Genomic DNA, 451788 nt, shown 5'->3' with positions numbered 1-451788 from the left:
GTGTTCGACGTGGTGGTCGACATTCGGGTCGGCTCACCGACATTCGGCCAATGGGACTCGGTACTGCTCGACGACCAGGACCGGCGCACAATCTACATCTCCGAAGGCCTCGGGCACGGTTTCCTTGCGCTGCAGGATAATTCGACGGTGATGTACTTGTGCTCCGCGGAATACAGCCCACAGCGCGAGCACACCATCCGTGCTACCGACCCGGCCCTGGGCATCGACTGGCCGCTGGTCGATGGTGCCGCCCCGAGTTTGTCCGACCGCGATGCCGTCGCCCCCGGCTTCGACGAAGTGCGTGCCGCCGGGCTGCTGCCCACCTGGGACGAGGCGCAGCAGTTCGCCGCGCAGCTGCGCGGTAAATCCTGAAATACTGATTGCCGGACCGCAACTGCTAAAAGCCGGTGGGCGTCGGTGCCACCTGCGCGTAGCAAAGCGGCAACGTCGGGTTGGCATTAAACCGTCGTTTGTCGCGGGTTCATCGACTAACTTGGGCATTCCGTGCGGAAACTCTGGCCGGCCGCGCGGGTCGACGACAGATACGGATTTGCACGCATGAAGTTAGCGGAGGTGTTCGATCCCCGATGTAACGCCCTGAACCTGTTTCGGCTGGGGCTGGCCGCCGAGGTCATGCTGTTTCACTCCTGGCCGATCACGGGCCATATGCCGCCACACGCGGCGCTTCAGCTGATGTTCGCGGTGGGCGTCGACGGGTTCTTCGCGATCTCGGGATTTCTGATCTCCGCGAGTTGGCTCCGCGACCCGCACGTCCGTGACTATCTTGCCGCCCGAGCCCTGCGCATCTTGCCCGGGCTCTACGTCTGCCTGATCATCACCGCGTTCGTGTTTGCCCCGCTCAGCGTCGCGGTCCAGGGCGGCTCGGCGGCGAAACTACTGCTGTCCAGCGCACCGTTCGAATATGTCTTGAAAAACGCCACCCTGGTGGCGGTGCTTCAGTTCGATGTCGCCGGTACACCGCTGCAGGTCGCGTCCCCGGGAGTCTGGAACGCTTCGCTGTGGTCGCTTATCTGGGAAGTTCTGTGCTACATCAGCATTGCGCTCATCGGCATTGCCGGGCTTGCCAACCGCCGCTGGATTTCGCCCGCGATCCTGGTGCTCGCCGCGAGTGCCGCGACATTGTTACCGCCACTGACCTTCCCCGGGTCATGGACCATCCCTCAGCTCGCCGTGCGCTCGGCCATCATGTTTTCCGCTGGCGCCCTGATGTATCAGTGGCGTGACGTGATTCCCGCTCGGTGGTCGCTCGTCGCGGTGAGCGTGGTCATCGTCGTCGCAGCTGGCGTTCTGCTGCCGGATTACCGGGTGGTCGCGGCCCTTCCACTGGCATACGCCGTAATTGTTTCGGGCGCCCTCATCCGCAAGAAACGCCTGACGTTGCGGACGGACCTGTCTTACGGCTACTACATTTATGCATTTCCGACTCAGCAGTTGCTGGTGATTTTTGGGCTCGGATTCCTGCATCCGGCGGTGTTCTTTGTCGTTGCGGTCATCGCGACGCTGCCGCTGGCTGCGATGAGCTGGTTCTGCGTCGAGAAGCCCTCGATGGCGCTGAAGTCTCGTCTCAAACGGAAGTGGGGTGCGCCCGCCGGCCCCGGAGCCGACGGCCCACAAGGCAGCCCGGCGATCGATCCGACCGCCGGGCGGCCGGCTCCAGACGTTCACGGCACGGGGTAGACACTGGCTTTCGCCCTCGCTCGCCGGGGGCGTGAATCGACTACCTTGGGCATCCGGCGTCGTATTCGGGCGCCCGACAGGGGTTGTCGAGGGATGCAGGCGGGGGTCTATGAAGCTGGCTCAGGTTTTCGATCCCCGAAACAACGCGCTGAACCTGTTTCGACTCGGGCTGGCCGCCGAAGTCATGCTGTTCCACTCCTGGCCGGTCACCGGCCGCACCCCGCCACACGTGCTGCGCCAGCTTCTCTTCTCGGTGGGTGTTGACGGCTTCTTTGCGATTTCGGGATTCCTGATCACCGCGAGTTGGCTCACCGATCCGAAGCTGCGTGACTTTCTCGCGGCTCGGGCGCTGCGCATTCTGCCCGGGTTCTACGCCTGCCTGATCGTCACCGCGTTCGTGTTCGCGCCGCTCAATGCGGCGATCGCCGGTGGTTCGGCCGTACGGCTGCTGAAGTCCTTCGCGCCGTTCGAGTACGTCCTGAAAAACGGTGCGGTGGCCTACATCCAGCACTTCATCGGTGAAACCCCGCGCGGCCGCCGGCGGGTGGAACGCTTCGCTGTGGTCGCTGATCTGGGAACTGATGTGCTATCTCACCGTCGCCGGCATCGGGTTGGCCGGCCTGGGCGATCATCGCTGGATTTCACCAGTACTGCTGGGCATGGCCACAATTGGCGCGACGTTGGTGCCGCCGCTAGCCTTCCCGGGAGTATGGACCTTCTCACAGCTCGTGGTGCGTTCGGCGATCATGTTCGCCGCGGGCGCGCTGCTGTATCAGTGGCGCGACGTGATGCCCGCTCGATGGTCGCTCGTCGCGGTGAGCGTGGTCATTGTTGTGGTCGCCGCCGTCCTGCTGCCCGATTACCGGGTGGTCGCGGCCCTTCCACTGGCCTATGCCGTCATCGTTTCGGCGGCCAGGATTCACAACCGACGCTTGCGCCTGCGTACGGACCTTTCCTATGGCGTCTACATCTACGCGTTCCCGACGCAGCAGTTGCTGGCCAGCTGCGGTGTCGCGACGCTGAATCCGATAGCGTTTGCCGGTGTTTCGACGACAGTGGTGGTGCCGCTGGCCGCGCTGAGTTGGTTCGCGATCGAAAAGCCCGCGCAGTCTCTCAAGTTTCGGCTCAAGCGGAAGTGGTCCGGCTCGCAGCTCGCCGAAGCGAGCCAATCCTAACGCCGCCCGGGATGGCAAAGTGCGTTTTCGGGACCAAAGACCCGATGCGAAGACGGCACAATGCGCTTAAATGCAGGAACGTGGCGACGCCGCGAACGGGGACGGCTGGTGATAACGGATGAAACTCGGGCAAGTATTCGATCCGCGAAACAATGCACTGAATGCGTTGCGGCTGGCCATGGCCGCCGAAGTAATCCTTTGGCATTCGTTCGCCGTCACCGGTGGCGTGCTGCCGTCCGCCCACATACGGCAATTGCTGTTCGGGGTGGGTGTCGACGGGTTCTTCGCGATCTCGGGCTTCCTGATCACCGCGAGCTGGCTCAACAACCCGCAAATCCGTGACTATCTCGTCCACCGCGCTCTTCGCATTCTTCCCGGTCTCTATGTCTGCCTGGCGGTGACCGCGTTTGTCGTCGCGCCGATCGGTGTGGCGATTCAGGGTGGACCGGCACTCAAGCTGCTGCTGTCCAGCGCGCCATTCCAGTACGTCGTGGAAAACGCCGCCATCGCGGTGCTCAAGTTCGATGTCGGCGGCACTCCGACCGGAGTCCCGGTGGTCGGGATGTGGAATGGATCACTGTGGACCCTCATCTACGAGGTGCTGTGCTACGCCGGTGTGGCGATCCTCGGGTTGGTGGGACTGGCTACGCGTCGATGGACTTCTGCGGTGGTGTTGGCATTGGCGGTGCTTCTCGCTGCGTGCTTGCCGCCCATGACATTTCCAGGGATATGGAGCAACGAGCAGTGCATCGCGCGCTTCGCCATCGTGTTTGCCGCCGGCGCCCTGGTGTATCAGTGGAAACACGTGATTCCCGCTCGCTGGTCGCTGGTCGCATTGTGCGTGGGCATTGTGGCGCTGACCGGTTTACTCCCTGACTACCGACTGGTCGGCGCCGTTCCGTTGGCATACGCCGTCATCGTCTCCGGCGCGCTGGTGCACAACCGGTATCTGCGGTTGCCGACGGATCTGTCCTACGGCGTCTACATTTACGCTTTCCCGGTCCAGCAGTTGCTTGTTATCGGCGGGCTGGGCGGTACGAATCCCTTTGTGTTCGCTGCCATTGCGACGATCGCGACTCTGCCGCTGGCCGCTCTGAGCTGGTTCCTGATCGAAAAGCCGGCACTGGCCCTGAAATCTCGATTCAAGAAGAAGCCGGTTGACGCCGAGCTCTCCGAAGCCAGCCGAACCTCAGGCCACCGGGAAGATCGGCAAGCGTCCACAACAGCACGGTCAGCACTTCGGCCCCCACGCTGATCGCCGCGTACGGCGCGGGGTCCCAGCCCTGCTCGGAAAAGCCGAAAAGCCCCGCGGTGCGCGACAATGCGAAGGCTACCAGCGAACCGCCGGAGATCGCGGCTCCGGCCCAGCGCAGCCACCAGGGACCACCCACCAGGATCAGCACGGCCACCGCGAACGAGACGCTGGCCTGCACCAGGAAGCCGGTGGCGATCGTCGGAATGTGCTGGTAGCCATGGATATACAGGTAAGCATGGCTGACGGCGCTGGCGAGCAACGACGCGGCGAAGCCGATCCGGACCAAGATATTCATTGCAGCCTCTGCTCTTTCAACGCCAGGGCGGTCTCGCCCTTGGTGTAACTGACCTCGCGAATGCCGAGCGCGTCGTGCAGCTTGCCGGCCGGCAGCGTGATCGGCTTGGGTGCCGGCCCATCACCGGGGTGTGGCAGCGGGTAGGCGGTCGTGGTCCCGCTGTAGAACGACACATTGCCTTCGGTCTTCGAAAACAATTGGTGCACGTGGCCATTGATGCAAGTCACCGAGGCGAACCGGCGCAGGTAACTGAGGGCCTGGGTGGCGTCGTCGGTGCCCCAGCCCCAGTCCGGGTACATCGCGAACAGCGGGATGTGACTGAACACGATGATCGGTGTGTCGCTGGACAGGCTCGCGACGTCCTTCTCGACGAACTCCAGCTGGTCGACGCCGAGATGTCCGAGCTTGCGCAAGTTCAGCGTGTTGACCAGTGCGATCACGTGAACGCCGGCGGTGTCGAAGCTGTACCACCCGTCACCTACCGATCCCGCCCCGAATACCTTGCGGTACTTCTGACCCGCATCGTCGACCGAGTCGTGCTCCCCCGGCACGGTGAACACGTGCGGCGTCTGCAGCCCGCTCATCATCTGCTTCACCTGGTCGAACTGCTCGGGAGTGGACAGGTGCGTCAGGTCACCGGTGTGGACGACGAAATCCGGTGTGTAGCCCAGGTTGTTGACCTGATCGATTGCGTGGCCGAACGTGCCGGCCACGTCCGGGTTGGGCGCACCGGTGAAGCCGAGGTGACTGTCGCTGATCTGGGCGAAGCGCAGGGCGGGCCGAATCTTTGCGCGCTCGGCCGCGGCGGCACCGGCGACATGGGAGATCACCTCGCCGCCGGCGACGGCGAACCCGACCGCCGCACCGAACCATGCCCCGTGCCGGATCAGCTGGCGGCGACTCATCGTGTTGGGGTCGCGGTTCGCGTTCGTGTCCGTGTTCACTGTGTCACCACCACGGTGCCGTGCATCATCGGGTGAATCGAGCAGACGTAGTCGAAAGTCCCTGCGGTGGAAAAGGTATGGGTGAAGCTGGCTCCCGTCCCCATGCCGGGTGAATGAAACGAACCGTCGCTCGCGGCCACGGTGTGGGGTTCTTCGTCACGATTGATCCAGGTAACCGTGGTGCCCACGCTGACCTTCAGCGTCGCGGGAGCGAACGCGAAGCCGTCGATGGTGACTTGGTTACCGCTGACCGGCGCCGACGGCGCGGTCACCGACGGCGTCGCACCGGAATCCGGCTTCATGGTGACCGACGCGTGCGCATCGGGCCGCGATGCAGAGCACCCGGCCAGCAACAGCGCCCCCGCCGCCAGCAAGGCAAGGTGTTTTCGGAACGTGGCAATCGTCATGCCCAGTGATAGGGCCGGTGGTTACACCGTTAGGCCGGCCGCTCCGGGTACGGCGGCGGGGCGAGCACCTCGACGACCCCGTTGACCTCGCGAACCATCAATGTAGGCAACGGCTTTGGGGCGATCGGTAGCTGATGGGTGAGCACTTCTCCCGCGGGAGAGAACGACGTCGAGTGGCAGGGGCAGCGCAACCTGTCGTCTGGCGCGTCGAACCACAACTTGCACCCTTGATGCGTGCACACCCCGGATACCGCCTCGAGTTTGCCGTCGACGCGGCGAACGAATCCGCTGACCGAGCCCAGATCGAACGCATGCATGCGACCGTCCGGCACGTCCGAACTGGCCGCGATGCGCTGCCAGCTTCCGTCGTTCGGGGTGAGTTGTCCTGCGACCGCGGGACCTTCGGTGACGCCTCCGGTGACGGCTCGATCGATGGAGACCGCGGTGACCGCGGCGGCCGCCGCGGCCGACGTGCCGACGATCACCTGACGTCGCGTGGTGTTCTGCTTGGGCGTCGGTGGCGCGGGCGGTACGCCGGCCATCTGCTCGGCAAGCCGCCGGTGCAGGTCGGCGAGGAATTCCTGGCGCGGGGCGGCCCCCACCTCAGAGCCCTGTCCGGCAGCGTGCAGCTCGATCGCCATGCGGATCTGGGCAGCCTCGAAGTCGGTTGGCGCAAACGGTTTCGGCCGCCGGCCCCGCAGCATATCGTCGACGTAGCGACGCAATCCTCGCGCGTTCATGACTGGCCCCCATCGTTGACCTGTGCCGCCAGCCGCAGCGCGCGATGTTGAAGCACCTTGGCGTTGGCGACGCTGATTCCAAGTTCCGCGGCTGACTCCTTGATTGAATTGCCTTGCAGGAAACGTAGTTCCAAAATTTGTCGATAGCGGTCGGGCAGGCTCTCGAGAACGTGGGCGACACGCACCGGCGCGTTGCTGATCGCTTCCTCGCTATCGGGTGGTTGCTCGATGTCCTCCTCGATCGACGTTATCTCCCGTCCCAGGGTCTCGCGCCAGTGCGCGGCCAGTACCGTTCGCGCCGTGGCGCGCAGGTATGCGCGCACCTCACCGACGCTCGCGGACAGCCGCAGTGGCCGCAGTGCGGCCAGGAACACCTCGGCGGTGAGATCCTCGGCGTCCGCCCGGTTGCCGACCCGGGCGAACAGCGTGCGGTACACCCAGTCCGCGTTGTCCTGGTACACGGCTTGCCAGTCGGCGTAGCCCGCAGCGCCTGGGTCGGGCACCGCGCGCAGGGGCCGCGGGCCCGCGGGTTCGTTTTGTGACGTCACATGTCTCCCTCACCCGATCAATATCAGCGGGGGTTACACGCGGTCAGGGCGCGGCGAGCGAAGGTTCATCGACGACCAGCTCGTCGAGCTTCGCCGCGGTGGCGGACAGGACTGTTTTGGCCACGCCGAGGATTCGCTCGCGCACCCGGGGTTTGGCCGAGGCCGGCGGCAGCAACTGGCCCACCAGGTGACCGAAGAGGTCCAGGCGCGAGCCGGACAGCCAAGCGGTGAGGTCGGGGTCGTCGAACCAGCGCAGTTGACTGCTGTAGTCGGCCAGCGCGATGCGTAACCAGTCCAGGTCGGTATCGGGGTGCGGCAGCGGCACACCCAGCCGGTTGCGGGTCGCGTCATCGGGATAGGCCGCCTCCAGGTGGGCTATCAGCGAGGCGCTGAATATCTGCTGGCAACCGCGCACACTTTGCAGCGTGATGTGCCCGGAATCGAAAATTGGAGTGGCAGGGCGCTTTTCGGCTCCGTCGGCGGTGCAGTCGATATAGAGTGCGCCGCTGTCCATCGCCACGTCGCCGCCCTCGAGGACCATCCTGTCGTCCGCATTGTCCTTCTCAATGGCCAGCAGGTGGCCCTTGCGCACGATGTCGCCGATGCGGCGCAGCTGCTCTAGTTCGGCCTGGGTGACGGTCGCGCAGCGGTACATCGTGGGGCGCACCGCCGGGTCTATCCGCAGCAGGGTGCCGGCGTCCTCGAGCCGGGCGAACAGGTCGTCGGCTGAGGTGGCGTCCCTGATCGCGCGCAGCTGGGCGATGAATCCGGCTTTGATGCGGTCGGCGAACGCCGCCCCGGGCTGCATCGTGGCGCGATCCAGCAGCCACGAGTCGCGCGGCATGATCCAGGTCAGCCGCTGCGGTGCCACGCCATGGCCGAGCAGCCACAGGCAGGTGTCGATGCCCGTCTTGCCGGCCCCGACGATGACGTAGCGCTCGTGGGCGCCGCGACCGGGCAGGTCGTTGGGGGGGACGCAGACGGTGCCGGGCGCGACCGGATACGGCGGCGGGCGCATTGCGGGCACCATCACTCGCATGTAGGTGGCATCCACCACGCGGCGAGCCACGTCGACGGTGTACTCGTCGCCGGCCAGCGTGGCGAAGCGGCCCGCACCGAGGTACTGGCTCATCGGGAAATAGCGGACCCGCCCGGTCGGCATTAGCTGCTGGCGCATGACGTGGTCGTAATAAGCACAGACTTCTCCGGCCGTTGCCAGCTCGTAGAGCCCCTGGTTCCAGCCGGCCTGGTCGATGGTGTCGCGGCCCAGCCGCAGCGAGCCGACCCCGTAGAACACCGACGGCTGATGCAAGCGGACGAACGGGTAGGCGGTGGTCCAATGCCCACCCGGCGCGTCGTTGCGGTCCACCACCACGACGCTGGCCTCCGTCGCTGAAGTCTCTGTGACCAGCGTGTCGACGAACGCCATGCCCATGGCACCCGCGCCAATGACCAGGTAATCGGCCTCGATGGTCTGCATACGGCTCAACGCTAACCCGCGTTGTCAGCGCAGGTAACCCACCTTGCCAAGGTCAGAACGCGGTTACTAGGATATGCAAGTATCCGCTTACGCACTGGCACAAGACCCAAGGGCACCCCATGACCACACAGATCCCGCACTTCATCGACGGGAAGCGCGTCCCCGGCCAATCCACTCGCACGGCCGATGTCTTCAACCCCAGCACCGGCGAGGTCCAGGCGAAGGTCCCGATGGCGTCGGCGGCCGATGTCGACGCGGCGGTCGCCTCGGCCGTCGAGGCCCAAAAGGGTTGGGCCGCAACGAACCCGCAGCGCCGCGCGCGGGTGATGATGAAGTTCATCGAGCTGGTCAACAGCAACATGGACGAGCTGGCCGAGCTGCTTTCCCTCGAACACGGCAAGACGGTGCCCGACGCGCGCGGCGACATCCAGCGCGGCATCGAGGTGATCGAGTTCGCCATCGGAATCCCCCACCTGCTGAAGGGTGAGTACAGCGAGGGCGCCGGCCCGGGCATCGACGTCTACTCGCTGCGCCAGCCGCTGGGCGTGGTCGCGGGCATCACCCCGTTCAACTTCCCGGCGATGATCCCGCTGTGGAAGGCCGGGCCCGCGCTCGCCTGTGGCAACGCGTTCGTGCTCAAGCCGAGCGAGCGCGACCCGTCGGTGCCGGTGCGGCTGGCCGAGTTGTTTCTCGAGGCGGGTCTGCCGCCCGGCGTCTTCCAGGTCGTCCACGGCGACAAGGAGGCCGTCGACGCGATCCTGCACCACCCCGACATCAAGGCGGTCGGCTTCGTCGGCAGCTCCGACATCGCGCACTACATCTACTCGACGGCCGCGGCCAACGACAAGCGCTCGCAGTGCTTCGGCGGCGCCAAGAACCACATGATCGTGATGCCCGACGCCGACCTCGATCAGGCCGTCGACGCGCTGATCGGCGCTGGCTACGGCAGCGCCGGCGAGCGCTGCATGGCGATCAGCGTCGCGGTGCCCGTCGGCGAGCAGACCGCGGATCGGTTGCGCGCCAGGCTGATCGAGCGGATCAACAACCTGCGCGTCGGACACAGCCTGGACCCCAAGGCAGACTACGGCCCGCTGGTCACCGAGGCCGCCGTGGCCCGGGTGCGCGACTACATCGGCCAGGGCGTGGCCGCCGGTGCCGAATTGGTCATCGACGGCCGCGAGCGCACCAGCGACGACCTGGCCTTCGGTGATGCGAACCTGGAGGGCGGCTTCTTCATCGGGCCCACCCTGTTCGACCACGTCACCACCGACATGTCGATCTACACCGACGAGATCTTCGGCCCGGTGCTGTGCATCGTGCGCGCCCACGACTACGAGGAGGCGTTGCGCCTGCCGTCGGAGCACGAATACGGCAACGGTGTCGCCGTGTTCACCCGCGACGGGGACGCCGCGCGTGATTTTGTGGCACGCGTCGAGGTGGGCATGGTCGGTGTCAACGTGCCGATCCCGGTGCCGGTGGCCTATCACACCTTCGGCGGCTGGAAGCGCTCCGGCTTCGGCGACCTCAACCAGCACGGCCCGGCGTCCATCCAGTTCTACACCAAGGTGAAGACCGTGACGTCGCGGTGGCCATCCGGCATCAAGGATGGCGCCGAATTCGTCATCCCGACAATGGATTAAGGTCATGTTCGCCCTGAACGACGACGAACGAGTCATCACCGAGACAGCAGCGGCGTTCGCCGCCAAGCGGATTGCTCCGTACGCCCTGGAATGGGAAGCGGCGCAGCACTTCCCGACCGATGTCTTGCGGGAAGCCGCCGAGCTCGGCATGGCGGCGATCTACTGCCGCGATGACGTCGGTGGCAGCGGGCTGCGTCGCCTCGACGGGGTGCGGATCTTCGAGCAGCTGGCCATCGCCGATCCCACCACCGCCGCGTTCCTGTCCATCCACAACATGTGTGCCTGGATGATCGACAGCTTCGGCACCGACGAGCAACGCAAGGAATGGATTCCGCGGCTGGCGCCGATGGACGTCATCGCCAGCTACTGCCTGACCGAGCCCGGCGCCGGGTCCGATGCCAGCGCGTTGAGCACCCGCGCGGTCGCCCACGGTGGCGACTACGTGCTCGACGGCGTCAAGCAGTTCATCTCCGGCGCGGGCGCTTCGGATGTTTACCTGGTGATGGCCCGCACCGGCGGCCCAGAAAAGCCCGGACCGCGCGGCATTTCCGCCTTCATCATCGAAAAGGGCACGCCGGGAATGAGTTTCGGTGCTCTTGAGGAGAAGATGGGCTGGCACGCCCAGCCCACCGCACAGGTGATCCTGGAGGGCGTGCGGGTTCCCGCCGACGCAATGCTGGGCGGTGCCGAGGGCGAGGGCGCCGGTTTCGGCATCGCGATGAACGGCCTCAACGGCGGCCGGCTCAACATCGCGGCGTGCTCGCTCGGCGGTGCGCAGTCGGCCTTCGACAAGGCCGGGGCGTACGTGCGCGAGCGCCACGCGTTCGGCTCCGCACTGCTCGACGAGCCGACCATCCGCTTCACCCTGGCCGACATGGCCACCGGGCTCGAAACCTCACGACTGATGTTGTGGCGGGCAGCAAGCGCATTGGACGCCGGCGACCCCGACAAGGTCGAGCTGTGCGCGATGGCCAAACGCTACGTCACCGACACCTGCTTCGACGTCGCGGACAAGGCGCTGCAACTCCACGGCGGCTACGGCTACCTGCGCGAGTATGGTCTGGAAAAGATCGTCCGCGATCTTCGGGTTCACCGAATCCTCGAGGGGACCAACGAAATCATGCGGGTGGTCATCGGCCGCGCCGAGGCCGGCCGTTTCCGGGCCACCGCTTAGGAAGGCAGCAATGACGGAGCATCTGACGGTGGCGTTCCTGGGGCTGGGCAACATGGGCGCGCCGATGGCGACCAACCTTGTTGCCGCCAACCACGCGGTGCGCGGGTTCGACCCGGTGCCGGCGGCCCTGGCCGCGGCGACCGCGGCCGGCGTCACCGGTTTCGACAGCGCCGCCGAAGCGGTGGCCGGCGCGGACGTCGTCATCACGATGCTGCCCAACGGCGAGTTGGTCAAACGCTGTTACGCCGAGGTGCTGCCGGCCGCGCGAGCCGGCGCGCTGTTCATCGACAGCTCGACAATCTCGGTCAGCGACGCCCGCGAAGTGCATGCGCAGGCCAAGGAGCACGGTGTTGCGCAGCTGGACGCCCCGGTATCCGGCGGGGTGAAAGGCGCTGTCGCCGGAACGCTGGCATTCATGGTCGGCGGCGAGGAAGACGCGGTGCAGCGGGCCCGCCGGGTGCTGGAACCCATGGCGGGCAAGATCATTCACTGCGGTGCGGCCGGTGCCGGGCAGGCCGCCAAGGTGTGCAACAACATGGTGCTGGCCGTACAGCAGATCGCGATCGGCGAGGCCTTCGTGCTCGCCGAGAAGCTCGGGCTGTCGGCGCAATCGCTGTTCGACGTGATCACCGGCGCGACCGGCAACTGCTGGGCGGTGCACACCAATTGCCCGGTGCCGGGCCCGGTTCCGACGTCACCGGCCAACAACGACTTCAAGCCCGGATTCGCGACCGCGCTGATGAACAAGGACCTGGGGCTGGCGATGGACGCGGTGTCGTCGACGGGCTCGTCCGCGCCACTGGGCACGCACGCCGCCGAGATCTACGCTGCGTTTGTCGCGTCCGACGCCTCTCACGGCGCCCTGGACTTCAGCGCGGTGATCGAGGCATTGCGGTAATACTCGCCCGGCTGGACGCACGGTCTCGCGCAATACGGTTGTCAGAAAGGAGCATTCGATGATCGAAGTGCTGGACGACATGCCGGCGGGAGTCACCGGCATCCGCGTATCGGGCCGGTTGAACGGTGACGATCTGCGCGACTTCAAGCCCGCCATGGAAGAGCTCGTGAGCGGTGACGAGATCAGGATCGTGGAGGTCATCGCGCCCGATTACGAGGGCTTCGGGCCCGGTGGCCTGGTCGAGGACCTCAAGCTGGGCCTCGGCAGCGTTTTCAAGCATCATTCGGCGTTCAAGCGGATCGCGGTGGTGTCCGACAAAGAGTGGGTCGCCCACACTCTGCACGCGTTGGCCTGGATGGTGCCGGGTGAGATCGCCGTGTTCGGGCTCGACGACCTCGAGCGCGCCAAACAATGGGCCGCGGGCTAAAAGTCACCCGCGTTGCGGCGCAACGTTTCAATCGAGGACACCAGCGCCTGCGATTCCGCGGTTTCCATGCCGATGTCGGCGAACACCTGCTCGTTGAGCGTGACGGTGGCGTCCTCGACCGTGGACCGGCCCAGCTCGGTGAGCTGCACCAGCGTCGTGCGCCCGTCGGTGGGGTGCGGCACCCGCTGAACCAGCCCGTCGGCCTCCAGCCGGCGGATCGCGTGGCTGACGCTGGTGACGTGGACCTGCAGTCGGTCGGACGCCTTGGTGATGGGCAGCGCCCCGGTCCGGCTGAACGCGAGCAGCCGCAGCAACTCGTAACGCGAGAAACTCAGGTCATACGGCCGTAGCGCCGTCTCCACGCGCGCCAGCAGGATTTGATGCGCACGCATCACCGAGGTCACCGCGACCATGCCCTGCGACACATCCCCCCAGCCCGCACGTTCCCAGTTGGTGCGTGCGGCGGCGATCGGGTCGCGCTTCTTGTCGGGGGCCACCCCTTTTCTTACCGCACTCGCGGCAAAAGCGGGTCAACTGGCCCGATCCAGCGCGCGCCTATTTCCCGACCGCGGCCAGCACCGCGAGCGTGGATTCGCGGCTGCCCACGGTAATCCGCGCGCCACCGTCGGGATAGCAGCGCACCCGCAGCCCGCTGTCGGCGAACACCTCACTCCACGGCCGCCCGGTCTTCGACGGCAGATACATGAAATTCGCGTGGGCGTTGGTCGTGTATATCCCCAGCGCGGACAGCCGCATCCGCAGATACCGTCGCTCACAGGTGATCATCCGGATCCGTTGCAGCAGTTCGTCTTCAGCGTTGTAGGACGCCGCGACCGCCGGCAGGCTGGTCATCGCGATGCCGAACGGCAGCTGGTGTGACCACATCGTCGCCGCCAACTCGGGCGCGGCCACCCCATAGCCGATCCGCAGCCCGGCCAGCCCGTACGCCTTGGAAAACGTCCGTACCACCACCACATTGGGGAATCGACGCGCCAACGCCGACACCTCGACCCGGTGTTCGGGTGCGGCGAACTCGATGTACGCCTCGTCGAGCAGCACAATGGTGTCGCGATGCACCCGGCGCAGGAAGCGGAACAGGTGCGACGTCGGCTCCAGCGTGCCGGTGGGGTTGTGCGGCCGGCACACCACCACAACGCGGGCCCTCGCGGCCGCGTCGGCCAGCCGGTCCAGATCGTTGTGGCCGCCCTTGTTCAGCGGCACCGTCACCGGGTTCAGCCGCGCCATCTGCGCGATGATCGGGTAGCCGTCGAAGGTGGGAGCCGACATGACCATCGTGTCACCCGGAACGGTCAATGCCTGCAAAGCCTGCAGCACCACCCCCGTCGCCCCAGCGCCCAGCACCACCTGCTCCGAACCGACCCCGATGCGATTGGCGATCAGGTTGCGCAGCCGCTCGGGCAGGAACTCCGGATACCGGTTGGCCGCGTCGATGGATTTGACCAACACCGATCGCACCGCGGGAAGCGGCGGGAACGGATTTTCGTTGAGCGACAACGCCAGTGGATCGACGGCATGCGGAACCGCGTCATCGACCTCCACGGTGGCAGAGCTGACAAGTGGTTGCATCAGGCTCGTCCGCCCCAGCGCACCGCCGCCGCACCGGCGAAGTCGCCGGCCTGCCACCACTTACGCTGCGGGTCGAAGGAAAGGGTCATATCTCCCGCGTATTCGCCGAAGGTGCGGCATTCGACATCGAGAATCGGCGACTCGTCACCCACTCTGACGAGTCCGACCGCCGCCCCGTCACCGGGCACGGCCGACTGAGCCTTGCGGCGAATCGTCGGCTGATCGAAGAACTGACCGGCCGCGTTCTGCGCGATCGCGATCAGCGCGGTGTGCCCTTCACCGGAGGACAACAGTTTGCGGGCCACGTTGAGCGCCAACACAAACCCGAAGACCTGATCGATCGGCCGCGGTTCGAAAGCAGCGGGGCCCGATCGGTCGGCGTAGACGAATGCTTGCTGAATGTCCTTGGGCAGCAACAACACTGCAGGACCACCGGTGCGCGCCGCCGCGATGGCCCGGGACAGCGCCGCAGCGATGTCGGCCGGCCGCAACACCCGCTCGCAGGACACCGACACTGCGGAGAATACCGCTTCGGCGTTCAGGGATCCATTGTTGCCGCTGGTGTCCTGGAAGCTGCCGCGGCCATCCATGGTCGTCGGGGTCTGCCCGACCAAAGCCAACACCGGGACCCGGCTCGCAAGCGACTCCCCAAGTCCTGCAACAAGATTCAGCGCACCGCCGCCCGAAGTAGCGGCCACCACACCGAGCCCGGCGCCGCTGCGGCTGTAACCGTCGGCCATCGTGGCGGCGGAAAACTCGTGCTTGGCCAGGACCGCGGTGACCTCGGAGCGGAAATGTGCCGCGTCGTAAAGGTCTTCGATGTTGGCGCCATCCACTCCGAAGATGTGGTCGACACCGATTGACGCGAGGCATTCGACGATGTGGTCAACAACCCGGTGCTTCCGAGGCATCTGCTCACCTAAGTTCGATTGAGACGATGCCTAAGGCACGAGTCAGGTGAGCCGCCGGTTCACCTGAGAAGGTTTACAGCGAACGCTGCAACAAAACCTGACCACTGTCGGCGGCGACCACCTGCACGGCGGCGATCTGCTCGATCGGTGTCGAGATGCTCGCGGCGGGCGTCGCGGTGTGCCCGGGTTCGGCCACCCAGGTCGCCAGCCGGGTTTGGCTGCCGTCGCGACCGACCACAACCATCGCCAACGTGTCGTGGTGCGCATACGGCGGTGCCAGGCAGACGCACTTCAAGTTGATGGAGGTCCCCCAGTGCTGGCTGGAGATCTGCACCGTCGACGCCAGCAAGTTGGTACCCACCTGCGCCATCTCCGAGGAAGCGGCCACCGGCTGCGGCGGGGTCGCCGACGGGCTATGACCTTGAATGCCGACAAATACGCCGACCGCCAATACCGCGGCCGCGGCGGACGATGCCACCCAGGTGATCGCCCGCGTCCGGCGGCGGCGCCAGGCCACCTTCGCCAGCAACGACGGCAAGAGCTCGGGTGAGGGCTCCGGCGTCGCCGGTGGGAGATCGCCGGACTCCGCGATCGCCGCAACTTCTTCGCGATCGAGTTGCGAAAGCAGGGCCGGCACTCCACTGAGTTCGGCGACGGCGTCCCGGCAAGCCGGGCACTGCAGCATGTGCCCTTCGAATTCGCGGCGGTCGACGGACGACAGCGACCCCAGCACGTATGCGGCATCCCACATCGCGTAGCGGTGATTGTCACCCATGATCAGACCAAAGACCTCGTTGTCGCCGGGCGGGCCTACCCCCGGAATCGGCGTCTTCATTTCATCCATCTCCTGTCACCCTTCAAGCATTCGGAGCCGACGATCACACGGATTGGTGCCCCGAGAAGGCATCGCGCTGTCATCGAGTAACTCCGAGTTCCTGCAGAGTGAGCCGCAAAGCCCGCACGGCATAGTGTAGTCGCGACTTCACGGTTCCTTCGGCGATGTCAAGGTCTGCAGCAATCTGCGCGGTGGTCCATCCGCGGTAGTACGAGCGCTCGATAACGGCGCGGTGTTCCGCTGACAGTTGCGTCATCGCGTCGGCGATCAGCAGCCGGTCCAGCGCCGCGTTGACCTCGTCGGGCGTGGCCTGCTCGGGCGCTCCGTCTTCGTCGAGCGACCCGACCACATTGCGATACCGGGCGCTGCGGCGATCGTCGATGATCATGTTGCGGGCAACGGTGAACAACCAGGCACGCGCCGACCGCTCGGTGTCACCGACGACTTCCGGATGCTGCCAGGCCCTCAGCAGCGTTTCCTGAACCACGTCCTCGGCGTGGGCGGCATCGCCGGTCAGCCGCAGCGCATAGCGCCACAAGACCGCCGCGTGCTCGTCGTAGAGCGCCGTCATCAACGCAGCTTCTGCCACCCCCGAAGCCCGCCAAGTACCAGCGCCTCGAGCCACTCGATCACCTCCTGCCCATTGAAACGAGTGCAACAGGCGTTTAGTTCGAGATCAGCTCAACGTGAGAATGCGGGGCCCGTCCTCGGTGACCGCCACGGTGTGCTCCCAGTGCGCCGCCCGTGAGCCATCGGTCGTGGTGACCGTCCAGTCGTCGTCGAGCACCCGCGTCTTACCTGTGCCCAGCGTCAACATCGGCTCGATGGCCAGCACCGAACCGGAGGCCAGCAGCGGTCCGCGGCCCGGTACTCCCTCGTTGGGCAGGAACGGGTCCATGTGCATCTGCCGGCCGATGCCGTGGCCGCCGTAGCCCTCGACGATGCCGAACGCACGGCGGTGGCGAACCTCGGCCGCCCGCGTTCCCATTTCGATGGCGTGGGCGACGTCGGTCAACCGGTTGCCCGGGATCATCGCCGCGATGCCGGCTTCCAGCGACTCCCGGGTCGCCGCGGAAAGGGCCTCGTCGTTGGGATCGAGTGCCCCGATCCCGAACGTGATCGCGGCATCGCCGTGCCAGCCGTTCAGGACCGCACCGCAGTCGATGGAGACCAGGTCACCGTAGGCGAGGACTTCCGCGGCGGAGGGGATGCCGTGCACCACCCGGTCGTTGACCGACGCGCAGATCGACGCCGGGTAACCGTGATAGCCCAGGAACGACGGCGTCGCCCCGGCTTCCCGGATCACCGACTCGGCGATTCCGTCCAGGCTCAGCGTGGATACCCCGGCAACCGCGGCCGCGTGCACCGCCTGCAGGGCGTTGGCCACCACGGCGCCGGCCGCGGCCATCGCGTCGAGTTCGCCGGCGCTGCGCTGCGGCACTACCTTGCTTCTGCGCAGCCGCGCCAGCGCGCGCATCACTACTTGCCCAGCGCTCGCAGCGCGCGCGCGAATACCTCGTCCAACGATCCGATGGCGTCGATCGTCTTGAGTTCGTCGCGGTAGTACTCCAGCAGCGGCGCGGTCTCGTCGTTGTACACCTTGAACCGGTTGATGATGACGTCCTCGGTGTCGTCGGCGCGGCCGCGGCCCTTGAGGCGCTCCAGCAACTCGTCCTCGGACACCCGGAATTCCAGCACCGCGTCGATGTCGGTGCCGCGGCGTTCCAGCATTTCGTGCAGCGCTTTGGCCTGCTCGATCGAGCGGGGATAGCCGTCCAGGATGAAGCCGTTGGCGGTGTCAGGGTCGTTCAGCCGGTCGTCGACGAGCTGGTTGGTCAGGTCGGAGGGGACCAAGTCGCCCGCGTCCAGGTAGCGCTTGGCCTCCAGGCCGAGCTTGGTGCCCTGCCCGATGTTGCTCCGGAACAGGTCCCCGGTGGAGATCTGCGGAATGCCGAGCTTTTCGCTGAGTTTCTCCGACTGTGTGCCCTTACCCGCCCCCGGTGGCCCCAGCAAAACGACTCTCACTTGAGGAACCCTTCGTAGTTGCGCTGCATCAGCTGACTCTCGATCTGTTTGACGGTATCCAACCCGACGCCAATCATGATCAGAACCGCCGTACCGCCGAATGGCAGATTCTGCACCGTCCCGGCATTCCCGATCTGCAGGAACAGGTTGGGCAGCACCGCGATCGCACCGAGGTAGATCGAGCCCGGGAGCGTGATCCGGCTCAGCACGAAACGCAGGTAGTCGGCGGTGGGCTTGCCCGGCCGGATGCCGGGGATGAAGCCGCCGAACTTCTTCATTTCGTCAGCGCGCTCGTCGGGATTGAAGGTGATCGACACGTAGAAGTACGTGAAGAAGATGATCAGCCCGAAGTAGATGCCGATGTAGACCGGATCGCTCGGGTCCGACAGGTAGGTGCCGACGAACTTGTCCCACCAGCTGTTGCCCACACCTCCGCTGCCGCTGCGGATCAACTGGGTGATCAGGTGCGGGATGTAGATCAGCGACGAGGCGAAGATGACGGGGATAACACCGGCCTGGTTGACCTTGAGCGGCAGATACGTCGAGGTGCCGCCGTACATGCGCCGGCCCACCATGCGCTTGGCGTACTGCACCGGAATCCGGCGCTGGCCCTGCTCGACGAAGACCACGCCGACGATGATCAGCAGCGCGGCGAGCAGCACGGCGGTGAAGATCATCCCGCCGCGGCTGTCCAGGATCGTCTTGCCCTCGGACGGAATGCGGGCGGCGATGCCGACGAAGATCAGCAGCGACATGCCGTTGCCGACGCCACGCTCGGTGATCAGCTCACCCATCCACATCACCAGCGCCGCACCGCTCGTCATGACGAGCACGATGACGACCAGGGTGAAGATACTTTGGTCGGCGATGATGTCCAGCGAGCAGCCCTGCAGCAGGCCGCCGTTGGCCGCCAGAGCCACGATGCTGGTGGCCTGCAGGATGGCCAGCGCGATCGCCAGATAACGCGTGTACTGCGTCATCTTGGCCTGGCCGGACTGGCCTTCCTTGCGTAATTCCTCGAACCGTGGAATGACCACGGTGAGCAGCTGCACGATGATGCTCGCGGTGATGTAGGGCATCACGCCCACCGCGAACACGGTGAGCTTGAGCAGCGCGCCGCCGGAGAACAGGTTGATCAGCGAATAAATCTGCCCAGCTTCGCCACCGCTGGCCTCTTTAATGCACTGCTGCACATTCGGGTAGTTGACGCCGGGCGACGGCAAAGCGGCGCCGAGGCGATACAGCACGACAATGCCAAGCGTGAAGAGGATCTTCCGTCTCAAGTCGACTGTTCGCAGCGACGAGATGAAAGCCGAAAGCACTTCTATCCTCCTGCGCGGCCGGGGGTATTCCTGCGTTTACGCGCGCTCAACACCCGCAGGCCAGGACGTACGGCGTCACGCGTCAAATCGTGTACGAGACTAACAGCTGGTCGGAGTAGATCCTTAAAAGGGCGTCATGGAGCCGCACCAAAAGGGCTCAAAAAATTCAGGAAGCGGACAGCAACCAGGCGTAGAGTTTTGAAAGCTCGTTGCATTTGCTAAGTATCAAAGCTGGCTGCGGAGGATCGAGGAGCACGATGACACGCACTGACCAAGACAGTTGGGATCTGGCCTCGAGCGTCGGCGCCACGGCCACGATGGTCGCCGCGGCCCGCGCGGTGGCCAGCAACGAGGACAACCCGATCATCAACGATCCATTCGCGGGACCGTTGGTGCGGGCGGTCGGGCTGGACTTCTTCACGCGGGTGGTCGACGGCAAGCTGACCACGGCCGAGACGCCCGAGGGCGGCCTGGGCGACCTGCAGGTCGAGACCGACTCGATCGCGGTGCGCACCCGCTTCTTCGACGATTTCTTTCGAGACGCCGCTCGTGACGGCATCCGCCAGGCGGTGATTCTGGCCGCCGGACTCGACGCGCGCGCCTATCGGCTGTCCTGGCCGGACGGCAGCGTCGTTTACGAGGTGGATCAGCCCCAGGTCATCGAGTTCAAGACCACCACAATGTCCAGCCTGGGCGCCCTACCGTCCGCGGAGCGACGCACCGTCAGCATCGACCTTCGCGACGACTGGCCAATGGCCTTGCGCAGCAGCGGGTTGACGTCACCCAGCCGACGTCGTGGAGTGCCGAGGGGTTACTGATGTATCTGCCCCCGGATGCCCAAGACCGGCTCTTCGACAACATCACCTCGCTGTCGGCACCCGGCAGCATGCTGGCCACCGAGTTCCATCCGCCCTCGGAGACGACGATGTCCGAGCGTGCGCAGGAGTTCAACCAGCGCTGGCTCAATCTGGGCTGCGACATCGACCTGTCGCAATTGTTCTTCGACGGCGACCGCAGCGACGTCGTCGAGTACCTGAGCGACCACGGCTGGCAGGTGAGCTCGCGGCCACGGCGCGAACTTTTCGCCGACTACGGCCGCGATTTCCATGACAGCGAGGCCCTGTCCCAACTGCGCAACATCGTCTCGGTTACCGCCACTCTCGGTTAGGAGCGCAGGCATGACGAGCACCGAGAGCAAGCGATTCGACGGAGACAGCTGGGATTTGGCGTCCAGCGTGGGAGCCACCGCCACCGCGGTGGCGGCCCGCCGGGCGATGGCATCCAAGGGCCCCGATCCGTTGATCGACGATCCCTTCGCCGAGCCGCTGGTCAATGCGGTCGGGGTGGACGCCTTCATCCGGATGATGAACGGCGAGGTCGAACTCTCCGAGGACGATCCGGCGTTCACTACGCAGCGGCTCAGCGAAGGCATGGCCGTGCGAACCCGGTACTTCGACACCTTCCTCCTCGATGCCGCCGAAGCGGGGGTGCGCCAGGCGGTGATTCTCGCGTCCGGGCTGGACACCCGCGGCTACCGGTTGCCGTGGCCGGACGGAACCGTGCTCTACGAGATCGACCAGCCGCAGGTGATCGAGTTCAAGACCCGCACCCTGGCCGGCCTCGGCGCGGCCCCGACCACCGAGCGCCGGACGGTGGCGGTGGATCTGCGCGACGACTGGCCGGCCGCGTTGCGCAGCAACGGATTCGACTCGACGCAGCCGACCGCCTGGATAGCCGAGGGCCTGCTCGGCTACCTGCCGCCGGACGCCCAGGATCGCCTGTTCGACAACATCACCGAGCTGTCTGCGCCCGGCAGCCGGATCGGTACCGGTTACGTCCCCGACATGCGTGACCGTGTCGAAAAGCGGGGTCGCGAGATGAGCGAACGGTGGCGCCGGATGGGCCTGAATCTGAACTGGTCCGAACTGGTTTACACCGGCGAGCGCAATGACGTATCGGCCTACCTCACCGAGCGGGGCTGGCAGACGACGGTGCGTAGCACTCCGGAGATGTACGCGCACAACGGTTTTGAGTTTCCCACCGAACCGTCCATGGTGGCGTTCGGCGACATCAGATACTTGTCCGCAACGCTGGGGGGTTGAGCGTGGCACGCACCGATCAAGACACCTGGGACCTGGCGTCGAGCGTGGGGGCGACCGCGACCTGGGTCGCCGCCTGCCGCGCTCTTGCCGGCAAGGGCCCGGACGCGCTGATCGACGACCCGTTCGCCGATCCGCTGGTGCGCGCGGTGGGTGCGGATTTCTTCATCCGAGTGCTCGACGGCGAAATCACCGATGAGACCGGCGGTCTGGACCCCGACGCGGACCCCGATGCAGAATTCAATCTGCGGCGAATGGTCAACATGATGGCCGTGCGCACTCGGTATTTCGACGACTTCTTCACCGACGCCACCGCCGCGGGTGTGCGCCAGGCGGTGATCCTGGCCGCGGGCCTGGACTCGCGTGCCTATCGGCTGGATTGGCCCGCGGGCACCGTCGTGTACGAGGTTGATCAACCGGCGGTCGTCGAGTTCAAGACCACCGCGCTGTCGAACCTGGGCGCCGAACCCACGGCCCAGCGCCGGACCGTTGCCGTCGACCTGCGCGACGACTGGCTAAACGCGTTGCGCCAAGCAGGTTTTGACGAGACAAAGCCCGCGGCGTGGAGCGCCGAGGGACTGCTGATGTACCTGCCGCCGGAGGCGCAGGATCGGTTGTTCGACGCGATCACCACGCTGAGCGCACCGGGCAGCCGGCTGGCAACCGAATACCACCGCGACGGCATGCCCCTGCTGGAGAAGCGTGCCAAGGCGATGGCCAAGCGCTGGGGACAATTCGGCTTCGACACCGACGTGTCCACGCTCGTCTATCACGGTGAACGCACCCCGGCCGCGGAATACCTCAGCGCTGCCGGCTGGCAGATAACGGCGCGCACCCGCGCCGATCAGTTCGCCAAGGCCGGGCTGCCCGTGCCGCCCGGCGAAGGACTCAAGGCGCTGGAGAACCACATTTCGGTGATTGCCACCTTGCCGTAGCGGCTACTCCGGTCTGGCCGCCGGCGCCCTAACCACCAATGGCACTGCGGGAAAGCACCACGCCAGCTCCGAGCGCGACTTGCGCAGGGCGGCGGTGCCGTAACCGTGCTTGCGGTGCTCGGGGTGAATCCAGATCCGCACGTTCACCTCGCCGGCGAGCAGCTCGCCGAACACCATTCCGACCTTCTCGCCGGAATCGATCGCGACGAACCAGGCGGCCTCTTCGTCGTCTACCCGCTTGAGGGCAGCACGGATCTCGTCGTCGATGTTCCCGGCGGGGACCCGAGAACCATCGCCGGCCTCGCCGATTTCCGCGGTGCGCGTTGCGAACAGGTCGCGGTCCTCGGCGGCGGAGAACGGCCGCAACTCCAGGCTCTCCCCCGAACTCGCCGGCCGCTCGCCGAGCGTGAAGCTCAGCTGCTTGTTCAGGTCTTCGAGTTCGGCGAGGATTTTGCGGCGCGAATCGATGGTGAGCTGCTCGAAGCACATGCCCATCACCGCTTCGGCGGCGGCGTGGGAGGTGTCGAGCAGTTTGACGATCCCCTCGACCGCGACTGCTTTGTTCTCCGACTCCACCACGACGTCGGCTATTTCATGCCGGCGTTCAAGAGCTTTCAGAAGGGCGTCTGCGATCTCTCTGCGGGCGGCTTTGCGGTCCTGGTCAGTCATTGCACCAGACTAGAACGCCAACCCGAGTATCGCGCTAGATCCTCGACTCTGGTCGGCGCGACGGGCACTCGCCCAGTGCCAGGAAACGCCGGTAGCGGTCCTGCACCGCGGCTGCCCAGGCGGGATCGGGGTCGACGATGCGCCCGGTGCAGGCCCAGCGGGCGGCATCGGCGATCGACGTTTCCAGCCCGGCCGCCATCCGGGCCAGGAAGGCCGCTCCCAGCGCCGCGCCCTCGGCCACCGCGGATACCTCCACCGGGCGGCCGGTGGCGTCGGCGATGGCCTGCATCCATGGCTGCAGCCGGGTGCCGCCGCCGGTGGCCACGATGCGCGACACCGGCGCTCCACTGAGTTCGATCAGCTGACGAACGACGAATCCCGACGCCTCGTAGGCGGCTCTGCGCAATGCGCCGGGGCCGTGGGTCAGGTCGATGCCGTCGAGCACGGCGCGGCGGTCCGGGTCGTGGAACGGCGTGCGTTCACCGCGAATGTAGGGCGACCACACTGGGATCCGGCGCGGATCGATCGTGGGGAAGGCGTCGGCGCGGTCGGCGGGTCCCAGGACGCGATCCACCCAGCCGAGAAACAGCCCGCCCGCGTTGCTGGCGCCGCCGATCTGGCTCTTGGGGGCCTTGGTGTGCGGAATGGTCCACAGCCCCGGCACCTGGCGGGCCTCGGGAATGGTGACCCACACGATCAGGGTGGTTCCGCACATCACCAGCACCTCGCCGTCGCGATCGGCGCCGGCCACCATCTGCTCGCACAGCGCGTCGACGGCACCCGTGCCGAGCACGGTTCGGGTCCCGGGTAGCTGCCCGGCCGCGGCGCCGATCGTCTCCACCCGCGGCAGCTGCGCCGGGGCGGCGCCGCGTTCGGCGCAGGCGGCCTGATTCCAGCCGGTGCCGTCGAACAGGGGGTACGAGGTGGCCGCGGTGGCGAAGTCGATGACCGCCTCGCCGGCCAGCGCGTGGTTGGCCACCGCCGGCGCCGGCCAGTACCCGGCCGCCCCGGGGGCTTCGGCGGCCGTCCAGCGCAGGAACTCGGCGGCTTCACCCAGCGCGGGAAGCGGCTGATCGCCGTCGACCCGGCCTCGCTCGTCGCCGTAGAGCAATCCCGGGGTAAACGGCCGGCCCGCGGCATCGACGGCGGTCAGCGAGGGAACCATCGCCGAAACGGCCACCGCGCGGGGCTCGGGCCCGGGAACCAACTGACGCACCTGATCGAGGGCGGCCACCGGGCCGCGCCGCCACGCCTCGTCGGCGTCGTGCTCGAGCCGGTTGGGCGCGGGCACCCGAACGTGATGGGGAATGCGCACCCGCGCCGTCACGCGGCCGTCGGCGTCGGCGGCGACCGCTTTGACCGCCGTTGTGCCGATGTCGATGCCGATTGTGACGCCGTTGCGTGACACGGGCGTCACCGTACGCCAGCATTGGCATTCGTGACATCAAGACCGCGCGCCCTGGTGACGGCCCCGCTGCGTGGTCCGGGGTTCGCCAAACTCCGCCGGCTGGCCGATGTGGTGTACGACCCCTGGATCGAGACGGCCCCGCTGCGGATCTACGGCCCCGAGCAGTTGGCCGAACGGATCACCGCCGAAGCCGCCGACGTCGTTGTGGTGGAGAGCGACTCGGTGCGTGGACCGGTGTTGGACCTGGGTCTGCGTGCGATCGCATCCACCCGCGGCGACCCCAACAACGTCGACATCGCCGGGGCCACCTCGGCAGGCATCCCGGTGCTGAATACGCCGGCCCGCAACGCCGATGCGGTCGCCGAGATCGCGGTAGCTCTGCTGTTGGCCGCCACCCGCCACGTGCTGACCGCTGACTCGGATGTGCGCAGCGGCAACACGTTTCGCGACGGCAGCATTCCCTATCAGCGCTTCCGGGGGTGGGAGATCGCGGGGCGCACCGCCGGGCTGGTGGGGCTTGGCGCCGTCGGCCGCGCGCTGCGGTGGCGGTTGACCGGGCTGGGCATGCGGGTCATCGCGCACGACCCGTATCACGACGAAGCCCGGCACAGCCTCGACGAACTGCTGAGCGAGGCCGACGTCATCTCGTTGCACGCACCGGTCACCGACGAGACCACCGGGATGATCGGCGCGAAGGAATTCGCCGCGATGCGCGACGGCGTGGTTTTCCTCAACACCGCCCGCGCGCAACTGCACGACACCGACGCGCTCGTGGACGCGCTGCGCAGTGGCAAGGTGGCCGCGGCGGGCCTGGACCATTTCGTGGGCGAGTTTCTGGCGACGGACCACCCGCTGGTCGGTATGCCCAATGTCGTGCTGACACCGCACATCGGCGGGGCCACCTGGGACACTGAGGCACGGCAGGCGCAGATGGTCGCCGACGATCTGGAAGCGTTGCTGTCCGGCAACACGCCCGCCCATATCGTCAACCCGGAGGTGCTGGGGTCATGATGTTCGTCGACAACCTGGAAACCGCGGTGCTGGACGCGGCCAAAGACATGCTGCGTCGCGGGCTCGTCGAGGGCACCGCCGGCAACATCTCGGCACGACGCCGCGACGGCAACATCGTGATCACCCCCTCGTCGGTCGACTATCGCGACATGGAGCTCGACGACTTGGTGCTCATCGACCCGCAAGGCGCCGTGCAGCACGCAAAGGACGGCCGGGCGCCATCGTCGGAAATGCAACTGCACCTGGCGGCCTATCACGCATACGACGACATCGGCAGCGTGATCCACAGTCATCCGGTGTGGGCGACCATGTTCGCGATCGCGCATGAGCCGATTCCGGCCTGCATCGACGAATTCGCGGTCTACGTCGGCGGCGACGTCCGGTGCGCCGACTACGCCGCGTCCGGAACCCCCGACGTCGGGGTCAACGCGGTCAAAGCCCTGGAAGGCCGCGGCGCCGCCCTGATCGCCAACCACGGCCTGGTCGCGGTGGGACCCCGCCCGGACAAGGCCCTGCACATCACCGCCCTCGTCGAGCGCACGGCTCAAATCGTTTGGGGTGCAAGGTCTCTCGGTGGTCCGGTGCCGATTCCCGAAGACGTGAACCGCAACTTCGCCGGTGTCTACGGCTACCTGCGCACCAACCCCCGATGAGCCGCGTGCGTCTCGGCCGCGCCTGCGTGGCGCGTATCGTGGAATTCCAGTTCGAGTTGGGGACAAAGTCTTTCGCGCACACCCCGCTTGACGGCTGGCACGACAACGCCGACCTGCTGGTGCCCGACTTCTTCGACCCCGGCACCGAGAAGTGGCGCATCGCGGTGCAAAGCTGGGTCGTCGAGGTCGACGGGCTGACCGTCGTCGTGGACACCGGCGTGGGCAACGACCGTCAGCGCCCGCACATGCCGCCGCTGGATCAGCTGAACACCGCGTTCCTCACCGCGTGGGAGTCAGCCGGCGTCGACCGCGCCGCGGTGGACGTGGTGATCAACACCCACATTCACTCCGACCACGTCGGGTGGAACACGATGCTCGACGGCGACGTGTGGGTCCCGACGTTCCCCAACGCCCGATACCTCGCGCCCGCAGCCGATTACCGTTACTTCGCCCCCGACGGGCCGGTGGCGCGGCGATCGCCGCGCACCGAGCAGGAGGCGACCCAGCAGCGCGGTGATCAGTTGGTGTTCGCCGACAGCGTGCTGCCCATCGACGAGGCCGGACAGCTCGTCTGCTGGTCGGACGACTACCAGATCAGCCCGTCACTGCGCCTGCGGCCGGCCGCGGGACACACCCCGGGCTCGTCGGTGCTGTGGCTGGATGCGGGAGTGCCCACGGTCTTCGTCGGCGACATCACGCACAGCCCGTTGCAGGTGCGCCGTCCGGCCGACCCCTGCGCGTTCGACGTCGACGCCGCGGCTGCCGCGGCGACCCGGCACCGGATCTTCACCGAGGCCGCGCAGGCACGCGCCACCGTGATCCCCGCGCACTATCCCGGCCACGGCGGCGCGTCGTTGCGCGCCGTCGACGACCGGTTCGAAGTCGACGAATGGTTGGAGATCGAAAGGCTATGACTTATCGGGTAGTTCAATGGTCGACTGGGAACATCGGCAAGCGAGCACTCGGTGCCCTGATCGATCGTGACGATTTCGAGGTCGTCGGCGTCCACGCGTTCGGGCCCGACAAAGTCGGTTGTGACGCGGGAGTTCTCGCCGAGCGTCCCCCGATCGATGTGTCCGCCACCGCGGATGTCGACGCGTTGATCGAGCTGGCACCGGATTGCGTGAACTACATGCCTCGCGTCATCGACTTCGAATTGGTGGACAGGCTGCTGCGCACCGGCATCAACGTGGTGACCACGGGAGACTTCCTGACCGGTTCGCACCACCCGGTCGAGCGGGCGGCGCTGCGGGAGGCGGCGCTTCATGGCGGCGCGACCTTTCTGGGAACGGGATTCGAGCCGGGGTTCATCAACGTCGTCGCTGGTTTCCTCACCGGCGCGTGCCGAAAAGTGGACAGCGTCAAGCTTGTTGAGACATTGGACTGCACCACCTATCCCGTGCAGGACGTATGGAAGGTGCTCGGATTCGGCAAGCCGCCGCGAGAGCCGGTGACGCACCTCGACCCGTCGGCACAACGCTACGGGCTCGGCTACTTCGAGACGCTCGACATGATCGCAACCATGCTCGGCGTCGAACTCGACTCCAAGGAAGCATTCGTCGAGCCCGCGGTGCTGACCCGGGATCTGGATCTGGGATGGGTTGAATACGCAGCCGGCACTGCCGGGGGCCAGCGCCGCACCTATCGCGGTCTGCGCAACGGCCGCCCGGTGATCGAGCTCGCGATTTGCTGGACGATGAGCAGCGACGCGCTGGATCCGCAATGGGAAGACCCCGAAGGTTTCAGCGCGGTGATCGACGGCGAACCGTATGTCGACGCGACGATCCGGTTCGGCCATCCGGGCCAAGATGCGATGACGGTGCTGATGGACAGCACCGCGATCGCGGCGGTCAACGCCATCCCCTTCCTCTGCGACGCGCCCCCTGGCATCATCACCCCAATTGATCTGCCGATCATGGGATCTCGCGGCGCAATGGCCTAGGCAGCGCGACGGCGCCAGTCCCGCGGCGGCATGCCGTGCTCCCGGGTGAACTGCCGGCTGAAGTAACCGGGATCGAATACCCCGACCCGCCGGGCGATCTCGGCGACCGGAAGATCCGTTTCCTCCAGCAAGGTGCGCGCTTGCGCCATCCGGCGTTCGATGATCCACTCACCCACGGTGCGTCCGGTGCGGCGGCGCACCACCGTGGTGAGATGCCCCGGCGTGATGCCGAGTTCGCCGGCCACGTCGCGCAGCGACAACGCCTCGCCCTTACGGCGGTCGAGCACCGCGAACACGTCGGCCAGCAGCGGTTCACCGCTGCGCTTGAGATCGGCCACCACATCACGGGCCAGCCGCGCGAGCTCGATCAGCAGTAGCGTCAAGTGCGCCAGGGCCGCCTGTCGATGGCCCTCCTGCCGGGCAGTGAGTTCGGCTTCGATCGATCGGATCGAGTTGTCCCACATGGGTCGTCGGTCCTGAGGTATCTCCAGGCGCAAAACCCCACCGGAAAATCCGTGCAGAAAGGGGAAGAGCAGCGGGTGCCCCCGCCAGGCCGGCCACGGCGAGCGGCCGTCCAATCCGAGCGCGGCGGGATCGAAGAACACCGCGACTCCGGCATCCAAGTCTTCCAGCTGCGCCGGGTCGAGCACCTCGCCGGCCGCGGCCACGTAGACCAGGCCCGCCGCGGGCACGTACCACAGCGCCGGGAAGTCGTGAATGTGACGGCCCCGCTCGCCGAGATCGCCCATGTGGCGGTGCAGCGACACCGGAGACATGTTCGGATCGGTGCGATATTGATAGATCGGGACACCGGCGCGGTGGCCGACCAGCCGGGGTGCCTGCGTCATGATTGCAAAATATAGTCCTATTTTTGGCGATGATCACCTAATTGCACAGTGGCCCAGCCGTCCACTATGGAGCACATGACTAAACATCATCCACATGACTACCTGCCTGCTACGGGTCACGCTGCTTTTCTGCCCGCGTACGACGTGATCGCCCGGGTCATGGGCCTCGACAGCGTCTATCGGCGGCTCATCACTCAAGCCGACATCGCCGACGGTCAGCGCGTCCTGGAGATAGGTTGCGGCACCGGCAATCTCGCGATTCGCGCCAAACGTGCCCAGCCTTCGGCCGACGTGACCGGGTGCGACCCGGACCCCCGAATGTTGGCGGTCGCGAGGCGCAAGGCCGCCCGACTGGCCGGCATTCGGTTCGAACAGGGTTATGCCGAGCGGCTTCCTTACGCCGACGGCGAATTCGACCGGGTCCTGTCGTCGATGATGCTGCACCACATCAACGACGATGCGAAGCCGGCAGCGGCAGCCGAAATATTTCGGGTGTTGCGTCCCGGCGGCAGGCTGCACCTGGTGGACATCGGCGGCGAGGAGACCAGCGGCGGCTGGCTGGCACGGCTTATCCGGCACAACCCGCACGCGGTCGGCAACCTCGGCGACGCGGTGCCCAGACTGCTGCGCGCGGCGGGATTCGACTGCACCGAAGTCGCCACCTCGCGGCAACGCATCGTCGGCCAACTCACCTACTACCAGGCCACCCGGCCCGCTTAGGCGCAAGACTGACCTGCGTCGCGTACGCCATTCGTCAAAGTCGCCCCGAATCGCGGGAAGCGTACAGTGGTGGAGCTTGTTATATCAGCTAAGTATTAGCGAAGGTAAGCTAAATACATCCTATTGAGGGGGCACCTGAATGACTTCTTCCACCAGATACGACGGCGACACCTGGGACCTGGCGTCCAGCGTCGGGGTCACGGCCACGATGGTCGCGGCCGCGCGCGCGATCGCGTCCCGCGCCGAACGCCCGCTGATCAACGACCCGTTCGCCGAACCACTGGTCAAGGCTGTCGGCGTTGATCTACTCTCCCGGCTGGCCAGTGGCGAACTGGACCCCGCCGAGCTGAACGACGTCCACGACGGCGCGGCGGGATCGGCCGGCGCGATGTCGCGGATGGCCGACAACATGGCCGTGCGCACCAAGTTCTTCGACGAATTCTTCACCGACGCCACGAAGGCCGGTATCAAGCAGGTTGTGATCCTGGCGTCCGGGCTCGACTCCCGCGCCTACCGGTTGGCATGGCCCGCCGGCACGGTGGTCTACGAGGTAGACCAGCCGCAGGTCATCGAATTCAAGACCAAGGCGCTGGCGAACCTGGGCGCCGCACCGACCGCCGATCGCCGGGTGGTGGCCATCGACCTGCGCGACGACTGGCCCACCGCGCTGCGCACCGCCGGCTTCGACCCGGCCCAGTCCGCGGCATGGAGCGCCGAAGGCCTGCTCGGCTATCTGCCGCCGGAGGCCCAGGACCGGCTGCTGGACACCATTACCGCGCTGAGCGCGCCGGGCAGCCGGCTGGCCACCGAGAGCGCGCCCAACCCGGAGCCCGGTGAAGAGGACAAGATGCGCGAGCGCATGCAGACCATCGCCGAACGGTGGCGTGCGCACGGGTTCGACCTGGACATGGCGGGTCTGGTCTACCTCGGCGACCGCAACGAGGCGGTCGACTACCTGGCCGAACGCGGCTGGCGCCTGCAGAGCAGCAGCATCCGGGAGTTGTTCGCGGACAACGGCTTCGAACCCCTTGTGGACGATGACATGCGGATGGGCGAGATGCTCTACACCAGCGGCACCCTGCAAAAGAAAGCGAAATAGATGAGCACTGACTCAGGACGTACCGAAGGCGACAGCTGGGACCTGGCCAGCAGCGTGGGAGCGACGGCCACCATGGTCGCCGCGTCCCGCGCCGTGGCTTCGCAGGGACCCGACGCGCTACTTGACGACCCCTACGCGGATCCGCTGGTGCGGGCCGTCGGGCTGGATGTCTTCGTCCGGGTGATCGACGGCAAGATCGATTTCGAAGACGACGCGCTGCTCAACCGCCAGGCGCGGATCCATCAGATGACGGTGCGCACCCGGTTCTTCGACGACTTCTTCACCAGCGCAACCGAAAACGGTGTGCGGCAGGCGGTGATCCTGGCGTCGGGTCTGGACACCAGGGCCTATCGGCTCGCGTGGCCGGCCGGCACGGTGGTCTACGAGATCGACCAGCCCCAGGTCATCGCGTTCAAGACCGACACACTGGCCGGTATCGGCGCCGAGCCGAGTGCGCAACGCCGTACCGTCGCGATCGACCTGCGCGACGACTGGCCCGCGGCGCTGCGGGCGGCCGGCTTCGACGTCACCCAGCCGACCGCCTGGAGTGCGGAAGGACTGCTGCCCTACCTGCCGCCGGAGGCCCAGGACCGGTTGTTCGACCACATCACCGCGCTGAGCGCGCCGGGCAGCCGGGTCGCCACCGAGCATGTGCCCGACCCCAACGCGTTCACCAACGAGCGCTTGCAGCAGATCAGCGACCGGTGGCGCAGCTTCGGGTTCAACCTGAACGCGGCCGACCTGTTCTACCAGGGCGAGCGCAGCGTCGTGGTGGACTATCTGAACACGCACGGCTGGCAGGTAGAGGCGCATTCGGCCAAGGAACTGTATGCCCGCAACGGGTTTGAGTTTCCCTCCGACGAGATGACGGCCGCCTTCGGCGACATGAGCTATGTGGACGCGACGCTGAAGTAGGGCTTGGTTAGGGTCGTCTCATGCCTCGCGCACACGACGATAATTGGGATCTGGCGTCCAGCGTGGGCGCGACCGCAACCATGGTCGCGACCGGGCGCGCCATGGCGACGAAGGATCCCCGCGGTCTGATCAACGATCCGTTCGCCGAGCCACTCGTGCGCGCGGTCGGGGTGGATTTCTTCATCAAGATGATGGACGGCGAGCTCGACCTGTCGGCCATCGAGAACGCCACGCCGATCCGCATGCGGTCGATGGTCGACGGGATGGCGGTGCGTACGAAGTATTTCGACGACTACTTGCTCAGCGCCACCGCCGCCGGCGTGCGCCAGGTGGTGATCCTCGCGTCCGGGTTGGACTCGCGCGCCTACCGGTTGCCGTGGCCCGCCGAGACGGTGGTGTACGAAATCGACCAGCCACAGGTAATCGATTTCAAGACAACCACTTTGGCCGATATCGGGGCTAAGCCGACCGCTATCCGGCGCACCATTCCGATCGATCTGCGCCAGGACTGGCCGGCCGCACTTCGGGCCGCCGGGTTCGACGCCACCACGCCGACCGCGTGGCTGGCCGAGGGGCTGCTGATCTACCTGCCGCCCGAAGCCCAGGACCTGTTGTTCGACAACATCACCGCCCTGTCCGTGCCGGGCAGCACGATCGCCACCGAATTCGTCCCGGGCATCGTGGATTTCGATGCCGATCGGGTGCGCGAGATGTCGGGCTCCTTCCGGGAGCACGGCGTCGACATCGACATGGCGTCGCTGGTGTACGCCGGGCAGCGCAACCACGTCGTCGACTATCTGGGCACTAAGGGCTGGACCGTCGAGGGCGTCACGCGCACGGAGTTGTTCGGCCGAAACGGCCTCGAGGTGCCGCCGCCGGAAAACGATGACCCGCTCGGCGAGATCATCTTCATCAGCGGCCGGCTCGACGGCTAGAGGCGATCGCAAGCGCGGCGTAGCCGGGCGCGTGGGGGGCACCTCCCGCTTGCGGGGGAGGGTCGCCTCCATCGAGCTAGAAGCGCGACTCCCCCAGCCACAACACGCTGGCACCGCTGACCGCCTGCTCGAGGTTCTCCACCACCGCGGCAACCGTGCGGCCGAGCAGTGCGCCCAGCGCCTCCGGCAGCGATGCGGCGGCCGGCTGCGAGGACGCCCGGGGGCGTACCAGCGCAAGCAACGAGGATCCCGGGAAGTTGGCGATCCGCACATCGGCGTCCTCGTCCAGGCCGGCCAGGACCTTGGCGCGGCGCACCGCGGTGCCCAAGCCGCCGAGTTCGTCGACCAGGCCGCGTTCGAGTGCATCGGCTCCGGTCCAGACCCGCCCCTGGGCCACCGCGTTGACGGCCTCGGTGGTCAGGTTGCGACCGTCGGCCACCCGCTGCACGAAGTCGTCGTAGATCAGGTCAGCCTCGGCCTCTCGGTCGGCCCGCTGCTGCGCGGTGAAGGGCACATCGGTCGACCACGCGTCGGCATTGGCGTTGGTGCGCACCGCATCCGAGGACACTCCGAAGCGCTCCTTGAGATCGCGAAACACCAGCTTCCCGGTGATCACACCGATCGAACCGGTGATCGTGGCCGGACTGGCGACGATCGCGTCGGCGGCCATCGCGGCGTAGTAACCGCCGGACGCGGCGACCGAGCCCATCGATGCCACTACCGGCTTGCCGCGTTCGCGGGCCCGCGCGACCTCGCGCCAGATGGTCTCCGACGCGGTGACCGAACCGCCGGGGCTGTCGATCCGCAGCACGATCGCCGCTACCGAATCGTCGCGCGCGGCCTCCCGCAGGGCCACCGCGATCGTGTCGGCGCCGGCACTGGAGTTGCCGAACGGCAGGAACTGCGGGCCGCCGCGCCCGTTGACGATCGGCCCCTGCAGCGTGATCACGGCGAACGTGGGCTTGGGGCGGCGGCCGGGAATCGGCGGCGCCGGCGGCACCAGCCGTGACCGGGACGCGGCGGAATAACGCGTCAGATTGAGCCGCGGCGCCAGCTTTTCCGGGTCAGCCTCGGGGTCATCTTCGGCAGCCGAAACACCTTCCACGCCAATCAATTCCGCGATTCGCGCGTGAGCCTGATCACGGAAGCCGATCCGGTCGACCAGACCGGAGGACACCGCGTCATCACGCAGCAGCGGGGCCCGGTCGGCCAGGGCGTCGAGCCCTGCCGCGTCGATCTTGCGTGACTCGGCGATCCCGTGCCACACCTGGTCCTGCAGACTTGCCAGCATTCGGGTGACCGCTTCGCGATGGGCTTCGGTAAACCCCTCTTCGGTGAAAACGTTTGCCGCCGACTTGTATTCGCCTCTGGCGACGAACTCGGCCTCGATCCCCGCCTTGTCCAGCGCGGTGCGCAAGAAGGTCGCGTTGCTCGCGAAGCCGATCAGCCCGACGCTGCCCGACGGCTGCATCCAGACCTCGCTGAACGCCGAAGCCAGGTAGTAGGACAACGTCCCCGGGTAGGTTTCGGCCCAGGCCAGCGATGGCTTGACCGCGCTGAACGCGGCGATCGCCTCGCGCAGCTCCTGGACCGCGGCGGGCGGTGCGGCCGCCAGTTGCACGCGCGCGATCAGCCCGGCCACCCGGGAGTCCTCGGCGGCGCGGTGGATCGCGGCGACCGCCTGGCGCAGGGTTATCGGCCGCTCCGCCCCGGTGACGAACGCCATCGGGTCGAATCCCGCCGTCTCGGGCGGCACCGAACGCAGGTTGAATTCCAGCACGCAGCCATTGGGGACACCGTGGTGACGAGCCGTATCGACGCGCCCGGCCAGGGCACGCACGTCGTCGACACCGGGCAGCGGAGGCAGAAAGGCGAACATGCTCTGCAGCGTACCGATCGACGCCCGTAGGGTGAGTTCGTGAGGTTCTCGATCGCCATCCCGCAGTTCGACTACGACGTCTTCGACACCGAGGGGATGCGCTCCTATGTGATGCGCGCCGAAGAACTGGGATTCGAAGGAATCTGGACGCTCGAGCAAACCATCGGCCGCGGGCCGCTGCTGGCACCGCTGGAGCTGCTGTCGTACTGCGCGGCTTTCACCGAGCGACTGCGGCTGGGGGTGGCCGTGCTGGTGACGTCCCAGCACGAACCCCTGCAGCTGGCTTCGGCGGTGGCCACGGTCGACCGCATCAGTCACGGCCGGCTGGACATCGGTGTCGCACCGGGGCGCGGCGGGCCCACACTCGCGGCGTTCGGCGTCGAAAAGGACACGTTCATCTCGTATTTCACCGAGGGCCTGACCCTGATGAAGGCGGCATGGTCCGACGAGCCGACAGTGAACTTCCACGGCCGGTTCCGTGACGTCGCCGACCTGCCGTTCCAACCCAAGCCGGTGCAGCGTCCGCACCCGCCGATCTGGTTCGGCGGGATGGCCCCCAAGGCCTTGGCCCGGGCGGTGCGCCACGGGGACGCCTACATGGGCCCGGGCGCGTCGCCCACCGAAGCCTTCGCCGAAGCCGTCCCGATCGTGCGCCGCGAACTCGACGAACAGCAGAAGGACCCGGCCCACTTTCCGATCAGCAAGCGCGTATATCTGATGGTCGACGACGACGCCGCACGTGCCCGCGAGCGGGTGCTCGACGGGCTGGAGCGCACCTACAGCGGCGTGATATCCGGCATCGAGGCGGTTCCGGTGTCCGGAACGCCCGATGACGTCGTCCGTGGGCTCCAAGAGGTGCTCGACGCCGGCGCCCAGACCCTGTTGCTCAATCCCCTGGGCGCCGACGTCGCGGAGAACCGCGAGCAGATGGAACGCCTTGCCGCGGAAGTGATTCCGCAGCTCGGTTAGTCAGCGGCCAAGCTTCTTCCGCAGCCAGGCACCGATCTCGGCGATCGCGTCGTCGGTCTCGGGCACCCAGCCCGCGCCGATGATGAAGGAGTGCTGACCACCCTCGACTTCGCCCACCAAGACGTCGTTTCCGGCCGCTTCGAGGCGGCGGGCGAACTCGGCATCCTCACCCGCCAGCACTTCGTCGCCGCCCCAGAACACCGCGGTCGGCGGCAGTCCCGACAGGTCCGCGGCAAGCAGACTCACCCGGGGGTCGTCGAAACCGACCCCGGTGTCGTCCAGCCAGCATGACCGGAAGAACTCCCCGAGTGGACGCGACAGCAGCCGGTCGCGTTCGGCATTGCTCTCGTAGGTCCCGTTCGTCATCGTCAGGTCGACCCACGGGGAGATCGACACGATCGCACCCGGCAGTGCTGCTCCTTCGTCGCGCAGCGCGATCGCCAGGCCGACCGCGAAGTTGCCGCCGATCGAATGGCCAACGCTGGCAATGTTTTCCGGCCGATAACCCTGCTGCAGCAACCAGTTGTAGGCGGTGCGGACATCATCGACCTGGGCGGGGAATTTGTGTTCGGGTGAACGCCGGAAGTTGAGCACCAGGGATCGCGCGCCCGCCGCCTTCGCGATGTGCGCCGCGGCCTTGCGGTCGGAGTGCATGGACGCGACGACGGTGCCGCCCATGTGGCCGTGCAGCAACACCCGGTCCGGGTCACTGTCGACGGGGATGCACCACAGCGCCTCGACTCCGCCGGCGTCCACTTCGGCGTAGGTCACGCCCTCGGGTTCCTTGGTCGCCAGATGCATCGTCTCGATCACGTCGCGCACCGTGTCCAAGTCGAAGTTGGGGTTGGCGGACCGCGCGCTCAGGGCGCCAAAGAAGTCGGCGAACTCTTTCGCCTGCGTGCTGACCATCGGAGTGCCTCCCACTGGATTTATTGAATAACGATCGTTATCGTAACGGACGTTATCCTATAATGGGCTGAGTGTCAACCCGAAGGGAGGATCCGTGAGATACCCGCCAGATCAGAAGGCACGGGCGCGTGACGCACTCGTGCGGGCCGGCACCCGCTCGCTCAAGACGAGCGGATTCAACGGCATCGGCGTCGACGGACTGGCCGCCGCCGCGGGCGTCACGTCGGGCGCGTTCTATTCGAACTTCCCGAACAAGACGGCGATTCTCGAGGCCGTCATCGAGGCGGGGCTGGGTGAACCGTTCGTCACCGACACCGGCGCGATGACCCCCGACGAGGCGCGGGCCCAGATGATCGCGTTTCTCCGCGAATACATGAACACCGATCACAGCAACGATGTGGCGGGCGGGTGCGTGATGCCCGCGTTGAGCGCGGACGTATCTCGCGCTGAACCGCCCGTCAAAAAGGCCTATGAGCGCAAGATGGCCGCGCTGATCGACCGGATCGCCGAATTACTCGACGGAGAAGAGTCCGACCGCCGGCGACGGGCATGGAGCATCGTCGCCTTGATGGTCGGATCGGTCCTGATCTCGCGCGGCATGCCCGAGCAGAGCGAAAACCGAAGCGCAGTACTAGATTCCGCGCTCACCACGGCGTCCGCATTGATGGATGCGGAGTCCGCGGACTAAGAGACCTCGGTGGCCGAGCCGCCCGCGGCGGTGATCTTCTCGCGGGCGCTGCCGCTGAACTTGTGCGCGGAGACGTCGACCTTGACGGCCAGGTCGCCGTCGCCGAGGACCTTCACCAACGAGTTCTTGCGAACCGCGCCCTTGGCGACCAGTTCGGCGACGCCGATGGCACCGCCCTCAGGGAATAGCCGGCTGATGTCACCGACGTTGACGATCTCGTACTCGGTACGGAACCGGTTCTTGAATCCCTTGAGCTTGGGCAGTCGCATGTGGATAGGCATCTGACCACCCTCGAAGGTCACCGGCACGTTCTTACGTGCCTTGGTGCCCTTGGTACCGCGGCCAGCGGTCTTGCCCTTCGAGCCCTCACCGCGGCCAACGCGGGTGCGCGCCGTCTTCGACCCGGGGGCCGGCTTCAGGTCGTGCAGTTTGATGGTCATTTAGTCTCCTCCACCTCAACCAGGTGGCTCACCTTCGCGATCAGCCCGCGGGTCGCTGCGTTGTCCTCGCGGACCACCGACTGGCGAATCTTTCGCAGCCCGAGGGTGCGCAGGGATTCGCGCTGCTTCCAGCGCGCCCCGATGATGCCGCGCACCTGGGTGATTTTCAGCTGGCTCATTGCTGTGCCGTTCCTTCACGCGCTGCACTGGCGGCCAGCGCTTCACTTTCCCGTCGCGCCTTCAGCATTCCGGCCGGGGCGACATCCTCGATCGGCAGGCCGCGGCGAGCGGCCACCTCCTCCGGGCGCTGCAACAGCTTGAGCGCGGCCACCGTGGCGTGCACCACGTTGATCGCGTTGTCACTGCCCAGCGACTTGGCCAGGATGTCGTGCACCCCAGCGCATTCCAGCACGGCGCGCGCGGCGCCGCCGGCGATCACACCGGTACCGGGGCTGGCCGGGCGCAGCAGCACCACACCCGCGGCCGCCTCGCCCTGCACCGGGTGAGTGATGGTCCCGCCGATCAGCGGGACCCGGAAGAAGCCCTTGCGCGCCTCTTCCACGCCCTTGGCGATCGCGGCCGGAACTTCCTTGGCCTTGCCGTAGCCGACGCCGACCATGCCGGCGCCGTCACCCACGATGACCAGAGCGGTGAAGCTGAAGCGCCGTCCGCCCTTGACCACCTTCGAAACACGGTTGATCGCGACGACCCGCTCCAGGTAGTTGCTCTTGTCTCCGTCACGGTCACGGTCGCGGCCGCGGCCACCGCCGCCGTCGCGCCGACCCCGCCCGTCACGGGAGTCGCGGGAATCGCGGCCGTCACGGCTGTCCGGGGCGCCTTGCCCCCCAGCGGACTGCTCCGCCATTATGCGGTCCTTCCAGTTGTCATCAGAATTTCAATCCGTTCTCGCGCGCGGCGTCCGCCAGCGCGGCGATCCGTCCGCCGTAGCTGTAACCGCCACGGTCGAACACCACGCTGTCGATGCCGGCGGCCTTGGCGCGCTCGGCGATCAATTGGCCGACCCGCACACTGTGGGCCTTCTTGTCGCCGTCGAGTCCGCGAACATCGGACTCGATGGACGACGCGGCCGCCACCGTGGTGCCGGTGAGGTCGTTGACCAGCTGCACGTGAATGTGTCGCGCCGACCGGTTCACCACCAGCCGCGGACGCTCCGAGGTGCCGGAGATCTTCTTGCGCAGCCGGGCGTGCCTGCGCAGCCGCGCGACGCGGCGAGTCGCGGAGATGTTCTTGCCCACCGGCTTTTGCGTTTCAGCCTGTGTTTTCGCCATGGCTACTTACCTGTCTTTCCGACCTTGCGGCGGACCTGCTCACCCTCGTAGCGCACGCCCTTGCCCTTGTACGGGTCGGGACGGCGCAGGCGGCGGATGTTCGCCGAAATCTGGCCGACTTTCTGCTTGTCGATCCCGGTGACGCTGAACTTCGTCGGCGTCTCCACCGCGAACGTGATGCCCTCGGGCGCCTCGATCAACACGGGATGGCTGTATCCCAGCGCGAACTCGAGGTTGCGGCCCTTGAGCTGCACCCGGTAGCCGACCCCGAAAATCTCCATCTTGGTGGTGTAGCCCTCGGTCACGCCGGTGACCAGGTTGGACACCAGCGTGCGCGAAAGCCCGTGCAGCGAGCGGTTTTCCCGCTCGTCGTCCGGACGGTTGACCACGATCGCACCGTCTTCGCTGCGAACCACCGTGATCGGCTCGGCAACGGTCAGGTCCAGGCTGCCCTTGGGTCCCTTGACCGAGACCTTCTGGCCGTCGATCGTTACGTCGACTCCGGCGGGAACCGGAATCGGCTTCTTACCAATGCGCGACATGGTTACCCCCTCACCACACGTACGCGAGGACTTCGCCGCCCACGCCTTGTCTGGCTGCCTGACGGTCGGTGAGCAGACCTGACGACGTCGAGATGATCGCCACGCCCAGCCCGCCGAGCACGCGCGGCAAGTTGGTGGATTTCGCGTACACCCGCAGACCGGGCTTGGAGACCCGGCGCAGGCCGGCAATGCTGCGTTCCCGGCTGGGTCCGTACTTGAGCTGAACGACCAGCGCCTTGCCGACCCGAGCATCTTCGGTCCGGAAGTCGCTGATGTATCCCTCGCTCTTGAGGATCTGGGCGATGTTGGCCTTGATCTTGGAGTGAGGCAACGTCACCTCGTCGTGATACGCCGAATTGGCGTTGCGCAGACGTGTCAAAAAGTCTGCGATCGGGTCCGTCATTGTCATGACAGCGTCTGTAACCTTCCTCGCGATGGTTCCCGTTAGGGGCCTGTCGCGCACCTGTTCTGGGTTGGTCTCTCGTCCTGTGCCTGTTACCAGCTGCTCTTCTGCACGCCGGGCAGTTCGCCCGCGTGCGCCATTTCGCGCAGGCAGATCCTGCACAGCCCGAACTTGCGGTAAACCGCACGCGGACGTCCGCACTTGTTGCAGCGGGTGTAGCCACGCACCGCGAAGCGCGGTTTGGCGTTGGCCTTGTTAACCAGTGCCTTCTTAGCCATCTACTCAGTTCTCCTTGAACGGAAAGCCGAGAGCCCGCAACAGCGCCCGTCCTTCGTCGTCGTTCGTCGCCGAAGTGACGACGTTGATGTCCATACCGCGAACCCGGTCGATCTTGTCCACGTCGATCTCGTGGAACACCGACTGCTCGGCCAGTCCGAAGGTGTAGTTGCCGACGCCGTCGAACTGCTTGGGCGAAAGCCCGCGGAAGTCACGAATACGCGGCAGCGCAATGGAAGTGAGCCGGTCGAGGAACTCCCACATCCGGTCGCCCCGCAGGGTGACCCGCGCGCCGATCGGCATGCCCTCGCGCAACTTGAACTGCGCGATGGACTTGCGGGCCTTGCGGATTTCGGGCCGCTGGCCGGTGATCAGGGCCAGGTCGCTGACCGCGCCGTTGATCAGTTTGGCGTCCCGGGCGGCGTCGCCGACGCCCATGTTGACGACGACCTTGGTCACGGTCGGGATCTGCATCACGTTGCCGTAGTTGAATTCCTTGTGCAACGCATCGCGAATTTCGTTGCGGTAGCGCTCTTTCAGGCGCGGCTGCACTTTCTCTGTGGTGGTCACCTTAGATGTCCTTGCCGTTGGTCTTGGCGATACGGACGCGCTTACCGGTCTCCTCGTCGACCCGGTAGCCGACCCGGGTCGGCTTGCCGTCGGAGTCGACCACCATCACGTTGGAGATGTGAATGGGCGCTTCCTGGGTGACGATTCCGCCCGAGCGGGCGCCGCGCTGGTTGGTCGAAACAGCGGTGTGCTTCTTGATCGCGTTGACACCCTCGACCAGCACGCGGTCGCGCTCCGGGTAAACCTTCAGCACTTTGCCTTTGGCGCCCTTGTCCTTGCCCGCGATCACCAGGACGGTGTCGTCCTTCTTGACCTTCATCTACAAAACCTCCGGGGCCAGCGAGATGATCTTCATGAATCGCTTCTCGCGCAGTTCGCGTCCGACGGGCCCGAAGATGCGGGTTCCGCGCGGGTCGTTGTCGGGCTTGATGATTACCGCGGCGTTCTCGTCGAACTTGATGTAGCTGCCGTCGGGACGCCTGCGCTCCTTGACGGTGCGCACCACGACGGCCTTGACGACGTCACCGCGCTTGACGTTGCCACCCGGGATGGCGTCCTTGACGGTGGCGACGATGACGTCACCGATGCCGGCGTAACGTCGCGACGAGCCGCCGAGCACCCGGATGCACAAGATCTCCTTGGCACCCGTGTTGTCGGCGACCTTGAGTCGCGATTCCTGCTGAATCACCCGATCTCCTGACTGAGTTCACGTGTGCACGGCAGGAGAACACCTCGGTAAACCTCGAGAAAGCAAGGCCCACCACAAACCTGACGTGCGCGGTCTTTGTCGCCGAAGGGCACGCGGGGCCCGTGACGTTCGCACGCACCGGCCGAGGTCTGCCCAAGGCAACCCCTAGAGTCTAGGTGAAGACCTGCTCAGCGCCAAATTCCTGGCTGGCCGAATCGCGCCGGCGTCAGTCGCCCTGCCGGATCCAGGCCGCGATGTACAAACTCATCGCCACCACCAGCGCGATCAGCACCCACTGCACGACGGCCTGGTCGATCCACGAACCCGGGGGTGGGGACCCCGGCAGGATATTTCGCAGCGGGACGATCGCGAACAGCATCGCGGCGTACCACGTCCCGAACGGCGGCACGAACTTTCTGCGACCCATCACCATCGGAATGGCCACCGACAAGCCCAAGATCGGCAGTGTGACGAGCACGATGCAGATGAAGATGTCGAAGACCAGCGGGCCCTTGGCCCGCTTCATCGTGATGACCAGCTGAGCGTCGTCGAGGCCACGCGAGTTCACTTTGCTGGTCTCGTCGTCACGGCTGACGGTCACATCCCAGCCGTCCAACCCCCCGGTCACCTCGACGCGAGCGGGTAGTTTTCTGCGATCGTCACCGGAGCCGACGAAGGTATCGGCGGAGATCTTCTCGGTTCTGTAGGTGTCGAGCGGCCAGTTGGCCGGATCGCCGTGGGCCTCGATGGTGGTTTCGACCTGTGCCGGCGCCTTGCCTTTCGGGAACTGCAGATCGCCGAGGTCGTTCGTCGGATACAGGCGCACCGCGACGTCGGTGTTCAGCACGTCGAATCGCTTGTCGTACAGCGTGTCCGGGGGATAGACCAGGACATCCACCTTGAGACGATTGGACGTGGTTTTGAAGTCGTCCAGACGCAACTGCACGATCGTGTCGTTGCCGCCACCCTCACTGAGGTCCAGCGGCGGAAGCGGTCCTTCCGAGCGCTGCAAGTAGTGGACACCGAACAGCGAGAGGACGTAGACGCCGACCACCACGGCCAGAATGAAGGCACCCAGTGACAGGCGCGGGCGGTGCCGGTTCAGATAGCTGAGCGGGCCCGACTTCTTCGCCGATGGTTCCTCCGAAGGCGCCTCTGTCGGCGTTTCGGTCGTCATCGGTCCCGGCCGGCAACTCGCTGGCGAAGTCCAGCTTGACGGGGTGACACGGGCAGATGGTAGCGAACATCCACACCGCCCGCGCAACAAAACCTGACGCCCCAGGGACTACTGTCACCTGCCCGAAAGCCGTCGTTCATGCTCGGCGACGGATCCGGGGTCTGCCACGCAGCGAAAGCCGATGTGAGTGGTGGCGGTGTCCTGCGATTGCGGCGACCGGGCGGCCGGACGGTAGCGGTGGCAGTACTCCGGCGCGCACAGGTGCGAGCCGCCCTTCAGCGCCTGGCTGACGGCTGGGTCGGCGGGCCCTGAGGGGGTGCAACACGCCTTCGCGGGCTGATCGAGCCGATGGTGCGCGGAAAACTCGGTGGCGGTCCACTCCCAGACGTTGCCGATCATGTCGTGCAGGCCGAACCCGTTCGGCGGAAACGCCCTCACCGGCGACGTGCCCACCCAGCCCAGCGCTCCGTCGTTGCGGTACGGAAAATTGCCCTGCCACGTGTTGGCCATCAGTTGCCCGCCGGGCTTGGGCTCCTCGCCCCACGCGTAGGTGGTCGCGCTGCCGCCGCGGGCCGCATACTCCCATTCCGCCTCCGTCGGCAGCCGCCGCCCGGCCCAGCGCGCGTAGGCGGCGGCGTCCGGATACGCCACCTGAACGACCGGATGATCGGCCCGGTCCGCGACATCGCTGTCCGGTCCGAACGGGTGCTTCCAGCTCGCGCCCGGCACCCACACCCACCACTGCCGCCAGTCGCGCAGGTCGACCGGGCCCGGCGTGGGACGGAAAACCATCGCTCCGGCGCTGAGCTCGCCGGGATCGATACCGGGGTACAGCCGGGGATCGATCGGCTGCTCGGCGACCGTGACATAGCCTGTGGCAGAGACGAATTCGGCAAACTGGGCGTTTGTCACCGGGTGCCGTTCCACCGCGAACGAGCTCACCGTCACGGTGTGAATCGGCGCCTCTTCGGGGTAGAAGCTCGTCGACCCCATCCGGAAGGCGCCGCCGGGCAGATCGACCAACTCGGTGAGCACTATGTCAGGGTAGGCGGCGTCTGACCCGCGTTAGTCGGATCGCCGGTACCACGCGAACATGTACAAGCCCATCGCCCCGACAAGGGCGATCAACACCCAGATCACCAGCGCTTGGTCGATCCAGGCACCCGGCGGTGGGGCCCCCGGCAGGAAGTTGCGGATCGGGATGACGGCGAACAGCAGCGCGGCGAACCACCCGCCGAACGGGGGCACCACCTTTCGCTTACCGATCACCATCGGAATGACGACCGCCAACGCGATGGTGGGCATGGCGAAGAGGACCAGACAGATTCCCAGATCGAAGATCAGCGGCGCCTTGGACCGCTGCAGGGTGATGATCACGCTGTCACCGCCTTCGCCTACCCGCGCAACGCTGACGTCCCAGCCCTCGAGTTTTCCGGTCACCTCGATACGGGCCGGCTTGTATTTGCGGTCGTCACCGGACCCGACGAGCACGTCGGCCGAGAGAGTGTCCGTCTCGTAGGAGTCGAAGGGCCAGATCTCCGGGTCGCCGTGGGCCTCGACCGTAGTGGCCACCTGTGCCGGCGACTTCCCCGCCGGATAGACCAAGTCCCCCAGGTCGTTCGGCGGATCCATCCGCACCGCGGTGTCCTGTTTCAAGACGTCCAGGCGCGAGTCCCACATGGGGCCTCCTGCGGGTACACGAGCACCTTCACCCCGAGGCGATTGGCGACCGTCTTGAGCTCCTCGACGCGGATCAGAACGACGGTGTCGTCGGACGCGTTGAGATCGGGGGCCTTCAGTGGCGCCGCGGACTCTCCCAGCAGAAGAAACCCGAACAACGACAACGCGTACACCACGACGAAGCCGCCGAGGATCGCTATGCCGAGCAGCCGGTGGCGCTTGGGTTTTTCCGGTGGCGGCGGGGCGGCGTGCGCAGGCGGGGCTTGAGCGGTCATCGGTCACCTCCACGGCGGACAACGGACCTCGGCTCGCAGTTCGCTGGGCGATTCCAGCTAACCGGAGCCGACACGAAGTCAGATGGTAATCAACGCGCGGCAATAGCGCTCGAAATGCGGGTTTTCGCAAACTGCCTTCGCCATTCCCCCGACCGGGTGCGAACTGCCAATTCACCCGATGTTTGTTTGCGCGTCGCTTCGATAGCTGTAAATGTCGACGTGTGTCGAAAGCGGGGTGGACATGCACCCCGAAACCGGGCTCGCCGCCGATGCCGGGCGCCGTCTGGCACGTCGGGGCTGGCCACGCTGCCGGAGACCGAGTGCACACCTGCCGCCCCCCGTTCCGATTGACGCGGTTACCCCAGGTCACCGCTCCCACCACGCACGCCACGTCGCTAGACTTCGATCACAGCTCAAGGCCGTCCCACCCCCGGCCGTTCCCAAGGAGGCATTCAACGTGAAGCACAACCGACCGGCTGCCGCCATAAGCGTGCTGACCGCGGCCGCACTGGTGCTCTCGGGATGCGGAAAACCCCACACCTCGTTGTCTTACGCCAACGGAGCGCGAGTCGATTGCGGCGGCAAACAAGACCTCACCGCCAGCGGTTCGACCGCGCAGGCAAATGCGATGAAGCGCTTTGTCGATGCCTACGCGAAAGCCTGCAAGGCGCAAAGTCTGTCCTACACCGCAAACGGTTCTGCTGCGGGCGTCGAGGACTTCCTGGCAGGCAAGACCGACTTCGCCGGATCCGACCTTCCCCTCACCGGTGACCAGTACGCGGCCGCCAAACAGCGCTGCGGCGGCGCCGACGCGTGGAACCTTCCTGTGGTGTTCGGGCCGATCGCCATCACCTACAACCTCAACGCCGTCGATTCCCTGGTGCTCGACGCGCCCACGCTGGCCAAGATTTTCAACGGCACCATCACGCGCTGGGACGATCCGGCCATCACCGCGATGAACGCCTCGATGCCGCCGGAAAACATTCACGTGATCCACCGCGCCGACCCGTCCGGCACCACCGCCAACTTCCAGGCCTACCTGCAGGCCGCATCCGGTGGGGCCTGGGACAAGGGCACCGGCAAGATCTTCAACGGCGGCGTGGGCACCAGCGCCCACGGCAACGTCGGCACGTCGTCGGAGGTGAAGAACACCGAGGGCGCGATCTCTTACAACGAGCTGTCGTTCGCGTTGGACCAGGGCCTGTTCGCCGCCCAGATCAAGACCCCGGCGAGCCGGAAATCGTTGCGCCCGGTCCGCATCGGAACCGACACCGTCGGCAAGACCATCGCCAACGCCAAGATCGTCGGCAAGGGTAACGATCTCGTGCTGGACACCACGCCTTTCTACAACCCCACCCAGCCCGACGTGTACCCGATCGTGATGGTCACCTACGAGATCGTCTGCTCGAAGTACACCGACCCGGCTGTCGGCCAGGCGGTCAAGGCGTTCCTGCAGGCGGCCGTCGGACCGGGCCAGGTCGATCTCGACAAGAACGGCTACATTCCGTTGCCGCCCGACTTCCAGTCACGCGTCTTCACCGCTATCGACGCCATCACCTCGTCGTCGATTGAGAATGTGCGCTAAGGCTTTTCGCGCTCTAGGTCTGCCCTAGGTCTTCTTAGGCGTTCTTCGATCTCGTTGCCGCCACCAGCCGACCAGGAACAACGCCAAGGCGACGACGAGCGCGATCAACACCCATAGCACGACGGCCTGGTCGATCCAGGAACCGTACGGTGGGTTGCCCGGCAGGATATTGCGCAGCGGGACAATGGCGAACAGCATCGCGCCATACCAGGTTGTCAGCGGCGGCAGGAACGACGTCCGGCCCAGGGCCACCGGAATGGCCACCCACAGCGCCAGCATCGGCAGGGCGATGAGTACCAGCACCACACCGACGTCGAAGATCAGCGGGCCCTTGGACCGGTGCAGCGTGATCACGACGTTGTCCATGATGTTGGGATCGGCGTCGTCGGGGTCGTGGACCCGGGTGACACTAGCGTCCCAGCCGTCCAGCTTTCCGGTGACTTCGACGCGGGCAGGCGCCTTTTCGCGGTTTTGGCCCGTTCCGGTGAACACATCGGCCGCGATGACGTCCGTCTTGTACGAGTCGAAAGGCCAGTTACCCGGATCGCCGCGCGCCTCGATGGTGGTGGTCACCTGCGCCGGCGCCTTGCCAATCGGGTACTGCAGGTCGCCGAGGTCGTTATCGGGATACAGCCGCACCGCCGCATCGGTGGTCAGCACACCGAAGTTCTTGTCGTACAACGAATCTTTCGGGTAGACAAGCACATTCACCGTTAGGCGATTCGCCACCGTTTTCAGCTCGCTCAGGTTCACCTGCACGACGCTGTCTTCGGCCTCGACCTTGCTGAAGTCCACGGCGGGCAACGGCGGCGCCGATTTGGCCAACAGGTGCACGGCGATCAGGGATAGGACGTAGACGCTGATGACCGCTACCAGAATCCCGAAGGCTATTGCGATTTGGCGACCGCGCGCTTCTGGTTTCGACGGCGGCAGCGGCGGGGCTTCAGCGGTCATCGGACATCACCACCACGAGTAGAACGGATAGTTTGACGCCTTTCCCGGCAGGCACGGGGTCAGATGCTAGCAGTCAAGCGGCCTCTTTCAGGGGATAACGACCGCGAATTGCTGCATCACCGTGGATTTCGCCGCACTGAATCCGGGGGCAGCCGCGGGCCCCTCCAGGTGGACGACCACGAGAAATGCCTTATTGTTCGTCCAGATGTGGGTGATGCGGTCGGCGAAGGCGAGCCCGCCGGTGCTGCCACCGAGCAGCTGGCTGCTGTAGCCGCAGAACTGAGCCGCTTCGACGCTGACCTGCACGCCCGGGTTGGCGGTGCGCAGATCGGCGCCGTAGCGCAAGAAGGCGCCGCCCGGTTCGAGGTCGGTCGGCGTGATCGTCACCCTGGCCGATAACCCGTCGGACCCGCTCGCGGTCAGTGCGACATCACCACTACCGGGGGCCGAGCTCCAGCCGTCGGGCAGCGGCACGGTGAGCCTGGGGGCCACCGGATCCGATACCGACGCCGCCGTCATCCGGCCGTTGCCGGTGGCGGCGGGCAGGCAGGCCAGGGCGTTGGGCGGAATGTGATCGGGCAGTGTGGCCTCGACGCCGGGCACCGGCTCAGCCGGGTCGGATTTGCGCGGCGCGCCCGACGTCGTCGTTGACGTTGCCGTCGTGCCGGCCCGAACGGCGTTGCCGCCCGTTGTTTTCCCGCAACCACAGGCCCCGCCTGCCAGCAGGCAAATCAGACCCGCCGCGACGAACCTGGCTAGCCGCGAACGTTCAGTCACGCGAAAATGCAAGCGCAAGTTCGGTTTCCACGTCTTGATAAGGCCGCCCGGACAAGTCGATGGTGACCGCGGCGATGGTGCCGCCGGTGAAGACGAACGGCGCCTTGTACCGGCTGGATACTCCGGATCCGCCGTTTCGGCCGACGGTGATGCCGGCGCCCGCCAAACCGAAGGTTCCGGGGTGGGTGGTCACATCGGCGAGCGTTCCGACCACCTCGTCATCGACGAACAGGGTGACGTCACCCAGCGGCGTATGACTGTTCGGCACCGTGCCGGTCCGCGTGTAACTGGCGCCGAAGAGGTGTCTGCCCAACGGCACCGGGCCCGACGAGGACACCAGCTGCTGACGCTCGCCCAGGAAGTTGTAGACGTAATGCAGGCGTCCGTCCTGGATGAACAGCACATGCCCGCCGTGCGCGCCGCCCTGCTTGAACAGCACGCCTTCGGCGCCGGTGGTGTCCACGGTCACGTCGGCCAGCACGCCGAACGAGCGGCCACGGATTTCGGCGGCGGCACCGATTCCGACGTCCGCGCAGTCGGGGTAGTAGATGTAGCTGGTCCGCTCCCCCACCAGGTAGGGCCGGAAGCGGGTCATGGTCTCCATCAGGTTCAGGTCCGACAACGGCAGACCGTTGTACTTGGCGGCCTCGGAAAACCACAGCGCCTTAAGCTCTTCCACCTTCTCGGGTTGCTCGGCGGCCAGATCGTGGCACTGGCTGCGGTCGGCCTCGATGTGGAACAGCTCCCAGCGGTCGGCGTCGAAGTGTGACCAGCCCGCCGGCGTGGCGGCGTGCACGGTGTTGGCGAACCAGCCGTTGTGCCAGATCCCGCGGGTGCCCAGCATCGTGTAGAACTGGGTCTGCTTGCCGGTGTCGGCGGCCGGATCATCCAGGGCCACTTTGAAACTCACGCCGTCTAACGGCTTCTGCGTAATACCTTTGACCGTCTCCGGCGCGGTCATGTCCAGCAGGTCGTAGATGGTCGGAGTGATGTCGGAAACGTTGACGTAGTTGTCGCGCACCTCACCGTGGGCCGCAATTCCGTTGGGCCAAGAGATGATTGCCGAGTCGGCAATACCGCCTTCGTGGGAGGCGTAGCGCTTGTAGAGCTTGTAGGGCGTGTTGAAGGCCATCGCCCAGCCGATCGGGTAATGGTTGTAGGTCTGGGGCCCACCGAGGTGATCGAAGAGCTTCATGCTCTCCTCGACGGTGTCGATGTAGCCGTTGAAGAATTTGCCCTCGTTCACCGATCCGTTCGGGCCGCCTTCACCGCTGGCACCGTTGTCGGAAATCACCACGACGATGGTGTTGTCGAGCTGGCCGGATTCCTCGAGATAGTCCAGGACGCGGCCGATCTGGGCGTCGGTGTAGCTGAGGAAACCGGCAAACACCTCGGCCATCCGCGAAAACAGCTTCTTCTCTTCGTCATTGAGCGAGTCCCACGGTCGAACGGTGTCCTGCAGCGGCCACGGCTCGCCGGCCGGCCCCGTGACGTCCAGATAAGGGTTGATCGGGGACAGGTCGGTGTCCGGCGGCACGATCCCCAACGACTTCTGGTTTTCCAGCACGACCTCGCGGTAGCGTTCGTAGCCCATGTCGAACCGGCCGGCGTACTTGTCGGCCCACTCCTTGAAGACATGATGCGGCGCGTGTCCGGCGCCGGGGCACAGATAGGTGAACCAGGGCTTGTCGGGCGCAATCACCTTGGCATCGCGGATGAATTCGATCGTTTTGTCGGCGAGGTCCTTGGACAGGTGGTAGCCGTCTTCGGGCGTGCCGGGCGGGTTCACCGGATGGTTGTCGTAGACCAGGTCCGGGTACCACTGATCGGTCTCACCGCCCATGAAGCCGTAGAACCGCTCGAAGCCGCGCGAGGTGGGCCAGTGCCGTTTCGTCGAGGCCATGCTGCATTCCTCGAGCGGCGTGAGGTGCCACTTGCCGACACAGTAAGTGTTGTAACCACGTTCGGCGAGCACCTCGGAGATCAGCGCGGTGTCGGTCGGGATGCGGCCGTTGCAGTTCGGGAAACCGTCGGTGAATTCTTCGATCGTGGCCATGCCGACCGTGGTGGCGTTGCGACCGGTCAGCAACGACGCGCGGGTCGGCGAGCACAGTGCGGTGGTGTGAAATTGCGACAGCCGGATGCCACGCTGGGCAATCCGCATCATCGCGGGCATCTCGACCAGGCCGCCGAAGCAATCCCAGGTCGCGATGCCGGTGTCATCCCAGACCAGATACAGGATGTTCGGCGAATTCTCCGGGGCGGTCGGTGCGGCATACGGGCCCCAGTCCGGCTCCGAATCGCGAATGTCCAGCTCGATCTTGCCTTGAAAGCCTTGTGCGTCAGGGGACATGCGCCGAGCGTAACCCCACTGCGAAATTTCCGACCATTTTTCGCAGTGGGATTACGCTCGCCAACGCTGAGTCGACCCAGCTCGCGAAAGCAAAACGCCCGAGACCGTGAGGTCTCGGGCGTTGCATGCCACTCGGACGTTACTTGGCCTTTTCCCGTACTTCGACGAGCCGCCACCGCTTGGTGGCCGACGTCGGCCGGGTCTCCATCAGCAGGACGCGGTCGCCGACGCCGGCGTCGCCGTTCTCGTCATGCGCCTTGACCTTCTTGGTTGTCCGGATGATCTTGCCGTACAGCGAGTGCCGGGTACGCTCTTCCAGCTCGACGACGATGGTCTTCTGCATCTTGTCGCTCACCACGTAGCCGATGCGCGTCTTGCGCCGGCCACGCGTCTTCGGGTTCGCCGGAGTGTGCTGCGGGCCCTTCTCTTTCGAAGCGCCATCCTTCGCGGCGGCTTGCTTGGGGGCGGCTTTAGCTTCTGCCATCACGATTCCTTAGTTCCGTCGGATCCGTCAGGACCACTAGCCAGGCCCAGCTCTCGTTCACGCAGCACCGTGTACACACGGGCGATTTCCGAACGCACCGTGCGCAGCCGGCGGTTGTTGTTGAGCTGTCCGGTCGCCATTTGGAAGCGGAGGTTGAACAGCTCCTCCTTGGATTCGCGCAGGCGCTCGGTCAGCTCCTCGTCGGTGAGCTCGCGCAGTTCGCCAGGCGAAATACCCACTGCCATCAGAACTGATCCTCTCGGGTGATGATGCGTGCCTTGATCGGCAGCTTGTGGATTGCTCGAGTGAGCGCCTCGCGAGCGGTCTGCTCGTTGGGGTAGCTGAGTTCGAACAGCACCCGGCCCGGCTTGACGTTGACCACCCACCACTCCGGCGAGCCCTTACCCGAACCCATGCGGGTTTCGGCGGGCTTTTTGGTCAGCGGACGGTCGGGGAAGACGTTGATCCACACCTTGCCACCACGCTTGATGTGCCGGTTGATCGCGATACGAGCCGACTCGATCTGCCGGTTGGTGACATAGGCGTGCTCGAGGGCCTGGATCCCGAAGTCGCCGAAGTTCACCTCCGTGCCACCGCTGGCGATGCCGCGCTGGCGTGGATGGTGTTGCTTGCGGTGCTTAACTCTGCGGGGAATCAACATGATTCAGCTCTCCGTGCTCTGCGGTTCCGCTGCAGGCGTCGCCTCCACCGGAGCCGCACTCTCTTCGGCGCCCGCGGCTCGTCCAGCCTCAGTGCTGGTGGCCGTGGTACCCGATGCGCCGCTGCGGCGTGGGCGGGTGCCCGACGGCCGTTCGCGGCGCGGACGGTCGGCGCCCGCCGGTGCGGCAGCGGCCAATTCGCGCTTGCCGCCGACGATGTCGCCCTTGTAAATCCACACCTTCACGCCGATCCGGCCGAAGGTGGTCTTGGCCTCGTACAGGCCGTAGTCGATGTCGGCGCGCAGGGTGTGCAGCGGAACTCGGCCCTCGCGGTAGAACTCCGAGCGGCTCATCTCAGCGCCACCGAGGCGGCCCGAGCACTGCACCCGGATGCCCTTGACGTTGGGCTGACGCATCGCCGACTGGATGGCCTTACGCATCGCGCGACGGAACGCCACCCGGTTGCTCAGCTGCTCGGCAACGCCCTGCGCCACCAATTGTGCTTGCGACTCCGGGTTTTTCACCTCGAGGATGTTCAGCTGCACCTGCTTTTTGGTCAGCTTCTCCAGGTCCGCGCGGATTCGGTCGGCCTCGGTGCCGCGGCGGCCGATGACGATTCCGGGACGCGCGGTGTGGATGTCGACGCGGACGCGGTCGCGGGTGCGCTCGATCTCCACGTCGGCGATGCCGGCGCGCTCCAGACCGGTGGACAGCAGCCGGCGGATCGCCACGTCTTCCTTGACGTAGTCGGCGTACTGCTTGTCGGCGTACCAGCGGGACTTCCAGTCGGTGGTAATCCCCAGCCGGAAGCCGTGCGGATTGATCTTCTGGCCCACTACTCTGAGCCTCCCTTCGCGTCAGAAGTCTCAGACGTCTTGGCTTCGGCTTGCGGCGCAGCCTTTTTCGCGGGCGCCTTCTTGGCGGCGGGCGCCTTCTTGGCAGGTGCGGTGGCCCCCGGGGAGCCGGCCTTCTTCGCCGGTGCCTTCGCGGCGGCCTTGCTGCCCTCGGCACGGCGGGTGCGCGACGACTTCGAAGACTGCTGGTCCTTGCTCGGGCGGCTTTCCACCACAACGGTGATGTGGCTGGTGCGCCGGCGGATCCGGAACGCACGGCCCTGGGCGCGCGGACGGATCCGCTTGGCAGTGGGACCCTCGTCGGCGTAGACGGAGGCGACCACCAGGGTCGCCGGGTCCAGGCCATCGTTGTTCTGCGCGTTGGCGGCAGCACTGGCGATCACCTTGGCGACCGGCTCACTGGCGGCCTGCGGCGCCCAGCGCAAGATGTCGAGCGCGTCGGCCACCGACTTGCCGCGCACCAGGTCGATGACCCGGCGCGCCTTGGTCGGCGAAACCCGCACGAACCGTGCTTTGGCTGTGGCCGATGGGAAAGCCGACGGATATTCAGTCGTCGTGGTGCTCATCGGCGCTTGGCCTTTCGGTCGTCCTTGATGTGGCCCTTGAACGTGCGCGTCGGCGCGAACTCACCGAGCTTGTGGCCGACCATCGCCTCGGTGACGAACACCGGGACGTGCTTGCGGCCGTCGTGCACCGCAAAGGTGTGGCCGATGAAGTCGGGAATGATCGTCGAACGACGCGACCAGGTCTTGATGACCTGCTTGCTGTTCTTCTCGTTCTGCACGTCCACCTTCTTGAGCAGGTGGTCGTCGACGAACGGTCCCTTTTTCAGGCTGCGTGGCATCTGTTACTCCTCGACTTCCTAGCGACCGTGCTTCTTGCCGGTGCGCCGGCGTCGGACAATGAGCTTGTTACTGGCCTTGTTCGGCTGACGGGTACGGCCCTCGGGCTTACCCCACGGGCTGACCGGGTGGCGACCACCGGAGGTCTTACCCTCGCCACCACCGTGCGGGTGGTCCACCGGGTTCATCACGACACCACGGACGGTCGGGCGCTTGCCCTTCCAGCGCATACGACCGGCCTTGCCCCAGTTGATGTTCGCCTGCTCGGCGTTGCCCACCTCGCCGACGGTGGCGCGGCAGCGCACATCGACGCGGCGGATCTCGCCGCTGGGCATACGCAGCGAAGCGTAGGTGCCCTCTTTACCGAGCAGCTGGATGCTGGATCCGGCCGACCGCGCCATCTTGGCGCCGCCACCCGGGCGCAGCTCCACGGCGTGGACCAAGGTACCGGCCGGGATGTTGCGCAACGGCAGGTTGTTACCGGGCTTGATGTCGGCGTTGGCGCCGGACTCCACCACGTCGCCCTGCGAGAGTCCTTGCGGGGCGATGATGTAACGCTTCTCGCCGTCCAGGAAGTGCAGCAGCGCGATGTTGGCGGTGCGGTTCGGGTCGTACTCAATGTGTGCGACCTTGGCGTTGACGCCGTCCTTGTCGTTGCGCCGGAAGTCGATCTCCCGGTAGGCGCGCTTGTGGCCGCCACCCTTGTGACGAGTGGTGATGCGGCCGTGCGCATTACGTCCGCCATGTCCGTGCAGCGGGCGCACCAACGACTTCTCCGGCTCCGTCCGAGTGATCTCGGCGAAGTCGGAGACGCTGGCGCCGCGGCGACCGGGGGTCGTCGGCTTGTATTTGCGAATTGCCATGTCTAATCAGGTCTTTCTCTCGCGCGCGGCTAGGCCGGAGCTCCGAACAGGTCAATCGGCTTGCTGCCCGCGGCCAGGGTGACAATCGCGCGCTTGGTGCCTTTGCGCTTGCCGAACCCGGTGCGGGTGCGCTTGCGCTTGCCCTGCCGGTTCGCGGTATTCACCGATGCGACCTTGACGGAGAAGATCTTCTCGATAGCGATCTTGATCTGCGTCTTGTTCGAATCGGGGTGCACCACGAAGGTGTACACGTTGTCGTCGAGCAGTCCGTAGGACTTCTCCGAGATGACCGGAGCCAGGATGATGTCGCGTGGGTCAGTGACGGTCGCCATCAGGCCGAAACCTCCACATCGTTGTTGTCAGCCTCGTCGTTGTTTTGAGCACTGCCCGAAGCTGCCGCGATATAGGCGTTGAGCGCCTCGACGCTGAACACCACATCGTCGGCACGCAGCACGTCATAGGTGTTGAGCTGACCCGGCGCCAGGATGTGCACACCGGGAAGGTTGCGCACGCTCTTGGCACCGGCCTCGTCGGTGCTGCCGATGACGACCAGCACCTGCTTGCGGTCGGTCAGCGTGTTCAGAAATGCCTTGGCGCTCTTGGTCGACGGCGTCTGACCCGACACCAGCTCGGTCACCGCGTGGATGCGGCCGTTACGGGCCCGGTCGGACAGCGCCCCGCGCAACGCGGCGGCGATCATCTTCTTCGGCGTGCGCTGGCTGTAGTCGCGCGGCTTGGGGCCGTGCACAGTGCCACCACCGGTGAACTGCGGGGCGCGCGTCGAACCTTGCCGCGCACGTCCGGTGCCCTTCTGCCGGTAAGGCTTACGGCCACCACCGCTGACCTCGCCGCGCGTCTTGGTCGAGTGCGTGCCCTGGCGAGCCGCCGCGCGCTGCGCGGTGACCACCTGGTGCATCAACGCGATATTGGCTGGGGCGTCGAACAATTCGGCGGGCAGCTCGATCGAGCCGTCGACCTTGCCGTCCGGCGTCTTGACGTCAATCTTTACCGCTGCCATTACTTCTCACCTCGTTTGATCGCGGTGCGAACCACGACGAGTCCGCCGGTGCGGCCGGGGACCGCACCCTTGATCAGCAGCACACCGTTCTCGGCGTCGACCTTGTGCACCACCAGGTTCTGCACGGTCACCCGGTCGTTACCCATCCGGCCCGCCATCCGCGTGCCCTTGAAGACGCGCGCGGGAGTGGCGCAACCACCGATGGAACCCGGGCGACGGTGCACCGCCTGGGCGCCGTGGCTGGCGCCCTGGCCACGAAAGCCGTGGCGCTTCATGGTGCCGGCGAAGCCCTTGCCCTTGGAGGTACCGGTCACGTCGACATAGGCGCCGTCGGCGAAAATCTCCGCCGTCAGCTCCTGGCCGACCTCGTATTCGGCGGCCGCCTCCGGGTTGTCCAGACGCAGCTCGGCCAGGTGACGGCGCGGGTTGACGCCCGCGGCGGTGTACTGGCCCGTGACGGGCTTGTTGACTTTCCGTGGGCTGATTTCGCCGTAGGCCAACTGCACGGCGCTGTAACCGTCGAGTTCCGGGGTGCGAATGCGCGTGACCACGTTGGGACCGGCCTTGACCACAGTCACCGGCACGACCCGGTTGTTCTCGTCGAACACCTGCGTCATGCCCAGCTTGGTACCCAGAATGCCTTTTCTTGCCATGAGTTCGTCGATCCCCTACTGGATGTTGACGTCGACACTGGCCGGCAGATCGATGCGCATCAGTGCGTCAACGGTCTTCGGCGTCGGATCAAGAATGTCGATCAACCGCTTGTGGGTGCGCATCTCGAAGTGCTCCCGCGAGTCCTTGTACTTGTGCGGGGAGCGGATGACGCAATACACATTCTTCTCGGTCGGCAGCGGCACCGGCCCTACGACGCTGGCACCCGTACGGACGACGGTCTCGACGATCTTGCGCGCCGAGGCGTCGATAGCCTCATGGTCGTAGGCCTTAAGCCTGATGCGGATCTTCTGTCCCGCCACGCTTCTCCTACCCTCACTCTTCTTGAAGCCCGGGGCACCCGGGCTTATATCCATGTCTCAGTGCCCCCGTCGCGCCGACCCGACCCGGCCCATCTGGGGCCGATCGAGCGCCGCGCCGGATACTGCGCCGCTGTTTACCTGTCGTGGTTCACCGGCCCCCGCGGTCGGGCGTGTCACCCTCACACAGCCTTGTTCGCGGCCAAAAATAGTCGCTCCAAGGATGGGACCGGACGCGCCCGTTTGGGCGCTGGTCGTATGCCCGGCCAGGCGTGAACCCGGCTCAAGGCAACCCGAACAGTATGCCCTAGATCATGGCCCAAACAAAATTCCGGTGGTGGGTCAGTTTGCATCAGTCATATCGCTGGCCTGACCTGCGCAGTAAGGTCCCTCTCTTCGCCGTTTGAGCGGAGTCCCGATAGGCCCGAGCGATGCTCAATTTTCGGCGTTGGTTATCCCGAGAGTTCTATCTCTGGTCATGCCGCATCTATGAGGACTGGCACGAAGTCGAACTGACCTCTGATGACGGCGAATGCATCCGCTTCTGCTGCTACGGCGACCTCACGGGGTGGTGGCCCGAGCGCTGGGAGTTCCACTGCTCGTGCGAACAGCGTGATCGGGGGAAGGACGGCTGAACGGCATTTTCACCGAACTGCTGCCGCGACCGAAATCCATTGAGCTGGGCGGCGAACCGGAACCGATCGCCACGACGTTCGTCGGTGGACTCAAGCACCTGCCGATTCGATACTCGCCGCGCTAGCCCTGCTTTGCGCGCGCTGAACGTGCAGGAAACCGTCGACGGCCGCGAACGCACATTCCCGGTAGTCGAAATCCGGCAGGGTCGACAAACGCCCCAGCACCAGCGGGCCGATCAGCAGGGCGATGGCCCGGGATCGGTCCACCTCGCCCAGTTCCGCGGCCTCCGGACTGTCGAACAAGGCGTCGAACGGCGCCGCGTACTGCTGGGCGATGCGTTCGCGAAGCGTGGTGATCGCCGGGCTGTCTGTGCAGTTGTCGTGGTGCGGTTCTGGCATACCTTCCAGGTCGCGGCCCAGCGCCAACCACGACATGGCGGTCATCAGCGCGGGGGCTTGGGCCACCGATTCGGCTTGGGCAAGCATCAAGGCGACAAGCCGATCCCGCAGCGAGCCCTCGTCGGGCGGTGTCGGGGACGGCGGTATCAGGCTGTTGAACGCCGCGGCCAGCAAATCATTGCCACTCGGGAAGTGGCGATACAGGGTGGCCCTGGCTACGTTGGCGGTACGGGTGACCGCTTCCACGGTCACCGCGCTGGGACCCCCGGAGTTCAACAGCGTCGCGGCGGCTTCCAGTAAACGAGCCCGCGATCGCGCGGGCCGGGGATCCGTACTTCCCTCGGTGATTGTGACTCACCTCCCTGTTTAGAAGCAAGACCATCGGTCTACCTACGAGACTATTGGTCTCTAAACTTCGCACGCCCCCGGAGGGAGGCGCATCTCATGGTCGATGTCTTGACCCGGCCTGACCAGCGTACTGATCCAATGAGCATTGGCGGTAGCCCGCGCGCGCGAGTCTGGACCCTGGCGGTCGCCTGCATGGGGGTCGCGCTGGTGGTCGCATCCATGACCGCCCTGAACACCGCGCTGGGCGACCTCGCGGTGGCAACCTCGGCGACGCAGTCGCAGCTGAACTGGATTGTCGACGGGTACACCGTGGCGCTGGCTTGCCTGCTGCTGCCGGCCGGAGCGATCGGTGACCGCTACGGCAGGCGCGGCGCGCTGCTGACCGGCCTGGTGGTGTTCGCGCTCGGCTCGGTCACGCCGGCGATCCTGCACGCTCCCATGCAGATCATCGCGGGGCGCGCGGTGGCCGGTGTCGGCGCTGCGTTCGTCATGCCCGCGACGCTGTCACTGCTGACGGTGGCCTACCCGAAGGACGATCGGATGAAGGCCGTCGGCATCTGGGCCGGCACCGCGGGATCCGGCGGGGTCTTCGGCCTGATCGGATCCGGCCTGCTGCTGCACTTTTGGGATTGGCACGCGATCTTCTGGTCATTGGGCATCGCGGGGCTGGTGATCTTCGCCCTGGCGTGCACCGTGTCGCCATCGCGCGACAACAACGCTCCCCGCGTCGACGCGCTGGGGGCGGTTCTGATCGGGGCCGCAGTCGCGATCGCGGTGGCCGCCATCCTGGAAGCCCCCACTCGCGGCTGGGACGATCCTCTGGTCTGGGGCGGGATAGCCGCCGGGGCTATCATCGCGGCGCTGTTCGGTGTCGTCGAATTCCGGCGGCGCCAACCACTTCTCGACGTGCGACTGTTCGCCGACCCTAATTTCGCCACCGGGGTCGCCGCGATCGTCGTGCTGTTCGGCGCGACGTTCGGGTTCTTCTATATCGGTATGCAATACGTCCAGCAGATCATGGGTTATTCACCGCTGACGACGGCAGTTGCTTTCGGCCCGTTCATGATTCCGCTGGCGATTTTCTCGGCGCTGTCGTTTTGGTATGTGCCGAAGCTCGGACTGCGGCTGGTGCTGTTCATCGGCACCCTGCTGATGGCGGTTGGTTTCGGGTGCATGTACACCCTCGACCTGCACTCGAGCTACTCTCAGTTCGCATGGCCGACGTTGATCCTGGCCACCGGCATCGGGATATGCACGGCACCAACGACTTCGGCGATCATGGGCGCGGTGCCCGACGAAAAGCAGGGCGTGGCCTCCGCGGTGAACGACACCTCGCGCGAGATGGGTGGGGCACTGGGCATCGCCGTGGCGGGTTCGATCCTGGCCGGACGCTATTCGCACGAGCTCGCGCCGCAGCTGGCGAGCTTCCCGCCGGCGGTGCGGGGCCCGGCCACCGACTCGCTCGCCAAGGCCGTCGAGGTGGCCGGCCGGCTCGGGCCGCAGGGGGCCAAGCTCGCCGAGCTGAGCAAGACCGCCTTTCTGACCGCCATGCATGCGTCGACGATCGTGATGGCGGTGATCGTGGCCGCGATCTCGATCCTGATCGGCCTGTGGGCGCCGGGGCGAGACGGCAAGCAGCTGAGCCTGGTGCGCCGGGTGTCTGGCCGCGGCGACGGTGGATCGGACGCTCGCGAACCGCTCGTCCAGCACGACGGCGCCGATCGGTAGCTCGCCCGTCCGCCGAACCCATTCGTGGGCGCACCGCACCAAGGGCGCGGGCCGAAAAGTCGTACCGCAGAACGCACGACGGAAAGTACCAGCGGCCAGGGCGCGATCCGTGCGGTCGGTGCCGGTGGCCGAAATTCACGCTCGAAAGGTACTTGAAACGGCCAGATCGTTCTGGTATCAGAGATACATATCGACAGGGACAGGTCATCTCGCAGGATGAGGTGGATGTGATGTTGATGAGTACTTACTCACGCAGACAACGAGTACGCCGGTCGTCGCCGGCGCCGAGTGGCGTTGCACGGTCCGCATTGTCGAGACTGACACGTGCAGAGCTATCGACGGGCTCGTCGGGGCACCCAGTCTGTTTGTCTCGCTGGATAATTCGCTGTGCATCAATGCCAGCGCCGGATCGGCCGTACAGCGGGGTGATCACGTGAGCGTGGCGATTGAGCCGTGCTGCCCGGCGTTGGTGGAGGCAGCGGCCATCGTGGAGGCCGAGTGGATACGCGTGCGCTGCTCGAGCGAGAAGGGTGCTCATGTCACCGGTGGGCTGCCCGCGCGACGGCCGGGTCCGCGTCGAGCGAGCACCGTAGTGACCGTGGGACCCACGCCGTACGCAGGGTCGGTCGAGCAAGCCAGGCCGGACGCACGCTGGCAGGTGAGCATGGTGTGGCCGCGCCAGCGATCGCCTCCGCTGCACTCGTGATTGCCACTGCGACAAGCCCATTCGAGCTGAAGGAGGTGGTCTGCTAGCAGAGCCATTGCACACCACGGTGATACGGCTGTCATGCCGTCCACGAATATTGCGACGCATATCTCGCGCATGACGCACCATCATCCGCGCGCACCGCCACTGGTCGTGGCCATTTACGTGGAACGCATGAACGCAGTCTCATCGGGCGGGTCGCGCCCCCTCGACATCTCGGCCAACCGAGCGCGGCCCGCCCAGCCACCGTGGCCCGGGCAACCGGAAGGCCCGGCAGAGCCGCCGCTTCAGCGGACGAATTCCACTGCCCGGTGACCGATCATCACGATGGTCGCGTGCGGGCCGCGGCTGGTGATGCCCGGCAGGACGGAGCCGTCGATCACCCACAGGTTGTCCATCCCACGCACCCGGCACCGAGAATCGACGACCGCGTGCGGGTCACCGTCGGGACCCATCGGTGCGCTGGAGCACAGGTGCTGCGATGTCGCCCATACCGGCGGCCCGACATATGTTGCCGCACCGGTAAGTTCGCGCGCCAGCTCGCTGCCGCGGCGCAACGCGGCGATGTCTTCGGGTTCGCTGTCGTAGCGGTGCTCGATGCGCGGGGACACGGCCGGATCCGCGGACACCAGCGAGATGCGCCCGCGCGCCCGCGGCTGCATCAGCGCGACCCCGAGATGCGGCCAGTCGGGATGGCCCGCCGTGCCGTCACCGGTCATCGCGACGAACCCACCCGTGTACGGCCGGATCTCGATATCGTCGGCGGTGTTGAGCACCACCTCCAGCACGGGCCGCCCAGTGGCCACCGCCCAGTCGGTGGGCAGCACCCATTCGGGGTGATCGCGGCAGTTCATCCCCACCGGAAGCGGTGCCACCACCGGCACGCCGAGTGCTTGCAGCATCGCCTCCTCGCCAATGCCGGACAGCATCAGCAGCTGCGCTGATTGAATGGCACCGCCACACAAGATGATTCGGTCAGCGGTCAGCGACATCGGGCCTTGCGGGCCGACGACGTCGACCCCGAAGGCAATGGTGCCGTTGAACCGCAGCCGCACCGCCCGAGTCTGCGACAGCAGGGTCAGGTTGGATCGCCCCAGCGCCGGCAGCAGATAGCCCGCACCCGGCCCGATGCGGATGCCGTCGACGATGTTAAGCGGCACCGCGCCGACGCCCGGTGCCGGCTCGGGACCGCAATCGTTGAGATCGGCTGTCCAGGAAAACCCGGCGCTTTGCGCTGCGGCAATGAAACGCTCAGTGGTACCGGTCATTTCGTGTGTGCGGCGAACCAGAATCGGCCCGCTGTCGCCATGGGCGGGACCGGTGAAGTCCAGGTCGGTCTCGATGGCCCGGAAATGGCCGATCACGTCGGACCATGCCCAGCCCGGTATCGCGGCCCGATCGAAGTCACGCGGCAATCCGCGGCAGAAGTATCCGCCGTTGACCGCCCCCGAACCGCCGAGCGTCGCCCCCCGCACGATCGGCAGTTCGCGAACGGGCTGATCGGTGATCCGGCTCGCATAGCGCGCCACCAGCGGGCTGCCCGCCCCGATCGGCAACTGCAACCCGTTGGCGGTTTGCGCCAGCAGCGCCGGGTCAGCGAGCGCGGGACCCGCTTCCAGGACGGTCACGGTCCGTGCGGGGTCGGCGGAAAGGCCTTCGGCAACAACAGATCCAGCACTTCCGGCGCCGACGATCAGCACATCGCTGTGCGTTGTCAAGGCGCCGGCTAGCTCCGGATTTGCGGTTTGAGCGCGCGCAGGTTGCGCTCGCGGACCACGCCCCACCACAGCCCCAGGCCGTAGGCCAGGTCGTCGACGCGCTTGAGCAACAGATAGGTCAGCAGGCCGATCGGCTCGGCCTCGTCACCGGTGGTGTCGCGGCGACGCAGCCAATCGACCACGCCGTCCATCACCGCGGCCACCACGACGACGCGTCTACAGTGCCGGGACACGATCGCGGCGAGCAACGCCACGGGCCAGTAGTGCCGGCAGATGGCCGAGGCCAGCTGCAGCGCCGCCGACCACAGGCCGCGGGTCGCGATCACCACGACATCGGAGAAAGCGGTATCGGCGCTGCGCATGGCTTTGGCGATGCGCCGGCCGGTCAGCACGGCGATCACGATCGACGCCAGTTGCGACAGGCTGGTCCCGAGCGCCATCAGGATCCAGGCCATCAGCGCCCACCCGGAGATCACCACCGGGGCGGTCTTGTCGGGGTGGCGTACCGACAGCGGGGCCGCCGAACCGCCGTAGAATGCCTTGCGCGCAAGCCAATCCCGCAATTGGGTGCGGTGATCGTGCGCGACCAGCGCGATCGGCTCGTAGCGCAGCCGGGCACCCGCCTCGATCAGTCGCCAGCACAGGTCGACGTCCTCACCGGACTGCATTGTCTCGTCGAACCCGCCGACATCAGCGAGCGCGGAGCGGCGGCAGATGATCGCCGCACTGGGCACGTAGGACACCGTGCTGTGCGGCAGCACCGGCGCTTCGCGCTGCCCGAGGTCCAGGGAGGAGTGCACCGCCTCGTAGCGGGCGACCACGTTCTCGCTGTGGGCCAGGCCCACGATGCGGGGTGCCACCAGGGCCACCGTCGGGTCGCAGAAGTGGCCGAGGAGAGCCTCCAGCCAGCCGCGGCGTGGCGTCACATCCGAGTCCAGGAAGGCGACGAAGTCGGTGGTGCACGCCGCCAGCCCGGTGTTGCGGGCCGCCGCCGGCCCCTTGCTGCGAGGGTGGTGCAACACCTCGATGTCGCAGTGTGTGCCGGCGAAGTCTTCCTGCTCGATGGGCGACACCGAGCCGTCGTCCACCACGATCACGCGCAATCCGCGCAGCGAGTTCACCAGGCGTCGCACACCAGAAACATTGTCCCGCACTGGGATTACCACGGTGACGTCGCGATGCGACGGTCCGCCGGCCGGGCGCGGATGCGCGACGGTGGCGTCCAGCAGGGTGCGGGCCAGCTGGGCACTGACGTCGTCGCGGACCTTCAGCCGGCCGTCCGAGAGCATGTCCTGGGCGGCGGGAGCCAGCTTGAGCAGTCGGGTCGGCGAGCCGCCCAGCAAGGCCGAGCCGTCGCCGAGTACCCGCACGCGGCGATCGACCTGAACGGCGAACCCGTCCGGCAGTCGAGGCTGACTCATGTCAGCATCCCGTCGAGGGCGGGCGTCCAGCGCACGATGCGGCGCACAGAACCGTCGACCATCTCCGAGAAGATGCGCTTGCCCTCGGCCGCGGTGGCGGTGGTGGGGTCTCCCAACACGCCCACCGGACTGACCGCCGCCACTCCGCCGGTGCGCATCGCCGGGAGCAATTCGGGCAGTGGCGCCCGGTTCCCGGGGAGCCACCGATCGGTCAGCACATCGGACGGCGAGATATGCAGCAACACCGATGTTTCGGTATGGCCGGCGTGGGCGTCGGCGCCGGCGGCCGCGCACGGGCACCAGGCGACGTCGCGGCCTTCGGTGCGAAGGGTGGTCACGGCACGGTGCAATGCCTGCGTGTTGCCGCCGTGGCCGTTGACGAAGACCAGGCGCCGGGCCCAGCCGGCGGCCGACCTGCCGTACTCGACCAGCAGCATCGTCAAGGCGTCGGTGCCGATGGAAATTGTTCCGGCGAAACTCTGATGCTCACCGCTGGCGCCGTAGGAGATAGCCGGCGCCACCAACCAGGGCTGCTCAAGGCTGGCCCGGGCCCCCCGGGCGACCGCCGTCGCGATGCGAGTGTCGGTGTCCAACGGCAGGTGCGGACCGTGTTGCTCGGTCGACCCCAGCGGGATCATTATCGACGGCGAGGTGGGAAATAGCTCGTTCGACGTCGCAGCTCCTAATTCGCCGAGTACGGGCACTCGGTGATGGTAGGCCGAATTCACCTGGCGTGCACCAATTGTTGAGCGTTCAAAGTTAATTTTTTTCTGGGCTGTTCATCGGGGCGCCGAAATTCGGCTCGTCCGTCACGGTTGCCACGCGCGTATCACAATTTTCGCATACGTCGATTTTCGCTCGCAATCCCACATTGGCCTGAATTCGGCGGTTCCGCGGGAGGGTCCGACGCAGCACCCTGAGCGCTAAATATGGCAAAGCCGCCCAACATGCTGCGGATTAACTCGGGCGCCGCCGAGATCAGGCCGGCGCAACGCCGAGGGCGCGGGTGAAGCCGTCCGGCACCAGAATGTCGTCCGGGCGCAAGTCGTGGACCGACGCATGCCCCAGCCCCATCAGCGCCGAGTCGATACCCCCGCGCAGGACGTCGAGCACGTTCTCGACGCCCGCTTGACCGTTCGCGGCCAGGCCCCACAGATAGGCGCGGCCGATCATCACCGCCCGCGCTCCCAATGCCACAGCCTTCACCACGTCGCTGCCGCGCCGGATGCCGCCGTCCAGCAACACCTCGACCTGGTCGCCGACCGCGGCCACCACCGGGGGCAGCGCCCGGATGGACGCGGGCGTCCCGTCCAGGTTGTTGCCGCCGTGGTTGGACACCGATATCGCCGAAACACCAGCATCCACAGCTCTTTTCGCGTCATCGACACGCATGACGCCCTTGAGCATGAATGGTCCGCCCCACAGCTCACGCAGCCAGGCGATGTCCTCCCAGGTCGGCGGGGGCGTGCCCATCCATTCGCCGTAGGCCTGGAAGAACGGCGGACCGGCCTCCCCCCGCGCCGCCTGGTTCGGCACCGACAACGCCGGCGGACGCATCGTCTTCGCCCACTTCAGGAACCACCGCGGTTTGAAGGCCGCTTCCGGCGACAGCCGCAGAATAGTGCGCAGGTTCATTTCTTCGGGAATCTTGGGGCTGCCCCAGTCGCGCCCGTGCGAGAAGGACCAGTCGGTCGTGACGATCAAACCGACCGCACCGGCCGCGCGGGCCCGCTCCACCCGGTCCGCGATCGCGTCGCGCCCGCCCAGCCAGTACACCTGGAAGAACAGTTTGGAGTTTGCCGCGATCACTTCCTCGATCGGCTTGCTGGCGAACGAGGACAGACCCATCGCCGTCCCCCGCGCCGCCGCGGCCCGCGCGACGGCCACCTCACCCTCCGGGTCGACCGCCTGAACGCCGGTCGGTGAAATCAGCACCGGCATGGAGATATCTTGTCCCATAACGGTTGTCGACAACTCGCGCTTTTCCTGCGCGCCTATCACGTGCGGCGCGAATCCCAGTTCGCCGAAAGCTTCGACATTGTCCGAGACCGTAATTCCTTTTTCGCTGGCCGCAACAAGGGCCGCATAAACGGATTTCGGCAACCGGCGCTTTGCGCGCTGCTGCGCGATGGCGATTGTCTCAAACCACTCGTCGGCCACGACTACACGGGGCTTTCGTTACACAGCCGCGCCGGCGGGTGCTGCGGCGGCCGCACCGACAGTGTCAGCGGCACCGGCTGGCGGACCTGCTGGCCACGCGAGTGGTCGGCTCGCGGGCGCGGAGTCTCCCGATCCTGCGCCAGTGCCGACTCGCTGTGCCCCTGGACGCATTCGGGATCCGGTCCGTCCATCGGCAGGCCGGTGAAGAACTTGGCCGCCATGCAACCACCACGGCAGCTGTCGTAATGCCCGCAACTTCCGCAGGCGCCCGCCGATTGGGGCTCGCGCAGCTCGCGGAACAGCGCGGCGTTCTTCCAGACGTTGGAGAACCCAGCCCCAAAACCAGTGTCCGTCAAGACGTTTCCGGCCAGGAAGCGGTCGTGGATGGCGAACGGGCAGGCGTACACGTCGCCCACCGGATCGATCAGGCACACCACCCGGCCAGCTCCGCACATGTTCAAGCCGGACAGCGCACCCGAGGCGCCCAGCGGGGCCAGATGGAAGAAGGAGTCGCCGGTGAGCACCCGCTCCCCCTTGGCGACCAGCCAGTCGTAGAGCGCGACCTGCTGGGCCGCGGTCGGGTGCAGCTCTTCCCAGACATCCGCGCCGCGCCCCGAAGGCCGCAGCCGGGTGATCCGCAGGGTCGCGCCGTAACGGCTTGCCAGCGCTGCGAATTCGTCGAGCTGGTCGACGTTGTGACGGGTGACCACGACAGAGATCTTGGCGTCTTTGAAGCCGGCCGCGGCCAGGTTCTCCAGCGCGCGCACCGCCATCGCGAAGGAGCCCGGTCCGCGGACCGCGTCGTTGACCTCGGCGGTGGCGCCGTCCAGCGAGATCTGGACGTCGACGTAGTCGCTGGCCGCCAGCCGCGCGGCGACCTCCGGTGTGATGCGCACCCCGTTGGTCGAGAACTTCACTCCGACGTGGTGCGCGGTGGCGTAGTCGACAAGCTCCCAAAAGTCTTGGCGCACAGTCGGTTCCCCGCCACCGATGTTGACGTAGAACACCTGCATGCGTTCCAGCTCGTCGATGATGTCCATGCACTGTCGGGTGGACAGCTCGCGTGGATCGCGCTTACCCGACGAGGAAAGGCAGTGCACGCAGGCCAGGTTGCAGGCGTAGGTGAGTTCCCACGTCAGGCAGATGGGGGCGTCCAGGCCGTGCTCGAACTGCTCGATGAGCCGGGGTACGGGGGCCGCTGTTGTCATTGATGGTCCTCCTGGGGCACCAGCATGCGGGACTCGACCAACACACCCAACGCGTGCAGGTAGGGCCCCTGCTCCGAGTCGTCGACCCCCTCGGCCCGCAGGGCGGACCGGACGTCGGGGTGGTCGGCCAGCGACTGCACCACCGCAAGGATGGTGCGGTTCTTCAGGAACGAAAGCTTGCGGGTGCCGAAGTGATAGAGCAGTGCGCCAAACGGTTCCGGACGAACCGCGACCTGCGGGTGCAATCGCCAACCGCGATCAGGGTCGAACCGGCTTTCGGTCGGTCGAGCCTGCGCGGGCGCAGGCACGGTCAGTAGACCCCGCACATTCCGTCGATGGACACCTCTTCAACCAGAGTCTCGGTGACGAGCTCGGCGTCGGTTTCGATCTCGCGGTCCATATGAATTGCCTCTCCTACGCTCTCGACAACGATGGTCGATCTTGTCACAATCGTCGTCAGAATATGGCATCGGGTGCCGAAATGGAAGGGCGGGTCTGATGAATCCGCAGGCGCGGGTCGGCCGGCGCCGCTCGACAACGCCGGACCACATCACCGACGTCGCTATCGCGTTGTTCACCGCGCGGGGATTCGCCGAGGTGAGTGTCGACGACGTCGCGCAGGCCGCCGGGATCTCGCGCCGCACGCTGTTCCGCTACTACGCCTCCAAGAACGCCATCCTCTGGGGCGACTTCGACAGCCACCTCGCGCATCTTCGCGAGCTGCTGGACGCGGTCGGCCCGCGAGTCCCGCTGGGCGAGGCACTGCGGGCAGCACTGTTGGCGTTCAACACCTTTGACGATTCCGAGACCGTCCAGCACCGTCAGCGGATGCGGGTCATCCTGCAAACCGCCGAACTGCAGGCGTATTCAATGACGATGTACGCCGGCTGGCGCGAGGTGATCGCGGAGTTCGTCGCCCGGCGCTCGGGCGCCAAGACGACCGACTTGGCGCCGCAGACCGTGGCCTGGACGCTGCTCGGGGTCGCGCTCTCGGCCTACGAGCATTGGCTGCGCGACGAGGCCGTCACGCTGCAGGCCGCGCTCGGCAATGCCTTCGACGTCGCCGGTGCCGGACTGAACGCGCTGAACCCATGACCGCCGATCGCACGCACCTGCTGCACACTCTGCGCTCGCAGGGGCGGTTCTGCGGTATCTCCGGATCCCCGATGTACGACGAGCTGTTCGAGCTGGTGGCCTCCGACGTCGAAACCGGTGGGATCTTCGCGGCGATCCTGTCCGGTCACGAGGACGACCCGGCGCGCGAGGCGGTGCCGCTGCGGCTGCTGGGCGGCCTGCACCGGATGGTGCTCGACGGGCGGGCCGAGGTGTTGCGCCAGTGGTATCCCAGCACCGGCGGCACCTGGGATGCCGCCGGCGCATGGCCCGAGATCAAGCTCGCCGCGGCGGCCCATGCCGAGTCGCTGCGCACGGCGCTGGGGCAGCCGCCGCAGACCAATGAGGTGGGTCGATCCGCCGCACTAATCGGTGCCCTGCTGCGTGTCAACCACGAAAATCAGTTTCCGATAAGGCTTTTCGAGATCGGATCGAGCGCCGGGCTGAACCTGCGGGCCGACCGATACCACTACCGCTACGGCGGCGGGCAGTGGGGACCGATCGACTCGCCGGTGATCATCGACGACGCTTGGCGGGGCCAGGTGCCGCCGCCCGGCTCGGTGCGGATCGTCGAACGACGGGGCTATGACATCGCGCCGGTGGATGTCACGGACACCGACGGCGAGGTGACCGCGCTGAGCTATGTCTGGCCCGACCAGTCCGCCCGGCTGGAGCGGCTGCGCGGCGCCATCGCGGTCGCTCGCAGGGTGCCCGCACTGCTGCTGCGACAGAGCGCCGGCGCCGCCGTGAACGGCCTGACACTGGCCGACGGCGCATTGACGGTGCTGTGGCATTCGATCACGTGGCAGTACCTGTCGCAGGACGAACGCAGTGCGGTGCTCGACGGGATGAACACGCTCGGCGAACGAGCCGACGCCACAGCGCAGTTCGCACACCTGACGATGGAACCCGCGCGCGACGGTGCGGGCGGCCCGCTGAAGTTCCTGGTGCGCGTCCGTCGCTGGCCCGGCGGTGAGGTTGTGGTGCTGGGTGAATGCCATCCGCACGGCCCACCGGTGAACTGGCGATAACCACAATCAGGAAAAATTTTGCCCACTACCCGTCGGAGTTCGGGGCGCCGCGGCGACGATAAGGGTGTGAGCGCCGGAACGGATCACCAATCCGACCCTCGACGCGCGCTTCTGGCGCTCTACGACGAGGCGTTGCCGGTTGTTTACGGGTACTTCGTCCGACGCTGCGGCGAACGTGCCGCGGCGGAGGACCTGACGTCGGAGACCTTCCTCGCGGCGATGGACGCCGCACGCCGGGCCGAGCCGCCGCCGATCTCGGTGGCGTGGTTGCTCGGCGTGGCGCGACACAAACTGGCCGACCATTATCGGCGCGGGCAGGACCGGCTCAGCGTGCCGGTGGCCGAGCTGCCGGAACCCGTCGACAGCGCCGACGACTGGGACGCCGAGCTGGATCGGATGGTCGCCGAAGCCGTACTGGCCCGGCTGGCCGAGTCACACCGCACGGTGCTGGTGCTGCGCTATATGGACGACTGCAGCGTCGGCGAATGCGCCGAGCTGATCGGGCGCACGGTGCATGCCACCGAAGCGTTGCTGGTCCGCGCGCGCCGCGCCTTCAAGAGGCACTACCCGGAAGGAGGCACGTCATGAACCAACACGACCCACTCAGCGTGCTGCGCTCCGATGACCTTCCGGTTCAACCTGATCCGGCTTTTGCCGCGCAGCTGCGCCGGCAACTGGAATCCGCACTGTCGCTACCCGAAGGAGTTGTCATGAGCGGCACCACGACTGCCCTTGCCGACCTGACCGAACCCGTTGCACCGCAGCTGCCGCGGCCGGCGGCATTGCCCTACCTCAGCGTGGCAAACGCACGCGCGGCCATCGACTGGTACGCCGACGCATTCGGCGCCGTGGTCGTCGGCGACCCGGTCGTGATGGACGATGGGCGCATCGGGCACGCCGAGATCGCGATCGGCGACGGCGTGCTGTACCTGGCCGATGAATATCCCGAGATCGGCCTGAAAGCCCCTGCTGCCAGGGCGGTTTCGGTCAGCCTGATGCTGCACGTCGCCGACACCGACGCCGCACTGCAGCAGGCGCGCGACCACGGCGCGACCGTCGAGCGGGAGATCTACCAGAATTACGGAACCCGCAACGCCACTGTCATCGACCCGTTCGGGCACCGCTGGATATTGTCCGGGCCCGCAGCCGCGCCGGTTTCGGTCATTGCGCACGGCGACATCGGATACATCTCGGTGTGGACGCCGGATGCCGATCGTGCGGCGGCCTTCTACGGGCACGTCCTGGGCTGGACATACGACCCGTCGTCACACCGGGTCACCAACACCGACCTGCCGACCGGCATCGTCGCCACCGACGAGCCCGCCACCCTGTTCTGCTGCTACGCCGTCGACGACGTGCGGGCCGCCAGCATCGCGATAGCAGAAGCCGGCGGTGTTCCCGGCGAAATCCGGGACACCGACTACGGCGTCCTGCTGGAGGCCACCGACCCACAAGGTGCGGCCTTCGCGGTGCACCAACCCATCGCCGGCCGAAAGCGCGCGGAGATCAACGGTTCTGGGCCCGGTGAACTGTCTTATGTCACCTACCAAGTGCCGGATTCAGCCGCGTTCCGCCACTTCTATGGGCGGGTGCTGCGCTGGACCTTCGAGCCGGGCCGCATCGCCGACGGCTGGCAAGTGGTGGACACGCATCCGATGGCCGGGGTTGCCGGTGGCAGTGCGCGTCCGACCACCGTGCCGATGTGGACGGTGGCCGACATTGATGCCGCGGTCACGCGGGTGCGCGAAGCCGGCGGCGCCGTGCTGGATGAGCCGACCCGCCAGCCCTACGGCATCAGCGCCGAGTGCACCGACGATCAGGGCGCGCGGTTCTACCTGGGCCAGTTTTAAAGGCCAGCTCTAAGCCTGATTTCTACTGCAGCGCCTCGGGATTGGCGATCCGGATCGGCGCACCGTCCAGCCAGGCCACCACCGCCTCGATGCTGTCGGAGTAGAAAGCACTCAGCATCTCGCGGGTGACGTACCCCAGGTGAGGGGACAATGTCACGTTGGGCAGAGCGCGCAGCGGATGGTCGGGCGCGGGGGGTTCGACGTCGAACACGTCGAGACCGGCTCCGGCGATACGACCGGTCCGCAGCGAAGAGATCAGTGCGGCCTCGTCGACGATCGGGCCCCTGGACGTGTTGATCAAGTAGGCGTGCGGCCTCATCAGGGCCAGCTCGGCTTCGCCGACCAAACCTCGTGTCCGCTCGGAGAGCACCAGGTGGATGGACACCACATCGGAGGATTCGAACAATGCCGCCTTCTCGACCCGGCGCGCACCGGCCGCGGCCGCGACCTGCGCGGTCAGGTTTTGGCTCCACGCAACGACATTCATGCCGAACACCCCCGCGTACTCGGCCATCCGTTTTCCGGTTCTGCCCAGCCCCAGCAACCCGAGGGTCTTACCGGCCAGCGTCACGCCAACGCTGCTCTGCCATCCCCCATCGCGCATCCGGCGGTGCTCTTCGGCCAAGTTGCGCACCGTCGCGATCAGCAAGCCCCAGGCCAGTTCGGGGGTGGCGTCGCGGACCGCCCGGAACCGGGGGTTGCCGAAATCCGAATGGGCAACCAGGACTCCGGATTCACTGGCCGCCACCATGTCCAGGTTCGGCAGGCTCATGCCCACGATCGTTATCAGCTTCAGATTCGGCAGTCGCTCAAGCAGCGTGCGCGGCAACGCCATCCGTTCGCGCATCGTGCAGATCACGTCGAACGGTTGCAGGACCTCTACCGCTTCCGCTTGACCGAGATGCCGCTCGAAGACGGTGATCTCGGATCGGCTCTGCACCGGTGACCAGTCGGCGAGCTCGAGTGCCAAACCGGCATAATCATCGAGTATCGCCACCCGGTGCATATCGTCAGCCTAGCAGCTCCGAAATCGGTGCTGCCGCAGCGATTTTGCCGCGGGCCTTCATGACTTTGCCCGGCAAACCGCCGCCGACCACGCCCACCACCACCCCGTCGCGCTCGTAGTAGGCCAGGAACTTTCGTCCGTCGTCCTCGACCAGGTGCACGACGTCGGTTGCTTCCGGCTCGCCCAGGCATTGGATCTTGACGTCGTACTGGTCGCTCCAGAAGTACGGCACGACCGTGATAGAAGGCACCTCCTGACCAAGCATCGCGGGCACCACGACTCGAGCCTGGTCCGCGACGTTGCTCCAATGCTCCACGCGCGCTTGATGTCCCGTCGCATCACGCCAAGAGGCGACGTCTCCGAGCGCCCACACGTTGGGCGCACTGGTGCGCCCGGCGTCGTCGCAGATGACACCGTTGTCGACCTCAACGCCGCTGCCCTGCAGCCACTCGGTGGCCGGACGCGATCCGATACCGACGACGACCAGGTCGGCAGCCAATTCGCTGCCGTCGCTGAGCACCACGGTGTCGACATGGCCTTCGCCGCGCACCTCGGCAACCCCGATGCCGGTGCGCACGTCGACGCCCTCATTACGATGCAACCGCGACACCAGCTCACCGATCTGCTCGCCGAGCACCGACGCCAGCGGCGTCGGCTGCGGCTCCACCAGCACCACATCGACCCCCATGCTGCGCAGGCTGGCCGCGACCTCGCAGCCGATGAAGCCGGCTCCGACGACCACGGCGTTGTGCGCCTTGCAGGCGTGCTCACGCAACGCCATGCTCTCGTCGAACGACCTCAGCACGCGAATACCTTCGAGATCCGGGAACGCGGGAATGCGCCGCGGGACCAACCCGGTCGCAATCACCAGCTCGTCGTAGCCGAGCGTGGTGCCGTCGGAGAGGGTCAGGGTCTGCGCGTCGATGTCCAGGCCGGTGGCCGCCGCACCGAGGCGCAGCGTGATGTTGTTCTCGTCGTAGAACTCACGCGGCTTGAGGGCGACATCGTCGACCTCTTTGCGCAGCACTTCCTTGGACAACGGCGGCCGGTCATACGGCAGGTGGACCTCGTCGCTGACGATCGTGACGGGCCCGGTGTATTCCGACCGCCGTAATTGCTCGGCCGTGCGGGCCGCGGCCAGCCCGCCTCCGACGATCACGATTCCTTTATTGCTCACGTGGAGTTCATAGCACGCGCGACGCTCAGTACTTTAGGGCGCCCTTATCGACGGGGATCTGCATGCCCGTCACGGTGCCCGCGCCGTCGCCGGCCAACCAGGCAACGACGTCGGAAACCTCCTCGGCCGCCATGAATCCCTTGTACTGCATCGGCATTGGCGGGAAGCTGTGCACGAAGCGGGGATGCTTGGCGAAGATCTCCATCATCGCTTCCGGTTCGATCATCGGGGTGTCGATCGAGTAGGGGTGAATCGAGTTGACCCGGATACCGTATTCGCCGAGCTCGATCGCCAGCGAGTTGGTCAGCGCGGTCAACCCGAACTTGCTGGCCGAATAATGGCCGTTGCCGGGAGTGGCCTTCAGGCCGGCCGACGAGCTCACCACCACAATCGATCCGCCGTTGCCAGCCTCGATCATCGCGGGGATAGCGGCGCGCAGGGTGCGCCAGGTGCCGGTCAGGTTGACCCCGATCACGGTGTCCCACTGCTCGTCGGTGAGTTCCCAGACCCGGCCCCAGCCCAGCACACCGGCGTTGGCCACCACGATGTCGAGCCGGCCGAACTGTTCCACGCCGTCGGCCACCAGCTGACGCACGGTGGGATCGTCGCGAATGTCGCCGGCGCGGGCCAGGATCTTGCGGCCCTCGGCCTCCACCAGGCGAACGGTCTCACTGAGATCTTCGGGGGTGGCCGGCGTGTACGTCACGGTGTCGGACACCGACGCGCAGATGTCGAGGGCGATGATGTCGGCGCCCTCGCGGGCCAGCCGCACCGCGTGCGCGCGCCCTTGCGCGCGGGCGGCGCCGGTAACGAATGCCACCCGTCCCTGCAGTGATCCTTCACGTCCCGACACGGCACGCCCCTTTCGCCGAATCACAGGCTAGCAGCGAAACTGAAACGTGTTCTAACTTGGCTCGCCGACGCGGACGGGCTCAGATCTCCGAGATGATCTGGGTCCGGCGTGCGTTGTATTCGTCGTCGGTCAAAGCGCCACTGGCGCGCAGTGTCTCGAGCTGTTGGAGCCGATCGGCGATCGAGGCCTGGGGCGGCGTGGCGACGGGCGCCGCTCCGGCCGGGGCCCCCTGCGCCGCGGGCGCCTGGGCGTCCGCGCGGCGCACCACCGCCTGGATCTGTTCGCGCAGCGCCGGGTTCGACCGGATGTCGACCATCCGGTTGAGCGGAACGTTGTTGTCCTTGAGGATCTGCAGGATCTCCATCAGCGGCCCGGCTTGCCCGCTAAGGTCATAGGTCCGGTTGTCCTCGGCCACCGTAAACTGCGCGGGTACCAGACCATTGACCAAAGCGCTTCGCTCCCAGTCGATTTGGTATTCCTGCGTCGTAGGGTCAAGCAATACCACGAGCTTTCGCGCGGTGAGGTTGCCCAACCGGGTGACGTTGGCGATGACCCGGTCTTGACTGTCGAACGCCGGGAAGCCGGGTCCCTCGATGTGCAGGTCGACCTTCACCAGCGGCTGGTCGTTGATCCGGGTTCCCGTCTCGGAGAGCCCGACGATTTGGGCGAGCGCCAGCACCCCGTGCTGTTCGAGCAGCGCGGACTTGGCCGCCGATTTCGCGCCGTAGTTGGTCAGCGCGAGTGCGATGAGCACGTCGGCCACGGTGATGAGTAGGCCGACGTAGAACATCCATTGCAGCAGGTTGCCCAGCCCCAGGGTGAAGTAGACGACCAGAAAGATCGGCCCGACCAGACCACCGCACAGCAAAACGACCAACTGTGTCTTCAGATACCGCGCCAACACGTGTTTCTCCTCGCCTCGCCGGGAAGGTTCGTGTCAGATTAGCGCTGTCGCGTGCGCTGTATCCATAGCCTGCGTGCGGGCATCGGCCCTGGCAGTCAGCGCGATGGCTTCGGTGGTGCGCCTTTGGGAGAGGCGGGCGGCGGCGCCATGGCCGGCCCGTTGGACAGGGGCATCGCCGCGGGCAGCATCGTGGCCGACGACAGTTCCGCGGCCGCCACATCCGCCGGGGCGGTAGCGGCGGTCGCCGGGCCGGCGACATCGGCTGCCGTCGCAGCGGGAGCTACCGCCGCTGCCGCGGGTGCCGCCGCCGCTGCTGCCGGCGCCGCCGCTGCATACGCCGATGTTTCTGAGTGGGGCGCCGTTGCCGAAGCCCCGGCCGGGGCCGCTGCCGTGGTGGTTGCCGCCATCGGCGTCACCGTTGCTGTTGCCGGGGCGACCGTGGGCGCCGCCGCGGCGGCCGGCGCCGCTGCAGCCGGTTGCACCGCCGCTGCCACCGGCGCCCCGGATGCCACGCCGCCCGCCTGCGCCGCAGCGCCGATGAACTGCTGACTGCTCATTGCCTGGCCGGATAGGTTGGCCGCACCCGCCACCGCCTGCGGGGCGACCGCCAACGGCTCGGCGTTGACGACCTCGGTGTCCGCATACTGCTGGGCCCCACCACTCATGAGCTGCACAAACTGGTTGTGGAATAGCGCCGCCTGCGCGCTGATCGCCTGATAGGCCGCCGCGTGCACGCCGAACAGGTGCGAGATGCTCGCCGAAACCGCGTCGGCGCCGGCGGCCTGAACAACCGACGTCGCGCCAGAGGCCATCGAGTTGGCGTAGTTGATCGCCGTACCGATTTTTTCCAGGTCTGATGCCGCGGCCGCCACATACTCCGGCGTCGCATTTACGAACGACATCCGAACCTCCCGGCCAGGCCAAGACGGTCAAATTCCCGAACCGTCAATTTCAGACTGGACATCGCAAGATCTTACCGGAAATTCGCTGACCAGGTGTGCAGAGCTTTCGGGCGGGCCAGAAAGCACAAGACCCGGACCGCCGAGATCGGCGAGTCCGGGCCCCGTGCTGTGGAACTAGTTGATGATCTTGACGACCCGGCCGGCGCCGACGGTGCGGCCACCCTCACGGATCGCGAACCGCAGACCGTCGTCCATTGCGACGGGCTGGATCAGCTTCACCGAGATGTTGGTGTTGTCACCGGGCATCACCATTTCGGTGCCCTCCGGCAGCGTCACCACACCGGTCACGTCGGTGGTGCGGAAGTAGAACTGCGGACGGTAGTTGTTGAAGAACGGCGTGTGCCGACCGCCCTCGTCCTTGGACAGGATGTAGACGCTGCCCTCGAACTCGGTGTGCGGGGTGGTGGTGCCGGGCTTGACCACAACCTGGCCGCGCTCGACGTCCTCACGCTTGATACCACGCAGCAGCAGCCCGACGTTGTCGCCGGCCTGGCCCTGGTCAAGCAGCTTGCGGAACATCTCCACACCGGTGACCGTGGTCTTGGTGCTGGTCGGCTTGATGCCGACGATCTCGACTTCCTCGTTGACGTTGATCACGCCGCGCTCGACACGACCGGTGACCACGGTGCCACGACCGGTGATCGTGAAGACGTCCTCGACGGGCATCAGGAACGGCTTGTCGGTCTCGCGGACCGGGTCCGGAATCGACTCGTCGACGGCGTCCATCAGGTCCTCGACGGACTTGACCCACTCGGCGTCACCCTCGAGCGCCTTGAGCGCCGAGACGCGGATGACCGGGGCCTCCTCGTCGAATTCCTGGGCGGCCAGCAGTTCGCGGACCTCCAGCTCGACGAGCTCGAGCAGCTCCTCGTCGTCGACCATGTCGGCCTTGTTCAGGGCTACCAGGATGTAGGGCACCCCGACCTGACGCGCGAGCAACACGTGCTCGCGGGTCTGCGGCATCGGACCGTCGGTCGCGGCGACCACCAGGATCGCGCCGTCCATCTGGGCCGCACCGGTGATCATGTTCTTGATGTAGTCGGCGTGACCCGGGGCGTCGACGTGGGCGTAGTGACGCTTGTCGGTCTGGTACTCCACGTGGGAGATGTTGATCGTGATACCGCGCTGACGCTCCTCGGGCGCGTTGTCGATCTGGTCGAAGGCGCGCGACTCGTTGAGGTTCGGGTACTTGTCATGCAGGACTTTGGTGATCGCCGCGGTCAGGGTTGTCTTGCCGTGGTCAACGTGACCGATGGTCCCGATGTTGACGTGCGGCTTCGTCCGCTCGAACTTCGCCTTCGCCACTTGTGTGTCCTCCTGGACTGATTGGTGCTTTTGAAAAGCAGTGTTGATGTTGTTGTAAGTGCCGCGGTGGTAACCGGGCTAGGTTACTCCGAGCTGGTGTTCACTCGCCCGTCGCCTTCCGCCCGACGTATTGCTCGGCTCCGAACTCGTGAGTTGACACTCACTCGCCCGTCGCCTTCGCGATGATCTCCTTCGAGACGTTCGCCGGAACCTCGGCATACGAGTCGAACACCATGGAGTAGTTCGCCCGGCCTTGTGTCTTGGACCGCAGGTCGCCGACATAGCCGAACATCTCCGACAGCGGGACGTGCGCCCGAACGACGCGCGCACCCGCCCGCTCCTCCATGGCCTGAATCTGGCCACGGCGGGAGTTCAGGTCGCCGATCACGTCACCCATGTAGTCCTCGGGTGTGGTCACTTCGACCGCCATGATCGGCTCGAGGATCACCGGCTGGGCTTGCTGCGCAGCCTTTTTCAGCACCTGTGACCCTGCGATCTTGAACGCCATTTCCGAGGAGTCAACCTCGTGGTAGGCACCGTCGAGCAAGGTGACCTTCAGGTTCACCAGCGGGTAGCCAGCCAGCACGCCGTACTGCATGGCGTCCTGGGCACCCGCGTCAACCGACGGGATGTATTCCCGCGGGATGCGACCACCGGTGACCTTGTTCTCGAACTCGTAGGTCGCACCGTCCTCGCCGGTGAATGGCTCGAGGTTGATGATCACCTTCGCGAACTGGCCCGAGCCACCCGTCTGCTTCTTGTGGGTGAACTCGACGTTGTTGGCCGCCCGCTTGATGGTCTCCTTGTAGGCCACCTGCGGCTTACCGACGTTGGCCTCGACCTTGAACTCGCGGCGCATGCGGTCCACCAGGATGTCCAGGTGCAGCTCGCCCATACCACCGATGACGGTCTGGCCGGTCTCCTGGTCCAGGTGCACCTTGAAGGTCGGGTCTTCCTCGGCGAGCTTCTGGATCGACAGCGACAGCTTCTCCTGGTCGCTCTTCGTCTTGGGCTCGATGGCCACCTCGATGACCGGGTCGGGGAAGGTCATCGACTCGAGCACGATCTGCTGGTTCGGGTCGCTCAGGGTGTCACCGGTGGTGGTGTCCTTGAGGCCGATCACCGCGTAGATGTGGCCCGCCGACGCGGTCTCCACCGGGTTCTCCTTGTTGGAGTGCATCTGGAACAGCTTGCCGAGCCGCTCCTTCTTACCCTTGGTGGCGTTGATGACCTGGCTGCCGGAATCGACCTTGCCCGAGTACACCCGGACGTAGGTCAGCTTGCCGAAGAACGGGTGCGTCGCGACCTTGAAGGCCAGCGCCGAGAACGGCTCGTCGGTCGACGGCTTGCGGGTGATCTCCTCGTCTTCCTTGCCCGGCGCGTGGCCGACGGCCGGCGGCACGTCCAGCGGCGAGGGCAGGTAGTCGATGACCGCGTCCAGCATGGGCTGCACGCCCTTGTTCTTGAACGCGCTGCCGCATAGCACGGGGTAGGCCTCCGAGCTGATGGTCAGCTTGCGGATAGCGCCCTTGATCTCGGCGACACTGAGCTCTTCGCCGCCCAGGTACTTCTCCAGCAGCGCCTCGTCCGTCTCGGCGACGGCCTCGAGCAGCTTGGTGCGGTACTCGTCGGCCTTCTCCTGCAAGTCGGCCGGGATGTCGACGACGTCGTACTTCTCGCCGAGCTTGGCTTCGGCACTCCACACCTTGGCCTTCATCTCGACCAGATCGACGACGCCTTCGAAGTCACCCTCGGAGCCGACGGGCAGCTGGATCGGAATGACGTTGGCGCCCAAGCGCTCTTCCATGGTGCGGACCGAGAAGTAGAAGTCGGCCCCGATCTTGTCCATCTTGTTGACGAAGCAGATCCGCGGCACGTCGTACTTGTCGGCCTGACGCCACACCTGCTCGGACTGCGGCTCGACGCCCTCCTTGCCGTCGAACACGGCAACGGCACCGTCGAGCACACGCAGGCTGCGCTCCACCTCGACGGTGAAGTCGACGTGCCCGGGGGTGTCGATGATGTTGATCTGGTTGTCATTCCAGAAGCAGGTGGTGGCGGCGGAGGTGATGGTGATCCCGCGCTCTTGCTCCTGCTCCATCCAGTCCATGGTGGCCGCGCCGTCGTGGACCTCACCGATCTTGTAGCTGATACCGGTGTAGTAGAGGATGCGCTCCGTCGTCGTCGTCTTGCCGGCGTCGATGTGCGCCATGATGCCGATGTTGCGGACCTTGGTCAGGTCGGTCAGCACGTCCTTCTGTGCCACAGAAGTCTTCCCACTCTTTCGATTGCGTTGTTAGTTCGCTGTCGGTTGACGCCCGGCCACGCTGCCAGTTTGGCGCCCGTTCGGGCTCTACCAGCGATAGTGCGCGAAGGCGCGGTTGGCCTCGGCCATCTTGTGGGTGTCCTCACGCCGCTTGACGGAAGCCCCGAGGCCATTGCTGGCGTCCAGGATCTCGTTCGCCAGCCGCTCGATCATCGTCTTCTCCCGGCGGGCCCGGGAGAAGCTGACAAGCCAGCGCAGCGCCAGCGTGGTGGACCGGTCCGGACGCACCTCGACGGGCACCTGGTAGGTCGCACCACCGACGCGGCGGCTGCGCACCTCCAGGGCGGGCTTGACGTTGTCGAGAGCGCGCTTGAGCGTGATCACCGGATCGGTACCGGTCTTATCGCGAGCTTGCTCGAGCGCACCATAAACAATGCGCTCAGCGACCGATTTCTTCCCCTGCAGCAGGACCTTGTTGACCAGCTGGGTCACCAGCTGCGATCCATAGACCGGGTCGTTGACCAGCGGACGCTTCGGCGCGGGCCCCTTGCGCGGCATTAGCTCTTCTCCTTCTTGGCGCCGTAACGGCTGCGAGCCTGCTTGCGATTCTTGACACCCTGGGTGTCCAGCGAACCGCGGATGATTTTGTAGCGCACACCGGGCAGGTCCTTCACACGACCGCCACGCACCAGCACCATCGAGTGCTCCTGCAGGTTGTGGCCCTCACCCGGGATGTAGGCGGTGACCTCGACCTGGCTCGTCAGCTTCACACGCGCGACCTTCCGAAGTGCCGAGTTCGGCTTCTTCGGGGTGGTGGTGTACACGCGGGTGCATACGCCACGGCGCTGCGGGCTGCCCTTCAGGGCCGCGGTCTTGACCTTGGCGATCTTGTCGCGGCGACCCTTGCGGACCAGCTGCTGAATGGTTGGCATCTACTGGCTTTCTGTGTTCGAAGTCTTCTTGCTGCTCTTAAGTCTCTGTACTGCAGTTTTTCCCCGCCGCACTACCCCGCGGCCGGGTGTGTCGCACCCGCTCAGCACCGGAGTCGTCCGATACTTGGTGGACATGCGAATTCGCCCGGCATCCACTTCCTTACGTCAGGCGCCGTAAGCCGCCAGGCACGAGCCACCACAATACCCGCCGCTGGTCGAACAGGTCAAAGCGGCCGCGGGACGCAACCGCTCAACCCGGCGCGCGCCCGCGGTGGACCGCTACTTCGGCGAGGCGCCGCCCGGCGCGGTGCGCCTGTCCAAGCCCGTTGCCAGCCGCAACACCATTTCGGTGAACAGCGCATCGGTGTCGATGTCGTCCATGACACCGGTCATTTCCAGCAAGACGAACCCGTGCAGGGCGGACCAGAATTCGAGCGCGGCGAAAAACGCCTCCTCGCCGTCGAGGCCATACGAGGACAACACCGCGATCACCGGCGCGGCCGCACCCCGGGTTGCCGCGGTGTATTCAGGGTCATCGCCGCCCAGCGGCATCCGGGTGAAGGCCGAGTACCGCCCGGGGTGGTGATGGGCATAGCTGCGGTAAGCACCGGCCATGACCAGCACCGCGTCATCGCGGGCCCGCCCCTCCCCGACCCGGTTCAGCATCATGATGATGTCGTCTATGACCCGGATCCGAACGGCGCGACGCAGGTCCTCCAGGCTGTCCACGTGGTTATAGAGCGACGGCCCCTTGGTGCCCAACTGGGTCGCCAGCGCGTTGATGGTCAGCGAGTCCCAGCCCTCGCGGTCCAGGAATGTCAGTGCGCCATCGACGATGCCGTCCCGGCTCAGCTTTCCCGGCCGGGACGCGGACCTGCCGCCACGCTGACGCCCTCCCGCCGTCGGCTGTTCCGGATGAACTGCCATGGCGGTCGCCCCTCGATTGCGGTGAATAGGTGGAGGTCAACTAATGACTCTAGTTGACAGAGTCGCCAATCTACTCGGAGGTAACCCGAGCGGCTCGCAGTTGGCCGCGAGGAAAATTATTTGCCATCGAGCAGGCAAATGCACGTAGGCTCAGTCCAGCAGATACCCGCCGACACGAAGGGGGCCGCGGTGCACCGGAGAACCGTCGCCGGGTCGCTTGCAATCTGTGTCATCGCGCTTGCGGCCGCACTCGCCGCGTCGCCGCCGGCCGCGCACGCCAAGAACGGCGACACGCACGTCATCGGGCAGAACACCACGCAAACCCTGGATTGCAACGACGGAACCCTGATCGTCAACGGCACCGGGAACTCGGTCAACGCGCTCGGCAACTGCTGGGCGGTGACGGTGATGGGCTCGGGCAACACGATCATCGCGGACTCGGTCACGCACGACATCACGGTGTACGGCTACGACCAGACCGTCTTCTTTCACAACGGTTCGCCGATCCTCTGGGACCGCGGCCGAGAGCTGGGAATGGTAAACCGGCTGCAGCAGGTGCCTGCCTGAGGCACCGCGACTTCCCGTTGGGGACACCAAGGAGGGGAACACATTGTCATTGCGCGTCCACATCACTGACCGATCGCCGCGGCTGGCGGTATTCGCTCTGGCGCCGGCCGTCGCGGCGGTAGTGCTGTCCGGTTGCAGTTCGACCGCTAACCCTCCGGGAAACCCGAGCGCGACGACGAAGAGCGGCACCACCACCACCACGACCACAGGCGCGGCCGCGCCGACGACCTCGGGTAGCGAAAGCACTACGGCGTCCGTCGAAATCGGGAACACGCTGAACTACGGCTCGATGGGGACGACGGCAACCCTTGACTGCGCTACCGGCAAATCGCTGAATGTCGCTGGTTCCAACAACACCCTGACGGTCACCGGCAACTGCCAGACGGTCAATGTCGGCGGCGCCAACAACAAGATCACCATCGACAAGGTCGATACCCGCATCACGGTGCTGGGGCTGGACAACACGATCACTTACAAGGATGGTGAGCCAAAGGTCGACAACCTCGGCTCGGGCAACACCATCAACAAGGCGAGCTGACCGGCTAGCTGGCCGGCGCCCCGTGCCGTCCGGCGCCGGCCGCGAACCGCCCGGCCCCCTCGTTGGCTTCCGCGGCGACTTTGGCGATACTGGCGAATTCCTGTTCCATTGCCTGCGATTCCGACAGGCCCCACTGCTCTAGTGCCGAAAGCCGGTCCGCTCGCAGGCACTGCTGGGGCAGGGCGGCCAATTCTGCGGCCAAATCCTCGGCGCCCTGTCGCGATTTGCCTTGGGGGACAACGCGATTGGCCAGTCCCATCGCGAGCGCTTCGTCGGCTTTGACACCGCGGCCGGTCAGGATCATGTCCATCGCCCGGCTGTGCCCGATCAGGCGCGGCAGCCGCACGGTGCCACCGTCGATCAGCGGCACTCCCCAGCGGCGACAGAACACCCCGAACACCGCATCCTCCTCGGCCACCCGCATGTCGCACCAGAGAGCCAGCTCCAGGCCGCCCGCGACGGCGTAACCGCTCACCGCGGCAATCACGGGTTTGGACAACACCATTCGCGACGGGCCCATCGGGCCGGGACCGGTCGTGTGAACCGAGTTGGCTTCCGGCGTGCCGAATGCCTTCAAATCGGCTCCCGCACAGAAGGTTCCGCCGTCGCCCCACAGCACGGCCACCGACGCGGAATCGTCGCGGTCGAATTCGTCGAAAGCCTCGTACAGCGCCGCGGCCGTCGGGCCGTTCACGGCGTTACGCGCGGCTGGCCGGTTCAGGATCACCGTCGTCACCGGGCCGTTCCGCTCCACTCGCACCGGATCGGTCATCTCGCCTCCTGAAGTTGAGTTGTATCGCGCCGCTGCAGCAATTCGGTCGCGAAGTCGTGGTAGACGCTGCGCAGCCGCGCACCCGGCCAATCGTCGGGCAGCAGTTCGGCAGGCAGCATCGGGTCGGTCAGCAGGTGCCGCACGATCGCCGCGGCCACCATGAACCTGCTGGGAATGTCGCGGGCTCCGGCCATTTCGTCGACCAGGCGTCGCCCGGCCTGCGCCCATGCGGGCAGGTCCCACAGTTCGGCGACCAGCTGCTCGGGTGCGTCGTCGCGAGCCTTGAGCACCCGCACCCGGTCGGCTACGTCGGGCTCCAAGTCGAGCTCGAGGTTGTCGGGCCGCATCCAGACGCCCTCGCGAAGTTCACCGAAACGCTTGCGGTACATGCTGGCTCGCTGCGCGGCCCGGGTGCGGGCGTCGGTGCCCACACTGGTGACGATCACGACGTGCCAGTCTCCGTGCCAGGCCCGGGTGGGTGGCCGCATCGCCTCGTCCTGGCGGGCCTGGCGGGCCAGCAACCGATCCGAGAGCCGGTACCCGTCGGCCGAGCGAATCAGATCGCCGGCACCGACCATGCGGGTCAGCGCGACCCGCAGCGTCGTTTCCTTGATCCCGAAATCGGCTGTCAGCCTGATCAATTCGCTCGCAGTCGCCCAGGCGGGGTGCGCCCCGAGCAGCACGCTCAGCACCACCGACCGGGCCGTCATGTTCGGCATGGCTAGACCTCGGAGGTGCGCCGGCCGTAGTCACCGAACGGCTCGTCGCGATGCCGCACCGCTTCGCGGAAACCGTGCTCGACGGAGTCGGCGACGAAGTCGTGTCCCTCTTGGGTGTGCCGAGCCACACCGTCGAATACCGTGCTGACCATCCGGCTGGTGGCCACACCCTGTTGCAGCAGCGCGGAATTCAGCGCGAGTTTGACCATGATCAGCTGGTTGATCGGGACCGTCGCGATGCGTTGCACCAACCGTTCGGTGCGCTCATCGAGGTCCTTCGGATCCGGCGCCTCGACGGCCAGTCCCCACTCGGCGGCCTGTGCACCCGTGATCGAATCACCGGTGAACAGAAGACGTTTGGCGCGCTGGTCACCGAGGCGGTGGGCCCATAGGCCCGCGGCCGGAACACCCCACACCCGGGTGGGCGGGTAGCCGATCTTGGCGTCGGCGGCGGCGATCACCTGGTCGGCATGCAGCGCGATATCGGTGCCGCCGGCTACGCAGTACCCGTGGATCTTGACCACCGTCGGCTTGTCGGCGTGCATCAGGCTGGAGAACCCGCGCACGAACCGGCTCATCATCTGGTAATCGATCATCGGGTCCCACGGGCGATCCGGCATGTGGTTGATGCCCTGGGTCTTACCGTCCAGCACCGTGCCCTCATAGGTGCCGGTGCCACCGGCCGAGCCGGTGCGGTCGGCGTAGGCGGACAAGTCGAAGCCCGCGCAAAAGCCTTCCCCGCGACCGGATACCAGAATGACGTGCACGTTGGGATCGAGGTCGGCCCGCTCGACCAACGCCGAGAGCTCCAGCGGGGTGTCCGCGACGATCGCGTTGCCCTTTTCCGGCCGGTTGAAGGTGATCCGCGCCACCCGGTCGGTGACCTCGTAGGTCATCGTCTTCAGGTTGTCGAAATCGACCGGCCTGATCGCGTGGGTCACGGGCGCCACTCTCCCCCGCAAGCGGGTGGTGCCCCCACCTCATCGCTCATTTCGCTATTGTCGATGGCGCAGGTCATGTTGTGGCTCAGCCCTTTACCAGGGCTCGCTCCAGGATGGGTGCCAGATCGAGCCCGGTCGGCATGGTGCCGAACGCGCCGCCCCACGCACCGCCGAGCCGGGTCGCCAGGAATGCCTCCGCCACGGCGGGGTGGCCGTGGCGCACCAGCAGCGAGCCCTGCAGGGCCAGGCAGATGTCCTCGGCGACCTTGCGGGCGCGGTAGGCGATGGTCTCCAGATCGCTCAGGTCTTGGCGCAGCCGTTCGACGTGGCTGCCCAGCCGCGGGTCCTGGCTCGTGCTCTCGTCCAGCTCGGCGAAGAGCACCTCGACACATTCGGGCCGAGTTGCCATGGCGCGCAAGGTGTCCAGTGCGCTGACGTTGCCGGAGCCTTCCCAGATGCCCATCAGCGGCGCCTCGCGGTACAGGCGCGGCATGCCGGACTCTTCGACATAACCATTGCCGCCCAGGCATTCCAGCGCTTCGGCAGCGTGCGGGGTGGAACGCTTGCACACCCAGTACTTGCTGGCCGCCAAGCCAATCCGGCGTAGCAGCGCCTCCTTCTCGTCGCCGCGCAGCGCGTTGTCGGTGGCACCGGCCATCCGCATCGCGACGATCGTGGCGGCCTCGGCCTCCACGGCCAGGTCGGCTAGCACGTTGCGCATCAGCGGCTGGTCAATCAGGTAGGCGCCGAACGCTTTCCGGTGCTGGGCGTGATGGATGGCGCGGGTGAGCCCGGTCCGCATGCTGGTGGCACTACCCAGGGTGCAGTCCAGCCGGGTCAGGTTGACCATCTCGATGATGGTCGGCACGCCGCGACCTTCCTCGCCGACCAGCCAGGCGGTGGCGCCGTCGTATTCGACTTCACTCGAAGCGTTGGCATGGTTGCCGAGCTTGTCCTTGAGGCGCTGCAGGAACATCCGGTTGCGGGTGCCGTCGGGCAGGATGCGCGGCAACATGAAGCAGGACAGGCCGCCGGGCGCCTGCGCGAGGACCAGGAAGATGTCACACATCGGCGCCGAGGTGAACCATTTGTGACCGACCAGGCTGTAGGTGCCGTCGCCGTTGGGGGTCGCCTGCGTGGTCCCGGCGCGCACGTCGGAGCCACCCTGCTTCTCTGTCATCGACATGCCCGCGGTGATGCCGGCCTTCGTGGCGGCCAGCTTGAGCTCCGGGTCGTACTCGCGGCTGGTCAGCAGCGGCTCGTAAATGGCTGCCAGCTCGGGGTTGTAGCGCAGCGCCGGGACGACGGCGTACGTCATCGAGATCGGGCAGACGTGGCCCGGCTCGACGTTCCACGCCGAAGTCTTGGCGGCGCGCACCACATGCGCGCCCGGGCGGTCGTCGGCCCACGGCGCGGCGTGCATGCCGTGCGCGATCGCCGCACGCATCAACTCGTGGTAGGCCGGGTCGAACTCGACCTCGTCGACACGGTGCCCGGTGCGGTCGTGGGTGTGCAGGATGGGCCGATTGCGGTCGGCGAGCTCGCCCCAGCGCTGGGCCTCGTGACTGGCCGACAACGCCCCGACCGCGTGCACCTCCTCCATGCCCCACTGGCCGCCCTCGCGGATCAGGGCCTCGACGAGCATCGGTGACGTCGCCGGGTTGTAGTTCTCCAGCGGCGGAACCTGATTGGTGACGACATGCGTGTCTGACATGCCACTCATATTACATTTTTCCAACAACCGCACAAGAGGTGTAATGCCGGCCGTGGTCAGCCCGTGGTCTTGTCTCGCAGGAACGCGATGTCGTCCTTGCGGCCCTCGTCGGAGGTTTCACAGATCACCGGCGCCCCGGCGGCGTGGACCGCCGCGACCAGCAACTCGGGATCGATCTGGCCGGTGCCCAGGTTGGCATGGCGGTCCCGCCCCGACCCGGCCTCGTCCTTGGAGTCGTTGCAGTGCAACAGATCGATCCGGCCGGTGATGGCCTTGATGCGCTCGACGGCACCCACCAGAGCCTCACCGGCCGCCCAGGTGTGGCAGGTGTCGAGGCAGAAGCCAATTCCGCTGTCGCCGATGACATCCCACAGCCGGGCGATCGTGTCGAAGTGGCGGGCCATCGCGTGGCCGCCGCCGGCGGTGTTTTCCAGATACACCGGCACGGTGGATTCCAGTTGGTCCAGCGCCTTGCGCCAGCGCACAAAACCCTCGTCGAGGTCGTTGTCGTCGGCAACATGGCCACCGTGCACGATGACCGCCGCCGCGCCGATGTCGGCGGCCGCGTCGCAGGTCTGCTGCAGGATTTTGCGCGACGGGATCCGCACCTTGTTGTTGGCCGACGCGACGTTGATCAAGTAGGGCGCGTGCACGTAGATCGGTAGCGCCGCCGCCTTCAGCACGGCCGCGTCCTCGCGGGGCTTAGGGGCTTTCCAGCTCTGCGGGTTGCCGAGGAATATCTGTACAACGTCAGCGCCCTCGGCCTCCGCTGCGGCCAGCGGGTCTTGCGGACTGACGTGCGAACCGATCAGCACATCGGACAGTCTACGTTTCCGGGCCCGGCCGCCGGGAACTGCGCTGGACCGCGGCGCCCGGACGTGAGATCGTCGGAGCTAACACGGATGCTCGACCGATTCGGCGGTGGATTCGATTGCCTTGCACACACCAGCTCGACGAATCCGAACTCATCCTCGATCTCCGCGCCTGCTCGCTGGACGCGGTCGTTGCCGACCGTGCCGAGCGTAGGTTCAGTTCCGTTCCGGCAGAGACGCTTTCGAAGCCGCTCGAGCCGGCGGACGCGCAACCGGCGGAGCCGGTATGACGCCGGCGGACGCGGACGCCGCGCTGGATCTGCTGCTTCCTGCCCGCATTCGTGAACTCATCGAACGCAATTACTACTCGAAGGTGAATGCGAGCCTGACCCTCGAGGAGGTGGCCAAGGATCCGGCCTTTCTGGAGGACCCGATCAGCCACCTTGCGCTGTTCACCGATCACGGCGTGATGCACATGCGTGACGTCGCCCGTCGCATCGTCGACATGATCGCCAACGTGTCGGGCGTCAAGATCGCCGAGCGGCCACCGCGTCGCCTGGATTTCATGACGAGCTACGGCTGTCTACTCGCCTACGTCCACGACATCGGGATGTCAGACCTGAATCCCTTTGGGCGGGCCGTTCATGCGGAGTTTGGCGGACATGAGGCTTTCGGCGGGGTCTTCGACGAGATCGTCGACATCCTGTGGGAGGAGAACGTCGGGAACCTGGCGTGGCGGGTGCTGCGCCTGACCAACGCCGGTCTGTTCGACGGGCCCCCGCAACGGATCCTGCGTGAGCTAGCCTCGCTGGGCTACGCGCACAGCAAAAGTTCCGTGCCCGCGGCGGTGCTCAACGACACCGCGGCGCTGCGCGACAGAATGTTGCATATCCTGAGCCATCCGCTGGAGGCGCTCTACCACGCGAAGCAGCTGAACAAGAGCCGCAGCGACGATCGGCATGCACATCACGAGACCGCGCTGCAGCGCGCGGCCGCGCCTGAGTCATTGGACGAGCACCGGGTGCAGCTGCTGGCTCGCCATTACGATGACTTCGAGAGCACAGCGTTTGCGTGGTTGGAAGTCGTTGCGCCGCAAGCCCAAGAGTTCGTCGCCGATGTCGTGGACACCATCCGCTGCCTGCGGTGCGCCGATGCCCTGCGACAGCGCGGCACCCATCTGAGGACCTCGGGCAACTACCAGATTTTCATCGATCAGCGCACGGCGAACGCCGTCTACGCCCTGCACGACCGGGAGGGGCGAACCTACCTCGTCGAGGGCGACAATCCGATCAATGCCGGCGAGGCCAATCTCGAGGTCTGCGAAGTCACCCACGAAGGCGACCTGCGTTTCGCCTTCTTCCGGGGCAGCTTCGGATCGGACGAGGCGATGCGCCGCGCCGCTCGCAACGCGTCGGTCATCGTCGACGACATCCAGGCCGACGTCGTCGACAGCTTCATCGGCGGCACCGGCGAAAACGGTGGTCGGCGCACCTTCCTGCTCCTCGAACACACCGAGGACAATCCCGCATTCGCGCCGCTGGTAGCCGAATTGGTGATCGCCCGGACTCCGTCGCTGGCCGATCGCGTCGTCTGCGTACCTGCCCTGCGCAACGCTCCCGAACCGGAGCGGCGGCGCTTCCTGGCGGCCAGCGCCGTCGACTGGGACCTTGCGGAACGCACGGCGTTGCTGCGCAACGTCGCGAGCCGCGGCTACCGCACCGACCATATCGATCCCGAACTCGGCTTCAAAAGCGCTCGGCTGGGCCACCTTTCGCCCGGCGAATGCCTGACCGAAGTCGGCGCCCGGGCGAGCTTTGTGTATGTCCCGCTGTCGTCGGGTCTGCGCGGCCGGCCGTCGGGCGGTTACGACTACTTTCGCGTCCATCCGTGGGAGCCGCTGGGCGTTACCGGCGTCATCCGGGGCGATTTCCGAAACTCCACGGTCGTCGCGGAGGACGAGGTGGATGTGCTGATCCTGCCGAAGGATGTCTACCTTCGGCACTGGCACCGCAACTACACGCCGGCGGAGTTCTCCGAGCTGATCCGCACGATGGCGCAAGCGAGTCCGCGAGTTGGGGGCACCTCCCGCTAGCGGGGGAGAAGCTGGCCGCACACTCGCCGCCCGAGTGTGAGGCAGGACGCACACTCGCTGCCGAGTGTGAGGCCGGACGCACACTCGGCGACGGAAAGGTCACAGCCGCAACGAAAAAGCCCCGGGCTTGCCCGGGGCTTTTTCGTTTGTCGATTACGTCGGATTGTCCGACTCCTCAGCGGCGAGTTACCTCGCCGCATCGTCGCCGAACTACGTCGGATTGTCCGACTCCTCAGCGGCGAGTTACCTCGCCGCATCGTCGCCGAACTAGCGGTAGTCGCTGTAGCCGTAGTCGTCCAGCGGAACCGCGGCACCAGTGGCCTGACCGAAGTCCGGGCTGTAGTACTGATCCTCGTAGGACGGGATCGTGTACGCCGCGGCGCGTGCTTCCTCGGTCGGCTGAACCTGGATGTTGCGGTACCTGTTGATTCCGGTCCCGGCCGGGATCAGCTTTCCGATGATCACGTTCTCCTTCAGACCGTTGAGCTTGTCGCTGCGGCAGTTGATCGCCGCATCGGTCAGCACTCGCGTGGTCTCCTGGAACGACGCCGCACTCAGCCACGAGTCGGTAGCCAGCGAGGCCTTCGTGATACCCATCAGCACCGGACGACCGGCGGCGGGCTCGCCGCCCTCGGCGACCACCCGGCGGTTCTCCGCCTCGAACTCCGCACGGTCGATCAGCGAACCGGGCAGGAACTCCGTTGCACCCGAGTCGATGATGGTGACGCGGCGCAGCATCTGGCGAACGATCACCTCGATGTGCTTGTCGTGGATCGACACACCCTGTGCGCGGTAGACCTCCTGGACCTCGCGGACCAAGTGGATCTGCACCTCGCGGGGGCCCTGCACGCGCAGCACCTCGTGCGGGTCGGCCGAGCCTTCCATCAGCTGCTGGCCCACCTCGACGTGGTCGCCGTCGGAAAGCACTCGCTCGGAACCGTCTTCGTGCTTGAACACACGCAGCCGCTGCCGCTTGGAGAGCTTGTCGTAGACGACTTCCTCGCCGCCATCGTCGGGGACGATGGTGATTTTGTAGAAGCGCTCACCGTCCTCGAGCTGAACCCGCCCGGTGACGTCGGCGATCGGCGCCTTGCCTCGCGGCACCCGGGCCTCGAACAGCTCCTGCACCCGCGGCAGACCGCCGGTGATGTCCTCACCGACACCACCCTGGTGGAAGGTACGCATGGTCAGCTGGGTGCCGGGCTCACCGATGGACTGCGCGGCGACGATACCGACGGCCTCGCCGATGTCGACGAGCTTGCCGGTGGCCATCGAACGGCCGTAGCAGGTCGCACACACACCGGTACCGGTGGTGCACGTCAGCACCGAACGCACCTTGATCTGCGTGATGCCCGCAGCCAGTAAGGCCTCGATCGACGGATCGCCCAGGTCCTCGCCACGCGCGACGACGACGTTGCCGGCCTCGTCGACCGCGTCGGCGCCCAAAGTCCGTGCGTACGCCGAGGTTTCGATGTACGGGTCACGGATCAGAGTCCCGTCGGGCTGACGCTCGGCCAGCTCGACGATGATGCCGCGCTCGGTCTCGCAGTCGTGCTCGCGGACGATGACGTCCTGGCTCACGTCCACCAGACGACGAGTCAGGTAACCCGAGTCCGCGGTACGCAACGCGGTGTCGGCCAAGCCCTTTCGAGCGCCGTGCGTGTTGATGAAGTATTCCAGCACGGTCAGGCCCTCGCGGAACGACGACTTGACCGGACGCGGGATGAACTCACCCTTCGGGTTGGTCACCAGACCCTTCATGCCGGCCAGCGTTCGGGTCTGGGTGAAGTTACCCGTGGCACCCGAGTCGACGATCGTGATGATCGGGTTGTCGGCCGGGTAGTGCTCACGCAGCGCCTTACCGACCTCGTCAGTGGCTTCCTTCCAGATCTCCACCAGCGCTTCGTTGCGCTCGTCGTGGTTCAAAGCACCACGCTGGAACTGCTTTTCGACTTTGTCGGCCCGGTCCTCGTAGTGGTCGAGGATCTCCTTCTTACGCGGCGGAACCAACACGTCGGCCATCGAGACCGTGACGCCGCTTCGGGTCGCCCAGTAGAAACCGGCGTCCTTGAGCTTGTCGACGGTCTGTGCGACCACGATCATCGGGTAGCGCTCGGCCAGGTCGTTGATGATGGCAGCCTGCACCTTCTTGTGCATCTGCTTGTTCACGAACGGGTAGCCCAACGGCAGCAGCTCGTTGAACAACACCCGGCCCAGGGTCGTCTCGGCCATCCAGGCATCGCCTGGCTGCCAACCGTTCTGGCCGAACAGCTCGGCCTCGACCTCGGCCGGCGGACGCAGCTGCGTCAACCGCACCTTGATCTGGGCCCGCACCGAGAGCAGACCGCGGTCGGACGCCATGATCGCCTCGGCCGGTGAGGAGTACACACCCTGCTCCGGCTGGTCATCGGCGGCCGCGCGGTATTCACCTTCGGCCCCGGCCACCTCGGTGGTCAGGTAGTACAGCCCGGTCACCATGTCGAGTCGCGGCATGGCCAGCGGGCGGCCGGACGCGGGCGACAGGATGTTGTTGCTCGACAGCATCAGGATGCGAGCCTCGGCCTGCGCCTCGGCGCTCAGCGGCAGGTGCACAGCCATCTGGTCGCCGTCGAAGTCGGCGTTGAACGCCTCACAGACCAGCGGGTGCAGCTGAATGGCCTTGCCCTCCACCAGCATTGGCTCGAAAGCCTGAATGCCGAGTCGGTGCAGGGTCGGCGCGCGGTTCAGCAGCACCGGGTGCTCGGCGATGACCTCCTCGAGCACGTCCCACACCTGGGCACGCTGGCGCTCGACCATGCGCTTAGCGCTCTTGATGTTCTGCGCGTGATTGAGGTCGACGAGCCGCTTCATCACGAACGGCTTGAACAGCTCCAGCGCCATCAGCTTGGGCAGACCGCACTGGTGCAGTTTGAGCTGCGGACCGACCACGATGACCGAACGGCCGGAGTAGTCGACACGCTTACCGAGCAGGTTCTGACGGAACCGGCCCTGCTTACCCTTGAGCAGATCCGACAGCGACTTGAGCGGACGGTTACCCGGCCCGGTGACCGGGCGGCCGCGGCGGCCGTTGTCGAACAGCGCGTCCACCGACTCCTGCAGCATCCGCTTCTCGTTGTTGACGATGATCTCGGGCGCACCGAGGTCGATCAGCCTCTTGAGGCGGTTGTTGCGGTTGATCACGCGGCGGTACAGGTCGTTCAGGTCGGACGTGGCGAACCGGCCACCGTCGAGCTGAACCATAGGACGCAACTCCGGCGGGATCACCGGAACCGCGTCGAGCACCATGCCCATCGGCGAGTTGCCCGACTGCTGGAAGGCCGCGACGACCTTCAGTCGCTTCAGCGCACGAAGCTTCTTCTGCCCCTTACCGTTTCGGATGACGTCACGCAGGATGTCGGCCTCGGCGTCGATGTCGAAGTTCTCGATCAGCTTCTGGATCGACTCCGCGCCCATCGCCCCGGTGAAGTACTCGCCGTAGCGGTCGACGAGCTCGCGGTAGAGGTTCTCGTCGACGATCAGCTGCTTGGGAGCCAGCTTGGTGAACGTCGTCCAGATGTCCTCCAGCCGGTCCAGCTCGCGCTGGGCCCGGTCGCGCAGCTGGCGCATCTCACGCTCGCCACCGTCGCGAACCTTGCGTCGCGCATCGGCTTTCGCGCCCTCGGCTTCCAACTCGGCCAGGTCGGCCTCCAGCTTCTGCGCACGGGCCTCCAGGTCGGCGTCGCGCTGGTCCTCAACCGCCTTGCGCTCCACCACCATTTCGGCCTCGAGTGTCGAGAGCTCGTTGTGGCGCATCTCGTCGTCGACCGCGGTGATCACGTACGCCGCGAAGTAGATGATCTTTTCGAGATCCTTCGGCGCCAAGTCGAGCAGGTACCCGAGGCGCGAAGGCACACCCTTGAAGTACCAGATGTGCGTGACCGGAGCGGCCAGCTCGATGTGGCCCATCCGCTCCCGACGCACCTTGGCCCGAGTTACCTCGACGCCACAGCGCTCACAGATGATGCCCTTGAAGCGGACCCGCTTGTACTTGCCGCAGTAGCACTCCCAGTCGCGAGTCGGTCCGAAGATCTTCTCGCAGAACAGGCCGTCCTTCTCGGGCTTGAGCGTGCGGTAGTTGATCGTCTCCGGCTTCTTGACCTCGCCGTAAGACCAGTTGCGGATGTCCTCAGCGGTGGCCAAGCCAATACGGAGTTCATCGAAGAAGTTGACGTCGAGCACGTAACTCCCTTTCCCCTTGCGGGTTTAGTAACTATTAGGCCAAATCCTCAACGGACGCAGATTCATTGCGGGACAAGTTGATTCCCAGGTTCGCCGCAGCGCGCTCCAGGTCCTCGTCCTCGCCCTCGCGCAGTTCGATCGCCGCACCGTCCGACGACAGAACCTCAACGTTGAGGCACAGCGACTGCAGCTCCTTGAGCAACACCTTGAACGACTCGGGGATGCCCGGCTCGGGGATGTTCTCGCCCTTGACGATCGCCTCGTACACCTTGACCCGCCCGACGGTGTCGTCGGACTTGATGGTCAACAGCTCCTGCAGTGTGTACGCGGCGCCGTAGGCCTGCATGGCCCAGCACTCCATCTCACCGAATCGCTGTCCACCGAACTGCGCCTTACCACCCAACGGCTGCTGGGTGATCATCGAGTACGGACCGGTGGACCGGGCGTGGATCTTGTCGTCCACCAGGTGGTGCAGCTTCATGATGTACATGTAGCCAACGGTCACCGGGTACGGGAACGGCTCACCGCTACGGCCGTCGAACAACCTCGCCTTGCCATCCGCGTTGACCATGACGTCGCCGTCGCGGTTGGGCAGCGTGCAGGACAGCAGACCCTGCAGCTCCTCCTCCTTGGCACCGTCGAACACCGGTGTCGACACCGTCTGGTCCGGCTGAGCGTGCCGCAGACCCTCCGGCAGGTTCGCCGCCCATTCGGGAGTGCCCTCGATGTTCCAGCCGGCCTTGGCGACCCACCCGAGGTGGGTTTCCAGGATCTGGCCGATGTTCATACGACGCGGCACACCGTGGGTGTTCAGGATGATGTCGACCGGGGTGCCGTCCGGCATGAACGGCATGTCCTCGACCGGCAGGATCTTGCCGATGACGCCCTTGTTGCCGTGGCGTCCGGCGAGCTTGTCGCCGTCGGAGATCTTGCGCTTCTGGGCCACGTAGACGCGGACCAGCTCGTTGACACCGGCGGGCAGTTCGTCGTCGTCCTCACGCGAGAACACCCGAATGCCGATCACCTTGCCGGACTCACCGTGCGGCACCTTCAGCGAAGTGTCGCGGACCTCACGGGCCTTCTCACCGAAGATCGCACGCAGCAGCCGCTCTTCCGGCGTCAGCTCGGTCTCACCCTTCGGGGTGACCTTGCCGACCAGGATGTCGCCGTCGCGAACCTCGGCACCGATGCGCACGATGCCCCGCTCGTCCAAGTCGGCGAGCACCTCGTCGGAGACGTTCGGGATGTCCCGGGTGATCTCCTCGGCGCCCAGCTTGGTGTCGCGGGCATCAATCTCGTGTTCCTCGATGTGGATCGAGGTGAGCACGTCCTCCTCAACCAGGCGGTTGGAGAGGATGATCGCGTCCTCGTAGTTGTGGCCTTCCCACGGCATGACCGCCACCAGCAGGTTCTTGCCGAGGGCCATCTCACCGTTCTCGGTGCACGGACCGTCGGCGATCACCTGGCCGGCCTCGACACGGTCGCCCGCGTCGACGATCGGCGACTGGTTGGCGCAGGTGCCGTGGTTGGACCGGGCGAACTTGCGCATCCGGTAGGTGTGCCGGGTGCCGTCGTCGGCCATCACGGTGATGTAGTCGGCGGAGACCTCCTCGATCACGCCCGCCTTATCGGCCACCACCACGTCGCCGGCGTCGATCGCGGCGCGCAGCTCCATACCGGTACCGACCAGCGGCGCCTCGCTACGCACCAGCGGAACCGCCTGGCGCTGCATGTTGGCACCCATCAGGGCACGGTTGGCGTCGTCGTGCTCGAGGAACGGAATCATGGCCGTGGCCACCGACACCATCTGGCGCGGCGACACGTCCATGTAGTCGACCTCGGAGGACGGCACATACTCGACCTCGCCGGCCTTACGGCGAACCAGAACGCGCGACTCCTCGAAGCGGCCGTCGGCGTCGATCGGCGAGTTGGCCTGCGCCACGACGTGGCGATCCTCCTCGTCGGCGGTCAGGTAGTCGATCTGGTCGCTGACCACACCGTCGACCACCTTGCGGTACGGCGTCTCGATGAACCCGAACGGGTTGACCCGCGCGTACACCGACAGCGACCCGATCAGACCGATGTTCGGCCCCTCAGGAGTCTCGATCGGACACATCCGGCCGTAGTGCGACGGGTGCACGTCACGAACCTCGAGGCCCGCGCGCTCACGCGACAGACCGCCCGGTCCCAGCGCCGACAGGCGGCGCTTGTGGGTGAGCCCCGACAGCGGGTTGTTCTGGTCCATGAACTGGGACAGCTGGCTGGTGCCGAAGAACTCCTTGATCGCGGCGACGACCGGCCGGATGTTGATCAGGGTCTGCGGCGTGATGGCCTCGACGTCCTGCGTGGTCATCCGCTCGCGGACGACGCGCTCCATCCGGGACATGCCGACCCGGATCTGGTTCTGGATCAGCTCGCCCACGGTACGCAGACGACGGTTGCCGAAGTGGTCGATGTCGTCGGTCTCCACCGGAACCTCGGTGCCGCCGGGAACCGTCATGGTCGGCTGGCCCTCGTGCAGGCGCACCAGGTATTCGATGGTGGCGACGACGTCCTCTTCGGTCAGCGTCGACGACGTGATCGGCTCGCCGGCGTTGAGGCCCAGCTTCTTGTTGACCTTGTAGCGGCCGACGCGGGCCAGGTCGTAGCGCTTCTCCTTGAAGAACAGGTTCTCCAGCAGGGTCTGCGCGGACTCCTTGGTCGGCGGCTCGCCCGGACGCAGCTTGCGGTAGATGTCCAGCAGCGCCTCGTCGGTGCCGGCGGTGTTGTCCTTCTCCAGCGTCGACATCATGATCTCGGAGAAGCCGAACCGCTCGTGAATCTGCTCGTTGGTCCAGCCCAGCGCCTTGAGCAGCACGGTGACCGGCTGACGACGCTTGCGGTCGATGCGCACACCGACGGTGTCGCGCTTGTCGACGTCGAACTCCAGCCACGCACCGCGGCTCGGAATCACCTTGACACTGTGCAGCAGCTTCTCGGTCGACTTGTCGATCGACTCGTCGAAGTACACACCGGGCGACCGGACCAGCTGGCTGACCACGACGCGCTCGGTCCCGTTGATGATGAACGTGCCTTTTTCGGTCATCATCGGGAAGTCACCCATGAAGACTGTCTGGCTCTTGATCTCACCGGTGTTGTTGTTGATGAACTCGGCCGTGACGAACAGCGGAGCCGCGTACGTCATGTCCTTGTCTTTGCACTCGTCCACCGGAGCCTTGACTTCGTCGAAGCGCGGGTCGGAGAACGACAGCGACATTGAGCCCGAGAAGTCCTCGATCGGTGACAACTCGTACAGCACCTCTTCGAGGCCACCGACCGGGTTGACGTCCCCGCGGGCGGAGGCGATCTCGCGCCAACGCGGCGAGCCGATCAACCACTCAAAGGAGTCGGTCTGCACGTCGAGAAGCCCCGGAACCTCGAGCGGTTCGCGGAGCTTGGCGAAAGATACTCGGTCAGGTGCTCCGGGCACGGAGTTGTTAGAACTAGAGGAGTCCGTCTTGCTCTGGCGAGAATCTGCCAAGATGCATCCTTCCAGCACCTCATGCGACTCACCGGACCACCGGACCTGCTCGCCGCAAAATTATTTCGGTTTAAAGCCGGCGAACGAACTGCTCGAGCCTCACGCGCGCAACGAATAGCTGAACCGCAGAGGGGGCTCAGGCTAAGACCACGGTGTCAGGTGGCGGAGTGAGGTGGGCAGGAAGTAGCCAGCGCAACGTCCAACAATAGCGCAGGCGCGCGCATTCCTCAACTACCCACCCAGGGGAGGTCGACGCTGGCTGGCATCTCGAATTTCCCGTGGGTACATGCTGCCCAACAGATTGACCTGTGCACGCCTTTTCGTCAAGAGGAAGGGTCGGCAAGTTGTTACCGAATTCCTCGGTCAGCGGCTTCCGATGCGCACGAACAGGCCCGACCACGGCAAGCCGTGGCGATCGGGCCTGAGGATCAGCCGGTTTCTAGTCGCCGAACTCGTGCGCTTGGTACTTGTGGGTGCCCTCGAGGTCGTCGAGGATCGCCGTCTGAGCCTTCTTCGGCAGCGTGTGCAGCATCTCGCGCACGCGGGCCTGGCGCCGGGCCACACCCTTGCGCTCCGGCATGCCCGGCGTCGCGGTGATCTGCGGCGGAACGCCCTCGATTTCCTCGGTACCACCGGCGTGGTGACCGGCGTCGAGCAGCGCCTGCTCTTCGGCCATGGTCGCCTCGTCCTTCTCTTCGGACATACCGATCGGACCGATGCGGCGGCCGTTGAGGAACTGGCGAACCACCGGCTCGTCGCTGGTCAGCAGCACTTCGCGCGGGCCGAACATCACCAGGTGCTTGCGGAACAACATGCCGATGTTGTCCGGCACCGTGCGGGCGATGTTGATGTTGTGCGTGACGATCAAGATGGTCGCGTCGATCTGGGCGTTGATGTCCAGAATCAGCTGGCTCAGGTACGCGGTACGGACCGGGTCCAGACCGGAGTCGGGCTCGTCGCAAAGGATGATCTGCGGGTCCAGCACCAGGGCGCGGGCCAAGCCGGCGCGCTTGCGCATACCACCGGAGATCTCGCCGGGGAACTTCTTCTCGTCGCCGCCGAGGCCCACCATCTCGAGCTTCTCCATGACGATGTCACGGATCTCGCCTTCCTTCTTCTTGGTGTGCTCACGCAGTGGGAACGCGGTGTTGTCGAAGAGGTTCATCGAGCCGAACAGCGCACCGTCCTGGAACAGCACCCCGAACAGCGTGCGGATCTCGTAGAGCTCCTTGGCCGAGCACTCGATGATGTCGGTGCCATCGATGACAATCGAGCCACGTTCGGGACGAAGGAGGCCAATCAGCGACTTCAAGAACACGGACTTGCCGGTACCCGACGGGCCCAGCAAAACGCTGACCTCCCCGGCGGGGATATCCAGGGTCACGTCTTCCCAAATCCTGGAGGCTCCGAAGGACTTGGTCAGACCACTGACCTCGATAGCGACGCCCATAGGGAATCCTTCCGTCGACGCATGCTGCCACCTGCCCCTTTGTGTGGCATGAGTCACTGTAGCGCACGCCTGGGACCACACAGCATGGTTGCACAGCACCGCAGCGAAAAATTCGCTGACCTGAGACCCACCCCTGCAGGCAGGCTAACGGTCCTGGCAGCAACGGTAAAGGGTCAGACAGCGGGGGCCCAGTTGCCGTGGAAGCCCATCGGCACCCGCTGCGGCAGGTGAACCGTGGCAACCGACTCGAGAGTCTGGGCGTCCAGCAACAACAATTGCCCCTCGTCACGGCCACGGTGGTAGGCGTAGCCCATCAGGACGCCGTCATCCTCGGCGCGCTGCGCCGAGCCGTTCGCCGGGTTGGGCACAAAGCACATCTCGCCGAGCAAAAGACCCGGATCCAGCGGCGCGACGCTGCTCGAGCCCGTCGCATAGTCGTGTTTGTAGAGCGCCGAGGTCATCTCGGTGGCGCCGCCGGACAGGTAGCCGCCGTCCAGTCCGACGGCGTAGCCGAATCGGTGCCGGCCGCCCAGCAACGACTCGTCGATGCGGGGAAACTCCTGCGGACGGTCGTCGCGGCGTTCGGCGGTAACCGCACCGGTGGTCAGGTTGATCGTCCAGCGATCCAGTGTCGGCCGGCTGTCGCCGGGGCCGCGCAGGTCGCGCTCGAACATCCGCGCGTAACTGCACACGTCGAGGACCAGGACCTCTTCTTGTTGTCGAGCCCCGTCGCGCGTCTCCGAGTAGGCGTTGAGCGGGTGGAACACGTAGCAGGGTTCGATGTCGAACCAGCGCACGTCCCCGTTGTCACCTTCGCGGGGCATCACGCCGATGCGCGCCGGATAGTCGTTCTTCCAGCTGTAGGGCATCCGATTCACCGGCTGCCGATTGCCGTTCATCGCCGTCATCATCGGATCGGGGATCCGGACCCGGCCGAGCAGCGATTGCACCACCAGGCGGGCGGGCGAACTGAGCCAGCGCGGCACGCTGGCCGGCACGACCTGCATCGGGTCGAATGTCACTGGCAGGTCATAGATCACCACGTACTTATCCGTCAGGGAGAAGTCGTGCATCATCGGCGACCCCGCCACTTCGATGTCGACGGTGCGCCGCGCGCGGCCGTCGTTGTCGATCACCGAGTACTGCACGGTGCGCCCGCGGCCGAAGCAATAGGACAGCGCGTGCAGTTCGCCGGTGCGCGGATCGCGGTGCGGGTGGGCGGTGTAGCCGCCGAACAGGGTGCCGTCGAAGTCACAGGGCCCGACGGTGTCCAGGTCTTCGGTGAGCTCGTAGGCGGCGCCGCCGCCTTCGACCAGCGCCAGGGTCCGCCCGGCGTGGGGCAGCACGTTGGTGTTGGGAGCGACCGACAGCATCCCGGCGCGCGGGTTCAGCCCGCGGGGCTCGGGCTCGCCGAGTGCGGCGCACGCGGGCGGCGTGCGGACCCAGCGGTTGCGGTACCAGCAGGCCTGTCCGTCGCGCAGCGCGACGCCGTGCACCATCGCATCGCCGGTGAACCAGTGATAGGTGGCCGGGTCCACCTCCGCGGCCGGGTTGGGTCCGTTGCGCAGGTAGCGCCCGTCGAGGTGCTCGGGGATCTGCCCGGTGACCCGCAAGTCGGTCGCGGTCACTTCGGCGTCCACCGGCGCCAGGAAGTCTTCGAGATAGGGGTTCTCGGATCTGGCTGTCTGTGTGGAAGTCACTGCTGAGCTCCTATAACATTGATATTTCAGCGTTATTGAGACCGTACGCCGACGGTGAGAAGATGGCAAGGCCTCATCAGAGATGGTTGGAGAGATGACTTCGGAACTTCAGCGCAGCGTTCGCGAAGAGATGCTGCACGCCGCGGTCGGCCTGCTCGACGAGCACGGGCCCGACGCACTGCAGACCCGCAAGGTGGCCGGCGCAGCGGGGACCTCGACGATGTCGGTGTATACGCATTTCGGCGGAATGCAGGCGCTGATCGCGGCGGTCGCCGAGGAGGGGTTGCGACAGTTCGAGGAGGCGCAACGGGTGCCCCAGACCGAGGACCCGGTCGCCGATCTGTTCGTCACCGGCGCCGCGTACCGCCGGTACGCCATCGAGCGGCCACACATGTATCGCCTGATGTTCGGCAGCACCAGTGCGCACGGCATCAACGCGCCGGCCGGCAACGTCCTGACGCTCACGGTTGCCGAGATCGAACAACATCACCCGAGCTTCGCGCATGTGGTTCGGGTGGTGCGCCGGTGCATGCTGGCCGGCCGGATCACCGTGGGTGGCGCGGACGACGACGCCAGCGTCGTGGCCACCGCGGCCCAATTCTGGGCGCAGATACACGGATTCGTGATGCTGGAGCTGGCCGGTTACTACGGCGACGACGGCTCGGCCGTCGCCCCGGTACTCAACACGCTGACATCGAATCTGCTTGTCGCCCTGGGAGATACAGCCGAGCGGGTGACGCAGTCGGTAAGTTCGGCGTTTTCCCGCTGAATACACGAAAACCCCCGGGACAGCCACTAGGGGCTGCCGGGGGCTTCGTGCGCGAGTTGACCTACTTGACGGTGACGGTCGCGCCGGCGGCCTCGAGCTTGCCCTTGGCTTCCTCGGCGGCTTCCTTGGCGACCTTCTCCAGCAGCGGCTTGGGTGCGCCGTCCACCAGGTCCTTGGCCTCTTTCAGGCCCAGGCCGGAGACGATCTCGCGGACGACCTTGATGACACCGATCTTCTTGTCGCCGGCGGCCTCGAGGATGACGTCGAACTCCGACTGCTCCTCGGCGGCCTCGGCGGGCGCACCACCGGCGGCGGCGCCACCGGCAGCGGCAACGGCGACCGGGGCGGCCGCGGTGACCTCGAAGGTCTCCTCGAACTTCTTCACGAAGTCGGAGAGCTCGAGCAGGGTCATTTCCTTGAAGACGTCGAGCAAGTCTTCGGTGGAGATTTTTGCCATGGTGTGGGTCCTTCCTGGTGTGGGTTTTTGGGTTATTCGGCGTCAGCCGGTGTCTCGGCGGGTGCTTCTGCCTCGGCGGGTGCCTCCGAAGCGGCTGCCTCGGGAGCGGGTTCTGCGGCCGGAGCCGCTGCGGCAGCCGGGTCGGCCGCCTTCTTCTCTTGCAGGGCGGCCGCGAGGCGGGCGAACTGCGAGACCGGCGCGTTGAACAGGCCGGCAGCCTTGGCGAGGTTGCCCTTCATGGCACCGGCCAACTTGGCCAGCAGCACCTCGCGGGATTCCAGGTCGGCGATCCGCTCGACCTCGGCCACCGTCAGCGGGTGGCCGTCCATGTAGCCACCCTTGATGACCAGCGCCTTGTTCTCCTTGGCGAAGGTCTTGATGGCCTTGGCGGCGTCGACCGGCTCGCCGCTGACGAACGCGATGGCCGTCGGGCCCGCGAACAGCTCGTCGAGACCCTCGATCCCGGCTTCCGTCGCCGCCCGCTTGATCAGCGTGTTCTTGGCCACGGTGTAGGTGGCCGAACCCGCCAGCGAACGACGCAGCTCGGCCAGGTTAGCGACGGTCAGGCCGCGGTACTCGGTGATGACGGTCGCGGTCGAGGCGCTGAACTGCTCGACAATGTCCGCTACGGCGGTGGCCTTGTCGGCTTTGGCCATACATAACCTCCTCGGTGAAAGTGTCGTCTGCGCTTCCCCCGAGGAACGACGAACGCCCCGGCGCAGGAAGCGGCACGGGGCGTTGAAGTACACCGGCGCGAGCGCCGGCGGTAATGCCTCGTCCCCCTGCGTGGGCCGCCGGGATGTTTCCCGGACCTTCAACCGATTGCTCGGTGACCGACGGTCTTCGGTGGATCGGCACCAAGGATAGCGTGACAACACGCGGTCGGCCAAAACGGCGGATCTCGGGTGACGGCGACGCTCAGCAGAACAAATGCACCAGCGGCCGGGGCAGACCGTTCGACCATATGCGGCGCGACGCGGTCGGTTAAGCCCCCGCCAGCCGGGCGGCGCCGACCAGGCCGGCTTCGCCGCCGAGCTCGGCGGGCACCACCCGCAACCCGGCCAGGAAATCCAGCCCGGCGTAGTCGGCCAGCACCGCGTGCAACGGGTCGAACAACACGGGGCCGGACTTGGCGACTCCTCCCCCGATGACGACGAGGTCCAGATCGCAGACCGCCGCCACCGAAGCGATCATCGCCGCCAGCCCGGTGGCGCCTCGCCGGAATGCCCGCAGCGCTACCTCGTCGCCATCCGCCGCTGCGGCGGACAGCTCGCGAGCGCCGGCAGCAGGCGGCGCTGACCATCCGTTGGCCCGCGCCCAGCGCACCAGCCACGGACCTGCCGCGACCGTCTCGACGCAACCGCGGCCCCCGCATGCGCACCGCTCACCGCCTTCTTCGACGACCACGTGACCGACGTGACCGGCATTGCCGGTGCGCCCGGTGTAGGGGGCGCCGTTGAGTACCAATCCGCCCCCGACGCCGGTCGACACCACCATGGCCAGCAGAAAGCCCGCACCCCGCCCCGCGCCCTGCCAGTGCTCTCCCAGGGCCATGCACAATCCGTCACCGCCGAGCCGCACCGGCACCCCGGGCACCGCTGCCGCGACCCGGTCCCGTAACGGAAAGCGTTGCCAGCCTTTGATATTGATCGGGCTGACGGTTCCGCTGCGCAGGTCGATGGGCCCGGCCGAAGCGATCCCCACCGCGCGGACCGCGCCGCCGGCCGTCGACAGGGCGTCAGCGACCATCGCGGCGACCACCTCCCACACCTGCTCGGCCGAACCGCCGGGCGGGGTGGGCCGGGTCGCGTTGTACACCAACGCTCCGGTGGAATCCACAAGTCCCGCAGCGATTTTCGTGCCACCGATGTCCAGACCGAGAGTAAGCATCGCCGATCAGTGCCGATGGGTGTTGTCGGGTTGGCGGGGGTCACCGGGATGCTCGTAACCCGCGGCGAGCTGGACCAGGTCGGCGCGGCGCTCGTCCAGCCACAGCCGGAACGCGCGACGGCGAGCGGCGGCGCGCAGATGCTCGGCGACCGCGGAGTGCACCTGCGCCAGCGGCGGCTCGACACACGACGGCGCGCGCCAGCCGTGACCGTCGGGGCTCGCCGCGGCGAACCGAAGCGGATTGCGGGCGTGATAGTCGGCCACCTGTCGATCGCTGACCCGGACCGCGGCCGTCACATCGACGAACAGCGCTCGCGCCCGGGGGTCCGCCAGCGCCGCCGCGGCCACACTGCCGATCTCCAGCCGGGCCGTCACGTCGGGTAGCAACTCGGCCTCGGTCGGCGCGTCGCCGACGCTCAATCCGCGGGCGGCCAGCTCGGCGGCGACCACGCGTTCGGTCACCAGAAGTTGCGTGAGCCACCGCCGCAGCTGGCGGCCCTCGCTGGTGCCGCGCGCGGGCAGCGCCGCCGCGTGTGGGCCGCTGCGCAATCGCGCCTCGGCCGCGTCGACCTCCTCGACCGCGACGGGGGCGCCCGCGACGGTGGCGACCGGGTGCAGGCTCATGTCACGGTCACCCGCACCGCCGGCGAGTAGACCAGCCGTCCTGCACAGCCCACCCGGATCAGCGCCCACCATTGGCCGGGTTCCAGCCACGGTGGCGGGCTGACGTCGAAGCCGAACTCGACGGTGCCCCCGGCCGGCAGCACCGCACCGACCGAGGCCGGGCCGATCCATTCCCAGGTGCCCCAGGGGCTGATCAGATGGGCCTCGGCCGACAGGTCTGCCGCGCCGTGACTGCCGATCGTCACGGCCACCCGGCCCGTCTGGCCGGCCCGCAGTGAGATCTCGTCGGGACCGTCGACGAGGTAGACCAGCTCGGTGTCCTGGTCCGCGCCGACTTCGACGATGCTCACGTCCTCCACGGTCTGGCGCCAGGCGGCCGGGATGTCGTCGCCGAAGATGCGCAGCTGCGCCCGGACCGGATAGAGCCCGGGCGCGGCATCGGCCGGGATCGTCAGCACCACGTCGGCCTCCCGGTGCTCGCCGCTGCCGAGCCGCAGCGGCAGCTCGGCGGGTGTCGCGGACCAGCCGTCCGGGCACGCGAGCGCGACCACGCCGTGCAGCTCGGTGTCGGTGCAGTCGCTGGCCGCGGTGAGCCGCAGGGTCAGCTCGCCGCGCGGCTCGGCGGTCGCCCGCTGGGGATGCAGGTGTGCGACGGCCGGCAGCCCGCCCAGCGGCGCGGGCCCGCGATTGTGCAGCCAGTAGCGCGCATACAGCGGCTGCGCGGTCTCGGCTTCCGGGGCCAGCGCGGTGGGCTCGTCGAATGCCTTGGGGATCTCGAGGCGGGCCAGCACGGTGGCGACCTGGTAGCCGTGCAGCTCGATCGATCGCTTGCGCCCCTGCGGCTTTTCCAGCAGGTCAGCGAGGTGTAGCGAGCCCAGTTTGCCGAGCGTAGAGCCGACCGAGACGCGGGTCCGCGCGCCGGTGGTTTCGACCAGCCGCAGCGTGACCGCGCCGGGGTCGACGGGCTCGGCGCGACCGGCCGTCAGCGGGTTGCCGGCCGCCTTGAACGCGCCGATCTGGACGGTGTGGTCGGGGTCGACGTGCAGCAGCGACCCGGCGGACGCCAGGTCGCCTCGCCGTTGATCGGGGAAGACGGCGCGCAGCGGATGGGAGAACTGCGCGCTGCGGTTCGCGATGTCGGCGTGCCGCCAGTCGCCGTCGCCGCTGGCGAGCGCGTAGTCGAAGTGGTGTGTCCAGTGCTGCAGTTGGAAGTTCGACCCGTCGGGCGCGGTACGGCGCGGTTCGTCAATCCAGGTGCCCGACGGCCAGCCGGTGCAGGACCGCAACAGCGCGGTGTGCAGCGTGCCTTCGCTGTCGACGGCGAAGCTCGGCACCCCGCGGTTGAGCAATGCGACCGTGCGGGATTCGAAGGGTTCCGCGCCTGACGTGGCGCGCTGTTTGACAACGATCTCAGCATCGTCGAGATCGTGTGCCAACGCGGCTATTTCGTTATTGAGACGCTTCTCATCACTGCCGTCAATCACCAGCACGGGCAGCGCGCGCACGCCGCTCAGGTCGACTCCTGGCACCCAGGTTTCCGCCAACGACTTCGCCGCGGGCACCCACACCCTGGCCCGGCCCCGCTTCGACAGCTGGCGTTGAAGTTCCTTGGCGTACTCCGGATCGGCTTCGGCGAGTACCGCTTTGGTGAAGGCGTTGCGTTCAGGCCCGCCCAGCGCGATGCGGACGTCGGGCAGGTTGGAGTCGACCGCGAGGTTGCCGTAGCGCGGCCGGTGCGCGCCACTGCAGGTAGCCGTCACGCCGGCGCGGACCAGGGCGACCATCAGCTCGCGCGCCAGCGGTCCCGACGACGCTTCCGACGGCGACACCACCTCGGCTACGGACAGCGCACGAATATTGTTGCTTCCCAACCTAACCCGCGCAGCCGACGACAGGCCGAACCAGCTGTAGGCCGGGTTGTCCAACGTCCACGGCAAGTGCTCGGTGTCCACCGATTCGGGTCCGTCGTGCAGCAACGCGAAACCGCGGCCGACGACGGCATCGCCCACCTCGCTGACCGGCATGGCGCCCGGCACCGGACACGGCCAGCGCATCCGCAGCAGGCGATCCGCGCCGGTGAAGTCGTCGATCGTGGTGCGGCAGTCCACCCGCGTCACACCATTCCACAGCGTCAACGTCTGTGCGTAGCTAAGCAATTCGTTTATCCGGCCGTGCACGACCAGCCGCTGACCGAGCGGCCCGCGGTAGGCCTGCACCTGCGCGGGCGATTCCGAAGAGCCCACCACCGGCCCCTTGGGCAGCAGATGCCAAGGGCCCTCGCCCTGCGTCGGGTGAGCCGGGTATTCGTCGTAGACGGCGAGCTCGTTGCCCACCCGCCCGTCCGCGATCAGCTCACGGCCTTCCCGGCCGGTCAAGTGAACCAACGACACCACCGCCCCGCCCCGGGCCGGATCGACCGTCAACCGGTAGTGCTCGTTTTCGATCTGGTGTCCGGCCACCGATTCCCAGCCGGTCGCCGCATCGGCCGCGATCAGTCGATACGACCGCCAGCCCAGCGACGGGATGTCGCGGGCGAGCCAGGTGACCGACCGCCCGTCGTGCTCGACCAGCGCGGGCAGCTCGGCGCCGTCGGCGTCGCGCACCCGCACCCCGGCGGGCAGCGGCGGATCAACCCGTGCGGTGACGATGTCGGTGCGCCGATGCGTCAGCGAATTCCAGACGACCACGTCACCGGCCTCGGGACGCACAGCGCGCGACAACAGCGCCAGGGAGTTGTCGCGGGCCGCGCTGCCCAGCTCCCACGCGTCACGCCAACCCGTCAACAGGTCGAGGTAGACCTGGTCGGATTCCGAGCCGGTGATCGAGTCGTGGTGCGCGCCGTAGGCCAGCTGGACCCACGCCTTGGCCAGCGCGGCCTGCGGGTAGTCGGCGCCGGTCATCAGCGCGGCGAACACGGCGTAGCGCTCGGCGTCCAGCACCGCGTTTTCGGCGGCGCGGTTGGCCTGTTTGGTGTCGATGTAGGAGACGTCTTTGCCGGTGTAGATCGGGTTCATGTCGCGCGTCTGCGGGGACGGCACCGACCCTCGCTCGTTCAGCTCGGCACGCACCGCGGCGAAGAACTCCTTGGGCAGCGCGCACACGAATCGCGGCCAGGTGTAGCGCGCGGCCCAGTCGCGGTGGATTTCGGTGACCCACTTGTTCGGCGGCGTGTAGTCGGTGCCCACCGGCAACAGCACATTGCGGGTCAACGCGACCCTCTTGAGCTGATCGAACAGTGCGTACGTGGCGTCGCACGCCTCGGCCAGCGACGCCGACGAATCCATCCCCCAGCCGGCCCCGTAATGCGCCGGCATGTAGTGCGTGAGCAGCCCGCGCCCGGACGGCGAAATCCATTCGAACTCGCTGCAGAACTGCATGCCCTCGACACCGCCCGAGTGCGTCGGGCCCCACTGGTGGTGTGGTCCGCGGGCCCACGAACTCGACGTCAGCCCGGCGTCGGCGGCCATCCCGGGAAACTGCGGGTCGTGGCCGAACACGTCGAGCTGCCATGCCGTGGCGGGATCGGCGCCCAGTACGTCACGCTGAAAGCCGATGCCGTGCACCAGGTTTCGGATTGTTGTCTCGGGGCTGGTGAGGTTGGTGTTGGGTTCGTTGTAAGTGCCGCCCATGATCTCGACCCGGCCTTGCGCGATGAAGCGGCGCAGATCGGCGCGGTCTTCGGGGTGGGTGTCCCAGTACGGCTTAAGGTAGTCCACCTCGGCCAGCACGAATTTGTACTCGGGCTCGCGGCGGGCCATTTCCAGATGCGCGTGCACCAATTCGAAACCGTTGGTCTGCCGGCCTTTGCCCGGCGGGTCTTCGCGCCATTCACTGGTATAAGCGCCCTGCGTGTTCCACCACACCGGGTCGTAGTGGAAATGGCTGACCATGAACATCGTCCAGCCCGGCTCGGCGACGGTGAACTCGAACGCCACACTGTCGTCGCCGGCGTGCACCCGGGCGGGCCGCCGCTCGCCGACGACCGGGCGCCGCACGGTCACCGCGATCTCGACGGCCTCGGCGCCGGCCTCGGCGCTCCCAGCACCGTGCAGACCGTCACCGTCGATGCGCAGCGGCGTCGGCTCGGTCACCCCCTCGACAGCGACACGGGCCAGCTGTAGCGGCGTGTCCTGCGGCCCGACGAACAGTTCGGTCGACTGCGCCGAAATCAGCTGCATGCCCGCACCTTAACGCGCGACGGCCCGGCGCCGGAGGTTAAGCCGTCGGCGCAGCGCAAAGCTGTCACCGGTAGCTGGAAAACTCGGCGCTACGGATGACCTGACGACACAGCCGTGCGCCGACTACCCGCTCAACCAGGAGGATTGATCATGCCAGCCCTCGCCCCGCCGGTGACCGACGAGCGCAGCGCCCTGCGCGAATACCTGGCGTTCCACCAAAGCTCCTATTTCGCGGTGTCCTACGGCCTCACCGACGAGCAGGCCCGGTCGTCACCGTCGGCCAGTGCGCTGTCGGTCGGAGGGCTGGTCAAGCACGTCACCCGGATGCAACGCAGCTGGATGGCACGGGTCGCGGCCGCACCGGACGCGGCCCCGCAAGATCCCCGGCCGTTCGACGCCGAGGCGTTCGCGGACCAGCACGTGATGCGGCCCGACGAGACGCTGGACGGGTTGCTGCGGGATTTCGCCGAACAGAACGCGGCGTCGCTGCGCCTGGTGGAAACCGCCGACCTGGACGCCCCGGTGCCGGTGCCACACGATGTTCCGTGGTTTCCCAAGGACCTGGATGCCTGGTCGGTGCGGTGGGTGATCCTGCACGTCATCAACGAGCTGGCCCGTCACGCGGGGCACGCCGACATCGTCCGGGAGACCATCGACGGAGCCACGATGTACGACCTGATCGCGGGGCTGGAGGGCTGGGCCATCGAGGGCTGGGTCACGCCTTGGAAAAAGGCGTGAGCACTGGGCCGGATCGGTAAAACGCCTGCTCACCGGACAGCGAGTTGGGCCTTGGCAGCCCTGGTTTGGCAGACTGCACAGATGAGCTCTACCAAACACCGAGACGTGGCCAGGCTCGACCGGGTGCCGTTGCCGATCGAAGCGGCCCGGGTCGCGGTCACCGGTTGGCAGGTCACTCGCTCCGCCGCTCGCGTCGTCACCAAGCTGCCAGGCCGGGGCCCGTGGCAGCAGAAGGTGATCAAGCAGCTCCCCCAGACCTTCGCCGACCTGGGCCCGACGTATGTGAAGTTCGGCCAGATCATCGCGTCCAGCCCGGGCGCGTTCGGCGAGTCGCTGTCCCGCGAATTCCGCGGCCTGCTGGACCGGGTCCCGCCGGCCGACTCCGAAGAGGTGCACAAGCTGTTCGTCGAGGAACTCGGCGCCGACCCGGCCGACCTGTTCGCCAAGTGGGACGAGACGCCGTTCGCCTCGGCGTCCATCGCGCAGGTGCACTACGCCACGCTGCACAGCGGCGAGGAGGTGGTGGTCAAGATCCAGCGTCCGGGTATCCGCCGCCGGGTGGCCGCCGACCTGCAGATCCTGAAACGCTTCGCCCAGGCCGTCGAGCTGGCCAAGCTGGGCCGCCGGCTCTCGGCGCAGGACGTGGTCGCCGACTTCTCGGCCAACCTGGCCGAGGAGCTGAATTTCCGTCTCGAGGCGCAGTCGATGGAGGCCTGGGTCTCGCATCTGCACGTGTCGCCGTTGGGCCGCAACATCCGGGTGCCGACCGTGCACTGGGACTTCACCAGCGATCGCGTGCTGACAATGGAACGGGTGCAGGGCATCCGCATCGACGACGTCGCCGCCATCCGCAAGGCCGGGTTCGACGGCGTCGAACTGGTGAAGGCGCTGCTGTTCTCGCTCTTCGAGGGCGGGCTGCGGCACGGGTTGTTCCACGGCGACCTGCACGCGGGCAACCTGTACGTCGACGACCAGGGCCGCATCGTGTTCTTCGACTTCGGCATTATGGGCCGCATCGACCCGCGCACCCGTTGGTTGCTGCGCGAATTGGTGTACGCGTTGCTGGTCAAGAAGGACCATGCCGCGGCCGGCAAGATCGTCGTGCTGATGGGAGCCGTCGGCACCGTCAAGCCCGAAGCCCAGGCCGCCAAGGACCTGGAGCGTTTCGCCACCCCGCTGACCATGTCGACGCTGGGCGACATGTCGTATGCCGACATCGGCCGGCAGCTGTCGACGCTGGCCGATGCCTACGACGTGAAGCTGCCGCGCGAGTTGGTGTTGATCGGCAAGCAGTTCCTCTACGTCGAGCGGTACATGAAGCTGCTCGCGCCGAAGTGGCAGATGATGTCGGACCCGCAACTCACCGGGTACTTCGCCAACTTCATGGTCGAGGTCAGCCGCGAGCATTCCTCCGACGTGGAGGTCTAGGTGGAGATCCGCACCGGTTATGCGACGGCCGGACCCGCGTCCAGCGACCTGAAGCTCTACTACGAAGACATGGGCGACGTCGACGACCCGCCGGTGTTGTTGATCATGGGCCTCGGCGCCCAGCTGCTGCTGTGGCGCACCGAGTTCTGCGAGCGGCTGGTCGGCCACGGCCTTCGGGTAATCCGTTACGACAACCGCGATGTCGGACTGTCCAGCAAGACCGAGCGCCGTAGCGTCGGGCAGTCGCTGGTCACGCGATTGGGCCGCTCCTGGGTGGGCCTGCGCAGCAGGGCGACGTACACCCTCGAAGACATGGCCGACGACGCAGCGGCGGTGTTGGACCATCTGGGCATTGAGGCGGCGCACGTCGTCGGGGCATCGATGGGTGGGATGATCGCCCAGGTCTTCGCCGCGCAATTCGCCCATCGCACAAGGACTCTCGGGGTCCTTTTCTCGAGCAATAATTCGGCGTTCCTGCCCCCGCCGGCACCGCGCGCATTGCTGGCGCTGATCAAAGGTCCGCCGCCGAGCTCGCCCCGCGACGTGATCCTCGACAATGCGGTCCGGGTGAACAGGATTATCGGGAGCCCGGGTTACCGCATTCCCCACGAGCAGGTCCGCGCGGAGGCCGCCGAAGGATACGACCGCAGTTACTACCCGCAGGGCATCGCCGGGCAGTTCAGCGCGATCCTGGGCAGCGGGAGCCTGCTTCATCACGACCGGCGCATCACGGCACCGACGGTCGTCATCCACGGTCGGTCCGACAAACTGATGCGGCCTACCGGGGGACGAGCGATCGCGCGCGCAATACGCGGAGCACGATTGGTGTTATTGGACGGAATGGGACATGATCTGCCACAGCAGCTGTGGGATCCGGTGATCGGTGTTTTGACGAGCAATTTCGCCGACGCCAGCTGAGCCGGAGTCGAGCAGACGGCTTAGGCTGTTTTTGTTCGTCGCAACTTTCGCACGAGATCTCACAGAGTTGTAGCGTTGATACTTGGGAGGACGCGATGGTCGCGAAATTGAAGCCGTATTACGAAGAGTCGCAGGCTACCTACGACATTTCTGATGACTTCTTCGCGTTGTTCTTGGACCCCAACATGGTCTACACCTGCGCATACTTCAAGAACGACGACATGACGCTAGAAGAGGCGCAGCTCGCCAAGCTGGATCTGGGGCTGGACAAGCTGAAGCTCGAGCCGGGAATGACGCTGCTCGACGTCGGATGCGGTTGGGGCGGAGCGCTGGTCCGTGCGGTGGAGAAGTACGACGTCAATGTCGTCGGCATCACACTGAGCCGAAATCACTACGAGCGCAGCAAATCTCGTCTTGCCGCGATCACAACCACGCGCCGGGCCGAGGCCCGGCTGCAGGGCTGGGAAGAGTTCGATGAGCACGTCGACCGGATCATCAGCTTTGAGGCCTTCGACGCGTTCAAAAAAGAGCGGTGGCCGGCGTTCTGGGACTGGGCCTACGAGGTGCTGCCTGACAACAGCCGGCTGCTGATGCACAGCATCTTCACCCATCCGCAGTCGTACTGGAAAGAGCACGGCATCCCGATCACGATGACCGATCTGCGCTTTCTGAGATTCCTCGGCAAGGAGATCTTCCCCGGCGGCCAGATGTGCGGTGAACCCGACATCGTCGATCTCGCGCAGGCCAGTGGTTTCGCGCTCGAGCAGACTCAGTATCTGCAGTCGCACTACGTGCGGACGCTGGACATGTGGGCGGCCAATCTGGAGGCCAATCGCGAGCGTGCTATCGCCATCCAGTCCGAAGAGGTCTACGACCGCTACATGCGCTACCTCACCGGCTGCGCGGACCTCTTCCGCAAAGGCATCTCCAACGTCGGACAGTTCACCCTGGCCAAGTAGCGCGACACGCCCGACATGACAGTCGGGTTGAACTGCGAGGTTTCGCCGTTCGTCAATACGGGCAGTTGCTGAGTAATAAAATTTTGCCCACTCGGGCTCGGGGGATGTTCGATGCGTTTTTGCGGGGAGGGCGCACGCTGATGGCTCAAAAACTGGAACCACACTTCGACGACGTACAGGCGCATTACGACCTGTCCGACGACTTCTACCGGCTGTTCCTGGATCCCAGCCAGACTTACAGCTGCGCCTACTTCGAGCGCGACGACATGACGCTCGAGGAAGCCCAGCTCGCCAAGATCGATTTGTCGCTGGGCAAGCTGGGCCTGCGGCCCGGTATGACGCTGCTCGACGTCGGGTGCGGCTGGGGCGCCACCATGCGCCGCGCGATCGAGAAGTACGACGTTAACGTCATCGGGCTGACGCTGTCCAAGAACCAGGCCGCGCACGTGCAGAAGTCGTTCGACGAGATGGACAACCCCCGCGGCAAGCGCGTGCTGCTGGCCGGCTGGGAAGAGTTCGACGAGCCGGTGGACCGCATCGTGTCGATCGGCGCGTTCGAGCACTTCGGCCACGACCGCTACGGCGATTTCTTCAAGATGGCCTATCACGTGCTGCCCGGCGACGGCGTGATGCTGCTGCACACGATCACCGACTTCACCAAGCAGGAAATCATCGACCTGGGCTTGCCCATCTCCATCGACTTGTTGCGCTTCATCATCTTCATCCAGCGGGAGATCTTCCCCGGCGGGCGGTTGCCGAAAATCCCTATGGTGGAAGAACATTCGCGCGATGCAGGTTTCACGTTGACGCGCCGCCAGTCGCTGCAGCCGCACTACGCCAAGACGCTGGACCTGTGGGCGGCGGCCTTGCGGGCGCGCAAGGACGAGGCGATCGAGATCCAGTCCGAAGAGGTCTACGAGCGCTACATGAAATACCTGACCGGTTGCGCCGACAAATTCCGGCAAGGCTACGTCGACGTCAACCAATTCACGCTCGCGAAGTAACCCGCCGGCAGTGACCCCCCGGGATCGATGATCGGTCCCGGCGCATGCGCAGGGTATCTTTAGGTGCGTTTTCGTCAGGAAGGCAAAAGGTCATGGCTCGGAAACTGACACCGCACTTCGCCGATGTGCAGGCACACTACGACCTGTCCGACGACTTCTTCCGGCTGTTCCTGGATCCCAGCCAGACCTACAGCTGCGCCTACTTCGAGCGCGACGACATGACGCTCGAAGAAGCCCAGCTCGCCAAGATCGACCTCGCGCTGGGCAAGCTCGGCCTGCAACCGGGCATGACCCTGCTCGACGTCGGCTGCGGCTGGGGTGCCACGATGCGCCGCGCGGTGGAGAAGTACGACGTGAACGTCGTCGGGCTGACGTTGTCCAAGAACCAGGCCGCGCACGTGCAGCAGTCGTTCGACGAGATGGACAACAGCCGCAGCAAGCAAGTGCTGCTGGCCGGCTGGGAACAGTTCGACGAGCCCGTGGACCGCATCGTGTCGATCGGCGCATTCGAGCACTTCGGCCACGACCGCTACGACGACTTCTTCACGATGGCGCACAGCGTACTGCCCGATGACGGCGTGATGCTGCTGCACACGATCACCGGATTGACGGGGCCACAGATCGTCGAACGTGGCATACCGCTGACCTTCGAGATGGCCCGCTTCATCAAGTTCATCGTCACCGAGATCTTCCCGGGCGGCCGGCTGCCCTCCATCGAGAAGGTGGAGGACCACTCGTCGAAGCACGGTTTCCGGTTGACCCGGCGCCAATCGCTGCAGCCGCACTACGCCAGGACCCTCGATCTGTGGGCAGCGGCGCTGGAATCGCACAAGGACGAGGCCATCGAGATCCAGTCCGAAGAGGTCTACGAGCGCTACATGAAATACCTGACCGGCTGCGCCAATGCGTTCCGGGTCGGCTACATCGACGTCAACCAATTCACCCTGGAGAAGTAGCGATCGCGTCCGCCCCGGACAGGTGGCGGATCGCCGATCGAGAAACCCGGTGGCATCGCAGCTCAAATCCGAGCGATACGTCCCCCCGGGTGTAGGGTCCCCCAGATGGTCTCCCGCCGGGAGCCATGTCCACCGGGGGGACATATGTCTGAAAGTTCAGCGGGTGCCACGCGGACGCGGTCTAACGAGGCTGATGTTCGGGCGCACTACGACCTGTCCAACGAATTCTTCGCGCTGTTCCAGGATCCGACCCGCACGTACAGCTGCGCATACTTTCCCCACGAGGGCATGTCGCTGCACGAGGCGCAGGTCGCGAAGCTGGATCTCACACTCGACAAACTGGCGCTGGAGCCGGGGATGACCCTGCTCGACATCGGTTGTGGCTGGGGTTCGATGATGAAGCGCGCCGTCGAGAAGTACGACGTCAACGTCGTCGGGGTGACCTTGTCCAAGAACCAGGACGCCTACTGCCAGCAGGTGCTCGGCACCCTCGACTCGAAGCGCTCACACCGGGTGCTGCTGACCGACTGGGCGGATTTCACCGAGCAGGTCGACCGCATCGTCATCATCGAAGCGCTCGAGCACTTCGGCTTCGACCGCTACGACGACTTCTTTAAATTCGCCTACGACGTCCTGCCGGATGACGGGGTAATGCTGCTGCATTCGATCACCGCCTTGCATCCCACGCAGATGACGGAGCGCGGCATTCCGGTGACGATCGAGATGGCGAAGTTCATCCGGTTCATCCTGACCGACATCTTCCCGGGCGGCCGCCTGCCGTCCATCGAGAAGGTGGAGGACCACAGCGCCAAGGCCGGTTTCGACGTCACCCGGCGCCAGTCACTGCAGTCCGACTTCGCCCGCACCCTCGACCTGTGGGCCGATGCCCTCACGGCTCATAAGGACCAAGCCGTCGAAATACAGTCCGAAGAGGTCTACGAGCGGTACATGAAATTCCTGACCGGCTGCGCCAACGCGTTCCGGATGGGCTATATCGACTGCAACCAGTTCACCCTGGAAAAGTAGACTGATGGGTCGGGCCGCGGGGGGCCGTGCGTCAAGCGCCACCGGCAGTTAAGCAGCCCGATCGGGTGTGGGTATCGTTGCTGGTCAATCGGGCGAAGATGGGCAACGGGTTTGAAAGCAGTGAATTCAGGAGACTAAACGCAAATGGCAGAGCAACCGACTAGTGCGACGAAGTTCCGAACGCGTTCGGAGGATATCCAGGCGCACTACGACGTCTCCGACGATTTCTTCGCCCTGTTTCAGGACCCCACCCGAACCTACAGTTGCGCGTACTTCGAGCCGTCCGACCTGACCCTCGAAGAGGCTCAATACGCCAAGATCGACCTCAACCTGGACAAGCTGGACCTCCAACCCGGCATGACCCTGCTCGACATCGGCTGCGGCTGGGGCACCACCATGCGCCGCGCCGTGGAGCGCTACGACGTCAACGTCATCGGCTTGACCCTGTCGAAGAATCAGCACGCCCGCTGCGAGCAGGTGCTGGGTGCGATCGACACAAACCGCTCCCGTGAGGTGCGGCTGCTGAACTGGGAGGACTTCAACGAGCCCGTCGACCGGATCGTCTCGATCGAGGCGTTCGAGCACTTCGGCCACGAGAACTACGACGACTTCTTCAAGCGGACGTTCGACATCATGCCCGAGGACGGCCGGATGACCGTGCAGAGCAGCGTCAGCTATCACCCGTACAACCTGAACGCCCGCGGCAAGAAGCTCACCTTCGAAACCGTGCGTTTCATCAAGTTCATCGTCACCGAGATCTTCCCGGGTGGTCGCCTGCCAACCACCGAGATGATGGTCGAACACGGCGAGAAGGCGGGTTTCGTTGTCCCCGAACCGCTTTCACTACGCGACCATTACGTCAAGACGCTGCACATCTGGGGTGACACGCTGGAGTCCAACAAGGACAAGGCCATCGAGGTCACTTCCGAAGAGGTTTACGAGCGCTACATGAAGTACCTACGCGGCTGCGAGCACTACTTCGGTGACGAGATGCTGGACTGCAGCCTGGTGACCTACCTCAAGCCGGGCGCCTCGGCCTGATTTTCGCCGCGCTGTCGGATTAGCGCTGCGTCGTTCGTCGGATGGGTAGAGAGTGGAGCACGAGGCTTCGCTCGCTATCGGAGGTGACGAACATGCAGTATTTCGCGCTGTTGATCAGCAAAGAGCAGGACCGCACACCCGACGACCCGGCCACCGCGATGGCGGCGTGGGAGAGCTTCCACGCTAAAGCCGGCCCGGCGATCAAATCCGGCGACGCCCTGGCGCCCGCGGCCGCCGCGGCGGTCATCACCGGCGGCCCGGACACCCGAGTGGTCACCGACGGCCCGTTCGCTGAGTCCGCCGAGGTGGCCTGCGGCTACTACGTGTTCGAAGCGGAAAATCTCGACGAAGCGCTGGGGCTGGCGCGCGACATCCCGCTCGCCGGCTATGGGGCCGTCGAGGTGTGGCCCGCGGTCCACGCGCTGGACCCGTCCCGCCCGCTCACCGGCAACGACTGGCTGGCGCTGCTGCTGGAACCGGCCGAGAAGGCACACACCCCCGGCACGCCGGAATGGGAAGCGGTGGCCGCCAAGCACGCGGATCTGCACGCGGCCGCCGGCGATCACATCGTTGGCGGCGCCGCGTTGCACGATCGGTCCACCGCGACGACCGTGCGGGTGCGCGACGGTGAGGTCCTGATTACCGACGGGCCTTATGTGGAGGGCGCCGAAATCGCCACCGGGATCTACCTATTGGGTGCCGCGGATCGCGACGAGGCCATCAAGATAGCGTCGATGATTCCCGCTTCGACGGTGCAGCTGCGGCAGCTCGCTGGAATCTCGGGACTCTAACCGCCCGCAATGACCAACCTGGACGGCGTCTTCCGCCGGGAATGGGGTCCCGCCGTCGCCGCGCTCGCGCGCTGGTCCGGCGACCTCACCGTCGCCGAGGACGCCGTCCAGGAGGCCTGCGCCGAGGCGCTGCGCAGCTGGCCCCGCGACGGTGTGCCTGAGCGCCCCGGCGGGTGGCTGGTCACCGTTGCCCGCAACCGTGCCCGGGATCGGCTGCGCCGCGAATCCGTCCGTCCCGGAAAGGAATTGGCGGCTTTCGTGGACGAGATCAGGGCTCGCACCGAGCACACCGACCCGCATCCGGTTCGCGACGACGAGCTGCGGATGATGTTCACCTGTGCCCATCCGGCGCTGGACCGCCAGTCGCAATTGGCGCTGACGCTGCGGCTGGTGTCCGGCTTGACCGTCCCCGAGATCGCACGAGCCCTGTTGCAGACGGACACCGCCGTCGGTCAACGAATCACGCGCGCCAAGAACAAGATTCGTCACGCCAACATCCCGCTGCGGGTACCGCCGGCACAGCTGCTACCCGAGCGGACACCGCATGTGCTCGGTTGTATCTATTCGGTGTTCACCGAGGGCTATTGGTCGACTGGGGGTCCGTCGGCGATTCGCGACGAACTATGCGACGAGGGTGTCCGGTTGGCCGGCGAGTTGTGCGTGCTGATGCCGGACGAGCGCGAGGCCCACGCCTTGGCCGCGCTGACGCTGCTGCACGACTCGCGGCGAGCGACGCGGATCGACGACAACGGGATGCTGGTGCCGCTGCAAGACCAGGACCGCGGCAAGTGGGACCGCAGCCGCGTCGCGCGCGGCCTGCACCGGTTGCGGCTGGCCGAGGGTGCCCCACCTGCCGCGGGCCCCTATCTGCCCCAGGCCGTGATCGCCGCGGTGCACGCGACGGCGCCGTCATGGGAGCAGACCGACTGGGTCACCATCTGCACGGCCTACGACCGGCTGGTGGAGCTGACGGGTTCGCCGGTGGCGCGCGCCAACCGCGCAATGGCGGTGGGCTTGCGCGACGGTCCCGACGCCGGGCTTCGCGCGCTGGACGAAGCGGCGCGTGATCCCCGGCTGACCCACTCGAATCTGGTCGCGACGGTAAGGGCCGATCTGCTGCGGCGCGCCGGACGGCCCATCGAAGCACTCACCTGGTACCGGATCGCGTTGGAGTCAGGCGGTTCTGAGTCGGGGCGCGACTTCCTGCGGCGGCGCATCGCCGAGTGCGGCGGATAATCAGGCGCGCCCAGCGCGAAAAACCTACGCTTCGGTGAAGTTGCGGGTGACGGCCGGGTCGACCGGAATGCCCGGGCCGGTGGTCGTCGACACGGTGATCTTCTTCAGGTAGCGACCCTTCGACGACGACGGCTTGAGCCGCAGCACCTCGTCGATCGCGGCGCCGTAGTTCTCCGCGAGGTTCTTCTCGTCGAACGACGCCTTGCCGATCACGAAGTGCAGGTTGGCCTGCTTGTCGATGCGGAAGTTGATCTTTCCGCCCTTGATGTCGTTGACGGCCTTGGCGATGTCGGGCGTCACCGTGCCGGTCTTGGGGTTCGGCATCAGGCCGCGCGGGCCCAGGATGCGCGCGATGCGCCCGACCTTGGCCATCTGGTCCGGCGTGGCGATCGCGGCGTCGAAGTCGAGGAAACCGCCCTGGATCTTCTCGATCAGGTCGTCGCTGCCGACCACGTCGGCACCCGCGGCGGTGGCCTCTTCGGCCTTGTCGCCGACGGCGAACACCGCGACCCGGGCGGTCTTACCGGTGCCGTGCGGCAGGTTGACCGTGCCGCGGACCATCTGGTCCGCCTTGCGCGGGTCGACGCCGAGCCGGATCGCCACCTCGACGGTCGAGTCCTGTTTGGTCGACGCCGTCTCCTTGGCGAGCTTGGCGGCCTGGAGCGGGGTGTACAGGTTGTCGCGATCCACCTTCTCGGCGGCGGCGCGGTATGCCTTGCTGTTCTTGCTCATTGATCAATCCAATCTGGTGTTGGGGTCGTGGTTAATTCGGGCCGAAGCCAGCCCTCCCACGGGGTGGAGCTGAGGGTTATGCGGACCTATTCGACGGTGATCCCCATCGACCGGGCGGTACCGGCGATGATCTTGGCGGCAGCGTCGATGTCGTTGGCATTGAGGTCGGTCTTCTTGGTCTCGGCGATCTCGCGAACCTGATCCCAGGTGACCTTGGCGACCTTGGTCTTGTGCGGCTCGGCCGAGCCCTTGCCGACGCCGGCGGCCTTGAGCAGCAGCTTGGCGGCGGGCGGCGTCTTGAGCGCGAAGGTGAAGCTGCGGTCTTCATAGACCGTGATCTCCACCGGGATCACGGTGCCGCGCTGGCTTTCCGTCGCGGCGTTGTATGCCTTGCAGAACTCCATGATGTTCACACCGTGCTGGCCGAGCGCGGGTCCCACCGGCGGCGCAGGGTTTGCCTGTCCCGCCACGATCTGGAGCTTGATCAGCCCAACGACTTTCTTCTTCGGGGCCATGAGATTTCGACGTTCCTTCCTGGTTTATGCACCCAGCCGTCCCCGCGAACGGGATGGCTGGCTAGATCTTGGAGACTTGGGTAAAGGTGAGTTCCACCGGTGTTTCGCGGCCGAAGATCGACACCAACACCTTGAGCTTCTGCTGTTCGGCGTTGACCTCGTTGATGGTGGCCGGCAACGTCGCGAACGGCCCGTCCATGACCGTCACCGATTCGCCCACCTCGTAGTCGACCTCGACGACCGGGCGTTCCAGCCCACCGGCCTCGGTCGTGGCGGCGGCAGCGGTGGTACCACCCTTGACGGGCTTCTTCGCCGAACCCGGCGGCAGCAGGAACTTCACCACGTCGTCGAGCTTGAGCGCCGACGGACGCGACGTCGCGCCGACGAATCCCGTCACGCCGGGGGTGTTGCGCACCGCGGCCCACGAGTCGTCGGTCAGGTCCATGCGCACCAGGATGTAGCCCGGCAGCACCTTGCGGTTGACCTGCTTGCGCTGGCCGTTCTTGATCTCGGTGACCTCTTCGGTGGGTACCTCCACCTGGAAGATGTAGTCGCCGACATCGAGGTTCTGCACCCGGGTTTCGAGGTTGGCCTTCACCTTGTTCTCGTATCCCGCGTAAGAGTGGATGACGTACCAGTCGCCGGGCTTGCTACGCAGCTCCGCCTTCAGGGCGGCGGCCGGGTCAGCCTCGTCGGCCGACTCCGCGGGGGTTGCCGGGGCCTCGATGGCCGCGGGCTCCTCAGTGGTCTCAGGGGCCTCGACGACCTCGGCAGGCTCTTCTACGTCGACCGCTTCACCGGCGGACGTGTCACCGTCGAAGGTAGTCACGGTTTTCAGTCCTCTCTATCTCTAAGCTCAGCCGAACACCAGCAGCACGAGCTTGGTCAAGCCGAAATCAGTCAGGCCGACCAGCGCCACCATGAAGGCGAGGAACACCAGCACCACGGAGGTGTAGGTGAGCATCTGCTTGCGGTTGGGCCAGATCACCTTCCGCATCTCCGCAACGACCTGCTTGAGGTAGTTGTAGACGAAGACGAGCGGGTTGGCCGTGCGGTCCCCGGGTTTCTTCGGCTTCTTGGCCTTCTTGCCGGCTCCGGCCTTCTTGGCCGGAGACTTCTCCTTGGAGTCCTCGGTCTCGTCCGATGACTCGACGTCGACGTCGTCGCCGGCATCCGCCACCCGCTGCCGGGACCGCTTGCCCGTTGGCCGCTGCGGACGCGCCACAGGCTTGGTCACCACGGCCGTCCGACCGCCGCTGGTGCTGTCGTCGGTGTCACCGCCGTCGCGTGCGGCGTCGTTGGCAGCAGGGACGTCGAGGCCCTCGTCGCTCACCGCATGCTCCTTTGTTCGCTAGCTATCGCGCGATTCGTCCCGCGCTGACCGGTTAGTGTCCAGCATGGCACGTTTCCCATTGTCCAACTCCTCCTCAGGCCGTTGCGGCCTGCATCGTCGTCGGACTTGGATCCGATTGTCCAACTCCTCCTCAGGCCGTTGCGGCCTGCATCGTCGTCGGACGTTCGCCTTGTGCAGGGGCGACAGGACTTGAACCTGCAACCTGCGGTTTTGGAGACCGCTGCTCTGCCAGTTGAGCTACGCCCCTTCGCGGTTGGCAGGCCAACCTGCGCTTACCTTCCGGGGCCTACATGACACGCGCGCTCTCCGTTCGGTGATCGCCGAACCTGTGGACAGCGCGCTGTAATGGGAAAACCCCGAGGTCCGAGTGTACATCGGCACGGGAGTCAGATACTAATTACGCGGTTCTGACGACCTGCCCGGATTCGTGGTCCCATCTGAGCTTGACGGGATCGTCGTCGTTCGATTCTTCCCGGTACTGCCCCATCAACGTCGTGTAGGCCACCATCACGACCTCACCGTTGTCGTCGGTGCAGATGTTCTTGGTGACAACGATGTCGGCGCCGAATCGCTCGTTGACCGACTCGACGTCCATCCGCCCCCACAGCTTGTCGCCGGCCTGGATCGGCCTGTTGAACACGAAGCGCTGCTCGACCTGGACGATAACCAAGCTCTCCATGCCCAGGTCGACATGGCGGAAGAAGTCCAACTGCACGTACTTGGCGAAGATCGTGACGAGGGTCAGCGGCGCGAGGATCGAGTCGTAACCGAGTTCGGCCGCCGCGGCCTCCTCGTAGAAGGCCGGGTGATCGTTCTTGATGGCCCGGGCGAACTCCCGAACCTGCTCGCGGCCCACCACGAAGTAGTCCGGATACCGCCAGATCATGCCGCGGATATCAGTCTTGAGCGCCATGGGTTACGCCAACTTGGCCGACGCGATTGCCCGTCCGAAGATCTTCTTACCGCCGGTGGTGGCGCTGATCGCGATGGTCACCGACTTGGTCTCCGGGTCCGCCGACTTGACCCGGCCGCTGAATACCAGCTCGGCGCCCTTGCCGTCGTTGGGCACCGGCACCACGGCCGTGAACCGCACGTTGTACTCGGTGACCGCACCGGGGTCCCCAACCCACGACGTGACGTAACCGCCGCCGATGCCCATCGTGAGCATGCCGTGCGCGATCGCGGTGTCCAGCCCGACGACCTTGGCGATCTCGTCGTCCCAGTGGATCGGGTTCAAGTCCCCCGAAACTCCCGCGTAGTTCACCAGATCCTGGCGCGTCAGCGGGTAGGTCTTCTCCGGAAGCTGGTCGCCCACCTTCACCGAGCTGAACTCACGCAGTGGCATCAGAAAATCCCTCTTCTCCGTTCTCACCGGCACGGCCCGCCAGGGTCGTGTAGGTCTCCTGCACGATGTCACCGGCCTCGTCGGTGATGATGTTCTTGGTCACGACGATCTGGGTGCCGTGCGAGATGCGCATCGAGTCCACGTACACGTCGCAGTAGAGCCGATCGCCCGCTACCAGCGGCTTGAAGTACTTGAGCACCTGGTCGACCTGGACGATCTGCGCGTCGGTGACCGCGATGTTGGCGTGCTTGAAGAACGCCGACTGCGCCTGGTAGCCGAACACGCAGCAGAACGTCAACGGCGCCAGCAGCCCCTTATAACCAAGCTCGGCAGCGGCCTCCTCCTGGGAGAAGTACGCGTCGTTGTTCTGCACGGCGACCGCGTACTCGCGGATTTTCTCCCGCTCCACCTCGTAGTAGTCGGGATAGCGGTAATGCATCCCAACTAGATCTTTGGTCAACGGCACGGCTTCAAAACCTACCTGGTCAATTTCGTCTAAACGGCCAGAGATGATTAGCGCGTCTCGCGGTGTGCCTGGTGCTTGCCGCAGTTCGGGCAGAACTTCTTCAGCTCCAGCCGGTCCGGGTCGTTTCGCCGGTTCTTCTTGGTGATGTAGTTGCGGTGTTTACACACCTCGCAGGCCAAAGTGATCTTCGGCCGCACATCGGTACTGGAAGCCATTACGGTTCTCTCTCAAATCTCTCGAACTCTACGTTGTTGTGTTGTAGCGATGGCCGGACTCGAACCGGCGACCTAACGATTATGAGTCGTTCGCTCTAACCGACTGAGCTACATCGCCTCTGGTACGCGCCGTCCGCCTGTTCGGCGTCCGCCGAGCCCCCTAACGGAATCGAACCGTTGACCTTTTCCTTACCATGGAAACGCTCTACCGACTGAGCTAAGGGGGCCTGGAACCCGTAGCGAACAGTCTTGCCTCGGGCCTAAAAGAGGGTACAGCGCGACGCGCGACGGCACCAAACCACGCTGCAGACGGTCAGCCCTCGGCGCTGTTGCGCTTCGGCTGCCACGCGCTGAGGTCGCTGAATTCGTCGTAAATGTCGTCCTGGTCGCTCTGCGCGTCCGAGTCGAGCAGCGTCCGCAACGCGAGGTGGACGGCCTCGCGCGCATCGGCCACGTGATAACGACGGATCGCCTCCTGGACCAGATCGTCGTCGATCTCCATCTCGACCTTCTTCAGCATGGAGCAACAATACCCACGCAGCACCGTCCGAATCGCCGGCGAAAGCGCGGTTGACGAGCGGTGATGCGCCCGAAATGCCAGGTCGGTTCGCCGGGTCATAGTCTGATGCGGTGACAGATTCGTCCGCGGACCGACTGTATTTCCGGCAACTGCTCTCCGGTCGCGATTTCGCCGCCGGCGACATGATGGCCGCCCAAATGCGCAATTTCGCCTATCTGATCGGCGACCGTCAGACCGGCGACTGCGTGGTGGTGGACCCGGCCTATGCCGCCGGCGAGCTGGTCGACGCGGCCGAAGCCGACGGTATGCACCTGTCCGGGGTCCTGGTCACCCACCATCACCCGGACCACGTCGGCGGCTCGATGATGGGCTTCGAGCTCAACGGCCTCGCCGACCTGCTGGAGCGAACCAACGTGCCGGTGCATGTGAATACCCACGAGGCGCTGTGGGTTTCGCGGGTTACCGGGATTGGTGTCGACGACCTGACCCCGCACGAGCACGGCGACAAGATCAGCATCGGCGCTATCGAGATCGAGCTGCTGCACACCCCGGGCCATACGCCGGGCAGCCAGTGCTTCCTGCTGGACGGCCGGCTGGTCGCCGGGGACACGCTCTTCCTGGACGGCTGCGGACGAACCGACTTTCCCGGCGGCGACTCCGACGAGATGTATCGCAGCCTGCAGCAGCTGGCGGCGCTGCCCGGCGACCCGACTGTTTTCCCGGGGCACTGGTATTCCACCGACCCCAGCGCGTCGCTGGCCGAGGTCAAGCGTTCCAACTACGTGTATCGCGCCACCAACCTCGATCAGTGGCGAATGTTGATGGGCGGCTGAGTAATAGCCACGGTCGTTGCGATTCCGCAGTCTGGCCAGCAGAATTTCGGGTGCACATCGCTGTGATATAAGCGGAGGGATGGATTCCATGGGGTGGATCCAGGGCAGCTGGCACGGGGTCACCGATGTCGAGTCCAGCACCTGGTTGGCGTGGGCGGCGTGGGCGGCAATTGCGCTCGGCGTGATCGCCCTGATCTTCGCCAACCACCAGATCGGCCGCAGCCGCCGACTGGCCGCCGAGCAGACCCGACCCCACGTCGGCATGCTGATGGAGCCGCACGCCGCGGACTGGCACGTGATCGAGCTGGTCGTTCGCAATTTCGGCCGTACCGCCGCCTACGACATCCGCTTTTCATTCGCGAGTCCGCCGACGGTGGCCGAATACGAGAATTCCACCGACGGCTATGCCGAAGTGGTCGAATTGCAGCTGCCCAGCGAATTGCCGGTACTCGCGCCCGGCCAGGAGTGGCGGATGGTCTGGGATTCCGCACTCGACCGCGGCGAAATCGGCGGCGGCATCGAGTCTCGCTTCACCGGGAAGGTGCTCTACTACGACCGCCCCGACAAGCCGCGCGGGTGGCGGTTCTGGGAGCGCGAGCGCCAGCCGCTGGAGACCAATGTGGTGCTGGACTGGGATGCGTTGCCGCCGGTGCAGCGCATCGAGCTGATGACCACGCACGACCTGGCCAAGCGGGAGAAGCAGAAACTGGAACTGCTACGCAGCCTGCTGACCTACTTCCACTACGCGAGCAAGGAAACGCGCGCCGACGTGTTCCGCACCGAGATCGACCGAATCAACAGCGCAGTCGCCGAAACTCAGGATCGCTGGCGAGCCCGCCAGCTCGATGCACCCACCGATGTCGGACTGCGCTGGGGCAACTCCCAAGACGACCTCGGTAAACACCGCGGCGAGCACGTCTGAGCGTCCACGTCCGAAGGAGCAACGCATGAGCGGTCCGGTCACCTACAGCCTCAACGACACCGTCGCGACCATCAGGATGGACGACGGCAAGGTCAACGCGCTGGGCCCGACCATGCAGGCGGCCATCAACGAGGCGATCGACCGGGCCGACAGCGACAACGTCGGCGCACTGGTGATCACCGGCAACGAGCGGGTGTTCAGCGGCGGATTCGACCTGAAGATCCTGACCTCCGGCGAGACGCAGCCCGCGATCGACATGCTCAGGGGCGGCTTCGAGCTGTCCTACCGGCTGCTGTCCTACCCCAAGCCGGTGGTGATCGCCTGCACCGGGCACGCCATCGCGATGGGCTCGTTCCTGTTGGCGTCCGGCGATCACCGGATCGCCGCCCACGCCTACAACATCCAGGCCAACGAGGTCAAGATCGGCATGACGATCCCCTATGCCGCGCTGGAGATCATGAAGCTGCGGCTGACCCGTTCGGCGTATCAGCAAGCCACCGGGCTGGCCAAGACCTTCTTCGGTGAAACCGCCCTTGCCGCAGGCTTTGTCGACGAGATCGTGTTGCCCGAGATGGTGGTCAGCCGCGCCGAGGAAGCCGCGAAGGAATTCGCCGGCCTGCACCAGCACGCGCACGCCGCAACGAAATTGCGTGCCCGCGCCGACACGCTCAAGGCGCTGCGCGCCGGAATCGACGGCATCGAAGCCGAATTTGGTCTGTAGGGAGGAGGCGATGCGATTGCCCGGGCAACCGCCTCCCCTCCTGTCGCCTCCTCCACCGCAGAGTGTGGCACCGCGGCGACCGGCCGTCACTTCACCCTGAGACCACCGCGTCAGACGGCCCAGCGGAACCGTTTGAGGTACGCCTCCCAATCCCACGTCAGCAAAAACTCCTGCGCCGCCTGGTAGCCCTTCTGATACAGCGCCTCGAGGCGATCCGCGGCGATGTCGAAGTCGAGGACGCCCACATCGGTCGACTCGACCGGGATCGCGCGGGCTGCGACCCACGGCTGGTTGAGGTGGGTCTGATCGTGGCCGGTCAGCATCGTGGTGAGCAGGCTTTCCAGCAACGCCGTCTGTTCGAAAAGCCGTAGCGGTTTCAGCGCGGGCATCACCGCGCTGAAACCTTCATTAAGCCGGGGCAAGACCGTGACCCCGAATGTCGGCCACCGCGGCACTTTTCCGTCGAAGCGGTCGAACGTGTCGATCGGAAAGTTCGACAGCACGCCGCCGTCGACGAGGGTGGACGTCGCCCCGGTGACGCTGCGCAGCTTGACCGGGGGGTAAAAGAACGGGATCGCCATCGACGCGCGCACGGCGTCAGCGACCAGCTGCTCATTCGGGTCCAGCCCGTAGAGCCGCCGGTAGTCCCAGGGCAGCCGCACCAACTGCGCCGCGGTCACGTCGGCGACGGTAACGACCAGCTTGTGCCGCGGCCGCTCGGGCATCGTGGCCTCGTCGAGGAGCAGATCTCCGAAGTAGGTGACGCCCAGGTTCTTCAGCTCGCCGCGAATCCATTCGTAGGCGGCGTCTCCCCGAAACATGCTGGTGTCCCGGACAAGTCCCCATGCAGCACCGAGAATCGGGACGGGTCCCGAGTCGCGCCACTTGCTCAGCGGCGCCGACAGCGCGAGCTCCTTGACCTCTTCGCTCGTCAGCTGGTCACCCTTGGACGAGGCCGCCAGAATCGCACCGACCACCGATCCGGCCGACACGCCCGATACCCGCGGGAACGTATAGCCCGCGTCCATCAGGGCGACGATGGCGCCCACCAGACCGATGAACTTGACGCCCCCGCCGGAGAGAACGAGATCAGCGGATTTCGACTGCCGGCTCCCCATCACTCGTCCTGCGCCGAAACCCAGTCGTAGGCAAGGTATTTGCCGTCGAAAGTCACGACGACGCGATCGCCGGCGGGGTGCGGCTTACGCTGCAGGTCGACGCTGAAGTTGATCGCGCTCATGATGCCGTCACCGAACTGCTCGTGGATGACCTCCTTGATGGCACCGCCGTACACCTGAAGCGCTTCGTAGAACCGGTAGATGGTGGGGTCGGTCGGCACTCCGCCGTTTGCGAAGGCGGCCTGTCCCCCGCGCAACGGCGGGGCGGCCAGCACCGGTGTCGCCGACTCCTCGAGACCCAGCATCTCGACCAGCACCTTGCCCAGCTCCGGCGGAATCGGATGCTGACCGAGCAGCGCCGACGTGGTCCACAGCAGCGGCCGATCGATCGCGTCGGCCAGCTCCTGCCATGTGAGGCGCTTCGTCAGGCGGGCAACGACGATCTGCTCGGTGATCTCGTTTCTGTTCATCAACCCAGCATGCCCTAGCCGTCCTGTCGCCACGACCCGCGAAGAAGACTTCATAGCGCAGCGATATGCGGCGCGTCCCCGCGAAAGGGTTTCGCAAACACCGAGATTGGCCTCACCTGGGAGAGGTACGCTGCCAGGCGTCGGATCTTGGGCCCCGGGGGATCGGAGGCGCTATGCGGATCGTTGTCGACCTCAACCGTTGTCTGGGGTACGCGCACTGCGTACCGCTGGCTCCGGAGGTGCTCAAGCTCAACGGGGAAGAGGCCCTCAGCTACGACCCCAACCCCGACGACGATCAGCGCCTGCGGGTGCTGCGGGCGGCGGCCGCCTGCCCGGTGCAGGCGATCATCGTCGACAAGCTCGACGGGCAGTAGCGGCCGGCCGTGGATCCGAAGGACTTCAAGGACAACGGACGCATCGTCATCGTCGGCGCCTCGCTGGCCGGCCTGCGTGCCGCCGAAGCGCTGCGCGAAGAGGGTTTTCGGGGTCAGCTGACCATCGTCGGCGACGAGCCGGACGAGCCGTATGACCGGCCGCCGTTGTCCAAGCAGGTCCTCAAGGGCTGGGTGCCAGCCGATCACACCAAGCTGCCGCGGCTGCGTGCGGTGGATGCCCAGTGGCGCCTCGGGGTGGCCGCGACCGGCCTGGACCGGGCCAGCCAGGTGGTCCGCCTTGCCGACGGCAGTGAGGTATCGGGTGACAGTCTGCTGATCGCCACGGGTGTGCGGTCGCGGCGGTGGCCCAACCCGGACGAGGCCGCGCTGCAAGGCGTCTACACGCTGCGCACCAGGGCCGACGCCGCGCGATTGCAGGCCGCGTTGGCCGCCCGCCCGCGCCGGGTGCTGATCATCGGTTCGGGGTTCATCGGATCGGAGGCCGCCTCGGTCTGCCGCGAACTCGGCTTGGAAGTCACGGTCACCGAGCGGGGTCCGGCACCGCTGAGCGGTCCGCTGGGCGGCGTGATCGGCGCGATCGCTGCCGAGATGCAGCGCGACGCCGGGGTGGATCTGCGCACCGGGGTGTCGGTGCTCGCGCTGGACGGGGATGCCGACGGGCGGGTACGACGCGCCCGGCTCTCCGATGGCAGCACGCTCGACGTCGACGTGGTGCTGACCTCGCTGGGCTCGATCCGCAATGTCGAGTGGCTTGAGGGCGCCGGGTTGGCGGCCGGGTTCTGGGGCGTGGGGTGCGACGCCGGGTGCCGCGCGTTCGATATCAACGCCGTGGTGACCAACCGCATCTTCGTGGCCGGCGACATCGCCCGGGCTCCGCATGTTCTCTACGACTACGAATTCCTGGCGATGGAGCATTGGGACAACGCCGTGCTGGGCGCGCGGGTCGCGGCACACAACATGGTCTGCAACGAGGTCGACCGCTGGGCGCACCTGCTGGTCCCGCAGTTCTGGTCGGCCCAATTCGGCGTCAACATCAAATCCGTCGGTGTGCCGTCCTTCGGCGACGAGATCGTCTTCACTCAGGGCTCGGTCAGAGCGCGGCGGTTTGCCGCGGCTTATGGCCGCCGCGGGCGCATCGTCGGCGCGGTCACCTTCAACCACGCGAAATGGATCGACTTCTACCGCGACCAGATCGCGCGCTCGGGACCGTTCCCGCCGCATCCGCCGGGTTTCGACTTCCCGGAGAACATGCGCGTGATGCCGGCCGACTTTCCCGCACGCGGCGTGCCGACCGAGACACCCGACGTGGTGTTGACGGGACATGACCCCAGCGAACGGCGCGCGGAATTCCGGCCCCGGCAGCGATGAGTGAGGACCTGCGCATGACGCGCGCCGGCGACGAGGCAGAGCAAAAGAGCGATGTGAAGGAGCGGCGCCAATGACTCCCGAGGAAGCATTCGACGCCGCGATGCGGTACGAAAACCGCGCGAATCCCTATCCGTACTTCGACGAGCTGCGCAAGACACCGGTGGTGCGGGTGACCAATGGCATCTATGCGGTCACCGGGTACGAGGAGCTGATGGCGCTGGCCCACGACCCGCGGGTGAGTTCCGACCTGCGCAAGGGACGCCCCGCGGCCGTCAGCCGCAACCGGCTGGGCGCGGACGAGATGGCCTCCGAAATCACCGGGGCCTACGGCCGGGAGCCGAGCTTCATCGCGCAGGACCCGCCCGACCATGACCGGGCACGCCGCCAGTGCATGCGCTTTTTCGGGCCGCCGGAATCGCCGGAGCTGATCCCGGGCCAAGAGCCGTTTTGCGAACAGCTCGTCAACGACATGCTCGACAAGACAACGGGTAAGACCCGGATGGACGTGGTCGACGAGTTCGCTTACCCGTTGCCGGTCAATGTGATCTGCCGAATCATGGGCATACCCGTCGAAGACGAACCCCAGTTTCACGCGTGGGTCACCGACATCGCTTCCGGCATATTCGATCTCGGCCCCGACATCCAAACCGAGGAGGGCCAGACCCGGCGCGCCAAGGGCGAAGCCGCCGACGCCGAACTCAACGAGTACATCATCGGTCTGGTCGAGAAGGCCGCGAAGTCCCCTGGGCCCGGGATGATTTCGCAGTTGGTCCACGACGACGGACCCGACGGCCAGATGTCGACGAGTGCGATCGTCAACAACACCATCCTGTTGTTCGTCGCCGGTCACGACTCAACGGTCAATCTGATCTCGCATTGCATTCTCACCGTGCTGCGCAACCCGTGGTCGATCGAATTACTCTGCGAAAAGCCGGAACTGATCCCCGGTGCCATCGAAGAAGTGCTGCGATTGCAGTCTTCGGTGCAATTCTTCCCGACCCGTTCGGCGCTGGCCGACATCGACATCGCGGGCACGACGATCCCCAAAGGTGCGCCCATCTATCTCATGTACGGCGCCGCCAACCGGGATCCGCGCCGCTTCTGCGACCCCAACACGTTCGACCCGCGGCGGGCCAACAACGAGCACGTGGGTTGGGGCCGCGGCATTCACGTGTGTTTCGGTGGACCGCTGGCCCGGCTGGAAGTCAACACCGCGTTCGAGGCTTTCCTGCGCCGGGTGAAAGGTCCACGGCTGGTTGAAGATCCACCGCCTTATCGCATCAGCCAGGTATTCCGCGGCCCACGGCATCTACTCGTCGACTACAACGAGATCCTGAGTCGGTAATCGGCCGGGCTTGGTCGCGGTGACCACGCGCGTCGCGAACCAGGGGCCGCCGTACCACATCCGCCAGCCGAGATTGCGCCGCCGCACGTCGTGCCAGCCCAGTCGACGCAAGTAGCCGGCATGGCGGTTCGTTTCCCACAGGTCGGCGATCGCGAGTCGACCACCCGGACGCAGCACCCGAATCGCTTCTTGCAGCGCCTTTCGCCGGCCCTCGTGAGTCGCGATGTTGTGGATGGCCAAACTGCTGACGATCGCGTCGACGCTCTCGTCGGCCAACGGCAGCGCGGTCATGTCGGCGGTCCGCACCTCGACGCGGTCAGCGACGCTTTCCAGATCCGCGTTGGACAGCGTGGACTGCTGCGAATTCTTGGTCTGGTCCGCGCGCCACAGGTCGACGCCTATCGCACGGCCCCGCGGCACCCGCTTGGCCGCGGCCAGCAACACCGCACCGCGCCCACACCCGAGATCGAGCACGGTTTCGTCGCCTTGCAGCCCCAACTCGTCGAGGATCCGCTCCCACACCACGAACTTGCCGCTCCTGGTGGCGTAGATATACGACGCTGCGGTCGCCAGAACCTCCACCGCCGAGGCCGCGCCGAGTACCGCCGCCAGCCGGTTACCGCGGGCCAGGGCGACTGCCGCACCCGCGAAGAGGGCGGCGGAAATACCGGCCACGCCGGCCACCTGCGCTACCGGCGAGACGTTGTGAAAAGACCCGTCGTATCCGTATTCGCCGCGATGCCGGCGCGCCAGCGCCATGTCCGCTGCCACGATGCCCGCCCTCACCAGCGTCCGCGGTGGACGACTTCGTCGAACGGGCGCCGATCCGGCTTGCGGATCGGAGCGATCGGGCGATCGGCCGGATATCCGACGCCAAGCATGAAAGCCACCAGATAGTCATCCGGCACGCCCAGGATCGAACGCGCCTTCTCCTGGTCCCCCACCGAAGAATGGCCGGTGCCGATGCCCAGGTCGGTGGCCGCGATCATCATCGCCATCGTCGCCTGACCGACGTCGTAGTTGTCGGTCACCAGCCGGCGCTCGTCCGGCGGCACCGGGATCACCAACACGATCGCGGCCGGGGCCGACGCGATGTGACCGGCACCGCGCCAGACTGTGGACAGCTCCTGCAGCTGCACCGGGTCGGTGACGATCACAAAGTCCCACGGCTGGCGATTTTTCGCCGACGGTGCTCGCCATCCGGCCTCGACGATCCTGTTCAGATCGTCGTCCGACACCGGTTGCGGCTGGTACTGCCGGACGTTGCGTCGCGCACAGATCGCGTCCCAGGTTTCCATCTCGTTCCTCTCCTCAGCGCGCGCCGATGCCGCGAATGCCGCTGTGCTTGGCCTCTTCTCAGGCTAGCCACACCGGATTCGTCAAGGCGACCATCGCGCCGAGCCGGCCCCGCCGCCGGTCGCGGACTTCGAGCCGGGCAAAACGCGCGGACGCGGCATCGAGCTCCCACTGCAGCCTGCTCCCCGCCGAGGCTACCGGCGCCCGGCCGGCGCAGCCCGCCGCGGTGATCAGGGCGGCGGTGGTGCCGGGAGCGCCACTGATGACCGCGGTGACCGTCACCGCGTCACCGGTCCGCACCCGCAACTGCTGCCCGGGCCCGGCCACGTCGCCGCTCGGACCGGACGCGGTCAGCTCGCATGCGACATCGCGCGATCCCGCGATGTACGAGCGGCCCCGGCGCAACCCGTCGATGATCGCCGTCGTCGACAGTTCGTCGGCATGCACGGCGGTCTGCGGTGCACCGACCACTTGCCGTTTGGCGTGCGAGTCGCTGCCGCCGACGGCGACGATGCGTCGGCCCTGTCGCAAGAGCCGTTGCCAAATACGCAGGGAGACTTCATCATCGACGTTCCAGCGGCCGTTCCATACCTCTAACGCGTCCACGTCGGCGAAGCCGAATTCCCACGCCGAGCCCGGCAGCGGCGCGGCAGGATGGGCGGCGACCACCAAGCCGCCGGCTTGGCGCACCTCGGCGGCGAAGCGGCCGAACACCCCGTCGCTCGGCCCGTAGCGCCAGTCGACCCAACCGCCCGGGGGCAGGCCGGCCGCGAGCCAGTGTCCGTGCCGCGTGGTGACCTCGACGCCCGGAATCACCAACAGCGATCCGGTGCGGCAGGTGGGCCATACCCGGTTGGCTGAATTGGTGTTGTGTTCGGTCGAGACGATGAAGTCGAGCCCGCCGGCGTGCGCGGCCGACACCAATTCACCGGGATCGCGCTCACCGTCGGAGTGCTCGGTGTGCAGATGCAGATCACCGCGGTACCAGCGCGCTCCGACAGAGGCGGGTGTGAACGCCGTCGATGTGCTCTGCGTCACCGGTGGCCCGACCGGCGGCTGGTAGTCCAACGCGACCGTCACCTGCCAGGCCATCCCCCACGGGCTGAGGACCACCGGGCCCAGCGCCACCGCCCACACGCCCGGTTCGATCGGACCGGCCAGGTACCCGGGTGTGGCATAAGAGCTGGAGATCATGAACTCGTCACGGGCCCCGCCCGACCAGCCCCGGAATCCGGCGGCATTGCCCAGTTCGTGGCCTGCGGCCCCAAACATACCCAGGTCCAACACATTTCGCGCTGGCCCGCCCATGCCGGAGTCATGCGAGGTGGTCACCCGAATTTGTTGCACACCCGGCGGTACCTCGAACGGTAGGTAGGCCCAGCGGTAGATACCAAACCCAAACCGTCCCGAAAAGGCTATTTCGATTGCCTTTCCGTCGCGTTGCCCGGTGACAGCACCGGGCGCGACCCTGGCAATGCTCATGGCTTCTCCTGTTCGGCGCGTTAGCCATTCCGACGACAGCGTCGGGCCCGCCCACAGCATTCGCCATGAAGGTCTAACCAGCCGTTACATCGACACGAACAACCGCTGTAGGGCTGATGAGATCGCGCCGCGAATCACGTCCCAGAGCGCTGCGCGGCCACGAACAGGTTCCCGGGCACGTCATTCTCGACCTCTGGCGCCGGTCTGCGACCATAGCCGGCCATCAGTTCCAGCGACGGCGTCACCGTCACGTCCCAGCCATGGCGGCCGAACCACTGGCCCACGTCCTCGCGCTCCTCGAAGTACCACAGTTCGTCGGTGGTGGGGACCTGGCGCTGCGGGTCCACTTTCGCGAACACCTCGCGGACGCGATCCATCCGTGCCCGCCGGCGCGCCCGGGCCTCGGGATCGAGAAACTTCGGCCCCAACGCCTCCACGCCGACCCGGCTGCCGGGGACGGTCAGCGCCTGCACGCGTTCGAACAAAAGCTCCTGGGCCGCGGCCGGCAGATAGGGCATCAGCCCCTCGGCCGACCAGACGCTCGGCCTCGAGGCGTCAAAACCGGCCTCCCGCAACGCCGTTGGCCAATCCTGGCGCAAGTCCACCGGGACCGCGACCCTGTTGCAGGCGGGTTCGGCCCCGTGCTCAGCCAACGTCGACGCCTTGAAGTCCAGCACCTTGGGCTGGTCGAGCTCGTAGACCGTGATGCCGTCCGGCCATGGCAACCGCCAGGACCGCGAGTCCAGGCCGGCCGCCAGGATGACGGCCTGGGAAATGCCGGCGGTGGCGGCATCGATGAAGAACGCATCGAAAAAGGCGGTCCGGGAGGCCATGTAGCCGACCATCGCCTGCATCTGCTGAGCCAGATTGGGTTCGGTTTCCAGCAATTCGTCGGGTAACCGCGCAGCGGAGTACCAGTTCCACACCCCGTCGCCGGCCGCGTCGAGGAACACCCGCGCGAACGGGTCGCGGATCAGGGGATTGTCGCTCTCGGTCTCCGCCGCGCGGGACGCCGCGACGCCCAGTGCCGTCGCCCCCACGCTCTCGGTGATCTCCCAGCTGTCGTTATCGGTCCTGGCCACCCTCACGTCCTCCCGGTTGAATCCCGCCTTCGGCGACCCTACGTGAGCAAGCTGTCCGCAGGCTGTGCCCGGCTTCGGCGCCCGCTACCGTTTACCCGCAGGTGAACAAGCTTTCCGTCAGGTTCATGCACGCTTGCCCGAAGGTATCCGGTTAAGTTGTCGGCGGGCGGCTAACAGCGTGGCCCCGATCCGAAGGATCCTGACATGCGAGTTGACGGGCGCGACATCAGCGTCTCTGGCAGCTTGCTGCAACCGGTCAACCGGCGCACCAATGACATTCTGCGGCTGATCCTGGCCACCGCTTTTCTCGCGACGGTGATCACCGGTTCGCTGGTCACCCGCAGCCGCTGGATTCTGCTGGAGAAATCCATCTCGCGGATCGTCGGGGTCTTGTCGCCCACCCAGGCCGATGTGGTTTACCTGCTGTACGGATTCGCGATTCTGGCGCTGCCGTTCATGATCCTGATCGGTCTGGTCGTCGCCCGCCAATGGAAGCTGTTGGGCGCCTATGGAGCTGCCGCGGTTCTGGCGGCACTGCCGTTGTCGATCAGCAGCAACCGTCTCGCCGCACCCCGGTGGCACTTCGATGTCTCGGACCGGTTGAGCACGCTGCCGGCGCAGTTCCTCGACGATCCGCGCTGGATCGCGATGCTGGCCGCGGTGCTGACGGTTTCCGGTCCCTGGCTGCCCGCGCGCTGGCGGCACTGGTGGTGGGCGCTGCTGCTCGCGTTCGTCCCGATTCACCTGTTGATCAGCGCGATCGTCCCGGCCCGTTCCCTGGTGGGGTTGGCGGTGGGATGGTTCGTCGGAGCGCTGGTGGTGCTGGCCGTCGGAACGCCGGCGTTGGAAGTCCCGCTGGCGGCCGCGGTGCGAGCGATGGCCAAGCGCGGGTTCATCGTGTCGCGGCTGATGGTGGTCCGCCCCGCCGGGCCGGGTCCGCTGGTGCTGTCGACCGATTCGGGGGACCCGGACTCGACGGCCGCAATCGAGTTGTACGGCCCGCACCAGCGCAGCGGCGGCGCACTGCGCGAGCTGTGGCGCAAGCTGCGGCTGCGCGACGCGGAGACCGCCCCCTTCCAAGCCTCGATGAGCCGCGCCGTCGAGCACCGCGCGTTGATGGCCATCGCGATCGGCGAGGCCGGCGTGGCGAACACGTCGACGATCGCCTTCGCGGCCCTGGACCGGGGCTGGACGTTATACGCGCACAAGCCCGTTCGGGGCATCGCGCTCGACGAATGCACCAAGACCACGCCGGTGGCGCGGGTATGGGAATCGCTGCGAAAGTTGCACGAGTACCAGATCTCGCACGGCGACCTGCGCTGCCACGAGATCACCGTCGAGGACGGCACCGTGCTGTTCGGTGGGTTCGGCAACGCCGAATACGGTGCCACCGACGCGCAGCTGCAGTCCGACCTGGCACAGCTTCTGGTGACGACGACGGCGCTATACGACGCGAAGTCGGCGGTGCGGGCGGCGATCGACACCTTCGGTAAGGACGCCATCTTGACCGCGTCCCGTCGGCTCACCAAATCCGCTGTGCCCAAACGAGTGCGGAAGTCGGTCGGCGATGCGTCCGCCGTCATCTCGGCCGCCCGCGCCGAAGTCAAATCCCAGACCGGTGCGGATCAGATCAAGAAGGAAACCATCACCCGGTTCACCCGTAGCCAGGTCATCCAGTTGATCCTGCTCGGCGCGCTGGTCTATGTCGCATACCCCTTCATCAGCACCGTGCCGACGTTCTTTTCCGAACTGCGAACCGCGAACTGGTGGTGGGCGCTGCTGGGGCTGTTCATCTCGGCGTCGACGTATGTGGGTGCGGCAGCGGCCTTGTGGGCGTGCACGGACGGCACGGTGAACTTCTGGAAGCTGTCGATCGCTCAGGTGGCCAACACCTTTGCCGCGACCACCACCCCGGCCGGGGTCGGCGGCCTGGCGCTGAGCACCCGGATCTTGCAGAAGGGTGGCCTTTCGGTGATGCGGGCCACCGCCGCGGTGGCCTTGCAGCAATCGGTGCAGGTGATCATGCACCTGGTGTTGCTGATCTTGTTCAGCACCGTGGCGGGCGCGTCGATGGACCTTTCACATTTCGTTCCCGATGCCACGGTGCTCTATCTGCTCGCGGGTGTGGCGCTGGGCATCATCGGGACGTTCTTGTTCGTGCCCAAGCTCCGCAGCTGGCTGTCGACAGCGGTGCGTCCGCGGCTACAGGAGGTCGCCGAGGATCTCGTCGAGCTGGTCCGTGAACCGCGGAGGCTCTCGCTGATCGTACTCGGTTGTGCTGGAACAACTCTCGGCGCAGCACTGGCGCTGTGGACCAGTGTGCAGGCGTTCGGCGGCGGCGCGACGTTCGTCACCTGCACCGTCGTGACGATGGTCGGCGGCACGCTCGCCTCGGCCGCCCCGACACCCGGCGGTGTGGGCGCCGTCGAGGCGGCCCTGATCGGTGGGCTGGCGGCCTTCGGAGTGCCGGCCGCCGTCGGGGTCCCGTCGGTGCTGCTGTACCGGGTGCTGACCTGTTGGGTACCGGTGTTCATCGGCTGGCCGGTGATGCGCTGGCTCACCGACAACGACATGGTGTAGGGACACGCTCAGGATTCGTCGCTTTCGGCACGCACCATGACGAGTACCGTTGCCCGCCGGACACTTTCGCCCACGACAGCGGTGAGATAAACGAAGTGATAACCCTCGGGCACCGATCGCGCCACCGCGATGGGGACGGTAACCGCCGATGAGCCGTCAGCGGCGAACTGACCCGACACCGGTGTCGTGGTGATCCCATCGGTAGCGGACACCCCGGCGAGACTGTAGCCGCCGACATCGTCGACCATTCGTTGGGCGTCGACTTTGACGCCGGCCGTCCCTCCGGGGGCAATCGTGACGACAGGACGCGGCGCGCTGAGAGTCATCGCCGAACCTCCCACGCCGAACGACGGTGGCGCCGAGTCCTTATCGACACCCCAGTCCATGTCAGGGTGGGCGGCCAACGAGAACATCAGATCGCCGCCGGTACGGACGATCGAATCGGGAACAAAGGTGCGGGCGGTGGGCTTGCCGTCGACGGTCAGGCTGCTGATGTATTTCAGGTGGTTGGGTCCGGATGCCCCTGGCGCGGACATCCGGATGGAATTGCCTGCCGGAAGCCTGATTACGGCGCGATCGAACAGCGGGGCGCTGAGCGTGAGGGTCGGCGTACCGGGAGTTTCCGGATACAGGCCGAGCGCTGCCCAGACATACCAGCTGGACAGCGCCCCCAGGTCGTCGTTGCCGGGCGCACCGTCCGGCGTAGGCCCGAACAGTCCGCGCACCCGGTCGACGGTGAGCTGAGTCTTCCAGGGCTGACCGAGGTAGTTGTAGAGCCACGGCACCCCGAAGCCCGGCTCATTGCCGGCCCACAGGTATGGCTCGTTGGGCCCCTCGTTGAGTTTCCTGGTGAAGCGGTCGAGCCGGCTGGCCACTGTCTGACGACCACCCAGCGCCGTCACCAGGCCGGCCACATTGTGCGGTACCCACCAGACATATTGCTCGGCGTTGCCCTCGTCGTACCCGATCTGACCGAAAGCTGAAGGAGAATCGACGAATCCGGGACCTTCGCTGAAGAAGCCCATCGAGTTGCGGGGAGAAACGTAACGGGTGGTCGGATTGAAGAGGTTCTGCCAGTACTGCGACCGATTCTGGAATTGGGCCGCGACCGCGGCCTCGCCGAGCGAGTCGGCGAATCGGGAGATGGCGAAGTCATCGACCGACCATTCGAGCGTGATGGACGCGTCGGCGATCCACCCGTCGGTGTGAAACTCATACGTGAACGGCGCATAACCGAGCTGGCGGTACGTGGAGATGCCCGGTCGTTCCACGTAGCCGTTCAGACCGATGCCGCCGTTAATCGCCGCATTCACCATGTAGCGTAACGCCGTTCGAGTATCGAATTCTTTAGCGCCGTAGGTATACAGATTGACGATGAGCGGTACCACGTTGTCTCCACTCATCTCACCGGTTGCCGCGTTCGCGAAGGACCAGCGCGGCAGCGATCCGCTTTGTTCGGCGTCGTTGACGAGTGACTGCGCCATGTCGCTGGCTTGCTTGGGAAAGAGCAGTCCCTGCAGAGGCGCCAGGCTGCGGTAGGTGTCCCAGTCGGAGAAGTTCGCATACTGGGTGTGCCCCGGTGCGACCTCATGGATCGAGCCGTCGAATCCGATGTAGCGTCCGTCCGCGTCATTGAAGGTGTTGGGATGCAACAGAGATCGGTAGAGCGAGGTATAGAACGTGTCGATGTTGGCGGTATTGCGGCCGGCCACGGCAATACCCGACAAAGCCGCGTTCCACTGCGAGCTTGCCCCGGCACGTACCTCGTCGAAACTCGCCGCTGCGTCGGCGGCCAGGTTGGCGCGCGCCCCGTCGATGCCGACGTAGGAGATCGCGGTGCGGACCTCCACCGCCGACCCGGCCGGGAACTCGACGTAGCCTCCGCTGAACGGTGAAACCGCGGCGCGCAAACCCGGGTAGACCGCATACCCGTCCCAGGTGCCGTAGGAGGTGAACGGCTGGCTGAACTTCATCGCGAAATACACTGTGTACGTGTTGTTCTTGCCACAGAATCCACCGCTGGTCGCCCATCCGGTGATCGTGGTGTTGTCTTCTCCGATTTGGATGGCCGCGCGCGAGTTGCCGGCCAACGAGGCGCCGGAGCGCACGTGCAACACGGCCGGCCGGCCGTTGTGCGGGTAGCTGAATCGACCCACGCCGGTGCGGGTGGTGGCGGTAAGTTCCGCCTTCACTTCGGTATCGGGGAATCGCACGGTGTAGTAACCCGGCTCGCCCTGCTCCGTGTCATCGTGGGCGATCCGCTCCCAGGCGTTCCACGGTTGCGAGTGGGGGCGCGTGGTAGTCGGCAACATTGAGATATCGCCGAATGCCGCACAGCCCACCGATGCGTGGGTCATGCTGAACCCCGTCGAGCGCGGATTGTGGTAGTTGTAGCCGGCGTAGTTGTCGACGGTGTCCGGCGAGTACTGCACCATCCCGAAGGGCACGGACGCGCCGGGAAAGTCGTTGATCTCTCCCACCGTCTCGCCACCGGTGCCGGTTCCGATGAGCGTGTCGACATGCTCGACCGGATTCGCGACGAACGCCGGTTCACCGTCGTAGGCGATGGGCGGGGCGGCCGCGACAAAAGTCATGAAGACAGCCGTCACCGCAACGAGTGCGATGAGGATTCTTCGCGACTTCATAGCTGTCTCTTACTGCATAACCGTGCGTTCGCGTAGATCTTTTGCAAATGCCGGCCGGCGCGACGCCGGGCGCAGACCGATCCGTCGCCGACGACAGAGCCCTAGAGTGAGGCGATGCCAGGACGCCGGCTCGCCATCGCCGTAGCCGCAGCACTGCTCGCATGCGGCTGCCAGAGCGCGAACCCGGGCCCGAGCAGTCCCGGCGCCAGCGCGACTCCGCGTCCCAATACCCTCTGCGGCGAGGTGCACGGGGCGTGGGACGGAAGCCGATGCAAAGTGAGCAGGGATGTCAACGGCGCGCACCTCGAGGTGACCGCCGCGTACCCCGTCGACCTCGTCGACAACCCGCCGGCCGGCCCGGTCCTGACACCGTTCATCCGGAAATTCTTCGCCGACTACGGCGAAACGGATGCAAACGGCAAGGGCGACGCCAACCTGCGCGCGCAGGTTCTCACGCACGCGGGAACGACGAGAACGGTGGTATTCCAGTCAGATTGGTACTTCAGCAGCATGCCCCACCCCAGTGCCGCGATCACCACGTTCACCTTCGACGCGAAACGTCAGCTGCAGCTGGCCGACCTGCTCTGCCCCGGGATGGATCCATTGACGGCGATCCCGCCCATCGCGCATCCCTATGTGCAGCAGGCGCTGGCTGGGTCGCCGTTCCAGGTTGAGCAGTTCGAACCCGACCGTCCCGAGGGCACACTGGTCGACGGCTACCAGGCCTGGGCAGTGGACGGCGAAGATCTCATCCTCTACATGCCGGCCGAGCGCGGCCCCGGCGGGATTTCGCCCGGCGCCGTCGCACCCCACATTCCGCTGGCTCAGCTCGCCCCGATCCTGCGCGAAAAAGGCTGCTCAACGTAGCGATTGGCCTTACGGTGTGTGCATGGCAGAAGAGCCGTACGCGATCGACGCCGGGCACCCGCCCTCTTTCCTGCTCAAACTCATCAACCCGCTGCTGGGTTTTCTGCTGCGCACCCCGCTGGCCGGCCCGGCCCGCAAGCAGCTGATGGTGCTGAGCTTCACCGGCCGAAAGACCGGTCGCCCGTTCACCCTTCCGGTGAGCGCCCATGTCATCGACAACGATCTGTATGCGCTGACCGGTGCGCCGTGGAAGCAGAACTTCCGCGGCGGTGCATCGGCCCAGGTGGTCTACGACGGCAAGTCGACCGCGATGAACGGCGAGCTGATCCGGGACCGCGCGATCGTCTCCGATCTCTACCATCGCTGCGCTGAGGCGTATGGCCTGCGGCGTGCGCAAACGATGATCGGGCTGAAGTTCCGCGACCAGCGGATCCCGACGCTCGAGGAGTTCGGCGAGGCGGTCGACCGCATGCACCTCGGCGCGGTCAAGCTGACCCCGGCTCAGTCCTGACTTCGCGTGTGCAACGACGGCGTCGAGTGTGCACCAGCGGCGCCCAGCACGCACACTCGAGGGCCCTCAGCTAACGCCGGCACCCGCGGCCGCGCGGGTTCGGGTGATCGCCGGTAGCTGGAAACCGGCTTCCGACACCGCCTCTCGCACCGCGTCTCCGACCGCCTCAGCACGGTCGGTCGGCACGAACGCGATCACGCAGCCCCCGAACCCGCCGCCGGTCATCCGGGCACCCAGGGCGCCCGCGCGCACCGCGGCGTCGGCGATCAGATCGAGGTGCCCGGTAGTGATTTCGAAGTCGTCGCGCATCGACGCGTGTGACTCGGTCATCAGCCGGCCGGCCGCGGTGAAATCCGAATCACCCAGCGCAGCAACGAAATCGAGAACCCGCCGGTTCTCCGTCAGCACATGACGAGCCCGGCGAACGTCGAGGGAATCGCTCACCCCGGCCAGCACCGCGGGCCCACGGTCTTGGACCTCGCGCAGTGACGACACCGCGAGCTCGGCGGCCGCCCGCTCGCACGACGCGCGCCGGGCCGCATATTCGCCGCCGGCATGCCGATGCCGCGCCCGGGAGTCGATCAGGAGGAGTGCGACACCGCGGGCATCGGGGTCGAATGCCACCGTCTCGACGGTGACATCGCGAAAGTCGATCAGCAGTGCGGTCGACGGTTCTCCGAACAGCGCGGACAGTTGATCGAGCAAACCCGTTGGGGCGCCGACATAGTCATTCTCGGCACGCTGAGCAAGGCGGGCCTGGTCTTTTCTGTCGAGCGCGACGCCGGCGACCGAGGTGATCGCGCCCAGCACCGCGCATTCCAGAGCCGCCGACGACGACAGGCCCGACCCCATCTGCAGATCGCTGGTGATCGACATCGCCCCACCCGGGACCGGATGACCGGCCTGGCGCAGCGCCCACATCACCCCGGCCACATAACTCGCCCAGCCGTCCAGGTCGCCGGGAACCGTTGTCAGTGGAATGCGCACCGCGGCGTCGGCGCGGTCGCTGGTCACGGTGATCGCGTCACCGCCGTCAGGGGTGAAAGTCACCGTGGTGCGCCGCGGAAGTGCGATCGGCAGCGCGAATCCGAGATTGTAGTCGGTGTGCTCCCCGATCAGGTTGATCCGGCCGGGTGCCGCGTAACGGACCGTCACGCGAGTTCACGCAGACGCTCGGCCACGCTTTCGGGCATGACGTCGCCGATGAACGCGCCCATCGCCGACTCGGAAGCCGCCAGGTACTTGAGCTTGGTGGCGCCGCGCCTGATCGACATCAACTCGACGTGGAAGTAGCCGTCCGCCTGTGCGTCGGTTTCGGCGTACTGATGCAGTGCCGAAATATAAGGCAGCGGAGCCGAATACATGCGGTCGAACCGCCCCAGCACGTCGAGGTACAGCCGTGCGAATTCGTCGAGCTCGTCGCCGGTCAATTCGACCAGGTTGCGCACGAACCGGTTCGGGTAGATGTGCACTTCCACCGGCCAGCGCGCCGCGAACGGAACGAACGCAGTGAACAGCTCGGTGCGGGCGACGACACGGCTGCCATCGGCGACCTCATGCTCGAGCAGGGCGGCAAAGAGGTTGCCGCCGTAACGCTTTCGATGTTCGCGTGCCTGCTCCAGCATCGTGGCGGTGCGCGGCGTCAGATACGGGTAACCGTAGATCTGACCATGCGGGTGGCTCAGCGTGACCCCGATTTCCTCGCCACGATTCTCGAAGCAGAAGACCTGCTCGATACCCGGGGTGGCCAACATGTCGGCGGTGCGGTGCCGCCAGGCGTCGATCACCAGCCGCGCGTGCGCCGGCAGTAGCTGGGCGAACGAACCGGTGTGGTCACTGGAAAAACAGATCACCTCGGTGCGGCCGTGGCCGGGTGCGCAGACGAAGCCGTCGCCGCCGGGTGCACCCAACGGCCGGCCGGCGCCGGACAGGCTGGGGAACCGGTTCTCGAAGACGACGACGTCGTAGTCCGGCGCGGGCACCTCGCTGGTCAGTCCGGTGGGACCCGGACACAGCGGGCACTGGTCGGCGGGCGGCTTGTAGGTGCGGTCTTGTCGCAGCGCGGCGATGATCACCCACTGCCCGGTCGAGCGGTCGAACCGCAACTGCGACTGGTCCGGGTTGCGCTGCGGCAAGGGTCTGCGGTCGGCGACCGGCTCAGGCGAGTGCCCCGGCAATGCGAAGAACAACAGGTCACGGCCGTCGGCCAGTTTCGCCCGCGTCGGCGCTGTCACGAGTTCGAAGACTAGCCTGGTCGGCAGCAGTCACGCAGTTGACGCGGCGAATGGGGCGAGCAGCAGAGAGGCGGTAGCGGGTGTCGGGTGGGCGCGAGGTGGACGAGCGCGGCCTCGGCGATACCCGAAATCTCGACGCCGCCGTCGGCCTGCGCGCAGCCGCGATGGAGCACTACGAGCGAGCGCGAAACTGGTGGATCGGCTCCGATCCCGGGCTGTTGCGACTGCGGATGGCGACGCGCACGACGGCCGCGCTGGCCTGCTCGCTGGGGATGCTTTTCGTGCTGACTCGGGCGACGGGGCAGCCGCTGACCGTCGCGTTGCTGGGCGTCGTCATCACGATGATCGCGACCCGATCCGTCAACGAACCGGACCCGCTCCAGCAGCGCATCACGATGGCGCTGCTGCCGGTGCCCGCCGCCCTGTCCATCACCGCCGCCGCGGTGCTCGCGCCATACCCGGTGGCCGCCGACGTCGTGTTCGTGGCTGTCGTCTTCGCCGCGGTCTACGTCCGCCGCTTCGGACCTCGCGGCCGAGCACTCGGCATGGTCGCTTTCATGGCCTTTTTCTTCACTTTGTATCTGCGAGCAAGCCTTTCGGAGTTGCCGTGGATGATCGGTGCCGTCGTGGTGGGAACGGTGTGCACGTTCGTGATGAGCACCTACGTCATGCCCGATCGGCCAGAACGCGTGCTGCGCGCCACAATTCGGGCGCTGCGCGCTCGGATGGCCATCCTGGTCGACACCACGGCCGAAGCGGTTCGTACCGGCCGGCTCGACGAACGGCGCCGACGCCACATGCGGGCCCGCACGATTCGGCTCAACGAGACCGCGCTGATGGTGCAGAGCCAGATTGAGGATAAGGCCGATCCCGCCGTCCTGTGGCCGGGTGTGACCAGCCAGCAGCTGGCGCCGTGGTTGTTCGACGCCGAACTCGCCATCGAATGGGTCGCCAATGCCGGGCGGACGGTGACAGCCGTCGCCGCGGAAAATCCGGCCGCCATCCTGGAGGGCACCCGCCTCGAACTGGTCGGAGCGCTCAACGAACTCGCGCGAGCGATCCGGATTCCCGCGCCCGGCGGTCTGCAGGAGGCCGCGAAACAGGCTCAGCGGATCCTCGACAAGCAGCCCGGACCCACCGCCGACGACGATGCCGGCGAATTTGCGGTGCGGCGCCTTGCGCTGGCAGTCATCAACGCCGCCAACGCAACCGCTGAAGTGCGCGCAATCGTCGAGCACGCCACCACCGGCGCCGAGGCCGGCCCCGGCAGCACCGAGCCGCCCGAACCCGAAGACGACGTGAACGACGACGACGCCGGTGCCGGCACAGCGGACAGTGGGCTGTCGCAGACCACCCGGCAAGCCATCCAGGTGACTATCGCGGCGTCGTTGGCAATCATCACGGGCGAGCTGGTTTCGCCGGCCCGGTGGTTCTGGGCGGTGATCGCGGCGTTCGTGATCTTCGCCGGCACCAACTCCTGGGGCGAAACGCTGACCAAGGGCTGGCAGCGGCTGTTCGGCACCTTGCTCGGCGTGCCCTGCGGCATGCTGGCGGCCACGGTGTTGGCCGGCGACAAGACCGCATCGCTAGCCGCGATCTTCGTCTGCCTGTTCTGCGCCTTCTATTTCATGACGGTCACCTACAGCCTGATGACCTTCTGGATCACCACGATGCTGGCGCTGCTGTACGGCTTGATGGGCCAATTCTCTTTCGGCGTACTGATGTTGCGGATCGAAGAGACCGCGGTCGGCGCGGTGATCGGAGTAGCGGTGGCGATCCTGGTGCTGCCGACCAACACCAGAACCGCGATCCGCGACGACACTCGGGCCTTCCTGCAGGCGTTGAACTCGCTGATCGAGATCTCCACCGCGACGATGTTCGGCGAGGACGAGGCCGTCAGCCCGACCGAGCAAGCACGCCAGCTGGACCGCAACCTGCAGCAGTTCCGGGTCACCGCCAAGCCGCTGCTGGCCGGGGTGGCCGGCCTTGCCGGGCGTCGCAGCATTCGGCGTGGCCTGCGCATCTTCAGCGCGTGCGACCGCTACGGGCGACGCCTGGCGCGCAGCAGCGAGCGCTATCGGGATCCCGTTGGATCGCAACGACTCGTAGACGCCTTCACCGCCGCCGCCGACCAGACTCGGCACAACATCGACGCGCTGATCGCCCTCGTCGACGGGGCAACCGCGGTGACGGTCAACTCCACGACCGATGCGCTCGACGCCGCCGAGGCACTGGCCCGCCACCAAGACGGCGAGGACGGGCCGCATCCCGACACCCGGCGATTCCTCACCGCGGTACACGCACTTCGCCAGATCGAACGCGCCATCATCACCGCCGCGACCAACCTCGGCGCCCACGACACCCCGACGCTGTCCAGCTCCACGACGAGCTGAGCCCGCGGCCTCGCGCACGGAGTTGGCAGGCTCTAACCACACCGGAAAGGCGCCAGCGCACGGCAAATAGCCGACATTCGCCGCTGATGTGTATGCCCAGGAGCGGGTGAGCGCTAGCATCTCCTCACAGCTCGTGATTCCCGAGGAGCACATTCATCGCCAGTGTCAACCTGCCGCCGGGGTTCGACTTCACCGATCCCGACATCTACGCCCACCGGTTACCGGTGCAGGAGTTGGCGGAACTGCGCCGTGCGGCGCCGATCTGGTGGAATGAGCAGCCGCTGGATCGGGGTGGGTTCTCCGACGGCGGCTACTGGGTAGTGACCAAGCACCGCGACATCCGCGAGGTGTCGCTGCGCACCGACGTGTTTTCGTCGGCGTCGAAATCCATCGTGCCGCGCTATCGAGAAGACCAGGCGCAGGGGCAGATCGAAGCCGGCCGCGCGTCGATGATCATGATGGACGATCCCGAACACAGCCGGCTGCGAAAGATTGTGGCGCGCGGTTTCACCCCGCGAGCCGTCGAGCGGCTGCGCACGGACCTCAATGAGCGGGCGCGGCAGATCGCCCAGCAGGCCAAGGCACAACGTTCGGGCGACTTTGTGTTGCAGGTAGCCTGCGAGTTGCCGCTGCACGCCATCGCTGGGTTGCTCGGAGTGCCGGCCGAGGACCGGGGCAAGCTGTTCGACTGGTCCAACAAGATGATCGGCAGCGACGACCCGGAGTTCGCCGATTACGACGCCCTCACTTCGGCGGGCGAATTGATGTGGTATGCAATGCAATTGGCGGCCCGTAAGACCGAGAACCCGGGCGACGACATCGTCACGGCGCTGGTGGCTGCCGGCGCCGACGGGGACGGGCTTTCCGACGCGGAGTTCGGCATGTTCGTGGTCACGCTGGGCATCGCCGGCAACGAGACCACCCGTAATTCGATCACCCAGGGGATGATGGCTTTCACCGACCACCCCGACCAGTGGGAGCTGTTCAAGGCGCAGCGACCCAAGACCGCGGCCGACGAGATCATCCGGTGGGCCACCCCGATCACCGCGTTTCAGCGCGCCGCGCTGGCCGACACCGAGCTCGGCGGTGTCGCGATCAAGAAGGGTCAGCGGGTCGTGATGTTCTACCGCTCCGCCAATTTCGACGAAGAAGTCTTCGCCGACCCCTACGCGTTCAACGTCTTACGCAGCCCGAACCCACATCTGGGATTCGGTGGTACCGGTGCGCACTACTGCATCGGCGCCAACCTGGCCCGCATGACGATCGACATCATGTTCAACGCGATCGCCGACCACATGCCCGATCTGGTCTCCGCGGGAGAGCCGCAGCGGCTGCGGTCACCGTTCATCAACGGCATCAAACACTGGCAGGTCGACTACACGCGTTAGCGCGTAGGCCTCGACGGGCCACGCGCCTCGTTGACACTCGAACAGCGTGGCCATACATTATTCGGAAATTGTCCGCGAGCTGCGTACACCGCAGACTCCGGCTAAGGAGACCGCCATGGCCGTCGGTACCGCCGCCCCAAGTGTTTTCGATGCTGACCTCCCCACGCTGAGCTACGACGCCGCGGAAACTCCCGCGGATGTCTACCCGCGCATCGAAGCGGTCCAGCAACAAAGCCCCATCGCGATCGGACCGTTCGGACCCGAGGTGCTCTCGTACCAACTCGTGCGCGCCGTGCTTCGCGACACCCGGTTCCAGATCCCGCCCGGCATCAATCTGCTGGTCCAGGGCATCACGTCGGGCCCGTTGTGGGACAAGGTGGTCAACAGCCTGCTGTGCCTGGAAGGCGCCGAGCACCATCGGCTGCGGAGTCTGACGTCCAAGGCCTTCACCCCCAAAGCGACCCTTCGGCTGCACGACACGATGGCCGATTTGATGAACGAACTCGTCGATCAGGTCGCCGGCGCGAGGCGCTGCGACGTGGTCACCGATATCGCCCGCCCCTACCCCGTCCCGATCATCTGCGCGCTACTCGGTGCGCCACGTGAGGATTGGCAACAGTTTTCACTGTGGGCCGACGAGATCTTCAAGGCCTTCACCTTCAGTGCCGACATTCGTGAACTCGAGCCCGGTGTCATGCGCGCGTGGGCCGAGCTCGACGACTACGTCGACGACATGGTGGCCCGGCGCCGGCACAGCCTGACCGACGACCTGCTGTCCGACCTCATCCGCGCCGAGGACGACGGCGATCGCCTCAACGCCGCCGAACTGCGCATGCTTGCCGGAGGTCTGTTGTTGGCGGGGACGGACACCACCCGCAACCAAGTGGGCGCCTCGGTGCAAGTCCTCTGCGAGCACCCCGAGCAGTGGGACTTGCTCAAGCAGAATCCCGAGCTGGCCATGCGCGCGGTCGAGGAGACCATGCGCCACTCACCGATCGCCTGCGGGACTCTGCGTCTGGTAGTAGAGGACGCCGAACTCGACGGCTATCTTTTCCCCGCCGGCACCATGGTGTTGGTGAATACCGCTGCGGCCAACCGTGATCCCGATGTGTACAACGCCCCGAACCGCGTCGACATCACCCGCGAGGGAGCACCGCCCATCCTCACCTTCGGCGGCGGAGTTCACTACTGCCTGGGCGCCAACCTGGCCCGCCGCGAACTCGCCGAAGCGCTGACCGTGCTCAGCCAGCGGATGGCCAACCCACGCATCACCGGTCCGGTGCCGTGGAAGCCGATGGTGAGTTTGAGCGGGCCGACGAGCGTGCCCATCGAGTTCGACATTCAGCGATAGTCAGCGCCGCGCTGCGCGCGTAAGGTCCGAATGGTGGCAGGACGGACGACGCCCGGCGGGGCGGCGGTACCGGTCTCACCGGACAACTTCGCCAGGGCCGAAAGCGACTTGTATTTCGGCACTATCGTCAACGGCGGCGGGTTCGGAAAATTCATGCACATCCGGGAGCTGACGCCGCTGGACAACCAACTGGTGGTGCGTCCCAACCGTGACACCTTGTACTCCGCGGGTGTCTTCGACCTCGACGCCGCGCCGGTGACGATAGTGCTGCCCGACCCCGCCGGGCGGTTCATGTCGATGCAGGTCATCACCGAAGATCACTATGTGCCCGCCGTGTTCTACGGGCAGGGCGAACACACCCTCACCCGCGACGACGTCGGCACGCGATATGTCGCCGTCGTGATCCGCACCCTCGTCGATCCCGACGACGACGCCGACCTCGACGAGGTCCACCGGCTGCAAGATGCGGTCGCGGTGCACCATGAGGCCACCGGCACCTTTGAGACTCCGAACTGGGATCCGGTCAGCCAACAGGCGGTTCGCGAGGCTCTGGTTGCGCTGTCGGCGACGTTGCCCGACTCCCACCGGATGTTCGGCACCCAGGACGCCACCGACCCGGTGCGCCACCTGGCCGGTTCGGCCTCCGCGTGGGGCGGCAATCCGGAAAAAGATGCGATTTATTTCAGTTCCCATCCCGCCGAAAATGACGGCGCCACCGTTTACCGGCTCACCGTGGGCGAGGTGCCGGTGGACGGGTTCTGGTCGGTCACCGTCTACAACAAAGACGGCTACTTCACCCCGAACCCGCTCAACGCGTATTCGCTCAACAACATCACCGCGCGACGCGACGACAGCGGCGCGATCACCATTCAATTCGGCGGTTGTGATACCGCGACAGCCAACTGCCTGCCGATCACCGCGGGCTGGAACTACCTGGTCCGGCTCTACCGGCCGCAACAAAGGGTCCTCGACGGGCAGTGGACATTCCCCGAGGCCCAACCGGCTTCGTGATTGTGCGATTGTGAGAAAGACCCCCACGGGTCGCGGCCCCAGCGAACCCGCCTTACGCTCCTTGGTTACACGAAGTTAACGGGGGTTCACTGATGCGTGGGTTCATGGGCCGAAGTGTGCCCAGACACCGGCTTGGCCTGCTCGGGCCGGCAATCTGCCTTCTGGTTGCCGCGTGTTCGGAGACGGCGTCCCCACCAGCCGCAACGCCGACGACCTCGACTGCTACTTCGACGACGGCCACCAGTTCGGCCCCACCCCCGCCGCCGATCACCGGCCCGCTGGAGAAGGACTGGAAAAGTTACGGCGGAACGGCTTACTTCGGCTGCCCCGAGGAATTCTCGGTCAGCAAATCCGCACTCGATGACATTCGCCCCAAAATATTCGATACCAAATCAGGACAGTACGTAGCGCCGTCCCTGCCGACGATCCCCGCCGGCGAAAACGTCACCGGCGCCATCTGCGCGCTTTCGGGCACCGCGGACGACATGAAAGTCATCTATGTGGTGACCACCCTCAAACCGGCGCAGGCGCCGGCACCCGAGGTCACCAAGACCACCGCCTACAGCTTCGACTTCAAGACCGGAAAGTCGGCCGCGACGAAAGAACTGCAACCACCCACTCCCGAGTTGAAATTGAGTGAACCGAAGCAATGGCGGCTTGGCGCAACGACATCCGGCGCCGCATGGCTCAACGCCTTCACCGACGGGCATGCGACCGCGTCGCCGCCACGAACCGTCATTCTTTCCGGCACCGACCTGGCCATGCCGTGGAGCGACCCAGAACCCGGTCGAGTCTGGCCGGATGTCTTGTCGTTTCAACGAAACAACCAGCCCGGCAAGGCCTCTGAGGCAGAACTGCGCCGTCCGTCGGGAGAACCGGTCTATCAGGACAACGATGCCGTAAGCATCGATGCCGAATTATCCGATGGGCCAGACAAATTGGTGAAGATCACTCATCGTGACTCGCCGACCGCCGTGTCGACCATGTTCTTCGACCTGAATTCCAAAGCCATCATCAAAATCGGCGACACCGACCGGCTCTCCGGCGGCGGATTGACGGCGACGTTGTCGGACGGACAGCTGTTCGTCGACGGCCGGGACTCGGCCGATTCGCAGTTCGGCTTCGGAGTGTGGAACCTGCGCACCCAGCACTGGGACCTGCTGAAGAACCGAGAGGAGGCCAAGAAGATGCCGATCGCCAAGATGGCGTTCTTCGAAAACCACCTCTACATCTCGAACATCGGCGGAACGTATTCGGTGCTGGCCCTGCCCGCTGCGGACCCGGTCGCGACGAACTGGTCCATCCGGCCGTTCGAGCGGATATCGGGCTGGACGCTGGTCTGCCGCGGCGAGACCACCGCGGGCGGAGAGTGCAAGGAGATCGTCATGGTGCAAGACCAGGAAGGCCATTACCCCGGCCCTTGGTTCTAGCCCTGCGGCCGGCCCGTCTCGTGGGCCGCGGTCAACCGGTACACCGCACGCTCGAGCCCGGGGACGATCTCGGTGACCTCGATTTCCCCTTGGGTGAATCGGGCGAGGAAGCCGTATACGACGCCGGTGAGGATCAGTTCGAGGTCGCTGGCGAAACTCTGATCAGCTTGTGCCAGAACGGCTCTGGCGACTGGTACCACCGCGTCAACGCCGCGTTCGATGAGTCGCTCACCACCGGGTCCGGACCTCGCGCGAAAGTAGGATTTCAGCATCTGCGGGTGCTGCTCCCACGGTTCGAAGATGGTTCTCATCACGCGCATGAGTCCCGCGTAGAGGGATTCACCGGAGAGCCTGGCCGCCTCCGGCTCCGGCAGCTTCGCGTAGCGATTGGTGTCCATCCACCATTCGAGCGCGGCGACGATGAGTTCGTCGCGCGTGCCGAAGCGCTTGTAGATCGTCGCAAGTGACACGCGCGCCCGCCGCGCGATTTCACGCAGCGCGACGGCGTCATAGCCGTCGGTGTCGAGTAGCTCGACGACGATTCCGATGATCGGGTCGACCGTCTCGGAACCCCTGTTGCGGGTCACGGTAACCATGTTACTGTGCTGCGAGTAACCCGGTTACCGGTGATCTAACTGCACTGACGCGGCGATCCAAAGTGAGGACATGTGGGCCAGCTGGACGGCAAGGTCGCCTTTATCTCCGGAGTCGCACGTGGCCAGGGACGCAGCCATGCGATCCGGCTGGCCCGCGACGGCGCCGACATCATCGGCATCGACATCTGCACGGACATCCCGGCCAATCACTACCCGATGGCATCGCGCCAGGAGCTCGACGAAACGATCGCCCTTGTCGAACAGGCCGGCGGCAAGATGCTCGGCACCGTGGCGGACGTGCGTGACTTCCTTCAAGTCAAGGTGGCGTTGGACGCCGGGGTCGCGCATTTCGGCCGCCTCGACATCGTGCTGGCCAACGCCGGGATCGCTCCGGTGGCCTTTCGTGAGCTGAGTATCGAAGAAGAGTTGGCCCAATGGCGCGCGGCGGTCGACGTCAATCTCGACGGCTCCTACCACGTCGCGGCGGCCGCGGTTCCCCATCTGCTGTCCGGGAATCGGGGTGGATCGATCGTGTTCACCAGTTCGACGGCCGGACTGAGGGGATTCGGCGGCGTGCAGGGTGGCGGACTCGGCTATGCGGCGTCCAAGCACGGCATCGTCGGGCTGATGCGCACCCTCGCCAATGCTCTTGCGCCGGCGAACATCCGGGTCAACACGGTGCATCCCACCGCGGTCAACACCATGATGGCGATCAATCCCACGATGACCGAATTCCTCGAAAACTATCCCGGCGGCGGACCACATCTGCAGAACCCGCTGCCGGTCGAGTTGCTCCAGCCTGAAGACATCAGTGCCGCCATCGCGTTCCTGGTGTCCGACGAGGGCCGGTACATCACGGGTGTGACGTTCCCCGTCGACGCCGGATTCTGCAACAAGCTATGAGCGGGCGGGCGGCCGGCAAACGCGTCGTGATCACCGGGGCGGCAAGGGGAATGGGCCGCAGCCACGCGGTACGCCTGGCCGAAGAAGGCGCCGACCTGGTGCTGGTCGATGTCTGCGCGCCGCTTGCCGGGCTGGAATACCCGCTGGCGACGAAAGAAGACCTGGAGGAAACCGCGCGCCTGGTCCGCGACCGTGGCCGCACGGCTCTGACCTACGTGGCCGACGTCCGCGACGCCGATGCGATGAAATCCGTTACGGACGAAGCGGTCTCGCGGCTCGGCGGGCTCGACGCGGCGGTAGCCAACGCCGGCGTCCTGACCACCGGCACTTGGGACACCACCACGGCCGAGCAGTGGCGCCTGGTGACGGATGTCAATCTGATCGGAGCGTGGAACACCTGCGCCGCCGCGATTCCCCACTTGATCGAGCGAGGCGGCAGCCTGGTCAACATCAGTTCGTCGGCAGGCATCAAGGGCACCCCGCTACACGTGCCATATACCGCATCCAAACACGCCATCGTGGGCATGAGCTTGGCGCTCGCCAATGAGCTGGCGGCACAAAGCATTCGGGTCAACACGGTCCATCCCACGGGCGTCGCGACGGGAATGGCGCCGGCATCCCTGCACCAACACATCGAGGCACGAGCCGACTTGGTGCCCATCTTCGTCAATGCGCTGCCGGTACCGCTCATCGAGGCAGCCGACGTGAGCAACGCCGTGCTCTTCCTGGTATCGGATGAATCGCGTTATGTCACCGGCCTCGAATTCAAAGTAGACGCCGGCGTGACGATTAGGTAGGAGCCGCGATGGATCATCAACGTCGAGAGCGGGGCATCCGCGCGTATGCCGAGGTGATGGCCGTCGACCCGCCCGCGGATACCAGTACCCCGTTTGCCGCCGGGCTGATCGACTTCGTCTTCGCCGAGGTGTGGTCGCGGCCGACGCTGAGCCGTCGCGATCGCAGGTTCGTCACCCTGGCCTGCGTGGCCGCCGCCGATGCGATGACGCCCCTGGAGCAACACGTCTACGCGGCGCTGAGTAGCGGTGATATCTCGATCACCGAAATGCGGGAGGCGGTACTACATTTCGCCGTCTACGCGGGCTGGCCCAAAGCGTCGAGGTTCAACATCGTCGTCGACCAGCAGTGGTCGGCCCTGATGGCGGAACGCGGCCAGCAGCCGCCACCCGCCGAGGAGTTGCTGCCACTGGTCACCGAAAGCGATCCGGAGCAACGGCTGCTGGGCGGCGAGAGCTCGTTCAAGGACATCAACTGCATCCCGTTCGCGCCGCCGCGGGACAACCCGTACACCGGCGCGGGCATCCTGAACTTCGTCTTCGGCGAGATGTGGCTTCGCCCCGGGCTGGGCATGAAGGAGCGGCGGCTGATCACCGTCGCGTGTGTCGCGTTCCAGGACGCCGAGATCCCGATCGTGTCCCACGTCTACGCGGCACTCAAGAGCGGTGACGTTTCGTTCGGCGAAATGGACGAACTGGCTTTGCAATTCGCGGCGTACTACGGCTGCGCGAAGGCCGAGTATCTCGACAGGGTCATCGACGAGCAGAAGCAGCGGGTGCTGGCGGAAAGCGAATCATGAGGAGCCTCGCGTCCGGCCTGACCGAATTCAACCGGCGGACAACAGGTTCAAATACCCCTGCAGGACTCCGGCCTCGACCGCCTTCCGGCGCTCCAGCAGCAGCACACAACGCAGCGCGAGATCGAACGATCGATAACAGTAGTGCGCGATCAGGGCGAGGTGCTTGAGTTGTTCGTCACTCATCGTCTCCGCGTGGATGAAGTCCCGCACGTAGACCATGTCGGCTTCCAGGAGCTGGTTGATGGGCTGGCGCGGATCCACACACGGCGAGATCGGCCATAGCTTGATCTCGCGGAAACCGTGCGGAATAAATCCCTGGCCGCGTAGCTCGGCGTCGATGTCGCCCAGCGTTGGCTGGTCCTTGTACAGCGTCACGAATGGAATCTCGGTTTGTATCGCGACCGTCTCGGCGAGTCTCGCTGTGCCGCCCCGAAATACCGCGAGTTCGCTTCCTTGAACGTCTATTTTCAGAAAGTCGACGTGTTCAATCTCGGAGATGTCATCAAGCTTGTGCGCTTGCACGGGTACCCGCTCGACCACGAGCCCCGGCAGCTTGAGGTACTCGAAAACGTCCAGCGCCGCCGGGTCCAATTCGAGCAGGCTCGTCATTCCGGATCCGCGACACACGTTGAGCGTGTGCGCTTTGCCATCGCCCACGGCATACGGCAGATACCGCTCCGGCAAGCCTTCGCGGCTCTGCAACGTTCGCAGCGGATCGCCCTGCGGCTCGAATCCCGTTACACGACATAGTCTCGCGGCCAGCATTGGCGTATAAGGCGGCTCGGAATCGATCGGATTCGCACCGACGTCGACGATCTCGGTAATGCGTTGCGGGACAACAAGGCTCCAGAAATCCGCAATCTTGCTGGTGCCGTCCGGAACGTCTGCCATGACCACGAAGTCAAGTATTCGGCATTTCGCCACGCGCCGTCTAGGCCACGACGAATACCGAAATGGCCCGGCCCCTTTCACTGCACTATGTATCAAATATGTTTCGGTTGAGCTGCGATGGTGTCGCCCTGCGTTTACGGTTGTAAAACTCTCGGCGCGCCAAGGCGCCTCGACAATGGCGCCCCGGTAATTTTAATTCAAGTCGCCCACCGTTGGACGATTCCCCCGCTCCGCTGGATGGAGGACGCCAATGTACAAACGTGAAACCGAAGAATGCCGAAAGTGCCGGGGCCAGGCCGACGCGCTGGTCTGGTATCAGTACTCCTCACGGGGGAACACGGTCGGACGCGTCATCTACCGGATGCGCTGCCGCAGTGGCTGCTCTGGCTTGGTAGTCGACGGGCCCGGCGCCCGCTGCTAGCGCCGTCGCCAAAAGATAGGTGACCGGTCGGCTCACTGCCGATCAGGAATTCGTCCGATTCATGTTCGTCGGCAAGCGCCTAGGCCGGCGTAACGCGCCGCCTGAGCCAACCCGCCTCCGTGAACATCGGCCGCAGCCGCGGCGAACGCTTCTTTTCTCGATGCAGGCGTCCAGAGAGCCTTTTGGCACGCCGGCCGCATCGGTGATGTCTGTTGACGCCACCCTGCGGAAGAATCCGCGCCGAGTTCGAGTCCTGCCAGCGGGCGCGTGGCCACCGAGGTGCCGACGGGCAGCTGAGCCGCCGGGCCCAACCGGCGCAGCCCTTCCGCGCGTTGAAATTACGGTGTAATTATTATGTGATTTCAACGCACAGACAGGCCGGGGAGCGACGTGAAAGCTTGGCAAGTCCACGGAAGCGGTGAGCCGGCGGACGTCTTGCGCCAAGTGGACCGGGAGCTGCCCGAGCCCGGGGCCGAGCAGGTAAGAATCCAGGTCGCCGCGGCGGGGCTCGGACTGCCGGATGTGCTGATGTGTCGCGGCACCTACCCGCTGACTCCCCCATTGCCGTTTACGCCCGGCCAGGAACTGGTCGGCACTGTCACCGCGGTCGGGCCGGGCGCCGACATCGCAATCGGCACCCGCGTAATGGGCGTCAGTGACTTTGTCAGCGGCAACGGGTCCTTCGCCACCGAAGCGCTCGCACACGCCAGCACCGTCTTCCCCGCTCCCGCCAACATGGACGACTCCGCCGCGGCCGGATTCTGGATCCCGAACATGACGGCATGGATCGGCCTGGTCGATCGCGGCGGACTCCAGGCGGGAGAACGCCTCGCGGTGCTGGGCGCAGCCGGCGGCAGCGGCATCGCCGCCGTCCAACTCGGGAAGGCCAAGGGCGCGAAGGTGCTGGCCGTCGTCAGCGACGAGAGGAGGGCCGAATACTGCCGATCCCTGGGCGCCGACGACGTCGTCGTCGCCCTCGGCGAAACCGCTTCTGACGGAACACCACTCGCACATGCGCTGCGCGAAGCGACCGACTGGGCCGGTCTGGACGTGATCTTCGACCCGGTCGGCGGCGCGCAAGGCACCGCGGCCATGGGCGCCCTGGCCCGCGACGGCCGGCATCTGGCGGTCGGCTTCGCCAGCGGCACCTGGACGACCCCCGACGTGGCCATGATGGTCATGACGAACACCGCACTGGTCGGTGTGCTCGCGGCGGGCTACAGCCGCGAGCATTTCGAAGGGATCCGGCGCGGCCTCGAGGAATTGGTCGACGCCGGGACCATCGCGAAAACGGTGACCGAAAGCGTGTCGTTCAACGACATCCCCGAAGCGCTCGCGCGACTGGGCAGCCGCAAAGTTCTCGGCAAGATCGTCGCCCAAATCGACGGCGCCTGACGCTGGGGCCGCCGCGCCCGGTCCGGGGGCCAAACCCGTTGCGGTGCGCGAAAATAGCTTCTGACCTGTGGTGGCAGGTACTGGATTCGAACCAGTGTAGGCGTAAGCCGACGGATTTACAGTCCGCTCCCATTGGCCGCTCGGGCAACCTGCCGCCTAGCAGGGTACAACGAGCGGGTAGACAATTCACAAACGGCTAGGAGCAACCCGGAACCAACGAGGAAGGGCGTTCGCATGGCGGACTCATCGTTCGACATCGTCAGCAAGTTCGATCGGCAAGAGGTCGACAACGCGCTTAACCAGGCCGCCAAGGAGTTGGCCACCCGGTTCGATTTCCGCGGCACCGACACCACGATCGCCTGGAAGGGCGAAGAGGGCGTCGAACTGACCTCCTCCACCGAGGAGCGCATCAAGGCCGCCATCGACGTGTTCAAGGAGAAGCTGATCCGCCGCGACATCTCGATGAAGGCCTTCGACGCCGGCGAGCCGCAGGCCTCCGGCAAGACCTTCAAGGTCACCGGCACCCTCAAGCAGGGCATCGACAGCGAGAACGCCAAGAAGATCACCAAGCTGATCCGCGACGACGGGCCCAAGGGCGTCAAGACCCAGATCCAGGGCGACGAGATTCGGGTCAGCAGCAAGAAGCGCGACGATTTGCAAGCCGTCCAAGCGCTGCTGCGCGGCGCCGACCTCGACGTGGCGCTGCAGTTCGTCAACTACCGCTAGCGAGCCGAGCGTAAGCACGCTGCGAAATGGAGCGCGCTTTTTCGCGGTGCCTTTACGCTCGCGAAAAAAAGCGCACTCTTTAGCGTTCGTTTCGTGCAGTAAACTGGACCGCACGGATCGAATGTAGGAGCTGGTCATGCCCCCCACGGTCGCCGAGCTGGACGCCGCTCACCGTCGGCTCCGCGAAAGCGCCCACGCGGTGGGCGTCGCCCTGTCGTCGGTCGCCGGGTACACCGAGCCTGCCGTCGCGCGGGCAGTGCAGGCCGAGCTGAATCTGTATGCCCGCATCACGGCCGAGTTCGGGATGCTGACCAGCACCGAAGCCGGCAAGCGGATGGGGTCGCGGTCGAGCGCGCCGCGTAACCTGGCCACCACCGCGCGCCGCAACAAGACACTGCTCGCGGTCCGCCAGGGCAACTATCTGTCCTATCCCGGTTTCCAGTTCGGGCCGGACGGCAAGCCGCTGCCCGTGATCGGACGCCTGCTCGCGCTGGCCGACGACAGTGGCTGGTCGGAGGCGGGCCTGGTGCAGTGGCTCTGCTCCCCCACCACCTATCTGGACGGAGACCGGCCCGTCGACCACCTCGTCACGGATCCCGATCGCGTCCTGGCGGTCGCCGGGGAGGCGCTGAACGTTTCGTGGTGAGACGTCCGCCGGACCCCTTCGACCCGGCCACCGCCACGCTGCCGGAGGGTCAGCTGCTTTACCGGGTCCTGTCGGCCACCCGAACCGCCACCGACTTCAACCCCGGTTTCGGCGCGCGGACCCGGTTCGGCTTCTTCGGCAAGCCGGTGGTGCCGATCATGTACGCGGCAGACACCGAAGACGCGGCCGTCGCCGAGACGTTGCTGCACGATATTCCGGTCGACGGCGGTCTGCTGCCGTACGACCAATACGCGGCCAAGGTGCTCGTCCGGCTCAAAGTCGAGCAGGAGTTGCGCCTCGCCGTACTGCACGGCACCGGGCTGCGCCGGCTCAAGGTCACCGCCGGTGAACTCACGTCCAGCCCGGCATCGAGCTACGCCCGCACGGTGCGCTGGGCGCAGGCCGCCCATGACTCGGGGTTCGACGGGCTGGTGTGGATGTCGCGGCAATGCAACGACACCAAGGCATACGTATTCTTCGGCGACAGGTGCTCACAGGGGTTCAGTCAGGATCCGTCGCACGCGCGCATCTTCGCCAGCCCGGCCGACCAAATCTGGCTGATCGATCGCTGCGCGCCGCTGCACGTCGACGTGCTGATCGAGCCTTCGTAACACGAACATTTCCGGCCTGCTGGCTCCACCAACCAGTCGGTGCCTAATGTAGTGACGAGTCCCACACTGCAAGCGAGGTTCACGATGACCGTGACTCCCCAGGAAGCCACCGGCCGCCCACCGGCCAAGGCCGGCTACTTCGACGTTGTCATCATCGGCGCCGGGATCTCCGGCATCGACGCGGCTTACCGCATCGCCGAGCGCAACCCCCAGATGACGTACACGATTTTGGAACGCCGCGAGCAGATCGGCGGTACGTGGGATCTGTTCCGGTATCCGGGAGTGCGTTCGGACAGCAGCATCTTCACGCTGTCGTTTCCCTTCGAGCCCTGGACCCGGAGGGAGGGCGTCGCCGACGGCGAGCACATCCGCGAATACCTGGCGGCCACCGCACACAAGTACGGCATCGATCGCCACATCCAGTACAACAGCTATGTCCGTTCCGCGGATTGGGATTCGTCCACCGACACCTGGACGATCACCGTCGACCAAGGCGACTCCACCACGGTGTACCGCAGCCGGTTCGTGTTCTTCGCTTCCGGCTACTACAACTACGACGAGGGCTACACCCCGGAATTCCCCGACATCGAGCGGTTCGGCGGCACCGTCATCCATCCCCAGCGCTGGCCCGAGGACCTCGATTACGACGGCAAGAAGATCGTGGTGATCGGTAGCGGCGCCACCGCGGTCACCCTGCTTCCCTCGCTGTCAGAGCGGGCCGCGAAAGTGACCATGCTGCAGCGCTCGCCGACCTATCTGGTCTCTGCAACGAAGTATCGAACAATCGACGCCGTCATTCGTGCTCTGTTGCCGCGCAAGGTATCTCACCTGGTAATCCGGATGTACACCGCCCTGACCGAGGCCGTGTTCTTCTTCATGTCCCGCAAGCTGCCCGGTTTGATCAAGCGGCTGTTGCGGCGTCAGGCGGTGGACAATCTGCCCGACGGGTACGCGGTCGACGTCCACTTCAAACCGCGATACAACCCGTGGGACCAGCGGATGTGCATGATCCCCGACGCGGACCTGTACAACGCGATCAGCCAGGGCCGCGCCGAGGTGGTGACCGATCAGATCGACCACTTCGATGCCACCGGCATCGCGCTGAAGTCCGGCGCACACCTCGACGCCGACATCATCGTCACCGCCACCGGCTTGCAACTGCAGGCGCTGGGCGGCGCCACAATCAGCCTGGACGGCGAAAAGGTCGACCACCGTGAGCGTTTCGTCTACAAGGCGCACATGCTCGAAGACGTGCCGAACCTGTTCTGGTGCGTGGGTTACACCAACGCGTCGTGGACACTGCGTGCCGACATCACCGCCCGTGCCACCGCAAAACTGCTGGCGCACATGGCTTCTCATGGCTACACCCACGCCTACCCACACCTGGGCAACCAGCCGATGACCGAGAAACCGTCCTGGGACATCAACGCCGGCTACGTGTTGCGTTCCGCGCATCAGTTACCCAAGTCGGGCACCAAGCGGCCGTGGAACGTGCGGCAGAACTACCTCGCCGATGCCCTCGACTACCGGTTCGACCGGATCGAGGAGTCGATGGAATTCGGCCGCGTCCCCGACCGGGCGCCAGTAGCGGGTTAGCTCCCGTTGGGCCCAAACTGTCCGGGCGTCAGAATAATTGGCCGGTTTCCGCCTCGGGTCGCAAGAGTTCGATGTGCTTGCCACAGCTGGGACAGAACTTTTCGGCGGGATGGTGCTGCGCCCCGCAATTGGCGCAGTAGTGCGGCTCCGTCGCAGTCGCATGAGGTTCGGCGACCGGGCTATCGACGCGTTCGTGCCTGCCGACGACCTCGGGCAAAGCCGCGATACCCGCTTGCGTGCGGCGCTGCCGACGGCTCTTGAGCACCATGAATGCCACCCAGCCGCCGACGACCAGCATCATCAGAATCCCGCTGACGATGTACCACAACAGGTTTGAGGTATGGAACACCGACACGTCACCATACTGCTGGCGCAGATTCACCGCGCTCGTCTTCAGATCGGCCAGCCCGGGATAATCCGGTGACAACGCCGCGGCCTGGTCGAAGTTCTTGATCGCGTCGCTGTAGCGGCCGGAGTAGTAGTTGCTGAGCCCCTTGCGGTAATAGACGTCGGCGGGGCCGAGTTCTGGCTTGACGGCCTTGCCGGCCAGCATCGCCGCCAGACGATCGACCGGGGCGATGAAGTTGAACGCCTGCGGCTCACCGACGGGGGCGAAGCTGTTCACGCCGATCACCCTGCCGTCGAGTGCGATCGTCGGGCCGCCGCTCATGCCTTCCGAAACGGCGGCGTCGATCTCGTACTCCGGCATGGTCTGGATCGCCGACTTCTTATTCACCTTGCCGCTCTTGTTCGTTGGATCCAGCGAGGGGCCGGTGACCCGTTGCGTGGCTTCGGGGAAACCGACCGCGAGAATCGGGGTGCCGATGTTGACGTCGGCGTCGCCGGCCAGCTCGGAGGACGGCATGCCGTGCCTTTCCACCTTGAGCAACGCGACGTCACCCTTGCCGAGGGGCCGGAAATCGACCACGCTCGCGGGCAGCTTGCCGGTGAGCTTGGTCCCCGCGCCGTAGAGCACCGTGAGGCCGACCTCGGGACCCCGGTCGGGGCTCTTACCTTCTATCCGCGCGTTCTTGCGCAGCCACTCCGCTGTGGCGACGGGATCCTTCCCGGTGGGTGAGTCCGGAAACTGTTCGATGTAGGCGTCCGCGGCACTCTTGGCGATGAAATCTTTCGCGTTCTCCGGGTCGACGCAGTGGCCGGCGGTAGCGACCCAGCCGTCGGGGTTGACGACGAAACCGGTGCACGACCAGTTCGCATCGAAGGGAAGATTCAAGCCTCCGCCGAATGGAGACAACGTCTGCCCGTCGGGCAGACGCACCTGGCCGAAGGTTTCGACGTCGAGATAGACCACGGCGGGCCGTATCAGCGCGGCCGCCCTCTCCTCGGGGTTGGCCTGGGGCCGTGCGCCATCGGCGGCGGCGACGCCCGGCGATCCGGCCAGCACCACCAGAGCAGCCGCGAACGCCCGGCTGCCGCGGGCCACGAACCCTGTACTCGCCAGGTCCGCTCGTCGGGACATGATTCCTCCTCGATGAAGCGATGACCTTGACGATCCGGTGCCGGGGCGCCGTCGGGTAGGGACCGAAGTCCCCTGCTCGGAGGTCGTTGGTTTTAACTTCACCCGCAGGCCGCCGCGTTCGGTGTCTGCGCGGGGAACCCGGCGCCGGCCCACACTCCGAGTGAACTGCTACTAAATGTGAGGTTTCAGCAATACGCTGAGCTTCATGGCAGCCGAGAAGCGCGAACCCAAAGTCGTTGTCCTTGGCGGTGGTTCCTGGGGAACCACCGTGGCGTCCATTTGCGCGCGCCGAGGACCGACGCTGCAGTGGGTGCGCTCCGAGGAGACCGCCAATGACATCAACGAGCAGCACCGCAATACCCGCTACCTCGGAAACGACGTGATCCTCAGCGAGACGCTGCGCGCCACGACCGATTTCGCCGAGGCCGCCCACTGTGCCGACGTTCTCGTGATGGGCGTGCCCTCGCATGGCTTCCGCGGGGTGCTGACCGAACTGAGTAAGGAACTGCGGCCCTGGGTTCCGGTGGTGTCGTTGGTCAAGGGGCTCGAGCAGGGCACCAATATGCGGATGTCGCAGATCATCGAGGAGGTGCTGCCGGGTCATCCGGCGGGCATCCTGGCCGGACCCAACATCGCGCGCGAGGTCGGCGAGGGTTATGCGGCCGCGGCGGTGCTGGCGATGCCCGACCAGCATCTGGCGACCCGGCTGTCGGGGCTGTTCCGCACCCGGCGATTCCGGGTCTACACCACCGACGACGTCATCGGCGTCGAGATGGCGGGTGCGCTGAAGAACGTCTATGCGATCGCGGTCGGGATGGGCTACTCGCTGGGCATCGGGGAGAACACCCGTGCGCTGGTGATCGCGCGGGCGTTGCGCGAGATGACGAAGCTGGGCGTGGCGCTGGGCGGTGATCCGGAAACCTTCCCCGGGCTGGCCGGCCTGGGTGATCTGATCGTCACCTGTACCAGTCAGCGCAGCCGCAACCGCCACGTCGGTGAACAACTCGGCGCGGGCAAGCCCATCGACGAGATCATTGCGTCGATGAACCAGGTCGCCGAGGGAGTGAAGGCTGCCAGCGTGATCATGGAGTTCGCCAACGACTTCGGCCTGAGCATGCCGATCGCCCGCGAAGTCGACGGCGTCATCAATCACGGCTCGACGGTCGAGCAGGCCTACAGCGGCTTGATCGCCGAGGTGCCGGGGCACGAGGTGCACGGCTCCGGGTTCTGATCGAAGCCGAACAGCCCTATCGCGCTGGGCAATTCGCGGCCTCGAGTGGACGACGCCCGCCCGCTGTCTTACCCGCGCGCCATCGCCTCCAGCCGGCGGATGCGATCTTCGATCGGCGGGTGCGTCGAGAACATCGAGCCGATGCGCTCGCCGGCGCGGAACGGATTGGCGATCATCAAATGGGCCTGGCTGGCCAGCTGCGGCTCGGGCGGCAACGGGGCCGCCTGCACACCGCCGGAAATCTTGCGCAGGGCCGACGCCAAGGCCAGCGGGTCACCGGTCAGCACCGCGCCGGACTCGTCGGCCTGGTACTCGCGGGACCGCGAGACGGCCAGCTTGACCACCGTCGCCGCGATCGGGCCCAGCAGCGAAACCAGCAGCAGCGCAAAGGGATTCTCACCGTCGCGGTTGCCACCGAACAGGCCGGCCCACATCGCCATGTTGGCCAGGGCGGTGATCACACCCGCCAGCGCGCCGGCCACACAGGAGATCAGAATGTCGCGGTTGTAGACGTGCGAGAGTTCGTGGCCCAGCACGGCGCGCAGCTCACGCTCGTTGAGGATGTCCAGAATGCCGGTGGTGCAGCACACCGCGGCGTTGCGCGGGTTGCGTCCGGTCGCGAAGGCATTTGGAGCGTTGGTGTCGCTGATGTACAGCCGGGGCATGGGCTGGTGTGCGGCGGTGGCCAGCTCGCGCACGATCCGGTAGATCACCGGAGCCTGAAGTTCGGACACCGGCTGGGCGTGCATCGCACGCAGCGCCAGCTTGTCGCTGTTGTAGTACGTGTACAGGTTCATGCCGATGGCGAACATCAGCGCCAGGAACATCGCCGTCCTGCCGAACAGCGACCCCACGAACACGATCATCGCGGACATACCGGCCAACAGCAGGAAGGTTTTCAGCTTGTTGGCATGCGGATGCCAGGTCATCGGGTTGTCCTCCCCTAAGAAGAACTCGGTCATTGCTTGACTGTTGTCAATTGAACGCCCCGGACGACCTTCCGGGTTCCATGACCCGCTAGCCGTGCCGGCTGATCGTGTAGTCGACCAACGTCTCCAGCGCGCGCCGACCGGCGACGTCGGGCAAAAGGCCCAGCTCATGACGGGCTTTCGCGGCGTACTGCGCCAGAAATTCCTTGGCCTGGGCCATGCCCGGCGACGCTCGCAACAGCCGCAGCGCCTCAGCCACCTCGCCGTCGTCCTCGACGGGACCGGACAGCAGCTGGCGCAGCCGGTCGCCGTCCCGCCCGGGTTGTTGCAGCGCGAAGACCATCGGCAGGGTGTGCACGCCCTCGCGGATGTCGGTCCCGGGCAGCTTGCCCGACTCGTGCGAGTCGCTGTCGATGTCGATGATGTCATCGGAGATCTGAAACGCGGTGCCCACGATGCCGCCGAGCCGGCTCAGCCGGGCGACCTGCTCATCGTCGGCACCGGAAAACATCGCGCCGAATTGTCCGGCCGCGGCGATCAGGCAGGCCGTCTTCTCGTAGACCACCTTCAGGTAGTGCTCGATCGAATCCGCGCCGTCGGCCACCCCGCGGGTCTCCCGCATCTGCCCGGTGACCAGCTGCGCGAACGTTTCGGCGATCAGCCGCACCGCGTCGGGCCCCAGCCGCGACACCAGCCGCGACGCGGTCGCGAAGAGGTAATCGCCGGCAAGTATCGCGACGTTGTTGCTCCAGCGCATGTTGGCGGTCTGCGCCCCGCGGCGCACCTCGGCCTCGTCCATCACGTCGTCGTGATACAGCGTGGCCAGGTGCACCAGCTCGATGACCGCGCCGGCGATCGTCACCTCGTCGGCGTCCGGGCGCGGCCCGACCTGCGCGGACAGCACGGTGAACAACGGCCGGAACCGCTTGCCGCCGGCCTTGAACAAATGCGTGAGCGAATCAGTCATGATCTCGTCGGCGCTGCGCAGCTCGGCGTCCATCAGCTGCTCGATCTTCGCGACGCCGTCGCGCACGGTAGTGGCGAACGCGGCGTCGCCGAAGTCAATGCCCGCGACCACCGTCGCCGGAGTACTCACGCGACCAACATACTGGTGGGCGTGGAGACCGGGCTTGGCGTGGGGGCCGACGTGGTGGTCGTGGGTGCCGGACCTGCCGGTTCGGCGGCCGCGGCCTGGGCGGCTCGCGCGGGTCGCGACGTGCTCGTCGTCGACTCCGCCAGCTTTCCCCGCGACAAGCCGTGCGGCGACGGCCTGACCCCGCGTGCCGTCGCCGAGCTGGAACACCTCGGACTCGGCGACTGGCTGGACACTCGCATCCGGCACCGGGGCCTGCGGATGAGCGGGTTCGGCGCCGAGCTCGAAGTGGATTGGCCGGGGCCGTCGTTCCCGTCCACCAGCAGCGCGGTCGCCCGCCTCGAACTCGACGACCGGATCCGCAAAGTCGCCGAGGAATCCGGGGCACGTATGTTACTCGGCACCAAAGTTGTTGGCGTACACCATGACTCGTCACGCAAGGTGACCTCGCTGCAGCTGGCCGACGGCACCGAGTTGGGTTGCCGGTACCTGATCGTCGCCGACGGCGCGCGCTCCCCGCTGGGCCGCAAGCTGGGCCGGCGCTGGCATCAGGAGACGGTGTACGGCGTCGCGGCCCGTGGGTATCTAAGGACCCCGCGCAGCGAGGACCCGTGGCTGACATCGCATCTCGAGCTGCGCTCCCCCGACGGCGCCGTGCTGCCCGGCTACGGCTGGATCTTCCCGCTGGGCAACGGCGAGGTGAACATCGGCGTCGGAGCACTCTCGACGTCGAAGCGGCCGGCCGACCTGTCGCTGCGACCCCTGATCTCCTATTACACCGATCTGCGCCGCGAGGAGTGGGGCTTTACCGGTGAACCGCGGGCGATCTCCTCGGCGCTGCTGCCGATGGGCGGCGCCGTTTCGGGCGTGGCCGGGCCGAACTGGATGCTGATCGGCGACGCCGCGGCCTGCGTGAACCCGCTCAACGGCGAGGGCATCGACTACGGGCTGGAAACCGGACGGCTGGCCGCCGAGTTGCTGGACTCGGGTGACGTGTCGCGGGCTTGGCCGTCGCTGTTGCAAGACCACTACGGCCGCGGATTCTCCGTCGCGCGCCGACTGGCGCTGCTGCTGACCTTCCAGCGGTTCCTACCCGCCACCGGCCCCGTCGCGATGCGCTCGACCACGCTGATGACCGTCGCCGTGCGGGTGATGGCGAATCTGGTGACCGACGACGACGCCGACTGGGTGGCGCGCGCGTGGCGCGGCGGTGGCCGATTCTCGCGACTGCTGGATCGCCGAACACCGTTCAGCTGAACCAACTTTTCGCCCGTGATGCACCCATTCGCTTAATATCAACTTCGTTGACATAAATCAGGCTAATTGATATATCTGGAGCCATGACTCAACCAACGGATTTCGAATTCGAATCGGCTTATCGCGGTGAATCCAGCCTCGGCGAGGGCGTGCGCCCGCCGTGGAGCATCGGCGTCCCGCAACCCGAGCTGGCCGCACTGATCGAGCAGGGCAAGTTCCACGGCGACGTGCTCGACGTGGGTTGCGGAGAAGCCGCCATCTCCCTGACGCTGGCCGCCCAGGGCCACACCACGGTGGGCCTGGACCTCTCGCCGACCGCGATCGACCTGGCCCGCCGCGAAGCCGCGAAGCGCGGCCTGACCAACGCCACCTTCGAGGTTGCCGACATCAGCAGGTTCACTGGATACGACGGCCGGTTCGGCACCATCGTCGACAGCACGCTGTTCCACTCGATCCCGGTCGAGCTGCGCGAGGGCTACCAGCAGTCGATCAGCCGGGCCGCCGCTCCCGGCGCCACCTACTTCGCCCTCGTCTTCGACAGGGCGGGCGCACCCGACGGTCCCGTCAACGCGGTGACCGCCGACGAGCTGCGCGACGCCGTGTCCCACTACTGGGTCATCGACGAGATCCGGCCGGCCCGCATCCATGCCAAGCTGCCGGAGGACTCCCCAGAGATGCCGTTCGTCGGACTCCGCGACGAACCCAACGGTTTGAAGTCAGCGAGCGCGTGGCTGTTGATTGCTCACCGGGACTGATCGTCCTTGAGACCGAGTCGTTATCGAGGTGTATAGTCCGGCTAATGAGGGGTATCAAGCTGCTTTCCGGCGCCGCCGTTGCGGCTGCCGCTATTTCGCTGGGCGCGCCGGCATTGGCCGATCCGACGACGCCGCCGTTGCCGCCTCCGGCTCCGACGCCGCTGCGGACCCCGTCGCCGCCCAGCGACTACGACGCCCCGTTCAAGCAAACCGTCAACGGCTTCGGCATCTACCAGCCGCAGGACCAGCTCGCGTGGCTGGGCAAAATCACTTGCGATCGGCTGGGCCGCGGTGTGGACCACGACGCGTACCAGTCGGCCACCTTCATCCAGCGCAACCTGCCGCGCGGCACCAGCCAGGGACAGGCGTTCCAGTTCCTCGGCGCGGCCGTCGACCACTACTGCCCGGACCAGGTGGGTGTGGTGCAGGCCGCGGGGCAGCACCCGAACTGAGTCAGCGCAGGGGCTTGTGCCCCGCGTGTAGGGCCACGATTCCGCCGGTCAAATTGCGCCACCGCACGCCCGACCATCCGGCTTGGGCCATCTGCGCTGCCAGAGCGGCTTGATCGGGCCAGGCCCTGATCGATTCCGCGAGATACACGTAGGCATCGGGGTTGCTGGACACCGCCTGCGCCACCCGTGGCAGCGTCCGCATCAGATATTCCTTGTAGACGGTGGCGAACAGCGCGTTGGTGGGTGTGGAGAATTCGCACACCACCAGGCGCCCGCCCGGCCGGGTGACCCGGGCCATCTCCCGCAACCCCGCCAGCGGGTCGGCGACGTTGCGCAACCCGAAACTGATTGTCACGGCATCGAATACGCCATCGGCGAACGGCAGCTTGGTGGCGTCGCCGGCGACCTTGGGCACCTTGCGCATACCGCCGGCGGCGAGCATCCCGACCGAGAAATCGGCCGCCACGCACCAGGCCCCGGATTTCGCCAGCTCCACCGTGGACACCGCGGTGCCCGCGGCCAGGTCCAGCACCTTGCGGCCGGGTCCGATCCGCAGCGCGGCGCGGGTGGCGCGTCGCCAATAGCGGTCCTGCCCCAGCGACAACACGGTGTTGGTCAGGTCATAACGACGGGCGACGCCGTCGAACATCGACGCGACCTCCCGGGGATCCTTGTCCAAGGCCGCACGACTCACGACGAAGACGCTACCCGGCTCCGGTCTGCCCACTCGGGAATGGTGCGCCGGGCAGTGCGTTACACAACGGCGTGAGCGAAAAAGTTTGGTTTATCACCGGTACATCACGTGGATTCGGGCGCGAGTGGACCATCGCCGCGCTGCAGCGGGGCGACAAGGTCGCCGCCACCGCGCGCAACACCGCGGCGCTGGACGACCTGGTCGCCGAGTACGGCGACGCCGTGCTGCCGATCGGGCTGGATGTCACCGATCGCGACGCGGATTTCGCCGCGGTCAAGCAGGCACACGACCACTTCGGTCGGCTGGACATCGTGGTGAACAACGCCGGCTACGGTCACTTCGGATTCGTCGAGGAACTGTCCGAGCAAGACGCGCGCGATCAACTCGAAACGAATGTGTTCGGCGCGCTGTGGATCACCCAGGCCGCATTGCCCTACCTGCGCGAGCAGCGCAGCGGCCACATCATCCAGGTGTCGTCGATCGGCGGCATCACCGCGTTCCCGCTCGTCGGCATGTACCACGCGTCGAAGTGGGCACTGGAGGGCTTCTCCCAGGCGCTGGCTCAGGAGGTCGCGCCGTTCGGCGTGCACGTCACGCTGATCGAACCGGGTGGCTTCGACACCGACTGGTCCGGCTCGTCGTCGCGGCACAGCGAACCACTGCCCGCCTATGACGAGGTGCGCGCCGCCGTCCAAGAAGAGCGCGGTCGGCGCTGGGCGAGTCCCGGCAATCCGAAAGCCTCGGCGGCCGCGCTGCTGAAGGTGGTTGACGCCGACGAGCCGCCGCTGCGAGTGTTCTTCGGTGCGTCGCCGCTGCAGACCGCAAAGGCCGACTACGAGAACCGGTTACGCATCTGGGAGCAATGGCAGCCGGTCTCCGAGCTCGCGCAGGGGTAGCGGCGCAACGTCACTCGCCTTGCGCGAGTTTGCGTTGTGCGTTGCGGGCGCGCGCCCTGGCGATAGGGGATTGCACGGCGGTGTAGTGGCCGAGTAGCTCGTCGCAGATGGCGGGCCAGGTGCGGGCGAGGACACTCTTGCGTGCGGCTTGTGAATAGCGCGGCCGCTCAGCCAGCAGATGCCCCACGGCCTCGGGTAGCCGCTGCTCGAATTCGGGGACGGGCAGCAGCAATCCGGTGCGCCACGGCGTGACGAGGTCGCGCGGTCCGCCCGCGTCGGGCGCGATCACCGGCAACCCGGACGCCAGCGCCTCCTGCACGACTTGGCAGAACGTCTCGTGCTCGCCGGTGTGGACGAAGACGTCCATGCTGGCGTACGCCGCGGCGAGCTCGGCGCCGTACATCGCACCGGTGAATCGCGCTGTGGGCATTGCCGATTGGAGCTTCTGCTGGTCGACGCCGTCCCCGACGATCACGAGCTGCACGTCACCGGCGGCGGCCAGGCCGGCCAGGCGCTCCACATGCTTCTCCGGCGCCAACCGGCCCACGAACCCGACAATCGGCTTGCCTTCGGGCGACCAGTGCCGGCGTAATTCCTCGTCGCGCGCCGACGGCGCGTATCCCATGATGTCGACGCCGCGCGCCCAGTGATGAACCCGCGGGATTCGATGGGCGACAAGCGATTCCATCGTCGCCGTGGAAGGCGCCAACGTGCGGTCGGCGAGGCGGTGCAGGTGGCGGAACCACGCCCACGCCGCGCGCGTCGTGATCCCGATGCCGTAGCTCTCGGCGAAACCCGGTACGTCGGTCTGATAGACGGCGACCGTCGGCACCCCGAGGTAGCGCGCGGCTCGCACGCCGCCGTAGCCCAGCAGCGCGGGCGATGCGAGATGCATCACATCGGGCTGGAACCCGCGCAGCACCTTGAGCAGTCGCGGGCGGGGCACACCAAGCGGCAACGTGGTGACCTTCGGAAACATCCGCGACGGCACCCGGTGTACCCGGATACCGTCGTGAATGCGCTCGGCGGGCGGTTCACCGGGCGGGGTGTCGGGCGCGATCACCAGAGCTTCATGGCCCGTTCGGCGCAGATGCTCTAGTACGCGGATTACTGAATTACTGACACCGTTGACATGAGGCAGAAAGGATTCTGCGACGATCGCAACGCGCACCATGCCATAGTGTCAGCACTGCCTGTCTCGAAGGTTGCCGACTGGCATACAGGGCGCGAAATTTGCTGCTGAAACGTTATATGTCTTTGCTACCGGCACTTTTGGCCGCGTCGCGACGGTCCAGTTGCTTGTCTATCAGCGCCAGGCCCACCAGCACAACCAGTGCGACGAGCCAACTGGCGACCGCGATCGATCCCGCCGGGATGATCGCCAACCCGGCGTTGCGGTGCTGGACTCGCACCAGGTTCGGGTCGTTTTTGTTGTATTCGACGTATATCCGCATACCCGTGGCTAATTCGGACGGGTATAGCACGCCGAGCTCGGGTCGGTAGGTGACTCGCTCAGGTGTGACGAATTCGATCGTCGACCGGCGGGGCCCCGCACTGAGCACCTCCGCCTGCGCCACACCCATGTTGTGCCGGATCGCGAGATCGTTGCGCCAGGCGCCGGCCACCAGCAACACCGACTGCAGCGTCACCAGCCCGGCGATCACCAGCACCGCGATCCGGGTCAGCCGCAACGTAATCCGCGCCGGCGTGGTCGGCGGTTCATCGCTGCGGCCGTGGATCACAGTGCGCAGCAATGCTTTTGGTGACTTCACAAGGCAGCCTTGATGGCGGCGTGGAGGCCGCGCAGCGACGACCGATCCGCCTTGACCTCCAGCACGCGCATGCCGGCGCCGGATTCGTTGAGCGCCGCATCCAGTTCGTCAACCTCGATCTGACGGCTTTCGACGTGGTAGGCGCGACATAGTGCACCGACGTCCACATCGTGCGGGGTGCCGAAGATCCGTGCGGACACGTCCGAGAACCTCGGGTCGCCCTGCTCCAGCAATTCGAAGATGCCGCCGCCGTTGTCGTTGGACACCACGATGGTCAGATGCCGCGGCGTCGGCTCGGTCGGACCGATCAGCAGCCCGGAGCTGTCGTGGACGAACGTCAGGTCGCCGATCAGGGCGACAGTGCGGGCCGGGTTCTCGCCCGTACCGTTGCGTTCGTGCGCCAGCGCCGCACCGATCGCGGTGGACACGGTGCCGTCGATGCCGGCGACGCCGCGGTTGGACCGGACCCGGACGGCGGTCGTGTCGAGCCCCACCAGCGCGGCGTCGCGGACCGGGTTGGACGCACCCAGCACGAGCTGATCGCCCGGCCGCAGCGCATCCGCCACGGCGGCGGCGACGTGCAGGCCGGTGGTCAACGGATGCGCGGCCAGCTGGCCGCGCACCGCCGCGACCGCGTGCCGGTTCATCTGTGCGCAGCGATCCAGCCACGCCGGATTGGGTGTCCCGGTGGTGACGGCCCGGGTTCCGGTGGCCTGCGAGTTGCCCGAGACGTCCGGCCAGCGCGGTCCGGTGGTCAGTGCGTACACCGGCACCTGCGGGTCGGCCAGCAGCGTCGAGACCGTGCGATGCAGCGTCGGACGGCCGAGCATGATCACCTGCTTCGGGCGCAGCAGCGGCAGGGCCAGCGGGTGTAACGGGGTGACCGCCGCCGGCGCGGTCGGTTCGGCCACCGTCGGCAGCTGCGCGAGGGCGGGCTGCGCGCCGGCGCCGTGGCCGGCGATGACGACGGTGTCCGGCGACAGGTCGATTTCCAGCGGCTGGTCGAAGGTGACCGGCGGCGTGTAGGTCCACGGCCTGCCGTCGGGCCGCCCGGGCGGCGTCGCCGCACTGTGCGGATCGGGCACCAGCGGTTCGCGCAGCGGGATGTCGAACTGGACGGGCCCGGCGTTGGCGGTGCGAGAACCCGTGGCCGCCGCCAACACCCGGCAGGTGGCCGACCGCCAGGTGGCGTTGAGCGCATCCAGTCGCTCCGGCGTGTCCTCGGCCAGCCCCAGGCTGATCGTGGCGCGGACCTGGGTGCCGAAGTAGCCCAGCTGCTCCATGGTCTGGTTGGCCCCGGTGCCCAGCAGTTCGTAGGGCCGGTTGGCGGACAGCACGATCAGCGGCACCCGCGCGTAATTCGCCTCGACGACGGCTGGGCCGAGATTGGCCACCGCGGTGCCCGAGGTCATCGCCACACAGACCGGCGCGCCCGCCGCGATCGCCAACCCGATGGCCAGATAGCCGGCGGTGCGTTCGTCGATGCGCACATGCAGCCGGATCCGGCCGGATCGATCGGCGTCCTGCAGCGCGAACGCCAGCGGGGCGTTGCGCGAGCCGGGGCATAACACCACGTCGCGCACGCCGCCGCAGACCAGCTCGTCAACGACGACGCGAGCCTGTGTCGTCGAGGGATTCACTCCTACAGGGTGTCACAGCGCGCTGACGATGCCCGACGCGCTGCGTCGGGACGAGGAAGCGCGCCATCAACCCACGCGCTGACGATGCCCGACGCGCCGCGTCGTCGGCCGCCGAGATGCGTCGTCGGACGACGAACTCAAACGTCGGTCGACGAACTCAAACGTCGGTGAAGAACTTCAGCGCCACGCTGTTGACCGCCTCGGGCCGCTCCAGGAAGCCGAGATGACCCGCGTCGGGGATCTGCACGTAGCGGCCATTGGGCAAGGCGTCGGCGACCTCGCGCCCCAGGTGCGGCGGGGTGATGACGTCGTCGGCGAAGCCCATCACCAGCACCGGGGTGTTGATGCCGCGGTAGGCCGCGAGCCGGCTGGTCTGCGGGGACACGCTGAGCTGGGTACGCAACCCGGGCGTGCGCTTGACCGGCCAGGCCCGGAACATGGTGATCCAGTCGGCGACCAGCACGTCGTCGTTGATTGTCTTGCGCGAAAAGTTCTCCAGCACACGGACTTTCGCCTCGTAAGCGGGCGGTAGTTCGGTGTTGGAAGCGTAGAGCTCCTGCTCGCCCTCGTGGAAACCCTGACGGGCGCGGTCCAGGCGACCGCGGGTGGCCATCAGCACCGCGGCCTTCACCAGCTCGGGGCGCGCCACCATCAGCTCCTGGGCGATGAACGCGCCCATCGACACCCCGACGATGCGCGCCGGGGCCGCACCCAGGGACTCGATCAGCGACGCGGTGTCGTTGACCATGGTGTCCGTTGTGAACCCCTCGGCGTTTTCGGTGGCGCCGATCCCGCGATTGTCGAAGGTGATCACGCGATAACCCGCGGACACGAATGCCGGGACCTGATGCGGCAACCAGGTGCGTCCGGGGCCGCCGCTGCCCGAGATGAAGACGACGGGCTCACCGCTGCCGCGGTCGTCATACGCCAGGTTGATCACTGGATCGACGGTACAAGGAGCGGATAGCACGCCTTGACCCGGTCGATCCACCACTGTCGGCGCTGCGGCGATGCCCGCAGCGCGTGCAGCCGCTCCGGATCGGGGGCAACAGGCCCGACGGCCAGGTGGCCGTCGACGGCCGCAGCGGGCGTGGCGACGTCTTCGGCGAACAGCCCGCCGGTGCCCAGCCCGCAGGCGTGCCGCAGTTGCGGCAATGCCGCCGCGGCCGTCAGCCCGGCGGCGATGCCGACCGCCGAGTCGAGAGCACTGGAGACCACGACCGGGATGTCGATCTGCGCGGCAATGTCCAGCAGGGCCGAAATCCCGCCCAGCGGAGCGACTTTGAGCACCGCAATGTCAGCGGCGCCGGCGCGGACCACGGCCAACGGATCGTCGGCCTTACGGATGCTTTCGTCGGCGGCGACCGGAACGTCGATCCGCCGCCGCAGCTCGGCGAGTTCGTCGACGGTGGCGCAGGGTTGTTCGAGGTATTCCAGCGGGCCGTGGACGGTCAGCACGGCCGCGGCCAGCATCGCCTGGTCGATCGTCCAGCCGCCGTTGGCGTCCACCCGCACCGTCGGGACCAATTCGCGCACGGCGTTGACCCGGGCGACGTCGTCGGCCAGCGTCTGACCGGGTTCGGCGACCTTCACCTTGGCCGTGCCGGCGCCGGGAAATCGGGCCAGCACGCCGGGCACCTCGGCCGCGGCCACGGCGGGCACGGTGGCGTTGATCGGGATGCGGTCGCGGTGCACCGGCGGCGGCTGCCGGTAGGCGCCCTCGATGCCCGACGCTAGCCATGCCGACGCCTCGGCCGGCCCGTATTCGACGAAGGCCCCGAACTCGCCCCACCCCGCCGGTCCCTCGATCAGCGCGACCTCGCGGGTGGTGATGCCGCGAAACCGCATCCGCATCGGCAGCGCCACCACATGCAGGCGCTCCAGCAGCTCGCCTAAAGCGGGCCTCACTGGCTGTAGACCTGGCGGCCCGCCAGATAGGTCGCCCGCACCTCGAGATCGGCGATTTGCTCGGGCGGCACCGTGCGCGGATCGGCCGACAGCACCACCAGGTCCGCGTACTTGCCGACCTCCAGCGAGCCGACGACGTCGTCGGCGAACAGCTGCCAGGCCGCGTCGATGGTCTGCGCGCGGATCGCCTGCTCGACCGTCAGCCGCTCTTCGGGGGCCAGCACCCGGCCGCTGGGCGCGGTGCGGGTGACGGCCACGCTGATGTTGCGCAGCGGCTCCTCGGGCGTGACGGGCGGGTCGTTGTGCAACGAGATGCGCATCCCGGTGGCCACCGCCGATCCGGCCGGCATCCAACGGGATCCGCGCTCCTCGCCGAACAACCCGTCGACGATGACGTCACCCCAGTAGTGGATCTGGTCGACGAAGATGCTGCAGGTCACGCCGAGGTCGTGGGCGCGTTGCAACTGTTCGGGCCGGATGGCCCCGACGTGCTCGAGGCGCAGCCGGTGGTCGTCGCGGGGGTGGCGCTTGAGGGCCTCCTCGTAGACGTCGAGGATGGTGTCCACGCCGGCGTCGCCCTGCACATGGCAGGCCATCTGCCAGCCCAGCGGGTAGTAGGCACCGACGATCTCGCGCAGTTGCTCGGGGGTGTAGTTGGCGCAGCCGCACGAACCCGGCGGGATGCCGATGGCGCGGGTGGCCTCGGTGTCCAGGTAGGGAAAGGACAGCGCGATATTGCCGATCCAGGGCGAGCCGTCCACCCAGATCTTGATGCCGACCTGACGGACGATGTCGTCACCCTGGCCGGGCGTGGCGGCGGTGGCCATCTTCGGGTTGGAGACCTCGTAGGTGCGCAGCCGGACCGTCAGCCGGTCGTGCAACTGCGCCACCATCGGTCCGAAGTTCGGGTCGAATGCCATCTCCGAGCAGGTGGTCAGCCCGGCCCGATTGAGCCGGGCGCACTCGGCCAGCAACATCGCCGGGTAGCTGTCGGCCGAGATGGCGCCACCGAGCAACGGGAACACCGCGCCGATCTCCTCGGCGCTGCCGTCCAAGTCACCGCTGGCGTCACGGCCGTACTTGGCGCCCTTGGGGTCTGGGGTGTCGCGGGTCAACCCGTTGAGACGCGCAGCGTGCGAGTTGAAGTAGGCCTTGTGCCCGGAGTTGTGGATGATCACCAGCGGTCCGTCCGGGGCGATGTCGTCCAGCCACGCCAGCGTCGGGGTGGGCAGGCCGGACTGCAGCAGCGCGTCCCAGCCGTTCAGGTAGGCGCCCGTCGATCCGCGCCGGGCGACCTCGCGACGGATCGCGGCGACGACGTCGTCGGGGCCGGGGATGGTGACCGGCCGGATGTCGACGATCCGGTCCGACAGCGCGACGGCCTCCATCAGCGGATGTCCGTGTGCCTCAACGAATCCCGGCATCGCGCAGCCGTCGCCGATATCGATCGTCTCGGTGGCCGGGCCGATGAGCGTCTCGACCTCGGACCGGTCGCCCACGGCGACGATGCGGCCATCGGCGATGGCGAGCGCCGCCGCGGTGGGCTTCGCGTCATCGACGGTGAGGATGGTTCCGGTAACGACGAGATCTGCCTGCGCCATGGGCAGAAAGCCTAGTGCTGCCGCCGCCTGCCGAGGGGGTGGCAGACAAGAATTGCAACACGTTCTAGTCTTGCCCCATGAGTGACGATCTGTTGCGCCATCCCATTCATTCCGGACACCTGACAGTCGGTGCGCTCAAGCGCAATAAGGACAAGCCGGTGCTGCATCTCGGCGACACCACGCTGACCGGTGGACAGCTCGCCGAGCGCATCAGCCAATACATCCAGGCGTTCGAGGCGCTCGGTGCGGGCACCGGCGCGACCGTCGGGCTGCTGTCGCTGAATCGGCCCGAGGTGCTGATGATCATCGGCGCCGGGCAGACCCAAGGCTATCGGCGCGTGGCGCTGCACCCGCTGGGCTCGCTGGACGACCACGCCTACGTGCTGGGCGACGCCGGCGTGACGTCGCTGATCATCGACCCCAACCCGATGTTCGTCGAGCGCGCGCTGGGCCTGCTGGACAAGGTGCCCGGTCTCAAGCAGGTCCTGACCATCGGCCCGGTCCCCGAGGCGTTGGGCGATTCCGCGGTGGACCTGGTGGCCGAAGCCGCGAAGTATTCCCCGAAGCCGTTGGTAGCTGCCGACCTTCCGCCCGACCACATCGGCGGGATGGCCTACACCGGCGGCACCACCGGCAAGCCCAAGGGCGTGCTGGGCACCGCGCAGTCAATCACCACGATGACCACGATCCAGCTCGCCGAGTGGGAGTGGCCCGAAAACCCGCGCTTTTTGATGTGCACCCCGCTGTCGCACGCCGGGGCGGCGTTCTTCGTGCCGACCATCATCAAGGGTGGCGAGCTGGTGGTGCTGACCAAGTTCGATCCGGCCGAGGTGCTGCGGGTGATCGAGGAGCAGAAGATCACCGCGACCATGTTGGTGCCGTCGATGATCTACGCCCTGATGGACCACCCGGATTCGCACACCCGCGACCTGTCGTCGCTGGAGACCGTCTACTACGGCGCCTCGGCGATGAACCCGGTGCGGCTGGCCGAGGCCATCCGCCGCTTCGGGCCGATCTTCGCCCAGTACTACGGGCAGTCCGAAGCCCCGATGGTGATCTCGTATCTGGCCAAGAAGGACCACGACGAGAAGCGGCTGACCTCCTGCGGACGGCCCACGCTGTTCGCGCGCACCGCACTGCTGGACGCCGACGGCAACCCCGTGCCGCAAGGCGACGTCGGCGAGATCTGCGTGTCCGGGCCGCTGCTGAGCGGCGGGTACTGGAACCTGCCCGAGGAGACGGCCAAGACGTTCAAAGACGGTTGGCTGCACACCGGCGACATGGCCCGCGAGGACGAGGACGGCTTCTGGTTCATCGTCGACCGGGTCAAGGACATGATCGTCACCGGCGGGTTCAACGTGTTCCCGCGCGAGGTCGAGGACGTCGTCGCCGAGCATCCGGCCGTCGCGCAGGTCTGCGTGATCGGCACGCCCGACGAGAAGTGGGGCGAGGCCGTCACCGCGGTGATAGTGCTCCGGCCCGACCACCCGTCCGACGAGGAGTCGGTGGCGAAGGTGACCGTCGAGATCCAGTCCGCGGTCAAGGAGCGCAAGGGTTCGGTGCAGTCGCCCAAGCAGGTGATCGTCGTCGAGTCGGTGCCGGTGACCGCGCTGGGCAAGCCCGATAAGAAGGCCGTCCGCGCGCGGTTCTGGGAGGGCGCCGGGCGCTCGGTGGGCTGAGTTTCCGCACCGAGCGTCACGCCAGCGTGGCGCTCGCGGTCGGCGGTCACTCTGGCGTGACGCTGGCGTTCGATGGAACGGCCTACGTGGCTATGCCGGCGACCAGCAGGTCGAGCATGCGGCCGGTCTGCTCCGGCGAGCCGCTGGCCAGAAAAATGCCGATCAGGCTTGACACCACGTCGTCGGCGCGCACGTCGTCGCGCAGGCTGCCGTCGCCGGCGCCCGCCCGCAGCAGCAGGTCGACGGCGCCGGTGATGCTGTCGCGGGTGTGGCCGGGTTCCATGGCGCCGGAGTCGAAGATCGCATGCAGCGTCTCGGCCATACCGCGCTTGGCGGCCACGAAGCCGGCGTAGCGGTCCATCCAGCGCCGCAGGGCGACTCGGGGCGGGTGCCGGTCCAGCAGCTGCCCGGCGGCCGCGGCCACCTCGGCGAGCTCGGTGCGGAAAATCGCCTCGACCAGCGCCTCCCGGCTGGGGAAATGGCGGTACAGCGTGCCGATGCCGACGCCGGCGGCGCGCGCGATCGACTCCAGGGACACCGCGCGCCCGTCGGCGGTGGCGAACGCCGCGGTCGCCACCTCGAGGAGCTTTTCGCGATTCCGGCGCGCGTCGGACCGGGAGCTGTCAGCCAAGCGGAGGGCCCTCCGTTTCTGCTACTCTCGGCCAAGCGGAGGAGCCTCCGCATTCCCCAGTGTCGCACGGGATAAGGAGCACCATGACGGACAAACCACAGCCCGGCGGCCTGGGCAGCATCGGCACGGCGGCGGTCGCCCGCGTCGGCTACGGCGCCATGCAGCTGTTCGAGACCTCGCCCGACGACGCCGCCGCGGTACTACGCCGCGCCGTCGAACTCGGCGTCAACCACATCGACACGGCCTCGTTTTACGGCCCCGGCGAGGTCAATCGCCGCATCCGCGCGGCGCTGGCCCCCTACCGCTCGCTGTATGGGGAAGACCTCGTCATCGTCAGTAAGGTCGGCGCGCGCTACACCGGCGACGAACCGATTCCGCTGGCCGCCGCGCAGCGGCCCGCCGAGCTGCGGGCCGCCGTCGAGGACGACCTGAGCCAGCTCGGCCTGGACCGTGTGCCGGTGGTCAACCTGCGGCGCATGGACCTTGGCCCCGGGGTGGCCGCCGAGGGCGATCAGATCGTCGACCTCGACGACCAGCTGGCCGAGATGATCGCGCTGCGCGACGAGGGCAAGATCGGCGCGATCGGGATCAGCAGCGTGCCGCTCGACGTGCTGCGGCGCGCCCTGCCCGCCGGCATCGTGTGCGTGCAGAACGCCTACAGCCTGCTGGACCGCTCCCAGGAGGAGATGGTCGACGTCTGCGTGGCCGAGGGCATCGCCTGGGTGCCGTATTTCCCGCTGGGCTCGGCGTTCCCGGGCTTCCCTAAGGCCACCGACAACCCCGTCGTCGTCGACATCGCCGGCGAGATCGGCGCCACGCCGTCGCAGATCGGGCTGGCCTGGATCCTGGCGCACGCGCCGAACAGCTTGCTGATCCCGGGCACGAAGTCGATCGCGCACCTCGAGGAGAACATCGGCGCGGCGGACGTCACGCTGGATGCGGACGCCCTGAAAAGGCTGGACGCCGTCGCCACCCCCGGCGCCGACCCGTGGGCGCACGGAGTCCAACGCTTCTCGGAGGCGCCGCAAACCTGACTACTGTGGTCGCATGGGCAAACCGATCAGGCCCCCGTGGTGGCTGAAGCCGGCGAACAAACTCTTCATCCAGATGTCGCGGCTGGGAATGAGTTTCGGCGGCGAAAGCCCTGTCGTGCTGACGGTGCGGGGACGCAGATCGGGACGCGAGCGCGCGACGCCGGTGACACCGATGACCGTCGACGGCAAACAGTACGTCGTCGCCGGATTCCCCGGCGCCGACTGGGTGGCCAACGTGCGGGCCGCCGAACAGGCGACCGTGGCCCGCGGCCGCCGGACCGAGCGGGTGCGGATGGTGGAGTTGTCCGCGGCCGACGCCCGGTCGATTCTGCGGGTGTTCCCTCAAGAGGTGCCCACGGGTGTGGGATTCATGAAGCGGGCCGGACTCGTCACCGAGGGCAGTCCCGACGAGTTCGAGCGTCTGGCGGGCCGCTGCGCGGTGTTCCGCCTGGACCCCGTATAGGAGTTGAACAGCCTTGAGTGACAACCCATTTGATGCGCAGGTCTGGCGAGAAGTCGACGGCTTCGGCGATCTGACCGACATCACCTACCACCGCCACGTCGACGACGCCACGGTCCGCGTGGCCTTCGACCGCCCCGAGGTGCGCAACGCGTTTCGGCCGCACACCGTCGACGAGCTGTACCGGGTGCTCGACCACGCCCGAATGTCCCCCGACGTCGGCGTGGTGCTGCTGACCGGCAACGGCCCGTCTCCGAAGGACGGCGGCTGGGCGTTTTGCTCCGGCGGCGATCAGCGCATCCGCGGGCGCTCGGGCTACCAATACGCCTCCGGCGAGACCGCCGATACCGTCGACGCCGCCCGCGCCGGCCGGCTGCACATCCTCGAGGTGCAGCGGCTGATCCGGTTCATGCCCAAGGTGGTCATCTGTCTGGTCAACGGCTGGGCCGCCGGCGGCGGGCACAGCCTGCACGTGGTCTGCGACCTCACGCTGGCCAGCCGCGAGCACGCCCGCTTCAAGCAGACCGACGCCGACGTCGGCAGCTTCGACGGCGGCTACGGCAGCGCGTATCTGGCCCGTCAGGTCGGACAGAAGTTCGCCCGGGAGATCTTCTTCCTGGGCCGCCCGTACACCGCCGAACAGATGCATCACATGGGCGCGGTCAACGCCGTCGTCGACCATGCCGACCTGGAATCCGATGCCATCCAGTGGGCGCGCGAGATCAACGCCAAATCGCCTCAGGCGCAACGGATGCTCAAGTTCGCGTTCAACCTGCTCGACGACGGCCTGGTCGGCCAGCAGCTGTTCGCGGGCGAGGCCACCCGGCTGGCGTACATGACCGACGAGGCGGTCGAAGGCCGTGACGCGTTCCTGCAGAAGCGCGATCCGGACTGGAGCCCCTTCCCCCGCTACTTCTAGCGGGTCACGCTGGCGTGACGCTCGGCGCCCCCACCTAGACTCGCGTCCCGTGGGTAAGAGTCCGCTTCGCCGAATCACCGACCAGCTGGTCCTGGCCACCATGCGGCCCCCGATATCGCCGCAGATTCTGGTCAACCGCCCACCGATCAAGCCGGTCGAGCTCGCCGGCAAGCGCATCCTGGTGACCGGGGCGTCGTCGGGCATCGGCGAAGCCGGCGCCGAACGGTTGGCCGAGCACGGCGCCACCGTGGTCGTCGTCGCCCGGCGCCAGGAACTACTGGACGCGCTGGCCGAGCGCATCACCGTCGCGGGCGGCGACGCCGTCGCCGTCCCGTGCGACGTCTCGGACATGGATGCCGTGGACGCCTTGGTCGCCGACGTCGACAAACGTCTCGGCGGGATCGACATCTTGATCAACAACGCCGGCCGATCCATCCGCCGGCCGCTGGCCGACTCGCTGGAGCGCTGGCACGACGTCGAGCGGACCATGGTGCTCAACTACTACGCGCCGCTGCGGCTCATCCGCGGTTTCGCGCCGGGAATGCTGCAGCGCGGCGACGGCCACATCATCAACGTCTCGACCTGGGGAGTGCTGTCCGAGGCGTCGCCGTTGTTCGCTCCGTACAACGCGTCCAAGGCGGCGCTGTCCGCGGTGAGCCGGGTCGCCGAAACCGAGTGGGGCCGGCGCGGTGTGCACTCGACGACGCTGTACTACCCATTGGTGGCCACGCCGATGATCGAGCCGACGAAGGCCTATGACGGATTGCCCGCGCTGACGTCAGAAGAAGCCGCCGAGTGGATGATCACCGCGGCCCGAACCCGGCCGGTGCGGATCGCCCCGCGGATGGCGATCGCGGCGCGGGCACTCGACACCATCGGACCCCGCTGGGTGAACACCCTGATGCAGCGCCAGAACCTTCAGCCCAATCGCGAAAACGGGAGCTGACCGCCGGTCTTCGCAGGGTTGTGGGGCCGCGCCGCCAAGCCGGCGCGCGACGGCGACGTGATAGACACGAGCTATGGAGATCCTGTTCAGCCGAATGCTGCTTCGGCCGGCTGATTATCAGCGGTCGTTGACGTTCTACCGCGACGAAATCGGCCTCGCCATCTATCGCGACTATGGCGCTGGCACAGTGTTTTTCGCGGGTCAGTCTTTGCTGGAGCTGGCCGGCTGGAGCGATACCCACGGGTCCCGCGGACCCTTCCCCGGCGCGTTGTGGCTGCAGGTGCGCGACATCGAGGCAACCCAGGCCGAGCTGGTCGGCCGCGGGGTGCCGATTGCCCGCGAGGCCCGTACCGAACCGTGGGGTCTCAAAGAGATGCATGTGACCGATCCGGATGGCGTTACGCTCATCTTCGTCGAGGTCCCGGGCGACCACCCGTTACGCCGCGACACCCGAGGTGAACAGCAGGGAACGACCGGTTAACTGACAGGTAACATCTGGCGACGGTTCATAAATTACCTGAGTTTCACCCATGCCAGCATTCGACAATTTAATCCCCCTACCACCAGAATCAGGCGCTGTGGACATACAACTGTTCCTCCTAATCATTGTCGTAGTCACGGCATTGGCATTCGATTTCACCAACGGCTTCCATGACACCGCGAACGCCATGGCGACCTCGATCGCCAGTGGCGCGCTGAAGCCCAAAACAGCCGTCGCGCTCTCCGCGGTGCTCAACCTGGTGGGCGCGTTCCTGTCGACCACCGTTGCGGCCACCATCGCCAAGGGCCTCATCGATTCCAGCATCGTCTCGCTGGAACTGGTGTTCGCCGGCCTGGTCGGCGGCGTTGTCTGGAACCTGCTGACCTGGCTTCTCGGTATCCCCTCGAGCTCGTCGCACGCGCTGATCGGAGGCATCATCGGTGCCACGATCGCGGCCGTCGGCGCGCACGGCGTGATCTGGTCGGGCGTGATGTCCAAGGCGATCATCCCGGCCGTCGTGTCGGTGTTCGTGGCCCTGTTGGTCGGCGCCTGCGCGACCTGGGCGGTCTTCCGGATCACCCGGGGCCTGGGGAAGGAGCGCACCGAAGCCGGGTTCCGGCGCGGCCAGATCGGCTCGGCGTCGCTGGTCTCGCTGGCGCACGGCACCAACGACGCGCAGAAGACGATGGGCATCATCTTCCTGGCCCTGATGTCCTACGGCTCGGTCAGCAAGAGCGCCGCGGTCCCGCCGATGTGGGTCATCGTCTGCTGCGCCATCGCGATGGCCACGGGCACCTACCTGGGCGGCTGGCGGATCATCCGCACGCTGGGCAAGGGACTCGTCGAGATCACGTCGCCGCAGGGGATGGCCGCCGAATCGTCCTCTGCCGCAGTGATTCTGCTGTCCGCCCACTTCGGCTACGCGCTGTCGACCACCCAGGTCTGCACCGGCTCGGTGATGGGCAGCGGGCTGGGCAAGCCCGGCGGTGAGGTCCGCTGGGGTGTCGCCGGCCGGATGGCCGTTGCCTGGGTGGTGACGCTTCCGCTGGCCGGCCTGGTCGGTGCCGTCACCTACTGGATCGTCCACTACATCGGCGGATACCCCGGCGCCGTCGTCGGCTTCGGGCTTCTGGTCGCCACCTCGGCGGCCATCTACATCCGGTCTCGCAAGAACAAGGTCGACCAGCACAACGTCAACGACGACTGGAAGGGCGACCTGACCGCCGGGCTCGACGAGGCCAAGCCGTCCAGTGGCGCCAAGGTAGGCGCTGCGGCCGGTTCCGACGACGTGAGTGTGGGGTAGCGTCCGATGAGTCAACTGAGCGAGTGGTTCAACTACGAAGCAACCCTGAAGATCCTGCTCTTCAGCATGCTGGCCGGCGCCTTCCTGCCCGGGCTGTTCGCCGTCGGGATCCGGCTGCAAGCGCTCGGCTCCGGTCACGCCGGCGCCGACGGCTCCACGTCGCAACCGAACCCGATGCTGTCGGCTCTGGCCTGGTTGATCTACGCACTGGTGGTGACCGTGATCATCGTCGGTGTGTTGTTCATCGCGCGCGATTTCATTGCGCACCACACCGGGTACCCCTTCCTAGGGGCCAAGCTTAAGTAACATCGAATCGTCGTCCACCGAACTACCGAGCCCCCGGGCGGAGTTGATCGAATGAACCGATTCCTAACCTCCGTCGTCTCGTGGTTGCGCGCTGGTTATCCGGAGGGCATTCCCCCGACGGATACCTTCGCCCTGCTGGCGCTGTTGGCCAACCGACTGTCCAACGACGAGGTCCGACTCGTGGCCAACGCGCTGATGGAACGCGGCGATTTCGACAATATCGACATCGGCGTGATGATCAGCAAACTCACCGATGAGCTGCCGTCGCCCGAGGACATCGAGCGGGTGCGGGCGCGGCTGGCCGCCCAGGGCTGGCCGTTGGACGACCCGCATGACGACGAAGTCGACGACCTCGATGGCGGAGCGCACGCATAGCTGTTCTGCGTGCGCTGTTTGTCTCGCCCGGCTCCGCCACCGCAGTGTTGCTGCCCGCGCTGGAGCGGGTGCTGGCCGGGCGTGACTCGGCGTTCGTTGCGGCGCAACAGGATAACGACCTGCGCGGGCTGCGGGTGGGCGAGGCCATCGACGACGACGTCGCTTTGGTTGTGACGACGTCGGGAACCACCGGTAAACCCAAGGGCGCCTTGCTGACTGCCGCGGCCCTGGCCGCCAGCGCAGCCGCCACCCATGACCGTCTCGGCGGGCCGGGCAGCTGGCTGCTGGCTCTGCCGCCGTATCACATCGCCGGCATCCAGGTGCTGGTGCGCAGTCTGCTGGCCGGTTCGGCGCCCGTCGAGCTGGATGTCTCCCACGGGTTCGACGCCGCCGAATTGCCGCGTGCGGTAAGCACATTGAGCGCCGGCCGGCGATACACGTCGCTGGTCGCCGCCCAACTGGCCAAGGCATTGGCCGATCCCGCGGCTGCCGCCGCGCTCGCCGAATTGGACGCCGTACTGCTGGGCGGCGGACCCGCTCCCCGACCGGTGCTCGACGCCGCGGCGGCCGCGGGAATCACGGTGGTGCGCACCTACGGGATGAGCGAGACGGCGGGCGGCTGCGTATACGACGGCGTCGCACTGGACGGCGTACGGCTGCGGGTGGACGACGGGCGCATCGTGATCGGCGGCGCCACAGTGGCTAAGGGCTATCGCAACCCGGTTGATCCGGACCCGTTCGCCGAGCCCGGCTGGTTCCGCACCGACGACCTGGGTGCAATCGACTCCGGTGTGCTGACCGTGCTGGGCCGCGCCGACGACGCGATCAGCACCGGCGGGCTGACGGTCCTGCCCCAGCCGGTCGAGGCCGCGCTGTGCACCCACCCCGCGGTCGGCGACTGCGCGGTGTTCGGACTGGCCGACGACCGGTTGGGGCAGCGGGTGGTCGCGGCGATCGTGGTGCGTGACGGCTCCGGACCGCCGACGCTGGACGCGCTGCGCACACATGTGGCCGGCATCCTGCACACCACCGCCGCCCCGCGCGAGTTGCACATCGTCGACGCGTTGCCCCGCCGCGGTATCGGCAAAGTAGACCGGGCGGCGCTGGTCCACCGGTTCGGTGCCGATCACGAGGCCGGCCGATCGTGAGGGTGGCTCGCCGGGAAATGCTGGCCGCCGCGGCCGGTGCCGGCCTGGTTGCCGCCGCGGTGGTGCTGCCGTCGCTGGATTGGGGCGTGCGGCCCCGCCTCGACCTGGGTCCGGAGCGCTTTGCCACCAACGCCGAGTCAGCACCGTTGTTCGGCGCCTGGGAGGTGCACGCCAGTTGGGGAACCGGCCCGGCGATACTGCTCACGGTTGCCGCAGTCGTGTGGGGACCCTCTGTCGCACAACGGCTTTCGTGGCGGACGCTGACGCTGGGCACCTGGGCACTGGCCTGCGGGTGGGCATTCGCGCTGGCCATGATCGACGGCTGGCAGCGCGGCTTCGCGGGTCGGCTGACCACCCGGGACGAATATGTGACCCAGGTGCCGGGCATCCGCGACATTCCGGCGACGGTGCGCACGTTTACCACCCGGATTCTGGACTACCAGCCCAACTCCTGGATCACCCACGTGTCCGGGCACCCGCCGGGCGCGCTCCTGTCGTTCGTCTGGCTGGACCGCCTCGGTCTGCACGGCGGCGCGTGGGCCGGCCTGTGGTGCCTGCTGGTCGGCTCCAGCTCGGCGGCAGCCGTGCTGATCGCCATCCGCGCTGTGGCCGACGAGCAGACCGCGCGGCTGGCCGCCCCGTTCGTCGCGATAGCGCCGACGGCGATCTGGGTGGCGGTCTCGGCCGACGGCTACTTCGCCGGCGTCGCGGCGTGGGGCATCGCGCTTTTGGCCGTGGCCGTACACCGACAGGTTCGTTTCCCGGCGCTGATCGCCGCTGCCGCCGGGCTGCTACTCGGCTGGTGCGTGTTCCTCAGTTACGGCCTGGCGCTGCTGGGCCTTCCCGCCGCGGCCGTGCTCTTCTCGGCCAAGGATTTTCGCCCGGCGCTGCGGGCACTGGGCCCGGCCACCGTGACCGCGTTGGCGGTCGCGGTGACCTTCGCCGTCGCCGGGTTCTACTGGTTCGACGGCTACACCCTTGTCCAGCAGCGCTATTGGCAGGGGATCGCCCACGACCGGCCGTTCCAGTATTGGTGGTGGGCTAATCTGGCCTGCGTGGTGTGCGCGATCGGCCTCGGCGGTGTCGCGGGCATCACCCGGGTGTTCGACGGCGCCGCCATCCGCCGCCGATCCGGCTTTCACCTGCTGTTGCTGGCCATGCTGGCCGCGATCGTCTGCGCCGACCTGAGCATGCTGAGTAAGGCCGAGGTGGAACGGATCTGGCTGCCGTTCACGATCTGGCTCACCGCCGCGCCCGCGCTGCTGGCGGTGCGGTCGCACCGTATGTGGCTGGCCATCAACGCGGCCGGTGCACTCCTGGTCAATACCGTCATGGTCACGCACTGGTAGGCGGACATGGAAGATCAACCCGAGCTGGCGCGCCGGCTCAACACGACCGACGCGGTCGTCATCGGATTGGGGTCGATGATCGGGGCCGGGGTGTTCGCCGCGTTCGGCCCGGCCGCGCGCGCCGCGGGCGCGGGTCTGCTGATCGGTCTGGCGCTGGCCGCGGTGATCGCCTACTGCAACGCCACCTCGTCCGCGCAACTGGCCGCGGAGTATCCGACGTCGGGCGGGACGTACATCTACGGCCGGGAACGCCTCGGCCCGTGGTGGGGCTTCATCGCTGGGTGGGGATTCGTGATCGGCAAGACGGCGTCGTGCGCGGCGATGGCGCTCACCGTTGCCGCCTATGCGGTTCCCGGGGCGCAGGTGTGGTTGCAGCGAATCGTCGGGATCGCCGCCGTGGTCCTGCTGACCACCCTGAACTACCGCGGCGTCACCAAGACCGCGATGCTGGCCCGAATTCTGTTGGTATGCACCCTGATTGCGCTGGCCGCCGTGGTCATCGGTATCGCGATGAGCAAGCCGAATATCGCCCACCTGAGCGGCTCGTGGTTCACCGGCTCGATTTACGGAGTGCTGCAGTCGGCGGGCCTGTTGTTCTTCGCGTTCGCCGGGTATGCCCGCATCGCGACGATGGGTGAGGAGGTTCGCGACCCGGCCCACACCATCCCCCGCGCGATTTCAATTGCCTTGGCGATCGCGGTGGTGATCTATCTGGTTGTCGGGGTGGCCGCACTACTGGCCGCGGGACCCGACCGGCTCGCGAATGCCGTTGCCCCACTGGCCGAGGCCGTGCGCGCGGCCGGCGCCCCGGAGTTGGTCCCGGTGATCTCGATCGGGGCCGCGCTGGCCAGCCTAGGCGCGCTGCTGGCACTGATCGCCGGACTCGGGCGCACCACCCTGGCGATGGCCCGGCACCGGGATCTGCCGGCCTGGCTGGCGGCGGTGCACTCGGAACACCGGGTGCCACACCACGCCGAGATCGCGATCGGCGTGGTGGTCTGCGTTCTGGTGAGTGCGGCGGATCTGCGTGGAGTCATCGGCTTTTCGTCGTTCGGGGTGCTGATCTACTACGCGATCGCCAACGCCGCCGCGTATACATTGCGCCGTCGCCGGCTGGTGAATGGTGTCGGACTGGCCGGGTGCCTGCTGCTGGTCGCCACCCTGCCGTGGGAATCGGCGGCCGCGGGGCTGGCGGTTTTCGCCGTCGGGATCGCCGGACGCGCGGCCGTGTTGAGCCGGCGCGACTGAGGCTCTCCGGCAGTTAACCAGTGCCGAGCCGGTCAGCCGGCTGCACCGGCCGATGTGGTGCCGATTTTTGGCCAGGTGTTGTCCGCGTAGCGAGCCGTTCAACTGGCCTTTGCCGGCGCGGAGCGTCTCGCGGCACGTGTCGGATCTGCGGCCACGGTGGCAGCGCGCGGGGTGCGCACTTACCGTTCGGCACGTTTGCTGGCGCGGACCCGAATTATTGGTGGGGAGATTTAAATTAACGACATCGTCGGCCGCTATACGTCGAGTGTGTGTTTTATATGTGTTCACCCTGCCGAGCTTCGGCGTTAACGCGAGGTAGACGGGTTCATCGGCGCCTCGCCTGGTCGGCCGCCGAATCTCAACCCCGATCCGGGCACCGTCGCGACGGCTAAGTGGGCGACCGAGTTTTCCGCCGGGGCTGGCTAGCGTACTGGCCACGAGAGCAGCTCAATGACTGACAACCAATCACGGTCGTCGACCGGCGATGGTCGAAGTCGGTCAATGTTGTTGACGTTCAACGATGTCAGCGATCAAGGGGCCGGCGGAGGGAAGGCAATGGATTTCGGAGCGTTACCTCCGGAGATCAACTCCGGCAAGATCTACTCTGGGCCGGGGTCGGCGCCGCTGTTGGTCGCCGGAACTGCCTGGGATGGGTTGGCCAGCGAATTACGTTCAACGGCAGCGTCTTACGGGTCCATCATCGCCGAGCTGCTCAGCGGTTGGCTTGGACCCTCGGCGACGTCGATGTTGGCTGCCGCGGCGCCGTACATCGCGTGGCTGGAAAGCACTGCCGCGCAAGCCGAGCAGACGGCATTGCAAGCCAAGGCCGCGGCCGCCGCGTTCGAGGCCGTCTTCGCGGCGACCGTTGCGCCCCAGGTGGTCGCGGCCAACCGGGCGTTGTTGGCGACGCTGACCGCGACCAACATCCTGGGTCAGAACACGCCGGCAATCGCGACCACCGAGGCCCAGTACGCCGAGATGTGGGCCCAAGACGCCGGCGCGATGTACGGCTACGCCGCGGCCTCCGAAGTTGCGACCCGGCTGACTCCGTTCACCGCACCCCCAACGACGACGACCGAGAGCGGGACGGCCGACCAGTCGGCCGTGGTCGCCGCCGCGGCCGAGTCGTCGGCTGCCTCCGATGCGGAATCGGCGCTGTCACAAGCATCGGTTCAGGCGCCGGCCGCGGTGCAAGCCCTCGCCGCGAACGCCACCGTGAACGCGGCAGCGGCCGAGGTCCCGTTGGGCATCAAGGACATCACGGGGATTCTCAAGACGTTCAACGGCTTCATGACCAACTTCGTGGCCGGGCCCTACAACCCGCTCGGGATCGCGGGCCTGTTCAGGAACTGGTACCAGGTCGCGATCAGCATCCCGTCTGTGGGCACGGGCATCCAAGGCATCGGCCCGCTGCTGCACCCCAAACCACTGCTCGGGGTTTTGGCGCCGTTGCTGCACAGCGACCTGTTGACCGGGGCCGGTGCATTGCACCCCGCGGGGGCGGTGGCGGCTGCGGCGGGTCGTGCCGGCACGGTCGGCGCGCTGTCGGTGCCCGCGAATTGGGCGTCGGCTGTTCCGGCGATCAGAACGGTTGCCTCGGAGTTGCCCGAGACCATGCTCGAGGCGGCTCCCGCGGTGGCCGCCAACGACGGCATGTTCGCCCCGACGGCGTTGTCGAGCCTGGCCGGCCGCGCTGTCGGCGGGGCCGCCACCCGTGCCGTTGCACCCGCCGTGCGGGTTCCCGGTGCGGTGGCACTCGACGACATCGCGACGACCTCGACGGTCATCGTGATCCCGCCGAACGTGAAATAAGGAGAGTCACGGCAATGGTTTTCGCGGATTTCGCAGTGCAGCCACCGGAGCTGATCTCCGGTCTGCTCTACTCGGGCCCGGGTTCGGGATCCTTTTTGGCCGCCGCCGCGGCGTGGGAGGCGCTGGCCGCCGAGTTGCATTCCGCCGCAGCCTCGTACAGTTCGGTGATTTCAGAACTGGTCGGCGAGTCGTGGGCGGGTCCGTCGTCCGAGGCCATGGCGGCGGCAGCGGCACCGTATGTGACGTGGACGTCGACGACGGCGGCTCAGGCCGAGGAGGCCGCGTCCCAGGCGCTGGCCGCGGCGCGCGCCTACGAGGCCGCGTTGGCGGCGGCCGTTCCGCCTCCGCTGATCATCGAGAACCGTCTCGAGCTGGAAGAGCTGTTAACGACCAACATCCTCGGCCAGAACAACGGCGAAATCGCGGCCAACCAAGCCGAATACGGCGAGATGTGGGCTCAGGACGTCGAGGTGATGTTCGGCTACGCCAGCGCCTCGGAATCTGCCGGTGAGCTGACGGCGTTCCGCGAGGCGCCGCAAACCACCTCAGAGACCGCGCCGGCAACTCAAGCCGCCGCGGCGGCCGCGGCACCGCCGCAGTCGTTGTCGTCGTGGCTGACGGAGCTGGAGAACTACATCAACTCGCTCACGGGTCAGTACGCGACGTTCTGGCAGCAACTGATCACCGGGGTGACGGGGAGCTCGGATGTCGCACCGATGTGGGAAGCGCTGTACTCCACCATTTCGTCGATCGGCAGTCAGGGCACGTGGACCAACGTCGTCAATGCCAGTATCGGCCTTGGTGTTTCGCAGTGGAAGAACTTCTTCATCTACGCGCCATGGAGTGCCGCGATGGCCAAGTCGTCGCTGGGCGCCGGTCTTGCGTCGCCCGGACATCTCGCCGCCGTCGGCGCGGTGCGGCCGGTGTCGGCGGTGCTGGGCGGCGCGCCGACGGTGGGATCGATGTCGGTGCCGCCAAGTTGGGCGACCGCCACCCCGGCGATCAGGCTGACCTCGACCGCACTGCCTGCCAGTGTGGCAGCGGCTCCCGCGAGCCTGGATGCCGGCCTGATCAACGAGGCGACCCTGGGCAGTCTGTCCGGTGGTGCGTTGGGCAGCCCGGTTTCCCGCGTCGTCAGCTCAACCGGCATCCAGGCCCGCACGATCACCGGTGAGCGCCGCGTAGGTCCGGTCAAACTCGACCGCGTCATCGCGCAACTGCAAGAACAGCCCGACCAGGTGCAGCACTGGAGTGTCGACGAATCCGGGCTCGACGACTTGGTTGCCAGATTGACGACCACGCCCGGCGTCCACGCGGTGCATGTCACCGACGACGCGCGGGCCCCGGTCATTTCGACCGAATCCAAGCTCGGATAACCGCGGGAAAGCCTTTGCGGCGCAGGAACATCAGTACGGAGATGGAGGAATTATGAAACTGCTGCTCGCCGTTCTCGGCATCTCGATGGGATTCGTCGTCGCGGTGCCTGCCTACGGCGAAACCGGCGTCGATGAGGCGGCCGTCGATGACAACAACGAAGTCTTCCTGGCGGACCTGCATGCGGTGGGAATCAGCTTTCAGGACCCGGGCCAAGCGATATCCGCCGGAAAATCGGTGTGCGGGTTGATCTCTCGTGGCGTATCCGGTCTGCAACTGCTCAACGACCTCAAGGAAAACAACCCCGCGCTGACCACCAGCGGCGCCGCCCAGTTCGCGACGATTTCCGCGAAATCGTACTGCCCGAAACAACTCGAGGAAACCGGCAAGGGCGGGAAGAGCTAGACCGCCAAGCACTAGACAACTGGTCGGGCGCGCCGTCGACAGTGCGGCAACGACGTTGATTGTGCGGCAATAATCTTGAGTGTGCGGTGGCGGCGGGAAATGTGCCGCCGAATTTCCGCCCAGGATGCACGCCGGGAGCGCGCTAGAGTCCCGCCGCGCGGGTGGCGCGCGCGAAACGACTGGCCGGCCCGCAGGCCTCCCGTACCGCGGCGACATCGACAACGACGTCGAAATCGCTCAGCTGCTTTAGCATAATCACGTCAATATCGTTGTCTTTCAGAGCTTTTCGCGTGAGCTCGCCGGTGTCGGGTTGAGACATCGGCACGACACGCAGACATTCGGCCATCGCCGGGTTCTGCACACCGAGCAGCCACCAACCACCATCGTCGGCCGGGCCGAGCACAGCCGGCGCATTCAACAACCGGCGCGCGCAGTCGGTCAACAGCTCGGCGGTCACCTGCGGGGTGTCCATGCCGATCTGCAACACCGGACAGCCGTTGGCCGCGTCGGCGTGGGCGTTGGCCAGCCGGTCGGCGAAGTCGTCACCGCGTTGCTCGATCACCGTGAACGACTCGAGCCGCTGCCGGATCTGCGCCGCGCACGCGGCCGCATCCAGGTCTCCGGTCAGCGCGACCACCCGCGAGCTCACCGCGGCGGCGGCCACCGCGTCGAGCGTGTCCAGCAACGCCGCCGCGGCGATCTCCGCCGCGACCCTATCGCCGACCGAAGCGGCCAGCCGGGTCTTGGCCAGGCCGGGCTCCGGCGCCTTGGCGACGACGAGCAGCGTCACCGGGATCATGAAATCACTTTCCAGAAGTCGAGGATCGCGATGATGCTGCCCCGCAGTGATCCGCTGACCTTCGACTTGCCACCGGTGCGGGGTCCGTAGCTGACGTCGAGCTCGACGACACGCCAGCCGGCCGCCGCGGCGCGCACCAGCAACTCCAGCGGATACCCGGAGCGCCGATCGACGACCCCGAGACCCAGCAGCGCATCCCGGCGGGCGACCCGCATCGGCGCGATGTCGTGGACCGGCAGGCCGTGACGGGTGCGCAGCCGCCAGCTCATCACCACGGTGCCCACCCGCGCGACCCACGGCCAGTGCAGCCCGGCAACGGGCCGCCGCCGGCCAGTCGCCAGGTCCGCGCCCTGCTCGAGCGCCGCGACCAGCCGCGGCAAGTCGCCGGCATCCATCGAGCCGTCGGCATCGATGACCGCCACGATCGGAGTCGTCGCGGCGACCACGCCGGCGTGCACCGCCGAGCCATATCCGGGCCGCGGTTCGGCGACGACGTCGGCGCCGTGCCGTTTGGCGACGCCCGCGGTGTCATCGGTGCTGTTGTTGTCCACGACCAGTGCCCGATAACCGGCGGGGATGGCCGCCAGCACCGCCGGCAACGACTCCTCCTCGTTCAGACACGGCAGCACCACCGTGACCAGGTCGCCGGGCATGAGCCGCGATCAGAACCCGGAAGACGAGTGGCCGCCCCCGCCACTGGATGGCGGCTTGGGGGCCACGGTCTGCGGCGGCGGCTTGGGCGCCGCGGTCTGCTGCTGGGTGGGCGGCTTGGGCGCGACCGTCTGCTGCTGCGTCGGCTGGACGGTCGGCTGCTGCGTCGGCTGGACCGTCGGCTGCTGCGTCTGGGTCTGTGGCGTCTGGGTTTGCTGAGTCGGCGCCTGCGTCGTGGGAGCGACCGTGGTGGGCGCGACGGTCGTCGTCGGCGTCAGTGGCGTGTACGTCGTCGTCGTCGGCGGGACGGTCGTCGTCGGTGTGTACGGCGTGGTCGTCGGCGTCGGTGTCGTCGGCGTCGGTGTCGTCGGCGTCGGTGTCGTCGGCGTCGTCGTCGTCGGCGGCGTGTACGGGGTCGTCGTCGGCGTGGTCGGTGTGGTCGGCGTCGTCGGCGTGGTCGGTGTCGTGTACGTCGGCGGCGTGTACGGCGGATACCAGGGATGTGGCCGCCAGCCCGGGTACGGGACGATGATCGGCACCGGTATCGGAATCGGCCCATCCGGGTTGGGCACCAGGCCCGGAACAACCGGTGCGACCGGTGCTTCCGGAGCGGGACCGACCGGTGCCGGACCCACCGGCGCCTGCGGCACAGCCGGAATGACGCCGCCCTGGTAGCCCGCGTTGGGCGCTTGCGGCGGCGGCGGGGGCACCGGCGCCTGCTGCTGGGTCGGCAACAGCGGCATGAACTTGCCCGGCGCGGCGTTCTGGTGACCCACCACCGGCTCCTGGGCCGCGGTCGGCCGCACGGCAACCACCACCGCGACGGCCAGCGAGGCCACCCCGACGACCGCGAACGCGATCACGGCATTGCCGACCAGCAACGACCGGCGGCTCAGTTTCAGCGGGCCGGTCTCCGCGTCGGGGTCGTCCTCGTAGAAGTCGTCGAAATCGTCGACCTCGCCCTCGAACAGATCGTCGTCATCGTCGGTCATCGAGTAGGCCAGCTGGTCGACCGCGGCAGGATCGGTCAACCCGGCGGACGGGGCCATCGCGGTCGCGTCGCCGGTCAGCCCGGCCGCGGGCGCCATCGCCGTCGCATCGCTGGTCAGCCCGACCGCAGGGGCCATCGCGGTGGAGTCCGCGGCCGGCGGTGCGGCCGCGATCGCGGCGCCGCGGGCCAGCGCGAAAGTCGGGTCTTCGGGAATTTGCACCCGCACCGTCGCGTCGCGCAGCTGATCGGCGACCCCGGATAGATCGGACGAGGCGCCCACCAGGAACACGTCGTTGGTGGCCTCGGGGTGCGCGCCCAGCCGGGCCATCATCGTGTCCAGCGTGCCGGTGGCGTCGCCGCCCAGCAGCTCGCTGGCCAGCATGGTCGGCGGTGCGTCCGGATCCCCGTCGGCCGAGCCCACCACCGACAGCGTCGCGGTGTTGTCGTCCACCACCAGCGCGCCGCCGGACCGGCCCGCCGCACGCATCAGGGCCGTCACCGCCTGCGACTGCGACAGCACGGCGACGTTGTGAACGCCGGAATCCTCCAGCGCCTGCCGCAGCTGGTCGGCGCTGGGATGGTCGGTCCAGCACAGCCGGGTCCCGACCAGCCGGTGGTTGTCGTTCGCCAGCAGCCGATTAGTGCCGACCACGGTTTCGGTGAGTTGTTCGATGGGGTTGTTAGCCAGGTCGACGACGGATTGGTCGATCACGTCACTACCGCCGGCACCCGCTCCGACAAGCGCCAAGCGGGCGACGGGGCCGGTGACAGCGACCCCCAAAACGACGTCCATACCTGCTCTCCTTCGGCTGGCCGACCCCGCAACCAGCTTGTCCCGGCATCATTACACTTCGGTACCGTCGGCAGTAACAATCATTCGGGCGACCCCGTTCGCCTACAGGCGCAGCGTAACCGCGTTCCCAGACCGGACGGTCACTCCCGCGTCGTCCGAACGGAGATTATGTTTCCAAGTAAGCAACGAAGTCGCCACGGCAGGGGGTTCCCTGGCCACCTGAGCGAATGTGCGCCGTCCGTAACCGTCCTCGATACCCGGGGGGAACCGTGAGCCAGAGCAGCGACGAGGCGCCTACCGGCCCCATCAGAGGTGTGCCGGCCGCGGGCCCGCAGGTTGCCGGGGCGCCGGCCCCGCGGCGCAACGTCGTGGCCGACCTGAGCGCCGCCGTCTTGCTCCTCGCCGCGGCGCTGTTGCCGTGGAACCTGTATTTCGGCATCGCGATCGCCGACAGCAACACCTCGGTGTTCGCGGCCCTGATCGGGGTGACCCTACTTTCGCTGATCGCCATCGCTTTGCCCGGTTCCGGGCGGACGGTCAGCACGCTTCGTCTGGCGCTCAACGTTCCCTATTTGCTGCTGGTACTCGCCTTCGTCGGGTTCGACGCGTTCGAGACAGTCCGCTTCGGCGGGACCGTGACCGTGCCGGGCGGTGTCGGGCCGGGCGCCTGGCTGGGCGTGGCCGGCGCGGTGCTGAGCACGCAGGCCGGCGGCCACGTCGACGCGCCGGACGACGACACCGCGGACGGGCGGCACCGCTCCGCCCAGATCATCGGCTACGTCTCGATGGTGGCCGCGGCATTGAGCTTCGGCTTCACGCTGTACTGGCGGGTGAAGTACGCGCTGGGCGACTCGGGCGGCGACTTCGGTAGGCAGAACATCGCGGTCATCGCGACGGCGACGGTGTACGGCCTGGTCGCCTTGATCGCGGTGCTCGTCGCCTCGCGGTGGCTGCTCAGCGGCACCAGGGCTGCCCGGCTGGCGACGATCGCGCTGGGGGCCTCGACGCTGGTCGCCGGGATCATCGTCTGGCTGCTCCCGGTCGGCCGTGACATCGACGCGTTCCACGGCATCGCGCAGAACACGTCGACGGCGGGCGTCGGGTTCGAGGGCTATTTGGCGTGGGCCGCGGTCGCGGCGATCTTCGTGTCGCGCACGCTGTTCGGGCGCGCCCGCACCGTGTCGTCCGAGGAGGGCGCCTGGCGGGCGGCGGCCCGAACCGGCCTGTCGCTCATCGTCATGTGGAGCCTGGGGTCGGTGGTGATGCGGATCACCGACCTGGCCGTCGCGGTGAGCCTGAACTACCCGTACTCGCGTTACGACAGTGTGGTGCTGGCCGCGTTCGACGTGGCCACCGCTGCGCTGGCCATCTGGTTGCGGAGCAGCCTGGGTCAGGCGTCGGCCTCCGCCCGGCTGATCACGACGCTGTGCGGACTTGTTGCCACACTGAGCATTTCGCGGGTCATCGTGGGCGTCGTGCTGGCGCCGCGGTTCCAGGAAGCGCCCAATGCGGTGCAAAACCCGGTCTACGGAAACGATCTCGCCCAGCAGATCACCAGCACCTTCGACGTGGCGCTGTCCGCGCTGGCGGTGTGCATCCTGGTGGCGGCGATCATCACCGGACACCTGAGCCGGCTGCGGCGGCGTCGCCGCGCCGCGCGCCGGCGTGCCGTCGCGCAGAACGCCGAGGCGCCGACGACCCATATCCCGACCGGCGCTGCGCCGGCCGATGTGACGACCCGGATCCACACCGGCGAATCACCGACCACCGCGATACCGCAACTGGCCGGCTCGCCGCGGATCTTCCGCGGTGACGATTCGGCCACCAGCCAGATCCCGGTCGCCAAGCCGCAGATCTACCGGCCGCCGCACGACCCCTCGTAGCGAGGATTACCGCAGCGGCGCGAATGCGAACTCGCGCAGGCCTTCACGCGGATCGATCGCCGCGCGGAAGCCCAACACCTCGGCGGCGCGCGCGGGGTCGGCGACAATGTGGCGCACGTCGCCGCTGCGGTACTGCCCGGTGATCACCGGGGACACCGCCTCGTCGCGCGCCTGGCAGATCGCGGTGGCCACCTCCAGAATCGAGATCGGCCGTCCCGAGCAGACATTGACCGCGGTGAAGCCGTCGCGGTCAGCGGTGGCAGCCAGGTTGGCGGCCGCCACGTCGTCGACGTGGACGAAGTCACGCATCTGGCCGCCGTCTTCGAAAACCCTTGGCGGCTCACCCTTTTCCAGCGCCGAGCGGAAGATCGCCGCCACTCCGGAGTACGGGGTGTCGCGCGGCATGCCCGGGCCGTAGACGTTGTGGTAGCGCAACGCCACCACCGAGCCGCCCGTCGCCTCCGACCACGCCAGCGCGTAATGCTCCTGGGCCGTCTTGCTGGCGGCGTACAGGCTGCGCGGGCGCAGGGCGGCATCCTCGTCGACCAGCCGCCAGGCCAGCTCCTCGCCACCGAGCGGACAACGGTGCTCGAAGGCTCCGGCATCCAGATCGGCCCGCCGTCGCGGCAACGGGTCAACCTCCCCGTGTTGCGGACAGTCATAGCGGCCCTGCCCGTACACCACCATCGACGACGCCAGCACCAGGCGAGAAACCCCGGCGGCGAACATCTGCGCCAGCAGCACCGTGGTGCCGTAGTCGTTGTGACCGCCGTAGGCGGGCGCGTCGGCCGCGTCGACGCCGGCGCCCACCATCGCGGCCTGGTGACACACCAGATCCACCCCGTCGAGCAGCGGGGCCAGCGCCTCGGCGTCCCGGATGTCAACCCGGTGACACCCGTTGGGCAGCAATGCTTTTGGACCATGGGCGGCGGGCAACAGCAGGTCGACACCGATCACCTCGTGACCCGCCGCGCGCAGCGCCGCGTCCACCCGCGACCCGATGAAACCGGCCGCACCGGTCAGCAGCACCCTCACGGCAGCTCGAAGGGCAGCGTGACACCGGTGTGCGACAGGCAGTGTGTGCAGTCGCGCTCGACGGCCACCCGGCCGATGGCCGCGCGCACCAGCGTCTTGAACGGCTCGATGTTCTTCTCGAACTCCACCATCACGTCGACCGTCTTCACCCCCTCACCATGGCTGACACCGGCGTCCAGATCGGTCACCAAAGCGATTGCCGCATAACATATTTCAAGCTCACGAGCCAGCACCGCCTCCGGATATCCGGTCATGTTGACCAGCGTGAAACCCGCCGAGGCGAACCACTGGCTCTCGGCGCGGGTGGAAAAACGCGGGCCCTGGATCACTACCATGGTGCCGCCGTCGACCACGCCGGGCAGGCCGGTGGCCGCCTCGCGCAAAACCGGGCAATACGGGTCGGCGAAGTCGACGTGAATCGCGCCGGAGTCGAAGTAGGTGTCAGCGCGGCTGTTGGTGCGGTCCACCAGCTGATCGGGCACCACGATGGAGCCCGGCCCATAGGCGGGGTTCAGACTGCCCACCGCGCACGGCGCGAGCACCCGCCGCACCCCCAGCGAGCGCAGCGCCCACATGTTGGCACGGTACGGCACGGTGTGCGCCGAGTACTCGTGCCGGGCGCCGTGCCGGGGCAGGAAAACGACCTCGTGCTCGCCGACGGTGCCCACCGTCAGCGGGGCACTGGGCGGGCCGTATGGGGTCTGGGGGGTGACGTGGTGAACGTCGGAGCCGAAGAACGTATAGAAACCGCTGCCGCCGATCACCCCGAGCATTGACGCCGCTTCCTCTCCCCCGCAAGCGGGTGGTGCCCCCATATCGCTCCGCTCTGCATCGTCACCGGCGGGCATTCGCCCATTCTGGCGCATAGGGCAGGATGCCCTGGTGGCCACTTTTGCGCAGTGGATTTCGGGGGCTCGGCCGCGGACGCTGCCCAACGCGATCGCACCGGTCGTCGCGGGCACCGGTGCGGCGGCATGGCTGCACAGCGCCGTGTGGTGGAAAGCGCTGCTGGCGCTGGCAGTCGCCGTGGCGCTGACGGTCGGCGTCAACTACGCCAACGACTACTCCGACGGCATCCGGGGCACCGACGACGTCCGGACCGGCCCGGCACGGCTGGTGGGCTCGAAACTGGCGACGCCGCGGGCGGTGCTGACCGCCGCGGTGGCCTCGCTCGCGGTGGGCGCGGCGGCCGGTCTGGCGCTGGCCCTGCTGTCCGCGCCGTGGCTGATCGCGGTCGGTGTCGTGTGCATCGCGGGCGCCTGGCTCTACACCGGCGGCTCGCGGCCCTACGGGTACGCGGGTTTCGGCGAGGTCGCCGTGTTCGTGTTCTTCGGGCTGGTCGCGGTGCTGGGCACGCAGTACACCCAGGCACTGCAGGTGGACTGGGTAGGCCTGGAGCTGGCGGTGGCCACCGGCGCGCTGTCGTCGTCGGTGCTGGTGGCCAACAATCTGCGGGACATCCCGACCGACGCGCAGGCCAACAAGATCACCCTCGCGGTGCGCCTCGGCGACACCTACACCCGGGTGTTCTACCAGGGGCTGCTGGCGACCGCCGGGGTGCTGACCCTGGCGTTGATGTGGGCGACGCCATGGTGCGCGGCGGGCCTGATCGCCACGCCGTTGGCGCTGCGCGCTGCCGCGCCGGTGCGATCCGGGCGCGGCGGCCCCGAGCTGATCCCGGTGCTGCGGGACACCGGGCTGACGATGCTGGTCTGGGCGGTCGCGGTGGCCGCGGCCCTGGCGCTGGCCCCCCGTTATTGATGCGTTGAGTGTGCGCTGAGGGCTTCGAGTGTGCGGTGACGGCGCCGTCATTACACACCCGATAACGGGATTCCTTACGAAGACGTCGTCGGATTCCGGCAACACACGTTAGCGTCGGTGTGACAGCCCTTACACCGCTAGACCGAGCGAGGAGCGCAATGCAGCAGATCGCCGCGACCAGTGGGCCCAGGAACATCGGACTGCTCAGCGTCGGCGCGTACCGCCCCGAACGCGTGGTCACGAACGAGGAGCTGTGTCGCAACATCGACTCGTCCGATGAGTGGATCTACTCGCGCACCGGCATCAAGACCCGCCGCTTCGCCGCCGCCGACGAATCCGTCGCGTCCATGTCGATCGAGGCCAGCCGGGAAGCGATCGCCAGGGCCTCGCTGGAAGCGACCGACATCGACGGCGTCATCGTCGCCACCAGCACGCAGTTCTTGCAGACCCCGGCCAGCGCACCGGCGGTCGCTTCGGCGTTGGGCGCAACCGGTGTGCCCGCATTCGACGTCTCGGCCGGATGCGCCGGCTTCGGCTACGCGGTCGGCGTCGCGGCCGACATGATCCGCGGCGGCAGCGTGGCCAAGATGCTGGTCATCGGTTCGGAGAAACTGTCCCCCACCGTGGACATGCTCGACCGCAGCAACTGCTTCATCTTCGCCGACGGCGCCGCCGCGGTCGTGGTGGGCGAGACGCCCGAGCAAGGTATCGGGCCGACCGTGTGGGGCAGCGACGGCGAACAGGCCATGGCCATCCGTCAGGACATCGACTGGATCGCCTACACCGAGAACCCGACTGGCCCGCGCCCGTTTCTCCGGCTGGAAGGCAGCGCTGTATTCCGTTGGGCCGCATTCGAAATGGGCAAGGTCGGGCGGCAGGCGATGGACGCCGCGGGCGTGCGATCCGACCAGATCGACGTGTTCATCCCGCATCAGGCCAACGCCCGGATCAACGAGGTGCTGGCCAAGAATCTGGACCTTCGCTCGGACGCGATCGTCGCCAATGACATTGAGCACACCGGGAACACGTCCGCGGCGTCCATTCCGCTGGCGATGGCCGAGCTGCTCGCGACCGGGGCGTCCCAGCCCGGCGATCTGGCCCTGCTGATCGGTTACGGCGCCGGCCTGAGTTACGCCGCGCAGGTCGTGCGGATGCCCAACTACTGAGCTCAGGTCTCGGAAGGCTCGTCGTCGACGGCCTCACCGCGCAGCCGGGCTTGCAGGTGTTCGCGTTCGGCGCGGCGGCGTTCGCCGGAAACCGCGAGCGAGGCCGTGGCACGCCGGCGCAGCGAGCCGAACACCCAGATGCCCAACGGCATCGCGATGATCAACGCGAACAGCGCCGCGACGACGATCGGGATCTGGGTGACGCCGAGCAGCCGCGCGACGAGATAGATCACCGCGGTGAGCACCACCGCGAGCAGCAGTCGTGCCGCCGCGTAGAGCAAAACGTCGACCACCACGCGGTCTCGAGTGCGCTGCTGCGCACCGTCCGGCGGATGGTTCCCAGTGCTGTTGTCGCTCGGCCTTTCTGACACAGCTCGAGCCTACGGCGCGAGTATATTCGCTCACAGGAGGTGTGCAGTGCTCTACCTGGTGGTCGTCCTGGTCTTGGGGACGCTGATCTACGTTGGCTGGCGCGCGGCGCGATCGCAGGCGCACCGGCCGAAGACGCGCGTCATCGGGCCCGACGACGATCCAGACTTCATGCGGCGGTTGGGAAGCGGGGACGATAGCCCCCGCTGACCCCTCCGTCAGGCTCGACTAGCCCAGGCCGAGGTTTGGCTGGTCTCCCGGAAACCCTTCGGCGACAACGGCAGCCAGGCTGGTGAGTGCTTCGCGGGTCTCCCGCCGCAGCTGATCCAGGTGAATCTCGGCGCCCTCGTCGAGGTGAGCGTCGTAGGGCACCAACCGCACCGCGCGGCAGCGCCGGGAGAAGTGGTCGACCACCTTGTTCATGTCGACCTTGCCGGTCCGCGGGCGCACCGCGTTGATGACCGCGATCGAATTGCGCACCAGCGCTTCGTGGCCGTGCGCGTCCAGCCAGTCCAGCGTCGCCGAGGCGCTGCGCGCACCGTCGATGGAACCAGAACTCACCACGATCAGAACGTTCGCGTTCTCCAGCACAGACGACATCGCCGAGTGCAGCAGGCCCGGCCCGCAGTCGGTGATCACCAGGCCGTAGTAGCGCTCGAGGATGCCCAGGGTGCGGGTGTAGTCGTCGGCGTCGAATTCCTCCGACACCGCCGGGTCACTGTCCGACGCCAGCACTTCCAGCCCGCTCGGGCCCCTCGAGGTGTAGCGGCGGACATCGCTGTAGCGCTCGACGGCTCCGGCGTCGTGCAGAAGCTGACGCACCGTGCCCGCGGTCTCCAGCGGAACCTTTTGACTCAGGGTGCCGCGGTCGGGGTTGGCGTCCACGGCCACCACCCGGTCGCCGCGGATCTCGGCGAAGGTGGCACCCAGGGTGGCGGCGATCGTGGTTTTGCCGACGCCGCCCTTCAGGGAGATCACCGCGATCCGGTAGGAGCCGCGCAGCGGCCGGTTGACCGACGCCACCAGGTTGTTCTGCCGGGCAGCCCGAGGGCTCTCGCCCAGGTTGATCGTCCGGCCGGACAGCACGTACAGCAGCCGGCGCCAGCCCTCGGAGGGCGGCGGCTTGATCGGGCGCAGCAGCATGCCGGTGGACAGCTCCGGATACGGGGTGTGCGGCAGGTGCTCGCGGCGGTACGGGGCCGGGGCTTGCGCGGGCGCGTCGGCCTGGCCGTTGTAGTAGGCGCCGTATGCGGTCGGGTCGACGCGCGGGATGCCGGTCACCGGCGTGGAATCCCAGGGCGGCATCGCGCCCGGGGGCGGCGCCGGTGCTTCGCGCCGCTCGGTTGCCGGCGGCCGACCCTGGGCGCGGAAGCCCGCGAAGGCCCTGGTCGGTGCCTCGGTGTTGGGATCGACAGACGTCTCGCCGGCCGACTGCTGCTCCTGCGGATTCAAATCAGCCGTCGGATGTTCGGGCGCCCCCACGCCACTCGATGACTGCTCAGCCACGTGCATTTCCCCCTTGTTGCGGTGTCGCTTCCTAACTGTCAGCCCACGCCGGCATACGAATGCAGGCCCACGGTGACCAGGTTAACGAAGAACAAATTGAAGACCATGGCCACGAAACCGACCACGTTGACCCAGGCGGCCTTTCGGTCTCGCCAACCCGCGGTCGACCTGGCATGCAGGTACGCCGCGTATACCACCCAGGCGATGAACGAAACCGTCTCCTTGGGATCCCAGCCCCAATATCTGCCCCAGGCCTCCTCAGCCCAGATGGCTCCGAAGATGACCCCGAAACCGAAGACCGGGAACGCGAAGATCGTGGTGCGGTAGGCGATGCGGTCCAGGGTCTGCGCGTCGGGCAGCCGATGCACCACACGTTGCAGCACGCCCTCAGCGCGCTGGTCGGCGGCGGGGTCGCCGAACCGCGAGGTGCGCAGCAAGAACAGGATGCTGGCGATGCCGGCGACCAGAAACACCCCGGAGCCCAGGCTGACCACCGACACGTGGATGGGCAGCCAGTAGGACTGCAGCGCCGGCATCACGGGAGCGGCGTTGGTGTAAAGCCAGCGCCCGGACACCGTGAGCAGGATCAGCACCGGCAGCAGCAGGAAGACCCACAGCGGGCGGAACTGCGGGCGGCGCAGCACGATTGCGCCGGCGATCAGCCCGCACAGGCAGGTGAGGTTGATGAACTCGTACATGTTGCCCCACGGCACCCGCATGGTGGCCAGGCCGCGCAGCACCAGGCAGGCCAGCAGCAGGCCGATGCCGAGGTAGACGACCGCCAGCCCGGCCCGCCCGGCGCGTTCGTCGACCGGCCGCCGGTCGGCGTCCTCGACGATGCCGGGGGTGGCGCTATCGGCGCGCACGCCGGCCAGTACCCGCTCGCGGTTGTCGGATCGCCTGCTGCCGGCGTAAGCGAGCTCGAAGGCCAGCAGCAGCATTGCGACGACCAGGGCCACCACCGCCGAGGTGAACGCCCAGTCGGAGTAGCGCGCCAAGCCGATATTGACGTGTGTGGTGTTCACGTGACGTCCACCTCAGAACTCCTTCTGGACGCTGGGTATTGGGCCTGGCCCGGGGCGGCGGATTCGTCGAGCCCGCTCAACAAGCGCTCGGTGAGCCTTTCGAACTCGTCGCCCCAACCGGAGTTGTCGGTGCGGGCCAAGCCGCCCAGCTCGACGTTCACCGTACCGGGGGCCGATTCCGCCGGCATCAGACGAACCCATACCCGGCGGCGGCGCACCAGCAGCGAGACCAGCAGCCCGGCCATCATCGTGATCGCGAAGACCAGCACCCACGCCTGGCCGGGGTCGTGGGAAACCTGCAGGTTGACGAACGGCACGGCCCCGTCGAACCGGATCGTGGTGCCCGCGCCGGGACCCTGGTCGATGCGCACCTCCTGGCCGGCGCGCAGGTTGACCCGCTTCTCCTTGGTCAGCCGGCCCTGCTCGATCAGCCGCGGGTCCAGGGTGAACAACGACTGCGGGCGCCCGGTGTCCAGGCCGGTGTCGCCGCGGTAGATGTCGACGGCCACCGCCGGGGCGTCCAGCGCCGGGAACCGCGACGACAGCAGCGCGCCGTCGAGTTGCGCGGTCGGCGCCAGCAGGCCCTGGATCGCGATCTGGTGCTGGCGGCGCTCGGCGGCGTTCGGGTAGCTGCCGGCCGGCGGGTCGATGCGCGCCACCCCCGACGAGAGCAGGGTCTGCGGATTGTCGGGGCGCCACTGCACCGTCGACGTCCGCTGCTGCCCGTCGGGAAAGGTCACCGTGAAGGTGGGCGCGTAACCGTGGCCCTGCAGGTACACCCTGTCGCCGCCGACCCGCAGCGGGTGGTTGACCTCCAGCCGGTAGGGCCGCCAGCTGTTGGCCGCCAGGTCGCGACCGTCCTGGTAGTCGATATCGGCGGCGAACGACGTGGCCTGCCCGGACGGCAGGTAGTGTGCCTGAAAGTCGTTGACCCGTACACAGATTGGGTGCAGCGAGGTGCCGTCGACGGTGTTGCCGGCGCGGAACGAGTCGAACGCGGCCGGTGAGGCCGAGCAGAAGCCGGGGCCGCCGTCGGCGATGACGATGACGTTGCCTTCGTAGCCGAACAGCTTGCCGACGGCCACCGCGACCAGCAGGCCCAGCAGCGAGAAGTGGAAGACGATGTTGCCGAATTCGCGGAGGTAGCCCTTTTCGGCCGAGACCTCGACGGCGTGGTCCTCGTGGCGGATCGCGGTGCGCCAGCCGTTCAAGCGCCCGGCGATGTTGTTCGCCACGGCGTTCAGGTCCGCCTCGTCGGCCAGGGTGAGTTGCGAGCCGGCGTGCTTGGGCAGCCGGGCCAGGTTGCGGGGGGCGGCGACGGGCGTGGCGCGCAGGCTGCGGGCGTGCTCGATCATCCGCGGGGTCAGGCAGCCGACCAGGGAGACAAACAGCAGCACGTAGATCGCGGTGAACCAGAAGCTGGAGAACACCTCGAAGGCCTGCAACCGATCCAGCCACGGGCCGATGGTCGGGTGGGCGGCCAGATACTCGTCGACCTTGCCCGCGTTCAGGCTGCGCTGCGGCAGCAGCGCGCCGGGGATCGCGCCGAGCGCCAGCAGGCACAGCAGCACCAGCGCGGTGCCCATCGAGGTCAGCGCGCGCCAGGTGTTGCGCATCCAAGCGAAAGCGTGCCTCAAATCGGCAACCTCACGTCGCTGACGAACGCGTCGCGCAGCCAGGAGATGAAGTCGTTCCACACGCCGGTGACCAGCAGCACCCCGACCGCGATCAGCAGCGCGCCGCCGAAGACCTGGATGGCCCGGCTGTGCCGGCGCAGCCAGCCCAGGCCGGCGACCGCGCGCGCCGAGCCAAAAGCCAACAGCACGAACGGGATTCCCAATCCCAGGCAGTAGGCGATCACCAGCAGGATGCCGCGGGGAACATTCGCGCCTTCGGTGGCCGAGGCCACGGTGATCACGCCGGTCAGCGTCGGGCCCAAACACGGCGTCCACCCCAGCGCGAACACCGCACCCAGCACCGGCGCCCCGGCGACCGTCGTCAGCTGTTGCGGGCTGAACCCGACCTGGCGCTGCAGCGCGGGAATGAGCCCGACGAACACCAGGCCCATCACGATGGTCAGCACGCCGCCGGCGCGCTGCAGCGCCAGCTGGTTGGTGATCAGCGTCGTCGTCATCCCGAGCACGGCGACGGTGCCGAGGACGAACACCGTGGTGAATCCGGCGACGAACAGGGCCGCAGATCCGGCGACGCGCCACCGGGCCGCGGGCGGGGCTTTGACCACACCGGAGCCCGGCTGGTCGTCCACTCCGACCACCGCGGCCAGATAAGACAGGTAGCCGGGCACCAGCGGCACCACGCAGGGCGAGGCGAACGACACCAGCCCCGCGAGCACGCAGGCACCCAGCGCCACCAGCAAGGGCCCGGCGGCGGCGGTCTGTGCGAAACCGTTCATCGCGACGAACCCTGCTGCCCCGGCGCCTGCACGCCCGGCGGCGCTTCCCGGGTCAGCTGCTGCACCACCGGACGCAGGTCGGACGCCAGCAACTCCCGCAGGAACACCGCTGCGACCCGGTGCTGGCGATCCAGCACCAGCGTCGACGGGATGACGGTGGTCGGATACTTGCCGCCGAACGCGATCAGGGTGCGCATCGCCGGGTCGTAGATCGACGGGTAGGTGACGGCCCGGTCGTTGACGAAGTCCAGGGCCGCCTGGCGATTGTTGTCGCGCACGTCGATGCCGAGGAATGATGCCCCCGATTCGCGGGTGGCGTCATACACCTGCTGCAGCTGGGTGACTTCGGCGCGGCACGGCCCGCACCACTGGCCCCAGACGTTGATGACGACGACGTTGCCGGAGAAGATCGAGTCGTCCAGCGACAGCGTGTGCGACGGGTCGGCCAGGTCCGGCCCGGACAGCGGGCCGGGGCGGCCGCGACTCGACGGCGGGTCGTAGAAGATGTCGGTTTTGCCTCCGGGAGAGACGAATTCGAAGGTGCCGCCCTGCGCGACGGCGTCATGACCAGCCGAGCAGCCGGTCAGCAATCCGGAGATTGCCAACACAGCCACGGCGATCATCGACCGAAGCACGGTCAAGTGCCTCGCGCCGGTTGGGAGTACTCGACGTCGACCAGCCGGTCGCCGTCGTAGACCAGGGTGGTCAGCGAGGCGAGGTCGCATTCGCGCCGCCGCGGGTCGTGCCACAGCCGCTGGCCGGTCAGGTGCAGCCGCAACGTCCACACCGGCAGCTGATGGCTGACGCACACCACCTCGTGGCCCGCGCCGCGGGCACGCGCCTTGTCCACCGCGGTCGACATGCGCTGCGCGATCTCGCGATAGGGCTCACCCCAGGACGGCGCGAACGGATTACGCAGCTGCCACCACACCCGCGGGTCGCGCCAGGCGCCGTCACCGGGACTGACCCGCCGGCCCTCGAAGAAGTTCGCCGACTCGATCAGATCGGGATCGGTGTCGATGGGCAGGTTGAGCCCGGACGCGATCGGGGTCGCGGTCTCCTGCGCCCGCTGCAGCGGCGAGGCGATGACCGCGACGATGTCGCGGCCGGCCAGCGCGTCGGCGACGGCCGCCGCCTGCGCTTTCCCCCGGTCGGACAAGTGAAATCCGGGCAGCCGCCCGTACAGGATGCCGTCGGGGTTGTGCACCTCGCCGTGGCGCATCACATGCACCCGGGTTTGTTCGGCCATCAAGCTTCTCCCTCGTGGGTCGCGCTCGCGGCAGCGCGCGCGGCACCGGGCAGCGCGGCCGCGATTCGCTCGAACGCGGTGTCGTCGAGTGCCGCCGAAACGAACCACGCCTCGAACGCGCTGCACGGCGGATAGACCCCCGCGTCCAGCAGGGCGTGGAAGAACGACGGGTAGCGCCACGTCTGGCTATTGCGAGCCGACGCGAAGTCGGTGACCGGCGTGTCGGTGAAGAACACCCCGAGCATATTGCCGGCTCGCGGAATCTGATGCGGCACACCAGCATTGGTGAGCGCTTCGGAGAACAACCCGGCCAGGCGGTCGGCGTTGGCGTCCAGCGCGGCGTAGACGGCATCGTCCGCGGCGCGCAGGGTGGCCAGCCCGGCGGCCATCGCCACCGGGTTACCCGACAAGGTGCCGGCCTGATACACCGGCCCCAGCGGCGCCAGACGCTCCATCACCTCGACCCGTCCGCCGAATGCGGCGGCGGGCAGCCCACCGCTCATCACCTTCCCGAACGTGAACAGGTCCGCGGCGACGGGATCGATTCCGTACCAACCGCTTCGGCTGACCCGGAAGCCGGTCATCACCTCGTCGACGATCAGCAGCGCGCCGTGCTCTGCGGTGATCGCCCGCAGCGCCGCGTTGTAGCCCGCACCCGGCGGGACGACACCCATGTTGCCGGGGCTGGCCTCGGTGATCACCGCGGCGATCTGGTCACCGAACTGCGCGAACGTTTCGCGCACTGCGTCAATATCGTTGTAGGGCAACACAATTGTGTCGGCCGCGGCGGCACCGGTGACGCCGGGCGAGGACGGCAGTCCCAGCGTCGCCACCCCGGATCCGGCGTCGGCGAGCAATGCGTCGGCGTGGCCGTGATAGCAGCCGGAGAACTTGAGGATCTTGGCCCTGCCGGTGAAGCCGCGGGCCAGCCGCACCGCGCTCATCGTGGCCTCGGTGCCGGAGTTCACCAGCCGCAGCCGTTCGACCGGCGCGACCCGGCCGATGATCTCGGCGGCCAGCTCGGACTCCGCAGGGGTGGGCGCCCCGAACGACAGACCGTTCGCCGCGGCCTTGGCGACCGCGTCGACCACGGCCGGGTTCGCGTGGCCCAGGATCATCGGGCCCCAGGAACAGACCAGGTCGACGTAGCGATTGCCGTCGGCGTCGGTGAGCCGGCAGCCGTGCGCCTCGGTGATGAAGCGCGGCGTGCCGCCCACCGCGGTGAACGCCCGCACCGGCGAGTTCACCCCGCCGGGGATGACCTTGCAGGCGTCGTCGAACAACCGCGCCGAGGTGCGCACCGACGCGGTCGTCTGATCAGTGCTGCCCATGCCGACCAGTGTCCCAGCCTTCGCCGATCGCTCAACTACAGGGTGTAGCAGTCAGGCGTCCTGTTGGTCGGATTCCTGCGCGGCCATCAGGTCCCGGCGGGCCGCCGCGCGTTCTCGTTCTCCCGCACGACGGTGCGCCGCGACATCGCCGAGACCCTCCCGAACAGCGAGCTCCTCGATCTCCGCGGCGCGTTCGTGGGCCGCGCCGGCCTCGTAGTGGCGCAGCAGCTCCCGGTCGCGGGCCTGCTGGTCGCGCACCCGGGCGTGCGCGGCACGCTCGGCCGCGCGTTCAGCGTCTTCGGGCGTGACGGCCTTGCGTTCCGCGAGCTCCGCGGCGCGCTGCAGCAGCTCGCGAGCGCGTTGGGCGGCTTCATCGCCGGGTGAGGCGGCCATGCAATGAACCTACGCCGTTTGCGCCGGATTAAGCGGCGACGCCTTGAAGTCGCCCGCCGAGGAAGAGTTGGATGGTGTCATGCAACTTCCCCAAGGCCTGGCCCGGTTCAACCGGCACGTCACCAACCCCATCCAGAAGATGTGGGCCGGGTGGGCCCCGTCCTTCGCCATCATCGAGCACACCGGGCGAAAATCCGGCAAGGAGTTCCGCACGCCGGTGAGCGCGTTCAACGCGACCGTCGACGGCAAACCCGGCATCGCGGTGCTGCTGACCTACGGCCCGGACCGCGACTGGCTGAAGAACCTCAAGGCGGCCGGCGGTGGGAAGATGCGGCGCCACGGCAAGACGTTCGGCATCACCGACCCCCAGATCGTCAGCCGCGACGAGGCCGCCGAGCATGTCAGCGACGGGGTGCAGAAGGTGTTCGGGCGGCTGCCGTTCGAGCAGGCGGTGCTGTTCACCAAGACGTCCTAGGCGGCGCGGCGAACCCTCGCGCGCATCACCGCATACAGCCCCAGCACGAACGCCCAGGACAACAGCGACAACCAGAACTGGCTGCGTGCCGAATGGTCGAACGCCATCTGCACCAGCACGGCGGTGATTGCGGCCAGCGTGAGGATCGACAGCACCGGGAAGAACCACATCTTCAATCGCAGCTTCTCCGGGGGAGTCCGCCGACGCAGGATGATCTGTGACAGGGCGATCAGCCAGTAGACGAACAAGATGATCGCGCCCGAGGAATTGAGCAGGAAAAGGAACACCGTGCGCGGCGCCAGCCAGGACATCAGCACGCACAGGAACCCGATCGCCGACGAGAACAAGATGGCGAAGTGCGGCACCCCGCGTCCGCTGAGTTTGACCAGCCGCATCGGCGCCTCGTTGCGCGCGGCGAGCACGAACAACATGCGCGACGCGGTGTAGAGGCCGGAGTTCAAACACGACAGCACCGCCGTGAGCACCACGGCGTTCATCACCTGATCCGCACCGGCCAGGCCCATCTGCTTGAACGCCGCGACATACGGCGAAGCACCGAGCTCGACCGAGTGCCACGGCAGGATGACGACGAGCAGAAAGACCGAGCCGACGAAGAAGATCGCGATGCGCACGACCACCGAGCGGGTCGCCCGTTGCACGCCGAGCGCCGGGTCGCGGCTTTCGGCCGCGGCGATCGTGACGATCTCGGCGCCGACCATCGAGAAGATCACCACGACGATCGCGGCGAAGACCGCGCCGATGCCCTTGGGGAAGAATCCGCCGTGAGCGGTCAGGTTGGCGAACCCGCCGTGATGCCCTGGCCATAGGCCGAGCACGAACGCCGCACCGATGCCGAGGAATGCGATGATGGTCGCGACTTTGATTCCGGCGAACCAGAATTCGAACTCGCCGAACGATGTCACCGAGAACAGATTGGTCGCGGTCATCAACACCATCAGGCACAGCGACAGCAACCACAGTGGCGCGTGGAACCAATAGTTGAGGACTTTGCCGCCGGCGACCGCCTCGAACCCGACGACGATCACCCAGAAGTACCAATACAGCCAGCCCACCGAAAACCCGGCCCAGCCGCCCAACGCCTTGGCCGCATAATCGGCGAACGATCCGGTCGACGGGGTGGCGGCGGCCATCTCGCCCAGCATCCGCATCACCAGGACGACCAGCACCCCGCACAGCGCATACGTCAGGAACGCGGCGGGACCGGTGTCCCGGATCACCACGCCCGACCCGACGAACAACCCGGCGCCGATCACCCCGCCGAGCGCGATCATGCTCAGCTGCCGCTGCGAAAGCCCTTGGCGCAGCTCCGCAGTGCTACTCACGTCTTGCATGTCTCGGGCCTCCCGGCGCGCCCCAGCTAGTCATGGAAATTAACCACAGCACATGGTGGCTGATGCATCAACCAGAAGCGCCCGACGACTGGCGCTCAGGTTATGCAGCCAGTCGCCACGCCGCTGGTTTGCGAGCGGCGCCCGGTCACCTCTAGCCGGACCCGCGATGTATTAGCCCGAACTACCTGGATTCGACGTGGGTTTTAAAAATATCGCGTGAAATGCTGGGAGAGAATGCAATTGAAACCCTCAGGCCCGCGGAATTCCAACAGCAGAAGCGTTTTCACGCATGAATCCCGTGGTCTATAGCGGAGCTTAAGCACGCTGTCGCCGCGCGTTTACGTAAGCGGCGTTAGATCCTCTGCGCATGCATGAAGCTCCGTAAGAAACACGCTTATGGCCGAAAAGAGGCTCATGCCATGGATTTCGCGCTGCAGCCACCGGAGGTCAACTCCGGACTCATGTATACCGGCCCCGGGGCGGGACCGATGCTGGCGGCGGCAGCGGGCTGGGATGCGGTGAGCGCTCAGCTGGAGGTGGCCGCGAGTGACTGCACCGCGCAGGTCGCGGAGCTGACCAGCCGCTGGCTGGGTCCTTCGTCGTTGGTGATGGCGGGCGCGGCCGCACACCAAGTGGGGTGGCTGCAGGCCACCGCCGCTCAAGCCGCGAAAACCGCCGCACAGGCGTACGCCGCCGCGGCTGCGTACGAGGCGGCGTACGCGATGACGGTGCCTCCGCCGGTCATCGCGGCCAACCGTGCCCAGCTGATGGTGTTGGTGGCAACCAACTTCCTGGGACAGAACACGCCGGCGATTGCGGCCACCGAAGCCCAGTACATGGAGATGTGGGTCCAAGACGCCACCGCGATGTACGCCTACGCCGCCGACTCCGAGACCGCCAGCGCACTGCAACCCTTTGACCAACCACAACAGACCACCCGGCCGGACGGGCAGCTGGACCAGACTCGCGCCGTGGCCCAAGCCTCCGGCAACACCACCAGCGCCCGCACCCAATCCCTGGTACAGCTCAGCTCGAATACCGCCACGCAGCAACTCAACTCGAGCGGCTTCACGAACCAGCTCGTCTCTAGCGCCGCCGCCGACGCCGACCCCGCCATCGGTCCCGGCTCCTACACCGTGACAACCACTCTCGATGAAACAAGCGTGGCGTTCGTCGGGGCTCAAGGCGACTCCACTGTCACGGTCACCCTCCAAGGCGGCAACGGCGTCATCCTGCTGGGGGACGGCTTCGTAATCCCTTTAGAGCAGGGCGCCGCAACCGTAGTCCAGCCAAACGCCCCAGTGATGCTCAGCGCCGGCAGCTCCGCCCTCGTCGAGGTCGGGGGCGGCACGGCCAACATCAGCGGTGAGGGATTCGCGATCACCTCCCTGAGCCCGGTCGCGACGCCCATCGCCCCCAGCACGGCCCCAATGGCGCCGGCGACCGCGGTCGCGAGCGGCTCACCGGGGTTGGCGGGAACCTCGGGAATCCAGCCCCAGCTCAACGCCAGCGCGCTGTTGGGCGAGACGGTCTGCACGCCGGCCCGCGCCGGCCTGCTGGGCCAGGCCGACGCCGGTGTCCCGACGCCGTTGCAAGCGCCCGCCCTTGAAGCTGTTTAGTCCAGGCGGGTGGCCACCACCGACCACGCCGGAAGGTGCACCCGGTGGTCTTCCAGGAGCGGATCGATCACGCCCAGTCGATGCACCAGCGGTCGCATCTTCTCCAGAATCTCGCCCTGCTGGTCGGACGCAAAGGTTTTCATCGCGTCGAACGTCTCCTTGAGGAAGCGGGCCTGATAGGTCGTTGCACCCAGGTAGTCGATATGCCACCCGCTACCACCGAGCACCCGCTCGAAATTGTCGGCCGGTATACCCGTCCACTGCAGGCCGTTGACGTTGTGGGGGCTGAATTCAAACATGTACAGACGTGCCCCGGGCTTGGTGGCCCGGTGCAGCGCTTGTGCGTACCGGGTCTGGACGTCCTCGTCATTCAAAAACACGTGATAAAACGCGCTGTCCACCACGGTGTCGAATCGGCCGTCGAAACCTTCCAGCCTGGTGGCGTCGGCCACCTGGAAATCGACTTGGACCCCGGCCTGTTCGGCGTTTCGTTTGGCGCGCTCGATAGCCGACGGCGACTCGTCGATTCCGGTTGCTGAATACCCTTGCGCCGCAAAATGAATGGCGTGGTAGCCGGGACCCGTACCGGGATCGAGCACCTGGCCGCGGATCCCGCCGTAAGCCACCAGTTGCTCAACGGCGGGCTGCGGGCCGCCGATGTCCCAGGGGATCCGCCGGTCGGTGTGCTCCGCCTGGTCATACAACGACTCGAAACCGGCGACGTTAGCGTCAGTCACTTGCCTTCTCGCTTCCTCGGCGGCTGCCGACGGGGAACGACAACTCCAGTAGTGCAGCCTACTGAGGAAAGTGACTGTGCAGGGGGCTTAGAGGTAGAGATCTTGGTCGCGGATCAACGCCGTGGCGATCACGCTAATCACCGCCGTGGCAACCAGATACCCGCACGCCAGCCACGGCGTGCCTCCGGTCGCGGCGATCAGCGCGGTCAGGATCATCGGCGTCACCCCGGAGGCATAGATGCCCGAGAACTGGTAGACGAACGACAGGCCCGTGTAGCGGGTCTGAGTCGGGTACAGCGACGAGAACAGCGTGCCCTGCGCGCCGTAGAACAGCGCGTGCACGACACCGAACACGATGACCATCGCCAGCCCGAACAACACCAGATTCCTGGTGCCGAACAGAGCGAATACCGGGAAGGTCAGCAGGCCGTAGCACACCACGCCCACCAGGTAGACCCGCCGGGCGCCGTACCGGTCGGTCAGTGCGCCCGACACGGGCAACAGCACCGCCATCACCAGGGCGGCGATGGTCACCACGACCAGGACGGGCACCTTGTGGAAGCCCAGCGACCCGGTGGCATAGCTGATCGCGAACACCCCCCAGGTGTTGAACGCCGAACCCTCGGCCCACCGAGAAAGCAGTCCCAGCAAGGTGTTTCGCCTGGAGCGGCCGCCGCGGAAAATCTCACGGATCGGCACGGTGGACGCCGCCTCGAGGTCGCGCAGCTCCTGGAACGCCGGTGTCTCGTCGACGCGCCACCGCACCAGGACGCCGACCACGACCAGCACCAGGCTCAGCAGGAAGGCGATCCGCCAGCCGTAGGCGAGGAACTCCGCCGAACCCAACTCGACCTGCAGGAGCGCGAATATGCCGGTCCCCAGCGCCAGGCCCAGGGCCAGGCCGATCTGGGGGATCGCCCCGTACCGGCCGCGCTGGTCGCCGGGGCTGTGTTCGACGGCCAGCAGCACCGCACCGCCCCACTCACCGCCGAGTGCGAAACCCTGCAGCACGCGCAGCACCAGCAGCAGGATCGGCGCCCACACCCCGATCGCGGCGGCGCTCGGCAGCGCGCCGATCAGCGCCGTCGCACCTCCCATGATCAGCATCGTCAGCGCCAGGCTGCGTTTGCGCCCGATCCGGTCACCGATGTGGCCGAACACCAGGCCACCGACGGGCCGCATCACAAACCCGACAGCGAACGTCGCGAACGCCAGCAGCGTGCCCACCAGCGAGCTGGCGTTGGGAAAGAACAGCTTGCTGAACACCAGCCCGGCGGCGGTGGCGTAGAGGAAGAAGTCGTACCACTCCACCGTGGTGCCGAGCAGGCTCGCCGCGACGACGGTGCGCAGGCGCCGGCGCCGGTCGGCGTCGGATTCGTCGAGGTTGTCCGCCGGTGCGGGGGCGGGCAGCGTCGTCGCCACGGCTATTGCGCCGACGCCGCGGCGAACGGTGTCGACGAGGCCGGCTGCCGGGGCCTGCGATTGGGGTGCTTCCATACGCCCCGGCGCTCCAGCAGCGGCAGCACGCCCTCGCCGAACCAGTACGCCTCTTCCAGGTGCGGGTATCCGGACAGGATGAAGTGGTCGATGCCGAGGTCCGCGTATTCGATCAGTCGCTGCGCGACCTCTTCGTGCGACCCGACCAGCGCGGTGCCCGCACCACCACGCACCAGGCCGACGCCGGCCCACAGGTTGGGGGCGATCAGCAACTCACTGCTCTTGCCGCCGTGCAACTTCAGCATCCGCTGCTGTCCCTCGGATTCGCTGCGGGCCAGACTCGCCTGCACGCGTTCGACGTCCGCCGGGTCGATCGCCTCGAGCAGCCGATCGGCTTCGGCCCAGGCTTCCTCGGCGCTCGGGCGGCTGATCACGTGGATCCGCAACCCGAATTTCAGGGTCCGCCCGACATCGGCGGCCAGCCCGCGCACCCAATCCAATTTCTCGCCGACGGCCGCCAGCGGTTCCCCCCAGGTGAGGTAGACGTCGGAGTACTTCGCCGCGACCGGCCCGGCCGACCCGGACGAGCCGCCGAAGAACACCTCGGGAATCGGGTCGGGCGGATTGTTCAGTTGTGCGCCCTCGATGTGAACGTGCTCACCGGCGAACGTCACCGGTTCCTTCGAGGTCCACAATTGCCGCACCACGTCGAGAAATTCGGCGGTGCGGGCGTAGCGCGCCTGCTTGTCCAGGAAATCCCCGTAGGCCCGCTGCTCGTGGGGTTCGCCACCGGTGACGACATTGAGCAGCAGCCGTCCGTCCGAGTGGCGCTGGAAGGTGCCGGCCATCTGTGCGGCCAGGGTGGGGCTCAGCAGGCCCGGGCGAAAGGCGACCAGGAACTTCAGCGTCTCGGTGCGCTCGATCAGCGTCGCCGTCGTCAACCAGGCGTCCTCACACCACAATCCGGTCGGTGTGAGCACCGCCTCGAAACCGTTGTCCTCGGCGGCGGCGCAAATCTGGTGCAGATATCGCAGCGTCGCAGGCCGGTCGCCGTGCATCGAAGTACCGTGCCCACCGGCAACGAGATTGCGCGAATCCCCGTACGTCGGCAAGAACCAGTGAAATGCCAGAGTCATCGAATCCTTTTCCGTTCCTGATCAGCATTCGTTTCGAAACCATGCACGAAAGCTCCAGCGTCGCGAAGCGCGGTGCGCCGCGCGAGGGTTGAAACCTCGCAGATTCCATCCGCCGGACTGTGCTGCGCCGCACGTCACTGCTCGATGACTGCCGCATCACAAAGCCCTTCCAAACTCCGCGACGGGGTCGGAATGACGCGGTGCGCGCGGCATTATGACGCTCGTGCCTGAACCGAACCGCCGCGCGGTGCTGCGATTGGGCGCCAATGCCACCGTTGCGGCCGCGGGCGCGTGGGCGTTGAGCGCCTGGCTGGATCCGCTGCAGCCACGAGCGGCGCCATTGCCCTCCCCGTTCGAACCGTCGACCGCGAGCAGCAACCTGCCCAACAAACTGACGGGCTCGTTCATCTCCAAGGCGCGCGGCGGGGTCAAGACCAACTGGGTGATCGCGCTGCCGCCCGGGCAGATGTCGCAAAGCGGGCCGCTGCGGCCGGTAATCGCGTTGCACGGCAAGGACGGCGACGCGAACATGATGCTGGACTGCGGTGTCGAGGACGCGCTGGCCCGGCTGGTCAAGGAGGGCAAGCCGCCGTTCGCGGTGGTCGGTGTCGACGGCGGCAGCGACTCCTACTGGCACAAGCGGGCCGACGGTACCGACTCCGGCGCGATGGTCCTCGACGAGCTGTTGCCGATGCTGGGCTCGATGGGCATGGATACGTCTCGGGTGGGCTTCATGGGCTGGTCCATGGGTGGATACGGGGCACTGCGTCTGGGCGCCAAGCTGGGGCCGTCGCGGACCGCGGGGATCTGCGCAATCAGCCCGGCGCTGTACCCGTCCTACGCCGACTGCGCACCCAAAGCGTTTGACAGCGAAGAGGACTGGATGACCAACAGCGTCATGGGCCTGCCGGCGCTGTCGCAGATTCCGCTGCGGGTGGACTGCGGAACATTCGACCGGTTCTATCCCGCGACACGCCAATTCGTGAGCCAACTCAAAACGCCTCCGGCGGTAAGCTTCACCGTCGGAGGCCACGACATGACGTGGTGGCGTTTGCAATTACCCGGCGAGCTTTCCTGGCTGGCGACCTAGCGAGGCATCCCAACAAAGGCATGGCAGTCCGGCAGGAAACCGCGTCGAGCCCGCCCTCACCAGCGGGCGATAGCCCCACCCGACAAATTCCCCGACGCGGGTTCCGCCCCGACATCGAGGGCCTGCGGGCCGTCGCGGTCGTCGCTGTGGTGCTCTACCACGCGGGCATTCCCGGTACCGCCGGCGGCTTCATCGGCGTCGACGTCTTCTTCGTCATCTCCGGCTTCCTGATCACCGGCCTGTTGTGGCGCGAAGTCAGCACCGCGAAAACCATTGCGCTGGGCCGGTTTTACGGAGCACGGGCCCGACGGCTGTTGCCTGCCGCGGCCACCGTCGCCGTCGTCACCGCCATCGCGGCGGCCGCCGTGCTGCCGCCGTTGCAGGCCCGAAGCGTGTTCCTCGACGGCATCGCCAGTGCGCTCTACGTCGGCAATTACCGGTTCGCCCACCTTGGCACCGACTACCTGAACGCCGAGGGGCCCTCGCCGTTCCAGCACTACTGGTCACTCGGCGTCGAGGAGCAGTTCTATCTGGTATGGCCGGTGTTGATCATCGGCACCGCGTGGTTGGCCGGACGGGTGCGGCGCGACGCTGAGGCCAGTCCCAATGCCGATGCCAAAGCCAAGGCGGCGCCGTACGCGGCGGTGCTGGCGTTGGTCGCCGCGGCCTCCCTGGCGGCGGCCGTGGTGTGGACCCGTAGCTCGCCGCCGTGGGCGTTCTTCTCGTTGCCCACCCGGGCCTGGGAGCTGGCCGTCGGCGGCCTGGTCGCGCTGTCGATCGAGCAGTGGCGCCGGCTGCCGCTGCTGCCCGCGGCGATCGCCGGCTGGGGCGGCCTGGCGCTGATTCTGCTGACCTGCACCCAGCTGGGCCCCGCTACTCCTTACCCGGGCACCGCGGCGCTGCTGCCGGTGCTGGGCACCGCGCTGGTGATCGGCGGTGGCTGTGCCACCCGCAGCCTGGGGGTCGGACGGCTGCTGTGCCGGCCGGCGATGCGCGCGATCGGGCGGGTGTCGTACTCCTGGTACCTGTGGCACTGGCCGGTGCTGCTGCTGATGCCGCGGCTGCTGGGCGAAGCCGGCCTGGCGGCCCGATTGGCCGCGACGGCCGTCTCCGCCGGGCTGGCAGTGATCACGTTCCATCTGGTGGAGAATCCCGGTCGGTTCGCCGCCGCGCTGCGCCGGTCGGCCAAGACGAGCCTGGCCGTAGCCGGGATCGCCAGTGCCGCCACCGCATCCGCCTGCGTGCTGCTGCTGACGGTGATACCGGTTCCGGTCGGCCACGGCCCGGCCGCGGCGAAGGCCACCATCATGGCGCTGCCCACCGCCGCCCCCAACGCCGGTGCGCAGCAGACGGCCGTCCAGCAGGCTCTGGCGCAGGTGCGCGACGCCGTCGGGCAGGCCGCCGGCCTGCGTGCCGTCCCGTCGAATCTGGATCCGCCGCTGGCCCAGGCGCCGGCCGACAAGGCCGCCGTGTTCGTCAACGGCTGCGTGCGCTCCTGGCGCGACATCGGGCAAAGCGAGTGTGCGGCAGGCGACGTCGGCTCGCCGACGACGGTCGCGCTGATCGGCGACTCGCACGCGGCGATGTGGAACCCGGCCTTTGCCCAAGTCGCCGAGCAGCGGCACTGGCGACTGGAGACGATGGCCAAAGTGACCTGCCCGATCCAGGACCTGCCCATCGACAGCCCGTATCTGGGCCGCGAGTACACCGAGTGCGAACAATGGCGCGCGCAGGTGCTGGCCCGGGTGGCTGCCGAGCATCCGCGGCTGGTCGTGCTGGACATGAGCCGGCGCTACGGCGGCGATTTCGGCTTCGTGTCGTACGACCCGGCGTGGATCGAGACGCTGGGTCGCACCGTCGCACAACTGCGCCGCACCGGCGCGACCGTGCTGGTGCTCGGCCCCGCCCCGGATCCGCAGTCCCCGGTGCCCACCTGCTTATCGGGACACCTGGACGACGCCACCGCCTGCGCTCCAAGCCGTTCGGTCGCGGTCAACGACGGCGGTATCTCCGCCGAGCGGGCCGCGGCCACCGGCAACGGCGGCCACTACGCCGACCTCACCGACCTGTTCTGCACGTCCGAACGGTGCCCCATGATCGTCGGTAACACCCTGGTGTTTCGCGACGACAACCACGTCACAACCGAATATGCGCAGTTGTTGGCGCCAGTGATGGGCGCACTCGCAGACGGAGCCATAACGGACGGATGACGTTGCGATGACTTTCTTTGCGAATGAACCCCGCCGCGAAACCGAACGTGTTAGGAATGTAAGGGTTTTGGAGGTTTGAAATGTCCCCGCTGTTGTTGGTCTGCATCGCGGCTGCTACGCCAGTCGCCGGAATCGGCTTGATGCAGCTACAAGCACGCCTGGAGCAGTGGGACTACGAACGGCACGCAGAGGACTAAGCGCTCAGGGTCGGCGCGTAAAGCCTTGCGCGGCTGGCGTTTTGAGGGGGCCAGCCCGCCGAAACTTCCATTGCCTCGCTACCTGAATAACTGCGTGCGAATCAGCGGCGCAATCTTGTCAGCCATGTATCGGTGCCCGGCGTCATTGGGGTGCACGCCATCTGGGCCGATCAGGTCGGGCCTGTCGACGAACCAGTGGGCGCCGATCGGGTCGACGAACGCCGCACCCGCAGCCCGGGCCTCCGAGTTGAGCACATCACGAATCTGCAACACCGATTCGGGCACATCGGCGGTCGGCCACGGCGGTCCGATCACCAGGAATCTCGCCGTCGGTGCCAGGATGCGCGCAATCTGGAACGTATCGCGCGCGCGCCCGGCCAGCATGCCCGGATCGGTGCCCTGGTCGTTGCGGGAGCCGAAGAACACCACCAGCACGTCATCGGCCTTGACCGACCTGACAGTGAGATCCTCGAAGATGCTGCCGTGGTCACCGAGTACGGCATAACCGGCCCTGCCCTCGGCCGCCACCTCGGCGTCGATCTGCAGGCCGCGCTTGGTCAGTGTTTGCCAGGCAAGGGCGGTCCACGCGTTCGGGCCCAGGCCGCCCTCGTCGGTGCCGGTCGTGTAGGAGTCGCCGACCACCGCGATGTGGGTCAGCCGGCCATCCAGAGTCAATGCCTGGTAAGGCAGCGCGTATGCCGGGTGTGCCACGACTTCACAGCCCACGCCGACCAGCAGAGCAAGGTTGACGACGAACGCGGCCAGACGACTCACTCTTACTCCCCCCTTTTGCACCCCTGTGCACTGCATGGCCCGGTAATGCACCCGACCAACGGAAATCGTACGAATAACCGACGCGAACCGGCCGTCAACGCGCTGTTTCACAGGTGCGATACAGGACCGGATGGATCGGCATGCCCCAAGCTACCAGTGCGGCGTGGCTACCACTGCGAACTCCTGGTCCGAGAGGGCATGGGGCACAGCATGATTCGCGGGCACTCAGGAAGCCGTGCGCTCGGCGATCGGCTCCAGTCCACCGTCGATCGGGCGAACCCTGGCCGCGGCCGGCTCGCCGGCCTCGGTTGGCTGGGCCGCGGAACGGACGTCGACCATCCTGCGCATCCAGCGCCGGGCGGGCTCCTCCACGACGTGATAGAGCAGGCTGGACAGCGCCAGAGCGATCGCGAACAGGCCCAGCACGTTCCATTTCCAGGGGGAATCGGACTCCCACGGCGTCAGCTCGAATTGTTCGACCGCCCATCCCCAGGACGTGTGCACCAGCTCATGCACCATGTACAGGCAGAACGAGATCTGCCCGCCGTAGACCATCACCCGGGTGGATAGCACCCTGGGCAGGCTGCCCAGGCCGACCGCCAGCGTGATGACCAGGGGGACGAACAGCACGTCGACCACGCCGCCGCTGTCGTTTTCCACGACCCCGCCGATCGGATGGGCGTTAAACCAGTACAGCACGCCCACCACCGCGGCCAGCAGCAACAACGAGAGGTATCCGGCGATGTGGCGACCGCGGTCGCTCAGCCGCAACCGGCGCACGGCCGCGCAGGCCAGCGCCCCCGCGGCGAACTGCGTCACGATCCGCGGCAGCCAGCTCCACGGCGTATAAAAGTGCCCGCTGGCCAACAGCATCACCACCGGCGGCAGCGAGGCCGCGACGGCCAGCCACATCAGGGTCCGCGCCCGGGTGGCCAGCTTCATCCGGAACACGACCAGGGCCAGCACGCCGAAAAGCAGGTAAGCCAGCCATTCCGCACTGATCGACCAGGCCGGCCCGTCCCAGCTGGTTCCATCGAAGAACGGCTCGAACCACAGCTGCACGAGCAGGACCTGGCGGATGTAACTGATCGCGGTGAGGTCGTTCGCCTCGGGCAGCGGCACATGGCCGACGTGCATCGAAAGGATCACCAGCAACGCGGCCAGGTGCATGGTGACCAAATACACCGGCCAGACCCGGGCCAGCCGCAGCCACAGGAAGTGCAGGGTCTCGCGCGTCGACCAGGAACGACCCATCCGGTCGAGGTAGTTCCAGGTCAGCACGAACCCGCTGAGAATGAAGAACAGGTCGACGCCCTGGGCGCCGCTATTGAGCACGGGCGCCAGGTTCTCGCGGAAATCGGGCGAGATGTCGCTCAGCATCGGCCGGAAATGAAACAGCACCACCCACACGGCGGCGATGATGCGGAGTCCCGTCAGGGCCTTGATCTCACCCTTGATCTCTGCGCTGCGCACGACGCTCTTTCGCTCTGGCCCTTGCGGTTTTCGTTGCCTTCTCACCCGGCTGACCGGGCATTTCGCCCTATCCCAAGCCCCCCGACTCGCAACCGGTAGCCAGAGCAGCCTAACAGCGCGGCGGCCCGGATCGCGTGACGGCGACGGTGTGCCCGCCGACATGCCGCCGCAGACATCTACTCGGTCAGCTTTTTAGCAAACAGTTAGACGTAACTGTCGGTCTCCTTAAGTTTGGCGGGCACCGTTGTAGCTAGCTTGGTCGGCATTGCGGACGGCCTTCGCACCACCACCGAAATAGGGGCGTTCATGACGATCGCGATGACCACAGCTCGACAAGGAAGCCTCGACTGCGGCGGAGCCGAGGTTCGGGCTCACTGCCGCCACCTCGCGACGGTGGTGACCATCCGGGGAGAGGTCGACGCCGTCAATGTCGACCGGGTCAGCGGCTGCGTTCGCCGTTTCGTCGTCGGCGACAATCCTCTGGTACTCGACATCAGCGCCGTGACCGACTTCGCCGGTGCTGGCTTCTCGTTGCTGTACACATTCGACGAGGATTGCCGCCGCGCCGGGGTGGAGTGGACGCTGGTCGCCGGCCCCGACGTGATCGAGCAGCTGGTCGCCGGCAACGGCGATTCGGTGTTTCCGATCGCCGGCTCGGTGCCCCAGGCATTCGGCGACCTGGCCGACGCGGTCGTCTGCCGCCGCCGGCTGGCGATGCCGCTGTTCAGGAAGACGGCGTAGCGGCGCGTCGAGCGCGCCACAGCCTGGCGGCCCCAAGGACGGCCAGCACTCCGGCGATCAACGCCAGCAGCAAGGCCAGCAGCAGCAGCTGGGGGTTGTATACCAACGCCGTCGTGGACGGCTGACCATCGGTGATCGGCGCCACGTTCACGATGTGTCGCGCGTGCACCCAGCTCACTCCGACACCGACCAGCGCCACGCCGGCGACGACGAGTTCGACCACGGCCCGGTAGCGGGCGATCACAGCTGAGGCTCATCGTCGTCGATGTCCCAGACGTCCGATCGGGCCGGCTCCACGCGCTCCTGCACCAACGGGGTCAACGCTTCCCGAAGACGACGATGGCGTTTGGCCCAAGCCTGCGCGGTGCGCCCCCCGGTGAGCTTGAGGCCGATTCCGGTCCGGCCGCGCGGCACCCCGAACAGTTCGCCGAGCGCCCGAGCCGACTGCCAGCGCGCCAACTCCCTGTCGGAATTCGCCGGATTCTCCGGTTCGGGGTAAACCTTGATGATTTCGCGCACCAGGATCGTCTCGGTGCCCTGACGCAGGGCGTCCTGGGTCAGTTCGACCGACACGTGGATGCGCGCCGCCTTGATCTGCAGCGAGATGAACGCCGACACCATCACCAGGAAGATCGCCGGGACCCACAGCGATATCGCTGCGCCACTCCACATTTCGATCAGGATCATCGACACCGCCGCGGCCGGGCCGCTCAACACCCAAAGCCAGCTGGCGCCGGGTTCGTAGAACAACGGGCCGGGATCGACATCCCTCGCTGTCGTCATGGAAGCCTCATCCCCTGATCGTCTACCGGCGATGTGGCCGCTAGGAAAGCCAACCCGCCGCCTCCGCGGCCCAATAGGTCAGCACGATGTCGGCACCGGCCCGGCGAATGCTGATTAGCGACTCCAGGGCCGCGGCGCGCTTGTCGATCCAATTATTTTCTGCCGCAGCACAAATCATCGCGTACTCCCCCGACACCTGATAGGCGGCCACCGGCACTGGCGAGACTTCCGCCGCGGCGGCCACCACGTCGAGGTAACCCATCGCGGGCTTGACCATGATGATGTCGGCGCCCTCGTCGATGTCCAACTCGATCTCCCGCACCGCTTCTCGGACGTTGCCCGGTTCCTGCTGGTAGGTGCGACGATCGCCGGACAGGCTCGAGCTCACCGCTTCCCGGAACGGGCCGTAGAACGCCGAAGCGAACTTCGCGGCGTAGGCCAGGATCACCACATCGGTGTAGCCCGCCGTGTCCAGGCCGTCGCGAATGGCGCCCACCTGCCCGTCCATCATGCCGCTCGGACCAACCACCTGAGCGCCCGATTCCGCTTGCGCCACAGCCAATTTCACGTATCGCCTCAGCGTGGCGTCGTTGTCCACCCGGCCCCGGGAGTCAAGGACGCCACAGTGACCATGGTCGGTGAATTCGTCGAGGCAGGTGTCGGCCATCAACACCGTGGCGTCACCGAGATCCTTGGCCAGGTCCCGAAGCGCGACGTTGAGAATGCCGTCGGGGTCGGTACCGGCCGAGCCGGTCACGTCCTTGTCCTCGTCGAGCGGCACACCGAACAGCATCAGCCCGCCCACTCCGGCTGCCACCGCATCGGCGGCTGCGCGGCGCAGCGATTCGCGGGTGTGCTGCACGATGTCAGGCATCGACGGGATCGGGCGCGGTTCGTCGATCCCGTCGGCGACGAACATCGGCAGCACCAAATGCCTTGGCTCCAAGGATGTTTGCGCCACCAAGCGACGCAACGCGGGGGTGGAACGGAGCCGACGCGGGCGCTGCCGCGGGTACGCCACTAGCGCCTGCGGCTCTTCTTACGCGGCGGTGGCAGCGCGCCCTCGGCGCGCAACCGCGCGGCGTGTTCGGCCAGCGCGTCGACCAGTGGGCCGATGGCAGCGGTGTCGGGCTGCACATCCACCCGCAGGCCGAACTCGGCGGCGGTCTCGGCCGTCTTGGGGCCGATGCAGGCGATGATGGTGCGCGCGTGCGGTTTACCGGCGATGCCGACCAGGTTGCGCACTGTCGAGCTGGACGTGAAGCACACCGCGTCGAAGCCACCCGTCTTGATCATTTCGCGGGTAGACGCCGGCGGAGGCGCCGCACGCACCGTCCGGTACGCGGTGACATCCTCGATCTCCCAACCACGTTCGCGCAGACCTTCGGCCAGCGTCTCGGTGGCGATGTCGGCACGCGGCAGCAAAACCCGGTTCACCGGATCGAAAATGCTGTCGTAGGGCGGGAAGTCGTCCAGCAGACCCAGCGAGGACTGCTCCCCGGCCGGCACCAGCTCGGGGCTGATCCCGAAGGCCCGGACCCGGTCAGCCGTCGACTCGCCCACGCAGGCGATCTTCACGCCGGAGAATGCGCGGGCGTCCAGCCCGAACTCGCCGAACTTCTCCCACACCGCGCGCACGGCGTTGGTGGAGGTGAACACCACCCACTGGAACCGGCCGTCGACCAATCCCTTGACAGCACGCTCCATCTGGGCGGGGCTGCGCGGCGGCTCGACCGCGATGGTCGGGACCTCGACCGGCAGCGCGCCGTAGGAGGTGAGTCGCTCGCTCATCTCGCCGGCCTGGTCCTTGGTGCGCGGCACCAACACGGTCCAGCCGTACAGGGCGCGACTCTCCCACCAGTTCAGCTTCGACCGGCTGTTGACCGTCTTGCCGATGGTCACCACCAGCGGTCCGGTCAACGGGCCCGCCGGGTCGCCGGCGCCGGCCACGACGGCCGCGTCGGTCAGCCCGTGCAACGTGGTCTCGATCGAACGCTGCTGACAGGTCGTGCCCTGGGCGGTCACCACGCAGGGGGTCGTCTCGGCCAGCTCATGCTCGATCAGCGTGCGCGCCGCGTCGGCCAGATGCGTCGGCGTGGCCTGCAGGATCAGCGGGCCGGGAGCCGCCGCCAACGCCTCCCAATCCACCTGCGGGTCGCGCACGTCGGCCACGGTGTGCGAGGAGCCCAGCGGCAGACCCGCATACGTCGGCACCGCGCTGGTCGCGGCCAGGCCCGGCACGATCTCGATGTGCAGGTGAGTTCGCGCGACGGCGTTCACCTCGCTGATCACCGCGTCGAGCGTCAGCGGGTCGCCGGACACCAGCCGCACCACGTCGACGCCCGTGCGGGCCTCGGCGGTCAGCGTCTTGGCCACCTCGGCGGGCTCGCCGAGCGCCGGGCGGATGTCGGCACCACCGGACAGCACCGTCGGCGCCGCCGGTGGCGGATCCGCGTCGGCTGACCCATCGCTCGTCGCGGGTGGTGGTTCGGCGGGTGCCGGGCCCGAAACGGGCGGCAGGTCTTTGCCGATCAGCGCCAGCACCGGTTCGGGTACGTCGGGATCGGTGAACACCAGAGCCGCATTGGCCAGCACTGTGGCCGCCCGTGTGGTCAACAATCCCGGATCACCCGGGCCGGAACCCACGAACGTGATGCGGCCCGGTCTCGGCTTGCGCCCTCGCGTCGTCATTGTCGCTCCCAAGTCATCCCTTTTTGAGGTCATTCAGTTCTCATGCGCGGGGTCTTGCCGCGCTCCCCCAATCAGCTCTCCCGCGCCCAACTCCAACAGCTCCGCTGCCACCGAGAGCCCTAGCTCTCGGGCCCGCTCGGGAGCGCCGATGCCGGACGCGCGGATCACATCGGATCCGTCGAGCGCCGCCACGCAACCGCGCAGCGACAGCTCGTCGAAGACCCGGCCGTCCTCATCAATGGACTCGACCACCTCGGCGATCGCTCCCACCGGTGCGGAGCAACCCGCCTCCAGTTCGGCCAACAGGGCTCGCTCCGCGGTGACCGCTGCGCGTGTGTCGGAGTCGTCCAACTCCGCCAGCACTGCCGCCAGCCCGCTGTCCTCGGCGCGGCATTCGACGGCGAGCGCACCCTGAGCCGGCGCTGGCAACATTTGCACCGGCTCAAGCGTCTCGGTGACATCAGCGAGCCGGCCCAGGCGGGCCAGTCCGGCCCGGGCCACCACGATGGCGTCTAGATCACCACTACTTACCCTGTTCAACCTGGTATCTAGGTTGCCTCGTAGGGGGCGGATTTCCAAACCGAGACCCAATGCCCTAAGCTGCGCGGCCCGTCGCGGGGATGACGTGCCCACCAGCGAACCCGCCGGCAACTCCCCGAGCACCAGTCCGTCGCGCGCAACCAGCGCGTCGCGCGGGTCATTCCGTGCCGGGATGGCCGCGATGTTGAACCTCGGGTCGTCGGCGGTCGGCAAATCCTTGTGAGAGTGCACGGCAGCGTCGACCCGGCCATCTACGATCGCCTCGCGCAACGCGGTGGTGAACACCCCCACACCCAGACTTTCGATGGGCGCCGACGACTGGTCACCGGCCGTGCTGATGATCACCAACTCCGCGGGGTGGCCGTTGGCGATCAGAGTGTCTCGAACGACGGAGGCCTGGGTGGTGGCGAGCAGACTGCCCCGCGTGCCTAACCGGATCACGTGCGCCAATCGGGTTACTCGGCGGATTGCTGCGTGCCGGCGTCGAATCCCATTGGGAGTACCGGCAATTCACCCGCAGCCACGGCATCGACGGCGGTCTGGTCGAGTTCGAAAAGTTCGCGTAGTGCCTCGGCGTAGCTGTCGCCGCCGGGGGCGCTGGCGAGTTGCTTGATTCGCACGGTCGGAGCGTGCAGCAGCTTGTCCACCACGCGCCGGACAGTGCGAGCGACCTCTTCGCGCTGGGCGCTCTCGAGGCCAGGCAGCCGGTTCTCCAGCCGCAACAGCTCGGCTTCCACGACGTCGGCGGCGCGCTGGCGCAACGCGGTCACGGTCGGGGTCACCTCGGCCATCCGCTGTCCGGCCAGGTAGGCCGCAACCTCGGCGGCCACGATGTGGCGTGCGGCGTCGACGTCGCCGGCGGCGGCGTGCGCCGAGGGCTCGTGCTGAATGCGCTCCACGTCGACGACCCAGACGCCGGGCAACCCGGCCACCGCGGGATCGACGTCGCGCGGCATGCCCAGGTCGCAGATCAGCAGCGGGTGGCCGGTGTCGTCGCGCTGCGCGGCGGCCAGCGCGTTGTGCACGTCGGCCAGCGACACCACCGGACTCACCGCGCCGGTACAGCTGACCACCACGTCGGCGTCGGCCAGTGCATCGGCGAGCCGGTCGAGCGTCATCGCCTGGGCGCGCACGCCCGATTCGCGAATCTTGCGGACCAGCCGTTGTCCCCGGGACTGCGACCGGTTGAGGACCAGGATGTGATCGACACCGGCCCGGATCAGGTGGGCCGCCGACAGCGCGCCCATCGCGCCGGCGCCGACGACGACGGCGGTCTTGCCCGCCAGCCCGTCCACCTTGCGTTCGGCCATGCCGAGCGCGACCGACACCACCGAGGCGCCCGCGGCGTCGATCGCCGTTTCGGAATGCACCCGCTTGCCGACCGACAGCGCGCGTTGAGCCAGCTCGTGCAGGATCCGCCCGACTGTGCGATTCGACTCGGCGGCGGCGTAGGCGCGGCGCACCTGCCCGAGCACCTGCTGTTCGCCGATCACCGCGGAGTCCAGACCGCTGGCGACGGCGAACAGGTGCTCGACGGCGGCCTCGCTGTAGCGCACGTACGCGTGTTTGGTGAGGTCGCCCATCGACATTCCGGAGTATTCCGACAGCACCTGCCCGATCACGGCCAAACCGCCGTGGAACGCGTCAACCACCGCGTAGACCTCGACCCGGTTGCATGTCGACAGCACCAAGGCCTCGGTGACCAGCGGCGACTGCAAAACCCGGTCGACGATCTTGTTGCGATCCGATTCGTCGATGCTGAGTTGTTCCAGAACGGAGACCGGCGCACTACGGTGCGAAACCCCGAAGAGCAAGATGCTCACGGCAGCATCACCTGGCCAGCTCCCTCGCTACTCCAGTAACTGAACTGCCATCTACGGTAAACGTTTATTCGGTGGGCTACCAAATAATGAGTCGTCGCCCACCCCGCTCCATTATCGGGTGAGGTCCGCGCGCAGCCGCGGCTCGTCGATATCCCAGTAACTGTGCTCGCGGCCGTCCAGCAAAATCACGGGCAGCCGATCGCCGAACTCGGCCCGCAGCCCGGGGTTGCCGGTCGCCGCGGCGGCGTCGACGTCGGTGGTGGCCAGGTCGAAATTCAGCTCCCCGGCTAACTCCGCCAGCCGTGCGTGGGCCCGCTCGCAGATGGTGCATCCGGCGCGAGTCAGCAGCTCCACCTTGGGGCGCTTGGTCATGGCACCAGTGTGGCATCGGCACATTTGGACACCCAAAAGTGAATTGTGGGCGGCCACGGCACGGATTAAATTTCGGCTATGGCCGCAAACGAGGATCTGCGTGTCGACCCCCACATGATGCAGGGGTTCGCGCAGGGACTACTCGGTGCGGCCGAGTCGCTGCGGAGTCAGCTGGCCGAGCTGGACGGTCAAGTCGGCGACATGTTGGGCGGCTGGCTGGGCGGATCGGGAAGCGCCTACTCGGCCGCGTGGGAGCTGTGGCATCGCGGTGCTCGCGAGGTCGAGATGGGACTGTCGATCTTGGCCAAGGCGGTAGACCGGGCCGGCCAGGAATATCTGAACAACGAGGCTGTATCCGCGCAGCTGGTCCGGCAGGTGCACCGTGGCTGAGGCATTCCGGGTGGAACCGCAGGCATTGGCGGATGCCGTGCAACGGATGGCCGAATTTCAACGCTATGCCGAGAGCATGTTGACCGAAATCGACTCTCTGGTAAGCAATCTGCACACGACGTGGACGGGCGAGGGAGCGGCTGCCCATGCCGAAGCCCATCAACACTGGGCTCGCGGCGAGGCAATAATGCGCGAGGCGCTGGCTCGGCTGCGAACGGCCGGTGCGACCGCGCACAGCAACTACACCGGCGCCATGACGACGAATTTGGCGATGTGGTCGTGAGCTAATGGCGCCGCTAGCGGTTGATACCGCGGCCCTTGACGGGGCAGGCGCCGAGGTGGTGACCGCCGCCGAGGGGTTGGCGTCGGTGATCTCGACTCTGACGGCGGCACTGTCAGGTTGTGCCGGTATGGCCGGCGACGATCCTGCCGGTGCTGCACTCGGCCGCGACTACGACCGTTCGGCAGCCAAGCTCATCGAGGCCATGGTGTCGACCCGAAACGGGCTGTGCAGCTTGGGTAATGGCGTACGGATGTCGGCGCACAATTACTCACTGGCCGAAGCGATGTCTAACGTTGGCGGTAACGGTGGAACGGTTCCGCCACCCCCGTCCTCAGGTTTCATTTCGGCGGGCCATTTGCCGTCGTCGCTCGGAAACAGCGATAGCGCCCCGCCGGGTTGGGGCTGGGTCGCGCCGTACCTCGGAATGATCTGGCCCAGTGGCGATTCGGCGAAATTGCGGGCCGCCGCCACGGCGTGGACGGCAGCCGGCACGCAGTTCGCGCTCGGGGAAATTCTCGGGACCGGGACGGCGATGGGAGTTATTCGCGCCCAACAACTTCCGGAGGCCTCACTCGTCGAGAACGCCTTCACCGACGCATACAGCCGTTCCACCCGACTCGTGCAGCAGTGCCAACGGATCGCGAGTCAGCTCAGCAGCTATGCCGCCAAGATCGACAAGGTTCATGCGGCGATCCTGGACTTGCTGTCGCGGATCTGCGATCCGCTGACCGGGTTCAAAGAGGTCTGGGACATCCTGACCGACGAGGACGAAGACGAGATCAGAAAGATCGCCAACGACATCCGCACGGTGATCGACAATTTCAATTCCGAGGTCAAGGCGCTGGAAGCCGAGATCGCCTCCGCCCTCGCCGAAGCCGAGGCGATTGTTACCACGATGGGCAATTACGCCGCCAAGCAGTGGGATCAGTTTCTGCACGGTACCGATGTCGGGCGAATCATCGGTCGGAATGGGCACGGCGGCGAGGAGTTTCTGAGCGAAGCCGCCGAATTCGTCGAAGGCGCGTTGAGCATGAGCCAGCTGCGGCTCCTGTTCGACCCGGTGGGTTTCTACCACGATTCGAACGACATGGTCCGGGGTGCGTTGCCGCTGGCCGGCTTGGGCCCGGAAGGTTCGCCGTCGGTCCAAGATTCGTGGAAAGCATTGGGCAAGGACGTCTCCCATTGGGATCAGTGGCAGACCGATCCCGTCGGGGCGGCCGGCCGGACGTTGTTTGACGGACTGACGTTGGCCCTGCCGGGCGGACCGCTTTCCAGGCTGGGCACCAGGGGCCGCGCAGCGCTGGATGCCATCAAGGGCTTGAAGAAGCCGCCCCTGCCGGAGCCTCTCGATCGCGCGGGAATCAAGCCGCCCGAGACGCCTAAGCCGCCCGTCGAGCGCCCCAAACCACCGCCGACCGGCCCGAAACCGCCGGAACCAGGCAGTCCAGCACCTACGCCCAAGCCGGGCCCGGCCCCCGCCGGCACCGCACCGCCGCATAGCCCAACCGAGCCCAAGCCTCCAGCCGGTAAGACGCCCAAACCGACTGCGCCGCCACCGACGTCCGGTGGCAAGCCACCCGCGTCTGCACCTGCGGACGCGCCCCAGCCGCATGAGCATGTCCCGACGACTCCGAGCGAAAATCCGGGCGAGCTGGCTCAGAAAGGCGCAAACCCGTCTGCGCCGCATCCGCCGTCGGTGCCGACAGGTAGCGGCCCAGGCGAGGCGCCAGTCCCGCACGGCGGGGCGCCTCACATGGGTGAACCGGGCCCACACGGACCACACCAACCCAATGGGGCGACGCCGCATCTTCCTGACGGCGGATCCCCACACCATCCCGGTGAGGGCACGCCATACCCACCGGCTGATGGCTCACCACTCGAACCCGGCGACGGCAGCGGCCACCCACATTCAACGATCCCGTTGACACCGGCTGATATAGCGGCGTTGACCGATTACACTGGGCCTGGCTATCAAGAATTAAATGACGTCCTGAGGAACGGCGCATTGGATGCATCTCATCAAGCGCGAGTCGACGCGATAAATCGAGCATTAGAAAAGCTTCCAGCCTACCAAGGCCCGGTCATTCGAGGCACAAGCTTACCGACCGAAGTTCTCGACCGATATCAACCTGGCCGAGTCATTACAGAACCTGCTTTTACGAGTACGACAACTCTCCGGGCCGTCGCAGAGGGACCGGCGTTCGGCGGAAATGTCGAGTTTAGAATTTTCTCCCTCACTGGTCGAGATATTTCTTCTTTCTCGATGTATCCCGGCGAGAAAGAGGTGTTATTCCCGCCGGGATCAAAGTTCTATGTCGAAAACAGGACAGTCGACCCGAGAACGGGTCGGACCATTATCGAGATGATTGAGCGCTAGGCATAGCGTATGGTACAGGCGCAGGCGAGTGATATGGAGATTGCATGATGAGCGAGAAAATCGCGGGTAAGATCTTTTCAACTCCCGAGGAAGCTGGCGTCACACCACCGACGCCCGAAGAATTAGCACGGGCACGGAAAGCATTTGACGAGTTTCAGCGAGAGGTGGACGCTATCGCTCCGGAAGATCGAATCAAGGAAATCTCACCAAAGTTTTGGGATGACATTTCCGGGACTGAGTACGATCCAAAGAATCGCTGATTCACGCACATCTCGATGACTGCGAATCTCCGTGGCCTGTCCGCCAATGACGATTTGCTACGCATCCTTTCGGATTTCTTCGGCACTGCGAAAAGCGTGACGCCGTGTGCACTAGAAATGCATACGTCGAGAGACCTGTCGATCCCAAGCCGAGCGGTGCTATCGAAGAGTTAAGTGTCACAACACATTTCGCGCCGCAGTCTCCACAACACCAACCCATGTCGGAGGCGTGAAACCGGCCATCAAGCCTGCCGGATAGGGTTGATAGCGGCCGCGGACCGGCCACCCGATGGCCCGGCGATCCAGGAGGTGTGGCGATGACTTCCTCAGAGTCGGATGAGTCGGACAACGCCGACCCCGCCGTTCGAGTTGACCTGGAGTCGGTAGCGGCCAATGCCAGCGCCGCCCGCGCGCTCGAGGGCCTGCAAGAGGCGACCGCCGCCCAAGGTGGCCCGCAACCGCCGATCGACCTGACCGCCGCGGCGTTCTTCGACGTCGACAACACATTGGTCCAGGGCTCTTCCGCGGTGCATTTCGGACGCGGTCTGGCCGCGCGCAACTACTTCACTTATCGCGACGTGATCGGATTCATCTACGCGCAGACCAAGTTTCAGCTACTCGGCAAGGAGAACAGCAACGACGTCGCCGCCGGCCGACGCAAAGCGCTCACGTTCATCGAGGGCCGCTCGGTCGAAGAGCTGGTCACCCTCGGCGAGGACATCTACGACGAGATCATCGCCGACAAGATCTGGGCCGGCACTCGGGAGCTCACCCAGATGCATCTGGACGCGGGCCAGCAGGTGTGGCTGATCACGGCAACGCCGTACGAGCTTGCCGCAACCATTGCGCGTCGGCTCGGCCTGACCGGCGCGCTGGGCACCGTGGCGGAATCGGTGGACGGCGTCTTCACCGGTCGGCTCGTCGGCGACATCCTGCACGGCCCGGGCAAGGCGCACGCCGTTCGGTCCCTGGCGATCCGCGAGGGCCTCAATCTCAAACGCTGTACGGCCTACTCCGACAGCTACAACGACGTGCCGATGCTGTCGCTGGTGGGCACCGCGGTCGCCATCAACCCCGACGCCCGGCTGCGCAGCCTGGCCCGGGAGCGCGGATGGGAGATCCGCGACTTCCGGACCGCTCGCAAGGCCGCGCGGATCGGGGTTCCGTCGGCGCTGGCCCTCGGCGCCGCAGGCGGTGCGCTGGCCGCGTTGGCGTCCCGGCGCCAATCCCGCTGATAGGCTGCGCCGCTGAGCAACGATTAGTGGGGAGCCCGCAACGCCATGACAACATCAGAGGGGGCCACGACCCTTCCCGAGGGGACCCAGGGCCTGATCGGCAGCCATTACCGCGCACCGGACTACTTCGAGGTCGGCCGCGAAAAGATCCGCGAGTTCGCGGCCTCGGTGCAAGACGACCACGCGACGCACTTCAGCGAGATTGACGCCGGGGAAGCCGGGTATCCGGCCGTGGTGGCTCCGCTGACATTCCTGGCAATCGCCGGACGCCGGGTGCAGCTGGACATTTTCACGAAGTTCAGCATCCCGATCAACATCGCCCGGGTGCTGCATCGCGACCAGAAGTTCACCTTTCACCGCCCGATCCTGGCCCACGACAAGTTGTACTTCGATACCTATCTAGACTCGGTCATCGAGTCGCACGGCACTGTGATCGCCGAGATCCGCAGTGAGGTGACCGACGCCGACGGCAAACCGATCGTCACCAGCGTCGTAACCATGCTCGGGGAAGCCTCACACCCAGACGCGCGCGCTGAAGAAACCGTCGCCGCGATTGCATCAATATCTGCACGAAAGTAGGGTCGATTTGATGACGTCCCAGGGGGAAGCCGGTGGCACCCAGCTCAAGCCACCAGTCGAAAAAGTCCGGTCCCATTACGACAAGTCGAACGAGTTCTTCAAGCTCTGGCTCGACCCGTCAATGACCTACAGCTGCGGTTACTTTGACGAAAATCCAGACCCGCAGAACCTCACCAAGACGCTCGAAGAGGCGCAGTACGCCAAGCGCAAGCTCGCGCTGGACAAGCTGAACCTCGAGCCCGGCATGACGCTGCTGGACATCGGCAGCGGCTGGGGCTCGACAATGCGGCACGCGGTGGCCGAGTACGACGTCAACGTCATCGGCCTGACGCTCAGCGAGAACCAGCACGCCCACTGTGTGGCGGAGTTCGACAAGATGGACAGCCCCCGCCGCAAGGAGGTGCGGATCCAGGGCTGGGAGGAATTCCCCGACGAGCCGATCGACCGCATCGTGTCGCTGGGGGCTTTCGAGCACTTCGCCGACGGCGCCGGTGACGCCGGGTACGAGCGGTACGCCACCTTCTTCAAGAAGTACTACGACCTGCTGCCCGACGACGGCCGCATGCTGCTGCACTCGATCGTCGTCCCCAGCCGCGAAGAGGGCAACGCGATGGGCCTGAAGGTCAACATGACCCTGCTGCGGTTCATCAGCTTCATCCTGAAGGAGATCTACCCGGGCGGGAAGCTGCCGCAGGTGGACCTGGTCGACAAGTACTCGACTGACGCCGGCTTCAAGATCGAGCGCCACCACTTCATCGGCAAGAACTACGTCCCGACGCTGACCGCGTGGGCCGATGCCCTCGAGGCGCACAAGGAAGAGGCGATTGCCCTGAAGGGGCAGGAGACCTACGACATCTACCTGAAGTACTTGCGCGGCTGCTCGGACCTGTTCCGCGACGGCTATACCAACGTCTGCCAGTTCACGCTGGTCAAGTAACCCGTACGCAAGACGCCCCGGTGCCAATCGGCCCGGGGCGTTTTCGTCAGTGCTGGCCGATGCGTTAGCCGAGAAAGACGTTGCGACGCCCGGCCAGCAGGCGGTACAGCGTCTGCTGGATGGTCTCGCGCACCTGATCAGTCAGCTCGAAGGTGACCATCGGGTCCTCGGCGTCGGACGCGGCGTAGTCGTCGGTGTAGATCGGCTCACCGAACGCGATACGCCACTTCGACGGCAGCGGCACCAGCCCGGCCGGTCCGGCCAGCGGGAACAGCGGGGTGAGCGGGAAGTAGGGCAGGCCGAACAGGCGCGCCAGCAGCTTCACGTCGGTGAGCATCGGGTAGATCTCTTCGGATCCGATGATCGAGCAAGGGATGATCGGCGCCTTGGTGCGCAGCGCCGCCGTCACGAAGCCACCGCGACCGAACCTCTGCAGCCGGTAGCGGTCCTCGAAGCGCTTGCCCAGGCCCTTGTAGCCCTCCGGGAACACCGCGGTGAGCTCGCCCGCGGCCAACAGCCGGTGTGCGTCCGTCGTGCAGGCCATGGTGTGACCCGCCTTGCGGGCGGCTTCGCCGACCAGAGGTAGGTCGAACACCATGTCGGCGGCCAGCAGCCGCATGTCCCGCTGCGCCGGATGTTCGTCGTGTACCGCCACCGACAACATCAGTCCGTCGAACGGCAATACCCCGGCGTGATTGGCCACCAACAGCGCGGCGCCTTCAGTCGGCAGGTTCTCGATCCCGCTGACCTCGACGCGGAACCAGTTCTTGAAAAAGAATCTCAGCAAAGGCCGAACGATCGCGTTGTTGAAGTGCGGATCGAAGCCGAATTCGTCGACTGCGTAGTCGCCCGTCAGACGCTGCCGGAAAAATCCGGCGACCGAGGCGACCTGTTGAGCAAACTCGTTGAGCGGAGCCTCAGTTGACGAAGTCCCACCCGCGACGCGCCGGTGCTCGTCGATTTCGCGGACCACCGAGGCGATCTGTTCGGCAGATGCGTGACCGTGCGGATCGGACAGCAAGGAAGGATGCTGACGCGATGCTTCGGCTCTGCGGCGAGCTGCGACGCGACCCCGATTACTGTGCAGGGGAATGACATTCGCTCTGGTTTCACCCGCCACGATATCTACCTGACCCCACCCCATGGAATTGGATTTCGGCTTCCCCAGCGCTGCGCTAAGGCTATGGCGCGACCCTCCAAGGAGCGTACCCGATGTGGGTCGATTATGGGAGTCAGGCCGCGACCGCGAACATAGTCGTCAAACGCCTCCGCGGTCGACCATTTCGGCTGATAGCCGAGCTCGGTGCGCATCCTCGAGGTGTCCATGACCCGGCCATAACTCAGGTAATTGAATTGTTCCCGATTGATCTCGGTATAGCGATTGGCTCGCCGCAGCGAATCCAGCGCCCACACACCGAAACCCGGCACCGGCAACGGAATACGGCCCGCACGCCGGATCGCCTGCGACAGCATGATGATGCCGTCGGCGCCGACGTTGAAGGTGCCGGCCTTGCCGGCCATCGCCGCACGCTCGAGCGCACCCAACGCGTCTTGCTCGTGCAGCAACTGCAATCGCGCGTCCCGGCCGAACATCGTCGGGACCACCGGACCGGCCAGATACCGGGACAGGGTGGTGTCCATCGCCGGGCCAATCATGTTGGCCAGCCGCAGAATCGTCACCGCGATATCGGGGCGACGCCGCCCCAGCCCGCGCACGTATCCCTCGATGTCGAGGGAGTCCTTGGCGAATCCACTGCGCAGCGGGCGACGGCTACTGCTGTCCTCGGTGAACATCACCGGGTCGTGCGGGCTTGACCCGTATACCTCGGAGGTCGACTTCAGCACGACGCGCCGGACCGAGGGCGCTTTCTGGCAGGCCGCGAAAAGCTGCATCGCGCCCATCACGTTCAGTTCCTTCAGTGCCGCCGTGCCGCCGGAGCGGGGCGCGTATGACGCCGCGGCGGCATGCACCACCGTGTCGACGTCGCCGTTGCGAATCACCTTGGCTATGAAGGGATTACGAATGTCGGCGCGGACGAACTCGGCCCGCCCCATCCGGCGCAGCATGTCCTTGCTCGGCGCAATCGCGTCCACCGCGATAACCCCTTGGATCAATGGGTTCTGCGCCAGCCGGGCAATCAAGTAGCCGCCGAGAAACCGGCACGCACCGGTCACCAGCACCACCTTGGGGTAGTGCATCGTGTTATCCGCGTTGTCGCCGGTTCCGGCTCCGCCTCCGCTCGACGAATCCACCCGGACAGCCTAGCGGCCGAGATGCGCCGCGGCGCTATGGCCGCGCGGTGGTCGGTGAGTTCGCGAGTGCGGCGAAGCGGGGCTTACTTGCCCAGTTTTCTGCGCTGCACTCGCGTGCGGCGCAGCAGCTTGCGGTGCTTTTTCTTCGACATACGCTTGCGCCGCTTCTTAATTACTGAACCCATGAACTCCGCTATCTGACCTGTGACCGCTTCTTAAGGACTGCTGAAGTAATTGAAAACTTCGGGGTCACTTTACCCGGCGGGCCGCACCGAACACCAAACCGCCGGTCGCGCGGCCGGTTGAACGGCCACGCGCCACGCGTCGTCCCGATCGGTCCGCCGGCGTCTCGCGGCGAGCGCGGGCTCAGCCGGCGTCGAAGTAGGACGTCTCCAGCATGTCGTGCACCGCCTTGGCGTGCACGCGGAAGGACCGGCCAACTCGTACCGCCGGCAGCTCTCCGTTGTGCACCAAGCGGTAAACCGTCATCTTGGAGACCCGCATCAGGGCCGCCACCTCGGCGACGGTGAGAAATTGTGTCCTTGCCTGGCTATCGGCCGAAGCTGTGTCCCGCGGCTTACCTGCGGAATCTCGCGCCGATGGCCCATTGGTAGACGTCATCGCAACCCAATCGTGTCAGGCCCGCGCAACGCCAGCGGCTTCCCCTCCGCTGGCACCCACACGGGCATACAGAAAGGAGAATAGCGGGACTAGTGGGGTTACTGGTACTGGTGGGGGACAATCAATTTGAAATCTTTAAATTATTCCGATGTAATTCTCAGCTGCTCAGAGCGCGTTTTTGCGGCCTGAACGGCCGCGTCGACGGCTGTGCGCAGCCCCCCTCGTTCGAGTTCGCGCAGCGCAGCGGCGGTCGTACCGCCCGGTGAGGTCACCATGGCACGCAGTTGCGCCGCGGTGGCATCCGACTGCTTGCCCATTGCCTCGCTGTCGGCCGGCCCCGGCCCTTGATCCAGCCGTTCCAGCAGCAGCGCCGCCGATCCAGCCATCGTCTGTGCCGTCAGGTCCGTCGCCACGCCCCGGCTCAGACCCGCCGCGACGCCCGCGTCCACCAGCGCCTCGACCATCAGAAAGAAATACGCGGGTCCCGAGCCCGACAGTGCGGTCACCGCATCCATTTGGGATTCGGGCACGGTCAGCACGCCGCCGACCGCGTCGAACAGCGCCGACACCTCCTGGAGCTGCGGCGGGGTGACGAAACGGCCCTTGGCCAGCGCGGTCACCCCCGCGCCCACCACTGCGGCCGCGTTCGGCATCGCCCGGACCACCGGCGTCCCGGCGGGCAACTTGGACTCGAAGGAGGCGAGCGTGATCCCCGCCGCGACGGTGACGAAAACCTGCTCGGCGCTGTCGCCTTCGACCGCGGAAGCCGCTTTGCTCAGCTTTTCCATCACCGACTCGACGTCGGCGGGCTTCACCGCGACGACGATGAACGTCGCGCCGCTCACCGCATCGCCCACTGACGATGTGACCAGCACCGAATACGTGTCGGCCAGGTACTTGGCGCGTTCCTGGACACGTTCGGCCACCACCAGGTCCTTGACCTTTCGCCCGGACCGAAGCAGACCCGACAGCAGGGCCTCGCCCATGCTGCCACCACCGATGATCGCGATTCTCGCCACGGAGAAAGCATCGCAGACGGCCGGGCTTCGCCCGGCTACCGGGGCGCGGGCACCAGCGCCAGTTGCCGGGACTGCGCGACCAGCCGGCCCAGGCTGTCGACGACGATGTGGTCCTCGTCGAACCAGTCGTGCCCGATCTCCAGGCAGGTACAGATCACGCGCAGCCAGCCGTCGGCGGGCAGGGCGCGAAGGAAGGCGGTCAGCTGGATCGTGGGCGCCCAGCCGGTGCGCTCCACGGCGAACGTCACCGGTGCGGACAGATCGCCGCACATCAGCGCGAAGAGGCCGTCAGGAGCGACACCACGCGGCCGCGCCCACATCTGCAGCATCGGGGGCCGCCCGTCGGTGCTGGGCGCCAGCGTCGACAGCAGCGGCCGCACATCGCAGCCCTCGCCCAGGTGCACCAGGCCGGCCAGCGGGTGGCCGGGCCCGATCGGTTCGATGTCGTCGGGCGGTTCCGGCGACATCAGGTCCAGGACCGGATTCGCCGACAAAAGCGGCGCGGTGTCGCCGCCGGGTTCGAAGTGCTCCGGCTCGCCGAGGTTGACCACCGCGTGCACGGCCGTGCGATCCCCCTGGGTGAGTTCGACGTCGACGACGCTGATCCGCCGGCCGCGCTTGCGGATCGACGTGATCAGCCGCATCGGCCCCGGGTCGGGTGCCCACAGGAAGCTCGCCGACACCGCCACCGGTTCGTGCCCCGCCTCGGCACAGGCGTGACGCGCCGCGTTGGCACACAACGCCAGCATCGCGCCGCCGTGCACCTTGGGACCGATGGTCCAGTGCGTGTTGAGCTCTCCCTCGAATACCCCCGGATCGACCTTCCGCAGCGTCATTGCAGTGGTGAATAGCGCGGTCATGGTCTCCTGAGGGGTCACTGCGCGGTCAGCGCATCAGATGCGTGCGGGCGAACTGCAGCGATTCGGCGAGCATGGCTTCGCGCTCGCTGGCCGAGCGGGCGCTGGACGTGGACACCTCGAGGATGGCGTGGCCGGCGAAATGGCCGGCCGCCAGCAGCTGGCACACCTCGGCGGTGGGTTGAGTGCCGCGCCCGGGCACCAGATGCTCGTCGGCGGGCAGGCCGCTGCCGTCGCACAGATGCAAATGCACCAGCCCGGCGCCCATCCGCTCGGTCATTTCCAGCGCGTCGGTGCCGGCGGTCGAGGTATGCGACAGGTCCAGCGTGTAGTGCGCGTGGTTGCCGTCCAGCGGGTCGTAAGACGGCGAGAATGCCGAAATCGCCGGGCCCGGCCCGCCGCCGCGCCGGCGCATCCGTTCCCGCGACTGGTCGGTCCCGAAGAACCGGTCCGCCCGGAACGGGAACATGTTCTCCACCGCGACCATCACGTCGCTGGACGCTTCCAGGGCGGTCACCTGTTCGCTGAATCCTTCGGCGTAGCGACGCTGCCAGCGGAACGGCGGGTGCACGACGACGGTTTGCGCGCCGAGTTCCTCGGCGGCGCGCACGCTGCGTTCCAGCTTGGGAATCGGATTGGAGCCCCACACCCGCTGTGAGATCAGCAGGCAGGGCGCGTGGACCGAGAGGACCGGCACCTGATAGCGCTGCGACAGCTTCTTGACGGCCGAGATGTCCTGGCTGACCGACTCGCTCCACACCATCAGCTCGACGCCGTCGTAGCCCAGCCGGGCCGCGTACTCGAATGCGGCCTCGGCCCTCAATGGGTAGACCGAGGCCGTGGACAGGCCGACCTTGATTGCTGGGCGCACTGTTGGGGGCGACGCCTAGCCGGACTGCATCGATAGCGCCAGCGGTCCCAGGGTGATCAGCGCCCCGACTGCCACCGCGATCAGCGTGCTCGCGATGTCCTCGGTTTTGCGCACCACCCGCACTCCGGCCACCAGACCGAGTATGACCAGCACCGACAGGACCAGGGCCACCAGGCTATTCCATCGCCACAGCTGGTCGAACGCGATGAAGAGCCCGGCGCCGAATGCGACGGCCAGCATCGACTGCAACACGATCAAGCTGCCGCGCCAGAGCGCCTCGAGTTTGCCGGGCGCCGGCTGGGTGTCCTTGGGTTTGTCCGCGCGCGCGACGTCGACGCCGGCCTTAACGGGCGCCTCTTCCGAGGTCGACGCGTCCGCGTCGGCACCCTCTCGCTGGTCGCTGCGCCGCCGGGCCACTTCGTCGGCGAGGGTCTGTCCGCCGAACAGCGTCGAATCAGACGTCTGCAGGTAGGAGCGCACGTAAGCGGAATCCTCGGTCGCGGGTTCGGCTTCGCGCACGTCGGAATCCATGACGTCCACCGGAATGTCGGCGTAATGGTCGACCGGGTCCGGGCTCATGTCCTCGGCGCCGGAGGGTGCCGCGGGCTCACCGGCGGGCCCGGCCGGTTTCTCGGCGGGCGGCCCGGCCTCGGGTGTATCGGGACGGCGCGTGGGCCGGGGGTAAGCACTGCGCTCGGGCCCTACCCGGGGCGGCTGCGGCGGCGACTTGGGCCAGCGGGGCTCGGGCCGGGCCGCCTCGGGCCGGGCCGCCGGCGTGGGCCGGTCCTCGGTGACCGGTTCGGCGACGACGGCTTGCGAGGCGGGTTCGGGCGCCGCTTCGAGATCGGCCTCGGGTTCGGCGACCTCGACGGCCCCATTGGCCTCGTGTGTTGTCTCGCCGTGCTCTTCGTCGTCGCGGATGACGGGAATCTCGCCGGTCAGTTCGGCGACGGTGACCGTATCGCTGTCGCCGCGCCGGCGGCGCCGTCGCCGGGTGACCGCCGGGGCGCCGATGGTGCCATTCCTGGCCAGCAGTTCGGCCACCGAGATGGGCCGAGTGCCGGGGCTCTCGGTCTCTGGGTGTGGTCCGGTCATGGTTTGTCGCCTCTCGATCGGCTGGCGTTCCGATCTGCTGCCTGACCTCCAGCATTGCGCACCGAAGTCTCTACGAGGGCTGTTCCGTCGGCTTCGCTGTCGAGCTTGCGCAAGATGAGACCTTCCCGTAACGCCCACGGGCAGATATCCACTGTTTCGATCGACAGCGCTCGCATACTCGCCTCCGCCACCAAAGCGCCCGCCACGATCTGCGGCGCCCGCTCGGCGCTGACTCCTTCCAATTCCGCCCTGTCAGCGGTGGTCATCCTAGATATGAAAGATATGAGTTGCCTGAGGCCGTTGGCCGTCAGCGTCCGCTTGACCCGCGGTCCGGCGGCCGAGGGCGCCGCACCGGTCAGCCGGGCCAACGACCGGAACGTCTTCGACGTTGCCACCGCGAGGTCCGGGGCGCCAGCTTCGAGCACGGCGAGGCTGGCGTCAGCCAGCTCGGCGTCCAGCCAATCGCGCAGCATCGCCACCCGGCGCCGCCCGGGCGGGTCGTCGGGCAGCCACTCGCGGGTCAGCCGCCCGGCACCCAGCGGCATCGACAAGGCGACTTCGGGTTCTTCGTCGACGCCGCTGGACAGCTCCAGCGAGCCGCCGCCGATGTCGAGGTTGATGATCCGCCCGGCACTCCATCCGTACCAGCGGCGCACCGCCAGGAAGGTCAGCCGCGACTCGTCCACCCCGGTCAGCACTTGCAACGCGACACCGGTCTCTTTGCGCACCCGGCTCAGCACGTCGTCGGAATTCTCGGCGTCGCGGACCGCGGAGGTGGCGAAGGCCATCAGCTCCGCGCAGCCTGAGCTGACGGCGATCTTGGCGAACTCGTCGATCGTGGAGATCAGCTTTTCGGCCCCGCGCTTGGTGATCTTTCCCGAGCTGTCGGTGGCTTCGGCCAACCGCAAGGTGGCCTTCGTCGAACTCATCGGGGTGGGGTGCCCACCGCGGTGGGCGTCCACCACCAGCAGATGGACCGTATTGCTACCCACGTCGAGCACGCCTAATCGCACGAAAACAAACTAGCGGGACAACGATGAGCCGTGGGTTGCGCCCCGCTGAGGAGAGTGGCAATTCACACCGGTGCCGGCTCGGGTGTCAGCGAAGCGAACAGCAGGAATATTGGTCTAACGTTGCATCCGTGGCGAATTCGCACCCCGAGCCCGGGCAAGAAGTGGAATTGGATTTTGCCCGTGAATGGGTGGAGTTCTTCGATCCGGACAACCCGGAGCACTTGATCGCGGCCGACCTCACGTGGTTGCTGTCGCGCTGGACGTGCGTGTTCGGCACCCCGGCCTGCCGCGGCACGGTCGAGGGACGCCCCGACGACGGGTGTTGCTCGCATGGCGCGTTCCTGTCCGACGACGACGACCGCGCCGGCCTGGACGACGCCGTCAAACAACTCACCGACGCCGACTGGCAATTCCGCGAAAAAGGTTTGGGCCGTAAGGGATATCTCGAACTCGACGAGCACGACGGTCAACCGCAACACCGCACCCGAAAATACAAGGGCGCGTGCATTTTCCTGAACCGCCCCGGTTTTCCCGGCGGCGTCGGCTGCGCGCTGCACAGCAAGGCCCTCAAGCTGGGCGTGCCGCCGTTGACGATGAAACCCGAGGTCTGCTGGCAGCTGCCGATCCGGCGCAGTCAAGAGTGGGTGACGCGGCCCGACGGCACCGAGATCCTGAAGACCTGGATCACCGAATACGATCGCCGCGGCTGGGGCTCTGGTGGTGCCGACTTGCACTGGTACTGCACCGGCGATCCGGCAGCGCACGTCGGGGCCAAGCAGGTGTGGGAAAGCCTCGCCGACGAACTCACCGAGCTCCTCGGTTCCAAGGCCTATGCCGAATTGGCGGCAATGTGCAAGCGCCGCAGTCAATTAGGGCTCATCGCCATCCACCCGGCGACGCGAATCGCGGAGTAGCCCCCGCAGGTCAGGTCGACTGCGACCGGTACGCCGCGACCATTCGCAGCGCGCTGGCAAGCAGATACGCCTCGACAGCCGCGGCAGCCGCGGCGTCGTCGCGCGCCAGCACCGCCTCGGTGATCGCCCGCAGATCGGCAATCACCGGCTCAGGCTCGTCGTAGGCCGGTGTGAGCTCATGCTCGCGACCGCCGAAGGAATGGTCGACCCAGCGATACAGCAGCCCCAACGCACGGTTACGCGTGCCGTGGATGAGCACCTGGAAGAAGGCGAGGTCGGCCGCCTGGCGCGCTGCGGCGCTGTCGGCGTCCTGCACGCCGGCCAGCGCGGCGCGCAACGCCTCGTCATCTTCGGGACCGCACCGTTGCGCGGCCAACCGCCCGATCAACGGGCCCAGCGCCGCGCGGATCTCGAGGAGCTCGACCAAAAACTCGGGACCCAACTTCCGTATCAACGCTTCGACCACAGCGGGGTGGGTGAGTTGCTGAGGATCCCGGACCACGTTGCCGCTGCCGTGCCGGGCCTCGATCAGGCCCATCTGCTGCAGCCGCGCCAGACCCTGTCGCAGCGACGTGCGGTTGACCCCGAGTTGCTCGGCCAGCTCCCGCTCCGGCGGCAGCGCCGAGCCCGGCGGGAACGCGCCGTCGAGGATCGCGTCGGCGATCGACGCGGTGATCTGTTCGTCCACCCGCTGGCGGTCGGGTGGCCGAAGCACATTTGACTGGTTCATTGGTTCAACCAATATAGTGGGCGAGACCGACAACGTGGTGGAGGCGACGCGGTGGACGAGAAGCTATTGGCCGCGGCCGCGCGCTGGCGGGGCAAGACAGGTCGGCTGGAGGTCTGGTACGCCACCCTCTCGGACCCGTCGACCCGGGCCGGCCTGTGGATTCACTGCGAAACGGTCGCACCGAGCGACGCTCGCGCCCCTTACGCACACGGCTGGGCGACCTGGTTTCCGGCCGACGCCGCACCGCACACCGAGCGTTTCGGACCCGAGCCGGTTCAACCGGCGATCGGCGCCTGGTTCGACTCGGCCGGGGTGCGCGCGGCTCCCGAAGAACTGACCGGACGAGCCGGAGCCCTGGCTTGGGAACTGGCCTGGAAAGACGCCGGCGCGCCACTGTGGACCTTCCCGAAGCCGGTGTGGGATCGCGAACTGCTGCCCGGGGCTCAAGTCGTTCTCGCTCCGACCGCCGACTTCACCGGCGCACTGACCGTCGGCGGCCTCACCCATCACGTCGACGGCTGGCGCGGCGGCGTCGCCCACATCTACGGACATGGCAACGCCAAACGCTGGGGCTGGATCCACGCCGACCTCGGGAACGGCGACGTCCTGGAGGTCGTCACCGCGGTATCACACAAACCGGGCCTGCGCAGGCTGGCGCCGCTGGCGTTCGTTCGCTTTCGTATCGACGGAAAGGATTGGCCCGCAAGCACATTGCCGTCACTGAGAATGCGCACCACCCTCGGCCTGCGGCACTGGCAGCTGGAAGGACGCATCGGCGGTCGCCGCGTGCTCATCCGCGTCGACCAGCCGCCGGAGCGCTGCGTGAGCCTGGGTTATACCGATCCCGACGGCGGCACGGCGGTGTGCACCAACACCGAACAGGCCGACATCTACGTCGAGGTCGACGAACGCCGGTGGTCGGTGCTGGGCACCGGCCACGCCGAAGTCGGCCTGCGCGGCAGCGAGGCGCCCGCCCTCAACGAAAGGACAACGACATGAGCTTTCTGCTCGACCCGCCGCTGCTGTTCGCCTCCGGACTGCTCATCGAGCGCCAACTGCCGCCGGATCGCCGCGATGCCGCCGAGGCCGCCACGCTGGGCGTCTTCTTCGGCGGATCGTTCGGCCTCTACCACAACGTGCCCGGACTGGGCATGCTGTGGCGCCCCTTCCGTGCCCGCAATGGCCGCGACTTCATGTGGAACAGCGGGGTTTTCGGCGTCAAGACCGAGGAGGCGGGCTGGCCGCTGCACGCGGCGGCGGGGGCCATCTTCGCGACCTACCCGTTCTTCATCAAATTGGGCCGCCGGCTCGGGCGTTTGGTATGAGCCGCCGGGCCGCGTTGGCCTCGTTCGGCACCGCGCTGCTGCCCGAGGAGCACGGCGGTCCGCCATCGGCTCAATTGGTCGACCGCGTCGAGCGCTACCTCACGCAGCTGCCCGCGACGACACGGCTGGCGGTGCGGGCCGGACTGCTGTGCATGAGTGCGGCAAGCTACCTCACCACCGGTCGCTCGAATTCGCGCCTCGACGCCGGCCAGCGTGATCAAGTGCTGCGCCGGCTCGCCGCACTCGGCCCGGATGCCGGAGTGGCCGTCGAGGCGATGAAGGCGATCGTCCTGCTTGCCAACGGCGCGGATACCTTTGCCCCAGAGCTACTTTCACGGGCGCAGGCGCACGATACGGCGCGCCCCGATGCGCGCCTGACGGTCATCTCCTCGGCCGATAGTCGCTCCGTGATGACCGCCGATGTGGTGATCGTCGGCTCCGGTGCCGGCGGCGCCATGGCGGCGCGCACCCTGGCGCAAGCCGGCCTCGACACCGTGGTGCTCGAGGAGGGACGCCGTTGGACGGTTGAGGAGCTGCGCACTACCCATCCGATCGACCGATATGCCGGGTTGTATCGCGGCGCCGGCGCAACCGTCGCACTGGGACGCCCGTCCATAGTCCTGCCCCTGGGCCGGGCGGTCGGCGGCACCACCATGGTGAACTCCGGAACGTGTTACCGGCCACCGCTTTCGGTGCAGCGGCGCTGGCGCGACGAGTTCGGCCTCGACCTGGCTGACCCGGACCGGCTGGCCCACCATCTCGACGATGTCGAGCGCACGCTGCGGGTCGCGCCGGTGCCCCTGCAGATCATGGGTCGCAACGGGCGCCTGTTGCTTGATGCCGCTGCGACGCTGGGATGGGACGCGGCACCGATCCCCCGAAACGCGCCGGGCTGCGAAGGTTGTTGCCAATGCGCGATCGGCTGCCCCCGCAACGCCAAGTTCGGTGTGCACCTCAACGCGCTGCCACAAGCCTGCGCCGCGGGCGCGCGGATCATCTCGCAGGCGCGCGTCGAACGGGTACTGCACCGCAACGGCCGGGCCCGCGGAGTGCGGGCCCGACGGCCAGACGACACCGCGCTGGACATCCTCGCCGAGTCGGTGGTGGTTGCCGCCGGCGCCACCGAGACACCGGGATTGTTGCGGCGCAGCGGGTTTGGTGCGCATCCGCGCCTGGGCCGAAATCTCGCGCTGCATCCGGCGACGATGCTCGCCGGGCGCTTCGCCGATGATGTGTACGCCTGGCACGGCGTGTTGCAGAGCGCGGCCGTCCACGAATTTCACGAGTCGGACGGCGTGTTGATCGAAGCAACCTCGACGCCGCCGGGAATGGGGTCGATGGTCTTTCCCGGCTACGGCGCCGAGCTGCTCGGCTGGCTCGACCGCGCACCTCAAGTCGCGACGGTCGGCGCCATGGTCGCCGACCGCGGAGTGGGCTCGGTCTTCGCGGTGCGCGGCGAGACAGTGATGCGCTACAACATCTCTCGTGCCGACATCGCCAAGCTGGTGACCGCCGTCGAGGCGATGGGCCGCCTGTTGTTCGCGGCGGGTGCGGTCGAGGTGCTCACCGGTCTGCCCGGCGCACCGACGGTGACGTCGCTGTCGGCCTTAAGGGATGCGCTGAGCCGCAGCAATCCCAGGAGCCTGCACCTGGCCGCCTTCCATCCCACCGGCACCGCGGCGGCCGGCGCAGATGAACAGGTCTGCCCCGTCGACACAGCGGGACGATTGCGCGGCATCGACGGAGTGTGGGTTGCCGACGCGTCGATCCTGCCCAGCTGCCCCGAGGTGAACCCGCAGGTGTCCATCATGGCGCTGGCGCTGGCGGTCGCGGACGAGGTGGTCGCGGCTCGCTGATGCGGTGTGCATCCTCGGGTCGAGGGTGCGGCGCGGGCGCCGCCGCGCCGGTGGTGCCGCCACTCGTGTTAGGAAGGGGAGTGCCGGTTCCCGACTTCATCGTTGAGTTGCGTCGCGCGATCGGCCATGCGCCGTTGTGGTTGCCCGGCGTTACCGCCGTCACCATTCATGAGCACAAAGTGCTGTTGGTGAAGCGCTCGGATAATGGCGCCTGGACAGCGGTGACGGGGATCGTGGAACCGGGCGAGAATCCGGCGGATTGCGCTGTGCGCGAAGTGCTCGAAGAAACCGGGGTTCAGGTGCAGGCTGTCAGACTGGCCTGGGTCAAGGTGGGCCAGCCGACGGTGCACGCCAACGGCGATCACGCGCAGTACCTGGATCACATATTTCGGATGAACTGGCTATCCGGGGAGCCGTATGCGGCCGACGACGAGCGCACCGAGGCGAGATGGTTCGATCTCGACGAGTTGCCACCGATGACAGCGAACATGCGCCGGCGCATCGAAGTAGGCGCGGCCGACGAGGAGCGGACCCTGTTCGACTCCTCGCGCGGCGATGAGTTGGCGCCGCGGGCCCCATGACGGTGCCCTTGCCGACCGCGGGCTGGGGCTACCCTTCGAGCTTGTAGCCCAGCCCGCGCACCGTCACCAGGTGCACCGGGTTGGCCGGGTCGGCTTCGATCTTGGACCGCAGCCGCTTGACGTGGACGTCGAGCGTCTTGGTGTCGCCGACGTAGTCCGCGCCCCACACCCGATCGATCAGCTGTCCACGGGTCAGCACCCGGCCGCTGTTGCGCATCAGGTACTCGAGGAGGTCAAACTCCTTGAGCGGCAACGTGATTGTGTCGCCGTTCACCGAAACGACATGCCGCTCGACGTCCATCCGGACCGGACCGGACTCCAATACGCCGTCACTGATCTCGGAGTCGTCGTCGCCGCCCCGGCGCAGCACCGCCCGGATCCGGGCAATCAGCTCGCGCGCCGAATAGGGCTTGGTCACATAGTCATCGGCGCCGAGCTCCAGGCCGACAACTTTGTCGATCTCGCTGTCCCGGGCCGTCACCATGATCACCGGCACGCTGGAGCGAGCGCGCAGCTGCTTGCAGACGTCGGTGCCCGACATGCCCGGCAGCATCAAATCAAGCAGCACGATGTCCGCGCCTGCCCGGTCGAACTCGGACAGCGCCGCTGACCCATCGGTCACCACGGTGGCTTCGAAGCCCTCCTTGCGAAGCAGGAAGGCCAGTGGATCGGCAAGCGACTCCTCGTCCTCCACGATCAGCACACTGGTCACGGGCGCCACTCCTCCTCATCGCTGCGCTCTGCATCGTCGTATCCGCGGGTCATCGACTTAGTTCTTCCTCTCGTTGGGACCTGTTGGGCCGCGCCTCGCGGGCCCGGGGTTGCTCGGTTTCTTCGTCGCTATCGGTGTCCTGATAGGCCGGGATCGACAAGGTGAACGTCGAACCGGTTCCCGGCTTGCTCCACACCCCGATGCTGCCGTCATGATTGGCCGCAACGTGTTTGACGATCGCCAGCCCCAGCCCACTGCCACCGGTGGCTCGCGAACGCGCCTTGTCCCCCCGGAAAAACCGCTCGAAGACCCGCTCCTGGTCTTCTAGCGCAATCCCGATCCCGCGGTCGGTAACCGCGATCTCGATGTTGTCGCCACGACGGCGACGGCTGATCGACACCGGCGAACCCGGCGGCGAGTAGGCGATCGCATTAGAGACCAGATTGGCCAATGCGGTCACCAGCAGCGTTTGGTCCCCCAGTACCCGCAAACCGGAGGGCGCGTCGGTGCGAATCTCGATCTTGGCATTGTCCGCAGCCACCTTGTGGCGTGAAATCGCTTCGGCCACAACGGTATCGACCTCGACAGCGACAACGTTGGGCAATCGCTCGGCACCCTGCAGCCGGGAGAGCTCGATGAGCTCAGCCACCATGTCGCCCAACCGGTTGGCCTCGATCAGCACCTTCTCGGCGAAGCGGCGCACGGTTTCGGAGTCGTCCGCCGACGCCAGCAGGGCCTCGGCGAGCAGCGCCATGGCGCCGACCGGCGTCTTGAGCTCGTGGCTGACGTTGGCTACGAAGTCGCGCCGCGTGGCTTCCATACGCGCATGGTCGGACTGGTCGTGAACGAAGACCACAGCGAACCGGCGGTCTTCCTCACTGAGCAGCGTTGCCTGCCCGTGCACCGATATCCCGGACCGTCCGGCGGCCCCGCGCTTGCCGGGCTGTAGGTCGAACTCGACGACCTCCCCGCCCAGCGCCTGCTGCGCCGCTTGCCAGGCTTGGTCGTCGAGCTGCCGATCGCGCACCAGGCCCAATTCCTTGGCCCGCTCGTTGAGGTAGACGACGTCGCGATGCGAATCCACGACCGCGGCGCCCAGCGGCATCAGGGTGACGATTCGTTGCAGCATCTGCGCGACGGTGATGCCGGTCGACTCGGTGGCCACGCGCTGCCGCCGTTGCACCACCCGTGCGGACAACCGAGTGCCGGCCGCCACTCCGACGGCCAGCGCCAGCAAGGACAAGACCCCGGCCAGCAACAGCGCCGAGAACACAGTCACGAACAAAATCCTACAAATCTGGTGAACGCAGCCCTAGCGGAACGAGGCCAAAATCGGACAAGTCACAACTTGCGCTACAGGTGTTCGGCTGTCGTTCATGCGGAATTTGGCCTACGGGCTTTCCGCGCTCAAAAGCGGCGAAAATGAACCGCGTTTGAATCCTACCGGGCACCCTGGCTGGCTACCGCCGCGGCGCCCGCAGCCGCTGCTTCCGGGTCCAGGTAGGTGCCGCCGGGCACCACCGGACGCAGATCGGCGTCCAGGTCGTAGCGCAGCGGAATGCCAGTCGGGATGTTCAACTCGGAGATCTCGTCGTCGGAGATCTGGTCGAGGTGTTTGACGAGGGCGCGCAGCGAGTTGCCGTGGGCGACGATCAGCACCGTCTTGCCGAAGCGCAGATCCGGGACGATCACGTCGGTGAAGTACGGCAGGAAACGCACCACCACGTCGGCCAGACATTCGGTGAGCGGGCCGCCACTGATGTCGGCGTAGCGCGGGTCACCATCCTGGCTGAACTTGCTGCCCTTCTCGATCGGCGGCGGCGGGGTGTCGTAGCTGCGCCGCCAGGCCATGAATTGCTCGTCCCCGTAGCGGGCCTTGGTCTCGGCTTTGTCCAGGCCTTGCAGCGCCCCGTAGTGGCGTTCGTTGAGCCGCCAGCTGCGTCGTACCGGGAGCCACAGCCGGTCGGCGGCGTCCAGCGCCAGGTGCGCCGTGGTGATCGCGCGGCGCAGCAGCGAGGTGTACAGCACGTCGGGCAGCAGGCCGTGCTCGGTCAGCAGCTCGCCGCTGCGAACCGCTTCGGCCCGGCCCTTTTCAGTCAGCCCGACATCGACCCATCCGGTAAACAGGTTCAGCGAGTTCCATTCGCTTTCGCCGTGGCGAAGCAGTACCAGCGTCGCAGTGTCACCCATGCCGGTCAGTCTCTCACGCAGGGTGCGACGCGCGCCGAGCGTAAGGGCACTGCGAAAATCGGGCCCAGAAATCGCAGCCACGTTACGCTCGCGAGCTGGGCTAGCCGTCTTCGTCGTCGATCAGGTGGGCGAACGCCTCCAGATTCTTCAACGATTCGCCCCGCGATACCCGCCAATCCCATTCCTTCTGGATCGACGAGCGAAAACCCAACTCCAGCAACGTATTGAAGTCCGAATCCACCGCTTCGAGCACTTGCCCGAGCACCCGGTCGATCTCGTCGGCATCCACCGAGGCCAGCGACATCCGGCCGACCAGGTAGATGTCGCCGACGTTGTCCAGCGTGTAGGCGACTCCGTACAGCCGGCGGTTGCGCTTGAGCAGGAACCGGTACACGCCCTCGTGGTTCTCGTCGGGCTTGCGGCACACGAACGCCTCGATGCGCACCGAGTGCTCGCCGATGCTCAGGATCGTGTTGGTCTTGAGCCTGCGCTCGCCGGGCAACTCCACCACCAGACCCGGCAAACCGCCATGTGCGCCTTCATGTTTCGAGTACGTCAGCTCGCTGGCATCGAGCGCACGCTCGATCACCTGCTGCACCGACGGGGTCATGCGCCAACCCCGCGACGCGGCGTCCAGCGACGCGGTTTACGCGCCGCCACCCGGTCGCGCACCCGGCGCTGCCGTGCGGCGGTGAAATCGCCGATGGCGCGCCGATAGCTGGCCAGCAACGCGTCGGTGGTGTGCTCCCACGAGAACGTCGCCGCGTGCGCGGCCGCGGCCCGGCTCATCGCCGCGCCCCGCGCCGTGCCGTCCAGGCGCAGCAGCTCGTCGAGTGCGCGGGCCCAGTCGTCGACGTCATGCCCTGGCACCAGCGAGCCGGTGACACCGTCGCGCACCGCGACCGGCAGCCCGCCGACCGCTGCCGCCACCACCGGCGTGCCGCACGCCTGCGCCTCGACGGCGACCAAGCCGAAAGACTCCGAATAGCTGGGCACCGCAACAAGATTCGCGGCCTGGAACAGGGTCGCCAAGTTCGGCCGGGACTGCGGCGGCAGAAAAGTCACCCGATCGCTGATCCCGAGTTCGTCGGCCAGGCGAACCAGTCCGTCCGGGGTGGCCAGACCACTGCCCGAAGGGCCGCCGGCCACCACGATGCGCACCCCCGGCAGTTTCGCCGCTGCCCGCAGCACGATGTCGGGCGCCTTCAGCGGCTGGATTCGTCCGACGAACACCACGATCTGTTCGTCGAGCCCAAGCCCCAGCGCGGCACGGGCCGCCCGGCGTTCGCCCGGATGGAACACCTCCAGGTCGACGCCGGGATGGACCACGTCGATCCGCTCGGGGACGGCATGGTGGATCGAAACCAATTGCCGCGCTTCGTCTTCGGTGTTGACGATCAGCCGGTCCGCCTCATCGACGACCTGCTGCTCCCCCACCGTGCGCAGCGGCGGCTCAGGCCTGTCTCCGGCGGCCAGTGCGGCGTTCTTCACCGCGGCCAGGGTGTGCGCGGTGTGCACCAGCGGCACCGCCCAACGGTCGCGCGCCAGCCAGCCGACCTGTCCGGACAGCCAGTAGTGCGAGTGCACGATGTCGTAGTAACCGGGCTCATGCGACGCCTCGGCACGCAGCACCCCGGCCGCGAACGCACACAGCTGGGTGGGCAGGTCGTATTTGTCCAAGCCCTCGAACGGCCCGGCCACGACGTTACGCACCAGCACGCCGGGCTCAACCTCAACGACCGGCGGATCGGCCGACGCGGTGGCCCGGGTGAAGATCTCCACCTCGATGCCCCGCCGGGCCAGATGCAACGCACTTTGTAGCACGTACACGTTCATCCCGCCGGCATCACCGGTACCCGGTTGAGCCAGGGGCGAGGTGTGCACTGCCAACAGCGCGACCCGGCGCGGATCGCTGCGCAGGAGGACGTCGTCGTGCCGCACTCCTTCATCTTTACAGCACGGTCCGGCCACCGGCCTAAGGCGTTCGCGTTAGGCGGACGACTCGTCGACGGCTTCCGGGATCCGGGAGCCGATCACCCCGGCGCGGCGCATCGCGCCCAGCGGGTCGGCGTAGAGCCCGCCCAGGGACACGATGCCCGCCCCGGCCTCTTGCACGCGGTTACCGAAGGCCGTGACGCGGATATCCCGCGGCGGCAACACCGAACGCTCGGCGAATGCCACCTCCACCTGCTCCATCGCCTCGGGATACTCGGTGAATGCCTGGCCGCCGACCACCAGTTCGTCGGGGTTGAGCAAGTCGCGCAGCAGCGCGACCGCCTCACCCAGGACTCGGGCGCGCTCCGCGAGCAGGTCCTTGGCCGGCTGGTTGCCGGCCCGGGCCAGACGCAGCAGATCGGTGATGCCAGCGGCGGGTCCGTTGGCGCGCCCAGCCGGGGCCGGGGGCAGGATGCGCAGCCGGCGAGCCGCGGCAAGCACGGCCTCGTCGCTGACCGTGGACTCCAGCTGCCCGGTGCCGCCGAGCAACTCGGAGTGCGCGGGCAGGCCCGCGATCGTGCCCGGACCGCTCGACGGGCAGTGCACCCGTCCGCCGATCACCAGCGCGTAGCCCACGGTTTCGCGGGCGTAGACGTACAGGCTGGTCGGCGAGCTCGGCGCGAACCGCCGCATACCCAGCAGCAGCTCGGCGCCGGCCATCGCGTCCACGTGCGAAGCCACCGACACCGGCAGGCTCAGCGCGTCGGCCAGCACCGGCCCGACGGGCGCTTGCCGCCAGCCCAGCCGCGGGTGGTCGACGTGGCCGGTGGCGCCGTCGACAGTGCCACCGATGGCGACCCCGACCCACAACGGCCGCCGGCGGTGCCAGCGCCTCAGATAGCGGGTGGCGCTTTCGGCCAGCGACGTCAGAGCGGCGGCCGGCGGGCTCAGCGGCGTCGGCGTTTCCACCGTGTCCAGCGTGCGGCCGAACAGGTCGGTGGCCACGATGCTGGTGGTCCGCGCACCGATGTGGATGCCCAGCGCCACGAACGGTTCGTGGTTGATCTCCACCGGAACCCGTGGGCGTCCGATGGCTCCGGAGACGGCCAGGTCTGCGCGTTCCCGCAGCAGGCCCGCGTCGAGCAGGGCGATGACCTGCCGGTTCACCGTCGCGATGCTCAGCGAGGTGACCCCGGCGATGACGTCGCGGCCGACCGGGCCGCGCAGCCGGACCGCCCGGAACACCGAGGCCGCGGCCGAGTCGGAGATGTGCAGCGACGGCGGCAGGATCTGGCGGTGCAGCCGCAGGTGGCCCGCACGGCTGGGCGAATGATGGGTGTGGGTGAGAGAAGTCGAGCGCACGAGCGTCCTTTGTCCGAGTTCCAATGGCCGGTCTTGGCCACAACCTGTTTTGGGTTCAGGCGCGGCAAAGTGCGCGGCAACAACACGCACATGCCGCGCAAAGACACGCGGCAGTGTTGTTGAACAGGGCGCTGTGGTGCACCTCAGGAATTTAGCACGTTTATTAGAGTTGGCTCAGTGAGTTCAAATAACGCGCATCAACGGGTTGCGGTAGTGACCGGTGCCAGTTCCGGGATCGGCGAAGCAACAGCCAAAACCCTTGCCGCCCTTGGGTTTCACGTCGTCGCTGTGGCAAGGCGCGAGGACCGGATAACCGCCCTCGCGAAAGAGATAGCCGGCACCGCAATTGTGGCTGACGTCACAGACGACGCGGCAGTAGCCGCGCTCGCCAGCAAACTGGGCCGGGTCGATGTATTGGTCAACAACGCCGGCGGCGCTCGCGGATTGGCGCCCGTCGCCGACGCCGACCTCGAGCACTGGCGCTGGATGTGGGAGACCAACGTGCTTGGGACGCTGCGGGTCACCCGCGCACTGCTGCCCAAGCTGATCGACTCCGGCGACGGCCTGATCGTCACCGTCACCTCGGTGGCCGCGCTCGAGGTCTACGACGGCGGTGCCGGCTACACCGCGGCCAAGCACGCCCAGGGCGCGGTGCACCGCACGCTGCGCGGTGAACTGCTGGGCAAGCCGGTGCGGCTCACCGAAATCGCGCCGGGCGCAGTGGAAACCGAGTTCTCACTGGTGCGATTCGACGGCGATCAGGAACGCGCGGACTCGGTCTACGCCGGCATCACACCGCTGACGGCGGCCGACGTGGCCGAGGTGATCGGGTTCGTGGCGTCACGGCCGTCCCACGTCGACCTGGACCTGATCGTGCTCAAGCCACGCGATCAGGCCAATGCGATGCGGTTTAACCGCCAGGGCCAGGCGAGGACGTAGTCGTCGTCGTGGTCGTGGTGGTCGGCGTCCCCGACAGACTCGGCGCCGTCGACGGCGTGACCGGCGCGGTGACGGGGATCTGACTGGCCGGCGGGTGCGCATTGGGCGGTGGTAGAGCCGACATGGCCACCCAGGTGTCCCAATCGACGGCCCAGTCCCAGATGTCGCCGTCGGAGTAGGACAACTGGATCGAGCTGCCGGTCACCTCGACCGGGTCGCCGTACATCGCGGTCGGGTAGTACTCCGCGGCGTCCTCGGTCGACAGGTTGATGCAGCCGTTGGTGACGTTCGTGTTGCCTTGTGCGCCAGCGCTCATCGGGTTGGCGTGAATGAACTCGCCGTTGTTGGAGATCCGCACCGCCCAGCGTTCGTGTACGTGGCTGTAGCCGGCCGCGGGGTTGGACATGTAGAAGTCCGCGTACTTCTCGGTCACCACGTGGATGCCGTTGCGGGTGACGTTGCGCGCCTTGTCGGCCTCGCCGTAGCTGCACGGGAAGTCCATGATCACGCCCGCGTCGGTGACGACCTGGATGCGGTGCGACGACACCTCCGCCTTGACGACCTGCTTGCGGCCGATCTGGATCTTCAAAGACATGTCCTGCAGGCCGTAGGCGCCGTCGCCGAACGGCAGGCCGTAGAACTTGGCGTCGACGTTGATGGTGGTGCCCGCCGGGTAGTACTCGCGCGGCCGGTAGTGGATGCGCGCGCCCTGCTGCTCGTCGGGCAGCCAGGCCCAGCTGCCCTCGACGGGCGGGTTGGTGGTGATGGTCAGTGCCCGTTCGACGGCGGCCTTGTCGCTGATCGGCGCGTCGAACTGGATGATGATCGGCGCGGCGACGCCGACCGTCTGGCCGTCGGCCAACTGGAATCCGCCGTCAATCTTCTTGCTGGGCGCGACGGTGGTTAATTTGCCCGTCACGGGCACGGTCTTGCCGTCGTGGCCGACGACCGAGCCGCTCCAGCTATAGCTGGTGTCATAGCCCAACGGCTCGGTGGTCGTGTAGACGGTGCGGTCGGAGTTGAACGCTCCGGCAACGACCTTGCCGGCCGAATTCGTCAACGCCACCTTCTGGAACCAGCCGTCGCTGACCATGACGCTGACCGGCGCGATGGGAACCACATCGGCAGCGGCCCCCTGGTTGTCCAAGGCGGGCTGGTATTTCAGACTCGGCGCCGACTGCTCCTTGTTCTTCTGCGCTTGCTTGGCCGCGGGGCCGCTACAGGCGGCCAGCACGCTCGGCGCGAACACACCCAGCCCAAGGGCTGCCAACGCCAGCCGCCGATTGATCGGCGGCTGTTCGGGGGATGTGCTCACGACAATAAAAGATACCGGCAGTACCGACACCGCTTGCGCCACGACGAGTCGCGAAAGCCTACAGACACACCGAATCCACAGCTAAAGGCGGCAGCCGAGCAGCACCGGTTCGGGTTCCAGTGTGATGCCAAACACGTCACGGACCCCGTCGCGAATGGTTCGCGCCAGGGTGATCACATCCGCTGTGGTGGCGTTGCCCCGATTGGTCAGAGCAAGCGCGTGCTTGGTGGACAACCGGCAGGGCGCGGCCGGGTCGCCGGGATAGCCCTTGCCGAAGCCCGCGTGCTCCACCAGCCACGCGGCGGCCAGCTTGACGCCGTCGGGCGCCGGGTAGTTGGGCACCGGCCCGTCGGTGCGCCCGGCCAGCGACTCATAGAACTGCGGCGCGACGACGGGGTTGGTGAAGAACGAACCCACGCTCCAGGTGTCGTAATCGGCGGCGTCGAGCACCATGCCCTTGCGCGCACGCAGGGCCAGCACCGCCTCGCGTACCGCGCGCGGGTCCGCACGCTCACCGCTGGCCGCATTCAGCGCCGCGGTGAGCTCGCCGTAGCGCAAGGGCGCGCTGCGGCCCGAATCGTCCAGTGCGAACTCCACTTCCAGCACCACGCCAGGCACCTGCTGACCGGCCCGCTTGAACATGCTGGTGCGATAGCCGAAGGCCAGCTCGTCGCCGGGTATCCAGCGCACCGCACCGCTGCCGCGATCCAGCACCCGCACCCGGGTGATGGTGTCGGACACCTCCGCGCCGTAGGCGCCGACGTTTTGCACCGGCGTGGCTCCCGCCGATCCCGGTATGCCGGACAGGCACTCGAGGCCGCCCAGCCCGCCCTCGATCGCCGCGACGACCACGTCGTCCCACACCGCCCCGGCCTCGGCGCGCAGCAGGTGGCCGTCCACGGTGATCCCGCGGGTGGCCAGGTGCACGGCGGTCAGGTCCGTCAGGTCGTCGGCGATCACCAGATTGGAGCCGCCGGAGAACACCAGCACCGGCCCGTCACGTGCGCCGTCCAACTCGTCCAGCACGCCGACAACCTGTTCGCTGCTGGTGCAGGTGATCAGGCGTTGCGCGACCGGTCCGACGCGCAACGTGGTCAGCGGCGCCAGCGGCACCGCCTCAGCGACGCGCGCACCAGCGAAGATCGATCCGGTCACGGCCCGTAACGGTAGCCTGACCTGCTATGCCCCGCTCATTCGACTTGTCCGCCGACTATCAGGACAGCGTCGAAGACCTGCACCGGGCGTTCGCCGAGCCCGACTACTGGCGGGCCAGGCTGGCCGACATTCCGGTCGACGAGGCGCGGCTGGAGTCGATCCGCTTGGGAGGGGAATCCGGCGACGACGGCACCATCGAAGTGGTGACGCTGCAGGAAGTGCACAGCCATAACCTGCCCGCGATGGTCACCCAGTTGCACCGGGGCGATCTGTTCTTCAGACGCGAGGAGACGTGGGGGCCGGTCACCGACGGCGTCGCCACGGCGTCCATCAAGGGCTCGATCGTGGACACCCCGGTGAACGTCCTGGGCACCGCCGAACTGTCGCCGATTGACCGCGGCGGCGCACGCCTGACGTTCCGGGTCAGCATCCACGTCCGGATTCCGCTGATCGGCGGCAAGGTGGAGAACATCATCGGCACGCATCTGGCCGATCTGGTGAGCAGGGAGCAGCGCTTCACCACCGAATGGATCACCAACAACGCGTGATTCGCTTCTAAGCTGGCGGCCATGCGAATCGCGTTGGCGCAAATGCTGAGTGGCAGCGATCCGGCGGCCAATCTGGAACAGGTGCGCGACTACACCGCCCGGGCCGCCGACGCCGGCGCGACGCTGGTGGTGTTTCCCGAAGCGACCATGTGCCGGTTCGGCGTCCCGCTGGCACCGATCGCCGAGCCGGTCGACGGGCCGTGGGCCGACGGGGTGCGGCAGATCGCGACCGCGTCCGCCGTCACGGTGATCGCCGGTATGTTCACCCCGGCCGGCGACGGGCGCGTGACGAACACGCTGATCGCGGCCGGGCCCGGCACACCGAATCAGCCGGACGCCTACTACGACAAGATCCATCTCTACGACGCGTTCGGCTTCACCGAGTCGCGCACCGTCGCCCCAGGCCGGGAACCGGTGGTGATCACCGTCGACGGCGTCGGGGTGGGGTTGACCGTTTGCTACGACATCCGCTTCCCCGAGCTCTACACCGAACTGGCCCGGCGCGGCGCCCAGCTCATCGCGGTCTGCGCGTCCTGGGGCTCGGGTCCGGGAAAGCTTGCACAGTGGACCTTGCTGGCCCGCGCCCGCGCGCTGGACTCGATGAGCTACGTCGCCGCGGCCGGCCAAGCCGATCCCGCTGCCACACTGGCGGGCTCGGGATCTTCCGCGGGCGCCCCGACCGGCGTCGGCGGCAGCCTGGTGGCCTCGCCGCTGGGCGAGGTGGTCGCCTCGGCCGGTCCCGACCCACAACTGGTACTGGCCGACATCGACACCGCCTTGGTCGCGAAGGCTCGCGAAAGCATCGCGGTGCTGCGCAACCAGTCCGACTTTGCTCGTAGCGATAGGGCAGAATCGGTTGGGTGACGAACCCGCAAGGACCACCGCACGAGGGCCCGTCCACGTGGGGGGCCAGCGAGGATCACGGTCCGTTCGGCCCGACCTCCGCCCCGACCGAGCAGCACTATCCGGCCGGGGCGGACACGCAGCAGGCCAGCTATGCGCCGCCGCCGCTGCCACCGCTGAGCCCCACCGAGCGGGTCAGCCGGCCCAGCGAGCAGCCCGAGCCGCCGGCAAAGAAGAAGAGATTTCGTGACCCGCTGTCCATCGTTCTGATCTGCGTCATCGTGGTGTCGCTGCTGCTCGCGGGGCTGATCGGCGGCGAGCTCTACGCCCGCCACGTGGCCGACACCAAGGTCGCCGAGGCGGTGGCCTGCGAGGTCCAAGACCAGGCCACGGCGTCGTTCGGAGTCGCGCCGCTGCTGCTGTGGCAGCTCGCGACGCAGCACTTCACCAACATCTCGGTGTCGACGGCCGGCAACCAGATCCGCGATGCCAAGGGCATGAAGATCGACATCGTCATCAAAGACGTCAAGCTGGACCGGACGTCGTCGTCCAAGGGCACCATCGGATCGCTCGATGCGACCATCACCTGGACCAGTGACGGCATCAAGGATTCGGTGCAGAACGCGGTCCCGGTGCTGGGCCCGTTTGTCACCAACAGCGTGACTACCCATCCCGCCGACGGCACCATCGAACTGAAGGGAATGCTGGACAACATCACGACCAAGCCTGTGGTGTCCGGCAAGGGGATTCAGCTGCAGATTCAGAGCTTCAACGCGCTGGGCTTCACGCTGCCTCGCGAAAGCGTCCAGTCCACCCTCGACGCGTACACCGCGAAGCTGACCGCCGACTACCCGCTGGGTATTCACGCGGACAGCGTGCAAGTGACCCCGACCGGCGTGACGAGCCATTTCTCGACCCAGAACGCCACGATCCCGGCCGGTGAAAACAACGATTCCTGCTTCGCCAACATCTAGGGCTTGCCCGGCTGGGTATTGCCGCCCTGGCACGCCGCGGGGCCGCCGCTAGGGGCCGGCGTCAGCCGAGTCCGTCGAGGACGGCCCGTGTCCCGGATAGGCCGAGCCTGGTCGCCCCGGCGTCCAGCATCGCGACCGCGTCGGCCGCGGTGCGAATGCCGCCGCTGGCCTTGACCCCCAGGCGACCGCCGACGGCCTCGGCCATCAGCGCGACGGCCCGCACCGACGCGCCGCCCGCGGGGTGAAACCCGGTCGAGGTCTTGACGAAGTCCGCGCCGGCCTCTTCGGCTGCCCGGCACACGTCGGTCAGCGTGCGCCCGTCCGAATCACCCAGCAGCACAGCCGATTCCACGATCACCTTGAGAACGGCGTCGGGTATGGCCGCGCGCACCGCCGCGATGTCGGAACGTACCGCGTCCAGCTCGCCGGCCAGCGCGGCGCCGATGTCGATGACCATGTCGACTTCACTCGCCCCGGATGCCACCGCCTGGGCGGCCTCCTGCGCCTTGATCGACGAGACGTGCTTGCCGGACGGAAAGCCGGCCACCGTCGCGACGCGGACCCCACCGGCCGCCGCGGCGACCGGGACCATCGACGGTGATACGCACACCGCGTAGACGGCCAGGTCCGCGGCTTCGGCCAGCAGCGCGACCACGTCGGCGCCGGTGGCCTCGGGTTTGAGCAGCGTGTGGTCGACGAGTGCCGCGAGCTGTTCTCGACGCATCATCAGTTGGGCTCCTCCGGGCCGCCGGGATTACAGCCGGACGCGGCCATCTCGGCGTCGTCGACGACGGGCCGCCACGGTTCGAGGTTCCAGCTCGTCTTGCCGGGTTGCGCCAATTCGGCGAATTGCCAATGGCAGATGAATTGGGCATGCATGCCGGGGGTATCGGCGTTCGGTGCCATCGCCAACACCTCGGCCCAGGCCTCGTCGGCCGCACCTGGGTTGTTGGGCTCGCGGGAGGCCAGCCGCCCCGATGGCGTCGGAAAGACCCGCAAGCTGGCCAGCCGCCCCGACTGCGTCCACTCGGTGTGACCGACAAACGGCGGGTTGGGGTTGACCGCACCGGTGCCGGGATCGGCCCGGGCGGTGCCCGTAACGGGCCCGGTGGGCACCCAGACCAGCAGCGCGAAGCCCGCGGCCAGCACGGCCTTCACCGAGTCAGCGCGACTTGCCCTGGATTTCGAGAAGTTTGGGCCGCACGTCGACCAGGTAGACACCCGCCGCGCAGGCGGAGATCGCCATGCCGAGCACGCCGAAAACGAAGCTCAGGATCGATGTCAACGCAACGGCCAGGCCCAGGATCACCAGCCATACCGGCTTGGTCAGCTTATCCGCAGCGGTGTAAGCATCGGGTCGCTGCATCGCCGCATGAATGAATGCGTACACCGACATCACCAGGACGCCGATCTGCAAGACCAACATGACGGTACCCACAGCATGATTCACGACTCAAGGGTATGCGGGCAGCGTCGTAAACGTCGAATCCGAGTTGCCCCGAAGGGCAACTCGGTATCCGAAACTACTTCTGGGTGACCTTCTTGGCGGGAGCCTTCTTCGCCGGAGCCTTCTTGGCCGGAGCCTTCTTGGCCGGCGCCTTCTTGGCCGGAGCCTTCTTCGCCACTGCCTTGGTCGCCGACTCGGCCTTCTTGGGCAGCTCGATGCCGACCAGCTTGGCGGCCCGCTCGCCGACCGCGCGGGTCTGGTTGGCCACGGTGCCCAGCGCTTCCTGGGTCAGCTCGACGGCCTGGTCGACGTAGCCCTCGGCGCGCGCCTGGGTCTCCTCGAACGGCCGCTGGCTGCGCAGCCGCTGCAGCGCAGCCTCGCCGCGCTCGACCAGCTCGTTGTAGCGGTTGGTCGCGGCGTCCAGGTAGCCCTCGGCGGCCTTACGCAGTTCCTCCGGGGTGAAGCGCTCACGCAGCTCGGTGAACTGTTCGGGCAGGTCTTCCTGCAGCTTGGCGATGCGAGCGCGGCTCTCCTCGACCCGGCTGCGGGTGTCGGTGCGGGTGTCCTCGGCGCGGTCACGCAGGCTGCCGATGAGCTCGTTCACGGTGGCCAGGGCCAGGTCTGCCGCGCCCAGGGCCGCCAGCAACGGCGCCCGCAATTCTTCGATGTTCGTGTTTTCAGCCATGGTGTTTCCTTTCATGGTTCGTTGTCGTTCTCAGGGTTGGAGTGTTTGGTATGGAAGTCGAGGCAAGCGTCGGCTCCTGGTGCGTGGAGTGGTCAAGACCCGCGGATTGACCTGGCACGCGACTTGCCGATAAACCTCCTGGTTGGTCGGGTCGGGTTGACGATCGAGTGGGTGTCGGCGCAGCGTCGCGCCGCGGAGTAAGTGGGAATCGGTGCATCCTTCCCTTCTGGGTAACCCGGCGGCCGTTGGGCGATACGTCACCAACTCGTGCTCAGGCGTTGTCGCAGCTGAGCCGGCCCGGGCCGGGCTACCTCACTCGTGGTTGTCGGGTTCGGGCGAACACTCCTCGTGGATCGATTCGTTTTGCTGGGCAAATGAGGTATAGATCTCGAGCAGAATCTGCTTCTGACGCTCGGTGATCGCCGTGTCGGTGATGACCGCGTCACGCACTTGGCTCTTGTCGCTCGGCTCCAGGATCCCGGCCCGCACGTAGAGGACCTCGGCGGAAACCCGCAGCGCTTTCGCGATCTGACTCAGCACGTCGGCAGAAGGTTTGCGCAGTCCGCGCTCAACCTGGCTCAGATAGGGATTGCTGACACCGGCCAGCTCGGCAAGTTGTCGTACCGAAACCTGCGCGAGTTCGCGCTGGCTTCTGATGAAGCTGCCGATGTCGGAAGCCGCTGTCGACACCTTGGCGGAGAGCGTCTCCTCCGGTGGCATTGCGTGCTCCTACGGTCCGATGACTGACCTTGACAGCAACGAGCGTACGGACATGTGCTTGCATTTGCAAGCAGTAGTTAGCACCCCTAGAAAAAGAGCTGCGCGATGGTGTAGATCACCAGCCCGGCCAGCGATCCGACCACGGTGCCGTTGATCCGGATGAACTGCAGGTCACGGCCCACGTGCAGCTCGATGCGCCGGCTCGCTTCCTCGGCATCCCAGCGTTCGATCGTGTCGGTGATGATCGCGGTGATCTCGACCCCGTACTGCGAGACCAGATGCTGAGCCGCCCGCACGATCCAGCCATCGACCTTGTCGCGCAGCTCGGCGTCGTCGCGCAGCGACTCCCCGATGCGCACGACGCTGTCCGCGATGCGGGTCCGCAACGCACTGGAGGGATCGTCGACGCCCTCGAGCACCAGCCGCTTCAGCGTCTTCCACGCCGTCGCGGCCGCGTTGGCGATTTCGTCGCGGGCCATCAGCTGGTCTTTGATCGCGTCGGCGCGCGCGATGGTGTCCGGGTCGTTTTGCAGATCGTCGGCGAACTCGAACAGGAAGCGGGTCGCCGACCGGCGCAGCTCGTGGTCCGGATTGCGGCGCACCTTGTCGGTGAAGTCCATCAGCTCGCGGTGGATGCGATCGCCGACGAGATGGTCGATGAATCGCGGCGACCAGGTCGGCGAATCACGCTCGACCACCCGCTGGATGATCTCGCCCGCATTCAGCGACCACTGAAAGGCCCGGTCCGCGAGCAATTGGATCAGGGCTTCCTGCCGGTTCTCGGCGAGCAGCGTCGCCAGCACCCGGCCCACCGGCGGCCCCCACTGCGGTTCGGCGATGCGCCGCACGATCATCCGGTCGATCACCTGCTGGACGTCCTCGTCGCGCAGCAACTCGACCAGAACCCGGAGCACCGTCGCGGCCTCGCTGGCCACCCGCTCGGCATGCGCACGCTCCGATAGCCACTTGCCGAGCCGGCCCGGCACCTCGGCGTCGAGCAGCTTGGTTTCGACCACCTCGGGCGACAGGAAGTTTTCCCGCACGAAGGTGCCCAGGCCCTCGCCGAGCTGGTCCTTCTTCCGCTTGATGATCGCGGTGTGCGGGATCGGGATGCCCAACGGGTGTTTGAACAACGCGGTCACCGCAAACCAGTCCGCCAGCGCACCCACCATGCCGGCCTCGGCGGCCGCGCCGACGTAACCGACCCAGGCGCCCGCACCGCCGTGCGCCTGTGCCCATCGGCAGGCCAGAAATACCACCGTGGCACCGACCAGGAAGCTCAGTGCCACCAATTTCATCCGGCGAAGCGCCACCCGGCGCTGCGCGTCCGCCTCGGGATCGGCGCCGGCGAACGACTCGGCGAAGGACGTACGAGTCCGGCCCGCCGCGGCCGTGGGCGTGGTCGGCTCCGGCCGCGTTGCGGCCGGATTCGACCCCTCGGCTCTATGTGACACCCCACCATCATGTCTCGCTGCGGCGAGTTCGTGTTGGGACACCGCCGGTGGAGCCCCTCACACCGGGCGTCCCGTCCGCCAAACAGGCCCCCACGCCGTAGTATCGAGAGCGTCTAGTGAATGGGAATCGTCGACAGTGGCAGAGGAAATCCCGGCTGTAATCGTGAAGACGGACGGTCGTAAGCGGCGTTGGCACCAGCACAAGGTGGAACGCCGTAACGAGCTGGTTGACGGCACGATCGACGCGATCCGCCGACACGGCCGCTACCTCAGCATGGACGAGATCGCTGCCGAGATCGGGGTTTCCAAGACTGTTCTGTATCGCTACTTCGTCGACAAGAACGACCTCACGACCGCGGTGATGATGCGCTTCGCGCAGACCACGCTGATTCCGAACATGGCCGCCGCGCTGACATCCAATCTCGACGGCCTGGACCTGACCCGCGAGGTCATCCGCGTCTACGTCGACACCGTGGCGAACGAACCCGAGCCCTACCGGTTCGTGATGGCCAACAGCTCGGCCAGCAAGAGCAAAGTGATCGCCGACTCCGAGCGGATCATCGCGCGCATGATCGCGGTGCTGATGCGCCGGCGCATGCTGCAGGCCGGGATCGACACCGGCGGCGCGGAACCATGGTCCTACCTGATCGTCGGCGGTGTGCAGTTGGCCACACACTCGTGGATGTCTAATCCGCGGATGACCCGAGACGAACTCATCGACTACTTGACCATGCTCAGCTGGAACGCCCTGTGCGGAATTGTCGAAGTCGGCGGATCGCTGGAGAAGTTCCGCGAGGAGCCGCATCCGTCGCCGATCGCACCACCGCGGGAGCCCTAAACCGCCCCTGGCGTGCGATTCGTTTGTGAATTGCGGCCGTCTCGTGTGACCCTATGTGACGGCCGCGCGCACGAACTGCGCCGACCCAACCCGATAGCATGCAGAGGGCATGCACCGGAGGCCGATGGGCATTCCCCACTTCGTCCCCGCCTCCGGGATACAGAAAGGCTTCTTTCGTTATGGCCGTACAGCTCACGCCGCATTTCGGGAACGTGCAGGCGCACTACGACCTGTCTGACGACTTCTTCCGCCTTTTTCTGGACCCGTCCCAGACCTACAGCTGCGCGTACTTCGAGCGTGACGACATGACCCTGGAAGAGGCGCAGCTCGCCAAGATCGACCTGTCACTGTCGAAGTTGGGACTCGAGCCGGGCATGACATTGCTGGACATCGGCTGCGGCTGGGGCGCCACGCTGCGGCGCGCCATCGAAAAATACGACGTCAACGTCGTGGGCCTGACCCTCTCGGAGAACCAGGCCGAGCACGTTCAGAAGTCGTTCGACCAGCTCGACACCGCGCGGACCCGGCGAGTGCTGCTGGAGGGCTGGGAGAAGTTCGACGAGCCGGTCGACCGGATCGTCTCGATCGGCGCTTTCGAGCACTTCGGCCGCGCCCGCTGGGCCCGCTTTTTCGAGATGGCCTACTCGGTGCTGCCGGCCAACGGCGTGATGATGCTGCACACCATCGTGCGCCCCTCGTTCAAGGAAGCCAGGGCCAAAGGCCTGCCGCTGACCCACGAGGTCGTTCACTTCACGCAGTTCATCCTGGCCGAGATTTTCCCCGGCGGCTGGCTGCCGACGCCGGCGCTGGTGGAAGAGCACGCGGCCGACGCCGGCTTTCGTCTCACCCGGACCCAGTCGCTGCAGCTGCACTACGCGCGCACCCTGGACATGTGGGCGGCCGCGCTGGAAGCCAACAAAGACACGGCGATCGAGATCCAGTCGCAGAAGGTCTACGACCGCTACATGAAGTACCTGACCGGCTGCGCCAAGCTGTTCCGTCAGGGCTACACCGACGTCGACCAGTTCACGCTGGAGAAGTAGACGAAAAGCGGGCCGGCCGAATCAGTCCGGCCCGCCACTGCTGTCGGTAGCTACTTCACGCAGGTGAATTGCCCGACGTTGCAGATGCCCTTGCGGAAGAAGTTCTCGCAGCCCGTCAAGTAGTGCAAGTACCGGTCGTAGATCTCTTCGGACTGGATCTCGATCGCCTTGTCCTTATTGGCCTCAAGGTTGGCGGCCCACATGTTCAGGGTCCGGGCGTAATGCGGCTGCAGCAAGTGCACCTGTTCGACCGAGAATCCAGCGTCGGGTGCGAGCTTCAGCAGGTCTTCCACTGCCGGCAGCTGTCCGCCTGGGAAAATCACCTCGCCGATGAACTTCATGAATCGGATGTCGTTCATCGTCAATTTGACGCCGTTTTCGTGCATCTGCTTCTGTGTGTAAGCCAGAATTGTGTGAAGTAACATCCGGCCGTCGTCGGGCAGGATGTTGTAGGCACGGTCGAAGAACGCGGGATATCGCTCCGACTTGAAGGCTTCGAACGCGCCGATCGTGACGATCCGGTCGACCCGGTCCTCGAATTCTTCCCAGCCCTGCAACCGAATCTCGACGGTGCGGTCGGTGGCGACCTTGGCCATCCGCTTCCTGCTGTACTCGAACTGGTTGCGGCTGAGCGTGATTCCGATGACGTTGACGTCGAACTTCTCGACGGCGCGTTGCAGCGCTCCGCCCCAGCCGCAGCCGATGTCGAGCAAGGTCATCCCGGGCTCGAGGTTCAGCTTGCCCAGCGCCAGATCGAACTTCGCGTTCTGGGCTTCTTCCAGCGTCATGTCGTCACGCTCGAAGTAAGCGCAGGTGTAGCCCATCGTCGGGTCCAGGAACAGTGCGAAAAATTCGTCCGACACGTCGTAGATGGACTGCGACTCTTCGTAATACGGCCTGAGCTGCGTCATGGGGGGATAGATACCTCTCGCGTTGGTGACCGCGGAAATAATACCTGACGCTGGCTTATGGCTCTGAAGACGCAATGCGACAGTCGGCGGATGACTTCGCTTTTCGGCTCAGTACGTGTAGAAACCCTGACCCGATTTCTTGCCCAACATGCCCGCCTCCACCATGCGCAGCAGCAGCGGCGGCGGGCCGTAGTGCGGTTCTTTGAATTCTTCGAACATCTTGTCGGCGATCAGTTTGAGTGTGTCCAAGCCGACAAGATCCGACAGCCGTAGCGGACCCATCGGGTGCGACAGGCCGGCGACGACCGCCTTGTCCACATCCTCGACGGTGGCGAATCCCGCCTCGACCATCCGGACGGCCGACAGCAGGTAGGGCACCAACAGGGCATTCACCACGAAGCCAGACCGGTCCGAACAGCGCACCACCTGCTTGCCCAGCACCGAACTGGCGAACTCCTCGGTGCGCGCGGCGGCGGCTTCGTCGGTAACCAGGGTGCTCACCAATTCGACGAGCGGCAGCACCGGCACCGGATTGAAGAAGTGCAGGCCGAGCACCCGCTGAGGGTTCTTGGTGGCGGCCGCGATCTTCATGATCGGAATGCTCGAGGTGTTCGAGGCCAGCACCGCGTCGGGATCGGTGATCACCTCGTCGAGTTTGGCGAAAACCTCGGCCTTGACGGCGTCGTCCTCGATGATCGCCTCGATGACCAGCTGACGGTCGGCGAGGTCGCTCAGGTCGGTGGTGAAGGTGAGCTGGCTCAGGGCGCGGTCACGTTCGCGCTCGGTCACCTTGCCGGCGCTGACGCCACGCTCCAGCGATTTCACGATGCGGTTCCGGCCCGCGGTGATCAGCGCCTCGGTGGTCTCGTACACCGTGACCGCGACGCCGGCGCGGACCGAGACCTCGGCGATTCCTGACCCCATCTGGCCGGCCCCGACAACCCCAACCCGCTGAATTCCTTTGTCGCTCACTGCGTTTCTCCAGTCGTATGGTCTAGACCGCAATAGGCCCCGCCCAGGATCGCCGGGCGGGGCCTATGCTACTTCAGCCCTGGTTAGGCCGAGATCAGTGACTTCACCTGCCGGTTTCACTTCCTCCTCGCGGACTTACGCCCGCTCAGACTCAGTGACTTAACCTGCCGGTTTCACTTCCTCCTCGCGGACTTACGCCCGCTCAGACTCAGTGACTTAACCTGCCGGTTTCACTTCCTCCTCGCGGACTTACGCCCGCTCAGACTCAGTGAAACTGACCCTCTTCGGTCGAGCCGGTCAGCGCGGTGGTCGACGACGTCGGGTCCACCGTGGTGGCGATGCGGTCGAAGTAACCGGCACCGACCTCGCGCTGGTGCTTGGTCGCGGTGTAGCCGCGCTCCTCGGCGGCGAACTCGCGCTCCTGCAGCTCGACGTAGGCGCTCATCTGGTTGCGGGCGTAGCCGTAGGCCAGATCGAACATCGAGTAGTTCAGTGCGTGGAAGCCGGCCAGCGTGATGAACTGGAACTTGAATCCCATTGCGCCAAGCTCTTTTTGGAACTTCGCGATGGTGGAGTCGTCCAGGTGCTTCTTCCAGTTGAAGGAAGGCGAGCAGTTGTAGGCCAGCATCTGGTCGGGGAACTCGGACTTGACGCCCTCAGCGAACTTGGCCGCGAGCTCGAGGTCCGGGGTCCCGGTCTCCATCCAGATCAGGTCCGAGTACGGCGCGTAGGCCTTGGCCCGCGCGATGCACGGCTCCAGGCCGTTGCGGACGCGGTAGAAGCCTTCCTTGGTCCGCTCACCAGTGATGAACGGCTGGTCGCGCTCGTCGACATCCGAGGTGATCAGGGTGGCCGCCTCGGCGTCGGTACGGGCGATCACGACCGTCGGCACACCGGCGACGTCGGCGGCCAGACGCGCCGAGGTCAGGGTGCGGATGTGCTGCTGAGTCGGGATCAGCACCTTGCCACCGAGGTGGCCGCACTTCTTCTCCGAAGCCAGCTGATCTTCCCAGTGCGACCCCGCGACGCCTGCGGCGATCATCGCCTTCTGAAGCTCGTACACGTTGAGAGCGCCACCGAAACCGGCCTCGCCGTCGGCGACGATCGGGGCCAGCCAGTTCTCCACCGACCGGTCGCCTTCGACCTTGGCGATCTCATCGGCGCGCAGCAGCGCGTTGTTGATGCGACGGATGACCTGCGGCACGGAGTTGGCCGGGTACAGGCTCTGGTCGGGGTAAGTGTGGCCGGACAGGTTCGCGTCACCGGCGACCTGCCAACCGGACAGGTAGATGGCCTTCAGGCCGGCGCGCACCTGCTGCACGGCCATGTTGCCGGTCAGGGCGCCCAGGGCGTTGATGTACTCCAGGTCGTGCAGCTGCTCCCAGAGCACCTCGGCGCCGCGACGGGCCAGGGTGTGCTCCTCGACGACGCTGCCCTGCAGGGCCACCACGTCCTCAGCGGTGTAGGTGCGGCTGGTGTCCTTCCAACGGGGGTTGGTGTCCCAGTCGTGCTGGATCTGCTCGGCGCTCTTCGGGGTGCCAACAACAGACATTGGGCTTACTCCTTTGATTCTGAATTCTGAGCCGGACCGCGCGTCTTGCGATGATTAAGGCTCAACTTCGCTCGTGTGCTAACACGACCATGGCACAGGCTGTTGATGCTGGTCCACCCATTTTCATTGCCAATTTTGGCCACGACTCCGCGCCCATTTTGCAAAGTTTGCAAAGATGTACGGCAACTGAACCGTTACAGAAGCTACCCGTCAGTAACCGGTATCCGCAGGTCAGCCAGCGATTTACCAGGACGCTTGTCCGGTTAGAGATTGAAGAGCGAAGCGACCGCTTTCGTCTCGTCTCCGACCGCATATGTGAGCGTTCTAACAGGGCGGTCGACGAGTCCGGCGCCGAACTGCTCGGTCGATCCGGCCGGATGAATGTGCGAGATGATCTCCAGCTTGTCGCCCAGCGCCACCGGCGCCTCGTGCTCGATCGTGATGCGCAGCGGCTCCCGCATCAAGTCCACATGCGACGCCAGGTAGTCCTCGATGACGCTCCAATAGACCGAGTTGTTGACGTGGTCGAACAGATCGATGTCGGTGACCCGGATCGGGAACTCGTGGATCTCGGCCGCGTCGTCGCGGCTGCCCGGCTTCAGGTAGCCCTTCCACCGCAACCGGTCGACGGACGTGGTCTTGTGCAATCCCTCGAGGAAGTCGTCGGAGATGCGCGACGGCATCTGGGTTTCCCGGTTGATGTTGATCCAGAAGGCCTCGGATTCGATCAGGCCGCCCTTGCGTCCGTCCACCCGGACCCGCATCTCGCACCACCGGTTGGAGGTGCCCGAACACCAGCGCCGGCAGCGCAGCATGTCCTGGAACTCGATCGGCCGCAATAAATCGAGCATCGTGCGCCGGACGATCCACAGCGGATGGGTCTCCTCAAAGCCCATCTCGCGCAGCTGGTCCTGGCCGATGTCCTGAATGTGCCGGCAGGCGGCGTCCAACCGCAGCCGTCCGGTGCGGTCGATGTCGCCGACTCGCAGCGGCCACTCCCGGTCGAACACGTCGGGGTGACCGTCGGGCACCGGCATCATTGATTTGTCCAGGCTCACGACTTCGCTCCCCAATTGCCTCACGTGCGGAATCCCGGGGGTTTACCCGAGACCCCGAGGCGAATCATGCCAACGAGCGCGGACAAACGCCAAACCTGACGACGCGGATTCGTGGTTGCCAAGTCTGCAAATCCATTCTTCGCAACCCGGGTAAGCTGGCATAATGTCCAAAACGTTCGTCGGGTCGCGCGTTCGCCAGCTGCGCAACGAGCGCGGGTTCTCACAGGCCGCGCTGGCCCAACTGCTCGAGATCTCGCCGAGCTACCTCAACCAGATCGAGCACGACGTCCGCCCCCTCACGGTGGCCGTACTGCTGCGGATCACCGAGGTGTTCGGCGTGGACGCGACCTTCTTCGCCTCCCAGGACGACACCCGCCTGGTCGCCGAGTTGCGCGAGGTGACCATGGATCGCGATCTGGACATCAACGTCGACGCACCCGAGGTCGCCGAGATGGTCAACGCCCACCCGGCCCTGGCCCGCGCGGTGGTCAACCTGCACCGGCGCTACCGGCTCACCACCGCCCAGCTGGCCGCCGCCACCGAGGAGCGCTACTCCGACGGCAGCGGCAGCGGATCCATCACGATGCCGCACGAGGAGGTGCGCGACTACTTCTACCAACGGCAGAACTACCTGCACGAGCTGGACACCGCGGCCGAAGACCTGACGGTCCACACCCGGCTGAACCACGGCGACCTGGCCCGCGAATTGACCCGGCGGCTCACCGAGGTGCACGGCGTCCACATCAACAGGCGCATCGACCTGGGCGACACGGTCCTGCACCGCTACGAGCCCAAGACCAAGACGCTGGAGATGAGCAATCACCTGTCGCTGGGCCAGCAGGTCTTCAAGATGGCCGCCGAGCTGGCCTACCTCGAATTCGGCGACCTGATCGACAGCATGGTCGCCGAGGGCAAATTCACCAGCGACGAGTCCCACACGCTGGCCCGGCTGGGGCTGGCCAATTACTTCGCCGCCGCCGCGGTGCTGCCCTACCGCCAATTCCACGACGTCACCGAGAATTTCCGCTACGACGTCGAGCGCCTGTCGGCGTTCTACTCGGTGAGCTACGAAACCATCGCGCACCGGCTCTCCACGATGCAACGGCCGTCGATGCGGGGAGTGCCGTTCTCGTTCGTCCGGGTGGATCGCGCCGGCAACATGTCGAAGCGCCAGTCCGCCACCGGTTTTCACTTCTCCTCCAGCGGCGGCACCTGCCCGCTGTGGAACGTCTACGAGACGTTTGCCAACCCGGGCAAGATCCTGGTGCAGATCGCCCAGATGCCCGACGGACGCAACTACATGTGGGTGGCCCGCACCGTGGAGCGCCGTGCTGCCCGGTATGGTCAGCCGGGTAAAACCTTCGCGATCGGGCTGGGCTGCGAGCTGCGGCACGCGCACCGGCTCGTCTACTCGGAAGGACTGGACTTGTCCGGAGACCCAGGCCGTTCAGCCACACCCATCGGCGCGGGTTGCCGTGTCTGCGAACGCGATAACTGTCCACAGCGAGCCTTCCCCGCGTTGGGCCGCGCCCTCGATCTCGACGAGCACCGCAGCACGGTGTCGCCGTACCTGGTGAAACAGCCATGAGCGACACGCAGACCGGCCCCGTCGCCCGCATCCCGTCGTCCACCAAGTTTCGCCGGCTGGGCCCGATCAACTGGCTGCTGGCCAAAGGCGCTGCCCGCAAATTGCAGGCACCCGAGATGCATCTGTTCACCACCCTCGGTCAGCGCCAAGGTTTGTTCTGGGCATGGTCGCTCTACGGCGGCCGGCTGTTGCGCGGCCGGTTGCCCCGGGTGGACACCGAATTGGTGATCCTGCGCGTCGCGCATCTGCGCTCGAGCGAATACGAGCTGCAGCATCATCGGAAGATGGCACGCCGATTCGGTCTGGACGCTCACATGCAGGAGACGATCTTCGCGTGGCCCGACGCTCCGGACGGCGACGGGCCCCGGGTGATACTGAGCGCGCGGCAACAGGCGCTGCTGAACGCGACCGATGAGCTGATCAAGAACCGGTCCATCAGCGAGGACACCTGGCGACAACTCGCGATGCACCTCGACCGACACCGGCTCATCGAATTCTGCTTGCTCGCAACGCAATACGATGGGCTGGCCGCGACGATATCCGCCTTGAACATCGAGTTGGACAACCCGAGATAGTGCCTCAGCCGTAGACGTCGGCCAGCACAGCCAGCGTCAAAATCACCGGCAGTATTGGCAAGTCGAAGGCGAACGCCGCCCACAGGTACTTGCGGCGCCGGCGCAACACGAAGCCCCCAATCGCGGCGAAAACTCCGAACAGCACCGACCCCAGCAACACCAGCGGACCCCAGTGGCCCGCTGTCGCGTTGTCACCGACGAGCGAAATGGCAACCAGCCACAGCACATAACCTGTCGCCGCACCGGCCAGGGCACCGAGAATGGTCTCGCCGCGGATCATCGGCGCTCAGAAGTTGATCATATGGCCGGTCAGGCCGTGGAAGCACTCCTGCAGCGCCTCGGACATGGTCGGGTGGGTGTGCACGTTGCGGGCCAACTCGGTGGCGGTCAGGTCCCACTTCTGCGCCAGGGTGAGTTCGGGCAGCAGCTCGGACACGTCGTGGCCGACCAGATGGCCGCCCAGTAATTCGCCGTACTTGGCGTCGGCGACCAGCTTGACGAAACCGCTGGGGTCGCCCACGCCGTGCGCTTTGGCGTTGGCGGTGAACGGGAACTTGGCCACCACCACGTCGTAGCCTTCCTCGCGGGCCTGCTCCTCGGTCAGCCCGAAGCTGGCGACGTTCGGCTGGCAGAACGTCGCACGCGGCAACATCCGGTAGTCGCCGAGCGCCAAAGTCTCTGCGCCGGCGATGGTTTCGGCCGCCACCACTCCCATGGCCTCGGCAACGTGGGCCAGCATCAGCTTTCCGGTGACATCGCCGATCGCGTAGACGTGGTCGACGTTGGTGCGCATGTAGTCGGTGATCCCGATGGCCTTGCGGTCGGTCAGCGCGACCCCGGCCTTGTCCAGTCCGTAGCCGTCGACGTTGGGCGCGAAACCGATGGCCTGCAACACCTTTTCGGCTTTCAGCTCCTCCGACTTACCGTCCTTGCTAATCGCCACCCGGACCACGGACCCGTCGTCGGAGATGGACTCGACTTTCGTTCCGGTCAGGATCTTGACGCCCAGTTTCTTGAACTGCTTCTCAACCTCTTTGGAGACCTCGGCGTCCTCGTTGGGCAGCGCTCGCGGCAAGAACTCGACGATGGTGACGTCGACGCCGTAGTTCTTCAGCACATAGCCGAACTCCATGCCGATCGCCCCGGCGCCGGCGATGACGATCGACTGCGGCAGCTCCCGTGTCAGGATCAGTTCTTCGTAGGTGACCACGTTTTCCGACAGCGACGTGCCCGGCACCAGGCGGGTGCTGCTCCCGGTGGCGATGATGACGTTGTCGAACGTGACCGTGACCGGATTTCCAGCGCCACCGTCTTCGTTCAATTCGACCGACAGCGTGTGAGCGTCGGTGAAGCGGCCGTAACCGTGGATCTCAGTGATTTTGTTCTTCTTCATCAGGAAGTGCACGCCGGCGACGCGGCCCTCGGCCACCTTGCGGCTGCGGTCGAACGCGACCCCGTAGTCGAAGGTCGCCTCGCCGCTGATGCCGAACGTCTTGGCTTCTTTGGTGAAGATGTGCGCGAGTTCGGCGTTGCGCAGCAGCGCCTTGGACGGGATGCAGCCGACGTTGAGGCAGACGCCGCCCCAGTATTTCGGCTCGACGATTGCGGTGTTCAGGCCGAGCTGCGCGGCGCGAATCGCTGCGACATATCCGCCGGGACCAGCTCCAAGGACAACGACGTCATAGTGAGAAGTCACGAGCCCACACTAGTGGGCGAGGACTTCTCCCCGCACGACACCGTGGGCCACCCGAACCACCCTGATGGGTCAATACGGGATGACGCCGACCAGACAGTGACCCGTTCGTGCGCAGTAGTAATAGCCGTACAACGGTGCCGCGGCGGCGACGGACGCAAACGGTCCGGACATCACCGCAATGGACAGCGCCGCGATCATCGGCCGGCCCTGAACCATCGCCAGCATCACGCCGCCGACGGTGCACGCGACGACGTAGACCAGCGCCATGAAGACCGCCGGCGTCTTGTCGATGGTGTGGAACCACCAATAGAACAGGCTCAGCCCGACCTCGGCCGTCGCGGCCCACACGCCGAGGATCACCAGCGCCAATTTCCACCACTTCAGGTACTGGTAGCGGCCGGGGACGGTGACGGACTGCACCGGCGCAACGGCCGGCTCGGCATCCGCTTCGGAGGCAACAGCGGGCGCCTCGACCGGGGCTTCGACGGCCGCGGATTCGGCCGGCTGCTTCGCGGCGACGGGGATGAGCTGCACGCCGGTGTCGTCGAAGTTCGGCACGAACGGCACCGACTGCTCACCGGTGTCGTCGAAGTCCGGGACGAATCCCTGCGTGCCGGTGTCCTCGAAATCCGGGACGAACGGCGCCGTCCCGGGACTGGTCGCGGGGTCGTGCTCGGCCTTTTTGTCAGGCACGAGAGGTCACCTCGAGGGCGACGAGCACCCCGAACCAGCCGGGACCGATGGCCAGAATGAACGCGCCCAGCGTCGTGACCCATCGACGTCCCGAGAACAGGATCGTCAGCAACCCGATCACTCCGGGCAGCCCGACCACCACGGCGATGACGATGTCGGGCCGCACCGGGGTATGGACCAGCACCGTCAACGCCACCCCCGCCAGCAACCCGACCGCGGTGCCGATCAGCATCGCGCTGGCCAGCAGCCAGGGCCGGGGTAGCGGTATCACCTCATCGAGGGTACTGAGTCACGGACTACGAGGCGGGCACGTTTCCGGCACGGCTTCGTCAATCACCGGGCCCCGAGCCGACGGGCGCTCGCCGCGCTCATAGGCGGCGCCGGTGATCACCGGGACGGCGCCGAGCTGGGCTTTCTCCTCGTCGGTGAAGACGCGGCCGCGACTGAGAAACCGCACACCCTCGGGTGCCTCCAGGCTGAATCCGCCGCCGCGGCCGGGCACGACATCGATGACCAGCTGGGTGTGTTTCCAGGCCGCGTACTGCGGGCCCGAGATCCACACCGCGACGCCGTCGGCGCCCACGTCGAGGACGCCGAGCAGCACGTCGCGGTCGCCGACGAGGAAGTCGCCACGCGGGTAGCACATCGGTGACGACCCGTCACAGCAGCCGCCGGACTGGTGGAACATCACCGGCCCGTGCCGCTGCTGCAGCCGAACCAGCAGTTCGGCGGCGGCCTCGGTGATGACGACACCTGCTGGGGCCGCCGTGGCGCGCATCAGAAGAAGCCCTGCGCCTTATCGGCGTAGGACACCAACAGGTTCTTGGTCTGCTGGTAGTGGTCGAGCGCCATCTGGTGGGTCTCGCGGCCGAACCCGGATTGCTTATAACCGCCGAACGCCGAGTGCGGCGGGTACATGTGGTAGCAGTTGACCCACACCCGGCCGGCCTTGATCTCGCGGCCGGCGCGGTAGGCCGTGTTGCCGTCGCGGCTCCACACCCCGGCACCCAGACCGTAGAGGGTGTCGTTGGCGATCCTCATCGCGTCGTCGAAATCGGCGAACGACGTCACCGTCACCACCGGCCCGAAGATCTCCTCCTGGAAGACGCGCATCGTGTTGTTGCCCGAGAAGATCGTCGGCTGCATGTAGTAGCCGCCGGACAGATCGCCGCCGAGCTCGGCACGCTCACCGCCGGTGATGACCTTGGCGCCCTCCCCCTTGCCGATCTCGACGTAGGACAGGATTTTCTCCAGCTGATCGTTGGAGGCCTGCGAACCGATCATGGTCTCGGTGTCCAGCGGGTCGCCCTGCCGCACCGCCTTGGTCCGGATCGCGGCCAGCTCCAGGAACTCGTCGTGAATGTCGGACTGGATCAGGCTGCGCGACGGGCAGGTGCACACCTCGCCCTGGTTGAGGGCGAACATTGTGAAGCCCTCGAGAGCCTTGTCCTGGAAATTGTCGTTGGCGGCCATCACGTCGGAGAAGAAAATGTTCGGGCTCTTGCCGCCGAGCTCCAGCGTGACCGGGATCAGGTTCTGCGATGCGTACTGCATGATCAGACGCCCGGTGGTGGTCTCCCCGGTGAACGAGACCTTGGCGATGCGGTCGCTGGACGCCAGCGGCTTGCCGGCCTCGACGCCGAAGCCGCTGACGATGTTGAGCACACCCGGCGGGATCAGGTCGGCGATCAGCGACATCAGGTAGAGGATCGACGCCGGTGTCTGCTCGGCGGGCTTGAGCACCACCGTGTTGCCGGCGGCCAGCGCCGGCGCCAGCTTCCAGGCGCCCATCAGGATCGGGAAGTTCCACGGGATGATCTGGCCGACGACGCCGAGCGGCTCGTGGAAGTGGTAGGCCACGGTGTCTTCGTCGATCTGTGACAGCGAGCCCTCCTGGGCGCGAATCGCGGCGGCGAAATACCGGAAATGATCGGCGGCCAGCGGGATGTCGGCGGCCAGCGTCTCGCGGATCGGCTTGCCGTTCTCCCAGACTTCGGCGACTGCCAACGAATCCTTGTTCGCTTCAATGCGATCCGCGATCTTGCTCAGCACCGCGGCCCGCTCGGCCGGTGACGTCTTGCCCCATGCCGGGGCGGCCGCGTGGGCGGCGTCGAGCGCCTTGTCGATGTCGGCCTCGTCGGACCGCGCCACTTCGCAGAAGGTTTGGCCGGTCACCGGCGTCGGGTTCTCGAAGTAGAGACCCTTGGCGGGGGCGACCCACTCACCCCCGATGAAGTTGTCGTACCGCGATTCATACGACATCAGGGCCCCGCTGGAACCCGGGCGTGCGAAGACAGTCATCAGCTCGACTCCCGTTCTGCTTCACCTGTAATACAGCTCACATTACCGCTGGGACCACAATGGCTTCCATGACAGGGCTTGCATGACAGCGACAGATCACGGCTCCGACGACCCGTATCTGTGGCTCGAGGACGTCACCGGCGAAGAGGCACTGGATTGGGTGCGCGCGCGCAACAAGCCGACGCTGGCGCAGTTCTGCGGGGGCCGGTACGAGGCGGACTTCGAACGGATGCGCGCCGAGGCGCTGGAGGTGCTCGACACCGACGCCCGCATCCCCTATGTGCGCCGCCGCGGCGACTACCTCTACAACTTCTGGCGCGACGCCGCCAACCCGCGCGGGCTCTGGCGGCGCACCACGCTGGACAGCTACCGCGGCGACTCCCCCGAATGGGACGTGCTGATCGATGTCGACGAGCTCGGCTGCGCGGACGACGAGAAGTGGGTGTGGGCGGGCGCCACGGTCATCGAACCCGAGTTCACCCGCGCCCTGGTCAATCTCTCCCCCGGCGGCTCGGACGCGGTGATCGTGCGCGAATTCGACATGCGCACACGCCAATTCATCCCCGACGGTTTCGCACTGCCGGAAGCCAAGTCGCAGATCGGCTGGGCCGACCCGGATACGGTGCTGGTCGGCACGGACTTCGGTCCCGATTCGCTGACCGAATCCGGATACCCGCGCATCGTGAAGCGATGGCATCGCGGCACCCCGTTGAGCGAGGCCGAGACGATCTTCTCCGGCACGCGCACGGACGTCAGCGCCGGGGCGAACGCCGACCGGACGCCGGGCTTCGAGCGCAGCTTCGCGGGCCGTTCCATCGACTTCTGGAATTCGGAGCTCTACGAAATACGCGGATCGGAGCTGATCCGCATCGACGTGCCCACCGACGCGAGCACGTCGATCCACCGTGAATGGCTGTTGATCGAGCTGCGCAGCGATTGGACGCTCGGCGCCGCCACCTATCGCGCCGGCTCGCTGCTGGCCGCCGGTTACGACGAATTCCTCGCCGGCACAGCCGATGTGCAGGTGGTCTTCGAACCAGACGAGCACACCTGCCTGCACCAGACGGCGTGGACCCGCGACCGGCTGTTACTGGTCACGTTGGCCGACGTCGCCAGCCGGGTCGAAATCGTCACACCCGGCACCTGGCGGCGCGAAACGATCGCCGGAATCCCGCCGGCAACCAACACGGTGATCGCGGCCGCCGACGACACCGGCGACGAATTCTTCTTGGATTCAAGTGGATTCGATATGCCGTCGCGGCTGCTGCGCGGCACCGGCGACGGGGAGCTCGAGCAGATCAAGTCCGCGCCGGCATTCTTCGATGCCGAAAACCTGGACGTGCAGCAGTATTTCGTGCCGTCGAACGACGGGACAAGGATCCCGTACTTCGTGGTGCGATCACGCGCGATCGAAGGCCCCGGTCCCACCCTGCTGAGCGGTTACGGCGGTTTCGAATCCTCCAGGACGCCCGGGTACAGCGGGGTGTTGGGCCGGCTGTGGCTGGCTCGCGGCGGCACCTACGTGATGGCCAACATTCGCGGCGGCGGCGAGTACGGGCCACGCTGGCATACCCAGGCGATGCGCGAAAACCGGCACCGGGTCGACGAGGATTTCGCCGCGGTGGCAGACGATTTGGTGAACCGCGGCCTCACCAGCGTCGCGCAGCTGGGCGCCCAGGGCGGCAGCAACGGCGGCCTGCTGATGGGCATCATGCTGACCAAATACCCGGAGAAATTCGGCGCGTTGGTCTGCGATGTGCCGCTGCTGGACATGAAGCGCTATCACCTGCTGCTGGCCGGCGCGTCATGGGTGGCCGAATACGGCGACCCCGACAACCCGGACGACTGGGAATTCATCTCTGAATACTCTCCGTACCAGAACATTTCGGCGACACGTGATTACCCTCAGGTGCTGTTCACCACGTCGACGCGTGACGACCGGGTGCATCCCGGCCACGCCCGCAAGATGGTCGCGGCACTGCAGGCCGCGGGCCACCGGGTTTGGTTGTACGAGAACATCGAGGGCGGGCACGCCGGTGCGGCGGACAATGAGCAAGCCGCCTTCAAATCGGCCCTGAGTTATTCGTTCCTATGGCGCACGCTGGGAGGCCAACCGTGAAGATCCTCGACATCATCGAATTCGGCATGGTCATTGCTGGTCTGATCCTGATCATCGCGGGGTGGGCGCAGGCACGATTTCGATTCATCTCGCAACGCCGCAAGGCCCGGTACTTCTACTGGGGGACCTCGGCTCTCGGCATCGTCCTTTTCGGCTTCGGGACCGGACAGCTGTGGCCGAACGCCGTCATCACGACACTGATCTTCTCCACCCTCGTGCTGAGCACCGCCTATTTCACCACGCCCTACCTGAAGATCGGCGACCAGATCTACGCGTCGACTCCGGAAAATCGCGAACCCGACCCGCCCGTCGAGGACCACTAGCCCACACTGGGGCCTATGTCAGATACCCAGCCCGACTTCGAGACCCTGCTGTACAGGACGTCCGGTCCGGTCGCGACCATCACGCTGAACCGCCCCGAGCACCTCAACACGATCGTGCCGCCGATGCCCGACGAGATCGAGGCCGCCATCGGCCTCGCCGAGCGGGATACGGGTGTCAAGGTCATCGTGCTGCGCGGCGCCGGCCGCGCGTTCTCCGGTGGCTACGACTTCGGCGGCGGATTCCAGCACTGGGGCGAGTCGATGATGACCGACGGGAAGTGGGATCCGGGTAAGGACTTCGCGATGGTCAGCGCCCGTGCGACCGGGCCCACGCAGAAGTTCATGGCGATCTGGCGGGCGTCCAAGCCGGTGATCGCTCAGGTGCACGGCTGGTGTGTCGGCGGGGCGAGCGACTACGCGCTGTGCGCCGACATCATCATCGCCAGTGAAGACGCCGTCATCGGCACTCCCTACAGCCGGATGTGGGGGGCGTACCTGACCGGCATGTGGCTCTACCGGCTGAGCCTGGCCAAGGCCAAGTGGCATTCGCTGACCGGCCGGCCGCTGTCCGGCGTCCAGGCCGCCGAGATCGAGCTGATCAACGAGGCGGTGCCGTTCGACCGCCTCGAAGCCCGGGTCGCGCAGATCGCCGCCGAGCTGGCACACATCCCGCTGTCGCAGCTGCAGGCGCAGAAAATGATCGTCAACCAGGCCTACGAGAACATGGGACTGGCCTCCACCCAAACGCTGGGCGGCATCCTGGACGGCCTGATGCGCAATACGCCCGACGCGCTCGGCTTCATCAACACCGCGCAGAGCGAGGGCGTCCGGGCCGCGGTGCAGCACCGCGACGGCCCGTTCGGCGACTACAGCCAGGCCCCGCCTGACCTGCGGCCCGATCCCTCGCACGTCATCGTCCCTGATAGCGATGGCTAATAAGCTGGACTAAAAAGTCGGCCAAGACTCGCCCGCAGGATGCCCGAAGTGCTACCGTTACAGCTATGTCTCGGCTGAGTTCGTGCCTGCGAGCAGGCGCCATGTTCTTTGCAATGGGGATGGCCGCTGTGACCGTCCCGGCGACCGCGTCGGCGGACTCCACGGAGGACTTCCCGATCCCCCGCCGGATGATCAACACCACGTGTGACGCCGAGCAGATCCTGGCCGCCACCCGGGACACCAGCCCGGTGTACTACCAGCGGTACATGATCGACTTCAACAACCACCCGAACGTCCAGCAGGCGACGATCGACAAGGCGCACTGGTTCTACTCGTTGGCGCCGCAGGACCGTCGCGGCTACTCCGAGAACTTCTACGCGCCGGTCTCCGACCCGCTGTGGGTGGCCTGGCCCAACCACATGAAGATCTTCTTCAACAACAAGGGTGTCGTCGCCAAGTCGACCGACATCTGCAACCAGTACCCGCCCGGCGACATGTCGGTCTGGAACTGGGCGTAACCCCCCGCACTCACCGATTAACCCCGGGCCCGGCCCGGGGTTAATTGCTTTTTGTCCCCCGATCGGGGGACAACAGAATCAGCCGTTGTCGGGCCGTTCGGTGGATGTTTGGTGACCAGCGCACCGGGAATAGTTGGGGCCATGCGCACCGCGACCCCAGCCACGATCCCCGCCGCAGCCCTCGACTGGCGTGATGTCATCGGCGACTCCGACGCGCCGACCACCCGCATCGTGCACGTGCACGCCCGCGAAGCCGGGCTGATCGTCGACATGCTGTGCGTGGTGCGCGGACAGCACATCGAGCCCGAGGCGCGGGTAAAGGTCGGCCGGCTTCGCCGCTATGCGAGCCCGCACTGCCGCACCTGCGGCGAGTCGGTGGAAGAGACCAACGACGTGCTGCCGCAAGTGGTTGCGCTGTAGTCCGTCAGTAGTGCGCGGGGAAGCGATCCGTAGTGGCCGCCTCCCCGTTGGGTGAGCCGCCGTTGCCGGGCACCAGCACGGGCGCATCGAGCAGTTTGCGGACCGCCGGGCGAGGCCCGTAGGGCCGCAGCATCTGACTGGCCGGGCGGGTGCGCACCTGCGTCGGCCACCAGAACCAGCGCCCCATCAACGCCGCGACCGACGGCATCATGAACGACCGCACGATCAGGGTGTCGAACAACAGGCCCAGGGCAATGGTGGTTCCGACCTGCCCCATCACGCGTAGCGGGCTGATCGCGAATGTCGCCATCGTGGCGGCGAACACCAGACCGGCCGACGTCACCACCGCACCGGTGCCGGCCATCGACCGGATGATTCCGGTCTTCAACCCCGCGTGGATCTCCTCTTTGAATCGGGATACCAGCAGCAGGTTGTAGTCGGATCCGACGGCCAGCAGCAGGATGACCGACATCGCCAGCACCATCCAGTGCAGTTGGATGCCCAAGATGTCCTGCCAGACAAGCACCGAGAGGCCGAAGGAGGCTCCCAACGAAAGCAGCACGGTGCCCACGATGGTGATCGCGGCGACGAGGCTGCGGGTGATGATCAGCATAATGATCAGGATCAGGCTGGCCGCCGATATCCCGGCGATCATCAGGTCGTACTTGGACCCGTCTCGCATGTCCTTATAGACCGCGGCCGTGCCGCCCAGCCAGATCTTGGACCCCTCCAGTGGCGTCCCCTTGATCGCTTCCTTGGCCGCCAACTTGATCGGGTCGACGTGCGAAATGCCTTCGGGCGTCGCCGGAGCGACGTCATGGGAAATGATGAAACGGGCGGCGTGCCCGTCGGGCGACAGGAACATCTTCAGGCCGCGCTTGAAGTCGGGGTTGTCGAAAACCTCCGGCGGAATGTAGAAGGAGTCGTCGTTCTTGGCCGCGTCGAACGCCTGACCCATCGCCGTCGAGTTCTGGCTCATCACGTCCATCTGGTCGTACATCGAGTTCATCGAGCTGTGCATCGTCAGCATCATCTGCTTCATCGTCGACATCGTGGCGATCATCGGCGGCATCTGCGCCAGCATCTGCGGCAGCAACGCATCCAGCTGACCGATGTCATTCGACAGGTACTGGAATTTTTCGACGATCTGATCCAGGCCGTCGAGGGCGTCCAGGATGGATCGCAGCGACCAGCAAACCGGAATGTCGAAACAGTGCTTCTCCCAATAGAAGTAGCTGCGGATCGGTCGGAAGAAGTCATCGAAGTTGGCGATCTCGTCCCGCATATTGCTTGTGACGTCCAGCATTTCGTGCGTGAGGCCGTCCATGTGGTGAGTCACGGCGGCCATCTTCGATGTGATGTCGTACATCCGCTGCATCGTGTCGATGGACATCTGCATCGCGTCGGCCTGCGTGAGCATGTCGGCCATCCGCTTCTTCATGTACTCCTGGTTCTCGACCTGCGTCGTGTTCTGCATGCTGATCTGGAACGGGATCGACGTGTGCTCGATCGGCGCCCCCAGCGGCCTGGTGATCGTCTGGACGCGGGCGACGCCGGGGATATGGAAGACGCCCCGGGCAATTCGGTCCAGTACCAACATGTTTGCCGGATTCCGCATGTCGTGATCGGTCTCGATCAACAGCAGTTCCGGGTTCATCCGGGCATTGGAGAAGTGCCGCTCCGCGGCTTCGTATCCGACGACCGCCTTCGTGCTCGGCGGCAGGTACTGGCGGTTGTCGTAATTGGTCTTGTACCCGGGCAGCGCCAGCAGGCCGATGAGCGCGATGCCGATCGAGACCCCCAGGATCGGCCCCGGCCACCGGACGATCGCGGTGCCCACGCGCCGCCAGCCCTGGGTCCGCATCGTGCGCTTGGGGTCGAACAGGTGGAAGCGGCTGCGGCTGCCCACCGCCAATATGGCCGGGCCGAGCGTGAGTGCGGCGAGCACGGCGACCAGCGTGCCCACCGCGCACGGGACGCCGAGGCTCTGGAAATACGGAAGGCGGGTGAAGCTGAGGCAATACATCGCGCCGGCGATGGTCAGACCGGACCCCAGCACGACGTGCGCGGTCCCGTGGAACATGGTGTAGAAGGCCTGTTCTCGGTCCTCGCCGAGCGATCGTGCCTCCTGATACCGGCCCAGTACGAAGATGGCGTAGTCGGTACTCGCCGCGATCACCATCAACACCAGCAGGTTCACCGCGAAGGTTGACAGGCCGATGATCTCGTTATGCGCCAGGAACGCGACCACCTGGCGCGCCGCGAACAGCTCGAGCACCACCATCACCAGCGTGATGAACATGGTGATGACCGAGCGGTACACCCACAGCAACATCACGATGATCACGGCGAACGTGAGCAGGGTGACCAGGATGACGCCCTTGTCACCGGCCGCCGACTGATCCGCGGTCAGGGCCGCCGCACCGGTCACATACGCCTTCACCCCGGGCGGCGGTGGCGTCGAGTCCACCAGCTGGCGAACCGATCGGACGGACTCGTTGGCCTTGGTCTCGCCCTGATTACCCCGCAGATACACCTGCACGTAGGCGGCCTTGCCGTCCGAGCTCTGGGAGCCGGCCGCCGTCAGAGGATCGCCCCAGAAGTCCTGGACGTGCTCGACGTGCGTCGTGTCGGCTTCGAGGTTCTTGATCAGCTGGTCGTAGAAGCGGTGCGCGTCGTCACCGAGCGGCTTGTCGCCCTCCAGCAGAATCATGATCGCGCTGTCGCTGGTGAATTCGTTGAAGACCTTGCCGACGCGCTGCGTCGCCTGCATCGATGCCGCCTCTTTCGGGCTCATCGGCACCGTGTGTTGCTTGCCGACCGTTTCCAGGTCGGGCACGAACATGGACAGGCACACCACCAGCGCTACCCAGCCCACGACGATCACGGGCGCGAATCTGTACACCGACCGCGCAAACAGCGGCATGTGGGGAAGCCCGGCGGCCTGGTTGTCGGTCATGCGGACTTCACTATGCAAAAGGTTTCGGCGTTCACTCCGGTGACCGACCTTTCGTCCTTGACTACGTCATTCACGATGATCTGGCAGCCGATCTGGCCTCCGTCGGTTTGCGCGACCACGTTGACGCTCACCGACGGGAGCGTGGTGGTGACCGAGAGCGTCCAGGGCAGTGGCACGTTGTCGATGCGCCGCGGCTGGGCGTTGATGTCCAGGTAGTTGATATTGGCGGTGCTCCCCGACCCGTACACCTTGTAGACCACGTGCTTGGGGTTGAACGGCTTGATGTCGTCCAGGCTGCTGCTGCCGATCCCCGAGGTGTCGTGATTGCCGAAGAAAGAGCGCAGGCGAAGGACGCAGAAGGCCGCGACCGCGATCACGACCGCGATGACGAGAACGATCCACAGTCGTCGCACCGCATTGGCAACAGGCGCCTTTGCCACCCACTCACCTCCTGCTCACCGAGCGACCGACCGCCCGTCCGAGTGCGTTAGCCGGCCTCCGGCGCGCGTCGGGCCGCTCCAGGTTCGCCGACACTGCGCCGGCCCCGAGTTCGATCCCAATTCGCTTGCTGGTCATGGCGATTCAGCGAGAAGGCCGATGCAAGTGGCGGTGAGTACCCGGGTGAGAGCGGGGCCGAATTCGATATTCCACTCCTCGGGCGGCACGGCCTCCGGCTGGTCGGCGTAGGCATCGGTGAGCCGCTCCGGCGGGTTGGCGATCTGCCAGAAGGCGGCCGCCAACGAATAGGCGGCGATCAAGCTGTCGAACGCTCCCGAGCGGCCGAGCTTGGGCAGCGCGCGCTCGATGGCGTCGGCGAGGGCGACCGCGGCGGCCGAGATCGTTCGCCGGATGTCGACCACCCGCTCCACCTCCACCTCATGTTCGAGGTGGAGGTGCAGGTTGGCGAGCAGGTCGCAGAACAGTGGATCGGCCGCCAGCCCGTTGGCCAACGTTTCGGCCACCCGCGCCGGCGACATGGGGCCCGGCTCGGCCAGCTCCGCGCACACCGTGTCCGACCATCGCACCCACCCCTCGGCGGCGAGATGGAGCAGGACTTCTTTGTGCGAAGTGAAGTAGCGGCGCACCGCCGAGTAGTGAATGCCGGCGCGACCGGCGACGGCGGTGAGCGTCACCGACGCGACACCGGTCTCGCGCGCCAGGGAGCGTGCGGCCTCGACGAGTGCGGCCGCACGCCGGCGCTTGTTCTCTGCCGTGCGGGCGCGCTGAAACGTGAGTTGCGCCACCGGCCGAGCGTAACGCACAGCATGTGATTTGTATAACGCACATAACGTGTTTTTCAGGGCGGTTACCGTGGAGAGTCGTCAGCGTCTTGTATCCCGTCCGTAACCTCCGCCGCCTCGAATAACTCGTATGCACACAATTGCGCTCATCGGTCTACTCGGTGGCCTGATCACCGGCATCTCGCCATGCATCCTGCCCGTGCTTCCGGTGATTTTTCTGTCCGGCATGGACGGCGGCAGTGGCAAAGCCCGCAGTCGCGGTTTGAGTTCGGCCATGCGTCCCTACCTGGTGATCGCGGGCCTGGTGTGCAGCTTCAGCCTGGCCACCCTGATCGGCTCCGCACTGCTGTCGGCACTGCACCTGCCGCAGGACGCCATCCGGTGGACCGCCCTGGTGGTGCTCACTCTGATCGGCCTGGGATTGATCTTCCCGCCGCTTCAACACCTGATCGAACGGCCGTTCACCTTCCTACCGCAACGCCAAAACAGCGGCAGCACTGATGGTTTCGGCCTGGGACTGACGTTGGGTGCCCTGTATGTACCCTGCGCGGGGCCGGTGCTGGCCGCGATCGTGGTGGCCGGCGGCACGACATCGCTGGGACCGGCCACGTTCGTGCTGACCGCGACGTTCGCGCTCGGCAACGCGATACCGCTGTTGGCTTTCGCGCTGGCCGGACGGCAAGTCGCGCAACGGGTTACCGCTTTCCGCCGTCATCAGCGCCAGATTCAGGTCGCCGGCGGAATCATGATGATCGTGCTGGCGGTGGCGCTGGTGTTCAACCTGCCCGCACTGCTGCAGCGCGCCGTACCCGACTACACGACTGCGATGCAAAATCGCTTGGGCGCCAACGACATCCAACGGTCTTTGGTTCCGAGCCGCCCACCGGGGACCACCACGGGTAGCGTGCTGGAACTGAATCAGGGCAACACCAGCAACGGGCTGCCCACCAACTGCGCCGACGGCGCTACCGAGCTGCAACAGTGCGGGCAGGCGCCGGCTATCACCGGCATCACCGGATGGCTCAACACCCCGGGCGGCAAACCGCTCGATTCCGCCTCGGTGCGGGGCAAGGTGGTGCTGATCGACTTCTGGGCCTACTCCTGCATCAACTGCCAACGCGCCATCCCGCACGTCGTCGATTGGTACAACCGGTATCGCGACAGCGGATTGGTGGTCATCGGGGTGCACACCCCCGAGTACGCCTTCGAACGGGTTCCCGGCAACGTGGCCAGCGGTGCGGCCGGCTTGCACATCGACTACCCGATCGCGATGGACAACGACTACGCGACCTGGAACGCCTTCAACAACATGTACTGGCCGGCCGAATACCTGATCGACGGGAACGGAACGCTGCGGCACACCAAGTTCGGCGAAGGTGACTACGACGGCACCGAGAAGCTGATCCGCCAACTGCTGGTAGACGCCAATCCGAATGTCGCGCTGCCCCCGCCGGTCAACGGGGCCGACACCACCCCCAAGACCAACCTGACCCCCGAGACCTACCTGGCGCCCGACAAAGCCACCACCTACGGCGGTGACGGCAGCTACCAGGCGGGCACCACCGGGTTCAGCTTCCCGCCGCAGCTGGCTAACGACAAATTCGCCCTGCGCGGCCGGTGGACCCTCGACGACCAGGGCATCACCGCCGAAAGCGACGACGCCGCGATCCGGCTGAACTACACCGCCAAGAACGTCTTCGTCGTCGTCGGCGGCACCGGAACCATCACGATGACCCGCGACGGGAAATCCACCGCCACACCGATCAGCGGCGTCCCCACGCTGCACGAGATCGTGTCCGATGGCGGTGCCCACCGCGATCAATTCGACCTGCAAGTGAGCAGGGGCTTGCAGGTGTTTTCGTTCACTTTCGGCTAGACATCCGTAAGCACGAAGCAGCCCATCCGCCAGCTGCGTGGCTACGAATGAGAGTCGTGGACTCCTCACCCGCACGGTCGGTTGCCGTCGTCGGCAGCGGCGTGGCCGGCCTGACCGCCGCCTACCTGCTGTCCGGCCGCGACCGCGTCACGTTGTATGAAGCCGACGTACGGCTCGGGGGCCACGCGCACACCCATTTCCTGGACGACGGCGACCGGGTGATCGGCGTCGACTCGGCTTTTCTGGTGCACAACGACCGGACCTACCCGACGCTGGGCCGGCTGCTGGGCGAGCTGGGCGTGGCTACCCAGCCCTCGGAGATGTCGATGTCGGTGCGCGCCGACGAGATCGGGCTCGAATACGCCGGCGCCCTGGGCCTCAGCGGATTGTTCGCGTGCAAACAGTCGCTGCGGCCCCGCCACCTGCGCATGCTCGCCGAGATCACCCGATTCCATCGCGCCGCCGCGCTGCTGCTGCGCGATGACAGCACCGAGCCGGAGGAACTGGAGACGCTGGAATCCTTCCTGCGCCGGCACCGCTTCTCGTCGTATTTCATCGACTTTTTCATCACCCCGCTGGTCGCGGCGGTGTGGTCGTGTGCCGGCGACGACGCCCTGCGCTACCCGGCGCGCTATCTGTTCGTCTTCCTCGACCACCACGGCATGCTGTCGGTGTTCGGCTCGCCCACCTGGCGCACCGTGACCGGGGGTTCGGCGCACTACGTACAGGCCATCGCCGCGCGGCTCGCCGAGGTGTCGACCGGGACGCCGGTGAACTCCCTGCGCCGGGTGCGCGACGGCGTGCGGCTGCAGGCGGGCGACCACCCGCCGCGGCTGTTCGACGCGGCCGTCGTCGCCGTGCATCCCGACCAGGCGCTGCTGTTGCTCGACGATCCGACCCCCTGGGAGCGCGCGGTGCTGGGCGCGATTCCGTACTCGACCAATCGGGCGCAGCTGCACACCGACGAATCGGTGCTACCGCGGAATCGCCGTGCGCGCGCATCATGGAACTACCTGGTTACCCCCGGGAAGGACCATGTCGTGGTCAGCTATGACGTCAGCAGACTCATGCGGCTGGACGGTGACCGCCGGTACCTGGTGACACTGGGCGGTCACGACCGCGTCGATCCGGCGTCGGTGATCGCCGAAATGACCTACAGCCATCCCCTGTACACGCCGGAATCGGTTGCGGCACAAGCATTGTTGCCCACACTGGACGACGATCGGCTGGTCTTCGCGGGCGCATACCACGGCTGGGGCTTCCACGAGGACGGCGCCGCCTCGGGGCTGGCCGCGGCGCGGCGCCTCGGTGCCGACTGGCCGACGGCGAATCAGTGCGACGCGGTGGCCCGATGCTGACACCGGCGATCTACCGCACCACGATCCGTCATTCGCGACAGGCCCCGGTGCGCCATTCGTTCGAATACCGCAGCTACAGCTGGTATGTCGACGTCGACGAGTTGCCGCGGCTGCCCTGGTGGCTGCGCCCGTTCGCCCGGTTCCGCGCCTCGGATCACTTCGCCGCGGGGCAGCCGGGCTCGTTGCGCGACCGGCTCGGTGCCTTCTTCGCCGACCGAGGAATGGCCGCGCCCGAAGGTCGGGTCACCGCGCTACTGCAGGCGCGCGTGCTCGGGTATGTCTTCAACCCGCTGAGCGTCTTCTGGTGCCACGACCGCGACGGCCAACTGCGCCATGTGATCGCCGAGGTGCACAACACCTACGGCGAGCGCCACGCCTACCTGCTGCCCCCGGCCGACGTGCCGGTGGTCACCGAGAAGAAGTTCTATGTCTCGCCGTTCAATGCGGTGGACGGCTACTACCTGGTGCGAGCACCGCGGCCAGACGACGAAGTCAACATCACCATCGAACTGCGCCGCGACCGCCAGCCCGCGTTCGTGGCCAACATGCACGGGCAGCGGCGGCCGGCGAGCGCCGGGCAGGTCGCGATCATGCAACTCATTTCGCCGCTGGCGCCGCTGGTGGTGGCCGTCCGTATCCGAATTCAGGGGATCACACTGTGGTTACGTCGAGTTCCGTTGGTACGGCGATGACCGTATCAACCATCCGAAAACCCTCGGCCGCAATCGATTCCGAACGTTGGCCGGCAATCGCGAAGGTGCCGTCCGCGCCGCTGAGCGCGGCCTCTGCCGCCGCCGCCGACCGGCTGCTGCGACGCGCGGCCGCTCGGCTCCCGCTGCGGGTGGCCTACCCGGACGGCACGGTGGTCGGTGCCGCCGACCCGACGGTGCCGAGTTTGATTGTCCACCAACCGCAAGCGATGGCGCGCCGGATCGGGCGCTACGGCCTGATCGGCTTCGGCGAGTCCTACATGGCAGGAGAATGGTCGTCGGACGACCTCAGCGGGATGCTTACGGTGTTCGCCGGCTCGGTCGACGAATTGGTGCCGCGCTCGCTGCAATGGCTGCGTCCGATCGGGCCGGCCTTCCGACCGCGGTGGTGGAGTGCCAGCCGGGATCGCACCCGGCGCAATATCGCCGAGCACTACGACCTGTCCAACGACCTGTTCGCCGAATTCCTCGACGAGACCATGACGTACTCCTGCGCACTGTTCGACCGGTTGCCGGCGTCGGCGTCGGATCTGGCTGCCGCGCAAGAGCGCAAGATCGATCGGCTGCTCGACCTCGCCGGAGTTCACCGGGGCAGCCGGGTGCTCGAAATCGGCACCGGTTGGGGCGAGCTGTGCATCCGCGCGGCCACCCGCGGAGCCGAGATCCGCTCGCTGACCCTGTCGGTCGAGCAGCAGCAGCTGGCGCGGCTTCGGGTTGCCGCGGCGGGGCTGACCGACAAGGTGACGATCGACCTCTGCGACTACCGGGACGTTGACGGAGTTTACGACGCGGTGGTGTCGGTCGAGATGATCGAAGCGGTGGGATTCCATGCGTGGCAGCGGTATTTCACCACCCTCGAACGGCTGGTGCGACTGGGCGGCCGCGTTGCGATCCAGGCGATCACGATGCCGCACTCGCGGATGATGGCCAGCCGCAACACGCGAACCTGGATCCAGAAGTACATCTTCCCGGGTGGACTGTTGCCGTCCACCCAGGCCATCTCCGCAATCACCGAGCGCCGCACCGGTTTACGCACGGTCGACATGACCTCGTTGCGCCCGCACTACGCCGAGACGCTGCGGCTGTGGCGGGAGCGCTTCCTGCAGCGGCAAGACCGATTGGCGCAGATGGACTTCGACGACGTGTTCCAGCGCATGTGGGAGCTGTATCTGGCGTATTCGGAGGCGGGCTTTCGATCGGGATACTTGAACGTCTACCAGTGGACGTTCGCGCGCGAGGGGTGCTGATGAGTGAGGTGAGCTTCGTACAGAACTTGGCCCAGGTGTGCGGCGCCTCGGTTGCGGTTCTGGCCGTGGTGCATTCGGTCACCTTCACCATCGGCAAACGCATCGGCCGCTACAACGTCGTCGACGTGGCCTGGGGTATCGGCTTCGTCGGGATCGCCGCCGTCGCCGCGGCGCTCGGCCAAGGTGACCCGGTCCGGCGCTGGCTGCTGCTGGCGCTGGTGACGATCTGGGGCGTGCGGCTGAGCTGGCACATCCACCGCAAGACCGCCGGTAAGGGTGAGGATCCGCGCTATGCCGCCATGCTGGGCGATGCCACGCCCGGGCAGGTGGCGCGCAAAGTTTTTCTGCTGCAGGCGTTGATCACCTGGTTCGTCTCCTTCCCGCTGCAGCTGTCGGCGGTGACCGGGCCCACCCCGAGAGCGCTGATCGCCGTCCCGGTGTTCGGTGTGGTGGTGTGGCTGGTCGGCGTCGCCTTCGAAGCGGTCGGAGACCGGCAGCTGCGGATCTTCAAGGCCGATCCGGCCAATCGCGGTGTGGTGATGGACCGCGGCCTGTGGGCGTGGACGCGTCACCCCAATTACTTCGGCGACGCCGCCGTGTGGTGGGGTCTGTGGCTGATCACCATCACCGGCTGGTGGTCGCTGGCGACAGTCGGCTCACCGCTGCTGATGACCTACTTCCTGGTCTATGTGACCGGGGTCCGGCTGACCGAGAAATTGATGACCGGCCGGCCGGGCTTCGCGGAATATCAGCAAAGGACCGCGTGTTTTGTCCCGAGACCGCCGAGACCAGCACGTCGATAGCCGTCGCCGAGGCGGCCAGGTGAACAGCGATAGGCTACCTGACAATGACCGGACTTCCGCAGCTGAGCAGCAACCTGGACGAGTTGCTGCCTGAAGTCGCGCGGGGAGACACCCACGCCTTCGCCGCCGTCTACGACCTGACCAAGAGCAGGGTGTTCGGGCTGGTGATCCGGGTGCTGCGCGACGCCGGCTACAGCGAGGAAACGACGCAGGAGATCTATCTCGAGGTGTGGCGTTCGGCCTCGGACTACGACCCGGCCCGCGGCTCCGCCCTGTCCTGGCTGCTGACCATGGCGCACCGGCGCGCGATCGACCGGGTGCGCGCCGAGCAGGCCGGCAGTCGCCGTGAATCGCGCTACGGCGCGGCCAACGTCGACACCGACCATGACGTGGTCGCCGACTCGGCGATCGCCGGCGACGAGCGCCGCCGGGTGGCCGACTGCCTGGGCGGGCTGACCGATGCGCAGCGGCAGTGCATCGAGCTGGCGTACTACGGCGGACTGACGTACACGGAGGTGGCGCAACGTCTGGCCGCCAATTTGTCGACGATCAAATCGCGCATCCGCGACGCCCTGCGCGGGCTGCGTAACTGCCTGGACGTGCCGTGACCGAACCCACTGATTTCGAGCTGCTCGAGCTGGCGACTCCGTACGCCCTGCACGCGGTCTCCGACGCGGAGCGCGCGGACATCGACTCGCGCCTCGCGGCCGCACCGGCGCCGGTCGCGTCGGCTTTCGCCGAGGAAGTCCGCGCCGTGCGCGAGACGATGGCCGTCGTCTCGGCTTCCACCGTCGCCGAACCGCCCGCGCATCTGCGGTCCGCCGTGCTGGCCCTGGCCACCCCAAGTCTGGCGAAGCGCCGAAACCGTTGGCGCACCACGGCATTGATATCGGTCGCGGCGGCGATCGTGGCGGCCCTGACCGCATTCGGCCTGCAGACGCTGTTACGCCCGACGCCGACGCAGTCGGTGGCCGAGCAGGTGATGGCGGCCCCCGACGTGCGGACGGTTTCGCGCCCGCTGGCCAACGGGACGGCCACGGTGGTGTTCTCCCGCGATCGCGGCGCCGGAGTGCTGGTGATGAACAACGTGCCGCCGCCCAGTCCGGGCACCGTCTACCAGATGTGGTTGATCGACTCCAAGGGCCCGACGTCGGCGGGGACGATGGGCACCGCGGCCGTCTCGCCCTCGACGACAGCGACGCTGACCAACCTCGGCAAGTCGACGGCCCTGGCCTTCACCGTCGAACCCGGCTCGGGCTCACCCCAGCCCACCAGCCCGATATTGGCGACCTTGCCGCTGAGCTAGGCCTTCTTCACCAGGCTGCCGAGCACGGCGACGATCACGCCGACCACGACCAGCCCCGCGCCGGCGGCCAACGTCAGGTTCAGCCAGACCCGCATCCCGGTTTCGGCGGTGCGCACCATGACATCGGCGACCTGGCGGATGTCGCCGCTGGTGCGATTGAGCGCGTCGTTGACGTAGCGAGCACCGACCTCCATGCCGACCCACCCGGCCGCGCCGACCAGCAGCGCCGAGACACCCAGACCGGTCAGCGCCTTGCCGCGGCGCCGGGCGGCCAGCAGCGTCAGCAGTGCCAACAGCCCGCACAGTGCCACCGCCCCCAAGCTCGCCCACCTGCCCCACGCGCCCACCCGGCTCAGCTCTCCCTGCCGCAGCGAGTGGGGCACCGACGCCGTCAGCGGAACGGTCAGCGTGGCGGGCACCGACACGTTGTGCTCGCTCAAAATCTGCCGAAACGCAGGGTCGTTGAGCATCGGTGCCACGTCGACCGTCCAGGAATCATCGGACCCCGCATCGGCGAACAGCCAGCGGTGCGCCGCCCGGTTCGCCGTCGCGAACATCGGCGGGAAGGACGGACCGGCGGTGTAGGTGCCGGCCGCGTCGCGCACCTGCGCGCTGTCCACCGGAGTGCGTCCACCGCCATGCTCGGCGATCAGCGTCATCGTCCGGCTGGTGAGCTCACCGGCCATCGCGGACTGCAGGGCGGGGTCACCCGCCGCTTTCTGGGCCATCGCCGCGTAGCCGTTCTCGTCGACGAGGTTGAGCTGCACCCACGCCCCGCCGACGGCCACCGCCAGCGCAATCGTGGTGGCCAGCCACAGCGTCAGCGTCGCGAGGAATCGCACGCCGTCAATCTACGGCGCGATGCCCCGCACGTACGCGGCTTGCCCGAGGTGCTGGGCGCAGTCGTCGATGATGCTCACCAACCGGGCGCTGGCCGTCACCGGCGGATCCCAGTTGCTGTCGACGACGCGGGCCAACTCGTCGGCGGTGACGCTAGCGATGTACTCACACGAGAGCTTGTGCACCGCGTGGTAGTAGCCGGACAGCAACTCGGCAGGCGCGCGCACCCTCGCCACCTCCGCGGCGCCGTGGCCGTAACCGGTGTCCCGGCGCGGCAGATCCAGCGCGAAGCGGTCCACCCAGCCGTCGCGGGTCCAGACCTCCTCGACACCGGCGACGTGGGCCAGCTGGATGTCCTGCACCCGGGCGCTGTGCCAGATCAGCCAGGCAATGGAGTTGGCGTCCGGGGTGGGCCGGTAGTTGGACACTTCATCGGTCAGTCCATCGGTGAGCTCGTCGACGTGTTCGATCAACCGGGTGAAGGCATCGCGCAGTAACTCGCGGGCGGCGGCGTCGGCATCTGACATACCGACGACACTACGGACCTCCGTGCTAGCCCGCTCAGACGTTGTTGCCGTGCGGATCGCGCAGTCAATACCCGCGTAGTCGATCCCGGATTGGTCGTGGCACGACTCGGGGCACGGTCGTAGATTGATCAGGTGAGCTACGACCTGCTGATTCGCAATGGCACCATCGTCGACGGGCTGGGGGGTGAGCCCTACGTCGGCGACGTCGGGGTGACCGGCGGCGTCATCACGGCCGTCGGGTCGGTGAACGGCGACAGCGCCGTACGCGAGATCGACGCGACCGGCCTGCTGATCACGCCGGGATTCGTCGACCTGCACACGCACTACGACGGTCAGTCCATCTGGTCGGAGCGCCTGACGCCGTCCTCGGCGCACGGAGTGACCACCGTGGTGATGGGCAACTGCGGCGTCGGGTTCGCGCCCTGCCGCCAGGAAGACCACGACGTCCTCGTCGACGTGATGGCCGGGGTGGAAGACATCCCGGGCGTGGTGATGACCGACGGCCTGCCGTGGACCTGGGAGACCTTCCCCGAATACCTCGACGCGCTGGAAGCGGGCCGCCGCGACATCGATGTGGCGGCCTACCTGCCACATTCGCCGCTGCGCGTCTACGTGATGGGCCAGCGCGGCGCCGACCGCGAAGCCGCCACCCCCGACGACCTGGCCAAGATGCGGGCGCTGGCCAAGGAGGCCATGGAAGTCGGGGCGCTGGGCTTCGCGTCGTCGCGGCTGACCATCCACAAGACCGAAAGTGGTTCGCCCATACCGAGTTACGAAGCCGCCCGCGAGGAGATCGAGGAGATCGCCAAGGGCGTCGTCGACGGCGGTGGCGGGCTGCTGCAGTTCGTGCCCGATATTCCGGCCGGCGGCTACCAGCCGGTGCTGCAGACGGTGTTCGACGTCGCCGAGGAGGTCGGCTTGCCGGTCACCTTCACCCTCGTCGTCGCCAACGCCGGGGATCCGACGTGGCCCGACGCGATCAACATGATCGAGAAGGCGAACGCCGCCGGCGGCGATATCACCGCGCAGCTGCTGCCCCGCCCGATCGGGTTGATCATCGGGCTGCAACTGACCGCCAACCCGTTCGTGCTCTACCCCAGCTACCAGGAGATCGCGCATCTGCCACTGGCCGAGCGGGTCGCCGAGATGCGCAAGCCCGAGGTCCGCGCCCGCATCCTGGCCGACAAGCCGGGCCACGGGCACCCGATCCTCTACGTCGCGCAAATGTGGGACTGGATCTTCCCGCTCGGCGAGCACCCCAACTACGAGCCGGACCCGGCGGACAGCATCGGGGCCCGGGCCAGGGCCCGCGGCGTGCACCCGATGGAGGAGGCCTACGACCGGCTGCTCGACGACGACGGCCGTGCCATGCTGCTGGTCGCGACCAGCAATATGGAGCGCAACTCGCTGAACACGGTCGGCGAGCTGCTGCACCGCGACGACGTGGTGCTCGGCCTGGGCGACGGCGGCGCCCACTACGGCATGATCTGCGACGCCAGTTACTCGACGTTCTTCCTGGCGCACTGGGCGCGGGACCGGGCGTCCGGACGGTTCACGGTTTCCGAGGCCGTCCGCGAGCTGACGTCGGTACCGGCCCGGGTCGCCGGGCTGGCCGATCGCGGGCGAATCGCGGTGGGGTACAAGGCCGATCTCAACGTGATCGACCACGCCGGGCTGCGCCTGCACAAGCCGGTGATCACCTATGACCTGCCCGCCGGAGGGCGTCGACTGGACCAGACCGCGGACGGGTATGTGGCCACGATCGTGTCCGGTGAAGTGATCGCCGAAAACGGCAAACCCACCGACGCGCGTCCCGGCAAGCTGGTCCGCGGCCGCCAAACAGCGCCCGCGCCCACGCCATAACGCCACGAAGAAGGCCCTGTCCCGGTTAAGTTATTGCAGTGACGAGCCCGCATTACGCGTGGTTGCCGCCAGAGATCAATTCGGCCCTCCTTTACGCCGGTCCTGGATCGGCGCCGCTGCATGCTGCCGCGGAAGCCTGGGATGGGCTTGCCGAGAACCTGGCCTCGTCCGCGTCCTCGTTTTTCTCCGTGGCCTCCGATCTGGCCAACGGTTCGTGGCAGGGTCCCTCGGCGTCGGCGATGCTGGCCGTCGCGACCCAATACGTGAGCTGGCTCAAGGCGGCGGCCGCCCAGGCCGAGGCGACTTCCAGCCAGGCCTCGGCCATCGCGGGCGCCTTCGAGACGGCGCTGTCGGCCACGGTGCAGCCGGCGGTGGTGACGGCCAACCGCGCGTTGGTGCGGGCGCTGGCTTCGCAGAACCACCTGGGCCAAAACGCCCCCACGATCATGGACATCGAGTCCGCCTACGAACAGATGTGGGCCACCGACGTGGCAGCGATGTCCGGCTATCACGCCGACGCCTCGGCGGCCGCCGAACAGCTGGCGCCCTGGCAGCAGGTCATGCAGAACCTCGGCGTGCAATTCAACAACGGCGACCTGATCTTCGGACCCCACTCGGGCACCGGAAGCCTGGCGCACCACATCAACACACTGGCCAGTCTCGATCACACCGGCGGCCACATCGGGTCCTGGCTGACCGACACCCCCGGCACCGGATTCGCCCATACCGTGCCGAGCAGTTCGGCTTCGGCGGACTTCAGCGCGAGCCTGCTCAACTCACCGACCGCCGGCACCGGTTTCAACCCGGGAACCGCGAACCTGGGCCTGCTCAGCAATCTGGGCTCGGGCACCATACCGACGGGTTTGACGGCGGACTGACGACACGCCCGCGGCGCCTATCCTCGACATCATGCGCACCAAGAAGAGGGTGGATCTGGACAGGCTGGCCGCCGCCCTGCCCGACTTCCCGTTCGCGTACCTGATCACCGTCGACGACGAATACCGCGTTCACACCGTGACGGTCGAGCCGCGGCTGCGCGACGGCGCCGTCCTCGATGTCGGACTCATCGGCGGCCGCACCCGCGAAAACCTCAGCCGGCGCGGCGACGTCACCCTGCTGTGGCCGCCGCGCGAGCCGGGCGGCTATTCGCTGATCGTCGACGGCCACGCCGAAGTCGCCGAGTCCGACTCCGAGACAGTCCGATTGGATGTGGTGCCGACCCGCGCGCTCCTGCACCGCGACGCCGATCCCGACTCCGCGGCCACCGGCACCCTGCACGACTGCGTGGTGTTCTCCCTGCCGGCGTGACCTCGTACAGTCAGTCGCATGAGTCGCGTCGCGCCGCTAGCCCCGCCGTGGAGCGAGGAAGACGCCCACAGCATCAACAGCTGGGGCCACCCCGACCGCTCGTATGAGCCGCTGCTGCTGGTGCGCTGCCTGCAGCGCCATCCAGCGCTGGCCGGCCGGCTGCGTAAGCTCGGTGAATCCCTTTATATCGCAGCGCTTTTGCCTCCGCGGACCCGGACGATCGCGATCCTGCGCAGCTGCGCGCTGGTCGGTTGCGAGTACGAGTGGGGCGGGCAGGCGGCGTTCTGGGGACCGATCGCCGGAGTCAGCGACGACGAGTGTGACGCGCTGGTGACCGGCGGCCCCGACGACCCGCGGTGGGACCCGGCCGAGCGGACGCTGATCGCGGCGGTCGACGAGCTGGAGCGCACCGGTTCGTGGTCGGAGGCGACGTGGGCCGCGCTGGGCCGCGACCTCGACGACGAGCAGCGCATCGAATTGCTCACGGCCGTCGGCTGGTATCGCACCATTTGCACGCTGTGCAACGCGCTCGCACTTCCGGTGGAGGGCTGGATGCGGCGCTGGCCGTTAGGTCGCTGAGCGGTCCCGTTTGAGGCCGGGATGCTGCTTTTTCAGTAGCGGCAGCAGCACACGTCGCGGCATGAACTGGAACAGCCGGGTGCTGACTTGGCTTGGCAGCCCGGGGATCACGGATCCGCGGTCGGCGTCGAGCGCGTCGATTCCGGCGCGCGCCACTTCGCTGGCGGGCAGCCACATGAACTTCGGGAACGCGTCGGCGAATTTGCGCTCGTCCATGCCGGCGTTCTTCAGGAAGTCGGTGCGCACCGGCCCGGGGTTGAGCAGCGCGACGGTGACACCGGTGCCGGCCAGTTCGCCGCGCAGTCCTTCGGTGTAGCTGATCACGAACGCCTTGGTCGCGGCGTAGCCGACCTGGCCGGGGAAGGGATGGTAGCCCGCGGTGGATCCGACGTTGAGAATTGCACCGCGCCCGCGCGGCACCATCTGCTGGACCGCGCGGGTGGTGAGGTCGATAACGGCCTCGACGTTGACCCGGACCTGGGCGATCTCGTCGTCGACCGACGCGTCGGTCACCGACCCGATGGTGCCGATGCCGGCGTTGTTGACCAGGATCTCGGCCGTCAGCCCGCGACGCTCGACCTCGCCGAGAAGGCCGGCGCGAGCGGCGGAATCCGCGACGTCGCAACCGACCACCTCGACGCGAACCCGGCTCGCCAGTTCGTCGGCCAGCTCGCGCAGCTTGTCCTCGCGGCGCGCGACGAGGGTGACGCCGTGCCCGCGACCGGCGAGCTCGCGGGCGATCGCGGCGCCGATGCCCGACGACGCCCCGGTGACGACGGCGGTGCTGGTGGGGGCGGGAGGTGGGAGAGTCACGCGAATTACCCTAGGACGCCGAGTGTGGGCCCTAGGTACGGGGACAGCCGTCAATTCGTCCATAGGCCCCACGCTCGCGAAGCTTGTCCCACACGCGCTGAACGATCGCCTCTGGCCGACGCGACAGCATCTCAGCGCTGACTCTGACCACAGCCCAGCCGGCCGCTTCTAGCAAGGCGATTCGCTCGATGTCCCACGACCGCTGATATCGGTTCTCCCAATGTTGAACACCGTCGTATTCGACGGCGAGCTGCCACTCGCGCCATCCCATGTCGACCCGGATGTGCAGGTCCCGAAACTCGATCTGCGTCTCAGGCTTTGGAAGTCCGGCGTTGACGAGCAGCAACCGCACTCTGGTCTCCTGCGGTGACTCCGCACCGCCGTCGGCCTGTGCCAACGCGAGCCGCAGCCGCCGAACGCCGCGGCATCCCGGGCGCCGATCGGCCAAAGCGATCACGTGCGCGGGTTTGATACCCGTCGCGTTGAGCAATGCGTCGAGAATCGGGACTGCCGCGGCAAGCGGCAGGCCGCCGCCGATGTCGTAAGCAGTTCGGGCCGCCGTCGTCACCCGCATCCCACCGACGGTGTGTATCTCGTCATCGGCCAGCTGATAGCTGCGGACCACAATGCCCGGCTGACCGTGCCGGTCACCGCGCACGATCTCAGCGGGCTTAGCGGCGTCAAGCCATTTCGTCCCCAACACCGCGGCGGCGGACAAGCCTGCCAAGGTCGCACCCGTCGACAGCCAAGCCGCACGCGCCTTGGTCGCAGCCGTCAGCTCCGCATCCCTGCCGATGTACACGTCGCGGAACACCGCTCGGTAGCGGCTGCGCAACTGACTTCGGGTGATGGCACCGGCTCCGAGCGCCTCACTGCCGCGAAACGGAATGTCCTCCATGGCGGCATGTTCGGCCGCCGTGCCGACCGATCATCCAATGCTGAGGTGTCGAGCGTGGGACCTGTGGACGGATTTCGTTGTGTGGACGTCCATACACCCCACACTCGCGGCCTATGCCCGGCACGACGGGCTACAAGGACGACTGCCTGCGTCTCGAACAGCCCTGACACACGAAAAAGCCCGGCCCACTGGGGTTTCCAGGGGAACCGGGCTTCTTCGCTATGCGACTTCTTAGAAGTCCATACCGCCCATGCCACCGGTCGGGTCGCCGACGGGAGCGGCGGCCTTCTCCGGCTTGTCGGCCACGACGGCCTCGGTGGTCAGGAACAGCCCCGCGATGGACGCGGCGTTCTGCAGCGCCGAACGGGTCACCTTGACCGGGTCGGCAACGCCGGCCTTGAGCAGGTCCTCGTACTCGCCGGTGGCCGCGTTCAGGCCGGTACCGGCCTTCGAGTTGCGGACCTTCTCGGCGACAACGCCGGGCTCCAGCCCGGAGTTGAAGGCGATCTGCTTCAGCGGAGCCTCGAGCGCCACGCGGACGATGTTGGCACCGGTGGCCTCGTCACCCTTGAGCTTGAGCTCGTCCAGAGCCGGGGCCGACTGCAGCAGGGCCACGCCACCACCGGCGACGATGCCCTCCTCGACGGCGGCCTTGGCGTTGCGGACCGCGTCCTCGATACGGTGCTTGCGCTCCTTGAGCTCCACCTCGGTGGCAGCTCCGGCCTTGATCACCGCAACACCGCCGGCCAGCTTGGCCAGGCGCTCCTGCAGCTTCTCGCGGTCGTAGTCGGAGTCGCTGTTCTCGATCTCGGCACGGATCTGGGCCACCCGGCCGGCGATGGCGTCGGTGTCGCCGGCGCCCTCGACGATGGTGGTCTCGTCCTTGGTGATCACGACCTTGCGGGCCTTACCGAGCAGCGAGATGTCGGCGGTCTCGAGGGAGAGGCCGACCTCTTCGCTGACGACCTGGCCACCGGTCAGGATCGCCATGTCCTGCAGCATCGCCTTGCGGCGGTCACCGAAGCCGGGGGCCTTGACCGCGACCGACTTGAAGGTGCCGCGGATCTTGTTCACGACCAGGGTGGACAGCGCCTCGCCCTCGACGTCCTCGGCGATGATCAGCAGCGGCTTGCCGCCCTGAATGACCTTCTCCAGCAGCGGGAGCAGGTCCTTGACCGTCGACACCTTGGAGCTGACCAGCAGGATGTAGGGGTCCTCCAGGACCGCTTCCTGACGCTCGGCATCGGTGACGAAGTAGCCCGAGATGTAGCCCTTGTCGAACCGCATGCCCTCGGTGAGCTCGAGCTGCAGGCCGAAGGTGTTGGACTCCTCGACGGTGATGACACCCTCGTTGCCGACCTTGTCCATCGCCTCGGCGATCAGGTCACCGATCGACTGGTCGCCCGCCGAGATGCCCGCGGTCGCAGCGATCTGCTCCTTGGTCTCGACGTCCTTGGCCGACTTCAGCAGGGTCTCGGTGACCTTCTCGACGGCCTTCTCGATGCCGCGCTTGAGGCCCAGCGGGTTGGCGCCGGCCGCGACGTTGCGCAGGCCCTCTTTGACGAGCGCCTGAGCCAGCACCGTGGCCGTCGTCGTGCCGTCACCGGCGACGTCGTCGGTCTTCTTGGCGACTTCCTTGACCAGCTCGGCGCCGATCTTCTCGTACGGGTCCTCCAGCTCGATCTCCTTGGCGATGGACACACCATCGTTGGTGATCGTGGGAGCGCCCCACTTCTTCTCCAGGACGACGTTGCGACCCTTGGGCCCCAACGTCACCTTTACCGCGTCGGCGAGGGCGTTCAGACCCCGCTCGAGGCCGCGACGGGCCTCTTCGTCGTACGCAATTGTCTTGGCCATTGCGAAGTGATTCCTCCGGATTGGGAATGAAACGGAGGCCGCCGGATGGCGGCATACCCCGTTACTTACGCTGGCCGGGCGCAGTGCCCGCGACGGACGACCAGAGCTGGCCTCACCGTCCCGACCTAGCACTCGCACACTGCGAGTGCCAACGTCATTCTTAGCACTCGCCCATGCCGAGTGCAAGAACGGGGCCGCGGTTGTCGGGGGCTATCGCTTAGCGCGTAAACCGTCGACGACGACGTCGGTAACCCGCTCGGCCAACTCCGCGTTGTAGGCCTCCATGGCCTGACACCCGACCATGATCGTCTTCACTTCGCGTACGCCGATGTCCGGCCGCGCCGTGCCCGCCCGCTGAGCGGCGCGCAGCAGCTCGTCGAGCATCGCCAGGAAGGCATCCTCGGCATCCGGGGCGGCGGCAGCGATGTCGATGCCGAAACCGGCCAGAGCGTCGACCAGGCCGCGATCCGCCGCGCCCCACTGCAGCACCAGCGACCGCAGGTAGGCGAACAGCGCCTCGCCCGGGCCGGCGGATTCCAGCAGCGCGTACCCCTCGTCGACGAGGTGCTGCATGTGGTCCTCGATGACCGCTTGGAACAGCGCTTCCTTGGTCGGAAAGTGCCGGTACACGGTGCCGGCCCCGACGCCGGCCCGGCGGGCGATCTCGTCGATGGGCACCGACAGGCCCTCGGCCGCGAAGGTGTCATAGGCGACTTCCAGTACCCGCGCCCGGTTGCGGGCCGCGTCGGCACGCAACCGACGTTCAGGCTGCGCCATCTATTCACCACCCATCGGTTGACAAAGCGGGGCGCACGTTCCGTATAGTACGAATCAATCGGAGCGCTCGCCCCGTTTAATTTATCCGTAAAGGAGTTTGCCATGGCCAAGTGGACAGCAGCGGACATTCCCGACCAGAAGGGCCGCGTCGCCGTCATCACCGGAGCCAACACCGGCCTGGGCTACGAAACCGCCGCCGCGCTCGCCGAGCGGGGCGCCCACGTAGTGCTCGCGGTACGCAATCTCGACAAGGGCAAGGACGCCGCCGCACGGATCACCGCCCGGAGCCCGCACGCCGACGTCGCGCTGCAGGAGCTCGACCTGACGTCGCTGGACTCCGTCCGCGCGGCCGCCGGACAGCTCAACGCCGACTACGACCGCATTGACCTGCTGATCAACAACGCGGGGGTGATGTACACGCCGAAGGAAACCACCAAAGACGGCTTCGAGATGCAGTTCGGCACCAACCACCTGGGCCACTTCGCGCTCACCGGCCTGCTGCTGGAGCGGCTGCTGCCCGTCCCCGGATCGCGGGTCGTGACGGTGAGCAGCGTCGGCCATCGCATCCTGGCCGATATCCACTTCGACGACCTGCAGTGGGAGCGCTCCTACAACCGGGTGGCGGCCTACGGGCAGGCCAAGCTCGCCAACCTGTTGTTCACCTACGAACTGCAGCGACGCCTTGCCCCGCACGGGACGACGATCGCCGCCGCCGCCCACCCCGGCGGGTCGAACACCGAGCTGGGCCGCTACACGCCCGCTTTGTTCCGGCCGCTCGTCAACGTGTTCTTCTCGGTGATCGCTCAGGACGCGGCCATGGGCGCGCTCCCGACGCTGCGTGCCGCCACCGACCCGGGCGTCCTCGGCGGCCAGTACTACGGCCCCGACGGGTTCGCCGAGACCCGCGGCTACCCCAAAGTCGTCGCCTCGAGCGCCAAGTCGCACGACACCGAGCGGCAGCGCCGGTTGTGGGCGGTTTCCGAGGAGCTCACCGGCGTCGTCTTTCGCATCGACTAGGCCAAGTCGAGCAACTGCTCGTAGAAGCCGCCGAAACCACGCGGGCGGTCGACCAGATGGACCTCCAGGATCCAATGGCACGGCCGCCCGCCGGCGTCTGCACGCCGCATCGGTTTGCGCGAGCCGGGCGTGATGTAGCACTGGACGCCATCGCCGGAGATCTTCTTGTGCGGAAACTCGCCCACCAGATGGCCGGCGATCGGGCTGCCCCACTCGAAACCCGCGGCGCGGGCGGCGCCGACGACAAAGTCGAACAACTCGGCTCCGGTGACCGCCGGATGCTGGTCGAAATACTCGCGCCCGGCCCGCCACACCCGCGGAAGTGCCTCGCGGACAGCGATTTTGGCCGGGTCGCCGCCCACCACAAAAGTGCGCCCGAAGTCGGCCTCCCACTGCTGGAAGATCGGCCCGAAATCGAGGAACACGATGTCGTCGTGGCCGATCACCCGGTCCGGCGGATGCTCCTTGAAGGGCAACAAAGTGTTTTCGCCGGCTCGCACGATGCGCCGGTGCCAATGCCGGCTCGCCCCGAACATCTCCGCGGCCAGGTCGCGGATCTCGTCGGACAGCGCCCGCTCCCCCACACCGGGGCGGACCATCGCGCGAGCTTCGATCTCGCCGAACAGTCGCGCCGCCTTGGCCTCGGCGTCCAGGAGGCGCGCTACTCGCACCTCTTCGGGCGCCCTTTCCGGGACCTCCACTCTGGCGATGCTAACTGGCAGGCTGGATTCCATGTCCCTCGTCGTGCCGCCGTATCCATCGCCCCGCTACACCGCCGACCGGCCGGAAGTCAGCGCCTGGCTCAAACGCGGTGATGCGCCACCGGATTACGAGACCGCCGGGGTCAACTACCACTACCTGGCCAATCAGCAGGCCACCGACGGCGACTACGGCCTGTACCGGGTCGATATCGCCCCGGCCGGCGGCGGACCCCCGGCGCACTATCACCGGGCCATGTCCGAGGCCTTCTTCGTGCTGTCCGGGACGATCAAGCTCTACGACGGCACCGAGTGGGTCGACGGCCGCGCACACGATTTCCTCTACGTCCCGCCGGGCGGGATCCACGGCTTCCGCAACGAGGCCGACGGACCCGCGTCGATCCTGATGCTGTTCGCGCCCGGCGCGCCGCGCGAGACGTACTTCGAAGGTTTTGGCGCGCTGGCCGCCATGACTGACGACGAGCGCAGCGAGTGGTTCGTCCGGCACGACAACTTCTGGGTCTGACGCGCCAGCCGTTAGCGCATTTTTCACGTCAAGTTTCACCACAGCGTGAATTTCCTGTTGCGTTGAAACTAGTTTCACCGTAGCGTGAAGCTAGTTTCAACGATCCGTGAAAAAATGGGAGAGAAGGCCATGATCACTACCTCGAAGCGCGTCGCCGGAATCGAACCGGGCCAGCGCCGGCTGAACGGACCGCAGACATCGGGGCGCGAATTCCGCAACCTGAGCGAACCGAAGTACGGCACGCGTCGGCACCTAAACGTCAAGATCCCGATGCGCGACGGCATCGAGCTGATGGCCGACATCTACCGCCCGGACGCCGACGGGCCGTTTCCGGCACTGGTGGCCGCATCCCCCTACGCCCGGCAGATACAAGACCTCGGCGCCCCAGCCGGCTTCATCGAGGCGGGCGCCACTGACTTCTGGGTACCGCGCGGCTACGTCCACGTCATCGTCAACCTGCGCGGAACCGGCGGTTCCGGTGGGACTTTCGCTTTCTTCGACAGCCAAGAGCGCCGCGACATGCACGACGTGATCGAGTGGGTCGCCGAACAACCATGGTGTGACGGCAATCTCGGCATGCTGGGCATCAGCTACTTCGCCATGACCCAACTCGAGGCAGCCGTCGAGCGACCGCCACACCTCAAGGCCATCTTTCCGTTCGCCGTAACCAGCGATCTATACGATGGCGCGACGCACCACGGCCTGCCCAGTACGAAATTCGTCAGTTCGTTTTTGTCGATGCTCGGGCTGACGGCACCCAAGAGTGACCGGTTCTACCGCAGTGCACCTTTCGCCATTGGCCGCCGGCTGCTGAATCTGGCGCCGATACACAAGAAGTTCGCCACGATGAACGGCGAATCGGCCAATGGCATGCTCAACCTGCTGATGAAACTGCCCCATCAGCCGCGGCCATGGGACGAGCTGTGGCAGAACGCCGTCGTCAGACATCCGATACGCGACGAATGGTGGGACGAACGGGACCTGACTGATCTGCTCGAAAACATCGATATACCAGTCTATTTGGGATGCGATTGGGAGAACGTGCCGCTGCACCTGCCGTCGACCTTTTCCACGCTGCGCAACCTGACCAAGAGCCCGTGCGTCCGGGTCGCGATGCTCGGCAAATACGGCCTTACCTGGCCGTGGGAGAGCATGCACATCGAAGCGCTCGCGTGGTACGACCACTGGCTCAAGGGACAGGACACCGGAATTCTCGAGGGTCCCGCCTTCCGCTACTTCCTGCCGGTGGCCGAGGAGTGGAAGGCTCAGGAGTCGTGGCCGCCGCCCGACAGCTCACATGTCGAGTTCGCCCTGCGCGCCGACGCAGGCCTCGCCGTCGACGAGGGCGAGCCGGGCAGTCGCGAATATTGGTCCCTGGGAACAGGACTCAACCGCGCCAAGCCCAGTGAGATCGATCCGCCGTCGCTGCTGACCTGGACCACCGCGCCGCTGGACGAAGACTTGGATGTGGCGGGTGACATCGAACTGCGACTGGTCGCCTCGGCGACGGCGTTGGACACCGGATGGATCGTGACCGTGTCCGACATTGCCGAAGACGGCTCGGCTGTCGAGCATCTCACCAGCGGCTGGCTTCGGGCCAGTCTGCGTGAGGTCGACGACGACGCCAGCCGTCCCGGCGCGCCGGTGCTACGGTGCCGGACAGCAGTCGGGATACCGATCGGTGAGGACGTCGTGTACCGAATCCCCTTGCTGCCCAACGCCCGACGATTTCGCCGCGGGCACCGCATCCGGTTGACACTCACCAGCGACGACCAGAATCCCGACGTTCCGGCCATCATGGACTTCCGGCATGCGCCCGTCGGCACCAGCACGATCAACACCGTTCGATCGTCATCGCGGCTGCTGTTGCCGGTAGTTCACGCGCGCAGCGCGTAGTCCTGCTCCACCATCGTGCGGGTGCGCTCGAAGAAGGTCCGCCCGCTGTAGGGCAGCTGAGTGACAACCTTGCCGCTGGGATGGCGAAAGTAGTTGGTACAGGCCAGCCAGACCTTGCCCTGCATCGCGGCCTGGATCTCGTCGTTGTAGCGGCGCTGCGCATCCCCGGTGACCTCGATGGTGCGCGCCCCGCGATCACCCATCACGTCGAGCAGCCGGCGGACGAACGTCGTTTGCGCCTCGTGGATGTAGATGATCGAGTTGACGCCGTTCGTGTTGGGGCCGTACAGCGTGAAGAAGTTCGGGTATCCGGCGATCAACGTGCCGAGGTAGGCTTCCGCGCCGTCCCGCCAGTCCTCGCGCAGCGCACGGCCGCCGCTGCCGTACACGTCGATGCTGGCAAGGTAGTCGGCGGCTTTGAAGCCGGTGCCGTAGATGATGGTGTCGACGCGGTGCTCGACGCCGTCGGCGGTGCGCACCCCGCGCTCGGTCATCTCGGTGATCGCGCCGGTTTCCAGACTGACGTTCGGCAATCCGAACGTCGGGTACCACTCGCGCGACATCAGCGGCCGCTTGCAGCCCACCGGGTAGTCCGGCGTCAGCTTGGCGCGCAGCGCGGGGTCGGCGACCTTGCGCATCAGGTAACTGCGGGCGAGCTCGGTGGCCTCGCGGGTCTGAATCGCGTCGACGTCGAAGCTGGACGACTCGTAGGCGTCGAATGCCTCGTCGCGCAGCTTCTGCACGACCGCCGGATCGCGCTCGAACTCCGCGTGTTGTTCCGGCGTGAACGGAAAGTCGAATCGGGGCGAGATCCAGATCGGGGTTCGCTGAAACACGGTGAGATGTGCGGTTTTCGGGGCGATCGCCGGAACATACTGGATCGCACTGGCACCCGTGCCGATGGACGCGACCCGCTCACCTGCCGTCGACTTGCTGTGATCCCACCGCGCGGAGTGGAATTGCCTGCCCTGAAACCGTTGCGCCCCAGGGATATCCGGAACGTTGGGCACGTCGAGCATCCCGACCGCGCTGACCACTGCGTCGAACTCGTGCGCATCGCCGTCACCGGTGACGAGTGTCCAGCGCCGGCGGCTGTCCGACCACCGCACGGTGGTGATCGAGGTGTGGGGCCGCAGGTGCGGGCCCAGCCCGCGCTCGGTGGCCACCCGTTCCAGGTAGGCCAGGATCTCGGGTTGGTTCGCGTAGGTCTTGCTCCAGCGCGGGTTCAGCGCGAACGAGTACGAGTACAGATGCGACGGCACATCGCAGGCCGCCCCCGGAAAAGTGTTGTGCCGCCAGGTACCGCCGAATCCGTCGGCGCGGTCGAAGATGGTGAAGTCGTAGCCACCCTCGGCGAGCTGGATTCCCATTGCGATGCCACCGGCGCCCGCGCCGATGACCCCGACGCGCGGCTTCAGTCCCATTGCGCGAAGTAGGGTCGCCCGGGCCGGCTCTTCTCCACCAGGATGAACACCACACCCCACGGATCGACGAACCAGCTGGTGCGCACTCGCGCGACGTCGGCGACTCCGCTCACCAGAAACCGGACTCCCTTGCTCTCGAGTTCGGCGCGGGTGGCCTCGAGATCCGCACAGATCAGCCCGACGTGTGAGAGCCCGTGATCGGTGAGGGCCGCGGCGGCCCGCTGATCGCCGCCGTCGACGTTGAGGTATTCGATCACCTCGAGGACGCGGTCGCTGCCGTCGTCGAAGCCGACGATGGCGGCTTTCATCGTGGGATCGGCCACCAGCTCACCCATGTCGTTGCGAATGGCGTTACCGCCCATCACACACGGCGGCGAGACCACACGCAGGCCTAACACGTCACGGTAAAAGGCCACTGCGGCCTCACAATCCGGTACGCACACGCCGGTGTGGGCCAACCCGGTAATCACGTTCTCGACTCTACGTCGGCGCGACCCCTGAGGCGGGCAGTACCAGCTCCGGAATCCGGCAGGCCGATAATGGCCAAGTGCGGTCAGTCGAGGAACATCAGCGCGTCGTAGCTGCCATGATCGGCGCCCGCCCCGCCGTGACGGTGCCCCTGACGCAGGCGCAGGGCCTGGTTCTGGCCGATGACGTGGTTGCCGAGCTGGCGCTGCCGGTTTTCGACAACTCCGCGATGGACGGATACGCGGTGCGCGCCGAGGAGACCGAGGGCGCCACACCCGACCGGCCGGTGGTCTTGCCGGTCGCCGAGGACATTCCCGCCGGGCGCACCGATCAGTTGACGCTGCGACCCGGAACCGCGCACCGCATCATGACCGGCGCGCCGATGCCGACCGGGGCGACGGGCGTTGTGCCGGTGGAGAACACCGACGGTGGTGTGGACTCGGTGGCGATCCGTGCACGCGCGGAGCCGGGCAAGCACGTTCGGCGGGCGGGCGAAGACGTGGCGCCGGGCACCACCGTGCTGCGCAAGGGTCAGGTCGTCACGCCGGCGGTGCTGGGCCTGGCCGCGGCGCTGGGATTGCCGGGGCTGCCGGTGATCCCGCGCCAGCGGGTGCTGGTGATCTCGACCGGGACGGAGCTGGTGACGCCGGGCACCCCGCTGCAGCCCGGACAGATCTACGAGTCCAACTCGATCATGCTGGCCGGGGCCGTGCGTGAGGCCGGCGCCGACGTGATCGCCGTCGCGACCGCCGAAGACGATGTCGCGCAGTTCAGCTCGATTCTGGACAAGCACGCGGCCGACGCGGACCTGATCATCACCAGCGGCGGAGTCAGCGCCGGCGCCTACGAGGTCGTCAAGGACGCGTTCGGACGTGACGGAGACCAGGGCGTCGAGTTCGTCAAGGTGGCGATGCAACCCGGGATGCCGCAGGGCATCGGGCGGGTGGCCGGCACCACGATCGTCACCCTGCCCGGCAACCCGGTCAGCGCGCTGGTGTCCTTCGAGGTGTTCATCCGTCCCGCGCTGCGCACGGCGATGGGCCTGCCGGATCCGCACCGCCCGCACCGGCCCGCGGTGCTCGCCGAGTCGCTGACCTCGCCGAAGGGTAAGCGTCAATTCCGGCGCGCGATTCTGGACACCGCCCACGGCAGCGTGCTCAGCTACGGCCCGCCGGCCTCGCACCATCTGCGGTGGCTGGCTTCCGCGAACGGCCTGCTGGACATCCCCGAGGACGTCGTGGAGGTGTCCGCCGGAACCGAGCTGCAGGTCTGGGATCTGAGCTAAGCCTGCCGGTGGAACTCGTCGGCGGCGTCGAACGCCGTGGTGCAGCGGATCGCGATTGCGGCCACGCAGACCATCACCGGAATGGTCACCAATGCCGCCGGCAACCCGATCCAGTCGGCGAGATGGCCGATCAACGGCGGCCCGAGCAGGTAACCCAGCCAGCCGCTGGCGGCCACGATCGTGATGGCCGAACCGGCGTTGCCGGCCGAGTAGGCGGCGCTGAACGCGGTGGGCACCAACAGCGCCACACCGGCGCCCAGGCAGGCGAACCCGAGCACCGTGACGACGGGGTTGCCCAGCGCCAGCGTCACGCACATCGCAATCGCCGCGAATACCGCTACGGCCGGCAGCAGCCGGCGCGCCGACAGCCGCGTCTGCAGACGGGTCGCGCCCAGCCGGGTGACGACCATCAGCAACGTGTACGCGGCGTAGCTCAGCGCGGCGACGCCCGGGCTGGCCCCCACGACGTTGCGCGAGTAGGTGGCCGACCAGTCGGCCGCGGCACCCTCGGACAGGAATGACGCGAACGACACCAACGCCAGCACGGCGACGGCAGCCGTCAACCCGAAGCGCTTGGCGGAGCGCGTAGCCGAAACGTCGGCCGTTGCCTGATCCGGTACCAGGTAACGCAGGAACGGTACCGCGACAACCAGCACGACCACCCCCACCGCCACCAGCAGCGGGGCAAGACCGACTCCGGCGCCCACACACGCCGCTCCAGTGCTGGCTCCGAGCAGTCCGCCGGTGCTCCACATGCCATGGAAGCGGGCCATGATCGGTGCCCGGACGAGCCGCTCGACGGTGCCGGCCTGGGTGTTCATCGCGACGTCCAGCGCACCCTGAAAGACACCCCACACCGTGAGCGCCGAGAACAGCGACAGCTCACCGGAGGCCAGCCCGATGGCCGGTCCGGCAAGCGCGTAGCCGACGAGAGTGGTGGGCACCAACCGGTGACTGCCCCATCGGGGCAGCGCCCAATGACAAAACATCATCGCGGCCACCGAGCCCAGCGGCATACCGAAGAGCGCGGTGCCGAGCGCCGCATTGGACAGGCCGAGCTGTGCTTTGACTTGCGGGATATACGCGACCCAGGCCGAGGCCAGCACCGCGTGAGCCGTGAAGACGATGGTGACGGTTGTTTTTGCGCGGCGCAGCCGCGTCGCCGCGCGGTCAGGAGTCTGCGATCGAGTCGAGATCCGTACACCCCCTATGCGCGTGAAAGACCAATGCTTGCATTGCTGGCCCGCACGAAGCGCGCCGCCACCCGGGCTCCGTAAGATGACGCGGGTGGCACGACGCCCCCGCCATTCCGCCGACGAAGGCCTGTCCTACCAGGGCCCTGCCGTCAGCCCACGGCACATGCTGCAGCTGGTGAGAGAAACCGTGCCGCCGGTGCATCCCGCGGGGCTGCCGTTCATCTCCGCCGGCCTGGCCCTCGCGCTGGTCGGCCGCAACCACCGGTGGCCGCGCCGGGTCGGCCTGCTGGCCGCGGGTGCCTGTGCGGCATTCTTCCGGCACCCGCCCAGGGTGCCGCCGACGCGGCAGGGCGTCGTGGTCGCCCCCGCCGACGGCGTCGTCTGCCTGGTGGACGCCGCGGCCCCGCCCGCGGAACTGAGCATGGGAGACGCGCCGCTGCCGCGAGTCAGCATTTTCCTGTCGATCCTGGACGCCCACGTGCAACGCGCCCCGGTCGGCGGCGAGGTGATCGCCGTGCAACACCGCCCCGGCCGTTTCGGGTCGGCCGACCTGCCGTCGGCGAGCGACGAGAACGAGCGCACCAGCGTGCGGATCCGGACCGACAGTGGCGCCGAGGTGGTCGCGGTGCAGATCGCCGGGCTGGTCGCGCGCCGCATCGTCTGCGACGCGCACGTCGGGGACAAGTTGTCGATCGGTGAAACCTACGGACTGATCCGGTTCGGCTCGCGGCTGGACACCTACTTGCCGCCGGGCAGCCAGCCGATCGTCGCGGTCGGCCAGCGCGCGGTGGCCGGCGAGACGGTATTGGCCGATCTGCGATGAGCAACAAGATTCGGGGCCGGGCGGTCAACCTGCAGATCCTGCCCAGCGCGATGACGGTGCTGTCGATCTGCGCGGGCCTGACGTCGATCAAGTTCGCGCTGGAACATCAGCCGAAGGCGGCGATGGCGCTGATCGCCGCGGCGGCCATTCTCGATGGGCTGGACGGCCGGGTGGCCCGCATCCTGGACGCGCAGTCGCGCATGGGTGAGGAGATCGACTCGCTGGCCGACGCGGTGAACTTCGGGGTGACTCCGGCGATCGTGCTCTACGTGACGCTGTTGTCGACGTCGCCGGCCGGCTGGATCGTGGTGCTGTTGTACGCGGTCTGCGTGGTGCTGCGGCTGGCGAGGTTCAACGCGTTGCAGGACGACGGATCCAAGCCCGCCTACGCGCACGAGTTCTTCGTCGGAATGCCCGCGCCGGCCGGTGCGATCTCGATGATCGGCCTGATCGGGCTCAAGCTGCAGTTCGGCGATGGCTGGTGGTCGTCGACGGTGTTCCTCTGCCTCTGGATCACCGGGACGTCGATGTTGATGATCAGCAAGATCCCGATGCGCAAGATGCACGCCGCGGCGGTGCCACCGAACTGGGCGGCGCCGCTGCTGGCCATCCTCGCGATCTGCGCGGCGGCCGCGGTGCTGGCTCCTTACGTCCTGATCTGGGTCATCATCGTCGCTTACCTGTGCCACGTTCCCTTCGCGGTGCGCAACCAGCGCTGGCTGGCCGCGCATCCCGAGGTGTGGGGCGAAAAGCCCGAGCAACAGCGCGCCGTGCGGCGCGCCAACCGCCGCGCACAGCCCCACCGGCGCCCGATTGTGCGGCTGGGACGGCCCGGCGGACGATCGATGGCGCGGCTGGGGCTGCGTAAGCCGGGTGGACGCTTGCCATGACGGATCCCGGCGCGGGGTCCGGACACCTGACGCTGACCGCCCGGCTGAACACCTCGGCCGTCGACTCGCGCCGCGGCGTCATCCGAATGCACCCGAACGCCGTTGCCGCCCTTGGCATTCGGGAGTGGGATGCGGTGTCGCTGACGGGATCACGAACCACCGCGGCGGTGGCGGGGCTGGCCGAAACGACGATTCCGGTGAGCACGGTGCTGCTCGACGACGTGACGCTGTCCAACGCGGGCTTGCGCGAGGGCACCGCGGTGATCGTCAGCGCGGTCACGGTGTACGGCGCGCGATCGGTGACGCTGAGCGGCTCTTCGCTTGCCATCCAATCGATCACCTCGGCCACGCTGCGGCAGGCCCTGCTCGGCAAGGTGATGACCGTGGGCGACGCGGTCTCGCTGCTGCCCCGCGACCTCGGGCCCGGCACCTCGGCTCCTCCTGGCAGCCGGGCGGCTGCCACTGCGCTGGCGTCGGCGGTCGGGATCAGCTGGACCTCGGAGCTGCTCACGGTCACCGGCGTGGATCCCGACGGGCCGGTGAGTGTGCAACCGAACTCGTTGGTCTCCTGGGGCGACGGGATTCCGGTCGGCGCCGCCGCGGCCCGGCCGGAACCGGTCGCCGTTGCGGATCCCGCCATCGGAGTCGACGATCTCAAGGGTTCCCAAGTACAGGCCGGCAAGCTCAGCGAATGGCTCAAGCTGGCGCTCGACGAACCCCACCTGCTGAAAACCCTTGGCGCCACCACGAATTTGGGCGTATTGGTGTCGGGCCCGGCCGGAGTCGGCAAGACGACGATGGTGCGGGCGGTGTGTGCCGGCCGCAGGCTGATCCAACTCGACGGCCCCGAGGTGGGCGCGCTGGCGGCCGAAGACCGGCTCAAGACGGTAGCCGCCGCGGTGACCGGGATTCGTGACGGCGGCGGCGTGCTGCTGATCACCGATGCCGACGCGCTGCTGCCCGCGACCGCCGAGCCGGTGGCCGCCCTGATCCTTGCCGAGCTGCGCACCGCGGTGGCCACCGATGGCGTGGCCCTGATCGCCACGTCCGCGCTGCCCGACCAGCTCGATCCGCGGTTGCGCTCCCCCGAGCTGTGCGACCGGGAGCTCGGCCTGACGCTGCCCGACGGCGCGACCCGCAAAGCACTGCTGGAGACCCTGCTGAAATCCGTGCCGACCGGCGAGCTGAACCTCGATGAAATCGCTGGCCGTACACCGGGTTTCGTTGCCGCTGACCTGGCCGCGCTGGTCCGGGAGGCGGCGCTGCGGGCGGCGTCGCGGGCCAGCGCCGAAGGCCGGCCGCCGACGCTGCGTCAAGACGATCTGGTCGGCGCGCTGTCGGTCATCCGGCCACTGTCCCGTTCGGCAAGCGAGGAACTGACCGTCGGAAACGTGACGCTCGACGACGTCGGCGACATGGTCGAGGCCAAACAGGCGCTGACCGAAGCGGTGTTGTGGCCGCTGCAGCATCCCGACACCTTCGCGCGCCTCGGCGTCGATCCGCCACGCGGCGTGCTGCTCTACGGGCCACCGGGCTGCGGCAAGACGTTCGTGGTCCGGGCGCTGGCCAGCACCGGGCAGCTGAGCGTGCATGCGGTCAAGGGCTCCGAGCTGATGGACAAGTGGGTGGGCGCCTCGGAGAAGGCTGTTCGCGAATTATTCCGGCGGGCAAGGGATTCGGCGCCGTCGCTGGTCTTCCTCGACGAGGTGGACGCGCTGGCGCCGCGGCGCGGGCAGAGCTTCGACTCCGGCGTCACTGATCGCGTGGTGGCCGCGCTGTTGACCGAGCTCGACGGCATCGACCCGCTGCGTGACGTCGTGGTGCTGGGCGCGACCAACCGGCCCGATCTGATCGATCCCGCGCTGCTGCGCCCGGGCCGCCTGGAGCGGCTGGTGTTCGTCGAGCCGCCCGACGGGGCCGCCCGCCGCGAAATCCTGTGCACCGCAGCAAAATCCATCCCGCTGAGCGCGGATGTCAATCTCGACGACATCGCCGCCGAACTCGACGGGTACAGCGCGGCCGACTGCGTGGCTCTGCTGCGCGAGGCCGCACTCACCGCGATGCGGCGCTCCATCAATGCCGCCGACGTCACCGCCGCCGACCTCGAGGCGGCCCGCAAAACCGTGCGACCCTCCCTGGATCCCGTCCAGGTGGCATCGCTACGCGCGTTCGCCAAAGCTTTCTAGCACCGCACGCACCGACACCGCGACATCGTCCTCCAGCCAGGCCGGCATCGGATCGTCGCGCGCGTGCCGCCGGACCACGGCATAGGGCAGGTCGACGATCGCGCGCGAGACAGCGTCAACGGACCGGGAATCCTTGCGCCCGTACAATTCTCGAGCCAGCACGCCGACCCGCTCGATCAGCGGCGCATTCATCGCGGCCACCGTCTCCTGGAATTGCGCGTCGGGCTGGTCGTCGAGCAGGTCAGCCGGTCGGATGGTCAGCAATAGCCGCGCGTCCGCCGGAAGTTCGCGCGCGAAGCTGATCGCGGACACTGCCATCGCCACCGCAACCTCGGTCGGGGTATCGGCAGCCGCGGACATCGCCCGGGACTGGAAGCGTTCCAGCGCGCGCAACCACGCCGCCGTCAGGATGCCGTCGCGGTTGCCGAAGCGGTGATACAACGTGCCGGCCGGCGCGCCGCTGGATTTCGCGATCGCCGCGACACTTGCCGCGCGCGGTCCGCCGTCAAGCACCAGTGTTCGGGCCGCATCGAGGATCACGTCGGTTTCATGCTTCCGCGGAGGCGCCATGATCTAGTACATTCCTTCTATATGGAACGATTACCCTATATCGACGAGCATGCCATAACCATCGACGCGGATCGGGAAGAAACGTGGTCGGCGCTGTTGCGGGTGATGTGTCGCGACCCGCGCGATCCCTTCACGGTGCCAATCGGATTCGTGCTCGACGAAGCCCGCGAGCCCGAACGCTTCGCACTCGTGGGCCGCCACCTGTTCGCCGTGTACCGGTGGGTGTTCGTGCTGGAGGCAGGAAACGCGGGCCGCACCCGGCTGCGCGCGACCACGTGGGCCGTCTTCCCGGGTGTGCGGGGAAGGATCTATCGCGCCCTGGTCATCGGCACCGGTGCACACCGGGTGGTGGCGCGCGCGACGCTGAAACGCATTGCGGCCGCGGCACTGCGCGACCAGAACGAGAGCGGCCAGACCGCATCCGACTATACCGACGTCTTCGAGGTCCCGATCGCACCCGGCGACACGCGCACCGCCGAACAGATGTTCCGTGACGCGCTCGGCAAGCAACGCGGTGGCGGCGCGGTGTCGTGGATCCACCGCCACGTCTTGCGATTTCAGCTGCACTCCTCGACCCACCACCTGATCGGCTGGCAGATCGAGCATTCGGATCCCGACGAGCTGGTGCTGACCGCGCGCGGGCCGCTGATGCGCGGGGAGCTGACGCTGCGGCGCCCGGACGGCCGGCGGGCCACGCTCACCACGCGAGTACACTATCGCCGCAGACTGTCCGCCCGCATGGTCTGGGCGGTGATCGCCCCGCTGCATCGGGCCGTGGCACCGCGGCTGATGCAGCACGCCGCCGAGTCCGATCCACGCCGGGCGGCGGTCATATGAGTTCGGCCTGAACGTTTCACGGCGCTGGTCCGTAACCACTTCGCATACATCATGCTGAAGAGGCCGTCGGCCCAACACGTTCCGGCGTGCCTCGAGGAGGACTCGGATGAGCAACCGCCCCGCGAGGCCGTCGTGCTCGTGACCCAGCCGTCTCGTGCGGCGATGCAACCCGCACCCCGGGCGCGCCGGCTCGCGAAATTGCGCGAGACGGCGCCCACCACCCGGGTCATGGTGGTGGCGGTGATGGTGTCGATGGTGGCCTTCCTCGACAGCACCGTGGTGAACCTGGCACTGCCGGCCACCGAGCGCGAACTCGGCGGCGGCCTGTGCCTGCAGCAGTGGGTTGTCGACGGCTACCTGCTGGCCCTGGCGGCCGCGATCCTGCCGGGCGGTTCCATCTCCGATCTGTTCGGTCGAGTGCCGGTCATGCGTTTCGGGCTGGCCACCTTCGGGACCGGCTCGGTGCTGGCGGCCAGCGCGACCTCGCCGGTGATGCTGATCGCGGGCCGTGTCATCCAAGGTCTGGGGGCGGCGTTTTTGGTGCCCGGATCGCTGGCGATGATCAACTCCACATTCGCCCCCACGGACCGTCACCGAGCCATCGGAGCATGGACGGGCTGGACCGGCACCGCCTTCGCGATCGGCCCGCTGCTGGGCGGTCTGGCGGTGGACCTGCTGAGCTGGCGATGGATCTATGCGCTGTCGGCCGTCCCGATAGTCATCGGTTTCGCCTTGACGTTCTGGCTGCGCCCGGTGCCCCGGCCGGCCCACCGCGCCAGCCTGGACGTCCGCGGGGCGGTCTTGGCCGCGTTGGGGCTGGCCGCCACCGTCGATGCCCTGATCGAGGCCGGCCAGCACGGCTGGTCCGGCCGCATCGTCGCCACGCTGATCGTCGGGATCGCGGCCCTGCTGGCGTTCGTGAGCTGGCAACGGCGTGCCCCGCACCCGCTGATTCCGCTGCGCCTGTTCACCGTCCGGAACTTCGCCGCCGCCAACCTGGTCACCGCCTTCGTCTACGGCGCCATCGCGATGGCCTCCCTGGCTGTCGCGCTCTACACCCAGGAGGTCGCGGGCTACTGCGCGACGGTCGCGGCCCTGGCCACCCTGCCCAACCCGATCCTGTCGTTTCTGTTCGCCAAGCGCGTCGGCGGTTTGGCCGCGCGCATCGGACCGCACGTGTTCCTGACGGCGGGGCCGATCCTGGCCGGACTGGGACTGCTGCTGATCCGGCCCGGTGCCGGATTCAATATCGTCACCCATCTGCTGCCCGGGACGACGGTGCTGGCCATCGGACTGCTACTGACCACGACACCGTTGGGCGCGTTGAACCTGTCTTCGGTTGACGCCACCCGCAGCGGGATCGCGGCGGCCATCCAAAACGCGGTGGGCCGGACATCGGCGTTGACCTCCGTGGCGAGCGTGGGGCTGATCGCCGCGGGAACGCTCACCGATGCCAGTTTCACCCGGTTGCTGCAGATCGCCGCGGCCCTGTTCTTCATCGCCGCCCTGATCGCCACCGTCTGCGTTGTCAATCCACGCCACGCCGCCGATTCCGTGCTCGAGGACGTCACAGCCGTAGCCTGAAAGCCCGGCGCTTCGACCGCGTGCCTACGCTGACCCGATGAGCGAACGCCGCACCGCGTCCGACGTCGTCGAGGGAATCGACCTGTCCGGCAAGGTATGTGTGATCACCGGCGCCTCGTCGGGCCTGGGACGGGAGTCGGCACGGGCACTGGCCGCCGCGGGCGCCCACGTGATCCTGGCCGCCCGCAACTCCGACGCCCTGGACGAAACCGCCCGGTGGGTGCGCGACGAAGTACCGGGCGCGACGACCTCGGCTGTCGAGCTCGACCTGACCGCGCTGTCCAGTGTCCGCGCGGCGGCCAGCGCGATCGGCGACATCGTGCCGGCGGTGCACATACTGATGAACAACGCCGGTGTCATGTTCACCCCGTTCGGCCGCACCCGGGATGGGTTCGAATTGCAGATCGGGACAAACCATTTCGGGCACTTCGAGCTGACACGATTGCTGGTCCCACAGCTGAGGGCCGCGCGGGGCGCCCGCGTGGTGATCCTGTCTTCCGGGGGCCACGTGATGGGCGACGTCGACTTCGCCGATCCGAACTGGGAGCACCGCGACTACGACAAGTTCGTGGCATACGGCGCCTCCAAGACGGCGAACGTCCTGCACGCGATCGAAGCCGATCGGCGGTTGCGCGACTTGGGTATTCGCGCCTACGCCGTACATCCCGGCACGGTTGCCACCGCGCTGGCGCGATACATGTCACGCGAGGACTTCTCCGATCTTCGCAAGCTCGTCGTGGACAACAGCGCACTGCGCGGCCAGACCAGCGACGGGCGTCTCGACTTCTCCACCCCCGAGCAGGGTGCGGCCACCCAGGTGTGGGCCGCGGTGAGTCCCGAGCTCGCCGGGCGCGGTGCGCTGTACCTGGAAGACTGCCGAATCAGCGAAAACGTCGCCCCCTACGCGAGCGATCCCCAACGCGCCGCCGAATTCTGGCTGCTCTCCGAAAAGCTTTGTGCCAGCGCATAAGCTCGGGCCACATTGTGCCGAGGCGGTAAATCCGCAGACAAAGTGTGAGTGCGAGCCTGCGAAATTACACACTCGACGAGGCTCGGCCGACGACTCACGGTTCCGGCAGCGGTTTCCAGTCCCGGGACAGCTGCGAGCCGAACCGCGGGTCCCGCCCCTCGAGGAACGCGGCGACACCTTCACGAGCGTCGTCGGTGCCCATCACCCGGTGATGCAACCGCGTCTCCAGCGAGGCAACCTGTCGCGGCGTATAGCCGTAAATCGCGCTGTCCCACAACAGCCGCTTACACAATGCCGCCGACATCGGTGCCACATTGACCGCGATGTCGCGGGCCATCTCCAGCGCGGTGTCGAGCACCTGCGCGGCCAGCACCGACCGATTCGCGATACCGTACGCGACGGCCTCGGGCCCGTCGAACGTGCGCCCGGTCAGCAGCACCTCGGCCGCCACACCGAGATTGGTCAGGTGCGCCAATGTCCAGTGCGCCATGCAATCGGGAATCACTCCGCGGCGCACCTGCACCACGCCGTATTTGGCGTCCTCGGCGAGAATGCGGATGTCGGCCTGCAGCGCGATCGTCAACCCGATACCGATGGCGTGCCCATTGACGGCCGCGATCACCGGTTTGCGCAATTCGAACGCCGGCGGGTCGATGGGCGACGCGGAAAAACCCGCAACGTCTTGCGGACTGTCGAATAGCGTTGCGCCGCCGGAGAAATCGGCACCGGCGCAAAACGCCCGGCCCGCCCCGGTGACCACGATGGCGCGGACGTCGTCGTTCTCGTCACACTCCCGGTACGCCCGGCTCAGCAGCGCGCCCATCTCGGCGGTGTAGGCGTTGAGGTGCTCGGGCCGATTGAGGGTGAGCACCGCCACGCCCGCGTCGACGTCGACCACCACGTCGCTGCTCATCGTCGGGCGGGCGTTCGGTGCAGGGCTTCGATCAGGCCGGCAAGGTCGGCGTTAACCGGCGTGTAGTAGGGGAAGTAGCAACACACTTCGTCGACGTGATCGCCGAACCGCTCGGCGATCTGCTGCGCGCATTGCTGCGGTGTCCCGACGATTCCGATCCGGGCCACCATGTCGTCGGTGATCAGGGCCCGCATCTCGGCGAAGCGTCCCTGCTTGGACAGCGCGTTGAGCTCCGGTTGGACATCCGCCCAGCCCTCCACCTCGAGCACCGGCAGGTAGGCCGGCGTGGAGCCGTAGAAGGCGATCAGCGACGCGACGCCGTCGACCGCCGCCGCCAGGTCTCCCTCGTTGCTGCCGACCGCGACCATGGCCTGGGCGATCACCTGAAAGTCGTTGGCGCAGCGCTGCGAACGGCGCAGTCCTTCGTTGATCGCGGGGACGGTGCGGTCGGCGAAGTGACGGGCGCTGTTGAACGGCATGACCAACAGGCCGTCGGCGACTTCGCCGGCGGTGCGCGTCATGATCGGGCCCAGTGCCCCCATCAGAACCGGAGGCGGCCCGAATGGGTTCGGGCCAGGGTTGAAGTTGGGTGCCATCAGGGTGTGGGTGAAGAACTCACCGCGAAAGTTCAACGGGGACTGGCCTTCCCAGGCCGTGAAGATCGCCTTGATCGCGGCGATGGTTTCGGCCATCCGCGCGGCCGGCCGATGCCAGGTGCTGCCGTAGCGCTTTTCGATGTGAACCTTGATCTGCGAGCCCAGCCCGAGCCGGAACTTGCCGCCGCTGTAAACCTGCAAATCGTAGGCGGCGTGCGCCATATGCAGCGGACTGCGCGGCGCGGCGATCGCGACATTGGTCATTATGTCCAGGTTGGTCTCTTTGGCCGCGATGAGCAGCGGAAAGAACACGTCGTGCTGACCCTCGAAGGTGAACAGGCCGTCGGCACCGGTCTCGGCGATCTCGGCCGCACTCGCCGACGCACCGGTGGGCGATCCGTGTACCTGCAGATGTACTTTCACTCAACCGTCCAGTCGCGCAATCATTTTCCCTATAGGAAAGCACACCGCTACTCCGACAGCTGGAACTCCACCATCTCGGCGATCGCGTCGACCGCCTCACCCAGTGCCGCGAACCGGTCGGCCGCCGACGGCGCCGCGAGCACACTGTAGCGATCGGCCGCGCCGATCGGGATACGAGTGGCCAACGCGTACAGCCGCTGTCCCGCGTCGGCTTCGTCGGGGCCCAGCAGCACCTCGCGCTCCGGCAGCATGGTGCCGCGCGCCTCGGCGATCCGCTCGAACAAGGCCATCATCCGGTCTTCGATGTCGACAAGCTGCGCCACGGTGACCGCGTCGCCGGGTTCGTCGGGCCACGGCTGCACCGACGCCCGCGGGTAGGGATCGTCGGCGAGCCACTCGGACACCCGAATCCGCTCGCCGGTCCGGCAGCGCACCGAGTACCGCTCGACGCCCTGCTCGACGCATTCTTCGATCGTGCACAGGACGCCGACGTCGCAGCGCGAATCGCCGCCGCCGACCTCGCGACCACGCGAGATCAGCACCACGCCGAACGGTTCGCCGGTGTCGAGGCAATGCCGCACCAGTGCGACGAAGCGTGGCTCGAAGATGCGCAACGGCAGATCCTGGTTCGGCAGCATCGCCGCCTCCAGCGGAAACATCGCCAGTTCCATCAGATTTCCAGCTCTCCCACCAACGCATCGACGACAGCACGCAGATCGCCGTCGTGCTCTTCGGCCACCCGCCGCTGTCGCTGATAGGAAGCACCGTGGCGCCAGATGTCCTCCACCGCCGTGAGTTCGTCGGCGCAGTGCAGCAACTTGGCGACCGGCTCCAGCCGGTTCAGCACATCGACGAGGTCGTCGGTGACCAGGCGCTCATTGCTGTCGGCGTCCTGGATGATCACCGCGTCCAGGCCGTAGCGCGCCGCGCGCCACTTGTTCTCCTGGTTGTGCCAGGGCGGCATGGTGGGCAAGGTCTCGTCGGCTTCCAGCCGGCGATCCAGGTCGACCACCAGGCAATGTGTCAGCGCGACCAGCGCGCTCAGCTCACGCAGGTTGGACACGCCATCGCAGACTCGCACTTCGAGTGTGCCCAGATGCGGCGAAGGCCTTATATCCCAACGGACTTCGTCGACGTGGTCGATGATGCCGGTCTTCTTCTGGTCGTAGACGAACCCTTCGAATTCCGGCCAGGTCTGAAACTGGAACGGCAGCCCGGCGGTGGGCAACTGCTGGAACATCATGGCCCGGTTGCTCGCGTAACCGGTGTCCACACCCGTCCACCACGGTGAGGAGGCCGACAGCGCCAGCAGGTGCGGGTAGTAGCGCAGCAGTGACGTCATGATCGGCATCACCTTGTGCGCCGAGGAGATTCCCACGTGCACGTGCACACCCCAGATCAGCATCTGGCGTCCCCACCACTGGGTGCGCTTGATCAGCTCGGCGTAGCGGGGCGCATCGGTGAGCTTCTGGGTGCTCCACTGCGCGAACGGGTGTGCCCCGGCGCAGAACAGCTCCATGCCACGGGCCCGGACGATCTGACGCGCGGGACCCAACGTCTCGCGCAAATCCTCGATCGCCTGCCCGGTGCTATCGCAGATGCCGCTGACCACCTCGACGGTGTTGCGCAGCAATTCCTTGTGCACACGCGGGTTTTCGCCGATCTCGGCGATGACGGAAGTGGCCTCGTTACTCAGATCGCGAGTCTGCGCGTCGACGAGGGCGAACTCCCACTCCACACCGAGCGTCGGCCGCGGCGATCGGGCGAAATCGATATGCGCGAGAGGCCTGTTAGCCGGCACCAATGACACCGCACGCCACTCGCTTGCCGGCGTCGCCAGTGCTCATCGTCATCGCATCCGGACCCGGCGCTCCGTTGGTCTGGCTGTATCGCTCCGGCGGGATGTTGGCGAAGTTATCCGCACCCGCGTGGATGATGATCGCGGTCTTTTCACCCGTCAACAGGTCCTCCATCGCGAAGGCGTCGGTGGTGGTCACCAACGTCCCGGCACCGTCTTTGCGAACTTCCAGCGAGGTGAGGTCGCCGCTGGCGGGCTCGTTGGAGTGGCCGGGTGCTTGGAAGTGGCCGCCCGCGGACAGGAAGTCGCCGGGTGCACCGCCGGTGGGGCCAACCGAATTGGCCTCGCACTTGCCGACTTTGTGGATGTGCACGCCGTGGAAGCCGGGCGCGATCTGGCCCGCCCCGGTCGTCGCGATCGTGATGGTGGCGTAGCCATTGGCGAACTCGAGCGTCGCGGTCGCGACCTGCGTGCCGTCGGGTGCGCGCAGATGGGTCGTGATGCTCCGCCTGCCCTCGCTCGCGGCTCCCGCGGTTGCCGACGGCGCGGGTGATCCCGTCCAGATGGCAGGGGTGGTACCCGGGACCGACGAGGCGTGTTGGGGCGAGGAGCACGCGCCCAGCAAAACGATACTGGTGGCTGCGGACAGGGTGACAACGACGTTGCGATGACCGGCAAGCGTAGGCATAGCGAGAGCCTAACCCGGCTCGCGACTCAGAGTCAGCCCGCGACCAAGACGATTACGCCGGGCGGTTCTCCGCTAAGCGCGGGGATGCGCGGTTCGACCGGCGCGCTCAGGTTCTTGCCGATCGCGTCCGCGGTGGCGTGCTCGCTACCGGCATCGGTGAAGTACACGGTCGTGACGGTCACTTCGGGCAACGTCAGGTTTCCGACGTCGACGACCTTGAAGCCGCCGGCCTTGAGTTGGTCCGCGGTCTTCCCGGCGACACCTTCCTTGCCGGAGATGTTGAACACGTGGACGTCGGCATCGGTGGCCGCGGGCTTGGTACTCGTCGCGGTCGAAGAGGCGGTGCTGCTGGTGCTGGTGGCGCTCGAGGCCGCCGAGGCCGAGTCGTCGTCGGATTTCCCGGAGGAGCTCAGCGCCTGCCACCCGAGCAGCAAAAAGATGACGCCGAGAAACAGCAACACCATCACCATGGCCCGCAGTGGGAGCCCGGTGGAATCGGGCACACGCTCTTTCATCGAGCCCTACTGTAGCTAGTCAGGTCACCTCGAAGCCGAGGCGCCGGGCCGCACGCGCCTTCTGGCGGCTGGCCCGCAACCGCCGCAACCGCTTCACCAGCATCGGGTCGGCGGCCAGCGCCTCTGGCCGATCCACTAGCGCGTTCAGCACTTGGTAGTACCGCGTTGCCGACATCGAGAACAACTCTTTGATCGCGTCTTCCTTGACACCGGCGAACTTCCACCACTGACGCTCGAAGGCCAGTATGTCGTGTTCGCGTCGGGTCAGCCCATCGGCGACTTCAGGATCGTCCCCCGATCGATTTGCCCGCGCCATGGCGCTGTCCATATCGCTTCCCCTGGACCCTTCCGCCGAATTCCCTGTAGCTCTGCTGACTTGACTTACACCGGGGCATGTTTCGGCGAATATTGAATCACGCCGCGAACCCTCAAGCCCTCATCCAGACCCGCGAGTCGGCGGATTGCCTTCATTGCTTACTTCGCGGCCCTGATCCTGATTGCCCACCTTCTCAGCCCGCCGCTTTGCGGCGCGCATCGTCGGCGGGCTTAAGCTAGCCGACCATGGCAGTCGTACCAATCCGCATCGTGGGCGATCCGGTGTTGCACACACCGACCACACCGGTACCCGTCGACACCGACGGTTCGCTGCCGGCCGACCTCGCCGCGTTGATCTCCGACATGTACGACACGATGGACGCCGCGCACGGCGTCGGGCTGGCCGCCAACCAGATCGGACACGGCCTGCGGGTGTTCGTCTACGACTGTGCCGACGACCGCGGCATGACCGAGCGCCGCCGCGGCGTGGTCGTCAATCCGATCCTGGAAACCTCCGAGATACCCGAGACCATGCCCGACCCGAGCGACGACGACGAGGGGTGCCTGTCGGTTCCCGGCGAGTCGTTTCCCACCGGGCGCGCGAAATGGGCGCGGGTCAGCGGGCTGGACGCCGAGGGCAAACCGATCACCATCGAGGGCACCGGACTGTTCGCCCGGATGCTGCAGCACGAGACCGGGCACCTGGATGGCTTCCTCTACCTGGACCGCCTGATCGGACGGCACGCCCGCGCCGCAAAGCGCACCGTCAAATCCCACGGCTGGGGTGTGCCGGGATTGTCCTGGACGCCCGGCGAGGGACCGGATCCGTTCGGTCACTGATGGTCTCGTGGCCGGACCTCGGAACCCGCGTGACGGTTCGCTACCGGCGTCCGGCCGGCTCGGTTCCGCCACTCTCGGATGCGGTCGGACACCTGTTGGCGACCGATCCGGTGGTGCGCGTGCAGACGAAGACAGGAGCGGTCCTCGAATTCGCCGCCGCCGACGCGGTGGCCCTGCGGGTACTGACCGACGCACCGGTGCGCACGTCGGCGATCCGCGCGCTGGAGTACGCCGCCGCGGCCGCCCGGCCCGGCCTCGAACACGCCTGGCTGGATGGCTGGCTGCTGCGACTGGACCATCGCCCGGCTGAGGGGGACGGCGACGAAGCCGGCTTTGCCTCGAATTCGGCAGTGCCACTGGATATTTCAGCCCGGTTCAGCTCCGTCCTGGCGATCGTCGCCTGGTACGAGCGTCGCGGCCGATCCCCGCTGCTGGCCATCCCGGAACGCTTGCTGACCCCGCCGCGCACCGCGGTGGCCGATCACACCGAGCGCGTGTTGGTCCGCGACGTGCCGAGCATCACCCCAGAGCCGGGCACGGGCGAGGGTGCCGTCGTGACCGATGCGCCCGACGGCACCCGCTGGGCAGGACTTTCGGCGCCGCGCGAAGACCAGTTGGCCTGGGGGGCCCGCCGCGGCGCCACCCGCGCATACATCGTCCTTGCCGAGGGCGACACCGCAACCGCCGGCCGCGCCGACAACCTCGGCTTCCGGCTGCACCACCGCCGTCGCTACTTCGAGGCCCGGTCGCCCGGCTGGGATACCGTCTAGCTGTGCGACTAGCGACCTGGAACGTCAACTCGATTCGCACCCGTCTGGACCGCGTCACCGATTGGCTCGCCCGCGCCGAGGTCGACGTGCTGGCCATGCAGGAGACCAAGTGCTCCGACAGCCAGTTCCCCGCCCTGCCGTTCGTGGAACTGGGCTACGAGGTCGCCCACGTCGGCTTCAACCAGTGGAACGGCGTGGCGATCGCGTCTCGCGTGGGCTTAGACGATGTGCAGGTCGGATTCGACGGCCAGCCCACCTGGAGCAGCAAGCCGGAGGTGGCCGCAACCGCCGAAGCCCGCGCCCTGGGCGCGACCTGCGGCGGCGTGCGGGTGTGGAGCCTCTACGTGCCCAACGGCCGCACGCTGACCGACCCGCACTACACCTACAAGCTGGAATGGCTTGCCGCCCTGCGCGATACGGCCGCCGGCTGGCTGCGCGACGATCCCGGCGCACAGATCGCGATGGTCGGCGACTGGAACATCGCACCGACCGACGACGACGTCTGGAGCACCGAATTCTTCGCCGGCGCCACCCACGTGTCCGAGCCGGAACGCCGGGCGTTCAATGCGATTGTCGAGGCGCAATTCACCGATGTGGTACGGCCTTTCACCCCGGGCCCCGGCGTCTATACCTATTGGGATTACACCCAGCTGCGGTTCCCGAAGAAGCAGGGTATGCGCATCGACTTCATCCTCGCCTCACCGGCGCTGGCCGGGCGGGTCGCCGATGCGCAGATCGTCCGGGACGAACGCAAAGGCAAGGCGCCCAGCGATCACGCTCCGGTATTAGTCGACTTGAATCCCGGGTAACCGCGCAAATTCCAGGCGACTTCGCGTTGTGAGGACGTTTCCGACGTGGCACCATTTTGCGTTGTTAGATACGTGCACAATTTTCGTGGCTGCTGTTAACCGCCCGTTCGGCGGGTATACATGTTGCTACGCGGTCGCAACCAGAGCGACCAAGGAATCAGGGAGTCATCATGGGTGTCGTCGGAGGGGCAGTCCGCAGCGCGGGCAAAACTGTCAATCGCGCGGCGGATGCCACCACCGCCGCTGCGGGCGCCGTCGGAGGCGCGGCAATCAATGGAATCGTGGGTGGGGTAACCGGAGCGGCCGAGGGCATCAAGCGCGGGATCAACTCGGGCAGTCACTCGACCCCGGCGGCCGCGCTGGCCATCGGCGCGTTGGGCGTGGCCGGGCTGGTCGAGTGGCCGCTGCTATTGGCGGTCGGCGGCAGTGCGCTGGTATTGCACCGGCTCAACCGCAAGCCCCAGGGCCCGGCGAAAGCCCAGCTCAAGCCGGTACCGACCGAGTCGGCGCCGCCAAAGTCGGCACCGCCGAAGGCCGCCGGCAAGGCCCCCGCCAAGAAGACGGCCGGACGTCGCGCCGGCGCCGCGGCGTTGCGCAGTACCAACTAGAGGGCTTGACTTACGCGGACGCTCGTTGCGGCCGGCCGTGCGGCCGCCCGGCAGCGTGTGCGGAGGGGTCGGGGCAGATCGTCGCCCGGGGTCGCGAAATCACTCGCGACGAAAAGCGCGGTGGCCTGCGATGCGTCCGATCGGGCTGGACGATCTCCACGATCCCGACGCGCCACAGCAGCGCATAGAGTTCGAGCAACGGCACGCGTAGCACCGAAGCAACAGACGAAAATATCGGATCGGCCAGGGAGTCGGTCGTCGACATAGACCGACGGTGGCCAAGTCACTAGGCGAGTTGGGAAACCCTTCGTTACTGAAAGGCAAATGATGGCGGAAAAGAAAACTCGCCGTGCAACATCTCAACGCGAAGCGGTAGAAAAAATTCGCGCGGGCGAAACCTTCGTGGTGAAGCTGCCCGTGATCGGGCAGACCGAGATTCCGCGACCCGAACAGCTGGCCTACTACGGCGGCCTGGCCGCCCTGGCCGCACTCGAACTGATCGACTGGCCGGTCGCCCTGGTCATCGCCGCCGGACACATCCTGGCCAGCAACCACCACAACAAGCTGCTGGAAGAAATCGGCGAAGCGATGGAAGAGGTCTAGCGATCGGCTTCTGCGGGAATGCGCTCGTGGATCGTCAACAGCAGATGGTCGACCTGGCTCTGAACCACCGCTGACATCGGCGGCAGGTCGCTGACCTCCTGGATCAGTTGCCTGGCCAGCGTGCGCAGCTTGATGTTGGTTTCTTGCGAACGCCACTGCAGCACCCGGAACGCCTGGTCGGCGCTGACCCGGTAGATGGCCATCATCACGCCCTTGGCCTGCTCGATGGCCGCTCGGTTTTCGAACAGATCCGGCAGCGCCTCGTCGAGAACTTCCTGGCGGCTTTCGTGACGGGCTTCGTCGATGCCGCTCAGGTCGATGTAGTAGCCCGCCGTCCCCCGCACCGCACCCGACTCGTCGTCCACGATGCGGTCCGCCACGACGATCGCATCGTGCACCGCGCCCGATGTGTCGACAAAACGGTGCCGACTCGAGAAGGACTCCCCGGAGTGCAACGCATGGTGGAGCAGATCGCGGACGTGCTCCCGATCGTCGGGATGTTTGTGGGACAACATCAGTTTCGTTGTCGGCGCGACCGTCCCGGGTTCGTAGCCGTGCATTCGCGCGACCTCGTCGGACCACTCCCAGCGTTCCCCGTCGAACCAGAACTTGAAGCTGCCGACGTTCAGGTATGAAATCGCGGGGCCCCCGGTCCCCTTCGTCGGCTGCTTCCGAGTCCGGGTGAATGTCGCGGCACCCGCTTGCTTAGGCTGCTGCACGTCCTTCATCATCTCACTCCGGGAAATTCACGGAAGAGCAATCCGCTGATTGGAACCTGTTTCCGCCGTTGACCCCGTCGATATTTTCGCAATCTGGACCGATTGGGCGCTCCCGTGCGGCGCGGATGGCCCGGGGTGGGGGTAACGTCGCGTGCGGGCGTTAGCCACCGAAAAGTAAACAACCGCGGGAGCGCACGCCGAGTGTGCTGAGAGGACGGCTTGGGGCCGTCGACCGTACGAACCTGACCGGATAATGCCGGCGTAGGGAGATGAAAATATGACTGACATTATTTCCACCACCGTGGACACCGTTTCCGTGACCACCGGGTCGATCTGGGGCAGCACAAAGGTGTATCGGGAGCTCGAGGGAGTTCCCGGAGCCCGGGTGCCGTTGCGCCGGGTGAACCTCTCCAACGGCGAGCACTTCGATCTGTACGACACCTCCGGGCCCTACACCGATACGGACGCCACGATCGATCTGAGTGCCGGGCTACCGCCACGACCCGGTGTGGTCCGCGACCGCGGCACTCAACTGCAGCGGGCCCGCGCCGGTGAGATCACCGCCGAGATGGCGTTCATCGCCGCGCGCGAGGGCATGCCCGCCGAGCTGGTGCGCGACGAGGTCGCCCGCGGACGCGCGGTCATCCCGGCCAACCGCAACCATCCCGAGATCGAGCCGATGATCATCGGCAAGACGTTCGCGACCAAGGTCAACGCGAACATCGGCAACTCCGCCGTGACGTCATCGATCGCCGAAGAGGTCGACAAGATGGTGTGGGCGACCCGCTGGGGTGCCGACACCATCATGGACCTGTCCACCGGCAAGAACATCCACGAGACGCGCGAGTGGATCCTGCGCAACTCGCCGGTTCCGGTCGGCACCGTGCCGATCTACCAGGCGCTGGAAAAGACCAACGGCGACCCGACCGAACTGACCTGGGAGCTCTACCGCGACACCGTGATCGAGCAGTGCGAGCAGGGCGTGGACTACATGACGGTGCACGCTGGCGTGCTGCTGCGCTATGTGCCGCTGACCGCCAAGCGGGTCACCGGCATCGTGTCCCGCGGCGGGTCGATCATGGCGGCCTGGTGCCTGGCTCACCACCGAGAGTCGTTCCTGTACACCAACTTTGAAGAACTCTGCGACATCTTCGCCCAATACGACGTCACCTTCTCCTTGGGCGACGGACTGCGGCCGGGATCCATCGCCGACGCCAATGACGCCGCGCAGTTCGCCGAGCTGCGCACCCTGGGCGAGCTGACGAAGATCGCGAAAGCCCATGGCGTGCAGGTGATGATCGAGGGCCCCGGGCATGTCCCGATGCACAAGATCGTCGAGAACGTGCGGCTCGAAGAGGAGCTGTGCGAAGAGGCCCCCTTCTACACGCTGGGCCCGCTGGCCACCGACATCGCGCCGGCCTACGACCACATCACCTCGGCGATCGGCGCGGCGATCATCGCCCAGGCCGGCACCGCGATGCTCTGCTACGTCACACCGAAGGAGCACCTCGGGCTGCCGGACCGCAAGGACGTCAAGGACGGTGTGATCGCCTACAAGATCGCCGCCCACGCAGGTGATCTCGCCAAGGGGCATCCGCACGCTCAGGACCGAGACAATGCGTTGAGCCAGGCGCGTTTCGAGTTCCGGTGGAACGACCAGTTTGCACTGTCGCTGGATCCCGACACCGCGCGGGAGTACCACGACGAGACGCTGCCCGCCGCACCCGCCAAGGCCGCGCACTTCTGCTCGATGTGCGGGCCGAAGTTCTGCTCGATGCGCATCACCCAGGACGTCCGCGACTACGCGGCCAAGCACGGCCTGGAAACCGAAGAAGACATCGAAGCCATGCTCGCGAACGGCATGGCCGAGAAGTCACGCGAGTTCGCCGAGCACGGCAACCGGGTGTATCTACCGATCACGCAGCCGTGACACGGACGCGGGGGCCGGGTCGCGGCAATCCGGCACAGTGAACTACCTGCCCCTGGCACCGCCGGGTGCGACGCCGCGCCGCGTGCTGTCCATCGCCGGCTCGGACTCCGGCGGTGGTGCGGGCATCCAGGCCGACATGCGCACCTTTGCGCTGCTGGGGGTGCACGCCTGCATCGCGGTCACCGCGGTGACCGTGCAGAACACGTTGGGAGTCAAGAGCTTTCATCAGATCCCCGAAGACGTGGTCGCCGGTCAGATCGAAGCGGTGGTCAGCGACATCGGCATTCAGGCCGCCAAGACCGGGATGCTGGCATCACCGCGCATCATCGACACCGTGGCCGCCACCTGGCGCCGGCTCGAATTGACGGTGCCCCTGGTTGTCGACCCGGTGGCGGCGTCCATGCACGGCGATGCGCTGATGGCGCCGGCGGCCCTGGATTCGCTTCGCACGCAACTGTTTCCGTTGGCCACGCTGGTGACGCCGAATCTCGACGAGGTGCGGCTGCTGGTCGGACTCGACGTGGTGGACGCCGAGTCGCAGCGCGCGGCGGCCAAGGCACTGCACGCGCTGGGCCCGCAGTGGGTGCTGGTCAAGGGTGGTCACCTACGCTCGTCGCAACGCAGCTGCGACCTGCTCTATGACGGCGCCGATTTCTACGAGTTCGATACCGAGCGCATCGCGACCGGCAACGACCACGGTGGCGGTGACACGCTGGCCGCCGCGATCGCCTGCGCGCTGGCCCACGGGTTGACCGTTCCCGAGGCCGTCGCATTCGGAAAGCGCTGGGTCACCGAATGCCTGCGTGCCGCCTACCCACTCGGCCGGGGCCACGGCCCGGTCTCGCCACTGTTCCGGCTGTCGTGAATCTCGACCAGATCGCGGGTATAGCGCACCAACCCGACGGCATCGCGCACGGTGTCGTGGTGCTCACGCACGGCGCCGGCGGCAACCGCGAATCGGAGCTGCTGCAACGGGTTTGCGACGAGTGGGCGCGGCGCGGCTGGCTGGCTGTTCGGTACAACCTGCCCTACCGGCGGCGCCGCCCCAAGGGCCCGCCGTCCGGCTCGGCGGCCACCGACCGCGCCGGAATCGACGAGGCAATCGCCTTGTGCCGCACCCTTGCCGACGGCCCGCTGATCGCGGGCGGACATTCCTACGGCGGCCGGCAGACGTCGATGGTGGTCGCCGAGGCAGACCCGCTCCAGGTCGGGGCGTTGACATTGTTTTCCTATCCGGTCCATCCACCGGGAAAGCCTGAACGACTCCGCACCGAACACCTGCCCGCTATTCGGGTGCCCACCGTGTTCACCCACGGCACCTCGGATCCCTTCGGCACGCCGACCGAGGTGCGTGATGCCGCGGCGTTGATCCCCGCGACGACCGAGGTCGTCGAAATCGCCGGCGCACGACACGATTTGCGCTCGAAGACACTCGACGTGCCCGCGCTCGCGGTCGATGCGGCGCTGCGCCTGTTGGGCTGAGGTTCACTGCCCCGGCAGGGTGCAGGTGGTGGGGAGCAGCAGGATCGCGGGCCACAGCGCGGCGGCTTCGCCGAAGGCGACCAGGTCCGGACTGATCGGGGTCACTTTTGCCCATTCGGCTTGCAGGTCGCGCACCCGGTCCGGGTGGATGGTGGCCCAGAAGAAGCCGATCAGGAGGTAGGGCAGGGTGAGCCACAGGGCCAACTCGATGAGCGCCTGGACCGAGACCCGTCGCGCGAGCCCGCTGCGAATGCGGGCCATCCCTGCCGCCAGCGCTGCCATATGCGCAACGATAGGCCAGGTACCCGGAAGGAGTCAGTCGGTTGATCGCCAAGCTGCGGCAGTTGTTGAACTACGAGATGACGGTGGCCGAGTGGATCGCACTCGCGGTGCTGCTGGGCATTCCTTACTCGATTGTCGGGCTGATCTGGTCATCGACACACACCAACCATCTTCGCGGCATGCAGGGCGCCGACCTGGTGGTGTCGTTTCTCGGCTCGATCGTGTCCTGGCCGGTGCTGCTGTTCTCCAACGTCTGCATGACCTGACCCGCTCCCGCGAGACTGCACCTACCGACCCGTTTCCGCAAGACGCGCTGCCGGTAGGTGCAGTCTCGCGGTAGTCTATTTAGACAGTTGGAACTGGACAGTTTGGACTGTCTAGTTTACGGTGGTGGCATGGATGGCATCGGCGAGTCCGCTGCAACCGCCGCCCGAGACATTCGAGTGGTGTTCAGCCGCCTACGACGTCGGTTGCGCGATGTCGAGGTCCGCAACGACCTGACCCCGTCACAGACAGCGGTACTCACCCGACTCTGGAAGGAAGGCGCGTCGTCGGCCAGCGTGTTGGCCGGTGCGGAGCGGGTGCGTCCCCAGTCGATGGCAACCATCCTGGCCGCCTTGGGCCAGCGCGGATTCATCGAGCGCACACCCGACCCCGAAGATGGTCGGCGCCAAGTGGTCTCGTTGACCAAGGCGGGCCGTCAGCGTGCCGAAAGCGACCGCCAAGTGCGGGAGGAGTGGCTGGCGCGCGAGTTGCAGGACCGCTACTCCGAAGCCGAACGCCGCATCATCGTCGATGCGCTGGCACTGCTTGAACGATTGACCGAATCCTGAAAGGGCATTGGTGGCAATGGAAATAGGTGTGCACTTTATCGACTTTCTACCCGGCGACACCACGGAGCTGGGCCCGACATTGGCCAACGCGGCCACGACCGCCGAGCAAGCGGGCGCGACGATGTTCACCCTGGCCGATCATTTCCTGCAGATGGAGAACACTGGGCGCCCGGCCGAGGATCCATTCCTCGAGGGCTATACATCGCTGGGTTTCCTTGCCGGACAAACGAGCACGATCGACCTCACCCTGTTGGTCACCGGAGTCACCTATCGCTACCCGGGTGTGCTGGCCAAAACAGTCACCACCTTGGACGTGCTGTCGCAGGGCCGCTCGATGCTGGGACTGGGCGCGGCGTGGTACGACCGTGAACATGCCGCCCTGGGCATTCCCTACCCACCGGTGAGCCAACGCTTCGAGATGCTGGAGGAGACGCTGCAGATCTGTCGGCAGATGTGGAGTGACGACAACGGGCCTTACGCCGGCAAGCACTACCAGTTGGCCGAGACAATCTGTGAGCCGCAACCGATTCGACGCCCGCCGATCCTGATCGGTGGCGACGGTGAGAAGAAGACGCTGCGAATGGTCGCGCAGTACGCCGACATCTGGAACAGCACGGTCCAAGAGGTCGACGTGCTGCGGCGCAAGGTCGACGTGCTGAACCGGCACTGCGACACCGTGGGCCGGGACTCCGGTGACATCCGCAAAACCGTTGGCATTCTTGCCGACCCGTTCGGTGACGTCGACGGCTACCTGAAGAACGTGGAACGGTACGCCGAGCTGGGATTCACGTTGATCAACATCGGCCCGCTACCCGGAAACCCCGATCCGGTCGGCTACATCCGCCGCTTCGGCGACGAGCTGGTTCCGAGGCTCGCCGAGATCGGTTGAGCGCCAGCCTGTTCAGGCAGCCAGACCCGGGATGGCCGGCAAGTCGACGCTGTCGACGTAAACGGTGGCGGGAGCGCCCGAATACCTGTCGTGATACCGATCCCGCTCCACCGTCCCGGTGATCGCGCTGAGGATCCCGACGACGATGCCGACCACGATCAGGACCGCGCCGATCGCGATGCCGGCAATGGCCAACCCGCGGCCACCTTCACCGGTCTGCTTGATCTTGCCCAGGGCGATGATGCCGAAGATGATGCCGAGAATCGGCCCGATGCCGCAGAGCCATCCCAACAACGAGCAGACCAGCGAGGCGATGGCCATGCTGTTGGTACCGGCTGCTGCGGGTGGGTAACCGCCTCCCGGCACAGGCGGATAGCCCGGCGCCGGCGGCGGTGGCGGGTAACTTCCTCCCGGCGGCGGATAGCTCGGTCCCGGCGGAGGCGGCGAATAACCCTGCCCCGGCGGCGGATAACCGGATTCGCCGGGTGGGGGCGGATAGCTAGGCGGTTCTTCCGTCACGACGCCTCCTGAGGTCAAGTGGTTCCATACTCTACGCCTTGGTTAGCCGGGGTGCCGCGTGTAGCAAGCGTCCATGTTGCCGGCCACGCCGCCGCGGAACGCCGCTATGCGCGTGAAGCCGGCGGGCACACTGGTCCCGTCCGCATCGCTGGCGACCATGTGATTGGTGAGCAACCCGGCGACGGCCTCATCTAGGTCACCCGCAGTCAGCAGCAGCTCCTTGTGGGAGGGGGTGTCGATCGGTTCGGCCATCTTGCGGTGCACCACACCGGTCAGGCACGCGGTCCGCAACGCGGTCCACGGGCTCTGCATCGGTAGACCGCGTTCGTGTTGTACCGCAAGCGCGTATCTCGACATGATGATCGACAAGGCGGTGTCATCACCTTGCGGCAGAGTGTGTTCCTTCTCGTCGGAGACCTTCGCCATCGCCGCCAGGCCGGCCAGGTCGACCATGATCGTGTTGGTCGCCGGGCAGTAGGACGCGGGCGGACTGGGTTTCGCGTCCGGGCAAGCACTCGGGTGGAAGGACAGCGTCGGCGCGCTCTTCGGCGAGAACACCTTTCCCAACAAGTCCATCAGTGTCGACAGTGTGTCTTCGTTGATCGGGACCTCGCCGGTCTCGGGGTCTCCGTTGGGATCGGTCTGCAAACCCTTGGGCAGGTCTCCGCGCCGTTGTGCGATTTCCTGCTGGTTGATTCCCGCGCACGCCGACGCGCCGCTGATGAAGCCCATCTGGAAGGCGCCGACCCGGTCCAGCGCCGACCCGTGCTCGTCGTCGTTCTCGGTTTCGGCATCCATCACCGGGTCACGGGTGACGATGATCCCGGCCAGCACGTGGTCGAGGCCGTCGGCGGTGCTCAGCGTGAAACGCGGCGACTTCCCGGCAGCCACCCAATACAGATAGACCCCCGCGAAGCAGTCGGCCTGTTGCTCACGGACGATGGTCGGGTCGCGCTTGGTCACCAGCTTCGCCATCTGCTGCAAGGCGTGGCCGAACTCGTGCGCCAGCACGCCGGTGACCGACATGTCGCCGAAATACTTTTGCGCGACCGGCATGAACACCGCGCGGTCCCAGGCGATCAAGTTGCAGCGGGACGTGAAAAAGGCATTGACGAGCTTGTACGTTTCGTTGTGGCAAACGATCGGACTGCTCGGATCGTTGGAGTCGTAGGAGACCAGTTTCGCGACGGGCAGGAACGTGCCCTGCAACGACTGGCTGTACGCCGATTTCCAGTAGTCCTCGATGTCGGTAACCGACAGCAACGACAACTTGTCGATCAGCCCGTTGTCGGTGTTGATCACCGTGCCGCTCGGTGGCGCCGGGTTCTCGCGGATTCCGCTGTGGCCGTCGGTGGCGAGCAGATCGCTCACCCGGAACGGGTCGTTGAGCATCGACAGGGGCCGCCCGTCGAGGACTGTGGTACACCCCGCTACCACGAACACCGTCGCTGCACAGGCAATTGCCGCCCTCAGCGAACCGCCGATGACGCGCCTGCGACTGCCCTGCAGCCGAAGTCGACCTTGCCCGCGGTTCATCATGCCCAACCTCATCCCGACCGGCTGCACGGCAGCATCAAAGGGTTCTCATTCTAGGTCCGCTGGTTGAACAGCGTAGCGAAAACCAGCGGCCCAGCAAACGCCGCTAGGGCAATCGGGTCCGATGCCGTTTGTCGTGGAGCGGGACGCCGTTGACACCGGAAATGGACATGGCGTAGCTGCCTGCCGCGTATGCCACGCCAGAACCCATGACGGCCAATGCTTCCCGGTTGATGTTGTCGATCGTGTCCCGGGGGGTTTGAAAATTGGGGTCGTATCCGACTCCGGCCCTGCCGCCCCACAGGCGCGCTTGCACAGGCGATTTCAGTTGCGATGCGCCGGTGCTCATGCCGCCGATCGGCACCCCCGCGATCATGAAGGGGTGGTAGTCGGTCCGGGGGCCCAACGGCATGTCGGCGGGCCGCTTACCGGCCAGATTGAGATAGCCGGACAGCGTGCGCTCGATACCCGCCGACCCCTCGGGCACATCAGCGGACGCGATCCCCTGTCCGGGCGGCCCGGACTGATCGCCGTCATCGGTGAAGAACCCGGCGTTGGGCGAACCGAGCAGGTTGAAGTCCAGGTACATCGCGATGTCGTTGAGCTGCTGGTCGTCCAGGCCGAACACATAATCCATGACGCCGTTGAGCCCGTCCTCGTCGGCCCCCCAGAACACGAACCGCACCGCGTTGTTCACCGGCGCCAGCGGGCCCAGTTGCAGGGCGGTTTCCAGCACCGCGGCCACCCCGGACCCGTTGTCGTTGATGCCCGCACCGCTGCGCGGACCGTCGAGGTGGGCGCCAACCATGATCACGTCGTTCGTCGAGCCGGTCTTGGTCTGCGCCAGCACATTTCGCGATGTGATCTTGACGTTCTCGGCGTCCAGCACCAGCCGCACCGGTGCGGTGGCGTGCGACAGCGCGCTGCCACCGTAGCTACTCACGACGGCGACCGGCATGGTCAGCTGCTTGTAGTAGCCCGCGGTGAACAACGTGGGCGGAGCTCCTTCGCCGGTGGCGGTGCTGACCACGATCACTGCCGCGGCTCCCTTTGCCCTCGCGCTGTTTTGCTTGTCGACCACCGAGCAGCGCGCGTCGTCGACGACGGCGATGGCGCCCGCGGGCAGCGTGGCCGGGTAATCACCCGCCGCGCAGCCCGACGGTTGCGTGGGTTTCACCGGTTGGCCGCTGAGACCGCCCGGCGGTGTCCGGACCAGCAGCGAGGCCTGGTCCACCGAATAGCTGTTGGCGGCGATCGTCAGCGACGGCTTACCCGGTGACACCGCGTACAGCCGGTCGAACTGTGGCGTTGCCACCTCGAAGCCCTTGCTGCGCAACGCTTTCGCGACATATTCGACGCTGGCGTCATAGCCCGGTGTCCCCTCTGCCCGGTTCCCCTTGTTGGCGTTGGCGATGTCCTGCAGCGCCCGCAGGTGCACGAACATCCCGTCGGCAGTGACCTTTCCAGCCAGCACCCGGCCGAGGTCCGGCGCGGCCGCCGGCGGTGGATGCCGCGGCGACGAACACCCTGCCACCAGCCCGATCAGCACCACCACCGAGCACAGGTGGCGGATCATCGTTTTGCGAGCACGTGGCGGGTGCGGTCAGCCATGGCCGGGACCCCGTTGTGTCCGGTGAGATCCTGGGCGTACAGAGCGATCGCGTAGGCCACACCGGCGCCGTTGATGCCCAGCGAGGTGCGGTCGATGTGGTCGAGCGTGTCAGTGCTCTTGTGATAGTTCGGATCGAACGGCTCATCTGCCGTCCCGCCCCACAATTTGACTTGGTCGGCGGACTTGTTTGCTTCCGCACCGGAGAACAAGCCGCCCGACGGGATACCGGCCTGGGTGAAGCCGTCGTAGTCGGAGCGTCCGTCGAACTGCGTATCCTGCGCGGTCTTGCCGGCCGCCTTCAGGTAGGCGACCAGCGTGCGCTCGATGCCTGCCGAACCTTCTGGTACCACCGGTTGGCCGCGGGTGTCGGCCGGCAGGGATTGGTCACCGTCATAGGTGAAGTAACCGGGGTTCGGCGAGGCGAGCATGTCGAAATTCAGGTACAGGGCAATGTTTTTGAGGTCTTCGAAATTCAGTGATTCGACGTAGTTGCGCGATCCGATCAGTCCGAGTTCCTCGGCACCCCAGAACGCGAAGCGCACCGCGTTGTGCACCTGGGGCGAATTCCCAAGTTGCACTGCGGTTTCCAAGATTGCGGCGACGCCGGAGCCGTTGTCGTTGATGCCCGGTCCCGCCGGCACGCTGTCCAGGTGTGCGCCCGCCATCACCACGTCGTTGGGCGAGCCCGTCTTGGTCTGCGCGATGATGTTGCGCGCCTTGAAGCTCTGACTGTTGGCGTCCAGCTTGATCGTGACCGGCCCGGGCTGGGCGCGCAGCTGCATACCGGTGGATTTGGTGACACCGACCGCCGGAATCTTCACGACGGTGTTCGCCCCGAGCGTGCCGCCCATCTGTTCCTCGTCGACATTGTCGGCGACGATCAACGCCACCGCTCCGCGCTGCGCGGCGGCGTCCTCCTTCTGCGCAAATGGGCACGTGCCGCGGTCAACCAGGACCACCGCGCCCTGCACCGCAAGATTGTCGTAGTCCGAGGCCGCGCAGGCCTGGCCGTTGCCGGTCGACACCGTCAGCAACGGGCCGCTCACCCCGTCGGGTCCGGTGCCGAGGCTGAACTCGAGCGCGTGCGCCTCGACGGTCTTACCGCCTACCGTCACCGTGGGCTTCTCGGAATGAAAAACCCGCGCCGAAAATTCGGGGGTTTGCACGTCGAAACCGCTGTGGCGCAACGTGTTCACCACATAGTCAACGCTGGCGTCGTAGCCGGGCGTGCCCACCGCCCGGGTGCCGTTATTGGCGTTGGCGATGTCCTGAAGCTTGGTCAGGTGCGCCATCATCGCGTCGGCCGTGACCTTGTTGTGCACCGTGTTGGCGAACTCCGCCGCGGCGGGATCGCTCACCTGCTGGGAGTTCGCCGCCCGGTGCGAGCAACCGGTCACGACCACGGCGAGGGCGACCGTGGCGAGCAGCGCCGCCATCGTTCGGGATTTGTTCACCATCGCGCCCAAGGTTAGACGCCCGTCGCGCCTGGGCGCACTCGGCTCACCGCGGCGTGAGGTCAGACGTATAGCCCGCTGAAGGGGGCGAACGGAATGTTGCGCACCACAAACCAAACCAATACCAACGAGAGCGTCACCATGGCGGCCCAGCGGTGGTGTTGCCAGCTCCTGATCCGCCGGCCCGTCACCCGGCCGTAGGTCCAGACCAGGTAGGCCCACACCAACAGCACGACCGCCGCCAAGCCCAACGCGTTGAACCTGGCGGCGGCCATCACGTTGCCGTGCAAGAGCGAATAGATCATCCGCAGGCTGCCGCAACCGGGACAGTCGATTCCCAGCAGAGCCTTGGTGGGACACACCGGCAGCGGGCCACCCGGGGTGGTCGGATCGCCCGCCCAGGTGGCCGCGCACACCAACGTCGTCGACGCGGCGACCATGAGCGGGGCGCCGAGACCGAGCGTGAGCGGCCGCTGGAGGGTCACCGTCCGTGCAACCCCGTTACAGCATTGCGGCCAGGGCCGCGGGGGTCGAGGTGTCGGCGGTCATGGCGATGATCGCCAGCACGATGCCGTACAGGACGGCGCTAACGACGGCGGCGATGACCGACCACTTCACCCACTTCTTGGCGGCGTCCGCTGCGGCTTGCGCCTCGGCGTACTGACCCTGCGCCCACAACCCACTCACCTGAGTGGATTTGACGATGGCCACGATGCCGAACGGCAGACAGCAGAACAGTGTCGCCAAGATGGACCACACCAGATAGTTATCCGGTGCTTGCCCGGCGGGCTGCTGGGGCGGGTAACCCGGGGGCGGCGGTTGTGCAGTCATGAATTCTCCAGTCGCGAGAAGTTAGCTGGCGTGAAGCGTGCTTACCATACATGAGCGGAGTGGCGAGGGCACTATGTACGCAAAAATCAGTTCGTCCGAACCCCCGACATCGTTGCCGCCGCAGCGCCTCTCCCGATGGCTGGGCCGGCTCGATCCGCGGCTTATCGACGAAATGCGTTGTGTGGATCGCCTTCCCGTTGTCGCCCCGGAATTGCCCAGGTCAGGACCGAATAATGCGCATAAAGAAATGGCGCGGCGGAATGTATTGCACAGCCCCGATATAGCCCTACGATTGCGGTAGCCACACGCCACCGCGACCGCCGGAAGGAGTCGCCGGATGTCACCTCGCAGTTACCCGCTGCGTGCCACGACGGCCGCGGTTCTCGTGGGTGGTTTGGCGTTTGCGGGCACCGCGACAGCGACCGCGGACCCCAACACCGGAAGCGGCGCGGATATCAACACACTAGCCAGCGCGCTGTCGAAGGGATACGGCCTCAACAACTGCGTCGCCCAGGGGGTTCCCAGCGGCGCGCTGGCCTACCTGCAGTGCGGACAGAGCCCGGACCCGAGCGGGCCGCTGCTCGGCAAATATTTCCTCTTCAGCGATCACAGCGCGCTGGCGAGTTCATTTCAGCGCCTCATCGGTGGTGACTCCCTGAGCAACTGCGGGAATGCCCCCTCGCCGACGCCATGGCACCAGGGCAGTTCCACCGCCAGCGCGGGATCGGTGGCGTGCGGGACTTTTCAGAACCATGCCGAGATCATCTGGACCAATGAGGCCAAGAACATGCTGGGCGTGATCCGTGCCGCCGGCAACGACGTACCGTCGCTCTACACGTGGTGGCGAGACAACGGCTGAGCCTTCTGCGGTTGGGCCGCAACCGTTTCCAGAGTCGAGTTGGTGAGAATCTCGCCAGTGCAAACGGTATGCGACCCAACGGGTTGCCTCCGGCTGTCCGCCGTCTACCAGCTATTCCCGAGCGCCGATAACCTCAGCTGTTCCAGCTTTCCAGAAGCGACGTGCCCTCGCTCCGCGGGCGGTGGCAGGACAACGACTGATCGGACTTGAGCCGCAACAGGTTCCACGCTCATGCCGCCGAAAATGATGCCGGTGTAAACCGTATTCGGCGGAATGGGTTGCATAGCTGTGGTTTGCCCCTACGATCATTCTGGCAAAGACAAATATCGTCGGCGCAGCCTTTTCAGGCGGTTACCCCAATATCAGGAGCGAGGATGCCTCACCCGGCCAAGACGCTGCGAGCCGTGACGGCCGCAGCCTTTACAGCGACCTTCTTCTGCGTCGCCACTCCCACCGCGATGGCAGACAACAACGCCACGCTCCTGAGCGCCCTCTCGAAGGGCTACAGCAGCAGCAACTGCTCCTCTCAGGCGGTGTCCGACGTGCAGGGCTCGTTTACCGCCACGGTGGTGGCGGTCCTGCAGTGCGGACAGAACACCGATTCCAGCGGCCCGATGGGCGGCAAGTACTTCCTGTTCGCCAACAGCGCCGACACGGCCAGCTCGTTCACCAAGCTCATCAGCAGTGACACCCTCGCCAACTGCGGGGACGCCAAGTCGCCCACCACATGGCACCAGGGCAGCTCCGACTCCGCCGGACAGGTGGCCTGCGGGACGGATTCCGGCCAGGCAGAGGTCCTCTGGACCGTCGACGCGAAGAACGTGCTGGCCTTCATCCGCGCGTCCAACGGGGACACGGCCGCCCTGTACAAGTGGTGGCAGTCCAACGGCTGAGTTTTAGAGCTGGGCCGCAACGAGTTCGGCCACCGCTTTCATCCCCGCGCCGTTGGGATGTAGCGGGGCCGGCCGACCCGGCAGCGGCACAATGTATTTCGCCGGTTTGGTCGTCCACGGTTGGGCAGACCACGCGTGATGATCCCGGCTGGCCGCGGCGGCGCTGACCACCCCGCAGCCGGATGCAGCGGCGGCGTCGGCCGTGAGCCGTTCCAGCGCCGCCGCCACGCGGCGGCCAAGGGCCGCATCCTCGTCCGAGATCGGCGGTGCCGGCACGCCTTCGGGCGGCAGGATCGTCAGATAGTCGACGAAGAAGACCAGTGCGTGCGGGGCCCGTTCACACACGGCTTTGCCGACCGCACACAAGGACTCGGACACTTCTGCCACGGCCCGGTCGCGCACCCCACGGTCCAGCAGTTCGGCGATCCGCGCCCCCAGCAGCGGCAGCCGCCGCGTCGCCCGTGGCAGGGCTGCCGCCATCAGTAGCGGAACGTAGCCGACGTCGTTGCCGCCGATCGTGATCGTGACGAGGTTCTCCGAGCCGTCCAACGCGGTGATCTGGGGCGGCGCGCTGTGCTGACGATCGGTGAGGATGTGGGCGGTGGTGGCGCCGGAAAAGGTGACATCGACAAACTCCCGGCCCGGTTGGAGGTTCATCTGCTCGGCGAGCAGGTGGGCATAATTGCGCGCCGATCGGCCCGACCATCGTGGAGCGCCGTGAACGCGCGGCTGGATGCCCGGACCGGCGGCCATCGAACTGCCCAGCGCTACATATCGTTTCGATCGACTCTTCGGTTCGCTCATCGCCCGGCTGTTCTCATCGCTCGATGGCCCGCTCCTGCGCGAGCCGGTCCGCGGCCCGCATCGGCGCCGGGCGCGGACTGGATGCCTGCGCCCAGAAGCGCTTCGGGATCCGCCCGGCGCGCCGGGCCAGATAGCCTGCGGTGACCGCGGCCGCCATCGCCGCAGCCATCGCGGGCGGATCGGTGGCCCGGGTCACCGCGGTGGCCAACAGCACTGCTTCACAACCCAACTCCATCGCCAGCGCGGCGTCACTCGCGGTGCCGATGCCGGCATCGAGGATGACCGGAACACCGGCCCGCGCGACGATCATCTCGATGTTGTGGGGGTTGGTGATGCCCAGCCCGGTTCCGATCGGTGAACCCAAGGGCATCACCGCCGCGCATCCGGTGTCCTCCAGCCGGCGGGCCAGCGCCGGGTCGTCGTTGGTGTAGGGCAGCACGACGAATCCGTCGTCGACCAATTGCTCTGCCGCCCGGACCAATTCGACCGCGTCGGGCAGCAACGTGCGCTCGTCGGCAATCACCTCGAGTTTGACCCAGTTGGTGTTCAGCGCCTCGCGTGCCAGCTGTGCGGTGAGCACCGCTTCGGCCGCGCTGCGGCACCCCGCGGTGTTGGGCAACGGCGTGATACCCAGCCGATTGAGCAGGTCGAGCAATCCGGTACCGCCCTCGGCGTCGACCCGGCGCATCGCGACGGTGGTCAGCTCGGTGCCCGAGACCCTCAGCGCCTCCTCCAGCACCGCCAGGCTGGTCGCTCCCCCGGTCCCCATGATCAGCCGCGAAGCGAAGCTGCGGTCCGCGATCGTCAGCTTGGAATCAGCCACCCTGCACCGCCGTCACTACCTCGAGCCGAGCACCGTCGAAAAGCTTTGTGGTCCAACTGGACCGGGGCAGCACAGCATCGTCCATGGCCACCGCTATCCCCCGTTCGGGAAATCCGAGCGATTCCAGCAACCCGGCGACCGTGGTCGGGCCCTCGACCTCGACCGCATTTGCGTTGACTACCACGATCATGACTGGACTCCTACCGGAACGAGTTCGGACACAATTTGTTCGGCGGTCCACGGTGCCAGCAGAAAGCCTGACCGGCCGTGTCCGGTCGCGACCAGGGTGCGGTCGTCCAGGCGATGTACCAGAGGAAGGTTATCCGGTGTCATCGGGCGCAGCCCGGCGGCGCACTCGGCCAGCTCGTACTCACCCAGCGCCGGCAGCACCGCGCACGCGTCGTCGAGCAGATCACGTACTCCGGATACCACCGGGGCGGTGTCCCGGCCGTGTTCGTACTGCGTCGCACCCACCACAACCCCATCCGCGCGCGGCACCACGTACACCTGACGGCCGTGCACACGTGCGCGAATCACTCTGCCCAGCAACGGCATACAGCCCTTCCGCCAGCGCAGTCGCAGCACCTCGCCCTTCACCGGGCGCACCGGCAGGCCCGGGCACAGCGCCGGCGCGTCGATGCCGTTGGCGATCACCACCGCGTCGCCGGAGACCCGCGACAGGTCCTGCGCCGGCGGCGCCCAGGCGACGCCGCGACGTTCGCAGTCCGCCGCCAGCGCGTCGAGGACCGCGCGGTTGTCCACGGCCAGTTCGGTGGGTGCCCGAAAGCCATGCCGGATGCCTTGCGCGAGAAGAGGTTCGACATCGCGTGCGGCCGGCTCCCAAATGACGGGATGGCCCTGCCCGTCCAGCCAGTCCGCGACCGTGCGCAGGTCGGCGGCATCGGCCCGGTCGACGGCCACCACCAGCGACTCGCGGGCGGTGACCACCTCCGGCGGCAGCCCGTCCAGGTAGCCGCCCTCGCGCCACAGCCGCAGCGACTCCAGGCCCAGCCGCAGCAAGTGCTCTTCGCCCGGCCACCCCTCGCTGTGCGGAGCCAGCATGCCACCGGCGACCCAGGACGCGCCGTGGTCGCCGGTGCGGTGCACCCGCACCGACCACCCGGCCTGGGCCGCCCGGCGCGCCACCGACAGCCCGATGACGCCGCCGCCGATCACGGCCAGCGTCCCTACATCCGAAGGCATCTTCCGCTCCCTTCGCCGGCATGACCCGGATCAGGTGTGACGGTAAGGGCAGCTCCGGTTTCGCCGGCTGTGCCCACTCTCAGCCCCGCAGGTCGCTCGGGACTCCCGTGTCTCTCGTTTGTTCGGGTACTACGCTAGCGCGCTAGCGTCGCGGTGTGCACGATCCTGTTACCCGTCTTACCGGCGCCCGCCTTTATCTGTGTACCGACGCGCGGCGCGAGCGCGGCGACCTGGCCCAGTTCGCCGAGGCCGCCCTGGCCGGCGGAGTGGACATCATCCAGCTGCGCGACAAGGGGTCGGCCGGTGAACGGCGGTTCGGCCCGCTGGAGGCGCGCGAGGAGCTGGCCGCTTGCGAGATCCTCGCGGACGCGGCCCGCCGGCACGGCGCGCTGTTCGCGGTCAACGACCGGGCCGACATCGCCCGCGCGGCCGGGGCCGATGTGCTGCACCTGGGCCAGGGCGATCTGCCACCGGAGGTGGCCCGCGACATCGCCGGGCCCCACCCGCTGATCGGCCTGTCCACCCACGACGCCGACCAGGTCAAAGACGCCACGACGGCCTTGGAAACAGGGGAAGTCGACTACTTCTGCGTCGGCCCGTGCTGGCCCACTCCCACCAAACCCGACCGTTCGGCGCCGGGGTTGCCGCTGGTCGAGACGGCCGCCCGGCTCAACCCGGCCAAGCCGTGGTTCGCAATCGGCGGCATCGACGCGCAACGGCTGCCCGAGGTGCTCGGGGCCGGGGCCCGGCGAATCGTGGTGGTGCGGGCGATCACCGCGGCCGACGACCCCCGCGCCGCGGCCGAACAGCTCAGTTCAGCGCTTCGAGCAGCGAGCTGATCCGGGGACTCAGGTGCGACGGCGCCTGATCCGCGTCGACCGGCATGCACCAGACGAAGACCCCGGCATCGATCTCGAGCGTGCGCGGCAGGTGCTGACGCCGTTGGTCGGCATGGCCGAGCGGAATCAGCGCGGTCGCGGTGCGCAGCCGATCCCAGCTGGCGGCGAAGCCGGGATGCAGCGGCAGGTCGGCCACCTCGTTCTCGGCGACCCAGCGCATTTCGGCGCTTTCCCGGTTGGGCACCGTGTGCAGCAACTCGCCGGCGTCGGCGATGACCGTGGTGTAGGACCAGCGGGTACCGGCGATCCCGGCAACCTCGGCGGTGACCACGGTCGCCCGCACGGCCACGCGCTCGGCGCGCAGCCCGGCCTCCTCGTGGGCTTCACGGACCGCCGTCTGCTCCGGGGTTTCGTGGCTATCCCGGGCGCCGCCGGGCAACCCCCAGGTGCCGCCCTGATGGCTCCACACCGCACGGTGTTGCAGCAACACCGCGGGGGTACCGTCGGGCCGTGGCGCCCGCAGCAGCAGACCCGCCGCGCCGAACCGACCCCAGTAGTGGGCGCCGTTGTCGGATATCACCCATCCGTCACCGTCGCCATGCACGCGTTCAGGATATGCAGCCGATCACCGAAATTGGGCCGCCTCCCCCCATCCGCGCCGACATCCTCTTAGAATTCGCTTATACAGGTACGAGCGGCGCATTCCATCGACCGAAAGTTGAGGTCTGAAAACACGTGACGGTTGAGCTGGCGCACCCGTCGACCGAACCGCTGGGGTCGCGGTCGCCGGGCGAACCGGCCCACCCCCGTTGGTGGTTCATCTCGACCACACCCGGCCGCATCCTGACGATCGGCATCGTGCTGGCGGCGCTCGGCGTCTCCAGCGCGTTCGCCACCTCGACGACGATCAACCACCGCCAGCAAGTGCTGTCCACCGTGCTCAACCACACCGAGCCGCTGGCGTTCGCGGCCGGGCGGCTCTACACCACGCTGTCGGTCGCCGACGCCGCGGCGGCCACCGCGTTCATCGCCCAGGCCGAGCCGTGGCCGGTGCGGATGCGCTACGAACAGGCCATCACCGACGCGGCGGTCGCGGTGACCCGGGCGTCCAGCGGCCTGACCGATGAACCGCTGGTCCAGCTACTCGGCAAGATCAACGCCGAGCTGGCCGTCTACACCGGCCTGATCGAAATAGCGCGGACCAACAACCGGGAAGGCAACCCCGTCGGTTCGTCGTACCTGTCGGAAGCGTCGGGCCTGATGCAGTCGACGATCCTGCCCGACGCGGCGCAGCTCTATCAGGCGACGTCGGAACGGGTGGACGCCGAAACAACAGCGTCCACCCACTTTCCGGCTCCGGTGGTCCTCGTCATCGCGACCACCGTCGTCTTCGGGGCGTTCTCGCATCGTTGGCTGGCCCGGCGCACCCGGCGCCGAATTAATCCCGGGCTGGTCGTGGGTGCGCTCGGTATCCTCGTCATGGTGGTGTGGGTCGGGACTGCGCTAACAATCTCCACGACTGCCAGCCGTAGCGCCAAAAACACGGCGGCCGAGTCGCTCAAGACCGTGACCAGCGTGGCGATCACCGCGCAGCAGGCCCGGGCCGACGAGACACTGTCGTTGATCCGGCGTGGCGACGAACAGATCCGCAAACAGTCGTTCTATCAGCGCATCGACTTCATGCATCAGCAGATCGACCAGTACATGGCCCGCAGCGATGCCGTCGACAAACCCGACCTGCAGGGCGCCGACCAGCTGCTGGTCCGGTGGCGGCAGGCCAACGACCGCATCAACTCCTACATCTCGGTCGGTAACTACCGCTCGGCCACCCAGATCGCGCTGGGCAGCGCCGAGGACGACTCCACCCCCGCGTTCGACAAGCTCGAAGACCAGTTGGGCAAGGCCATGACGCAGTGCCGGACGCACCTGCGCAACGACGTGATCAACGCGCGCAGCGGGCTGTCCGGCGCCCAGGTCGGCGGCGTGGTGCTCAGCCTGGGTGCCGCCATCGCGGTCGCCCTGGGTCTGTGGCCGCGGCTGAAAGAGTATCGATAATGACCCCGCTGCCCAGGATCCGCCGGGCGTCCGCCGTGCTGGCCACGGCGATCGTGCTGGCGGGTTGCGGGCACACGGAAACATTGACCGTCGCCACCGCGCCGACGTTGCCGCCGCCCACCCCGGTCGGCATGGAGCAGCTGTCGTCGGAGCCACCGCTGCCGCCCGACGAGACCGGCCAGGACTGCAACGCCACCGCCAGCCTGCGCCCCTTCGCCACCAAGCCCGAGGCCGACGCCGCGGTCGCGTCCATCCGGGCGCGCGGCCGGCTGATCGTCGGGCTCGACATCGGCAGCAACCTATTCAGCTTCCGCGACCCGATCACCGGCGAGATCACCGGCTTTGACGTCGACATCGCCGGCGAGATCGCGCGCGACATCTTCGGCGCCCCGTCGCACGTCGAGTACCGGATCCTGTCGTCGGACGAACGCATCACCGCACTGCAGCACTCCGAGGTCGACATCGTCGTGAAGACGATGACCATCACCTGCGAGCGCCGTAAGCAAGTGAACTTCTCCACCGTCTACCTCGACGCCAACCAGCGGATCCTGGCCTCGCGCGACTCGCCGATCGCCAAAGTGGGCGACCTGTCCGGCAAGCGGGTCTGCGTGGCCCGGGGTACCACGTCGTTGCACCGGATCCGCCAGATCGACCCGCCCCCGATCATCGTCTCGGTGGTGAACTGGGCGGACTGCCTGGTGGCGATGCAACAGCGGGAGATCGACGCCGTGTCCACCGACGACTCGATCCTGGCCGGACTGGTCGAGGAAGACCCGTATCTGCACATCGTCGGACCGAACATGGCGACCCAGCCTTACGGCATCGGGATCAACCTGGACAACACCGGGCTGGTCCGGTTCGTCAACGGCACACTGGAACGCATCCGCCGGGACGGTACCTGGAACACCTTGTACCGCAAGTGGTTAACGGTTCTCGGACCGGCGCCCGCCCCGCCCGTACCGAAGTATGTGGACTGATGACCGAGGCCGAACACACCGACACCGAGGCCGACACCGAGGACGTCGACCCGGGCACCGACGCGGGGGAAGCGCAGACCGGCGCGACGACCGGGCGCGCGCATGCCACCCAGGCACTGTTCCGGCCCGACTGGGACGACGATGACGACGACGACCTGCCGCACATCACAATCGGGAGCCTAGACACCGAACCGCAGGACCGGATGACGGTCGCGACGCGGGTGCTACCGCCTACCCGGCAGCTCGGTGGTGGGCTGGTCGAAATCCCCCGGGTCCGCGACATCGATCCGCTCGAAGCGCTGATGACCAATCCGGTGGTGCCGGAGGGCAAGCGGTTCTGCTGGAACTGCGGAAAGCCGGTGGGCCGGTCCAGCTCCGCGGGCAAGGGCGAGTCGGAAGGCAAATGCCCGTCCTGCGGGAGTCCGTATTCATTTCTGCCCCAACTGAATCCGGGCGACATCGTCGCGAACCAGTACGAGGTCAAGGGCTGCATCGCACACGGCGGGCTGGGCTGGGTGTACCTGGCCGTCGACCACAACGTCAACGACCGCCCGGTGGTGCTCAAAGGCCTGGTGCATTCCGGTGACGCCGAGGCCCAGGCGATTGCGATGGCCGAACGGCAGTTCCTCGCCGAGGTCGTGCACCCGCAGATCGTGCAGATCTTCAACTTCGTCGAGCACACCGACCGGCACGGCGATCCGGTCGGCTACATCGTCATGGAGTACATCGGTGGCCAGTCGCTCAAGCGGGGCAAGAAGGACCCGCGGCTACCGGTCGCCGAAGCCATCGCGTACCTGCTGGAAATTCTTCCGGCACTGAGCTATCTGCATTCCATCGGCCTGGTCTACAACGACCTCAAGCCGGAGAACATCATGCTCACCGAGGAGCAGCTGGAGCTGATCGACCTGGGCGCGGTGTCGCGAATCAATTCGTTCGGCTACCTCTACGGCACACCCGGCTATCAGGCGCCGGAGATCGTGCGCACCGGCCCGACGATCGCCACCGACATCTACACGGTCGGGCGCACGCTGGCCGCGCTCACGTTGAACCTGCGCACCCGCAATGGCCGTTACGTGGACGGGCTGCCCGAAGACGACCCGGTGCTGTCGACCTACGACTCGTTCGGCCGGCTGCTGCGCCGCGCGATCGACCCCGACCCGCGGCGCCGGTTCGGTTCGGCCGAGGAGATCTCAACGCAGTTGATGGGCGTGCTGCGGGAAGTCGTCGCACAGGATTCCGGAGTGCCGCGGCCCGGGTTGTCGACGCTGTTCAGCCCGAGCCGCTCGACCTTCGGCGTCGACCTGTCGCTCGCGCACACCGACGTCTACCTGGACGGGCAGGTGCATTCGGAGAAGCTGACCGCCCGGGAGATCGTGACCGCGCTGTCGGTGCCGCTGGTCGATCCCACCGATGTCGCCGCCCCGGTGCTGCAGGCGACGGTGCTCTCTCAGCCGGTGCAGACCCTGGACTCATTGCGCGCGGCGCGGCACGGCTCGCTGGCCGCCGAGGGCATCGACGTCTCGGAGTCCGTCGAGTTGCCGCTGATGGAGGTGCGCGCGCTGCTGGATCTCGGCGATGTGGCCAAGGCGACCCGCAAACTCGACGACTTGGCCGAGCGAGTGGGCTGGCGCTGGCGGTTGGTCTGGTTCCGGGCCGTCGCCGAGTTGCTCACCGGCGATTACGACTCCGCCATCAAGCATTTCACCGAGGTGCTCGATACCTTTCCCGGCGAGCTGGCGCCGAAGCTGGCGTTGGCCGCCACCGGCGAACTCGCCGGCAATGTCGACGTGGACAAGTTCTACAAGACGGTGTGGCGCACGAACGACGGCGTGATCTCGGCGGCGTTCGGTTTGGCGAGATCCCTGTCGGCCGCCGGCGATCGGCGAGGCGCGGTGCGCACGCTGGACGAGGTGCCGCCGACATCACGACATTTCACCACCGCGCGGCTGACCAGTGCGGTGATGCTGCTGTCCGGCCGCTCGTCGAACGAAGTCACCGAAGAGCAGATCCGCGACGCCGCCCGACGGGTCGAGGCGCTGCCCCCCACCGAACCGCGGGTCCTGCAGATCCGGGCGCTGGTGCTCGGCGGTGCGATGGACTGGCTCGAAGACAACCAGGCCAGCACCAACCACATCCTCGGCTTCCCGTTCACCCAGCACGGGCTGCGGCTCGGGGTCGAGGCATCGCTGCGCAGCCTGGCCCGGGTAGCGCCCACCCAGCGGCATCGCTACACGCTCGTCGACATGGCCAACAGGGTCCGGCCGACCAGCACGTTCTAATCTCGGGGCCGCTTTCGGCGTTGCGTCGAACAGCACCGCTTTCGGCGTTGCGTGTGCATTCTTGTCGGCCTGGGTGCACACTCGACGGCCTCAGTTCACACTCGACGCGCCCAGCGCTTCCCGCACCCGGCGCAGGATATTGGCCGGGCCGTCTTCTGCCACCACCCGGACGACTTTCCATCCCATCTGCTCGAGCATGTCCAGCCGTCGGATGTCTATGACGTATTGCCGTCGGTCGGTTCGGTGTTGGTCACCGTCGTATTCGACCGCGACCATCCACTCCGGCCAGCCCATGTCGAGGTAGGCGACTGGTATCCCGTCCATCCCGAGGACTGGTATCTGGGTCTGCGGCCGCGGCAGACCCGCGTCGATGAGCAGCAGCCGCAAATAGCTCTCCCGCGGAGACTGCGCCCCCGCGTCGACGAGATCAAGCGCGGCCTGCAAGCGACGAACTCCGGGTGAGCGTGCATGGCACTCGGCCAGCTGCAACACGTCGTCAACTTTGAAACCCGTTGCACGCGCGAGCGCGTCCAGTCGGGCAACCGCGGAGTGGACCGCTCCGCGCCGGCCGACGTCGAAGGCAGTGCGCTCCGGTGTCGTCACATCGAGTCCGCCAAGCAGCTGCATCTCGTTGTCCAGCAGTGCATCACGCCGTGTCAGCACCCCCGGCGGTGCATGCGAGTTGGCGTAAATCAGCTCTACCGGGACAGCATTGGGAATCCATTTAGCGCCGTGTAATGCGGCAGCCGCTGCGCCGGCGATAATTCCTCTGCGCTTCGACCACAGCCAGGCGGCGACGATGCGCCGTTCCAGTGATACCTCGGCATCTTTTGATAGGTAGATGTTTGGAAAGAGCGCGCGGTATTGCGTCTGCAGTTCATGGCGAGTCAGCGCGCCATCCGACAGGGCCTCGCTGCCGATGAACGGTCTTCCCAGATAGAGCATTGACGAACACTCGCACGTCGGTGCCTGCCGTGATTTCGGCTATCCACAGGCTCACTAATGGGCGGCTAGGGTGCCCTGAGCGCACACTGGACGCCACGCATGCACAGCTGATTCATAGCTCCATGCCGCACAGTTAATTCATGCCGGGGCAGTCCAGCCAGTGGATCGCAGCGGCCCGCGTGCTGCGACGAGCCGGCTTCGGGGTGACCGGACCCGAGGTCGACGTGGCGGTGCGCTGGAACTGGCCGTCGTATGTCGATGCCATGCTGGCCGGCGACCCCGAAACGGATCCCGGTGCGACCGCCACCCCGATGCCGCGGCTGGAGCCGCTGCGCGCGCCGGGCAAGGGCGCGACCCCGGCCGCCCGCAAGGAGTTCAACCACCAGGTCTCCGAACAACAGAGCATGCTGTCGGACTGGTGGTTGCGGCGCATGGTTTACGCACAACAGCCGGTGCACGAGAAACTGACCGTGCTGTGGCACAACCACTTTGCGACCTCCGCGCAGAAAGTCCGGTCCGCCGCACACATGGCGGCGCAGAACGAGAAGCTGCGCACCCTGTCGCTGGGCGATTTCCGCGCGCTTGCCTACGCGCTGCTGACCGATGCCGCGATGTTGCGCTGGCTGGACGGACAGAGCAATACCGCCAAGGCGCCCAACGAAAATCTCGCCCGCGAATTCATGGAGCTGTTCGCGCTGGGCCATGGCAACGGTTACACCGAGGACGACGTACGCGCCGGCGCCAGGGCGTTGACGGGCTGGGTGATCGACCCCGACGGCCAAACCTCGCTGACCCCCAAACGACACGACCCGGGCGGCAAAACACTGTTCGGCCAAACCCGCGATTTCGACGCCGCCGGATTCTGCGATACCGTGCTGGCGCAACCGAAGTCGGCGGAATATGTCACCGGACGGCTGTGGCAGCAGCTGGCCTCAGACGAACCAGCCTCCCCTCAGGTGCTCGGCCGGCTGGTCTCGGCCTACGGCTCCGGGCGCGATCTGCGTGCGCTGACCCGGGCCATCCTGACCGACGACGAGTTCACCGCCAACCGCGCGACCGTCGTCAACACTCCGATCGAGTGGCTGGTCGGTGTGATGCGGGCGCTGCGGGTTCCGATCGACAAGCCGGAGGTCCTGAAGATGGCCGACGCCACGTTGAAAGCCCTTGGGCAGCGGCCGTTCTACCCGCCGAGCGTCGGCGGCTGGCCGCACGGTCAGGTATGGCTGACGACCGCGAGCGCCGAGGCGCGGCTGCGCGCGGCCGCCCGGCTGGCACACATCGGCGACCTGTCGGGCATCGAGAGTGTGGCCCCCGCCGACCGCATCGACGCAGTCGGCTATTGGCTCGGCATCGGCTCCTGGTCGGACCGGTCCGCCGACGCGCTCGAACCCCTGGTGCGCAGGCCGCCACAGTTGATCGCCGCCGCGGTCAACACACCCGAATACCTGACGTCGTAACGAGAGTGCCATGCCCGAGATCAATCGCCGCAGATTCCTGATCGCCAGCGCCGGGGTGGGCGCGGCCGGGCTGCTCTCCGGAGCGGTCGCAGTCGGCTGGCCCGACCTGATGCGCGCCGCCGAGGACCGGCCGCTCGCCGACGGTGCCGGGGTGCTGGTCATCGTCACGCTCTACGGCGGCAACGACGGCATCAACACCCTAATCCCCTACTCCGACAATGCATACCACGATTCCCGACCCGAGCTCGCTTATACCCCGGGCGAGGTGCTGCACCTGGATTCTCGGCTGGGCCTCAACCCCGCGATGAAGGGCCTGGCCCAGTTGTGGGGCCAGGGCCAACTCGCGATCGTGCGCGGTGTGAGCTATCCGAAGCCCGACCACAGTCACTTCCGGTCGATGGACATCTGGCAGACGGCGTCGCCCGCCGAACCGGTCCCGACCGGATGGATCGGCCGCTGGCTCGATGCCACCGGCGACGATCCGTTGCGCGCGGTGAACATCGGACCTGTGTTGCCGCCGCTGGCGGTCGGCGAAAAGTACACGGCGGCAGCGCTTTCACCGGCGCGGGCACCGGAGCAGCAGGCGGATCGCTTTGAAGCCATCATCAGCGCGCTGGGCGACGACGACCCCGTTGACACCCCGGCGATGGCGGCGGTTCGCAAGGCCTATCGCGCCAGCGGCACCACCAGTAAGGCGTTCGGGGCGATCAAACCCGCTGATAAGGAAGGTAATTCGCTGGCCGCGCAGCTGAATATGGTTGCCGCCGCGGTACGCGCCGGCGTCCCGACCCGCGTGTACACCGTCACGCTGGGCGGCTTCGATACCCACGCCAACGAGCGCGATACCCAACAGCGTCTGCTGCAAAGACTCGACGAAGCGCTGGCCCCGTTCCTGCGGGACATGGCCGCAGATCGCCGCGGACGCAACGTCGTGCTGATGGCCTACTCGGAGTTCGGCCGCCGCGTGGTGGCCAACGCGTCACAGGGGACCGATCACGGCACCGCGGGCCCGGTCTTCATCGCGGGTGTGCCCGTCAAGGGTGGCTTCTACGGCGAAGAGCCCAGCCTCACCAACCTCGACCACGGAGATCTCAAGTTCACCACCGACTTTCGGGACATCTACTACGAGCTGCTCGTGCAAACGATTGGGACGGACCCGACGCCGTCGGTGGGGGCGGGCCGCACCAGCTTGGGCCTCCTCTAACTCGCCAACAGCTCCGCACAGTCGCGTGCGATCGCCAGCTCTTCGTCGGTCGGGACGACGAGCACGGCGATCGGCGAATGGTCAGCCGAAATCCGCTGTGCGCCTTTGCTGTTGGACTGGTTACGACCCTCGTCCAGCACGATGCCCAGCTCCTCGAGGCCGGTTACGGCATCACGGCGCACCACAGCATCGTTCTCGCCGATGCCGGCGGTGAACGTCAGCACATCGGTGTGCCCCAGCACCGCCAGGTAGGCGCCGATGTACTTACGCAGCCGGTGGATGAATACGTCGTACGCCAATTGTGCCGAGCTGTCGCCTGATTCGATCATCGCGTGCAGCCGGCGGAAGTCGCGCTCACCGGCCAGGCCCCAGACGCCCGACCGGTTGTTGAGCATGGACTCGATCGCCTCCACGTCCATGTTCGCGCTGCGCCACAGGTAACTGATGACGCCGGGGTCGATGTCGCCGCTGCGGGTGCCCATCACCAGACCCTCCAACGGGGTCAGGCCCATCGACGTGTCGACCGGCCGGCCGCCGGCGATCGCCGAGGCCGAGGCGCCATTGCCCAGGTGCAGCACGATCTGGTTCAGGCTGTCCGGCGAGGCGCCCAGGAAGGCGGCGGCCTGCTCGCTCACGTAGCGATGCGACGTGCCGTGAAAACCGTAGCGGCGTATCCGGTATCGCTCTGCCAGCTCCCGGTTCATCGCGTACGTCGCGGCCGCGGCCGGTAGGTGGTGGAAGAAGGCCGTATCGAACACGGCGATGTGCGCGACATCCGGCAGCAGCTTGCGTGCCACCTTGATGCCCTGCAGCGCGGGCGGATTGTGCAGCGGTGCAAGCTCCGACAGCTTCTCGAGCTCCGCTATCCGCTCGTCGTCGAGCAGCGTCGGGCGGTAGAAATCACTGCCCCCGTGCACGACCCGGTGTCCGACCGCCAGTAGGCCGCTCGACTTCAGGTCGATGCCATCCTCGGCCAGCTGGTGAAACGCCAGACGCAGCGCCTCCTCGTGATCGGCGGCCCGCCCGGACGGCTCGCCGATCTCGCCAATCACGCCGCGCGCCCGGGTGATTCCCGAATCAGGCTGCAAAAGCTGGAATTTCAATGACGATGAGCCCGAATTGATAACGAGCACAGTGCGCTCAGCCATGTCCGACACCTTGCGCCTGGATCGCGGTGATCGCAATGGTATTGACGATGTCTTCGACCAGAGCGCCACGAGACAGGTCATTCACCGGCTTGCGCAACCCCTGCAGCACCGGTCCGATCGCGATGGCCCCGGCACTGCGCTGCACCGCCTTGTACGTGTTGTTGCCGGTGTTGAGGTCGGGGAAGATCAGCACGGTGGCGTGACCGGCGACCGCGGAGTCGCGCAGCTTGGTGGCGGCCACCGAGGGTTCGATCGCGGCGTCGTACTGGATCGGCCCCTCGACCAATAGCTGCGGATCCCGGGCACGCACCAATTCCGTGGCCTTCCTGACCTTGTCGACGTCGACTCCGGTCCCGGAATCACCGGTGGAGTAAGACAGCATCGCCACCTTCGGATCGATGCCGAACTGTGCGGCGGTGCGCGCCGAACTGATCGCGATGTCGGCGAGCTGTTCGGGTGTGGGGTCCGGGACGATCGCGCAGTCGCCGAAGGCCAGCACCCGATCGGGCATGCACATCAGGAAGATGCTGGACACCGTCGAGACGTCGGGCACGGTCCTGATGATCTCGAATGCCGGCCGAACCGTGTGGGCAGTGGTATGCGCGGCGCCGGACACCATGCCGTCAACCATGCCGTTGTGCACCAGCATGGTCCCGAAATACGAGACGTCGTGCATGATCTCGTGGGCCTGCTCGATGGTGATGCCCTTCGCCTTGCGCAGTTCGGCGTACTGCGCGGCGAACTGGTCACACAGTTCGTCGTCGTACGGGTCGATGATCGTGGCGTCGTGCAGGTCGACTCCGAGTTCGGCTGAACGCGAACGGATTTGAGATTCGTCACCCAGGATCGTGAGGTCGGCGACACAGCGTTTCAGCACCCGGCCGGCGGCCTTGAGGATGCGGTCGTCGTTACCTTCGGGCAGCACGATGTGCTTTCGATCGGCACGCGCCTGCTGCGTGAGCTGATGGGTGAACATCTGCGGGGTGGTGACCGTAGGGATCGGAATAGCCAGCTGTGCAATGAGATCCGCGATATCGACGTGGCGCTCCATCAGCCCCACTGCGGTGTCGATCTTACGTTGCGAGGTTGCCGTGACGCGGCCGCGGGCCAAGGCCGCCGCCCTGGCCGTTTCGTAGGTCCCCAGGTCGTTTCCGATGATCGGCAGCCGCAGGTGCAGCCCGGCGACCAGTGCCGCAATGGACGGATGCAGTTGGAATCCGCCGTTGAGCACAATGCAGGACAGTGACGGAAACCCCTCGGCCGCATGGGCACTGGCGGCCGCCAGAACGACGTCGGAACGGTCGCCGGGGGTGATCACCGCCATGCCGTCGCGTAGCCGCTCCAGCACGTGGTCGGCGGTCATCCCGGCCACCAGTACGTCCATCACCTCGCGCCGAACCAGCTCGGCGTCGCCGCTGACCAGCGTCCCGTGCACGGCCTGCCGCAACTCCTCGACCGTCGGCGCCGAGAGCAACGGGTCTTCCGGCAGTACGTAACTGGGCGGGGCGAAGCGGTGCAGCGCTTCGGCAACGGCACCCAATTCGGCCGGATCACACCGGTTGGCCACCACAGCCGCGGTGTGGGCGCGCTGCGCGGCGAGCTCGGCAAGACACACCTCGATGACCCCGGCGACCTGATCGGCGGTGCGGTCCTTGGCCCGCACCGCCAACAGCACCGGCGCACCGAGATTGACTGCGACGCGGGCATTGACCGAGAGCTCAGCGGGACCGGCGATATCCGTGTAGTCGCTGCCCACGATCACCACCGCGTCGCATGCCTGCGCCATCGCGTGGTAGGCGTCGACGATGGCGGCGATCGCCGCGTCGGTATCGGCGTGGATTTCCTGATAGGTGGCGCCGACGCATTCCTCGTAGGTCAGGCCCGCGGTGGCACGGGTCAGCAGCAGCTCCAGGATATAGTCGCGATCCTCGCCGGGATCATGCGGCGACCCGCTACGCCCGGCTCCGCCGCGCTTGCGATCGCCGTCGAGCCGGGTAATCGGCCGGAACACACCGACTTTGGCGACGGTGGCCGTCAGTCGGTTGAGCAGCCCCAGCGCGATCGTCGACTTGCCGGTCTCGGGCTCGGGCGCCGCGATGTAAATCCCTGAAGCAGGTCGAGCGGTATCAGCCAAGTTGCCGCAGCCTGGGCGCAAGGTCCTTTTCGAACAGCTCCAGGAACCGGCGCTGGTCGTGGCCGGGCGCGTGGAACACCAGGTGGTTCAGGCCCCAGTCGATGTAGTCCTTGACCTTGGCGACCGCCTCGTCGGGATCCGACGCCACGATCCAGCGCTTGGTGATCTGCTCGATCGGCAGCGCGTCGGCAGCCTTCTCCATCTCGATCGGGTCGTCGATGGAGTGCTTCTGCTCGGCGGTCAGCGACAGCGGCGCCCAGAACCGGGTGTTCTCCCGGGCCAGTTCGGGGTCGGTGTCGTAGGAGATCTTGATCTCGATCATCCGGTCGATGTCGTCCGGGTTCTTGCCCGCCGCCTCGGCACCCTCACGCATCGCGGGGATCAGCTTGTCCTTGTAGAGCTCCTCGCCCTTGCCGGATGTGCAGATGAACCCGTCGCCGGCGCGCCCGGCGTACTTGGCCACCTGCGGTCCGCCCGCGGCGATGTAGATCGGGATACCGCCCTCGGGCACGTCGTAGATCGAGGCGCCCTTGGTTTTGTAGAACTCGCCCTCGAAATCGACGCGGTCGCCGAGCCACAGTTCGCGCATCAGTTTCACCGACTCGCGCAGCCGCGCGTAGCGCTCCTTGAACTCCGGCCAGTCGCCCTCGTATCCGGTGGCGATCTCGTTGAGCGCCTCTCCGGTGCCGACGCCGAGGAAGATGCGGTTCGGGTACAGGCAACCCATCGTCGCGAAGGCCTGGGCGATGACGGCCGGGTTGTACCGGAAGGTCGGGGTGAGCACCGACGTGCCCAGCACCAGCCGCTCGGTGCGCTCGCCGACCGCGGTCATCCAGGCCAGTGAGAACGGGGCGTGTCCGCCCTTGTGCCGCCACGGCTGGAAGTGGTCACTGACGGTGGCGCTGTCCATGCCGTGTGCTTCGGCGGCCACAGCCAGTTCGACGAGCTCGCGCGGGGCGAATTGTTCAGCAGACGCTTTGTATCCAAGTTTCAGTTCAGCCACCCGTTCTTTCTACTCCTAGACTCGCGGGCATGGCACCAGCGCCAACACTTGTTCAAGTCACCGACACCGTGCACCTCGCCCAGGGTGAAGCCGTCAACTGGACGCTGGTCACCGACGACAGCGGCGTAATGCTGATCGACGCCGGCTATCCCGGTGACCGGGCAGCGGTGCTGGCCTCGCTGAAAGCCCTCGGCTACGGCGTCGGCGACGTGCGCGCGATCCTGCTGACGCACGCCCACATCGACCATCTGGGCTCGGCGATCTGGTTCGCCGCCGAGCACGGCACTCCGGTCTACTGCCACGCCGACGAAGTCGGCCACGCCAAGCGTGAGTACCTCGAACAGGTCTCGGTGATCGATCTGGCGCTGCGCATCTGGCGTCCCCGGTGGGCGGTGTGGACCGCGCACGTGGTGCGCAGCGGCGGCCTGATCCGCGACGGGATTCCGACCACCCGGCCGCTGACGCCCGAAATCGCCGCGGCGCTGCCGGGCCACCCCAGACCCGTTTTCAGCCCCGGCCACACCAACGGCCACTGCTCGTACCTGGTCGACGGTGTGCTGGCCAGCGGCGACGCGCTGATCACCGGGCACCCGCTGATACGGCACGGCGGGCCGCAGCTGCTGCCGGCGATCTTCAGCTACAGCCAGCAGGATTGCATCCGAACGCTTTCGGCGCTGGCGTTATTGGAGACCGAGGTGCTGGCGCCCGGTCACGGCCCGCTGTGGCGCGGTCCGATCCGCGAAGCGACCGATGCGGCGCTGGAAAAAGCAGGCGCGTTGTGACCGTCGCCAAGTCGATCGCGTTGTTCGTCCTGGCCGCACTTTTCGAGATCGGCGGCGCCTGGCTGGTATGGCAGGGGGTGCGCGAACACCGCGGCTGGATGTGGGTGGGCTGGGGCGTGATCGCGCTGGGCGGCTACGGCTTTGTCGCCACCCTGCAGCCCGACACCCACTTCGGTCGCATCCTGGCCGCGTACGGCGGCATCTTCGTGGCCGGATCGCTGCTGTGGGGCATGGGTTTTGACGGGTTCCGCCCCGATCGCTGGGATGTCACCGGCGCGCTGATCTGCCTGCTGGGCGTGGCCGTCATCATGTATGCGCCGCGAACTCGCTGAGCCCCAAGTGATCCCGCAGCGTCTCGCCGGTGTACTCGGTGCGAAACGCGCCGCGCTCCTGCAGCAGCGGCACCACCCGGTCGACGAACTCGTCGAGGCCGTGCGGCGTCAGATGCGGGACGAGGATGAACCCGTCGCAGGCGTCGGCCTGGATGTATTCGTCGATCTCCTCGGCGATCCGGGATGCGGTGCCGACGAATTGCTCCCGGCTGGTGACCGCGATGATCAGCTCACGGATCGACAGCTTCTCGGCCCTGGCGCGTTCGCGCCACCCGCCGGCCACCTTGACCGGGTCGACGTGGCGGACCCGGCCCTGGGTGATGTCGCTGTCGACGACCGGATCGAATTCGGGAAGCGGCCCGTCGGGGTCGAAGTCGGAGAGCTCACGGCCCCATACCTGCTCGAGCATCGCGATTGCCGTGGCGCCACTGACCTGTTGATAACGGATGTGGCGCGCCTTGTCCTGCGCGTCGGCGTCGGTGTCACCGAGAACGAAGGTCGCGGCCGGAAAAACCTTGAGCTGGTTGGGGTCTCGACCCGACGCGACAGCCTTGCCCTTGACGTCGGCGTAGTAGCGCTGACCATCCTCCAAGGAGCCGTGCAGGGTGAAGAACGCATCGGCGTACCGGGCGCCGAATGCCCGCCCCTCGTCGGAGTCACCGGCCTGCAGCAGGATCGGATGACCCTGCCTCCCGACCGGCAGGGTGCCGAAGCCCCGGACGTTGAAGTCGGGGCCCCGATGCTCGACGGCGTGAATCCGGGACGGGTCGACGTACGTTCCGCTTTCGATATCGGCGAGCACCGCGTCGGCTTCCCAGCTGTCCCAAAATCTGCGCGCGACCGTGAGGAACTCCTCGGCCCGCCGGTACCGGTCGGCGTGCTTCAGGAAGCCGCCACGGCGGAAGTTGGCGCCGGTGAAGGCATCCGACGAGGTGACGATGTTCCAGCCGGCGCGGCCCTCCGACAGGTGGTCGAGCGTGGCGAATTGCCTTGCCACCTCGAATGGTTCGTTGAAGGTGGTATTGATCGTACCGGTCAGCCCGATCCGGTCGGTGACAGCGGCCAGCGCGGCCAGCACCGCGAAGGTGTCCGGGCGCCCGACGACATCGAGGTCGTAGATCCGGCCGCGGTGCTCGCGCAGCCGCAGCCCTTCGGCCAGGAAGAAGAAGTCGAACAGCCCACGCTCGGCGGTGCGGGCCAGGTGGACGAACGAGTCGAACTCGATCTGGCTGCCCGCGCCGGGATCGGTCCAGACCGTGGTGTTGTTGACACCCGGGAAATGGGCGGCCAGATGAATCGGCTTGCGGTGCTTACCGTTTCTGATGTTCATTGCGTCAGACCCCAGCGTTTGGCGATCAGCTCGTGCGACCGCAACCGGTCCTCGAACCGGTGCGTCACCGAGGTGACCACGAGTTCGTCGGCGCCGGTGACCCGCTGCAGTGCCTCCAGCCGCTCGGCCACCTCGTCGGGATCACCGACGAATTGCGTTGCCAATCGGTCCTTTACCAGGTCGAACTGCTCGTCGGTCAGGGGCGGCAGGCTGCCGGGTTCGGGATAAGGCATGGCACCTATGCCGCTGCGGATCGAGTACACCCAATGGCCGTAGCCGGCGGCCAGGTGCCTAGCGGTATCGGAGTCGTCGGCCACCACGATGTCGGCCGACACCACGACGTAGGGTTCGGCCAGCGCCGCCGACGGCACAAACGCGTCGCGGTAGGCCTCGATCGCCTCTAGGGCGGTGGCCGGCGTGATGTGATAGCTCGCCACGAACGGCAACCCCCGGGCACCGGCCACCCGCGCGCTTTGTCCCCGGGTGCTGCCGAAGACCCACGGCCGCAATCCGCTTCGTTCGCCCGGCACGGCATGCACGTCGAACCTACCGACGTGGTAGGTGCCTTCGAGCAGCGCGAGGATATCGTCGACCTGTTCGGCGAAGTCCGGGGATAGGGCCTGCGGCTGCTGCAGGATCCCCATCGTGGCTTGCAGCTGCTCGAGATCGAGCAGCCCGCGCAGGTCGAAGGGGGTCGGAACGACGACGCCGTCCACCTCGTGCCACACCCGCGGCGGACGGGGTTCCTTCGGCTTCTTGGGCTTCTGCTCTTCGGTACGGCGCTGCCCGGACCGGCCGATACCGAGGTCGATGCGTCCGGGATAGAACGCCTCCAGCACGCCGAAGCTTTCGACCACCGCGACGGCGGTGGTATAGCCCAGTTGCACCGCGGCGGCGCCGACCCGAATCCTGTTGGTAGCAGCCGCGATTTGTCCGATCAACACAGCGGGCGCCGCGCTGGCGACACCGACGAAGTGATGTTCGGCCACCCAGTAGCGGCGAAAGCCCCAGTCTTCGGCACGCTGGGCCAGTTCGACGGTGTCGCGCAGCGCCGTCGCCGCATCGCTTCCGGCGCTGATCGGCGAGAGGTCGAGGATGGACAGCGCAGCGTTCATCGCCGGACCGCCGCGTATCGGTTGGGCGCGACCGGCAGGCCGAGCCGGGCCCGCAGCGTCTCGCCCTCCTGATAGGCCTCCCGGAATCGGCCGGCACGCTGCAACAGCGGGACCACCTGGTCGACGATCACCGGCAGATCGGTGGCATTGACGGCAGGTCGCAGCCGCGCGCCGTCGATGCCGAGGCGCTGCCAATCGAGCAGCAGGTCCACCAAATCCGCTGGGCCGCCGGTGAAGTTGAGCGCATCGGAGCGGGGATCGCCGTCGCCCCCAAAGGACACCACTACGTCGGCATAGACCTTCAGCCGCGCACCGCCGGCAGCGGCCACCTCGTCCAGAATGCCGCGCAGCGAGGCCTCGTCCTTTGGCGTGATGAACACGAGATCGCCACTGGTAGAGGCGAATTCGTAGACCGGTAGTTGGTGGGCCAGCACCGCCACGACCGGCTGGCCCTGCGGCGGGCGGGGGGTGATCGACGGCCCCTTGACCGAGAAGAACTTTCCGCTGAAGTCGATGTAGTGCAGCTTGTCGATGTCGACGTAGCGGCCGGTCGACACGTCGCGGACGATCGCGTCGTCCTCCCAGCTGTCCCAGAGCCGGCGCACCACCTCGACGTAGTCGGCGGCCTCTGGAAAGAGGTCCGACAGGCCGTCCAGCGATACGTCGCGGCGGCCGAACAACGCCGCCTCGTGCGTGGTGGAGCTGACGCGAGGCTGCCAACCGGCCCGGCCGTGCGATACATAATCAAGCGTGGCAATGGATTTGGAGATATGGAACGGCTCCGTATGGGTCACCGTCGCCACCGGGATCAGCCCGATGTGCCGGGTCGCGGGTGCGATGCGCGCGGCGACCAGGGCGGCGTCGCCACGGCCGGCCAGCCGTCGCGGGTCGATCCGCTCGCGGCGACCGGGCTGCGGCATCAGGGTGTCGTCGATGGTGAGGAAGTCGAGCAGCCCGCGCTCGGCGGTGGCCGCAAGGCCGACCCAGTAACGTCCGCTCAGCTGCGACGGGGTGCTGGGGTCGGCCGCCAACGTGGCTCGCCACGCCAGCGGGTCCCAGCCATATCCGTCCAGCGCGACGCCCAGATGCAGTGCGCCGGTCACTTCAGCCACTTCTCGAAAGCGATCGGGAAGACCGGACCTTCGGACGGCAACGGCGCGTCCAGGCGGATGTATCCGGTGGCCTGATACAGCTCCTCGGCCTCGGGCTGACGGTTGCCGGTCATCAGATAGACCCGCCGGTAGCCACGTGCCGCGATCGCGGCCTCGAGTTCGGCCAGCAGCGCCATCGCGTAGCCGCGGCGACGATGCCGGCTATCGGTCCAGATTCTCTTGAGCTCGGCCGTCTCGGCGTCGAAGCGGCGAAATCCGCCGCCGGTCACCGGGCGGCCATCCAACAGGCCGATCAACATGCCCCCGTCCGGTGGCGCGAACTCGTCGGTGGGGTTGTCCTTGAGCCACGCCAACACGGTTGGTGGTGTGCTCTCGTAACGCTGCGCGTACTCGACGGCCAGCTCGGCCAGCAATGGCTGCGCCAACGCGTCGTCCAACGCGGCCGGCACAAACCGAAGCTGGGTCTTGGACATCACCTCACCTCTAACGCCTACCAGTTGGATGCATTCCAGCCGGGTGTTGCCCTGGTCCCGGCTGATCGTGTGGCGGTGACATATCGAGGCGTAATCGCGTTGTCATCGGGGGTGCCGCGCCAGCGGGTGGCCATTCCAATCGCACTGAACAAATCGGCGACATTTCGTTCCACGGTCTGCCAGCCGTGGTCGGCCAGATACTGCGGGACCGCGCGATATTCGCCGGGGTAGGTCAGACCGGCAAGGTCGACGTCGAGGCCGAATCGGCGCCAGGTGTTGACGAACGTCTGCGCGGCCTCCAGCTGGAAGGAGGACCAGGTGGGCAGGTGATCGCCGGCGAACCGGCTGCCGGGCGCGCTGACGGCCGAGACGTCGTCGAGCAACCGGCTCTGCCCGTCGGGAGGCAGGAACCCGATCAGCAACGTCTCGGCGACCCACGCCGTGGGTTGGGCGGCATCGAACCCCGACCGGTGCAGCGCCGTCAACCAATCGCGACGCAGGTCGACGCCGACCGCCCGGCGGTGCGCGGTCAGTTCGGCATCCAGCCGACGCAACACGGCGGTCTTGAAGTCGATGACGTCCGGCTGATCGATCTCGTACACCGTGGTCCCGGCTGGCCACCAGAGCCGATACGGCCGGGTGTCCAGGCCCGAGCCCAGGATCACGACCTGGGCGATGCCCGCCCGTCCGGCCTCGGCGAGGAATTCATCCAGGAATCGGGTGTGCGCCCCGAGCAGGCTGATGAGCCCGGTCATGATCGCGTTGTCGCCGCCGTCGTCGACGTACCGCTGGTCGTCGAGCATCCGGGTGAAGTACTGCACCCCCGCGGCGCGCACCAACTGCTCGGCGAACGGGTCGTGGACCAGACCCTTCGTGGTGGCCAGTGCCCGCGCGACCGCGCCGAACGTCGCGGTCATGCCGACGCCGCCGTCGGGACCCCAGCTGTCGTCGTCGGACCGTGCCATTAGACGTCGGAGCGGCGCCGCACCGTTAGTCCGACCGCCACCCGCCAACCGAGCAACAGCAGCGCGGTGACCGTCGCCGCGACCACCACGAAACTCGCGGCCACGCCCGCGGAGCTGACTTTGCGCAACACCATGCCGATCACCACGGTGCACAACCAGATGATCACCCCGGTAGGTGCGACGGCGGTGGGACGCCGCCACCCCCGGGACACCAGCCACCCGATCAGGGTGCCGGTGAGAAACGGCCAGGCCGTCGTCGCGATGCCGGCGAGATTGAGCCCCTCGTCGTGACTGCGGCGTCCCACGGCGCAGAACACCAAAACGCCCACCACGTCTGACAACAGGTAGGCCAGCCACCCCAGCCGTTGCATAGAGCGAGACTACCGGGCTGCACCGGAGGCTGTTCTTCGCGTCGGACGCGGTGGCAGGCTGACTGGTATGAGCACACACAAACCTCCCGCGTTCAACCGAGAAGACCCGCTTGGGTTGGACGCGTCGCTGTCCAGCGATGAGATCGCGGTGCGCGACACGGTCCGGAAATTCTGCGCCGAGCACGTCATCCCGTACATCGCGGAGTGGTTCGAGATCGGCGACCTGCCGGTGCGCCAACTGGGCAAGCAGTTCGGCGAGCTCGGGCTGCTCGGTATGCACCTGGAGGGCTACGGATGCGGCGGGTCCTCGTCGGTGCATTACGGCCTGGCCTGTACCGAGCTGGAGGCGGCCGACTCCGGGGTGCGGTCGATGGTCTCGGTGCAGGGGTCGCTGGCGATGTTCGCGATCTGGAACTTCGGCTCCGAGGAGCAGAAGCAGCAGTGGCTTCCCGGCATGGCCGCCGGTGAGCTGCTGGGCTGCTTCGGGCTCACCGAACCCGATGCCGGATCCGACCCCGCGGCGATGAAAACCCATGCGCGACTGGATGGTTCGGACTGGGTGCTCAACGGTCGCAAGATGTGGATCACCAACGGTTCGGTCGCCGACGTCGCGGTGGTGTGGGCCAACACCGATGACGGGATCCGCGGTTTTATCGTCCCGACCCGTACCGCGGGCTTCACCGCCAACACAATTCACCACAAGCTGTCGCTGCGGGCCTCGATCACCAGTGAGCTGGTGCTCGACGACGTGCGACTGCCCGCCGACGCGATGCTGCCCGACGCCAAGGGGCTGCGCGGGCCGCTGTCGTGTCTGTCCGAGGCGCGCTACGGCATCATCTGGGGATCGATGGGCGCAGCGCGCACGGCGTGGCAGGCCGCGCTCGAATACGCCGCGCAGCGCACCCAGTTCGGCCGGCCGATCGCCGGATTCCAGTTGACTCAGGCCAAACTCGTCGACATGGCCGTCGAATTGCACAAGGGACAGCTGCTGTCGCTGCACCTGGGCCGCCTCAAGGACAGCGTCGGGCTGCGCCCCGAACAGGTCAGCTTCGGCAAGCTGAACAACACCCGTGAGGCGCTCAAGATCTGCCGGACCGCCCGAACCATATTGGGCGGCAACGGAATATCACTGGAATTTCCGGTGATCCGGCACATGGTCAACCTGGAGTCGGTGCTGACCTACGAAGGCACTCCCGAGATGCACCAGCTGGTGCTCGGCCAGGCATTCACCGGTAGCGACGCCTTCCGCTGATGCGCGTGCGGCAGCTGCGCCCTGTCACCTGGCTGGTGATCGCCTGCCTGGTGGTGGCCTGCTGTGGGCCCAAGCCGCCGTCGACGCCCCCGCACGCGGGCTCCGCGGACCAGGCCAAGGCCGATGCCGTGCTGCGGGTGGTCGGAAACTTCATGACGCAGGCGCACCTGAAGGCCGTGATCGTTCGCGTCACGGTGGACGGCAAGGAGGTGCTCACCCGGGCCGTCGGCGATTCGATGACCGGGGTGCCGGCCACCACCGACATGCACTTCCGCAACGGCGCGGTCGCGATCTCCTACGTCTCGACGTTGCTGCTCAAGCTGGTCGACCAGAAGAAGCTGAGCCTTGATGACCGGTTGTCGAAATGGCTCCCCGACTTCCCCAATTCCGGACGAGTCACCCTGGGGCAGCTGGCGCAGATGACGTCGGGCTATCCGGACTACGTCATCGGCAACGAACAATTCGCCAACGAGTCATACGCGAACCCGTTCCAGCAGTGGACAACTCAAGACATCTTGGCCCAGATCTCCGGGCGGCCGCTGCTCTACGAGCCGGGAACCAACTGGAATTACGCGCACACCAATTACGTGTTGCTGGGCCTGGCGCTGGAAAAGGCCACCGGCCAGGACATGCCGACGCTGCTGGCCAACGAGGTGCTGGGCCCGCTCGGCCTCAAGCACACCGCGAACGCCGAGACGGCCGAAATCCCGTGGCCCGTCTTGCACACGTTCAGCTCTGAACGGCGCCAGGCGCTGAAAATCCCTGCGGGGGAACCGTTTTACGAAGAGTCCACCTACTGGAATCCGTCCTGGACGATCACGCACGGTGCCATTCAGACCACCACCATCGACGACATGGAAGCCACCGCCGTCGGGATCGGCTCGGGCAGGCTACTCTCGGGCGACTCGTACCGGAGGATGGTCTCGACGGCGCTGCGCGGCAAGACCCACGCCCAACCCGGCTGCCCGACCTGCTTCGACCAAAGCGAGGGCTATACCTACGGCCTGGGCATCATCATCTCCGGCGATTGGCTGATGCAGAACCCGTTGTTCTCCGGCTGCGCGGGCGTAGAGGCCTATCTGCCGGCCCAGAAGATCGCGATCGCCGTCGCGGTCACCTACGCTCCGGAAGCATTCGACGACCAGGGCAACTACAGTAATCAGGCCGACATACTGTTCCGCAAGATCGGCGCGGTGATGGCCCCGAACGCGGCCCCACCGATGCCACCGGGGAGATGAGCGAAGGAGTTTGAGGTATGCGGATTCTCGCTATCGCGTGCATGCTGGCGCTGGGCGCGTTGGCGGTGCCGACCGCCGTCGCCGATCCCACCGGCACACTGCCGCCCATGACAGCCACCAACGGCGGACCGATCATCGGCGGCGGGGGCGCCGCGTCGCAGATGTCGCAGCAACTCAAGAGCCTCAACGATCCGAACGTCCAAGAAGTCGACGGTCCCGACGCGGCGCAATTCATCGCTGCCGCAGCCGGTATCAGTGATCGCGACCTCGCCCTGCCGTTCATGGCGCTGCAGCGCGCGCTGGGGTGCCAGAAGAACAACGCCGGGTTCGGCGCGCGCGGCTATCGCCGCAACGACGGGAAATGGGGAGGCGCGATGCTCGTAATCGCCAAGAGCGCCTACCCGGACGTCGCCGCCATGAAAGCGTGCGAGATGTCCAACTGGCGCCGGCCATCGATGGGCAGCCCCACCCAGATGTGCAACAGCGGATGGGCTTATCCACCACAGACATTCAACGACAAGGGCGGCGACTTCATCGTGTTGCTCGCCGGCACGAACTCCGACTTCTGCACCGCGCTCAACGGGAACTACAAGAGCTCCGCCTCGCCGTGGCCGTGAGCCGGGTACTCACCAGCCGCTGCAGCCGTCGAGGTCGATGATCGAACCCGGCCCCGCGCCGTCGCGCGCCGCGGCATCGGCGGCGTCTTGGGTGAAGGCCTGGCGCCCCGCCAGGATTTTCCCGTCGGGGCTCTCCGCGATCGACAGACAGCCCAACCCCGAGATGACCACCTGGCAGTCGTTGGTTTTCCCGATCACGTCGCACCACATCACGGCCGCGTCCTCGGCCTTTTGCTGAGTCGGGTAGCCGGTGCGGATTGATTCTTCGCCGGTCGACTGCGACGCCGCGATGGCGCCCCAGCATCCCGGTCGGCGATACAGCGAGATGTCAGCCTTCGCCGCCGGCGCGGTCAGTGCCGATCCGGTGGCCGCAAGGACGCCGATAATCGCATATGGCGCAACGTGCTTCATGGTCAGACGATGGCAGCCGCAGCTGGGCAGGGCTTATGAGGTAGTTCTGAGGCCCGTGAGAACGGCCCGGCCCGGTCACGCCGTCAGGTCACCACTGACGTAGTGCTGCAGATTGGGGGCGATCGCCGCGATCGCTTCGCCTTCGGTCATCGATGCGATCGGCTCGATCCTCCAGATGTAGCGCATCAGCGCGAACCCCATCATCTGTGTCGAGACAAGCCCGCTGCGGATCATCCGGTCGCGTTCGTCGACACCGAGGTTCGATACACCCATCAGGCTGCCCTCGACGATCCGGCGCAGCTTCTCGTGGGTGGCCGGTTCGTGCGCGGCGGTCTGCAGGATGGCCCGCAAGGTGGGCGCTACTTCGTCGTCGGCCCAAGCCCCCAGCAACAAGGTGATCAGCGCGACACCCAGCTGATCGACGGGCGTGGTCCACACCTTGGCGACATTCTCCAGGAACTTTTGCGGCGGGTTCGTCGCCGCGTCCAGCAGACCTTCCTTGGACCCGAAGTAGTGGTAGACCAGCGCCGGGTCGACGTCGGCCCCCCGTGCGACCGCGCGGATCGTGGTGCCCGCCCAGCCGTGCTGGGCAAACTCGTCGCGAGCGGCCGCCGTGATCCGCGCCGCGAGCACCCCCCGTTCATCTCGGGGCCCCGGGGTTATCGATCTGTTCGGCATAAGAGTTTCATTGTAGCGTGAAATTCCCCTTGCGTTGAGACTCTTTTCAACGTGGCGTGAAAAGAGGCCAACTGTCCGGGAAATACGGGAGACGGCGCTCCCGTCAGCAGCCGAGCGCCGGGGTCCTAGTCGTCGATGTGCGTCGGTGGGTCAGTGAACGCGACGCCAGCCGGATGTTGGTCGGGACCCAACGTCTGGCAATTCGTGTTGGCGACGTAAACGGGAGAACCGTCACGCCCGCCGGCCGGGGGAAACACGACGCAGCGTTGCCAGGTGCCGTCGGGCTGGACGGGTCCGTCGCACTTACTGAGTACGACGCCGCCCAACTGGCAGCCGGCGCCGGCCGGGGGCGCCAAGGCAATCAGTGCGCCGACCGAAAGCGCGACAACCGTTCCGACCAAGCCAAATTGCTTCATTGATCTCTCCTGAACAGGCCGCTGGGACGGACACTACTCGGTGGATCGGCGGCCGTTCGCGATTGGCGATGACGCGGATGTCGCGCGCCGCGCAGGACTACAGCTTGTCAGCGGGCTCCTGCACCGGCACCGCGGCGCCAACAAGGTGTCACGGCCGGCGGAGCAGCTCTACGCGGTGTTAGACGAGGCGATGCAGGTGCTGGAGCACGCCGAACTGGTCCGAGTGACACAGCGCGGTGACCGGAGCTCGCATTGGAATGCCACCCATTAGGGCACCGCGGCCCTGGCCGACGGCAGTGTAGGCAACAGATCAAGTCCGAACCGGTCTCTCTTGGCGGCGGCGCGACGGCGCCGGCACCAGCAACCCTGCGGCCACACCCAACGTTCATCCCGCCGAAGTCGTACGGTGGAGATGCGCTGCGGAGACTGTAGGAGCCAGACGGATCACAGGACCTGAAGGAGAATCATGTCGCGCCATCGCGTCGTCGTCATCGGAAGCGGGTTCGGGGGGCTCAATGCGGCCAAGGCGCTCAAGCGCGCCGACGTCGACGTCACCCTGATCTCCAAGACGACCACTCACCTGTTCCAGCCGCTGCTCTATCAGGTGGCCACCGGCATCTTGTCCGAAGGCGAGATCGCGCCCGCGACCCGGCTGATCCTGCAGCGGCAGAAAAACGTGCAGGTGCTGCTGGGCGAGGTCTACGACATCAACCTGACCGCCGGCACCGTGACGTCGAAGCTGATGGGCATGGAGACGGTGACACCGTTCGACAGCCTGATCGTGGCGGCCGGTGCCCAGCAGTCCTACTTCGGTAACGACCAGTTCGCGACGTACGCGCCCGGCATGAAGACCATCGACGACGCCCTCGAGCTGCGCGGCCGGATCCTCGGTGCGTTCGAGGCCGCCGAGTTCACCCACGATCCCGTCGAGCGGCAACGCCGGCTGACCTTCGTCGTCGTCGGCGCGGGACCCACCGGTGTCGAGGTGGCGGGCCAGATCAAGGAGCTCGCCCACCGCACCCTCAAGCAAGCGTTTCGCACCATCGAGCCCCGCGATTGCCGGGTGATCCTGCTCGACGCCGCGCCCGCGGTCTTGCCGCCGATGGGCGAGAAGCTGGGCCTCAAGGCACAGCAGCGGCTGGAAAAGATGGGAGTCGAAGTCCAGCTCAACGCGATGGTCGATGACGTGGACTACATGGGCCTCACGATCAAGGAGAAGGACGGCACGAAGCGGCGCATCGAATGCGCGTGCAAGGTGTGGGCGGCGGGCGTGCAGGCCAGCTCGCTGGGCAAGATCCTCGCCGACCAGTCCGACGGCACCGAGGTCGACCGGGCCGGACGGGTGGTCGTCGAGCCCGACCTGACCATCAAAGGCCACCCGAACGTCTTCGTGGTCGGGGACCTGATGTCGGTGCCCGACGTGCCCGGGATGGCCCAGGGCGCGATTCAGGGCGCGCATTACGCGGCGACGTTGATCAAGCACATGGTCAAGGGCACCGACGATCCGGCAAACCGCAAGCCCTTCGACTACTTCGACAAGGGCAGCATGGCCACCATCTCGCGATTCAGTGCCGTCGCGCAGGTCGGCAAGCTCGAGTTCGGCGGCTTCATCGCCTGGCTGGCGTGGCTGGGGTTGCACCTGCTCTACCTCGTCGGCTTCAAGAACCGGTTCACCACCGTGATCGCCTGGTTCATCACCTTCCTGGGCGACGGGCGCAGCCAGATGGCCATCACCAACCAGATGATGTACGCCCGAGTCGTGACGAACTGGATGGAAGCACAAACGCAAGAAGCGATGACCGAAGCCGAACGCCAGACCGCCGAGCAGAGAGCCGGCTAGCTCAGGGCTTGGTCGATGTCGGCGATCAGGTCGTCGGTGTCCTCCAGGCCGACCGAGATGCGGACGACGCCGTCACCGAGGCCGATCGCGGCGCGCCCTTCCGGCCCCATCGCCCGGTGTGTGGTCGTAGCCGGATGTGTGACAAGCGATTTGGCGTCACCGAGATTGTTCGAGATGTCGATCAGCCGCAGCTTGTCCAGTACTTCGAAGGCCCGCTCCTTGGCGCCGCCGGGGGCGTTGAGCTCGAAGGTGAGCACCGTTCCGCCACCGGACATCTGACGCTTGGCCAGGTCGTACTGCGGGTGCGATGTCAGGAACGGGTAGCGCACCCAACTCACCGCCGGATGCTCTTGCAGGAACTCCGCGATCCGCTGCGCCGAGGCATTGCTGTAATTCACCCGAACCGACAGTGTCTCAAGGCCTTTCAGCAGCACCCAGGCGTTAAAGGCACTCATGGCCGGGCCGGTGTGCCGCATCAGCTTCTGCACCGGGCCGTCGATGTATTCGCGATCGCCGAGGATGGCACCACCGAGCACTCGGCCTTGGCCGTCGATGTGCTTGGTGCCGGAGTACACCACCACGTCAACCCCGAGCGGAAAGCCTTGCTGCAGAAGCGGAGTGGCAAAGACGTTGTCCAGCACCACTTTTGCACCCGCAGCATGCGCAAGCTCGGTCACCGCGGCGATATCCACCAGCGACTGCATCGGGTTCGACGGCGTCTCGAAGAACACCGCCTGGGTGGGCACCGATAGCGCCTGTTCCCACTGGGCGAGGTCGTCGCCGTCGACGAAGACGGTCTCCACACCCCAGCGCGGCAGGATCTCGTTGCACACCACGAAGCACGATCCGAACAGGCTGCGGGCGGCCACCAATCGATCGCCGGCGCCCAGCAGCGCGCCCAGCGAGGTGAACACCGCGGCCATGCCGCTGGCCGTCGCGAACGCCGCCGGCGCGCCCTCGATCAGCCGCAGCCGTTCCTCGAACATCGACACGGTCGGGTTGCCGTAGCGCGAATACACAAAGCGGTCGAGCTCGCCGGAGAAAGCCTGCTCGGCAGCCGCCGCCGACGGGTAGACATAACCCGAGGTCAGAAACATCCCCTCGGCGGTCTCGTCGAACTCGGACCGTAACAGCCCCCCGCGCACGCCGATGGTGGCTTGGCCGACGCCGTCGGGCAGTGCCTTCGGAATGCGAACCGACGGAACGTCGGTCATTGGCGCCGCTCCTCAATGCCGGCTACGCCGGCATCATCGTCGTCGACGCGGGTCATCGTTGCTTCCAGGGCAGTCCGACTGCCCGCCAACCGGTTTCACCTCGATGACCCTGAGCGTCGAGGTTGCCCTCGAAACCGTCCAGGATGTTGTAGGACGGCTCGATGCCCGCCTCGGTCGCGGTCTCGGCGGCACCGATGGAGCGGTTGCCGGAGCGACACAGGAAGACCACCGGTCCCGCCTGCGCGGGAAGCCTGTCCTTCAGTTCGGCCAGGAAGTTGTCGTTGTGCCCGGTCGCGGTGTTCCACTCGATGAAGACCGCGTCGCGGCGCAGGCTCGACAAGTCCGGCACCCCGACGAACCGCCATTCGGCATCGGTGCGCACGTCGACCAAGACCGCCTGCGGGTTGTCGCTGAGCAGCTTCCATGCCTCAAGCGGCGTGATATCTCCTGCGTAGCTCATTCTCGTGAGTCTAGTTAACCGCCCTTGGACGCCGCGGTGGCCACGTCGCGGGCCCGGTCGCGGGCGGAGGCCACATCCGGCGCGGTGGCCAGCGCCACCCCACGCCGCGGGCCCGGCCCCGCATCGAAGATGCGAAGGTCGCTTTCCGGCACGGCCAGCGCCGCGGTCAGTGCCTCGACGGTGGGCGCCGGGTGACTCGTGCGCGCGGCGGCCGGTGAAATCATCAGGACATCCACCGGCAGGCCGAGAATCACCCGGGCCTGCAGTTCGAATGCCGAAATCCGCTGGCTTCGCAGCGTCACCCAGACGCTTTGCGGCAGAACGGCGCTCACGTCGCAGAAGTACACCTCGTCGCCGTTGATCATCAATTCGACGCCGAACACGCCGCGGCCACCGAGCGCCTTGACGATGCGCGCGGCGATCGATTTGGCGGCATCGAGGGCCGCCGGGCTCAAATGCTGGGGCTGCCAGGATTCCAGCACGTCGGGTTCGGCGCGCCGGTGCCCAATCGGCGAACAGAACTCGATCACCGGCCCGTTGCGACCCTCGCCGCGGATTGCGAGCAGCGTGACGTAAAACTCGACCTCCACCACCGTTTCGGCCAGCACCCGCGGCTGCTCGGCGTGACCCGTCGCCCGCCGCCACGCGGGCTCGACATCGTCGGGACCGGACACCATCGAGCGCCCGGCCGTCGCGCCCAGCGGCTCGACCAGCAACGGATAGCCACCGTGGGCGGCCACCGCCTTGAGGTCGTCGAGCGAGCCGGCGAACCAGAACGGCGCGGTGGGCAGACCCAGCTGGTCGGCGGCCAGCCTGCGCAGGCCCTCCCGGTCGTTGGTCAACCGGACGGTGCGCATGTTAGGCACCAATTCGATGCCGTCATTGTCGGAACGGGCCGCGAGCGCCTCGAGCGCCGGGACGGAGACGGGGCCGGCGGCCGTCGCCACGATGTCGGGTTGTAGCCGGTCGATCACCCCCGACACGGTGTCCATGTCCGAGTGCTCGTGAACTTCCGCGCCCAGGCGTCGCAGCGCATTCGCCAGCTCTCGGCTGAGTTCGCCGGAACCCAGCAACAACACCCGGGGTACGCCTGCGGTTTCGCGTCGTCCTTCGGTCACAAGTGCATGCTACGGGCGCCGTCAGGGCTGACCGGGCAATAACCGCACCATCAGGCCGTTGCCCTCGGCCAGCAGCGTCTCGTCGCCGTCGACCAATTCGGCGGAGACGAACGCCTTGCGGCCCTCGGTGCTGGTGACTCGCCCGCGCACCAGCAACGGCACGTCGGTCGGCGTGACCTTGCGGTAGTCGACGTGCAGGAAGGCCGTGCGGCTGATCGGGCGTCCCGCGGCGTGGGAGATCATCCCGAACATGTGATCAAACAACAGCGGCAGCACACCACCGTGCACCGCGTGGTTGCCGCCGACGTGGAAACGGGTGAAATGGCCCGTCATTTCGACGCCGTCGGGCGAGTAGCGGGTCAACGTCCACGGCGGCAGCAGCAGGCTGCCCATGCCGGGTAGTTCGGGCGTGCGGCCCGCCGGCGCCTGACCTTCCACCTGGGCCTGAAACGGGCCCAGCAACTCCGTCAGCGCAACCACCCGATCGGCCGCGTCGTCCCAGATGTCGTCGGCCGGGTCGGCGGAGACGGCGAGGTCCTGCAGCCGGCGCATGGCCGCCACGAACCGGCCGAATCCCGGGCCCGGGGTGGCCGGGCCGTATTCGGGAAAGCCGCCGTGGTGTTCGTATTCGGGATCGAGTTCTTTTGGATCGGGATCGCTCACTGGCGCGCCGCCAGGATGTCGCGGCGCACGATGGTCTGATCCCGCCCCGGCCCGACGCCGATGCACGAAACATGTGCTCCGGCAAGCTCTTCCAGACGCAACACGTAGTCGCGCGCCTTGGCGGGCAGGTCGTCGAATTCGCGGGCCGCCGAGATGTCTTCCCACCAGCCGGGCAGCTCTTCGTAGATCGGCTCGGCGCGGTGCAAATCGCTTTGCGTCATCGGCATTTCGTCGGTCTGCACGCCGTCGACGCGGTAGCCGACGCACACCGGCACGGTTTCCAGGCTGGACAGCACGTCGAGCTTGGTCAGGAAGTAGTCGGTGATGCCGTTGACCCGGGTCGCGTAGCGGGCGATGACGGCGTCGAACCAGCCGGTGCGCCGCCGGCGCCCGGTGGTGACCCCGAATTCACCGCCGGTCTTGGACAGGTATTCGCCGCTCTCGTCGAACAATTCGGTCGGGAACGGGCCCGAACCCACCCGCGTCGTGTAGGCCTTGAGAATTCCCAGCACCGTGGTGATCCGGGTCGGGCCGATGCCGGACCCGACGGCCGCGCCGCCCGCGGTCGGATTCGAGGACGTCACATAGGGATACGTGCCGTGGTCGACGTCGAGCAGCGTGCCCTGCGAGCCCTCTAGCAGGACGGTCTCGCCGGCCTCCAGCGCGGTGTTGAGCAGCAGCCGGGTGTCGCGGATGCGGTGCTGGAAACCCTCGGCCTGTTTCAGCAGGGCATCGACCACCTGCCGCGGATCCAGCGCCTTACGGTTGTAGATCTTGACCAGGATCTGGTTCTTGAGTTCCAGGGCGCCCTCGACCTTTTGGGCCAGCTGCTCGGGATCGAGCACGTCGGCGGCCCGGATGCCCTGACGGGCGATCTTGTCCTGATAGCACGGTCCGATGCCGCGGCCGGTGGTGCCGATCTTCTTGTTGCCCATGTAGCGCTCGGTGACCTTGTCGATGGCCACGTGGTAGGGCAACAGCAAATGCGCGTCGGCGGAGATCAGCAGTTTGGTGGTGTCGACACCGCGATCCTCCAGGCCCTTGAGCTCGTCGAGCAGCACGCCGGGATCGATCACCACGCCATTGCCGATGACATTGGTGACGCCGGGCGTCAGCACGCCCGACGGGATCAGATGTAGCGCAAAGTTTTCCCCGGTGGGCAAGACGACGGTGTGCCCGGCGTTGTTGCCACCCTGGTAACGCACCACCCACTGCACGCGCCCACCGAGCAGGTCAGTGGCCTTACCTTTGCCCTCGTCGCCCCATTGGGCGCCGATGAGGACGATTGCCGGCATGACATGCTCCCGCCTGGTCTCGCCTGCTTATTGTGGTCCAGCCGGGGACTTACCTTAGTCCGGTGACGATGCGGGCGTCTTTCGGCCCGCTGAGGAACCGGGCAAATTTGCTCGAGCCCAGCAGGTCGCGAGGAGCCCATGAATATCGCCACGGACACGGCCGACATGGCCGTGTTGTGGTTCGGCGACCGGCGACTGCCTGGTCCGCTGCACGGCCTGCCCGTCCATCGGGTCGAGGACCCGGCCGACATCGACGCCGCGATCGGGCCCTATCGACGGCTGATCGTGCTCGGCGCCGACGCCGAACTGGCCGCCGTGCTGAACCGGCTGCTGCGCGCCGGGCGACTCGACGTCGAAGTGGCCTACGTGCCGCGTCGCCGCACCCGCGCCACCCGCATCTACCGCTTGCCGGTGGGACGGCGAGCGGTCCGTCGGGCCCGGCGCGGCACATCCGGGCGAGTCACCTTGGTACGCGACGAGACCGGCGCGGTGATCGTCGGCCGCGCCGGCTGGCAACCACCCGGCGACCAACGGCACATCCACGGCGAGGCCGTCGTCGACGACACGCAGCTGTTCGACGGCCACATCACCGGCGCGTACATCGAGCCGACGCTCGCGGTGCCGGGGTTGCGCGCCGCGGTGCACGGACGCTGGCGTCGCTGGGTGGCGGGGCGCGCCGTCCAGTTGGGCAGCACCGGCGTGCTGGTGGTGCGCGACGGTGTCGCCCCGCCCCGCCCGGCCAGGCGATCGACCTTCTACCGTCACGTCGAAGGCTGGTTGCTGGTCCGGTAGTTTCGACCGGTGGACTCACACGGGCACGCATCGGTGCGGCCGAGCCCAATCTTCTTGGCACTGGTCGCATTGACAGCCGTCGGCGGTGTGCTGGCCTGGCTGTCCGGGACGACCGTGAAGCCGATGTCCTACGCCGGGGTGTTCATCTTCGTGGTCGCCGGCTGGCTGGTTTCGTTGTGCCTACACGAATTCGGCCATGCGGCGACCGCGTGGCGGTTCGGCGACCACGACGAGGAGGTCCGCGGCTACCTGACGCTGGACCCGCGGCGCTACGCCCATCCCGGGCTGTCGCTGCTGCTGCCGATGGTGTTCATCGCGCTCGGTGGGATCGGCCTGCCCGGCGCCGCGGTGTATGTGCGCACCTGGTTCATGTCGCCGGCGCGCCGCACCCTGGTCAGCCTGGCCGGCCCGGCCGCCAACCTGGTGCTGGCGGTGCTGCTGCTGACGCTGACCCGGCTGTTCTTCGACCCGGAGCACTGGGTGCTGTGGGCGGGCGTGGCGTTTCTGGGCCTCCTACAGATCATGGCGGTGGTGCTGAACCTGCTGCCCGTCCCCGGGCTGGACGGCTATGACGCCCTGGAACCTCATCTGAGCCCGGAGACGCAGCGCGCCGTGGCGCCGGCCAAGCAGTATGGCGTGTTCATTCTGCTGTTCCTGCTGCTGGCGCCCGCAGTCAACCAGTGGCTGTTCGCGGTCGTGGACTGGCTCTTCGACTTCTCCGGGGTGCCGCACCTGCTGGCCAGCGCCGGCAACTCGCTGACCCGCTTCTGGAGCCGCTGGTTCTAGGTCTTGCAATATATGCGTTGCCACGCATATATTGTTGGCCATGGGCGCAGGACACAGTCACACCCCCGCCGAGGCCGACGCGTCTCGGATGATCCCCCGCATGATCATGGCCGCCGGGATTTTGGCGACGTTCTTCGTAATCGAGCTGACCACCTCGCTGCTGATCAATTCCCTTGCGCTGCTGGCAGATGCCGGGCACATGCTGACCGACGTCGTCGCGGTGTTCATGGGGCTGGGGGCGGTGATCTTGGCCAAGCGCGGCAGCACGTCGCCGAATCGCACTTACGGCTGGCACCGCGCCGAGGTGTTCACCGCGGTGGCCAACGCGGTGCTGTTGGTCGGCGTGGCGACGTTCATCCTCTACGAGGCGATCGAGCGACTGGGTACCGGAGCCGATGTCCCCGGCATACCGATGATCGTCGTGGCGCTGGCCGGACTGATCGCCAACTTCGTGGTCGCGATGCTGCTGCGGTCGCACTCCGAGGGCAGCCTGGCCGTCAAGGGCGCCTACATGGAGGTGATCGCCGACACGGTCGGCAGCCTGGGCGTGCTGATCGCCGGTGTCGTGACCGTCACGACGCACTGGCCGTACGCCGACGTCGTGGTCGCCGTGCTGGTGGCCCTCTGGGTGCTGCCCCGCGCATTCTCGCTGGCGCGCGCCGCGCTGCGGATCCTGTCCGAGGCGTCACCGGCCCACATCGACGTCGAGGAGCTGCGGTCGGCCCTGGGTGCCGTCGACGGCGTGACCGAGGTGCACGACCTGCACGTCTGGACGCTATCCCCGGGCAAGGACATGTGCACCGTGCACCTGATCAGCTCCACCGACTCCACCGCCGTGCTCAGCGACGCGCGTGAGGTGCTGCACGAGCGCGGGCTCGAGCACGCCACCGTGCAGGTGGAGAGCCGCGACAGCGACTGCTCGGAGAACTGCTAGAGGCCCAGCTCTTTGCGGGCGGCCGGGTCGCAGTCGTCGAGCAGGTCCAGGCAGCGGTTCAGCTCGTCGGTCTCGCCGATCGTGTCGGCGGCCTTGGCCAACGCGGCCACACAGCGCAGGAAGCCGCGGTTGGGCTCGTGCGAATAGGGCACCGGGCCAAAGCCCTTCCAGCCGTTGCGGCGCAATTGGTCCAGGCCGCGGTGGTAGCCGGTCCGGGCGTACGCGTACGCGGTGATGGCCCGGTCGTCGGCCAATGCCTCCTCGGCCAGCGCCGCCCAGGCCACCGACGCCGACGGATGCGCCGCCGCGACGATGCCCGGATGCTCGTTGGCGAGCAGTTCGGCTTCGGCTTCGCTGTCGCCGGGTAGCAGGATCGGATCGGGTCCCAGGAGATCACCCATTGGTGTCATGCGTTCTATTCTGCCGTCCCGCCGCGGATGACTAAGCTCCCACTCATGCCTAACCCACCGGAGCCCGACCGCGGCACCCCGCCGGGTGTGGACCCGACCCCGGAGCAGGCCGACGACGCAACCGAGGCCCATCCGATGGTTCCTCCCGATCCCGAGACCGAGACCGTGGTGATCGACAAGCCCGATCCCGGCACCGATCCCGCGGCCAATCCGGACGACCAACAACCCGAACGTCGCTTCACCGCGCCGGGCTTCGACGCGAAGGAAACGGCGATCATCCACACCGCGCCGGAGCCCGCGACGGAGGTGTTCTCGACCCCGGCCGGCCCGCCGGGACAGCCGCCACTGCCTGGACAGCCCCCGATGCCTCCGAAACCTGCTGTGCCGCAATCTATTCCGGGCCGCGACGGCACCAAGCCGCAGCCGTCGGGCAGGGGTTTCAACTGGGGCTGGGTGCTGGCGATCACGGTGATCGTGTTGGCCCTGGCGGCGATCGCCATCCTGGGCACCGTGCTGTTGACCCGCGGCAAGCACTCGCACGTCTCGCAGGAAGACATGGTGCGCCAATCGATCCACGCGTTCGACACGGCGGTGCAGCGCGGCGACCTGACCCAGCTGCGCAGCATCACCTGCGGCACCACCCGTGACGGCTACGTCGACTACGACGAGCACTCGTGGAACGAGACCTACCAACGGGTTTCGGCGGCCAAACAGTATCCGGTGATCGCCAGCATCGAACAGATCGTCGTCAACGGCCAGCACGCCGAGGCCAACGTCACCACCTTCATGGCCTACGACCCGCAGGTCCGCTCGACGCGCAGCCTCGACCTGCAATACCGCGACGACCAGTGGAAGATCTGCCAGTCCCCCAGCGGCTAGTCATCTCGCCCGCCGAGCGCCCGGCCAGCCGCCCGTTCGGCGTCGAGCGCCCGGCCAGCCGGGCACCTGGCCCGACATCGACTAGGCGCTGACTGACTTTCCGGAGCAGTGCAGGTCGTTGCAGGCCTCGATCACGCGCTCGGTCATCGACGCTTCGGCCTTCTTGAGGTAGCTGCGCGGGTCGTAGACCTTCTTGTTGCCGACCTCGCCGTCGACCTTGAGCACACCGTCGTAGTTGGTGAACATGTGGCCGGCCAGCGGGCGGGTGAACGCGTACTGGGTGTCGGTGTCGACGTTCATCTTAACCACGCCGTAGCGCAGCGCCTCCTCGATCTCCGACTTCAGCGAGCCCGAACCGCCGTGGAAGACGAAGTCGAACGGCTTGGACCCCTCGGGCAGGCCGAGCTTGGCCGACGCGACCTTCTGGCCCTGATCCAGGATGTCGGGGCGCAGTTTGACGTTGCCGGGCTTGTAGACGCCGTGCACGTTGCCGAACGTCGCGGCCAGCAGATACTTGCCGTGCTCCCCGGTGCCCAGCGCCTCGACGGTCTTCTCGAAGTCCTCCGGGGTGGTGTACAGCTTGTCGTTGATCTCGTGGGCGACGCCGTCTTCCTCGCCGCCGACCACGCCGATCTCGATCTCCAGGATGATCTTGGCGGCAGCCGACGCCTTGAGCAGCTCCTGCGCGATCACGAGGTTCTCGTCGATCGGCACCGCCGAGCCGTCCCACATGTGCGACTGGAACAGCGGATTCTTGCCGGCCGCCACGCGCTTGGCCGAGATGTCCAGCAGCGGGCGCACGTAAGTGTCCAGCTTGTCCTTCGGGCAGTGGTCGGTGTGTAGCGCGACGTTGATCGGGTACTTGGACGCGATGTGGTGGGTGAACTTGGCCAGCGCGACCGCACCGGTGACCATGTCCTTGACGCCGAGTCCGGAGGCGAACTCCGCACCGCCCGTGGAGAACTGGATGATGCCGTCGCTGCCGGCGTCGGCGAAGCCCTTGATGGCGGCGTTGACGGTTTCCGACGAGGTGCAGTTGATGGCCGGGAATGCGTACGCGTTCTCCTTGGCGCGTCCCAGCATCTCGGCGTAGACCTCGGGGGTTGCGATGGGCATGAAATTCCTCCTGAAGACTTCAGTTGTCCCAGTATCGCAACCCGACGTTGACGGCGGGCACCCACCTCGGGGCCGGTATGTTGAGGCACCATGAGCACCGCCGTCGTGGCCCTGCCCGACATCATCGATCCGATGTTCTGGATCGGGCCCCAAGGCCTGTTCGCCTCCGCGGTGTTGCCGACCATCTTGGTCATCGTCTTCGTCGAGACCGGATTGCTGTTTCCGCTACTTCCGGGCGAATCGCTGCTGTTCACCGGCGGTCTGCTGGCCGCGCACGGAACGCTGAACATCTGGGTGCTGGCGCCGGCGGTCGCCGTGGTGGCGGTGCTGGGCGACCAGACCGGATACTTCATCGGCCGCCGCATCGGGCCGGCGCTGTTCAAGAAGGAAGATTCCCGGTTCTTCAAGCAGCATTACGTGACCGACTCGCACGCCTTCTTCGAGAAGTACGGACCCGCGGCCATCATCCTGGCCCGCTTCATGCCGTTCATCCGGACGTTCACGCCGGTCGTGGCCGGGGTGTCCTACATGCGCTATCCGGTGTACCTGGCGTTCGACATCGTCGGCGGGGTGCTGTGGGGCGGCGGCGTGACGGTGGCCGGCTACTTCCTGGGCAACGTGCCGTTCGTGCACCACAACCTGGAAAAGATCATCCTGGTCATCCTGTTCGTCTCGATGCTGCCGGCATTCATCGCTGCCACGCGCGGCTACCTGGCACGACGACGTGCCAAAGCGGGTTCAGGCGACGGCGAAATCGCAACCGGTCTTGGCACGGACGTCGTCGACCGTCACCCCGGGATGTAGTTCGGTCAGCGTGAGCCCGCGTTCCGGGTCGACGTCGAACACGCACAGGTCGGTGATGATCATGTCCACCACGCCCTTCCCGGTCAGCGGCAGCGTGCATTGCTTGAGGATCTTCGGGCTGCCGTCCTTGGCGGTGTGATCCATCACGACGATCACCCGCTTGACCCCGGACACCAGGTCCATCGCACCGCCCGGGCCCTTGACCATCTTGCCGGGCACCATCCAGTTGGCCAGGTCGCCGTTCTCGGCCACCTCCAGGCCGCCGAGGATGGACAGGTCGATGTGCCCGCCGCGGATCATCGCGAACGAGTCGGCGCTGCTGAAGAAGCTGGAGCCGCTGATCGTGGTGATGGTCTGTTTCCCGGCGTTGATCAAGTCGGGATCCACCTCGTCGTCGGCCGGATAGGCCCCGATGCCGAGCAGACCGTTCTCGGACTGCAACGTCACGTTGATGCCGTCGGGGATGTAGTTGGCGACCAGCGTCGGGATGCCGATGCCCAGGTTCACGTAGTAGCCGTCGCGCAGTTCCTTTGCGGCGCGCTTGGCCATGGTCTCGCGGATGGGGCTCTCGTGCTTGGCCGCGGCGGCGCCGCTGGTGGTGCGGAATTCGATCCGCTTCTCGTAGCTGGGGCCCGCGATGATGCGGTCGACGTAGATGCCGGGGGTGTGGATCTGATCGGGATCCAGCTCGCCGACCTCGACCAGTTCCTCGACCTCGGCAACCGTCACCTTGCCGCAGGTGGCGATCATCGGGTTGAAGTTGCGCGCCGTCTTCCGATAGATCAGGTTGCCGGCGGTATCACCCTTCCACGCCTTGACGATCGCGACGTCGGCCTGGATGCCTTCCTCCAGGACGTATTCGGTGCCGTCGAAGACGCGCATGTCCTTGCCTTCGGCGAGTTGGGTGCCGAACGCGGTGCGGGTGTAGAAACCCGGAATCCCCGCGCCGCCGGCCCGTAACTTCTCGGCCAGGGTGCCCTGCGGGGTGAGCGACAGGTCTAGCTCACCGGCCACACCTGGCGCTCGAATTCCTTGTTTTCTCCTACGTAGGAGGCAATAACTTTCTTGACCTGACGCCCCTTGAGCAACAGACCCATGCCGAAATCGTCGACGCCGGCGTTGTTTCCGACGATCGTCAGCTCTTTGACGCCGCTGTCCACCAGCGCCAGGATCAGATTCTCCGGGATACCGCACAAGCCGAATCCGCCTGCGGCAATGGTGATTCCGTCCTTCAGCAGGTCCCGCAGCGCCGCCTCGGCATCGGGGTGGACTTTACTCACGGATCGCTCCTTCTAATGCGACGATTCGGCCGTGACGTTACATGCGGCCTCCATCAGCATCCACCCCGACAGCTGCACCGAAAGGTCGCGCTCCGGAGTCTCGGAGGCGTTCACCGCACCCTCGACGAATTGCGCCTGGGCGCCCGCGGTCGTCGGCAATGTCGCGTCGCGGTCCCAGAACGCGCCGAACAGCGGCAGCCCGTCCACCGTTTGCCGGTAATCCCAGGCCGATTTCGCGCTCGACAGCACGATGGTGCGCGCGGTGTCGCGGGCCACCGCGTCGTCGGCGGAGTCACCCGGCAGTGCGGTGGCGACCAGCGCGAGATAGCGAGCGGTAATGCCGGCGAACAGCCCGCCGTCGCCGCCACCGGACCCCTTCAGCACGCCCGACGGCGCCATGTGTTCGTTGACGGCGGCCACCAGGCGGTGCACCCGCGCCGCGTGCCGGCCCCGGGCCTCGGCGCCGGTGCGGTTCGCCAGCTCGGTCTCCAGACCGAGCACCACACCCTGGCAGTAGGTGTACTGCGCGCGCACCAGCGAGCCCGCCTTGATGCCGTCGAACACCAGATGGGTCTCGGGGTCGATCAGCGTTTGGTCGATCCAGTCGGCCATCTGCGCGGCACGTTTCAGGTGCTCGCCGTACCGGGCCAGAAAGATCCCCGCCGGCCCGTTGCCGGGGGCATTGAAGAACTGATCCTGCTTACGCCACGGGATGCCGCCGCCGTCCTCGGGCACCCACGCCTTCATGAACTGGTCGGCGAGTTTCGGCAGCGCGCGGCCACGCTCGACGCCGGCGATCCGGGCGGCGCGTTCCAGCGCGATCGCCAGCCACGCCATGTCGTCGTAATAGTTGTTGGTCCAGCGAAAGTTGTTGCGCAGCCGGTGCGAGCGAACCTGCCGGTTGATCTCGGTGCGCCGGTGCGGCTGTGGGTCACGCAGCTCCGCGTCGACCAGGCAATCCAGCAGATGCGCCTGCCACCAGTAATGCCAGGTGCCGAACAGCCGAGCCTGCCGCGTCGCGGGCCACGCCACCACTCCCAGCTGCGTTCCCGGTAACCCCCACAACCGTTTCAGGTGGCGCTGCGTAACAGCGGCTTCGGAGCTGGCAGCCCGGTTGGCCCATAGCTGGTCCATACCTACCGATCCTGCCTCATGGCGCCAGAGCCGGCGTGGGCGTCTAGGGCCTTGAGTGTGTATCCAGGGCTTCGAGCGTGCGCCCACGGTGGCGGCGCGGCGTATCGCCGCCGCCTGCGCACACTCGAGGCCGAGGCCGCACGGCGGAGTTGACCTGCTGCTGAACCGAAGGTGTCTTACTGTTGAATATGCGCTACCGGCAGACCATCTCGGGGACCACGTACTCCTTCGCGGGGCTGGTCGACGTGCTGGCGAAGGCGACGCCGCTGCGCTCCGGTGATCAGCTGGCCGGGTGCGCCGCCGATTCCGACGCCGAACGGGCCGCGGCGGCGTGGGTGCTGGCAGACATACCGCTGGCGACGTTTCTGCACGACGCGGTCGTGCCGTACGAGACCGACGAGGTCACCCGGCTCATCATCGACAGTCACGATCGCGAGGCGTTCGGCCCGATCGCGCATCTGACCGTCGGCGGCTTCCGCGACTGGCTGCTGGAAGCGGCGTCGCGCGACGACAGTGCCGCGCGGATCGCCGCCGTCTCCGCCGGGCTCACTCCCGAGATGGTGGCCGCGGTGTCGAAGATCATGCGCAACCAGGACTTGATCCTGGTGGCCGCCGCCGCGACGGCGACCGCCGCCTTTCGGACCACGATCGGACTGCCCGGCACGCTGGCCACCCGGCTGCAGCCGAACCACCCCACCGACGACCCGCGTGGGATCGCCGCGGCGCTGCTCGACGGCCTGCTGATGGGCTGCGGCGACGCGGTGATCGGCGTCAACCCCGCGACCGACTCGCCGCGCGCGGCGTCGGACCTGCTGCACCTGCTTGACGACATTCGCCAGAGATTCGCCATCCCCGTGCAGTCGTGCGTGCTGTGCCACGTGACGACCACGATGGAGCTGATCGAACAGGGCGCGCCCGTCGACCTGGTCTTCCAGTCGATCGCCGGGACCGAGGGCGCCAACGCCGGCTTCGGCACCTCGATCGCGATGTTGACCGAGGCCAACGAGGCGGCCCGGTCGCTGCGCCGCGGCACCGTCGGCGACAACGTCATGTACCTGGAGACGGGACAGGGTTCGGCGCTGTCAGCCGGGGCGCATCTCGGGGTCGGCGGCAAGCCGGTCGATCAGCAGACGCTCGAGGCACGCTCCTACGGGGTGGCCCGGGCGCTGCAGCCGCTGTTGATCGACACCGTGGTCGGCTTCATCGGGCCCGAATACCTGTACGACGGAAAACAAATCATCCGCGCCGGGCTGGAAGACAACTTCTGCGGAAAGCTGCTCGGCCTGCCGATGGGCGTCGACGTCTGCTACACCAACCACACCGAGACCGATCAGGACGACATGGACACGCTGCTGACGCTGCTCGGTGCGGCGGGCACCGCATTCGTGATCGCCGTTCCCGGTGCCGACGACATCATGCTCGGCTATCAGAGCCTGTCTTTTCACGACGCGCTCTACGTCCGAAAAGCGTTGGGGCTGCGGCCCGCACCCGAATTCGAAGCGTGGCTGGCCAGCCTGGGCATGGTCGACGCCGGCGGCCGGGTTCTTCCCGTCGACCTCGCGACGTCGCCGCTGCGCGCCCTGGCGGCCGGCTGATGAGCGACCTCTGGGCGCCGCTGCGGGCCAGCACGCAGGCGCGCATCGGGCTCGGGCGGGCCGGAAACTCGCTACCCACCCGGCGGGTGCTGGAGTTCCAGGCCGCGCACGCCGCGGCGCGCGACGCCGTCCACGAACCTCTCGACATCGACGACCTGACCGAGCAGCTGCACGGCATCGGCGTCTGCCAGCCGCTGCGGGTGCGCAGCCAAGCGACCTCACGCGGCGAGTACCTGCGCCGGCCCGATCTCGGTCGACTCCCCGCGGATCTGTCTGTCCTGCCAAAAGCCAAGGCGGACATCGGTTTTGTGCTCGCCGACGGGTTGTCGCCGCGCGCCCTGACCGACCACGCCGCGAGCATGGTCGATGCTTTGGTCCGCGCATTCGACGGCCGCTATCGCATCGCGCCGCCGGTGATCGCCACCCAGGCGCGTGTCGCACTCGGTGACCACATCGGCCACGCATTAGGCGTCACAACGGTTTTAGTGCTGATCGGCGAACGCCCCGGGCTCTCGGTCGCCGACAGCCTGGGCATCTACCTGACGCACCGACCGCAACCGGGACTCACCGACGCGGAACGCAACTGCATCTCGAACATCCATCCGCCCGACGGCCTCGACTACCGCACCGCCGCGGCCGTCGCCGCCGCGTTGGTCGCCGGGGCGCGAACGCTGGGCCGGTCCGGCATCGCACTGAAAGACCGGTTCAGCTCAGCTGAGATCGGTTGCGGCGGTGTGTAGTTCGTTTAGCTCTTCGCACGCCATGGCACCGAGGTCGAGGTCTTCGCCGGGTTCGGCCCAGCGGGCATAGGCCTTCTTGAATGCCAGGGAGCCGAGCTCGGCGGCCAACTCCGCGGTCGATTCGGAGAAGCCACGAGATTGCAGCGCCTCAGCCATCGCGAGGGCCAGCCCAATCTGCTTGAGCGCGTTACGTTCCTGAAGCTCAGCACTGGCCGCGATCGCGGCCTTGAGCCGGGGAGCCAGTTCCTTGTTGAACGACGTGAACGCCGCCGCCGCCGACTTCAAGCCGCAGCACACCACGGTCAGCGGTGTCGCGTCGGCAGGCGCCGCGGCAATGCCCTCGCGCAGCAGTTGAGCGATGGCGTCCTGGCCCGCTGCCAGCACATCACGCTTGTCGGGGAAGTGCCGAAAGAACGTGCTCTTCGTCAGGCCCGCGCGCTCGGCGATTTCCGCGACGGTCGTCTGGTCGTATCCGCGTTCGTTGAACAGGTCCAGCGCCGCCGCCACCAAGCGTTCGCGCGCATCGGGTTGCCAACGAGCCATGACCCCACCTTAGTGATGCGACTGTCGTCCCATCACTGTGTATCGTGATGGGACCATAGTCGCATCACCATGAAGGGAGCTGCTCGTGCGTGTATTCGTCACCGGCGCCAGCGGAGGAATCGGCTCGGCCGTCGTCTCAGAACTGATCGCCGCCGGTCATCACGTCGTCGGCCTGGCCCGATCCGACGCCTCGGCCGCAACCATCAGCGCACTCGGCGCCGAGCCGCTGCGCGGGGACATCACCGACCTCGCCGTCTTGCAGCAGGCGGCCCGCGACACCGACGGCGTTGTCTATTTGGCGTTCTCGCACGACTTCACCGCCGCCGGGGACGCGGTCGGCGACGAAGCCCGCGCGACCGCCGCGTTGGGCGAGGCGCTGATCGGCACCGATAAGCCGCTGGTGCTCGCGAGCGGAACCCCGGCGGTGCCCGGGCGGGTGAGCACCGAAGAAGACCCGTTCAACGCCGGGGGCCCGGTGGCCGGACGCGGCCGTACCGGCCAGGCCGTCATCGATCTCGCGCAACGCGGGGTCCGATCCGCTGTCGTGCGGTTGCCGCGGTCGGTGCACGATGCCGGCGGGCGCTATGGCTTTTCCAGCCTGCTGATCCAGGCCGCCCGCCACACCGGCGTATCGGCCTACGTCGGCGATGGCACCCAACGCTGGCCCGCAGTGCATCGCGACGATGCCGCTGCGTTGTTCCGGCTTGCCCTCGAAGAAGCACCGCCCGGCTCAGTGCTGCACGCAGTGGGCGACGAAGGCGACCCGATGCGGGCGATCGCCGAAGTGATCGGCCGCCGGCTCGGCGTGCCCGTCGAATCCGCCCCGGCTGAGAACTTCGGTCCGCTGGGCGCGATGTTCGGCGTCGACCAGCCGTCGTCGAGCGCCCTGACGCAACAGCGGTTCGCCTGGAAGCCAACACATCCGAGCCTGCTCGAAGACTTGGAAGTCGGCGACTATCCCGAGTAATGACGGGCTGGCCTCAACCCGCCAGCGCCCGCAGTAGGTCGCGCAGCCCGGTCAGCGAGTTCGCGGGCAGGAACAAATCGCAGTACGGCAGGGCGGCCGCCATCGACCCGGCGAGCGGCTGGAATTCCCGCTGTGCCGCGCGAGGATTGAGCCAGACCAGCAGTTCGGCGCGGCGTCGTAGCCGTGCCATCGCGTGCTCCAGCGCGTCGGGCGGGTCGCTGTCCCAGCCGTCGGAGGCGATGATCACCACCGCGCCGCGCAGCGCGTTGCCGTGTGGCGGCGCGAGCAGGCCGGCCACACTGCGGCCGATGAACGTGCCACCGTAACGGTCAACGACCTTGGCGTTGGCCCGCTGCAGCGCCACCTCGGCCGATCGGTGCGACAGCACCGAGGTGAGCCGGGTCAGCGACGTCGAGAACGCGTACACCTCGGGCCGAGTTCCCTGCTGGCGCAACACTGCTCGCATCAAATGCAGATACACCGCGGCGTACGGCTGCATCGAGCGGCTGACGTCGCAGAGCAGGACGACTCGCCGCGGCCGGCGGCGCGGCCGGGTTCGCGCCAGCACCATCGATTCCCAGCCGGTCGACCGCGACGCGTTCATGGTGGCCCGCAGGTCGATCCGCTTGCCGGCCGGGCTGGGCTCTGACCGCAGGCTGCGGCGGCGCGGCCAGCGCGCGACCGTCTCTTCCAGCCACATGCCAAGCAGGCGAAGATCTTCGGGATCGAAGCGGTCGAACGACTCGTCGGCCAGGGCCGCGATCCGGCCGGGTAGCAGGTCGGGCAGCAGCAGGCTCGCACTTGCCGAGTCGTGCGCGGCGGCGCTGCCCCGCGTCACCCAGGGCAACTTTTCGGTCGACCCGGACCCGCTGCCGCCCGGTCGCACCGTGCCGGCGGCCGGCGTCTTGCGCCCCGGCAACGGCAGCGGCGAATCGGGGCCGCCGGTGCCGTCGAGTTCGACCGCTCCGAACACCGCCGCGAAGACCTCGTCGAAGGCGCCCAGATCCTCCATCCGGTTGACCAGCGTCAGCCGGGCCGCCCAGTACAACGCGGAGGTGTTGTCCGGGGCCAGCTTTCGCAACGCCTGCACAAAACTCGCCGGACCGCTGGCGGAAACGGACACCCCGGCACCGCGCAGCCGGGCGACCAGCGCCGTGGCGAGGGCCGCCCGGTCGACGCCCCGCAGCAGCAAGGGGGTGTCCACGAGTCGCTAACGCCGCCGCAGCAGCACCCAGATGAGCACCAGCGCCGCGAGCGCTGCCAGCGCCGGGACGGCGTACTTCTTGAGCTGGTCGCCACCGGCCAGCTGCAACAGATCGATCGGCTCGGGCTCGGTGACGGGCGCCTGCCGCGTTCCCGGGACGGGATTGGCCGGCCAGGCCGGAATCGACTCCTGCGACGTCGGCTCGGCTGTTGCCGCGGCGCCGTTGGTCTCGGCCGTCGCCACGGCGCCGGTCTTCTCGGCGGCCAACTTGGCTTCCAGCGATTCCACGAATTGGCCCAGCAGTTTCTCCGACACTTGCTGCAGCATGCCGCTGCCGAATTGGGCCAGCTTGCCGACGATCTTCAGGTCGGTGTCGACGGTGACGCTGGTCGTCTCGCCGTCGGCCTGCAGCTGCGCGGTGACGGTGGCGGCCGCGTTGCCGGTGCCGCGGGCTTCTTTGCCCTTGCCGTCGATGACCGCGCGGTACTGCTCGCGGTCCTGTTCGACGAAGCGCACCTTGCCGCTGAATTCACTGGTGACCGGCCCGACCTTGACCTTGACTTTGCCCAGGTAGTCCTCACCCTCATGGCCGGTCAGCTGGGCGCCGGGCATCAGCGGGATCACCTGTTCCAGGTCGCACAGCACATCCCAGGCCCGGTCGATGGGCGCGCTGACGGTGAACTGGTTGGCGATCTTCATGCTGCGGGTCCTCTCAGGTGCGGCTGTATTCGGTAAAGGCGTGGTACGCCTCGCGAATCAGCGTACGGTCGTCGGGTGTCTTGGCCAGCGCCCCCAGGCTCATGACGGCGGAATCGTCGACGAGGTCCGCGACGCCCAGCGACACCAGGGCAGCGACCCAGTCGATGGTCTCGGCCACCCCGGGCGGCTTGTCCAAGTCGAGATCGCGCGTGCTGCCGACGAACTGGGTGGCCCGTTCGATCAATGGCGCGGCCGCGCCGGGCACCGTGCGCCGCACGATCGCGGCGGCCCGGGCCGGTTCCGGGTAGTCGATCCAGTGGTACAGGCAGCGCCGGCGCAGCGCGTCGTGCAGGTCGCGGCTGCGGTTGGAGGTCAGCACCGCGATCGGCGGGCGCTCGGCGACAAAGGTCCCCAGCTCGGGGACGGTCACCGCGGACTCGCCGAGGAACTCAAGCAGCAGCGCCTCGAATTCGTCGTCGGCCCGGTCGATTTCGTCGATCAGCAGCACCGGAGGCGTCGGCCCGCCGTGGCGCACGCACTGCAGGATGGGCCGGTCCACCAGATAGGTCTCGGTGTAGAGGTCGGCCTCCTCGATGCCGGTACCACGGGCCTCGGCCAGCCGGATGGACAACAGCTGGCGTTGGTAGTTCCAGTCGTAGAGCGCCTCGTGCGCGGTCAGGCCTTCGTAGCATTGCAGCCGCACCATCGGGGTGTTCAGCACCGCCGCAAGGGTTTTCGCGGCCGTGGTCTTGCCGACGCCCGGCTCACCCTCGAGCAGCAGCGGCCGGCCGAGAGTGATCGCCAAATAGATCGCTGACGCGGTGCCGGTGTCGAGCAGATAGTCCTCGGCATCGAACTGGCGCACCACGTCCTCGGGGCTGTCGAACGTCACTGGGCATCCTTGTCGGCGGCGAACGCCGATCGGCAGCCCGGGCAGCAGAACCAGTAGTCGGCGCCCTCCAGCTCCAGGTGTTCGGTACCGGGGCCGGTCGGCACCGTCATGCCGCATACCGGATCGACGGCCTCGGCCGGTGCGCTGGTCGCAGGGAAGCTCAGCCGGGCGAGGCTGCCGTCGCGCACGGCGGCGATCAGTTCGGCCGCGATCGACACCGCGATCTCCGCGGGGGTCTTGGCGCCGATCCGCAGTCCGACCGGGGTATGGATGCGGGCCCGCTGCGCCTCGGAGAGTTCGAGATCGTTGAGGATCGACTCGCCGCGGACCTTGCTGGCCACCAGGCCGATATAGCCGACTCCGTTATCCAGTGCGGCACGGATGATTTCGGCTTCCGGTCCGCCGTGGCTGGCGACCACCACCGCGGTGGTGTCGGACAGATCGGTGTCACGGCGCGCGTCGTAGCCGAGCACCCCGCACACGTCGATCAGTGCGTCGGCGATCGGGGTGGCGCCGTAGATCCGGATCAGCGGAGCCGGCAGCTGCGGCGTCAGGAAAATCTCCAGCGACCCGCCCGACAGGCAAGGGTTGACCACCACGCAAGCGCCGGCGGCCTCGGGAAAATGCACGTCGCCGTCGGGAAGCACGCGCAGCAGCACGCTCTCGCCCGCCTGCAACACACCCAGCGCCGCCTTGCGCACCGAATTCTGCGCGCACTGCCCGCCGACGAACCCCTCAATTGTCCCGTCCGCCAACAGGATTGCCTCGTCGCCCGGATACGCCGACGTGGGCGGCTGGGCACGCACCACCGTGGCATGCACGAACGGTGTCCGCGCCGCCAACAATTCCTGAGCCCGCTGGCTGATCGTTGTCATGGCTGGATTGCGCCGCTCCTCCTCATCGCTCGTCCCTCGCTCTGCGTCGTCGCCGGCGCGGCTAGATGGGTGGTTTGGCGCGGCCCTGCATAGCCTCCCAGACCCGCGACGGTGTCAGCGGCATGTCAGCGTGGCGAACTCCGAACGGCGCCAACGCATCCACCACCGCGTTGACCACCGCGGGCGGTGAACCGACCGTCGCCGATTCGCCGATGCCCTTCGCGCCGATCGGATGATGCGGCGACGGCGTCACGGTGTGCCCGGTCTCCAGATGCGGCACCTCGACCGCGGTCGGGATCAAGTAGTCCATCAGCGATCCACCCAGGCAGTTGCCTTCCTCGTCGAAGGCGATCATCTCCATCAGGGCCATCCCGATACCGTCGACGATGCCGCCGTGGACCTGACCCTCGATGATCATCGGGTTGATCTGGGTACCGCAGTCGTCGACGGCGAGGAAGCGCCGCACCTTGACCACCGCGGTGCCCGGATCGATATCCACCACACAGAAATAGGCGCCGTAAGGGTAGGTCAAGTTCTCCGGGTTGTAGCAGATCTGCGCGTCCAGCCCACCCTCGATGCCCTCGGGCAAGTCGCCGGCGCCGTGTGCGCGCATCGCGATGTCCTGAATGGTGACCGCCGCCGACGGGTCGCCCTTGACGTGGAATTTGCCCTTCTCCCAATCTAAGTCGGCGACCGACACCTCGAGCATGCCCGACGCGATGATCTTCGCCTTGTCGCGGACCTTGCGGGCCACCAACGCGGCGGCCGCCCCGGACACCGGCGTGGAGCGGCTGCCGTAGGTGCCCAGCCCGAACGGCGTCTGGTCGGTGTCGCCGTGCACCACGTCGATGTCGTCCGGCGGAATTCCCAGCTCCTCGGCGACGATCTGGGCGAACGTCGTCTCGTGGCCCTGGCCCTGCGTCTGCACCGAAAGCCGCACCACCGCTTTGCCGGTGGGGTGCACCCGAAGCTCGCAACCGTCGGCCATGCCGAGGCCGAGGATGTCCATATCTTTGCGCGGGCCGGCGCCGACGGCCTCGGTGAAGAAGGACATGCCGATGCCCATCAGCTCGCCGCGCTCACGCTTGACCTTCTGCTCGGCCCGCAGTGCGTCATAGCCGATCATGTCCATGGCCTTGCGCATCGTGGTCTCGTAGTCGCCGGAGTCGTACACCCAGCCGGTCTTGCTCCGGTACGGGAACTGTTCGGGCCGCAGCAGGTTTCGCAGCCGCAGCTCGGCCGGGTCCATCTTCAGCTCGAACGCCAGGCAATCCACCAGCCGCTCAACGAAGTACACCGCCTCGGTGATCCGGAACGAACACGCGTAGGCGACGCCGCCGGGCGCCTTGTTGGTGTACACCGCGGTCATGTGGCAGTAGGCGGCTTCAATGTCGTAGCTGCCGGTGAACACCCCGAAAAAGCCCGCCGGGTACTTCACCGGGGCCGCCGTGCCGTTGAAGGCACCGTGGTCGGCCAGCACGGTGGAGCGGATCGCCACGATCTTGCCCTCGTTGGTGGCCGCGATCTCGCCGACCATGATGTAGTCGCGCGCGAAGCCCGTCGAGGTGAGGTTCTCGCTGCGGTCCTCCATCCATTTGACCGGCTTGCCCAGCAGCAGCGAGCCGACGATCGCGCACACGTAGCCGGGATAGATCGGCACCTTGTTGCCGAATCCGCCGCCGATGTCCGGCGAGATCACCTGGATCTTGTGCTCGGGCAGACCGGCGACCAACGCATACAGCGTGCGGTGTGCGTGCGGCGCCTGGCTGGTTGACCACAGCCGCAGCTTTCCCGTGATCGGGTCCAAATCGGCCACCGCACCACAGGTTTCCATCGGTGCCGGGTGTACCCGGGGGTAGACGATCTCCTGCTTGACCACCACGTCGGCCTTGGCGAACACGGCTTCGGTGGCGGCCGCGTCGCCCGTCTCCCAGTCGAAGCAGTGGTTGTCGGTCTTGCCTTCCAGATCGGTGCGGATCACCGCCGCGGACGGATCGAGCGCGGTGCGCACGTCGACCACGGGATCGAGCGGGTCGTACTCGACGTCGATGAGTTCCAGCGCGTCGCGTGCCGAATAACGGTCCTCGGCAACGACGAACGCCACCTCCTGACCCTGAAAGCGCACCTTGTCGGTGGCCAGCACCGCCTGCACGTCGTTGGACAGCGTCGGCATCCAGGCCAGGCCCTTCTCGGCCAGGTCGGCACCGGTGACCACCGCCTTTACCTTCGGATGTGCTTGTGCGGCAGTCACATCAATGCTGACGATGCGCGCGTGCGCGTACGGCGAGCGCAGGATCGCGAGGTGCAACATGCCCGGCAACACGACGTCGTCGACGTAATTGCCGTGGCCCCGGATGAATCGGGGATCTTCCTTGCGCATCATCCGGCCGTAGCCGCAGGGCTTCTGGTCGTTGTCGGCCAGGTCTTCCGGTGACGGCGGGCGAGATGCCTCCCCTGTAAAGGTGGTCATGAGCCGGCCTCCACGGGAGCTGAGTGCGATGCGGCCCATTGGATGGACCGCACGATCGTGGTGTATCCGGTGCAACGGCAGATCTGCCCCGAAATCGCTTCCCGGATGGTCTCTTCGTCGGGGTCCGGGTCGCGGTCCAGCAGGGCGCGGGCGGTGATCATCATGCCCGGCGTGCAGAAGCCGCATTGCAGGCCGTGGCAGCGCATGAAGCCTTCCTGCACCGGGTCCAGCCGGCCACTGGGACCCGGGCTCGCCAGGCCCTCGACGGTGCGCACGCTGTGGCCCGAGGCCATCACGGCCAGCATCGTGCAGGATTTCACCGGCACGCCGTCGACGTCGACCACGCAGGTTCCGCAGTTGCTGGTGTCGCAGCCCCAGTGAGTCCCGGTGAGCCGCAGGTGGTCTCGCAGGAAATGCACGAGCAGCATCCGGGGCTCGACATCGGCGCTTACCTGCTCGCCGTTGACGGTCATATTCACCTGCATTGCTAATTCCTTTCTGTCGGCGACCCGCTGCACCCGGCTCGGCCGCGCTGGCGATCGCCTTAATTCCCTCCGGCACGCACTCGCTCGGCGGCGGTGCGCAAGGTGCGAGTGGTCAATTCGGCGGCCAGATGCCGCTTGTACTCGGCGGTGCCGCGCACATCGGTCACCGGGTCGCAGGCCTGCGCGGCCCGCTGTCCCGCGTCGGCGAACACCTCGTCGGTGGCCGGCCGCCCGGCCAGCCCGGCCGCGACGTCGGCCAGCGCACTGCGGTCGGCATTGACGGCGGTCAGGCCCAGCCGCGCGCCGGCGATGGCGTCACCGTCGAGGGTGAGTGCCGCGCCCGCCGCCGCGACGGCCCAATCACCAACGCGCCGTTCTACTTTCGCGTATGCGCTGGACGTATTGTGCCGCAGCGGGATTCGCACTTCGACGAGCATCTCATTGAAGGCGAGTGCGGTTTCGTACGGGCCGACGATGAAGTCGTCGATCGGTATTTCACGTTCGCCCGACGGCCCGCGGGCCAGGCACACCGCGTCCAGCGCCTCACACACGGTCGACAGATCCTCGGCCGGATCCGCCTGGCACAGCGAGCCCCCGAGGGTGCCGCGATTGCGCACCACCGGGTCGGCGATCACGCGTTCGGCGTCGCGGAAGATCGGGCAGACGGCGGCCAGCGGATCGGAATCCAGCAGCTCGCGGTGACGGGTCATGGCACCGATGCGGACCAGGGTGGGATCGGTGATCACGTACCCGAGTTCGAGCGCCAGGTCGTTGATGTCGACGAGGTATTCGGGGTTGGCGATGCGCAGCTTCATCATCGGCAGCAGGCTGTGCCCGCCGGCGACTACTCGTGCCCCCTCCCCCAACCGATCCAATAATCCGATGGCGTGGTCGACACTGGTTGCGCGTTCGTATTCGAAGGGCCCGGGCACCTGCATGTGACGCACCTCACTTGGACGGGGAACCCAAGTGTCGGCCGCTCTGACAGGGGCGTCAATAGCGAGTTAAGGGATCGTTGAAGTCGCCTCGAACTCGCCTGTGACCTGCTGCTCCGGCGCGTCGTGGTGAATCCGGCCGGCCAGTTGGGCCAGTGGCAAGCCCCCGCCGCCCCACCGTCTGGCGATGATGTCGGCCGCGATCGAGACCGCGGTCTCCTCCGGCGTTCGAGCGCCCAGGTCCAGCCCGATCGGGCTGGCGAGCCGGCTCAGCTCGGCGTCGGTCAGCCCGGCCGCCCGCAGCCGCTGCATCCGGTCGTCGTGGGTGCGCCGCGAGCCCATCGCTCCCAGGTAGCCGACCCGCGGCAGCCGCAGCGCCACCTCGAGCACAGGGACGTCGAACTTCGGATCGTGGGTGAGCACGCAGATCACGGTGCTCTCGTCGACGGCGTCCGCCTCGGCCTGGGCGGCCAGGTAGCGGTGCGGCCAGTCGACGACGACATGCTCGGCCGCCGGGAAACGGGCGCGGGTGGCGAACAGCGAACGCGCGTCGCACACCGTGACGCGGTAGCCGAGGAACGCGCCCTGCTGCGCGAGGGCGGCGGCGAAGTCGATGGCGCCGAAGACGAGCATCCGCGGCCGCGGGGCGTAGCTGGCGACGAACACCTCCATGCCCTCGCCGAGCCGTTGCCCGTCGGGCCCGTATTTGAGCACCTCGCTGCGACCCACCGCGAGCAGTCCGCGCGCGTCGTCGGCGACCGCGGCGTCGGCGCGCGCCGATCCCAGCGATCCCGCCTCCGAGTCGCGACGGATGACGAGGCGCCGGCCGATCCGCTGCGGATCGGGATGGGCGATGACGACCGCGAGCGCGACTGGGCGCTGCGCGTCGACGTCCTCGCAGAGCGTCTCCAGTTCGGGAAAGGTTGCCTGCGACACCGCCTCGACGAAGATGTCGATGACGCCGCCGCATGTCAGGCCCACCGCGAAGGCGTCGCCGTCGCTGACCCCGTAGCGCTCCAGCCGCGGTGTCCCGGTCTGCGTCACCTCCGTGGCCGCTTGGTAGACAGCGCCTTCCACGCATCCGCCCGACACCGAACCGCTCACGGACCCGTCCGGCCCGACCACCATCGAGGCTCCGGGCAGCCGCGGCGCCGAGCGGAAGGTGCGCACCACGGTTCCCACACCAGCGGTGCCACCAGCACGCCAAATCTTCATCAACTCGGCAAGCACGTCTCGCACAAATCCCAAAGTAGGCTCACAAGCATGACTCCGGCTCAACTTCGGGCCTATTCGGCGGTGGTTCGGTTGGGCTCGGTGCGAGCCGCCGCCGCGGAACTGGGCGTTTCCGACGCCGGGATCTCGATGCATGTCGCGGCGCTGCGCAAGGAACTCGACGACCCGTTGTTCACCAGAACCGGTGCGGGGCTGGCGTTCACGCCGGGCGGGCTGCGGCTGGCCAGCCGCGCGGTCGAAATCCTGGGCCTGCAGCAGCAAACCGCGATCGAGGTCACCGAGGCGGCGCACGGGCGCCGGCTGCTGCGCATCGCGGCGTCGACGGCGTTCGCCGAACACGCCGCGCCCGGCCTGATCGAGTTGTTCTCGTCGCGGGCCGACGACCTGTCGGTGGAGTTGAGTGTGCACCCGACGAGCCGTTTCCGTGAGCTGATCGCATCGCGCGCCGTCGACATCGCGATCGGTCCGGCCAGTGAGAACTCGGCGCCGCCCGACGAGTCGATCTTCCTGCGGCCCTTCCTCAAATATCAGATCATCACCGTCGTCACGCCGAATAGTCCACTGGCCGCGGGTAATCCGTCGCCGGGGCTGTTGCGTCAGCAGCAGTGGATGCTCGGGCCGTCGGCGGGCAGCGTGGACGGAGAAATCGCAAACATGCTGCGCGGCTTGGCAATTCCGGAGTCACAGCAGCGAATCTTCCAGAGCGACGCGGCGGCGCTCGAGGAGGTGCAGCGGGTCGGCGGTGTCGCGCTGACGATTGGTTTCGCGGTCGCCAAGGACCTCGCCGCGGGCAGGCTGGTGCATGTGAACGGGCCGGGCCTGGACCGGTCGGGCGAGTGGTGCGCGACGACGCTCGCGCCCACGGCGCGTCAGCCCGCGGTGTCGGAGCTGGTCCGCTTCATCACCACGCCGCGGTGCATCCAGGCGATGATTCGCGGCTCCGGTGTCGGGGTGACCAGGTTTCGCCCGAAGGTGCACGTCACGCTGTGGAGCTGACGGCGGCTCGCGTGTGCGCTGACGGCGCCCTGAGCGCACACTCGACACCCTGAGCGCACACAGGACGCGGCAGACGCGGTGATCACCACGCGCGGCTGAGGTCCCCGTGCTGGCGGATCCACGCGTGCATCGCGATCCCGGCGGCGACGCCGGCGTTGATGCTGCGGGTCGACCCGAACTGAGCGATCGACACCGTGATCGCCGCACCGAGGCGGGTGTCGTCGGTGATGCCCGGCCCCTCCTGGCCGAACACCAGCAGACATTCGCGCGGCAGTGCGACTTCCTCGAGGCGTGCGGCGCCCGGCACGTTGTCCACCGCGACGACGCTCAACCCGGCAACCGTCGCGAAATCCAGCAACTCGGCGGTGCTGTCGTGATGGCACAGCCGTTGATAGCGATCGGTCACCATGGCGCCGCGGCGATTCCAGCGGCGCCGCCCGACGATGTGCACGGTGTCGACCGCGAACGCGTTGGCGGTGCGCACCACCGAACCGATATTCGCGTCGTGGCCGAAGTTTTCGATCGCGATGTGCAGCGGGTGCCGGCGCCGGTCGATGTCGGCGATGATCGCCTCCCGGGTCCAGTACCGGTAAGCGTCGACGACGTTGCGAGTGTCGCCGTCGCGCAACAGAATTGGGTCATACCGTGGGTCGTCGGGCGGCTCGCCTGCCCAGGGCCCGACGCCGGCGGCCGGTGGAACCGCCCATTCGGTGGGCCCCGGCCCGGGCTCGCTCATCGCTCGCTCATCGCGAGGTCCACACCCCGGCGTGGGTGCCGACGATCGCGACCGTCGCATACAGCAACGCCTGGTTGATTTCGCCCTGGGTGCACAACGACGCGGAGACACGCACCGCATCCAGCGAGGCGTCGGGCAAGATCAGCACCGACGACCCGTACACGGCACAAGCGGGGTTCAGGCCGCGGCCGGGCACCGTCGGCGAGGCGAGCAGCATCATCGGGCCGCCGCGGCGGGCGGAGTCGTCGCGGTAACGGGCCGCGACCGCCTCGGCCTCGAGCCCGAGCAGCATGTAACCGGCGCCGCTGAAGGCTCCCGGATCGCCGAGTTGCGCGTTGGTCACTGGTTTACCGTCGCCGTGCCAGGCCGACAGGCTGGTGGTCTTGACGACCAGGCCGGTGTCGTTGACGTTGGTCGGCATCAGCCCCACTGGAAAAGCCGCGGGGTAGGCCGCGGAGGTGTCGGCGATCCGGTCCCGCTCCGAGTAGCTGTACACGCCGCGCACCTGGCTGCGGTCGGTCAGCGGGCCCAAACACACCGCGCCGGTCAGCCGGTCGGGGGGCGCCGACAGCGGTGTCCGGATGTCGTTCGCGGTGGCCATCGCTTTGTCGCAGCTGCCCAGCCCGGCGGCTTCCATGGGGTGGGCGAGCGCGCCGTAGAGCCCGAACCGGATGTCCTCCGGTTTGGCGTGCGGCGCCTTGGGATCGGCGGGTGAGGCGTCGACGTCGACCAACACGTAGTCGCCGTCCCAGCGCAGGTTCGACACCGACATGTTCCAGCCCAGCAGCGCCAGCGATTCACCCAGTCGCGCGCCCTGCGCTCCGTACGGCGCAACGGCGTGGCTGGAACCCGAGCAGCCTGTCAGGCAGGTGGCCGCACAGATTGCTATCGCAAGGAACCGGCGCACAGCGACGAAGCCCTAGCCCAACCCCAGATCGGCCAGGCCCAGCACGCTGCGATAGAGCAGGCCCTCGGCCTGGATGGCCTCCGCGGCGCCGGTGGCGCGGTCCACCACGGTGGCCACGCCGACGACTTCGGCTCCCGCGTCTTGCACGGCATGCACCGCCGTCAGCGCCGAGCCACCGGTGGTGCTGGTGTCCTCGACGACCAGCACCCGTCGTCCCGATACCTCCGAGCCCTCGATAAGGCGTTGCAGGCCATGGGCTTTCGCGGACTTACGCACCACGAAGGCGTCGATCGGGCGTCCGGGCGCATGCATGATGGCGGTGGCGACCGGATCGGCGCCCAGCGTCAGCCCGCCGACGACCGAGTAATCCCAGTCGGCGGTGAGTTCGCGCATCAGCACCCCGATCAGGGCGGAAGCTCGGTGGTGCAGCGTGGCCCGGCGCAGGTCGACGTAGTAGTCGGCCTCTTTGCCCGACGACAGGGTCACCCGGCCGTGCACCACTGACAATTGACGCACCAGTTCGGCTAGTTCGTCGCGATCAGACATATTGCGGCGCAAGGGCTTTCAGCGCTGGAAGTTGCTGGCCTGCTGGCCGTTGCGCCCGGTCGACGACGGAGGGCGCCGGATGGCTTCGGTACGGCCCTCGTCGTGGCGGGTGGACTCCGGGGCACGACGCGCGGCGTCTCCGAGCAACCCGGAAACATCCTGCGCCGAGCGCCGCGGCGGCAATTCCGCCCGTCCGGCCGGCGCCAGCGGACGGCTGGGCGCCGCGCTGCGCAGTCCGGCCGGCTCGTCGCTGTCGGCAGGCACCGGCGGCAACACACGGAGCAGATCGTTGAACTGCCGCACCGTGCGCAGCCCCTCGTCCCACTGCGTGCGCGTGCTGGACACCGGCATCGCGACCAGCGTCCAGTTCTGCTCATTCCACATGATCTCGGCGCAGTCCGGCGCGGTGTGCGCGAAGGTGACCATCCGCCGGTCGCAGGCCCGCCGGGCCGCGTCCAAGTTGGTCGAGTACACCATCCGCGGGCCGATCGCGCCCAGCAACCAGATGTCGCTCTCGCGCGGCTCTTTCAGTCCTTTGAGCCGAAGGTCGACGACCACGTTGGTGCCCACCTTGCGATGCAGCGCGATCACCGTGGCGACTTCCTCGAGATCGAAGATGTACACCGCTTCGCCGCGGATCTGCCCCAGCACGACGTTGTGGGCGGAAACGTCCCCCACCGTCGACATCACGCCCCGCTTCCAGCGCTTGAGGATGTCGGTCGATTCGCGCTCGTAGTCGAATCCGTGCGAGCGAGCCCACGACTTGCGGCGCCTGCTGCGCCCCCGCCGACGGTCGACGTCGACATACAGCAACACCACCGCGCCGACGAAGCACAGCGCGGAGAGCGTGAACCAAAGGGGGACCATCCTAAGTAGCGTATCTGCTACCCCGCCCGAACCGAGAATGCGACCTGGTCACAACCACATTAAGGTTTGCCAGGACGCTGCGTGTCCGATCGGTTTGCCGGCCGATTGGAAGTAAGAAGTGTCAGGTCAAGACGATTCGCTGCATATCGACGTCCCCGTCGAGCTCGACGAGGTGAACGTCGTGTTCAGCGTGGCATCGCTGTCCTTCGAGGGCGATATGCCGGCCGTGCTCCTGCACGCGGGGCTCGCCCTCGCAGATGCCGCCGAATGGCAGGTGCAGCCGCACGTGGTCATCGTTTTCCACACCAACGCGGGGCACGCCACCCTCGACGATCCGACGTACAACGCCAACCGGCACGTCGCAACCGGCAACCCGTACAAGGCGGTCATCGTCGAACTCGCGCGAAAGGGCGCGCAGGTCGAGCTTTGCGGCGCCACGGCCAATGCGATGGGCTGGGGCAACGCCGACCTGATCCCCGGAATCAAGATCAACCGCAATGCGATGGCGCGGCTCGTGCAGCGGGGATACGTGAAGATTTCGGAGTCCTAGACCCGTAGGGTTCGGCCATGGGCTACCAGGGCTATCAGCTGATTCGCGTCGCCGCTGCCGACGGTGTTTGCCGGGCGACGATCGACAACCCTCCGATCAATCTGCTGGACGTGCCGCTACTGAACGAGTTCGACCGGCTGGCCCGCCAGGTCGCGGCCGACGACGAGGTGCGCGTGCTGATCGTCGACTCCGCCGACCCGGAAATCTTCATTGCCCACGCGGACGTCGGGCTGATCCTGGACCTGCCCGCCTGCAAAACCGGAGACGACGTCGGGCTGCACGACGAGCTGACGCCGTTTCACGCCATGACGGAGCGGATCCGGACCCTGCCCAAGGCCACGATCGCGGTCATCGAGGGCGTCTGCCGCGGCGGTGGCTGCGAGTTCGCGATGGCCTTCGACATGCGATTCGCCGCGATCGGCGCGACGGTCCTGGGTCATCCCGAGTTGGCGGTCGGCATCATCCCGGGCGGTGGCGGTACCCAGCGGCTGCCCCGGCTGGTGGGCCGGGCGCGCGCCCTGGAAGTCATCCTCGGCTGCCTGGACATCGACGCCGAAACCGCCGAGGCCTGGGGATATGTGAACCGCGCGCTGCCTGCCGAAAAGCTGCGGCGATTCGTCGACAAGCTCGCCGCCCGCATCGCGTCGTCGCACGCGGTCGCCATCGCCAACGCCAAGCGTGCGGTCGACGCCGCCACCACAGACCTGCCGACCGGGCTGCGCATCGAGGATCAGCTGTTCCGCGAAACCCTCGCACAGCCGAAAGCCCGCGAACTGCTGCAGGCAGTAATCGACGCCGGCGCCCAGACCCGTGACTTCGAGCTGGGCGATCGGCGCCGCTAGTCGGAACATGCCGAACGTGCTCTGAGAGCGGAAATATCGCTGCTCAATTCACGCCGTGAGAGCACGTTCGGCGTCAAGGGGATCAGCCGAGGATCAGGCCGTCGCCGTCCGGGCTGACGTTGACCGGAACGGTGTCGCCGTCGTGGACATCGCCGGCCAGCAGCAGCTTGGCCAGCTGGTCGCCGATGGCCTGCTGCACCAACCGGCGCAGCGGACGGGCGCCGTACACCGGGTCGAACCCGCGCTGGGCCAGCCATTGCTTGGCCGGCAGCGACACCTCGAGGGTGAGGCGACGCTGCGCCAGCCGTTTCTGCAACTGGGCCAACTGGATGTCGACGATCGAGACCAGTTCGCCGGGTTCGAGCCCGTGGAAGATGATGACGTCGTCGAGGCGGTTGATGAACTCCGGCTTGAACGCCGAGCGCACCGCGGCCATCACCTGCTCCTCGCTGCCACCCGACCCGAGGTTGGACGTCAGGATCAGGATGGTGTTGCGGAAGTCGACCGTGCGGCCCTGCCCGTCGGTCAGCCGGCCCTCGTCGAGCACCTGCAGCAGCACGTCGAACACGTCGGGGTGCGCCTTTTCGATCTCGTCGAACAGGATCACCGTGTACGGACGCCGCCGCACCGCCTCAGTCAGCTGACCGCCCTGGTCGTAGCCGATGTAGCCGGGCGGGGCACCGACAAGGCGGGCCACCGAGTGCTTCTCGCCGTACTCGCTCATGTCGATGCGGACCATCGCGCGTTCGTCGTCGAACAGGAACTCCGCCAGCGCCTTGGCCAGCTCGGTCTTACCGACACCGGTCGGGCCCAAGAACATGAACGACCCCGTCGGCCGGTTGGGGTCGGCGACCCCGGCGCGGGAACGGCGCACCGCGTCGGACACCGCGGTCACCGCCGCCTTCTGCCCGATGACGCGCTTACCCAGCTCGTCTTCCATCCGCAGCAGCTTGGCGGTCTCGCCCTCCAGCATCCGGCCGGCCGGGATGCCCGTCCACGCCGACACCACATCGGCGATGTCGTCGGGTCCGACCTCCTCCTTGAGCATCACGTTCTCGCGGGCCTCGGCATGCGGCAGTGCGGCGTCGAGCTTCTTCTCCACCTCGGGGATGCGCCCGTAGCGCAGCTCGGCCGCCTTGGCCAGGTCGCCGTCGCGCTCGGCGCGCTCGGACTCCCCGCGCAACGTTTCGAGCTGCTCCTTGAGGTCGCGGACGATGTCGATGGCGCTCTTCTCGTTCTGCCACCGGGTGGTCAGTTCGGCCAGCTTCTCCTTCTGGTCGGCCAGCTCGGCACGCAGCTTCTCCAGCCGCTCCTTGGACGCCTCGTCCTCCTCCTTGGCCAACGCCATTTCCTCGATCTCGAGGCGGCGCACCAGGCGCTCGACCTCGTCGATCTCGACGGGCCGCGAGTCGATCTCCATCTTCAACCGGGAAGCGGCCTCGTCGACGAGGTCGATGGCCTTGTCCGGCAGGAAGCGGGCGGTGATGTAGCGGTCGCTCAGCGTGGCCGCGGCCACCAGCGCGGAGTCGGTGATCCGCACCCCATGGTGCACCTCGTAGCGGTCCTTGAGCCCGCGCAGGATGCCCACAGTGTCCTCCACCGACGGTTCGCCGACCAGCACCTGCTGGAAGCGGCGCTCCAGTGCGGCGTCCTTCTCGATGTACTTGCGGTACTCGTCGAGCGTGGTGGCGCCCACCAGCCGCAGTTCACCCCGGGCCAGCATCGGCTTGATCATGTTGCCGGCGTCCATCGCGCCTTCGCCGGACGCGCCGGCGCCGACGATCGTGTGCAGCTCGTCGATGAACGTGATGATCTGTCCGGCGGAATTTTTGATGTCGTCGAGCACGGCCTTGAGCCGCTCCTCGAACTCGCCGCGGTACTTCGCGCCGGCCACCATCGAGCCCAGGTCCAGGCTGACGACGGTCTTGTCGCGCAGGCTGTCCGGCACGTCGCCGGCGACGATGCGCTGAGCCAGGCCCTCGACGATCGCGGTCTTGCCGACGCCAGGCTCACCGATCAGCACCGGGTTGTTCTTGGTGCGGCGGGAAAGCACTTGCACCACCCGGCGAATCTCGTTGTCGCGGCCGATCACCGGATCGAGCTTGCCTTCGCGGGCCCGCTCGGTCAGGTCGGTGGAGTACTTCTCCAGCGCCTGATAGGTCGACTCGGGATCGGCGCTGGTGACCCGGGCACTGCCGCGGACCTTGACGAACGCCTCGCGCAGCGCCTGCGGGGAGGCACCGTGCCCGGTGAGCAGTTTGGCGACGTCGGAGTCGCCGGTGGCCAGGCCCACCATCAGGTGTTCAGTGGAGACGTATTCGTCGTCCATCTCGGTGGCCAGCTGCTGGGCAGTGGTGATCGCCGCCAGCGATTCGCGGGATAGCTGCGGTTGCGAGCTGGATCCGCTGGCCTGCGGCAGCCGTTGCAGAAGTTTTTCGGCTTCGGCGCGAATGGTCGCGGGCTCGACACCGACAGCTTCCAGCAGCGGCGCCGCGATCCCATCGTTTTGTGTCAGCAGCGCCAAAAGCAGATGAGCCGGCCTGATCTCGGGGTTACCGGCGGCGCTGGCCGCCTGTAGCGCCGACGTCAGAGCCGCTTGCGTCTTGGTGGTCGGGTTAAAAGAGTCGCTGGCCAACCGAGACACCTCCGTTCGGGTATAGGGGAAATGCTTGTCCCGTTGTTCAACGCCGTCAAGGTTGAGTCTGTTCCGCTCAAGTTTAGATTTTTTCGGCTCGATGCGATAGGGGACTTTGGTCCATGAATCAGACGGATAAGGACCTCGCGCCGCCGCCGCGCGGGGTTCCGGCCACCTTCTGGCTCGCCGAGCTGCTGCCGTTTCGCTGGTGGTACGTCTGGACGCTGCTCGCGGTTGCGATCGTCCCGGTCGTGCTGTGGATCCGGCGGCCCGCGGCCTTCGCCGCGGCGGCGGTAATCACCCTGGCCGGGATTTATGCCGTGCAGCTGTTCGGCGCGCGGGTGCGAATCGGATTGCTCAAGTGGGGCCGGGTCGCAACCGTCACGCGCACTGAAAAGCTCTCGCGTGCACAGCATTTCAACACACGACTGCCGATGGCACATGATTGGACGGTCACCCGGGAGCGCTGGAGCGGTCCCAACACCACGACCGAGGTGTTTTACACACTCGACGGCCACCGGGGCGAGCTGGTGGCGCGCGGTCGCGAATACGTCGACGGGGTGATCCTGGCCGACACGCGCAATCCGGCGCGGGCCCGCTGCGTGACCGCTTTCGCCTACGACCTCGACCGCGACGAGAACGGCAACTGGGCCGGCACGCTTAGCCCACGGCTGCGGGTGGGGATGGCCTGCTGGTTTCTCATCGTGATCGGCTGGCTGGTCGTGGCGGGTTTGGCGGCGACCGGGACCCGCACCGGCCTGGCCGGCGGCAGCCTGCCCACGAACGTCCCCAGCTACGGCACCTTGCAGGTCAACGGGTCCGGCACCACGAAGACGATCCCCTGCAACGGCGGCTATCTCTCGGTGAGCGGCGTGGATAACACGATCACCGTCACCGGCCACTGCACCAGCCTCAGCGTCGCCGGCAAGGGGAATCGCGTCACGATCGACAGCACGGACGCGATCAGCACGACGGGCACCGACAACATCGTCACCTATCACTGGGGCTCACCGAATGTCGCCAACACCGGCACGTCGAACACCGTCGGCCAGGGCTGACGTGCCTGGGCGAGCCTAGAATCGGGCCCCGTGGGATTAGAGGACTCCGCTGCGTTGCGGGTACTGCGCGACGCGCTGGCCCCGGACGACTCGGGCGCCGGCGGCGAGCTGGTCCATCGCTTCTACACGCACTGGTTCGCGATCGACGGCTCGGTGCGCGACCTGTTCCCGCCCGAAATGGCCGCTCAGCGAGCCGCTTTCGGCCACGCACTGCACTGGGTTTACGGCGAGCTGGTGGAGCAGCGCGCCCAGGAGCCGGTAGCCTTTCTCGCCCAGCTCGGCCGGGATCACCGCAAATACGGTGTGCTGCCGGCACATTACGAGTCGCTGCGGCGGGCGCTGCGGACAACACTGCGCGCCCACTTGGGCCAACATAGTCCCGGGGCCTGGACAGATGCCGTCGACGAAGCCGCCAACCAGTCGCTGAACTTGATCACCGGAGTGATGAGCGGGGCCGCCGACGCCGAAGAGGGACCCGCGTGGTGGGACGGCACCGTCATAGAACATCAGCGGGTATCCCGGGACCTCGCGGTGGTGCGGCTGCGACTCGACCGCCCGATGCACTATCACCCGGGTCAGTACGTCAACGCCCAGGTTCCGCAATGCCCACGACGGTGGCGGTTTCTCAGTCCTGCCATTCCCGCCGACCCCGGTGGCGGGATCGAGTTCCACGTCCGTCAGGTCCCCGGCGGCCTGGTCAGCACCGCGATCGTCAACGAAAGCCGACCTGGTGACCGGTGGCGGTTGTCCAGCCCGCACGGTGGCCTACACGTCGACCGCGACGGCGGCGACGTCCTGATGGTGGCCGGCAGCACCGGATTGGCACCGCTGCGCGCGCTGATCATGGACCTGACGCGCCACGCGAACAACCCGCGGGTACACCTGTTCTTCGGCGCGCGCTACCGCTGCGAGCTGTACGACCTGCCGACGCTGTGGCAGGTCTGTGCCCACAACCCCTGGCTGTCGGTCTCGCCGGTGTCGGAATACAACAGCGATCCCGCGTGGGCCACGAACTACCCGGACGTCACACCGCCGCGCGGCCTGCATGTCCACCAGATCGGCCAACTCCCCGAGGTGGTCACCAAATACGGCGGTTGGGGCGACCGGCAGATCCTGATCTGCGGTGGGCCGAAGATGGTCCAGGCGACCACGGCCGCACTGATCGCCAAAGGCACCCCGGCGGAGCGCATTCAGCACGACCCGCTCAGCCGCTAACGGCTAGGCTGGCCGCGTGCATGTGGTGACCCTGCGCGACCCCACGTCATCGGCGGCCGCACAATTCGTGCCGGACGCGGGCATGATCGGCATCTCGCTGACCGACTCCGGAGTGGAGTTGCTCGGCCAGCGGCGCGGCCTGGATGCCTACATCGAAGCCGGCAAGACCATGGGCATCCCGATTCTGTATCCCTGGGCAAATCGGTTGAGCAGCAACACTTATACCGCTGAGAACGTGACCGTCGAGCTGACACCGGGTGAAAACGGGGTGCGCGCGGATCCCAACGGCTTGCCGATCCACGGCACTCTGGCCGCCTACCCCGACTGGCGGGTGGCCGCCGAGTCGGCCAACGAGCTGACCGTCGAGGTCGACTTCGGTGCCGAGCCGCGGCTGCTGGCCGGCTTCCCGTACCCGCACCTGCTGACGGTGTCGGTGCGACTGGCCGAACGGACGCTGACCGTGCGCACCACCGTCACCGCGACCGGTGAGACCGCGGTGCCGCTGTGCTTCGGCTTCCATCCGTATCTTCGGGTGCCCGACGCGGCGCGCGGCGAGTGGATCATCGAGACACCGCCGTTGCGGCATCTGGGCCTCGACGAGCGCGGCCTGCCCACCGGCGGATTCTCCCAGCAGCCGGCCAAGAAAGAACCCTTGGGCGACAATGCTTTTGACGATGCCTACGACCAGGTGGCCGAAGGTGCGGTGTTCGCGGTGTCCGGCGGCGGACGCCGGCTGGAAGTGCACTTCGAGCAAGGGTATTCGGCGACCCAGATCTTCGCCCCACCCGGCGAGGACCTGGTCTGCTTCGAGCCGATGACCGCGCCTACGGACGCGCTGAGCCGCGGCGGCTACCGCACGGCGCGCCCCGGCGAGCCGGCGGTCTCGGTGTTCTCCATCCGGTTCTAGCAGTCGTGCGCCCGGAGGTCGAGCAGCTGCTGCAGCAATGGAACTCGGTGCTGTCACTACTCGACGAGCAGGTCGAGCGGATGCGCACCGAGGCCTTCGCGGTCAGCGATCAGACCGGCACCGTCGAGGTTACCGTCAACGGTCAGCTGCGCCTGGTGGACCTACGCATCGATCCGGGGATTATGGGCCTCGGCGCTCGGGAGGTGTCCGAACGCATCAACGAAGCCCTGAGCGAGGCAATGGTTTTCGCGAATGAAAATGTCGATGCCGAAGTGGGCGAACTGGAGAGCCGGGTCGTCGAGGCGCTGGCGAAGCTGCGAGATTTACCGCCGGCGCGGTAACGGCTCAGGCCGTCCACACCCGCGGCTCTTCGCGGTGCGCGGTGGGCGCCACCAACTCTGCCTCGCCGTCGGCGTCGATGGCGTAGGGAAATATCAGTCCGATGGCCACCCCGTCGCGGTGTTCGACGGTGATCTCGATGCCGTCCCGATTCCGTTCGGGCAGAGTCACATTCAGTGCTACTGCGGCGGCGCGCAGGCTGTCCTTCAGATCGGCGACGGCGCGCCACTGCGCGGCGAGCTGATCGCCGATCGGCACCTCTTGGCCGCGGGGATAGTTGGGTTGGAGGGCTTGGCGTTCGCCGTCGATGGACACCGCGAGGGTGAAGGGCAGGAACTCCCCCGCCGACGCGATGCGTTCCAGCGCGAAATCGACGGCGGCGTCGACCAGGTCATCGAGATCGGCCTGGGCTTCTGCTGTCACGTTGTCACGCCAACCGGCCATGCGTTTGAGGGTAGCCTGAGCCAGGACCTCTTTCGAAAGGTGCGGGGGATGGCGGGGAATGAGCTACGGGCCTACTGTGCGGGGTTGACACACGCGTCCAAGGTGGCCACCGATGCGGCCGACGAGATCGAGGGCCTGCGTGCCAGGCTCGGAACACAGCTGGATGGCCTCGGCCGCACCTGGACCGGACAGGCGGCCAGCGCGTATCTGAGCATCTGGGCCGAGATCAACGACGAGTGCGGCGACATGCTCGGCGACTTGCGCTGGATCGGAGAATCGCTGTCCGCTGCGGCCGCGGCCTACGCGAAAATGGAAGACACCGGGGCCGACGCGCTCGGCAGCATCGCGCCTCCGGCGAGCGGGCTCTGATCGTGGCGCGGCGCACCGTCAACGAGGCCGAGCTGGTGGATGCGGCCGACGCATTGCGGCAGTTCTGTCAGACGATGAAGGACCGCCTGAACGAAGTCGCCACCGATTTGAAGGGCCTGCAACAAACCTGGGACGGTGTGGGATTCGACGCGTTCCTCGAGCGGCTGCAGCACTGGCAACGCTGGGCCGACGAGATGAGCGAGGTGGTGTTCGACATGCACCTCAATGCGCATATCGCCCATCGCAACTACGTGCACAACGCGGAGGTCAACACCGCGATGTGGGGCGGATAGCTGCCGGGCTGTTGGTCGGCAGGTTCGACGGCCCGTATTCAGAGGGAATTGCTGTGACGCGCAACGACTTCGGGAAAGGATCGGGCAGTGCGGCCAGTTGGCCGCGATCGGCGGGCTCGTCGATGGGCACATACATGGCGCCCTCGTCGTAATATGTCGTGTCCTCGGGCGGCAAGTAGTCACCGACCAACGGCAGGTAGTCACTGCCCAGCCAGGTCCACCAGATCGGCGGGTCCGGTAAGCCGAGAATTCCGTCGGCGCCGCGCAGGGTGCCGCTGCGGTCCCAGCTGAGGTCCGGGGGTCCGGACAGTTTGTGGTTGCGCAGCACTTCGCCGGTGGCCAGCAAGCTGCCGCGTCGTCGGGCGTACTCGACGAAGAAGCGCCGCACCGTGTTCCGCCACTGCGGTTCGTCCAACGGCTCGGCGACCACCCTGAGATGGTCGACCATGTTGCCGCCGTACACGTTTGAGTACAGCCCACCGTCCAGGCACGGCAGCGTCGCGGTGAACCAGGCTACATCGGAATAGGTGGAGACGAATTCGTCGTCACCATCGCGGTCCAGCCGGTGTTGATAGGGATAGTAGCTGCCAAACCGGCGTGGAAGTGCTTCGGGCAGAAGCTTTCTGGCAAGTTCCAGCCAGATCCTGGGGGCACTGGGTGCAGATTCCGGCGAGTACCAATGCAGGTCGAGAATGCGGATCAGCTCGGATGTGGGGCGCGGCACTTTGCGGGCCCGTTTGGCACCGAGAATCTCCTCGGTCTGCTCGTCGATCGCCACGCCCCCCGCGGCCACGGCCAGGGCTTTCGCGAAGCGCCGGGCGGGCTTGGTCTCGGCGGGGTTGCTGCCTTCGACGATGACCTGCCAGCTGGTGGTGGGCTCCAGCACGTGCGGCATGACGTCGTCGGGCACATCCTCGGGATCGATCTCGTACGGACCGAACACGGTGAACGCATAGTTCTCCTGCTTGCCCCGCAGCACACTCACCTCGCGGTCACCGCGTTCGCCGACGGTCAGGCCGGGAATGGTTGCGACGATCGCGTCCAGCTCGTCGGCGTCGATGCTGGATGGGGCATAGATCGTCAGGTCGTAGGACATTGCGTCGACGCTCCTGCTCAGGTGACTAACGCGTAGACCCAGGCTGCCATAGACTCAACCGCCAAGCGTGAGAGTGGGGCGGGGCCACTGGTGACGGACGTCGATCCAGAGTTGTTCTACGATGCGGCCGCTGCCTATAAGGAGAACAGCGACCATACCGCCGCCGCGCTGAACAAGCTGACCGGGGTGGACGCCGCCAACGCGGCCGGCACGCACGGCGTTGGCCCGCAGTGGGCAACGGCCTACGACGCCGCCGCCGACGAAGTCGGGCAGGTCGCGTACCGGCTGGTGAATGCCTTTCACAATCTGGGCAGCCTGCTGCGCCAAGACGGGGTCAACCACGACGAAACCGAAGATGCCTCGACCCTCAACCAGCGGGATGCCTACGGGGCGCCGGTTACACCGCCGGGTGAATCCGCGGGAACCTTTATCGACGCGGCCGTAAAGGTGAGTTCGGTTGCGGGAGGCGGCGATCCCGAGCCGCCGCATTGGGACCTGGTGCGCGGCCAGATCACCGACGGCTGGCCGGACGGTCACCCCGACCACGCGCTATCGGCCTCGGCGGCGTGGGAGACCTTCGGCCACGACCTGGTGGGCATCGACGATCAACCCGGGCCGGAGGAACAACGGCTGATCGTCGACGTCGAGGCGGCTGAAATCGCCTTTGTCATAGACCGACTCAATGAAGCGCGCATGGTCAGCACCGATATCGCGGGCGCATGCGGCGACATGTCGCGCGCGGCCAAGGATTACGGCAACGAGCTGAAATCGGTCAAGGACGACATGGCATTCATCGTCAAATGCCTCTACCTGATCGTGACGGCCCTGGATGCCTACCCGCCGCAATTGCATCTCATCGCCGAGGCCATCAAAAACACGTTCATCGCAACGGCCGTCACTCAGATCAACGGGCTCAACGCCGCGCTGCGGGTGACGGCCACGGCGTCGATGAAGGACTTGGGAGTAGCGGGTACCGCGATGGGCACCGCACTGCCGGCGGTCAAGTCGATCCTGGCGCTGGTGCCGCGCAGCGTTACTCCCACGCCGACGCAGCGGGTCAACGACAACCGGCGCAAGGGCCGTCGCGCCGAAGAGATCGCCGGCATCGACCAGACTGTGCCGAAGCAACGGATCCAGATAGTCGATCCAAACACTGGTAAAACCAGATACCGCATTCCTGACGAGCTCGAGCGGGACAACCACGTGGTTCGAGAGGTAAAGAATGTCCAGAAACTCCGCGTCACGCAGCAGATTCGCGACTTCGCCGAATACGCGCAGGAACGTGGCTTCAAGTTCGTCATCGTCGTGGACAAGGGTCGCACCGACTACCAGGGAGCATTAGAGACCTTGCAAAGGGATTATCAGGGCTTACAGGTAGAGATCGATGACAGCAGGAACTTGTCGTGAGTAGACACAACGAAGACCCAGAGGCCTGGCCCGAGTACCGACGGGCACTGAAACGCGAACTGAATGAGGCGGGCATTCCCGAAGACACCGTCTGGCAGTTAGTAAATTCGAAGATCGACTACCCGCAGGCAGTGCCCATCATCGTAGACTGGCTACAACATCTTGATGAGCGTGTCCCGCCGGGGGAAGAGCGGAACGCATTGCGCGAGGGGCTGATTCGCAACCTGATCACGAAGAACGCCAAAGGTAATCGTGCCGCGATCGACGTCTTGTTTCAACAAATCGAGATCGACCCCCCACTGGGCAGGTTTGAACTTGAGCCCGTTGGATATGCGCTTTTCGAGATCCTTGAACGCTCCGATTTCCCGCGGGTCGCTGCCGCGATCCGCTCTGAGCGGGATTTCCCTACCAAATCGTGGCTGGTGCGCTGGATCGGTCGATTCAAAACCGCGGAAGCCAAAGAGCTCGCCGTTAGCCAGCTTTCGAATCCCGCGACGCGTGATGCGGCCATGGCAGCCCTGGTGCGCCAGAAGGCCACCGGCGTGCGCGATGCCGTGGCCGTGTACCTCGACGATGAGCACGAGGTCTGGCGCAAGGAAGCGCGAAAGACTCTCGACAAACTGCCCGATGACTAACGCCGCTTACGGGGCTGCCACACCACCAGCGCGGTGCTCTTGGGCACCACCGCGACATCGCGGCGCTGGTTGGCGCGCAGCATGGCGATTTCCTCGGCCATCTCCTTGAGCCGCGACTGCAGTGCCTCGACCTGATTGGTCAGCTCGATGATCCGCTTGATGCCGGCGAGGTTGACGCCTTCGTCCTGGGAGAGCCGCTGCACCTCACGCAACAGATCCACATCGTGCTGCGAATAACGCCGTCCGCCACCGGAAGTGCGGCTCGGTGTCACCAGCCCGAGGCGATCGTAGGTGCGCAAGGTCTGCGCATGCATGCCGGCCAGCTCGGCCGCCACGGAGATCAAAAAGGTGCGGGCATCCTCTCGCTTGGAGTTTTTCGCCATCAGCGGTTACCCGCCCACCCCGCGCGCGGGTTGAACCCACTGGCGCGCTCGGCCTCCGCGTAGGCCTCTAGGGCCTCCTGCGCGGCGCCCTCCAAGTTCGGTGGCACAGCGACTTTCACGGTGACCAGCAGATCTCCGCTGCCCCCGCTGCGCTTAGGCACACCGCGTCCGCGCACCCGCAGGATCCGGCCGTCGGCGGTGCCCTTAGGCACCCGCACGCCAACCTTGCCGTCCAGCGTGGGAACCGAAAGCGTTGATCCCAAGGCCAATTCGCTGAAGCTGACCGGCACCGTCACGGTGAGGTCGTCGCCGTCGCGGCTGAAGACCTTGTCCGGCCGCACATGCACCGTCACGTAGAGGTCGCCCGAGGGTGCTCCGCGCAACCCCGCCTCACCCTGCCCGGGCAGCCGAATCCGCTGTCCGTCTTCGACGCCGGGAGGGATTCGCACGTTGATGGTGCGGGTGCGGGTGGTGACGCCGGTGCCTTTGCACTCGTCGCAGGGGTGCTCGATGATCGAGCCACTGCCCCGGCAGTCGGTGCAGGGCTCGGAGAAACCGAATGCACCCTGGTTGCTGCTGACCACACCGGCGCCGTTACAGGTGGGACACACCTTCGGGCTGGTACCCGGACGTGCGCCGCTGCCATGGCAATTGGTGCATGGTGCCGGGCTGGTCAACCGTAACGGCATCGCGACGCCGTTGGCGGCCTCGACGAAATCCAGCTCGGTTTCGGTTTCCAGATCGTTGCCACGCCGGGGCCGGCTCGGGCGGCCACTCGCGCCGCGTCCGAATAAGCCACCGAACAGGTCGCCGATGTTGGTGCCTCCGCTGCGGCCCGCGGCGTCGAACAGATCGTTGAGATTGAACTCGGCGCCATCAGAGCCATAGCCGCCCACGTTGAAACCACCGAAGCCGCCGGTGTCGAACCGCCGACCGCCAAGACCACCACCGGCGAAGAGCCGACGGGTTTCGTCGTACTCCTTGCGCTTGGCCGGATCCGACAGCACGTTGTGCGCTTCCGACACCGCTTTGAACCGTTCACCGGCGGCGGGGTTGTCGGGATTCGCATCCGGATGCAGGTCACGCGCCAACTTGCGATAGGCGCGCTTTATCTCTTCGGGGCTGGCGTCGGAGGAGACGCCAAGCTCCTTATAGAAGTCCTTTTCGACCCATTCACGCTGGGCCATGTCGCGTCACCTCCCTTCACCTTTCGCTGTTTCTGTTGTGCTGATTCTGTGCCTTAACCACCGGCAGTGTCGGCATTTTCGTCGGTGTCGCTCGCGCCGGGGTCCGCGCTTGGCGAGGCGCCGGCTTCATCGCCCACGCCCGAGACCGTGTCAACAACGCCAACCAGAGCGTGACGCAAAACGTTCTCGCCCAGTTTGTAGCCCTCGCGCATCACGGTGCCGATCACTGGCCTGGACCCCTCGCCGCCATCACCTTCGTGCTGGACAGCTTCGTGCAGCACCGGGTCGAAATCCTCGCCCTCGGCGCCGAACGCGACCAGACCAAGTCCGGTCAGCGCGCTCATCAGCTTGTCGGCAACGGACTTCAGCGGGCCCGATTCCAGGTCACCGTGCTTGCGCGCGCGCTCGAGATCGTCGAGCACGCCCAGTAATTGGCTGACAACGGTGGCCTTGGCCCGATCCGCCGCGGCCTGCTGGTCACGCAGCGCACGCTTGCGATAGTTCGCGAAGTCGGCTTGAACCCGTTGCAGGTCGGCGATCAGTTCGGCCGCCTTGCCCGCCTCCTCCGGAGTTTCGCCGGCGAACGAGTCGGACGCTGCCCCGCCCGGCGCCCCAGCAGTTTGGGGGCCGGGTGGGACATCGCGTACTTCTCCGGTCTCGGGATCGATCCGCCGCTTGTCGGTGACAGTTACCTGCTCTTGCGGATTGCCGTGTTGATTTCCTTGAGTCACTTGGACTCCCGGTCGTCGTCGACCACCTCCGCGTCCACGACGTCATCAGCGGAGCCGGATGAGCTGCCGGACTCGGCGCCGCCGGCCTGTCCGCCGGCCGCTTGAGTGGCTTCGTAGATCGCCTGACCCAGCGCCTGAGACTCCTGGCCCAGCTTCTCCATCGCCGCCTTGATCGCGGAGATGTCGGTGCCGCCCAGCGCCGACTTGGCCTCGGCGATCGCGCCGTCGACCTTGGCCAGCGTCTCCTCGGGAACCTGCGACCCGCCCTCGGCTTCGCGCTGCTCCTTGATGAACTTCTCGGTCTGGTAGACCAAAGACTCGGCCTGGTTGCGAACGTCGGCCTCTTCGCGACGTTTGCGGTCCTCCTCGGCGTGTGCCTCGGCGTCCTTGATCATCCGGTCGATCTCCTCCTTCGACAGGCCGGAGCCCTCCTGGATTTTGATCGTGTTCTCCTTGCCGGTGCCCTTGTCCTTCGCGGTGACGTGCACGATGCCGTTGGCGTCGATGTCGAAGGTGACCTCGATCTGCGGGACACCGCGCGGAGCCGGGGGGATACCGGTCAGCTCGAACGAGCCGAGCAGCTTGTTGTGCGAAGCGATTTCGCGCTCACCCTGGAAGACCTGGATCTGCACCGACGGCTGATTGTCGTCGGCCGTGGTGAAGGTCTCCGACCGCTTGGTCGGGATGGTGGTGTTGCGCTCGATCAGCTTGGTCATCACGCCGCCCTTGGTCTCGATGCCAAGGCTCAGCGGTGTGACGTCAAGCAGCAGAACGTCTTTCACCTCACCCTTGAGGACACCCGCCTGCAGCGCGGCACCCACGGCCACGACCTCGTCGGGGTTGACGCCCTTGTTGGGCTCCTTGCCGCCGGTGAGCTCTTTGACCAGCTCGGTCACCGCGGGCATGCGGGTGGAACCACCCACCAGCACCACGTGGTCGATCTCGGACACCGAGATGCCGGCGTCCTTGATAACCGACTGGAACGGCTGACGCGTGCGGTCGAGTAGATCCTGTGTGATGCGCTGGAATTCGGCGCGGGTCAGCTGCTCGTCGAGGAACAGGGGGTTCTTGTCCGCGTCGACGGTGATGTAAGGCAGGTTGATCGAGGTGCTCTGCGAACTCGAGAGCTCGATCTTGGCCTTCTCGGCGGCCTCACGCAGCCGCTGCATCGCCATCTTGTCCTTAGTCAGGTCAATTCCGCTGGTGCCCTTGAACTTGTCGACGAGCCACTCGACGACACGGTCATCCCAGTCGTCACCACCGAGGTGGTTGTCACCACTGGTGGCGCGGACCTCGACCACACCCTCGCCGATCTCGAGCAGCGAGACGTCGAACGTACCGCCGCCGAGGTCGAAGACCAGGATGGTCTGTTCCTTCTCGCCCTTGTCCAGGCCGTAGGCCAATGCCGCCGCGGTCGGCTCGTTGACGATGCGCAGCACATTGAGGCCGGCGATCTGGCCGGCTTCCTTGGTGGCCTGACGCTGGGCGTCGTTGAAGTACGCGGGCACGGTCACGACCGCGTCGGCGACGTCCTCGCCCAGGTACGCTTCCGCGTCGCGCTTCAGCTTCTGCAGAATGCGGGCGCTGATCTCCTGAGCGGTGTATTTCTTGTCGTCGATCTCGATGGACCAGTCGGTGCCCATGTGCCGCTTGACCGAACGGATAGTGCGGTCAACGTTGGTGACCGCCTGGTTCTTGGCGGGCTGGCCGACGAGCACCTCACCGTTGCGCGCGAAGGCGACGATTGACGGCGTGGTGCGTGAGCCCTCGGAGTTCGCGACGACGACGGGGTCGCCACCTTCTAGAACTGCGACGACGGAGTTGGTGGTCCCGAGGTCGATACCGACCGCACGAGCCATAGTGATTCCTCCTGATTGTGTAGAGCTTCTTTGGTGCCACTATGCTGAGTGAACCCCGCTCAAGCCTGCCCCCGAGGGTGCCGACCTGTCAACCCAGTATTGAGTCTGGGTCACTCAACTTGTCGATGATGCTAACGATTGGTGTCGGGAGCTTGTTCCCGGGGGCCTTACGATTTTTGCGACGGGTTTGATCAGCCCGGGTACCAGTGGATACGGCGCGATTCCCAAACTCGCCGTGTCGTTGAAATGACGTTCTTGTTAATTACGCATGCGTAGCACAACGAATCCGTAGCGTCCGCACTTGTCCAGTACATGTGTCCAAGTTCCTCCGCCAGAAGGGCGATGCGTCATGACTGCTCTTTGGGTCGTCGTTTCCCGACGCGCCACCCAACAGTGTCGGCTCAACCTGCGATGAAGGCCGGCTGTTCGACCTCGCGATGGTGGCACGAGTGGGCCGCCCCGCTGTGGATCGGCTGCAACTTCACCGCCTGGATGCGCCTGCTGATCCGCAACCGCTTCGCAGTGCACTGGAGCCGCTGGCACTACGCCGTGCTCTACACGGGCCTGTCCGTCGTCAACTCTTTCCTGGGGACGTGGCAGAACATCGTGTTCAGCAGGCGAGTCGCCAACACGGCGGTCGGCCATGCGCCGATCTTCATCATCGGGCACTGGCGCAGCGGCACCACCATGCTGCACGAAATGATGGTGCTCGACGAGCATCACACCGGTCCGACGACTTACGAATGCATTGCGCCGCATCATTTTCTGCTGACCGAGCGGTTCGCCCGTTTCGCCGAATTCCTGACGTCGAAGCATCGCGCGATGGACAACATGGACATGAGCATGGCGCACCCACAGGAAGACGAATTCGCCTGGTGCATGCTGGGACTGCCCTCGCCCTACCTCACCATCGCGTTCCCGAACCGGCCGACCCAGGACGAGCACTACCTGGACATGGACAAGTTGAGCGCCCGAGAACTGGAAACCTGGAAGCAGACCTTTTTCCGGTTCGTCCAGCAGGTGTACTTCCGCCGCCGCAAGGCAATCGTCCTGAAGAGTCCGACGCACAGTTTCCGGATCAAGGTGCTGCTGGACATATTTCCGCAGGCGAAGTTCATCCACATCGTCCGGGATCCGTACGTCGTCTATCCCTCGACCGTGAACCTGTTCAAGTCGTTCTCCTTGGTGCACGGGCTGCAGCGGCCGACGTTCCAGGGACTGGATGAAAACGTCCTGTCCAACTACCTCGACCTGCATCGCAAGCTGGACGAAGGACGCGAACTCGTTGACCCGGCACGGTTTTACGAGTTGCGCTATGAGGATCTGATCGGCGATCCCGAAGGTCAGCTGCGCAAAATGTACGAGCACCTGGAGCTGGGTGACTTCGATCGGTACCTGCCACGGCTGCGGAAATACCTCGACGACAAGGCTTCCTACCGGACGAACGAGTACGAAGTGACGGCCGAACAGCGCGCGATCATCGCGAAGCGCTGGGCCGAGGTCATCGAACGCTACGGCTACGGGGCGGTGGCCGAGGACGCTGTGCTTGAACAGGTCGCCATCGCAAGCTGATTCAGCGGGAAGCGACTTCGTCGATCAGCGCGAGGACGGCGCGGGTAGCCGCGCTGGTCGACCGGGCCGAGGACGTGGTGACGAACAATCGCCATTCGAGGTCGTAGTCGCTGACGCGCAGCGTGGCCAGGCCGAAATCGTCGATCTCGTCGAGGATGGTCCAACTGAGGAAGCCGATCCCCAGGCCGTTGCGGATGTAGGTCGCGGCCGTGCCGAGGTCGGCGACCTCCACCGCGACGGTCCGTTCCACACCGGCGGCGGTGAACGCGTTGTCGATCACGGTTCTGGTGCCGTATCCCGGCGGGCTGTCGACGAACGACATGCCTTCCAGTTCGGCCAGCGGCACCGAATCACGTTGAGCCAGTGGATGATCGGCCGGTACGACCAAAAGCAGCGGAACAGCCGCGACGAGCCGGGCGTTCAGGTCGGCCGGCGGCGGGCCGGTGAAGACCAGAAAGGCAACGTCGAGATCGCCGTCGCGCAGCTGGCGGGCGAGGCCGGCCGATCCGGCGCTGGCGGCGCGCAAGTGCACCGTCACCCCCGGATGCCGGGTATGCAGTTCGGCCAGCACCGCGGGCATGTCGATCACGCTGATCGACGTCAGAATCCCCACCGTGACGGTGCCGCGGATCGAGCCGCGGGTGGCGTTGACGGCGTCCTTGGCCGCGCGGGCGGCATCCAGGGTTTCGCGGGCGCGGGGTCGCAGCTCCTCCCCCGCCGGAGTCAGCTCGACGCCCGCCGAACCCCGGAGGAATAGCTCTGCGTCGAGTTCTCGCTCCAGGGCCTTGATCGTCGCCGACACCCCCGATTGGACGACATGCAACTTTTTTGCGGCCTCGGTGAAGCTCCGGTTGTCCGCGACGGCGAGGAAGTACTCCAGATGACGCAGCTCCATGCAGCAATTATCACCGCCCGTGCTAGTACCCATCAGAACATTTCGTTGGCCCTGATGCCGCAGCTAAACGTAGCGTCGACGACGTCGAGCGTGACTGACCGCCCGTCGACCGCCCCCACCCCCAACCTTGCTGGACGTGCCAATGACTCTGCAAGCTCCCGCCCTGACCAGGACCAGAACACGCTGGTCGTCTGCCTCCACCGACGACCAATTCGTCGTCGAGAATCCCGCGACGGGCCGGACCGTCACCGTGGTGCAGGGAGCGGGACCCAACGAGGTCGACCAGGCGGTGCGCAAAGCCCACGCCGCACACCTGCGCTGGAAGCAGCGGCCGGCCCGGGAGCGCGGGGGCTATCTGCGCCAGATCGCCGAAGTCATCCGCGCGCACGCGGACGAGCTCGCGGTGCTCGAGTCACGGGAAATGGGCAAGCCGATCGCCCAGGCGCGCCAGTTCGACCTCGAAGCGGCGATCTCGATCTTCGAGTTCTTCAGCAGCATCGTGGAGAACCTGCCGAACAAGGCGCGCGACCACGACACCGTCCTGGACGTCACCACGCTCGAGCCGTACGGCGTGATCGCGGCCATCGTGCCGTTCAACTGGCCACCCATCCACACCGCCGGGAAGATCGCTCCGGCACTCGCCGTCGGTAACGCCGTCGTGCTGAAGCCACCGGAGCAGACCCCATCGGTCGTGCTGCGCATGGTCGAGCTGATTCAGTCGGTGCTGCCGGACCGCGTGGTGCACGCCGTGCCGGGCAAGGGCGAGGTGGGTGCTGCGCTCGCCGGACATCGCCTGGTGGGCAAGGTGTCCTTCACCGGGTCGCCGCGGACGGGTTCGGCCGTGATGCGCAATGCCGCCTGCAACCTGACCCCGACGCTGATGGAACTGGGCGGCAAGAACCCGCTGATCGTCTTCGACGACGCCAACATGCACGAGGCGCTGATGGCGGCCATCGACGGCGGCTTCTTCAACCAAGGCGAGGCGTGCACCGCGTCGTCGCGAATCCTGGTGCAGGACAAGATCTATAACGAGTTCGCCGCGAAGCTGTGCAAGGCGGTGACAAAGCTGCGGGTGGGCGACGGAGCCGATCCCACGACGGATGTCGGACCGTTGGTCACCCGGGCGCAGCAGAAGCAGGTGCTGGACTACCTCAAGCTCGGCGTGGCCGAGGGCGCGCGTATCGCCGCCCAGGCGCCGCTGCCCGACGACCCTCGCCTGGCCGACGGGTTCTACGTGTCGCCAACCGTGCTGACCGATGTGACTCCGCGGATGCGGGTCGCCCGGGAGGAGATTTTCGGACCGGTCGTCACCCTGATCCCGTTCACCGAGGAGGGTGAGGCGGTGCGGATCGCCAACAGCACTCCGTTCGGACTGGTGGCGGCGGTGTTCACCCAGGACGGCGACCGCGCGTTGCGGGTGAGCCGGCAGATCCGGGCCGGCGCCGTCTTCGTCAACAACTATGTCCGGATCGCGATCGGCACCGGATTCGGCGGGGTGGGCCACAGCGGCTTCGGACGCGAGCACGCCGAGGAGACGCTGGCCGAATACGGCTACACCAAGACGATTCGGTGGGCGGCCAAGCGCGACGAACTGCCGTATTGGACCGCGGCCAACCGCGTCCTGGAGAGCTGAGGACGACCAAGTGCGGACCATCGCACTCGAAGAGCATTACGCCACAGCGGGATTCCTGAGCGGCCCGGGGAGCTGGCTCGCATCGCGCGCGGGCGTGATCGAGCCCATCGCCGATCTCGGCGACGGCCGCATCGCCGCGATGGACGAGGCGGGTATCGATCTGGCGGTGCTGTCGCTGGCCGCGCCCGGTGTCGAGCAGCTGGACGGCCCGAAAGCGGTCCCGCTGGCCCGCGAATGCAACGACGAACTCGCCGCGGCGGTCGCCCGGTACCCCGGGCGGCTGGCGGGCTTCGCCTGCGTGCCGGTCAGCGCGCCCGACGCGGCGGCCGACGAATTGGAGCGGGCGATGCGCACGCTCGGCTTCGTGGGCGCGGTGATCAACGGGCACAGCCAAGGTCGCTATCTGGACGACCCGTTCTTCGAGCCGATTCTCGATCGCGCGGCGGCGCTCAACGCTCCGGTCTATCTGCACCCGACGATCCCGCCGGCGGGCGTCATCGAGTCCAGCTACGCGGGGTTCTCCCCCGAGGTCACGTTTGCCTTCGCGACCGTGGGGTGGGGCTGGCACATCAACACCGCCACACACCTGCTGCGGCTGATCCTCGGCGGCGTATTCGACCGCTACCCGCAGTTGCAGATCGTGATCGGGCACATGGGGGAGTCGACGTCGTTCATGCTGCCGCGCTTCGACGCGACGCTGAGGCCGGAACTGACCGGACTCGACCACCCCGTGAGCACCTACCTGCGGCGCAACGTGCACTACACGTTCGCCAACTTCAACGACGAAGCGACATACGCCAACCTGGTCGCCCAGGTCGGCATCGACCGGGTGGCGTTCTCGGCCGACTACCCGTTCGGGTCGATGAAGGCCGCCCGCGCGTTCCTGGAGGGGCTCGAGCTGACCGACGACGAACGGGCGCGCATCAGCCACCGCAACGCCGAGAAGCTACTGGGTCTGTGACTTAACCGGGCTCGTCGACGTCGTGACCGCCGGCGAGGTCACTGCAGTCGACGATCTCGACGTCGTGGCGGCCGCGCAGATACGCCCCGGCGCCTTTGTCTCCGGAGATCCGGGCCAGCACCTCGGGCCAGTGCCGGCGCGCGATGACCACCGGATGCCCGGGCCGGTCGCCGAAGTACGCACGCGCCAGCCCGGTGTCCGTGACCCGGCCGAGCACCCGCGCGATGACGTCGGGGCCCACGTCGGGAGTGTCGATCACGTGCACGACCGCGTAGTCGGCGCCCATCCGATCCGCCTCGGCCAGGCCCGCGCGCACCGACGCGCTGAGCCCCTCGTGCCATTGCGGCGCGGTGATGGCCGTGACGCCGGGCGGGGCCACGACCTGCGCGGCCCCCAAGACCAGGACGACATCGGCGCATCCCCCGTCGCGCAGCGCCCGGACCGCGATGTCCAGCCAGCCCTCGACCAGGACTTTCGGCTTCCCGTACCGGCGACCGGCACCGGCGGCCAGCAAGACTGCGACGTGGTGTGGCGGATCGGTGAACCGCGGTAACCGCACTCTCCTATGATGGCATTCACCTTCTCGCTCAGCGACAGCCCCATGGAGCGATATGACTCAGGATGTGCAACGGCCGCCCACCGCCCCGCCGCCCCGCTATGCCGGGACCCGGGTGCCGCGGGTCGAGGACGGCCGGTTGCTGACCGGCCACGGCACCTTCGTGGACGACATCTCGCGGCCCGGCATGCTGCACGCCTGCTTTGTGCGCAGCCCGTTCGCCCGCGCCCGGATCAACGGTATCGACGCCGCCGCGGCGCTGGCGCTGCCCGGCGTGCATGCGGTGTTCACCGCAGCCGACCTCAACGCCGACGTCAAGGAGTCCTGGCACGCCGTCGCCGGTAAGGACGTCGCGGACACCCCGCGGCCGCCGCTGGCCGACGGCGAGGCGAAGTTCGTCGGCGACCCGGTCGCGCTGATCGTCGCCGAGAGCCGCTACGTCGCCGAGGACGCGCTCGAACTGGTCGACGTCGACTACGAGCCGTTGCCCGCGGTTTCCGACTTCACCGCAGCGCAGACTTCCGACGTGCTGGTGCACCAGACGTACGCCGACAACGTCGCAGGCGGGATGGGCGGCGCGCCGCCGGACGAAGAGATCTTCGGCTCGGCCGCCTGCGTGGTGAAAGAGGAGATTTACCAACAGATTTACGCGCCGGTGCCGATCGAGACGCGTGGCCTGGTAGTCGAGTGGGTCGCCGCCACCGGAGAGCTCACCCTGTGGGCGTCCACCCAGACCCCGCACGAACTGCGCGCATTTTGCGCGCGCTTGTTAGGCATTGCGGCACAACGGGTTCGGGTCATCATGCGCGACACCGGCGGCGGTTTCGGCCAGAAGGTCGTTCCGATGCGGGAAGACATGTGCATCATGCTGGCCGCCCGCAAGGTTCCGGCGGCGCTGAAGTGGATCGAGGACCGGCGCGAGAATCTGATGTCGGCCGGACAAGCCCGCCACGTCAACGGCACCGCCCGGATGGCATTCGACGCGGACGGCCACATCGCGGCCGCCGACATCGACTTCATCCAGGACATCGGCGCGTATCCGACGCCGTATCCGGTGTTGACCACCGCGGCCATCGGCATGTTCTTCCCGGGGCCCTACCGCGTGCCCAAGGCCAGCTTCAACTACAAGACGGTGTTCTCCAACACCAGCGGCCTGGCCGCCTACCGCGGCCCCTGGCAGTACGAAACGCTGGCCCGCGAAATACTTCTCGACATCGGCGCCCGCAAGATGGGCCTGGATCCCGTCGATCTGCGACGGCGAAACCTGCTGCGCCGCGACGAGATGCCCTACTTCAACCCCAACGGCATGCCCTACGATCACGTCGCCCCGGCCGAGACTTTCGAGCAGGCCGTGAAAATCCTTGACCACGAAGGCTTTCGCAAGGAACAGCGCGAGGCGCTGGCTCGGGGCCGCTACCTGGGCCTCGGGTTCTCGGCGTACATCGAGCCCACCGGCGCGGCGACCGGTCACCTGGCGACCGAAGGCGCCACGATGACGATGGAACCGACGGGCAGGATCAACGTCTACGTGAACGGCGGCTCGAGCGGAAACAGCTTGGAAACCACCGTGATTCAGCTAACCGCCGATGCACTGGGCGCGGACATCGACGACGTGGCCACCATCCAGGGCGACACGGCGATCACTCCGTACGGCGCCGGGACGCAGGGCAGCCGCAGCGGGCCGATGACCGCCGGGGCGGTCGAAGAAGCCGGGGCGATCCTGCGGCAAAAACTCGTGACGCTGGCCGCACACCAGCTCAAGGTCACCGAATCCGAAGTGGAACTGGCACATTCGACCGCCTCGGTGCGCGGTGACTCGTCGAAGAAGCTGAGCTTCGCCGAGCTGGCCTACGCCGCCTACTACTCACCGCAGCAGCTGCCGCCGGGGACGTCATTGGAGGCCACCGCACGCTACGTCGCCAAGGCGCCGATCCTGTGGTCCAACGCGACTCATGCCTGCACCTGCGAGGTGGATATCGAGACCGGCAAGGTCACGTTGTTGCGCTACATCGTCAGCGAAGACGTCGGGCCGATGATAAATCCCGCGATCGTGGAGGGCCAGATCGCGGGCGGAACGGTGCAGGGCATTGGCGGCGCGCTGATGGAGGACATGGTCTACGACGGCGACGGCAACCCGCTGGCAACAACTTTCGTCGACTATCTGCTGCCCACGGCCACGGAGGTGCCGCCAATCGAGTTCGGTCACGTCGAGATCCCCGGCCCCGGGCCGGGCGGGTACAAGGGTGCCGGCGAGGGTGGTGCGATCGGCTCGACGCCGGCGGTGATCAATGCGATCAACGACGCGCTGGCTCCGCTGGGAGTGGCGATCACCCGGCTGCCGGCCACCCCGGCGTCGATTGCCGCATTGGTGGCCGAGGGAAATCAATGAAACCCGCGACGTTCGACTACCACCGGCCCGCCACGATCCAAGAGGCGGTGGGTCTGCTGGCCGACCTCGGCGACGAGGCGAAAATCCTGGCCGGCGGGCAGAGCTTGATCCCGATGCTGTCGATGCGGCTGGCCTACTTCGACCACCTGATCGACATTTCCCGGCTCACCGAACTGCAGGGCATCGACCATCGGGGCCACGAGCTGTGGATCGGCGCCGGCACCACCGAGGCCAAGGTGGGCGCCGATCCCCGCGTCCGTCAATCGGTTCCGTTACTGGCTCAGGTGACACCGTTCATCGGGCACTTCCAGATCCGCAATCGCGGCACCCTGGGCGGCTCGATCGCGCACGCCGACGCCGCGGGCGAGTACCCGGCCGTCGCGCTGACCCTGGACGCGACCATGGAGGTGCTTTCGCCGCGCGGGCGTCGCGAGATCACCGCCGCGGACTTCTTCGCCGGGGTGTGGGAGACCACGATGGAATCCGACGAAGTGCTGACCGGAGTCCGCTTCCCCCTCTGGAACGGCAGATCCGGATTCTCGATGCACGAATTCTCGCGCCGCCACGGCGATTTCGCGATCGCGGGCGCGCTGGTCGCGGTGACGCTCGATGACGGTGACCGGATATCGCGCTGTGCAATCGGCTTGCTGGGACTGGGTCCCACGCCGCTGCGCGCCACCGCCGCCGAGCAGGCGGTGATCGGCCGGCCGGCCGGCGACGTGGCCGCCGAAGAGGTGGGTCGGGCCGCGATGACGGGACTCGACGCGATTCCGGTCGATCTGCAGGGGTCGGCGTCATATCGCAGGCAGGTGGGCGCCACGATGACCGCACGCGCCTGGACCAAAGCCATCGAACACGCCGCGGGAGCACGACATGCATGAACGATCAGTCCGCTTGTCGGTCAACGGAACTCCGTTCGTCGCCACCGTCGAGCCACGCATGACGCTGGCGGACTTCCTGCGCGACAAGTGCGGGCTGACCGGTACCCACCTCGGCTGCGAGCACGGGGCCTGCGGCGCGTGCACGGTGCTGCTGGACGGCGATGCGGTGCGGTCGTGTCTGATGTTCGCGGTGCAGGTGGACGGCATGGAGGTGACGACCGTCGAGGGCATCGCGGCGCCGGACGGCACCCTGTCACCGGTGCAGTCGGCGCTGCGGGAGTGCCATGGCCTGCAATGTGGATTCTGCACGCCGGGTTTCGTGATGTCGCTCACGGCGATGTTGCGTGACAATCCCGATCCGACCGACGGGGAAATCCGGGAAGGCCTGTCCGGCAACTTCTGCCGATGCACCGGGTATCAGGGCATCGTCGCCGCCGCGCATCGCGCCGCCGAGATTACGCGCGAGGCGCGCGACGCGCCGGAGTCTGCCGTCCAGCGATAACACTTTGCTATCGACGGCATTCCAAACGCGCGTCGCCCCAGCACATAGCGCCGTCTGCTGCGTAGTCTGCTTCTGATATCTCCAAGATTCGGGAGCGACGCGTGCGGTTTTCGCAGAGGACACGGTGGAGTCTTGCCGGTGGAACCTTGCTGCTTTCGCCCATATTGGTGATCAGTCCCATGCTGATCAACGGCTGTTCGTCCGTCATCGAGGGCAGGCCGGTCGCCGCGCCGGGCGCCGGACCGACCGAACCCGCTTTTCCCGCACCGAGACCCAGCGCCGCGCCGTCGTATCCCACCGGGATCCCACCGACGACGCCGGTCAACCCGAACGCACCAGCCGGCGCGATTCCGCTGCCGCCCGACCAGAACGGTTACGTCTTCATCGAGACCAAGTCCGGAGTCACGCGCTGCCAGATCAATAAGGACAGCGTCGGGTGCGAGGCACCGTTCACCGACTCACCCATGCAGGATGGTGAACACGCCAACGGTGTCCACATCACCTCTGCCGGTTCCGTGCAGTGGATCTTGGGCAACCTGGGTGCCATTCCCACGGTCCCGATCGACTACAAGACCTACGACGCGCAGGGCTGGACGATCGAGGCGTCCGAGGCCGGTACCAAGTTCACCAACGCGCGTACCGGACACGGCATGTTCGTCAGCGTGGAGAAGGTCACTACGTTCTGAGGCCGGTCAGTACGATCGGTGCCGTGGCAGGCCCCCCGGACGACTTCAACAATGAACCGACGCGGTATAGAGGCGTCGGTAGGGGCGATCACCCGTCGGCCGATGAACCGCCGCCGCCCGCTCCCGACCCGGCGGAGCCCCCGCTCGATCCTTTCGACGAGGACACCGAACCCACCCCCTGGTACCGCAAACCGGTAGGGCTCATCATCTGGGGCCTGTCCGTGCTGATCCTGATCGCCCTGATCGTCTACGGCATCATCGAGCTCATCGGGGACCAGGGCACCAGTAACACCCCCAGCACCCACACGACGACCACCACGACGCCGACCACAACGCCGACCACAACGAGCACGGCCACGACCACCACGACCACGAGTCCGCCATCGGCCACCACGACCACCGAGCCACCCACCAGCGGCCCCGTCGAGTCGCCGGCCCCACAGCCGACTCGCCAAGAACCGACGCGTCGGCGTCATTGGCCATCCTGGCTACCGACGACCATCCCCGCGATCCCCTAACGAGTTGGTTGCAATTAAGTCAACGTTTGACGGCCGATCGGAACCTGCCCGTGTGGGTCCCACCTCGGCCGACACCGCCCCGATAGTCTCAGCGACCATGGCAAGGCAAGCGCCGGCAGACCAGTTCGTCGACGACGAACCGACCGTCTACATCCACTACGGTGACGACGCGTACGGCACCGCCCAGCCCGACCCTGACGACCCGATTCCGGGTTGGCGTAGACCAATTGCGTTGGCCGGGTGGGGCGTGCTGATCGCGGTCCTGATCGCGCTGATCGTCTGGGGCATCATCCAGCTCATGCATGGCGCCCCTCCGCAGGAGCCGGTAACGGGCCCCACTTTGGTTCCCTCCACCACGACGCCTCGGTCGTTCAACACCACCAGCGCGGCGCCGACGGTGTCGAGCGAGCCGCCGGCCACCACACCCACCGACACCCCGACGGCGTCCACCGAGGACACGCCGCCGTCGACCGCCACCACCACTGCGACCACGTCGTCGGGCGATGCGTACCCAGTGCCACAGCTGCCCTCGGTGATCACGCTGCCCCCGCTGCCCGGGCTACCGACCGAGATCACGCTGCCGCCCGGTCTGTGAAACGGGCTCCCACCTAGACTCGCGGGAACCCACAGCCACATTTACGACAACGCACAGGGGAACGCCAGATGTCCGAGTCGCTTGGGTTGTCCATCGGGATGGCCAACCTGGTCGCGGCCCGTGCCGGTGGTGACGTGGTGACTCGCAGATCCGTGCTCAGCCTGTTCGACCAGCGGGCATCCGAAGTCGGCCTGCCCGAGGAAAGTCTGGATCCGGCCGACGCCGGCCTGGTGATGCGGGGGTTCGTCGAACGGGTCGGGGACCGCACTCCGCTGGTGGCAGCCGACGGGACGAAGTACCTCGGCGACGCGCTGACGGTCGAAGCGCTCGAGGCGATGGCCCGGACCGTCGACTACGGAACACCGGTCACGATCGCGGTCCCCGCGTACTGGTCGCCGGCGCAGGCCGCGGCCCTGCGTGAGGAATTCTTCGCCCAGCCGGGCCTGGCGCCGGGCGGCGTACCGCCGGCGCTGATCTCCGATGCCACCGCCGCACTCACCGCGCTGCGGGCCGAACCCGACTTTCCGACCGCGGGCATCGTCGCGTTGTGCGACTTCGGCGCCGGCGGCACCACCGTGACGCTGAGCGACGCCGGGTCGGACCTTGCGCAGATCGGGCCGTCGGTGCGGTACACCGAATTCTCCGGCGACGGGATCGACGAGCTCATCCTCGATCACCTGCGTGAAGCCATTCCGGCCGACACCAGCGGCGGCGTGGCCAGCACGACACGGATGGGCTCGATGGCCCGCCTGCTCGAACACTGCCGCCGCGCCAAGGAAGAACTGTCGACAGCGACCACGACCACACTGCCCGCGGTCACCGGCGAGGATGTCGAGTTGTCCCGCAACGAGTTTGAAGAACTGATCTCCGGTCCGCTGGACGAATTCGTAACGGGCATCGAAAATATTCTGCGGCGCAACGAAATTCCGACCTCCAGCCTGACCGCCGTGGCCACGGTCGGTGGTGGCGCTGCCATCCCGCTGCTGGCCACCCGCCTTTCCGAACGTCTCGGAGTGCCGGTGCGCACCGCGCCGCAGCCCGGGCTCACCGCCGCACTCGGCGCCGCCGTCTTCGGTCAACAACATCCCTCCCCGAGCGCGCTGGCGAGTCCCGTCGCCGAGAACCCGACGCAATTGGCCGCCGCGGCGCCGGCCGACATGACCCAGGTCATGCCGAATGCCCGGGTCGAAGAAGAGCGTCCGCTGGCGTGGTCGGAGGACGACGACGAGGAAGATCCCGTCCCCTACACCGGTCCCGAGCACAGCGGCCAATATGTCCGCGACGCAATGGATTTCGAGGACGGCGACGACGGCCCTTACCCCGCCCCGCCACTGTGGTACCAGCGTCCCGCCGTGGTGTTGAGCCTGGCTGCCGCGGCCGCGGCCATCCTGGTGGCCGTGATACTGGCGTTGACGCTCGGCGAGGAGAAGCCCGCGCCGGTACAGACCCCGCCTACTCAACCGACTGCCCCCTCGCCGGAGCAGACGGTGACGATCACCGAGTCGAACACCAACCCGGCCACGACGACGACACAGGCACCGCCACCGCCGTCGACCGCCACCACCGAGGCGCCACCCGTGACAACGACCACGACCGAGGCGCCACCTACCACGACCTATCAGCCGCCGAGCACCACCACGGCCCCGCCGCCCACGACCACCTTTACGCCGCCGCCGCCGACCGAACGGGAGAGGCCGCACTGGCCGTGGCGGCGCTACTGAGGCCGGGCGCCGGGCGCGGCGAATTCGGCGACCATCGCCTCGGCGCTGCGCACCGCTGCACGGCACGCCTTGGTGGTGAATGGGTCGTTGAGCGGATGCTCGGCCCGGCGGCGCCAGCGCTGCGCCGCGGCGAACGCGGCCCGCGGCCCCTCCCCGGGGTCTGCATTCTCGGGGTCCAGGCCTAGCCTGCTGGCCGGGCGGGTGCCCGATCCCCCGATGACCCGGCGCAGCGACGCCAGCTCTTCTTCATTTAAAGATGTTGGGCGAGAGGATAATTGGCTGAGAAGCCGAAGTTCTTCGAATGCGTGCGTGTCGGCCAGCAGCGGGTCGATGTCGGCGATGACGTAGGGCGTCGCGACGATCGGGAACGCCTCCACGAACCGGCGCAACGACACCAGCGCGGTGTGCGCCTTGAGCATGTCGGAGCGTTGCGCGAATTGCTGATCGATGACCTCACGCAGCGTCATTAGCCCGCTGCGCTCGAGTAATTCGTCGGCCAGCCCCGCCGCGTCGGCGACACCCGTGGCCAACACCGCGAGGGAAATCCGCAGCCCGAACATGCCGAACCGGTCCAGCAGCTGGGCGCGGGTGGCCGCGTCGACGGGCAGCGGGCTCTCGACACGAACGAAACGGTCCACGCTCAACATGGCCTTGCTCAGTTCGGTCTTGTCGGCAGCGGCCAGCTTCTGCAGGGCGATGAACTCGCTTTGCCGCAGCGTGCGCGCGGTCAGCGCCAACAGCCCCGAGACCGGCACCACGGCCTGGCAGATGCCGGTCTCGTTCATCTCCTTGGTGAACCGCTGCGCCACGTCGGCCGCCGACAGCATCGCGTCGATGCGGCCTGCACCGATTTCGTCGGCCCGGGATGCCACACCGACGATGCCCAGGGCACCCGCGGATCCGCCGACGAGTTGCCCAATCTGCTTGAGCAGGGCGATATCTGCGGCGTTAAGGGTGCGCAACAGGAAGACCACCGCGTCCACCCGCGGCACCCCGTCGGGGGGCACCAGCAGCCGCAGCGTGCGATCCGAGGCCTCCCGCGTCAGCGACGACGTTCCCGGGGTGTCGATGATCGTGGTCTCCACCAGCTCTTCGGCGGGCCACTCGACGTCCAGATCGGCCACGTCGGCCGGGTTGAGTGTCCGGAAGTCGAAGGTCAACCCGGCGCTGTGGCTGATCGGCACGTTGGAATGCCTTCCGCCCCAATGGTTTGCGGTGACCTTCGGCGTGGGACCGTGCCGGAACCAGGTAACGATGCGGGTGGCCTCGGTGGCATCGGTCGGGGCGATGTCTTGACCCACCAAAGCATTGAGCAGAGTGGACTTTCCGGCCTTGAGCGTGCCGGCCAGGGCGATGCGGATCGGCTCGTTCAGCCGCGCGCCGATGCGGTCCAGTTCGTAGAAGACTTCCGGTCGGTTCCGGAACGCCGGCTCACCACGGTAAGCCTGGATGGTCCCGCCCAAAATCGCACGCACTCGATCGCTAGTGCTCACACCCGTCCTACGGTCACCTGGGGCATCAGTTTGTCCACATTGTCGGTGACCTGGTTCAGGATATTCAACTGCCGCTCGAGTTCACGGATCTTGTTCTCGCGTTCGGCCTCTTCCACATGCGCCGCGGCGATGGTGGACTGCAGCGATTCGTTGAGCGAACGGGAGATCTCGTTGGCGATGTCGCGGTAGTGGTCGCGCAGCGTGCGGTGGATGATTTTGAGCCTGTCGCGAGACTCCTTGCCCACCACGAACGAGACGTCGTCAACGAAGCGCCGCACGTTCGTCTTGGCCTCGGCGCGCGCCCGCAGCAGCCGGTTCTCCTTGTCCTCCTTGTAGGCCATGCGGCCCAGGATCAGCCCGGCGCCCACCGACAAGGGGTTGAACAAGCCGAGCCCCGCCACCGAGGACAGCATGCCGATCATCACCACGCCGCCGTAGGAACCACGCAGCCCGCTCACCATCTTCTGGCCCTTGCCCGCCGGCTTGGAATCCAGGTCGGATACCGACTTGAGCTGGCCGAAGTCCTCGCCCATCGCGCGTTGATTCAGCTCGGGCGTCAGCACCGAATCCAGCCCTGCCGCGGCGAACGAATTCGCCACGTCGTCGGCCAGCTCCTCGGCGCGTTGGTACGCCCAGACGAAGTTGTCCCCGACGGCGGTGGCCACCGCTTCCTCGACGTCGCTGCCGATTTCGGCCCAATGCCGGGTCGGGTCACACGAATCGATCTGTCGCTCGATGTCCTCGGTGAGCGCGCGGAAGCGGGCCCGCATGTCGTGATCGACGTCGGTGCTCAGGTCGGTGAAGCCGTCGTTGAGCACCTGCTGCCACAGCGCGGTCTGCTCCAGCGCGTCCAGCGCGTCACGCTTGCGCCGCTCCAGGTCGGCGGCGAGGCGGTCACGAAGCCCCGGGTCGTTGACGACCGCGAGTTCTGAGCCCGCAGCCATCGTCAATTGTTCTGCTGCCGAACGGATATCGCGCAGAACCTCGTCCCGCACCCGCTCGCTCTCTCGGGAGAGCACCCGCTCGCTGAGGAACTTCACGACCGCCGGGAAGTTGGATTCCTCGTTGAGTTCGGTGTCGTTCTGCGTGACGGCGTGGCTGCGCAGCAGTGACGAGACCGGCAGGATCGGCATCACCACCCCGGCGCGCTGCAGGTGCCCGGTGTTGGCGTCGACGATGTCGCGCCAGTGCGGATAGAGGTCGGTCTTGGTGGCCGCCAGCACTGCGACCGGGCAGATCCGATGCGCCTGCCGGATGAACCACATCTCGGGCTCGGTCAATTCCTGGCTGGTGTCGCTGACCATGATCAGTGCGTCCGCGTTGGGCAGCAGTCCGAGCGTGGCGGACAAGTGTGGCTGCCCGTGGCCGCCCACACCCGGGGTGTCGATGAACGCCAGCCCGCCCTGCAGCAGCGGGCTGGGCGCGCCGATCTCGACGCGCAGCACTTCCCGGTTGCCGGCTTGCGGCGCTCGTCGCAGATCGGTGTTGATGTCGTCGATCGGGATGTCGACGGGCACGGGCTCGCCGTTGGGGCCCGCGGCCACGATCAGCCGGGCCGACGGCGGGTCGCCATGGCTGACGACGGTGATGACCACGGTGGCCTCGTCGTCGCCGACGCGCGCCACCGGCAGGTTGAGTAACGAGTTGAGCAGCTGACTCTTGCCCTGCTTCAGTTGCCCGGCGATGACCACCCGGATCTGCGGGTCGGTGATGCGTTCGCGGGCGCGCATGAGGCGCTCTTTGAGGTCATCGCGGTCGTTGAGTTCGGCGATTGCGATGGTGTGGTCGATCAGCTCGACGATCACGCTGACGCGCCTCGGATCACTGGCTTGAGTCACCGCGGTTCCCCACTTTCTCGCATCTGTGATTACGGTATGCGCGCGAATCGGCGGGGATCAAAAGATCCCCGCCGTTTCGCTAGGTCCGCGCGCGTTACCCGTGCGGGCCGCCGACGTGCGACGGCGACGCGTGCGGTGCCGGCGCGGGTTCGTGCACCGGAGCCGGAGCGTGCGGAGTGCCTTCGAACACCGATGGGCTGTGCGGCGCCGGAGCGTGCTCGACCGGAGCCGGTGAATGCTGCACCGGCGCGGGCGAATGCTGCACCGGGGCCGGCGAGTGCTGCACCGGCGCGGGCGAGTGCTCGATCGGCGCATGCTGAGCCGGGGCCGGCGAGTGCTGCACCGGGGCCTGCTGCGCCGGCTCATGGATCACCGGTCCGCCCACGCTGCCGTGGCCGCCGGCAGCGCCCGAGCCTCCACCCTGGAAGACCGAGCCGGGGTTCGACGGCGGCGTCACGTGAGCGCCGACACCGCCTGCCGCACCGCCGCCGCCCTGAATTACCGGGGCCTGTCCAGCAGGCCCGGCCGGGCCGTGAGCGCCGATGCCGCCACCACCGGCGACACCGCCGCCGCCACCGAGCGTCGCACCCTCCTGGCCGAGGATGCCGCCGTGGGCTCCACCGCTGGCACCCGCGTTGATGCCGCCGCCGGCTCCGCCGGACGGGAAGCCACCGCCGACGCCTGCCCCCGCGGCACCGCCGGCTCCAGCGTGGCCGCCCAGACCAGCGCCGCCGGTCCCCCCGACTTCAGCGTGACTGCCCAGGCCGGCGCCACCGGCAACGGCCGCGGATTGCGGTGAGGCGTGGCCTCCCAACCCGCCCTCACCGCTCAACGAGCCGGTGCTGCGAGCGCCGCCGATACCAAGTCCAGCGCCGCCGGCCGCGGCGGCACCACCCTGACCGCCGACACCGACACCCCCAAGCGGGCCGGCGACGTGGGGAGTGGCGGCGCCGTTGAGCGCGGCCCCCTCGCTAGCGATCAACCCCGCCTGACCGCTCGCGCCGAGGGCCGCGTTGCCGCCTACCCCGAGGGCTGCATTACCGCCTGCACCGGCGAGTGCACCCGCATTGCCGGCACCCGCCAGCTGGCTGCCAGCACCGAAACTCGCCTGGCTCGCGAGAGCAGCCTGGCCGCCGAAACCAGCTTGACCGCCCAGGTTGCTGCTGCCGGACAGTCCACCGCCGGCACCGAACGCGCCGCCCAGACCAGCCTGACCGCCTGCGCCCAAGCCGCCACCGATCTGGCTACCAGCCCCAGCACCAAAGCCGCCCCCAGCCTGACCGCCAGCGCCGAGGCCAGCACCGATCTGACTGCCGGCGCCAGCACCGAAGCCGCCCCCAGCCTGTCCGCTCGCACCGAGGCCGGCACCGATCTGACTACCGGCGCCAAAGCCACCGCCAATCTGACCGCCCGCGCCGAAACCACCACCGGCTTCACCCCGCAGACCGACACCGGCGTGGCCGGCGGCGTCGCCACCAAATCCGCTACTGCCGTTGAATCCAGCACCAGCACCGACGGCGGTGCGGCCACCAAAGCCGCCCTCACCAGCAAGACCCGCGCCACCACCAAACCCAGCGCCACCGTCAACTCCACCACCGGCCCGCAGGCCGACACCCTCACCGAAGCCGGCGTGACCACCAAAGCCGCCCTCACCACCGACGCCGATACCGGTGCGACCGCCCAGGCCGACCTCACTGGCCAAATCGAAGCCGGTGTGTCCGCCGAAGCCACCACCGAGGCCAAGGCCGTTCTCGCCGCCGAAACTAAGTCCCGCACGGCCGCCGAATCCGGTCTGCGCACCCAACCCGATGCCCGTCAGGCCGCCGCCGCCAAGACCGAAGCCCGTGTGTCCGCCAAAGCCACCACCAAGACCCAGGCCGGCATTGATCCCACCACCCAGACCGAACTCGCCCCCTAAGCCGGTACCGAACCCGGTGCCATGGCCGAATTCACCGAAGCCAGGCCGGTCACCCCAGCCATGTCCCCAGCCAGGCCGGTCACCCCAGCCATGTCCCCAACCAGGCCGCCCGTCACCCCAGCCATGTCCCCAACCCGGCTCGCCCCAGCCCGGACCGAAGCCGCCCCAGCCAGGTCCGAAACCGGGACCGAACCCGCCGGTGCCGGGACCAAAGCCCCAGCCAGGTTGCAGGCCGAACCCGCCGTAGCTGGCGCCGTAGAGTCCGGCGTCGACAGCGCCGAGCAGTCCGCCACCCACATTGCCGACGATCGCGCTTCCCAGACCGAGAGCGGCGTCGGCGCCGTCGACCACAGGGGCAATTGCGTCACCCACCAGCGCGCCCGCGCCCTGGGCAACCTCGCCGACAAGGCCGACGGGACCGTACCCGTAGCCCGGGTCGTAGCCGCCGTAGCCTTGGTCGTAGCCGTAGCCGTCATAACCCGGGGCAAAGCCGTACTGGTCGGTCAGCACTTGCTGCAACCCACCGATCGGGTCGCCCGCGCCAAGGGGCACACCAGGAAGAGCGCTGGCCACCGCGGAGGAGAACTCCTCCGGAGCCACGTTGACCAGGCCTGCGTCGGTCATGGCCTGCCCGGGGCCCGCAACGAAAGCGCGGGCGGCGTCCGGGTTGCCAAACAAACCCATGATGTATTGGATCAGCCGGTCCATGATTGATTCCCCTTCACATCCCCTGCGCCGGATCGACCGGCGTTCTGCAATACACGCTATGGATTCCGCCCCTCCTCGGAATCGGGGACGGATCCCCCAGGCGATCGGTGCCTCACCGGGATCCGTGGGGGCGGAGCGTTAGGGGATTAGGGGATGTGCGCCACAACCCCGACGCAGCACCCAAGAGGCCCCTATCGGACAGCGTTAGCGCAGCTCAGAACGGCAAGGATGCGACCGCGGCGGCGAAGGATCAGCCGTGCAGGCCAAAGTCGTGGTGCTCCGGCTCGCCGGGGTGCGGGTGGGTGACCTGGTGATCCCACAGGCTCAGGTCGTGCGCCGGGAATGCCCCGTGATCGACCGGGTTATCCGGTGTTTCAGAGCCTGCGAGCTGCACCGATGCCCCAGGAGACTCAATGCCGAAGGGCCGCGGATCGACCGGCGCCTCGACGGGTGCGGGAATCGACGGCGGATGGATCACGCTGCTCGCCGGGCCATGCGAATCGACCATCCCAGTGGGGGTGTGCGGCGTGAAAGCATCCAGGGCGGCCGCGGCCGCACCGCTTGCCCAGACATTCCCGTGATCGGGGGCGGGCACGCCCGAGGCGGGACCGGCGGGAGTGCCCATCGACAGCGAATCCGTCACCATCGGAATCAAATTATTCACATCGGCGCTGGTCACATCGGTAAGGTGGGCCTCCGCGATGGACTGCGCGGGATTGGCCGCGTAACGCGCCGCAGCATCAGGGTCGCGGACCAGCGAGATCACGAAGTCGAGCAACGAGTTTGCCATCGGGCACACCTCCTCGCCGTTCGTTGCCCTTGCCGGCGGCATTTACAGGGACCGCCCAGTCAATTACCACGATGCTATCCGTCCGACCCAGTGCTGTGATCGGTGCACAACCCACCAGGCGCCCGAGAGCATTAGGGGGTGGCACTGTAGGGGAATCGCGTGGCTACGGGGATGACTCCCCGGATACGGGGGTTCGTGGGGCTATGGTGGAAAAACTGCTCCTGACCACCAGTGCAGCACCGATTAGGGGGACGCGACATGAGCGACTCCCCGATGCTCGAACAGGTCGTCCGGGCCGTGGCCGACGCGTCGACAAAGCCGGTGAAGCTCATGATCCGTGGCGGCATCGGGGCCGGCAAGACGACCGCCCTGGCCGCCGCCCGCGACGCGCTGCGGGGTGCCGGACTGACCGTGCTCACCCGGCCACCCCAGGCCGGCGATTCGCCCGACGCCGCGCTGGTGATCGACGACGCTCACCTGCTGACCGAGCCCGAACTGCTCAGCCTCACCGACTGCGTCGCCGACCCGCGGGCCACCGTGGTGGTGGCCGCCGAGCCGCAGGAGCGCCTGCGGGAACTGACCGTGGCGATGGAACGGGATCGACCGCCGATATCGCTGGGCCCCCTTCCCGTCGACGAAGGCCTGCTGGGGTGTACTGCGGGACTCCCGTTTCTGGTGCACGCGACGTCCCAGGGCACCGACACACCGGCCCAGGCAGCGACCTTCGCGCTGATCGCGCGATTGCGTCGGCTCGACGAACCGGACCTGGACACGCTTCTCATCATGTCGCTGACCCAAGAGCTAGGACCAGCCGATGTGGCTGCGGCACTGGGTATTTCAGCGGCAGATGCACGTCGGACGGTCGATCGGGCCCGCGCCAGCGGGCTGATTGAGCCCTCACACTCCCCCGAATTCCTCCAGCTGGTCCACGCCGCGATCACCCAGATCGTCGGCAATGCCCACCACCGCGAGGTCGAAACCGCGCTGCTGCGTTCACAACTGGACATGTCGACGGTTTCGCTGCCGTTCGCGTTGCGGCTCGCCGAGCACGGGCTCAAAGACGACCGGCTGGCGGCCATCCTCGCAGAGCACGCCGCGGCATCGCGCGGCGTATCCGCCAGGGCCGCAAGGCTTTACCAGGCAGCCGTTGCAGCCGGAGCCGCAGGGCTGACATCTCGGGTCGCCGACGCGCTGGCCCTCAACGGAGACTGCGCCGCCGCGGCAGCACTGGCCGACGCGCTGCTGAGCTCACCTGATTCAGCCGAACGCGCTGCAGCGGTTCGGATTTCGGCCAGCATTGCAGCCCACGAGGGCAACGCGAATCAGGCAGCGGAATTGTTCAGCTGGCTGGGCCCGCACCCGGACGCGGTGGTTGCCGCGGCGGCCGCGATTACGCTCGCCTCGACCGGTGATCTGGTGACGGCGCGTGCCGCGTTGCGCCTCAAGGACGCCGGCCCACCGACGATCGCCGCCCGCACGGCGCGCAGCCTGGCCGAGGGACTACTGCTGACGATGGACCACCCGTATCCGGCCGCGATCGCGAAACTGGGCCAGGCGATCGCGGCCGAACAGACTGCGAGCGAAGTGATTCCGGACAGTCCGGCGGCACTGCTAACCCTGGCCGCGATCCACGGCGGCGATCCGGTCCGTGCCCGCAGCGTGATCGGCCGCGCCGTGCGCACCGACGGCGACGCACTCTTCGCGCCTCGGCACACCTTGCTGTCCGGCTGGATCAAGATGCAGGACGGGCAGCTGCCGTCGGCCAGTGCGGACGTCACGGCGGTCGGTTCGACCGGCTTACACCGGCGCGACGCATTGTGGGCAGCGGCCCTGCAGACGGCGATCGCGCGTCGCAGCGGTGACACCGGTGCACTTCAAAAGCATTGGTACGCAGGCATGGAGGTGCTGTCCGAGTACTCCATCGACCTGTTCGCGCTGCTGCCGTTGGGCGAGTTGTGGGTGGGCGCTGCCCGGATACGCCAGGTCGATCAGCTACGCCACGCCCTGGAACAGGCGTTTACCCTGCTGGAGTCGCTGGGCAACCCGATCTTGTGGTCAATCCCACTGCACTGGGCCGGCGTGCACGCGGGAATCCTGGCCAACGCACCCGATTTGGTCGCCCCGCATGGGCAAGCCCTAGGAGCGTCGGCCGGATCCAGCACCCTGGCGCAGGCCCTGTCGAATTCCGGCCGCACCTGGTTACGGGTCCTGGCCAACCAGGTCGACGCCGACGAAGTCACCGCGTCCGCGCGGGCGCTGGCGCATGTCGGGCTGACGTCCGACGCGACTCGGCTGGCCGGGCAGGCCGCGCTGCAAACACCCGACGGCAGGGTGTCCGGCGCGATGCTGCAGCTGGCCCGAGATCTCAAGTTGGGCGCGGACCCGGGCGGCCTGCCCACCGGGTTGACCGGCGACGAGCCGGACGGCGCGGCTTCGTCGCCCTCCCATCAGCCCACCTCGGGATCACCGCTGTCACAGCGCGAACGCGAAGTCGCCGAACTCCTCTTGCTGGGCATGCCATACCGCGACATCGGCGCCCAACTCTTCATTTCGGCGAAGACCGTCGAGCATCACGTGGCCCGTATTCGCCGTCGGCTGGGCGCCGGCTCACGCTCGGAGATGTTGTCTATGTTACGTGCCATGCTCACCCCGGAAGGCTAAGCCGCAGGTCAAAGGCTTTCGGGAGTCGCAGTTAGGGCAACCTTTCTCGCGTCGGTAGCAGCCCAGATGTCACTATGAGCTAGCAAAGATCGAACGAATTTTCGTTGAGCGACGATGCAATGGGGAGAGACCTTCGGTGACCACGCAGACGATCATCAGATTGGTGTTGGGGCTGGGCCTGACCGCGGTCGTGGCGTTGTTCGCACTCAAACGCGTCTGGTGGCTGTATCGACTGATCATGTCCGGGCAGCCGGTGAGCGGTCGCACCGACAACGTCGGCACCCGCATCTGGACGCAGATCGCCGAGGTGTTCGGTCAGCGCAAGCTGCTGAAGTGGTCGATCCCCGGCCTTGCGCACTTCTTCACCATGTGGGGCTTCTTCATCCTCATCACGGTGTACATCGAGGCGTACGGCACGCTGTTCCAACCCAACTTCCACATCCCGATCGTCGGCCGCTGGGATGCACTGGGTTTCTTGCAGGACTTCATCGCGCTCGCCGTGCTGGCCGGCATCATCACGTTCGCGATCATCAGATTGCGAAGTGAGCCAAAGGAACACGGCCGTTCATCGCGTTTCTACGGCTCCCACACCGGTGGCGCCTGGCTGATTCTGTTCATGATCTCACTGGTCATCATCAGCTTCGCGATCTTCCGCGGCGCCTCTGTCGTCACCGGCAACTTCCCCTACGGTCGGGGTGCGTTCTTCTCCCACGCCATGGGTGCGCTCATGCAACCACTGGGCGTGACCGCGAACGAATGGATCGAGACCTTCGCGCTGCTGACTCACATCGCCGTGGCGCTGTTCTTCTTGATCATCGTGCTGCACTCCAAGCATCTGCACATCTTCCTGGCCCCGATCAACGTCACCTTCAAACGCCTGCCCGACGGCCTCGGTCCGCTGCTGCCGATGGAATCCGGCGGCAAGCCGATCAACTTCGAAGATCCGGGCGAGGACGACGTTTTCGGTCGCGGCAAGATCGAGGACTTCACCTGGAAGGCGAACCTCGACTTCGCCACCTGTACCGAGTGTGGGCGCTGCCAGTCGCAGTGCCCGGCCTGGAATACCGGAAAGCCGTTGTCGCCCAAGCTCGTCATCATGGATCTGCGCGATCACTGGATGGCCAAGGCGCCCTACATCCTGGGTGAGAAGACCGCCGAGCCGATGGAAGGTCTGGACCTCGAGACGGTCGAAGAAGAAGGCCACCACGTTCCGGAGTCCGGCTTCGGCCGGGTTCCCGGCCACGGACCCGAGCAGGTGGCGCGCCCGCTGGTCGGCACCGCCGAGCAGGGCGGTGTGATCGATCCCGACGTGCTGTGGTCGTGCGTGTCCTGTGGCGCCTGCGTCGAACAGTGCCCGGTGGACATCGAGCACGTCGATCACATCATCGACATGCGCCGCTACCAGGTGATGATGGAGTCGGAGTTCCCGTCCGAGCTGTCGGTGCTGTTCAAGAACCTGGAGACCAAGGGCAACCCGTGGGGCCAGAACGCCGGCGACCGGACCAACTGGATCGACGAGGTCGACTTCGACGTCCCGGTCTACGGCGAGGACGTCGAGAGCTTCGACGGCTACGAGTACCTGTTCTGGGTGGGTTGCGCCGGCGCCTACGACGACAAGGCCAAGAAGACCACAAAGGCTGTCGCCGAGCTGCTGGCCATCGCCGGGGTGAAGTTCATGGTGCTGGGCACCGGGGAGTCCTGCAACGGTGACTCCGCGCGCCGGTCCGGAAACGAGTTCCTGTTCCAGCAGCTGGCCGCCCAAGCCGTCGAGACGCTGGACGGGGTCTTCGAGGGCGTGGAGACCGTCGACCGCAAGATCGTCGTCACCTGCCCGCACTGCTTCAACACCATCGGCAGGGAATACCGCCAGCTGGGCGCCAACTACAGCGTGCTGCACCACACCCAGCTGCTGAACCGGTTGGTGCGCGACAAGAAGCTGGTGCCGGTAACGCCTGTCTCGCAAGACATTACGTATCACGACCCGTGCTACCTGGGCCGTCACAACAAGGTGTACGAGGCGCCGCGCGAGCTGATCGGCTTCGCCGGGGCGAATCTCACCGAGATGCCGCGCAACTCCGACCGCAGCTTCTGCTGCGGCGCGGGTGGTGCGCGCATGTGGATGGAAGAGCACATCGGCAAGCGCATCAACCACGAGCGCGTCGACGAAGCGCTGGCCACCAACGCCGCGACGATCGCGACCGGCTGCCCGTTCTGCCGCGTGATGGTCACCGACGGTGTCAACGACCGACAGGAGGAGGCCGGCCGCAGCGGGGTCGAGGTGCTCGACGTGGCGCAGATTCTGCTCGGGTCCCTCGAGTACGACAAGGCCACGCTGCCGGAGAAGGGCACGGCCGCAAAGGAAGCAGAGAAGCGGGCCGCCAAGGCTGAGCCCACGGCCGCTGCTCCCGCCGCGACGGCACCGGCGAAGGAGGCGCCCGCGGAGGCCCAAGAGCCCGCGGCCGCCGAGCCCGAGCAGCCGGCCAAGGCCGCGGCGCCGGCGAAGGGGCTGGGGATCGCCGGCGGTGCCAAGCGTCCCGGTGCCAAGAAGTCCGCGGCCCCGGCAGCAGAGGAACCGGCTGCGGAGGCCAAGACGGAAGCCGCTCCCGCCAAGGGCCTGGGCATGGCTGCCGGCGCCCGAAAGCCGGGCGCGAAGAAAGCCGCCCCGGCCGCCTCGGCAGCCGCGGCCGAGGAAAAGGCCGACGCCGCCGAGGCCAAGGCACCGGCCGCACCCGTCAAGGGGCTCGGCATGGCCGCCGGCGCCCGAAAGCCGGGTGCCAAGAAAGCCGCCCCGGCCGCTGCGGCCCCGGCGACCGAAGCCGAGCCGGAGAGCGCGCCGGCCGCCGAACCAAAGGCCGAGGCCTCTGAGGCCTCAGAGCCCTCAGAGCCTAAGGCGCCGGCCGCGCCCGTCAAGGGCCTGGGCATCGCCGCAGGGGCCAAGCGACCAGGCGCCAAGAAGGCCGCGGCCCCGGCCGCCGAAGCGAAGGCAGAGGCCCCCGCACCCGCCGAGCAAAAGGCCGACGCTAAACCCGAGCCGGAGCCGGAGCCGTCCGAGGACACCAACGGTGACGCGGCGCCCCCGGCAGCCCCTGTCAAGGGGCTCGGGATCGCACGCGGGGCCCGCCCCCCGGGGAAGCGCTGATCACAGATTGGGCTCTATCAGCAAAAATCGGTGGACGCCGATGGCACCATTGGTGACGTGACCACTCACCAGGTGCCCGTGCACAGCCCCGGCCACCACCGGCAGCGGATCTTCGCGCAGTCGTCCAAGCTTCAGGACGTTCTGTACGAAATCCGCGGCCCGGTGCACCAGCATGCCGCGCGTCTGGAGGCCGAGGGCCACCGCATCCTCAAGCTCAACATCGGCAACCCGGCACCGTTCGGCTTCGACGCGCCCGACGTGATCATGCGCGACATGATCCAGGCGCTGCCCTACGCGCAGGGTTACTCGGATTCGCAGGGCATCCTGCCGGCCCGGCGCGCGGTGGTCACCCGCTACGAGCTGGTAGACGGTTTCCCGCGATTCGACGTCGACGACGTCTTCCTGGGCAACGGGTGCTCCGAGCTGATCACGATGACACTGCAGGCCCTGCTCGACAACGGCGATCAGGTGCTGATTCCCTCGCCCGACTACCCGTTGTGGACGGCGTCGACGTCGCTGGCCGGGGGCACGCCGGTGCACTACCTGTGCGACGAGACCCAGGGCTGGCAGCCCGACATCGCCGACATGGAGTCGAAGATCACCGAGCGCACCAAGGCGCTGGTCGTGATCAACCCGAACAATCCCACCGGCGCCGTTTACAGCCGCGAAATCCTCACCCAGATCGTCGCGCTGGCGCGTAAGCACCAACTGCTGCTGCTGGCCGACGAGATCTACGACAAGATCCTCTACGGCGACGCCAAGCACATCAGCCTGGCCACGCTGGCGCCGGACCTGCTGTGCCTGACCTTCAACGGCCTGTCGAAGGCTTACCGGGTGGCCGGGTACCGGGCCGGCTGGCTCGCGATCACCGGGCCCAAGGATCACGCCAGCAGCTTCATCGAGGGAATCAGCCTGCTGGCCAACATGCGGCTGTGCCCGAACGTGCCCGCCCAGCATGCGATCCAGGTCGCCCTCGGCGGCTACCAGAGCATCGACGACCTGGTGCTGCCCGGCGGCCGACTGCTCGAGCAACGCGATGTCGCGTGGACCAAGCTCAACCAGATCCCCGGGGTGTCCTGTGTGAAGCCGGATGGCGCGCTGTACGCGTTTCCGCGGCTTGACCCCGAGGTCTACGACATCGAGGACGACGAACAGCTGGTGCTGGACCTGCTGCTGCAGGAGAAGATCCTGGTAGGTCAGGGCACCGGCTTCAACTGGCCGGCCCCGGATCACCTGCGCATCGTGACCCTGCCGTGGGCACGCGACCTGTCGGCGGCGATCGAGCGGCTGGGTAACTTCCTGACCGCCTACCGGCAGTAGGCCGCCTCTACGGTGGAGCGGGTGACCCACTCGCACTCGCACAACCTGTCGTCAGGACCGTCCCCGCTGGGTCCGCTGCCCGCCAAAATCGTCGTCGGGCTGTTGGTGGCGATCGGGATCGCCGTGATTGCGGGTGCGGCGTTGTTGTGGCCGAGCCGCCAGCATGTCGCCATCCCGATGCCGTTTCAGAGCGCGACCGGCGGGGCGGTGACCACCGAGCGCGCGCACGTGCTGTCCAGCGGGCTGGCTGACTGCGGCAGCCCGTCGGCCAGTCAGGTGCTCACCACGGCTCCGCAGCCGGGGACGCCGGGCGCGGGACGATGCGTCGAGACGTTGGTCGCAATCGATTCCGGGCCCAATGCCGGCGCGAAAACCCTGTTGGAATTCTCGCCCGGCCCCGGCCAGCCGCAATTCAAAGCCGACGACCACATCCGGGTGGTGCGGCAGGTCGACCCGCAAGGCGCCACCACGTACGCGTTCTACGACTTCGAGCGCGGCTGGTCGCTGGTGGGGCTGGCCCTGGCGTTCGCGTTGGTCATCGTCGCGGTCGCGCGCTGGCGCGGGTTGCTGGCGCTGGTCGGGATCGTGGTCGCGTTTCTGGTGCTGGTGGTCTTCTTGCTCCCGGCGCTGCGCGACGGCGCACCCGCGGTTCCGGTGTCCCTGGTGGCCTCGGCGGCGATCCTGTACGTAGTCATCTACCTCGCCCACGGCGTCAACCTGCGCACCAGTGCCGCCCTGCTGGGCACCTTGTCGGCGTTGCTATTGGCAGCCGGATTATCTTGGGGGGCAATCGAATTAGCCCATTTGACCGGATTGTCGGATGAACAGAACTCGGCGGTCAGCGCGTATCTGGGCAGTGTGTCGATCAGTGGGCTGCTGCTCGCCGGGTTCATCATCGGCTCGCTGGGTGTACTCAACGATGTGACGGTCACGCAGGCGTCGACCGTCTTCGAGCTCGCTCATGTCGGCGGTGACACCTCGCGGCGGACGATCTTCTTGAGCGCGATTCGGGTGGGGCGCGATCACATCGCCAGCACCGTCTACACCCTGGTGCTGGCGTACGCCGGCAGCTCGCTGCCGCTGCTGTTGCTCTTCAGCGTCGCGAACCGTTCGCTGAGCGACGTGCTGATCAGCGAAAGCGTGGCCATCGAACTCGTGCGCTCCGCGGTGGGCGGAATCGCGCTCGCGCTCTCGGTCCCGTTGACCACGGCGATCGCCGCCGTGCTCGCCAAACCGGGCGAGCTCAGCCCCGTTCCATCATCTCCAGCAGGTAGCCGCCATAGCCGGACTTGAGCAACGTGCGGGCACGGGTGGCCAGCTCGTCGTCGGTGATCCAGCCCCGCCGCCACCCAACCTCTTCGGGCACACTGACTTTCAGGCCTTGCCGTCGTTCCAGGGTGCGCACGAAGTCGCTGGCATCGAGCAGCGAGTCGAAGGTTCCGGTGTCCAGCCAGGCGGTGCCACGGGCCATCACCTCGACCGCGAGCCGGCCGCGGTTGAGGTAAATCCGGTTGACGTCGGTGATCTCGTACTCGCCTCGTGCCGACGGCTGCAAACCCTTGGCGATCTCGATGACGTCGTTGTCGTAGAAGTACAGCCCGGGCACCGCGTAATTCGACTTCGGCGTGGCCGGCTTCTCCTCCAGTGACAACGCCAGGCCGTCGGGGCTGAATTCGACCACACCGTATGCCGACGGGTTGGCCACCCAGTACGCGAAAATAGCTCCACCGTCGATGGATTGGAAACGATCAAGGCTGGTGCCCAGTCCCGGGCCGTAGAAGATGTTGTCCCCCAATACCAAAGCCACCGAGTCATTGCCAATGTGCTTGTCGCCCAGGACAAAAGCCTGCGCCAGGCCATCGGGACTCTCCTGCTTGACATAGCTGAGGTTGATGCCGAACTGCGAACCGTCGCCCAGCAGCCGCTGAAAGCCGGCCGCGTCGTGCGGGGTGGTGATCACCAAAATGTCGCGGATTCCGGCCATCATCAAGGTGGACAACGGGTAGTAGACCATCGGTTTGTCGTAAACCGGCAGTAACTGCTTGCTGATGCCCATCGTGATCGGGTGCAGGCGAGTGCCCGAACCGCCGGCCAAGATGATTCCGCGCATGTAGTGGCTCCTAAGTCCTAGGTGACGAGGTCGTCCCGGGTGAGTTCGGTGGCTGCCAGTGCCGACGCCAAGTCCTGATGACGGAACACCGAGGTGACATGGTCGTGGACAACACGGAACGCCAGCGCACCGGGAGCGCCGCCCGTTTGTTCGGCGACCACGACACCGTCGTGCACGTACATCTCGCCGAGTTCGGTGGTCGCCGGGTTGGACGTGGCCCAGGTGCGCAGCGCCTCGTGGCCCTGCGCTGCTCCGTGCGCGTCCCCCAGCTCGATGTCATCGCTGGACAGGGCGGCCAAGGTCTCGATGTCCGCGCTGGCGAGAGCGTCGTGCCAAGCCAGCACGGTGGCAATCTCCGATGTGGTCATGGACTAAAAATTACCGTGTACCACTTCTCGGCACGTCGTTTCCCCGACGTTGCTAAAGAGGCGTGCGCTGCAGCCAGGTTTGCCAGACGGTGTCGTCGCCGAACATCTCGATGCCGGTGTCGGCGAGCCGAGTTCGGCGCGCCATCGCCAACAACAGCTCGGTGGCACCGCCGCGCAACGCCGCACTGCCCTTGCCGTGCTCGTGTGACCAGACGACGCCACCGTCGGAGACGCTGATCGTCCATTCGCCGGCTTCGCCCAGCCCAGGGTCGGTCGCGTGCAGGTGCAGGGTCTGGCCGTCCTCGAGCGGCAGTGGGGCGCCGTCGCTTCCGGCCTGGACGACGATGCGCTCGAGGAACTCGGTGATCCCGTCGGCCGCGACCGCGGGATCGAGGGTGAATTGACGCCCGAGCGCGATGGCCGCGTCGGCGCGATGTACCGACGTCTCGTGCAGTCGGCGTCGGATCCACCAATTCGCCGGGCGCGCACCGAGAAAGGTCCATACCGCTGTCTGGACGCCGGACAGTTCAACGGCGTCGAGCAATCGTTGGGCTCCACCGTGCAACCAGGAGATCGCGTCGGCGGGATCCGGTGGCGGCTTGCCGCCTTCGACGCTGCGCACGTCGAGCCGTTCATCGAGTCGGTCGCGCACGATTTGCGCCGCCCAACGATCGCCGCGGCCGACGTGACGGAACAGCTGCTTGAGGCTCCACTCCGGGCAGGTCGGCACCGGGAGCGATTCGTCGACATCGCGGAAAAGCTCCGAAAAAGAGCGGTTTTCGTCGAGAAAGGCTGCCGCGTAGTCCACGCGATCAGGCTACTCGTCAAGGGTGCGGTCTAGGGACGTCGCGCCCCGAGCCGGAACACCTTCCAGCCCGCCTGCGTCCAGCGCTCGACGTCCAGGCAGTTGCGGCCGTCGACGACGACGCGAGCCCGCACCCGGTCGGCGAGGTCGTTCGGGTCGAGGTCGGTGAATTCCTGCCACTCGGTCAGCACCAGGACCGCGTCCGCGCCCTCGCAGGCCTCGGCCACCGACACCGCGTAGTTCAGCGTCGGGAACAGGCGGCGCGCGTTCTCCAAAGCCTTCGGATCGTAGACGTTGACCGCGGCGCCGTTGAGCTGCAGCTGGCCGGCGACGTTGAGCGCCGGTGAATCCCGGACATCGTCGGATTCGGGCTTGAAAGCCGCTCCGAGCACGGCGATGTTGGCGCCCAGCAGCGAACCGCCGCACGCGGCGGTCGCCAGCTCAACCATCTTGGTGCGCCGGCGCATGTTGATGCTGTCGACTTCGCGCAGGAACGTCAGCGCCTGGTTGGCGCCCAGCTCCCCGGCGCGGGCCATGAAAGCCCGAATGTCCTTGGGCAGACAGCCACCGCCAAAACCCAAGCCCGCGTTGAGGAATTTGCGCCCGATGCGGGAGTCATAACCGAGCGCATCGGCCAGCAGCGTGACGTCCGCCCCTGCGGCCTCACACACCTCGGAGACGGCATTGATGAACGAAATCTTGGTCGCGAGAAAGGCATTAGCCGAGACCTTGACCAATTCCGCTGTCTGCAAATCGGTTACCAGGAAAGGCACACCGGAGTCGAGGATGGGTGCGTACAGCTCGCGGACGACGATCTCGGAGCGCACCGAATCCTGCTGTATACCAAGCACAATGCGGTCCGGCTCCAAGGTGTCATGCACCGCGTGTCCTTCACGCAGGAACTCCGGATTCCACGCGATTTCGACGTCGACCCCTGCGGGCGCCAGCGCAGCGGCGCGCTCGCCGAGCTCGGCCGCGGTGCCCACTGGCACAGTCGATTTGCCGACCAGCACCGCCGGCCTGGTCAGCCGGGGTACGAGATTGTCGATAACGGCGTTGACGTGGCTGAGGTCGGCGCCGTACTCGCCCTTCTTTTGCGGCGTGCCGACGCCGAGGAAGTGCACGTCGGCGAAATCGGCCGCCAAGTCGTAGTCGGTGGTGAACCGCAATCTGCCGGCAGCCAGGTTGTCTGTCAGCAACTCCCGGAGACCGGGCTCGTAGAAGGGGATGTCACCCGCGGCGAGCTTGGCGACTTTGCCCGGGTCGATATCGACCCCGACGACCTCGTGTCCCAGCACGGCCATGCCGACTGCGTGCGTGGCACCCAGATATCCAGTGCCGAAGACGGTGCATCGCATACCACCGTGTGTAAGGGGCCGCGATGAGCTAACTGCATCGCTCCGTTAAGCGGGAGGCAAACGGGAGGTGACAGCTGGCTCTCGTAGACCTAATGGCGGCCAAACCCGCCGTGTCCGCCGCCGAAACCGCCGTGACCGCCACCACCGCCGAAGCCCGGGAAGCCGCCACCACCCCCGTGACCGCCGCCGCCGGGGAAGCCGCCACCACCAGGGAACCCGCCGCCAGGGTGACCGCCGCCGCCGGGGAAGCCGCCTCCCTCATGGCCAGGATTGCCGGGGAACCCGCCACCGCCGCGGCCTGGGTTATTCGGGAAGCCACCCCCGCCGGGCCCGATCGGGACGCCAGGCACTCCGATGACCGGAGGTATCGGGAGCGGGATCGGAACGGGAATCGGCGCCACGGGGGCGGGCGCCGGAGCTGCCGGCACCGGGATCGGCGCGGGCGCGTCGGGTATCGGCGCAGGCGCGTCCGGGACCTGGACCGGAACCGGTGCCGGGGCCTCCGGTATCGGAGCCGGGGCGGGCGCCTGAGGAGCGGGCACCTGAGCAACGGGTGCCGGAGCCGGGATCGGGGCCGCCTCGGGCGCGGGAGCCGCCGGAGCCGGTGCCGGGGCGGCGGGCGCCGGAGCTGGAGCCGCCGGCGCCGGTGTGGCTGGGGCGACGATGTTGTGGCTGGGGACGGGCTTCACACCGGCCGTCGGCCGGATCGCTACCGCCAGCGAAACGACCAGTGCCGCTACGCCGACGATGAAGATCGACGCCACCACACTGCCCACCAGCCCGAAAGACCTGCGTTCCTGGTAATCGGTGAGCGAGGTGGCGGCGGTGTGCTCGCCCGTAAAGGGGTCGACGAAGTCCTCGGGAACGGCGCTGTATGCCAGGGCGCCCTCTTCGGAGGCCGGGCTGTTGAAATACCCGGGGGCTATCGCGAAGGGGTCGATGGCACCGGTGCCGGGGTCCTGGGCGTAGGCCTGTGCGGCGGTGGAGGAGGCGAACAGCGGGGCGTGGGCCGACGCCAGGGCGGCGCCGCGAGCCAGCGCCGTCTCAGGCTCTTCGGGCATCGCCAGCGGGAGCGTGGTCGCGGCCTCCAGGGCCGGCTTGATCAGCGGAACATCGACACCAGAGCCGACGACGAACACCGCGCCCGGGCGGGTATCCAGCGTCTCGGCCTCCGAGACCATCGTGGCCAGCTGCGCGACCGCGGCGTCATCGTCTTCGGGCAGGGGCTGGCGGTGCACGTCGGCAATCGACCCGTCGGCGGTATCGACAAGCGCCAAGGTCGCGGTGTCGGGTTCAATGAACAGCAGCGCGGTCTGCGCGTAATTGGTTTCGTTGCCGACTGCCTGCGCCAATGCGGCTGCGGCCAGGAAGGCCGAGACCAACATCACATTCTCGACCTTGTGCGCGGCCAGTGCATCGCGCAGGGCGGCGGCTTCGATGGGGTCGGTCCAGGTGACGCCGGTCGACGTCAGCTGGTAGCCGCCCTGGGCCGCACCCTCCTGGGTTCCCAGGATCGCCGAAACCACCTGATCGGCAGCGCTGGTCGTTGCCGCGTCGTCGTCGGACGCGACGTCGAAATTGTCTTCATCGACGGTGGCGCCATCGCCATTTTCGCCTTCGACCAGAACCATCCGGACTGCCGTCGGCGCCATCGACACCCCAAGTACGGTGTCCACTGCTCCCCCATAGTCGTTTGCTAGACAGCGTTTTGGAGGACGTCGTCATCGCAGACTCCGGCTGCCTCGAGACGACGTGATTCCCCACCCTGTATTCCCCTAGCGACCCGACTTTACGCGCCTTCGAGCTCGGTCGCGTGGGCCGCGATGACTAGTGATGGCCGCCGCCACCGCCACTACCGCCGCTATGACCGCCACCGCCGCCGCCGCCGAAGCCACCACCGCTATGGCCGCCGCCTCCGCCGCCACCGAAGCCGCCTCCTGCATGGCCGCCGCCGCTGTGATCGCCGCCGAGTCCGCCGCCGCCACCAAGTCCGCCGCCGCCGAAGCCGCCTCCTGTGTGGCCGCCGCCGAGTCCACCGCCGCCAAGTCCGCCGCCTACGCCGAAGCCGCCTCCGGCGTGGCCGCCGCCTATGGGTCCACCACCGCCGAGGCCGCCGCCTACGGGTCCGCCACCGATCGGGCCGCCACCGTGGCCATCCCCACCGAACGGACCACCACCAGTTGATCCACCACCGATTGGCCCGCCGCCGATGGGTCCACCACCGCCGTGGCCGCCACCACCGAACGGACCACCACTAACGGGACCACCGCCAATCGGCCCACCGCCAACGGGACCGCCACCACCGAACGGACCACCACCAACCGGACCACCACCAACCGGACCACCCGAACCGTGGCCCCCACCAACCGGACCGCCGCCGACGGGTCCACCGCCAATGGGACCAGCACCACCATGGCCGCGACCACCGAACGGACCACCGCCAGACGGCTCACCCGAACCGTGGCCCCCACCCGAACCCGATCCGGGAGGCGGAACATGCCCACCGCCAGGACTACCCGGACCCGAACCGGGAAGACCACCCGAGCCGCCACCGTTAACGCCCCCCGAACCCGAACCGGGAGGTGGAAGGTGGCCACCGCTCTGGCCGCCGCGCGGGCCAGATTCTGGAGGCGTCTGATGCGGTGGTGACTGTGGTGGCTCCGGAATGTGCACCGGCGGCGGTTCCTGCACCACCACCGGGGGCGGTTGCTGCACCACCACGGGTGGCAACACCGGTCGCGGTGGGGCCTGGATCACCGGCGGACTCATCAGCCATTCCGGAGCCGGCATGCGGATCTGGGGCACCGGGATCGGCACCACGACCGGAGCTGGGACCGCCGGAGCAATCGGAGCAGGAGCCGCGGGCAGTGGCGGCAGCGCAACGGGAGCAGGAGCTGCCGGCAACGGTGCCGCCAACGCCGGACGCAACGGCTTGGGCGCCGCGACGGGTGCGGGCAGGACGATCTTCGGCTGCGCGACGGACGCCTCGGCCGGCGGGGGCGCGGACGCGGGTTGTGTTGGCACGATGAGGTTTTGGTTGGGGCTGGGCTGCACCGCGACGTTCGTGGTGCGGATGCCGATGGCCAGTGCGATTTCCAGTGCGACCACCGCGCTGATGGCGATCACCGCCATCCCACTGCCGACCAACAGCACCGGCCTGCGACGAGGTCCTCCGGCGTTCGGCACACCCAAGTCGGACGGATCGATCACGACGGTTGGCGCGTCGGCGTCCTCGTCGGACACCAGGCTGTAGGCGAGCTCGTCGCGACCGAGCGTCGCATCGGAAAGATACGTCACGCCAAGGTATTCGGGCCCGGCATCCGGATGGACGGCACCGGTGCCCGGGTCTTGCGCGTAGGCCAGCGCCGCGGTCGACGATGCGAACAGCGGCGCGTTGGCTGATGCCAGCGCGGCCCCGCGGGCCAGGGCCGTTGCCGGCTCTTCCGGCGCATTCACGATCAGCGAGGTCGCGGAATCCAGTGCCGGCTTGATCGGGCCCACGTCGACACCCGATCCAACCACGAACACCCCGCCGGGAGGTGTGTAGAGCTCGTCGAGCCAGGAGATCATCCCGGTCAGCTGTGCGGTGGCCTCGTCGTAAGACTCGGCGACGATCTGTTCTTTGTAGACCTCGGTGATGGAACCGTCGGAGGTTTCGACGACGGCCAGCGTCGCGGTGTCGGGCTCGACGAACAGCACCGCCGTGGTGTCGTAACCCATTGCGCCGCCGACGGATTGGCCGAGTGCGGCAGCGGCGAGGAACGACGAGACCAACATCACGTTCTCGAGCTTGTAGGAGGCCAGCGCGTCGCGAAGCACGGCCGCATGCGCCTGGTCGGTCCACGTCACACCGATCGACGACAGTTCCAGCCCGGCATCGGCGGCACCCTCGCGGGTGCCGAGGATCGCGGAAATCACCCGATCGGGAACGGCTGTGGGTTGGGTGTCATCGACGGCGCCGAGAGGAAACTGATCCTCTTCGACCAGGGCGCCGTCGGCGTTCTCGCCCTCGACCACGACCATCTGAACCGAAGTCGGCGCGATCGATACCCCGAGCACGATATCCAAAGCGAACCACTCCAAAAGCGTTGCAAGACAAGCTATGCCCGGGGCGGAAGAAACGACCCCGACTACTACATACTTCCTTACAAATACCGTGCGGGCAGCCCGCCGGAGCTATGTAGTTCTTATGAAGTTCTCGTAGGAGCGAGAAGGTGTCGGTCCGCGCTGCCCCTGATACTTCGAACCGACCTGGGAACTGCCGTAAGGGTGTTCGGCCGGGCTGGTCAAACGCAGGATGCACAGCTGCCCGATCTTCATGCCTGGCCATAGCGTGATGGGCAGGTTGGCGACGTTGGACAGCTCGAGGGTGATGTGACCGGTGAAGCCGGGATCGATGAATCCGGCGGTCGAGTGCGTCAACAGGCCGAGCCGGCCCAGCGACGACTTGCCTTCCAGGCGCCCGGCGAGGTCGTCGGCCAACGCGACCTGTTCCAAGGTCGAGCCCAGCACGAACTCGCCCGGGTGCAGCACGAACGGCTCCCCCTCGGCGGGTTCCACCAGGCTGG

Annotated in this window: 455 protein-coding genes, 4 tRNA genes, 7 pseudogenes and 1 riboswitch (2 of these 467 running past the window's edge); of the genes and pseudogenes, 201 read left to right on the top strand and 265 right to left on the bottom strand. The window is 67.0% G+C overall.

Features of this window, described 5'->3' with window-relative positions; genetic code table 11:
- From rfbC to AC5Y5O_RS02850, 4 genes and pseudogenes are all read left to right on the top strand, one after another.
- Positions 1-372, top strand: the 3' portion of a protein-coding gene (gene rfbC, locus AC5Y5O_RS02865; protein WP_096284873.1) for a dTDP-4-dehydrorhamnose 3,5-epimerase. It extends 240 nt beyond the left edge of the window; 372 of the gene's 612 nt are visible here — the last part of the coding sequence; its start codon lies beyond the left edge, outside the window; it ends in the stop codon at positions 370-372.
- 186 nt (positions 373-558) lie between these two features.
- Positions 559-1698 carry an acyltransferase family protein gene (locus tag AC5Y5O_RS02860; RefSeq protein WP_096290882.1) on the top strand — a complete coding sequence of 380 codons (1140 nt, stop codon included), beginning with the start codon at positions 559-561 and terminating at the stop codon, positions 1696-1698.
- A gap of 109 nt (positions 1699-1807) precedes the next feature.
- Positions 1808-2873 (top strand): annotated as a pseudogene (locus AC5Y5O_RS02855) (acyltransferase family protein).
- A gap of 118 nt (positions 2874-2991) precedes the next feature.
- Positions 2992-4128, top strand: coding sequence for an acyltransferase family protein (locus AC5Y5O_RS02850; RefSeq protein WP_096284871.1), 1137 nt, complete (start codon positions 2992-2994; stop codon positions 4126-4128).
- On the opposite strand, the gene AC5Y5O_RS02845 is transcribed toward AC5Y5O_RS02850, so the two are convergent.
- The 6 genes from AC5Y5O_RS02845 to AC5Y5O_RS02820 are packed head-to-tail and all read right to left on the bottom strand — an operon-like array spanning position 4016 to position 8542.
- A complete protein-coding gene (locus tag AC5Y5O_RS02845) occupies positions 4016-4423 on the bottom strand; it encodes a hypothetical protein (protein ID WP_096284869.1) in 408 nt (135 codons plus the stop codon). The two genes, AC5Y5O_RS02850 and AC5Y5O_RS02845, sit on opposite strands and share 113 nt — an antisense overlap.
- On the bottom strand, positions 4420-5328 hold the full coding sequence (locus AC5Y5O_RS02840) for a metallophosphoesterase family protein (RefSeq protein ID WP_096290881.1): 909 nt from the start codon (positions 5326-5328) through the stop codon (positions 4420-4422). The genes AC5Y5O_RS02845 and AC5Y5O_RS02840 overlap by 4 nt, the downstream gene beginning before the upstream one ends.
- Before the next feature lie 35 nt (positions 5329-5363).
- On the bottom strand, positions 5364-5780 hold the full coding sequence (locus tag AC5Y5O_RS02835; RefSeq protein ID WP_165796370.1) for a cupredoxin domain-containing protein: 417 nt from the start codon (positions 5778-5780) through the stop codon (positions 5364-5366).
- Between the two features lie 23 nt (positions 5781-5803).
- The gene (locus AC5Y5O_RS02830; protein ID WP_096284865.1) at positions 5804-6514 is read right to left on the bottom strand and encodes a Rieske (2Fe-2S) protein; all 711 of its coding nucleotides are present in this window, start codon (positions 6512-6514) and stop codon (positions 5804-5806) included.
- Entirely contained in the window at positions 6511-7062 is a 552-nt protein-coding gene (locus AC5Y5O_RS02825; protein ID WP_096284863.1) for an RNA polymerase sigma factor, read from the bottom strand. The genes AC5Y5O_RS02830 and AC5Y5O_RS02825 overlap by 4 nt, the downstream gene beginning before the upstream one ends.
- 43 nt (positions 7063-7105) lie before the next feature.
- The gene (locus AC5Y5O_RS02820; RefSeq protein ID WP_096284861.1) at positions 7106-8542 is read right to left on the bottom strand and encodes a hypothetical protein; all 1437 of its coding nucleotides are present in this window, start codon (positions 8540-8542) and stop codon (positions 7106-7108) included.
- Between the two features lie 119 nt (positions 8543-8661).
- On the opposite strand from AC5Y5O_RS02820, the gene AC5Y5O_RS02815 reads away from it, so the two are divergent.
- Genes AC5Y5O_RS02815 through AC5Y5O_RS02800 form a run of 4 tightly spaced genes read left to right on the top strand, consistent with a single transcriptional unit; the run spans position 8662 to position 12681 of the window.
- Positions 8662-10182: a CoA-acylating methylmalonate-semialdehyde dehydrogenase gene (locus AC5Y5O_RS02815; protein WP_500023619.1), complete on the top strand. Its 1521-nt coding sequence runs from the start codon at positions 8662-8664 to the stop codon at positions 10180-10182.
- A gap of 4 nt (positions 10183-10186) precedes the next feature.
- Positions 10187-11356: an acyl-CoA dehydrogenase family protein gene (locus AC5Y5O_RS02810; RefSeq protein ID WP_096284857.1), complete on the top strand. Its 1170-nt coding sequence runs from the start codon at positions 10187-10189 to the stop codon at positions 11354-11356.
- A 10-nt stretch (positions 11357-11366) separates the two neighbouring features.
- Positions 11367-12254, top strand: coding sequence for a 3-hydroxyisobutyrate dehydrogenase (gene mmsB, locus AC5Y5O_RS02805; protein ID WP_096284855.1), 888 nt, complete (start codon positions 11367-11369; stop codon positions 12252-12254).
- A 58-nt stretch (positions 12255-12312) separates the two neighbouring features.
- On the top strand, positions 12313-12681 hold the full coding sequence (locus tag AC5Y5O_RS02800; RefSeq protein WP_342925819.1) for a SpoIIAA family protein: 369 nt from the start codon (positions 12313-12315) through the stop codon (positions 12679-12681).
- Here the strand turns inward: AC5Y5O_RS02800 and AC5Y5O_RS02795 are convergent.
- From AC5Y5O_RS02795 to secY, 8 genes are all read right to left on the bottom strand, one after another.
- Entirely contained in the window at positions 12678-13178 is a 501-nt protein-coding gene (locus AC5Y5O_RS02795; protein WP_500023616.1) for a MarR family transcriptional regulator, read from the bottom strand. The two genes, AC5Y5O_RS02800 and AC5Y5O_RS02795, sit on opposite strands and share 4 nt — an antisense overlap.
- 58 nt (positions 13179-13236) lie before the next feature.
- Positions 13237-14268, bottom strand: a complete 1032-nt coding sequence (locus AC5Y5O_RS02790) for a pyridoxal phosphate-dependent aminotransferase (protein ID WP_500023614.1) — start codon at positions 14266-14268, stop codon at positions 13237-13239.
- Positions 14268-15179 carry a thiamine pyrophosphate-binding protein gene (locus AC5Y5O_RS02785; protein WP_500023612.1) on the bottom strand — a complete coding sequence of 304 codons (912 nt, stop codon included), beginning with the start codon at positions 15177-15179 and terminating at the stop codon, positions 14268-14270. Before AC5Y5O_RS02785 ends, AC5Y5O_RS02790 begins: the two co-directional genes overlap by 1 nt.
- A gap of 73 nt (positions 15180-15252) precedes the next feature.
- A complete protein-coding gene (locus AC5Y5O_RS02780; RefSeq protein WP_500023610.1) occupies positions 15253-16023 on the bottom strand; it encodes a zf-HC2 domain-containing protein in 771 nt (256 codons plus the stop codon).
- 70 nt (positions 16024-16093) lie between these two features.
- Positions 16094-16639 carry a sigma-70 family RNA polymerase sigma factor gene (locus AC5Y5O_RS02775; protein ID WP_096284847.1) on the bottom strand — a complete coding sequence of 182 codons (546 nt, stop codon included), beginning with the start codon at positions 16637-16639 and terminating at the stop codon, positions 16094-16096.
- Positions 16640-16690: 51 nt separating this feature from the next.
- Positions 16691-17491, bottom strand: coding sequence for a type I methionyl aminopeptidase (gene map, locus AC5Y5O_RS02770; RefSeq protein WP_500023608.1), 801 nt, complete (start codon positions 17489-17491; stop codon positions 16691-16693).
- A 2-nt stretch (positions 17492-17493) separates the two neighbouring features.
- Complete coding sequence (locus tag AC5Y5O_RS02765) at positions 17494-18039, bottom strand: adenylate kinase (protein ID WP_096284843.1); 546 nt, start codon at positions 18037-18039, stop codon at positions 17494-17496.
- Positions 18036-19361, bottom strand: coding sequence for a preprotein translocase subunit SecY (gene secY, locus AC5Y5O_RS02760; RefSeq protein WP_096284841.1), 1326 nt, complete (start codon positions 19359-19361; stop codon positions 18036-18038). Before secY ends, AC5Y5O_RS02765 begins: the two co-directional genes overlap by 4 nt.
- A 257-nt stretch (positions 19362-19618) precedes the next feature.
- Here secY and AC5Y5O_RS02755 point away from each other — a divergent pair.
- The 3 genes and pseudogenes from AC5Y5O_RS02755 to AC5Y5O_RS02745 all read left to right on the top strand — a co-directional run bounded on the left by AC5Y5O_RS02755 (position 19619) and on the right by AC5Y5O_RS02745 (position 22395).
- Positions 19619-20529 (top strand): annotated as a pseudogene (locus tag AC5Y5O_RS02755) (class I SAM-dependent methyltransferase).
- Positions 20530-20539: 10 nt separating this feature from the next.
- On the top strand, positions 20540-21463 hold the full coding sequence (locus tag AC5Y5O_RS02750) for a class I SAM-dependent methyltransferase (RefSeq protein WP_500023606.1): 924 nt from the start codon (positions 20540-20542) through the stop codon (positions 21461-21463).
- Between the two features lie 2 nt (positions 21464-21465).
- On the top strand, positions 21466-22395 hold the full coding sequence (locus AC5Y5O_RS02745; RefSeq protein ID WP_500023604.1) for a class I SAM-dependent methyltransferase: 930 nt from the start codon (positions 21466-21468) through the stop codon (positions 22393-22395).
- 3 nt (positions 22396-22398) lie between these two features.
- Here AC5Y5O_RS02745 and AC5Y5O_RS02740 read toward each other — a convergent pair whose 3' ends face one another.
- A complete protein-coding gene (locus AC5Y5O_RS02740; RefSeq protein WP_096284833.1) occupies positions 22399-23064 on the bottom strand; it encodes a GNAT family N-acetyltransferase in 666 nt (221 codons plus the stop codon).
- 34 nt (positions 23065-23098) lie between these two features.
- Entirely contained in the window at positions 23099-24472 is a 1374-nt protein-coding gene (locus AC5Y5O_RS02735) for a xylulokinase (RefSeq protein ID WP_096290879.1), read from the bottom strand.
- Between the two features lie 30 nt (positions 24473-24502).
- Between AC5Y5O_RS02735 and AC5Y5O_RS02730 the strand changes: the two genes are divergently transcribed.
- From AC5Y5O_RS02730 to AC5Y5O_RS02715, 4 genes are read left to right on the top strand one after another with little or no spacing between them, the layout of a single operon-like run.
- A complete protein-coding gene (locus AC5Y5O_RS02730; RefSeq protein WP_500023601.1) occupies positions 24503-25483 on the top strand; it encodes an NAD(P)-dependent oxidoreductase in 981 nt (326 codons plus the stop codon).
- Entirely contained in the window at positions 25480-26136 is a 657-nt protein-coding gene (locus AC5Y5O_RS02725; RefSeq protein WP_500023599.1) for an L-fuculose-phosphate aldolase, read from the top strand. Before AC5Y5O_RS02730 ends, AC5Y5O_RS02725 begins: the two co-directional genes overlap by 4 nt.
- Positions 26133-27050 (top strand): MBL fold metallo-hydrolase, encoded by a 918-nt coding sequence (locus AC5Y5O_RS02720; protein WP_500023597.1) that lies wholly within the window; start codon positions 26133-26135, stop codon positions 27048-27050. The genes AC5Y5O_RS02725 and AC5Y5O_RS02720 overlap by 4 nt, the downstream gene beginning before the upstream one ends.
- Positions 27047-28078, top strand: coding sequence for an NAD(P)H-dependent amine dehydrogenase family protein (locus tag AC5Y5O_RS02715; protein WP_500023595.1), 1032 nt, complete (start codon positions 27047-27049; stop codon positions 28076-28078). Before AC5Y5O_RS02720 ends, AC5Y5O_RS02715 begins: the two co-directional genes overlap by 4 nt.
- Here the strand turns inward: AC5Y5O_RS02715 and AC5Y5O_RS02710 are convergent.
- Positions 28075-28926 (bottom strand): helix-turn-helix transcriptional regulator, encoded by an 852-nt coding sequence (locus tag AC5Y5O_RS02710; RefSeq protein WP_096284823.1) that lies wholly within the window; start codon positions 28924-28926, stop codon positions 28075-28077. The genes AC5Y5O_RS02715 and AC5Y5O_RS02710 overlap by 4 nt on opposite strands.
- Positions 28927-29001: 75 nt before the next feature.
- On the opposite strand from AC5Y5O_RS02710, the gene AC5Y5O_RS02705 reads away from it, so the two are divergent.
- The 4 genes from AC5Y5O_RS02705 (at position 29002) to AC5Y5O_RS02690 (ending at position 32595) form a co-directional block, all read left to right on the top strand.
- Positions 29002-29646 (top strand): class I SAM-dependent methyltransferase, encoded by a 645-nt coding sequence (locus AC5Y5O_RS02705; RefSeq protein WP_423790855.1) that lies wholly within the window; start codon positions 29002-29004, stop codon positions 29644-29646.
- A gap of 139 nt (positions 29647-29785) precedes the next feature.
- Positions 29786-30745, top strand: coding sequence for a class I SAM-dependent methyltransferase (locus tag AC5Y5O_RS02700; RefSeq protein WP_500023592.1), 960 nt, complete (start codon positions 29786-29788; stop codon positions 30743-30745).
- Positions 30746-31660 carry a class I SAM-dependent methyltransferase gene (locus AC5Y5O_RS02695; protein ID WP_096284817.1) on the top strand — a complete coding sequence of 305 codons (915 nt, stop codon included), beginning with the start codon at positions 30746-30748 and terminating at the stop codon, positions 31658-31660.
- A gap of 20 nt (positions 31661-31680) precedes the next feature.
- A complete protein-coding gene (locus AC5Y5O_RS02690) occupies positions 31681-32595 on the top strand; it encodes a class I SAM-dependent methyltransferase (protein ID WP_500023590.1) in 915 nt (304 codons plus the stop codon).
- A gap of 76 nt (positions 32596-32671) precedes the next feature.
- Here AC5Y5O_RS02690 and sppA read toward each other — a convergent pair whose 3' ends face one another.
- Positions 32672-34474 (bottom strand): signal peptide peptidase SppA, encoded by a 1803-nt coding sequence (gene sppA / locus AC5Y5O_RS02685; RefSeq protein WP_500023588.1) that lies wholly within the window; start codon positions 34472-34474, stop codon positions 32672-32674.
- Positions 34475-34513: 39 nt separating this feature from the next.
- Here sppA and AC5Y5O_RS02680 point away from each other — a divergent pair, with 39 nt between their 5' ends.
- Positions 34514-35443: an LLM class flavin-dependent oxidoreductase gene (locus tag AC5Y5O_RS02680; RefSeq protein ID WP_096284813.1), complete on the top strand. Its 930-nt coding sequence runs from the start codon at positions 34514-34516 to the stop codon at positions 35441-35443.
- On the opposite strand, the gene AC5Y5O_RS02675 is transcribed toward AC5Y5O_RS02680, so the two are convergent.
- Positions 35444-36352 carry an alpha/beta hydrolase fold domain-containing protein gene (locus AC5Y5O_RS02675; RefSeq protein ID WP_500023586.1) on the bottom strand — a complete coding sequence of 303 codons (909 nt, stop codon included), beginning with the start codon at positions 36350-36352 and terminating at the stop codon, positions 35444-35446.
- Positions 36353-36446: 94 nt separating this feature from the next.
- Here AC5Y5O_RS02675 and AC5Y5O_RS02670 point away from each other — a divergent pair, with 94 nt between their 5' ends.
- Complete coding sequence (locus AC5Y5O_RS02670; RefSeq protein ID WP_500023585.1) at positions 36447-37040, top strand: TetR/AcrR family transcriptional regulator; 594 nt, start codon at positions 36447-36449, stop codon at positions 37038-37040.
- Here AC5Y5O_RS02670 and rplO read toward each other — a convergent pair.
- The 13 genes and pseudogenes from rplO to AC5Y5O_RS02605 all read right to left on the bottom strand — a co-directional run bounded on the left by rplO (position 37037) and on the right by AC5Y5O_RS02605 (position 44380).
- On the bottom strand, positions 37037-37480 hold the full coding sequence (rplO, locus tag AC5Y5O_RS02665) for a 50S ribosomal protein L15 (protein ID WP_096284807.1): 444 nt from the start codon (positions 37478-37480) through the stop codon (positions 37037-37039). The two genes, AC5Y5O_RS02670 and rplO, sit on opposite strands and share 4 nt — an antisense overlap.
- Positions 37477-37659, bottom strand: a complete 183-nt coding sequence (gene rpmD, locus AC5Y5O_RS02660; RefSeq protein ID WP_096284805.1) for a 50S ribosomal protein L30 — start codon at positions 37657-37659, stop codon at positions 37477-37479. Before rpmD ends, rplO begins: the two co-directional genes overlap by 4 nt.
- Positions 37656-38345 carry a 30S ribosomal protein S5 gene (gene rpsE, locus AC5Y5O_RS02655; protein WP_096284803.1) on the bottom strand — a complete coding sequence of 230 codons (690 nt, stop codon included), beginning with the start codon at positions 38343-38345 and terminating at the stop codon, positions 37656-37658. Before rpsE ends, rpmD begins: the two co-directional genes overlap by 4 nt.
- A gap of 22 nt (positions 38346-38367) precedes the next feature.
- Entirely contained in the window at positions 38368-38769 is a 402-nt protein-coding gene (gene rplR / locus AC5Y5O_RS02650) for a 50S ribosomal protein L18 (RefSeq protein ID WP_096284801.1), read from the bottom strand.
- Between the two features lie 2 nt (positions 38770-38771).
- Positions 38772-39311 (bottom strand): 50S ribosomal protein L6, encoded by a 540-nt coding sequence (gene rplF, locus AC5Y5O_RS02645; protein ID WP_096284799.1) that lies wholly within the window; start codon positions 39309-39311, stop codon positions 38772-38774.
- A gap of 10 nt (positions 39312-39321) precedes the next feature.
- Positions 39322-39720 (bottom strand): 30S ribosomal protein S8, encoded by a 399-nt coding sequence (gene rpsH, locus AC5Y5O_RS02640; RefSeq protein WP_036466727.1) that lies wholly within the window; start codon positions 39718-39720, stop codon positions 39322-39324.
- 86 nt (positions 39721-39806) lie between these two features.
- A complete protein-coding gene (locus AC5Y5O_RS02635; protein ID WP_090600437.1) occupies positions 39807-39992 on the bottom strand; it encodes a type Z 30S ribosomal protein S14 in 186 nt (61 codons plus the stop codon).
- 4 nt (positions 39993-39996) lie between these two features.
- Entirely contained in the window at positions 39997-40560 is a 564-nt protein-coding gene (gene rplE / locus AC5Y5O_RS02630; protein WP_096284797.1) for a 50S ribosomal protein L5, read from the bottom strand.
- A 1-nt stretch (position 40561) separates the two neighbouring features.
- Positions 40562-40879: a 50S ribosomal protein L24 gene (gene rplX, locus AC5Y5O_RS02625; RefSeq protein ID WP_096284795.1), complete on the bottom strand. Its 318-nt coding sequence runs from the start codon at positions 40877-40879 to the stop codon at positions 40562-40564.
- Positions 40880-41248 carry a 50S ribosomal protein L14 gene (rplN, locus tag AC5Y5O_RS02620; RefSeq protein ID WP_003403649.1) on the bottom strand — a complete coding sequence of 123 codons (369 nt, stop codon included), beginning with the start codon at positions 41246-41248 and terminating at the stop codon, positions 40880-40882.
- Positions 41249-41474: 226 nt separating this feature from the next.
- The gene (locus AC5Y5O_RS02615) at positions 41475-42425 is read right to left on the bottom strand and encodes a DUF4436 domain-containing protein (protein ID WP_500023584.1); all 951 of its coding nucleotides are present in this window, start codon (positions 42423-42425) and stop codon (positions 41475-41477) included.
- Between the two features lie 114 nt (positions 42426-42539).
- Entirely contained in the window at positions 42540-43460 is a 921-nt protein-coding gene (locus AC5Y5O_RS02610; protein ID WP_500023582.1) for a formylglycine-generating enzyme family protein, read from the bottom strand.
- Positions 43461-43490: 30 nt separating this feature from the next.
- A pseudogene (locus AC5Y5O_RS02605) lies at positions 43491-44380 on the bottom strand (DUF4436 domain-containing protein).
- A 457-nt stretch (positions 44381-44837) separates the two neighbouring features.
- Here AC5Y5O_RS02605 and pstS point away from each other — a divergent pair.
- A complete protein-coding gene (pstS, locus tag AC5Y5O_RS02600) occupies positions 44838-45965 on the top strand; it encodes a phosphate ABC transporter substrate-binding protein PstS (RefSeq protein WP_500023580.1) in 1128 nt (375 codons plus the stop codon).
- Between the two features lie 24 nt (positions 45966-45989).
- Here pstS and AC5Y5O_RS02595 read toward each other — a convergent pair whose 3' ends face one another.
- The 14 genes from AC5Y5O_RS02595 to rpsJ all read right to left on the bottom strand — a co-directional run bounded on the left by AC5Y5O_RS02595 (position 45990) and on the right by rpsJ (position 55743).
- Complete coding sequence (locus AC5Y5O_RS02595; RefSeq protein WP_096284787.1) at positions 45990-46919, bottom strand: DUF4436 domain-containing protein; 930 nt, start codon at positions 46917-46919, stop codon at positions 45990-45992.
- Positions 46920-47006: 87 nt separating this feature from the next.
- Positions 47007-47696 carry a hypothetical protein gene (locus tag AC5Y5O_RS02590; protein WP_500023578.1) on the bottom strand — a complete coding sequence of 230 codons (690 nt, stop codon included), beginning with the start codon at positions 47694-47696 and terminating at the stop codon, positions 47007-47009.
- Positions 47689-50049 carry an arylsulfatase gene (locus AC5Y5O_RS02585; protein WP_500023576.1) on the bottom strand — a complete coding sequence of 787 codons (2361 nt, stop codon included), beginning with the start codon at positions 50047-50049 and terminating at the stop codon, positions 47689-47691. Before AC5Y5O_RS02585 ends, AC5Y5O_RS02590 begins: the two co-directional genes overlap by 8 nt.
- Before the next feature lie 139 nt (positions 50050-50188).
- Positions 50189-50533: a 30S ribosomal protein S17 gene (gene rpsQ / locus AC5Y5O_RS02580; protein ID WP_096284783.1), complete on the bottom strand. Its 345-nt coding sequence runs from the start codon at positions 50531-50533 to the stop codon at positions 50189-50191.
- Positions 50533-50778, bottom strand: a complete 246-nt coding sequence (gene rpmC / locus AC5Y5O_RS02575) for a 50S ribosomal protein L29 (protein ID WP_096284781.1) — start codon at positions 50776-50778, stop codon at positions 50533-50535. The genes rpsQ and rpmC overlap by 1 nt, the downstream gene beginning before the upstream one ends.
- Positions 50778-51194, bottom strand: a complete 417-nt coding sequence (rplP, locus tag AC5Y5O_RS02570; protein ID WP_096284779.1) for a 50S ribosomal protein L16 — start codon at positions 51192-51194, stop codon at positions 50778-50780. Before rplP ends, rpmC begins: the two co-directional genes overlap by 1 nt.
- Before the next feature lie 3 nt (positions 51195-51197).
- Complete coding sequence (gene rpsC, locus AC5Y5O_RS02565; protein WP_096284777.1) at positions 51198-52028, bottom strand: 30S ribosomal protein S3; 831 nt, start codon at positions 52026-52028, stop codon at positions 51198-51200.
- Positions 52028-52612, bottom strand: coding sequence for a 50S ribosomal protein L22 (gene rplV / locus AC5Y5O_RS02560; protein WP_096284775.1), 585 nt, complete (start codon positions 52610-52612; stop codon positions 52028-52030). The genes rpsC and rplV overlap by 1 nt, the downstream gene beginning before the upstream one ends.
- On the bottom strand, positions 52609-52890 hold the full coding sequence (gene rpsS / locus AC5Y5O_RS02555) for a 30S ribosomal protein S19 (protein ID WP_025738376.1): 282 nt from the start codon (positions 52888-52890) through the stop codon (positions 52609-52611). Before rpsS ends, rplV begins: the two co-directional genes overlap by 4 nt.
- An 18-nt stretch (positions 52891-52908) precedes the next feature.
- Positions 52909-53751, bottom strand: coding sequence for a 50S ribosomal protein L2 (gene rplB / locus AC5Y5O_RS02550; RefSeq protein ID WP_096284773.1), 843 nt, complete (start codon positions 53749-53751; stop codon positions 52909-52911).
- Between the two features lie 29 nt (positions 53752-53780).
- Positions 53781-54083: a 50S ribosomal protein L23 gene (gene rplW / locus AC5Y5O_RS02545; RefSeq protein WP_096284771.1), complete on the bottom strand. Its 303-nt coding sequence runs from the start codon at positions 54081-54083 to the stop codon at positions 53781-53783.
- Entirely contained in the window at positions 54083-54769 is a 687-nt protein-coding gene (gene rplD / locus AC5Y5O_RS02540; protein WP_096284769.1) for a 50S ribosomal protein L4, read from the bottom strand. The genes rplW and rplD overlap by 1 nt, the downstream gene beginning before the upstream one ends.
- On the bottom strand, positions 54769-55422 hold the full coding sequence (gene rplC / locus AC5Y5O_RS02535) for a 50S ribosomal protein L3 (protein ID WP_036466700.1): 654 nt from the start codon (positions 55420-55422) through the stop codon (positions 54769-54771). Before rplC ends, rplD begins: the two co-directional genes overlap by 1 nt.
- Positions 55423-55437: 15 nt before the next feature.
- Positions 55438-55743 (bottom strand): 30S ribosomal protein S10, encoded by a 306-nt coding sequence (gene rpsJ / locus AC5Y5O_RS02530; protein ID WP_003873519.1) that lies wholly within the window; start codon positions 55741-55743, stop codon positions 55438-55440.
- Between the two features lie 628 nt (positions 55744-56371).
- On the opposite strand from rpsJ, the pseudogene AC5Y5O_RS02525 reads away from it, so the two are divergent.
- Positions 56372-56500: pseudogene (locus AC5Y5O_RS02525) on the top strand (cytochrome P450); the annotation flags it as partial.
- Here AC5Y5O_RS02525 and AC5Y5O_RS02520 read toward each other — a convergent pair.
- Positions 56466-57071 carry a TetR/AcrR family transcriptional regulator gene (locus AC5Y5O_RS02520; protein WP_279304455.1) on the bottom strand — a complete coding sequence of 202 codons (606 nt, stop codon included), beginning with the start codon at positions 57069-57071 and terminating at the stop codon, positions 56466-56468. The pseudogene AC5Y5O_RS02525 and the gene AC5Y5O_RS02520 overlap by 35 nt on opposite strands.
- A 147-nt stretch (positions 57072-57218) precedes the next feature.
- Between AC5Y5O_RS02520 and AC5Y5O_RS02515 the strand changes: the two genes are divergently transcribed.
- A complete protein-coding gene (locus AC5Y5O_RS02515) occupies positions 57219-58850 on the top strand; it encodes an MFS transporter (protein ID WP_500023571.1) in 1632 nt (543 codons plus the stop codon).
- A gap of 433 nt (positions 58851-59283) precedes the next feature.
- Positions 59284-59556, top strand: a complete 273-nt coding sequence (locus AC5Y5O_RS02510) for a hypothetical protein (RefSeq protein WP_133160819.1) — start codon at positions 59284-59286, stop codon at positions 59554-59556.
- Between the two features lie 287 nt (positions 59557-59843).
- Here AC5Y5O_RS02510 and mftG read toward each other — a convergent pair whose 3' ends face one another.
- From mftG to mftA, 7 genes are all read right to left on the bottom strand, one after another.
- Positions 59844-61274, bottom strand: coding sequence for a mycofactocin dehydrogenase MftG (gene mftG / locus AC5Y5O_RS02505; RefSeq protein WP_500023569.1), 1431 nt, complete (start codon positions 61272-61274; stop codon positions 59844-59846).
- An 8-nt stretch (positions 61275-61282) separates the two neighbouring features.
- Positions 61283-62695, bottom strand: a complete 1413-nt coding sequence (gene mftF / locus AC5Y5O_RS02500) for a mycofactocin biosynthesis glycosyltransferase MftF (RefSeq protein ID WP_500023567.1) — start codon at positions 62693-62695, stop codon at positions 61283-61285.
- Positions 62692-63423, bottom strand: coding sequence for a mycofactocin biosynthesis peptidyl-dipeptidase MftE (mftE, locus tag AC5Y5O_RS02495; RefSeq protein ID WP_500023565.1), 732 nt, complete (start codon positions 63421-63423; stop codon positions 62692-62694). The genes mftF and mftE overlap by 4 nt, the downstream gene beginning before the upstream one ends.
- 250 nt (positions 63424-63673) lie before the next feature.
- The gene (mftD, locus tag AC5Y5O_RS02490; protein ID WP_096284755.1) at positions 63674-64855 is read right to left on the bottom strand and encodes a pre-mycofactocin synthase MftD; all 1182 of its coding nucleotides are present in this window, start codon (positions 64853-64855) and stop codon (positions 63674-63676) included.
- Between the two features lie 2 nt (positions 64856-64857).
- The gene (gene mftC / locus AC5Y5O_RS02485; RefSeq protein WP_096284753.1) at positions 64858-66063 is read right to left on the bottom strand and encodes a mycofactocin radical SAM maturase; all 1206 of its coding nucleotides are present in this window, start codon (positions 66061-66063) and stop codon (positions 64858-64860) included.
- Positions 66060-66389: a mycofactocin biosynthesis chaperone MftB gene (gene mftB / locus AC5Y5O_RS02480; RefSeq protein WP_500023562.1), complete on the bottom strand. Its 330-nt coding sequence runs from the start codon at positions 66387-66389 to the stop codon at positions 66060-66062. Before mftB ends, mftC begins: the two co-directional genes overlap by 4 nt.
- Positions 66374-66463: a mycofactocin precursor MftA gene (gene mftA / locus AC5Y5O_RS02475; protein ID WP_036466690.1), complete on the bottom strand. Its 90-nt coding sequence runs from the start codon at positions 66461-66463 to the stop codon at positions 66374-66376. The genes mftB and mftA overlap by 16 nt, the downstream gene beginning before the upstream one ends.
- Before the next feature lie 98 nt (positions 66464-66561).
- Between mftA and mftR the strand changes: the two genes are divergently transcribed.
- The 4 genes from mftR to AC5Y5O_RS02455 all read left to right on the top strand — a co-directional run bounded on the left by mftR (position 66562) and on the right by AC5Y5O_RS02455 (position 70057).
- The gene (gene mftR / locus AC5Y5O_RS02470; RefSeq protein ID WP_500023560.1) at positions 66562-67158 is read left to right on the top strand and encodes a mycofactocin system transcriptional regulator MftR; all 597 of its coding nucleotides are present in this window, start codon (positions 66562-66564) and stop codon (positions 67156-67158) included.
- Positions 67155-68207: a DUF2332 domain-containing protein gene (locus tag AC5Y5O_RS02465; protein WP_096284747.1), complete on the top strand. Its 1053-nt coding sequence runs from the start codon at positions 67155-67157 to the stop codon at positions 68205-68207. The genes mftR and AC5Y5O_RS02465 overlap by 4 nt, the downstream gene beginning before the upstream one ends.
- Before the next feature lie 66 nt (positions 68208-68273).
- Positions 68274-68795 (top strand): RNA polymerase sigma factor, encoded by a 522-nt coding sequence (locus AC5Y5O_RS02460; protein ID WP_096284745.1) that lies wholly within the window; start codon positions 68274-68276, stop codon positions 68793-68795.
- Positions 68792-70057: a VOC family protein gene (locus tag AC5Y5O_RS02455; RefSeq protein WP_500023557.1), complete on the top strand. Its 1266-nt coding sequence runs from the start codon at positions 68792-68794 to the stop codon at positions 70055-70057. Before AC5Y5O_RS02460 ends, AC5Y5O_RS02455 begins: the two co-directional genes overlap by 4 nt.
- A 22-nt stretch (positions 70058-70079) precedes the next feature.
- Here AC5Y5O_RS02455 and AC5Y5O_RS02450 read toward each other — a convergent pair whose 3' ends face one another.
- The 10 genes from AC5Y5O_RS02450 to AC5Y5O_RS02405 form a co-directional block, all read right to left on the bottom strand.
- On the bottom strand, positions 70080-71063 hold the full coding sequence (locus tag AC5Y5O_RS02450) for a D-2-hydroxyacid dehydrogenase family protein (protein ID WP_500023555.1): 984 nt from the start codon (positions 71061-71063) through the stop codon (positions 70080-70082).
- 4 nt (positions 71064-71067) lie between these two features.
- Complete coding sequence (locus tag AC5Y5O_RS02445) at positions 71068-72240, bottom strand: NAD(P)/FAD-dependent oxidoreductase (protein WP_500023553.1); 1173 nt, start codon at positions 72238-72240, stop codon at positions 71068-71070.
- 25 nt (positions 72241-72265) lie between these two features.
- Positions 72266-73093, bottom strand: coding sequence for a mycofactocin-coupled SDR family oxidoreductase (locus AC5Y5O_RS02440; RefSeq protein WP_500023551.1), 828 nt, complete (start codon positions 73091-73093; stop codon positions 72266-72268).
- Between the two features lie 79 nt (positions 73094-73172).
- Complete coding sequence (locus AC5Y5O_RS02435) at positions 73173-73997, bottom strand: SHOCT domain-containing protein (protein WP_500023549.1); 825 nt, start codon at positions 73995-73997, stop codon at positions 73173-73175.
- A 95-nt stretch (positions 73998-74092) separates the two neighbouring features.
- Positions 74093-74899, bottom strand: a complete 807-nt coding sequence (locus AC5Y5O_RS02430) for a PE family protein (RefSeq protein ID WP_500023547.1) — start codon at positions 74897-74899, stop codon at positions 74093-74095.
- Between the two features lie 174 nt (positions 74900-75073).
- Complete coding sequence (tuf, locus tag AC5Y5O_RS02425; RefSeq protein ID WP_036466681.1) at positions 75074-76264, bottom strand: elongation factor Tu; 1191 nt, start codon at positions 76262-76264, stop codon at positions 75074-75076.
- A 160-nt stretch (positions 76265-76424) separates the two neighbouring features.
- Complete coding sequence (gene fusA, locus AC5Y5O_RS02420; protein WP_342925878.1) at positions 76425-78530, bottom strand: elongation factor G; 2106 nt, start codon at positions 78528-78530, stop codon at positions 76425-76427.
- Positions 78531-78617: 87 nt separating this feature from the next.
- Positions 78618-79088, bottom strand: a complete 471-nt coding sequence (gene rpsG / locus AC5Y5O_RS02415) for a 30S ribosomal protein S7 (protein WP_096284731.1) — start codon at positions 79086-79088, stop codon at positions 78618-78620.
- A complete protein-coding gene (rpsL, locus tag AC5Y5O_RS02410; RefSeq protein ID WP_007167812.1) occupies positions 79088-79462 on the bottom strand; it encodes a 30S ribosomal protein S12 in 375 nt (124 codons plus the stop codon). Before rpsL ends, rpsG begins: the two co-directional genes overlap by 1 nt.
- Before the next feature lie 279 nt (positions 79463-79741).
- The gene (locus AC5Y5O_RS02405; RefSeq protein WP_500023544.1) at positions 79742-80389 is read right to left on the bottom strand and encodes a TetR/AcrR family transcriptional regulator; all 648 of its coding nucleotides are present in this window, start codon (positions 80387-80389) and stop codon (positions 79742-79744) included.
- A 189-nt stretch (positions 80390-80578) separates the two neighbouring features.
- Between AC5Y5O_RS02405 and AC5Y5O_RS02400 the strand changes: the two genes are divergently transcribed.
- Complete coding sequence (locus AC5Y5O_RS02400; protein ID WP_500023542.1) at positions 80579-80956, top strand: DUF3060 domain-containing protein; 378 nt, start codon at positions 80579-80581, stop codon at positions 80954-80956.
- Between the two features lie 82 nt (positions 80957-81038).
- Positions 81039-81494, top strand: a complete 456-nt coding sequence (locus AC5Y5O_RS02395) for a DUF3060 domain-containing protein (protein WP_500023755.1) — start codon at positions 81039-81041, stop codon at positions 81492-81494.
- Between the two features lie 4 nt (positions 81495-81498).
- On the opposite strand, the gene AC5Y5O_RS02390 is transcribed toward AC5Y5O_RS02395, so the two are convergent.
- The 5 genes from AC5Y5O_RS02390 to AC5Y5O_RS02370 all read right to left on the bottom strand — a co-directional run bounded on the left by AC5Y5O_RS02390 (position 81499) and on the right by AC5Y5O_RS02370 (position 86455).
- Complete coding sequence (locus AC5Y5O_RS02390; RefSeq protein ID WP_500023540.1) at positions 81499-82266, bottom strand: crotonase/enoyl-CoA hydratase family protein; 768 nt, start codon at positions 82264-82266, stop codon at positions 81499-81501.
- Positions 82263-82985: a PaaX family transcriptional regulator C-terminal domain-containing protein gene (locus AC5Y5O_RS02385; RefSeq protein ID WP_096284725.1), complete on the bottom strand. Its 723-nt coding sequence runs from the start codon at positions 82983-82985 to the stop codon at positions 82263-82265. The genes AC5Y5O_RS02390 and AC5Y5O_RS02385 overlap by 4 nt, the downstream gene beginning before the upstream one ends.
- 2 nt (positions 82986-82987) lie before the next feature.
- Positions 82988-83926, bottom strand: coding sequence for a crotonase/enoyl-CoA hydratase family protein (locus AC5Y5O_RS02380; RefSeq protein WP_500023538.1), 939 nt, complete (start codon positions 83924-83926; stop codon positions 82988-82990).
- Positions 83927-84011: 85 nt separating this feature from the next.
- The gene (locus AC5Y5O_RS02375; RefSeq protein ID WP_096284723.1) at positions 84012-85640 is read right to left on the bottom strand and encodes an acyl-CoA dehydrogenase family protein; all 1629 of its coding nucleotides are present in this window, start codon (positions 85638-85640) and stop codon (positions 84012-84014) included.
- A 56-nt stretch (positions 85641-85696) separates the two neighbouring features.
- Positions 85697-86455: a deoxyribonuclease IV gene (locus tag AC5Y5O_RS02370; RefSeq protein ID WP_500023536.1), complete on the bottom strand. Its 759-nt coding sequence runs from the start codon at positions 86453-86455 to the stop codon at positions 85697-85699.
- A 283-nt stretch (positions 86456-86738) separates the two neighbouring features.
- Between AC5Y5O_RS02370 and AC5Y5O_RS02365 the strand changes: the two genes are divergently transcribed.
- A complete protein-coding gene (locus tag AC5Y5O_RS02365; protein WP_096284719.1) occupies positions 86739-88544 on the top strand; it encodes a hypothetical protein in 1806 nt (601 codons plus the stop codon).
- A gap of 267 nt (positions 88545-88811) precedes the next feature.
- On the opposite strand, the gene AC5Y5O_RS02360 is transcribed toward AC5Y5O_RS02365, so the two are convergent.
- The 4 genes from AC5Y5O_RS02360 to AC5Y5O_RS02345 all read right to left on the bottom strand — a co-directional run bounded on the left by AC5Y5O_RS02360 (position 88812) and on the right by AC5Y5O_RS02345 (position 99432).
- Positions 88812-92762: a DNA-directed RNA polymerase subunit beta' gene (locus AC5Y5O_RS02360; RefSeq protein ID WP_096284717.1), complete on the bottom strand. Its 3951-nt coding sequence runs from the start codon at positions 92760-92762 to the stop codon at positions 88812-88814.
- A gap of 34 nt (positions 92763-92796) precedes the next feature.
- Positions 92797-96282 (bottom strand): DNA-directed RNA polymerase subunit beta, encoded by a 3486-nt coding sequence (gene rpoB, locus AC5Y5O_RS02355; protein WP_423790853.1) that lies wholly within the window; start codon positions 96280-96282, stop codon positions 92797-92799.
- Between the two features lie 439 nt (positions 96283-96721).
- Positions 96722-97732 carry an ABC transporter ATP-binding protein gene (locus AC5Y5O_RS02350; protein WP_207768459.1) on the bottom strand — a complete coding sequence of 337 codons (1011 nt, stop codon included), beginning with the start codon at positions 97730-97732 and terminating at the stop codon, positions 96722-96724.
- A 173-nt stretch (positions 97733-97905) separates the two neighbouring features.
- On the bottom strand, positions 97906-99432 hold the full coding sequence (locus AC5Y5O_RS02345) for a carotenoid oxygenase family protein (protein ID WP_096284713.1): 1527 nt from the start codon (positions 99430-99432) through the stop codon (positions 97906-97908).
- 94 nt (positions 99433-99526) lie between these two features.
- Between AC5Y5O_RS02345 and AC5Y5O_RS02340 the strand changes: the two genes are divergently transcribed.
- The gene (locus AC5Y5O_RS02340; RefSeq protein ID WP_500023532.1) at positions 99527-100201 is read left to right on the top strand and encodes a TetR/AcrR family transcriptional regulator; all 675 of its coding nucleotides are present in this window, start codon (positions 99527-99529) and stop codon (positions 100199-100201) included.
- A 61-nt stretch (positions 100202-100262) separates the two neighbouring features.
- On the opposite strand, the gene rplL is transcribed toward AC5Y5O_RS02340, so the two are convergent.
- From rplL to AC5Y5O_RS02315, 5 genes are all read right to left on the bottom strand, one after another.
- Positions 100263-100658, bottom strand: coding sequence for a 50S ribosomal protein L7/L12 (rplL, locus tag AC5Y5O_RS02335; protein ID WP_096284709.1), 396 nt, complete (start codon positions 100656-100658; stop codon positions 100263-100265).
- 32 nt (positions 100659-100690) lie between these two features.
- A complete protein-coding gene (gene rplJ, locus AC5Y5O_RS02330; RefSeq protein ID WP_096284707.1) occupies positions 100691-101314 on the bottom strand; it encodes a 50S ribosomal protein L10 in 624 nt (207 codons plus the stop codon).
- Positions 101315-101642: 328 nt separating this feature from the next.
- Positions 101643-102548: an ROK family protein gene (locus AC5Y5O_RS02325; protein WP_096284705.1), complete on the bottom strand. Its 906-nt coding sequence runs from the start codon at positions 102546-102548 to the stop codon at positions 101643-101645.
- A gap of 6 nt (positions 102549-102554) precedes the next feature.
- Positions 102555-103172 carry a DUF7158 domain-containing protein gene (locus AC5Y5O_RS02320; protein WP_500023529.1) on the bottom strand — a complete coding sequence of 206 codons (618 nt, stop codon included), beginning with the start codon at positions 103170-103172 and terminating at the stop codon, positions 102555-102557.
- Entirely contained in the window at positions 103169-107350 is a 4182-nt protein-coding gene (locus AC5Y5O_RS02315) for a glycoside hydrolase family 38 N-terminal domain-containing protein (protein ID WP_500023527.1), read from the bottom strand. The genes AC5Y5O_RS02320 and AC5Y5O_RS02315 overlap by 4 nt, the downstream gene beginning before the upstream one ends.
- A gap of 171 nt (positions 107351-107521) precedes the next feature.
- On the opposite strand from AC5Y5O_RS02315, the gene AC5Y5O_RS02310 reads away from it, so the two are divergent.
- The 10 genes from AC5Y5O_RS02310 (at position 107522) to AC5Y5O_RS02265 (ending at position 117447) form a co-directional block, all read left to right on the top strand.
- Positions 107522-108088, top strand: a complete 567-nt coding sequence (locus tag AC5Y5O_RS02310; protein ID WP_500023753.1) for a DinB family protein — start codon at positions 107522-107524, stop codon at positions 108086-108088.
- A gap of 81 nt (positions 108089-108169) precedes the next feature.
- Positions 108170-109516 (top strand): ABC1 kinase family protein, encoded by a 1347-nt coding sequence (locus AC5Y5O_RS02305; RefSeq protein WP_207768458.1) that lies wholly within the window; start codon positions 108170-108172, stop codon positions 109514-109516.
- Positions 109517-110434, top strand: a complete 918-nt coding sequence (locus AC5Y5O_RS02300; protein ID WP_096284697.1) for an alpha/beta fold hydrolase — start codon at positions 109517-109519, stop codon at positions 110432-110434.
- 95 nt (positions 110435-110529) lie between these two features.
- A complete protein-coding gene (locus AC5Y5O_RS02295; protein WP_096284695.1) occupies positions 110530-111393 on the top strand; it encodes a cyclopropane mycolic acid synthase family methyltransferase in 864 nt (287 codons plus the stop codon).
- Between the two features lie 140 nt (positions 111394-111533).
- Complete coding sequence (locus tag AC5Y5O_RS02290; RefSeq protein ID WP_096290871.1) at positions 111534-112397, top strand: cyclopropane mycolic acid synthase family methyltransferase; 864 nt, start codon at positions 111534-111536, stop codon at positions 112395-112397.
- Between the two features lie 92 nt (positions 112398-112489).
- Positions 112490-113353, top strand: a complete 864-nt coding sequence (gene mmaA2 / locus AC5Y5O_RS02285; RefSeq protein WP_096284693.1) for a cyclopropane mycolic acid synthase MmaA2 — start codon at positions 112490-112492, stop codon at positions 113351-113353.
- A gap of 144 nt (positions 113354-113497) precedes the next feature.
- On the top strand, positions 113498-114379 hold the full coding sequence (locus AC5Y5O_RS02280) for a cyclopropane mycolic acid synthase family methyltransferase (protein ID WP_096284691.1): 882 nt from the start codon (positions 113498-113500) through the stop codon (positions 114377-114379).
- 144 nt (positions 114380-114523) lie between these two features.
- Positions 114524-115420 carry a hydroxymycolate synthase MmaA4 gene (gene mmaA4, locus AC5Y5O_RS02275; RefSeq protein ID WP_096284689.1) on the top strand — a complete coding sequence of 299 codons (897 nt, stop codon included), beginning with the start codon at positions 114524-114526 and terminating at the stop codon, positions 115418-115420.
- Positions 115421-115512: 92 nt separating this feature from the next.
- Positions 115513-116211 (top strand): YciI family protein, encoded by a 699-nt coding sequence (locus tag AC5Y5O_RS02270; protein ID WP_096284687.1) that lies wholly within the window; start codon positions 115513-115515, stop codon positions 116209-116211.
- Between the two features lie 9 nt (positions 116212-116220).
- Positions 116221-117447 carry an RNA polymerase sigma factor gene (locus tag AC5Y5O_RS02265; RefSeq protein WP_096284685.1) on the top strand — a complete coding sequence of 409 codons (1227 nt, stop codon included), beginning with the start codon at positions 116221-116223 and terminating at the stop codon, positions 117445-117447.
- A gap of 24 nt (positions 117448-117471) precedes the next feature.
- Here the strand turns inward: AC5Y5O_RS02265 and rplA are convergent, their stop codons facing one another.
- The 12 genes from rplA to AC5Y5O_RS02205 all read right to left on the bottom strand — a co-directional run bounded on the left by rplA (position 117472) and on the right by AC5Y5O_RS02205 (position 122594).
- Entirely contained in the window at positions 117472-118179 is a 708-nt protein-coding gene (rplA, locus tag AC5Y5O_RS02260; RefSeq protein ID WP_096284683.1) for a 50S ribosomal protein L1, read from the bottom strand.
- 86 nt (positions 118180-118265) lie between these two features.
- Positions 118266-118694 carry a 50S ribosomal protein L11 gene (gene rplK, locus AC5Y5O_RS02255; RefSeq protein WP_096284681.1) on the bottom strand — a complete coding sequence of 143 codons (429 nt, stop codon included), beginning with the start codon at positions 118692-118694 and terminating at the stop codon, positions 118266-118268.
- A gap of 61 nt (positions 118695-118755) precedes the next feature.
- Positions 118756-119523 carry a transcription termination/antitermination protein NusG gene (nusG, locus tag AC5Y5O_RS02250; protein ID WP_096284679.1) on the bottom strand — a complete coding sequence of 256 codons (768 nt, stop codon included), beginning with the start codon at positions 119521-119523 and terminating at the stop codon, positions 118756-118758.
- A 27-nt stretch (positions 119524-119550) separates the two neighbouring features.
- A complete protein-coding gene (gene secE / locus AC5Y5O_RS02245; protein WP_096284677.1) occupies positions 119551-120027 on the bottom strand; it encodes a preprotein translocase subunit SecE in 477 nt (158 codons plus the stop codon).
- 195 nt (positions 120028-120222) lie between these two features.
- Positions 120223-120295: transfer RNA gene (locus AC5Y5O_RS02240), tRNA-Trp, on the bottom strand.
- A 150-nt stretch (positions 120296-120445) separates the two neighbouring features.
- The gene (hadC, locus tag AC5Y5O_RS02235; protein ID WP_096284675.1) at positions 120446-120961 is read right to left on the bottom strand and encodes a (3R)-hydroxyacyl-ACP dehydratase subunit HadC; all 516 of its coding nucleotides are present in this window, start codon (positions 120959-120961) and stop codon (positions 120446-120448) included.
- Between the two features lie 3 nt (positions 120962-120964).
- Positions 120965-121393 carry a (3R)-hydroxyacyl-ACP dehydratase subunit HadB gene (gene hadB / locus AC5Y5O_RS02230; protein WP_096284673.1) on the bottom strand — a complete coding sequence of 143 codons (429 nt, stop codon included), beginning with the start codon at positions 121391-121393 and terminating at the stop codon, positions 120965-120967.
- On the bottom strand, positions 121380-121832 hold the full coding sequence (gene hadA, locus AC5Y5O_RS02225) for a (3R)-hydroxyacyl-ACP dehydratase subunit HadA (protein ID WP_370494536.1): 453 nt from the start codon (positions 121830-121832) through the stop codon (positions 121380-121382). The genes hadB and hadA overlap by 14 nt, the downstream gene beginning before the upstream one ends.
- A gap of 74 nt (positions 121833-121906) precedes the next feature.
- The gene (gene rpmG, locus AC5Y5O_RS02220) at positions 121907-122074 is read right to left on the bottom strand and encodes a 50S ribosomal protein L33 (RefSeq protein WP_003898538.1); all 168 of its coding nucleotides are present in this window, start codon (positions 122072-122074) and stop codon (positions 121907-121909) included.
- A 44-nt stretch (positions 122075-122118) separates the two neighbouring features.
- Positions 122119-122192 (bottom strand) — tRNA-Met (locus AC5Y5O_RS02215).
- Positions 122193-122228: 36 nt separating this feature from the next.
- Positions 122229-122301, bottom strand: a tRNA-Thr gene (locus AC5Y5O_RS02210).
- A gap of 86 nt (positions 122302-122387) precedes the next feature.
- Positions 122388-122594, bottom strand: coding sequence for a type II toxin-antitoxin system VapB family antitoxin (locus AC5Y5O_RS02205; RefSeq protein WP_096290870.1), 207 nt, complete (start codon positions 122592-122594; stop codon positions 122388-122390).
- 110 nt (positions 122595-122704) lie between these two features.
- Here AC5Y5O_RS02205 and AC5Y5O_RS02200 point away from each other — a divergent pair, with 110 nt between their 5' ends.
- The 3 genes from AC5Y5O_RS02200 (at position 122705) to AC5Y5O_RS02190 (ending at position 125070) form a co-directional block, all read left to right on the top strand.
- Positions 122705-123427, top strand: coding sequence for an MBL fold metallo-hydrolase (locus tag AC5Y5O_RS02200; protein WP_243393759.1), 723 nt, complete (start codon positions 122705-122707; stop codon positions 123425-123427).
- A 79-nt stretch (positions 123428-123506) separates the two neighbouring features.
- Positions 123507-124349 carry a DUF8453 domain-containing protein gene (locus AC5Y5O_RS02195; RefSeq protein ID WP_207768457.1) on the top strand — a complete coding sequence of 281 codons (843 nt, stop codon included), beginning with the start codon at positions 123507-123509 and terminating at the stop codon, positions 124347-124349.
- Between the two features lie 25 nt (positions 124350-124374).
- A complete protein-coding gene (locus AC5Y5O_RS02190) occupies positions 124375-125070 on the top strand; it encodes a crotonase/enoyl-CoA hydratase family protein (RefSeq protein ID WP_096284669.1) in 696 nt (231 codons plus the stop codon).
- A gap of 110 nt (positions 125071-125180) precedes the next feature.
- Here the strand turns inward: AC5Y5O_RS02190 and AC5Y5O_RS02185 are convergent, their stop codons facing one another.
- Together AC5Y5O_RS02185 and cynS are read right to left on the bottom strand one after the other, a co-directional pair.
- Positions 125181-126188: a patatin-like phospholipase family protein gene (locus tag AC5Y5O_RS02185; RefSeq protein WP_096284668.1), complete on the bottom strand. Its 1008-nt coding sequence runs from the start codon at positions 126186-126188 to the stop codon at positions 125181-125183.
- On the bottom strand, positions 126188-126658 hold the full coding sequence (cynS, locus tag AC5Y5O_RS02180) for a cyanase (protein WP_096284666.1): 471 nt from the start codon (positions 126656-126658) through the stop codon (positions 126188-126190). The genes AC5Y5O_RS02185 and cynS overlap by 1 nt, the downstream gene beginning before the upstream one ends.
- A gap of 173 nt (positions 126659-126831) precedes the next feature.
- Here cynS and AC5Y5O_RS02175 point away from each other — a divergent pair, with 173 nt between their 5' ends.
- The 3 genes from AC5Y5O_RS02175 to AC5Y5O_RS02165 all read left to right on the top strand — a co-directional run bounded on the left by AC5Y5O_RS02175 (position 126832) and on the right by AC5Y5O_RS02165 (position 129766).
- Positions 126832-127032 (top strand): ferredoxin, encoded by a 201-nt coding sequence (locus tag AC5Y5O_RS02175; protein ID WP_090600183.1) that lies wholly within the window; start codon positions 126832-126834, stop codon positions 127030-127032.
- A gap of 9 nt (positions 127033-127041) precedes the next feature.
- Positions 127042-128421: an NAD(P)/FAD-dependent oxidoreductase gene (locus AC5Y5O_RS02170; protein WP_096284664.1), complete on the top strand. Its 1380-nt coding sequence runs from the start codon at positions 127042-127044 to the stop codon at positions 128419-128421.
- Between the two features lie 70 nt (positions 128422-128491).
- Complete coding sequence (locus AC5Y5O_RS02165; protein WP_500023517.1) at positions 128492-129766, top strand: cytochrome P450; 1275 nt, start codon at positions 128492-128494, stop codon at positions 129764-129766.
- Here AC5Y5O_RS02165 and AC5Y5O_RS02160 read toward each other — a convergent pair.
- The 4 genes from AC5Y5O_RS02160 to AC5Y5O_RS02145 all read right to left on the bottom strand — a co-directional run bounded on the left by AC5Y5O_RS02160 (position 129731) and on the right by AC5Y5O_RS02145 (position 133626).
- Positions 129731-130525 (bottom strand): class I SAM-dependent methyltransferase, encoded by a 795-nt coding sequence (locus AC5Y5O_RS02160; protein ID WP_500023750.1) that lies wholly within the window; start codon positions 130523-130525, stop codon positions 129731-129733. The genes AC5Y5O_RS02165 and AC5Y5O_RS02160 overlap by 36 nt on opposite strands.
- 23 nt (positions 130526-130548) lie before the next feature.
- Complete coding sequence (locus AC5Y5O_RS02155; protein ID WP_096284661.1) at positions 130549-131064, bottom strand: nitroreductase family protein; 516 nt, start codon at positions 131062-131064, stop codon at positions 130549-130551.
- Positions 131065-131122: 58 nt separating this feature from the next.
- Positions 131123-132544: a CehA/McbA family metallohydrolase gene (locus AC5Y5O_RS02150; RefSeq protein WP_096284659.1), complete on the bottom strand. Its 1422-nt coding sequence runs from the start codon at positions 132542-132544 to the stop codon at positions 131123-131125.
- A 134-nt stretch (positions 132545-132678) separates the two neighbouring features.
- The gene (locus AC5Y5O_RS02145) at positions 132679-133626 is read right to left on the bottom strand and encodes a class I SAM-dependent methyltransferase (protein ID WP_096284657.1); all 948 of its coding nucleotides are present in this window, start codon (positions 133624-133626) and stop codon (positions 132679-132681) included.
- A 204-nt stretch (positions 133627-133830) separates the two neighbouring features.
- Here AC5Y5O_RS02145 and AC5Y5O_RS02140 point away from each other — a divergent pair, with 204 nt between their 5' ends.
- A complete protein-coding gene (locus AC5Y5O_RS02140) occupies positions 133831-136206 on the top strand; it encodes a lysylphosphatidylglycerol synthase transmembrane domain-containing protein (RefSeq protein ID WP_096284655.1) in 2376 nt (791 codons plus the stop codon).
- Between the two features lie 8 nt (positions 136207-136214).
- On the opposite strand, the gene AC5Y5O_RS02135 is transcribed toward AC5Y5O_RS02140, so the two are convergent.
- Entirely contained in the window at positions 136215-138851 is a 2637-nt protein-coding gene (locus AC5Y5O_RS02135) for a GH92 family glycosyl hydrolase (protein ID WP_500023514.1), read from the bottom strand.
- A gap of 114 nt (positions 138852-138965) precedes the next feature.
- Between AC5Y5O_RS02135 and AC5Y5O_RS02130 the strand changes: the two genes are divergently transcribed.
- Together AC5Y5O_RS02130 and AC5Y5O_RS02125 are read left to right on the top strand one after the other, a co-directional pair.
- Entirely contained in the window at positions 138966-139718 is a 753-nt protein-coding gene (locus AC5Y5O_RS02130) for a DUF3298 domain-containing protein (protein ID WP_133160818.1), read from the top strand.
- Between the two features lie 22 nt (positions 139719-139740).
- Positions 139741-140229 carry a hypothetical protein gene (locus AC5Y5O_RS02125; protein ID WP_096284649.1) on the top strand — a complete coding sequence of 163 codons (489 nt, stop codon included), beginning with the start codon at positions 139741-139743 and terminating at the stop codon, positions 140227-140229.
- A 66-nt stretch (positions 140230-140295) separates the two neighbouring features.
- Here the strand turns inward: AC5Y5O_RS02125 and AC5Y5O_RS02120 are convergent, their stop codons facing one another.
- Positions 140296-141384 carry a galactokinase gene (locus tag AC5Y5O_RS02120; protein WP_096284647.1) on the bottom strand — a complete coding sequence of 363 codons (1089 nt, stop codon included), beginning with the start codon at positions 141382-141384 and terminating at the stop codon, positions 140296-140298.
- On the bottom strand, positions 141381-142463 hold the full coding sequence (gene galT / locus AC5Y5O_RS02115; RefSeq protein WP_423790852.1) for a galactose-1-phosphate uridylyltransferase: 1083 nt from the start codon (positions 142461-142463) through the stop codon (positions 141381-141383). Before galT ends, AC5Y5O_RS02120 begins: the two co-directional genes overlap by 4 nt.
- 164 nt (positions 142464-142627) lie before the next feature.
- Between galT and AC5Y5O_RS02110 the strand changes: the two genes are divergently transcribed.
- The 5 genes from AC5Y5O_RS02110 to AC5Y5O_RS02090 all read left to right on the top strand — a co-directional run bounded on the left by AC5Y5O_RS02110 (position 142628) and on the right by AC5Y5O_RS02090 (position 150036).
- The gene (locus tag AC5Y5O_RS02110) at positions 142628-144856 is read left to right on the top strand and encodes an FUSC family protein (RefSeq protein ID WP_500023748.1); all 2229 of its coding nucleotides are present in this window, start codon (positions 142628-142630) and stop codon (positions 144854-144856) included.
- 155 nt (positions 144857-145011) lie between these two features.
- Entirely contained in the window at positions 145012-146244 is a 1233-nt protein-coding gene (locus tag AC5Y5O_RS02105; protein ID WP_500023746.1) for a cytochrome P450, read from the top strand.
- 115 nt (positions 146245-146359) lie between these two features.
- Entirely contained in the window at positions 146360-147595 is a 1236-nt protein-coding gene (locus AC5Y5O_RS02100) for a cytochrome P450 (protein ID WP_500023511.1), read from the top strand.
- 33 nt (positions 147596-147628) lie between these two features.
- A complete protein-coding gene (locus tag AC5Y5O_RS02095; RefSeq protein ID WP_500023509.1) occupies positions 147629-148606 on the top strand; it encodes a DUF1214 domain-containing protein in 978 nt (325 codons plus the stop codon).
- Positions 148607-148698: 92 nt separating this feature from the next.
- Positions 148699-150036, top strand: coding sequence for a hypothetical protein (locus AC5Y5O_RS02090; protein ID WP_500023507.1), 1338 nt, complete (start codon positions 148699-148701; stop codon positions 150034-150036).
- Here AC5Y5O_RS02090 and AC5Y5O_RS02085 read toward each other — a convergent pair.
- Positions 150033-150632: a TetR/AcrR family transcriptional regulator gene (locus tag AC5Y5O_RS02085; protein WP_096284639.1), complete on the bottom strand. Its 600-nt coding sequence runs from the start codon at positions 150630-150632 to the stop codon at positions 150033-150035. The two genes, AC5Y5O_RS02090 and AC5Y5O_RS02085, sit on opposite strands and share 4 nt — an antisense overlap.
- Positions 150633-150704: 72 nt before the next feature.
- Here AC5Y5O_RS02085 and AC5Y5O_RS02080 point away from each other — a divergent pair, with 72 nt between their 5' ends.
- From AC5Y5O_RS02080 to AC5Y5O_RS02070, 3 genes are read left to right on the top strand one after another with little or no spacing between them, the layout of a single operon-like run.
- Positions 150705-151535, top strand: a complete 831-nt coding sequence (locus AC5Y5O_RS02080) for a mycofactocin-coupled SDR family oxidoreductase (protein WP_096284637.1) — start codon at positions 150705-150707, stop codon at positions 151533-151535.
- The gene (locus AC5Y5O_RS02075) at positions 151532-152332 is read left to right on the top strand and encodes a mycofactocin-coupled SDR family oxidoreductase (protein ID WP_500023504.1); all 801 of its coding nucleotides are present in this window, start codon (positions 151532-151534) and stop codon (positions 152330-152332) included. The genes AC5Y5O_RS02080 and AC5Y5O_RS02075 overlap by 4 nt, the downstream gene beginning before the upstream one ends.
- Before the next feature lie 8 nt (positions 152333-152340).
- Complete coding sequence (locus AC5Y5O_RS02070; RefSeq protein WP_500023502.1) at positions 152341-153129, top strand: carboxymuconolactone decarboxylase family protein; 789 nt, start codon at positions 152341-152343, stop codon at positions 153127-153129.
- Positions 153130-153156: 27 nt separating this feature from the next.
- Here AC5Y5O_RS02070 and AC5Y5O_RS02065 read toward each other — a convergent pair whose 3' ends face one another.
- Positions 153157-154020, bottom strand: a complete 864-nt coding sequence (locus AC5Y5O_RS02065; protein ID WP_500023500.1) for an FkbM family methyltransferase — start codon at positions 154018-154020, stop codon at positions 153157-153159.
- An 811-nt stretch (positions 154021-154831) separates the two neighbouring features.
- Between AC5Y5O_RS02065 and AC5Y5O_RS02060 the strand changes: the two genes are divergently transcribed.
- Entirely contained in the window at positions 154832-155836 is a 1005-nt protein-coding gene (locus AC5Y5O_RS02060) for a zinc-binding dehydrogenase (RefSeq protein WP_500023498.1), read from the top strand.
- 68 nt (positions 155837-155904) lie between these two features.
- Here the strand turns inward: AC5Y5O_RS02060 and AC5Y5O_RS02055 are convergent.
- Positions 155905-155990: transfer RNA gene (locus AC5Y5O_RS02055), tRNA-Tyr, on the bottom strand.
- Positions 155991-156070: 80 nt separating this feature from the next.
- On the opposite strand from AC5Y5O_RS02055, the gene AC5Y5O_RS02050 reads away from it, so the two are divergent.
- The 4 genes from AC5Y5O_RS02050 to AC5Y5O_RS02035 all read left to right on the top strand — a co-directional run bounded on the left by AC5Y5O_RS02050 (position 156071) and on the right by AC5Y5O_RS02035 (position 159415).
- The gene (locus AC5Y5O_RS02050) at positions 156071-156562 is read left to right on the top strand and encodes a YajQ family cyclic di-GMP-binding protein (protein ID WP_096284629.1); all 492 of its coding nucleotides are present in this window, start codon (positions 156071-156073) and stop codon (positions 156560-156562) included.
- A 136-nt stretch (positions 156563-156698) separates the two neighbouring features.
- Positions 156699-157208, top strand: a complete 510-nt coding sequence (locus AC5Y5O_RS02045) for a hypothetical protein (RefSeq protein WP_165796299.1) — start codon at positions 156699-156701, stop codon at positions 157206-157208.
- On the top strand, positions 157205-157819 hold the full coding sequence (locus AC5Y5O_RS02040) for an RES family NAD+ phosphorylase (protein WP_500023496.1): 615 nt from the start codon (positions 157205-157207) through the stop codon (positions 157817-157819). The genes AC5Y5O_RS02045 and AC5Y5O_RS02040 overlap by 4 nt, the downstream gene beginning before the upstream one ends.
- A gap of 84 nt (positions 157820-157903) precedes the next feature.
- The gene (locus AC5Y5O_RS02035; protein ID WP_500023494.1) at positions 157904-159415 is read left to right on the top strand and encodes a flavin-containing monooxygenase; all 1512 of its coding nucleotides are present in this window, start codon (positions 157904-157906) and stop codon (positions 159413-159415) included.
- Between the two features lie 28 nt (positions 159416-159443).
- Here AC5Y5O_RS02035 and AC5Y5O_RS02030 read toward each other — a convergent pair whose 3' ends face one another.
- A complete protein-coding gene (locus tag AC5Y5O_RS02030; protein ID WP_096284623.1) occupies positions 159444-160895 on the bottom strand; it encodes a trypsin-like peptidase domain-containing protein in 1452 nt (483 codons plus the stop codon).
- A 205-nt stretch (positions 160896-161100) separates the two neighbouring features.
- On the opposite strand from AC5Y5O_RS02030, the gene AC5Y5O_RS02025 reads away from it, so the two are divergent.
- A complete protein-coding gene (locus AC5Y5O_RS02025; protein WP_096284622.1) occupies positions 161101-162126 on the top strand; it encodes an NAD(P)H-dependent glycerol-3-phosphate dehydrogenase in 1026 nt (341 codons plus the stop codon).
- A 68-nt stretch (positions 162127-162194) separates the two neighbouring features.
- Here AC5Y5O_RS02025 and htpX read toward each other — a convergent pair whose 3' ends face one another.
- Together htpX and grcC1 are read right to left on the bottom strand one after the other, a co-directional pair.
- Positions 162195-163055: a zinc metalloprotease HtpX gene (gene htpX / locus AC5Y5O_RS02020; RefSeq protein ID WP_096290863.1), complete on the bottom strand. Its 861-nt coding sequence runs from the start codon at positions 163053-163055 to the stop codon at positions 162195-162197.
- A gap of 88 nt (positions 163056-163143) precedes the next feature.
- The gene (grcC1, locus tag AC5Y5O_RS02015) at positions 163144-164151 is read right to left on the bottom strand and encodes a nonaprenyl/(2E,6E)-farnesyl/geranylgeranyl diphosphat synthase (RefSeq protein ID WP_500023491.1); all 1008 of its coding nucleotides are present in this window, start codon (positions 164149-164151) and stop codon (positions 163144-163146) included.
- Between the two features lie 39 nt (positions 164152-164190).
- Between grcC1 and menJ the strand changes: the two genes are divergently transcribed.
- The 3 genes from menJ to AC5Y5O_RS02000 all read left to right on the top strand — a co-directional run bounded on the left by menJ (position 164191) and on the right by AC5Y5O_RS02000 (position 166612).
- Positions 164191-165405: a menaquinone reductase MenJ gene (menJ, locus tag AC5Y5O_RS02010; RefSeq protein WP_500023745.1), complete on the top strand. Its 1215-nt coding sequence runs from the start codon at positions 164191-164193 to the stop codon at positions 165403-165405.
- Positions 165406-165488: 83 nt separating this feature from the next.
- Positions 165489-166160 carry a class I SAM-dependent methyltransferase gene (locus AC5Y5O_RS02005; protein WP_500023489.1) on the top strand — a complete coding sequence of 224 codons (672 nt, stop codon included), beginning with the start codon at positions 165489-165491 and terminating at the stop codon, positions 166158-166160.
- Positions 166161-166204: 44 nt separating this feature from the next.
- The gene (locus tag AC5Y5O_RS02000; RefSeq protein WP_096284616.1) at positions 166205-166612 is read left to right on the top strand and encodes a DUF732 domain-containing protein; all 408 of its coding nucleotides are present in this window, start codon (positions 166205-166207) and stop codon (positions 166610-166612) included.
- Position 166613: 1 nt separating this feature from the next.
- On the opposite strand, the gene AC5Y5O_RS01995 is transcribed toward AC5Y5O_RS02000, so the two are convergent.
- Positions 166614-167306, bottom strand: a complete 693-nt coding sequence (locus tag AC5Y5O_RS01995) for a demethylmenaquinone methyltransferase (RefSeq protein WP_096284614.1) — start codon at positions 167304-167306, stop codon at positions 166614-166616.
- Positions 167307-167377: 71 nt separating this feature from the next.
- On the opposite strand from AC5Y5O_RS01995, the gene AC5Y5O_RS01990 reads away from it, so the two are divergent.
- The gene (locus tag AC5Y5O_RS01990) at positions 167378-168202 is read left to right on the top strand and encodes an SDR family oxidoreductase (protein WP_096284613.1); all 825 of its coding nucleotides are present in this window, start codon (positions 167378-167380) and stop codon (positions 168200-168202) included.
- A gap of 10 nt (positions 168203-168212) precedes the next feature.
- Here AC5Y5O_RS01990 and AC5Y5O_RS01985 read toward each other — a convergent pair whose 3' ends face one another.
- The 6 genes from AC5Y5O_RS01985 to AC5Y5O_RS01960 form a co-directional block, all read right to left on the bottom strand.
- Entirely contained in the window at positions 168213-169373 is a 1161-nt protein-coding gene (locus AC5Y5O_RS01985) for a glycosyltransferase family 4 protein (protein ID WP_096284611.1), read from the bottom strand.
- 76 nt (positions 169374-169449) lie between these two features.
- Complete coding sequence (locus AC5Y5O_RS01980; RefSeq protein WP_096284609.1) at positions 169450-169974, bottom strand: DUF3592 domain-containing protein; 525 nt, start codon at positions 169972-169974, stop codon at positions 169450-169452.
- On the bottom strand, positions 169971-171614 hold the full coding sequence (gene menD / locus AC5Y5O_RS01975) for a 2-succinyl-5-enolpyruvyl-6-hydroxy-3-cyclohexene-1-carboxylic-acid synthase (protein ID WP_500023486.1): 1644 nt from the start codon (positions 171612-171614) through the stop codon (positions 169971-169973). The genes AC5Y5O_RS01980 and menD overlap by 4 nt, the downstream gene beginning before the upstream one ends.
- A 157-nt stretch (positions 171615-171771) precedes the next feature.
- Positions 171772-172554, bottom strand: a complete 783-nt coding sequence (locus AC5Y5O_RS01970; RefSeq protein WP_500023484.1) for an alpha/beta fold hydrolase — start codon at positions 172552-172554, stop codon at positions 171772-171774.
- Positions 172551-173468, bottom strand: a complete 918-nt coding sequence (locus tag AC5Y5O_RS01965) for an o-succinylbenzoate synthase (protein ID WP_500023744.1) — start codon at positions 173466-173468, stop codon at positions 172551-172553. Before AC5Y5O_RS01965 ends, AC5Y5O_RS01970 begins: the two co-directional genes overlap by 4 nt.
- Before the next feature lie 50 nt (positions 173469-173518).
- Positions 173519-175123, bottom strand: coding sequence for an amidohydrolase (locus AC5Y5O_RS01960; protein WP_500023482.1), 1605 nt, complete (start codon positions 175121-175123; stop codon positions 173519-173521).
- A 77-nt stretch (positions 175124-175200) separates the two neighbouring features.
- Here AC5Y5O_RS01960 and fadD8 point away from each other — a divergent pair, with 77 nt between their 5' ends.
- Positions 175201-176802: a fatty-acid--CoA ligase FadD8 gene (fadD8, locus tag AC5Y5O_RS01955; protein ID WP_096284598.1), complete on the top strand. Its 1602-nt coding sequence runs from the start codon at positions 175201-175203 to the stop codon at positions 176800-176802.
- An 82-nt stretch (positions 176803-176884) separates the two neighbouring features.
- Here the strand turns inward: fadD8 and AC5Y5O_RS01950 are convergent, their stop codons facing one another.
- Positions 176885-177433 (bottom strand): TetR/AcrR family transcriptional regulator, encoded by a 549-nt coding sequence (locus AC5Y5O_RS01950; protein WP_500023480.1) that lies wholly within the window; start codon positions 177431-177433, stop codon positions 176885-176887.
- An 83-nt stretch (positions 177434-177516) separates the two neighbouring features.
- Here AC5Y5O_RS01950 and AC5Y5O_RS01945 point away from each other — a divergent pair, with 83 nt between their 5' ends.
- The 14 genes from AC5Y5O_RS01945 to AC5Y5O_RS01880 all read left to right on the top strand — a co-directional run bounded on the left by AC5Y5O_RS01945 (position 177517) and on the right by AC5Y5O_RS01880 (position 190593).
- Positions 177517-178467: an aldo/keto reductase gene (locus AC5Y5O_RS01945; RefSeq protein WP_500023478.1), complete on the top strand. Its 951-nt coding sequence runs from the start codon at positions 177517-177519 to the stop codon at positions 178465-178467.
- 13 nt (positions 178468-178480) lie between these two features.
- Complete coding sequence (locus tag AC5Y5O_RS01940) at positions 178481-178930, top strand: nitroreductase family deazaflavin-dependent oxidoreductase (RefSeq protein ID WP_096284593.1); 450 nt, start codon at positions 178481-178483, stop codon at positions 178928-178930.
- A 13-nt stretch (positions 178931-178943) separates the two neighbouring features.
- Positions 178944-179846, top strand: coding sequence for a 1,4-dihydroxy-2-naphthoyl-CoA synthase (locus AC5Y5O_RS01935; protein ID WP_500023476.1), 903 nt, complete (start codon positions 178944-178946; stop codon positions 179844-179846).
- Positions 179847-179895: 49 nt separating this feature from the next.
- On the top strand, positions 179896-180792 hold the full coding sequence (locus tag AC5Y5O_RS01930; RefSeq protein ID WP_500023475.1) for an SDR family oxidoreductase: 897 nt from the start codon (positions 179896-179898) through the stop codon (positions 180790-180792).
- 73 nt (positions 180793-180865) lie between these two features.
- The gene (locus tag AC5Y5O_RS01925; RefSeq protein ID WP_096284587.1) at positions 180866-181273 is read left to right on the top strand and encodes a VOC family protein; all 408 of its coding nucleotides are present in this window, start codon (positions 180866-180868) and stop codon (positions 181271-181273) included.
- Positions 181274-181370: 97 nt separating this feature from the next.
- The gene (locus AC5Y5O_RS01920; protein ID WP_096284585.1) at positions 181371-182576 is read left to right on the top strand and encodes an inorganic phosphate transporter; all 1206 of its coding nucleotides are present in this window, start codon (positions 181371-181373) and stop codon (positions 182574-182576) included.
- Between the two features lie 6 nt (positions 182577-182582).
- On the top strand, positions 182583-182882 hold the full coding sequence (locus AC5Y5O_RS01915; protein ID WP_165796297.1) for a hypothetical protein: 300 nt from the start codon (positions 182583-182585) through the stop codon (positions 182880-182882).
- A 51-nt stretch (positions 182883-182933) separates the two neighbouring features.
- On the top strand, positions 182934-183257 hold the full coding sequence (locus AC5Y5O_RS01910) for a DUF3349 domain-containing protein (protein WP_096284583.1): 324 nt from the start codon (positions 182934-182936) through the stop codon (positions 183255-183257).
- Positions 183258-183325: 68 nt separating this feature from the next.
- Positions 183326-184405, top strand: coding sequence for an o-succinylbenzoate--CoA ligase (menE, locus tag AC5Y5O_RS01905; RefSeq protein ID WP_500023742.1), 1080 nt, complete (start codon positions 183326-183328; stop codon positions 184403-184405).
- Complete coding sequence (locus AC5Y5O_RS01900; protein WP_500023473.1) at positions 184402-185754, top strand: hypothetical protein; 1353 nt, start codon at positions 184402-184404, stop codon at positions 185752-185754. Before menE ends, AC5Y5O_RS01900 begins: the two co-directional genes overlap by 4 nt.
- Positions 185755-185760: 6 nt before the next feature.
- Positions 185761-187002: an APC family permease gene (locus AC5Y5O_RS01895; protein ID WP_500023472.1), complete on the top strand. Its 1242-nt coding sequence runs from the start codon at positions 185761-185763 to the stop codon at positions 187000-187002.
- A 555-nt stretch (positions 187003-187557) separates the two neighbouring features.
- Positions 187558-188814: a PPE family protein gene (locus tag AC5Y5O_RS01890; RefSeq protein WP_500023471.1), complete on the top strand. Its 1257-nt coding sequence runs from the start codon at positions 187558-187560 to the stop codon at positions 188812-188814.
- Positions 188815-188828: 14 nt separating this feature from the next.
- Entirely contained in the window at positions 188829-190190 is a 1362-nt protein-coding gene (locus tag AC5Y5O_RS01885) for a PPE family protein (protein ID WP_500023470.1), read from the top strand.
- 52 nt (positions 190191-190242) lie between these two features.
- Positions 190243-190593, top strand: a complete 351-nt coding sequence (locus tag AC5Y5O_RS01880; protein ID WP_096284573.1) for a DUF732 domain-containing protein — start codon at positions 190243-190245, stop codon at positions 190591-190593.
- A gap of 142 nt (positions 190594-190735) precedes the next feature.
- Here AC5Y5O_RS01880 and AC5Y5O_RS01875 read toward each other — a convergent pair whose 3' ends face one another.
- From AC5Y5O_RS01875 to AC5Y5O_RS01865, 3 genes are read right to left on the bottom strand one after another with little or no spacing between them, the layout of a single operon-like run.
- Entirely contained in the window at positions 190736-191392 is a 657-nt protein-coding gene (locus tag AC5Y5O_RS01875; protein WP_500023469.1) for a TIGR04282 family arsenosugar biosynthesis glycosyltransferase, read from the bottom strand.
- Complete coding sequence (locus AC5Y5O_RS01870) at positions 191389-192045, bottom strand: glycosyltransferase family 2 protein (protein WP_500023468.1); 657 nt, start codon at positions 192043-192045, stop codon at positions 191389-191391. Before AC5Y5O_RS01870 ends, AC5Y5O_RS01875 begins: the two co-directional genes overlap by 4 nt.
- 9 nt (positions 192046-192054) lie before the next feature.
- Positions 192055-193827, bottom strand: a complete 1773-nt coding sequence (locus tag AC5Y5O_RS01865) for a DUF7159 family protein (RefSeq protein ID WP_500023467.1) — start codon at positions 193825-193827, stop codon at positions 192055-192057.
- Between the two features lie 227 nt (positions 193828-194054).
- Between AC5Y5O_RS01865 and AC5Y5O_RS01860 the strand changes: the two genes are divergently transcribed.
- Complete coding sequence (locus AC5Y5O_RS01860) at positions 194055-195710, top strand: DUF7937 domain-containing protein (RefSeq protein ID WP_500023466.1); 1656 nt, start codon at positions 194055-194057, stop codon at positions 195708-195710.
- A 6-nt stretch (positions 195711-195716) separates the two neighbouring features.
- Here the strand turns inward: AC5Y5O_RS01860 and AC5Y5O_RS01855 are convergent, their stop codons facing one another.
- Together AC5Y5O_RS01855 and AC5Y5O_RS01850 are read right to left on the bottom strand one after the other, a co-directional pair.
- Entirely contained in the window at positions 195717-196745 is a 1029-nt protein-coding gene (locus AC5Y5O_RS01855; protein ID WP_500023464.1) for an NAD-dependent epimerase/dehydratase family protein, read from the bottom strand.
- On the bottom strand, positions 196742-197518 hold the full coding sequence (locus tag AC5Y5O_RS01850) for an S-methyl-5'-thioadenosine phosphorylase (RefSeq protein ID WP_500023462.1): 777 nt from the start codon (positions 197516-197518) through the stop codon (positions 196742-196744). Before AC5Y5O_RS01850 ends, AC5Y5O_RS01855 begins: the two co-directional genes overlap by 4 nt.
- A gap of 109 nt (positions 197519-197627) precedes the next feature.
- Between AC5Y5O_RS01850 and AC5Y5O_RS01845 the strand changes: the two genes are divergently transcribed.
- The gene (locus AC5Y5O_RS01845; protein WP_500023460.1) at positions 197628-198506 is read left to right on the top strand and encodes a 1,4-dihydroxy-2-naphthoate polyprenyltransferase; all 879 of its coding nucleotides are present in this window, start codon (positions 197628-197630) and stop codon (positions 198504-198506) included.
- Between the two features lie 158 nt (positions 198507-198664).
- Positions 198665-199672 carry a beta-ketoacyl-ACP synthase III gene (gene fabH, locus AC5Y5O_RS01840; protein ID WP_500023458.1) on the top strand — a complete coding sequence of 336 codons (1008 nt, stop codon included), beginning with the start codon at positions 198665-198667 and terminating at the stop codon, positions 199670-199672.
- A gap of 2 nt (positions 199673-199674) precedes the next feature.
- On the opposite strand, the gene AC5Y5O_RS01835 is transcribed toward fabH, so the two are convergent.
- Positions 199675-200043: a DUF4229 domain-containing protein gene (locus AC5Y5O_RS01835; RefSeq protein WP_096284557.1), complete on the bottom strand. Its 369-nt coding sequence runs from the start codon at positions 200041-200043 to the stop codon at positions 199675-199677.
- A gap of 46 nt (positions 200044-200089) precedes the next feature.
- Between AC5Y5O_RS01835 and AC5Y5O_RS01830 the strand changes: the two genes are divergently transcribed.
- Positions 200090-200251: a hypothetical protein gene (locus AC5Y5O_RS01830; RefSeq protein ID WP_096284555.1), complete on the top strand. Its 162-nt coding sequence runs from the start codon at positions 200090-200092 to the stop codon at positions 200249-200251.
- 18 nt (positions 200252-200269) lie between these two features.
- On the opposite strand, the gene AC5Y5O_RS01825 is transcribed toward AC5Y5O_RS01830, so the two are convergent.
- The 8 genes from AC5Y5O_RS01825 to AC5Y5O_RS01790 are packed head-to-tail and all read right to left on the bottom strand — an operon-like array spanning position 200270 to position 207958.
- On the bottom strand, positions 200270-201553 hold the full coding sequence (locus AC5Y5O_RS01825) for a MinD/ParA family ATP-binding protein (RefSeq protein ID WP_500023455.1): 1284 nt from the start codon (positions 201551-201553) through the stop codon (positions 200270-200272).
- A gap of 32 nt (positions 201554-201585) precedes the next feature.
- Complete coding sequence (ccsB, locus tag AC5Y5O_RS01820; RefSeq protein WP_096284551.1) at positions 201586-202572, bottom strand: c-type cytochrome biogenesis protein CcsB; 987 nt, start codon at positions 202570-202572, stop codon at positions 201586-201588.
- Positions 202569-204188, bottom strand: coding sequence for a cytochrome c biogenesis protein ResB (resB, locus tag AC5Y5O_RS01815; protein ID WP_207768454.1), 1620 nt, complete (start codon positions 204186-204188; stop codon positions 202569-202571). The genes ccsB and resB overlap by 4 nt, the downstream gene beginning before the upstream one ends.
- Before the next feature lie 17 nt (positions 204189-204205).
- Positions 204206-204985, bottom strand: a complete 780-nt coding sequence (locus AC5Y5O_RS01810) for a cytochrome c biogenesis CcdA family protein (protein WP_096284549.1) — start codon at positions 204983-204985, stop codon at positions 204206-204208.
- Positions 204982-205608 (bottom strand): TlpA disulfide reductase family protein, encoded by a 627-nt coding sequence (locus AC5Y5O_RS01805; protein WP_423790850.1) that lies wholly within the window; start codon positions 205606-205608, stop codon positions 204982-204984. The genes AC5Y5O_RS01810 and AC5Y5O_RS01805 overlap by 4 nt, the downstream gene beginning before the upstream one ends.
- 14 nt (positions 205609-205622) lie before the next feature.
- On the bottom strand, positions 205623-206234 hold the full coding sequence (locus AC5Y5O_RS01800; RefSeq protein WP_096284545.1) for a histidine phosphatase family protein: 612 nt from the start codon (positions 206232-206234) through the stop codon (positions 205623-205625).
- A complete protein-coding gene (hemL, locus tag AC5Y5O_RS01795; protein WP_500023452.1) occupies positions 206234-207565 on the bottom strand; it encodes a glutamate-1-semialdehyde 2,1-aminomutase in 1332 nt (443 codons plus the stop codon). The genes AC5Y5O_RS01800 and hemL overlap by 1 nt, the downstream gene beginning before the upstream one ends.
- 51 nt (positions 207566-207616) lie before the next feature.
- Positions 207617-207958, bottom strand: a complete 342-nt coding sequence (locus AC5Y5O_RS01790) for a hypothetical protein (protein WP_096284541.1) — start codon at positions 207956-207958, stop codon at positions 207617-207619.
- 79 nt (positions 207959-208037) lie between these two features.
- Here AC5Y5O_RS01790 and AC5Y5O_RS01785 point away from each other — a divergent pair, with 79 nt between their 5' ends.
- Positions 208038-208433 carry a nitroreductase family deazaflavin-dependent oxidoreductase gene (locus AC5Y5O_RS01785; RefSeq protein ID WP_096290857.1) on the top strand — a complete coding sequence of 132 codons (396 nt, stop codon included), beginning with the start codon at positions 208038-208040 and terminating at the stop codon, positions 208431-208433.
- Here AC5Y5O_RS01785 and AC5Y5O_RS01780 read toward each other — a convergent pair.
- Positions 208430-209776: an amino acid permease gene (locus AC5Y5O_RS01780; RefSeq protein WP_500023449.1), complete on the bottom strand. Its 1347-nt coding sequence runs from the start codon at positions 209774-209776 to the stop codon at positions 208430-208432. The genes AC5Y5O_RS01785 and AC5Y5O_RS01780 overlap by 4 nt on opposite strands.
- A 428-nt stretch (positions 209777-210204) precedes the next feature.
- On the opposite strand from AC5Y5O_RS01780, the gene AC5Y5O_RS01775 reads away from it, so the two are divergent.
- The gene (locus AC5Y5O_RS01775; protein WP_500023447.1) at positions 210205-211404 is read left to right on the top strand and encodes a PPE family protein; all 1200 of its coding nucleotides are present in this window, start codon (positions 210205-210207) and stop codon (positions 211402-211404) included.
- Here the strand turns inward: AC5Y5O_RS01775 and AC5Y5O_RS01770 are convergent.
- The 3 genes from AC5Y5O_RS01770 to AC5Y5O_RS01760 all read right to left on the bottom strand — a co-directional run bounded on the left by AC5Y5O_RS01770 (position 211401) and on the right by AC5Y5O_RS01760 (position 214714).
- The gene (locus AC5Y5O_RS01770; RefSeq protein ID WP_096284537.1) at positions 211401-212141 is read right to left on the bottom strand and encodes a class I SAM-dependent methyltransferase; all 741 of its coding nucleotides are present in this window, start codon (positions 212139-212141) and stop codon (positions 211401-211403) included. The two genes, AC5Y5O_RS01775 and AC5Y5O_RS01770, sit on opposite strands and share 4 nt — an antisense overlap.
- 87 nt (positions 212142-212228) lie before the next feature.
- Positions 212229-213563, bottom strand: coding sequence for an MFS transporter (locus tag AC5Y5O_RS01765; protein ID WP_500023740.1), 1335 nt, complete (start codon positions 213561-213563; stop codon positions 212229-212231).
- A 2-nt stretch (positions 213564-213565) separates the two neighbouring features.
- Positions 213566-214714, bottom strand: coding sequence for an LLM class flavin-dependent oxidoreductase (locus tag AC5Y5O_RS01760; RefSeq protein ID WP_096284533.1), 1149 nt, complete (start codon positions 214712-214714; stop codon positions 213566-213568).
- A 214-nt stretch (positions 214715-214928) separates the two neighbouring features.
- Here AC5Y5O_RS01760 and AC5Y5O_RS01755 point away from each other — a divergent pair, with 214 nt between their 5' ends.
- Together AC5Y5O_RS01755 and AC5Y5O_RS01750 are read left to right on the top strand one after the other, a co-directional pair.
- Complete coding sequence (locus AC5Y5O_RS01755) at positions 214929-215804, top strand: alpha/beta hydrolase (protein ID WP_096284531.1); 876 nt, start codon at positions 214929-214931, stop codon at positions 215802-215804.
- Positions 215805-215824: 20 nt separating this feature from the next.
- Positions 215825-218014, top strand: coding sequence for an acyltransferase family protein (locus AC5Y5O_RS01750; protein ID WP_500023444.1), 2190 nt, complete (start codon positions 215825-215827; stop codon positions 218012-218014).
- 275 nt (positions 218015-218289) lie between these two features.
- Here the strand turns inward: AC5Y5O_RS01750 and AC5Y5O_RS01745 are convergent, their stop codons facing one another.
- On the bottom strand, positions 218290-218985 hold the full coding sequence (locus tag AC5Y5O_RS01745) for an Rv0518 family GDSL lipase (RefSeq protein WP_096284527.1): 696 nt from the start codon (positions 218983-218985) through the stop codon (positions 218290-218292).
- A gap of 225 nt (positions 218986-219210) precedes the next feature.
- The gene (locus AC5Y5O_RS01740) at positions 219211-220458 is read right to left on the bottom strand and encodes an acyltransferase family protein (protein WP_500023442.1); all 1248 of its coding nucleotides are present in this window, start codon (positions 220456-220458) and stop codon (positions 219211-219213) included.
- Between the two features lie 306 nt (positions 220459-220764).
- Here AC5Y5O_RS01740 and AC5Y5O_RS01735 point away from each other — a divergent pair, with 306 nt between their 5' ends.
- Positions 220765-221199 carry an STAS domain-containing protein gene (locus AC5Y5O_RS01735; protein ID WP_096290855.1) on the top strand — a complete coding sequence of 145 codons (435 nt, stop codon included), beginning with the start codon at positions 220765-220767 and terminating at the stop codon, positions 221197-221199.
- Here the strand turns inward: AC5Y5O_RS01735 and AC5Y5O_RS01730 are convergent.
- From AC5Y5O_RS01730 to AC5Y5O_RS01700, 7 genes are all read right to left on the bottom strand, one after another.
- Positions 221183-221443: a hypothetical protein gene (locus AC5Y5O_RS01730; RefSeq protein ID WP_096284524.1), complete on the bottom strand. Its 261-nt coding sequence runs from the start codon at positions 221441-221443 to the stop codon at positions 221183-221185. The two genes, AC5Y5O_RS01735 and AC5Y5O_RS01730, sit on opposite strands and share 17 nt — an antisense overlap.
- Entirely contained in the window at positions 221440-221982 is a 543-nt protein-coding gene (gene mce1N / locus AC5Y5O_RS01725) for a transport-regulating membrane protein Mce1N (protein WP_243393757.1), read from the bottom strand. The genes AC5Y5O_RS01730 and mce1N overlap by 4 nt, the downstream gene beginning before the upstream one ends.
- A 40-nt stretch (positions 221983-222022) precedes the next feature.
- Positions 222023-223003 carry a porphobilinogen synthase gene (gene hemB / locus AC5Y5O_RS01720; protein ID WP_096284522.1) on the bottom strand — a complete coding sequence of 327 codons (981 nt, stop codon included), beginning with the start codon at positions 223001-223003 and terminating at the stop codon, positions 222023-222025.
- Positions 223003-224673, bottom strand: coding sequence for a bifunctional uroporphyrinogen-III C-methyltransferase/uroporphyrinogen-III synthase (locus AC5Y5O_RS01715; RefSeq protein WP_096284520.1), 1671 nt, complete (start codon positions 224671-224673; stop codon positions 223003-223005). The genes hemB and AC5Y5O_RS01715 overlap by 1 nt, the downstream gene beginning before the upstream one ends.
- Positions 224674-224706: 33 nt before the next feature.
- The gene (hemC, locus tag AC5Y5O_RS01710; RefSeq protein WP_096290853.1) at positions 224707-225654 is read right to left on the bottom strand and encodes a hydroxymethylbilane synthase; all 948 of its coding nucleotides are present in this window, start codon (positions 225652-225654) and stop codon (positions 224707-224709) included.
- A gap of 14 nt (positions 225655-225668) precedes the next feature.
- Complete coding sequence (locus AC5Y5O_RS01705) at positions 225669-227036, bottom strand: glutamyl-tRNA reductase (RefSeq protein ID WP_096284518.1); 1368 nt, start codon at positions 227034-227036, stop codon at positions 225669-225671.
- 111 nt (positions 227037-227147) lie between these two features.
- Positions 227148-227408 (bottom strand): glutaredoxin family protein, encoded by a 261-nt coding sequence (locus AC5Y5O_RS01700; protein ID WP_500023438.1) that lies wholly within the window; start codon positions 227406-227408, stop codon positions 227148-227150.
- Positions 227409-227486: 78 nt separating this feature from the next.
- On the opposite strand from AC5Y5O_RS01700, the gene AC5Y5O_RS01695 reads away from it, so the two are divergent.
- The 7 genes from AC5Y5O_RS01695 (at position 227487) to AC5Y5O_RS01665 (ending at position 233469) form a co-directional block, all read left to right on the top strand.
- A complete protein-coding gene (locus AC5Y5O_RS01695) occupies positions 227487-227798 on the top strand; it encodes a WXG100 family type VII secretion target (RefSeq protein ID WP_096284515.1) in 312 nt (103 codons plus the stop codon).
- Positions 227791-228081 carry a WXG100 family type VII secretion target gene (locus tag AC5Y5O_RS01690; protein WP_096284513.1) on the top strand — a complete coding sequence of 97 codons (291 nt, stop codon included), beginning with the start codon at positions 227791-227793 and terminating at the stop codon, positions 228079-228081. The genes AC5Y5O_RS01695 and AC5Y5O_RS01690 overlap by 8 nt, the downstream gene beginning before the upstream one ends.
- Before the next feature lie 4 nt (positions 228082-228085).
- Positions 228086-230458, top strand: a complete 2373-nt coding sequence (locus tag AC5Y5O_RS01685) for an ADP-ribosyltransferase (protein ID WP_500023435.1) — start codon at positions 228086-228088, stop codon at positions 230456-230458.
- A gap of 47 nt (positions 230459-230505) precedes the next feature.
- Positions 230506-230718 (top strand): hypothetical protein, encoded by a 213-nt coding sequence (locus AC5Y5O_RS01680; protein WP_096290852.1) that lies wholly within the window; start codon positions 230506-230508, stop codon positions 230716-230718.
- 317 nt (positions 230719-231035) lie between these two features.
- Positions 231036-231953 carry an HAD family hydrolase gene (locus AC5Y5O_RS01675; RefSeq protein WP_096290851.1) on the top strand — a complete coding sequence of 306 codons (918 nt, stop codon included), beginning with the start codon at positions 231036-231038 and terminating at the stop codon, positions 231951-231953.
- A 45-nt stretch (positions 231954-231998) separates the two neighbouring features.
- Positions 231999-232532, top strand: a complete 534-nt coding sequence (locus tag AC5Y5O_RS01670) for an FAS1-like dehydratase domain-containing protein (protein WP_096284509.1) — start codon at positions 231999-232001, stop codon at positions 232530-232532.
- Positions 232533-232542: 10 nt separating this feature from the next.
- A complete protein-coding gene (locus tag AC5Y5O_RS01665) occupies positions 232543-233469 on the top strand; it encodes a cyclopropane mycolic acid synthase family methyltransferase (protein WP_096284507.1) in 927 nt (308 codons plus the stop codon).
- 64 nt (positions 233470-233533) lie between these two features.
- Here the strand turns inward: AC5Y5O_RS01665 and AC5Y5O_RS01660 are convergent, their stop codons facing one another.
- The 9 genes from AC5Y5O_RS01660 to AC5Y5O_RS01620 form a co-directional block, all read right to left on the bottom strand.
- Positions 233534-234613 carry a lysophospholipid acyltransferase family protein gene (locus AC5Y5O_RS01660; protein ID WP_096284506.1) on the bottom strand — a complete coding sequence of 360 codons (1080 nt, stop codon included), beginning with the start codon at positions 234611-234613 and terminating at the stop codon, positions 233534-233536.
- Positions 234595-235722, bottom strand: coding sequence for an SDR family oxidoreductase (locus AC5Y5O_RS01655; protein WP_096284504.1), 1128 nt, complete (start codon positions 235720-235722; stop codon positions 234595-234597). Before AC5Y5O_RS01655 ends, AC5Y5O_RS01660 begins: the two co-directional genes overlap by 19 nt.
- An 83-nt stretch (positions 235723-235805) precedes the next feature.
- Positions 235806-235907 (bottom strand): 30S ribosomal protein bS22, encoded by a 102-nt coding sequence (locus AC5Y5O_RS01650; RefSeq protein ID WP_003402602.1) that lies wholly within the window; start codon positions 235905-235907, stop codon positions 235806-235808.
- Between the two features lie 181 nt (positions 235908-236088).
- Entirely contained in the window at positions 236089-236343 is a 255-nt protein-coding gene (locus AC5Y5O_RS01645) for a cell division/environmental response transcriptional regulator (protein ID WP_036466538.1), read from the bottom strand.
- Positions 236344-236483: 140 nt separating this feature from the next.
- Positions 236484-237362: a pyrroline-5-carboxylate reductase gene (gene proC, locus AC5Y5O_RS01640; RefSeq protein ID WP_500023431.1), complete on the bottom strand. Its 879-nt coding sequence runs from the start codon at positions 237360-237362 to the stop codon at positions 236484-236486.
- Positions 237363-237397: 35 nt separating this feature from the next.
- The gene (locus AC5Y5O_RS01635; protein ID WP_096284500.1) at positions 237398-238222 is read right to left on the bottom strand and encodes a thioesterase family protein; all 825 of its coding nucleotides are present in this window, start codon (positions 238220-238222) and stop codon (positions 237398-237400) included.
- Between the two features lie 25 nt (positions 238223-238247).
- Positions 238248-239090 (bottom strand): sugar phosphate isomerase/epimerase family protein, encoded by an 843-nt coding sequence (locus tag AC5Y5O_RS01630; protein ID WP_500023429.1) that lies wholly within the window; start codon positions 239088-239090, stop codon positions 238248-238250.
- Between the two features lie 15 nt (positions 239091-239105).
- On the bottom strand, positions 239106-240185 hold the full coding sequence (locus AC5Y5O_RS01625; RefSeq protein ID WP_500023427.1) for an Rv0497 family membrane protein: 1080 nt from the start codon (positions 240183-240185) through the stop codon (positions 239106-239108).
- The gene (locus tag AC5Y5O_RS01620; RefSeq protein WP_207768452.1) at positions 240182-241198 is read right to left on the bottom strand and encodes a Ppx/GppA family phosphatase; all 1017 of its coding nucleotides are present in this window, start codon (positions 241196-241198) and stop codon (positions 240182-240184) included. Before AC5Y5O_RS01620 ends, AC5Y5O_RS01625 begins: the two co-directional genes overlap by 4 nt.
- A gap of 128 nt (positions 241199-241326) precedes the next feature.
- Between AC5Y5O_RS01620 and AC5Y5O_RS01615 the strand changes: the two genes are divergently transcribed.
- Positions 241327-242112 (top strand): DUF3109 family protein, encoded by a 786-nt coding sequence (locus AC5Y5O_RS01615; protein ID WP_096284494.1) that lies wholly within the window; start codon positions 241327-241329, stop codon positions 242110-242112.
- A 10-nt stretch (positions 242113-242122) separates the two neighbouring features.
- Here AC5Y5O_RS01615 and AC5Y5O_RS01610 read toward each other — a convergent pair whose 3' ends face one another.
- Positions 242123-242842, bottom strand: a complete 720-nt coding sequence (locus AC5Y5O_RS01610; RefSeq protein ID WP_207768451.1) for a FadR/GntR family transcriptional regulator — start codon at positions 242840-242842, stop codon at positions 242123-242125.
- Between the two features lie 51 nt (positions 242843-242893).
- Here AC5Y5O_RS01610 and AC5Y5O_RS01605 point away from each other — a divergent pair, with 51 nt between their 5' ends.
- The 4 genes from AC5Y5O_RS01605 (at position 242894) to AC5Y5O_RS01590 (ending at position 246604) form a co-directional block, all read left to right on the top strand.
- Positions 242894-243841: a tocopherol cyclase family protein gene (locus AC5Y5O_RS01605; protein ID WP_096284490.1), complete on the top strand. Its 948-nt coding sequence runs from the start codon at positions 242894-242896 to the stop codon at positions 243839-243841.
- Positions 243838-244167, top strand: a complete 330-nt coding sequence (locus tag AC5Y5O_RS01600; RefSeq protein WP_096284488.1) for a hypothetical protein — start codon at positions 243838-243840, stop codon at positions 244165-244167. Before AC5Y5O_RS01605 ends, AC5Y5O_RS01600 begins: the two co-directional genes overlap by 4 nt.
- The gene (locus AC5Y5O_RS01595) at positions 244164-246023 is read left to right on the top strand and encodes a GMC family oxidoreductase N-terminal domain-containing protein (RefSeq protein ID WP_096284486.1); all 1860 of its coding nucleotides are present in this window, start codon (positions 244164-244166) and stop codon (positions 246021-246023) included. The genes AC5Y5O_RS01600 and AC5Y5O_RS01595 overlap by 4 nt, the downstream gene beginning before the upstream one ends.
- Positions 246024-246103: 80 nt before the next feature.
- Complete coding sequence (locus tag AC5Y5O_RS01590; RefSeq protein WP_500023423.1) at positions 246104-246604, top strand: NUDIX hydrolase; 501 nt, start codon at positions 246104-246106, stop codon at positions 246602-246604.
- A 28-nt stretch (positions 246605-246632) separates the two neighbouring features.
- Here AC5Y5O_RS01590 and regX read toward each other — a convergent pair whose 3' ends face one another.
- From regX to AC5Y5O_RS01560, 6 genes are all read right to left on the bottom strand, one after another.
- Positions 246633-247316, bottom strand: a complete 684-nt coding sequence (gene regX / locus AC5Y5O_RS01585; RefSeq protein ID WP_090599796.1) for a two-component sensory transduction protein RegX — start codon at positions 247314-247316, stop codon at positions 246633-246635.
- A 49-nt stretch (positions 247317-247365) separates the two neighbouring features.
- Positions 247366-248595 carry a sensor histidine kinase gene (locus AC5Y5O_RS01580; RefSeq protein ID WP_500023420.1) on the bottom strand — a complete coding sequence of 410 codons (1230 nt, stop codon included), beginning with the start codon at positions 248593-248595 and terminating at the stop codon, positions 247366-247368.
- A 161-nt stretch (positions 248596-248756) separates the two neighbouring features.
- Positions 248757-249506: a phosphoglyceromutase gene (locus tag AC5Y5O_RS01575; RefSeq protein ID WP_096284480.1), complete on the bottom strand. Its 750-nt coding sequence runs from the start codon at positions 249504-249506 to the stop codon at positions 248757-248759.
- A gap of 100 nt (positions 249507-249606) precedes the next feature.
- Positions 249607-250116: a type III secretion system chaperone family protein gene (locus AC5Y5O_RS01570; RefSeq protein ID WP_500023418.1), complete on the bottom strand. Its 510-nt coding sequence runs from the start codon at positions 250114-250116 to the stop codon at positions 249607-249609.
- The gene (gene mshA, locus AC5Y5O_RS01565; RefSeq protein WP_165796293.1) at positions 250113-251447 is read right to left on the bottom strand and encodes a D-inositol-3-phosphate glycosyltransferase; all 1335 of its coding nucleotides are present in this window, start codon (positions 251445-251447) and stop codon (positions 250113-250115) included. The genes AC5Y5O_RS01570 and mshA overlap by 4 nt, the downstream gene beginning before the upstream one ends.
- 48 nt (positions 251448-251495) lie before the next feature.
- Positions 251496-252803, bottom strand: a complete 1308-nt coding sequence (locus AC5Y5O_RS01560; protein WP_096284477.1) for an ROK family protein — start codon at positions 252801-252803, stop codon at positions 251496-251498.
- Positions 252804-252980: 177 nt separating this feature from the next.
- Between AC5Y5O_RS01560 and AC5Y5O_RS01555 the strand changes: the two genes are divergently transcribed.
- A complete protein-coding gene (locus tag AC5Y5O_RS01555) occupies positions 252981-253742 on the top strand; it encodes an SDR family oxidoreductase (protein ID WP_096284475.1) in 762 nt (253 codons plus the stop codon).
- Here the strand turns inward: AC5Y5O_RS01555 and AC5Y5O_RS01550 are convergent.
- A complete protein-coding gene (locus AC5Y5O_RS01550; RefSeq protein WP_500023415.1) occupies positions 253714-255099 on the bottom strand; it encodes a L,D-transpeptidase in 1386 nt (461 codons plus the stop codon). The two genes, AC5Y5O_RS01555 and AC5Y5O_RS01550, sit on opposite strands and share 29 nt — an antisense overlap.
- Before the next feature lie 39 nt (positions 255100-255138).
- On the bottom strand, positions 255139-256212 hold the full coding sequence (locus tag AC5Y5O_RS01545; protein ID WP_096284471.1) for a UDP-N-acetylmuramate dehydrogenase: 1074 nt from the start codon (positions 256210-256212) through the stop codon (positions 255139-255141).
- Between the two features lie 26 nt (positions 256213-256238).
- On the opposite strand from AC5Y5O_RS01545, the gene AC5Y5O_RS01540 reads away from it, so the two are divergent.
- Genes AC5Y5O_RS01540 through AC5Y5O_RS01530 form a run of 3 tightly spaced genes read left to right on the top strand, consistent with a single transcriptional unit; the run spans position 256239 to position 258577 of the window.
- Positions 256239-256760: a DUF2505 domain-containing protein gene (locus AC5Y5O_RS01540; protein ID WP_500023412.1), complete on the top strand. Its 522-nt coding sequence runs from the start codon at positions 256239-256241 to the stop codon at positions 256758-256760.
- 21 nt (positions 256761-256781) lie between these two features.
- A complete protein-coding gene (locus tag AC5Y5O_RS01535) occupies positions 256782-257624 on the top strand; it encodes a carbon-nitrogen hydrolase family protein (protein ID WP_096284467.1) in 843 nt (280 codons plus the stop codon).
- Entirely contained in the window at positions 257621-258577 is a 957-nt protein-coding gene (locus tag AC5Y5O_RS01530; protein ID WP_096284465.1) for an LmeA family phospholipid-binding protein, read from the top strand. Before AC5Y5O_RS01535 ends, AC5Y5O_RS01530 begins: the two co-directional genes overlap by 4 nt.
- A gap of 61 nt (positions 258578-258638) precedes the next feature.
- On the opposite strand, the gene deoC is transcribed toward AC5Y5O_RS01530, so the two are convergent.
- From deoC to AC5Y5O_RS01500, 6 genes are all read right to left on the bottom strand, one after another.
- Positions 258639-259304, bottom strand: coding sequence for a deoxyribose-phosphate aldolase (gene deoC, locus AC5Y5O_RS01525; protein WP_096284463.1), 666 nt, complete (start codon positions 259302-259304; stop codon positions 258639-258641).
- Entirely contained in the window at positions 259304-259735 is a 432-nt protein-coding gene (locus AC5Y5O_RS01520; protein ID WP_096284461.1) for a DUF2599 domain-containing protein, read from the bottom strand. The genes deoC and AC5Y5O_RS01520 overlap by 1 nt, the downstream gene beginning before the upstream one ends.
- Before the next feature lie 4 nt (positions 259736-259739).
- Positions 259740-260027 (bottom strand): DUF2516 family protein, encoded by a 288-nt coding sequence (locus tag AC5Y5O_RS01515; protein ID WP_207768449.1) that lies wholly within the window; start codon positions 260025-260027, stop codon positions 259740-259742.
- A gap of 73 nt (positions 260028-260100) precedes the next feature.
- On the bottom strand, positions 260101-260709 hold the full coding sequence (locus AC5Y5O_RS01510; protein ID WP_096290847.1) for a heparin-binding hemagglutinin: 609 nt from the start codon (positions 260707-260709) through the stop codon (positions 260101-260103).
- A 312-nt stretch (positions 260710-261021) separates the two neighbouring features.
- On the bottom strand, positions 261022-261429 hold the full coding sequence (locus tag AC5Y5O_RS01505; RefSeq protein ID WP_096284459.1) for a helix-turn-helix domain-containing protein: 408 nt from the start codon (positions 261427-261429) through the stop codon (positions 261022-261024).
- A gap of 86 nt (positions 261430-261515) precedes the next feature.
- On the bottom strand, positions 261516-262883 hold the full coding sequence (locus AC5Y5O_RS01500) for a DUF445 domain-containing protein (protein WP_165796292.1): 1368 nt from the start codon (positions 262881-262883) through the stop codon (positions 261516-261518).
- A 136-nt stretch (positions 262884-263019) separates the two neighbouring features.
- Here AC5Y5O_RS01500 and AC5Y5O_RS01495 point away from each other — a divergent pair, with 136 nt between their 5' ends.
- Positions 263020-263721, top strand: coding sequence for a TetR/AcrR family transcriptional regulator (locus AC5Y5O_RS01495; protein WP_096284457.1), 702 nt, complete (start codon positions 263020-263022; stop codon positions 263719-263721).
- Positions 263722-263900: 179 nt separating this feature from the next.
- Positions 263901-264764 (top strand): cyclopropane mycolic acid synthase PcaA, encoded by an 864-nt coding sequence (pcaA, locus tag AC5Y5O_RS01490; protein ID WP_096284455.1) that lies wholly within the window; start codon positions 263901-263903, stop codon positions 264762-264764.
- 50 nt (positions 264765-264814) lie between these two features.
- Here the strand turns inward: pcaA and AC5Y5O_RS01485 are convergent, their stop codons facing one another.
- The 4 genes from AC5Y5O_RS01485 to AC5Y5O_RS01470 all read right to left on the bottom strand — a co-directional run bounded on the left by AC5Y5O_RS01485 (position 264815) and on the right by AC5Y5O_RS01470 (position 269257).
- Positions 264815-265675 carry a cyclopropane mycolic acid synthase family methyltransferase gene (locus AC5Y5O_RS01485; RefSeq protein ID WP_500023407.1) on the bottom strand — a complete coding sequence of 287 codons (861 nt, stop codon included), beginning with the start codon at positions 265673-265675 and terminating at the stop codon, positions 264815-264817.
- 108 nt (positions 265676-265783) lie between these two features.
- Entirely contained in the window at positions 265784-266647 is an 864-nt protein-coding gene (locus AC5Y5O_RS01480; protein ID WP_096284451.1) for a 3-hydroxybutyryl-CoA dehydrogenase, read from the bottom strand.
- A gap of 265 nt (positions 266648-266912) precedes the next feature.
- Positions 266913-268199 carry an isocitrate lyase gene (gene aceA, locus AC5Y5O_RS01475; RefSeq protein ID WP_096284449.1) on the bottom strand — a complete coding sequence of 429 codons (1287 nt, stop codon included), beginning with the start codon at positions 268197-268199 and terminating at the stop codon, positions 266913-266915.
- Positions 268200-268462: 263 nt separating this feature from the next.
- A complete protein-coding gene (locus tag AC5Y5O_RS01470) occupies positions 268463-269257 on the bottom strand; it encodes an acyl-[acyl-carrier-protein] thioesterase (protein ID WP_096284447.1) in 795 nt (264 codons plus the stop codon).
- 163 nt (positions 269258-269420) lie between these two features.
- On the opposite strand from AC5Y5O_RS01470, the gene ramB reads away from it, so the two are divergent.
- Together ramB and AC5Y5O_RS01460 are read left to right on the top strand one after the other, a co-directional pair.
- On the top strand, positions 269421-270845 hold the full coding sequence (gene ramB, locus AC5Y5O_RS01465) for an acetate metabolism transcriptional regulator RamB (RefSeq protein ID WP_096284445.1): 1425 nt from the start codon (positions 269421-269423) through the stop codon (positions 270843-270845).
- Entirely contained in the window at positions 270842-271420 is a 579-nt protein-coding gene (locus AC5Y5O_RS01460) for a carboxymuconolactone decarboxylase family protein (protein ID WP_096284443.1), read from the top strand. Before ramB ends, AC5Y5O_RS01460 begins: the two co-directional genes overlap by 4 nt.
- 4 nt (positions 271421-271424) lie before the next feature.
- Here AC5Y5O_RS01460 and AC5Y5O_RS01455 read toward each other — a convergent pair whose 3' ends face one another.
- The 6 genes from AC5Y5O_RS01455 to exaC form a co-directional block, all read right to left on the bottom strand.
- Complete coding sequence (locus AC5Y5O_RS01455) at positions 271425-271700, bottom strand: hypothetical protein (RefSeq protein ID WP_096284440.1); 276 nt, start codon at positions 271698-271700, stop codon at positions 271425-271427.
- A gap of 6 nt (positions 271701-271706) precedes the next feature.
- Entirely contained in the window at positions 271707-273116 is a 1410-nt protein-coding gene (gene lpdA, locus AC5Y5O_RS01450; protein WP_096284438.1) for a dihydrolipoyl dehydrogenase, read from the bottom strand.
- Positions 273117-273185: 69 nt separating this feature from the next.
- Positions 273186-273809: a hypothetical protein gene (locus AC5Y5O_RS01445; RefSeq protein WP_096284436.1), complete on the bottom strand. Its 624-nt coding sequence runs from the start codon at positions 273807-273809 to the stop codon at positions 273186-273188.
- Positions 273802-274080 (bottom strand): putative holin, encoded by a 279-nt coding sequence (locus AC5Y5O_RS01440; protein WP_096284434.1) that lies wholly within the window; start codon positions 274078-274080, stop codon positions 273802-273804. Before AC5Y5O_RS01440 ends, AC5Y5O_RS01445 begins: the two co-directional genes overlap by 8 nt.
- A gap of 18 nt (positions 274081-274098) precedes the next feature.
- A complete protein-coding gene (locus tag AC5Y5O_RS01435) occupies positions 274099-274587 on the bottom strand; it encodes a DUF779 domain-containing protein (RefSeq protein ID WP_096284432.1) in 489 nt (162 codons plus the stop codon).
- Positions 274587-276110 (bottom strand): acetaldehyde dehydrogenase ExaC, encoded by a 1524-nt coding sequence (gene exaC / locus AC5Y5O_RS01430; RefSeq protein WP_096284430.1) that lies wholly within the window; start codon positions 276108-276110, stop codon positions 274587-274589. Before exaC ends, AC5Y5O_RS01435 begins: the two co-directional genes overlap by 1 nt.
- A gap of 82 nt (positions 276111-276192) precedes the next feature.
- Between exaC and AC5Y5O_RS01425 the strand changes: the two genes are divergently transcribed.
- From AC5Y5O_RS01425 to AC5Y5O_RS01405, 5 genes are all read left to right on the top strand, one after another.
- A complete protein-coding gene (locus tag AC5Y5O_RS01425) occupies positions 276193-278229 on the top strand; it encodes a prolyl oligopeptidase family serine peptidase (RefSeq protein ID WP_096284428.1) in 2037 nt (678 codons plus the stop codon).
- Positions 278226-278552 carry a hypothetical protein gene (locus tag AC5Y5O_RS01420; RefSeq protein ID WP_243393754.1) on the top strand — a complete coding sequence of 109 codons (327 nt, stop codon included), beginning with the start codon at positions 278226-278228 and terminating at the stop codon, positions 278550-278552. The genes AC5Y5O_RS01425 and AC5Y5O_RS01420 overlap by 4 nt, the downstream gene beginning before the upstream one ends.
- Positions 278553-278567: 15 nt before the next feature.
- Positions 278568-279488, top strand: coding sequence for a crotonase/enoyl-CoA hydratase family protein (locus AC5Y5O_RS01415; RefSeq protein WP_096284424.1), 921 nt, complete (start codon positions 278568-278570; stop codon positions 279486-279488).
- Positions 279489-279553: 65 nt separating this feature from the next.
- Positions 279554-280006, top strand: coding sequence for a DUF5078 domain-containing protein (locus tag AC5Y5O_RS01410; RefSeq protein ID WP_096284423.1), 453 nt, complete (start codon positions 279554-279556; stop codon positions 280004-280006).
- Between the two features lie 141 nt (positions 280007-280147).
- Positions 280148-280426: a hypothetical protein gene (locus tag AC5Y5O_RS01405; protein WP_096284421.1), complete on the top strand. Its 279-nt coding sequence runs from the start codon at positions 280148-280150 to the stop codon at positions 280424-280426.
- Positions 280427-280430: 4 nt separating this feature from the next.
- Here the strand turns inward: AC5Y5O_RS01405 and AC5Y5O_RS01400 are convergent, their stop codons facing one another.
- The 3 genes from AC5Y5O_RS01400 to AC5Y5O_RS01390 all read right to left on the bottom strand — a co-directional run bounded on the left by AC5Y5O_RS01400 (position 280431) and on the right by AC5Y5O_RS01390 (position 284647).
- Positions 280431-283385: an MMPL/RND family transporter gene (locus AC5Y5O_RS01400; protein WP_096284419.1), complete on the bottom strand. Its 2955-nt coding sequence runs from the start codon at positions 283383-283385 to the stop codon at positions 280431-280433.
- Positions 283382-283825 carry an MmpS family transport accessory protein gene (locus AC5Y5O_RS01395; protein WP_243393753.1) on the bottom strand — a complete coding sequence of 148 codons (444 nt, stop codon included), beginning with the start codon at positions 283823-283825 and terminating at the stop codon, positions 283382-283384. Before AC5Y5O_RS01395 ends, AC5Y5O_RS01400 begins: the two co-directional genes overlap by 4 nt.
- Before the next feature lie 132 nt (positions 283826-283957).
- Positions 283958-284647, bottom strand: a complete 690-nt coding sequence (locus AC5Y5O_RS01390; RefSeq protein ID WP_096284416.1) for a TetR/AcrR family transcriptional regulator — start codon at positions 284645-284647, stop codon at positions 283958-283960.
- A 109-nt stretch (positions 284648-284756) separates the two neighbouring features.
- On the opposite strand from AC5Y5O_RS01390, the gene AC5Y5O_RS01385 reads away from it, so the two are divergent.
- From AC5Y5O_RS01385 to AC5Y5O_RS01355, 7 genes are read left to right on the top strand one after another with little or no spacing between them, the layout of a single operon-like run.
- Complete coding sequence (locus tag AC5Y5O_RS01385) at positions 284757-286502, top strand: cytochrome c biogenesis protein DipZ (RefSeq protein WP_096284414.1); 1746 nt, start codon at positions 284757-284759, stop codon at positions 286500-286502.
- Between the two features lie 47 nt (positions 286503-286549).
- Positions 286550-287860, top strand: a complete 1311-nt coding sequence (locus tag AC5Y5O_RS01380) for an NAD(P)/FAD-dependent oxidoreductase (RefSeq protein WP_096284412.1) — start codon at positions 286550-286552, stop codon at positions 287858-287860.
- A complete protein-coding gene (locus AC5Y5O_RS01375; RefSeq protein WP_096290845.1) occupies positions 287854-288552 on the top strand; it encodes a DUF1365 domain-containing protein in 699 nt (232 codons plus the stop codon). Before AC5Y5O_RS01380 ends, AC5Y5O_RS01375 begins: the two co-directional genes overlap by 7 nt.
- On the top strand, positions 288549-289817 hold the full coding sequence (locus AC5Y5O_RS01370) for a class I SAM-dependent methyltransferase (protein WP_096284410.1): 1269 nt from the start codon (positions 288549-288551) through the stop codon (positions 289815-289817). Before AC5Y5O_RS01375 ends, AC5Y5O_RS01370 begins: the two co-directional genes overlap by 4 nt.
- Positions 289817-290620 carry a DUF1295 domain-containing protein gene (locus tag AC5Y5O_RS01365; RefSeq protein ID WP_096290844.1) on the top strand — a complete coding sequence of 268 codons (804 nt, stop codon included), beginning with the start codon at positions 289817-289819 and terminating at the stop codon, positions 290618-290620. The genes AC5Y5O_RS01370 and AC5Y5O_RS01365 overlap by 1 nt, the downstream gene beginning before the upstream one ends.
- Before the next feature lie 44 nt (positions 290621-290664).
- A complete protein-coding gene (locus AC5Y5O_RS01360) occupies positions 290665-291228 on the top strand; it encodes a sigma-70 family RNA polymerase sigma factor (RefSeq protein WP_096284408.1) in 564 nt (187 codons plus the stop codon).
- A complete protein-coding gene (locus AC5Y5O_RS01355; RefSeq protein WP_096284406.1) occupies positions 291225-291926 on the top strand; it encodes an anti-sigma factor in 702 nt (233 codons plus the stop codon). Before AC5Y5O_RS01360 ends, AC5Y5O_RS01355 begins: the two co-directional genes overlap by 4 nt.
- Here the strand turns inward: AC5Y5O_RS01355 and AC5Y5O_RS01350 are convergent.
- Positions 291923-292768: a hypothetical protein gene (locus AC5Y5O_RS01350; protein ID WP_500023397.1), complete on the bottom strand. Its 846-nt coding sequence runs from the start codon at positions 292766-292768 to the stop codon at positions 291923-291925. The genes AC5Y5O_RS01355 and AC5Y5O_RS01350 overlap by 4 nt on opposite strands.
- A 9-nt stretch (positions 292769-292777) precedes the next feature.
- Positions 292778-293293 carry a mycothiol transferase gene (locus AC5Y5O_RS01345; protein WP_096284404.1) on the bottom strand — a complete coding sequence of 172 codons (516 nt, stop codon included), beginning with the start codon at positions 293291-293293 and terminating at the stop codon, positions 292778-292780.
- A 132-nt stretch (positions 293294-293425) separates the two neighbouring features.
- On the opposite strand from AC5Y5O_RS01345, the gene AC5Y5O_RS01340 reads away from it, so the two are divergent.
- The 4 genes from AC5Y5O_RS01340 to AC5Y5O_RS01325 are packed head-to-tail and all read left to right on the top strand — an operon-like array spanning position 293426 to position 297043.
- Entirely contained in the window at positions 293426-295156 is a 1731-nt protein-coding gene (locus tag AC5Y5O_RS01340; RefSeq protein ID WP_096284402.1) for an N-acyl-D-amino-acid deacylase family protein, read from the top strand.
- Positions 295157-295194: 38 nt separating this feature from the next.
- Positions 295195-296034 (top strand): PPE family protein, encoded by an 840-nt coding sequence (locus AC5Y5O_RS01335; protein WP_096284400.1) that lies wholly within the window; start codon positions 295195-295197, stop codon positions 296032-296034.
- 31 nt (positions 296035-296065) lie between these two features.
- Positions 296066-296464: a hypothetical protein gene (locus tag AC5Y5O_RS01330; protein WP_096284398.1), complete on the top strand. Its 399-nt coding sequence runs from the start codon at positions 296066-296068 to the stop codon at positions 296462-296464.
- 18 nt (positions 296465-296482) lie between these two features.
- On the top strand, positions 296483-297043 hold the full coding sequence (locus AC5Y5O_RS01325; RefSeq protein ID WP_096284396.1) for a carboxymuconolactone decarboxylase family protein: 561 nt from the start codon (positions 296483-296485) through the stop codon (positions 297041-297043).
- Here the strand turns inward: AC5Y5O_RS01325 and AC5Y5O_RS01320 are convergent.
- From AC5Y5O_RS01320 to AC5Y5O_RS01305, 4 genes are all read right to left on the bottom strand, one after another.
- Complete coding sequence (locus AC5Y5O_RS01320; protein ID WP_500023393.1) at positions 297032-297856, bottom strand: SDR family NAD(P)-dependent oxidoreductase; 825 nt, start codon at positions 297854-297856, stop codon at positions 297032-297034. The two genes, AC5Y5O_RS01325 and AC5Y5O_RS01320, sit on opposite strands and share 12 nt — an antisense overlap.
- Positions 297857-297887: 31 nt before the next feature.
- Positions 297888-298754, bottom strand: coding sequence for an endonuclease domain-containing protein (locus tag AC5Y5O_RS01315; RefSeq protein WP_096284392.1), 867 nt, complete (start codon positions 298752-298754; stop codon positions 297888-297890).
- Positions 298755-298985: 231 nt separating this feature from the next.
- Complete coding sequence (gene groL / locus AC5Y5O_RS01310) at positions 298986-300611, bottom strand: chaperonin GroEL (protein WP_096284390.1); 1626 nt, start codon at positions 300609-300611, stop codon at positions 298986-298988.
- Between the two features lie 210 nt (positions 300612-300821).
- Complete coding sequence (locus AC5Y5O_RS01305) at positions 300822-301388, bottom strand: TetR/AcrR family transcriptional regulator (RefSeq protein WP_096284388.1); 567 nt, start codon at positions 301386-301388, stop codon at positions 300822-300824.
- Positions 301389-301490: 102 nt separating this feature from the next.
- On the opposite strand from AC5Y5O_RS01305, the gene AC5Y5O_RS01300 reads away from it, so the two are divergent.
- Positions 301491-302405 (top strand): SDR family NAD(P)-dependent oxidoreductase, encoded by a 915-nt coding sequence (locus AC5Y5O_RS01300; protein WP_096284386.1) that lies wholly within the window; start codon positions 301491-301493, stop codon positions 302403-302405.
- On the opposite strand, the gene AC5Y5O_RS01295 is transcribed toward AC5Y5O_RS01300, so the two are convergent.
- Entirely contained in the window at positions 302402-303139 is a 738-nt protein-coding gene (locus tag AC5Y5O_RS01295) for a M24 family metallopeptidase (protein ID WP_500023390.1), read from the bottom strand. The genes AC5Y5O_RS01300 and AC5Y5O_RS01295 overlap by 4 nt on opposite strands.
- Here AC5Y5O_RS01295 and AC5Y5O_RS01290 point away from each other — a divergent pair.
- Complete coding sequence (locus AC5Y5O_RS01290) at positions 303138-303629, top strand: cupin domain-containing protein (RefSeq protein WP_096284384.1); 492 nt, start codon at positions 303138-303140, stop codon at positions 303627-303629. The two genes, AC5Y5O_RS01295 and AC5Y5O_RS01290, sit on opposite strands and share 2 nt — an antisense overlap.
- Positions 303630-303758: 129 nt before the next feature.
- Positions 303759-305525 carry a CocE/NonD family hydrolase gene (locus AC5Y5O_RS01285; protein WP_243393752.1) on the top strand — a complete coding sequence of 589 codons (1767 nt, stop codon included), beginning with the start codon at positions 303759-303761 and terminating at the stop codon, positions 305523-305525.
- On the opposite strand, the gene AC5Y5O_RS01280 is transcribed toward AC5Y5O_RS01285, so the two are convergent.
- Together AC5Y5O_RS01280 and AC5Y5O_RS01275 are read right to left on the bottom strand one after the other, a co-directional pair.
- A complete protein-coding gene (locus AC5Y5O_RS01280) occupies positions 305507-306949 on the bottom strand; it encodes a flavin-containing monooxygenase (protein WP_500023387.1) in 1443 nt (480 codons plus the stop codon). The genes AC5Y5O_RS01285 and AC5Y5O_RS01280 overlap by 19 nt on opposite strands.
- A complete protein-coding gene (locus tag AC5Y5O_RS01275) occupies positions 306940-307419 on the bottom strand; it encodes a VOC family protein (RefSeq protein WP_096284378.1) in 480 nt (159 codons plus the stop codon). The genes AC5Y5O_RS01280 and AC5Y5O_RS01275 overlap by 10 nt, the downstream gene beginning before the upstream one ends.
- Before the next feature lie 77 nt (positions 307420-307496).
- On the opposite strand from AC5Y5O_RS01275, the gene moeA reads away from it, so the two are divergent.
- Positions 307497-308702 (top strand): molybdopterin molybdotransferase MoeA, encoded by a 1206-nt coding sequence (gene moeA, locus AC5Y5O_RS01270; protein WP_096284376.1) that lies wholly within the window; start codon positions 307497-307499, stop codon positions 308700-308702.
- Here the strand turns inward: moeA and AC5Y5O_RS01265 are convergent.
- The gene (locus AC5Y5O_RS01265; protein WP_096284374.1) at positions 308699-309856 is read right to left on the bottom strand and encodes an MFS transporter; all 1158 of its coding nucleotides are present in this window, start codon (positions 309854-309856) and stop codon (positions 308699-308701) included. The genes moeA and AC5Y5O_RS01265 overlap by 4 nt on opposite strands.
- Positions 309857-309989: 133 nt before the next feature.
- On the opposite strand from AC5Y5O_RS01265, the gene AC5Y5O_RS01260 reads away from it, so the two are divergent.
- The 3 genes from AC5Y5O_RS01260 to AC5Y5O_RS01250 are packed head-to-tail and all read left to right on the top strand — an operon-like array spanning position 309990 to position 313797.
- Complete coding sequence (locus AC5Y5O_RS01260; protein WP_279304364.1) at positions 309990-310721, top strand: phosphatidylserine decarboxylase; 732 nt, start codon at positions 309990-309992, stop codon at positions 310719-310721.
- Positions 310718-311611, top strand: a complete 894-nt coding sequence (pssA, locus tag AC5Y5O_RS01255) for a CDP-diacylglycerol--serine O-phosphatidyltransferase (protein WP_342926063.1) — start codon at positions 310718-310720, stop codon at positions 311609-311611. Before AC5Y5O_RS01260 ends, pssA begins: the two co-directional genes overlap by 4 nt.
- Complete coding sequence (locus AC5Y5O_RS01250; RefSeq protein WP_096284368.1) at positions 311608-313797, top strand: AAA family ATPase; 2190 nt, start codon at positions 311608-311610, stop codon at positions 313795-313797. Before pssA ends, AC5Y5O_RS01250 begins: the two co-directional genes overlap by 4 nt.
- On the opposite strand, the gene AC5Y5O_RS01245 is transcribed toward AC5Y5O_RS01250, so the two are convergent.
- A complete protein-coding gene (locus tag AC5Y5O_RS01245) occupies positions 313771-314367 on the bottom strand; it encodes a TetR/AcrR family transcriptional regulator (RefSeq protein ID WP_096284366.1) in 597 nt (198 codons plus the stop codon). The genes AC5Y5O_RS01250 and AC5Y5O_RS01245 overlap by 27 nt on opposite strands.
- 21 nt (positions 314368-314388) lie before the next feature.
- Here AC5Y5O_RS01245 and AC5Y5O_RS01240 point away from each other — a divergent pair, with 21 nt between their 5' ends.
- From AC5Y5O_RS01240 to AC5Y5O_RS01230, 3 genes are read left to right on the top strand one after another with little or no spacing between them, the layout of a single operon-like run.
- Positions 314389-315204: a DUF2867 domain-containing protein gene (locus AC5Y5O_RS01240; RefSeq protein ID WP_500023375.1), complete on the top strand. Its 816-nt coding sequence runs from the start codon at positions 314389-314391 to the stop codon at positions 315202-315204.
- A gap of 51 nt (positions 315205-315255) precedes the next feature.
- Complete coding sequence (locus AC5Y5O_RS01235) at positions 315256-316788, top strand: MFS transporter (RefSeq protein WP_500023373.1); 1533 nt, start codon at positions 315256-315258, stop codon at positions 316786-316788.
- 37 nt (positions 316789-316825) lie between these two features.
- A complete protein-coding gene (locus AC5Y5O_RS01230; RefSeq protein WP_096284362.1) occupies positions 316826-317758 on the top strand; it encodes an SDR family NAD(P)-dependent oxidoreductase in 933 nt (310 codons plus the stop codon).
- Between the two features lie 94 nt (positions 317759-317852).
- Here AC5Y5O_RS01230 and AC5Y5O_RS01225 read toward each other — a convergent pair whose 3' ends face one another.
- The 7 genes from AC5Y5O_RS01225 to napA are packed head-to-tail and all read right to left on the bottom strand — an operon-like array spanning position 317853 to position 323019.
- Entirely contained in the window at positions 317853-318671 is an 819-nt protein-coding gene (locus tag AC5Y5O_RS01225) for an enoyl-CoA hydratase-related protein (protein ID WP_096284360.1), read from the bottom strand.
- Positions 318668-319690 carry a TIGR03617 family F420-dependent LLM class oxidoreductase gene (locus AC5Y5O_RS01220; protein ID WP_096284358.1) on the bottom strand — a complete coding sequence of 341 codons (1023 nt, stop codon included), beginning with the start codon at positions 319688-319690 and terminating at the stop codon, positions 318668-318670. The genes AC5Y5O_RS01225 and AC5Y5O_RS01220 overlap by 4 nt, the downstream gene beginning before the upstream one ends.
- Before the next feature lie 47 nt (positions 319691-319737).
- Entirely contained in the window at positions 319738-320361 is a 624-nt protein-coding gene (locus AC5Y5O_RS01215; protein ID WP_096284356.1) for an LON peptidase substrate-binding domain-containing protein, read from the bottom strand.
- Positions 320361-321491 carry a glutamate--cysteine ligase gene (locus AC5Y5O_RS01210; RefSeq protein WP_500023370.1) on the bottom strand — a complete coding sequence of 377 codons (1131 nt, stop codon included), beginning with the start codon at positions 321489-321491 and terminating at the stop codon, positions 320361-320363. The genes AC5Y5O_RS01215 and AC5Y5O_RS01210 overlap by 1 nt, the downstream gene beginning before the upstream one ends.
- Positions 321481-322176, bottom strand: a complete 696-nt coding sequence (gene sodC, locus AC5Y5O_RS01205) for a superoxide dismutase[Cu-Zn] (RefSeq protein WP_096284352.1) — start codon at positions 322174-322176, stop codon at positions 321481-321483. Before sodC ends, AC5Y5O_RS01210 begins: the two co-directional genes overlap by 11 nt.
- Positions 322177-322208: 32 nt before the next feature.
- A complete protein-coding gene (locus tag AC5Y5O_RS01200) occupies positions 322209-322691 on the bottom strand; it encodes a LytR C-terminal domain-containing protein (protein WP_096284350.1) in 483 nt (160 codons plus the stop codon).
- A 19-nt stretch (positions 322692-322710) separates the two neighbouring features.
- Entirely contained in the window at positions 322711-323019 is a 309-nt protein-coding gene (gene napA, locus AC5Y5O_RS01195) for a nucleoid-associated protein NapA (protein WP_096284348.1), read from the bottom strand.
- Between the two features lie 233 nt (positions 323020-323252).
- Between napA and AC5Y5O_RS01190 the strand changes: the two genes are divergently transcribed.
- From AC5Y5O_RS01190 to AC5Y5O_RS01175, 4 genes are all read left to right on the top strand, one after another.
- The gene (locus AC5Y5O_RS01190) at positions 323253-323846 is read left to right on the top strand and encodes a peptide deformylase (RefSeq protein WP_096284346.1); all 594 of its coding nucleotides are present in this window, start codon (positions 323253-323255) and stop codon (positions 323844-323846) included.
- Positions 323846-324616, top strand: coding sequence for a GNAT family N-acetyltransferase, cg3035/Rv0428c family (locus tag AC5Y5O_RS01185; protein ID WP_096284344.1), 771 nt, complete (start codon positions 323846-323848; stop codon positions 324614-324616). The genes AC5Y5O_RS01190 and AC5Y5O_RS01185 overlap by 1 nt, the downstream gene beginning before the upstream one ends.
- Positions 324617-324618: 2 nt before the next feature.
- Positions 324619-325425, top strand: coding sequence for an exodeoxyribonuclease III (locus tag AC5Y5O_RS01180; protein ID WP_096284342.1), 807 nt, complete (start codon positions 324619-324621; stop codon positions 325423-325425).
- A 170-nt stretch (positions 325426-325595) separates the two neighbouring features.
- Positions 325596-326033, top strand: coding sequence for a hypothetical protein (locus AC5Y5O_RS01175; RefSeq protein ID WP_096284340.1), 438 nt, complete (start codon positions 325596-325598; stop codon positions 326031-326033).
- Positions 326034-326043: 10 nt separating this feature from the next.
- On the opposite strand, the gene AC5Y5O_RS01170 is transcribed toward AC5Y5O_RS01175, so the two are convergent.
- On the bottom strand, positions 326044-326298 hold the full coding sequence (locus AC5Y5O_RS01170) for an Rv1535 domain-containing protein (protein ID WP_090599496.1): 255 nt from the start codon (positions 326296-326298) through the stop codon (positions 326044-326046).
- 62 nt (positions 326299-326360) lie between these two features.
- Between AC5Y5O_RS01170 and AC5Y5O_RS01165 the strand changes: the two genes are divergently transcribed.
- Positions 326361-326636 carry a hypothetical protein gene (locus AC5Y5O_RS01165; protein WP_096290842.1) on the top strand — a complete coding sequence of 92 codons (276 nt, stop codon included), beginning with the start codon at positions 326361-326363 and terminating at the stop codon, positions 326634-326636.
- On the opposite strand, the gene AC5Y5O_RS01160 is transcribed toward AC5Y5O_RS01165, so the two are convergent.
- Positions 326633-327274: a PAS and ANTAR domain-containing protein gene (locus tag AC5Y5O_RS01160; protein ID WP_243393906.1), complete on the bottom strand. Its 642-nt coding sequence runs from the start codon at positions 327272-327274 to the stop codon at positions 326633-326635. The genes AC5Y5O_RS01165 and AC5Y5O_RS01160 overlap by 4 nt on opposite strands.
- 255 nt (positions 327275-327529) lie before the next feature.
- Positions 327530-327640: riboswitch (TPP riboswitch) on the top strand.
- On the opposite strand from AC5Y5O_RS01160, the gene thiC reads away from it, so the two are divergent.
- The 3 genes from thiC to AC5Y5O_RS01145 all read left to right on the top strand — a co-directional run bounded on the left by thiC (position 327633) and on the right by AC5Y5O_RS01145 (position 330767).
- Positions 327633-329285, top strand: a complete 1653-nt coding sequence (gene thiC / locus AC5Y5O_RS01155) for a phosphomethylpyrimidine synthase ThiC (RefSeq protein WP_500023366.1) — start codon at positions 327633-327635, stop codon at positions 329283-329285. It overlaps the preceding riboswitch by 8 nt.
- A 37-nt stretch (positions 329286-329322) precedes the next feature.
- Positions 329323-330150, top strand: a complete 828-nt coding sequence (gene thiD / locus AC5Y5O_RS01150; RefSeq protein ID WP_096284338.1) for a bifunctional hydroxymethylpyrimidine kinase/phosphomethylpyrimidine kinase — start codon at positions 329323-329325, stop codon at positions 330148-330150.
- The gene (locus AC5Y5O_RS01145; RefSeq protein ID WP_096284337.1) at positions 330147-330767 is read left to right on the top strand and encodes an alpha/beta hydrolase family protein; all 621 of its coding nucleotides are present in this window, start codon (positions 330147-330149) and stop codon (positions 330765-330767) included. The genes thiD and AC5Y5O_RS01145 overlap by 4 nt, the downstream gene beginning before the upstream one ends.
- Before the next feature lie 3 nt (positions 330768-330770).
- Here the strand turns inward: AC5Y5O_RS01145 and AC5Y5O_RS01140 are convergent, their stop codons facing one another.
- Positions 330771-331049, bottom strand: coding sequence for a hypothetical protein (locus AC5Y5O_RS01140; RefSeq protein ID WP_133160816.1), 279 nt, complete (start codon positions 331047-331049; stop codon positions 330771-330773).
- A 77-nt stretch (positions 331050-331126) separates the two neighbouring features.
- Between AC5Y5O_RS01140 and AC5Y5O_RS01135 the strand changes: the two genes are divergently transcribed.
- The 3 genes from AC5Y5O_RS01135 to AC5Y5O_RS01125 all read left to right on the top strand — a co-directional run bounded on the left by AC5Y5O_RS01135 (position 331127) and on the right by AC5Y5O_RS01125 (position 332771).
- The gene (locus AC5Y5O_RS01135; RefSeq protein WP_423790879.1) at positions 331127-331315 is read left to right on the top strand and encodes a hypothetical protein; all 189 of its coding nucleotides are present in this window, start codon (positions 331127-331129) and stop codon (positions 331313-331315) included.
- Positions 331316-331444: 129 nt separating this feature from the next.
- A complete protein-coding gene (locus AC5Y5O_RS01130; protein ID WP_096284331.1) occupies positions 331445-331882 on the top strand; it encodes a MarR family winged helix-turn-helix transcriptional regulator in 438 nt (145 codons plus the stop codon).
- A 16-nt stretch (positions 331883-331898) separates the two neighbouring features.
- Positions 331899-332771: an LLM class F420-dependent oxidoreductase gene (locus tag AC5Y5O_RS01125; RefSeq protein WP_096284329.1), complete on the top strand. Its 873-nt coding sequence runs from the start codon at positions 331899-331901 to the stop codon at positions 332769-332771.
- Positions 332772-332783: 12 nt separating this feature from the next.
- Here AC5Y5O_RS01125 and AC5Y5O_RS01120 read toward each other — a convergent pair whose 3' ends face one another.
- From AC5Y5O_RS01120 to AC5Y5O_RS01095, 6 genes are all read right to left on the bottom strand, one after another.
- On the bottom strand, positions 332784-333290 hold the full coding sequence (locus tag AC5Y5O_RS01120) for a DUF4190 domain-containing protein (protein ID WP_243393750.1): 507 nt from the start codon (positions 333288-333290) through the stop codon (positions 332784-332786).
- Positions 333291-333332: 42 nt separating this feature from the next.
- Positions 333333-334829 carry a neutral zinc metallopeptidase gene (locus AC5Y5O_RS01115; RefSeq protein ID WP_500023362.1) on the bottom strand — a complete coding sequence of 499 codons (1497 nt, stop codon included), beginning with the start codon at positions 334827-334829 and terminating at the stop codon, positions 333333-333335.
- 103 nt (positions 334830-334932) lie between these two features.
- Complete coding sequence (locus tag AC5Y5O_RS01110; protein WP_096284323.1) at positions 334933-336402, bottom strand: M28 family peptidase; 1470 nt, start codon at positions 336400-336402, stop codon at positions 334933-334935.
- A complete protein-coding gene (locus tag AC5Y5O_RS01105; protein WP_096284321.1) occupies positions 336399-337895 on the bottom strand; it encodes a M28 family metallopeptidase in 1497 nt (498 codons plus the stop codon). The genes AC5Y5O_RS01110 and AC5Y5O_RS01105 overlap by 4 nt, the downstream gene beginning before the upstream one ends.
- 59 nt (positions 337896-337954) lie before the next feature.
- Positions 337955-338332: a DUF2752 domain-containing protein gene (locus AC5Y5O_RS01100; protein WP_096290839.1), complete on the bottom strand. Its 378-nt coding sequence runs from the start codon at positions 338330-338332 to the stop codon at positions 337955-337957.
- A 61-nt stretch (positions 338333-338393) separates the two neighbouring features.
- Positions 338394-338723: a CD225/dispanin family protein gene (locus tag AC5Y5O_RS01095; protein WP_036466419.1), complete on the bottom strand. Its 330-nt coding sequence runs from the start codon at positions 338721-338723 to the stop codon at positions 338394-338396.
- Between the two features lie 337 nt (positions 338724-339060).
- Between AC5Y5O_RS01095 and AC5Y5O_RS01090 the strand changes: the two genes are divergently transcribed.
- Both AC5Y5O_RS01090 and AC5Y5O_RS01085 read left to right on the top strand, forming a co-directional pair.
- The gene (locus AC5Y5O_RS01090) at positions 339061-339582 is read left to right on the top strand and encodes a serine/threonine protein kinase (protein ID WP_096284319.1); all 522 of its coding nucleotides are present in this window, start codon (positions 339061-339063) and stop codon (positions 339580-339582) included.
- A 374-nt stretch (positions 339583-339956) separates the two neighbouring features.
- Complete coding sequence (locus AC5Y5O_RS01085) at positions 339957-340475, top strand: serine/threonine protein kinase (RefSeq protein ID WP_096284317.1); 519 nt, start codon at positions 339957-339959, stop codon at positions 340473-340475.
- Positions 340476-340478: 3 nt separating this feature from the next.
- On the opposite strand, the gene AC5Y5O_RS01080 is transcribed toward AC5Y5O_RS01085, so the two are convergent.
- Genes AC5Y5O_RS01080 through thiO form a run of 4 tightly spaced genes read right to left on the bottom strand, consistent with a single transcriptional unit; the run spans position 340479 to position 343305 of the window.
- Positions 340479-341279, bottom strand: a complete 801-nt coding sequence (locus tag AC5Y5O_RS01080; protein ID WP_243393749.1) for an SGNH/GDSL hydrolase family protein — start codon at positions 341277-341279, stop codon at positions 340479-340481.
- Positions 341280-341292: 13 nt separating this feature from the next.
- Positions 341293-342102, bottom strand: a complete 810-nt coding sequence (locus tag AC5Y5O_RS01075) for a thiazole synthase (protein ID WP_096284313.1) — start codon at positions 342100-342102, stop codon at positions 341293-341295.
- A complete protein-coding gene (gene thiS / locus AC5Y5O_RS01070; protein WP_096284311.1) occupies positions 342095-342292 on the bottom strand; it encodes a sulfur carrier protein ThiS in 198 nt (65 codons plus the stop codon). The genes AC5Y5O_RS01075 and thiS overlap by 8 nt, the downstream gene beginning before the upstream one ends.
- The gene (gene thiO, locus AC5Y5O_RS01065; protein ID WP_096290838.1) at positions 342289-343305 is read right to left on the bottom strand and encodes a glycine oxidase ThiO; all 1017 of its coding nucleotides are present in this window, start codon (positions 343303-343305) and stop codon (positions 342289-342291) included. Before thiO ends, thiS begins: the two co-directional genes overlap by 4 nt.
- Positions 343306-343460: 155 nt before the next feature.
- On the opposite strand from thiO, the gene thiE reads away from it, so the two are divergent.
- A complete protein-coding gene (gene thiE / locus AC5Y5O_RS01060) occupies positions 343461-344144 on the top strand; it encodes a thiamine phosphate synthase (protein ID WP_096284309.1) in 684 nt (227 codons plus the stop codon).
- Here the strand turns inward: thiE and AC5Y5O_RS01055 are convergent.
- The gene (locus tag AC5Y5O_RS01055) at positions 344116-344748 is read right to left on the bottom strand and encodes an NUDIX hydrolase (RefSeq protein ID WP_096284307.1); all 633 of its coding nucleotides are present in this window, start codon (positions 344746-344748) and stop codon (positions 344116-344118) included. The genes thiE and AC5Y5O_RS01055 overlap by 29 nt on opposite strands.
- 131 nt (positions 344749-344879) lie before the next feature.
- On the opposite strand from AC5Y5O_RS01055, the gene glnX reads away from it, so the two are divergent.
- Genes glnX through AC5Y5O_RS01040 form a run of 3 tightly spaced genes read left to right on the top strand, consistent with a single transcriptional unit; the run spans position 344880 to position 349455 of the window.
- Positions 344880-346199, top strand: coding sequence for a protein kinase G-activating protein GlnX (glnX, locus tag AC5Y5O_RS01050; RefSeq protein ID WP_096284305.1), 1320 nt, complete (start codon positions 344880-344882; stop codon positions 346197-346199).
- Positions 346199-347176: a glutamate ABC transporter substrate-binding protein gene (locus tag AC5Y5O_RS01045; RefSeq protein WP_096284303.1), complete on the top strand. Its 978-nt coding sequence runs from the start codon at positions 346199-346201 to the stop codon at positions 347174-347176. The genes glnX and AC5Y5O_RS01045 overlap by 1 nt, the downstream gene beginning before the upstream one ends.
- Positions 347176-349455: a serine/threonine-protein kinase PknG gene (locus AC5Y5O_RS01040; RefSeq protein WP_096284301.1), complete on the top strand. Its 2280-nt coding sequence runs from the start codon at positions 347176-347178 to the stop codon at positions 349453-349455. Before AC5Y5O_RS01045 ends, AC5Y5O_RS01040 begins: the two co-directional genes overlap by 1 nt.
- 90 nt (positions 349456-349545) lie before the next feature.
- Here the strand turns inward: AC5Y5O_RS01040 and AC5Y5O_RS01035 are convergent, their stop codons facing one another.
- The gene (locus tag AC5Y5O_RS01035; RefSeq protein ID WP_207768448.1) at positions 349546-350400 is read right to left on the bottom strand and encodes an endonuclease domain-containing protein; all 855 of its coding nucleotides are present in this window, start codon (positions 350398-350400) and stop codon (positions 349546-349548) included.
- Between the two features lie 140 nt (positions 350401-350540).
- On the opposite strand from AC5Y5O_RS01035, the gene AC5Y5O_RS01030 reads away from it, so the two are divergent.
- Together AC5Y5O_RS01030 and AC5Y5O_RS01025 are read left to right on the top strand one after the other, a co-directional pair.
- Positions 350541-351857, top strand: coding sequence for a DUF1800 domain-containing protein (locus tag AC5Y5O_RS01030; protein ID WP_500023355.1), 1317 nt, complete (start codon positions 350541-350543; stop codon positions 351855-351857).
- Between the two features lie 10 nt (positions 351858-351867).
- Complete coding sequence (locus AC5Y5O_RS01025; RefSeq protein ID WP_500023353.1) at positions 351868-353061, top strand: DUF1501 domain-containing protein; 1194 nt, start codon at positions 351868-351870, stop codon at positions 353059-353061.
- Here the strand turns inward: AC5Y5O_RS01025 and AC5Y5O_RS01020 are convergent.
- Genes AC5Y5O_RS01020 through fgd form a run of 3 tightly spaced genes read right to left on the bottom strand, consistent with a single transcriptional unit; the run spans position 353058 to position 357346 of the window.
- Positions 353058-354209: an acetate kinase gene (locus tag AC5Y5O_RS01020; RefSeq protein ID WP_500023351.1), complete on the bottom strand. Its 1152-nt coding sequence runs from the start codon at positions 354207-354209 to the stop codon at positions 353058-353060. The two genes, AC5Y5O_RS01025 and AC5Y5O_RS01020, sit on opposite strands and share 4 nt — an antisense overlap.
- Positions 354202-356343: a phosphate acetyltransferase gene (gene pta, locus AC5Y5O_RS01015; RefSeq protein ID WP_500023349.1), complete on the bottom strand. Its 2142-nt coding sequence runs from the start codon at positions 356341-356343 to the stop codon at positions 354202-354204. Before pta ends, AC5Y5O_RS01020 begins: the two co-directional genes overlap by 8 nt.
- Positions 356336-357346, bottom strand: coding sequence for a glucose-6-phosphate dehydrogenase (coenzyme-F420) (fgd, locus tag AC5Y5O_RS01010; protein WP_096284294.1), 1011 nt, complete (start codon positions 357344-357346; stop codon positions 356336-356338). Before fgd ends, pta begins: the two co-directional genes overlap by 8 nt.
- Before the next feature lie 29 nt (positions 357347-357375).
- On the opposite strand from fgd, the gene AC5Y5O_RS01005 reads away from it, so the two are divergent.
- A complete protein-coding gene (locus tag AC5Y5O_RS01005) occupies positions 357376-358128 on the top strand; it encodes an MBL fold metallo-hydrolase (protein ID WP_500023347.1) in 753 nt (250 codons plus the stop codon).
- Positions 358125-358460: a YnfA family protein gene (locus AC5Y5O_RS01000; protein ID WP_096284290.1), complete on the top strand. Its 336-nt coding sequence runs from the start codon at positions 358125-358127 to the stop codon at positions 358458-358460. Before AC5Y5O_RS01005 ends, AC5Y5O_RS01000 begins: the two co-directional genes overlap by 4 nt.
- Here AC5Y5O_RS01000 and AC5Y5O_RS00995 read toward each other — a convergent pair.
- Genes AC5Y5O_RS00995 through AC5Y5O_RS00970 form a run of 6 tightly spaced genes read right to left on the bottom strand, consistent with a single transcriptional unit; the run spans position 358435 to position 363826 of the window.
- The gene (locus AC5Y5O_RS00995) at positions 358435-359790 is read right to left on the bottom strand and encodes an NtaA/DmoA family FMN-dependent monooxygenase (protein ID WP_500023345.1); all 1356 of its coding nucleotides are present in this window, start codon (positions 359788-359790) and stop codon (positions 358435-358437) included. The two genes, AC5Y5O_RS01000 and AC5Y5O_RS00995, sit on opposite strands and share 26 nt — an antisense overlap.
- A complete protein-coding gene (locus AC5Y5O_RS00990) occupies positions 359787-360905 on the bottom strand; it encodes an LLM class flavin-dependent oxidoreductase (protein WP_096284287.1) in 1119 nt (372 codons plus the stop codon). Before AC5Y5O_RS00990 ends, AC5Y5O_RS00995 begins: the two co-directional genes overlap by 4 nt.
- Positions 360902-362008, bottom strand: coding sequence for an LLM class flavin-dependent oxidoreductase (locus tag AC5Y5O_RS00985; protein ID WP_096284285.1), 1107 nt, complete (start codon positions 362006-362008; stop codon positions 360902-360904). The genes AC5Y5O_RS00990 and AC5Y5O_RS00985 overlap by 4 nt, the downstream gene beginning before the upstream one ends.
- Positions 362005-362490, bottom strand: a complete 486-nt coding sequence (locus AC5Y5O_RS00980; protein ID WP_096284283.1) for a GNAT family N-acetyltransferase — start codon at positions 362488-362490, stop codon at positions 362005-362007. Before AC5Y5O_RS00980 ends, AC5Y5O_RS00985 begins: the two co-directional genes overlap by 4 nt.
- A gap of 17 nt (positions 362491-362507) precedes the next feature.
- Positions 362508-363455, bottom strand: coding sequence for an SAM-dependent methyltransferase (locus tag AC5Y5O_RS00975; protein WP_500023342.1), 948 nt, complete (start codon positions 363453-363455; stop codon positions 362508-362510).
- Positions 363455-363826: a DUF3054 domain-containing protein gene (locus tag AC5Y5O_RS00970; RefSeq protein WP_096284279.1), complete on the bottom strand. Its 372-nt coding sequence runs from the start codon at positions 363824-363826 to the stop codon at positions 363455-363457. The genes AC5Y5O_RS00975 and AC5Y5O_RS00970 overlap by 1 nt, the downstream gene beginning before the upstream one ends.
- Before the next feature lie 67 nt (positions 363827-363893).
- Between AC5Y5O_RS00970 and AC5Y5O_RS00965 the strand changes: the two genes are divergently transcribed.
- From AC5Y5O_RS00965 to AC5Y5O_RS00955, 3 genes are read left to right on the top strand one after another with little or no spacing between them, the layout of a single operon-like run.
- On the top strand, positions 363894-365078 hold the full coding sequence (locus AC5Y5O_RS00965; protein ID WP_096284278.1) for an acyl-CoA dehydrogenase: 1185 nt from the start codon (positions 363894-363896) through the stop codon (positions 365076-365078).
- Between the two features lie 5 nt (positions 365079-365083).
- Positions 365084-366316, top strand: coding sequence for a serine hydrolase domain-containing protein (locus tag AC5Y5O_RS00960; RefSeq protein WP_243393748.1), 1233 nt, complete (start codon positions 365084-365086; stop codon positions 366314-366316).
- A gap of 17 nt (positions 366317-366333) precedes the next feature.
- Complete coding sequence (locus AC5Y5O_RS00955) at positions 366334-366933, top strand: hypothetical protein (protein ID WP_500023340.1); 600 nt, start codon at positions 366334-366336, stop codon at positions 366931-366933.
- 9 nt (positions 366934-366942) lie between these two features.
- On the opposite strand, the gene AC5Y5O_RS00950 is transcribed toward AC5Y5O_RS00955, so the two are convergent.
- The 3 genes from AC5Y5O_RS00950 to AC5Y5O_RS00940 all read right to left on the bottom strand — a co-directional run bounded on the left by AC5Y5O_RS00950 (position 366943) and on the right by AC5Y5O_RS00940 (position 368438).
- Positions 366943-367344 carry a DUF4189 domain-containing protein gene (locus AC5Y5O_RS00950; protein WP_096284274.1) on the bottom strand — a complete coding sequence of 134 codons (402 nt, stop codon included), beginning with the start codon at positions 367342-367344 and terminating at the stop codon, positions 366943-366945.
- A 75-nt stretch (positions 367345-367419) separates the two neighbouring features.
- Positions 367420-368022 (bottom strand): TetR/AcrR family transcriptional regulator, encoded by a 603-nt coding sequence (locus AC5Y5O_RS00945; RefSeq protein WP_207768446.1) that lies wholly within the window; start codon positions 368020-368022, stop codon positions 367420-367422.
- A 125-nt stretch (positions 368023-368147) separates the two neighbouring features.
- Positions 368148-368438, bottom strand: a complete 291-nt coding sequence (locus tag AC5Y5O_RS00940) for a CDGP domain-containing protein (protein ID WP_500023337.1) — start codon at positions 368436-368438, stop codon at positions 368148-368150.
- A 40-nt stretch (positions 368439-368478) separates the two neighbouring features.
- Between AC5Y5O_RS00940 and AC5Y5O_RS00935 the strand changes: the two genes are divergently transcribed.
- A complete protein-coding gene (locus AC5Y5O_RS00935; RefSeq protein ID WP_500023335.1) occupies positions 368479-368709 on the top strand; it encodes a hypothetical protein in 231 nt (76 codons plus the stop codon).
- A 195-nt stretch (positions 368710-368904) separates the two neighbouring features.
- On the top strand, positions 368905-370278 hold the full coding sequence (locus AC5Y5O_RS00930; protein ID WP_096284267.1) for an NAD(P)/FAD-dependent oxidoreductase: 1374 nt from the start codon (positions 368905-368907) through the stop codon (positions 370276-370278).
- Here the strand turns inward: AC5Y5O_RS00930 and AC5Y5O_RS00925 are convergent.
- Genes AC5Y5O_RS00925 through AC5Y5O_RS00905 form a run of 5 tightly spaced genes read right to left on the bottom strand, consistent with a single transcriptional unit; the run spans position 370275 to position 375028 of the window.
- Positions 370275-371492, bottom strand: a complete 1218-nt coding sequence (locus AC5Y5O_RS00925; RefSeq protein ID WP_500023333.1) for an O-succinylhomoserine sulfhydrylase — start codon at positions 371490-371492, stop codon at positions 370275-370277. The genes AC5Y5O_RS00930 and AC5Y5O_RS00925 overlap by 4 nt on opposite strands.
- Positions 371493-371544: 52 nt before the next feature.
- Positions 371545-371952 carry a rhodanese-like domain-containing protein gene (locus AC5Y5O_RS00920; RefSeq protein ID WP_500023331.1) on the bottom strand — a complete coding sequence of 136 codons (408 nt, stop codon included), beginning with the start codon at positions 371950-371952 and terminating at the stop codon, positions 371545-371547.
- Between the two features lie 14 nt (positions 371953-371966).
- Positions 371967-373070 (bottom strand): ATP-grasp domain-containing protein, encoded by a 1104-nt coding sequence (locus tag AC5Y5O_RS00915; RefSeq protein WP_500023329.1) that lies wholly within the window; start codon positions 373068-373070, stop codon positions 371967-371969.
- Between the two features lie 21 nt (positions 373071-373091).
- Complete coding sequence (locus AC5Y5O_RS00910) at positions 373092-373733, bottom strand: PaaI family thioesterase (RefSeq protein WP_370494083.1); 642 nt, start codon at positions 373731-373733, stop codon at positions 373092-373094.
- Positions 373730-375028 (bottom strand): adenylosuccinate synthase, encoded by a 1299-nt coding sequence (locus AC5Y5O_RS00905; RefSeq protein WP_500023327.1) that lies wholly within the window; start codon positions 375026-375028, stop codon positions 373730-373732. The genes AC5Y5O_RS00910 and AC5Y5O_RS00905 overlap by 4 nt, the downstream gene beginning before the upstream one ends.
- Positions 375029-375166: 138 nt before the next feature.
- Between AC5Y5O_RS00905 and AC5Y5O_RS00900 the strand changes: the two genes are divergently transcribed.
- The 3 genes from AC5Y5O_RS00900 to AC5Y5O_RS00890 are packed head-to-tail and all read left to right on the top strand — an operon-like array spanning position 375167 to position 377540.
- Positions 375167-375820 (top strand): peptidase M50, encoded by a 654-nt coding sequence (locus AC5Y5O_RS00900; protein WP_500023325.1) that lies wholly within the window; start codon positions 375167-375169, stop codon positions 375818-375820.
- 9 nt (positions 375821-375829) lie between these two features.
- Positions 375830-376606, top strand: coding sequence for a site-2 protease family protein (locus AC5Y5O_RS00895; RefSeq protein WP_096284257.1), 777 nt, complete (start codon positions 375830-375832; stop codon positions 376604-376606).
- Positions 376607-376646: 40 nt separating this feature from the next.
- Positions 376647-377540: a cation diffusion facilitator family transporter gene (locus tag AC5Y5O_RS00890; RefSeq protein WP_096284255.1), complete on the top strand. Its 894-nt coding sequence runs from the start codon at positions 376647-376649 to the stop codon at positions 377538-377540.
- Here AC5Y5O_RS00890 and AC5Y5O_RS00885 read toward each other — a convergent pair.
- Positions 377537-377950 (bottom strand): DUF3151 domain-containing protein, encoded by a 414-nt coding sequence (locus AC5Y5O_RS00885; protein ID WP_096284253.1) that lies wholly within the window; start codon positions 377948-377950, stop codon positions 377537-377539. The two genes, AC5Y5O_RS00890 and AC5Y5O_RS00885, sit on opposite strands and share 4 nt — an antisense overlap.
- A 45-nt stretch (positions 377951-377995) precedes the next feature.
- On the opposite strand from AC5Y5O_RS00885, the gene AC5Y5O_RS00880 reads away from it, so the two are divergent.
- Positions 377996-378829 carry an Rv0361 family membrane protein gene (locus AC5Y5O_RS00880; protein WP_500023322.1) on the top strand — a complete coding sequence of 278 codons (834 nt, stop codon included), beginning with the start codon at positions 377996-377998 and terminating at the stop codon, positions 378827-378829.
- An 81-nt stretch (positions 378830-378910) separates the two neighbouring features.
- On the opposite strand, the gene fbaA is transcribed toward AC5Y5O_RS00880, so the two are convergent.
- On the bottom strand, positions 378911-380098 hold the full coding sequence (gene fbaA, locus AC5Y5O_RS00875) for a class II fructose-bisphosphate aldolase (protein WP_279304346.1): 1188 nt from the start codon (positions 380096-380098) through the stop codon (positions 378911-378913).
- Between fbaA and AC5Y5O_RS00870 the strand changes: the two genes are divergently transcribed.
- On the top strand, positions 380036-380749 hold the full coding sequence (locus tag AC5Y5O_RS00870; RefSeq protein ID WP_096284247.1) for a DedA family protein: 714 nt from the start codon (positions 380036-380038) through the stop codon (positions 380747-380749). The two genes, fbaA and AC5Y5O_RS00870, sit on opposite strands and share 63 nt — an antisense overlap.
- Here the strand turns inward: AC5Y5O_RS00870 and AC5Y5O_RS00865 are convergent.
- Positions 380684-382029, bottom strand: a pseudogene (locus AC5Y5O_RS00865) (3-oxoacid CoA-transferase). The gene AC5Y5O_RS00870 and the pseudogene AC5Y5O_RS00865 sit on opposite strands and share 66 nt — an antisense overlap.
- 12 nt (positions 382030-382041) lie before the next feature.
- Complete coding sequence (locus AC5Y5O_RS00860; RefSeq protein WP_096284243.1) at positions 382042-383163, bottom strand: glycoside hydrolase family 76 protein; 1122 nt, start codon at positions 383161-383163, stop codon at positions 382042-382044.
- Positions 383164-383351: 188 nt separating this feature from the next.
- On the opposite strand from AC5Y5O_RS00860, the gene AC5Y5O_RS00855 reads away from it, so the two are divergent.
- Together AC5Y5O_RS00855 and eutC are read left to right on the top strand one after the other, a co-directional pair.
- Positions 383352-384758 carry an ethanolamine ammonia-lyase subunit EutB gene (locus tag AC5Y5O_RS00855; RefSeq protein ID WP_500023735.1) on the top strand — a complete coding sequence of 469 codons (1407 nt, stop codon included), beginning with the start codon at positions 383352-383354 and terminating at the stop codon, positions 384756-384758.
- The gene (gene eutC, locus AC5Y5O_RS00850; RefSeq protein WP_500023319.1) at positions 384758-385498 is read left to right on the top strand and encodes an ethanolamine ammonia-lyase subunit EutC; all 741 of its coding nucleotides are present in this window, start codon (positions 384758-384760) and stop codon (positions 385496-385498) included. Before AC5Y5O_RS00855 ends, eutC begins: the two co-directional genes overlap by 1 nt.
- Here the strand turns inward: eutC and AC5Y5O_RS00845 are convergent.
- On the bottom strand, positions 385469-386041 hold the full coding sequence (locus tag AC5Y5O_RS00845) for a TetR/AcrR family transcriptional regulator (protein WP_096284237.1): 573 nt from the start codon (positions 386039-386041) through the stop codon (positions 385469-385471). The genes eutC and AC5Y5O_RS00845 overlap by 30 nt on opposite strands.
- A gap of 85 nt (positions 386042-386126) precedes the next feature.
- Here AC5Y5O_RS00845 and AC5Y5O_RS00840 point away from each other — a divergent pair, with 85 nt between their 5' ends.
- Positions 386127-387008: an SDR family oxidoreductase gene (locus tag AC5Y5O_RS00840; RefSeq protein ID WP_096284235.1), complete on the top strand. Its 882-nt coding sequence runs from the start codon at positions 386127-386129 to the stop codon at positions 387006-387008.
- A 13-nt stretch (positions 387009-387021) separates the two neighbouring features.
- Here AC5Y5O_RS00840 and AC5Y5O_RS00835 read toward each other — a convergent pair whose 3' ends face one another.
- From AC5Y5O_RS00835 to AC5Y5O_RS00800, 8 genes and pseudogenes are all read right to left on the bottom strand, one after another.
- Positions 387022-388212, bottom strand: coding sequence for a vWA domain-containing protein (locus AC5Y5O_RS00835; protein WP_500023316.1), 1191 nt, complete (start codon positions 388210-388212; stop codon positions 387022-387024).
- A gap of 6 nt (positions 388213-388218) precedes the next feature.
- A complete protein-coding gene (locus AC5Y5O_RS00830; protein ID WP_096284231.1) occupies positions 388219-388911 on the bottom strand; it encodes an SRPBCC family protein in 693 nt (230 codons plus the stop codon).
- Positions 388912-388924: 13 nt separating this feature from the next.
- Positions 388925-389803 (bottom strand): AAA family ATPase, encoded by an 879-nt coding sequence (locus tag AC5Y5O_RS00825; RefSeq protein WP_500023314.1) that lies wholly within the window; start codon positions 389801-389803, stop codon positions 388925-388927.
- A 176-nt stretch (positions 389804-389979) separates the two neighbouring features.
- Positions 389980-390678 (bottom strand): annotated as a pseudogene (locus tag AC5Y5O_RS00820) (XdhC family protein); the annotation flags it as partial.
- A gap of 61 nt (positions 390679-390739) precedes the next feature.
- Positions 390740-393148, bottom strand: coding sequence for an aerobic carbon-monoxide dehydrogenase large subunit (locus AC5Y5O_RS00815; protein ID WP_500023312.1), 2409 nt, complete (start codon positions 393146-393148; stop codon positions 390740-390742).
- Positions 393145-393633, bottom strand: coding sequence for a (2Fe-2S)-binding protein (locus tag AC5Y5O_RS00810; RefSeq protein ID WP_500023310.1), 489 nt, complete (start codon positions 393631-393633; stop codon positions 393145-393147). The genes AC5Y5O_RS00815 and AC5Y5O_RS00810 overlap by 4 nt, the downstream gene beginning before the upstream one ends.
- 59 nt (positions 393634-393692) lie before the next feature.
- Positions 393693-394571: an FAD binding domain-containing protein gene (locus AC5Y5O_RS00805; protein ID WP_096284220.1), complete on the bottom strand. Its 879-nt coding sequence runs from the start codon at positions 394569-394571 to the stop codon at positions 393693-393695.
- A 66-nt stretch (positions 394572-394637) separates the two neighbouring features.
- The gene (locus AC5Y5O_RS00800) at positions 394638-395807 is read right to left on the bottom strand and encodes an XdhC family protein (RefSeq protein ID WP_207768444.1); all 1170 of its coding nucleotides are present in this window, start codon (positions 395805-395807) and stop codon (positions 394638-394640) included.
- Positions 395808-395831: 24 nt separating this feature from the next.
- Between AC5Y5O_RS00800 and AC5Y5O_RS00795 the strand changes: the two genes are divergently transcribed.
- Positions 395832-396797 carry a LysR family transcriptional regulator gene (locus AC5Y5O_RS00795; protein ID WP_500023307.1) on the top strand — a complete coding sequence of 322 codons (966 nt, stop codon included), beginning with the start codon at positions 395832-395834 and terminating at the stop codon, positions 396795-396797.
- An 82-nt stretch (positions 396798-396879) separates the two neighbouring features.
- Here AC5Y5O_RS00795 and AC5Y5O_RS00790 read toward each other — a convergent pair whose 3' ends face one another.
- The 4 genes from AC5Y5O_RS00790 to ttfA are packed head-to-tail and all read right to left on the bottom strand — an operon-like array spanning position 396880 to position 399853.
- Positions 396880-397533, bottom strand: a complete 654-nt coding sequence (locus AC5Y5O_RS00790; RefSeq protein WP_096284216.1) for a TrmH family RNA methyltransferase — start codon at positions 397531-397533, stop codon at positions 396880-396882.
- A 7-nt stretch (positions 397534-397540) separates the two neighbouring features.
- Positions 397541-398440: a hypothetical protein gene (locus AC5Y5O_RS00785; RefSeq protein ID WP_500023305.1), complete on the bottom strand. Its 900-nt coding sequence runs from the start codon at positions 398438-398440 to the stop codon at positions 397541-397543.
- A gap of 12 nt (positions 398441-398452) precedes the next feature.
- Positions 398453-398986, bottom strand: coding sequence for an orotate phosphoribosyltransferase (gene pyrE / locus AC5Y5O_RS00780; protein WP_096284212.1), 534 nt, complete (start codon positions 398984-398986; stop codon positions 398453-398455).
- Between the two features lie 18 nt (positions 398987-399004).
- The gene (ttfA, locus tag AC5Y5O_RS00775) at positions 399005-399853 is read right to left on the bottom strand and encodes a trehalose monomycolate transport factor TtfA (protein ID WP_096284210.1); all 849 of its coding nucleotides are present in this window, start codon (positions 399851-399853) and stop codon (positions 399005-399007) included.
- Positions 399854-399971: 118 nt separating this feature from the next.
- Between ttfA and AC5Y5O_RS00770 the strand changes: the two genes are divergently transcribed.
- Together AC5Y5O_RS00770 and AC5Y5O_RS00765 are read left to right on the top strand one after the other, a co-directional pair.
- The gene (locus AC5Y5O_RS00770; protein WP_207768443.1) at positions 399972-400403 is read left to right on the top strand and encodes a DsrE family protein; all 432 of its coding nucleotides are present in this window, start codon (positions 399972-399974) and stop codon (positions 400401-400403) included.
- Between the two features lie 17 nt (positions 400404-400420).
- Positions 400421-401245: an enoyl-CoA hydratase/isomerase family protein gene (locus tag AC5Y5O_RS00765; protein ID WP_096284208.1), complete on the top strand. Its 825-nt coding sequence runs from the start codon at positions 400421-400423 to the stop codon at positions 401243-401245.
- Positions 401246-401327: 82 nt separating this feature from the next.
- Here the strand turns inward: AC5Y5O_RS00765 and clpB are convergent, their stop codons facing one another.
- Positions 401328-403880: an ATP-dependent chaperone ClpB gene (gene clpB / locus AC5Y5O_RS00760; RefSeq protein ID WP_096290831.1), complete on the bottom strand. Its 2553-nt coding sequence runs from the start codon at positions 403878-403880 to the stop codon at positions 401328-401330.
- 122 nt (positions 403881-404002) lie between these two features.
- On the opposite strand from clpB, the gene AC5Y5O_RS00755 reads away from it, so the two are divergent.
- From AC5Y5O_RS00755 to AC5Y5O_RS00740, 4 genes are read left to right on the top strand one after another with little or no spacing between them, the layout of a single operon-like run.
- Positions 404003-404938: a DUF3060 domain-containing protein gene (locus tag AC5Y5O_RS00755; RefSeq protein WP_243393746.1), complete on the top strand. Its 936-nt coding sequence runs from the start codon at positions 404003-404005 to the stop codon at positions 404936-404938.
- 30 nt (positions 404939-404968) lie between these two features.
- Positions 404969-406153 carry an FAD-binding oxidoreductase gene (locus tag AC5Y5O_RS00750; protein WP_096284206.1) on the top strand — a complete coding sequence of 395 codons (1185 nt, stop codon included), beginning with the start codon at positions 404969-404971 and terminating at the stop codon, positions 406151-406153.
- A gap of 16 nt (positions 406154-406169) precedes the next feature.
- The gene (locus AC5Y5O_RS00745) at positions 406170-407060 is read left to right on the top strand and encodes an aldose 1-epimerase (RefSeq protein ID WP_500023301.1); all 891 of its coding nucleotides are present in this window, start codon (positions 406170-406172) and stop codon (positions 407058-407060) included.
- 5 nt (positions 407061-407065) lie between these two features.
- Positions 407066-407401, top strand: coding sequence for a YbaB/EbfC family nucleoid-associated protein (locus AC5Y5O_RS00740; protein WP_096284202.1), 336 nt, complete (start codon positions 407066-407068; stop codon positions 407399-407401).
- A 4-nt stretch (positions 407402-407405) separates the two neighbouring features.
- Here the strand turns inward: AC5Y5O_RS00740 and AC5Y5O_RS00735 are convergent, their stop codons facing one another.
- Positions 407406-407843 (bottom strand): hypothetical protein, encoded by a 438-nt coding sequence (locus AC5Y5O_RS00735; RefSeq protein WP_165796291.1) that lies wholly within the window; start codon positions 407841-407843, stop codon positions 407406-407408.
- Positions 407844-407891: 48 nt separating this feature from the next.
- Between AC5Y5O_RS00735 and AC5Y5O_RS00730 the strand changes: the two genes are divergently transcribed.
- Positions 407892-408212 (top strand): WXG100 family type VII secretion target, encoded by a 321-nt coding sequence (locus AC5Y5O_RS00730; protein WP_165796290.1) that lies wholly within the window; start codon positions 407892-407894, stop codon positions 408210-408212.
- A gap of 2 nt (positions 408213-408214) precedes the next feature.
- Entirely contained in the window at positions 408215-408505 is a 291-nt protein-coding gene (locus tag AC5Y5O_RS00725; RefSeq protein ID WP_165796289.1) for a WXG100 family type VII secretion target, read from the top strand.
- Here AC5Y5O_RS00725 and AC5Y5O_RS00720 read toward each other — a convergent pair.
- Entirely contained in the window at positions 408480-409601 is a 1122-nt protein-coding gene (locus AC5Y5O_RS00720; protein ID WP_096284197.1) for a hypothetical protein, read from the bottom strand. The two genes, AC5Y5O_RS00725 and AC5Y5O_RS00720, sit on opposite strands and share 26 nt — an antisense overlap.
- Before the next feature lie 90 nt (positions 409602-409691).
- Between AC5Y5O_RS00720 and AC5Y5O_RS00715 the strand changes: the two genes are divergently transcribed.
- Together AC5Y5O_RS00715 and AC5Y5O_RS00710 are read left to right on the top strand one after the other, a co-directional pair.
- Entirely contained in the window at positions 409692-411008 is a 1317-nt protein-coding gene (locus tag AC5Y5O_RS00715; RefSeq protein WP_500023297.1) for a putative toxin, read from the top strand.
- On the top strand, positions 411005-411643 hold the full coding sequence (locus AC5Y5O_RS00710; RefSeq protein WP_500023295.1) for a hypothetical protein: 639 nt from the start codon (positions 411005-411007) through the stop codon (positions 411641-411643). The genes AC5Y5O_RS00715 and AC5Y5O_RS00710 overlap by 4 nt, the downstream gene beginning before the upstream one ends.
- Here the strand turns inward: AC5Y5O_RS00710 and AC5Y5O_RS00705 are convergent.
- Genes AC5Y5O_RS00705 through dnaK form a run of 4 tightly spaced genes read right to left on the bottom strand, consistent with a single transcriptional unit; the run spans position 411640 to position 415803 of the window.
- Positions 411640-412026, bottom strand: coding sequence for a heat shock protein transcriptional repressor HspR (locus tag AC5Y5O_RS00705; protein ID WP_096284191.1), 387 nt, complete (start codon positions 412024-412026; stop codon positions 411640-411642). The genes AC5Y5O_RS00710 and AC5Y5O_RS00705 overlap by 4 nt on opposite strands.
- Entirely contained in the window at positions 412026-413213 is a 1188-nt protein-coding gene (gene dnaJ / locus AC5Y5O_RS00700) for a molecular chaperone DnaJ (protein WP_096284189.1), read from the bottom strand. Before dnaJ ends, AC5Y5O_RS00705 begins: the two co-directional genes overlap by 1 nt.
- A gap of 53 nt (positions 413214-413266) precedes the next feature.
- The gene (gene grpE / locus AC5Y5O_RS00695; protein WP_096284187.1) at positions 413267-413944 is read right to left on the bottom strand and encodes a nucleotide exchange factor GrpE; all 678 of its coding nucleotides are present in this window, start codon (positions 413942-413944) and stop codon (positions 413267-413269) included.
- The gene (gene dnaK, locus AC5Y5O_RS00690) at positions 413941-415803 is read right to left on the bottom strand and encodes a molecular chaperone DnaK (protein ID WP_096284185.1); all 1863 of its coding nucleotides are present in this window, start codon (positions 415801-415803) and stop codon (positions 413941-413943) included. The genes grpE and dnaK overlap by 4 nt, the downstream gene beginning before the upstream one ends.
- A 411-nt stretch (positions 415804-416214) precedes the next feature.
- On the opposite strand from dnaK, the gene AC5Y5O_RS00685 reads away from it, so the two are divergent.
- Positions 416215-417375, top strand: coding sequence for a sulfotransferase family protein (locus AC5Y5O_RS00685; protein ID WP_096284183.1), 1161 nt, complete (start codon positions 416215-416217; stop codon positions 417373-417375).
- A gap of 1 nt (position 417376) precedes the next feature.
- Here AC5Y5O_RS00685 and AC5Y5O_RS00680 read toward each other — a convergent pair whose 3' ends face one another.
- Positions 417377-418270 (bottom strand): LysR family transcriptional regulator, encoded by an 894-nt coding sequence (locus AC5Y5O_RS00680; protein WP_500023292.1) that lies wholly within the window; start codon positions 418268-418270, stop codon positions 417377-417379.
- Between the two features lie 142 nt (positions 418271-418412).
- Between AC5Y5O_RS00680 and AC5Y5O_RS00675 the strand changes: the two genes are divergently transcribed.
- On the top strand, positions 418413-419903 hold the full coding sequence (locus AC5Y5O_RS00675; RefSeq protein WP_096284179.1) for an aldehyde dehydrogenase family protein: 1491 nt from the start codon (positions 418413-418415) through the stop codon (positions 419901-419903).
- A 10-nt stretch (positions 419904-419913) separates the two neighbouring features.
- A complete protein-coding gene (locus tag AC5Y5O_RS00670; protein WP_500023290.1) occupies positions 419914-420864 on the top strand; it encodes an amidohydrolase family protein in 951 nt (316 codons plus the stop codon).
- A gap of 1 nt (position 420865) precedes the next feature.
- On the opposite strand, the gene AC5Y5O_RS00665 is transcribed toward AC5Y5O_RS00670, so the two are convergent.
- Complete coding sequence (locus AC5Y5O_RS00665; protein ID WP_096284176.1) at positions 420866-421423, bottom strand: nucleotidyltransferase family protein; 558 nt, start codon at positions 421421-421423, stop codon at positions 420866-420868.
- A 52-nt stretch (positions 421424-421475) separates the two neighbouring features.
- Between AC5Y5O_RS00665 and AC5Y5O_RS00660 the strand changes: the two genes are divergently transcribed.
- The 7 genes from AC5Y5O_RS00660 (at position 421476) to AC5Y5O_RS00630 (ending at position 428712) form a co-directional block, all read left to right on the top strand.
- Entirely contained in the window at positions 421476-423809 is a 2334-nt protein-coding gene (locus AC5Y5O_RS00660; RefSeq protein WP_096284174.1) for a xanthine dehydrogenase family protein molybdopterin-binding subunit, read from the top strand.
- Positions 423806-424690 carry an FAD binding domain-containing protein gene (locus tag AC5Y5O_RS00655; RefSeq protein WP_500023287.1) on the top strand — a complete coding sequence of 295 codons (885 nt, stop codon included), beginning with the start codon at positions 423806-423808 and terminating at the stop codon, positions 424688-424690. The genes AC5Y5O_RS00660 and AC5Y5O_RS00655 overlap by 4 nt, the downstream gene beginning before the upstream one ends.
- Positions 424683-425192, top strand: coding sequence for a (2Fe-2S)-binding protein (locus tag AC5Y5O_RS00650; protein ID WP_500023285.1), 510 nt, complete (start codon positions 424683-424685; stop codon positions 425190-425192). Before AC5Y5O_RS00655 ends, AC5Y5O_RS00650 begins: the two co-directional genes overlap by 8 nt.
- Before the next feature lie 179 nt (positions 425193-425371).
- On the top strand, positions 425372-425878 hold the full coding sequence (locus AC5Y5O_RS00645; protein ID WP_423790878.1) for a hypothetical protein: 507 nt from the start codon (positions 425372-425374) through the stop codon (positions 425876-425878).
- A gap of 23 nt (positions 425879-425901) precedes the next feature.
- Positions 425902-426396: a hypothetical protein gene (locus AC5Y5O_RS00640; RefSeq protein ID WP_096284166.1), complete on the top strand. Its 495-nt coding sequence runs from the start codon at positions 425902-425904 to the stop codon at positions 426394-426396.
- Positions 426397-426493: 97 nt separating this feature from the next.
- Positions 426494-426991, top strand: coding sequence for an oligopeptide transporter substrate-binding protein (locus tag AC5Y5O_RS00635; RefSeq protein WP_133160815.1), 498 nt, complete (start codon positions 426494-426496; stop codon positions 426989-426991).
- A 68-nt stretch (positions 426992-427059) separates the two neighbouring features.
- Positions 427060-428712 (top strand): Hsp70 family protein, encoded by a 1653-nt coding sequence (locus tag AC5Y5O_RS00630; RefSeq protein WP_500023282.1) that lies wholly within the window; start codon positions 427060-427062, stop codon positions 428710-428712.
- On the opposite strand, the gene AC5Y5O_RS00625 is transcribed toward AC5Y5O_RS00630, so the two are convergent.
- From AC5Y5O_RS00625 to AC5Y5O_RS00615, 3 genes are all read right to left on the bottom strand, one after another.
- Positions 428706-430205: a dynamin family protein gene (locus AC5Y5O_RS00625; protein ID WP_500023280.1), complete on the bottom strand. Its 1500-nt coding sequence runs from the start codon at positions 430203-430205 to the stop codon at positions 428706-428708. The two genes, AC5Y5O_RS00630 and AC5Y5O_RS00625, sit on opposite strands and share 7 nt — an antisense overlap.
- The gene (locus tag AC5Y5O_RS00620; RefSeq protein WP_500023278.1) at positions 430202-432043 is read right to left on the bottom strand and encodes a dynamin family protein; all 1842 of its coding nucleotides are present in this window, start codon (positions 432041-432043) and stop codon (positions 430202-430204) included. Before AC5Y5O_RS00620 ends, AC5Y5O_RS00625 begins: the two co-directional genes overlap by 4 nt.
- Positions 432044-432137: 94 nt before the next feature.
- On the bottom strand, positions 432138-432500 hold the full coding sequence (locus AC5Y5O_RS00615; RefSeq protein ID WP_096284156.1) for a hypothetical protein: 363 nt from the start codon (positions 432498-432500) through the stop codon (positions 432138-432140).
- On the opposite strand from AC5Y5O_RS00615, the gene AC5Y5O_RS00610 reads away from it, so the two are divergent.
- Complete coding sequence (locus AC5Y5O_RS00610) at positions 432501-432842, top strand: hypothetical protein (RefSeq protein ID WP_500023768.1); 342 nt, start codon at positions 432501-432503, stop codon at positions 432840-432842.
- A gap of 3 nt (positions 432843-432845) precedes the next feature.
- Entirely contained in the window at positions 432846-433961 is a 1116-nt protein-coding gene (locus AC5Y5O_RS00605) for a hypothetical protein (protein WP_500023766.1), read from the top strand.
- 540 nt (positions 433962-434501) lie between these two features.
- On the opposite strand, the pseudogene AC5Y5O_RS00600 reads toward AC5Y5O_RS00605, so the two are convergent.
- A pseudogene (locus AC5Y5O_RS00600) lies at positions 434502-434645 on the bottom strand (IniB N-terminal domain-containing protein); the annotation flags it as partial.
- A gap of 274 nt (positions 434646-434919) precedes the next feature.
- A complete protein-coding gene (locus AC5Y5O_RS00595; protein WP_096290829.1) occupies positions 434920-435459 on the bottom strand; it encodes an Rv0340 family IniB-related protein in 540 nt (179 codons plus the stop codon).
- A 258-nt stretch (positions 435460-435717) separates the two neighbouring features.
- Here AC5Y5O_RS00595 and iniR point away from each other — a divergent pair, with 258 nt between their 5' ends.
- The 4 genes from iniR to AC5Y5O_RS00575 all read left to right on the top strand — a co-directional run bounded on the left by iniR (position 435718) and on the right by AC5Y5O_RS00575 (position 443872).
- Positions 435718-438120, top strand: coding sequence for an isoniazid response ATPase/transcriptional regulator IniR (gene iniR / locus AC5Y5O_RS00590; RefSeq protein WP_096284148.1), 2403 nt, complete (start codon positions 435718-435720; stop codon positions 438118-438120).
- Positions 438121-438256: 136 nt separating this feature from the next.
- Entirely contained in the window at positions 438257-441259 is a 3003-nt protein-coding gene (locus tag AC5Y5O_RS00585) for a (Fe-S)-binding protein (protein ID WP_500023275.1), read from the top strand.
- Positions 441260-441289: 30 nt separating this feature from the next.
- Positions 441290-442579, top strand: coding sequence for a pyridoxal phosphate-dependent aminotransferase (locus AC5Y5O_RS00580; RefSeq protein ID WP_096284144.1), 1290 nt, complete (start codon positions 441290-441292; stop codon positions 442577-442579).
- Positions 442580-442600: 21 nt separating this feature from the next.
- On the top strand, positions 442601-443872 hold the full coding sequence (locus AC5Y5O_RS00575; RefSeq protein WP_096290828.1) for a YibE/F family protein: 1272 nt from the start codon (positions 442601-442603) through the stop codon (positions 443870-443872).
- Here the strand turns inward: AC5Y5O_RS00575 and rfbA are convergent.
- The 7 genes from rfbA to dcd form a co-directional block, all read right to left on the bottom strand.
- Positions 443823-444689 carry a glucose-1-phosphate thymidylyltransferase RfbA gene (gene rfbA / locus AC5Y5O_RS00570; protein ID WP_096284142.1) on the bottom strand — a complete coding sequence of 289 codons (867 nt, stop codon included), beginning with the start codon at positions 444687-444689 and terminating at the stop codon, positions 443823-443825. The genes AC5Y5O_RS00575 and rfbA overlap by 50 nt on opposite strands.
- A 17-nt stretch (positions 444690-444706) precedes the next feature.
- Entirely contained in the window at positions 444707-445057 is a 351-nt protein-coding gene (locus AC5Y5O_RS00565) for a nuclear transport factor 2 family protein (protein WP_096284141.1), read from the bottom strand.
- Positions 445058-445109: 52 nt separating this feature from the next.
- Positions 445110-445865, bottom strand: coding sequence for a maleylpyruvate isomerase family mycothiol-dependent enzyme (locus AC5Y5O_RS00560; RefSeq protein ID WP_096284139.1), 756 nt, complete (start codon positions 445863-445865; stop codon positions 445110-445112).
- 29 nt (positions 445866-445894) lie between these two features.
- Positions 445895-447220 carry a UDP-glucose dehydrogenase family protein gene (locus AC5Y5O_RS00555; protein ID WP_096284137.1) on the bottom strand — a complete coding sequence of 442 codons (1326 nt, stop codon included), beginning with the start codon at positions 447218-447220 and terminating at the stop codon, positions 445895-445897.
- Between the two features lie 89 nt (positions 447221-447309).
- Complete coding sequence (locus AC5Y5O_RS00550) at positions 447310-448896, bottom strand: DUF7159 family protein (protein WP_423790848.1); 1587 nt, start codon at positions 448894-448896, stop codon at positions 447310-447312.
- Between the two features lie 151 nt (positions 448897-449047).
- Positions 449048-451288 carry a DUF7159 family protein gene (locus tag AC5Y5O_RS00545; protein WP_165796288.1) on the bottom strand — a complete coding sequence of 747 codons (2241 nt, stop codon included), beginning with the start codon at positions 451286-451288 and terminating at the stop codon, positions 449048-449050.
- A gap of 108 nt (positions 451289-451396) precedes the next feature.
- Positions 451397-451788, bottom strand: the 3' portion of a protein-coding gene (gene dcd, locus AC5Y5O_RS00540) for a dCTP deaminase (protein ID WP_096284132.1). The gene runs 181 nt beyond the window's last position; 392 of the gene's 573 nt are visible here — the last part of the coding sequence; its start codon lies off the right edge, out of view — the gene reads right to left on this strand; its stop codon occupies positions 451397-451399.

The organism is Mycobacterium sp. NGS40, assembly GCF_059812735.1.
This window is presented reverse-complemented; position numbering and strand designations above follow the sequence as displayed.

Excerpts from the sequence above, each read along its gene's own strand:
- AC5Y5O_RS02860 (WP_096290882.1), top strand. The coding sequence starts at position 559 with ATGAAGTTAGCGGAGGTGTTCGATCCCCGATGTAACGCCCTGAACCTG.
- AC5Y5O_RS02850 (WP_096284871.1), top strand. The coding sequence starts at position 2,992 with ATGAAACTCGGGCAAGTATTCGATCCGCGAAACAATGCACTGAATGCG.
- AC5Y5O_RS02845 (WP_096284869.1), bottom strand. The coding sequence starts at position 4,423 with ATGAATATCTTGGTCCGGATCGGCTTCGCCGCGTCGTTGCTCGCCAGC.
- AC5Y5O_RS02840 (WP_096290881.1), bottom strand. The coding sequence starts at position 5,328 with ATGAGTCGCCGCCAGCTGATCCGGCACGGGGCATGGTTCGGTGCGGCG.
- AC5Y5O_RS02830 (WP_096284865.1), bottom strand. The coding sequence starts at position 6,514 with ATGAACGCGCGAGGATTGCGTCGCTACGTCGACGATATGCTGCGGGGC.
- AC5Y5O_RS02820 (WP_096284861.1), bottom strand. The coding sequence starts at position 8,542 with ATGCAGACCATCGAGGCCGATTACCTGGTCATTGGCGCGGGTGCCATG.
- AC5Y5O_RS02815 (WP_500023619.1), top strand. The coding sequence starts at position 8,662 with ATGACCACACAGATCCCGCACTTCATCGACGGGAAGCGCGTCCCCGGC.
- AC5Y5O_RS02810 (WP_096284857.1), top strand. The coding sequence starts at position 10,187 with ATGTTCGCCCTGAACGACGACGAACGAGTCATCACCGAGACAGCAGCG.
- mmsB (WP_096284855.1), top strand. The coding sequence starts at position 11,367 with ATGACGGAGCATCTGACGGTGGCGTTCCTGGGGCTGGGCAACATGGGC.
- AC5Y5O_RS02800 (WP_342925819.1), top strand. The coding sequence starts at position 12,313 with ATGATCGAAGTGCTGGACGACATGCCGGCGGGAGTCACCGGCATCCGC.
- AC5Y5O_RS02790 (WP_500023614.1), bottom strand. The coding sequence starts at position 14,268 with ATGCAACCACTTGTCAGCTCTGCCACCGTGGAGGTCGATGACGCGGTT.
- AC5Y5O_RS02785 (WP_500023612.1), bottom strand. The coding sequence starts at position 15,179 with ATGCCTCGGAAGCACCGGGTTGTTGACCACATCGTCGAATGCCTCGCG.
- AC5Y5O_RS02780 (WP_500023610.1), bottom strand. The coding sequence starts at position 16,023 with ATGGATGAAATGAAGACGCCGATTCCGGGGGTAGGCCCGCCCGGCGAC.
- map (WP_500023608.1), bottom strand. The coding sequence starts at position 17,491 with ATGCGCGCGCTGGCGCGGCTGCGCAGAAGCAAGGTAGTGCCGCAGCGC.
- AC5Y5O_RS02750 (WP_500023606.1), top strand. The coding sequence starts at position 20,540 with ATGACGAGCACCGAGAGCAAGCGATTCGACGGAGACAGCTGGGATTTG.
- AC5Y5O_RS02740 (WP_096284833.1), bottom strand. The coding sequence starts at position 23,064 with ATGACTGACCAGGACCGCAAAGCCGCCCGCAGAGAGATCGCAGACGCC.
- AC5Y5O_RS02725 (WP_500023599.1), top strand. The coding sequence starts at position 25,480 with ATGATGTTCGTCGACAACCTGGAAACCGCGGTGCTGGACGCGGCCAAA.
- AC5Y5O_RS02720 (WP_500023597.1), top strand. The coding sequence starts at position 26,133 with ATGAGCCGCGTGCGTCTCGGCCGCGCCTGCGTGGCGCGTATCGTGGAA.
- AC5Y5O_RS02715 (WP_500023595.1), top strand. The coding sequence starts at position 27,047 with ATGACTTATCGGGTAGTTCAATGGTCGACTGGGAACATCGGCAAGCGA.
- AC5Y5O_RS02710 (WP_096284823.1), bottom strand. The coding sequence starts at position 28,926 with ATGACGCAGGCACCCCGGCTGGTCGGCCACCGCGCCGGTGTCCCGATC.
- AC5Y5O_RS02705 (WP_423790855.1), top strand. The coding sequence starts at position 29,002 with ATGACTAAACATCATCCACATGACTACCTGCCTGCTACGGGTCACGCT.
- AC5Y5O_RS02700 (WP_500023592.1), top strand. The coding sequence starts at position 29,786 with ATGACTTCTTCCACCAGATACGACGGCGACACCTGGGACCTGGCGTCC.
- AC5Y5O_RS02695 (WP_096284817.1), top strand. The coding sequence starts at position 30,746 with ATGAGCACTGACTCAGGACGTACCGAAGGCGACAGCTGGGACCTGGCC.
- AC5Y5O_RS02690 (WP_500023590.1), top strand. The coding sequence starts at position 31,681 with ATGCCTCGCGCACACGACGATAATTGGGATCTGGCGTCCAGCGTGGGC.
- sppA (WP_500023588.1), bottom strand. The coding sequence starts at position 34,474 with ATGTTCGCCTTTCTGCCTCCGCTGCCCGGTGTCGACGACGTGCGTGCC.
- AC5Y5O_RS02675 (WP_500023586.1), bottom strand. The coding sequence starts at position 36,352 with ATGGTCAGCACGCAGGCGAAAGAGTTCGCCGACTTCTTTGGCGCCCTG.
- rplO (WP_096284807.1), bottom strand. The coding sequence starts at position 37,480 with ATGACCATCAAACTGCACGACCTGAAGCCGGCCCCCGGGTCGAAGACG.
- rpmD (WP_096284805.1), bottom strand. The coding sequence starts at position 37,659 with ATGAGCCAGCTGAAAATCACCCAGGTGCGCGGCATCATCGGGGCGCGC.
- rpsE (WP_096284803.1), bottom strand. The coding sequence starts at position 38,345 with ATGGCGGAGCAGTCCGCTGGGGGGCAAGGCGCCCCGGACAGCCGTGAC.
- rplR (WP_096284801.1), bottom strand. The coding sequence starts at position 38,769 with ATGGCGAAAACACAGGCTGAAACGCAAAAGCCGGTGGGCAAGAACATC.
- rplF (WP_096284799.1), bottom strand. The coding sequence starts at position 39,311 with ATGTCGCGCATTGGTAAGAAGCCGATTCCGGTTCCCGCCGGAGTCGAC.
- rpsH (WP_036466727.1), bottom strand. The coding sequence starts at position 39,720 with ATGACAATGACGGACCCGATCGCAGACTTTTTGACACGTCTGCGCAAC.
- AC5Y5O_RS02635 (WP_090600437.1), bottom strand. The coding sequence starts at position 39,992 with ATGGCTAAGAAGGCACTGGTTAACAAGGCCAACGCCAAACCGCGCTTC.
- rplX (WP_096284795.1), bottom strand. The coding sequence starts at position 40,879 with ATGAAGGTCAAGAAGGACGACACCGTCCTGGTGATCGCGGGCAAGGAC.
- AC5Y5O_RS02615 (WP_500023584.1), bottom strand. The coding sequence starts at position 42,425 with ATGACGACCGAAACGCCGACAGAGGCGCCTTCGGAGGAACCATCGGCG.
- AC5Y5O_RS02595 (WP_096284787.1), bottom strand. The coding sequence starts at position 46,919 with ATGACCGCTGAAGCCCCGCCGCTGCCGCCGTCGAAACCAGAAGCGCGC.
- AC5Y5O_RS02585 (WP_500023576.1), bottom strand. The coding sequence starts at position 50,049 with ATGTCCCCTGACGCACAAGGCTTTCAAGGCAAGATCGAGCTGGACATT.
- rpsQ (WP_096284783.1), bottom strand. The coding sequence starts at position 50,533 with ATGGCAGAAGCTAAAGCCGCCCCCAAGCAAGCCGCCGCGAAGGATGGC.
- rpmC (WP_096284781.1), bottom strand. The coding sequence starts at position 50,778 with ATGGCAGTGGGTATTTCGCCTGGCGAACTGCGCGAGCTCACCGACGAG.
- rplP (WP_096284779.1), bottom strand. The coding sequence starts at position 51,194 with ATGTTGATTCCCCGCAGAGTTAAGCACCGCAAGCAACACCATCCACGC.
- rplV (WP_096284775.1), bottom strand. The coding sequence starts at position 52,612 with ATGAGCACCACGACGACTGAATATCCGTCGGCTTTCCCATCGGCCACA.
- rpsS (WP_025738376.1), bottom strand. The coding sequence starts at position 52,890 with ATGCCACGCAGCCTGAAAAAGGGACCGTTCGTCGACGACCACCTGCTC.
- rplB (WP_096284773.1), bottom strand. The coding sequence starts at position 53,751 with ATGGCAATTCGCAAATACAAGCCGACGACCCCCGGTCGCCGCGGCGCC.
- rplW (WP_096284771.1), bottom strand. The coding sequence starts at position 54,083 with ATGGCGACCGTCACTGACCCACGCGACATCATCCTGGCTCCGGTCATC.
- rplD (WP_096284769.1), bottom strand. The coding sequence starts at position 54,769 with ATGGCAGCGGTAAAGATTGACGTCAAGACGCCGGACGGCAAGGTCGAC.
- rplC (WP_036466700.1), bottom strand. The coding sequence starts at position 55,422 with ATGGCAAGAAAAGGCATTCTGGGTACCAAGCTGGGCATGACGCAGGTG.
- AC5Y5O_RS02515 (WP_500023571.1), top strand. The coding sequence starts at position 57,219 with ATGGTCGATGTCTTGACCCGGCCTGACCAGCGTACTGATCCAATGAGC.
- mftF (WP_500023567.1), bottom strand. The coding sequence starts at position 62,695 with ATGAGTCAGCCTCGACTGCCGGACGGGTTCGCCGTTCAGGTCGATCGC.
- mftC (WP_096284753.1), bottom strand. The coding sequence starts at position 66,063 with ATGACAACAGCGGCCCCCGTACCCCGGCTCATCGAGCAGTTCGAGCAC.
- mftA (WP_036466690.1), bottom strand. The coding sequence starts at position 66,463 with ATGGACCGCGAGATCGAAACCGACGCCGAGCTCGTCACCGAGACTCTG.
- mftR (WP_500023560.1), top strand. The coding sequence starts at position 66,562 with ATGAATCCGCAGGCGCGGGTCGGCCGGCGCCGCTCGACAACGCCGGAC.
- AC5Y5O_RS02465 (WP_096284747.1), top strand. The coding sequence starts at position 67,155 with ATGACCGCCGATCGCACGCACCTGCTGCACACTCTGCGCTCGCAGGGG.
- AC5Y5O_RS02455 (WP_500023557.1), top strand. The coding sequence starts at position 68,792 with ATGAACCAACACGACCCACTCAGCGTGCTGCGCTCCGATGACCTTCCG.
- AC5Y5O_RS02450 (WP_500023555.1), bottom strand. The coding sequence starts at position 71,063 with ATGCACCGGGTGGCGATACTCGATGATTATGCCGGTTTGGCACTCGAG.
- AC5Y5O_RS02430 (WP_500023547.1), bottom strand. The coding sequence starts at position 74,899 with ATGTCGTTCGTAAATGCGACGCCGGAGTATGTGGCGGCCGCGGCATCA.
- rpsG (WP_096284731.1), bottom strand. The coding sequence starts at position 79,088 with ATGCCGCGCAAGGGGCCCGCGCCGAAGCGTCCGCTGGTCAACGACCCG.
- rpsL (WP_007167812.1), bottom strand. The coding sequence starts at position 79,462 with ATGCCAACCATTCAGCAGCTGGTCCGCAAGGGTCGCCGCGACAAGATC.
- AC5Y5O_RS02405 (WP_500023544.1), bottom strand. The coding sequence starts at position 80,389 with ATGGCAGTTCATCCGGAACAGCCGACGGCGGGAGGGCGTCAGCGTGGC.
- AC5Y5O_RS02390 (WP_500023540.1), bottom strand. The coding sequence starts at position 82,266 with ATGACCGATCCGGTGCGAGTGGAGCGGAACGGCCCGGTGACGACGGTG.
- AC5Y5O_RS02385 (WP_096284725.1), bottom strand. The coding sequence starts at position 82,985 with ATGCCGAACATGACGGCCCGGTCGGTGGTGCTGAGCGTGCTGCTCGGG.
- AC5Y5O_RS02375 (WP_096284723.1), bottom strand. The coding sequence starts at position 85,640 with ATGTCAGACACGCATGTCGTCACCAATCAGGTTCCGCCGCTGGAGAAC.
- AC5Y5O_RS02365 (WP_096284719.1), top strand. The coding sequence starts at position 86,739 with ATGACGCCGGCGGACGCGGACGCCGCGCTGGATCTGCTGCTTCCTGCC.
- AC5Y5O_RS02350 (WP_207768459.1), bottom strand. The coding sequence starts at position 97,732 with ATGGGCGTCGCTATCGAGGTCAGTGGTCTGACCAAGTCCTTCGGAGCC.
- AC5Y5O_RS02340 (WP_500023532.1), top strand. The coding sequence starts at position 99,527 with ATGACTTCGGAACTTCAGCGCAGCGTTCGCGAAGAGATGCTGCACGCC.
- rplL (WP_096284709.1), bottom strand. The coding sequence starts at position 100,658 with ATGGCAAAAATCTCCACCGAAGACTTGCTCGACGTCTTCAAGGAAATG.
- rplJ (WP_096284707.1), bottom strand. The coding sequence starts at position 101,314 with ATGGCCAAAGCCGACAAGGCCACCGCCGTAGCGGACATTGTCGAGCAG.
- AC5Y5O_RS02325 (WP_096284705.1), bottom strand. The coding sequence starts at position 102,548 with ATGCTTACTCTCGGTCTGGACATCGGTGGCACGAAAATCGCTGCGGGA.
- AC5Y5O_RS02320 (WP_500023529.1), bottom strand. The coding sequence starts at position 103,172 with ATGAGCCTGCACCCGGTCGCCACCGTCGCGGGCGCCCCCGTCGCGGTC.
- AC5Y5O_RS02315 (WP_500023527.1), bottom strand. The coding sequence starts at position 107,350 with ATGCAGCTGATTTCGGCGCAGTCGACCGAACTGTTCGTCGGGCCGCAG.
- AC5Y5O_RS02305 (WP_207768458.1), top strand. The coding sequence starts at position 108,170 with ATGAGCTCTACCAAACACCGAGACGTGGCCAGGCTCGACCGGGTGCCG.
- AC5Y5O_RS02295 (WP_096284695.1), top strand. The coding sequence starts at position 110,530 with ATGGTCGCGAAATTGAAGCCGTATTACGAAGAGTCGCAGGCTACCTAC.
- AC5Y5O_RS02290 (WP_096290871.1), top strand. The coding sequence starts at position 111,534 with ATGGCTCAAAAACTGGAACCACACTTCGACGACGTACAGGCGCATTAC.
- mmaA2 (WP_096284693.1), top strand. The coding sequence starts at position 112,490 with ATGGCTCGGAAACTGACACCGCACTTCGCCGATGTGCAGGCACACTAC.
- AC5Y5O_RS02280 (WP_096284691.1), top strand. The coding sequence starts at position 113,498 with ATGTCTGAAAGTTCAGCGGGTGCCACGCGGACGCGGTCTAACGAGGCT.
- mmaA4 (WP_096284689.1), top strand. The coding sequence starts at position 114,524 with ATGGCAGAGCAACCGACTAGTGCGACGAAGTTCCGAACGCGTTCGGAG.
- AC5Y5O_RS02270 (WP_096284687.1), top strand. The coding sequence starts at position 115,513 with ATGCAGTATTTCGCGCTGTTGATCAGCAAAGAGCAGGACCGCACACCC.
- AC5Y5O_RS02265 (WP_096284685.1), top strand. The coding sequence starts at position 116,221 with ATGACCAACCTGGACGGCGTCTTCCGCCGGGAATGGGGTCCCGCCGTC.
- rplA (WP_096284683.1), bottom strand. The coding sequence starts at position 118,179 with ATGAGCAAGAACAGCAAGGCATACCGCGCCGCCGCCGAGAAGGTGGAT.
- rplK (WP_096284681.1), bottom strand. The coding sequence starts at position 118,694 with ATGGCCCCGAAGAAGAAAGTCGTTGGGCTGATCAAGCTCCAGATCGTG.
- hadC (WP_096284675.1), bottom strand. The coding sequence starts at position 120,961 with ATGGCGCTCAAGACTGATATCCGCGGCATGATCTGGCGGTATCCGGAC.
- hadB (WP_096284673.1), bottom strand. The coding sequence starts at position 121,393 with ATGCCACTGCGTGAGTTCAGCTCGGTGAAGGTGGGCGACCAGCTTCCG.
- hadA (WP_370494536.1), bottom strand. The coding sequence starts at position 121,832 with ATGCATTACCGCTATCCCGACTACTACGAGGTGGAGCGGGAGAAAATC.
- rpmG (WP_003898538.1), bottom strand. The coding sequence starts at position 122,074 with ATGGCTTCCAGTACCGATGTGCGGCCGAAGATCACTTTGGCCTGCGAG.
- AC5Y5O_RS02205 (WP_096290870.1), bottom strand. The coding sequence starts at position 122,594 with ATGCTGAAGAAGGTCGAGATGGAGATCGACGACGATCTGGTCCAGGAG.
- AC5Y5O_RS02195 (WP_207768457.1), top strand. The coding sequence starts at position 123,507 with ATGGATTCCATGGGGTGGATCCAGGGCAGCTGGCACGGGGTCACCGAT.
- AC5Y5O_RS02190 (WP_096284669.1), top strand. The coding sequence starts at position 124,375 with ATGAGCGGTCCGGTCACCTACAGCCTCAACGACACCGTCGCGACCATC.
- AC5Y5O_RS02185 (WP_096284668.1), bottom strand. The coding sequence starts at position 126,188 with ATGGGGAGCCGGCAGTCGAAATCCGCTGATCTCGTTCTCTCCGGCGGG.
- cynS (WP_096284666.1), bottom strand. The coding sequence starts at position 126,658 with ATGAACAGAAACGAGATCACCGAGCAGATCGTCGTTGCCCGCCTGACG.
- AC5Y5O_RS02175 (WP_090600183.1), top strand. The coding sequence starts at position 126,832 with ATGCGGATCGTTGTCGACCTCAACCGTTGTCTGGGGTACGCGCACTGC.
- AC5Y5O_RS02165 (WP_500023517.1), top strand. The coding sequence starts at position 128,492 with ATGACTCCCGAGGAAGCATTCGACGCCGCGATGCGGTACGAAAACCGC.
- AC5Y5O_RS02160 (WP_500023750.1), bottom strand. The coding sequence starts at position 130,525 with ATGGCGCTGGCGCGCCGGCATCGCGGCGAATACGGATACGACGGGTCT.
- AC5Y5O_RS02155 (WP_096284661.1), bottom strand. The coding sequence starts at position 131,064 with ATGGAAACCTGGGACGCGATCTGTGCGCGACGCAACGTCCGGCAGTAC.
- AC5Y5O_RS02150 (WP_096284659.1), bottom strand. The coding sequence starts at position 132,544 with ATGAGCATTGCCAGGGTCGCGCCCGGTGCTGTCACCGGGCAACGCGAC.
- AC5Y5O_RS02140 (WP_096284655.1), top strand. The coding sequence starts at position 133,831 with ATGCGAGTTGACGGGCGCGACATCAGCGTCTCTGGCAGCTTGCTGCAA.
- AC5Y5O_RS02135 (WP_500023514.1), bottom strand. The coding sequence starts at position 138,851 with ATGAAGTCGCGAAGAATCCTCATCGCACTCGTTGCGGTGACGGCTGTC.
- AC5Y5O_RS02130 (WP_133160818.1), top strand. The coding sequence starts at position 138,966 with ATGCCAGGACGCCGGCTCGCCATCGCCGTAGCCGCAGCACTGCTCGCA.
- AC5Y5O_RS02125 (WP_096284649.1), top strand. The coding sequence starts at position 139,741 with ATGGCAGAAGAGCCGTACGCGATCGACGCCGGGCACCCGCCCTCTTTC.
- AC5Y5O_RS02110 (WP_500023748.1), top strand. The coding sequence starts at position 142,628 with ATGGAGCACTACGAGCGAGCGCGAAACTGGTGGATCGGCTCCGATCCC.
- AC5Y5O_RS02100 (WP_500023511.1), top strand. The coding sequence starts at position 146,360 with ATGGCCGTCGGTACCGCCGCCCCAAGTGTTTTCGATGCTGACCTCCCC.
- AC5Y5O_RS02090 (WP_500023507.1), top strand. The coding sequence starts at position 148,699 with ATGCGTGGGTTCATGGGCCGAAGTGTGCCCAGACACCGGCTTGGCCTG.
- AC5Y5O_RS02085 (WP_096284639.1), bottom strand. The coding sequence starts at position 150,632 with ATGGTTACCGTGACCCGCAACAGGGGTTCCGAGACGGTCGACCCGATC.
- AC5Y5O_RS02075 (WP_500023504.1), top strand. The coding sequence starts at position 151,532 with ATGAGCGGGCGGGCGGCCGGCAAACGCGTCGTGATCACCGGGGCGGCA.
- AC5Y5O_RS02070 (WP_500023502.1), top strand. The coding sequence starts at position 152,341 with ATGGATCATCAACGTCGAGAGCGGGGCATCCGCGCGTATGCCGAGGTG.
- AC5Y5O_RS02065 (WP_500023500.1), bottom strand. The coding sequence starts at position 154,020 with ATGGCAGACGTTCCGGACGGCACCAGCAAGATTGCGGATTTCTGGAGC.
- AC5Y5O_RS02050 (WP_096284629.1), top strand. The coding sequence starts at position 156,071 with ATGGCGGACTCATCGTTCGACATCGTCAGCAAGTTCGATCGGCAAGAG.
- AC5Y5O_RS02045 (WP_165796299.1), top strand. The coding sequence starts at position 156,699 with ATGCCCCCCACGGTCGCCGAGCTGGACGCCGCTCACCGTCGGCTCCGC.
- AC5Y5O_RS02035 (WP_500023494.1), top strand. The coding sequence starts at position 157,904 with ATGACCGTGACTCCCCAGGAAGCCACCGGCCGCCCACCGGCCAAGGCC.
- AC5Y5O_RS02030 (WP_096284623.1), bottom strand. The coding sequence starts at position 160,895 with ATGTCCCGACGAGCGGACCTGGCGAGTACAGGGTTCGTGGCCCGCGGC.
- AC5Y5O_RS02025 (WP_096284622.1), top strand. The coding sequence starts at position 161,101 with ATGGCAGCCGAGAAGCGCGAACCCAAAGTCGTTGTCCTTGGCGGTGGT.
- htpX (WP_096290863.1), bottom strand. The coding sequence starts at position 163,055 with ATGACCTGGCATCCGCATGCCAACAAGCTGAAAACCTTCCTGCTGTTG.
- AC5Y5O_RS02005 (WP_500023489.1), top strand. The coding sequence starts at position 165,489 with ATGACTCAACCAACGGATTTCGAATTCGAATCGGCTTATCGCGGTGAA.
- AC5Y5O_RS02000 (WP_096284616.1), top strand. The coding sequence starts at position 166,205 with ATGAGGGGTATCAAGCTGCTTTCCGGCGCCGCCGTTGCGGCTGCCGCT.
- AC5Y5O_RS01965 (WP_500023744.1), bottom strand. The coding sequence starts at position 173,468 with ATGCGGATGCGGTTTCGCGGCATCACCACCCGCGAGGTCGCGCTGATC.
- AC5Y5O_RS01960 (WP_500023482.1), bottom strand. The coding sequence starts at position 175,123 with ATGGCGCAGGCAGATCTCGTCGTTACCGGAACCATCCTCACCGTCGAT.
- fadD8 (WP_096284598.1), top strand. The coding sequence starts at position 175,201 with ATGAGTGACGATCTGTTGCGCCATCCCATTCATTCCGGACACCTGACA.
- AC5Y5O_RS01945 (WP_500023478.1), top strand. The coding sequence starts at position 177,517 with ATGACGGACAAACCACAGCCCGGCGGCCTGGGCAGCATCGGCACGGCG.
- AC5Y5O_RS01940 (WP_096284593.1), top strand. The coding sequence starts at position 178,481 with ATGGGCAAACCGATCAGGCCCCCGTGGTGGCTGAAGCCGGCGAACAAA.
- AC5Y5O_RS01925 (WP_096284587.1), top strand. The coding sequence starts at position 180,866 with ATGGAGATCCTGTTCAGCCGAATGCTGCTTCGGCCGGCTGATTATCAG.
- AC5Y5O_RS01915 (WP_165796297.1), top strand. The coding sequence starts at position 182,583 with ATGAGTCAACTGAGCGAGTGGTTCAACTACGAAGCAACCCTGAAGATC.
- AC5Y5O_RS01910 (WP_096284583.1), top strand. The coding sequence starts at position 182,934 with ATGAACCGATTCCTAACCTCCGTCGTCTCGTGGTTGCGCGCTGGTTAT.
- AC5Y5O_RS01895 (WP_500023472.1), top strand. The coding sequence starts at position 185,761 with ATGGAAGATCAACCCGAGCTGGCGCGCCGGCTCAACACGACCGACGCG.
- AC5Y5O_RS01890 (WP_500023471.1), top strand. The coding sequence starts at position 187,558 with ATGGATTTCGGAGCGTTACCTCCGGAGATCAACTCCGGCAAGATCTAC.
- AC5Y5O_RS01885 (WP_500023470.1), top strand. The coding sequence starts at position 188,829 with ATGGTTTTCGCGGATTTCGCAGTGCAGCCACCGGAGCTGATCTCCGGT.
- AC5Y5O_RS01880 (WP_096284573.1), top strand. The coding sequence starts at position 190,243 with ATGAAACTGCTGCTCGCCGTTCTCGGCATCTCGATGGGATTCGTCGTC.
- AC5Y5O_RS01875 (WP_500023469.1), bottom strand. The coding sequence starts at position 191,392 with ATGATCCCGGTGACGCTGCTCGTCGTCGCCAAGGCGCCGGAGCCCGGC.
- AC5Y5O_RS01870 (WP_500023468.1), bottom strand. The coding sequence starts at position 192,045 with ATGCCCGGCGACCTGGTCACGGTGGTGCTGCCGTGTCTGAACGAGGAG.
- AC5Y5O_RS01865 (WP_500023467.1), bottom strand. The coding sequence starts at position 193,827 with ATGGACGTCGTTTTGGGGGTCGCTGTCACCGGCCCCGTCGCCCGCTTG.
- AC5Y5O_RS01860 (WP_500023466.1), top strand. The coding sequence starts at position 194,055 with ATGTGCGCCGTCCGTAACCGTCCTCGATACCCGGGGGGAACCGTGAGC.
- AC5Y5O_RS01850 (WP_500023462.1), bottom strand. The coding sequence starts at position 197,518 with ATGCTCGGGGTGATCGGCGGCAGCGGTTTCTATACGTTCTTCGGCTCC.
- fabH (WP_500023458.1), top strand. The coding sequence starts at position 198,665 with ATGCAGCAGATCGCCGCGACCAGTGGGCCCAGGAACATCGGACTGCTC.
- AC5Y5O_RS01825 (WP_500023455.1), bottom strand. The coding sequence starts at position 201,553 with ATGCACGTGGCTGAGCAGTCATCGAGTGGCGTGGGGGCGCCCGAACAT.
- resB (WP_207768454.1), bottom strand. The coding sequence starts at position 204,188 with ATGCGCAACACCTGGCGCGCGCTGACCTCGATGGGCACCGCGCTGGTG.
- AC5Y5O_RS01810 (WP_096284549.1), bottom strand. The coding sequence starts at position 204,985 with ATGAACGGTTTCGCACAGACCGCCGCCGCCGGGCCCTTGCTGGTGGCG.
- AC5Y5O_RS01805 (WP_423790850.1), bottom strand. The coding sequence starts at position 205,608 with ATGATCGCCGTGGCTGTGTTGGCAATCTCCGGATTGCTGACCGGCTGC.
- AC5Y5O_RS01800 (WP_096284545.1), bottom strand. The coding sequence starts at position 206,234 with ATGGCCGAACAAACCCGGGTGCATGTGATGCGCCACGGCGAGGTGCAC.
- hemL (WP_500023452.1), bottom strand. The coding sequence starts at position 207,565 with ATGGGCAGCACTGATCAGACGACCGCGTCGGTGCGCACCTCGGCGCGG.
- AC5Y5O_RS01790 (WP_096284541.1), bottom strand. The coding sequence starts at position 207,958 with ATGGCCGCCTCACCCGGCGATGAAGCCGCCCAACGCGCTCGCGAGCTG.
- AC5Y5O_RS01785 (WP_096290857.1), top strand. The coding sequence starts at position 208,038 with ATGCAACTTCCCCAAGGCCTGGCCCGGTTCAACCGGCACGTCACCAAC.
- AC5Y5O_RS01775 (WP_500023447.1), top strand. The coding sequence starts at position 210,205 with ATGGATTTCGCGCTGCAGCCACCGGAGGTCAACTCCGGACTCATGTAT.
- AC5Y5O_RS01760 (WP_096284533.1), bottom strand. The coding sequence starts at position 214,714 with ATGACTCTGGCATTTCACTGGTTCTTGCCGACGTACGGGGATTCGCGC.
- AC5Y5O_RS01755 (WP_096284531.1), top strand. The coding sequence starts at position 214,929 with ATGACGCTCGTGCCTGAACCGAACCGCCGCGCGGTGCTGCGATTGGGC.
- AC5Y5O_RS01750 (WP_500023444.1), top strand. The coding sequence starts at position 215,825 with ATGGCAGTCCGGCAGGAAACCGCGTCGAGCCCGCCCTCACCAGCGGGC.
- AC5Y5O_RS01735 (WP_096290855.1), top strand. The coding sequence starts at position 220,765 with ATGACGATCGCGATGACCACAGCTCGACAAGGAAGCCTCGACTGCGGC.
- mce1N (WP_243393757.1), bottom strand. The coding sequence starts at position 221,982 with ATGACGACAGCGAGGGATGTCGATCCCGGCCCGTTGTTCTACGAACCC.
- AC5Y5O_RS01715 (WP_096284520.1), bottom strand. The coding sequence starts at position 224,673 with ATGACGACGCGAGGGCGCAAGCCGAGACCGGGCCGCATCACGTTCGTG.
- AC5Y5O_RS01700 (WP_500023438.1), bottom strand. The coding sequence starts at position 227,408 with ATGACCAAGCGCCCCAAGGTGGAGCTGCTGACTCGCGCCGGATGCACC.
- AC5Y5O_RS01695 (WP_096284515.1), top strand. The coding sequence starts at position 227,487 with ATGGCCGCAAACGAGGATCTGCGTGTCGACCCCCACATGATGCAGGGG.
- AC5Y5O_RS01685 (WP_500023435.1), top strand. The coding sequence starts at position 228,086 with ATGGCGCCGCTAGCGGTTGATACCGCGGCCCTTGACGGGGCAGGCGCC.
- AC5Y5O_RS01680 (WP_096290852.1), top strand. The coding sequence starts at position 230,506 with ATGAGCGAGAAAATCGCGGGTAAGATCTTTTCAACTCCCGAGGAAGCT.
- AC5Y5O_RS01675 (WP_096290851.1), top strand. The coding sequence starts at position 231,036 with ATGACTTCCTCAGAGTCGGATGAGTCGGACAACGCCGACCCCGCCGTT.
- AC5Y5O_RS01670 (WP_096284509.1), top strand. The coding sequence starts at position 231,999 with ATGACAACATCAGAGGGGGCCACGACCCTTCCCGAGGGGACCCAGGGC.
- AC5Y5O_RS01665 (WP_096284507.1), top strand. The coding sequence starts at position 232,543 with ATGACGTCCCAGGGGGAAGCCGGTGGCACCCAGCTCAAGCCACCAGTC.
- AC5Y5O_RS01660 (WP_096284506.1), bottom strand. The coding sequence starts at position 234,613 with ATGGGGTGGGGTCAGGTAGATATCGTGGCGGGTGAAACCAGAGCGAAT.
- AC5Y5O_RS01650 (WP_003402602.1), bottom strand. The coding sequence starts at position 235,907 with ATGGGTTCAGTAATTAAGAAGCGGCGCAAGCGTATGTCGAAGAAAAAG.
- AC5Y5O_RS01645 (WP_036466538.1), bottom strand. The coding sequence starts at position 236,343 with ATGACGTCTACCAATGGGCCATCGGCGCGAGATTCCGCAGGTAAGCCG.
- AC5Y5O_RS01635 (WP_096284500.1), bottom strand. The coding sequence starts at position 238,222 with ATGACCGCGCTATTCACCACTGCAATGACGCTGCGGAAGGTCGATCCG.
- AC5Y5O_RS01625 (WP_500023427.1), bottom strand. The coding sequence starts at position 240,185 with ATGACCGGACCACACCCAGAGACCGAGAGCCCCGGCACTCGGCCCATC.
- AC5Y5O_RS01610 (WP_207768451.1), bottom strand. The coding sequence starts at position 242,842 with ATGAACCAGTCAAATGTGCTTCGGCCACCCGACCGCCAGCGGGTGGAC.
- AC5Y5O_RS01600 (WP_096284488.1), top strand. The coding sequence starts at position 243,838 with ATGAGCTTTCTGCTCGACCCGCCGCTGCTGTTCGCCTCCGGACTGCTC.
- AC5Y5O_RS01595 (WP_096284486.1), top strand. The coding sequence starts at position 244,164 with ATGAGCCGCCGGGCCGCGTTGGCCTCGTTCGGCACCGCGCTGCTGCCC.
- AC5Y5O_RS01575 (WP_096284480.1), bottom strand. The coding sequence starts at position 249,506 with ATGGGTGACACTGCGACGCTGGTACTGCTTCGCCACGGCGAAAGCGAA.
- AC5Y5O_RS01570 (WP_500023418.1), bottom strand. The coding sequence starts at position 250,116 with ATGACCCCGTCGGTGCAGCAGGTGATCGAGCGTGCGCTCGATGCCAGC.
- AC5Y5O_RS01540 (WP_500023412.1), top strand. The coding sequence starts at position 256,239 with ATGCCCCGCTCATTCGACTTGTCCGCCGACTATCAGGACAGCGTCGAA.
- AC5Y5O_RS01535 (WP_096284467.1), top strand. The coding sequence starts at position 256,782 with ATGCGAATCGCGTTGGCGCAAATGCTGAGTGGCAGCGATCCGGCGGCC.
- deoC (WP_096284463.1), bottom strand. The coding sequence starts at position 259,304 with ATGATGCGTCGAGAACAGCTCGCGGCACTCGTCGACCACACGCTGCTC.
- AC5Y5O_RS01510 (WP_096290847.1), bottom strand. The coding sequence starts at position 260,709 with ATGGCTGAAAACACGAACATCGAAGAATTGCGGGCGCCGTTGCTGGCG.
- AC5Y5O_RS01505 (WP_096284459.1), bottom strand. The coding sequence starts at position 261,429 with ATGCCACCGGAGGAGACGCTCTCCGCCAAGGTGTCGACAGCGGCTTCC.
- pcaA (WP_096284455.1), top strand. The coding sequence starts at position 263,901 with ATGGCCGTACAGCTCACGCCGCATTTCGGGAACGTGCAGGCGCACTAC.
- AC5Y5O_RS01485 (WP_500023407.1), bottom strand. The coding sequence starts at position 265,675 with ATGACGCAGCTCAGGCCGTATTACGAAGAGTCGCAGTCCATCTACGAC.
- aceA (WP_096284449.1), bottom strand. The coding sequence starts at position 268,199 with ATGTCTGTTGTTGGCACCCCGAAGAGCGCCGAGCAGATCCAGCACGAC.
- ramB (WP_096284445.1), top strand. The coding sequence starts at position 269,421 with ATGTCCAAAACGTTCGTCGGGTCGCGCGTTCGCCAGCTGCGCAACGAG.
- AC5Y5O_RS01460 (WP_096284443.1), top strand. The coding sequence starts at position 270,842 with ATGAGCGACACGCAGACCGGCCCCGTCGCCCGCATCCCGTCGTCCACC.
- AC5Y5O_RS01455 (WP_096284440.1), bottom strand. The coding sequence starts at position 271,700 with ATGATCCGCGGCGAGACCATTCTCGGTGCCCTGGCCGGTGCGGCGACA.
- AC5Y5O_RS01435 (WP_096284432.1), bottom strand. The coding sequence starts at position 274,587 with ATGCGCGCCACGGCGGCCCCAGCAGGTGTCGTCATCACCGAGGCCGCC.
- exaC (WP_096284430.1), bottom strand. The coding sequence starts at position 276,110 with ATGACTGTCTTCGCACGCCCGGGTTCCAGCGGGGCCCTGATGTCGTAT.
- AC5Y5O_RS01425 (WP_096284428.1), top strand. The coding sequence starts at position 276,193 with ATGACAGCGACAGATCACGGCTCCGACGACCCGTATCTGTGGCTCGAG.
- AC5Y5O_RS01415 (WP_096284424.1), top strand. The coding sequence starts at position 278,568 with ATGTCAGATACCCAGCCCGACTTCGAGACCCTGCTGTACAGGACGTCC.
- AC5Y5O_RS01410 (WP_096284423.1), top strand. The coding sequence starts at position 279,554 with ATGTCTCGGCTGAGTTCGTGCCTGCGAGCAGGCGCCATGTTCTTTGCA.
- AC5Y5O_RS01405 (WP_096284421.1), top strand. The coding sequence starts at position 280,148 with ATGCGCACCGCGACCCCAGCCACGATCCCCGCCGCAGCCCTCGACTGG.
- AC5Y5O_RS01400 (WP_096284419.1), bottom strand. The coding sequence starts at position 283,385 with ATGACCGACAACCAGGCCGCCGGGCTTCCCCACATGCCGCTGTTTGCG.
- AC5Y5O_RS01385 (WP_096284414.1), top strand. The coding sequence starts at position 284,757 with ATGCACACAATTGCGCTCATCGGTCTACTCGGTGGCCTGATCACCGGC.
- AC5Y5O_RS01380 (WP_096284412.1), top strand. The coding sequence starts at position 286,550 with ATGAGAGTCGTGGACTCCTCACCCGCACGGTCGGTTGCCGTCGTCGGC.
- AC5Y5O_RS01375 (WP_096290845.1), top strand. The coding sequence starts at position 287,854 with ATGCTGACACCGGCGATCTACCGCACCACGATCCGTCATTCGCGACAG.
- AC5Y5O_RS01370 (WP_096284410.1), top strand. The coding sequence starts at position 288,549 with ATGACCGTATCAACCATCCGAAAACCCTCGGCCGCAATCGATTCCGAA.
- AC5Y5O_RS01365 (WP_096290844.1), top strand. The coding sequence starts at position 289,817 with ATGAGTGAGGTGAGCTTCGTACAGAACTTGGCCCAGGTGTGCGGCGCC.
- AC5Y5O_RS01360 (WP_096284408.1), top strand. The coding sequence starts at position 290,665 with ATGACCGGACTTCCGCAGCTGAGCAGCAACCTGGACGAGTTGCTGCCT.
- AC5Y5O_RS01345 (WP_096284404.1), bottom strand. The coding sequence starts at position 293,293 with ATGTCAGATGCCGACGCCGCCGCCCGCGAGTTACTGCGCGATGCCTTC.
- AC5Y5O_RS01330 (WP_096284398.1), top strand. The coding sequence starts at position 296,066 with ATGCGCACCAAGAAGAGGGTGGATCTGGACAGGCTGGCCGCCGCCCTG.
- AC5Y5O_RS01325 (WP_096284396.1), top strand. The coding sequence starts at position 296,483 with ATGAGTCGCGTCGCGCCGCTAGCCCCGCCGTGGAGCGAGGAAGACGCC.
- AC5Y5O_RS01315 (WP_096284392.1), bottom strand. The coding sequence starts at position 298,754 with ATGGAGGACATTCCGTTTCGCGGCAGTGAGGCGCTCGGAGCCGGTGCC.
- groL (WP_096284390.1), bottom strand. The coding sequence starts at position 300,611 with ATGGCCAAGACAATTGCGTACGACGAAGAGGCCCGTCGCGGCCTCGAG.
- AC5Y5O_RS01305 (WP_096284388.1), bottom strand. The coding sequence starts at position 301,388 with ATGGCGCAGCCTGAACGTCGGTTGCGTGCCGACGCGGCCCGCAACCGG.
- AC5Y5O_RS01300 (WP_096284386.1), top strand. The coding sequence starts at position 301,491 with ATGGCCAAGTGGACAGCAGCGGACATTCCCGACCAGAAGGGCCGCGTC.
- AC5Y5O_RS01290 (WP_096284384.1), top strand. The coding sequence starts at position 303,138 with ATGTCCCTCGTCGTGCCGCCGTATCCATCGCCCCGCTACACCGCCGAC.
- AC5Y5O_RS01295 (WP_500023390.1), bottom strand. The coding sequence starts at position 303,139 with ATGGAATCCAGCCTGCCAGTTAGCATCGCCAGAGTGGAGGTCCCGGAA.
- AC5Y5O_RS01285 (WP_243393752.1), top strand. The coding sequence starts at position 303,759 with ATGATCACTACCTCGAAGCGCGTCGCCGGAATCGAACCGGGCCAGCGC.
- AC5Y5O_RS01280 (WP_500023387.1), bottom strand. The coding sequence starts at position 306,949 with ATGGGACTGAAGCCGCGCGTCGGGGTCATCGGCGCGGGCGCCGGTGGC.
- pssA (WP_342926063.1), top strand. The coding sequence starts at position 310,718 with ATGAGCAACAAGATTCGGGGCCGGGCGGTCAACCTGCAGATCCTGCCC.
- AC5Y5O_RS01250 (WP_096284368.1), top strand. The coding sequence starts at position 311,608 with ATGACGGATCCCGGCGCGGGGTCCGGACACCTGACGCTGACCGCCCGG.
- AC5Y5O_RS01245 (WP_096284366.1), bottom strand. The coding sequence starts at position 314,367 with ATGGCGCCTCCGCGGAAGCATGAAACCGACGTGATCCTCGATGCGGCC.
- AC5Y5O_RS01240 (WP_500023375.1), top strand. The coding sequence starts at position 314,389 with ATGGAACGATTACCCTATATCGACGAGCATGCCATAACCATCGACGCG.
- AC5Y5O_RS01235 (WP_500023373.1), top strand. The coding sequence starts at position 315,256 with ATGCTGAAGAGGCCGTCGGCCCAACACGTTCCGGCGTGCCTCGAGGAG.
- AC5Y5O_RS01230 (WP_096284362.1), top strand. The coding sequence starts at position 316,826 with ATGAGCGAACGCCGCACCGCGTCCGACGTCGTCGAGGGAATCGACCTG.
- AC5Y5O_RS01225 (WP_096284360.1), bottom strand. The coding sequence starts at position 318,671 with ATGAGCAGCGACGTGGTGGTCGACGTCGACGCGGGCGTGGCGGTGCTC.
- AC5Y5O_RS01215 (WP_096284356.1), bottom strand. The coding sequence starts at position 320,361 with ATGGAACTGGCGATGTTTCCGCTGGAGGCGGCGATGCTGCCGAACCAG.
- sodC (WP_096284352.1), bottom strand. The coding sequence starts at position 322,176 with ATGCCTACGCTTGCCGGTCATCGCAACGTCGTTGTCACCCTGTCCGCA.
- AC5Y5O_RS01200 (WP_096284350.1), bottom strand. The coding sequence starts at position 322,691 with ATGAAAGAGCGTGTGCCCGATTCCACCGGGCTCCCACTGCGGGCCATG.
- napA (WP_096284348.1), bottom strand. The coding sequence starts at position 323,019 with ATGGACAGCGCCATGGCGCGGGCAAATCGATCGGGGGACGATCCTGAA.
- AC5Y5O_RS01190 (WP_096284346.1), top strand. The coding sequence starts at position 323,253 with ATGGCAGTCGTACCAATCCGCATCGTGGGCGATCCGGTGTTGCACACA.
- AC5Y5O_RS01185 (WP_096284344.1), top strand. The coding sequence starts at position 323,846 with ATGGTCTCGTGGCCGGACCTCGGAACCCGCGTGACGGTTCGCTACCGG.
- AC5Y5O_RS01175 (WP_096284340.1), top strand. The coding sequence starts at position 325,596 with ATGGGTGTCGTCGGAGGGGCAGTCCGCAGCGCGGGCAAAACTGTCAAT.
- AC5Y5O_RS01170 (WP_090599496.1), bottom strand. The coding sequence starts at position 326,298 with ATGTCGACGACCGACTCCCTGGCCGATCCGATATTTTCGTCTGTTGCT.
- AC5Y5O_RS01165 (WP_096290842.1), top strand. The coding sequence starts at position 326,361 with ATGGCGGAAAAGAAAACTCGCCGTGCAACATCTCAACGCGAAGCGGTA.
- thiC (WP_500023366.1), top strand. The coding sequence starts at position 327,633 with ATGACTGACATTATTTCCACCACCGTGGACACCGTTTCCGTGACCACC.
- AC5Y5O_RS01140 (WP_133160816.1), bottom strand. The coding sequence starts at position 331,049 with ATGGCAGCGCTGGCGGCAGGGATGGCCCGCATTCGCAGCGGGCTCGCG.
- AC5Y5O_RS01135 (WP_423790879.1), top strand. The coding sequence starts at position 331,127 with ATGACGGTGGCCGAGTGGATCGCACTCGCGGTGCTGCTGGGCATTCCT.
- AC5Y5O_RS01130 (WP_096284331.1), top strand. The coding sequence starts at position 331,445 with ATGGATGGCATCGGCGAGTCCGCTGCAACCGCCGCCCGAGACATTCGA.
- AC5Y5O_RS01125 (WP_096284329.1), top strand. The coding sequence starts at position 331,899 with ATGGAAATAGGTGTGCACTTTATCGACTTTCTACCCGGCGACACCACG.
- AC5Y5O_RS01115 (WP_500023362.1), bottom strand. The coding sequence starts at position 334,829 with ATGATGAACCGCGGGCAAGGTCGACTTCGGCTGCAGGGCAGTCGCAGG.
- AC5Y5O_RS01110 (WP_096284323.1), bottom strand. The coding sequence starts at position 336,402 with ATGATCCGCCACCTGTGCTCGGTGGTGGTGCTGATCGGGCTGGTGGCA.
- AC5Y5O_RS01105 (WP_096284321.1), bottom strand. The coding sequence starts at position 337,895 with ATGGTGAACAAATCCCGAACGATGGCGGCGCTGCTCGCCACGGTCGCC.
- AC5Y5O_RS01100 (WP_096290839.1), bottom strand. The coding sequence starts at position 338,332 with ATGGTCGCCGCGTCGACGACGTTGGTGTGCGCGGCCACCTGGGCGGGC.
- AC5Y5O_RS01095 (WP_036466419.1), bottom strand. The coding sequence starts at position 338,723 with ATGACTGCACAACCGCCGCCCCCGGGTTACCCGCCCCAGCAGCCCGCC.
- AC5Y5O_RS01090 (WP_096284319.1), top strand. The coding sequence starts at position 339,061 with ATGTCACCTCGCAGTTACCCGCTGCGTGCCACGACGGCCGCGGTTCTC.
- AC5Y5O_RS01085 (WP_096284317.1), top strand. The coding sequence starts at position 339,957 with ATGCCTCACCCGGCCAAGACGCTGCGAGCCGTGACGGCCGCAGCCTTT.
- AC5Y5O_RS01080 (WP_243393749.1), bottom strand. The coding sequence starts at position 341,279 with ATGAGCGAACCGAAGAGTCGATCGAAACGATATGTAGCGCTGGGCAGT.
- thiS (WP_096284311.1), bottom strand. The coding sequence starts at position 342,292 with ATGATCGTGGTAGTCAACGCAAATGCGGTCGAGGTCGAGGGCCCGACC.
- thiO (WP_096290838.1), bottom strand. The coding sequence starts at position 343,305 with ATGCCTTCGGATGTAGGGACGCTGGCCGTGATCGGCGGCGGCGTCATC.
- AC5Y5O_RS01045 (WP_096284303.1), top strand. The coding sequence starts at position 346,199 with ATGACCCCGCTGCCCAGGATCCGCCGGGCGTCCGCCGTGCTGGCCACG.
- AC5Y5O_RS01040 (WP_096284301.1), top strand. The coding sequence starts at position 347,176 with ATGACCGAGGCCGAACACACCGACACCGAGGCCGACACCGAGGACGTC.
- AC5Y5O_RS01035 (WP_207768448.1), bottom strand. The coding sequence starts at position 350,400 with ATGCTCTATCTGGGAAGACCGTTCATCGGCAGCGAGGCCCTGTCGGAT.
- AC5Y5O_RS01030 (WP_500023355.1), top strand. The coding sequence starts at position 350,541 with ATGCCGGGGCAGTCCAGCCAGTGGATCGCAGCGGCCCGCGTGCTGCGA.
- AC5Y5O_RS01025 (WP_500023353.1), top strand. The coding sequence starts at position 351,868 with ATGCCCGAGATCAATCGCCGCAGATTCCTGATCGCCAGCGCCGGGGTG.
- AC5Y5O_RS01020 (WP_500023351.1), bottom strand. The coding sequence starts at position 354,209 with ATGGCTGAGCGCACTGTGCTCGTTATCAATTCGGGCTCATCGTCATTG.
- AC5Y5O_RS01005 (WP_500023347.1), top strand. The coding sequence starts at position 357,376 with ATGGCACCAGCGCCAACACTTGTTCAAGTCACCGACACCGTGCACCTC.
- AC5Y5O_RS00995 (WP_500023345.1), bottom strand. The coding sequence starts at position 359,790 with ATGAACATCAGAAACGGTAAGCACCGCAAGCCGATTCATCTGGCCGCC.
- AC5Y5O_RS00990 (WP_096284287.1), bottom strand. The coding sequence starts at position 360,905 with ATGAACGCTGCGCTGTCCATCCTCGACCTCTCGCCGATCAGCGCCGGA.
- AC5Y5O_RS00980 (WP_096284283.1), bottom strand. The coding sequence starts at position 362,490 with ATGTCCAAGACCCAGCTTCGGTTTGTGCCGGCCGCGTTGGACGACGCG.
- AC5Y5O_RS00975 (WP_500023342.1), bottom strand. The coding sequence starts at position 363,455 with ATGGCACGGTCCGACGACGACAGCTGGGGTCCCGACGGCGGCGTCGGC.
- AC5Y5O_RS00970 (WP_096284279.1), bottom strand. The coding sequence starts at position 363,826 with ATGCAACGGCTGGGGTGGCTGGCCTACCTGTTGTCAGACGTGGTGGGC.
- AC5Y5O_RS00965 (WP_096284278.1), top strand. The coding sequence starts at position 363,894 with ATGAGCACACACAAACCTCCCGCGTTCAACCGAGAAGACCCGCTTGGG.
- AC5Y5O_RS00955 (WP_500023340.1), top strand. The coding sequence starts at position 366,334 with ATGCGGATTCTCGCTATCGCGTGCATGCTGGCGCTGGGCGCGTTGGCG.
- AC5Y5O_RS00950 (WP_096284274.1), bottom strand. The coding sequence starts at position 367,344 with ATGAAGCACGTTGCGCCATATGCGATTATCGGCGTCCTTGCGGCCACC.
- AC5Y5O_RS00945 (WP_207768446.1), bottom strand. The coding sequence starts at position 368,022 with ATGCCGAACAGATCGATAACCCCGGGGCCCCGAGATGAACGGGGGGTG.
- AC5Y5O_RS00940 (WP_500023337.1), bottom strand. The coding sequence starts at position 368,438 with ATGAAGCAATTTGGCTTGGTCGGAACGGTTGTCGCGCTTTCGGTCGGC.
- AC5Y5O_RS00930 (WP_096284267.1), top strand. The coding sequence starts at position 368,905 with ATGTCGCGCCATCGCGTCGTCGTCATCGGAAGCGGGTTCGGGGGGCTC.
- AC5Y5O_RS00925 (WP_500023333.1), bottom strand. The coding sequence starts at position 371,492 with ATGACCGACGTTCCGTCGGTTCGCATTCCGAAGGCACTGCCCGACGGC.
- AC5Y5O_RS00920 (WP_500023331.1), bottom strand. The coding sequence starts at position 371,952 with ATGAGCTACGCAGGAGATATCACGCCGCTTGAGGCATGGAAGCTGCTC.
- AC5Y5O_RS00905 (WP_500023327.1), bottom strand. The coding sequence starts at position 375,028 with ATGCCGGCAATCGTCCTCATCGGCGCCCAATGGGGCGACGAGGGCAAA.
- AC5Y5O_RS00900 (WP_500023325.1), top strand. The coding sequence starts at position 375,167 with ATGAATATCGCCACGGACACGGCCGACATGGCCGTGTTGTGGTTCGGC.
- AC5Y5O_RS00890 (WP_096284255.1), top strand. The coding sequence starts at position 376,647 with ATGGGCGCAGGACACAGTCACACCCCCGCCGAGGCCGACGCGTCTCGG.
- AC5Y5O_RS00885 (WP_096284253.1), bottom strand. The coding sequence starts at position 377,950 with ATGACACCAATGGGTGATCTCCTGGGACCCGATCCGATCCTGCTACCC.
- AC5Y5O_RS00880 (WP_500023322.1), top strand. The coding sequence starts at position 377,996 with ATGCCTAACCCACCGGAGCCCGACCGCGGCACCCCGCCGGGTGTGGAC.
- AC5Y5O_RS00870 (WP_096284247.1), top strand. The coding sequence starts at position 380,036 with ATGAGCACCGCCGTCGTGGCCCTGCCCGACATCATCGATCCGATGTTC.
- AC5Y5O_RS00860 (WP_096284243.1), bottom strand. The coding sequence starts at position 383,163 with ATGGACCAGCTATGGGCCAACCGGGCTGCCAGCTCCGAAGCCGCTGTT.
- AC5Y5O_RS00855 (WP_500023735.1), top strand. The coding sequence starts at position 383,352 with ATGCGCTACCGGCAGACCATCTCGGGGACCACGTACTCCTTCGCGGGG.
- eutC (WP_500023319.1), top strand. The coding sequence starts at position 384,758 with ATGAGCGACCTCTGGGCGCCGCTGCGGGCCAGCACGCAGGCGCGCATC.
- AC5Y5O_RS00845 (WP_096284237.1), bottom strand. The coding sequence starts at position 386,041 with ATGGCTCGTTGGCAACCCGATGCGCGCGAACGCTTGGTGGCGGCGGCG.
- AC5Y5O_RS00830 (WP_096284231.1), bottom strand. The coding sequence starts at position 388,911 with ATGAAGATCGCCAACCAGTTCACCGTCAGCGCGCCCATCGACCGGGCC.
- AC5Y5O_RS00815 (WP_500023312.1), bottom strand. The coding sequence starts at position 393,148 with ATGACCACCTTTACAGGGGAGGCATCTCGCCCGCCGTCACCGGAAGAC.
- AC5Y5O_RS00810 (WP_500023310.1), bottom strand. The coding sequence starts at position 393,633 with ATGCAGGTGAATATGACCGTCAACGGCGAGCAGGTAAGCGCCGATGTC.
- AC5Y5O_RS00805 (WP_096284220.1), bottom strand. The coding sequence starts at position 394,571 with ATGCAGGTGCCCGGGCCCTTCGAATACGAACGCGCAACCAGTGTCGAC.
- AC5Y5O_RS00795 (WP_500023307.1), top strand. The coding sequence starts at position 395,832 with ATGACTCCGGCTCAACTTCGGGCCTATTCGGCGGTGGTTCGGTTGGGC.
- AC5Y5O_RS00790 (WP_096284216.1), bottom strand. The coding sequence starts at position 397,533 with ATGAGCGAGCCCGGGCCGGGGCCCACCGAATGGGCGGTTCCACCGGCC.
- pyrE (WP_096284212.1), bottom strand. The coding sequence starts at position 398,986 with ATGTCTGATCGCGACGAACTAGCCGAACTGGTGCGTCAATTGTCAGTG.
- ttfA (WP_096284210.1), bottom strand. The coding sequence starts at position 399,853 with ATGGTCCCCCTTTGGTTCACGCTCTCCGCGCTGTGCTTCGTCGGCGCG.
- AC5Y5O_RS00765 (WP_096284208.1), top strand. The coding sequence starts at position 400,421 with ATGGGCTACCAGGGCTATCAGCTGATTCGCGTCGCCGCTGCCGACGGT.
- AC5Y5O_RS00755 (WP_243393746.1), top strand. The coding sequence starts at position 404,003 with ATGAATCAGACGGATAAGGACCTCGCGCCGCCGCCGCGCGGGGTTCCG.
- AC5Y5O_RS00735 (WP_165796291.1), bottom strand. The coding sequence starts at position 407,843 with ATGGCCGGTTGGCGTGACAACGTGACAGCAGAAGCCCAGGCCGATCTC.
- AC5Y5O_RS00730 (WP_165796290.1), top strand. The coding sequence starts at position 407,892 with ATGGCGGGGAATGAGCTACGGGCCTACTGTGCGGGGTTGACACACGCG.
- AC5Y5O_RS00720 (WP_096284197.1), bottom strand. The coding sequence starts at position 409,601 with ATGTCCTACGACCTGACGATCTATGCCCCATCCAGCATCGACGCCGAC.
- AC5Y5O_RS00705 (WP_096284191.1), bottom strand. The coding sequence starts at position 412,026 with ATGGCGAAAAACTCCAAGCGAGAGGATGCCCGCACCTTTTTGATCTCC.
- dnaJ (WP_096284189.1), bottom strand. The coding sequence starts at position 413,213 with ATGGCCCAGCGTGAATGGGTCGAAAAGGACTTCTATAAGGAGCTTGGC.
- dnaK (WP_096284185.1), bottom strand. The coding sequence starts at position 415,803 with ATGGCTCGTGCGGTCGGTATCGACCTCGGGACCACCAACTCCGTCGTC.
- AC5Y5O_RS00685 (WP_096284183.1), top strand. The coding sequence starts at position 416,215 with ATGAAGGCCGGCTGTTCGACCTCGCGATGGTGGCACGAGTGGGCCGCC.
- AC5Y5O_RS00680 (WP_500023292.1), bottom strand. The coding sequence starts at position 418,270 with ATGGAGCTGCGTCATCTGGAGTACTTCCTCGCCGTCGCGGACAACCGG.
- AC5Y5O_RS00675 (WP_096284179.1), top strand. The coding sequence starts at position 418,413 with ATGACTCTGCAAGCTCCCGCCCTGACCAGGACCAGAACACGCTGGTCG.
- AC5Y5O_RS00660 (WP_096284174.1), top strand. The coding sequence starts at position 421,476 with ATGACTCAGGATGTGCAACGGCCGCCCACCGCCCCGCCGCCCCGCTAT.
- AC5Y5O_RS00655 (WP_500023287.1), top strand. The coding sequence starts at position 423,806 with ATGAAACCCGCGACGTTCGACTACCACCGGCCCGCCACGATCCAAGAG.
- AC5Y5O_RS00650 (WP_500023285.1), top strand. The coding sequence starts at position 424,683 with ATGCATGAACGATCAGTCCGCTTGTCGGTCAACGGAACTCCGTTCGTC.
- AC5Y5O_RS00645 (WP_423790878.1), top strand. The coding sequence starts at position 425,372 with ATGCTGATCAACGGCTGTTCGTCCGTCATCGAGGGCAGGCCGGTCGCC.
- AC5Y5O_RS00635 (WP_133160815.1), top strand. The coding sequence starts at position 426,494 with ATGGCAAGGCAAGCGCCGGCAGACCAGTTCGTCGACGACGAACCGACC.
- AC5Y5O_RS00630 (WP_500023282.1), top strand. The coding sequence starts at position 427,060 with ATGTCCGAGTCGCTTGGGTTGTCCATCGGGATGGCCAACCTGGTCGCG.
- AC5Y5O_RS00595 (WP_096290829.1), bottom strand. The coding sequence starts at position 435,459 with ATGGCAAACTCGTTGCTCGACTTCGTGATCTCGCTGGTCCGCGACCCT.
- iniR (WP_096284148.1), top strand. The coding sequence starts at position 435,718 with ATGAGCGACTCCCCGATGCTCGAACAGGTCGTCCGGGCCGTGGCCGAC.
- rfbA (WP_096284142.1), bottom strand. The coding sequence starts at position 444,689 with ATGCGCGGAATCATCTTGGCCGGCGGTTCGGGCACTCGCCTGCACCCG.
- AC5Y5O_RS00565 (WP_096284141.1), bottom strand. The coding sequence starts at position 445,057 with ATGACCACATCGGAGATTGCCACCGTGCTGGCTTGGCACGACGCTCTC.
- AC5Y5O_RS00555 (WP_096284137.1), bottom strand. The coding sequence starts at position 447,220 with ATGCGATGCACCGTCTTCGGCACTGGATATCTGGGTGCCACGCACGCA.